The organism is Thermogutta terrifontis, assembly GCF_002277955.1.
In the GTDB taxonomy this organism is placed as follows: Bacteria; Planctomycetota; Planctomycetia; order Pirellulales; family Thermoguttaceae; genus Thermogutta; species Thermogutta terrifontis.
Window position 1 is genome coordinate 4,383,035 of sequence record NZ_CP018477.1, and the last position, 427,717, is coordinate 4,810,751.

Below are 427,717 nucleotides of genomic sequence, written 5' to 3' on the forward strand. Positions count from 1 at the left end.
TTCAATCCCGTCGCCAATCATGGCGCTACTTAACCAGGCGTACTTTGGGGGATTCGATGATTCTTTCGAAAATCTCCCTCAAGCGTGACTCGTATTCGGCGGGGTTGCCGCTTCCACGGGGACTTTGTCCGTCGTCGTTGGCAGTGCCGCCCAGTCTCGCCAGGCGGTCCATAAAGTTGTAATCGGTCCCTAATCCAACGCCCACTGGGAACACCGACCAGTGATCCAGTTGCATCCGTGCAGCCTGCATAAGGGCTGCGTCATAGGGATAGGCGCTGCCACCGTAGTACTCGGGACTGGGGTTTTGGCTGATAAAACCTCTGATTTCGGCCGGTGAACTCACATAAAGATTGGGGACTCCGTCGGTGAGCAGAATCACGACCTTGTTGGTGTCGCGGCGGCCCGTTCCGCCTTCGGTCCGCGGCTTGAGCAGATTCCTCGCGGCCAGGAGCCCTGCTTCCGTTGCGGTCGAAGCCCCCTTGTCGCCGCATGCCTGGAGGCGGGTGCAGACCGCCATGGCCTCATCGTAATCTCCGGTCAGCGGTTGGGCGATGACAGGCCCGCCACCGCTCAGCGAATCGTAGGTGATGATCGACACCCAATCCCGCTGGCTCGGATCCGGAATTCCCTGGTTTCTCTCTTTGACGACCTGTATTGCGGCAATCAGGGCCCGGCGCGCGGCATGCGTTGGCTGTTCGCGGGGAGGAAACCGAAAGGTGCCCCCATCGGTATCTTCCAGATGGTACGGACAGTACGGGCTGTGGCGCGAAAGAGGAACAAAATTGGCGCCATCCGGTTTCAGATCGCGTCCGTAGTCCATCATGAATTGGACATACGTGAGATATCCGATCTTGTTGAGGTACCGCTCGGGAAGCCGCGAGCTTGCACTGGGAAATGTGCTTCGATTGGGGTTGTTCATGCCCGTGATCCGGTCGGCACTCTGATTGGGTGGAAGCCACACGGATCCGCTGTTGGAGCGATTACCGCCCGTGTTTCCTCCGCCGCTGGTTGTCGCACTGCTACCGACAGGTGTGGACCGCCACAGTCCCGGCCCACCCGACGACGTGGCCCCAGTCGAGGACTGCTCCGGCCCATTCGGGCCGAAATCGCGATTTCCTCTACCACTTTGGGCCAGAAGGAACAACGCCCCGGACTGGGGTGGCATGAACGGCCCGAGAGTGGGCATCGTAATGTCGAGCGCAGCGTAGGCCTGGTCGAGAAATTTTGACGGAAATTGATTCCCGATCGGTCCACCGCCGGGAGAGCCCGGTGAGCCACCGCCCCCACCGCCGTTATTGCCGCCCGAGTTGCCACCCCTATTTCCCGAGCCGCCACCTCTCCCTGGCGAACCGCCTGAACCCTCGCGATCGGTCCCTCGACCGCGCGAGTTTTCCGCCCCCTGGTTTGAACCGTTGTTCCGATTTTCACGAGAGGTTCCCCCATTGCCTTCCCGACCGCGGTTGTTTGCTCCGTCGCGCTGACCACGGTCGCGGACATCGCCCCGATCGATGGGCGGTGGGCGATCACCACCGCGTCCCCTTCCGTTTCTACCGCCGCCGTCTCCACCATCATTTCCGGGACTCGATCCCCTCGTAACTTGCACCGGTTTGATGATGTAATCGAGATACTTTTCCCAATAGCTGTAAAAACGGGAGCTATCAGGCGCAGGTCGGGCATTGGGCATGACCCGGGCAATCTGGTAGTCGATGATTGCCGAATACGCTTTAAATTTTCTCGTCAGTTCGTCGTCCGTGGGATTGATGCGGTAACGCGGAGGAACGTTGGGCCGGGTGAGCGGACCATTGTCTTTGGTGAGCTCTGCGTACGCAAGATCGGTCTGCGGGACGCCCCAAGGTTGACCAATATGTTCCAGTTGTCCGGGGAACCTTCCGAAGCCGAAGTCGTCGAACACATGCTGCATAAGCTCCGTGCCGATGGAGCCGTAGCCCGTCGAGCCGAAAGTGCTATTGACCACGTCGGTGGCCCAGGCCGGTTCGGTATCGTCGTTCATGGACCCCGACAGATCAACCACGAAGGCAATATCCCGTGGATTGGCCATGGCAATGGCCTCCGCGGAAAGATCCACGGCCTGTCGGCCCAGTGCTCGGGCAAAAAAGAGGGGAGCTGGATTGCCGGTAAGAGCATCCCGGCGCACGCGAACCCGAACCGCATTGGGTGCCGAGTTCGTCGGGGTGAAGGTTCTGCTGGTCGCATCCCAGATTCCTAATTCGACATCCTGTCGCAGAAGTCGCAGCGGCTGTCCGCCGGAAGTGTGGAATCGAGCATAGCGATCTGCGGTTTGGAACACGGTTTCGAATCCGTGGGCAATTTGGGAGGCACCCGCCAGCGCGGCCGAGTCGGCGGCGGCTTGAAGCTGCGCGCGAACCAGAACGACGTATCCAAGGTCCACGGCCAGCGCCATCAGGGCCAAAATGACGGCGAGCATCACGGCCGTCAAAATGAGGACCGCTCCCGTTCTCGCTCTTGAACCGGGAGGGTCACGCCTGCAGAGAAATCTTGTGGGTTTCCTCATGGCAAAGGACTCCACACGTATCTTTCTACCTTTGCCCGGGAAGTAGCTGCGCGTTCAACACGCCGGCATTTCCGGGAGTTTTTTGAACGATGGTCAACTCAGGGATGGTATAACGCGGAAGGTTCTATCTCGGGGAAAACGGAATGGTCACTTGCGCGAGCAGGTAGGGCAGTACACCACCTTGAAGACTATAGGTCAGAACTGGTGTTTTACCGCGTGAAAATAGCCAGTCGTCACATGCAATAAAGGGACGGTTGCGACGGATTTGCGGCAGACTTGGATTTTGACGATAGCGTGCAGAGGGGCACACGCCCCTTGAGTGGAACGGGCTCGGGATCTGACATCTTTTGCGGGGAAAAGCACAAGGGAATAGTAACTGTGCAGCATTTATACACGGTGACGGAACTGCTGGGCTTGTGCGACGAGGTCAATGCCCGCGATTTCGTTCCAGGCCGCGAGCAAGCGGCGGTATACTGGACCCGGCTTTCCGGGGGCGGTTTGTCCCACCGGCGTCCCATTCAGTCGCACGACGGGCAGAAGGCAAAACGGAGTGCTGGTGAGGAAAATTTCGTCGCAGCGTTCGAGATCCGAGACGGTAAGAAAGCGGTGGAAGAACGGAATCCCCAGTTGGCTGGCCAGCTCCTTCACGACTTTGAGCGAGATACCCGGGAGAGTTCTCTCTTCCGGCGGGGCCACCAAACCCTCCTCACGATGGTAAGCCACGATGTTGGCGGTGGGGGCCTCAGTCACGCCTCCGTCGGCATCCAGAAGAATGGGCCTCGCTGAGGGGTCCACCCGCCGCACCTCCTTCTCTGCCAGGTAATAGTGCATGCGACTTCGACATTTAAGCTGCCTGGGCCAGCACTCCACAGGCACCTGCCGAACAGAGGCCACAGCCACCGACTCGCCGCTGGTGTACTTGTCGGCCCAGAGATAAAAGGGAAGTGGATATGTGTGAATGGCCACGATGGGAACGCTCGGGCCCGGGCCTGAGTAGGCGGCATATCGACCTGGCGTCACGAAAATGGAGACGCCCATGTCGTCCGCAGGATGCATCAGCTTGTGGTTGGCCGCCACAACGTATTCAGCCGCCGATTTGAGCTGTTCGGCGGTGTAGCCGATGTCCAGCCCGATAATTTCCAGCGAATGGTAGAGCCTTGAAAGATGATCTTCCGCCCGAAAAATCGTGCTTCGGAAAGTTCGAAGTTGTTCCGCAATCGTTACACCCAGGACGAAACCGGCGTCCACAACCGAAACTGCCAGCTCCCGCTCTGGCAGGAAGGTCCCGTTGAGAAAGGCAATCCGTTCTAGCATGGGCAAGACGCGTCCTTGAGCGTTAATGTAATATGAAGACTTTCTTAACGATTTACCCCTGATTGCGTGACACAGGCGGCCTCGATGCTCACCCGCGAACTCTTCAGTATCGCCTGGACACCGCGAGATTGGAAATACCTCTGCCACTGATGAGTATGGCCAACTTCACCGGTGACGTCGATAATCCGCAACATCGGGGAGGTCTCGGCCGCTACACACGGGAGGATCCATCCAATGGCGTTGGGGCCACGGCATGTCCACAGGTGTCTGTACCATTTGAGTGCCGGATCCAGTCTGTTGACGGTCATCGCAATTCTGAACGGCACTTGGACCTGCTTTCCCGCCTGGAGAGCCTCGTTCAATTCGGAAGCGTCAGCGGCCGGCGCGATCAACAGGAGTTCGACCCGTTGGGCGGTGTGCACCCACGGTTCACCGTCGCCGCCTAGGATTTGGACGTTTTCGACACGAGTTGTCCGGACACTTTCGGCGAATGCCCTGAGCAGGGTTTTGGCGCCAAAGCTATACCCGACAAGGATGACACGCCCTTTTGGTTGAAGCCGGTCGAGCCATGCTGTCAGCAAAGCTGCTTCCTGCACACTCCGCATGGCCTTGAGTCGGCTGTCTCGGGCAAGACCCCTCACCGTGGGTTGTGAGGGCCACGACCATAGGATTTTAGGACCATCCATGTCTTTCACAATTTCGTGGAATCCCCACATGAACCGTATGGCGTCGCTCGACGACATCCGATTCCCGTGAACCACGATCCATAGGGTCTCGGCGTTGCCAACTGCCTCTTGTAGTTCAGGCTCTTCCGCGGACGCCGTGTGGCCCTGTCTGTCCACCTGGAAGTACCGAAGCTGAGACACCGCATCCGCTGGATTCTTGAGCTGGGTCCAGGAAATCGATCGCGAGCTGATCACCCAGAATGCCGGAGCCTTACCGGCCAGTGTTGGCTCAGGCGGGTTGGCGTTCAAATCGGACGGGGCGGCGGCCTTTTCGCCGGCGGTACCGGCAGCGACGATTTTCTGGTTGGGGGCCACCGAGACGACAACCGTCAGAACCGCTGCTGCCAGCACGCGTGTCCACCGAATCGTCCACCCTGAACAAACCGTCTTCATTGGCGAAAGCCCTCCCAACTGTTTGGAGCCGTTCAAGTTGCACAATCACTCCAGCCGAAGGCTTCCTGCCTGATGATACCTGCCGGATAACTCGACCCTCCTGTTCCAAGGACACTCCTGTCTTTGTGGGAAACCTGTGAAATGCTTTGCTCAGCACCAACCTACGACGTTGCGTGGCCCGTTGGTCGGCGTCCTCCTACGGAAACTTAGCGAGCCTGGCCGTTGCAGTTTTACTCTAACATACAACCGATTTTCCCGTCACGCAAAACGGCCGGTTTTGTGCCCAAAAATCAACTGCGGCATTTGCACAACGTGAATTGTGGGCTATGGTTTTCAAGGCATGATTCCGAAGCTCACCCAGTTCGCAGGATGCAACGGAATTTCAATAAGGAGACATGCAATGCGGAAGGTGATGATCTGGACCGTTGGCCTCACTCTGCTGGCCATGGCTGTGGGATGTCAGCGCTGCAATCTGTTCCGGCGCGGGGCCCTATTCGCGCCGACGGCCGCCGTGCCGGCCGCAGTGATTGAATGCCCACCTGTTGACCCCTGTGCCGACACCGTTATCGGCGGAGCCTGCGACCCGTGCACACCACCCATGACGACCGTAACCCCGCCGCCGGCTACGTTTGTTCCCGGACCGGCTGGGTGAATCACCCCCTGAACACAGGCCCCTCCATCTGACCGCTCAAATCAATCGCCGGTTAATCACCGGTCACGTACAGACTCCATTCCGGTAGGCCCCATCGCACGGGAAAGTTTGCCGCCTCCTCCTGGCAGGAATCCGCCCGCGGTCACGCTGTCCTGACGTGGCCGCGGGCCCCTATTTGCGCGATCGGCCGGTACGATCACGAAGATTCAACGCAGGGCGGGGAAACCATCCCTGCGCTCCGCCAGGTTCATTGCTTCGGGGAAGCATCGCTGGAGAGAATAACGTTTCCATCGAGCAGGACTCCATCGGCGGGGCAGTCAACGCTCCCTTGGAGGAGGTTGTTGGTGACGACCACGTTCCGACAATTCACGGCCCGCACGGCCACAAACGCCCCATCCCCAGGTTGACTTTCTTCACTGGACGGACTCCGCAAGAGATTGTCGCTGAGTCGGCTCAGGCTGACACAGTCAAGCAAAATCCCCACCGGGCCGCATCCAGTCATCTGGCAGTTCGTCACATTCAGGCCGGAACAGTTTCTTAGCACGATGGCGGCCTCTTTGCCGCTGATGTCTGCCAGTTGTAGCGCGTTGATAACGCAATCCTGGCACTCTTCCAGCCGAATACCCCCGCGGTAGGGCCCCTGATGGGCATAGTTCGGATTCTGGTCCAGGGAGTTTGGGCCGACCACGATATTCCGGCAATTCCGGAGCACAAGGTCTTCCTCGCCTGCGCCCCAGAAAGTGTTTCCCACGATGGATACACCGCGGGCGTTGACGATTTCCACATTCGTGACCACATCGCTGAGCACGTTTTCCGCAATTGTAAGCGCCCCCCACCAACGTCCTTTGGCGTCCGACCCAATGAAGCGGATGTTGGCGCTGCCGGGAGCCTTGAGAGTGTGTTGAATCGTGCAACCCGTGATGGCAATCTCCGCATGACCGTAGAGGCTCTCCGTGCTGTCGATGAGAATATTTGCCGTGGGTTCGCCCTCGGGACCCATGTTCACTTCAATGTCGCACCCCGCAACCTGAAGGTTGCGCAGATATCCTTTACGCACCACGATACCGCCACCCTGGTTGTAACTGATGTGGCTGCCAACAATGTTGATCTGATGGAGATCCACATCGTCAAGATAAACCCCAATGCCCCGATTATGGTAAATGTGACAGTCGCTGACGATCACATTCCGGTTGCGTCGGTGTAGGCGAATTGCATGTAGCGTTTCACGGATGAGTGTCCGTGTGATGGTCAGTTGCATCGTTTGAATGGCCTCGATTCCGCAGGCCTCTTCGTGATCCCCGACAATTTCCAAACCGTCCACCAGAGGCATACGTTCACGCTGCCACACCTGTGGTTGCACGGTTTTCGGGTCGGCCGTGCCCTGGTGCTGGCCCACAAAGCGGAGAGCGGGGCCGGGGCCATTCATAACGAGCCGGGCGGTACCGTTTCCAACAAAGGCAATCCATCCTGTTTCAGCAAGGCGGACCTCGATCGGGGCTGTGATGCGATAAGTGCCTGGAGGGAAGAGAATAACGCCACCCCTGGCCACGCATCTTTGGATGGCTGCCGTGTCGTCCTGGATCCCGTCACCCACGGCACCGAAAGATTTCACGCTGTTAGCTTCGGGCGGAGTGCCTGCGCCGGTAGCGGCTGGTTCCAGGACAGCGCTCAGCAAGGCCGCTGAAAGGCTCACCTTGGGCCGTAGAGTGAAGTCCGTCGCCAATCGCTGGACTGCAACCCTCGTATCCGCTGAAGCGCTGGGCGGTGTGCGCCGCGTCTCCCCGGCACGGCACAGTCCAAAATGGAGTACTCCAACAAGAACAATGACCGACCAAATGACGCTCTCGCGAAAAGTCTTCCGGATCGGAGGCACCTCGCGCATAACCTTTCTCCACTTAAACGAGCCAACCCGATCGAACGAAGTAACCCGACCGCTCATGGTTCGTCATCCGGCATGAGAATGCCGAATTTCACTGTATCCGTTAGCAGTTCACTTGCCAAACGCCCAACGGTGGATTAAGTGGGACCACAGGATAACGAAATTCCCGGTACCGCATCCGCATTTGCTGTGATCATCCGTTTTTGTGTGCTGCCTCATTGGGCGGGTTGTCAGGCGTTTCGACATCGGCCGGAGTGCGTCGCTTGATCTGCCATCGCTGCCGCAGCCGGACCGAATCCACACCCAATTTGGTGCCGCGAGATGCCGGTGACTGGCCTACACATTCAAACCGCAGCACATGGGTTCCTTTTGAAAGCGTACGCTGTCCCAAGTTGATCTCCCGGACGCGAATCTCCGGGGAATAGAAGTCTTCCCAATCTCGCACCACCTCGTGGTCGAGGAGAATCCGATAAATCCCGAAATCGTAGGAATCGGTGACACGTAAGGTCAACTGGCGCAGTTCTTCCGTCTTAACCTCAAACTCGCACTCGAACCAGGCTCCGAGGCCTTTTGTGTTGTTGAAAAAGAGTTGACCGTGGCCCGTCCAAAAGTGCCCCGACTGAAGGTGAAGTGTACCGCCTTCGGACCTGCCTTTGGCAAGCAGTTCTTGTCCCTCGATGATAATGTCGAGCTCAGGGAGCCGCCGTTGAGAAGCAGGCGGAAGCTCGGTGAATCGCTTTGGCTGTCCCTGCTGGTACCAGAAGGCCACGGTCGCAAAGTCGTCGTTGCGTTCCACAAATCCCCGATGGGTGTTGGGAGCCAATTCATCCTCACTGATCCAGCCGGCATCTTCGATCACAACGCGGAGAGATTTTTCAAAGCGGATGGGATCCAGAATGTGCCACCGATACACCGTGGTTTTGTAGCCCACCATGCCCCACTCACCTTCGAGCATCGTGACCCCAAAGTAGGGATATGTACCGGTACCCATTCCCCAAGCGTTCAGGACGTAGTCCTCCGTTCCCGTGCCCCAGATACTTGGGGTTGATTCGCCGTCGATGTAGAGCTTTTCGTCTCCTTCGCCGAACCATTCGGGGCTCCTTGAGCGGACGCTAAGGACAGTGCCCACATATTGTCCACGCCCCACGGCGTCCAGAATGAGATAGTCCCGGCCCGATTGCACCGGGAATTCCTGCCGATACTGGGCACAAAAGTAGAGAATGTCGTCCGGTAACGATTCCAGCCGACAGTAATCAACATGATAGTAAAAGGCATTGAGGGGTTTCGTGCTCTCGTTGGTGATTTCGATCCGGGCTGACTTTTTAAATGGCATTGGCCACCAGGAGTTGTAGGCATCTCCCCCTTCCACCGTGATCGCAGCGGAGTTGACCGGCGCTCGCTGCCCAAACCCGGCCGCGAAGAAGTCTCCCACGGGCGATTCCACGGCCGGCTCGGTGGCACCATCCCAGTACATGCGGAGAACGAGCTCACTATGGTTGGCATTGCCCTCCTTTCCCAGCCAGCTCGGTTCGGGACTGGGAAAGGTCATCCAGATGTGCTGAATGATTCCGGGGCCTTCGATGTCGGCGAGAACAAGCTTACCACCGGGCGGGATGAAGCGGTTGTCGGCGTTGCTGGATCGTTTCGGGGCAGCAGAGGACGCTCGGGCTGATCGGCCCGGCAGTGGGCGCAGGAGATGTCCCAGGGGATGCGGCGGAAGATTGAAGTCCCTTCCCACCTGCATTTCCATAAACGGCGCGAGCCCCCCAAGCGATTCGGGCAACTGCAAGTTCGGAAATTTTTCGTTAAATTCGTCGATCTGCTTCCCCAGCTCCCGAAGCTGTTGTACCACGCGCTGACGGCGAAGGTACTTCTGGATTTCTGACGCCAAATCCTGGGCCTGGAGGGAAGGCGAAACGGCAAAATAGGCCAGACAGCCAACGCCCAGGAACAGAGCATAGCGTGAGGCATCTAACAGCAAGTGAAATGGCTTCACGCCCTGGCACTGGGTTCTCATGCGAGTTTCTCCCTCGTGATAGCTTGGTGAGACTCAGCAGTGGGCGACTTCTTTCTACTTCTGGTGAAGGATAAAGTCAACAAACTGGGGGGCTTTCGCCGGCGATTCGTCCATACTTCCTCTCAACGGCAGGAAAAGAGCGCGGACCGCGACCAGGCGTTGCGCAGGGATCAGATTCAGTTTGGGAAACCTGTTTGGCAGGTTCGCATTCCAGCGTTTGATGGTCCACTTCACCGCTTGTGCTCCGTCTGCTCATCCGGTTAAGGTAGGGGCAATTCATGAATTGCCTGTACCACGCATTCAGGCGATGGCCCGTTCAACAGATTCAGCCGGTAGCCTCCCAAACTATTAAAGAGGGTAGGAATGGGGCAGCTTTCGCCAGCGCTTGACAAGCCATTCCCAACAAACGATTATCAATGGCAGTCACAGTTTTCCGCTTGCCGAGTGCCCCCGCGGTGCGGGGCGATACGCTGTCTTGCCTGCCGTAATTTGCCAGTTGCAGCGTCCGCGTCGGAATTCTTGAGAACGCACGAGGAGGAAATCATGAACGATCGTAGAATTCACATTTCACGGCGGGGATTTCTCCGCACAGCACTGGGGGCCAGTGCGGCCCTGGCGGTCCCCACGTTTGTGTCCCCAAGAGCCCTGGGAATGGAAGGGCTCGCTGCGGCCAGCGAGCGGATTCGTTTGGGCGGCATCGGCATTGGAAATCGCGGCACCTACGACCTGGGGTGTTTTCTCCAGGAACCCGACGTCGAATGTGTCGCCATCGCGGATGTGAAGTTGTTCCGTCGGGAACAAGCCAAGCGCATGGTGGACCAGCGCTACGGGAACAATAATTGTGTGACGTATCGGGACTTCCGCGAGCTTCTGGACCGGCCGGATATCGACGCCGTGCTGATTGCCACCGGGCCAAACTGGCACTTTCTTGCGTCGGTTCTGTCAGCCAAGGCGGGCAAGGATGTGTACTGCGAAAAGCCGGTGACCAAGAACATCACACAGAGTCTGATTTTGGCTGAAACGTTTCGGCGAACAGGGCGAGTGTTCCAGGCGGGGACGCAACGGCGGAATCTCCCCCATTTTGCCTTCGCTGTGGAGCTGGCGCAAAAGGGACGTCTCGGGAAGTTGCACACAGTCTATGCACACCCGGCTGGCATGAGCACAAGCATGAGCGGTTGGGCCCCCGCGGAGCCCGAGCCGCCCAAGGAAGAGATCGATTGGGATCTCTACCTCGGCCCTGCCGCGTGGCGACCGTTTAACAAACGCTGGCTGGACGGCTTCAACTTCGAAAAAGGCGGCGGGCTCGTTGGCGGGGGTGTACTCGAGTGGGGTTCTCACTGTGTCGATTTGTGTCAGTGGGCCAACAACGCCGACAACACCGTCCCCGTGGAGTACTATCCCCCGGAGGGAAACCAGGTGAAAGCCAAATATGCGAACGGTGTGACCTTGGTTCTTCGCGAAGAAGGCTGGTTGCCGCTTGGATCGTGCCCGGTGCGATTTGAGGGTGACCGCGGTTGGGTGGAAACAGGGGACAGCGGGAAATTGGCCCTCAGCTCCCCGGCTCTGCTAGCTGGACGAAAAGTGGCGGAAATCGGGGGGTATCCGGCGACTTTCCACGTGCGAGATTTCCTGGACTGTGTGAAGACAAGGGGCAAGCCAAAGGCCAACGCGGACGTGGCTTGCCACTCCCATATTGCGTGCCATGCCGTCAATATCGCGATCTTCCTCGGACGAAAACTGCGCTTCGACCCCGTCAAGTATGAATTCATCGATGACGAACAGGCGAACCGGTTGCGCGGCGAAGCTCTCCGCGAACCGTGGCGTGTGTAATCGGAACGCAAGGTCTGCCGAAGTGGCACGTGGAACAAAGAATCGCGATATTACTGTTGAGGAGAAATGACCATGCAGATCTGGAAACGCGGAATCTTGATTATCCTGCTTGGGGTAATGACTTTAGGAGTCAAGCTTGGGGCTTTCGCACAGCAGGCCCCTGTGCCGGAGTCGGAACTGATTGCCATCCTCAAGTCCGACGCCCCCAAAGGTGATAAGGCCTTGGCTTGCAAAAAACTGGCGGTGTTCGGTACCGGGCAAGCAGTTCCCGTGCTGGCGCCGCTCCTCGCGGATTCTGAACTCGCTTCCTGGGCGCGTATCGCTTTGGAGGCGATTCCTGATCCAACCTGTGATGCAGCACTGCGGGAAGCGGCGCGAAAGTTGGAGGGGCGGCTGGCCGTTGGCGTGATCAACTCCATCGCTGTGCGGCGCGATCCACAAGCGATCGAGGTTTTAGCCGGGCGACTCGGCGATAGCGACGCGGAGGTCGCGGCGGCAGCAGCAGTAGCCCTGGGCCGAATTGGCGGAGAGAAGGTGGTGGAAATCCTTCGGCCGGTGCTCAACCACGCGTCGCCAGTCGTGCGGAACGCCGTGGCCGAAGGACTTCTCTCCTGCGCGGATCGATATCTTGCTGACGGGAATGCCGCGGCCGCGCAATCGCTTTATGACCTTGTCCGCTCGGCCGACGTGCCCAAACCACGGCGTGTGGAAGCCACACGGGGGGCGATTCTGGTTCGGGGGCCGGAAGGCATTCCCCTCTTGGTAGAGCAACTCAGATCCGGTGACAAGGATTTGGTGGCCATTGCCCTGTCCACCGCGCGGGAAATGAAAGGACCGGCAGTTGCCCAGGCCCTGGTTGCGGAGCTTGGACCGATAACAGCAACTCCCCAGCAGCGTCCACCATTACTCGTGATCAAGTCAGCTCGTTACGGAGCCGGCGACCGTTGGGCGGACGTTACGGAGGCCCTGCGGGCGGCCGTGCGAAATAACAGTCTCCAGGTCGAGGCATCCAACTCGTTGGCCGGCGACCCGGCCCCGGGCGTCGTGAAAGAGCTCGAACTCGTCTATTCGCTGGGTGGCCAGGAGTTTTCGCTCCGCGTCAGAGAAGGCGAGATGATCAGAATCGGCGAAGGGGTAAGACCGGCCGATCCCCGGCAGGTGGCGATCCTGGAGGCCCTCGCCGACATCGGTGAGCCAGCAGGCATCGCTGCCATCGTCAAAGCGGCTCAGGAGGCCGACTGGGCGTTGCGATTGGTGGCTGTCCGCTTGCTCGGTCGAGTGGGCGACGCCTCGGCGGTGCCGGTTCTGGTCTCCGCGGCCACCGAAGGGGGTGAACTGGCTCAAGCCGCGGCAGAAAGCCTGGTGCAGCTCACCGGACAGGGAGTTGATGACGCAATTCTGAAGGCACTTCAGTCTGCGCAGGGGCCGCAGCGGGTGGTACTGCTTCAGGCAGTAGGTGAGCGCCTCCTGGAAGCGGCTTTGCCGGTTGCCCTTGCCGACGTGAACAGTGACGACCCGGCGGTGCGTGGGGCAGCCATTCAGGCCCTGGGTATGATTGTGCCCCTGGAACAGCTCGACGTTCTTATCGCACGGCTTCTCCAGCCGCGTGATGATCAAGAATTCCAGGCGGTCCGCAACGCGCTGATTGTGGCATGCAGCCGGATGCCTGATCTGGATGCTGCCGCGGCCAAGCTGATGGCAGTCTGGCCGCAAGCGCCCACGCGGGTACGGGTGGCCATTGTAGAAATCCTCGGCGCGATGGGGGGACAGGGCGCGCTGCGCGGACTCGCACAGGCTGCCCGGGATTCCGAAGACGAGGTTCAGGATGCCGCCACACGGGCTCTCGGGGAATGGATGTCGGCAGATGCCGCTCCCGTGCTTCTGGATCTGGCCAGGACCGGGAATCCGCGGTATCGCATTCGCGCCCTGCGCGGTTATATTCGGATCGCCCGACAGCTTGAAGTGCCCTTGAACGACCGGATCGCAATGTGCAAGGAGGCCCTCGCTGCCGCCCAGCGACCGGAGGAAAAACGGCTGGTACTGGAGGTGCTCCGGCGATATCCCACAGCGGAAGGCCTTCAACTAGCGGTGACACAGTTGGCTGTGCCGGAACTGAAGGCAGAAGCTGCTGAGGCGGCCGTGCAAATTGCCGAAAAACTCCCCGCCTCGGATGCCGCAACCGTGGCGAAGGCCATGGATCAGGTCATCCAGGCAGCGCCCGGGGGCGAGACTGTCCAGCGGGCTCAGGCCCTTCGGCAGCGGGCCCGCCAGTGACCCAGATTGTCGCCTGGCCAGTCCCGGTGAGACGAGCATCTCCCCGTCATGGGGTGAGCTGTGGATGAATCACCAGGGTGGGCAGGGGGCCGACCAACGATCGACCGGCACGCCGCCCGCCCTGGGCTGGTCAGATGCCCTAGATTTTGCTATGCTGGGCAATCGATATTGCACGATAGGGGAAGATTAACGGCATCCACAAAATGACACTAGGGAGAGCCCCGCACGCGAGGAGATAATCGTGCCCTGTTTGGGTGGTAAAATATTGGATGTGGGAGCTTTGCCCGTTCGCTGTACTTCCGCCAGCTGGGGTGAAACGATTCCCCGTGCGGGCGTTAGGCGGCACAGTTCAATGCGAACACGTTTTTTCTCCTTCGGCTTTTGGAGGCCAGTCGGTCAGGAAGCCGAGGAGATGTGCTACGCGGTTGTCAGCGCTCTGTGAAAAGAGGTGACACGCATCGGATCACAATCGGATCAAACGAATTCAGGGGTTTCTAAAAACCGAGGTCCCATCGCCAGCGGCAACGATGGGATGGACCGGTTAACGGTCCGGCAACGAGTGCGCATTCGCTTCTCCAAAACGGGAGATTTGCGATTTATCGGCCACCACGACCTGGTGCGAACTCTGGAGCGACTGTTCCGGCGGGCAGGACTTCCGCTTGCTTTCAGCCAGGGGTACCATCCAAAACCGAAGATCAGTTTCCCTCTGGCGCTTGCCCTCGGATTGGAAGGGCGCAACGAAGTTCTCGAACTTGAGCTGACCGAGGCTTTGTCCGCCGACGAGATTCTCGCCCGCCTTCAGCAAGCAACTGTTCCAGGGTTGGCGTTTCATCGCGTCGAGCTTGTTCCACCCGGGACCCGCACAGCGCAGGTTTCCCGCGTGACTTACGAAATTCAGGTACCTTTGGACCGAGAAGAAAAGGTTCGAAGCCGGCTTGACGCGATCGGTGCCCACTCCCGCGTGGACATGACGCAGCAGGGCCAGGCCGTCGAACGCAATCTCCTCGATCATCTCCTGGAGTGGAGTCTTACCGACGGCCGGCTGAGTTTCACTCTCCGTGTCGATCCCCGCGGATCTCTCCATCCTCGGGAAGTGCTTCGGATGCTGGAGCTTGACGATCTCGAAGCGCAGGGGATTCCTCTTGTGCGCAGCCGGGTGGAGGTGGTCTGATGACGAACGCGAAGGGGATCTCACAGGACTGGACGTTCAGCACCGGCCGAGGTCTCCCGATGCGCACTCGCCTCCAGCGCCGCAAAGGATGGCGAGTTTATGAAGCAGGAAATGTTGATCAATGCTGCCCAGCCCGAGGAATGTCGAATTGCCATTGTAGAAGACGGCGTCCTGGAAGAGCTTTACATCGAACGTGCTGACCAGGAAAGCTACGTCGGCAACATCTACAAGGGAATCGTCGTCAATCTCGAGCCGAGCATTCAAGCGGCGTTTGTGGATTTTGGAATCGGTCGGAATGGGTTCCTGCACGTCAGCGATGTGGAACCCCAGTATTTCCGTCAGGCCGGATATGACCCGGACGAACTTGGCGATTTGCCGCCCCCTGCGTCGGGAGTTCTCAACGGCCTGGATGGTGAAACCACTCGCCCTGCTCGAAATCGCCGGAATAATATTCGGCCCAGGGTTCGTCCCCCCATTCAAAGCATCTTCCGCCGCGGCGATGAGGTGATCGTTCAGGTGATCAAAGAGGGCATCGGCAACAAAGGGCCGACGCTCTCCACTTATATCAGCATTCCGGGACGTTATCTCGTCCTGATGCCTGCCTTAGGTCGGGTGGGAATTTCCCGCAAAATCGAAGACGAGGCCACACGCCGCCGGCTCCGCGAAATCATGCATCAGCTCGATTTGCCCAAAGGATTGGGGTTCATCGTCCGCACGGCGGGAGCCGACCGCACCAGAAAAGAGCTTTCCCGCGACCTCGCCTATCTCCTCCGCCTCTGGAAGGTGATCGTGCGGCGGATCAAAAAGCTGGAAGCACCGGTGGACATCTACCAGGAAAGCGACATGATCATCCGCACCATTCGCGATATCTTCAGTGCGGAGGTGGGAACCATCATCATCGACGAGCCGAAAACATACGAGCGGGCGAAGGAATTCCTGGAAATGGTCATGCCCCGGTATGTGGACCGGCTCAAATATTACGACGGAAAGGAACCCCTCTTCCATAAGTACGGTTTGGAAAAAGAGATAAGTATCATCCATCAGCGTGAAGTGCCGCTGTCTCCCGGTGGATCCATCGTCATCGATCAGACCGAAGCTCTGGTGGCGATCGATGTCAATAGCGGCAATTTCCGGGTGGATGACTCGGCCGAAGAAACCGCGTTCCAGATCAATCTCATCGCCGCCAAGGAAATTGCCCGGCAAATTCGCCTGCGTGATCTGGGGGGTGTCATCGTCAACGATTTTATTGACATGCGAAAAGAGAAACATCGCCGAGCGGTCGAGAGGGCACTGCGGGAGGCGATGCGCCGCGATCGCGCAAGGACCAAAATCCTCCGCACCAGTCCATTCGGTTTGATCGAGATGACGCGCCAGCGGATTCGCCCCAGTTTGAAAAGGACCCTTTACCGGGATTGTCCTCTGTGTAAAGGGGCCGGTTGGGTCAAAACCGTGGAGACGATGGCCATCGAAACGATGCGGCAACTTCTCCTGGCGGTACTTGTGGATCGCGTGGCCAAGATTACAGTGACCGTTCATGAAGAAGTTGCTGAATATCTCAATAATAATAAACGGCGTTTCATTACTGACTTGGAAACAAAAAATAACGTGACGATTCGAGTGGCGGGTGAAAAACACGTTTCGCCCGAGCATTTGGTCATTGAATGCCGGGATAAGGAAGATCGAATTTTGGCAATGCCGAAGTGAGAGAAGTCTTTCGGCCGGGTTAGCCGCGGGGTCTCGGTCAGTCAAAAATCACGAGTGCCATGCCGCCATGAACTCTTACGCATGGCGGGAGATGAGTAACCCGAAATTGGCAGGGCCAATCACTTGGCCGCGATAATAAGACCCCTATCCGAAAACCGAACTGCGTCCAGGGAATCACGCCAATGTTGAGGTTTTCGGATAGATTCTTATTCTCCGACGTCACCCTGCCGAGGGCGTCGTAGATGAGATGGTTGACCACGGTAGTCATGTCGCTCCCCGGATCATACTTGGCGATGTCCCGAACCGTGTTCAAGTGGTCCGTCAGCGTCCACTGTACGGTTTCATCAGCCCCATTGTCAACATTTTCCTCAGCCAAAATCTGGTCCACCGCCGGGCCTTCCAAATGTGACAGGGCGAATGGACCCTCACTGTGTCCTTATCTGCACGAATGCTGGAAGGGCCTTGGAGCAATGTCCCCTCATTGTCGTTTTGTTTCCAGCAAGCCGACGGCAACACCCAACGATAGTAGCGTCTTCTGGCGGGCTGGGCGATCCTCCTGGACTAGTCCCTCGATAAAGTCTATTCTGCCCACCAACGCACAACTCGCACCTAAAGCTAGCCATGCTTCGCCGGTCGATGACAAATCCCCTGCCTCTTTACGTAGTATAGACGTTTCCAAGTTTTCAATGAAATGAATGGCCTCTTGGACGCAACCCGCCCTCGCGAGGACAGAAACCATCAACGGAAGTATCGTGAAGCTCGCCAAGCCTTGATCGAACTGCGAACCCTGCATTACTAGCCGAAACGTTTTCATAGCCAAGCTGTGCGCCTTCTGCGTGTCTCCGAGTTCTAAGAAAAGATCGGCTAGTAAGCAGTAGTCAACTGCGTTGGCAAATTCAAGCCTTTCAGATCGCGAATCCAGGAATCGCAAAAGCTCTTCGGCTGCAACCCTGCTTCCAACGGTGTCGCCTGCCTCCAATCTTCTCCAGGCAACCTCTAGACTGGGCACTGGTTTCTCGTTTTCCGATTGGTTTGGCTGTGTTTGTTCTTCTTTGTCTTGCGCCGGCGCTTCCGCGAAGGCAACGACCGCGCCTCTCAAACTGTTCAAGAAACCGGGTCTTGGCGCCTCCTTGCGTCCATGACGACGGCATTCTGCAATCACTTGCTCTACCCGAGCAATTTCAATAGGATCGGCCTTTCCCAAATCCCTTGCAATGCGCAGCGTCTTTTCTGCCGCAGCATAATGCCCGGCCTTGGCTCCATATTCCGCCGCGCGAAGCAACACCGAAGCACGGGCACGCTCATCCGCAATCTTTCGCGCCGCGCCCAGCGTCGCTTCAAGGTCGCCTCGAATCATCCGGAATAGTGCTATAAGACGCAACGCCCGAGTTCGAGGACTGTCCGCGAAGCGAGAATCCGATTCTCGCTTGGGACCAACTTCTATACCGTCGGAAAGAGTTTCTGCTAATCGCTCTGCAAGGTCCACGTGTCCATGAGACGCAAGCGCTCCGCACAGCAAGATGATCCCGTCGGCTTTGGCAGCCGCTTCATTCACGCGCGAAATAACATTGAAGGCAGTACGGAATTGCTGCAACTGAACGTAGGCATTTGCGAATAGAACCGCATTTTCTGCTCGCTCGTCCTCGGTCAATTGGTCGTACCACGTCCGAGAACGATCCACCCACCGTCTTAGGTTAAGGTCCTCCACGGGCTCGTCGCATAAGAAGGTGGCCTCATGCGTGTCACACATTGCAACCAAGCAAAACACTATTGGCAACCACAGACTCATGAGGAAGGCCTCCCAATCGTACCAGACGTAAATGCGTGATTTATCGCCGAAAACATAGTCGCGTCATGGAATTTTATCACCACCACATAATCCCTGTTGACGACTTTGCGAGTACCGCCCGAACGAACTTTTATCAAAAGGTTCTATTCAAGCGTGCGTGTCTGCAGCTTCACCCCCGCCATGGCTTTCCGATGTTCCTTCGAGCAAGGTCGGCGCACGCTTCGGACACCCTCCTTGCAAATCTGCAGAAAAGCGCGGAGGAGGAGCTACCTCCAGACCGAATCGCCAGATCCAGAGCGCATCGGTCGCCTAAAGTGCGATCTGACGCATCCCCAGCGGCGATATCTGGGCACATTCTTCCGTCACCGCGATGTGCAGCAAGGATCGCTTCAACGGCGCGCTTGTACCATCGAGCGCAATCTGTCTGCGGCTGAAACTCATTGAGTGCCCGCAGGAACTTAGACAATTGCTCTTGCAGCACGTTACTCGGTAGATCGAGCAAAACGGTGAGGCTTCCCGGCTTGGTGGGATCAGCAACCTCTTTAAGCAAGTCTTTCACCGTGTTGGCCGCCTCGATTGCGTCCAGAAATGTTGTGTTTGGGTCGCTAGAGTGCTCGTCGCCTTTTCCTGAAGGGTCAGTTGACATGATCGGGCTATTCTTGACATACCGATACAAATTCCCATCACCACCAGCGAAGCCGATCGGGTCCTCGCTCAGCCAGCGGCCGACGTGGGCATCGTACCAGCGGTTGAGATTGTTTTGAAGGTCCGTGTCACTATCGAATGGTCTACTGGTGAATAAAAAGAGACTATCAATCGTCGGATTACTTTCCGACGTGACCCGGCCAAAAGCGTCATAAGTGAGGTGATTGACCACGGTGGTCATGTCGCTGCCCGGATCATACTTGGCGACGTCCCGGACCGTGTTCAGGTGGTCCGTCAGCGTCCACTGTACAAGGTCGGCCGTGCCGCCGTCAACGGTCTCCTCGGCCAGGATCTGATCCACCGCCGGGCCCCAAAATACCGCTGGCGGAGGTGGCCGATCTGAGGGTGCTCGAAGCTGCTCGCCAAACAGCCCGGCACGTGCGTTCATCGGGGTTGGTTGGGTAAGTGATCGTTTTGGCCGGCGCCTCCTGAACCGCGCTTTTTCTGACAAGTCTCGTTGGCGTCATTGCTCCCTGAGGCCCCATTTCCCTCCCTCGGTGGAGCAGCACGACCGTTCGTGAAACGTGAGCCGGGGTGGCGTAACCCCTTCGGCGGAACCACCGTCCCGTCCATCAGTACTACAACATTGAGAATGGAGGGCAAGCCCCCCAATGCTCCGCCTGGCCTACCCCAATACTCGATGACCCAATACCACCGATCACCCGCGCGCGGCACGAGGCTGATGCCTTCCAGGGACCATAGCGTGTCTCTGTCGGCAGAAGACCTGAGCAGTCTCGCCTTCTCCCGCTCGGCCAGGGCAAGTGCCTTTCTGGCCGACAGGGGCGGATTCGCTTCATTCGGTCGCCACGGCGGACTGCGCCGAAGCATTTCGCAGGATATCGTGGTGACAAAGTCCCGGCCATTAAACGAGCTGTACACCTTTTCTCTTACCGGCAATGACGGAGTGCCCGGTCTTGTTGCCCAATAGATCGACGGCGACTCGTCATCCCGTATACCATACTCCCTGGGCTGAACGAGCGTCCCATCCAGCAGCACCGCAAGCGTGAGCCCATACAGCTCGTCGCGGTCATAGTGGACCTTATAGGAAATTTCCCAATACCAGTGGTCCTCCCAGGGCCTAAGCCTAACTTTATCCAGGTACCAAAAAATACCATGCTGTGGCGAGTCCTTGACCAGTCGGGACTTTTCCTTCTCCGCAAGTTTGAGTGCCTTTCTGGCCGGAAAAGGCGGATTCGGCTCGCTCTCACGCCAGGGGGGAGATCCGTCCAAAGCTTCCCAGGAAATCTCTGTGGAGAACACCCTTGTGTCCGGAGAGCAGTCCTCCCACGTTATAGCAGGGCCCGGCTCTACGTCAGGACAACGAGGCCCCAGAACAACCGCAATCGCGAAAAACAAATTTGAGACGACACGCATAAGACACTTTTTCAGCTACAAAGGCATCACGCAATATTACCTGGCCATGGCTCCGGGAGCTCTCCAGCGAACAACATCTGCACAACACGTGTTGCGCCGGACGTTGTCCATGTCGCTATGACTTTACGAACAAAGGTACCCGACCTCGGCTGAAGCCCCGCAAACGCGTTGGCGTTTCTTGTAGAACGCAACTCCCCCGCATGGGTCATCGGATTGTTGGGAACAAAGTCGGCCGGCAAGTTCGTGTATGGATAGAACGCGGCAAATCCTGTCATCACGATGGTGCCGCAAGTGTCTGGGAGGCCATTAGGCTGGCTGAATTCGTCATCGACAGCCACTCCCGGCCTGGTCACTGGGGATGGCTGACCTGGCCGCACTTCCCACGCTTCCCAATAGCCCCACCTTCCATCATCCCGCGGATCGTGAATTCTGTTGCCGTTTGCATCCCTGACATCGAACTCAGCCGTGACATACTGTATAATCCAGCTTGTCGAGGGAAGGCCTGTGTGTTTTGGCGGCATGATGGGGCGAGGTTCTACAATCCAATTGATGACGGCCCTGAAGCCCCCCCATTTGCCTTCGTTTACCCGAGGCCGAGCTCCTACCCGGAGAGAATAATACCGGACGGGTTCCCATTCGGCTGCCCCTTCGCCGGTGGGATCGGGAATCGTCCCCGGGCTATTGCCGCAGTAAACATACAGGTTCACCCCACCACCGAATTGGATCGGGTCTTCGCTCAGCCAGCGGCCGACACGGGCATCGTACCAGCGGTTGAGGTTGTTCTGCAGGCCAGTGTCGGCATCGAATGGCCGGGCCGCGAAGAACTTTCAATCATCACTCATAGAATTGCTCAGACAGATAATCACTCCACATGACACTTCGTAGATAGACCGATGTCGCTTTTCAGTGTGCAAACAACGATGCAAAACCGATGGTGACTATTCATCCGTGGTGTGATTAACCAGTGACAACACGACCGGATATTCAATAACCTGGTAACGAATAACTTGACCAGCATCCCTCCCTTGATCCAGGCAAATCCAGCAATCTCCCATGGTGTTGACGATGTAATAATACCTGGCCTTCTGCGATGCATTCCGTGCGTCTCGCTTTGACTCATCGAGGAAGGCGAACCACTGCTCTTTTGGTGCATGTCGAGACTTTATTGCGAGATCCTCAATATATTGGCAAGGATCCCATTTTCTCTCAACCATCCCCGTAGTCTTCCCTTCTCGAATTAGGGTCCTAAAGTCCACGTTGAGAATAGCTCGGTCCTCGAGGATCAAACAACAGTTAAACCGGGGGACAAGATGCGAATACCCAAGGAAATAATCGAGGATGCTCATTTGTGCGGAATACTCGACTCCCTGAGATACATGATGGAAGGTAAGATTCCCCTGTTTGTCAGAGCGAAGAGGTTTACTAGGTAGAAAGTCAGTGACGGGATAACCCCACGATACCTGTCCTACTTCATCTACCACCCGTAACTCAACCCCTTCAACCGGGTTGCCGCGGCGGTCAAGGAATGTCATCCGCACTTCCACCGTGGGGTAGCTTCCCACAAATTCTGAAGGCAACTGGAGCACATACAGGCCTACACCCACCCCTAACGCACCTAACAATACGCCACCAAAGACCCACAAGAGTTTCTGGCGAGAGCATCGCAACGCCAACATAGGGTACAACCTTTTATGGAGAAGATAGACTTCCGCACTTGCGCGCAGCGCGAGTCTTCATCCAATTGTACACAGGATTGCCTCGTAAACTGTGACCCGGTACCACCAGCCACATAATTGTGTGAGCATTCATCAGTTCGCCCTTTGAGTCATCATCGACTGTCCCATACATGTGCGTCAGTTCGTGGAACAGAATTCGGTCCTGCCAATCGACATCCCTCTCGAACCAAGTCGGACGAATCCCCTGATTGAACGCAATGTACGGCCGAGGAAAACCGATAATGGAAAAAATGGGAAAAGTCGGTCCCTGAATCGCGTCGGAATCAGGATGCGAAGAGCTAAGATCATACCTAAAAAACCGGAGGACATCCTTCTTCGAGCGAATCCCGTTCAACACTCTAGCCAACACGTTCCGGAGGGCTTGCAGTTCTCTACCAAGCTCGCAACGCATGCATTGGGACAGACTGCTCATCTCCAAATCAATTTCCTTAATCACAAGGGGCAATCGGAAGGCGATTCGATCCAGAGACTGCATCACCATGGATCGAAATCCATCCGGCCATTCATAACCTGCCCATTCTCCCCACACGATTAAGTACAAGCCATTTGGGTCTATTCCATATGATGCACGATTTCCCACATACCGATACAAATTCCCGTCGCCACCGGCAAAGCCGATCGGGTCCGCGCTCAGCCAGCGGCCGACTTTTTATGCTTCCACGACCCCGCGACAGTACCCTGCGATCATGTCCGACAACTCACGATCACAGTTGTCTCTGCGTGTGGCACATAGGTGCCCCGTTTTAAAGAATACCTTTATTCGGTAACTCATCCCTGCACAATTTAGTGTAATGTGTGCTCTATATTCGGCATTGCAGATTTATTAGCCATACTCGCGGGATACATCACCCATTGGCGATTCTTGCGGATCCAGACAACCTTGAGCGGCACACGGAAAACGACCACGCGATCGCAACAACCGAAACGCGTGTCGCCGGGACATCGGCAGAATAGCTCCAACTCCATCGTTTCCACTTCAGCCCGCGGTATCCAATCCACCGAGGCCTCGAACCGCAGGGGGAGTGCGAGATGTCCTCGTGGCTCAACATCCTTCCATACAAAGGCGGGACCTAGCAATAATCTTGCGTAAAACACAGCATCTGAACCTAACATGTTGTCAATTATACAGAACAAATCGCGACGTTTGTCATATAGTCTACTGTCATACTTCGCGATACCATGGAGCGTGGCCATGACAAGCAACTCGGACAACCATACCCGGCAAGGTGTTGGAGACTGATTTTCGAGAATGACCACACCAGAAAGCTTGCATTTCTGGTGCATTTCATCAAATTCACCAGTAAGCCAAATCAGAGACCCTTTAAGCCTTTGTTTGGATTCCTTGTTTCGAACTCGCTCGTCTGCCCGCTTGGCTATCCATCGTTCAAACATCTCGATGTTGACTTTAGTTCCCCTACCTGTAACCCGATCAGGATGCAGTGATTTCATCGTGTCGAGATACGACAGAACGCAGTCAGTAACTCTCGTATTGTCAAGAAGCAGCATCTCCAGCCGATCGTGGTGAGCTAGTGCTCCGTCACAGGAAAATTTTGGGATTGTCTTGGGTGGGTGGGATGGGATAGGATCGGTGGTCGTTTCCGTTCCCTTTTGCCAAGGAGGGTTGCCATGCGAAAGAAGTATATTGTCCGGCTGACCGAGGAAGAACGTCAGAAATGCCAGGAGGTCATTCGCAAGCTGAAGGGGACCAGCCAGAAGGTCCGTCGCGCTCAGATTCTGCTGAAGGTGGACGCGGACGGTCCGGCCTGGACGGACCAACAGATTGCCGAAGCGTTCGGGTGTCGGCGGCAGACGGTAGAGAAGATTCGTCAGCGTTTTGTGGAACGGGGTTTTGAGGAGACGCTGGAAGGGAAGAGCCGGTCGGGGCACCAGCGAACAAGATTCTGGATGGGGAGGTGGAAGCGAAAATCATTGCCACCCGTTTGGGGCCGCCGCCTGCGGGTTACGGTCAGTGGACGCTTCGCCTCCTGGCCCGTCGGTTGGTGGAGCTGAAAGTGGTGGAATCGATCAGCCACGAGACAGTACGCCGGGCGCTAAAAAAAACGAGATCACGGCGCGGAAGATTCAGTACTGGGTGATACCGCCGGAGGCGGATGCGGAGTTTGTCGCTCAGATGGAAGAGGTGCTGGAGGTGTATTGTCGGCCATATGATCCGTTGCATCCGGTCGTTTGCATGGATGAGCAGCCGGTGCAGTTGGTGAAGGAAGTGCGGCGTCCGATTCCGGCGACGAGAGGGCATCCCCGGCGAGTGGATTACGAGTATGAACGAGCGGGGACGGCGGCGATCTTCCTGTTTTGCGAGCCCTTGGTCGGTTGGCGTCAGGCGACGGCGCGGGAACGTCGGACGAAGAGCGACTGGGCCACGGAGGTGGCAGCGCTTTTGGACGGGCGTTACGCGGACTGTGAGCGGATCACGCTGATCTGCGACAACCTGAACACGCACACGAAAGGGGCGTTTTACGAGGTGTTCCCAGCGGAGCGGGCTCGTCAGTACGTTCGTCGCATTGAGTTTGTTTACACGCCGAAACACGGCAGTTGGCTGAACGTGGCGGAGTGCGAGTTGAGCTGTTTGACCCGGCAGTGCCTGGCGGGGCGTCGTGTGGGAGAGTTACGTCTTCTTCAGGAGGAAATTGCGGCGTGGTCGGGAGACCTCAACGCTCGGCAGCGGGGTGTCGACTGGCAAATGACCGCGGAAGATGCCCGCTGCAAACTGAAGTCTGTTTATCCCAAAATTATCCTGTGACGGAGCACTAGATACGCAATACCGTTATCTGTCACTGCAGTCCCTGCTAAGTTAAGCACTCGCAGATGCGTAAGCCCGCGCAGCTCCTTCAAGGCTTTGTCGGTAATCGCGGTATTCGACAGATCAAGCACCTCAAGGCATTGCAATTCCGAAATCCATGCCGCTACCTTGTCTGTCACTTTTGTGTTCGGCAGTCCCAACTCGCGAAGATGTTTCCGGCTTGAGATTAACTGCCATGCACCCAAATCAGTAATAGTATCTCCACCAACAACCAAACCTTCAATGTTTTCGCCGTTGCCGAAATCCCTTAACCATTGGTCCGAAAGTCCAACGTTGTACAGACAAATACGCTTAAGCTGTGGAAGTGCTGCCAAACTTCTAATCGATCTACGGTTAAGCCTGGTCCTGCTAATATCAACGTCCACTAGAAACCGCCAGTGGTCAAACGAAACATCAACTACTTTGTCGAAACCACAATCCTGAATCTTCATATACCTCAGCAAGCGCAGGCGCTTTAGGTGGTCCCAAGCATTTGGCGTGATAGTCGTGCCGACTATAAAAACATCCTCAGCACGTGGGAGCAAGTGATGTCTGGAAACCTGGTCCCATATTGTTTCCCGGGTGACCATAAATCCGTCGGTCGTTTGTAGGACACGCAGGGAAAGCGATTCTTCATGCCAAGCAGCCCACTCCCTAGACATCCACAAGCAAAGCACGAGGAACCAGGTATTAAAGGTAAGCATTGATGAGAACCTCCACTGGGCATTCCGGTGAGCACAACAGGTCGCTCTGACGCCACGCCCTTATGCACGTAGCGCACCAAGCCCCGCAACAGCGGTCCTTGTCTCCTAGACAATTCATAGTTAGAGTCAGACCACAGAACCCTCTCGCGTCGGGAGGCAGCTTGTAGCGCCTGTCACTTGGCCCAATACCCTCTCTCATCTGACGCTCCATATCCTTATCACATATCACATATATCGTCACTGTGTCACAGCGTTGATTCGCCTCGCCACATTTGTAACGCTCTGGTCGCCCATCGTCACAGAACTTTCTACGATTATCACACAGCTTCTGCTGAAACTCCTTGGCCTTGTTAATTGCATTGCGTAGGCCCGCAAACGCGTTCTCTTCACGTATCACCCGGTGCCATTCCGGGAACCCGGGTATTCGGTACCGCTCTGGGATCGTACCGTGCTGATATTGTGAAGAAAAACAAGAGACGATACCAACATAGTTCCCGCATCTGGTCACTATGGAGTGATTTGGAACCGCGTGCTGATTGATGAACTCGCTCGCTTCTAAACCAAAATGACCACCGAAAATCCAAATATGACAGGGCCAGTAACTTGTGGTTCCCCGCTTCGACTGCCTCTAAAGTCTATAAAGTTACTCGGATTGTTCTGAACATACCGATACAAATTCCCGTCACCCCCCGCGAAGCCGATCGGGTCCTCGCTCAGCCAGCGGCCCACGCGGGCATCGTACCAGCGGTTGAGGTTGTTCTGAAGTTGGGTGTCACTATCGAACGGTCTACCCGTGAATACAAAGAGACTATTGCTGACTAACAACGGACAGTTATTAAAGAAGAAAATATCCCCTGCTGCCGGATTAGAGCCTATCCGAAAACCGAAGTGCGTCCAGGGAATCACGCCAATGTTGAGGTTTTCGGATAGATTCTTATTCTCCGACGTCACCTTGCCGAAGGCGTCGTAGATGAGGTGGTTGACCACGGTCATCGCCCCCTTGCCTCCGCCAAATCTGGGTTGTCCAGCCTTGGGTCCACGCTGCCAAGCGTTTGTGGGCCGAAGCTGACAATATCCCGGATTGTGCCTAGCGGAAATGTCCCAAACGGTATTCAGTTGGTCCGTCCAGTGTGCCGTTAACGCGTTTACGTGGTCCGTCAGCGTCCACTGTACGGTTTCATCAGCCCCGTTGTCAACATTTTCCTCGGCCAGAATCTAATCCGCCGCAGGGTTGGCAGGAAGAGTTTGTCGCAGGGGAGGCGCTCAACGAAAACGCCGGGCACGGTTGCGGAAGTGCAGATAGTCCGCCAACACGTCTGCCAGGGGACGGCTGGTGTCCACCACAACGTGCTCGGCCTTGTTCCGCTGGCACAGCTCCGACAACCGGTTTTGGAAGGTCTGAAACGCTGCAAGATAGTGCGGCCGAAGGTCTTCCGGCCGAGTGATCAACTCATCAGCGATCTCCAGGCCGATGAATTTGGTGGGACCTCGGAATTCAAAGGCGATTTCATCGTGGTGAAGCACCTGCATGAGGACAACTTCATGTCGGGCAAAGCGGAGGCGCTGGATGGCGGATTCCAGCTCGTCAAGATTGGCGAAAAAGTCGCTTACGATGATGACGATTTCCCGTCGCTGAAACCGGGCGGCAAGCTGGGCCAGGCATTCTCCCATGGAGGTTTTACCGCGGGGTTCGGAATCGTCGAGGTGCTCCGTCATGCGCACGATCTGCGCAAGGGCGTTGCTGGGAGGCACGAACCCGCGAGGCTGATCGTCAAAGGTGGAGAGGGAAACTTTGTCACCCTGTGCCAAAACGGCGTAACCGAGCGTGACGACCAGTCGAGCGGCATAGCGCAGTTTTTGCTGGTCACCTTCCCCGTAGCGCATGGAAGCGCTTGTGTCGAGCACGAAATGGCAGACCAGGTTGGTCTCCATCGCGTACTGCTTCACGACATATCGGCCCCGGTTGAAATAGACTCGCCAGTCGATGTATTTGGGGTCATCGCCCCAGACGTACTCCCGATGACCGACGAACTCCACGGCAAATCCAGCCAGGGCCGATCGGTGCGATCCCGCCAGATTTCCCTGGACAACACCGTAGGGCTCAAAACGTTGCCGGGCGATCCGGGCAAGCACGTCGGCATCGAGGTAACGGGAAAGGATCGATTTAGGCATACACTTTCTCTTGTCGCATTGTCTTCGAATTCAATGTGGGCCTGGGTGATCAGGCCTGAACTCGATCCCGGAGGACCCGCGGAGATGGTTTCTCGTATTTAGCGTCCGGAGGTACGGCCTCCATCAGCATTTCAATCAGTCGATCGCTGGTGAGATTGTTGGCCTGGGCTGCGTAATTTCCTGCGATGCGGTGCCGGAGGGCCGGTTTGAGAACGGCCTGGACGTCGCCGATGGTGGCATGGTACCGCCCGTGCAGGACGGCCCGGGCCTTGGCGCAGGTGACAAGCGTGAGCAGGCCGCGTGGTCCCGCCCCCCAGGCGACCCAACGGGTGACGAAGTCGGGACTTTCGTCGGAACCAGGTCGCGAGGCCCGGACGATGGCCCAGGCGTACCCCAAAACCTGATCGGAAATGGGGATCCGCGTGACCAGTTTTTGGAATTCAACGAGTTCCTCACCCGTCATGAGAGGTTCAATGGTTCCCTGCTGTCCGCTCGTCACGCGGCGGGCAATTTCCCATTCCTCCTCTGCCGAAGGGTAGTCCACCTTGATGTATAGGAGGAAGCGATCGAGTTGCGCCTCCGGGAGTGGGTAGGTCCCTTCCTGTTCCAGGGGATTTTGAGTGGCCAGGACAAAGAAGGGATCCGGAAGCCGATACACGCGACCTCCGGCCGTCACCTGGCGTTCCTGCATAGCCTCCAGCATAGCGGCCTGAGTTTTGGGCGGGGTTCGATTGATCTCGTCCGCCAGGATCATGTTGGCAAAAATGGGCCCGGGAAGGAATTTGTAGCCCCGCTCCCCGGTTTTGGGGTCCTCCTGGATGACATCTGTCCCGGTCACGTCGCTGGGCATGAGGTCCGGCGTAAACTGGATTCGCTTGAAAGTAAGATGGGTGGCCTGGGCCAGCGAACTGACAAGCAGGGTTTTGGCCAGGCCGGGCACACCCTCCAACAGCGCGTGTCCCCGGGCGAGGATCGCAATGAGGACCTCTTCGATCACCCGTTGCTGGCCGACGATCACCTTGGCCAGCTCTTCCCGAATGCGTAAATAAGCCTGGTGGCAGCGTTCGACGGCTGCCGCATCATGGGTGGAGATTTCTTGCTGCATGGAATCACTCCGCATTTTGGAAGTACCTCCGTAAGCGGTCTTCATATCCCTTGGGAACCGGCGCGTTCATCCCTGCCCGCAATGCCTCACGGATTTCCGGTGGTAGTTGCAAAAGCCAAGTTTGGGGGGAATGGGCGTTGCCTTCCGGGGTGACGGGGAGTTGGGCGGCCACCCCGGTGCGGCTGTCCGTCTGTGGCACCCTCCCTTCCTTTAAAGGCGACTGAGCAGGATTTTGGTTCTGCACCTGCTCGCCCTGGCGGGCCGCTCCGCCCTGACCCTGGGGAGAAGAATGGCTCGCGGTTTGCGTGGCCTGGCTGGTTGCGGCCTGGGAGCCCTGCGAGTGCTCCTGACCCGAAGCAGCCAGCGCTGCCAGGTTCTGAAGTGCTGCCAGGGCTGCGGCGACCGCGTCGGCAGGCGCAGTTTGCTGAGATGGGGAAGCTGCTGACTCATTCATTATCTGCTGCGGAACCGAATTCATCATCTGGGGAATTTGCTGAGCGGCCTGCAGCGCGGCGGCGAGCTGCTGCTCCCGTTCCGCAAGTGCCGAGAGGGCACCAGCGAAGGCCTGTCCGGTTGCCTCCTGGGCGGGTGGTACCGCTTCTGGATTGGGGGATTGCAGCACCCCTCGAGATGAATTCTCCGCTGCGTGCAATTGTGCTGTGGCTTCCGGATGGACGGGAATCGCCTCACTGGCCAGGCGTTCTGCCGATTCGGTGTGGGCTGCAAAGGGAGGCCGGCTTTGAGAAGCCAACTGCTGGGCCAGTGACTGGAGATGTTCTGCCGCAGAGGCCAATTCCTGGGTGACAGCCCGGGGAAGCGAATCGCCCGCGGCTTGAGTGTCCGGGGTGTTCGAGTCGGCGGGTTGTTCTGCCTGCCTGGAGAGTTCTCGGGCCTTCTGAAGGGCTTGGGCGGCCTGGGTAGCCTCCTGGTGGGCCTCCTCGGGCGTCGTCACATTCACGTCGGCGAGCGCCTTTTGGGCCTGCTCGATCGCCGCCGTTACCTGTTGCTGCTTTTCAGTGCGTTTTGACGTTGGGGATCCCTGCGGTGCCGTCGAGCGGGCAGCTTCGCGCAGCACCTCCAGGGCCCTCTCCGGCGATGATGCCTCCCGGAGGGCCGCCGCCACCTCGGGATGGCCTGCGGCTTCCTGTTGTTGGGCAGCCGCTTCGATGACCTGCCGCTGTGCCCGCTGGACATTCTCCAGTTGACGGGCGAGTTCTTCGGTACCCGACAGAGACGGCAGGTACTGCTCCACCGCCTGGCGGGCCTGGCGAGCCTGTTCCAGTTGCTGAGCGGTGACTTCCTGAAGTTGCTGAGCCATCTTTTGAGCGGCTTCCCACTGTGGAGAACTGTCCGTTGGCCGCTGCCATGCCCCCCGGACGTTTTCCACAAGCTCTGCCGCAAGCCGTCGGCGCTGCGCGTCAGCCAGGGCCATTTCCACCGCCGAGAGGGCTTCATCGAGGGCCTGTTCCGCTTGCCGGGTGAGTTGATTGGGAGCAGATTCCGACGAAGGCGGTGTGGATTGCGCGGCTTGAGGGGTACTGGTTGCCTCCGGGGAAGTCGGCTGCTCCGGCTGGTTCGGTTGCATCGGCGCGTTCTGATTGGTTGAGCCGGCCGCCGCTTGGGCTGCGGAGGCGTTTTCCTCGGAAGGACTTTTACTCGATTGCCCCGCTAAATTGCCGAGTTTTTCGCCCACTTTTCGGACCGTCTCCGCCGCCTGATTGATTGCCGAGGTGACTTCTTGGGGAAGTTGTTTATCTTTCGGCACTTCTGCGACACCGGTGGCGATTTTCTGCTCGGCCTGGGCTGCCGCCTGGAGCTGATTCCTTGCGGCCTGCTCACTGGCGTGCGATTGTTCCACACGGAGTTGCCGGAGAGCCTCTCTGGCTGCCAGGAGGTCGGCCTCCTGCTGTTGGGCGGCGGCGACATCGAGCAGATCGGCCCCCGCGGCGGGAGAGGCCGCCTGCTGTTGCAACTCTGATCGAGCCTGAGCAAGATTCTCCAGAACTTTCTGCTGCTCCTCCGCGGCAGCTTCACCCTGATTCTGGAAAAGCTCCTCGGCGGCACGAGCAGCGGCGTCCGCGGCCTCGCTGAGCGCTGGAGGGGCCTGAGGTGTCAGCTTCTTGGCTGCCTCTGTGATGGCGTTGCGGAGTTCCAATTGCTCTCTGGTAAGCTCTTCGAAAGTTTCCGGGGCGTCGGCCTGGAGGGTTCGCTGTCGCAGTTCTTCCTGACGTCGGGCAAGCTCCTCCAGGGCCTTCTGGACCGCATCGGGATTTTCCCGATTAAAGTCACCGCGCAGCGTTTCGATCCGCTGGAGGAGTTTTTCCAGGGCCGCGATGATCTGGTCTTCTTTTGCCACCGCCTCGGAAAATCGCGCCTCGGTGAGGGCCTGCAGAGACTCAGCAAAAAGCCGATCCACCTGATCTTCCTGCAACGCCCGAAGGGCCAAATCGGCGGTACGACCCACGGGTCCACCCCACGCTACGATATCGTTCAAGAACTGCTTCACCTGGGTGAAAAGGGTGTTGACATCGCGCTGGTCTTCGCGAACGGACAGGGCCTGGACCGCCTGCTGGGCGGAAGGCTGAGCGGGCAGCAGTTCGGTGCGCTCGCGGACCTTCTGCTCCCGCTCAATAAGCTGCCTGGCCAGCTCTTCGATTTCCGCCAGCCTCAACCGCCGCAGAACGCGTTGCCTTTCCAGCATAAGCTGGGCCAGGACCAAGCGGCTCTTTTCGCGTGCCGCCTCCAGCAGGTTCAAACGCGCACCGGCAGGAGACTCCATCATTCGCGCGAGGATGCTGAGAACCTCCTTCATATGCTGGTCCACAAGCTCGTCGAGATGCTGTTGCATCTCTTTCAGTTCACCGTAAAGCGGCAGCTCGGTCAGTCCATTCTCTTCAAGCTGCGTCATCTGAAGCGTGATCTGCTCATTGACGAGTCTCCGCGCCATCTCGCGGACCTGCTGCTGAACCGTTTGCTGATAAGCCGGATCGGGCAGCGATGCCGAAGGCACAGGAGCGGTCTCGCCGGTCGATTGCGAGATTGTCCCCGGCTGCGTTTGACCAGATGACTCACCCAGGGCGTGGCATGCAGTGCCGATAATCCCAGCAAGGCACACTAATAGCGACACCGTCCGGACCATGCGCGTGGCCCTGGCGACTCCTTTGCCCCACTCTTTGGAATGACCGGCTCCGGCCGAGCGTTGGTAGAAAAAGCGTGCACGCATCACGGCCCACCTCCTACATCGAGCTGTTTATCGATCATTTCCCGCAATTCTTCCGCGGACTGGCGATCGATTTCGCTCATGATCGCCAGGATTCCCGCCAGATCGGTGACCTCCAGTGCAATCGGCTCAGAGGAACTGACCGCTCCTTCCCGACACGGCCTGCGAATATCGGTGGCGGAGATCACAAGTTCCACGCGATCCCCTTTGCGGCAGGAGAGGCGGCTCAGATCTATCTTCCATTTTTCATCGAGTACTTTGACCCGGTCCGCGCTTTTTTCCCACACTGTCCAGACGACGGGCGGTTCGGAATTCCCGTCGGGGTGGATCACCTGGGCCTGAACGGTGACCTTCTCAATGCCGAGGTCATCTCTAACCTGACACACCAAAGTGGGCTTTGCCGTGGGGAGGACAAACTTGGTCAGCGCCCGCGCTGTCACCTGCGGCGGGTAATCCGGCCGAACCAAAAGGGTGGCCTCCAGCGGCGGATCGACAGTGAGATTATTCTCGTCTGTGATCTCGAACAGAATGTGCTGCGGCGTGGCCAGTTCGGAAAGGGGTAGGCCTTCTGGATCCAGCCACCACAGCTCGGCGGACTTTCCAGAGGTCCCGGTGCCTGCTGTTGACGTGAGGAGCTGGGCGGAGTTGTCGGTCGGCTGGGGAACCGACGCCGGCCATCGTTTCTCCAGGGGCCTTTGCAGACGATCCATGCGGGCCACCACGTTGCGCAGCGGGCGATCGGACGCAACACCCAATGTGACCCGCGACCCTTCCGTAACCGTGATCTGAGTGACCCCCTGCATCACGGTGGGAGCGCCTTCATTCCGTGGATCTTCGACATAACCCATCAGAACCACTGCCGGGGGATTAAGACATGCCAGAGTCAGCCAGTTTGTTGCGGCATCACCCAGCAGGATGCGAAGACGCACGGTCTCCTGCAGTGCTGGAAGCTCCGCCCGGTAGACCTCACCCCCCGGAGACACAGCATGATCATCCCTGCCACCTGTAGTCTCCTTTGGAGCCGCCCGCGGAAGAGTCTGTTCCACGCTGCGACGATCGCTTGTGGGAGAACTGAGAATCAATTTTCCTCCGGCAGGCAGATATCCACTCGCCACCACGGCGATGGTGACAGGTTGTCCGGCGGCGCAGCGAATCATGGGCTCCGACCCCGTAAAGGGCACCGCCTGGCCGTTGATGTACACAGCCACCAACCGGGTAGCGGTGGGATAGGGTGTTTCCTCCAGCAGGAGCCGGCGGGTAAATGTGCGGAGATGGTCCGGGAAAAGCATCCACAGAAGGCCCAATAGCGCCACTCCACAAACTGCGGCCACCACCCGACGGCGCAGCGGTGTCCGTGGCGTTTCCCGAATGAGTGGCAGTCGCTGCGCCAGTTCCGCCACCCGGCGGATGACGTGCCGCTCCAATTCGACGGAACCCCATCGAGCGGCTTCTGGCCGCTCAAACTGCAAAGCGGCAACCAGGTCGCTGTCAATCCCGTGATGTTTTTCAACCAAGAGAGCAATATCCAGTTCTGACTCTTGGTACCGAAGCCAGGGAAGCACATAGCGGATGAAGGCAAGCACGGCGGCGGCCATGGCTATGAGCAACCCCACCAGCCGGATTTCCCGAGTCGGCTGGAGGAGCCAGTCAAAGCAGAACAGGCCCAAAATGGCAGCGCACAGGATGACTCCCGTCCCCAGAAAAGCAATCCACCGGCGGATCCGGCGACGATAACGCGCGACGCGCCGCAACAGCCGGTGCAGTGGGGTCAATTCACCACTCATCGGAGATACAGCCATTTCCGAAGGGCCCATTCCACCAATAGACAACCAACGACCAAACCGAAGAACAGCCACGAATTCCAGAGTTCTATTTGAACGATTTCAGTCTCCTTCTCGCGACGCTGGGGAAGGTTGCGCAACAACTCCGCCAATTGATCAAGATCATACGATCGACCGCCGGTGAGGCTGGCCAGGCGTTCCTGAAGCTCCTTGTTCCGCCGGGCCTGTTGTTTTTCTACCGACTGGCTGGAGACCTTGAAGGACGTCTCCACGATTCGATTGGTGAGCGGATCCTGAACTTCCAGCCGGTATTCGCCGGGCGCGAAGACTGTGGTGCGGCCTTCAAACTGCCCGGGACGAAGCAATGTCAGAGAAATCTTCCGCGTTTGACCGCCCGCACCAGCCGGCAGATGAAGAAAGGCCTCCAATTTTCCCCCGGGTATCTGATCTTCAGTAAGTGGCCGATAATCGGCGTTGTACGCTTCCACTGAGAAGCGCACCTCATCACCACTGCGGTACTGCTTATGGTCGCTCCGAACGACGAAACGCTTATCTGCCCCCAGGGCATGCTGGATCGCCAGCCGGTGGATGAGCTGGCCCCAGAACTGACGGTAATAGAGATCTCCGTACTTCCGCCGCAGACGCCACAACTCATTGAATCCCACATAGATAACTTCACCACGACCTACTTTTTGGGCGGCGATGAGGGGCTGAGGGGTCCGGCCATCGGCGCAGGTATCTCGAGGATGGGCAAGTAAAACGGTGGCCAGGGGGCGAGCTCGAATGACCGGGTAATACCACACCAGCTTGCCGAGATTGTCCCAAGCCCGGCCGTTTTCCTCGGCATTCTGCCCCAGGACCATGAAATCAAATAGATCGGCTTCCGGGGTCCGCTGCGGCTGAAACGAGCTCTCGCGCAGGCGAGTCAGGGGAGCGATCTCAACCGGCAGAAGATCATTGAGCGGCGTGTCGGCCCATTGTCCGGGACTGAATCGTGGACCGACGCTGAAAACCACCCCACCGCCCATCTCCGTGACAAACTCTCGGATCATTTCCATCATCGAGCGGCTGATGGCGCTGGCCGGAACATCCCCGATGATGACCACATCGTAGGTGAAGAATTCGCGCCGCGGCAGGGCAAATGTCGGCAAAAACAAGGGATTCTCCGCCCGAACGCGCGGATCAGCCGACCGCAGGTAAGTGCGAAAGCCCTCCGGACCCACAAGCGGGTCCCGATGAAACACCTCCTTAATAAATCGCCATTCCCACGAGGGTTCATCCTCAATGAAAAGGACGCGGACATAATATTCTCGGACGTAGGTCTCACGAGCAATCCGGTTGTTCTCCGTAAGCGTCTCCTTCGGGAGAGGATCAACCTCCGCGGTGATGACCAGCGGGCCGGCTGCCTTTGGCACGTAGGGCACTTCCCGGTGGATGACCGGCCCGGAGAGGCTGACGACTTCCTGGAAGATGACCTCGCCCACCGGCACCTCCTTCTTTGGTTCGCCGGATACCGGGGACGCAGGTGGACGTGGCGGCAGGAGAGAATGCTCACCGCCTGCGGAGCGAGAACCACCCGATGCCACCGCCGCCGGTGGTGCGGTTTCCTCCGTCTGTCGGGCGAACACCCGCAAGGTCACCTCTTCACCGGTGAATCCTTCCTGTCGGATGGATACGGCGAGAGCGGACTTTTCGTCTTTTTTCATCATGGGGGGAAGTTGCACGTCCACGGCCAGATCGCGAGTCTGAACCTCGCCCACCCCCACACAGAAAAGCGGCGTTTGAAGCTGGGTGGCCGCTATTTCTGGAGCGACGCCCGCGTTCTGATTGAAATCGCTGATGAGCACAATCCCCCCTGGTGGTGTTGCCCCGCGTTTCCTGTTCAGATCGAGAAGCGCGACTCCCAGGGCGGTGACAGGGCCATCGGCGGTAAACTGGGAGGCCCATTGCTCCTGCCGAGTCAATCCTTCCAGGTTGAGCGTGAGCGGATCCACCCCGTCTCCCCGGCGAATTCTGCAGACCCGGACTCGGAATGCGTTGTCTACCTGTCTGACCAGTTCGGGCTCAAGACGGGCGAAGGCCTGGCGGACGCGCTCTGATCGGGTCAACTGCCCTCCAGAATTTGCGGCTGAAGATTGTGCCGCATTTCCGTCCGAAGCTGAGGCGACCGCGACGGCGTTTTCGCCCGGCTCCGAAGTCCGGTCCACCAGGCTCATGCTTTCCGTGTCGTCGATAACGAACCACAGGCCCGGCCGAGTCAGGCGCTGAAGTTTGACGACCAACGTGGGCTGCAGGAGGATCCCCACAAGTCCGGCGAGCGTCAACGTCCTGATCACCACGAGAGTCGTCCGCAACCTGCGGGACGGGACATACAGCCAGCGTGCGTAGTAGGTGGCAACGCCCACCGCCACGACGATGGTGGCGACCACCAGGATCAGCCACGGGACGCGGACCCAGCTCGCGCCCCAGTAGAGATCGACCGATTCCACCTGTTCGGCGTGAGGGATCCCCAGTAACTGCCAGAAAAACGCGGTGAAGTTCACGAGCGGGCCTCCCCGTGGCTGGAAGCGCGGGCCAGAAGCCCCATTTCCAACATCAGCCCAAGTGCTGCTGCAAGTACAAACCACGGCCACCACTCGCGGGACCGGCCTGTCAGCGTGTCGTTGCTCCCCGCATTCACCAGGACGTGCGATTGCCCCAACTGCGACGATATTTCCTCCGGGCGGAGATAATCTGGGATGGATTCTTCCGCTGGTCCTGTCACGGCCAGAGGGATGTCTTCCACGGGCCGCCCCAGCACAGGAAGAGCGGAATCGCGAGCCTGTCGAGTTCCGTTCGCCGGAGCGTTGGCGCCAAAGCCGCCGGGATTCTCGGAAGAACCTCCCCCACCAGATCCCTCGTAGCGAACCAGATGGTACAGCCCCCGTCGCGGAAATCCGCGGATCATGATGCCGTAGCGCCGGGCCTCCAGCGCTTCAGGCACAAGAGGTCTCATTTCTCCGTCGGGACCGACAAGTTGCCAGGACTCTCCCGCCGGATCATCCACAGCGAGACGGAACAGATCGGAGGTAGCCAGATTGCGTCGCGGGCAGGTAGCGTCCACAAGCCTGCGGAGCAACCGATCGAACACCACCACCGCATACGAGGCGCACATGGTGTTCCAATCGCGAAACAGCCCACTGGTGATAAAAATCGTGCGACCTTCTCCCACTTGGCGTTCCAGCATAAACGGTAGTCCGTTGTTGTAACGCGCCAGCACCTGCACTTCGGCTTTTGAAGAGTGTTGCCCGGGGTGCGCCGTGTCGGGGGTTTGTGTGCTTGCGTTTTCCGCAATCTTTTCAGGCAAAATCTTTTCGCGCTGCAGGTCCCACCGCCACATCAACCAGCTTCGTTCACGGCTTCCGGACGCGACAGCAAGAGAAGCAGCTTGCGTGGTCGTCTCTGAAGCTGACTTCGCGGAAGTGAGGCTCGATTGCCCTGATGATTGGGCCAGTTCGACCTCCACCGCCTGGAAGAAGAACACGGGTTGGTAAAATCGGGCCAATTCCGTGTCGTCAAATTCCTCGATCCGAAAACAGGGATCCTGGAGGCTGCTCACGTCAAGCTGAAACGGCTCCAATCGGGTAACGCCGGGTAGCGGAAGCCAACCGTGGAAATGGGGCAACAGGCGACCCGGCAGGATCTCATACGGGGGACCACAACCGCGAGACCACGCAACCGGATCGAATTCCCCACCTGCCGCCACCACCAGGTTGCCTCCCTCACGAACGAAGTGTGCCAGCAAATCCAACCGGGGAGCTGGATCACGCACGCCTGCCACAACGAGCACCCGGGTGTTACCAAGTCGCGAAGGAGAAAGCTCGTCCAGGGTGACGGCCTGGCCGACCAGTCCAAACGCGGCTTCCTCGAAGGACGTTGCCAGGAGCTTGCGGAGGAAAAAGGTTTCTCCGTACCGACCGGCAGCAGGATCTTCGTTTCGGCCATACTGATCGACGAACAGAATCGGCGATGTCTTGAAAACGGGCAGGAGTATGGTTGCCGTGTTATCGTCCTCCAGGGAATCGGGGGGCAAACTCACCTGGATGTCGAGCCAGCTCAACTCCGTCTGCTGAGGGAGAACAGACAAAGAATACGGAGGGAATTCGACCTCCCGCTCCTGCCCCGGCTGCAGATCGACCGGCTGAGTCGCCACCACATTTCCCCGAACGAGCAGCCGCACCAAGACGCCCTCGCGCGGCTTGCTTCCCTCATGACGCACCCACGCCCGAACCCGAACCGATCCGCCCGGCTGGAGATACCGTTCCGGAATCCACACGCGGCTGATCCAGGTGTTTTCGGGAACATCGGGTTGAATGGGAATGACTTCCGGTGTCACGGGGAGGTCTTGAACGAGCTGAGCCAATCCGGCCATTCCCGACTGCGACCGTTGAAAATCGCTCAGGATAACGATCCTTTTTTGACGGGGATCGGGAAAGCGGCGACAGAGATCAGCTATCTCCGTGAGGGCCGCGCGGAGATCGCCGCTCCGATCCAGAGGAAATAGCGCCCCGATCACGTCCGCGGCTTCTTCCGGTGGTCCAAAATCACAACGGACGACCTCGGTGGGTGCTCGAACAAGCGGAACCACGGAGACACGGCTTTCCGGCGGCAAGTCTTTCAGAATGGCCTGGGCCCGGTCTTGGGCTTCCGCCCACAGGGAACGTCCCAGCAACTGATAGTTCATGCTGAGGGAGTTGTCTAAAACGAGGAGAAGATGCGTCGCCACGCGCGAACCGGAGGCACCCGGCCGGCCCCAGTGAGGACGCGCCATCCCAATCGCAAATAGAAGCAAACAGGCCACCCGCAACAGAAGCAGCAGCCAGTCGCGAAGTTCAATCATGCGGCGACTGCGGCGTGCGGCCTGGAGGAGGAACTCCATGGCCGCCCAGTGCACCACCCGAAACCGCCGTCGATGCAACAGGTGAATGAGAATCACACCTGCGGCGGCAGCCACGCCACCCAAAATGAACCACGGCGCGACAAACATGGGAGAAATGCGGAGGTTTTCTCAGGGCTGGCTTCCCACTCGCGAAATCCCGCCGGCAAGGCAGTTTTCCGTGCGAATGGGCAAGGGCGATTCTCTCTGTTCCGGTTAATCCGCTTGCTTTTGTGTACTGTAATCCAAAGCGGGGAAGAACACAACTTGCCGGGTGCTTCAGCGTCAGCAAGGATGTCGTCACGGATGACCGGATTGGTTATACCCCGTGGATGATCCGAACTGGCGCTGTAAACTTTCGATCTTTCCCTCCTGGAGAATGGGCAAATAACGGTTGGGAATGGCCAGCACGAAACAGCAGACTGCCGTCATATACAGATCGCCAGGCTTGCCGCCGACATGGCCCTGGGCCGTCCACATGCCGTCCCGGGCTGGATTGCCGGGATCCCGGACCTGGCTGGCAACCACGCCATCCCGCAGCAATGGGTAGCACTCGCGCCACGGTTCACCGCCCACCTGATACAGGGCCTGCGACACGTAGTAGAGCGTGTACGGGTCGAACGGAGCACGGCGTTCACGACGCGGCCGATCGTTTCGCGTCGCATCCAGGATCGCATTGCGGATGACTTCCAGATTTTTTTCAATTCGCCAGTCGTCGTACTGCCCGAACTCCTGGAGACAGACAATCCCGGCGGCCGCCATCGCCACCGTGGCGTTACCGCCTCCTTTGCTGTAGGTGAACTGACCCGGATGCCGTTTTTGTTCCTCTTCATCAGCATCCCGGGGGCAATTCCGCGGCGTGTAATGCTCGCGAACACAGCGAATGGCTGCCTGGACAACCCTCGGGGAGACTTCAAAGCCGCTGTCCACGGCACTTCGCAAGGCCAGGGCCTGCATGACCACCAGACTTAAATCGTGGCCTTGCGGCTGTCGCTTGGCGATGTAGTCCCACCCCCCGTCGCCACACTGGGTTTCCTGGACCACCACCAGAGCCTTTTCCAGAAGCTCGCCCAGCCGCGGATCCTGGACCATCCCGTAAGCCTGCCCCAAAACAAACGTGGATAAGCCGTGGTTGTACATCCCCCGCCGTGGCTCTGAAATGTTGAGCAATCCCGAGGATTGGGCGTTGCGAATCACGTACTCCAACGCCCGCTTGACGGTATCCCCATATGGCCCCCGACCGGGCAAATGGCCGGCCGCCAGAAAAGCCAGCGCGCCCGTGCTCACCAATCCCAGATCGTTGGAATCCCAATTACCTTCCGGCCCCTGATTGCGGGCCAACCAGGCCAATCCCCGTTCCAGAGCTTCTTCACTTTGAGGTGTGATTTCCCAATCTCCCTGGGCTAAAACTTGTTTTCCGCCCCCCAGCCATACTGCCGCCGCGAAAAGCAAGCATGCCCATCTGGCGGCTTTTTTCCAGCCTGCCGCGGAGCAAAAGTTTCTCCTCGAATTGCCACACACTGGACCGCAAAAAATTCTCAGCATCGCCCTATCCTCCGTCGGAGACAACGCCGATTTGATAGCTTGCTCGCCTCGCGGGGCTTGAAGGATGGCCCGTGAAGAGCAGAAGTTCGGTATCCCAGAGTACGATCGGCCCAATCCAGGGAGTTTTTTTCTCGGGCAGCGGAACCTGAGTGTACCCAACACATCGACCATCTGTGATGCCGTAAAAAGTCATCTGGAGTACGGCCGGGCGTTCCTGGGGATTTTCCCTCAGCTGAAGCGCCACAATGGTATCGGGATTGTGAACCCGCAGCCATTCGTCCACATCGTGATGTTCGATTTCCGCCAGTAACCGTCCCGACGCTGCCTCAAGAATGGCCAGACCGTTCTCCGTCCGGATGTAAAGCCTACCCCCGGATTCTCCCAGAATTCCCAGCAGCCGGCCCAGCGGGCGACACCATTTGAGCGTTCCATCGGAGAGCGCAACTGCACACACGCACCAGCTTCCCCGACCTGTGACGATTACCGTATCTCCACAAACGAGTGGCGCAGGGTTGTCCTGATAAAACCAGGGCTGAGAAGGCCACCACCCGTCAGAAGGCGGAGCCACCCATGGCACCGTCCGCAACCATGCGACCCGACCGGTCACGTCTCCCGCGAAGACCGCTCCCCGGACCTGCCCCACGAATTGTGGCCCAATCGCCGTCACCTGACAATCGACCGGTTGGTTGATCGTATTTCGCAGGCTGAACAACTTCGTGAATTCACGGAGACGCCCTCGCTCGGGATCCACGCAGGCCAGTCCAAGCTCGATGCGGTCGCTCTCCATATCGGACGCCACAATGGCGTACACATCCGTTCCCACCAGCCAGGGATCGGACACGACGTCACCTTTGGGACGGCAGTTCCAGACCACGTGCCCGTCGATCAGATCAAGGCACACGAGTTCCGTCCCCCGTTGCTCCCATCGCCGGGCGATCAGGCGGCCCTCGTGAACGAGCGGTTTCATCCGCACCATGGCCGGCGCCCGCTGATCGCCCTGAATCGTCGATTGCTGCCCCCACACAAGTGTCCCATCCCTGGCATAAGCGCGGATATCTGACTGTGCGTCCACGAGGAGGAGATCGTCAAGCGGAGTAAAACTCATCTGCGCTCGCGGCCAGTCTATCTCCCGATCCGGAAAGGAAGGAGGCCGCCTCAAACCCGGCGTCTCCACCGATACTCCAGGACGAATCTCCAGGGGGCCAATTTCCCAACTGTTTACCGAAGTGGTAAAAATCCACTGCTCGCTACTGGGCTTGGACTGGGCCAGCGAGTCCACTTCGCCGAAGGCAGGCACGAGTGACATGACCAGCTTCAGGCGACGGAGAACTTCCTGTTGAATTGCGGCGTCGGGCACTGATCGGGCACGCTGGTAATAGGCGAGGGCCTCGGCCATGCGTCCCAATACCAGCCGCCGGTCGCCCAGCCAGATCGCCGCCCAGGCCGCTACAGTTGTCCCCGGTACCCGCATAGCGACATTTTCCGCAAGATCTTCCCGGCCATTATTCTTTGCCTGCTCCAATTGAATCTGGCCGACTTTAACAGCCAACCCTGCCAGAGCCTGAGAAAACCCCGAAAAACGGGAGGCAAGGCGTTCCAGATAGAGCGGGAAACTGCACCAGAGGTCGTTGTCGTCGGAAGCAGGGAAGAAACCTTCCGTTTCGTTGGCGCTCGCCTCAAGGATTCGCTGGGCCGCCCCCGAAACGTCCCCGTGATCCAGCATCGCACTCAGTTCCTGGACCAGATTGTACGCAGGCTTGCCGATATCCACCTGAAGCGGTTCCATTACCCGGGGGAAGTTGTCCTGGAGAATTCCGGCAGCCGTAGCGGTACCGGTACGGCTCCTCTGTAGCGCGACACCCGCCAGGTATCGAAGTGAATCGGGAACCACGTCGCTGCCGGGGACGGCTGCCCATTGCACGGTGTAACCCAAGCGCGCCAGATGCGTCCCATCATGGGCCGCCAGTGCCGCAAACAACTCCTGCCGAAACAGAGCCTCCGGAAACGCAGGCAGCCGCCATTCCGCCCAGTAGGGACACCGCAAGAACCAATCGCTCAGCAGAGTGAAGGCAGGGCACTCGTTCCGCCTCAGTTCGTCCCACATCATTCGGACCATCCGATTGGGAAGCCGTTCGTAAATCCCCCAATCGCGGGACGAACTCAACCCGGCCAGAAATGAACTCGTAGCGAGTTTTTTGCCAATTGGCAGGCGGGATTCTGTAATGACATCCCAGAGCATCTCCAGAACACGCTGGCCGAGATAACTGGGGGGATTCTGCTGAAGGGTCTTGACGCAACAGGCCGCCAACCACCGGGACAACTCCACGTCGGGGCAACTTCGGAAAACGGCCTCGCACCACCTCGTCCAGTCGGACTCCTGATACACCTCTTGTGGCACCTGCGCGAAAAGTTCCGCGTCGCACCACTCGGAAGGATCGAGCAACGGCTGCAGAGAAAGCGATTCCAGTACAATCCGGCGATTTTGACCGCGCGTCAAAAATAAGCCGCACCAGGCCACCTGGCGGTCGCAGTTTTCCGCAGTCGGTGCCGCAAGCGACCAATGTTTGCCATCGGGACTGAACCACCACTTGACGACACCGGCGGCGATGGTCAATTTGAACCACTGCGATTCACCCACCAGGGGCACGACCTGGTTGTCATCGGCACCGCGCTCCCAACTATCATCCTGGGCGGAGTGAAAGCCGAAAACCAGTTCCGATCTTCCCGACCTTTTGAAAAATCCCAATCCGGCGATGGGCCGGCGATCTCGATCCGCCACGAAAAATCCCGTGCCCGGCGTCACCTGATGGAATTTGAGCACGATCTCCAGGGCTCCGACAGGGGGCACCGGAAACCCTGCGTATGCACGCTCTTTCACGTCCACTCCAACGAACTCGACACGGCCCTGTTCGTCCAAATTGAGTGCTAACCCTGGAAAACTCTTCCAGGAAGACCAGCCAAAACTTCCCGCAGGCAAAACTGCCTGAGAAGAAACCGCTGACGAAGGAGGTTTAGAACCAGGGTCCTGCGAAAATGAGGGTGCCTCATCGGGAGGAATGGGTATCCCGGAGAGCCAGCGCAGCTCGCGCAACCGGGTCTTTCCCACCATCCAGAGTTCCTCGGGTGGACCGGAGAAAGGCACGGTTAGTAACCGCAGCGGCCCGCGAGCCAGGACCAATTCCTTTCCATTCCAAAAAAGCATGACGCTGCCCAGTCCGCTCCGCCTGTAGCGTCCCTGATCGGTTCCCCAAAGTTCCAACCGCTGAGGTCTGTCTGGCCTTTGCCGAAAATCGGACTCCACCACGTAGGCAGCCCACGCCTGATAAAAGCTCGGATGATAGCGAAGCTCAACCACGCGGTTCCCTGCAACCACGAAGAATGAAAGATTCTCCGGACGGACGAGGCCAATCTTGAGGCACTGGTCCTGATCAAAATGCGGCGTGAGTCGAAAAACACCCTCGACGAACCGAACAGGCCAGGGGCCTTCCCTCGTCTGATCTATCCGGTAACCTTGCCCGGGAACGCGCTCCAGGATCGACCGGAGACTACTTTCTGTGACCACCTCATCGTTTTGCCAGGCCTCGATAAACCAGCGCGGGTCGTAAGGCGGCCATGGGTGGTTGGTTCCGTTCTCGGGCTGCGACAGGTCCCCGCTGGCAACATTACCGGGGTTTTCTTCTGCGGCCCAAGCGAGATGGGTCAACACTGAGTTCGTCAAAACACCCCATGTCAAAACAAGAGCAACAACGTGGCAGATGCTTTGTTCGATCCATTTTCTCCCACCGGTTGCTCGACCCGTTAGTCCCACAGACTCCGACCCTCGAAACAAATTGCCGAATAGAATCGCGGTTCTGCCCACAATGTCTGGCAAAGATTGGACTGCGGAATCGCCTACGGCACTCCCGTAGCGTCGCAGGCGATCGCCTTGTTGATTGCACATCGTCATGCAGATCATCAGGTTTCGCCTCCCCGGTGGGAAACAGCGGAAGGCTTTTTCTTTCTGGCGGAACTTATCCGTGGTTGGGGAGCCGCATCACCGCCGTGTAGCCGGTAACCGGGCCGCTTCCATTCCATGGCTTCAGTAACTGATCCATCCAGCCGATTCCAGCCATTGATAAAGCCAGGGGTGCGTCCAGGGGTTCCAAGTGGGATAGGCCGCCGACATCGCTGATGCAGCCGCCAAGAGCAGGGCCAGTCCACGCCCCAGTCTCGTGGATGCAAGCCGCTCCAGCGCGGGAACCATCCCATAAAGCCACAGCGGAGCCAGCCACAGGACCCAGCGAAAACAGCACGTCATGCCTCCGTAACTTCGATCCGGCTGCGGACGCAAAATATAAAACGCAACGCAGATCACGGAAGCCAACACGATGGCCAGCAGAATGAGTTTTTGCTCTGGCCCGCGCGAGGACCGCAATCCCCACCAGCATCCCGCGATGGTCAGCAGCCACAACGGGGTGAGCGAAAAAATTCCGTGATGCCCTACCAGCACATGGAACGCATAAACCCAGGCCGATGCTTCTCCCTTATCAATACCTACCGGATTGCGCCAGTAACTGTCGATTTTTCGTCCGCGGACTTCATATTCATAGTCATACCAGTTCTCGCCTGGTTCGCCCGATCGATGCGCATAGGGGGGTGAGATCGTCCCGTGGGCCAGCCAGTTCGTGTAAAAGAAGGCAGCAAACACCACGGCACTCCCCACCAAATACCATAGAAGCACCGGTTTAAACACGAACCGCGCGATGATCACCAGCAGCAACAACCAGAGTATCAGCGAGGGTAACTCGAACGTCACACCCAAGGCCATCACCAATCCCAAAAGTGCAAAAAGCCACCAGCGGCGCTGGCCATCCGCAATGATTCTCGCGGCCAGCTCCACAGCCACCGCAGCGCACACAGCGCCCGGCAGGTGGTTATTCAGAGTGTTAACGAACGTCGTCACAAACGTGGCAAAACACGCACTTCCCGTCACAAAGAGCTGAACCCATGGGTTGGAAGTGATCCGCTCCACAAGGCGCTGAATACTCCAAAAGTAAACAAGCATGGGCAGCCAGTTAAACGTGATGAGCACAATCCACGCCACCGGGTAAGGATAGTCGGCAAGGGTCAATCCAAACCCGTGGTAGAGGACCCAGTATTCCGCCGCCACGAGTGTCGCAAAAAGGGGGGGCTTGCTGGAATAGAGATGCCCGTTGTGCTTCACCATATCGATGGTGTCCCACAATCTTTCCTGAATGACGCGGTCGATGGCATACGGGGCCCCCGGTACCCGCATGTCAGGTTCAACCAGGGCCCGCACCGTGCACCATCGACTGCGATCATTCGCACTCAGAAAAGGCCGTCTCAGAACGGCCGCTTCTCTCAGGGCACGCTCGACCCGTTCGAGCTCTCTCTCGATTTTTTCCGGACTGACCCCCCGCTGTTGCAATTCAGCGCGCCTTTCTTCAAGTCGGCGGGGAATCTCATTGAGTCGCTGGCGTTCCAACTGATAAACATCGACGGAATCCACCGCGAAAATCCGTCCCAGCATGATCCCTGCCGCCAGGACCATCAGAATGGTGCAACCACTCCGGACATCAAAGCTACTCACGCAATCTGTTTTCTGCTCGAAGTTCATCGAATCTCCGCGCGAATCAGTTCCGTAATTTTCGGATAACTTTCTCCATCATCAAGCGTGACGTATTGTCCACCTCCGGCCGGCCCTCACATCCAAAGGTGTTAGGCCATGGCCAACCGCAACGCGGTAGCAGCCCGTTTCCTTTCTTCTCGATATTCGGTGGGGAAGCCATCACATCGGGCGTGCGACTGCATCTCCCTCCCTTGGTATAGGATAATCCGCACCGCCCGCCGTTAAAAAGACGCAGGTCGTGGAATGGGGTGTTTCTCGATTTTGAGGCGGCTACCGCACGAACTGCCCACCCTCGTTCAACTATCACCCCGACGGAGCGGATCGGAGTCGTTCGTGCCCGTTCACCGCCGGGCGCAATAATTCGCGGAGTCTCCCATCTGCCCAGGCCGGCAGCCGTGTCATCTGGGGTGGGTATTCAATTTCCGCTCCGCGTGGGGCCGCCAATCTCCTCCGCCAGCGAGTACGTTCGTTCCTGCTTCACGTGGTAGGCGGTGAGCAACTCGGCGAGGAAGCCCACGCTGATGAGCTGGGCACCGAGAAGCAACAGGGCTACGGAATAGATGACGAGGGGTCGGTCCCGCAAATTGACGACCTCCACGCCCGGAATGACGCGAGAGAAAAACCATTCGGCGGCCAGCATGACCAAAATAAATGCTCCCAGCGCAAAGGAGATCAGTCCAAAAGTTCCCAGAAAGTGCTGGGGGCGGAGCCCAAAGCCGGTCAGGAACTTGACGGTCAGCAAATCGAGAAAGCCCTTCACGAACCGTGCCGCCCCGTACTTGGATTTGCCAAACTGTCTCGGTCGGTGATGAATGGGGATCTCCGTAACGCGAAAGCCGCGCGCCGCCGCAAGAACGGGAATGAATCGGTGCAGTTCTCCATAGATGTGAATTTCGCCCAGCACTTCCCGGCGGTAACACTTCATGCCACAGTTGTGATCGTGGAGATACACGCCCGACATCTTACCCAGCAGCCAGTTGAAGACGCGGGAGGGCCAGACCTTGTGCCAGGGATCATGCCGTACTTTCTTCCAACCGCTCACCAGATCCCAGCCTTTTTCCAGTTCCGCCAGAAAGCGGGGAATTTCCCGAGGATCGTCCTGTAGGTCGGCGTCCAGCGTCATCACGCGGGGTTTGGTTGCCCGAGAAAAGCCCGCCGTAAGCGCGGCGGCCTTTCCAAAATTCCGCCGGAATCGCAGGCCACGCACACGGGGATCACCCGCCGCCAGTTCGCGGATGATCTCCCAGCTCCCGTCGGTGGACCCATCGTCGACGAAAATGATCTCGGCATCGAGCCCCTCTGCCTCGCAAACGGTTTTGATCTCGGCATAAAGTTGCCGGAGACTTTGCGCTTCATTGAGCAGAGGAATGACAATGGAAAGCTCACCAGCCATGACCGTCGTTGGTTGCTCTGACTTCGCGAGGGGGTGAAGACGAATTCTCAATCGCCGGATGCATCCTCCGAAAGCCCCCAGCCAAATACGGCAGTGACCACATCACCAGGGCGAGAACGATCTCGGTAGCAAGCCACACCAATCTTAGCATCACCGCTGCGACGAGCGCGACCACCTCGCCCGAGACTCCTTGCCCCACCAGCCAGCGCGACGCGAGGTAAGGGGCGAGCACGGCCGCCAGGATGAGTTCGCGGGCCCCCAACCCGCCGGGCAAAAAGAGAATCAGAAATCCCCCCACCGTGGCCAGGGCTACCGAGGCCACCAGTGGTGGAACCGCTTCCAGGATCGCGCTTCCTGAGGGGGCAAACTCAAATCCGGGAAGTTCAATCGCCCGCAACACCAGCCCCAGGCTTATTCCAAACCCCACCCACAGTAACAGCATGGCGGCCCAGCCCTCCCACAGTTGCACGAAGTTGATGCGATCGATAGCGGTGAGCACCTCCGGCCGATTGCCCCGAGTTGCCAGCAGCCGCAGAATCGGCTTGAAAAACGGGGGCAGGGTGGGAATCGTGACCACCACAGCCAGCGTGATGGCGGTCCACAGTAACCGTGAATCGGATGGAGCCCAGACGACCAGATACAGCGTGGCCAGCGCCGCACCCACCGACATCATCGTGAGCGTCTCCACAAAAACGCTGGCCGCCGCCATGGCCGGCTGGACTGAATTCCCCGCCACAAGCGCAGTCCTCACGATAACCACACAGGCCTTACCCGGCACATATTTGCCGATTTGTCCCACGAGGTACGCCCGGAGCACCTTCCCGAAAGAGGTCTTTTGCTGCGCGGAGCGCAAGACCCTGCCCCAAAACCAGGCCGCAGGCAAAAGACTCGCCGCGTAGCACATCCCGGCAGCAACACACCATCCCCAGGACACCCGCAACGGGATACCGCGCTCACCGAGTTGCCGTAACTCTCCCAGCGCATCCTTCCCGGCGTGCCACAGGGCCCATATGATGGCCCCCGTGAGGGCGGCCTGCAAGGCGTAAAGACCCCAGCGTCTCCAGCAACGCGTGGAAGACGCCGAGGTGGTGGGTCGGTCAGGAGTCTCCTCGCACTTCTGTGACACGAAACCACCCGGCAGCCGAAAGAGGTTCGCTCCGCAAATTGTGCGGAGATACATTCCCAGTTGATCGGCAAATGTCCGATATCTCCCGTGGGGCCCCGTTAGCTTCACACCACGTGGACGCAATCTCAGCAGACCGTGGACAACGGTCGGTCGCACGTCAACCCCGTTCCACAAGCCCCACGCTTCATCTTAACCGCTGTCATGAGATTTCAAAAGACGAAACGCAGCCGGCATTCACCCAATGCCCAACGATCGCGGAGGACAATCGGTCGCACGGTTCCGGCACGGTAGCGGTTCGCGGCATGAACGGGCGCGATTGGTCGCTGGGACATGCCGCGCATTAACGATTCGTCAGGGCGCAGGAGAATTCCCCATCCAGCCATTGAGAAAAGGCAGGCGTGCCAGGGGACCGGAATTGGAATGCTCGTTCCGCGATGGCGGAACCACGGGAACCAGTGGGGTTTCCGACTGAGGCGGTGGAGACTGGGGAGATGCTGCCGAAACCGTTCGCACGGCCACGTCGTCGATGCATACCTCTCCCAGCCCTGTTAGGACAAAGCTGATGCGAACGGTGCTTTCTTCGCCCACCCTACGATACATGCGGAAAGGCCGCCATCCCGTTGTCTGGCTGATGCGATGAGCCAGCGTATCACCCCCCAGTGAATCCACGATCATAAAGCCATCCACACTTCCCGTGATCGGCCGCGGTATAAAAACCCACCCTTCGATTTGCACCCAGTCTCCCGGCCGTACAGAAACCGGTGGCGAGTGGACCCAAAGGGGCGGGGATTCCACAAGGGCTTGCCCCATGTGCGGTTGTGTGCCGCGAACGCTGAGGAGAAGCCCCATCCGGCCCGAACGTGCGGCAGAGGCGGTAACCTCAGCCGACGCGGCGATGCCTTCCATCCCGTGTTGAAACGGCTCCCATCCGATCGCCGTCAATTGCTCCGCAGACTCGAAATCACCGCCGGGCAGCCGATTGTCGCCCCACACCGCGGCATTCAGTTGCTCCTGGAAGCGACGCAACCAGGGAAGGGTGTCAAATCGGGTAGCCAGCGGCCAGGTCACGATCGGGTCGCGCGCCGGGATCACGCTTTCCCAATCAATCCGCCGGATGAGAAGCAGTGGGCGCAAGGCGCGATGAATATGACGGAAAGCCGCGGCATTATCGCCGGCAGCAGCCGCCCGATCCGCAGAAGCCAGTTCCTCCGAGGCCAGCCGAAACCACGCTTCCGCCTGTGGGATAAAAGGACCTTCCCGAATGAGTTGATCGTGGACACTCTTGACGTTGCGAAAAGTAAAATCCGCAAGCTCGCGCTCGAGCTGGACGATGCGGGGTCCCGCGCCCCGGGCACGATCCATCACGTAATTGAGCACCACTGGATCCTGAGTGAGCACGACCAGCGACGTGGGCCCGAATTCCCGCAGGGTGATCCGCGTTCCGCCCGCCACACGGTCCGAGTTTACCGGCTCCAGCGAACCCGGCAACAGCAGGTAGGCGGTGCTCGACTCGGGAACGCCGGGCACCACGAACGTGACCTCATCAACGGCGGCCTGGCCCGGCACATACTGCGCATGTTTTCCCAGCCACAGGGGCACCAGCAGACGCGCCCGCTCCGCCCGAAACAGGGCCCCCACGACTTCCGGCACATTGCTGGGCACCAGGGCGACAAACTGTCCGCCCGCCAAAAAGGGTTCAATCCATTCCAGCTCCCGATTCATCAGCTCCAGCGACAGACGCCGCTGCCGGGTTGCATCGTCCGCAAGCGCAAGTGACGAATGCGAACGGAACAGAATCGCCCGGGCTCCGGCAATCAGGGAAAGGTAGGTCAGAAGTCGCACCTGATCGGCAGGAATGCAATCAAGACGCTCCCCCGAAGCGCCCGCCTGTTGCCACTGCTGCAACACCGCGGGATCGGGCTGCGTCTGAACTGCCACCCAGATGGGCGTGCCCGGACGAGCTAAAAGGCTTCTGCTCCGCAACCAGACGATATAGTCGGCAAACTCCATTTCGCTGAAACACGGTCCACGGCCGACCAGAAGCGCGTCCACCGCCCGACTCGCGCGGAGCATGTCCGTGAGCGGTTCCGCAATCAACGGGCGGGTTGGTGAGGGGTCAAGACCCCGCAGAGTTTCTGCGCGCTGTTGGAGGGCCTGGACCTCCCACAGACTACTTTGCGTTCCCAAGTCCCAGGCCAGCACTCCGTGGAAATCGGTCCCAATTGTGCGTCCCCCGACTCCGCCAGAAGGCAAGAGCGTTTCATCGGGATGCAGGATGACCCACAAGCCCTGTCGGCGTGCTTCCAAAAGCAGGTCCCGGTTCACGGCGCTGCGTATCCACAGGGTGTTGAAGCCCAGGGTTTTAACCAAGTCCAAGGGTTCGCCCTGGTATTCGAGTGCACGGGGAAAAAATGGTCGTCCCTGCACACGGAGCACGTTTCCCGCCATTTCCACAAGCGGTGGTTGCGCCGCGGCATCGTCTGAGGGCTCCGACCAGGCCGCTGTCGTGACGCCACCCACTGTGTTCATCCATTGCCGGGACCCCTGGCCCAGGGTAAAGTCGCCAACCCCAGGGTTCGGGCCAAGAATTGCCGGGTTCCCTCCAGCGACCTGCCCGGGAAGATATCCTGTCCATTCAACAGGGCCGATGAGAAGTTGCGTCCTTCCCGGACCTCCGTACACATTGAGCACCACACCGTTTACGTAGGCCTCGCGAAGATCCACCTCCCGGCGGATTTGGAGTCGGATCGCCCGGGCTTCACGTTCCAGTCCAGCGGGCACGTCAGATACCGTCAGCCACTCCCACTGGCCAGCAACCCGCGTTTGTGTTCCCGGCACCAGAAGCGAGAGGGGCATTCCCGTCTGGGGATGGCGAACCCGTGGAAGTACAACGGACAAAAATACCTGAATTCCCGGCCGATCCGCCCACACGGGCAGGCGAACACGCAGCTCAGCAATCACCGGTGCAGGCTGCACCGCACAGAGATAATACGCCGCCGTCCCGGTCCCCGCCTCGATGACAAGTTGCTCGTGGGGAGGTGATCCGGTTCCGGTTTCGACACGGTGGACCACCTCGCGGATTCTGACATCCCCGCCGGCGAGAGTCCAAAGCGGTCCCGCTTGCTGGGCGTTGGCTTTTGGGAGGAACCCGGCCCCGATCACCCAAAACACGCAGGTCACAGCCAGCACAATTGCCCGACAGCTTGCGTCACTCCGAGCGGTTGCTCGCTTTGCGAAGTGGCTGTTCGTGGTGGCCGGTGCCGTGGGCAAAAAGGGCACGTCCCCCATCGTGCCCGGCCGGGGAAAGCGAAGTCGCTGTGAAATGATCCTTGAACGTGCCCAGGGCATCCGTGAGTACACAGGGCCTGTGAAGTTATCGGGAGACGACCGCCGAAGTTAGCATCCATGCGCAGTCAAAACGACAGCGCCGCCAATAAGTGCGTAACAACGGCTCCTTTTGTGGGATTCCCACGGTGTGTTGTTTTTAGCAACACGCGGTGTTTTCTGCCAGTCCAGTTGTGGCGTTTTGGCAACGGGGCCACCTTCCCCTGAACAATCGCATGATTGCAGAAAGTTGTTGCTAGATAATAGGTTGCGCTTCGCATCGGTGTCCCAAACGGGGATTGGCGTTGCGGCTGCGTTGAAATGACAGCAGAGCTGAATGAACACTTGGAGGAGACGCAACCATGACGCAGCCGCAACCAGCCCGAACGACTGAGACCACCGCGATTCCGGCGGAACTTCAGGAACTGGCGGCCGCCATCGACCGGCTTCCCGCCCCCTATCGTGAGGCCCTTCGTCCCGCCTTTGACAAAGTAATCGATGCTAACCGCCGCCGTCGGCAGATTCTCTCCCTTGTTCAGGATGCCCTGGCCGAACTGCGACTGGACATGAAATATCTGCTTTTTGACCTGGAAGCCACCCGGCGCGAACGCGACGAATACAAGCGGCAGCTTCAGGAACTCCGCGAAGGTGACTGACCACGAACACTTCCGTCGGCGGGCTGCCTGACTGCCCCGAACATACGACCTCCTTGCGACCTCCTTTGCCTCCTCCAACACAACAGCCCTGGTACCGAGGTCCGTCCTCAGTCCAGGGCTGCTTGTTCTCCGCGGAAGTCTCGACGCCTCCCCGTCGGGGACGTCATCTTTTCCAGACACTCGTCTGGTCGGCTAAGAACCCAGTTTATTGAGCATTTCCTGGGCCTTCGCCTTGGCCTGCTGGGGTTTTCCATCCAGCTTCTCTAATTCAGCCACGTCCTGGGCAAGAGCATCTGCTTTGGCAGCATCGGTGGCCTTTAGGGCCTCTATTTTTTCTTTAATGAGCATTGCCGAACTACCCACCTCACCCGTTTGGACTACCTGCTGGAGGGCAGTCTTCAAGTCATCCACCGGACTCGGCGGTGCCACACGCTGTGATTGTTGCCGGCCGCATCCGATCAGCAAGAGGCTCAGCGTCAACATCCAAACGAGCGATTTCAGCCTCCACAACATGATTGGTCCTCCTTTCTGCACGTACGGGACAGCACATTAACAGGAAAGCTAATTGCGGACGTGAGAACTGCCTGATAACCCGATCGGAATTACTTCGCTTTCAAACCTCTGCGGAGTGCAACAGGTAGTAAACAAACACGGCTTATGGCCCCGATTCAATCTAACCGTTACGGCCTGCACCGGCAAGCAGGACTCTAACTGGGCCACTCTTCCAAACTCAGTCCTTCCACCATTCCTTAAGTAAGCGGGCGTATATTTCGTTATCGGGATCAAGACGCTCCGCTTCCTGAAGGGCCGCTTTCGCTGTCGTATCGTCCCCACTCTTTTTGGCACACATCGCAACCAGGGCAAAGTTCTCCGCGTTGGGCGCCAGCGTCGCTGCCCTCAACGCGCATACCAGCCCTGCAAATGACTCCTCCGCAGTGGGATCCTGCAAAGACAAACCAGCAAGGAAGGCGTATCCTGCCGGCTCCCGCGGGCGAATGGTAATCAGCCTTGTTCCCACCCGCTTCGCAAGCTGCGTCTCCCCCCATTGACGTGCTAACTCCGCCACCGCCATGAGAGTTGCAGGTTCGTCTCTAAATTGCTCGGCTATTGCTTCAAGCAGACGCAACGCTTCTTTGGCCGAACCGCACTGGTATTGTAACCATGCCTGGAGAACCATCGGCTCGCCATCCTGCGAGCATAGTCGTGAAGCGTTGGCCAGCAGTGCCTGGGCGTTATCGAACTGTCCGTAAGCGGCAAAGATACGTGCTGCCCCTATGTAGGCCCGACCTAGTGCCTGCCGCGCTGCTTCAATTGGTGAATCCTCTTTCAACTGCTTGCGGTGGGTTTCTTCCTCAAGCTTTTTGAGCTCCAGGAATTTTTTCCGCGCCTCAGCCGCCTCTTCCCGTCGCCCCTGCCGTTCCAGTGAAACCGCCAGGACCTGATAAACATTACTGACTTCCGTCGTTACCCGAACAACTTGCTGGGCGTGAAATATGGCGCTTCCATCTTCGCGTAACTGACTGAGGACCTGGGCCAAAAGGGCGCGGGCGGCCACAGCCTCGGGATGCTTCTGCAAGCATTTTTCAAGGACATGCCGTGCCTCTTCCAGTTGACCATCCTGCATGAGAACTTCAGCAAGAAGGGTGGGGTAAACAGCCGAGTTGGGATCGACCTTGCAGGCTTGTCGGTAGTATTCAGCGGCAAGTTTGAAATCACCTGCCTCGGTCGCCAAAAAACCGAGTCTGTGATAGCCCTCCACAAACTTCGGATCGATGGCCAGGCAACGTTTCCAGCACGCTTTGGCATCGCTGGCCCGACCAAATCTGGAATGAATCTGTCCGGCCAAGTTCCAAGTTTGCGGATCATCGGGAAATGCGTGCGTAATTTGCTGCAACAGGGTTCGAGCCTGTTCCCAGACTTGTTTAAACTCTGGGTCAGCCTTGCTACTTGGATGAGCCAACTGCGTGAGCGGATCAGTGAACAGACGGGCTACAAACGACCTGGCAATCACAATGACCACCAGAAACCCCAGAATGGCAAGAAGAATATGAATGCGCGCTACCCGCCGCACGAAATTGCCGAACATGGTGGACAAACGCCTGCATGCCGACTCGAGAATTTGACACGGGATCAAAAATAAACAGACACGGGTGCGAGGCCATCAGCAATACCCCGCACCCGTTCATCGTTATTCCCTGAGACCTGAAAGCGCACCGTTCCTACGCTGGTACGCGTCATTGGTCTCCGGTGGCCTGGCCATCATCCCGACCACCAAGGTACTGGTACGTCCGCACATTGATCGTGCTAGAAATGAAGCGGACACTTCCATCACCCATGGCATGATTTACGCCACCCGGATGCCTGCTGCGTGCCGGGAAGAATCCGTTACTATCCATCCAGCCACAACCACTGCATTCCTGGCAGGTTGGATACTGCCAATTGGGAGGCGCCACAGTGTTGAAGACGCTTTGCGTGGGCATCGGGGCGATCCAATCGCGCCCGGAATGGCTATGATGATTGGTGATGCCGCCTTGGCATTGCACACCATAGTTCTGTACATCAGCCTCTGTGGGGAATAGGCGAGTCGACCCACTGTAAGTTTGTGCCCTGACCACATCGCCAGGGTTGTAAATGGAATTATTGTTATCTCCGATGAGTCCTTCACCCGCCATAATAGTGTTGCTGGCGCCATCTCGGAGATCAGCAAAAGTAGTTTCCATGTCCCGCTGCACAAAGCCATTTTGTTGAATCGACCCCCAATCGACATGGCTGCCAAAGCTAAACAGGTAATTGCAGTTGCCCGTTTCTGCGCTGCCCCGGAAAGCCGAATCAGACGGGCAACGATATGTGGAAATGACCGTTCTTCGGGCCGCAGTCAACTGGGCATTTCCGTTGTACCACTCGAGCCCCTGCATCATGCCCACTGTTTGAATGGTGTCAAAAAGTGCCCGCTGCTCAATGTAGGGAAGCAATCGCACATGAATGCTGTAGCCTTTCCAGTGCGAATGGAGATTGGGCGCGTTAGCCGGATCAATAGGGCGGTAGCAGAAGCGGGGAAATACCTTGTACACATCGTGATAGTTGTGCATCGCCAGCGCCACCTGCTTCAAATTATTCGTGCACTGGCTTCGGCGGGCGGCTTCCCGGGCAGCCTGCACAGCCGGTAACAGCAACGCGATCAAAATCCCGATGATGGCGATAACCACCAAAAGCTCGACGAGGGTAAAACCCCTACGACTCGACCCACCAGCGCGATTGCGCATAAACAGACTCTGCACGCACATGGTCCATACTCCTAACTGAAACCTACAGGACTAGAAAAACCTACTCTCCAACTCCAGCTTCCCGTTTTGGATTGCAGCCAACGAGATTACGACAATGGGATTATAACTCGCGTTTACATCTATTTCAACAAACTGGTCAAACGAAAGCTTCGCGAAAATCCTGGCAGACAAAACAGCGCCGCGCCGCCATTTGGACTGCGTACCTGGGACTGCCCCGGCCTCCGGGGGTGGTTTAGAATACATTTTGATGGCACGGATTGCCCCTGGCCGGGTGCAATCCGGGCCGTTCTTTCCAGGTATGGCCATTCGTCTTGCGCGTTTCGTGCAATCTCATATTCAAAAACAAGGCCGGACGGTTCCCGTGCAAAGGCTAATGCTCAAATCGAAAATCCACCGGGCAACACTAACCGAGGTGAACCTCGAGTATGAGGGGAGCATCACCATCGATCGTCGGCTCATGGAGGCCGCCGATCTGCTGCCCGGGGAACAGGTCCACGTGCTCAATATTAATAATGGCGAACGGCTGATCACATATGTCATCGAGGGGCCCCCGGACTCCGGTGTGGTCGCCCTCAATGGAGCCGCCGCCCGACTGGGGGCCAAAGGCGATCCGGTCATCATCCTCTCCTACTGGGTTGTGGACGATGGGACCTCCCGGGGGATCACTCCCCGGATCGTTCATGTGGATCAGCAAAATCGAATCATCCCCGAGAATCCACAGCAGTGAATGCGCGATAGGCTCTCATGACCGCTTTCCCAGAGAATGATGTGTACCGCATGGATTGCATCGAAGGCATGCAGCGCATTCCCTCGGGCACGGTAGACCTCGTCTTTGCAGATCCACCGTTTAACATCGGCTACCAGTACGATATCTACCGCGACGAACTCGATGACGAAGAATATCTGAACTGGTGCGAGCGCTGGACGCGGGAGGTGGCCCGCATTCTCAAACCCGATGGCACGTTCTGGCTGGCAATCGGGGATGAATACGTGGCCGAGCTCAAAGTGATGATTCAGCGAACGCATCGCCTGGTGTTGCGGAACTGGGTGGTGTGGTATTACACGTTCGGGGTCCATTGCCAGAACAAATTCACCCGTTCTCATACGCACCTTCTCTACTGGGTGAAAGACCCCAAGCGATTTACGTTCAATGCCGAGGAGATTCGGGTACCGTCGGCCCGGCAACTGGTGTATGCAGACAAGCGGGCGCATCCCAAGGGGCGAATCCCCGACGATACATGGATCCTTCGGCCGCAGGACCTTCCGGAGGGCTTTCAGCCGAATGAGGACACCTGGTATTTTCCCCGCGTGTGTGGGACCTTCCGGGAGCGGCAGGGGTTTCACGGCTGCCAGATGCCCGAGCAGCTTCTGGGACGTATTATTCGGGCCTGCAGCCGGCCCGGTGAATTGGTGGTAGATCCCTTTGCAGGTAGTGGGACGACGCTGGCGGTGGCGAAAAAGCTGGGGCGACGGTTTCTGGGATTCGAGATCTCGCCCCAGTACACCGAAAAGATTCGGGAACGGTTGGCGAGAATCCAGGAGGGCGATCCGCTGGAAGGCTCCTCGGATCCGTTGTCGGGTGGCAGCACCTCCGACAATTCACGGCGGCCGCCGCGACGTGCCCAAGTGCCCGAGTCTTACCGGCTTCTTTTCGAGTGACTCGTTCAGTTTAGGTGTGTAACCAGGTCATGCACCTCAGGCCGCAGCCGTGCGGGAATTGTTTCCTGCTCGCGTGGCCACGTCATAGAGGATCGGGATCACAATCTGCGTGAGGACTCCGGATACCAGGATACCACCGACGGTGGCAACCCCCACGCCGACACGAGGCTCCGCTCCAATACCCCGTCCCAGCGCCAGCGGCAGCATGCCGAGAACGGCAGCCAGCGTGATCATCACGATCGGTCGAAAACGATCGCAAGCCGCCTGGATCATCGCCTGATGACGGGGAACCCCCTGAGCCAGGAGGATATTGAACTGGTCAACAATCAGAATGGCATTATTGACCACAATCCCTGTCATCATGACGATGCCCATCACCGCGAAGATATCGAGGCTTTGCCCTGTCAGTCCCAGGGCCCAGAATGTTCCGATCAGCGCCAGCGGCACGGTGACCAAAACGAGGAAGGTGCGTTTGAATGATTCGATAATCGCCGCCAGCGAGAGGAACACCAGGACGACCGAAATAATGAACGCCTCGAAGAGCCCACCCAATCCTTCCTGCATCGTTTCGTAGATTCCACCGAAGTTGTACCGGTAACCCGGCGGCATCTGGACCTGACGGTCAACCTCCTGACTGATAAGCTGGGCGGCCTTGCCCAGTGGCAGATCAGGCGCCAGTTGGGCCGTTACTTTTGCGATCCGCTGCTTGTCCTTGCGGACGATTTGGATGGGAACCCGACGCTCTTCGACAGTCCCGAGTGTGGCCAGAATCACAGCATGCCCTTCCGCTCCGGGAAACAGAAAACCGGCCACCTGGTCCTTGCCTTCCTCTTCCTTGAACTTCACGACGATGTCATAATTCCGGGCGGTCTGGCGGGACTTGAACGTTCCGGCCTTAATGCCTTCCAGATTACCGCGGAGGGTCAATCCCAATCCAACGGCGGGCGATTGAATGTCGGCCAGGATGGGCCGTCGTGGCCGGATGCGGATTTCCGGCTTGGGATCCCGCACGGACGTATCAGGAGACAGCACGCCGGGGATTTCCCTGGCCACCCGAAGACTGGCCAGGGCCAGTTGGTCCAGCTCCCGCAGGTCCTGGCCGGAGATTTCCATTTCCACGGGCGTGCTCTGCCCACCAATGAGCGATGCCTGACTGACCACAATACGGGCATCTGGAAAATTCTGCAGGCGGTGATTGACGATATCCATCAATTCGTAAATCGTTTGTTTCCGCTCCGTCCGCTGCGAAAACACCAGCAACATCTGGCCAAGATAAACGCCCTCGCTGGACTGTCCCAACACCGCTTCCGCCTTGCCAATGGTCGTAAGAATATGTTTCAGCTCGGGAACGTCTTTCAAGCGATCCTCGGCTTCCTGAATTTTGGCAGTTGTGGCTGCCAAATCGTAATAAGTCGGGAACTCCAGGCGGACATAGACTTCTCCGCGGTCGGTTTCGGTGAAGAAGCCCGTCCCCAGTTTCCCGGCCACCCAGAAAGAGTGCACCAGCATACCGACGACGGCCAGCAGAACCAGCGCCCCGACGACGGGATAATGCTCGGTGAACCTGAGAAGCTGGCGATAAACGGCAACATTGGCCGCCAGGAAGCGGTCGAACGCCTCGGCAAGACGACGTAGCAGGGAGCGGCGCTGCCCGGTGCGGGGCTTAAGTATGAGGGAACACAACATGGGTGTCAGCGTGAAGGAAATGAAAAGCGACACCAAGGTGAGAATGAACATTGTCATCGCCAGAGGAGCGATGAAAAGCCCCACCCGGGTCTTCATCACGGCCAGCGGGAAAAGCACCACCACGTTGGTGACGGCGCTGGCCAGGACCGCAATGAAAACCTCGTTGGCGCCAAGGCGGGCAGCCTCCTTGGGGTCGCCCAACTCGTCCAGCCGTTTAATGATCGCTTCCAGAACCACGATCGAGTTAGTGACCAGAATCCCCACCGAAAGCCCGATCGCGATGAGGGTGGAGGTATTCAGCGTGTAACCGATCGCCTGCATGAAGAACAGGCCGATGATGATCGTCAGCGGCATTGTGATCGAAACGATCAAGAGCGACCGAATCTCATACAGGAAGAAAAAGAGAATAGCGGCTGTGAGGACAATTCCAATAGCGACGTTTTTCCACGCGTCGGCGTTCATGGCCTCGATGAATGTGGCATCGTCCGACACCCAGATGAGTTTCATGCCGGCGGGCAGTTCCCGGTTGAGCCGGTCGATCGCTTTTTTCACGGCATTGGCAACGGCCACCGGATTAGCGTCGGCCTTTTTCACGACCTTAATGGCGATACAGGGTTTATTGTCCAGAGTGGCCCGCTGACGCACCTCCTCAGTCGCCAGAATGGCCCGACCCACGTCCCGCAGATAGCAGCGGCGGCCTTCCTGATTGGCGATTTCCAGACCATTGAGACCGGCGATCGTCTCATAATCCGCGTCGAACTTCACGGAGTACTCGGTGCCGCCCTCGCGAATTCGACCAGCCGGGATCGTTTTGACGCCTGACTGCACGGCTTTGACAACGTCCATCGTCGTCAACCCCCGCGCAGCCAGTTTGTCGCGGTCGAGTTCCAGATGCACTTCCCGCTTGGCACCACCGATGAGCTGAACGTCCGCCACACCCTGAATCACCGTGAGTCGGTCGCGGAGTTCGTTGTCTGCGTAGTCGTACAGCTCGTCGATCGGCACATCACCAATGAGCGCCATCGTGGCCACGGGCTTGGCGTTGATGTCGAACTTCTGAATGATCGGGTCTTCGACATCCTCAGGCAGTTCGGAGCGGATGAGGTCGATTTTTTCGCGGACGTCCGTGGCCGCGATATCCACATCCACACCCATTTCGAATTCCAGGAGCGTCTGGCATACGTTCTCCATGCAGACGGATGAAACGTGTTTCAGACCTTCGATCGAGGACACAGCATCCTCGATTCGTTTGGCCACGTCGATTTCCAGCTCTTCGGGAGAGGCACCTGGATAGACCGTCACCACTGTGATGTACGGGATGTCAATTTTGGGCATCAGCTCCAGGCCCATCTTGCGGAAGGCGTTGAGCCCGAGGAGCGTCAGCCCAATGATCAAACAGCTTGTGGCGACGGGTCGGCGAACGGCAAAATCGGCAATCGTCATGGGCCTGCCTCCTTGACAACGCGGACCGGTGTTCCGTCATCCACGAGCGACTGGCCGGTGGTGATGACGGGCACAACGGCCGACAATCCCGAGCGGATCTCACGCCAGCCTTCCGTTTCCCACCCCAATTCGACGGGCACCGCCTTGGCCTTTCCTTCCGCCACTACGAAGACAACGTTCCGGCCCCCCCGCTGCTGAACGGCCGGGGCGGGAACACCCAATCCCTGCCGGGAAGCCAGCACAAGAGTCACTTCTGCCAGGCAGCCGGGCACAACTTCCGGCGGGGGTGATTGGAGGAGCGCCTTCACCTGGAAAGTCCGCAGGCGAGGCTCGATAACAGGGCTTTTGAAGCTGACAGGCAATTCGCCCAGGTCACGCCCTGCCGCCCGGACACGCATCTTCGTTTGTCCAACCACCACCTGGTCGTAATATTCGGAGGGGACGAAGATGCTCACCTCCACGAGCGAAAGATCATCGATACGGAGAACAGGCTCTCCGGCCCCCGCCATTTCGCCCGGCTCTTTCATCCGTCTCGACACCCGGCCCGACACCGGGGCAATCACGAGTGAATCGGCAAGGTCCTTCTCGGCAATTTTCAGGTTGAGTCGGGCCTGTTCAAGCTGAGCCTTGGCCAACTCGATGAGCGTCCGCACATGACGGACATCGGCTTCCAACTGCCGCACCTGCGCTGCCTGGTGCTCCACCATCTGACGGGAAACGGCGCTTTGCTGCGACAGGTCTCTGTACCGGGCCAGATCGGCCTCGGCCACTTCCTTCGCTACCAGCGTTTTTTCCAAAAGGGCCTCTTTCTCCCGCACCGAGCATTCCGCCACCGTCACCTGTTCCTGGGCAATGGCCACTGCCTGCGTCAGTTTCACGGAATCGGTCTGGAAGAGTTTCGTCTTCCCCGCTTCCACCAGGTCACCCTCATCCACGAAGATGGCGTCCAGCGTGCCCGGTATCCGGGCGGAAACGAGTGCATAACGCTTGGACAGGATATTTCCCGCCACCTGGACCCGCTGTTCAAACACCATGGTGCGCGCGGGTTGGACAATCACCGGCACGGCATTCTGAGCCTCCGAGGCAGCCTGGCGTGTCTCGGAAGACCCGGGCGTTTGGCCGTCCTTTTCCTCACCGAACATCCAGCCCGAAAGGACAGCAATCACCACCCCCACCGCGACGACCAGGGCCGCTATCCCCAAACTGATTACGTTTTGCCATATCTTCTGACGAGTCATACCTCATCCTCCTGGATGCCCTCTCTTAAGCGACGCTTCCACTCCCTCCTCCAAATGACGTTTTTTTCATTCGCAAGGGACACCTCATCCTCTGTCCAAAGGGCGTCTCGCGGTGATCCGCTCCCTTGTCCACAGCGGACAGCCGCCGACGCGAATGCTCCTCAACCCACCGGGGCTACCTGATTGCCACCGACACCTTTGCTAGGGGCACCAATTCCGTGCACAAAAACGTCCAAGAGTCGTTGAACACTGTCATCAATGGGACGCGTCTCGCCCGTTTCGAGCTGACGCTCGATCACGAATTGCAGGGCCCCAATGATCATTTCCGCCACAACCACAGGGTCGAGCGATCGAAAAACGCCCTCTTCCATGCCCTGCTGAAGGATCGCCCGAAAGCGATCGATCGCCAGGCCGTGCTTGGCCCTTTGCGACGTGAAACAGAGTTCCCGCACGGCTGGATCGCGGAACAAAAAGTCGAACAGAGACCTGTGCTGGGAAAAATACTCCAGCCACATGCGGACCATGGCTTCAAGCTTCTCCAGAGCGGGAGAGGCTTTCTGGACGATCTCTTCCCCCGCCCGAATGGCCGGTTCGATGATTTGCTCGAAAACGTGGGTCACGAGCTCCTGTTTGTTGCGGAAATAGTGGTAAATGCTCCCCTTGGCGACGCCCGCCACCTCGGCCACGCGGTCCATGGTCAGCCCTTCATAGCCGTGCTGCTTGAGGACCTCGAGCGCCGCCTGGCTGATACCGTCTTTCATGACCGAGGCGGCGAGTTCGCGACACTTTTCAGTCAAGCTTGGCGTCATACCCCCCCTAATTGGTGAATCGTCTCTACAGCGTCGATCGGCCAGCACAATTTCCGGTGCAACTTCACATTTCAGGTCTTCAGTCCGCCAGGATTGCCGGCCGGGATGGCATCCCGTGCAGTCACCTCTTCGCTGGTTCACCGGAAATGACAGTCCTTCGCTTAGACCAATACGCCAGAACCTCAACCAGAGTTCGCTTTTCTAAACCAATCGTAGAGAACTTTGACCAATCAGTCAACGTCGCAACTTGTCAGTTTTTTCCTAACCGCGCTTCGTGATTTTTCCGAAGTTATCGAAAGCAGCGCGGAGAACGAAGACTCCGGCCTTGATAACGATTCGGGCTGTAATGAGGAAACTCCGCAGGAAATGTTGACTGCGCGGCTTTTTTAGCTAGCTTGCCAGGGGGATTTCTATGGGGAACACACAACCCGGAGAATTACAAAGGCACCGAACCTGGAGTCCCGCCAACTCGGCGAGGAGACCACGGTCAGGGATTGTCGCCCTCGCTTCCCTAACCACCCTCTTGTTGATTGCGGCAGGTGGCTGCTCCACCAGTTTGAGGGATTGGTGGCATAAAGGGTTCAAGGTCGGGCCCGACTATTGCCCTCCCTCCGCTGAGGTCGGCGAAGCGTGGATCGACAGCAACGATCCGGCGGTAAAGACATCCGGGAACATCGATTACGCGCATTGGTGGACGGTCTTCAATGACCCCGTGCTCAATGAACTCGTTTACACAGCCTATCAGGAAAACCTGCCGCTGAAGATCGCCGCGTGGCGGATCATGGAGGCGAGATACCAACTGGGGGTGGCACGCGGCTATCTCCTCCCACAAGAGCAACAAGCGATCGGCTCTTTCATGCGAAATCAGATGAGCGGGGAAGCGTTCCCCATGTCCAAGTTTTCCCAGATCCCCGGCTTCAAGATGTCTTACGACGATTGGCTGGGCGGTCTGACGGCTTCCTGGGAACTGGATTTCTGGGGACGGTACCGACGGATGATCGAGGCGGCCGAGGCCAACGTCCAGGCGCAGGAGGAAGATTACAACGCGGCCCTCGTCTTGCTGCAAGCGGAGGTGGCTTCCACGTACATCCAACTCCGTGAACTGGATGAGCGTCTCGATCTTGCGCGCAAGAACGTCGCTCTTCAGCGGGACACGCTGGCCATCGCCAAGGCTCGATTCGAGCAGGGCATCGTCAGCCAGCTTGACGTGCACCAGGCCCAGGCGATCCTCTCCAACACCGAGTCAATGATTCCCATGCTGGAGTCGATGCGGCGTGTGGCGGAAAACCGCCTGTGCACACTTTTGGGGCAACCTCCGCAGGACCTCGACCCGGTGCTGGGTCCGCCGGGCAAGATTCCCACTGTTCCCCCCGAGGTCGTCGTGGGAATTCCCGCCGACCTGCTCCGCCGCCGGCCCGATGTGCGGCGTGCCGAACGACTTGCGGCGGCCCAGTGCGCCAAGATCGGTGTAGCGGAGGCCGAGTTCTATCCCCACATTGCCATCACTGGTCAACTGGCCTGGCAGGCGGAAAACTTCAGCGACCTGTTCGGGTCCAGCGCCTTTACGGGGATGATTGGACCGGGCTTCCGCTGGAACATTCTCAATTATGGCCGGATTCGCAACAACGTGTTGATGGAGGATGCCCGATTCCGGCAGGCAATTCTCGGTTATCAGGAAACCGTGCTGCGTGCGGCGGAAGAAGCAGAAGATATGATCACCGCATTCTTGATGGAGCAGCGACGGCTGCGGGCACTGGAGCAGGCTACCCAGGCCACTGCTCAGGCCTCTCAACTGGCCGTCGCGCAGTATCAACAGGGCCTCATCGACTTCCAACGGGTGATCGACTCGCAGCGGGCGCTGGTCCAGCAGCAGGACGCTCTGGCGGAGTCGAGAGGGAAAGTGGCGCTCAACCTCATTGGCGTGTACAAGGCATTGGGCGGCGGCTGGGAGATGCGGCGAAATCCCACGGCCGGGGTCATTCTGACGCAGTTGCAAACGAAGCAAGGTTCTCAGAGCGGCCAGGCGGTGACTCCCGCGCCCACTCCCGCCGAGGTCCCGCAGTCGGCACCACCGGCTTCTCCATTCAAACGAGAACCGGAAAACTCGCAACCACAGGCCCCAGCGGCGCCAGCCCAACCGTCAGCAGAGGGGCAGGGGCAACAGGTACCACCAGCCCCCATGCCCGAGGCGCCGCCGGCCCAGAAGTTACCGCAGGCCCCGGGCAATTTACCGCCGCCGCCAGTTCCCTCCGAATCATCCGCGGAACAAAAACTTTCACTCCCAGTGTTGCCGGTTCAGGGGGAAGTAGGGGAGATAGGGATTTCCGGTTAACGCGGGGAACTCATTCCTCCTCGCGATGTTCGTAATCCTCGGCGCGAATGGTGGTCACAATCCGACCGTTCTCCAGCCTCCGGATCTGTTCGATCCGGGGGCCTTTTACGTAGAAGCCGTTCTGGGGAAGGAGATATTTCGCATCACCCACGGCGAGCTCATACGGCTCGCTGCCGAAATTGACCACGACCACGGTACCATCCGAGAACGTTGTTCGCTGAACATCACGGTTTTCGGTAACGAATTCGTGGTTGAGCATCTCGGTGCCCGCGATGATTTCATGAAGAATGCACGTGTTGCGGTAGGTCCGCAGGAAAACCTCGCGGTGATCCAGCCATGAGCCGCGACGCCGATCCGCCCACAAAAGGGGAATGGTGCCGTACAACACGTTGAAGGCATCTTTCTTGGGGGTGATTTCCGGGGCTGCCTGGAGGAGAAAATCGCTCGAATCGCCCCAGTACCACGTGGTTACCACACAATCGTGGAAGACGAGCTCCCACAGGGGTGCCCGATCGCGATGTCCGATGCCCCATCGTTCATATTCGCTCCACGGCGGCAGCTTGTTTCCCCAGGGGCTCGTGAATGACTCGTCTTTGCTCTTCGGTGGAATGAGATGTCCGGCCGGCCAGGAAAAGTACGCATTGCAGCTCATCATCCCCTCGAAGTAGTCCACGTAGGGCACCGCCCACCAGATTCCGTGCTCGCCTCCCACCACAAGTTTGAGCGAGCGAACATACCGGAGCAGATCCACGCCACATTGCCGCTTCTGTGCTCGGGTGAGAAGGTGAGCCGGGTCGTAGCACTCGTAGAGGTCCTCGGCGGTGGTCACATCGATGAATCGCCCCAGAAAAGGATATTCAGCCAGAATCTTGGGGATATCTCGCTGTGCTGTGCGTACCCAGAGGGCGGGGCAGCGCTTCATGAACTGGGTCTTCTTGTCGAATGTGAGCCAGGCCTTCATCCGTTCCCCATTGGCCTGAAGGACCACATTCTGAGGAACGAGATCGTGCGATCGGTCGATTTTATCTTCGCTATCCACGGGCAGGACGTCCGTGTAGTTGTCGTACTCACTGGTGATGTAGCCGAGTTCGTTCACCTCTCGCATTTGGTCGGGTGGCATACGACCCTGCACAAGAAGCCGCCGGATCCCGGCTTGCCTGGCCTCCTGCGCAAACTGCAAACTGGCGTTGCCCCACACATCAGGGGCACCGAACAGCCGCTTGAGTTCCGGGTTCGCCTTCACCTTTTCAGAAAACGGAACAATCAGACCGAGCTCCTGAGCATATGCTCGGTAGCGTTTGGCCAAGGCCACATAACCGCCTTTATCCACGAAATGCCAGATCAGCTTCCGGGGATAGCTGAATTTACCCATACTGGGCGACCAGCCGATCATGGGTACCCAGGCCGACTGATTCTCTTTCTGAACTTTACGAAGTTCCACGTATCCGTCATCGCTGGTTTCCACGAGAATCATGTAACCGATGCCCGTCTTCAGATCACAGACGCCCACCCAGGGCATGTCCAACCGCGAAGTGTTGAACCATCGTCGGGGAAGCTGCTCTTCTGCCACGGGATACAGGTGACCATTGCAGTAATCCGCGATGGCGATGGCTCCATGTTCACTTCTGTAAAAAAGTGGCGTCCAAAATCGCTGGTTGGAAAAAGTCACGTCGCGGTCCGGCATGTCCACCGTCATCATCAGATCGGCAGAGTTTGTCGGGAGCCGTAGGGTCACCGTTCCCGAATAGGGCTTGTTATCTCTCCAGAACAGGGTCGTTTCGCAGGAAAGTCCATCGTTTCCCACCTTCTGGAAATTTCTCAGCACCTCACGCCGTTTGGAATCCTCGACGACTGAGCTCCACTTATGCCCCGCCCGTTTGTCGAGCACCTCCCACGCACCTGTTTGCGGTTCAAGCACCACTTTCAGGAGCGCGTTTTCCAGCACCCAGGTGTTTCCCTCCTGACCCACGTGGGTAGCCGGTCCCTGCTGGCCGGTTTCTCCAGGCTCCAATCCCATGGCGGACGTGGAGAGGGACCAACCCGCTGTCACCAGGAGGCCCCACATCACGCACAACCAAGCGTGCTGCACACAGCGACTGTAACCGCGACTCATGCGACACCTCCAGAGAAAAACGAGACAGTTTGTTTTTGTTTCGATGACGCAATCGGCCTTCGGGGCACCCTACCCGCGGCCCTGAACGCGGCAAATCATAGCGAGGACCGAGTCCCTCCGCCAGGAACGCCTACCGCTGCGCCCATCCTGTCCAGACTTCTCGGGCGGCCCGGAACAAGCTTTCCGGTGTCCAGGCGGTCAACTCGGGAACGACGGCCTGCCCACCGGCGCACGCCACATAAAACGTCAATGTTCGCTTTTCTCCCGCGGCCAGCTCCAGCGGAAACCGAAGTCCCTCGGTCAACAGAAGTGGTTGATCCTTTTTTCCACCGACATCCACATAGTAACGGGCCTGATCGTTTAATGCCCCACTGATCACTTTATTGAGATTCAAACGCACGTTAGTGGGAAAAACCCACACAACGTTGAGGATCGGGTTGCGGTCTCGGGCCCCTGGGACCGGTCGAATGGTTATGGTGACCCAGCCGTCCGCATCGTCATCCGATGCCGTGAAGAGCAGCGCACCCGGTTTGTGCTGTCCCCATCGTGCTACTGGATCGACCAGCAATGGGCGAGCCCCTTCCACTTCGCAGAGGAGTGGCCGGATGCCTGCCTGGCCGTAAAAGCTTTCGCACAGGCCCAGCACCACCTGGACCTTGCCGCCCTTTTCGACGCGGAATCGGTAGCGAATGGGGATGCCTCCCATTCCTGCGCGGATGTTGGCGAAGCCGGGGTCACAATCACCCTCGGGCTTGGCCCAACCGGGCATGGGGGTGGTGTCGATGACGTACCCCCAATCGCGGGTTTCGAGGAACCTCTGAGTTTCCAGGGGAATGGAGAGAACCACCCGATTCCCCAACCGCGCCGTGGAAAGTCCCACGCCAAGCTGCGCAGACGGCTGAAGATTCAGGGTGACCGATCGCGGCTCGCCACCTGTTTCTTCCAATTGGACTTCCAGGACGTCCATTCCCTGGGGATAGACCGGTGCTTTGTACGCCGTGACTTGCAGGCGGATCTGGCCGAAATCGGCCGACCAGCGTGCCGCAGGGACCACATTTTCCAGGGCCACTGCCTCAAGGCGTTGTTCGCCCGGTGCCAGCCCGTCACCTGTCAGCGTGACCGTCAGAGTGCCCCAGTCTTCCGCCAACACGCCGTTAGCATGGAACTGGGAAGGTGGCAGGCCGGGCGACGACAACCCGACGGTTTCCGCCCCCAAAGCGCCGCAGCAGCACGCCAGGGTGCTGATTCCGATCAAGAGATACATCGCGCGGCTCATGCCTGACCTCCGTATTCAAAGGTGGAAAATCGTGGCGAATGCGTCACCTTGATACCGTAGAGCTGGCAAAAGCCTTCCAGCACGCGGCGGTGATCTCCCAGCGTGACAACCTGATGGAATCCCAGCGTATCGCGGGAATCTTCGATATTATCCAGCTCGATTTCCACGGAAGTCCGACACCCGCCCGCCGGTGGTGTTTGCACATTGCCCACCACTTTCCCGGTGTCGATGATCATTTCATTTGGGCCATTGAAGCGGACGAGGGTGACGGGTTGCCCCTCCGGCCAGAGGACCTGCATCGCCACGCCGAGTGCCGACTCCGAATGGTTCCGCAGGATATAATCCGCTGGTTTTTGATCAAAACCAGCAATACGGGTCCCCGACGTGCAATGCGCGGCAATGAGGGTGTTATGGACTGTTTCCGGAACGGGGTCGTTCATGTAACCCGGACGGTCCAGCAGATAACTCGTCATCATGAGAGACATCGCCCCGAATAGATCGGCTTCACACCCCGCCGTGATGCCGGCGTCCTGGAGGAGGGTCCAGGCAGCACACGGCGGTGTGGGCACCAGCCGGGCTCCCACCATACCCAGGCAGTCCATACTCAAAGCGTGGGCGCCTTCGGCCTTGAGCAGCCGTTTGGCTGTCACATGGGCACGCATCGCATTGAGAGCATCCTGCTCGTTTGGCTCCACGATCTTGACGGCCCGCTTTCGCAGGTCAGCAGCCAGGTCGCGGACCTCGTCTGTAACGGGTTGTTTGTCGAATTCCTGATTGAACGTGTCGCGGGGAATTGCCCGCACTTTCGTGCCCAGTCGTTCCACAACCGTTTCGTTCCGTTCGTTGCCCCGAATCCACAGGACGCGGGTTTCCTCGAAAAGTCGTTTGGCGCGAATCATTCTGAGTCCATCTTCCACCGCCGACCAATCCAGGGAAGAAATAACATGTATCCCTGTTTTTCGGCTGGGCCCTGCCAGGTGTCCGGTGAACGCGGTGCCCACCGGAGCAAAGACGATCAGAGGGATTTTCGTCTGGTCGGCGATACGGTTGATCCATCCCCAGGTCTGCATGTGCTGGAGAATCACCAGAATCCCATGGGGCTTGGTATCGATGAGCTTCTTGATCCAGGCATCGATTGTAGCATCAGTATTGAGGGGTTGAGCTTCCTGATCGACCTGCATGCCAAGCCGATTCGCCGAGGCCCGCAGCAGGGCAGTGTACTCGCGCTGATGTCCATCAAGGTCGTAGGTCGTTCCGGGCCAACCGAGCCAGTATGGACGGGGCATTTCCAGAAAACTGGCAGCCACCCGAACCTCCGGTTTGGGACGGAGTTCCCGGACGTCGATCACGTCCGTCACTGCTGGGGCTTCAGACGGAGCAGGTGTTTCCACCAATCCGGTGAAAAGACCTGTTCCCATGCTCGCCAGAGAAATCATTTTCAAGCATTCACGTCGGTTGAAGCATGAACCGCATTGATGTTGCTGACACATGGGTCGTCCCTCCCGTAACGAATGGTGGCCAACACAAGCTGGGGCGATTGTTTAAAGCCGACGGAGCCCGGTCCCCGTCGCCGCCACAGCCGAAAGCCGTGCCAGCAGGGGTTATAATTGAGATAGAAGCGATAATCAATAAGGGAGAGCCCGCCGCGAAGGATGAAAAGGCGACTCGTCGGACAGCCGAGCTCTCCCGGCCCAGCTTTTGATTCATCGTTACTGTTGCAGAAACCGCCGAGATGGGATCCGCGCAGCGTGTTGTAAGGGCAATTCATGAATTGCCCCTACCGTCGAAATGATAACTGACCCGAAGAGTTGGGGCCGGTGGGCAAAATGGATGATCCAACGTCGGAACGCGAACGTGACAAGCACGTCCCTCCGAATGTGGACCTGCCATGCGGGTCCCACCGGGTTGGAGCTCGCTCCCCTGCAAGCCCGTGTGGTTGTCCGCGTCCCCACGGGCGGAGGAAAAGCGGGGATTGTCGGGCGCGGCTTTTGATTGACACGCTATTCCGGGCTGTTTAGAATCGACGTAGGCTTGTATTACCCAAATTGCCAAGGTTTCCAGGCCCACTTTTTCACAGCCGCGGTCGGAACGTCGGTGGGTCGGCATCGATCGGACACGAAATTCTGAGCGAGTCACTCCCTAAAATCCAGGACGTCGAGGAGTAAGCTTGTCATGGCACGTGAGAACCAAGGGCTGCAAATTGCCTTGATCACGTTCGTCATTCTGACGCTCTTGCTGGCCGTTTTCACCTATCTCTTCTTCCGTCAGTATGACGAACAGTACCGAAAAGCCCAGGCGGCACTGGAGGAGGCCGCAAAAGCCAATGATGCCGCGCGATCGGCTCAAACCGACCTCAACACGTTGAAGACCATCCTCGGTTTCAGTACCACCGACCCGATGGACAAAATCACACAGACGGCCAAACAAGAGCTGGAAACCTACGGCGCGGATCTCGATCCTTCTCAGCAGAACTATCGCACCGTGCTGGACCACCTTTTCAAGACGCTTCAGGCCAAAAGCGCCACACTGGTGGCAACCGAGCAGAAACTTCGGGATGCTGAGGCCAAGATCGCTCAACTTGAGGCGAGCAAGGCTCCGTTGATCGCGCAGGAGAAGAATCGAGCCGATCAGGCAGAAGCCACCCTCACACAGGAACGTCAGAAGTTCACGGCGGACCTCCAGGCTTCCTTCCAGGCGCGAGATGATTTGCAAAAACGGGTAACCGAGGCCCAGCAGCAGGCCCAGGATGCTTTGGCCCAATTGGACGCCGCTAAGAAGGATTTTGATCGCCGGATTCGGACAGTCTCGGCTCTGCTGGCTGTACGCACCAAGGAATTAGAGGCGACCAAGAATCCTCGTTTGGAGACGCCGGATGGTCGCATTCAGTGGGTAAATCAGCAGTTGGGCACGGTGTGGATCAACCTGGGCGAAGCGGACGGGCTGTCGGTGGGGACAACTTTTGCGGTCTTCCCCGGAAATACTTTGAATATCGCTGATGCGGAACGGAAAGGTGGCATCGAAGTGACGGCGATCCGCGGTCCACACCTCGCTGAAGCCCGCATCATCGATGACAAAGTGAGTGATCCCATCATGCCTGGCGACGTGATCAGCACCCTCATTTGGTCTCCAGGAGACCGGCGGCGGTTTGCCATTACCAACTTTGTCGATATTGACGATGATGGGCGGAGCGATCAGGAACTGCTCATCAGCATCATTCGGCAAAGCAACGGGATCGTGGACGCCTGGCTCGATGATGAAGGTAATCTTCACGGTCAGCTCACGGCCGACACCGACTACATTGTAGTGGGCAATGAACCGCCCGAGGGAACCAATGTGGCTGTGATCCAGGCGCGATCGGATATGCTCAAACGGGCGGATGAGATGGCTGTTCAGAGGATTTCCGTGCGTGAGCTGCTCCGTCGCATCGGTTACAAACGGGAAACCCACGTGGTGCGGTTCGGACCAGGCGCTAATCCCGCCGATTTTCGAGCCAAACCCAAGGAGGACGAAGTCATCCGGCAGTCGACCGGAGCCGTCAGCGAAATCTTCCAGCCGCGACAACCTCCGCGGGCCAAGGCGGGCACGGCTTTCTGACCAACTCCGTGGAGACCACGGGTTGAGCCGCAGCGTTCGCCCTGCGACTGTGTCCATGTGCGATCTCACTTACCGGCAGATTTGCCGATAGTATTCCACGGAGCGTCGCAGGCCCTCTCGAAAGTCCACCCGGGGCTCGTATCCCAGCAGACGGCGGGCGAGGGTGATGTCGGCCATACTCTCGCGAATGTCTCCCGGTCTGGGCGGGGCGAATTCCGGCTCCACCTGAGTTCCCAGGACTTCGTTGAGCGCGGCAATCAACTCCAGAAGAGTGATGCTCTTGCCGTTGGCGGCATTGAAGACGCGTCCCTCCACTCCCGGCTTTTCCGCTGCCAGAAGGTTGGCATGGACCACGTTTTCCACGTACGTAAAATCGCGTGACTGAAGTCCGTCGCCGAAAATAACCGGGCGCCGACCGCGGAGAATCGCCGTGATGAACAGAGGTATAACAGCCGAATAGGGGCTATTGGGATCCTGCCGCGGACCGAAGACGTTGAAATAGCGAATGACCACAGTGGGCAACCCGTATGTGGCATAAAATGCCCGGCAGTAGTACTCGCCCGCCAGCTTCGCCGCGCCATAGGGCGAAATGGGATCGGGAAGATCGGTTTCCCGTTTGGCACTGAATGGCTGGTCACCGTAAGCGCTGCTCGATCCGGCATACACGAAGCGACGGATGCGACCGGATTTGCGAGCCGCATCGAGGAGCGTCACCGTCCCCGTGACACATGCCGCGTGGGTGTCGAGCGGATACTCCACACTTCGCGGAACGCTGGCCAGTGCCGCCTGATGGAAGACGTAGTCCACACCCTCCATGACCTTCGCCACCAGGGTGCTGTCGCAGACGTCTCCTTCAACAAACTCGATACAATCCCTGACACCGGCAAGATTGGCAAGATTGCCCGTGCTGAGATTATCCAGCACCCGCACTCTGTGCCCGCGTTGAACAAGGGCGTCCACCAGGTGCGATCCGATAAAGCCCGCTCCTCCGGTGACAAGTGTCGTCGGCATTGTCCACCTTTCCTAAATCAGCAAAAGATGCAGTGTTTATGGTAGGTTGGCGAGAAATGACCTATTTCGGCATGGCCACCCAAGATAAATCACCGGTAACACGCCAAACGGGGTGAGGCGTCTGTACTTTGTATGTTTCCCGGTGTGCTTCCGCTATCAGAATGTAGCATGAAGCAAGCGGGTAGCATCCACCAACCGGCGATCGGGGGGGTCAGAAAACAGCGGTTGTCACGAAAAAGACATCGTTTCTGCGTGGTATCACGGGGTCCCATGTTCCCACCGGCGGCGCGGTGAGACTGCCGCATCTGGGTGTTGACAGGGCCTGGCACGACGCAACGAGAGGCGGTCGCCGGTCAACCGGTTGGCCTACGAACTTTTTTCACCGGTCGGTATCATACCAGTTTGAGGCGCCACGAGCCGATCCCATGTAATTCTGTTTGAGGCAGCCGGGCTCCGTCTGGCGTGGGGTACCGATGCCATCCGGATTAATGTGACGACCGTATTTTGCCCATCTCTTGAAGGATGCTGTTTCACCCATGAAGGCCGACGAACTTCGCGAAAAGTTTTTGACGTTCTTTGAAACGAAAGGGTGTGTCCGCCGTCCGAGCGACGTCCTCGTTCCCCGCTGGGATCCGTCCGTTCTCTTCACACCGGCCGGGATGAACCAGTTCAAGGACCACTTCCTTGGCCGATGCAAGCTGGAATTCACGCGGGCCACCACGTGTCAGAAATGCCTGCGGACGGGCGATATCGAAAACGTCGGGCGGACCCCATACCATCACACCTTTTTCGAAATGCTGGGGAACTTTTCGTTCGGCGATTACTTCAAGCGAGAAGCCATCCTTTGGGCGTGGGAATTCCTTACCGACAAAAAATGGCTGGGGCTCGACCCGGAAAAAATCTCGGCCACCGTGTACCTTGACGACGACGAAGCGGCGGAAATTTGGATCAAGGAAGTGGGTCTTTCGCCGGACAAAGTCACCCGCATGGGGGAAGATGAAAACTTCTGGCCTGCCAACGCCCCCAGTCAAGGACCGGACGGTGTTTGTGGGCCCTGCAGCGAAATCTATTACGACACCCCCTGGGGTAAAGTCGAAATCTGGAATCTGGTGTTCACGCAGTACAATCGGGTGGGGCCTCCGCCGAACAACCTCCGACCGCTCCCCAGCAAGAATATTGACACCGGCATGGGTTTGGAGCGGGCGGCGGCCGTCCTGCAGGGGGTGGAATCGAACTTCCACATCGATATCATTCGGCCGATTGTGGAAGCGGCTGCCGATGTCTGCCACGTGAAGTACGACCCCTCTTCTGATTTCGGACGACGTTTGCGGCGGATTGCCGATCACATTCGGGCGTGCACATTTGCCATTCACGAAAACGTCACCCCCTCCCCCAACAAACAGGGATACGTCATCCGGAGATTGATTCGGCGAGCGGTTTTGGATGGCCACCGGATGGGTGTTCGCGAGCCGTTCTTCTACAAGCTCGTGCCGGTGGTAGCGGAAATGATGAAGAATCCCTACCCGGAACTCCAGGAGACAATCCCCCGGGTTCAGGCCGTGATCAAGGGAGAAGAGGAAAACTTCCTGGCGGTCCTGGAGACCGGCCTGGAGCGAATCGAACGCCTGTTTGAGGAAATGCGGCGGAATAACCGCGGCGTTGTGTCCGGCGCCGAAGCAGCCGAGCTCTATCAGACGTACGGCTTCCCGCCCGAATTGCTGGAGGCTCTCGCCGCCGAGCGGAACTATGCCTTCGATTGGGAAGGATATCGCCGCGAGATGGAGCGTCATGGGCTCGAATCCGGGGCCGGACAGAAAAAGGAGGTCTTTTACACGGGGCCCCTTGATTCTCTCAAAAAAGCCGGCTTGGAAAGCCGTTTTGTGGGTTACGAAACCACGGAGGTTCCCGATGCCAAGATCATCGGTCTGATTGCCGCAGGACACCTCTGCGATGCGGTGGAAGAAAAAGATCACGGCCAGCCCGTCGCTGTCATCCTCGATAAGACGCCATTTTATGGCGAAATGGGCGGGCAGGTCGGTGACCGCGGAGAACTTGTTGCCGACGGCCTGCGGTTCGAGGTCATCGATACCAAGATGGAGAGCGGATTCCCCGTCCACTACGGCCATTTACGAGACGGCCGGCTGGCGCTGGGCCAGGTGGTCACAGCGCGGGTGGACGCTGCCCGCCGCCAGGGGATTCGCCGCGCCCACACGGCCACGCACCTGCTCCATTACGCGCTGCAAAAGGTGCTGGGAAAGCACGCCCAGCAGCAGGGCTCCAAGGTGGACGACGATATTCTCCGCTTCGACTTCGCCAATCCGACCGCCGTCAAGGCCGAAGAACTGGAAGAGATCGAAGCTGAGGTCAACCGCCGAGTCCTGGAAGCGGCACCGGTCCAGATTGCCTACATGCCCCTTGCCGAGGCCCGCAAGACCGGAGCGATGATGCTCTTCGGTGAAAAGTACCCTGACGTTGTGCGAGTGGTCTCGGTGGGTGAATACAGCAAGGAATTATGTGGGGGAACCCACCTGGATCATGCAGGCCAGATCGGACTGTTTAAGATCATCAGTGAAGAAAGTGTGGCTGCGGGGACCCGCCGCATCACGGCGCTGACGGGATGGAAGGCCTACGAGTTTGTGCGGGATACTTCGCGGGTAATCGCGGAGGCCTCAGCCGCTCTCAATGTGCCGCCACAGGAAATACCCACCCGAATTCAGAACATGCTCCAGGAGATCCGCCAACTTCGCAAGCAGGTGGCCCTGGGAGGTCGGTCTCCGGGTGTCACGGCTGAACAACTCTGGAGCCAGGGTATCGACGTGGATGGGGTTCGGGTGATTGTCGGAGAGATTCCCGCGGCCGATCCCGATCTGATGCGTCAGCTCATCGACCAGCTTCGGCGGCGGAACATGCCCACCGCGGTCCTGCTGGCGGCTAAACACCCGGAGGAGAAAAAGGTCGTCATGGTGGCGGGACTTTCCCGCGAACTGACCGACCGCGGGATGGATGCCGTCAAATGGGTGCGGAGTGTGGCGGCGGTGGTCGGCGGTGGGGGCGGTGGCCGCCCGGATCTCGCCCAGGCCGGCGGCAAAGTCCCCGAAAAACTGGCCGAAGCGCTCGATCTGGCCCGCGAACAGGCCGTCAAAATGATCCAGGCGTGAGTTTCACCTCCTGCGCGGCAAGAACGGAAAAAACGCCCGCCAGTGATCTCCGGCTTAGACCCGGAAAAGTGAGGGGCCGTTTACCAGTAAAAGCGCTCCATCCACCGCACAAAGCCGGGTACAGGATATGGTGCCCCGTCCGTTGCCGTTGGTTCTGGCTGCGTCAATTCAGGACACAGGTAGGGGCAATTCATGAATCGCCCCTACGGGAAATTCGGATGATTCACACTCGTGGGGGCCGAACGAGTAACGTTCTGGCTCCCACGGTCAACACTCTCCACCCACGGCTACTTCGCCACCGTCATCCCGGCTCGGCAATGATAATCTCGCCATGTGCTTGCCGCGCCAGGAAAATTGGGTTGCATAGTGGCACCGCTTCCCCGGCTGCGATATGCTGGAAGGTGGAGCGCGAGGGTCCAGCGGATGATGCGGTGGGCCCGGGGTGTCAGTAGATCTTCCATAGACTCTCTTGGTGCGAGGACGTCATCATGGCTCGCCAAATTCTGTCGCGGGCGGTATCGCGGGGAAATATTGTCTCCTCGCGGTTGATTGGGGGGGCATCCAAGTGGATGACGCTCATTCTCATTGTGAGCGCATGTTTCTGGGGATGTTCTCAATTTGGATGGGCTCAGCTACCGCCTCCGGGCGTCATTCCTCCTCATGAAGGTGGAGGCTTTCAGCGGCCTGGCATGGTGCCGCAGTATCCCGGTCCCATGCGGGGCAATCCCCTGCCCGGACAGCGGCCGGGAGGTCAGCCGCAACTGCCGCGATTGGAGGCGTCTGGAACGGTTGAGGAAGTCGGCCCAATGGGTATGGTGATTGTCTCCCCGACCGGGCAAAAATGGCAACTTTTGTTCGATCGGGAGTGCAAACTCCAGCTCACCGGAAAAGCCATGCCCGACGTACTGCGACCGGGAGTGGTTATTTCGTTTACCGCCGAGATCGATAAAAAGACGGGTCAGGCTACCGAGAAAGTAAGTGCTGTGACCATCTGCACACCCGACCAGCAGCATCTTCTCGGCGTCTTCCCCGAGGGAACCATGGCGGCTATGGGAGAAGCTGCCGATGCCGGTGCGGGAGCGGCAGGGGTAGGGGGATTTCCCGGCTCTGGGTTCGGCTCTGGCCTTGCCCCCGAAGGTGGAGCGCCCCCGCAGCAACCGGGCCGACAGCATTCCCGTCGCCAGGTTGAAACCGGTCCGCCGGTGGAGCGGTTTGAAGTGTGCGGCCGCATTACTGGGATAACTAAGACAGGGAAGATCACGGTAGCGGCCCCAAATCACCATTTCCGCGCGCCCATCCAGTTTGAACTGGCCGAAAACCCGGATATTTCGCTCGAGCTTTCCGGCCGGGAAGCAGTACCTTTTATTGCACGGGGTGCCAAAGTAACTGGCAAGGGTGTGCAAATCGCCCCAACTGCGGGAAGAATGTCGGAAATTACAGTCGAACTCGTCGAGCCGCTGACCCTGACCCAAAAACGTGAACCGCGTAACGGAACGCATCGCACTGTGGAACGAACACCCGAGCGTTTGCCGGGGTCGCTTCCGGGAACACTCCCCGGGGGCGCTGGGGCGCACAAGCCCGATGCTGCTCCAGCCTCTCAGGAAAAACCAGGCCCCGAGGGCGGTGCGGGGAATCCGCCGTCCGATCAGGAACCACCCAAAAAGGCCGCCGGCATCGATTTGCCTCCCCTCAATAATTGATGGGGTCTGAGGGATGGCCGCAGGTGCAATGGGCAAAACCCAGGAGGCGACGCGGTCACAGCCTCCCGCCCGCAGGTCTCGCTCCTTCACCGCTGAGGCGTGGAAACGGTTGTGCGGCGATCCCTGGGCGGTGGTATCGCTGGGAATTCTCGGGGTCATGTCCCTGCTGGCGTTGGCAGCACCTCTTCTCCCCCTTTCACCGCCGCGGCTGGTGCGAACCGAGCGCCAGTTCCAACCGCCGCGTTTCTGGCCACTCTTTGAATACGGCTTTCGATCTGTTAACGGCGAAGAGACTGTGTCCTCCAGCTCCGATGAACGGCCATCCCGAGAAGCGCTTCTGGAAGAAGGATTTGGCCAGCTTGGCCCCCTGAGCGGATTACTCCTGCGAATCCGGTGGTCTGTTTTTGGCGAATGGTGTCTGGCGCCGATTTGCGGGACAGATAAGCTGGGCCGCGATCTTTTTTCCAGGATCCTCTGGGGCGCCCGGGTGTCCCTGTCTGTGGGAATCGTGGCGACGCTTGTTTCCCTGGTGATCGGGGTCACCTATGGAGCTATCGCGGGATTTGCGGGGGGCCGGGTTGATCGGTTGATGATGCGGTTGGTGGATATTCTCTATTCGGTGCCCTTCATTTTTGTGGTTATCTTCATCATCACGATCGTCAGTGCCGAGCCCGTGCGGAACATGCTGGAAAATCGGTGGGGACTTAGCCGCATCATGATCTTTTTTCTCGTGGTGGGCGCCATCTACTGGCTGACGATGGCCCGGGTTGTCCGCGGCCAGGTCATTTCCCTCAGGCATGAACTTTATGTGGAAGCGGCTCGCGCACTGGGTGTGGGCTGGTGGCGGATCCTCTTTCGCCACATTCTTCCCAATCTCCTCAGTGTCGTGGTGGTCTATTTAACATTGACCATCCCACGGGTAATGCTGTTTGAGGCATTCCTATCGTTTTTGGGTCTCGGTGTGGAACCGCCCGATGTCTCCTGGGGATTGCTGGCCAACGAAGGATTGCAGGCCATCACGCCGATCAAGATTTACTGGTGGCTGGTGGTTTTTCCTGGCCTGGCCCTGGCCCTGACGCTTTTTGCCCTCAACTTCCTGGGCGACAGCCTGCGCGACGCCCTCGATCCCCGGCTGAAGCGAATCCGTTGATCTTGCAAATTTTTCGGGGAGGAATGGACTGGATACACGGGATTCGCGCACGGTACAATACGTACGGGTCGCCGCCACTAATACAACCACCACGTGCGAGATACGAACATGGGGTTATACGATCGCGACTACATCACCAGGAGGACGCTGCCCGGGGGCGCCTGGTCCACCAGCCAGTACAGCATGGTCACCATCCTCATTGTGATCAACGTGGTGGTGTATGTGCTGGATGCTTTCAGTAACTACCGACTGAGCGACTTGACTGCCGCCCGGGTGGGCACACTCACACGTCCCTGGTTGTGGTGGCAGTTTCTGACGTATGGCTTCACCCATGCGCCCAGCCCGCAGCACATTTTTTTCAACATGCTGACGCTGTGGTTTTTCGGCCGGGATATCGAATATCTTCTCGGCCGAAAAGAATTCCTTAGACTTTACCTGTTTTTGGTCATTGTTGGCGGCGTGGTGTGGGCGGCGATCAATCGGCTTCAGGGTGCCTCTGCGGGGAGTTCGATGATCGGAGCCTCCGGGGCGGTGGTGGGGATCTTCCTGCTATTCTGCCTCCACTATCCGCGAAGAACGATTCTGCTGTTTTTCTTTCTGCCGGTGCCGGCCTGGGTGGCAGGCGTTTTGCTATTGGCCCCGGATATCATGTCGGCCATCCAGAGCAGGGAAAGCGAAATTGCCTATTCTGTGCATCTTACGGGCGCGGCCCTGGCTGCCCTTTATTACTATCAAAATTGGAACCTTGGACTTTTTTGGGAGAGGCTGGGAGGAGAAAGAATCTGGGTGAGAATCAAGTATCTCTTTCAGCGGCGGCCACGGCTTCGGGTCCATCGCGGCGAGTACGAGTACCTTCGCGAGATGGATGACGTGGGCGATCCTACGGACGCCGAGAAAGAGGAGTGGGAAAAGCTCGAGGCGGAAGTGGAACGCATTCTGGACAAGATCAATAAATCGGGTACCGATAGCCTGACACGCGCGGAGCGACGAACACTTGAACGGGCCAGTCAGCTTTATCGGCAGCGGCGGCGGGGTTCATAAATGCCCCGCCCAGGAATGTGCGCCGGGGCCATCGCACCGGCCAATTTGAGCAACTCATCTCCCGATGTGGAAAAAAAGAAGCTTCGCGCTTGAAAATCCCGCGGTCCCATGCGACAATGACATTGGGCAAGGGCTTGTCTGTTGGTTACGAGGAGATTGGTCATGTTGATGGTTCGCAGTCGGGCGCGAAAGGGTTTTACACTTGTTGAGCTTCTGGTGGTGATCACCATCATCGGGATGCTGGTGGCCATGCTGATGCCGGCCGTCCAAATGGCCCGGGAGGCAGGACGACGTTCGCAGTGCATGAACAATCAGAAGCAGCTTGCAACGGCCCTCCTCAATTACGAATCGGCACGGCGACAATTCCCGGGTTGGGTGGAAACGCTCACGTTGTCAAATGGATCCAAGCTCGATGTCGCGTGGTTTGTCACGCTCTTCCCGTACATCGAGCAGGGCCCCCTGTACCAGCAGTGGATTCAGGGTACTCTTAACATCACCGCTCTGCCCTTTGCTGTCTGCCCCAGCAATCCTCTGGAGTCCTCACCCATCGTAAATGGCCAACTGACACAGGGACCGCTGGAAGCTGCCATGGTCTATGTGGCCAATGCAGGCTGGCCGGGGTCGATGCTCAACAATAACACTCAGGAAGGCCCCGCCGATGCAGTGTTCCTTGAACGAGGTCAGGTGTTGCTGGCCAACGGCGGGCAGCTCAAGCAGATCAATCTGGATTACCTGAGCTCGCACGACGGTGCATCCAACACGCTTGCCCTTTCGGAGAATATCAATGCTCGGGGCATTTGGGCCTATTCCGCTCCAGTCGCTCCAGGCAGCTTCCCCAGCACCAGCGCGTACGATCCCAAGTGGGAATATGCCGTTGGTTTCAACTGGTTTGACAGCCCCGGCACTTGCCGGAGGATCAATGCTTGCCTCAACGGCGATTCGAGCGGTCAGACCAACCCAATCGCGAATCCGGAGCTTGCCCGTGCGTCCAGCCGGCATCCCGGGGTGGTCAACGTCGCTTTCTGCGATGGGCATGTCGTCACGCAGCGGGACAACATCGACTGGCTCGTTCTCGCTCAGCTTATGACGCCGGATAACTACAAGGCGGGAGCGGCAGCAAACTGGCCGCAGCTTCGTGATAGCGTGTACGACTCCGGGAACAACTGACGCGGCGGGGTCGCAACCCCAGGGACAACGGCTGTTAGCATGTTGGTCGTTTAAGCCAGCTATTCGTCCCTGACCCGAACCAGTTCACTCCCGCTCGATGATGACGTCCATCGGGCGGGAGATCGTGTTTCCTGGTCGGCCTGGGCCCCCCAGGCCAATCGCCTGAAGCCGAACGGGCCCCGCCCCAAGCCTTCGGCTGTCAATTTCAAAGTCAGCCTTCTCGCCTACAGACCGGGCCAGAAGTCGACCGTTCTGCCGCACCACGACAGCAAGGGCTCCGGGACTCTCGACGTGCAGACACACAGGCTCTCCCAACCTGACGTGAGGCGTCTGGAGCTTCACTGAGATCTGGCCGCCGAAATTGTCACTCGCAAGCTCCACGATGAGGCTACCCCGGCTGGCAATGAGACCTGTTTCCACGGCCACAACCCGCAGTTCGTGATAGCCGTCATCCCATTTTGTCGTGTCGATGGTGAACGGCTCGTTTGGGCCGGATCGCCCCACGAGCCGTCCATCCACAAACCACTCGAAGTGATCGACCTGGCCACCGCCAATTGGTGGCGGTAATCCCGGCCTGGGAAAATGGGCTTCTGGATAAAGCGTGAGGACGCCGCGAACCGTCTTTCCTTCCGGCAGACCTTTGAGCTTCACGGCGGGAATGTTTGCCCACGGCCGGCAAAGCGGATCACCCACGATGAGTAACTGATACGGCCCGTACACGGATTGGTAAAATGCTTCGGCCGCGCTACACCCCCGCGCGTAATGGAGATGGATCGTCGGCAGGGGGAACTTTTCAGCGATAGCAAACGGTTCGGTAACTGTCCCGCTGGCAGCCGCTGCCCCATAACGAAGGAATTCGGTGAGAGGTGTTTGTCCCGCAGATTTTGTCATAACTCCGCCGAGACTCGTCAGATGATCGCAGATGGCACCGGGTAGGATGGTGCTCCCTGAGCGTGCCCAGTCGAATTGCGCCGTCCCCATCATGACGCCCTGACAGTCGGGTTTATTCTCGGGCATGATTCCGTGGACGATTTCCGCCCGGACGTTGAGCTTCTGAAGAGCCTCCACAACTTCGGGGAAGGCCGGGTCACGGGTGCGGGAACGGATATCGCCGTTTTGCACAAAGTAGATCGTGCCTCGCGGGAAACTTGCATCAGCGGCCGCACTGCGTCGAAGATATTCAAGGATTTCTTCCAGGGTGTTTCCACGGGTATCTTCGTCTGCCGCAACGGCCAGCACCATCGACAACAAATACCGCTGGCCCTGCTTGGCGAGATTGCCGTGCTCGTCAAATTGCAATCGACTGTTGAATCCCAGTGTGGGAAGCTCCTTTTGCTCAGGAATTGCCCGCCGCATGTACTGGTTGACCCGAAGGGACATGTAATAGTCCGGACGGCGCGCCAGCACTCCAGCATAAAGATAAGTCAGGCCGTTTAGGGATCCACGAGGCGTGAGCACACGTGGCCAGCGGGCACTTGCCGGTTCATCGGTGTTTTTTTCCTTGTCGGGAGTTCCGGGTCGCCGAGGAGGAAGTAATTCCGGATGTTCCTCGGCAAATCGCTCAATGTCTTTCTGTAATTCGATCCCCCACGGGAAATCGGCCGAGTAGGCGACGCAGTCAATCCACTCGAGGGCCCCCTGTCGCGCGAGATGTTCGATGATGGGAAGCAGAATTTTTTCGCGGAATCGATCGACGTCCGTCACCTGTTCCTTGGGATCCCACGCGAGATAGAGGACGTTGGAATCGGGAATCTGACGGAGGGACTGGTAGAAGTTGGCCACCGCGAGCGAAACTAGACTTTCGGAGTTGACAACGAGGAGCACGTTTTCCGGACCTCCCCCTGCCCGCGCGATCCGAGCTCCTCCAAGGAGCACAAATACCAGCAGGCAGCAAATCACCAGACCGTTGTTCCAGGCTCTGCACCACGGATGCACCATTGCCTTACTCCGCACCAAGAATTTCCGCTCGGAGGACCTCGAGAGGTGGGTCCGCCGAAATTGTTTTTTTGCGTCCCCCATCGGCTGATTCTCCGACCAGTTTTCGTTATACTCTTGGGAAGTCGATGCGTTGGCTGGATAGGGTTGAAGCTTCCAAGAGTTTTCATTGTAAGGAGTCGCAGCCATGAGATTGCTCCCCACAGTTGTCCTGGTCCTGGTCGCGCTTCCCGTTTGGGCGGAGGAAGCATCCAATTGTCTTACCCCGGAAGAAAAAGAACAAGGTTTTGTTTGCCTGTTTGATGGAACGTCGCTCGACCAATGGCAGGGCGATACCAAGGGTTACGTGATTGAAGATGGCGTGCTTGTGTGCAAGCCTGGCGGGAATCTTTACACCAAAAAAGAGTACAGCGATTTCATTTTCCGATTCGAATTCAAGCTGACACCGAATGCCAACAACGGCGTGGGGATCCGCACACCACTCGGATGTGATCCCGCCTATTGTGGCATGGAAATCCAGATTCTGGACGATTCAGGAAGTCAGTACACACAACTTCAGCCGTACCAGTATCACGGCTCCATTTACGGCGTGGTCCCTGCCAAGCGCGGTCACCTCAAACCCGTCGGGGAATGGAACAGCGAAGAAATCCTGTGCCAGGGACGGCACGTCCGTGTGACGCTCAACGGTGTCGTTATTGTCGATGCGAATCTCGATGAAGTCCAGCCGATGGATCACCGCGACCACCCCGGCCTGAAACGGGACAAAGGGTACATCGGGTTTCTCGGTCACGGCACACGGGTGGAGTTCCGCAGAATACGTATCAAGGAATTGAAGTAACCAGGGACTGGCTTGTTTTGCTCGGCGGCAGGGATTCCATGTGTTATCTCGGAATCGAGATCGGCGGTACAAAGCTCCAGGTCGGGATCGGAACAGGCGAGGGACCTCCGCTGATCGCCCTGCGTCGGGATGAGATCGATCGTAGGCAGGGAGCCGAGGCGATCCGCCGCCGAATCCTCGATTTTGCCCGGCCCCTTATTGCCGAGTACCATCCCCGAGCGATCGGTATCGCGTTTGGTGGGCCCATCGATGTTCAATCGGGACGAACCCTGAAAAGCCACCACGTGGCCGGTTGGGACGACTTCCCCCTCGTTCAATGGTCTCAGGATGAACTGGGGCTTCCCACCGCCATGGGAAACGACGCCGACCTTGCTGGCTGGGCAGAGGCGATCTATGGGGCAGGCAAGGGTCATCGCGCCGTCTTTTACATTACCGTGGGCACCGGTATCGGTGGAGCCCTGATTTACGAAGGCAAAATTTACACCGGTGCCCATGGGATTGCCGCCGAGATCGGGCATCTCCGTCCGGGACCGACGGCCGTGTCGCCCGAAGAGGATCTCGAATCCGTCTCCGCAGGCTGGGGAATCGCGGCCCGGGCCCAGGCTCTGGTCAAGGAGGTGCTCGCCTCTCGTGCTGCTTTTGAGGCCGGCTCTGGCGAGCCAACGCTCATCCTCCGGTGGCGTGAAAGGTGGGCCACACCGGAGTGTGGCGATGTATCCTTTTTCACACTCCATGAGGCAGCCACGGATCTTCTCCGGCGCTGTGACAACGATGCGGAACGGCTCACCACAAAGATGCTGGGTGAGGCTCTGGCATCCGGCAATGTGATCGCGGAGTGGGTTTTTGCCCGTGCGCTGCAAACACTCGGCTGGGCCCTCGCGCAGATGATCACGCTTTTGGCGCCTTCGGCGATTGTCATCGGCGGCGGGGTATCGCTCCTTGGGGAACGGTTGTTTTTTGAGCCGCTCCGCAAGGAAGTGGTGAAATATGTGTTTCCGCCGCTCGCCGACCGCTATGTCATTCGACCGGCGGAACTGGGGGAAGAAGTGATGGTCCATGGGGCGGTTTTGCTTGCCCGGCAACGCTTCGAAGCTGCTGCCGGAAAGGGCGTGACATCACCCGCGCTTGAACAGAAAAAGTGAATCCCGTGGTGACACGTGGGGATCCGGAGTCCTGGTGATGGCTCCGATGGACACCAATGAACAGAAAAGGAGAGTGGCTATGATGCCGTTGAGACGACTTCCTGTTCTCGTCTGTGCAGCGCTGGTGCTGGGCGCATCAACTGGATGGGCACAGACCGCTTACACTTATCGCGACCTGCTCATGCAGATGCTTGATCCGCGGGCGCCGGCCGTTTTGCCGGCAGACGGAGAATACTGCAAGCAATGGTCAAGTTGGGATCGTGCCAGTCAGTACGACGAGGCAACCGGCAAATATATTAATTGGGCGGCCAATGGGGATGGTCATCACTTCATCCGTGAGGAAAACGGCATGGGGGTTCTGGCGGAGATGCAGGGGCCGGGATGCATCTGGCGTATCTGGTCGGCACTAGCCCAGGATGGACATGTCAAGATTTACTTGGACGGCGCGGAACAACCCGTTGTCGATCTGCCGTTTAAGAAATACTTCACGGGCGACACGCCACCATTTAACTACCCGCAACTTTCCTACCACCTCGAAGATCAGGGGTGCCGCGGCCAGAATCTCTACATGCCTATCCCTTATCAGAAGTCCTGCAAGATTGTCGCGGAAAAAGGATGGGGCCGTTATTACCACTTTGTCTATCGCACGTACCCGAAGGGTACACAGGTCCCCACCTTCAGCGCCCAGCTTGTGGCCCAACATGCTGACCTGCTGAAGAAGATCAACGACTTCTTCGCCGAGAAGATGGGAGAATTGCCGCCGGTCTATGCGGGTATGGAACTGGAAACCCACGGCGGTGGTCTGGAATTGGCTCCCGGGGCTAAGGAATCGCTCGAGCTTACGGGCCCTAAAGCGATTGTCGCCATCAAGGGGAAGATCAAGTGCGGAGATCGGGCCGACGAGATGGCGGCCCTGCGCCGCGTGGCGCTGCAAATCACCTGGGATGATCAACCCAGGCCTGCCGTGTGGTGCCCCGTGGGAGACTTCTTCGGCACGGCGCCCGGCTGGAACAAGTACAAGAGCTTCCTCACGGGCGTGACAGACGAAGGCGGCTACGCCTACTGGTACATGCCCTTTGCCAAGCGCGCGCGTATCGAGGTGATCAACGAGGACACCGTGCCGCGTCAGATCGAATATAAGGTGATTGTGGCTCCTTTAGATCGGCCGTTTGAAGGGCTTGGCTACTTTCACTGCAAATGGCATCGGGACACCTTCGAGGTCCCACCCGATCGCTGGCCAGACTGGTCGCTTCTCCACACCGAGGGGCGCGGCCGGTATCTTGGCGTGATGCTGCACGTGTGGAATCCTCTCGGTGGCTGGTGGGGCGAAGGAGACGAGAAATTCTTTGTGGACGGTGAAAAGTATCCGTCCACCTTCGGTACAGGCTCCGAGGACTATTTCGGTTATGCGTGGTGTGATCCACACCTTTTCCAGCGGGCATACCACTGTCAAACAATGACGCAGAACAACAAGGGGCATCAGTCGGTGTTCCGCTGGCAACTCGTGGATAACGTGCCCTTCCACACCAGCTTTGATGGCTACATCGAGAAGTACTTCCGTACCGAAGAACGCGGCACCCAGTATGCGGTGACCGTGTGCTGGTACCTTGATCCCCAGGGGAAGGACCCTTACGACCCGGTCCCCGTGGAACAACGTCACGATTACTACGTGAAAAAGGCGCTCAAGATTGCCGGCTTTCGCATTCTGAACGAGCCGCCGGGAAATCTGGAGGCCCAGGGAATGCAGCACTTTCCCCTCGGTAAATGGAGCAACAATGACCACCTGTGGTGGACGGGGGCCAAACCCGGCGATGTGCTGGAAGTAGGATTCGAAGCCCCGAAAGATGGCAAGTATCAGGTGGCCGTCATCCTCACCAAGGCGCGGGATTATGGCATCGTTCAGCTTTCGATCAATGGCCAGAAGGCGGGCGATCCCATCGACCTTTACAATCCTGAGGTCATTCGTACCGAGCCCATCCCGCTGGGTACTTTTGAACTCAATAAAGGGGAGAATACGCTCCGCGTGGAGATCGTGGGTGCTAATGAAAAGGCCATCAAAGCCTACATGTTCGGGTTGGATGATGTCGTCCTTACACCGATTGAGTAGCGGGGCTTGCCAGTCCAGCAACTGCGCTTCTTGCTGCAACTGAGTGAAGAGTCCAAGCTTTCCCGGGCTGCCGTTCATGCGGCAGCCTTTTTTACAGAGATTGCCTGGGCAGACTCGTGCGGCACATTCAAGGCTCGCACCCAGGCGGAAACAATCACTGCCAAATAGAAGGGGAGCGAAACTGCCAGGGCCACCGCCAGGCCCAGCGCCGTCCCGCGCATTCCCCACCACGCGGTGAAAACCGGTGAAAGGATGAGCAGGACGAGCACGGTTACCCCCCGGATCACCATATGCTGTCGAAACGCCCCGAGGGATTCGACGCCGCGTCCCAGCACGCTGGTCATGAAGAGGATGCAGGCGGCCACCACAATCCAGCGTAGAAATGTCGGATCCTCGAGAATCCGCGGTGTGAGAATCAAAGCGAGCAGTTTTTGACCGATGACCGTCTCAACCAAGGCAAAAGGCAATAAGGCGAACAGGATTGTGACGCCCATGAAACGACTCAACAAAAAAACGTAGCGTCGAAGTTCCAGAGCGTGATAACACCGCGCCAGTCGGGGGGCGAGGGCGTTGGCCATCGCGCTCACAAAGAGCTGGCCTACCGCGGCCACCTGGAGGGCAGAAGCAAAGACGGCCAGAGCTTCTTCTCCCAAGGCCATATCCACCACGTAGCGTGGGATGTTGGTGATCAAATTGATTTCAAAATTGACCACTCCGGCGGGAAGGCTTTCCCAGATGATTTTGAGCCATCCGGCGTGCGGTCGCTGCCATTGAATGATTTCCACCGGTGTGGGAGGTGAAGAGTTGGAACCTGTCCCCGGAGCTCCTTGCGAAAGAACCATACCGGCAAGGAGGCGCGAAACGTGCGGCCGTGTCCATCCGAAAAAGACTGCCCCTGCCGCCAGAGCGTCCGCGCAAGCGGCTGCAAAGGCTCCTCCGCCCACTGCCAGTGCCCCCGCTATCACCACTAAACTGAGGCCATACCGCAGCAGGAAGCCCGCCCCGATCCGATCCATCCGCTCTTCCCGTTGCAGCACTGCATAGCCGATGTCGGCGAGAGAATCGAACATTCGGCCCGTGGCCACAATGAACACCAAACCGACGAAAGCCGGGTTCGCTGTGTACACCAGAGCGGCCAGCGGCGCAACAAGCCATGCCATACTAGCGCCGACGACTCGGATGGAAAAATAGTCCTGAAATGGAAAGCGACGTCGCACGTCGCACACGAGAAGATTGCGAAGCCCCAATTCAAAAGCGGCGAAGATCGGCGTGCCAAGGGCCAACGCGGCGACCCACCGCCCGGCTTCCGCCAATCCTCCCAACTTGATCAGAAGCACGAGAACGAGCAGCCTTGAGACCGCCTGAGTCACGTTACCGGAGAGATACCAGGCAAAGTTCTGCCGAATGGAAAGCGGCGGCAGGGCGGATGACTGGCGGAACGCCACAATACGGCACGCAGGTGTTTCTTCGGGGCTGTTCGCCGGTTTCGATGGAGACATGTTTTCTCTGTACCCGGCCTCGCAAGGAAGGCGATCCATCAGGGTTGAGCAGATTCCGAGACAGGCGATGATCCGGTCGATTGGCGATCGTGTGACGCGAGAAAGTGCGGTCCGGCAAGGGGGTGGCCGGTGGGTGGGGAGGTCATGCCGACGGGTTGATCAAGCTCTGACGCGGCAGGCCGGTAGTGATATCCATATGACCGAGCCTTCCAGCCTGCCAGGAGCCAAATCACCATTTTTTCCGCAAAGCTCAATTTCGACTGCCATTCAACGTCCGGTCTCAGTCGGATATGACGCTGCATTCGCAGGCGATTCCCTGCCACGATATGACCGGGTTCGATCGGCCTATCAGAATGGAGAAGCTCTACCCACGGACCAGGCGGAATGGCGATAAAGCCTGCAAGCTGAAGCACGACCGGAGTCGGCTCGCTCACAAAGTCTTCGTAACGGACCAGAAGAGATCGACTTGTTTCGTGACGCCGCCGGACAAGATCGGCCATACTATTGACGAAGGTCCACGCCAGAGCGCTCCTCCAAACCGGCAAACCGCGGATATCGTGGGCAACTCCCGCCTGCTCGTCCGAGCGAAAACTCTTTTTGACAGACCAGGCAAAGCCCCGCACATCACGCACAAGATGAACCAGGTGCAGATCGATCAGGTCCAGGCGTTCCGCCATGAGAACCAGCGCCAATCCCCGGGCGGGATTCTTCGACGAATCCACCACCACGATCTTCTCCGTCACTTCGCAGATCGCCTGATAAAGCCCGGCGGTCCACTGGGCATAGGTAAGAAAATTTCCCCGCACGTCCTTACCGAGCTGCACCTGCTCGGGCGAGGGTCGAGAGAACATCTGCCACAGAACGCTCCGACGCTCCTCCACACGGTTTCGCAACTCTTCATAGGCCTCCAGATCGACCTGGGACCGTTTTTTCCACAACTCGGTGACGCGAGACCAGAGTTCGCATTCCGGGACACGTTGTCCACAGGAGCAAAGCCGCCGCTCGATCCAACCGTCGTGTACAAAGTTGCACAGCTCTCCCACGCTCTGGACAAGCGGATGCTGCCCCAGAAAGAGGTCGAGCACGGTCGAACCGCTCCGTCCGGCCCCCATAATGAACACCACATGGGGACGCTGAGGAATTCGCGAGGATGGCTGAGCGTGCGCAGGCATGATACCGTTTCCTCTCATTGGTCACTATGCAGCGTGATTTTTTTGATTGCAGTCCTTATGGCACGTAGGTAACTTCTTTTTCATGCAGCCCGGCGGACAGCGGGAATTTCCGGCTGACCCTGCGGACAATAATTTGGAACGATTCGCTGAAGCTCGGCAATGACTTGGCGGTCGTCGGCTTCTAAAAATCGCGACAGCCGGTCTATTGCGCGAAGGATCGCCTCCCGATTCACACGGGGACTGACAGCCACCCGAATCTTCTCGTGCCGTGTGGGGATCGTCTTTTCGTCGGCGGCCTGAAGCTCTTCAAAAAGTTTCTCTCCCGGCCGAAGCCCGACCACCTCGATTTCGATATCCCGACCGACTTCCAAACCAGAAAGGCGGATCATGTCCACGGCCAGGTCCACAATCCGGACCGGTTCGCCCATGTCGAGAACCATGATCTGACCACTTTCACCGATGATGCCCGCCTGAATCACCAAACCGGCAGCCTCGGGGATTGTCATAAAGAAACGCTCCATGCGGGGATCGGTGATGGTCACCGGACCGCCTTCCGCAATCTGCTGGCGAAAAATCTGCACCACACTGCCCGCGGAATCCAGCACATTTCCGAAGCGAACCGTTACAAATCGGCAGGGTGACACCTCGCGCATGGATTGGACATACATTTCCGCCACGCGTTTGCAGGCCCCCATCACGCTGGTGGGATTGACCGCCTTGTCGGTGGAAATCATCACGAACGATTCGGCTCCGTGCTGATGGGCGAGATCCGCCACATTGCGCGTGGCAAGGATGATGTTTTTGACCGCTTCCCCAGGATGCGCCTCCAACAATGGCACATGTTTGTAAGCCGCGGCATGGAACACGACGTCGGGTCGATACCGGGCAAAGAGGTTGTCCATCCGCCGACAATCGAGGACGTCAGCCAGAAGGACAGCAAGCTGGGTACGATGAACGCTTCCTGAAGTGCTAGCCAGGTGTTTCAGCTCGCGCTCGAGAAAAAACTGTCCGGTCTCGCTCCGGTCCACTAAAACCAGACACTTGGGATGAAAGCGAACGAGTTGCCTGGCGATTTCTGACCCAATGCTGCCCGCGCTGCCTGTCACCATCAGCACACGATCTTCCAGCCAATGCCGCAGGTTTTCCCATTCCAGAGCGACGGGATCGCGGCGAAGAAGATCCGTAATGGCGATGGGCCGGGGCTGGACCGAAACGCGTCCGGAAAGCAGTTGCTCGTAACTGGGAAGGACCTGAACGTGGATTCCTGTTTCCCTCGCTTCTTCCATCAAGCGGCGGATTTCACGTCCGCTGAGCGAGCCGCCTGCCAGGAAAACGTCCTTGACACCGAGTTTCTGGGCTAGCTCACAAGCTTGCTCCACGGTTCCGATGACGGGAACGCCCCCGATGCGTGTTCCGACCCGTCCCGCCTGCCGATCAATAAAGCCCACAACACGATAGCGGCAGGAAGAATGCCGATTGATCGCCCGGAGAAGATCCTCTCCCGCCTCGTCCGCTCCCACGATGAAAACCGGTGGATCATTGCTGAAGAAATTTTGCCAGGTTCGATCGCGAATTGCCCGCACGATCGCCCGGACTCCGCCCAGAATGAGCACGGTGTTTCCCCAATCAATGAGGAGAATCCCCCGCGGAACCATGCGGGGCGGGAGAAAAAAGCGATCGAAAATGACAACCGCCGCCAGCGCAGCCGTGCTCGCTTCAACCAGCACCAGAAGATCATAAAAGCTGAGAAACCTGGTCCAACTCCGGTGAATCCCAAAAGCTACAAAGACGAGAAGCTTGATAGCAACCACATAGGGAAGGGTCGTCCAAAACCACCGCAGGACTTCCCCCTGGTTCAGGCCGTCAAATCGCAGGTGAAAGGCACACAGGTAGCTTGCCACCAGGCCTACAACCAGCGCAGCAACGCCCAGCAAACTCTTTCCCAAGCTGGCCGGTGTGGCGGGTCGCCCGGTCGAGAATCGCACCCGCCGAAAAACTCCCCAGTCCCTTTTCCTGAGGAGGCGCCTCACCGTGACGACTGCGCTGCGGATTTTACCACAGCCACTCTTGAACTTGCTGGCGATTGAATCAGCATAACCGGCCCGGCCCCGCGGCTGGGATTCATTTTCTTCGCCGGAAAAACACTCCGACCCTTCCTCCCCGCGGACAACTCGCAGGTCGGGCGTCCGAGTGAATGGGACAATACCACGATCCTGATCAGATTGAGAACCTGTTCCGGAAATAGTCACGGCAACCTCCGTTGCTGCCGATGGAACGGGACATCCTTTTCCCGAGTTAATCCATATCCGAAGCCGTCCTCCGGAACAAGGGCATTAAATGAACCCGTCTGCCTTCAACTTCAACGACTCCTCCCAAAACCAGCAATTTCCCCGCCCGGCATGCGCGCCAGCCGCTCCGCCTCCAGCCGTTTGCTCGCTACGTCCTGGAGCCGCTTCTGCAGGGCCCGATGTCCCGGACGCCGTTGCACGCACCACCGGAGATGTTCTTCCGCCTCAGCGTACATTCCCACCTTTTCCAAGCTGATCGCCAGGTAGTAGCGCGCTCGATAACTGGCGGGATTGGCACGCACCGCCTCCCGAGCACAGGCGATGGCCTGTTCCTCATCGCCCGCATCCTGGAAGAGAAAGTACGCCTCCAACCAGAGATTGCTCCGTTCCTCCGACGCAACTTCATCTCTCGAGAGTGCCGCCTGAAGTGCCGAGGCATAAGTCCGCTGCAGCCGCGTTAACATCTCCGGAGGATACCGCTTCCGATAGAGCCGATACATCAGTCTCAGCGATTCTAGGTCCGGCTCGAACGTCTCCAGGAGAAACGCGATTTCCTGATCAACCAGCTCCGGCGGAGATCGGCCCACCAGAAAGCGCAGGAGGCGTTCCCGATACCAGGGGCCGCAGGAAAACGCCTTGCGCCACAGGGCAATGCCGTCCTCAAGCCGCCCTATAAATGCAAACTCAGCACCGATACGGAAGAGCAGGTCACCGTCATTCGGACGGACCGCCAGTGCCTGCTCGTACCATGTGAGGAGCGTTCCTTCGGATTCCCCACGCAAGAAAGACGTTTGCCCGAGAATAAAGTAGGCCTCCGCTTGCAGGGGACACAACCGGCAGGCAATCAACGATTCTTCGGATGCCCTGTCCAGCAATTCGACGTGATCCCCAAACGCGGCCCGCAGCCAGGATCTCAATTCCTGAACGGACGCAAACTGCGCATGAAGTGCTGCATCGCGAATCTGAGAGAGCGGCATTGGGTTGGCACAGCACGACTGCTGAAGATGGAACAACCGAAGGTAAGCCTTGGCCAGCCGCAGATGAGCCTCCGCGCGTTTCGGATCAAGACGCACGACATCCTGAAGACACCGAATCATTTCCCACTCTCGCTCAATTGCCTCCTTCAGTTGCTGGCCGAAAACTCCCTCCGGAGATTGGATTTCGGCGGGAGAAAAGGAATAGGTCCGGTCCGCCTGTTCTCTGTTTTCGGCGTCTTCATTCGGGATCGCGTCAGCACTGGCCGCCAAATCGGCCTGTGCATTCCCTCCCAACGCTTCTGTGCTGTCCAAATCCTGCACCGTTGCGGATTTGTCTTCACCCCGGAACAGTTCCTCGATATCGCCACTCTGCCGATAAAGGATAAGATAGCGATGCCAGGCCAGTTCCGCGAAACCGGCTCGGTATCGCTCCGTAAGAATCGGGGCTACTATAGGCAGGCTCAGCACCACGGCTAGCGATAACCCGAGTACGGGGAGAGTCAGCCGAGGCCTTCCTGTTTGAGCCAGTTCGGTCGCGCTGAACGGCTTTTGAAAAGTGGTTTGTGGGACGCTGGCAGACCTCACGCCGAGTCGTGCCAGTGCCGCAAGACACCCCGCAAGCACGCTGACCACGCCCGCGAGTGCCGGATTGTACCACACGTAATCCACCAGCCCATGCAGTGTAAAGGCGAGCAATCCCCCCGCAATGACAGCCGCCCCCGTGCGATGCCGTGAATCGCTGGCCTGTATCACGGCAACCCATGTCCATCGGGCAACCAGAATCAATCCCGCCAGCAAGATCAGGAAGCCAGGCAGGCCGGTTTCCAACAGGACCTGAAGAAAACCGTTTTCGGCGTGCGTGTAATAGTGCCCGCTGTACCGCGCGCTCTGATAATGGGGATGAACGACCGAAAAACTGCCGATTCCGCTGCCGGTCATCCAGAAATCCCGGGCCGCGCGCCACGTGTTCTGCCACACATGCGTTCTGGCCTGAGCTGAATCGATCTCAGACCATTGGAACCGGAACACCCCCTGCCATCGTGCGGTGACTGTTTGCGGCCCAATGATGGCAATTGCCGGAGCAATTACTGCCAGTCCGACGAGTGCGATCCACATCCACCGGCCACGAACCGCCCCGGCCCCAGCCAGCGCGACGCCGGCAACCAGCGCTGCCACCAGCGAGGCGGTAATCCCTCCCCGCGAAAATGACAGCAGCAATGCCACCACCACAACCGGGACAGCCATCCAGCACAGAAGATGCTGCTCCACAGCCGAATCGGTCGAAAAGCTGCCCGTCTTACTCGACCGTTTAGCCCGATCAGCAGGGCGTCTGTAGAGCAACCACCATAAGAGAGGCCCCATCCCCAGAGCAATGAATTCCGCAAAATGGTTGCGATTGACAAAGCTCCCCTTAACAGCGTCCCGAGTATGGGCAAACGGATGCTCATAAAACCAGAAGAATTTTCCGTTCGCAAAAAGATATTGAAGCAATCCAAAGCCAGCGACCACCACTATTCCCAAAGCAATAAACCGTAGATAGTGTTCCACATGTTCTATTTTCTGAATGCGATAAACCGTGGTCGCAAATAGGAAACTGTATCCAATCCACAATCCCAAACCGGGGCGCGTTTCCTGCGGCGCCAAACTGATGGTGCGCCACTCGCCCAGTACCGAAGCCGTGGCAGGACTCCGCCAGCCGGGCAGCAGATGATCCATGTGGGGTGAAAGCACATGCAACCAACCCGCAGGAAGCGGGCAGAGCTGAATGATCCCCAGCAAAACACCGCCGACGAGCACCCATTCCGCACCGCCCAGACGAACCGACCGCCTGGACAGGATGCCAGCCACCGCAGCCAGACTCGCGCTCATCAGAGCGGTGGCCAGCAGGACAGCCTCCGCCCACGGGCTGCGCCCGCCAAGCAGCAGGACTGTCAGCGCCAACCCGACAATCAGAACACCATCTGTTATACGGTGGATTAAAGAAATAACCGCTTTATTGTGCATTGGTCAACCATAGTTTTTATCCGCTGCTATCTATCCACATAACACGGCTGTCATAATACCGAATCACGCAACGCGCCGCGGAACAGTCCGCTCTGGAGTCGAGATTGATTCGGTGATCTCAGGGACTTCCTTTTCTTCATGGCTTTCATCAGGCTGACCATAGTAGTCGCCGGAATAGCCGCTGTAATCTTTTTCTTTTTCATTGGATAGTCTGTTAATCACGATGCCGAGTAACGGAATCTTTAAAAGGGCCAGGTATTCGGCAGCCCTGATGACGGCGCGCCGTTTATTCTTCTCGGGTTGCAGAACCAGGATGACACCATCCGCAAGGCGTCCCCAGATGGCGGTATCGCTGGCAAGGGGAGCAGGAGGACTGTCGATGATGACCTGGTCGTAGTGCTCGACCGCCCAGTTGAGAAGTTCCGCCGTACGAGGTCCAGCAAGCAACTCAGCAGGATTGGCCGGCCGACGCCCGCAGGGAAGGACGTCCAGGTCCGGCACGATGTTCTTTTTGAGACGAGCTTGGATGGCCTCGGCGATCGGGGCGGTATCGCGCAGCACCTCGGAGATGCCCGGTTCGCCCCGCAAGCCGAGAAGCTGGGTGAGACCGGGACGCCGCAAGTCGCCATCCACCAGCAACGTGCGTTTTCCCACATGTGCATAGGTGAGAGCGAGATTGGCGGAAACCGTGGATTTGCCGTCGCCCGGCTGCGTGCTTGTGACGACAACCGCCCCGGTTGGCCGATCGCTCAGTGCCAGGGCCGTCCTGAGCGTGCGGAAGCTTTCGCTGGCCGGGCTGTTGGGATCCGCCACTACCTCGAGAACTTCCACACCTTCACCCTCGCGTGGAGGCATCTCTCGAATGATGCTGAGCACCGGCGCGCGAAGCTGCCACTGGATCTCTTCAACGCTTCGGAATCGATCGTCGAGCACGTCCATCACATACACGACAAACATCCCCAGCGTCAAACCTCCCAGAATCACCATGATCAACACACGCGGGAGACTGGGCGACACGGGCGAACGGTTTTCCCTGGGCTCGGTAATCACCGAAGCGCGCAAATCCCCGGCCAGGTCAAGACTCGTAATCCGCCGGACCAACCCTCCGTAGAGTTCGCGTAATCCGGTAATGTCGTTTTTGAGCATCTCCAGTTGAGCAAGACCTCCCGCGAGATTGGCTGCCTCCTGCCGGGCCAGTTCGTACTGAGCCTGAAGCGACATTTCTTTCTGCCAGAGTTCATTCACCCGTTGACGAAGCGTACCCAACAGCATCTGGCTGAGTTCGGGGATATTCAGGTTGTCGAGTCTCGCCCGGAGACGATCCTGATAAGCCAGAAGAAATGCCTCGTTTGCGGCAATTCGTTGCTGCAGTGCCTGGACCCGCGGATGATTATTCCCAAATTCCTGAAGCAGACGTGCCAGCTCCACGCGATCCTCGACCACCTTTCTTTCGACTTCCAATCGGGCAGCCGTTTCTTCCCGGCTGAATCCCAACACACCCAGGAGAATCTGCTGACCGAGGGTGTCGTCTGCCGCAAAAAGATACTGGCGAATATCCGCCCCCTGCTGGACGGCGTTTTCCAACGCTTGAAGCGAGGCAGCCAGTTGCACGCGTTCTTTTTGGACCTCCACGAGGGCCTGGTTGAACGCCTTGGCCCTTTCCACGAGGGGGTGAACGGTCTGGGAATTGACACCCACGTCGAGGGCCCCGATTTGCTGGCTCAATTGCTGCAGGGCCTGTTCCTTTTCGCTCAACCGGGCGGCAATGTCATCTTTCTCTGTGGTCAAAATGCGAATGATTTCAGCGGTGGTACCCTGGGTCGTGCTTCGCATGAAATCCAGGTAGGACTGCACGACGGCGCCGACGATCCGAGCGGCCACACCCGGATCTTTAGAACGATATTCGACAGTAATAATATTCGTGCGGTACACGGCGCTGGCCGCCAAATTGCGCCGCAGTCCCTCCACCCACGTTTCGGGCTTGTCCATATTCAGATCGACAGCGAGGTCCTCCCGCGACAATTTCTGGATTGCTCCTTCCAGAACCTTGGCACTTGTGATGAGATTAACAAACGTGGGGATGAGGCTGTTTTCGCGACTGCCCTGGGCCTCAATCGTCGGCGAAAGCGCGTTATCTCCCGTTTGAAGTATAAGTAGTTCAGCTTTCGCGGAATAAATTCTGGGTGCTGTTGCATAATACAGCGCGCCAAGAAGCGCAACGGCCAGAAAAGCGCCCAGCATGATCTGCCACCGGCGCCTGACCGCCACGAGAAATTGGGCGATTGCATGGAGAATGTGTGAGGCAGAGTCAGGAACCGCCCATTGAATCCAGGAACTTTCGTTCATAGGCTCTTTTTTAATTTTAAATTTGATTTAGACTGCGATTTTCTTGTTGTGATGTCTGAGCCATTACAATCTATGCACAATTCCAGGATGCCGGGTTAATAAACATTCCCATTCCTCCCTCATGTCTTCAGTTACTTGTGTGCGAGATACAAGGCCGTCCGATTATTAAACGATCTTAGATAATCGACTTATTTATCGTGTCCGATCCATCGGTGTATCGTGACGTACAAGTTCGACTATTTTTATGCACTCAGTTTAAGGGCACAGTGCCACCGACGTGGACAAAACCTTTGAGCAGGTTGTAAACAAACGTTCCAAATGTCTCCTCCACAGTGATGACATCCCCGGGGGCAATGCGGAGGTTTTCTGCCGGGTTCTTGGCAGCCGTGCGGAGGTTCGCCCGAATGAGCACAGGTTCGCTGCGTCCGCGTATTTGCCGCACGATCCACACCTTCTCCGCCAGCGGATTGGAACAACCGCCAGCGAGGGCAATGGCATCCAGCAGCCGCAGATCCTGCGCTGCCGGAAAGTCATACATGCCAGGCTTATTGACAAGTCCATCAACATAGATGGGATCGAGTTTTCGCGGGGGCACGAACACCACGTCTCCATCCTGAAGCCGGTATTCCTGGAGGGACTGATCGTTCTGCCCAGCAGATCGCAGGTCCACCTTGATGGACTCGCCAGGCGCGGTCGCCTCCGTGAAAGAGGTTAGCTGGCCTGGGGCGTTTCCCACTTTGGAATCGAAAGCCGGCGCGAGGGAGCCCGAAGAACCAGATCGGCGAATTTCCACGATCGGGTCCGCATCCGGTTTCAATCCTTCGGCCTGAACCAGAGCCGTCAGGAGGTCGGCCTGGGCAGCCGGAATATCGTACACACCGGGTTTTGCCACGGCCCCGGCTACCGTAATTCGGTAGGTTCGGGACTGCACACGTTTGATTGTGACCGTTGGCCGACGGTAAACGTCCCGCTCAATAGCGGCCTGGGCAATGGCCCTTTCCGCATCAGGAAAGCGCATGCCACCAACCATCACCTTCCCGATAGGGGGGACCTGAATATTGCCCTCGTCGTCCACCCGACAGGAAATAGCAGTATCCTTAATATCAAGGCCGGTGAGGACACTTACTTCCAGAAGATCGCCCGGCATGATAACGTCGCTCGGTGCCTGAACACTGGCCAACTGCGGCAGGGCCACGTCTCGAATATCAGTCACCGGCGGCGGTTGAAGTTCCACCGGAAGAGCGCGGGCTTTGTACACCATCCGGGAGGCGCATCCGGCGCAGAGGAGTCCGAGTACGAAAACGAGCAGGCTGCCTTCAATATACCGAGGCCTGTCTTTCGGAACGGGTGATATGGAAAGGGTGGCCGCCGTTGGTTGCTGATTGCCGTCATCTCGCATGGGATTGTACCGGTGGTTCCGCGAAAACCCTCACAAGTACCAGCTTGCTTTCGGGAAAATTTGCGCGTGATTGTGGCGCGAATGGTTCCCGGGTCAGTCCCGTCAAAAGCGATTTAGCCGTCGGCAACGCCGGGCTAACGCCCACTCCATGCCGAAGCTCCGATGGCCCCGTAGGAGGGGGTAGATACTCAAAAAGATGCCCGATCGTCAACAGCAAAAACCGACTTTTGGAAACAAGGAAAACTGGACAAACCGCGTTTTCCCAGGCATGCGCCGGTCGCCCACCACGGTTGCCAAGGCTGCCCCATCGCCGGTAAGCTTACGGTTTAAGGCCCTGAACTGCCCGCCACCGAGCTTCAGAGCGCAAATTTTTTCGGTGTGCGGGGTAAGGTATGAAAGTTAGGAAAAGGAAGCGGTGTTAGGGAAAGAACTCGTCCCCTGCCGCGTGACGGAGCTTCGTGAATAGCACAACGGATTGAAGGAAGGAGGAAACTGAGTGATCATCGCTGCAACCACCCGGTGTTTTGCCAATCTCCCACTGGAAGCGGCGTTCGAACGTCTCAATGATCTCGAATTCACGCATGTGGAAATCATTGCCCATGAGACAGAAGGGCACCTGAAACCGTCAGAAATCGCGGCTGACCTGGATCGGGCGATTGCCATTTGCCGTAATACCCATCGCCTGACTCCGGTGGCCTACAGTGTGGACATTGAAGCGCAGGGGGAAGAGTATTACCGGCAATTCGCCGCCTGCTGCAAACTGGCCAAGGCAACGCGGGTGGTGACGGTGGTGGTCCGTGCTTCCGAACTGGGAACGCCGTTTAACGAGGAAGTGGAGCGGCTGCAACGGATGGTGGCGATTGCCGCTATGGAGGAGGTTGTCGTGGCCATGCTCGTCGAGACTGGCCGCATGAGCGAATCACCAGAAACCGCCGCCGTGCTCTGCCATCACGCCAAAGGACTTGGCATCTGCCTGGATCCCAGCTACTTCATATACGGTCGGGCGTCCCCCCCCAGTATGGAGCCGATCCTTAAATACGTGCGGCACGTCCGACTGCGCGACACCAAAAAGGACCGCTTTCAGGTGAGAGTGGGCCAGGGAGAAGTGGAGTACAGCAAGCTTCTTGCCAATCTCAGCCGGTACGAATACGATCGGGCCCTTTCGATCGACATCCTTCCCGAGCCAGGCGTGGACCAAAACGCCGAACTCCGGAAATTCCGGCTCCTTTTGGAAACACTTCTTTGAAACACGCTGGATTCCTTCGGCCGCACAAAGGACGCAATCACAACAGCCGTTGGCATCGGAAGTTATATACCTCCCAATCCCGGCGGTTGCTTCAAGCGCGCTGCGATGGAACTACTGTACTGTTATGAGTGATGTTCGACCGGACGTCGGGGCAATTCACGAATTTCCGCTACCGGAATTCGGTGGGGCCGTGCTCCATGCAGCATGGGAGCGATTCATCAAGCCCCGGAAGAAAATGCATGAGTGAATTTCGGATCCCTTTTGCCTTGCTCTTTTTTTCCGGCTGCGCTAGAATGCGCAAGTCACGCGGATGTCCGTCGGCAAAGGGATACGACTGGGGATTGGTCGCCGATGAGGGCCTTTGCGGGGGCACCCGGTGGTCACAATGGCGCCCTCTTACTGGGCGTGTAAAAACGTGCGGAGAGATTGAGAGGTGATTTATGGAACCCCCGCTGGCAATGGTGTTGTTACGGTCTCCTACCAAACCGTCTTTGGAAAAGCTCGACGAAGCCCTCCAGGCAAACTGGGAGGGTCTCCCGGCCCTTGAGGAAGCTCTCGTGGCGCTGCCCCCGGATCTGGATTTGCCGCCATTTCAGGCGATTCGGATAGGCGATACCGTGGCCTTCATCCTTTCGGAAGATGACCCCGTTCCGAAAGAGGATCTCGAGCTCGCCTGCCTGTCGGCCTGGTACTGGCCGGATGCCCATGAGGCCATCGATAAGCACACGGCGCATCTGGTCGTTGTTCTGCCCGAACCGCCGCAGGATCCCCTTGAGCGGTACATTCTTCTGACTCAAATCACAGCGGCTCTGGCTCAGATTACGGATTCCGTGGCGGTGTTTTGGCCCCGTTCCCTCCTGGTCCACAAGCCGGAAGACTTTATCAATTCGGCGCGACAGATGGGACCGGGGCAGTTTCCGCTGGAGCTGTGGGTGGCCTTTCACGGAGAGATCGAGGAGGATCAAACTCTGACTTTATTCACCCGGGGTATGGCGGCCTTTTCACTTCCCGAAATTGAAGTCTACAACACCCGGCAGCAACCGCAGTTTGTCTACGAGCGGGTGTACAACATCGCATATTATCTGCTCGAAAATGGTCCGGTCATCCATGATGGAGAGACGGTCGGGATGAGCCAGGACGAGCAATATAAAGTGCGGATCGGTCCGTCCCGCCTTGAACCGCGGATTCGGGCTCTCCAGGTGGAAATGTGAGCTGAGCCTCCCCGGGGACGTCCATCTTCCTTGGGATGATTGTCCCGGATTGCACTGTCACATCAGGTGAGAGCAAGCGAATGGATTAAGGGAGTTTCGGGAGACGGCACACATGCTCCATGCGGTGATTTTGGCTGGGGGATCCGGAACCCGCCTCTGGCCGGAGAGTCGCGCCGCCCGTCCCAAGCAACTCCTGCCCATCGGGGGAGAGAAAAGTTTACTCCGGGCCACGGTGGATCGCGTTCTGCCGCTGGTTCCTCTGGATCGTATCTTCGTGGCGACGAGCAAAGATTTAGCGCCTGCAATCGCGGAAGAGCTGTCTTTTCTTCCCCGGACGGCGATCCTAGTGGAACCGGCTCCCCGCAACACGGCACCGTGTTTGGGCCTGGCCGCCGCTCGGCTTCTGCGGGAAGACCCGGACGCGATCATGGCGGTGTTGCCCGCCGACCATGTGGTGTCGCCGGATGAAGCGTTTATCCAGGATTTGCAAACCGGCGTGCGGCTGGTCATGGAAGATCCTCGGCGGTTGGTGACGTTCGGCATCCCGCCTACATATCCCTCACCCTCTTTCGGCTACATTGAGCGCGGTGAACCTCTGGCTCTTCCCGAGAGCAGTAAACTTGAGGAGCCCGTTCGGACGGAGACAGCGCCCCAACACCGAATATTTCAGGCGCGACAGTTCTGGGAAAAGCCATCTCGGGAAACGGCTCAAAAATACCTGGAAGCCGGTACTTTCTACTGGAATGCGGGCATTTTTGTTTGGAAGGCCGCCACTTTGTGGCAGGCGCTGGAGGAGTACTGTCCGGAAGTTTTTCAGCCCCTTGCCCGAATTGCCGCAGCCGCTGACTCACCCCGATTCGGCGAGATTCTGGAATCCGAATTCCAGCAGATCAAAAGCATCTCCATTGACTATGCGGTGATGGAAAAGGCAAACAATGTTGTCGTGATCGAGGCGACGTTTCGCTGGGATGACGTTGGTGGTTGGCGGGCACTGGAGCGGCTGCTGACCGTGGATGAGAGAGGTAACGTCGCTGATGCCCCGCGGGTGATCTTTTGGGATGCAGATGGCACGATCGTTCACAGTCGCCGGGATGACCATCTTATCGCCACGCTGGGGGTCAAAGACCTGGTTGTTGTGGTCACTCCGGACGTCACACTTGTGGCTGACAAAAATCGCGAGGAAGATGTTCGCAATCTTCTGAAGGAGCTGGAACGGCGGGGATGGCGGGAGTATTTGTAATGCATCGCGGCAAAGGATTTTAGAACGTGTGGGGTATGCCCGGGCCCATGGCCGAAAGGTGAACCAGAATGGCGGGTGGAACGACAGAATTCCGCGTCAATCTGGACGTCTTCCGCGGCCCGCTCGATGTTCTCCTCTACCTCATTCGCAAACACGAGCTGGCCATCACGGAGATTTCGGTTTCAGAAATCGCGGAACAGTTCCTGCAGTTTGTGGAATCAGCCCAGCCGCTGGATGTTGACACGGCAGCCGACTATCTGGCCATGGCAAGCTGGCTGGTGGAGCTCAAATCTTATGAACTGTTACCGCACGGGGAGGAGATGCCAGAGGAATTTGTCTCCGAACCGCGTGAAGAATTGGTCCGGCGGCTTCTGGAGTACAAGCGCTACCGGGATCTGGCGTATCTGCTTGAGGAGCGTGCCAAAGAATGGCAAACGCGTCTCCGGCGTCTGAGCGATGACCTCGGGGAGAGCCCGATTCAGCCCGCGGATGAACCGCTGCAAGAAGTCCACCTGTGGGACCTGGTCCAGGCTTTTTTGAGGGTCCTCCAGGAAAGCGAGGTCCAGGCAGGAACGACGCTCGTCTATGATGACACCCCCATCCAGGTCTTCATGGAGCGTATCTATCGGCGGTTGCTCGATTGCCAACAACTCGCGTTTCGCGAACTCTTCTTGCCCGGGATGCACAAATCCACGCTGGTTGGGATCTTCATGGCGGTGCTGGAGTTGGTACGATTCGGCTTTATTCGTGTCCACCAAGAAGAACTCTTTGGCGAGATTCTCCTCTCTCTCCGCGAGGACCGCCCCCCGTATCACCCCTGGGAACCGCCTCCGGCAACCGAAGAAGGGGAGATGGCCAACGGCACGACCACTGGGCAAGCCTCTTCCCAAAGCGGACAATAGACGTTTCCATGAAGTTGGCTGGGGCTTACCGGGCTTATAGTGACGCTCTTTGGAACAAGGGCGGAAATCACCCACCTGGAGACGTGATGGTCCCTTCGGAAAAGCGTGCCGCGGTGAGTTCGGAAAATCGCAAATCACAAAATCATGATGAGCGGTGTTTGGGAGCTTCCGGCGAAGAGGCCCTGAAGTCGGTCCTGCTAGAAGATCTGCCGATCAAGAGGCTCTCGCACAAAAACATCACCATCGAGGGGTATTCCCGGGCCGCCTTTCAGACCTACTGGCGGATCCCGGAGTTCCGGCTCGGTTTTGATCTGGGGGGCCAACCGTGGGCATTCATGGGGACGCCCTCATGGTTTGTGTCACACACCCATATCGATCATGTGGTGGCCCTTCCGGCGTATGTTTCGCGGCGGCGGATGATGAAGATGGAACCGCCCACTATTTACCTGCCGGAACAGGCCGTCCCGCTCGTGGAAAGGCTCCTTCACATCATCGCGCGGCTGGATCGGGGACGCCTTCCCTGCCAGCTTGTGCCGACAGCGCCTGGCCAGGAAGTCGAGCTCTCCCGAGAACTCGTCGTCACAACGGTTCCCACCCAGCACACCGTCCCCTCGCTGGGATTCATCGTTTGGGAACGACGGAAAAAACTGAAACCGGAGTTCCATGGGCTGCCCGGCGAGAAAATCCGGGATCTGCGTCTCAGTGGCGTGGAGGTCACCAACGAAATCCGTCTGCCGCGGGTCGCCTATCTCGGCGACACACGGGTGGACGTCCTGGACGAGTACCCCGACCTGTACCGGGCAGAAGTGCTCATCATGGAGGTTACTTTTCTTTCGCCCCATCACCGTGGGGAAAAGATTCGGAAATTTGGGCATGTGCATATTGACGACCTGGTCGCCCGGCGAGACCGCTTTCAGAACGAGCTGATCATCGCCTCCCATTTCAGCATCCGCTACACGCCGCGATTGATTGAGAAGCTCGCCCGAAAGGCAATTCCAGATATGCTGGGCGGGCGACTCCAATTATGGCTGTAACCTTGGCCGCCATTTGGCGGGCAGCTTTGTGCCATATGTCGGGGTGGCTGACCCATCCCCACTTTTTGGAAGGATCTGTCGGAATCTGAAGCCATTGCCCGCGGTAAGGGGCATTCATGAATTGCGTCTACCGTGCAATCAGCGGTATACAGACCTGATAAGCACGTCCCTCCGAGAATTTTTTCGGAGGGGCACGCTCGTCGTGCCCGACGCAAGGAACGTAGCACAGCGGACCCGACGAGCGGGTCCATCCGACCATTGCCCGCGGTAGGGGCAATTCATGAATTGCCCCTACCAAACATCAAAAACTTGGCTCTGCCAAAATGCGGATGGATTAGGCCGCTCATCCAGCGGCCACGCGGCGGGTGGCTTCTGCCCCGTCCGAAAGGGCCAGCCTCCTGCGGAATAAGATCTCTCTCGGCGGTGATCGCCAGCGGGTATAATGGGCCGATATGCTAGCCACCGGCCCTGTGTTCCCATTCCGCTGGGCGCAGCAAATTCTGGCGGAGAGCGAAACCACCATAACGAGGGGGATGATGAGTCAAAAGAGTAAGATTCTCATAGCGGACGACCACCCCACCAACGTGGAGCTTTTGGAAGCGTATCTGTCCCAGTGCGACTGCGACATTTACGTCGCCAGCGATGGACTGCAAACCCTGGAGCTTGCCCGCAAAGTCCATCCCGACGTCATCCTCCTCGACATCATGATGCCCAAAATGAGCGGGTTTGAGGTTTGTCAGCGGCTGAAAAGCGACCCCGCCACCAAAGACATCATGATTCTGATGGTGACAGCTCTCAATGAGTTGGGCGATATCGAGCGGGCCGTGGCGGCGGGATGCGATGATTTTCTCAGTAAACCCATCCATAAGCCAGAATTACTCAAACGTGTCGAAAACATGCTCAAGCTCCGTCATGTGACGGATGAGCTGGAGCGGCTTCGCGCGTACATCGACGCGATGGAACAGAGACGGCAGACCGGCCCCACCACCACCTAAGCTCGGAACTCTATCTTGGGTTCGCTTATACCTTTACACTTCATGGCAGAATAACGATCCGGAAAAACACCAAATACGATGAGCGTTCGCACGAGATTTGCCCCCAGTCCGACGGGTTACCTCCACATTGGCGGTGTTCGCACGGCCCTCTTCTGCTGGCTGTTCGCCCGCCGTCATGGAGGACAGTTCATCCTGCGGATTGACGACACGGATCAGCAGCGGAATGTTGAAGAAGCCCTCCAGCCGATCCTGGATGGTTTGCGGTGGCTGGGGATCGATTGGGATGAAGGGCCGGAAGTTGGTGGGCCGCATGCCCCCTACTTCCAATCGCAACGGTTGCCCATCTATCAGGAGGCTGTCCGTCGCCTGCTGAAAAGCGGTCACGCATACTGGGACTTTGCGACGCCGGAGGAAATTCAAGCGGAGCGGGAAGCCGCGCAGGCAGAAAAACGGCCGTTCGTATACAGCCGCCGCTTTATGGCGGAAACGGAAGCAGATGCCGCACGATTCCGGGCCCAGGGTCGTCAGGGCGTCGTGCGACTGAAAATGCCCCGCGAGGGGAAGCTCGTGATTAACGATCTCATTCGCGGGCCGGTGGAATTCGAGTGGTCCCAGGAACAGGACCATGTCATCCAGCGATCCGACGGGACGGTGCTCTACCACCTGGCGAGCGCCGTGGATGACCACGAGTTTGGTATCACACACGTCATTCGAGCGGAGGAGCACCTGTCGAACACTCCTCGGCAGGTCTTCATCCTCCAGTCACTGGGCTATGAAGCGCCCCAATTTGCCCATCTCCCAGTTGTGGCCGAGCCAGGAAGCAAGGTCAAGCTCAGCAAACGGAAACTCGACAAGTACCTGAAAAACCGGGACTTTGCCGAGCTCATGGAACTCGGCCAAAAGATCGCCCAAAAGATTGGACACGCAGCCTCCAGCGAACTTTTCAATCCGGTCATTGTCGACTTTTATAAGGTGGTCGGTTTTCTGCCGGATGCGATCGTGAACTATCTGGCCCTGCTGGGGTGGTCACTGGATGATAAGACCGAGCATTTCACACGGGAGGAACTGGTGCGGGTGTTCTCCCTGGATCGCGTGAACAAAGCCCCCGCCAGCTTTGATCCCAAGAAATTGCTGGCCTTCCAGCAGCGGCACATGCGGGAAGTGCCGATTTCGCAGAAAGTGGAGATGGTCATCCCGTATCTTCGGCGGGCGGGGTGGATCCCCGGGGAAGTCAGCGCGGATTTGCGAGGAAAAATCGCCAGGGTTGTGGAAGCGGCAGGCGATCGGCTGCGCGTGGCGGGAGAGATTCTGAACTATCCCGAGTTTTTTGTCGCCGATGAAGACCTCCCCTACGACGAAAAAGATGTCGCCAAGCGGCTTCAACAGCCGGGGGTGGCAGAAATCCTCCAGCGCTTGGAAGGAGTGTTGCGAGAGGCGGAACCTTTCACCGCAAGTCATCTGGAAACGCTCATCCATCAGTGGACAGAAAGGGAGCAACTCAGCCTGGGCCAGGTGGTGCATCCGTTGCGGGTGGCGGTCACCGGGCGGAGTGTCGGCTTCGGTTTGTTCGACACGCTCGCCATTTTGGGACGCGACACCGTGTGCCGACGACTGCAACTGGCCCGCGAGAAATTTGCCGCTTCGGCGGCTAAGCCGGCTCCCGAAAGCGCATAACGTTCCATTGAGAATACACGGCCATGGCCGATAGAATTCCCAGGGCAAGTTGAGGATATGTGTCATGACTGACGGCGGGAACATTACTCCGGAAAAGAAGATTCAGTCTGAAGCACAGCCCACCGGGACCCCCTCGGGTTGTGACTCTTGCGAGGGGACAGACTTTATTCGGGAAGCGATCATTGAAGACCTCAAGAGCGGACGTTTCGACCACGTCCATACACGATTCCCCCCCGAACCGAACGGGTATCTTCACATCGGACACGCCAAATCAATCTGTCTCAACTTCGGTATTGCCCAGGAGTTCGGGGGAAAGTGCAACCTCCGCTTCGACGATACCAACCCCACCAAGGAAGATACTGAATACGTGGAGGCCATCAAGGAAGATATCCGCTGGCTGGGGTTCGATTGGGAGGACCGCTGTTATTACGCCTCGGATTATTTTGAACAGCTCTACCAATGGGCAGAGGAACTCATCAAGAAAGGCAAGGCCTACGTCTGCGATCTTTCGCCGGACGAAATCCGCGAATATCGTGGGACCCTGACCGAACCGGGACGGGAAAGTCCCTATCGGAACCGCTCCGTGGAGGAAAATCTTGACCTTTTCCGCAGAATGCGGGCAGGGGAATTTCCCGAGGGATCGCGGACCCTGCGCGCCAAGATCGACATGGCTCATCCCAACGTGCTCATGCGTGACCCGGTTATGTACCGCATTATCCACGCGCCGCATCACCGAACGGGCAACAAGTGGTGCATTTATCCCACATACGATTGGGCCCATGGTCAGTCTGACTCGATCGAGGGGATCACGCATTCGATCTGCACGCTGGAATTCGAAGTGCATCGGCCGTTGTATGAATGGTTCATCAAAGAGCTGGGGATTTATGCTCCGCGACAGATCGAATTTGCCCGACTTAATCTGACCTACACGGTCATGAGTAAACGTCGGCTGCTGCAGCTCGTGCAGGAAGGTTATGTGCGGGGCTGGGATGATCCACGAATGCCGACCATCCGCGGACTCCGCCGACGGGGTTACACGCCCGAGGCCATCCGTGATTTCTGTCAGCGGATCGGCGTTTCCAAGTACGACGGCGTCGTGGATATCGCGCTTCTGGAACACTGCATCCGGGAAGACCTGAACAAACGGGCTCCCCGCGTCATGGCGGTCCTTCGGCCGATCAAACTCGTCATCGACAACTATCCCGACGGCCAGACAGAGTATCTGGAAGCCGTGAACAATCCCGAAGATCCCTCGATGGGCACGCGACAGGTGCCCTTTTCGAAGGTGCTGTACATTGAAGAGGATGATTTCCGGGAAGTGCCACCACCGAAGTATTATCGCCTTTCACCGGGCCGGGAAGTCCGATTGCGGTGGGGATACTTCGTCAAATGCACGGGCGTGGTCAAAGACCCTCAAACCGGCCGCATCCTGGAAGTGCACTGCACCTATGACCCCGCCACCAAAGGCGGAAATGCCCCCGACGGACGAAAGGTGAAAGCCACCATCCACTGGGTGTCGGCCGCGCATTGCGTGGAAGCCGAAGTCCGGCTGTACGACTACCTGTTCACCAAGCCAGACCCGGACGACGTGCCCGAAGGGATGGATTGGCGGGCCAACATCAACCCAAACTCTCTGGAGGTGATTCCCAACGCCAAGATCGAGCCCAGTGTCCAGGGGGCCCCGGCAGGCACGCGCTACCAGTTTGAACGTCTGGGATACTTCTGCGTGGATCCTGATTCCACGCCGGAAAAACTCGTTTTCAATCGCACGGTGACGCTCAAAGACGAGTGGGCGAAAATTCAAAAGAAGCTGGAAAACCAGCAAACCGCCGGAGCAGCGTGAAGCCGCTTCACGGAAGAATTATTCGGCTGGATGCAAAACCAGTGCCGGTCAGCGGGGTCAGGCGGGCACGACAGGCGTGTCCTTCCAGCCTCCGGGAGCACCCGCATGTGAGGTCCATGATTTAAAGCTGGATGCTCCACTTGATCGATGGGGCTACGTCTGCGCTGTCCAATCCCTGTTTAAATTCAGGGCAGTTCACGAATTGCCCTTATGAGCCGTTGAGTTTTTTCTAAAAATCCTCAGAAAGAGGGGGATGGGGCGGAATGAGGTGATGGCGACAAATGGCGGACCGACGTTTATGATTAAAGAAAGGCGAAACCTAACGGGAGGCTGTGCGTAACCGAAAGAAAGAGCCACAACCAGACCGCTCCGAATTAACGCGTGCAAAAGTGTTTTATTCAAGATAGAACCTGATGAGTGACTTCGAGAAACGATTGCAACAGGCGATCGAGCGAGGCCGTCGTCGGCGGGACATGCAGGCGGAGGCGGAAGCCCGCCGGGCCATGACGGAACAGGAACTCCGTTCTCGGCACAGCGAACTCCGACTCCAACTGACCGACTACATCGAACAGTGCCTCCGCAAACTTCAGGAGCACTTTCCGGGATTTCAGTATGAGACTGTGATCTCCGAACGGGGTTGGGGGGCCGCTCTCAGCCGTGACGACATCGATCGCCGCGGTCAGCCACCGCAGCGACGCTACAGCCGAATCGAGCTGGTGGTGCGACCGCTTTCGGAGTACTTCGTGCTCGATCTGGCCGGAAAAGCCACGATCCGCGACAAGGAGCTCTTCAACCGCAGTTTCTATCAACCGCTCAACGAAGCGGATCTCGAAACTTTCAAGGAAATCATTGACAAGTGGGTTCTGGAATTTGCGGAAGCGTACGCCGCTCGTTCCTGAAATCACAGCAGATTTCGTCCGCTTCTTTCTGCGGACTCAATGTCTGAATTCATCACTCTTCAGGGGCTTGCCCAGGAGGACGGCCAGCACATCGCCGAGGCTGCTCGGCCCAATTCCGAGACACATGGCCAGGCCAAAGCCGGCCACGAAATTCGCCAGACCGGTGATCATGAAAAACAGCGCCATGCCGATGTTGGCTCCCCTGCGTTTGGGGCGGTTCTTGCCCGCCGAGGCCGTCACGACTCGGCCGTCACGCGGTCATAAAACTCCACGTACTTGTTGCGGTCTTCTGGATTTTTCCTGGCTTCAATAGCCGCCCGGGGATGCAGGTTCAACTGGCCGGTGATGTTGTACTGCACGTACGGGCCCCATTCCACTTCCGCGCGGAGCGGCTCAATCCAATCCTGGAGGAACTGATAAATCGGCCGAATGCGGAACTTGGGGTTACGGAGGAAGCCGATCAAAAGCTCCATCGGGCAATTGCCGGCCCCACGTCCCAGTCCGCCCATGGAGGCATCCACCCGGTTCGCACCGTGAATGATGGCCTCAATCGTGTTGGCGAAGGCTAATTGCTGGTTATTGTGTGCGTGGATACCCACCTCTTTCCCACGCTCCTTGGCGTAACCGAGATATTTTTTGACGAGACGTTCAATCTGCTCCGTGTAAAGGGCCCCGAAGCTATCCACCACCACGACAACCTGAGCCGGGGTTTCCGCGACCAACTCCAGACACTGCTCGATTTCCACCTCCGTGGCCTGGGAGACTGCCATCAGGTTCGCCGAGGTCTCATAACCCTTTTCATGGGCGGCCTTGATCATTTCGCAGGCTTCGACGGTCTGATGGACATAAAACGCCACGCGAATCATGTCGAAAACGCTGCGATCCTTAGGAAGGAGATCGGTTTTCCAGTCCGATTTGCCCGCATCCATCATTGCCGCCAGCTTGAGGGATGTGGGATTATCACCCACCACCCGGCGAACATCGTCCTCATCGCAGAATTTCCAGGTACCAAAGCGGTCCCGCTGAAAGACCCGCTTCGACGCCTTGTACCCGATCTCCATGTAGTCGATGCCGGCCTCCACACAGGTATGGTACAGGGCTTTCACGAAATCGTCCGAGAAATGATGGTCGTTGACCAAGCCACCGTCGCGGACCGTGCAATCGAGCACTTTCAATTCCGGCCGGTACGTGATCCACGGAGCAATGTCTTTCGGATCGGGCGTCATACGGAGTTCTCCCACAAATGCCTCAAGGAAGCCACGAGAATTACCTACTTCGCCCCGCACTTACCTAATTCGCGCGTTAAGCTGGGCATTTCCAGAAAACTATATCTTACGACTGTCGATGCGCTGCCACCGAAAGCGAAAACCTCACCACCCCGCTCCCGGGAGGGATTTTGAGACCGCTCAGGCGAGGGACACGGAACTGGTCACGGTGGTTGATTCTGTCGCTAGGGAACTTTTACCACCGAGTCTTGCCCGCCATGCCTCCCATTTCTTCTTTGAGCACGCGCTCCGGTTCACCGCGGACAAATTCCAAACGCGAGCCGTAATCCTCGGCGATGTCGAAGACGTAATCGCGTAGCGGGATTTCCACAGGCTGTTCACAAAAGGTTAGAGCTGTCTCCTTTGTTTCCGCGAGGAAACCCTCGTGGGGGCAGCGCCACACTTTCAGATCCAGATTCCAGGGCAGCACGAGGACCTGGATGCGTCCCATCTGGAGCGCTTCTAACGTTTTTTCCGCTCCCCAGATTCCAGCACCTTCGCGAATTTCCGTCAAAAGACGCATTTCGTCCCGTCGCTCTGCTTCGTTGAGGAGCGGTTCCACCTTCTCCAGGATGTCTTTGGAACTTGCCTCGTCGATGACCGGTGGATGGCCCACCCGACCGACGAGCCGTCCCCGCAAATTTCGATTGAGGAAAACCTCGAAGAAACCAGTTTCCCAGTCGTCGCCCATCAGAACAAGTCGATTCACATCCAGCCGCAGGATGCATTGCTCGAGCAATCGGGCCAGCTTGGAGTAGAAATTTCGGGCCCAGGTTTGCAGCTTGGCCCGGTATTTGTCCTGATCCCGGACCGATTTCGCCCGCAACAGCCCGCCTTCCAGCACCTTGCGATAATCGGCCAGCTCTTTCCATTGATTGGGCGTGATCTCCGCGAAGATCTGGGTGTCTTCCCGGACTTCGCCCAGGAAAATTTCATAGAAACGCCACTGCGAACGCCGCAGATGGAGAACACCCGCCCGCTCGTATTCGTCAAAAGCGAAAACCAGAGGCGTGATGTAGGGTTTACCCCAGCGAACCTCCACCCGCCCATGAGCTAAATCCACAACAGGAAGCTCTACCTGCAGGTCGAACCGCTCGGTTGTGAGCTTTCCGTGTTCATCCTCTGCCGCAAACAGGGCCATGGTTTTCGCTTCCGGAACGGAAAGATCGAGGAGCGTGAGGATTTCGTCATAGAGGGTTTTGGCCCGCTTTTTGGGAACGCGCAAGTCCGGAATTTCGCTCAGGCTGTTCTTACAGCGTTTGATCCATGCCCGGCCTGCATTCTCCGGCTTGGCTGGATTGACATCACAGTACAGGGAGAGCACTGGCTCCGCGTGTTCCCCAATCCCTTTGCGCAGTCTTTCGATATCTTCCTGAGTGATCATCGCCTGTAAACGCTCCTTTTTTCAAACAGGTAAGTGTCACCGACTTTCGGATGGCGCCATGCCGATTCTGGCAAGACTTTTTTCCGGTTGCTAAACGGTCAAAAATAGGCCGGAAAAACAAAGTATACTGCCCCGGTAGCGACGTGACGATGCCGGGTCACTCCTGCCTCATCCCCATATTTCCCTGCCGATGGCGAGCGAACGTCCACACCGGTGCGCGTGGGAGTGAGATTCATCCCGGAACCACCGGCTTGCCATGTCCGCTTTCGGAGGACGTGCTCGTCACGTCCGCTTTCCCGCGCTGGATAATCCATCGTTATTCATCGGGCACGACAAGCGTGCCCCTCCGAATCCTCTTTCGGAGGGACCTGCTTGTCAGGTCCGTTTTTCTCGGAGGGACGTGCTTGTCACGTCCGCTCATCAACCTTCAATATTCCCTTGGCCTTTGGCGGGGACTGAAGGCCACGTCGAAAGCGGGGCTAAAGCCCCGCACTCCATGGAGTACGGCGATTCATCGCCGCTTTTTCGTGAAGGCTTCAGCCTTCACCACCTTACCGTTTGCGCTAATCTGCCGCGACCACGAAAACGGTTCCCGGGCAACGGCCATTTATAACGGGCCCCAACGCCACCTTTTGCCCGCGGCTTGGCGTGGATTTTTGTAAAAGGGGGTTGGGTCGGGGTTACCGGGGCGTCGCGATTGAGGAATTTCCCGCCAAATCCCTTTTGGCGCCGACAGGGTCACCATTTGGCCGGGGAGGTTGCACGTTTGAGCACTTCCCGCATGAGGTCAGCAGGGGCATCCAGTCCCGTGAAGAGCTTGAACTGCATGCAGGCCTGCCGGACGAACATCTCCACGCCGGTGACAACCTTGCAGTTCCTTGCCCGCGCGTCCTTGATCAAGAGCGTATTCTCGGGATTGTAAACGGCATCAAAAACGAGCATGTGACTGCGGAGATACTTGGGATCGAACGGAGTTTCGTCCACGTTGGGGTGCATGCCGACGGGGGTGCAATTGGCTAGAATATCGCAGGCGACCGAGTGGCGGTCTTCCCATTTGACGTAGGGGCAATCGAGCTTCTCGGCCAAAAGGCGGGCCTTTTCCTCATCGCCGTCGGTGAGGGTGACCGTCGCTCCCGCGCGCAGCAGGCCATAAGCGACGGCCTTCCCTGCACCCCCCGCCCCCAGAACCAGCGCGTGTTTTCCTTTCAGCGGTGTCGGATCTTTGGGGGACGCGCCCAGCGCCGTTTCAATGGCCTCCAGAGCGGCCCGACAGTCGGTGTTATAACCGAGACGCTCATTCCCCTCGAAGATGACCGTATTGGCAGCCCCAATCCCACGGACGATGCTGTCGGCCTTGGTCAGTTTGGCCAGAATCGCCTCTTTGTGGGGAATGGTCACACTCAAACCTTTGATCCCCCATTGAGGCGCTTGATCGATAAACTCGAACAGATCTTCCCGGGGCACACGGATGGGAATATACACCTTGTTCAGGCCCAGGCGCTGGAATGCCGCGTTGTGGATAAGCGGGCTGAGACTGTGCCCGACAGGATCGGCGATCACGCCGTAGACCTCCGTGTCCGGCCGAATGCTTTCATAGCGGTAGACATCGCGCATTTCTTCAAAGCTGAGCTGCCCGGGGGCCAGTGTCCGCTCGGAATGGAACGCCGCATAACTGAATGGCGCCCCGAACTTCCCTGCCAGAATCCGCGAGGGGATTCCAATATCCCCCATGCACAGACCAACGGTGGGAATTCGGCTCTGCGCCACAAGCTGGAACATGCGGAGGTTATCCTGGGGATGGTTGGCCACCGTGGCGATCTTGATGATATCCGGGTCGAGCGTGGCCATCCGATCGTAAAGGGCCTGGAGATTCTCCGGTGTTTCGTGAAAATTGTGGTAGCTGATGATGCGCTTGGTTTGGCCGTACCGGGGAATCGAGGCCGCAATATCCTCCTCCAAATCGATGTAGTCCACCCCTTCGGCGATGGCAGTGCGGAGAATAAGCTGCCGCTCTTGTTCGGTACCTCGAAACCGTCCTCCATCGCGTTCTCGGCGGCAGGTCATGATTACCGGACAGGGACGTTCGTTGAGGAGCCGCTTCACATTGACGGGCCCGTTGATATAGTCGAGCCGAATTTCGACCAGTTTCACGCCCTGTTCAGCGAGATAATGGTGCTCGGCGATGACATGCCGATGGCGTCCTCGAGCGATGCTGACACAAATGATACTGCGAGAGTCGGATGCCGACATGGTCTTTAAACTCTTCCGAACCTATCTCTTGACCTGCTGATGCTGACCGTGGATCGAACCTTCTCTGCCAACAGAGGCCACAGGTATCTCAACCCGCGATAGTCCCAGTGTGGCCGCAATTTGTCCTCCCGTAAATGGGGAAACATCTTTCTATCCTAATTGGTTTGTTCCCCTCGGGGCAGGTGACGTCGCTGCCAGAACACGTACAACCACGTCAGGATTCCCAGGGCAAACAGGAGGATGCTCACCACCTGAGCGATAGTCAGGCCCCCGTAGCTTCCCGGTTCGTCTGCCCGGATGATCTCCAAGATAAAACGTGTCACGGGGTAAAGCGTCAAGAACCACGCCCAGAGTTCGCCGTCGGTTCTGGCAAAAGGTTCATAGGCTAAAAGAAACAGACACAAAATGAGGGCGTTGACAGCGCTATAAAGCTGACTGGGATGAACAAACAGGCTGTGCGGCGGGATTTCGTTGCGTGATTCCCACATGAAGTCGCCCCCCTCCCGTGTTTGGATGTGCACAAAGACCGACTCTGTGTTGGTTCGGGGAAAATTCCCAGAAACCGCTCGACGTTGAGTCGAGGACGGCGCCACTTCGGCAGCAGCACAGACGCACCCGCGGCCTCCCTCGATGAGGACGGGATTGCCACTGGCGGCGACCAACTCTTCCACGAGAATGGCGGTGGGAGACTGACCTCCACCACCGCCAAGCTGCCTTCCGTTGACAACCGCGATGTGCTGGCCGGGTTTGACCCCCGCTCGAGAAGCCGCCGAGCCGGGCACCACCTCCACAATGATCGGCAGACGATCCGGATCGTCTGGATCTTCATGAAATCGAATCCCGTAAATGGCCAGTTGGCCGTGCTCCAATTGATTCAGATAGGCAAATGATCCGGCCGGGAACTGGACCGACCACGGTAATTCACACACGCCACCGAAACAGCAACCGTTGAGAAAACACCCAATACGGCCGAATGCCAATCCCAACAGAAAGCAAGGTGCCAGAAGATCGAAGATCGCCAGCAATCTAACCTTCTGCTGCCAGGCGTAGAACGCGATCCCGGCAAGTCCTCCAAGGAGCGACCCATATACGACCAGGCCACCCTGGGTCACATTGAGCACGGCAGTCAGCCCAGCCACCGGTCCTTGGGTCTGCCACACGGGTCCGTAGTGAACAGGCCAGTACTCAATGACATGAAATAGCCGAGCGCCAATAATTCCGGGAATAATGCACCACAGTGCGAGATTGGCCACCCAATCCGCGGAGAATCCGCGTTTATTTGCTCTCAGAATGGCCAGCCCCACCGCTGCCAGCACAGCCACCAGAAGCATCGTCCCATAGCCGCGGACGGGTAGCCCGCGCAGGGGCCGGCCGGCTGCGTCGTAAATGCCTGGAATATCCACGAAGAGGCGGGGAAGAAGAAAGGCAATGACGAGGGCCACGATCCCGTGCACCACGACGCTATTCCAGAATTCACCTGTCCAGCCCTGCCGGCGCAAGGTCCAAATCAGAGCCAGGACACTCCATGCAATCCACAGCCAGAAGAGCAATCCCAGGCCGAATAGGGGCACCGATCCAACGCGTTCCGGAATGTAAAACAATGTCCGCCACATGAGTTCACTTCGCTGTGCCTGTCATGATTCGTTCAAGCCGGAAATTCAAATCGTTTCGGGGCGTGCCGTGTTTTGAACATCCCAAGGGTGATGGGGTTGGCAACGAATCATCGAGACGGGGGTACAATCCGCATGTTATCGATCAATCGCGTGGAACCGAGGCGCACCGCGAGAAGGGCCTGCACCGGCCGATCGATGATTGTTACCTCTTCCAGTGTTTCCGGATCCACCAGGGCCACATAATCAACCTGGGCGTACGGCACGCTGCTGATTAACTCCCGCATCGCGGCGGTGACTGCGCGGGCATCGTTCTCCCCGGCGCTCACGCGTTCCTGGGCCAAACACAGGCTGCGGTAGAGGACCAGGGCGTCCTGCCGCTCCCTGGGGCTGAGGTACTGATTGCGGGAACTCATGGCAAGACCGTCCGGCTCGCGGACCGTGGGACAGGCTCGGATCTCCACAGGCAGATTCAGATCCCGAACCATTTGCCGCACGACCAGGAGTTGCTGATAATCTTTTTCGCCGAAATAGGCCACATCGGGCTCAACAAGATGAAACAGCTTGAGGACGACGGTCGCCACTCCGCGGAAATGGCCCGGCCGAAAGGTCCCTTCCCAGGGCTGCGCAATGCGGCCTACCTCCACCCAGGTATCAAAACCGGCGGGATACATTTCGCTGTCTGTCGGGGCAAAGACCCACGGAACGTCGAGCTCAGCCAACAGTTGCAAATCCCTGTCCAAATTCCGCGGATACCGATCGAAATCCTCGCCTCGTCCAAATTGCGTTGGATTCACATAGATGGAAACGACGACCTCATCGCACTCTCGTTTGGCCGCGCGGACCAGACTGAGATGCCCCTCGTGAAGCGCTCCCATGGTGGGAACAAAGCCGATCCTCCGCCCGGCCTGACGCAGTTGCCGGCTTCGAGATTGCATTTCCTGGGCTGAGCGAATAACTGCGGGCATTGCCATAGCATACTCCCGGTCTTTTAGAGGGTGGCGACAGGCCACCGCCCACCGAACGCCTCCCCGGCTAATCGCCATCTTCCATCGGCCTGGGTGATCGCTGAGCCGGGTAACACAACCGTCCTTTTTCAGAGAGATCCGTGATACCTTGTCCCCGAGGTGCAAACGTCGCTGCTCAAGCAGAACGCTGACTTCATTATCCCCAATTGCCGCCGGTCGATTAAGAGGTGGAGATACGCCACGCAACATCGCGATTTTCAATATGTTTTTAATCGGGACATGGATAGCAGGATCGTTACGTCAGCGGGATGCCGGGTTCTTCGGTGGCTTCCATCGCGGCACGGACATGGTCCGGCCACTCGTCCGGATGTGAGCTTTCCACGAGTACTACTGGTGTCCCCTGACGGATCCGCACCAGGAGCGCCTGATGCAGGGAGCTGTCATCGCTGTCGTAGGAGGGCCCCGTTTCACTCGAAAAATTGGGGGCCCAGAACTGCCACTGGGCTGCGACCGGTCCTACCACCACGAGTCTCGGCCGGAGCACAATTCCCCGCTCCGGCGAATCTCGGTTGGCACGTGAGCTGCGTTTGGGAAGAATCACGCCGAGTAAATCCTCACAATTATTTGGGGGCGTTTCCGTCGCCGCTGATCGAGCACGGCCGCGCCAAGTAAAACTTGTCGGCGGTAACGCGGTCACCACGCTTCGCCCCTGCCGAAGCCGCTCCTCCAGCTCCTTCCACCACGAAATTGCCTGGTCTTCCTCCACGGCTTCAACCCCCAGCCGCTGCCGAAGGGTGAAGGAAAGGTCCGAGGGCAGCGTTGTCAAAGGGCCGTTGGCGGTGACGCGTGACAGAAAGTTTCCCAGGTCCTCGAGGTTTTCCCTTCCCGGCAGCGGGGTTGCGTCGGTCTTGCTTACGCTGGTATTCGTGAGGCCAGTACCCGTGAAGCTGACAGACCTTGGGACAGGGAAAGTCTCGGGAATCACGACGATCCACCGCGGAGCTTCGCGGAGGATGTTGAGGATTCGGCCGATGCTCAGTCCACTCCAAAAATGCCAGCCCTGGGGACGCAGTTCGGCCAATGATTCCAGGAAGAATCTTCTGGCAGCCAACCGGGGATGCGGGATATAAAGCCCACCCTCACATACCGGCCCGGCCTCGTCGAGAAGGATATCGAGATCGAGGCTGCGGGGCCCCCACCGGGTTTCGCGGGTTCGTCCAAACCGCTCTTCCACGGCACGCAATACATCCCAGATGGCCTGAGGCGACAGCGCGGTCCGCAGGAGAGCAACGGCGTTCACGTAAGGAAGCTGCTGGGCAGGACCACCGATGGGGCGTGTCCGACGCAATCGGCTGACGGCCTCCAGCTCCAGACACTCCTGCTCCGCCAGACACTTCAAAGCAGCCCGGAGAATGTTTTCTGCATTTTCGATATTCGAACCGAGCCCCACCGCGACCAGTCGGGGCGGGGAAGGGAAAGACGCCTTTTCTGTGGGAGATGCCATGTGACTTGCGAGTGCTCAGGAGACGTTCAACACAGGCGACTAAAGGAAACGACGGCTGTACGGTAAATCGAACGCCTGGGCCACGTTGGGGTGTGTGATTTCTCCCCGATAAATGTTGACGGCGCGGGCCAATTCTCGAAATTCCTGTGCTCCCCGTTCAACGCCCAAATCCGCCAGCCGTTTTACCCAGGGAAGCGTGGCGTGACACAGGGCGGGAGTGCTGGTCCGGGGAACCGCTCCCGGAATGTTGGTGACGCAGTAATGAACGATGTCATTGACGAGATAAATCGGCTGGGCGTGTGTGGTTGGCCGACTGGTGGCACAACACCCCCCCTGATCGATCGCCACATCCACGATGACGCAGCCCGGCGGCATCCGCTGGAGGTCTTCCTCCTGGATCAACCGCGGGGCCCGGGCACCGGGGACGAGGACCGCTCCGATGACCAGATCGGCCTGACGGAGTTGCTCACGGATTGTGTAACGGTCGCTGTAGAGCACTGCACAATTGGGCGGCAGGACATCGCTCAGATAACGGAGTCGATCCAGATCAATGTCGAGGACGGCGACGGAGGCGCCCAGACCTGCAGCCATCTTTGCAGCGTTGGAACCCACCACTCCACCCCCCAGGATGACAACATGGGCCGGTGCCACCCCTGTCACGCCACCCAGCAAAACTCCGCGACCCATTTGCGGGCGTTCCAGGTATTTGGCCCCTTCCTGAATACTCATTCGCCCGGCCACCTCACTCATGGGGGTCAGCAGCGGCAGCCGGCCACGGTCGTCCTGGAGCGTCTCGTAGGCCACGGCGACGGCATCGCTGGCCAGAAATTGTTCCGTCAAATTGCGATCCGCGGCAAAGTGAAAAAAAGAAAAGATCACCTGTCCTGGGCGAAGATATGCTATTTCGGACGGCTGGGGTTCCTTGACCTTGACGATGAGGTCCGCGGTCTCGTACACGTCTCGGCCGGAGGGCACGATTTCGGCTCCCGCTCGCAGATACTCATGATCCGAGATGCCAGATGAGAAACCCGCCCCGGCCTCCATTACCACTTTGTGTCCGGCGCGGACCAGATCTTCCACGCCCACCGGCAGCATCCCCACACGGTACTCGTCGGGTTTAATCTCTTTCGGAACCCCAATGATCATGCGTCGATCCTGTGAATTGCCGTCATTCTCCGTGATGAGCAGCTAACCTTCCATGCCATTTTACAGAACCTTCCCGCACCGTCGAAACGTGTTGCCCGATGTTTGGCGTGAGCATGATGTCGGGCCGGGAGCCTCGCGGCGTTCGCGGCAAATTTGGGGCCTTCCGGAGTAGACTTCTCGCCTTGCGCTACACGACAAGAAAGCACAAGGCGTCCATCGGGGCCCGAGCATCCGCTGGCTGACCCACTACGCCACAAGAATCGGGAATAATCTCAAGGTTCCGAAGGACCGAGAAGGAACATCATCGACGCACAGCAGATGGCGGCGCACCCCAGGGCCATGATGACCTGTGAAATGAGAGCGGCATTCCACTCCAGCGCGGCTCCCGCCAAGAGCTTCATGACTGGGCGAGAAAGCGCCACCGCGATCCCCACGCCTGCCAACACAGCCGTGACGAGCATGGCCGGCCGACGGACCGAGGGAAGCAACAACGCTATCCCCGCCGTGGCCTGGAGAATGAATCCGGCAAACGTGGGAATGAGCGCCGTCACATGGCTGGCGCCGGTAAGAAAAAAGGCCGCCAGACCGGCCACTATGAGCACATCACAAAAAACAATCACCGCAATCAGACTGACCGGCATCGCTCGGGATTTTCTTTAAAAGCGAGGCAGATTTCGGGTGCTACTCTTCCTACTACGGTCATTTTGAAAACGCGACTCCGCCTGATCGCGCGATCATGCACTCTTTGCCACGGCGCCACGATATTCGTCTATCAACTGCCGGAAGCGTTCAAACAGGTAATGGCTGTCGTGGGGGCCGGCGGAGGCCTCAGGATGGTACTGAACGCTGAAAGCCGGTACCTCAAGGTGCCGCAATCCTTCCACAGTGTTGTCGTTGAGGTTCCAGTGGGTCACCTCGAAGTAGGGGGGCAGGGTGTCCGGATCCACGGCGAACCCGTGGTTCTGGCACGTGATTTCCACCCGGCCCGTGTCCTTGTTCATCACCGGTTGATTGGCCCCTCGGTGCCCAAATTTCATCTTGAAGGTCTTGGCTCCACAGGCAAGTGCGAGGAGTTGGTGGCCCAGGCAGATCCCGAATATCGGTACTTTACCCAGCAGTTGAGCGATCGTCTGTTGAGCGTAGCGGACCGGCTCCGGGTCACCCGGTCCGTTGGAAAGAAAGACGCCGTCTGGACGGTACTTAAGGACGTCTTCCGCGGTTGCCGTGCCTGGCAACACCGTGACCCGGCAACCCGTGTTGAACAGATGCCGGGCGATGTTGTACTTCATGCCATAATCGAGGGCCACCACGTGCGGGGCATCGGGAGGGATTTCTCGCAAAACCTGTCCGTTGAGTTTCGTCCAGTGGCTGAGGGGCTGATGCCATTCGAAGGCTTCCGGAGGCAACACCTCGCGAACAAGGTCCCGCCCTACCAGCCCCGGACTGGCCTTCGCCTTGGCGACGAGACTTGCGTCATCGAGGTCCACGGTGGAGAGCACCCCTTTCATTGCCCCGTGGATGCGAATCCGCCGGACGAGCGCTCGGGTGTCAATGCCCTCCAGCCCTACGATACCGAAGCGTTTGAGGAATTGATCCAGGTCCCCCGTTGCCCGCCAGTTACTTACGCGGCGGCTGCGCTCTCGCACAACGAAGCCCGCCAGGTGCGGTTTCCAGCTCTCGAAATCTTCCTCGTTGACCCCATAGTTGCCAATTTCTGGATACGTCATGACGACGATCTGCCCACGGTAGCTGGGATCTGTGAGGATTTCCTGATACCCGGTCATCGAGGTGTTGAAGCACACCTCGCCGTCAACCTCGCCTTCGGCACCGAAGGCCATGCCGGTGTAGACCGTACCGTCTTCCAGAGCGAGTTTGGCGATCTTTTCCATCTCTTCTCTTTTTGCCTCTGTTTTTATTTCCTCGCCGTGCGAAACATTCTACGTGCGATGAATTCTACGCTCCAACCATCCATTTGACCCGTGCCGGTGCATGGTCGAGCGTGATATGGTCACTCCGGGGACAACCTGTGCATTCCCTCAAGCCGGGAAACATATTTCTCTTGCGCAGGATCGGCGCTTTGCATGGGGTCTTCACCCAGGATGGAGAATTGCATGGGCGGAGTTTAAAGTTCACGGCCGTGAACCACCGATAGCATGAAACACGGCTGCTGGGGCTTCACAGTGCGGGCGTTCTTGCGAACGCCCGTGCTTGGGCGGCCGACCCAGGGGGTCCCTGTGTCCGGCGAACAGGGCCCCTATTTTTATGCCCGCTAGCCCGCCTCTTTTTGGAACTGGCAACTCGTCGATCCGCGCAATTTCAACTATTTTACCCGTTCGGGCAAAGTTCATCCACAACCACGGCAGCCGACATCCCGCGCGGAAAGCGGGGCTAAAGCCCCGCACTCCATGGAGTACGGCGATTCACCGCCGCTTTTTGGTGAAGGCTTTAGCCTTCACCACCTTCGCGTTTGCAGTGTTTTGCCGCGAGGGGGAAAACGGTTCCCGGGTAGGGACAATTCATGAATTGCCCCTACAACGCCGGAGGGACCCGCTCGTCGGGTTCGGTGAACACCGATGGATGACCCATTCCCCTACCCCGGGCACGACAAGCGTGCCCCTCCGTGTTCGACGGACGCCGTGAAAGGCGCCCCTCCATTGATTGAATTGGAAGGCCCGGTTCCACCCCGCCCACACCACCTGTAGGGGCAATTCATGACCTGCCCGCTACAGCATGTGAGCCCTTGGCCTCGCTCAGATTGTTAAAAAAGTGAGGGTACATCAACCACGGCAGGACCGAAATGCTTCTGTCCCATCACAGCCCCAAAAAACTATGCGATCCACGGGGTGGGCAACGGAATCCTCATCGATCAGAAGTCGATGGCAGGGCCGTGCCCGGAACCGGCGAGCAGCGTCGGGATAGAGCCGATCTTCGGATTTCATAAAGGAATACTCCGGCCGCCACACCCAGGTTGAGCGAATCCACGAGGGGCGACATAGGGATCGTGACGCGATGATCACAAAGGTCTTCCCAGCCTTCCGAGAGCCCCTCCGTCTCATGACCGAAAAGCAGCCCCAGCCTTTCCGGTGGAGTGAAATCGGGGAGCGAGACGGCGGGCGGATCGAGCACCGTCGCCACCAATTCCACCCGCCATTCGCGCTTGAGCGTCTCCAGTTCGCCTCGCAGATGCTGGGTCTTCGCCAGCGGCAAATGGAGGACGGCCCCCATCGAGACGCGGAGGATCCGCCGGGAAAAAGGCTCCGCACACCGCTCGCCCAGGATGACAGCATCAACGCCGAAGGCGGCGGCCGACCGAAAAACCAGGCCGATGTTGTCCGGCTTGGTGATCTGGGGGCAGATCACTAAAACAAGCGGTCCTGGCTTGTCCGGTGGCGGCAACACATCCCTGACCGACGGCAGAATCCGCCTCTTACCGACCGCCAGAACCCCCTGATGGAACTGATATCCCACCACTTGATAGAGAAGTTCTCGGGGACCTACGTAAACTGGGATGGCTGCCGGAATCTGGTCGATAAATCGGTCGGCGCAATCCTCAGAAAGGAGAACGGACTCCGTTTCATAGCGGCTTTTGAGCAGTCGCTCCGTAACCAGCCATCCCTCCGTGATGAAGATCGATTCCCCTCGGAGTGTTCGTTCTGGGAGGTTGCGGTAGGGAGCCAGACGTGGATCATCCCACGAGTCAACGCGAATCACCTCGCGAGGCATAAGTTGGAAAAAGCCCTCCTCACTTCTGCTCCCTGCCGAACAGTTGAAATTCCCCGATCGTCGGCCCTTCTGTCGCCTTCAAAATGTTGAGGCGAAACCGCTGCGCCATCACCTCGGAGAAGCGAAACTCGGCATGCTCCCCGATCCTGCTTCCCTTGAAACAGGGGATCCATTGATCCCCCTCCGCATATTCTATCTGGAATTCCTGGACGCGCGGGGCGTAGGCCTCTTCGATCACAGCGCGATTGACACGGCACGGCCGTTGGAGATCCACTTCCAGCCACGCGGCATGGGTGCCGGCATCCGTCGCCCAACGGGTCTCAGGATTATCATCCACCGCCATTTGTGGTCCAAATTGTGTCACCCGCTTTTGAAAAACATTTGAGGCTTTGGCCGGTTTTCCCGCGCTGAGCGCTCCGCTGAGGCTGGGCACGGCGACTGGTGGAATATCGAAGGCCTGCCCTTCCACCGTCAGTTCCAGCACCGTCACTAGTGGGTCGCGCTGTTCTGGAGGCAGATTCACGGCAAGATGTGTGTTGGTTTGCTCGATTTTAAGGTCACCCCCTGTCCGCACCACAGCCGCCAGGACCTTTTGATTGATAGGGGGAAGAACGAGCGGTCCCTGCTGAGGCCAATTGAAAATGAACACGTAAATCTTGTTGTCTTTGCAGGTTGAAGCCACCCACGAGCCGGGTTTGAACGGACCGCCGCGTGTCCCATACACCCCATCGCCGTATTTTTTCAGCCACGCACCGATTTCTCTAAGCCGTTCCACTTGGCGGGGCTCAATTTGGCCGTCCGGCATGGGCCCCACGTTGAGGAGCAGGTTGCCATCCCCACCCACCGTGCGCAGAAGAATCTGCAGGCACTGACTGAGGCTTTTGAGTTCGTCATTCGGTTTCCACGCCCACTGGCGACAAATTGTCATACAAGTTTCCCAGGGACGCTCCCGGTTGAAAGTGCCGACGCGCTGTTCGGGTGTATCAAAATCGCCCACGAAATCGGGCCCCTCCGTGTTTCCTTCCATGCCCCGGCGACCTTTGTCCACGCGATTGTTGATGAGAATATCGGGCTGGAGGGTGCGAATGTGCTTGTACAGCGCCAGGCCATGGGCGTGCGTCCAGGGTTCTTCCCATTCCCCGTCGAACCACATGACTCCCAGCGGTCCATATTTTCGGATGATCTCGGCTGTCTGGTTGTGGAGGTACTGAACATAGCGCTCCATATTGGGATTGGGCTTACGCGTTCGGCCGCCGGGGGAACCCAGCGGGTAATCGGGATGGTACCAATCACAGATAGAGTGATACGTGCAGAACACGATCCCCTGGCGGCGACAGGCCTCGGAAAGCTCTTTGAGCACGTCCCGCTTGAACGGCGTGGACATAATGTCGTAATCGGTGTATTCCGAATCCCACAGACAGAAGCCGTCGTGGTGCTTCGAGGTGATTACCAGATACTTCATGCCCGCCTCTTTGGCGATGGCCACCCATTCATCGGCGTTAAAGTTTACGGGATTGAATTGTTTGTAAAGATTGTCGTACTCTTCGATGGGGACCTGAGCCCCGCGTGACCACCCGATCTCCGTTCCCTTGATGCTAACTGGTCCCCAGTGAATGAACATCCCGAAACGCATCGCCCGCCATCTCGCCAGAGACTCCGGCGGTGGCGTCCACTCGAATTGCGACTCTTCGGCCAGGCATGGGGGACTAAAAATCCCCATCCCCTTAGCACACGCCATCAATCCCAGAAAAACAAGAGCATACCCGAGGCGCATACAAGACCCTCCCGAAATGTCTGGCGTTTCGTCCAGCGTTTTATCCGCGTTTCAGCCCAGGTCACTCACCCTTGGGCAACCCGGCAGGCACCTCTGGCAAATTGACAGTGAGCACCGGCGGACTGGTCCGCCCGGCTTCCCGTGGATCGAACGCCTGAAATCCCAGTTTAAAGGCCGGCGAATCCGGCTGAAGTCGATAATCCTCGTTTGCAGGATCGACAAATTTTGGATCCGCGATGACGGAATGCAGATCCTGCCCCCGCTGTTTTTGCCACTCTTCGAGCGTCAGGTTACCCGGAAAGACGACCGGCTTTCCTCCGTGCCAGTACAGATTGTAATCCATCCGAAAGTTATTGTCGTTCCAGTTGCTACCCAGCAGCGGACTGTCGTTATCCCAGGCAACGACGTTCCGCTCAAAGAAGAACGAAATATGGGGTTCCGTGCGGGTTCGCTGGATTTGATGCTCGATCGAGTTCACAAAGATATTGTTATGGATGCGATTCTCTTTTCCGTAGTGCTGGTGAAAATTGCCGGTTTTTGTGCGATAGACAAGGTTGTAGGCCATCTCGATGTGCGTGGAACCTTCGTCCGTGTACAACCCCCAGCCACCATAACTGAACGAATAAACGTCGTGGATCCTGTTGTGATTAACGGTCGTTCCCGGCGAAACTCCCAGGGTGTACACGCCCCCCATGTCAGAAAGCACGTACTGTCCGATGTTGTAAATGTGGTTGTAATTGATCGCGTTGTGATGGGCCGGGCTTTCCGCGTAGCCCCAGGTCCAACCCACCGAAACCCCCGTGTAATAGAAATCGAAAATGTCGTTGTGTTCCACCGTGTTGTAAGGTGAATGGCCGATCCAGACTCCGACGGCCGCGGGATGGATGCGTCCTCCATGGGCAATTGTGCAGTTTTTCACGGTGATGTGTGAGACGAGGGCATCCTCGCCCTGGGGTTGCTGACTGGCCCCCTGCCAGTTGGCCGAACCGGCATGTCCAATCTTCACCCCACCCGCTCCCAGATCGACCAGTTCGCAATTTTCCAGCCGGCAGTTCCGGCAACCTGCTCCAAACGCGACGGCATACGTGCCGGTGTGAATGACCGCGCAGGTGTCAAATAGGACATTCCTCGCCCCCACAGCCGAAATCGCCCCATCCAGGCCAACCTCCGCCTGAGGGTAGAACTGCCCATCCTCCGGGCAAACCCAGTTGGAATGGGCGAAAATGAGACCGCGAAACTGAAGGTGCTCCACCCACCGCTTATTCGCACTGTCGCACGCAAGAATGACCAGATTATCCAGACGAGGCGCTACGACATCCGCCGTTTGCGGATCTTCGCCAGGTTTTGGGATATACGTGAGTTCACCCGTCGTGCGATCGAGATAGAACTCGCCTGGCTCGGTCAGCCCCTCTTTCACATTTTCAAGGTAATAGCGATGCCCTTTGAGGAACTGTGCCCAGTAGGAGTCGAATCCGGTGCCCCGGCGGAAAATGACCAGCTTTTTCTCCGGATCGATGCTGGCAATCCGCATCCGCGACATGGACCACTGGTGGAAAATGTTGACTTCCGCGTCCCCGAGATTGGTCCATTGGGGATTGAACTCTGCTTCCGCATACTGGATCCGGTCATCCCCACCCCGCTCTTTTTCGGCAGGGGGCGGCACCCGCTCCGCAATCGTGTAATAGCCCTTTTTGGGCAGACGGGGACGGTAGCGACGCTGATCGTTGACGAAAAGCTGGGCGAAGGCCCATTTTCCGCTTTTCACCTCATCAAGGACCAGATGCCACCGGCCTCGATCGTCCACTTTCCAGCCGGAAAGGGGAACGCCACCAGAAATGATCGGTCGCTCATTGGGGTAAGCCTGATACACCGTAGGGGACTTTTCAGTGCCCGAATCCGCCGGGGTGAATCGAAGAGGCTGACTCAAAAAATAACGGCCGCCACGGATGCTGACCACGACCGGCGTATGTCGCTCAGGTTCCTTTTGGCGGAGTTCTCGCACGGCCTGCTGGGCTCGAGCTATTGTGGCAAACGGACCATCGGTCCTGGCCTCGTTGGGGGCCGCCAGTTTGCCAGACCAGCCATCATTGCCATCCGGGGCGACGTAAAAATCCTGGGCCAAAAGGCCGCCCATCCCGAGAAGCGTGCCCACAAGCGTGCCCGCTAAATACCTCACAAGCGGAGTGACTTTCACCATCATGAATCTCCTTTCGCGGTGGGCCAACGAATGGTAGGCAAGGTTGGCGGGAGTGCCGACGATTTTATTTGGCCCATTCCTGTTCCGGCAGCTGAGCAAACTTGACGGCATGTCCGCGGTAACTATACCCCGGCCGCCAGGCGACCGCAAGCATCCGCGCCATGGACGATCCAGCGTTGAAAAACGGACGTGACAGGCACGTCCCTCCGAGAGACGCTTCGGAGGGGCACGCTTGTCGTGCCCGGGGAATAACATTGGATAATCCAACATTACGAAGCGGACGTGACAGGCACGTCCCTCCGAGAGACGCTTCGGAGGGGCACGCTTGTCGTGCCCGCAGAACCAAAATGGATGACCCAGCGTTGGAAAGGCGGACCTGACAAGCAGGTCCCTCCAAGGGATGTTTCGGAGGGGCACGCTTGTCGTGCCCGGGGAATAACATTGGATAATCCAACATTACGAAGCGGACCTGACAGGCACGTCCCTCCGAGAGACGCTTCGGAGGGGCACGCTTGTCGTGCCCGGGGAATAACATTGGATAATCCAACATCGCGAAGCGGATGTGAGAGGCACGTCCCTCCGAGAGACGGACCTGACGAGCGGGTCCCTCCGGAAAAGGTCCCGCCGAAAGCGGACCTGGCACCCAACTTCCCGGACTGAATCGCACTCCCGGGCACATGCTCGTCGCGGTCGAGAGCTTTTCCACCGACAGAGAAAAATCGGAGATAAAAATTTTGTCAACCCAAACAGGACACAAAACTTTGATGGAAATCCGCCAACCGTTCCCCCTCTGATTCTCCACCTTCCCCATTTCGACGACTGCCGCGCAGCCCGAACGTCCCCAGGATCGTCAAAACCCGGCTCTCCGGATTGTGAAAATGGGAAGCTTGTGGCGATAGTGGCGGAATTCTGCTCCCCCCAATTGACGAATTTACCCCAATTCCAGTGGGCGTGAAAACGCACTTTTGACGATAACGCTTAACAGCAGCGTGACATCGTTTTTGGGGATTGCACCAGGTTGACCAGAAGTGCCGAAGAGCATCCGCCATAAGGAGGTTGCCGTGTCAGCCAGATGGGACGCAAAGTCGCCGCTTTGGCCTGTGCTGACCCTCGTCGGGTTGGCAATCAGTGTTAGCTGGCCAGCCGTGTCGGGGGACCTTCGCGCGGCAGAGCCTGAACAAAGTTCGGCAGGTTCGGCATCGGCACCAGCGAGTAGCGCAGAATCAGGGCTTTCCCCGGCTCCGCCAACGGCCGGGAGCTCCGTCGAGCTCTCTTCAGTCTGCCCGGCGTGCGATTGCCACGGACACATCCACCAGGGGTGTCTTGCCCGCTACATGTCGGCCATCGGAGGGTTCAACTGCACATGCCGGGGCAGCTACAAGTTTCCGGTGCCGCCTCAATACACCTATCACTGGCCTGGGCTGTACAGCCAGCAGCTCATGAGGGCGTACAACAGCCCTTACCGGTATCCGGCGCTGAAACTCCCTCCGTGGATGCCGCGGGGACAAGAGCCGACCACCTCGGAAGCGAGGCCACTCACGCCGTCACCGGCAGAGAATAAACCGGAATTGCAACCGCTTCCCTAAGCAAAAACTTTAACAACCCAAGGAAGCTGTCGAGAGAAACACGGGGACGTTCGGGGCTCCTGCACGGTGATGAAAATACCGGCACGGGGATGACGCCTGAACAGGATTGAATCAGTTGCACTGAGACTTACACAGCCTGAATATCCGCCGCTGATCACGGACCCGATCGGCGTACAACCCAGGGATGGAGCTATGAGCAAGGCAGCGCAGCATGCGATTTTGGCCCGCCGTGATGCCACGGGCGTGCCGTTTCTCTTCGCCTGCGGTGTGATCACCGTGGTCACCACTGCTTTTTGGTGGGCCTGGGGACGTGTCACTGCGCGGGGGGATGAGGCGAATACTGGGCTCGAAGCCTCGCCCCCGTTGCGCCTTCAACTTCATGTGGGTGACGTGCACCCCCTTATGCCCGATGGAAACAACAACGGCGTCGCCACGCTTCCCCACCGACGCTCCGAGGACAGCACCATCGAGTTGCGAATTCGAACGACGGCGGATGCACCGTCCCTCTCCCAGCCGGTCGCCGAGACTGGGCAAATTACTCTTTCAAACGATTCGCCGGAAGAAGTCTGGATCGAAGAGAGCCTCAAGAGCGTCCCCGCCGAGGTCTGGGTCAGCGAAGAAAGACCCGCCGTGCCCTCCGTCGCCCGTAATGACGGAACTTTGCCCACCCAGCGAATTGTGTTGGAGACACCAGGATCGCAACAACAGATTGTCCTGCGGGTGCGATCTGTGAATGCGCCTCTGGTGGTCCGCAACAGCACCGATATCAACCTGGGAAGCGACGAGTCGCCGCTGGCCGATCTCGGCGTGGCTTCGACTAGCATCCCGCGCACCACCCCGAGTGTCCTCCGTTTGATCCGGGAAAACATGGAGGTGAGCCAGAGTTGGGCGGTGGCGGCCAGCCGACCGGTGCGGCCGTTCCTTCTGGATGAGCAACCGGTCCTGCGAGTCCCGGCGGATGTCATTTCCGAAGTAGCGCAGGCTGCCGGGGAGGACACAGTCCCGAACCGGCAGATGGTGCTTCTTACCTCAGTGGGCACGCCGCAGCAACCGGCGGAAAACCGTGCCGTTTCCTCACCGGTCGCTACTGGCTGGGATTGGCCAGGGCGCACTTCTGACGCACAACCAAACCAGGCCACGCCCCACCGAGACGGTGACGGCTTTGTGACGCTCATTGACAACGAAATGGTTGCCTTCAATAGAAGCCAGCCCGCGGAGGCTACCACCCCACAGTTCCGCGTGATCACGCCCCAGCCCTCTCTGGCTGGCCAGGCAACAGGTCCTTCGTTTGGCCAAACCGAGGACGAGCGACCTGAGGCACCGGAACCGACGTTCAATCAAAACAGTTCGTCGGAGGGCAACCCGCCGCTTCGTCCTGTTCAACCGTCAATCGTGGGCGATTCAGGTGATGTCAGCGGACAGGCGGGGAAGCCCTCCCGTCCACCGGTTCAGGTGAAGGAGTTCAGCCCTTCCGGCAATTCCAGAGCAGCCGCTTTGACAGGTTTGCAAACCGAGGCTCCGGCGGTTTCTCCGTCTCCGGCGCCTGAGCAACCGAGATCAGACCTCGCTGCGAGCCCGTTTGAAATCATCGAGGAGTCGGGCGAGTTGACGGTCATCGTGCGGCGGAGCAAACTGCTGCGCACGCAGGTGGACGTCTATCGCACGGCGGTTGTGGATTCCAGCATCTGCGACGTGGTTCAGTTCACACCCCGGGAGATTTCTATCCTGGGCAAAAGCCAGGGTGCCACGCATGTGACGTTCTGGTTCCAGGATGAGCGCTATCGCCCGGTGACGTATCTCGTGCGGGTTGTCCCCGATCCGGAGGTCGAGAAAACGCAGGTGAAGCGCTATGAACTGCTCGAATCACATCTCGCCAAGTTATTTCCCGAAAGCAAAGTGGACCTGATCGTCGTCGGCGATAAGCTCGTGGTCAAGGGCCAGGCACGCGATGCCGCCGAAGCCGCCCAGATCATGGCGGTGATCCGCGGTGAGCTGGTTCGTGGCCGGAGTGTCGCCGAGGGGAAGGCGGCCGATCCGGTTGGTCAGGAAGCGGCCGGGCAGACACTCCCCGCAATCCAGGTGATCAACATGCTGCGGATTCCCGGCCCACCGCAGGTTGCTCTGAAAGTCAAAATTGCCGAGCTCAATCGGACAGCCGCCCGCAACTTCGGTGTGGACATGCATCTGAACTTCGACCAGGGGAAGTTCCTCATTCAATCCCTGCTGAACATCTCGTCCGGCGGTTCGGCAAGTGTCATTGGTAACTTTGATGGGGGCGACCTCCAGTTTGGACTGCACTATCTGGAAGAACATGGCGTGGTGCGCCTGCTGAGCGAACCCACACTGGTGACCATCAGCGGTCGTCCGGCCACGTTCATCGCGGGTGGAGAGTTTGCGGTGCCCACGGCTGTCGGCGTCAACGGCGTGGGTGCGGTCACCACAGACTTCCGGGCGTATGGAGCGATCATCACGTTCCTGCCCACCGTGCTGGACAAGGACCTCATCCGACTGGAGGTGGCTCCGGAATTCAGCCAGATCGACAAGAAGAACACAGTCAACGGTACGCCGGGTCTGCGAACCCGTGCCGTGACCACCACTGTGGAAATGCGCGAGGGCCAGACGCTGGCCATTGCAGGATTGCTGGACGATTCCATGACCGGCAACAATCAGGGTGATTTGCCGATATTCAACCAGATCTTCGGACGTCGCAGCCTCAGCCGTAACGAAACCGAACTCATCATCCTGGTCACGCCGGAGATCGTCCATCCGATGGAGCCCGAGGAAGTGCCGCCGCTGCCAGGTTTCGATGTCACCGAGCCGACCAACCACGAGTTCTACCTCAAAGGTCATCTCGAAGGGCGGCCCACTCAGGAATACGACAGCACGACCTGGCCGCGCCTCCGTCGGCGATACAACGCCGGTGGACCGGCCACCATCTCCGGCCCCTACGGCCACGGCGATTGACGCAAGCACACACAGATACTTCCTGCACCGCAAGAAAACATACACAGTCACAATTCCGCACAAGATCCCAAAACGAAATAATCTGCCAGGAGAATCGTGAGATAAGCCATGAACCGGCACAAACGCATCCTGCAAACGGGATTGACGAATGGAACGCGTGGGCAACGCATTTCGGAAAGCACGCCGCCGAAGGAGCACCGTGGGTGGCGATGTTTCGCCGCGATCCCGTGGGGACTGCTGAGCGTGGTGCTGCTGGTCGGTTGCCATACACCGAAGGTCTCTCACGAGGCGAAAATGGGCCCGGTGTACGACCGACCGTTCCCGCTCGGCCAGGTGACGGATGCGCACTGGGAAACGATGCAGACCAACGCGGAAGCCGCGGACTTCATCTTTTATGATCACGAATTCGTGGGCCAGACGGCCGACCTAACTCCTCTGGGGCGAAAACACCTGTTGTCTGTGGCACTGCGATTGGAGCATGTTCCCTTCCCTGTTGTGGTGGAAGAGTCGCCCCGTGGTGAAAACCCGCAGCTTGACGAAGCACGACGGCAAACCATCGTCAACCAGCTCGTTCAGCTCGGACTCAACCGCGAGATGGTCGAGGCCCGGGTGGTTGTGGCACCGGCGTTCACGGAAGGCCTTTCCGCCATCGAGGGTGAGGCAGCGTACTACAGCACGCTTCTCGATAGCCAGTACGGGACGGGCTTTCGCGGCATGAACCGGGGTTTCAGCGGCTGGCGACGGTAGGCTTGCTGCCGGCTTCGCAAAGATCGGCAAATGCGCATGGGACGGAGGTGGCCCCTCTGTCCCATTTCTCTTTCGGAGGGACCCGCTTGTCGGGTCCGAGGGATAACGCTCGATCATCCATTCCCTCTCACCGGGCACGACCAGCGCGCCCCGCCCAATTTTCCGGAGGGACGTGCTTGTCACGTCCAGATTCGGAGGGACGCGCTTGTCGCGTCCGATCAACACCGATCGGCACCCCGTCACGGAGCATGGCAAGCGTCCCCCTACTCCGAAAATTCCTGCCCCTCGTGTCGCCTTCCACCTCCAGACTGGGTGAAGCTCAGGATATGTGTGCCTGGCCTTTTCTTGACAACACCTACCTGGCCGGTCATCATTACTGGCGTCTCAAGGGCGGCCAAAGCGGGATGGCTTCGGCTTGTGGTTGAAGTGGCGTGGCCTTTTTCCGGGAGGGTTGAACCGATGTGTGAACACTGCACGCGCCGTGAATTCCTGGGTAGCAGCGTCCTCAGCGCTCTGGCAGCATCCGCGAGCTGGAGCTACACATGGGCATCGCAGGCGGCTCCCGTTCAGCGGCCTGAAAAAGTCAAGATTGGCGTTCTCTGGTCAGGCTCACCGGGGCCGGCGGATCGTGGCTGGAACACCGATCCGCCTCATGTTGAAAAAATGCAAAAAGTCCTCACCGAGGTGGAACAAAAGCTGGGGAATGTCGAGCTGGTCCATGGCAAATCGGAGAACGCCGAGCAGACCAAGAACTTTTTGGGCACCATCGGGGAAGGCACACCGGTTCTCGCCATCAACCTCAGTTGCTTTGCCCTCACCCGGCTGGTCGGTCCAATCCTGGAAGCCCGCCATCCGATGATCGTCTTCTCGCTGCCGGCCAGTGGGCACGACTGGATGTATCCTCATCGGTGGCAGCGGGCGGGACACCGCGTCACGCTGTTTGCGACGAGCGATCTGGCCGAACTGGAACACGCGGTGCGGCTGCTGCGGGTCATTCCGCTCCTCAAGCAAACGCGGATTCTTCTGTTCCCGCCGGCCCGCGGAACAGCCCCGGCTTGTTCCCCGGAACTGATCAAAGAGCGTCTCGGGGCAGAAGTCCTGGCCGTCGAGCAGGCGGCGTTCGACGAGATGATGGCGGCGGTGGAAGAGGACGCCGTCCGCGAAGAAGCCCAGCGATGGATCAAAGGCGCCAAGCAGATCATAGAACCCACCGAAGAAGATATCTACAAAGCCGCCCGGGTGAGTGTGGCTCTCAATCGGCTCATGGATAAATACCAGGCTCAGGGGCTGGCGGTGGGCACGTGCATGGGCTGGTTGCCACGGGGATTCCCCTGCCTCGGTTTCGCACGGTTGCGGGATCGCGGACTACCGGCCGCCTGCGAGGGTGACATGGATTCGCTGCTCACGATGCTTATTTTCCGATATGCCTTTGATAAACCCGGCTTCCAGGGAAATGCCACCTTCGACACGTCGCGGAATGTGCTTTGGACCGCCCACTGCACCGGGCCGCTGAAGCTGGATAGCATCGACGGCCCCGAGCATCCCTATCTGCTCCGCGGGCATTCGGAAGTCGGTGGCAGCGGATGTGTGCCCGAAGTGCAGTACCGCGTCGGCGAGGTCATCACCCGAACCAAATTCGTTAACCTGGACACCTTACTGATATCCACAGCCAAAATTGTGGAAGTGCCCGAAAAATCGGTCCACGGCTGTCGCACGCAGTTGGTCAGCGAAGTCCGCGACGCGGCCAAAATGGTGGTCAACTGGAGCAGCGCCCTCCAAACCGAGGATGCGATGACGCTCCTCCATCGGGTAGTGTTTTACGGGGATCACCTGCAAAGTGCCTACCACCTGGCCCGCCTGATGGGGTGGAATGTCATTGAAGAGGGTTGAGCCCCATCACGGCTGAAATTCGCCGAACCATTCCTGGGCAAAATATGCCCGGAGGCCCTCGGGCCAGGAGGCACTTTCCGCTGGGAGAGTGCCTCTCCCTCGCCGCTGATTGCTTTGAGGCTTGGCTTTTGGGCCTTCCGGCTTATTCACTTTGGGTAGCCATTTGGCCAGCTCCGCCTTGACTTCAGCGTAAGCCGGATCGCTGGCGAGATTGGTCCACTCCATTGGATCTTTCTCGTGATCGTAGAGTTCTTCCGTCCCGTCGCTGTAGCGGATATAGCGCCAGCGCTCCGATCGTACTGCGTGATTCATATAGCCGTGCGTGGTCACAACCGGTCGATCCCAGGGCGCATCCGGCTGCTTGAGGAGCGGCACGATGCTCCTGCCCTCCACGTGCGCCGGGATGGGAAGGTCGCACAACTCGCACAAAGTGGGATAGAGGTCGAGCAGGCTCACCGTGCGATGGCACTGGCTTCCTGGCTGCGTTACACCTGGGGCACAGATGATGAGGGGCACGCGGGTGGCTTCTTCCCATAGTGTGAATTTCCGCCAGTGAAGTTTTTCACCCAGGTGCCACCCGTGGTCCCCCCACACGACCACGATTGTATTCGTGGCATAAGGGCTTTTTTGAAAGGCATCCAGTAACCGGCCCACCTGGCGATCCACAAACTCGATGCTGGCCAGGTAGCCCTGAACGGCTTTTTCCCAGTTGTGGGTGGCCAGCACCCGCGCATGGTCGCCCTGAGGGTTGGCGATCTTTTTCCCCAAGGGCGGGACGTCGTCCAGATCGTCTTCCTTCACCTGAGGAAGAACGATGTTCGCCAGAGGAAAGTCGTCGAAATACGGGCGCGGCACATACCAGGGCAAATGCGGACGAATGTAACCGACCGCCAGAAAGAACGGGCGATCGTGCTTCTGGCCGAGGAACTCAATCGCCCAATCACTCAGCTTGGTGTCGCCCATCGCGGCGTCATCCACATCCAGGGGCCCCCAATCGAATTGCGCCGCATTTGGGATGCCATTGAGAGGCCGATTTGGCGGTACTGGATCACCAGGCCGGTCCCAGTACACCTCCCACGATTGGGGATCGTTGAAAACATTATGGAAGAGCTTTCCTCCTCCGTACACCTTGTAACCGTGAGCCATGAAATGCTGAAACACAGTAATGGTGTCCGGAAGTTGCGGTCGCCAGGGGTTGTCATTGTGATAGACACCTGACGAGGACGGTAAAACGCCGCACAACAGGCTCGTTCGGGAAGGATTGCACGCCGGGGCCGTGCAGTACGCGCGGGTGAAAATCATCCCCCGCTTCGCGAGGGCGTCCAAATTCGGCGTTTTTGCCTGCGGGTGGCCGCCAAGGAAGCCCGTCCAATCATTGAGATCGTCAATCGCGATGAAGAGGACATTGGGTTTGCTCGGGGCAGATGGGGCCTCTCCGAATCCAGAGGTTTGGAACACCCACATCCAGCCCATACCGAGGACCAGAAGCGCGACACTCCGACCACTGACCATGAGACACCTCCCCCTGTGGTTAAACAATTGAAGCATCTGCTGGCGGGGCCAACGCGTCTTCCCCAATCCAAACTGAAACCGACCCCAATTTACCCGAGTCCAGGTTCCTCCGGGAGCACCGGTGGGCCGCCACATCGTGGAGGAATGCTTTGCCGTTCATTTCCGCCGGCCGTGGTTGGTGCCACAACTTTGTGGTCCCCAAGGATTCTGTGGACGCATCGATGCACCCGCGCGGCACCTGAACGCAGATGACAACACCCGCGTAGAAGAATTAAACCGCTTCTGAGCCTGCCAGGGGCAGCTCCGCCGAGAAATCCCCAACGGTTTCGCGACGCCCTCCACCATTGACTCCGCGCGAGTGGACTGGCGAGGCTGTGACGATATAATAGCAATGAACCGTTATCAGCGTCTTTGGGGGTTGTGCTGATAACGTCGGTCATGTGTCTCCAGAATAAGGGAGGTCACACTTGCTTACCGAACAACAGGTTGCCCACAGTTGGTACTCGTTGTTCTCCAAAGGTCCGGTTGACGAAAAGAAGCTGAAACGGGCCGAATCTCTCTTGAAGCACCTGAGACCGGAAAGCCCTCTCCATTACCGGCTCAGCAAGGAACTTGAGGAAATCCGGGCGCGGTATCAGGAGCAGAATAAGAAAAGCCGAGCCGCGGCCTCAAGCTGAAGTTTTCGCTTCTGCCTTTTTTATCGGTCCCCGTCAGGTTCCGGCGACCCGCGCTGGGGGTTGATTTTGCGCCTGGCCAAGGCATCGTCCGATCTGGCGAACGGCCTGCCGGAGACGGTGTTCGTTTTCAACCAGCGCCAGTCGCAGATATCCTTCGCCCGCCGCGCCAAAACCGCCGCCGGGACTGACGGCCACATCGGCTTCTTTCAGCAGTTTCATCGCAAAGTCGAACGACGACATTTGGCTGGCCCAGGGCTCGGGAATTTTCGCCCAGACAAACATCGTCGCCTTGGGCCGAACGATGGGCCAGCCGAGCCGTTCCAGCCCTTCGCAGAGGACATCGCGTCGCCGCTGGTACTCGCGGGCCTGGGCCTCGACGGCGGCATCCGTGTGTCGGAGGGCGACGATCGCCGCGACCTGAATCGCGCGAAACATGCCGTAGTCGTAATAGGTCTTCACGGTGGCGAGGGCCCGCACCATCTCCGCGTTGCCACAGCAGAATCCCACCCGCCAACCCGCCATGTTGTATCCTTTGCTCATCGTGGTGAGTTCCACGCCCACATCTCGCCCGCCGGGGACGGCCAGAAGGCTCGGCGCCCGGTAGCCGTCAAACGTGACGTCCGCGTACGCAAGGTCACTGATGACGAGAAAGCTGTAGCGCTTGGCCAGTCGCACCAATTCATGGTAAAAGTCGGCCTCCACCACGGTTGTGGTGGGATTGTGAGGAAAGTTGACCACGACGACTTTTGGGCGTGGAAACAGGTTCTGGCAGACGAAAGCCAGACGCGACAAAAACTCGTCTGGTTTGGTCACATCCAGACTGATCGTGCTGGCACCGGCAAGAATGACCGCGTACACGTGGGGTGGATAGGAAGGGGCTGGCACGACGGCCGTATCTCCCGGTCCCAAAAGGGCCAAGCACAGATGGCTGAATCCATCCTTTGACCCCAGGCACACGATAATTTCGGATTCGGGATCCAATCGGACGCCGAACTGCTTGAAATACTTGGAAGCCACCTCTCTGCGGAGGTTCAAAATCCCCCTTGATTCGGTGTAGCCATGATTATCTGGATCGCGGGCGGCTGCCGCAAGCTTCTCGATCACGATATCCTGCGGGGGATCACTGGGATTACCCATTCCCAAATCGATCACGTCGGCGCCTGCCCGGCGCTTTTCATAAAGGAGCTTATTGATCCGCGCAAACAGATAGGGCGGCAAACGGAGGACGCGATCGGCCACCGGGATGCTGAATCCGGAGCGGGTTTCCGTGGGACCGATCGGACCGGGGACCTCTTTCGGCAAATCTTTCTCGTGCATACGCTTTCGATGCCCCTCTAAAAGGGCAGCTGAACCTCCGATATAGGTGCAAATTCCTGAGTGCGTCAGTTTCTGGTTGATCTCTTTCAGTGTACAGGATCGTCTGCAAAATGGGGAATACCGGCGCAGGCTTGACCCATTCCACGTTTTACTAAAATCCATGCCAAGCTGCGGGCACAATGTGGTGTAGAGGCAATTCACGAATTGCCCCTACCGGCGAGCGCTTATCGTGGTTGCGGCAAAAGACCGCAAACGGCAAGGTTGTGAAGGCTAAAGCCTTCACCAAAAAGCGGCGATAAATCGCCGCACTCCATGGAGTGCGGGGCTTTAGCCCCGCTTTCCACGCGGGACTTCAGTCCCCGGTGAAACGAAATGGATGATCCAACGTTAAATAACGGACGTGACAAGCACGTCCCTCCGAAAGCGGACCTGACAAGCAGGTCCCTCCGAGAGGTCGGAGGGGCACGCTTGTCGTGCCCGATCAGGAGGCATGGGCGATCAATCGGTGGTCATCGGACCCGACCAGCGGATCCCTCCGAATATGGACGTGACAAGCACGTCTCTCCGAAAGCGGATCCGGCAAGCAGGTCCCTCCGGGCTGTTCCCGGCGTCGTCGTGTGCGCCCAGTCGATGAAACTCCACCTGCGTTAAAAACTTTGCCGCTGTCCGTTGCATCGCCCGGTCCCGCGAAGTACATTCAAAGGCTTGGCTGACCGGGAGAGGATTTCCTGAGTGCCCCCAAAGCGGCCTGCAATCATCCGTCTCAAGACATCTCGACGGAGCGCAGTTAGATAATTTGATTCCGAATTCCTTCACTTTTTTCTTTCACATTTGCAAGAGGAGCGATCGCGATGATGCTTCCGTGGAGACAAATGGCGGTTCCTCGCTCAGCGTACACAGCTCGGGTTGTTGGAAGGCTTTTGGGCCTGGTTTTTCTCCTACCATTTATCGGGGCGGTGATTGGCGTGCTGCCCGATCGTGTTGCGCGCGGGGAAGACTGGCCCCAGTTCCATGGGCCCAATCGTGATAACATCTGCACAGAAACGGGGCTTCTTCAGGAATGGCCGGAAGGCGGCCCCAAACTCCTCTGGACGCTTGAGGGCCTTGGCCGCGGTTATTCAACGGTTTCAATCTCCCAAGGGCGTCTGTACACGATGGGGGATCGGCCTGCGGAAGGTGGTGAGGCCCAATTTGTTCTGGCCTACGACCTGGCCACCCGCAAGGAACTCTGGGCGACGCGGATTGGACCGCCTCACCGCGATGGGGGCCCACGCTGCACGCCCACCGTGGATGGCGATCGGGTTTACGCCATCGGCACGGACGGGGACCTGGTGTGTCTTGATGCGGCCACCGGCCGAATCGTGTGGAGGAAGAACTTCGGGCGGGATTTCGGCGGCAAAATGATGTCCGTCTGGCGATACAGCGAGTCACCCCTGGTGGATGGGGAAAAACTGGTGTGCACCCCCGGCGGAAAAGACGCCCTCCTTGTGGCGCTGGACAAGAAAACGGGGGAAACGATCTGGCGTTGTCAGCCCGGGGATTTGGGACCACGCGGAGCGGACGGAGCGGGGTACGCTTCGATCATGCCGGCCGAGATTCATGGCGTTCGTCAGTACATTACCCTGGTGGGCAGGGGAGCCGTTGGTGTCGATGCTGCGACCGGCAAGCTCCTGTGGAATTACAACCGTATCGCCAACAACGTGGCGAACATCTCCAATCCCGTTATCCGTGGCGAATACGTTTTCGTCAGCACGGCCTACCGCACCGGGTGTGCCCTGCTGCGCATCAAACGGGATGGAGAGAACTGGTCGGCGGAGGAAGTCTATTTCCATGATGCCAATACATTTTCCAACCATCATGGCGGCATGGTGCTTGTTGGGGATTACCTGTACGCCGGGGATGGCCAGAATCGCGGAGCCCCCATCTGCATCGAGTTTCTCACCGGGAAAGTGATGTGGAAGGAACAGCCGGTGGACCGCGGATCGGCGGCCGTCCTCTACGCCGACAACCGACTCTATTTCCGCTATGAAGCCGGCACGGTCGCGCTCATTGCTCCGGATCCCAAAGGATTCCGGCTCATCAGCCAGTTCCGCCCGGCCGTCGTGGACGGTCCAGCCTGGCCGCATCCCGTCATCTGCGATGGGAAACTCTATCTGCGGGCTCACAACGTCCTCATGTGCTACGATGTCAAGAATAAGCCCTGACCCCATCAAGCGAGGTGTTTTCGACACGCCAGCTCGGCGATGCGTCATCACTTCCACGGATGTAACGAGAAAGGTACCTGATTCACCCAGCAAAGACCAGGCAATTTCCCTCATCTGATGGCGCGAGAATATTGGTTGCGTTGGATGGTGTTTTTCGTGCTGATGGGCGCGCTCGCCGGTGGGTGCGGCTTGCCAACGCCAGAGCGCGATAATGCCTTCCAGTCTGCGCCCGCAGGAGATTCGAGCAACTCGCCTCTGCCGCCGGGGCAGATTCGCCGGATCGTCTCCATGGCCCCGAGCATTACCGAAACACTCTTTGCCCTGGGATGCGGGGATCGGGTGGTGGCCGTTACCGATTTCTGCGAATATCCTCCCGAAGTCCGCAACTTGCCCCGGGTGGGCGGATACGTCAACCCGAATCTGGAGGCCGTGCTGCGACTGAGGCCCGATCTGGTCGTCGCACCGGCAGGCGCCGAAGACCTGCCCGCCAAACTCAAAGCCATGGGGCTCCCTGTGCTTACCGTGGACCACCGCTCGATTGAGGGTGTGTTTGATTCGCTGTCGATTCTGGGCAAAGCTCTGGGGGTGGAACGGCGCGCCGAAGAACTGAGCGCGACCTGGCGAAAGCGATTGGACACAATTGCCCAGCGATGTCGTGGTCAGCCACGGCCGCGGGTTTTGGTCGTGGTGGATCGACCGCTGGAAACCGGTCGGCTCCAGAATCTGTGTGCGGCTGGATCAGATGGGTTTCTCAATAGACTCGTGGAACTGGCCGGTGGCGAGAACGTTCTCGGGGACTCCGCCGTTGCTTTCCCCATCATTTCGGCAGAAACCGTCCTGCGGCTCAATCCGGATGTGATTATCGAGATCCAGGCGGGAAGAGAGATCTCGTCTGAGCGTCACTCGGAATGGTTGGCCGCCTGGCAGGAGGTGAAAGAAGTGTCCGCCGTGCAAAATGGACGCGTTTATCTTTTGGGGAAGGATGTCCCTGTGGTCCCCGGCCCGCGGATGCTCGATCTGGCAGAATCCCTCGGGCGGTGCATCCACCCGGAGCTGTTTGACGCTTCTGGCCCCTCCCGCTCAGTGACCTCCGGGGAGAAGTAATGGCTCGCCCTGCTCGATCGCCAACGGCCGGTGGCCGGTCGCTGTTCCTTGGAAGGCGATTTTCACAGGGGTAAAATAAAGGCCAACAAGCGAACGGCGATTGGGACGTGTTTTCTCGTCCCAGAAAGGAGCCATTCGTGGAAGGCGCCATGGGAGGGAACCTATCGGCAGCTCGTCTGTCAGGTGGTCGATCTCAATTGATTCGGGTTGAGAGAGGACGGACCCATGAGCGAGATCTCCAATTCCTATGTGGCGCGGATCGGCGAAACCGCGGGTTTGGTTTGGCACGCTTTGCATGCCAACGGGCCGCTCAACCTCAGCCAGCTTGTCAAGAAGCTGGAACGGCCACGCGACGAGGTCATGCAGGCCATTGGCTGGCTTGCTCGAGAGGATAAACTCGTCTTCATGGACCGTGGTCGTGCCCGGCTGGTGGCACTGAAAGAGCAGGCCGGCGCCTGATGGCTTGCAGCTTGTTGGCTCAAAACTCGAAGATTTTCCGCACGTCTTCGATGACGCCTTCCTTGGTCATGAGACGTCCTGGCTCATCCGGCTTATCGAACACGAGCCATTGCTTCTTTGCCTTAATCGGCATCTCAATGCAGTAGGGTTTGCACCGTGGAATGGCTTCGATGGCTTTTTTCGCCCCCTCGTACAGGGCTCGGCGTGTCTGGTCAAACGGATAAAGCACGGCGCTTTCACGGGCCAGCCCTTTTTTGACAGCGACCGTCACAACTTCTGGCCCAAAGAAGGTTCTCGCTTCCCGGCAGGTGGCCTCGTCGCCGGTCACCATGATCGTGGGGACACCGAAGGCTCCGGCGTAAAGAGCCACCTGCGCAAGTTCCCCCGATTCCACCCCGTTGTACCAGTAACGGTTCTCGTTTCGAGATGATTGCGTGTGGCAGAGCACGCCATCCGGCGTCCCCATCATGGCATGAGCACCCAGTTGGACCAACCCCGCGAAGGTTTCGTCGAGCTCGGGCATCACGCTGGGCCGGGGCAAACCCGTGATGTACTTGGCCCCAGGCACCATCAGGTGCGGCACAAAGGCCTGGCTGCCGTGACCATCCAGAATCACGATTTCCGTGGCCCCGGCATCGCGGAGTCCCCGTACCACTGCCGCAATATCGCCCATCAGATATTCCTTCGCCTGTTCATTGAGGGGACCGGCCTCGCGGGTTTGAGCAAACTTGTAAACGCCACTGGCGCCCTCCAAATCGGTGACGATGTAGATTTTCAAACCTTGCCCATGAACTCCAATCGGCCAGGTGAAAAGCGAGGCAATCAACCAACCCACACTCAGCAAGCTTTTCCACCGCATAACCGCAACTCCTTCTCTTCCTGGTCCTGCAGGTCGCACCACTCTCACGAAGGTGTGGCGGACATTTTAGGCAAAACGCGCCTCATGGACAACAACGCGGGCAACCCCACGAAGCTGTCCGCAAGCAATCTGGAATCCCGGATGCAGGGCGTGCCATTCGGGATGGGCGCCTGTTGAAACTGATTAACGGGAAACCACTTCCGGAAGCGGCCTTTTGTCGGACCGTCTCGGATCGCTCCCCACCACCGGCTCAGCGTTGTGCTTTGGGGACGAGCACACTTCGGCTGACAATCGCATCGCGGATCGCTGTTTCACCCACCAGGGGCGGCTCACATTGGCTGCCATGGCACAGGTAGAGAGTGGCCTGACCGTCGATCGGCTTCCGGTCGCGGAATATCCGCTCGTGCAATGGCCCAGCGGCGTGCTGATCTGGTCCGTCCATTGCGGTAACACACGCGGGAATGTAGCGACGAAAATATTCGCGGAGAAAATCAGGCCATTCGCGCGAGTGCTCGGCAGTTTCTGGCAGACAAAACACCCAGCTCGTCCAGCCGCTGGTCAGCGTCTGGAGACAGAGCAGTGCGTGTCCCACACCCATCGGGGCCCGCTGCATCCAGCCCGATAAACCGGCCAGCGCCTGTTCGGCATCCTCCAGGAAGCGTGTTTCTCCCAGCAGGTGCCCCAGGCGGAGGAGGAGCTCCACGGTCAACGCGCTTCCGCTTGGTGTGGGATTGTCGAAATAGTCCAGTTGCCGACAGAGGAGATGAGGATGATCTTGCGCGGTCATAAAGAACGCCCCGCTCTGCGGATCGCGAAATTGTTCGAGAATGTATTCCACCAGACGATAGGCGTGTTCGAGGTACTGCGGATTCGCCGTGGTTTCATAGCCACTCACCAGGGCCACGCCCAGCGCTGCATGATCGTCCAGCACAGCGGGGCCCTGGAGTTCGCCATCACACCAGGAATGGCAAAGTTGGCTGTTGATCCAAAACGTGGCCAGCAGGAAATCAAGTGTCTCCTGGGCGGCCTCAATGTAACGTGATTCCCCCAGTGCACGCCCAGCCCAGAAGAGCGTGTCCACAGCGAATGCATTCCAATTGAGGAGGATCTTCTCATCCCGGGCGGGGCGCACTCGGCGGTTACGTGCCTGGAAAAGGATCTGGCGGCACACCGCAAGTTCCTTCTCGATGCTTTCTCGCTCTTGGGCGGTGAGTTGTTCCAGGCGATCCTGGGAAGAAATCAGATTCGGAATGTTGCGACCCTCGAAATTACCCTGCCGACGGATATCGTAGTACTCGACGAAAAGGTCTGCACGATTGCCAAGGATTTCCTGAATCTCCTGGTAATCCCAAAGGTAAAACTTGCCTTCTTCGCCCTCGCTATCGGCATCCTCAGACGAATAAAAGCCGCCGCCCGGTCGAGCCATGTCGCGGAGGAGATAATCGAGCGTTCGTCGGGTGACATCTTCATAGAGCGGGCGTTCCGTCAGGCGAAAGGCGTCAAGATATGCCCGGGCGAGAAGCGCGTTGTCGTAGAGCATCTTTTCAAAGTGCGGCACCAGCCATTGGGCATCGGTAGAATAGCGGTGGAACCCTCCGCCAATATGGTCGTGAATGCCCCCTGCGGCCATGGAATCGAGCGTCTTGAGCGCCATGAAGAGGGCAACCTGCGAGGATGTCGTGGCATACCGCAGCAGGAGAAATCGCAGCAAAGAGGGATGGGGAAACTTGGGCGCTGCTCCGAAACCACCCCAACGGCTGTCGAATCCGTGGGCCAGCGCACGTTCCGCGAGTTCGGCCGTGCTACTGTCGGGCCTGTCGGCCTTGCCCGCCAGCGTCCCTGAGACATCCGAAACCAGGATTGTTAGCTTGTCCGCCTGCCCCAGTACCTCCTCGCGGCGGTTCTGCCAGGCTTCGACGACAGCGCGGAGGACATCCAGAAAGCCGGGCATTCCTCCCCGAGCCCTGGGCGGAAAATACGTCCCTCCGTAAAACGGCTGGAGATCGGGAGTGAGGAAAACCGTGAGCGGCCAGCCCCCGCGACCCGTGAGAAGCTGAACGGCTTCCATGTACTGGGCATCCACAGCGGGGTGTTCCTCGCGGTCCACCTTGATGGAAACAAAATGCCTGTTGAGAAAGTCTGCGACTTCAGGGTCGTTGAAACTTTCTCGCTCCATTACGTGGCACCAGTGGCAGGCAGAATAGCCGATGGAGAGGAAAATGGGGCGGTCGAGCTCTTTGGCCTTTCGAAAGGCCTCCTCACCCCACGGATACCAGTCCACAGGATTTTCAGCGTGCTGTCGAAGATAAGGACTTTTCGACGAAATAAGACGATTGGGCATGGGTTTCATCAAAAAGAAAACAGTAGGCTTTTGTCGGGCCCTGATATTCTCACGCAAGCTGGAGAAAAGCCGCGAATTGGTCTCGCAAGCCGCACCCGATGGCCCAAACAATTGCCTCAGCAGTTCTTTACCAGTGCGTTTCCTTTTCCGGGTGATCCATCACCGGCCAAATTCGTTTTATCCTATGGCAGAACACTGCGTTGGGCAATGCTTGCAATCAGGTCAAGCCTACCGACCTCGCCCCCGGACCACCTGCCGGACATTCTTGACCGACAGGGCGTCTACTCCCCCATCACAACGCTTCGCCAGCGGGTTGCTTCAACTATTTGCTTGGGGGAATCACTCCAACGGGGCCTTGTGGGCTGCCCCAGCGGACGTGCGGTCCGTCCACAACCGTGGGCTTTTCATGGCCTACCACGCGGGAACCGTCAACAAGAATCGGCCATCGGGCGTCTGTCCCTTCCGGAAACTCCTCCTTGAAATGACACCCGACGATCTCGCCTTCTCGAAGAAGGGCCTGGAATTGACCAGCCGGCAATTCGGCAAAGCGGTGGATGAACTCGCAATCAACGAAGCGAAAACCTCCACCCGAGCACCAAATACTGCGGCGCTGGTTCGCGCGAAAAACGCAGGATTCAAACGTGACGTTTTTCAAGTTGCCGTTCATTTCCGCCAGGAAACCACCGTAAGGACCTTGGCCCTGCCAGGGTTTATCTTCGAAAGTGCAACGAATCCACCGCGTGGCCAAGGCCGGATCGTCCGAACCAAAAGCGTGCACGCTGCTGCCGTGAAACGTGCAGTCCTCGAAGACTAGTCCGGGCTTGGCATTCCATGCACTCCAATTGGTCACACCCCAGAACAAACAGCGGACAAAGCGGCTGTATCCGCCGTCGCCGGAGTCGGCCACCATGCCGCAACCCGCATTGTTGACAAACTCGCAGTCCTCGAAATAGCCGTCGCGACAGATGGACTCCTCCGCCTCGATGTCGAGTCCCGCACCGGGGGCAGAGACAAACGGCTTGCCGTTGTTTTCGGCCTTTCCCGTGTGATTGAACTTGCACCGCCGAGCGGTCAGCCCTCGCCCGCCGATCCATGAAAGTCCCTGTCGCCCGTTGTACTCGAACACGCAGTCCGTGAGAGTATGCGGCGACGCCGGGTCCTGCTCCTTCAGGCCGTACCAGCCGATCATGATTCCATCCAGCGCATGGTGATGACTATGCACGCGCTCGATAGTGGCGTTTTTATTATTCTGAAGAAAGATTCCGCACGCAGGCAACTGTCGGCCCGTGTCGCCGAATTGTCCGCCAATGATTAGTTCGCCGAGGTTGCCGTCCAGTTCCAGGTCCTGGATGATGACGTTGTCGCACTCGACGATGTGCAGCATAAATCCCACGCTGGCCGCGTACTTGGGATCGACGAACGGCATTTTGGTTGGCTGATAGGGTTCGCCGTTATCTTTATCGAAGGACCCGAACCGCAAGCCCGGCGCTAACCGCAGCGTCGCCCGATTGCCTTCGATGCGCAGGTACTTCAGCCCCTTAACGGTGAAGATCTTGGCCGGGCGATAGTATGGATATTCGCCCGGGACATGTTCCTGCTTGCCCACCCGATAGGTGCCGGGCGGAATGACGAGCGTTCCGCCGCCGGATCGGGCGTGGTTCGATTGGCGCAAAAGAAAATCCCGACAACGCCCGTCATGCTAACAGCGTTGTGGTGCGTTGCCGGGATCGCTGACGCCGATTTTTCAAAAGGTCCAGCCTCGACTCTGCCAAGAAACCGTTGAACGGCGTCGGCAATCAACAATCGTCAACAGTGCTTGGCACTGTCGCGGAATATCATGGAGTACTTAATTGATTGAAGAAATAGTCGACTGCGGCGATCTTCTGCCTTGCAAGGTCTGAATACTTTGCGGGGTCACAAAATCCCGGATCTTCAATTATGCCGTCGCCATCGCTATCGTAAGGATCGAATTTCTGGACATCGAATGCATACCCTGCATCGAACAGCTTTTTCGCATACCCCAATGCTGCCGCCCAACATGATGCCCAATCCCGGTCTGGTAATATTGCACCAATGCCGTGAACGTAGTCTACAAGGTTGCCAGGTTCGTTATAATTAAACAGGGTGTTGATGTTGGACTGCTGTGTAAGATACATAAAATACTCCGCGAAGTTGCGCCCGCTATTATCTGGGGCGGGAATTCCCTGAAGAGATGGATCAAGCCACAGATACGCAATGGACCAAACAGTGGCCATTTCATAAAACAGTGGGTCCCACCCGAGATTGCTATCATAAAATTCAATTGTGCCATTTGAACCGGTAAAGATTGCGAAGTACGGATCGTAACCCTTTCGAATGAAATTCAACGAGCTACCATTCTGGAGCTTTAGTAGCGCGGTGTTGTTAGTGCGTTCGTGTAGCTTCGCCAGTCCGCGATCGACTATGCTAACCGTCAATTCATTCCATTGGCCGTCATCGTCATAAAAATTAATGGTCGCGTCGACGTCAGCGAGATTTGAGACCAGATCCAGGTTTTGAGGAGACGAGTAGACGCCATTGTACAAGAGGAACCGATCCGCCCCCGCACCACCCGCGAGGGTATCGACGTCGTCATCTACACCACCGAACAACCCATCATTCCCGGCTCCGCTGTTGAGAGTGTCAGCACCGGCTTCGCCATAGAGGTTGTCGTTCCCGTCCCCGCCGTACAGGTTGTCGTTCCCGTCCCCGCCGCTCAGGGTGTCGTTCCCGGCATCGCCAAAGAGCGCGTCGTCATCGGTGCCGCCGTTCAGCACGTCGTCGCCGGCGTCGCCGTGAAGCGTGTCATTTCCGGCATCGCCAAAGAGTTGGTCTGCACCATCGCTGCCGTACAGCGAGTCGTCGCCTTCATTGCCCTCAAGGTGATCGTCCCCGGCGTCGCCCCTCAGGAGGTCATCGCCGCGCCCACCCAAAAGCATATCATCGCCATCGGCTCCTTTAAGCACGTCGTCGTAATCGCCGCCGTAGACGATGTCATCGCCGCCCTGCCCGCGCACCACGTCTTCGCCATTACGTGCGTGCCAGTTTGCGAGCTGCCATGAACCCTTACCTTTGGAGAAAGTCGTACCGACGTGCAGGCCCAGCGAGCCGTTCCAATCCAATCCGCTGAACGCGATATCGGATTTGTGGTCTGCGTTGAAGTCACCGACGATCGGCGCCTGCCCGAGTAGATGCGTCCCTTCATCCAAACGGGTGTAACGGGATGTCCAGGATCCATCACGCGTAGAGAACTTGACTGCAATGTCGGGTCCCTGCCGTCCGGGCAAGAGAGGGTCCAGAAATCCGGGGGCGACAAAGGCGATGTCGGTTACGAGATCCCCGTTGAAGTCCCCGGTGAGGGCGGGACGGCCGGTCAGACTGACCATTTCCTCCACCCACAAGCCTTCCCAATTCCCGAACTCCTGATAGGCGGAGTTCCATGCTCCGGTTCCTTTAGAGAACTTGATAGTGAGGTTCATTTCCTCCATGCCGTTTTGATTTCGGCCGACGAAGACGATATCCGTTTTATGGTCGCCGTTGAAGTCACCGGTAAGAGGAGCATATTGGGCGAGATTTGGGTTGCCGTCCAAGCGGTTGTAGCGGGATTTCCACGTTCCATCGTAGTTGGCGAACTTGACGGCGATGTCCAATCCGTCCCCGGGAAAATACTGGTTTAACAGATTCCGACCGAGGAATGCGATGTCCGTCCTACCATCCCCATTGAAATCGCCGGTTAATGCGTCTTGTTTAGCCAACGCGATGCTTTCGTTGACCCACGCGGCCTCTCCAGCGAATTCTTGGTATCGATCGGTCCAGGCACCGTTGCCTTTAGAGAGTTTGACGTCGAGATTCAGCTCGTCATTCCCCTTCCAATTGGTTCCGACCAGGGCGATATCCGTTTTGTGATCGCCGTTGAAATCACCCGTCAGAACCCAAAGCCTCGTCCGTTCGAGGGGTCGGTTTCAACTTGCTGCCTCGTCTTCCAGAGTCCGTTTCGCAGCGAAAAATGGACCACGATGTTCAGGCCGGGCGCGACGGCGTCTTGGGCCACGAAGGCGAGATCATCAGCCCCATCCCCGTTGAAGTCCCCAACGAGCGGACCGCTGCTTGCGTTAAACACCTGCATGGCATCATTGCCGAGAACATCGTTAACGACCGCATAGTTCCCATTTCCCAGCGAGAACACTGTGGTCGCAATCAAACCAATACCGTCTATGTAGCGCAATACTAATCCGTCCGTTCTGTGATCCCCGTTGAAATCACCGGTCAGCGGCAAGGTAACGGATGCGTCGAGGATATCGTCGCCTTCGATGTAATCGTTTGCGGATGTTCCCGTAATGACGTCGTCGCCCGCGCCGCCGAACACATATGCCGGCACAGTGCTTACCCTGTTAAGGTTGACAACGTCGTCGCCTTCACCCGCGTTGACGACAATGCGGTTGACCTTGTCAAGAGGATAGCATCCCAGCCCATCGATCTTCAGATTGTTATCGACCTGACGCACGACGATATTGTCTGACTCGGCCGACCCAAAAATCGCCAGAACACCGCTTCCCGTCAGCATTGCGGAGATACCGGACAGCATCCGGCGATCCTATAAGCCCTCGAATGAGAGTTGCCTTTTGCTCTTGTGGGAGCCCAGGAGCTTGCTCTTCTTTGAAGCACGCCGCGAAGCACGAGAACCCTTGCGAAACATGGTGCACCTCCTAGAAGTCATCGAGGCTTTCAGTTCCACGAATAGTATCATCCTGACTTGGTTCGTAGAACCGAGATGAAGAATCCGCGCAGACATCGTGCCGACACGGAACCAAGTCAATAAATTGATCCGATGTCCCGAGCAAGGCAAAGCACTAACCGCCAGTGGGAAGAATTGCCCCAAGGTACTGCAAGCGACGTGCCAGACTGTGAAGCCCAGACGGCCCCTGTACCCTTAGCCTCCCAACCCCGGACAATGCCCACCCCTGGCGCTCGGCAAAAACCCCGGTCAACAAGGATCCGAGATTGTCGCCCGATAGTTTACCGCGGATTTTTGCGCTGTCAATCCCCCTCTGTAGATCATATGATTAGGTCCGTCCGAATGGCCCCTCTGCTCAGATTACAACGTTTCGCCAGCGGGTTGCTTCCGCTATTTGCTTGGGGGAATCACTCCAATACGGCCTCGTGGGCTACCCCAACGGACGTGCGGTCCGTCCACAACCGTGGGCTTTTCCCGGCCTACGCGGGACCCGTCGACAAGAATAAGCCAGCGACCGTCTATCGAGTCCGGAAACTCTTCCTTGAAATGACACCCGACGATCTCGCCCCCGCGAAGAAGGTGGAAAGGTCGGTGACCGAAGAGAGCCATCACCAAAGCATGCTGCACTTCTTTTTCGCCAATACCAAGCTTCCTTTGGAACCGTCGGATTGAGTGCGCAGAGATCAGTAGGAAGTCACTCATCCTCCACCAGCCACCGTGTTCGCACTGCGGCGAGAAGCCGACAGGCGATTATGGCCACGGTTACGACTATTCCAGCTAGTGCTCCGTCACAGGGTAGTTTTGGGATAGAGAGACTTCAGTTTGCAGCGGACATCTTCCGCGGTCATTTGCCAGTCGACGCCGCGCTGCCGAGCGTTGAGGTCTGCCGACCACGCCGCAATTTGCCCCTGAAGAAGATGTAGCTCCTCCAGGCGATCCCCGCTAGACACTGCCGGGTCAAACAGCCGAGCTCGCAGTCCGCCACGTTCAGCCAACTGCCGTGTTTCGGCGTGTAAACAAACCCAATGCGGCGAAAGTACTGACGAGCCCGCTCCGCTGGGAACACCTCATAAAACGCCCCATTCGCGTGCGTGTTCAGGTTGTCGCAGATCAGCGTGATCCGCTCACAGTCCGCGTAACGCCCGTCCAAAAGCGCCGACGCCTCCGACGCTCAGTCGCTCTTGGTCCTAAAAACTGACGAACCTTTTCCACCGTCTGCGGCCGTAGCCGAACGCTTCGGCAATGCGTTAGTCTGTCCAAGCCGGACCGTTCGCGTCCGCCTTCAGCAGAATCTGAGCGCGACGGACCTTACGGCTCCTTGCCTTCAGCTTGCGAATGACCTCCTGACATTTCTGACGTTCTTCCTCGGTCAGCCGGACAATATACTTCTTTCGCATGGCAACCCTCCTTGGCAAAAGGGAACAGAAACGACCACCGATCCTATCCCATCCCACACTCCCATGACGATCTCAATATTGTCCTGTGACGGAGCAATAGATCCCTGTTCTCAGCAACTTCGCGATTGCCACAAAGCTCTAAGTGCTTGTCCTGTTGGAGTATCCTTCTTGGCAATCTCCACTGGTGTTCCCTCAGCAATTACAGAACCTCCCTGTGGCCCGGCACCTGGCCCCATTTCAATTACGTAGTCACTTGCCCAAATAACGAATGGATCATGCTCTATAATGACCACAGAGTGTCCCATATCGAGTAAGCGATCGAAAACGGTGAGCAAGTTTCGAATGTCTCGCAGATGGAGGCCCGCAGTAGGCTCGTCAAAAACGTACAGTACACCACCTTTCTTCTTTTTTGAAAGTTCTGCGGCCAGCTTTAAACGCTGCGACTCTCCCCCAGACAAGGTGTCAGTACTTTGTCCTAGACATATGTAACCGAGGCCAATAGCTTCCAAGTCTTCCAGCTTGGCGGCTATTGCAGGAACATCGGAAAAGAGATGCCGAGCTTCAGAAATGTCCATGTCTAGGACATCAGCAATGGAGTACCCACGGTACTTGACCGATAGCACGGTGCCATTAAACCGTTTGCCGCCACACTCCGGACAAACGACATTAAGATCAGCGATCATCCCATTTGGGGGACAAATTCTGCCAAACCCGTGACACGTCGAACAGGCGCCATGCGGGCCATTAAATGTAAAAGATCGCTCATCAAGCCCCAGCTTATGTGCTTCGGGAGATCGCGCAAAAATGTGGCGTAATCGATCGAATACCTTGGTGTATGTTGCGACTACTGAGCGGGAATTGTGTCCAATGGGGGCCTGGTCAACCAACACGATATCTGTTATCCTGTCTCTTCCAACAAGTGTACAAGGTTCACTTTGCCGGGTGCGACTTGTCGCAGTCCTAGCATACCAGCACAGCGAGTCAATGACCAAAGAACTCTTTCCCGATCCGCTTACGCCTGCGATGCAAACCAGAACATGCAGGGGAATATCGACGTCCACATTCCGCAAATTGTTTGCTCGGGCCGAGCGAATTTCTAGTTTTTCTTCGCCTACCTCACGACGCTGCCGTTTCAGGTATGAGATATCTGCAGTTATAGCTTCCGCCGTAGCAGACGACTGGTAGCACAGCCTAATATGACTAGGCGTCCCTTCACACACCTTTGTCCCACCAAATTTCGACGGTCCTGGACCTAATTCGATAATATAATCTGCCTGCTCAATTACCTGCGGGTCATGCTCTACAATTAGTACCGTGTTACCACTACCGCTCTCCACTAGGCCACGGATAACGCGCAGGAAGGAAGGTACTTCCTTTGGGTGAACGCCAACTGTTGGCTCATCTAATACGTAAAGGACGCCCGAAATATTAGACGCCAGGTGCGATGCAAGGTACACTCTGTGCATTTCACCTGCCGACAAAGATGCAGTCTTTCTGTCTAACGCCAGGTAAGATACACCTAACTCGTCTAGTATGCGGATCAGTTCCAGAATTTTCATTCGAGGAAGCTCGGCAAACTGATCGCGAACATCGCCAAAGCGTAACTCTTGCAAAGCTTTGGCTATCGATATCATGTCAGAACACTGCCACTCTCTAACAGTTTTCCCGCCCAGAACAACAGAAGCAGCTTCAGGATCGATCCCTGCCCCGCCGCAGGTGGGGCAGGTTGTTTTGCTCAAGAAACACTCGAGCTCCCGTCGAACCCTTAGGCTTTCGGTTTGTTTCAACGTCTTCTCTATCTCGTTAATAATTCCGGGAAACTCCAGTGGGCGTTTTTTGGTTCGTTTTGCCCCATAAAATAAAGCAACTTTTGCTTCCCGTGGCCATTGCGAATAAGGTGTGCTGATGTCGCAACCAAACTGCTCCAGAAAACGAACAAAGAAATTCCACTTCATCGTTCCCTTTTTTGGCCCCCCGAATTTCAAACCACCTTCGGCGATTGAAAGATTGGGATCTGGGTAAACTTTTTCGATATCGACACTTTTGGTAACTCCCTCGCCGCCACACTCGGGACAAGCGCCGGTTGGTGAGTGGTTTGAAAACGCGCCCGGTTGAAATTTACGAATCTCTTTGCCGCAGGATCTGCAATACGTGCGGAAGGCCGGATTGTACACTGGTCTTTCTTGGGTAGAGCAGTTTCGGCACGGTATTTCTCCGCAGGTTGCAAACAATACGTGCAAAAAAGAACTAACCCTTGTTGTTGTACCGACCGTGCTCCGAGGGTTGTGAAAGTGTTGGGATTGACGCACTGCAATGGTCGGAGGCAACCCGAGCACAATATCTACTTTTGGCGCGAAAATCGGGGATACGAAATACAACTCACGTTGGTCCAACGACTCGATTATTCGTCGTCGCCCCTCAGCGAAGATAGTATCAAAAGCTAGTGAGCTCTTTCCGGAGCCCGAAACACCCGTTATTACTGTCACTTTGTTGTAAGGTATTTTTACATCAATCCCTTTTAGGTTTCCTTCGCGACAACCGTACAGTTCGATTTGACCAGACATAGGCATTGAGGCTCCGCAAAAGTGGGAAAATGTTGCAAGATTGTCTCGGCTCCTGATTCTTGCATCATCAGTATTTTGTAACCAAGTGCTTCGATTATGTCTTTTGTTTGTATATCGCAGCAGCCTCCCCAGACCCGAATTAGATCTTTGACTCTGCTTTCTTCGGCGGGGCCTGACAGGATGAGGGCGGTATCGCGCGCTAAGTCGATTGCCACTATGTTCCTTTGCCCGGATTCTTTACCAGGTACGCAGACATAGTAGACGGTGGCAAAATTCTTGTGCCAAAATTGCCTGTCTATTGAACAACTCTCGAAGACCACAATCGGCCTCGTTCTTTGGGTGCGTCCGCGGCACAATACATCGGCAAAAACACGACCGGAATAGCAACGGGCATTTCCTAAGCTACTACCCCCCAAAACTTCCGGCACCATTCGGACGTACTTCCGAATTTCGTTCCACTGTGCTTCGGTAGGATAAATGTGCGCGTAAATAGCAGATGTGGCTTTGGCTTCATCAGAAGGATCAACGCCAAGACGCTCGCAAAGCTCGAGGTAAATGCCAGATCCGGGAATTGCCTGGAACACGGAGATTGAGTACGAATAAATAGCGTCCCTATGTTCCTCTAGAAATGCGATCGTCTTGTCGCGATCTTCAGTCGTCTCTCCGGGATAGCCAAACATGATGTAAAGGTGGCAGCGTATTCCGGCATGGCTCGCCCGCCTAATGATATCCGAAATCGTTTTCACGTTCGTCCCCTTGCGCATCAAGTCCAACACCCGCTGCGAACCCGACTCGAACCCAAATCGCAACATGTGGCACCCACCGTCCGCAAGAAAACTCAGCAATCGCTTATCGAGAAAATGAACTTCCGGACGAGCGTTAGCCACCCACTTCGCTTTTGGCGCCAGGGCCCTAGCAATATGTTTCATGACCCCAGGTGTGACAGCAGCGTCGACAATATAGACAGCGTCGAGATCGTAAAGTTGCGCCGTAAGACCTAATTGTTCTACCTCAGCCTGCGTAATCAGACCGTCAGCAAATGTCTGATCGCCGCTGCAAAACTTACAACATCCGTAGTAGCACCGCTTTCGAAAAGAATATGGTGCAACGCGTCCGCCAGAAGTGTATGAGCGCCAAACGACGTCCCTGAAATCGGGCATTTTCTTGTAAATTTTTCGGGCATCGTCGGGCCAGCGTATATAAACTCGTCCTGCAACGCTGTGTTCCACTCCAGGAAGATCTGCAGGTTTTTCTCCTACTGCCAGGGATAATAGAGCATACTCTCCTGGCCCACTCACAATAACATCGACGGCGTCAAACGCACACAAAATCTTGATCGGGTCATAGCACCAAGATGAGAAATAGGCTCCGCCGAGAACGACTAAACAGTCCGAGCTGGCCTCTTTGAAGAAGGCCGCCAAAGCTAAAGCGGGAACTAGCTGGGTTGAAAAACAGATAGATAGGCCGATAATCGGACTACGCTCACTTGTAATAATCTGGAAACTTCGTGTTTGGATTAGGTTAGTTATCAAGGGCTTGACAAACTCGCACTCTTTCTCGAGACTGGAAACAAAATTTCCTGTGCTAAGGCCGTCTGGAACTCCGAACCCGTCGAATGTTATAACAGGACGTCCCTCCAAAAACTCCAACAATTTCAAGCCGGCGGAGATACTATCAATCCGGTCGGCATACTCCGTCAGCAACGAGATTCCTGACCGAACCAACTGACTGCGAAATCCGTCCAGATGGTCAATCCTCGAATCCACTTTTTTTTGCAGGTTATGGGGTGAGGTAAGAAGGTTAAATAGCTCGATACTGCTATCCCACACATGGCAACTGACCCCGTGGGATACCAGGAACGCCTTGAGTAGATACGGGGCCAAGACGGGCATCGTTACGTCAGCCACAGGGGGGACCACCAAAAACACCTTACGATTCCGCTTTTCCCTTGCAATGCTGACCGAAAACATAGCCAACTCCCCCAACCACCCTGTGATGACTGACGAAATGGAGCTTGTAGTGACCTCGGGCTGACGATATCCTCCGTTTTCACACTACCTGGGCTACCCGCTTGTGAACTCTGAACGCTTTCCCAACAGTGTATTTGAGATTCTTTGCTACTCGCGCGCCAGTAAATCCAGGTTTATACAGGCATCCATAAATTCCTTCACTTTGGGATAAACCTCTTCCTTTGTCAGGCCGAAGCGACATGCCAAATTGTCCGCAATCTCCTCAAGATCACGTCTGCCATCGATCTGTTTCCAAATCTCGTAAGCATCGTGGTTGAATGCTAAAATTGGGGTACGGTTTGTAAAGACGAGGGCTCCAAACCTTTCCGGCCGTACCTTCACTCCTTGTTTTACCTTCAAACTCATTGAAGTTCCGCCTCATCCCAAATTTTGCCTGGATACTCCCCCTGCCATATGGTAGTCGCGTGTACCACACCACTCGCCCGTGGTCGACTTAGCCGCTGCGCGGCATCCCCCGTGGCAATGTGGGAAAAGCTTACACGTCTTACATCGCGCTGGCACGTGCTCATTCCGCACGAACGCTGCAAAGACGGGAGAGCAGCATTTAATTTCACTGATAGACTTTGTCAGAATGTTGCCGCCAAGCTTTATACGAGACAGGCCACAAACCATCAACTCACCCGTTACATCTACATAAAACCTGTCATAGCCGTAGGAACACGTGTTAGCAAGATATTGCAACTCGGGAGGCAGTGCGCAGAACGGTATCGCCTCTGCGATCTCTATATGGGGATACGTCTCTTCTCGTCGGATAAGGTCCACGATGTGAAATGCTTCCACCAATTGCTCTCCCGTGGGACATAAATGTTTTGAGTTGGCACCCACTCCTACTGGAAGAAAGCGTGTTATTGTCATATAACGCAAGCCTATCCGTTGAAAAAACTCTACTACCTCACCGAGCTCGTGTGCGTTAGCCGCATTCAACACAAAGTTACTCGCAATCGGTATTTTATCCCGTTCCAAGAACTCTCGTATAGCACGAATTGTGCGGTCAAAGCTTCCCTCAACACCTGTTAGTGCATCATGCGTCTTCCGAATACCATGGACAGAAACACTAACGCTGACAATAGGGAATTCATGAAGGCGTTTTACCGCTACATCGTTCATCAATGTGCCATTTGAAAGGATCATTACGTTCGGAAATAATTCCACGGCACATCGAAGTACGTCAAAAAACCCGGGGTGAAGCAAAGGCTCCCCCCCGGTCAAGGTCACTTGCATTACTTGCTGACGCGCTAGCGATTCCAGTATTGGAATTGCATTAGTACAATACCGCGGACGTTGCGAGTTGTAACAAAAACGGCAGCGCAGATTACAGTCCTCAGTCAGCTCGACCTGCACAAGAAGGGGAGCCAAATCAATTAGATGATCATACGATGGCACACTCCCAGCCTGCATTACTATTCCTTTCTTTATCTTTTTCGCCGGTTTTTGAGGTGTTTGGCATAAGTTTGCCGTGCAGCGTAGCAGCCCCCACCGCACTTTGCAAGGTTGCCGCACGACTGACACTCAGGCAAGGGAAGGGTATGGAGCCAAAAACGTCTACTAGCGAAAGTTCTCCAAGTTTCAGCGAACGACTGTACGCTCAGGTCTCCTAAAACTGGTTGCGAGACCAGCGTACACGGCGTTACCAAACCGCTTGGCGTTATCCTCGCAACATTCAACCCTATTGTGCAAGCAATGTTAGCTTCAGCGATGAAATTGCGGATATCATCCGGGACAACGCACAAGGGAATTGGCTGAGGCAAGGCGAATCTGCTGAAACGCTGGCTCCCGTTCTGGAAATCCCTCACCAGTCGCAGAGCTTGATAAATCTCACAGGGTCCTAAGGTATGCCTATCTTCCTTGCGACCGGGAACTAAGCCGATTGTGACAAGTAACGTTTCCACCCCTAAAGATCTCAGATACCACATCGTGTCATAGAGATAGTGAAAATTGGCTTTGAAAAGCACAACATTAGCTGCGACATACACCCCTGCGTCCACTAGATTACCAATACCCCTTTCAACTTCAATGATAGCCCCTTTCTGCCCAACCATTGCGTCGTGAGGCCCCCCGGGAGGTGACAAAACTGTAGTGCATATAGAATTGAAAAACTTCGCTATCTGATTTGCCCGCCGATGATTAACGAGGGACGCATTCGTGTTCAGGTGCAAATCAAATCCAAGCGCCGCTGCGTACTCGCAGATACCAAAAAAATCTTCATGTAACAGCGGCTCGCCACCATTGAAATTAATGCTGATAATCGAGGCACGGGCCAATTCATCTAAGATGCGGCGTACGAGACCAACCGGTGCGGTTTTGTAGCGATCACAAGCAGGGTCACCCGCAAATCTGTTGTAACAAAACCAACACCGACGATTGCACGCGTACGTTAACTCCAGTTGCACCGATGTTGGCATCAACATCATGCAATACTTTCCGCGACAACTTTCCGTGACGCCCGCGCCTAACGACATGCACAGCACTGACACGGGGTGCACTTAGCCACCACCTTCGCCCCCTCACCTCTCATATATTCCACTACCTCCGGATCGACGACTCTGGAAGCTGCGTCGTTTTGAGAAAAAGGCTTCTTAAATGGATTAAACAGCTCAATCTTGGGATTTAACGTTCTTGAGCCCCGCGTTTGAGTATCAACCCCACGCGTACTCCGATCCATTTCTTCGGCCTCCGAATTAACTTTTCCCAATCCCAACACAGGCTATTACGATGAGTAATCTAGTTAACGACCGAGTGGTTGTCAAGGGTGCACCAAATTGACTGTGTCATACGTGAATAGAAATGACCCCTTGCGGCGTGAATAGAAATGTCCCTATCAACCCTCCGAAAGGAGGGTTGTATGGAGACATTAGAGATGAGTGCGAAAGAGCGAGCGCGGCTGGAGGTTTTCGGCCGGGTGAAGGCGGGAGACATCACGCTGGTAAAGGCGAGCGAGATCTTGGGGATGAGTTATCGGCAGGTGAAGCGTTCGTGGGCACGTTCTCAGGCGTTAGGGGCAGCGGGATTGGTGCACCGCTTGCGAGGTCGGTCCTCCGATCGGCAAGCGGAGCCCGCGGATAAGGGACAATCTGATTGGTATACAGATGCTCCATGGGGCGTTCGCCCGCATCCAAATCGACTGGTTTTTCCCAGTGGAGGAAGTCGTTGGAAGTGGTTCGCGCGATCCACCGAACTCCCTGCCGAAAGACGCGGAAGTAAAGCACATACCGGCTTTCCATCTCCGACCAGAAGGCATTATTCTGCGAGTCGAAGGCCCCTTCAGAGAATACCGGAGCATCTTGAACTTGCTGCCAGTGGATGCCATCCGGGGAGACGAAGGCCAAAAGTCCAGGCTCCCCAGTTCCTCCCAGCGCTTTAAAGCGGGCATCCGGCGGGCAGTCACGCCGAGTATCAACAAAGGGAGCAAAATTGTGGCAACCTCTGTTGCGGGCCAGCACAGCGTTGTTGTCCTTCCTTCCCGCCACTTCATACAGCCCCAGTCTTGGCCGAGTCCAATGGATGCCGTCGGCACTTTCCGCCACACAGGTGACTTCCGTATCGAAGTCGTGCGATGCCCGGGGCATACCGCGGTAGTACATTAGGAACCGGTCCCCATCCTTGAGAATCGTCACGTAGCCGCTGTAAATCCCCTCCCACGGTTGATCGAACTGGAAGACGATCTCCTGCGGTTGCGGGGTGTGAAGCTCCTGCCGACAACCCTCCAACTTGTCAATCAGCAGATCATCGATGAAAAGCTCGCGTCGCTGACCGATGGAAATGGCGTTTTCAGCCTCTGCAGCACCACCCCGGCGTGTCTCCCTCGACCAGCAGCAAACCGCCAGGACCACCGTGACTCCAACCCCAAGAGCTCTTTTGAGCGAAAGGCGCTGAGTTCTCATAGCCTCCTCGCCGGGCAATGGAAATTTCGGGACTGACTATGCAACGCAAATAACAGGGCCCTTCTGTTTGCTTTCGCTTCGCACCAATCAAGTGCGCAGGCACGCCCAGATAAGCTCCCGAACCTTCACGAGGATCCACGACCGAGACGGCCAACTTCCCAAAATTCGATGCACATGGCAAGCCGGGGCGCCGATGGCACGGCCCCAGTGTCTGTTAGAATCTTCGAGAAGCGATCACAGGGCATGAGAATAGCTGTGGGGGCATCGCGGAAGCGTGCTGCCGTCCGAAACGGGGCGCCCCGCCGTACCTCACCAACAGCACGCCAAGCCTGATCCGTCCGGTCAAATTTCGATAGGCACAATTCATGAATTGCCCCTACTGGAATTCGGGGCTTTTGGCGGTGCTCGATGTTTTGCAGATTTCTTGGAGGGGCACGCTCGTCCTGCCCGGGGCAAGGGCAATGATGGATCATCGATCCGTGTTGATCGGACGTGACACGCACGTGCCTCCGAAAAAACGGGCCCGACAAGCGGGTCCCTCCGGCGTTGTAGGGGCAATTCGTGAATTGCCCCTACCGGTGGGCACATTTCGTGGTCCTGGGAAAACAGGACAAGTGGCAAGGCTGTGAAGGCTAAAGCCTTCACCAAAAAGCGGCGATGAATCGCCGCACTCCATATGGAGTGCGGGGCTTTAGCCCCGCTTTCCGCGCGGGACTTTAGTCCCCGCGGAAACGCAAGAGATGATGCAACATTGAAGGCCGGACGTGACAGGCACGTCCCTCCGAATGCCGAGTCGCCAAGGGAGGTGGCGACGCCAATGGCTCTCAGGTGGCGACGGGGGCGCTGCGGGTCAATTCGCGATAGACACGCTGGGCTTCGGGAAATGGTTCCAGGGCGCGGTCGAGGATTCCCAGTGTGTAAGCGATGGTCACGCCGTAGTTGCAAATGGGAACGCCTGCCCGCCGACAGAGCTCCATTCGCGTGAGGACCTCGCGCCGGTTCCACATGCAGGCCCCACAGTGCACGAGCAACCGATAGGGAGACAAGTCTTCCGGAAAGTCGTGGCCCTGCACGGTCGTGAAATGCAGTTTCCCACCCACCCGCTCTTGCAGCCAGCGAGGTATTTTTTCCCGGCCGATGTCGTCCGCAATGGGGTGGTGGCTGCACGACTCCGCCACGAGGACGTGATCCCCCGGCCGTAATCGATCGATGGCCAGGGCTCCTCGAACGAACTCGTTGAGATCTCCTTTTTGACGGGCGAGAAGAATGGAGAATGATGTCATTTTGACGTGTGGGGGGGTAACTCGCGCAACCTGGGCAAAGGCCTGGCTGTCGGTCACAACAAGGACTGGCGGCTCCTTCAAGGATTCCAGTGCCCGGGCGAGTTCAGAGTCGCGGCAGACCATGGCCAGCGCGCCATGGTCGAGCAGTTCACGCAACGTGAGCACCTGTGGCTGGATAAGGCGTCCTTTAGGCGCCTCTTTATCGATCGGCACGACGAGCACCACAATCTGCCCGGACTGCACCAGATCGGCAATCAGCGGCGGACTGTTGATGAAGTCTTCCGGAGCGTTTTGAATGAGGGCCTGGCGAAGCGATTCCAGCCCCTCGTGCCTGATCGCGGCTGTGAATACGTAAGGGATTTTTTGCTGGTCCAGTTGGGCGAGGAGAGTTGCGTCCGGACGAGCAACGTCAACCTTGTTGAATACGACAATAACCGGGATACGACGCTGATGAAACTCGGCCAGCAGTTGCTCTTCAAAAACGCCCCATCGATCGCTATCAACCACCAGCAGCGCCAAATCGGTCCGATCCAAGACCTGGCGGGTTTTCTTAACCCGCATGGCACCCAGGGCACCTTCATCGTCCACGCCCGCCGTATCAATGAACAGCACCGGCCCAAGCGGCAGCATCTCCATCGGCTTTTCCACGGGATCGGTGGTCGTCCCCGCCACGTCGGAGACGATCGAGACCTGTTGCCGGGTAAGCATGTTGAGCAGGGCTGACTTCCCGGCGTTTCGCCGACCGAAAATTCCGATGTGCAGCCGAAAACTTTTTGGAGTGGGACGATATTCAGTCATGGAGGATCCGTGAACTGGCGTGAATCGGGAATGGCTGTTCGCAAAAAATAGAAAATTCCCTATCCCATTCTACGACGTTGCCCTTCGCAGGGATTGAACGCCGCAAACTGCCGCCGATGATCGTGCTGCCTTCGGCCGAAATTTCTGGGCGAAAACGGTGCCATTCATGGCCGATACACCGCCGCACACCGCGGCGTTTCCCAAAGACGTGTTTCCACAACCGGCAGACCTTTTTGCGCCACATAGTCGAATATGAGCCGCGCGATATTCTCGGCGGTAGGATTTTCGTCCATCAAGAAAAGCGGCTCACCCATTTCCTGCAGGACAGGTACCACCGGGTCCTGGCGGTGGAGAATCATCCGGTGATCGAGATTCTCATCAATCCAGCCCTGGACGACGCGCTTGATGTCCGTAAAGTCGAGAACCATTCCCAGTTCGTCGAGAGACGCTGTTTCAAAGGTGATGACAAGCAAGCCGTTGTGGCCGTGAAGGTTCCGGCACTTTCCCGAATAGTTGAGCAAACGGTGACCGTAGCAGAAATCGATTTCACGCAATACCTGATACATGGACACTTCCTCGCATAAGGGCTAGCCAATGACGGGCTGATGTGATTTTTGTCGAAGGAGCATTTTACCGGTCATCGGTCAGATCAAGCGGCTGCTGATCGCAACGTTCAGGCTGGCGACACTGATTTTCCGTCGAGATCGGAAGCGTAACGGGTCAGATCGGGGATTCCTGCCTCCCGGAAAGCACGGCGTCTTTCCGCACATTTGTTGCATCCGCCGCAATGGAGGCCGTCCATCGGGGCGATGCAGGAGAAGGTCTCGTGGAGAGGCCACCGCTGCCCCCATTTCATCCACTCCGTTTTGGACACGCCCTGCAACGGTCGGATGATCTGGAGCGGTGGATCGCCGTACAGGTTAAGCGCGGTCTCCACAGTGCGTAAGAATTCTTCGGAAGCATCGGCAAATGGATTGGTATCCAAAATTCCAAGGGCCAGAAATGGCACGCCCTGCTGGCGACACCACAGACCCGCTTTGACTAGCAGCAGGAGGTTTCGCCCGGGCAGGAACACGGCCTCGTCGGGAGAGTCGGCATCGGGAATCTGTTCCCCGGTGAGACTCCAGTGATCGCCGTAAATGTCGCGGACTGGGAGTTCGAGGATTGCGAGGGGACGGACACGGTCAGCAAACCAAGCGAGGATCCTGCGGACGGCAGCCAGCTCGGCCTGCTCCCAGAACAGCCCGGACCTCACGTACAGCGGCGCGACACACCTGCCGTCTTCCACCAGTTTGGCCAGCATGAGACTGCTATCCAGTCCTCCACTGAGCAGCACCGCAACGGAGCTGTCATTTTGATTCAATTTTGTTCCGTGCATACAGTCCCAACAGGAGCAATGCTGTGGTCTTTCAATAGCCGGGCCTCATGCGGCAATCGCGGCAAGTCGCACCGATGGCGAATAAATCGCAAGGCCTCCGCGGCTTTTGCATTGCAACCATCGGCATGAGAATTCCTCGGTCATCTTCTAAAACTCTCCTAGAAGAAAAAAGGCATTGCCCACAGTCTGTTTCCTTCCGACATCTGCCGCCATGAGCTTACCTATTCTAGAAGGATACGACGGTTGACAAGGTGACCCTGCCTGACAAATCCCTACTTTTCTCCGCCGATGGAGACGCGGAAGTGCACACGAGCACGCGTGGAAGCGGGATTGAACCCGGCAAGACCTGAGGGTAGGGGCAATTTATGAATTGCCCGTACAACACATTGCCCCCGTGCAATCTCAGCGTTTTTTTGGAAAATTAGGGACCTTCGCCTGAGTCATTAGCGCTTTTTGTTGCAACCTGCGAAAGGAAGTCCCGAGGGGCAGTTCATGAATTACCCTCATGGCAGCATCGGGCCACGTCCTCTAACACCCCTTAAAGAAAGTGACGTGTGTCAGGGCCTGGTTCCCACCGGCCACCGGGATCACCTGACCGAATTGTCCAGGTCGTAAACTTGCGCTCTAAGCAAGCCAAATCAATGTTTGCACAGTTGGTGAAATCTGGTATATAGACATGGTCTGAGATCACGGAGGGCCGAAACCATGTCTGCACCGTATTTTGTACGTCCGCTGTCGCGTGCCGAACGCCGTGGGCTGGACGCCATCTTGCGCAACCCGCCCAATGCGAGGGTTTTCCTGCGTGCCCAGGCGGTCGATCTCTCCTCGCGGGGCTGGAAAGTGCACGAAATTGCCGAGATCGTCCGTCGCGACCGCTCGGTGGTGTCGCGTTGGTTGCATCGGTTCGAGCAGGAGGGGCTCGAAGGTCTCTGGCCCCGGAAGAGCCCTGGTCGGCCGCCCAAGGTGAGGGCCGAGTTTCGCCAAGCCGCCGACGAAGCTGCCCGAGAGAATCCCCGCGACTTGGGATAGGACTTCACGCGTTGGACGGCCGAGCTGCTGGCCCGGCATTTGGCTGGGACGACTGGCGTGGAGGTGGGAGCAGCCACGATCCGCAACACCCTGGCCGAGTTGGGCTTTCGCTGGGGGCGACCGAAGCTCGATCTGGCCCATCGCCAGGACCCTGCGGATGTGGCCCGAGCCAAGCGCCTGCGAAACGGCGCTTTAAAAAAACGATCCTCAGCCGCGGCCGCTGGGCCTTCTTGTATCTCGACGAAGCCGAATTCCACCTGAACCCCGGGCTGTGCCAGTGTTGGTCGCCGCCGGGCGAGCGGGTGATCGTGCCCTCGGCCGGTCAGAATCGCCGCGTGCCGGTCTTCGGCGCGTTGGATGCGGTAAGCGGCGAAGTGACGGCCCTGCTCACGGCCAAGAAGTGCGGCGCCGACTTTCTGGACTTCCTCAAGTTCCTCTCGGGCAAGCACTACGCGGAACAGGAACGGGTTTACCTGTTTTTGGATAACTGTTCGATCCACCACACCCGTGCGGTGCGCGAGTTCCTTCAGTCGCAGCGCCCTCGGGTGCGTGTGATCTGGAACGCAGCCTACGCGCCCAACCTCAATCTGATCGAGCGCTTCTGGGGCCACTTGAAGCGGTCCGCGATCCACAACTACTACTTCCAGACTGTGGAAAATCTGGAAGACGCTATCCTGGGAGCCATCCACAGCATCAATCGCCAACTCGACCATCCCTTCCGCCTTAACCTGAAAACTGTGCAACCTTTGTTAGCTGCCGCTTAGAGACCGTAGAAAGCCTCTACCTTATCGATTATTGGGGGCCATATCCGGGCGGCGGTAGTGGCGACCCACCGTATTTCGACTGGGAATCTGGCGAGAAAGTGTGGCAACAGGTTGTGCAGCGATTTGGCGGCAATCCAAAAATCAAGATTATCGGGACACTGATAAAGGATGTCGCTGGCATCGTAGCTCCAGGTCGATTTGATTTCGTCTACTTGGACGCATGCCACAGACGGGATATCGTCTTGCGTGATCTAAAGCAGTTTGGCCGACGGTTGCACTTGGTGATGTGTTGGCTGGACACGACTACGCGAAGACAGAACGGTATCCTTGGATTCAGGTAAGGCCAGCCGTCGATCAGTTTTGCCGCGAATACAACCTAACCATCGAGTGCATCACTGAGGGAAGAATGCGGAAGCTTTCTTATCCGCAAGCCATAGCCACTACTTTGTCGCGTTGAGCCGAATTGACTTGACATCAATCGTCGGATACCCAGGGCGCATATCCTTGTCTTTACTTACAATCCAAAGGCGGACAGTATAGCTATCGGATTTAGGCACACGAACCCAACCAACGGTGATTGTCTTGGCCGAATCCCATGTCTCGGTTTTTTCCAAGGAAAAAAACCTCGCGCTAATTGGTATCCTGGAATTGTTGCGGAAGACGCCAATCGCGAAGACAGACAGTGGCCCTCTCCACGGGCCGGTGTATTCTATACTCACTTCATAGGTACCAGATCGTAACTCAGCATGCCATTCGACGTATTCGTTCGGCTCAGACCAGCCGGTAATCCGATCGATGTTTGAAACGTACACCAGATGCCGGCCAACCAGCTTGGCATCCTTTGCTTTTAGTACGATGCCACCACCCGACGTGACCTGTTCTATCCTCTGCTCCCACCTATTTTTAACGAGAACCGGTGGGGATGAAACTCGGAAAAACTCCTGAAGTGCGTCCAACTGCGTGTACAGCTTGTCGACGCCGGTCTTGCTTTCTGCCTCCCGCCACACCTGCTCCGCCTTAAGGAGTCGCTCATCATCTGACAGCTCGTCTTTGTGTGATTGCGACGCTATGAGTCGCACCGCTTCGATCGCAATTGCAAGATCATGCGCTTCTACCGCGAGACGTTTCGCTTGTTCAAGTTCGACCATCTTCGCTGTCGAGTCGCTCTCCTTCTTCGCTAGCTCAAGAATCTCTCGCGCCAGGGCACTCTTCTCCGCTGAGGTTTTGGCCGCTTCGATTCGCTTTCCGTAAACCTCATGGAAAAGCTGCTGAGCCCGAAGGATCGCCGACCAGTCGCCGGATTCCACGACGGCCAAGGTGACACAGAGCACAATCCACAGCATGGCTGTCCCCTTTTCTAACAGCGTCCTGAGATACGTGTGCACCTCACGCACCAGGATACACCGCGAGACAAAGGGGCGGGCACCGCGTGGTGCAGCCGCGGGTTCGGGGCTAGCTTCCCTAGCCCGCCCGGGGATATTTTAGTCAGAGCGATGCGATTTTGCCACAGCGAACGCGAAATATCCGCTTGCCACAACTGTAACGTGCAAACCCTAAGGGCGTAATACCCCTAAAGGGGGATGGCAATCTGCACGAGCGCACCTAACTAGTGCTCCGTCACAGGGTAGTTTTGGGATAGAGAGACTTCAGTTTGCAGCGGGCATCTTCCGCGGTCATTTGCCAGTCGACACCCCGCTGCCGAGCGTTGAGGTCTCCCGACCACGCCGCAATTTCCTCCTGAAGAAGACGTAACTCTCCCACACGACGCCCCGCCAGGCACTGCCGGGTCAAACAGCTCAACTCGCACTCCGCCACGTTCAGCCAACTGCCGTGTTTCGGCGTGTAAACAAACTCAATGCGACGAACGTACTGACGAGCCCGCTCCGCTGGGAACACCTCGTAAAACGCCCCTTTCGTGTGCGTGTTCAGGTTGTCGCAGATCAGCGTGATCCGCTCACAGTCCGCGTAACGCCCGTCCAAAAGCGCCGCCCTCTCCGTCGCTCAGTCGCTCTTGGTCCAAAAAATGCTGAAGCATCTTCTCCACCGTCTGTCGCCGACACCCGAACGCCTCGGCAATCCGCTGGTCCGTCCAGGCTGGGCCGTCCGCATCCACCTTCAGCAGAATCTGAGCGCGACGGACCTTCTGGCTCGTTGCCTTCAGCTTGCGAATGACCTCCTGACATTTCTGACGTTCCTCCTCGGTCAGCCGGACAATATACTTCTTTCGCATGGCAACCCTCCTTGACGAAACGGAACGGAAACGACCACCCATCCTATCCTATCCCATCCCACCCACGAGCACAATCCCAAAATATTCCTGTGACGGAGCACTACTCCGACTCAAGGAGCTCGTGGAAGCCCTGCCTCCCGAATACGGGATAGTCGCTTACCTTGACGGTGTGGATGGTTTTGTCGTCGGCAAAGAAGAGGAGATAATAAGCACGTTTTTAGACTTTAGACTTTAACAGTCCGGGCGTCTGTGGAACAGAAGACTGTTGCTGGCCTGTGCATGACGGCAGATTTCGGAACATGTTCACGCAAGGCACTCATCGATTTTTGAACGCTGGAACGTGGATTGGGTCCCGTGAATGGGTCCAGCGATCTCTGGCTGGGTTGCAATCCATGCATTTGGAGCTTAAGACAGGTGCATGGCCACCGTACGCAAGCGGTGTCCGTCGGAGCGCCATGTTTAACGACCAACGGCCAACTGCAATGGCAAATTGCTTACCTTGAGAACCGAATCACACAGTAAGACTTCACACGGAATGGCATCTCTTCGCTAATCTGCCGTGCACATGGATGTTTCCAACTCCGAACGCGCATTTTGATATTGTGGACGGACGACTTCGTGTTTTAGATGGGCACAGGCCTCCGTTAATTCACCTTCCCGGCGCTGGCAAGCGTAACAAGCACTTGTGGTGGGGACTTATCGAGGCACCAGTGCCCACCGTTGACGCTGATCTTCACGATCACAGGGCGCGACAATAACTCTGCTTGTCGAAGATTTTCCTGACGGAGTTAATGCCAGCTGAGATGCGTAGTTGATAAGAACAAATCCGGATTGCACAGGAACAAGCTGCCATGCGGACCATTCGTCTTGTTCCATCCTTTGCGTTACGCGAAACTCAGCATTTGGATCAACCGTCAAAAACAAACCCGAATTTACGTTACGAATACGTACTGATGACGCTGCCCCTCGCTCTATTAACCACTGGGCGTTTGTCTCGGCAGGCAGCTCGTAAATAATTATGTCTGCGCCGGGCGAACGACTGCCTCCGTTGACATTAAGCACAAGACCCGTGGACGTATTGAGCACCACTAGTGGCATTCGCAATGAATAGATCGCTCGTGGTAAAGGGCGCGACGGAGGAGGGAAGCGACGCAGGAACTCTGCTGTTCGCTCTTCCCACTTTTTGGAAAGCAGTTGCGGAGGCGAAGAGACGCAAAGCCACTTGGATATCGATTCATACATAAGGTCGAATTGTTCAAGCCGTTCGGTACGTTCTGCTTGAATCCATAGACGATCGCAATCGCTATCAACCAGTAATGGATCGGAGTCGTCGGACTGGCGTTGCAACTTCGCGATCTCGTAGCATAATTGAGCGTACCTAACTTCGATGGCCAGCCGCTTTGCTTCTTCCGCAGCAATGCGACGGAGTTCAGAATTAGACTCTGTTTTCGCATACTCAAAAATTGCGCGAGCTAATAAGACCTTATCTTGTGGTGTTTTGGCAGCCTCGGCTTTTTTGCCGTAAAGTTCATGGAAAAGCTGCTGAGCCCGAAGGATCGCCGACCAGTCGCCGGATTCCACGACGGCCAAGGTGACACAGAGCACAATCCACAGCATGGCTGTCCCCTTTTCTAACAGCGTCCTGAGATACGTGTGCACCTCACGCACCAGGATACACCGCGAGACAAAGGGGCGGGCACCGCGTGGTGCAGCCGCGGGTTCGGGGCTAGCTTCCCTAGCCCGCCCGGGGATATTTTAGTCAGAGCGATGCGATTTTGCCACAGCGAACGCGAAATATCCGCTTGCCACAACTGTAACGTGCAAACCCTACGGGCGTAATACCCCTAAAGGGGGATGGCAATCTGCACGAGCGCGCCTAACTAGTGCTCCGTCACAACCTAATTTTGGGATACACAGACTTCAGTTTGCAGCGGGCGTCTTCCGCGGTCATTTGCCAGTCGACGCCGCGCTGCCGAGCGTTGAGGTTTACCGACCACGCCGTAATTTCCTCCTGAAGAAGACGTAACTCTCCCACACGACGCCCCGCCAGACACTGCCGGGTCAAACAGCCGAGCTCGCACTCCGCCACGTTCAGCCAACTGCCGTGTTTCGGCGTGTAAACAAACCCAATGCGGCGAACGTACTGACGAGCCCGCTCCGCTGGGAACACCTCGTAAAACGCCCCCTTCGTGTGCGTGTTCAGGTTGTCGCAGATCAGCGCGATCCGCTCACAGTCCGCGTAACGCCCGTCCAAAAGCGCCGCCCTCTCCGTCGCTCAGTCGCTCTTGGTCCAAAAAATGCTGAAGCATCTTCTCCACCGTCTGTCGCCGACACCCGAACGCCTCGGCAATCCGCTGGTCCGTCCAGGCTGGGCCGTCCGCATCCACCTTCAGCAGAATCTGAGCGCGACGGACCTTCTGGCTCGTTGCCTTCAGCTTGCGAATGACCTCCTGACATTTCTGACGTTCCTCCTCGGTCAGCCGGACAATATACTTCTTTCGCATGGCAACCCTCCTTGGCAAAAGGGAACAGAAACGACCATGCATCCTATCCCATTCCACCCATGCAACAGAATCCCAGAATTTTCCTGTGACGCCGCAATATGCCAGATTTCACCAACTGTGCAAACATTGATTTGGCCCGCTTAGTCCTTTCAGCGTAGACGGCACCCGACGAATGGGTCAGACTGCGTGTAATTTCTCTTGTTGCGGGATGCGTCCGTGCTTAAAATCCAACAGAGGGCATGAAATTGCCCCAGGGAGGGATTTTGGGCGACGTCAGCGGGCCAGGTGTTCCGAGCCGAGAAGGGGAGTGTAACAAGAGTGGTTCTCTCCGAAATTGACCGCCATCTCCTGGAACGCTGTCTGGAGCGGAAGCCGCGGGCGTGGGAAGACTTTGTTGACCGGTTCCTCGGGCTGGTCATTCACGTAATCAATCACACAGCCGAGTCTCGACGGCTGCGGATGACGCCGGAACTTCGGGACGACCTCTGTTCAGAGGTCTTTCTTACCCTTCTTAAAGACGATTTTGCTGTTTTGCGCAAATTTCGCGGTCGGTGCAGCTTGGCCAGTTACCTCTGTGTGGTGGCCCGGCGGGTGGTTGTTCGTGCTCTTCAGAAGCGCAAGCTTGCGGGAACTCATGAGAGTGCCAGCCGTTCAGAACCAGCGGCGCCTTCCAAAGTCCCTTCGCCGGTGGCCTGGCCGGAAGAAGACCGGATCGCCAATCGAGAGGAGGCGGAACGCCTCCTTCAAATGCTGGACGGACAGGAGGCCACGATCGTCCGGCTTTACCATCTCGAAGGGAAAAGTTACCAGGAAATCAGTCAAATCACGGGCATTCCCACCAATAGCATCGGGCCGATTCTCAGCCGGGCACGCAGCAAACTTCGCCGGATACCCACCGCGTGACATCCGTGGCACCGAAACTATTCCAGCCTGCTGTGAACCCGCACGGTCTATTGCACGCGGAAAAATTCTTTGCTCGCGTGAACTAACTCGTTGCGGGTTGTGCTGGCCGGTGAAGACGCTACAACATCTGCCCCGCGCGGCAGAGGTACTGGCCAGCCACCTCAGGTGATCTGGGGAGATTGACGCGAGGGTGCAGCCAGGTATCCTCTTTGAGCGCGCTATTGGTGTTACTCAGATAAGGGAGCGTCTCTAATGCCTGATTTCATAGATTGTCCATGTGCTGGGGGTACCCTCGACCGGCTCATCCAGCCTGCCGTTCCGATCGTGCTGGCCGAAGGAACAATTCATGGGTACCCGTTGGCAGCGCGGGTCAGAGAGCGGTTTTCTCTTGGCGGTCAGAAGCCCGATATGTCGGGAATCTATCGCTTTCTGAAGGTGATGGAAGAAAGGGGGCTTGTCGCATCATCGTGGGACCTTGCACATCGGGGGCCTGCCCGACGTCGCTATGCGATAACACCCGATGGATTGCGTTGTCTTGCCCAGTGGGTTGAGACGCTCCAGCGCTACCGTGACGGAATCAACGATCTGCTCGGCGCGGCGCGGATCGCCGTAAAGAAGCAGGCGGAAACAGCAGAGGCCCCGCGCTCGTAATGCCATCGCAAGTCCAGTCGGGAGGCGTACTTCCGTGAGCATTCTCAATCTGACCACCGCCGAGAAATGTCCCGCCGAATCCCTCGGCACATATTTCCTGCTCTTCTTGGGCTACGGTGTTGTACGTAGCGCCGTGCTGACGGGCTCGCAGAGCGGCCTGTGGCAAGTGGCCGTCGTCTGGGGATTAGCCACCATGCTGGCGATCTATGTGGTGGGACCCATCAGTGGTGCGCACATCAACCCAGCGATCACGTTGGCGTTTGCCGCCAAAGGGCGGTTTCCGTGGCGGCTGGTCCTGCCGTATGTGGCCGCCCAACTGGTGGGAGCGTTTGTGGCCGCAGGGACACTTTTTTTCATTTTCTCTCCCTGGCTGGCAGCCAAGGAAGCAGAAAAAGGTGTTGTGCGTGGGCAGCCAGGCAGCGAGGTGACCGCGATGTGCTACGGGGAGTACTTTCCCAGTCCCGGCCCCTTGGCGACGGCGAGTGGTCCCTATTCCCCCGAAGCGGCCCAAAGGCTCAACGCACTGGTCAGCGAGTCTGCGGCGTTTCTGGCCGAAATGCTGGGGACTATGATCCTGGGGGTGGTGGTGTTCGCCGTTACCGATCCGCGGAACCCGGAAGGTCCAGGCCGATTGGCGCCGGTCTTGATCGGGTTGATGGTCGTAGCGCTGATTTCGGTAATCGCCCCGTTGACACAGGCCTGCTTCAATCCGGCAAGGGACTTTGGATCAAGGTTGTTTGCATTCCTTACGGGCTGGGGCCAAGTGGCCCTGCCCGGTCCGACGCCAACCGGATTTTTCAGTGTTTACATTGCCGCACCCCTGATGGGCGCCATCCTTGGGGCTCACTTGTATGACCGAGTATTACATCCCGCTAAACCCGATGCTTCAAGCTAGGAGGTGGAACGAATGACACGCTTTTTGCTCCTTTGCTGGGTTACGTCGATGTGCGTTCCTGCCCTTGCTGCGGAACAGTCTACGCTCGACCCCGATGCTCCTTACCAGGCGGTGCGGTCCAACCCCGTAACCTATAAGGTCGACTTCAGGGTCGTGGTCACCGCGCCGTACAAGACCAAGGTGCTCAAGGTCTGGTTGCCGCTGCCGGAATCGGATTATGGGCAAGAAGTCACCGAAGGGGAGCTCACCACGTTTCCCGTTAAGGTTGAGCCATCGATTGCGAAAGAAGAAATGTTTGGGAACAAGTTCGCATACTTCGAGTTTACCGAGCCGCAGGGCGCCCTGATTATCCGGCACCAATTTAAGATCAAGGTTTGGGAGTTGCGATGGAACCTGAATCCTGACCGAGTCATTTCGGTCAGCCAGTGGCCTGCCTCCTTCGACCGTTATCGGAAAGGTGAAAGCCAGTCGGTAGTAGTGGACGATCGGTTCGAGGCCCTCTTTTTGCAGATCGTTCCGCAGCGAGGCAATCCGCTACGCGACATGTGGGCGGTCATGACCTGGGTAATCAAGAACTTTCAGTATGACCACGCGGACGCGTCTCTTCAGGCGAGTTCGGTCCACGGCTTAGAAAAACGTCGGGGGCATTGCAGCGACTACCACGGGTTCTGCGCGGCGATGGGGCGCGTCATGGGGTATCCCACCCGCGTGACATACGGCATCAACACCTTCCCGAAAAACTCCCCATCGCACTGCAAACTTGAAGTGTTTCTGCCGCCATATGGCTGGGTCAGCTTCGACGTGTCGGAAACCCAGAAGCTAATTGCAGCCATCCAGAACGATCCTCACATGGATTCCACTCGCAAGGATCGCTTGACGAAGGCCGCCCTCCACCGGCTACTGGCGGGCTTCCGAGATAACACGTGGTTCCTCCAGACCAGGGGGACGGATTACCAGTTGGCGCCACCCGCTAGCAAACGAGTGCCTGTGGTGCGCACGATCTATGCGGAAGCCGATGGCGTCCCGTTACCTGAGCCCGATCCGGCCAACAAGACCCAACGGACATTCGCATGGATGACCGCCCACCACTACGCGCCGGACAGACCCGTAACCGATCCGTTCGAGGATTTCACCAGTCTAGAACGTGTTTCATTGGCTGACGATGCCAGGGATTAGTACCACAGCGCAGCGTTATGGGATCGGCTCAGCATCTTGTGGCCGAAGCAATCACATCAGCACAACATGTGGTGGGTGCATTGTGGTGTTTGGGTAACTCTGCGCTGTAGTATTAGGAGACGTCACACATGTCCAAGACTCGACTCATCCTTGTAGGCGGTTTTCTCGGCGCCGGCAAAACCACACTCCTGTCCCAAGCGGCGGTTCGGCTGACTCGCCAGGGCAAGCGCGTGGGATTGGTGGCGAACGACCAAGCAGCCGACCTGGTTGACACAGAAATACTCAGGCAGACCGGGACGCCAGTTGAGGAGGTAGCTGGTGGTTGCTTCTGCTGTCGTTTTCCCGACATGATCGCCGCGATGGAGCGGCTCATCCGGGAGTCAAATGTGGACATCGTGCTGGGCGAACCGGTCGGCAGTTGCACCGATCTGTCGGCCACGGTGATACAGCCCCTCAAAGACCGTCATCCGGACAAGTTTGAAATCGCACCATTCTCGGTACTCGTCGATGGGAAGCAACTCCGCAGTCTGGCCAAGTTACAAACATCGGGCGATGTTGCGCCACCGGCCCGCTTCCCGGATAATGTTCTATACATCTACCACAAGCAGCTCGAAGAAGCCGATCTCATCGTACTCAATAAGTCCGACTTGCTCTCGCCGAGCGAGTTGTGCGAAATCAAGGCGTTGCTGGCGGAGCGATTTCCCAATGTGCCATTGCTTGCGATGTCGGCCCTTACCGGCGAGGGGGTGGACGCCTGGCTCGACTTCGTCAGTCAGGATCAAGGCGCGGGCCGTCGCATTGCCGCCGTCGATTACGATACGTATGCCGCCGGCGAGGCCGCACTGGGATGGATGAACGCCTCGGCCAAACTGCGATCCCATGATGATCTGGATTGGGGCACCTTCGCCACCCAGTTATTGGAGGCCATCCGTGCCAAGCTGCGCGACCACTCCGCCGAAATCGCCCATCTGAAGCTCTTCCTTTGGAACCGTGGAGCTTCGACCGCGGGGAATATCACGAGCAACGACAGCCCGGTCTCCGTCCGGGGACACATTGACCGGACACAGCATGCGGTATCGCTGTTAATCAATGCGCGGGTGCATGTGCAACCGAACACGCTCTCCGGCATTGTGGAAGAATCGCTACGAAGCGTTGCCGCGAGCCATCAAATCGAGCTGACGATCACCAATATGCGCAGCTTCTTCCCTGCAAGGCCGCAGCCCACAAATCGCTACGAGAGGGTCGTGTGATAGCTGCCCTCCAATGGCCTCCTGCCCTCTCCCAGCGAATTCTGCGGCACTTGGCGATCTTCCTAATAGAGCAGCCCCACGCTTAACCGGCACATCCCCATTTTTGTATGGGGCTGTAAGAAGCGAAAGGTTCGGTGTGTCGCAGGGGCAATTCATGAATTGCCAATATGGTTATACGGGCATCGAACTTAGCAGATAAAGATTGGCCTGTGAATTGCGTTGTTCAACGTCGCGATGTGGGCCCGACGGGCAAGTCCTTCCAAGCTGAATTTCACTCGCGCGAGAGGTCTCCGCGAGGTGCGGAGTGCTTACTCGCGACAGAGGAAAAGCGGGGATGCGGGGATGACTCAGCACGCATAACTCTTGACACATTGAGTCCAATTTCTCATAATCCCGCCGTTTTATGAGAAAATATCGATTGTCTGCGGGTGCCCAATTTGAGTGGATACCACGCGACCGGCGCACTATTTCCGAAAGTTGTTTAGCCATTTCCCCACACTGCCGGGTGGGCAAGGGATGTTCGCGCGCGGAGCTGAGACGCGGCAGCAGAGCGTTTTTCCTCGGCGGTGGGTGGTATCCCTTGTCATCTTTGGCGTCACGATCTGGGGCTTGGCTTTTGCTGAACAGGTCGCCACGGACCTTGCCGCGACCGGCTCGCTCTCTCACTCCACACCGGGCAGCATCACATCGTCTGGGGCGTCCTCCGAAGAAAGCTGGGTATGGATTTCCGGTGGAACAGGCGAGGTTTTGACCTCTGCCGAGGAGCCTGCTCCTCAGTCCCTCCTTGCCGTGCCACCCCTGGCGCAATTGGAGCCGCCACAATCCGCCCAATTGGGAAAAAGGGACACCTTCGAGGAGGCGCCTACGGTGGGGACCCACGCCTTCGAGATGGCAGGCGTGGCGGCGGCCCAGAACGGTCTTTCCATCGCAGAATCACCATCATCCGTCATCTGCTGCCCCCCAGGCGGTCCTGTCCGCAGGATTCTGCGAGGAACCGTGTCGCGATTGCAATCGGCTGGGAAGTGGGAACCCTGGATCGAGCGCCCGGTAAGTACCGGAATCTTTTTGGGCTATGCCTGGGGCACCGAGCTTGTAGACAACTGGGTGGAAGAACGCGACGGCTGGTGGGGAGGTCTGCGGCTGGGCTGGGATTGGCACCCCCATTATGGGGTGGAAACGCGTCTTTCGGTGGGCAGCATCGACCTGTGGGACCATCCATCTGCCGTCGCAACGGCCCAGGCCCAAGGATTGAATACCGGCCGGGATCGCTGGGCCCGATCTGTAGGCTGGGACGTGGGGCTACTTTATTTTGCTTCCAAAGACGATCCGTGGCAGCCCTACATTTACTGGGGCGTGGGGATGACGCACATCGACTTTACCGATGTTCTGGGAACAAGTTACGAGGGAACATACTTCACCATGCCGCTAGCGCTCGGGCTCAAATTTCGCCCCGTTTCAGGTCCGGTCTTCCGGATTGAGTTCGTGGATCAAATCATTTTTCCTTCTCGATTCAACGTGACCCATCAGTTCTCCGCGACCATCGGGATGGAAATGCGATTTGGGAAAAAACGGCGGCTCTACTGGCCATGGGAACCCGCCTGGCCGTGAGCTGCCGCATTGCGTTCCCAGAGCGGTGGGACCGCTCCGCAGACCTGAATGCGGAAGCACTTGGAACCTGATCATCCCACGTGATCATTTCAGTGTGTTCTCCCACGTACCCCGCGTCGTGGACAAGTCTTACGCGCGTTGGGGAGCCTGTTTGATGTCTGAGGATTCCTGCCACGGATTGTGCCAGTCGCCCCAGTGTTCCAGATACATGCGGGCGGCGCGATCGGTTTTGGCCTTTTCGGCCAGCCAGGATTTCGTTTCCTCCACAAGCTGGTGTTCTTCCTCGAGTGTCAACTGTCCCACCAGGACACGCGATCGCAGGAAGATGAAATAGGTATCGAGCACGTCGCAGCGGCAGTAATCGTTAATCTCGAGGAGCCGCCCCTCACGGTAGAGGTCCTGGACCATGTGTCCGACGATTTCCATCTTGCCTGGTTTGCCGAGAAGATGGGCCGCCAGGTTCAAGCCCCCGCTGAAGCGTGTTGAGCCGAAGTTCGTGAGAAGTTCGCACAAATCCAGGTGGTACTGTGTGTTGTAGCGGTTGCGGGGCTGATCCATGGCCCGGGCGTTGATCTGAAACCACCCCGGAATACTGATGCCGTACCGAAAGGCGGCCAGCTCCAGAAGAGGGATATCGAACGCTCTGCCGTTGAAGGTGACCAATGTTGGCCGCTTGTAAGCTTCCCACCCTCGCCAGAACAAATCTGTCATCACGTGCGGCCGAAACTGTGGTTCGTCAAGCACTACCAGGTCCACGAGGCGGAACGACTCGGTTACTTTGGCGATCGCAATCGCGACAGGTACCTGGTAGGTGTAGGGAATGAAATCGCTGTCATATTTTTCGATAAGCTCGTGCCGATATCGCTCGACGGCCTCTTCGGGCTCGATGTCCTCATGAGGATAGCGGAGTTTGGCCACCAGATCAGGGTCGGCCACGCTTTCTACATCAAACACGAAATAGCGGATGTCGTGGGCCATGGCGATTCTCCGCAGCGTTGGGAATGCGATCAGCGGTCATAGGCGAAGCGGTGCCTGACCAGCTTGTGTGGACAGCGGCACCGATTTTCAGACGAGTTAAAGGAAACGAGCCGACGATTCCTTGTACACGTACTGGCATCCGGAAACAATCAGTCAAATTTGGGATTGAGAGCCATCAGTCGTTTCTCCGTCTCTTCCATCAGGGCATCTTCTTCTGCTTCGTTCGCGGCCTGGTACGTCACCGAAAACCGCAGATGGGGACCGGCGTCATCCCAGGGGACCGTCACGATGGAGTGTTCGGTAATGAGGTAATGAGCCAGGTCTTCGGCCGTTTCAAAGCGCTGTCCCGCAATCTCCCGCGGACATCTGACATAAAGAAAATACGTTCCGCCGGGCATTTCGCACTGAAAACCGCAACGTTTGAGGGTGGCCACCAGTTTCTCCAACCGCCGGCGGTATTTCTCCCGAGTCCGACGAGGGATTTCCGGGTTGTCCAGCGCCGCGATGCCGGCCTTTTGGATGGCGATGAACTGCCCTGAATCACAGTTGTCTTTGATGTCGGCAAAGGCCTGAACGATTCTGGGATGCCCGCAAACCCATCCCAACCGCCAGCCGATCATGTTCCATCCCTTGGACAGGGAATGGACTTCCACTCCGACCTCTTTGGCTCCCGGTACCTGAAGGAAGCTGAGCGGGCGATCCCGATAACTCAGCATGAGATGGGCGGCATCCTGGATGACGACAAGCTCGTGTTTGTGGGCAAAGTCGATGACCCGTCGGTAAAAATCCACCGTTGCCACCTGGCCGGTTGGACTATTGGGATAATTCAACACCAGCAGCTTGGCCCGCTTCAATACGTCCGCGGGAATTGAATCGAGATCAGGATAAAAATCATTCTCCGGCAAAAGTGGCAGTTTATAGACCTGCCCGCCGTAGTACCGGGTGTGCGTTCCCGCCACAGGATAGCCGGGCACCGTCATGAGAGTGACGTCTCCGGGATCGATGAACGCCGCGGGAAGCATTGCCAGGGCGGTTTTCGATCCGATGCAGTGGTTGATCTCCGTCACCGGGTCCAGCTCGACACCGAACTCCCGAAGCATGAACCGTGCCACGGCTTCCTTGAAGGCGGGAATCCCGTTATCAGCGTAACCTCGGTTTTCGGGCTTGTTGATCTCCTCCGCCATCACACGGCGGACCGACTCGTCGGCCATCTCATCGTTTTCACCGATCCCGAAATCGATGAGTTTTCTTTCCGGATGCTCGGCCAGCACGCGCCGCTTGGCACGCTTGATTTTTTCAAACTTGTAGATCTCAGTTCCCTTGCCGTACTGGCTGCCGCCGATTCGCTGGGCAAACAGTTTTTGGAAATAGGGATCACTCATCGCTTGGACACCGGATGTTGCTTGCCAGTTGGTCGATGATATTGGTAAGGTCTTTTAGCTTAAATTCATCCTTCCGGCAACGAAATGTACGGTCCTTATTTTGCACAGTGCAACTTGGGCACCGAAAGACACTCCGCCAGGGTCTGTGCAGCTTTCAACCACCATCCTTTTCGACGGACCGTGCTCGACGGAGCACAGATTCGACGCTGGCAGGTGGTTGAAAACCATGATCGAGATAAGCGCCTCATCCCCGTATTGTGTAGCAGTGGGGCGCCACAGGCAAGGACGACGCCTGGCATCCGAAAAAATTTCCGCTTGGCGGTGGCTTTTTGATCCAGCGGGCACGACAAGCGTGCCCCTCCGAACGATTTCTCGGAGGGCCCTGCTTGTCAGGTCTACATTCCGCCGATTGCACGGTAGGGGCAATTCATGAATTGCCCCTACAACGTCGGAGGGACCCGCTGGTCGGGCCCGATGAGCACCAATTGATCGCCCATGCCTCCTCATCGGGCACGACAAGCGTGCCCCTCCGAACGATTTCTCGGAGGGACCTGCTTGTCAGGTCCGTTCGCAAACCCAGGACGATCCATCCCGAGTTGTCACACCGCCTCTTTTACAGTGTAATGACGCGTATTGGCGCCGCGACAGTTGATCACCGAGGAGACATCCCATGCACCACCGACAAAATTGGCCATTCTCGATTAAGCGAACGATGGGCTGGACGGTTGTGGGGAGTTTTGTGTTGCTTCTCGCGGCCGGTTGTCCCCGAAACGAGCCGAAATCTCCGGCTGTGTCTTCGCAACCGCCGGGACAGGCCCCGCGCGCTGCAGCCAAGACGGAGACGCTCGATAGCTCGTCGGGTCCGCCGCGGACAGGCCAGGGGACCCTTGCGGAATCCCTCGAGAAAAAAGGGGCCAAATGCCGGCTGGATGACGACGGCTATCTGATCGCGGTGGATGCGGGAACCGCCAAGCTCACCGATGCCGATGTGGCGCCGCTCAAAGAAGCGCGACGCCTCCGCTCGCTCCGCCTCACCGGCTGCCCAGTCACGGATGACGGCCTGGCCGTGGTGGCCGGAATGAAATCTCTCAAGACCTTGGGGCTGGATAACACGGGGATCGGTGACGCCGGGATCAAACACGTGGCAGGGCTGTCCGAGTTGGAAGAACTCTTCCTAACAGCAACCAAGGTAACCGACGCAGGCCTCGCTGCCATCGCCCAGTGCCACTCCCTTAAACGATTGCGGCTGCGAGGCACCAGAATCACCGACCGCGGCCTCGCCGCGCTCACCTCGCTGAGCGCACTTACCGATCTCGACCTCAGCGAGACGGCCGTCACCGACGCCGGACTTTCCGAGCTGGCTAAAATACCGTCACTTGCCAAACTGAATTTGTGGAGCACGCAGGTGACGGATGCAGGCTTGCCTATCCTCGCCGAAATGAAGCAACTCACATGGCTCAACCTGGATAACACGAAAGTCACCGACGCAGGCCTGCCCCATTTGGCCGCACTCACAGAGTTGGAATTCCTTCATCTCGGACGCACAGCGATCACCGATGGTGGGCTGGAACCTTTGTTCAGCCTCAAAAAACTGAAAACTATCCACGTCACCCGGACGAAAGTGACCGAAGCCGGGGCGGAAAAGCTGCGTCAGGCCCTGCCGGGCTGCCAGGTGATCTCCAAGGTGGAGGAGAACTCGCCGAACAACCAGTGACGCCGCGATAGTCTATTGAGACACAAAATCATCGGCAATGTTGAACGGGGTCGGGGCCTATTAGCGCCCTATCGCCCCATAGAGCTTATCACCAAGAAAGGAATAGCCATGCTGCCAGAAAAGAAGTGGATCCTTGATATGACGGATGGATTTCGGCCGACGGCAGTCGTGGGGGCTGCTGCCGAATTGGGGTTGTTCGACCTGATTCCGGACGAGGGAATTACAGTCCCAGAATTGGCCCGCAAGGCAAACGCCTCGCTGCGGGGAATCCAGGTGCTGGCGGATGCGCTTGCTGCATTGGAGGTCCTGGAGAAAAAGGGGGACCGGTATTTTGTGCCCCCGAAACTGCGGCCCGTCCTCAGTGAAAACAGCCCGGAAACAGCCATCCCCATGTTGCGGCACCGAATGTCCATGATGCGCGGATGGTCTCAGTTGGCCTGGGCGGCCAAAGCGGGATTTCCTGCTCCCAAAACGTCGGGAATTCGCGGGCCAGACGGAGACCTTCAGGCTTTCGTTTTGGCCATGGATGTCATCTCGCGCGAGGTGGCCGACGATGTGGTGCGGCAACTCCTGCCGCTTCAGTTCAAAAAAATGCTGGACGTGGGCGCCGGCCCGGGAACATGGACCTTTGCCTTTCTCCGCGCGATCCCTGAAGCACGGGCCATTCTGTTTGATCTGCCCCATGCGGTCTCGCTGGCCCGCCAGAAGGCCGAACAGGCAGCTTTGGCAGACCGCGTGGAATTCGTGGTGGGCGACTTCTATCGCGATGAACTTCCCTCGGGAGTGGATTTCGTCTGGGTCAGCGCGATTGCCCATCAGAACTCGCGGGAACAGAACCGCGAGCTCTTTCGGAAAGTGTATCGGGCCCTGGAGCCGGGAGGACAGATCGCCATCCGGGATATCGTCATGGACGCCAGCCGCACATCCCCCGTGGATGGTGCACTGTTCGCCATCAACATGCTCGTCAACACACCTGCCGGCGGAACATACACGCTGGACGAGTACCGCGAAGACCTGATGGCCGCCGGCTTTTCGGAACCTCACTTGCGGATTCGCACGGAAAACATGAACAGCGTCATCCTTGCCCATCGCCGCTAGAGGGGCAATCGCCAGGCGGTGGATGTAACCTATGAGGGCCACCACCGGGCGACGGACGGCTCCCGCGGGCTGCCTATTTCAAAAGTTGGAAATGTTCGCGGATCGACCGCCGACCGACGCATGGAAAAGGGACTCCGCCAGGATTGGTGTCGCGGGCCACTTCGCAGCCAGGAGTTTTCCGCCCGGCCAAACCCACGGAAAAAGTTCTTTTTTACTTTCCAAGAAGTGCCCGGAGGTTTTCCTGGACAGGCTCCGTGCCGGGGATCGAGGAAAGCTCGCGAAGGCCCTTCTCGGCCTCAGCACGGAATTCGGTGGAACGCCCCTCCCCGGTCAAGGTGGCCTTCCACTGGCGGAACAGTCGCGTGAGGTTGGCCTGAACGGGCTGGGAGTTGGGGGCGCATCGCAGTGCCCAATACAGCCTCTCGGCAGCCTGGGAAAAATGCCCGGCCTCGGCCAGCGCAATCGCCCAGTTGTTGAGGCTGGCCAGCAGGTTATCTTTCGCCGACTGATTTGTGGGGTCCAGACGCAACGCGATGATGTTGGCATAAAGGGCCCGGTCGAACTGGTGCGCAAAGAGGGCGTCCACGCCACGGTTGTAATAAATCGTCCCCACAATCTGCGTTTCCGACATCGTGCGTCCCTGATCATAGAGCTGCCAGTCGCGTTCCGTGGCCCGGGAGGTAGAAACCAGTCTCCTCAAATCCTCTCTCTCAGTCTCGTCTTCAGTACTGAGGGCAGGCCCTCTCGTCGCCAGGCGGAATTGCGGCATGCGAAACACTTCATCCAGCCACCGCGGCGCGGTGCACTCCACGGGTATTGAGGCAAAGGTCGTCTCCACGCGGCAAAAAGCGTGGGTGGGAAGCTGCTGAATCCTCGTGGGATATCCGGCCGCCTCGGCAAGAAGCTTGAAAAGAATGGCCGCGCTCACGCAGTTGTAGCGACCCGTTTTTAAGGTCACGCCCGGGTTTGTGGCATCGATTTGATATCCGCCCGTAAGAATCTTGTTGTGAAGGTAGCCAAACACGCTGCGGATTGCCGAAAATTCATCTGGCGACTGCCGGGCGACGACCTTCACCGTAGTTAGGTGTTTGTCGAAGATTCGCTGGTAATCGGCAACTTCGCATGCCGAAGTGCCGCCCGCCACGAGAACGGCCTGAAAGAACGAGAAATCCTCCATTCGCTGGTCCTCGCAATCCTGCACCAGGCGCCATTCGTCCTCACTCAGTGGGCAGGGGCTCCAATCCGCCGCACGCTGTTGCAGTTGCTCCAGCAGATCTGCCGAGATCGCGGTGGCCTGCACGCTGCTTCTGGAGCTTCCGTTGAGCTCCCGGAGAAAATGCGGTTTTTTCATTCCCGCCAGGCCGACTGCCCCTGCGGTAGTTCCCCCTGGATTGCCGCCCAAACGGGGTGTCAGCTCGGCCGCCGAGTAGTTTTCCTGGTGATTTGTTGGTGCGTTACCGCCGGGTGGAGTCCCATCGCGTTGCGAAGCGACCGGCAGCCCCGAGCGGGAATGGGCAAGCTGGCCGAGTCCCAGCACCAAGCCGCCGAAAAGAACCGCCGCGGCCAGTCCCGAACCGATCCTACGGCCACAGCCAGCGACGGATTTCATGATGCCACTCGCGGAAGCGTCTCTCATGGTGGGCCTATTTCTGGAGGCATGCAGCAACTGGTAAAGAATTCCCTGCGAAGCGATTCCCAGGTCTCCAAGCAAACGTAGGTCGCAAACAGAAAGGTGGCAAACGACGAAATACAAAAAGGATAAGCAGTCTAAGCCAAATACATCGAACATTCCTCAGAGAGCGGACACGAAAACGAGGAGTTTCTGTCAGAAAAGAGCGATTGTTCCGTACGGATTGGAGGGGTCGCCGGGCACTCGGGCGAAAAATCGCCGCGGATGGAATGACTCGAACAGGCCAATATCATGACCAAGATGAGTTGCAAAGTATTCTTTGGAAAAAGCTCAGAAGGGCGGAGGTTTCCAAGCGACGACGGTCCTCGACGGAGCCAGTCCTGACCGATTACAATAAAAACACGCGGAATAAACTTTGACAATAATCCGGTTGTGGTATCGGATGGGAATAAATGACGGGCTGGCAGTGGTTTCTGGCCCTCGGGCCGCTTTCTGTCTATCTGATGCTGATGGGGTTTCTTAACCTCGTCAGACGCCCCGTGCTTTTGACCGGGATGCAGGACAGAATTTTGCTCGGGTTGGCCATCCTCGGCCTGATCGTCGTGGGTCCCGTTGATCTGTTCCTCCCCCTCTCTGTTTATGCGGCTTACGGATCAGCGGTCTGGTTGATTGCCCTCGTTCTACTGGTCCTGGTGCTGGGATTGGGAGTCCTCACGGCTCCCCCTAAAATCGTCATCCTCAACGTCCCCATTCATCAGGTGCGTTCCATCATTTCCGAGACCGCGGTGAGTCTCGACACAGATTCACGGTGGGCGGGTGATTGCCTGCTCATGCCGAATTTAGGGATTCAATGCACTCTCATCGCCTGGCCGTCATGGCGGAATGTCACGCTGGCGGCAGTAGGTCCGACGCAGGACTTTCAGGGTTGGAAGCGGTTCGGAGTGGCGCTGAGCAAGCGGCTGGCGACCGTGGAGGTACGCCCCAACACAAGGGGAATCTTCCTGGTCGCGCTGGGGGGAATCGTATTTTCCCTCACCGCCTTCAGCGCTTTTCGAGACCCAACGGTCGTCGCCGACCTTCTCAGTCGGCTCTGGCCGCTGTGATCGTTCCTCCCTGAAATTAGCGTTTGGTCTATGTCAATGGTCCTTCAAACCATTCAATAGAAAGGCCAGGTCCTGCGATGGCTACTGGTTACATTGTGCGTTTCGGCGCGATGCGTCTTCTGGGCATTTTCACTCCCGCGCGAGAGGGAGAAACGTTTGTCCGCGGCGATCGTGTCATCGTTCGGACGGACCGCGGCTTGGAAGTCGGAGAGGTGCTCATCGAATCCAGTCAACGCACCGAGTCGTTTCTCACCAACCCGATGCGCGGGCAGATCGTGCGGAAAATGACGGCGGAGGACGAACGCGAGGCGCTGCAGATCCGCCGCCGGGCCCCCGATGAAATCGCTCGCTGCGAAAGGATCATCAAAGAGCTAGGGCTGCAAATGGAGCTTGTGGATGTGGAACACATCTTCGGGGGAGAGCGGATCATCGTTTACTATCTGGCCGACGGCCGGGTGGATTTCCGCGAACTGGTCCGCCGTCTGGCCAGCGAATTCCGCACCCGGATTGAAATGCGTCAGATCGGTGTTCGTGACGAGGCGAAACTGCTGGCAGACTACGGGGATTGCGGCAAACCTGTTTGTTGCAATAACCATCTCGTCACGATGCCGCCGGTGTCGATGAAGATGGCCAAACTTCAGAAGGCGACGCTGGATCCTGCGAAAATCTCCGGCCGATGCGGGCGTCTGAAATGCTGCCTCCGGTATGAGTTCGAGCAGTACGAGGAGCTTCTGGAGAAACTCCCGCCGGTCGGTTCCCGCGTTCTCACCGACGAAGGTGAAGGCGAAGTGATTGGCCATGAGATCCTCGCTCAGAAGGTGCTGGTCGAGACAGCCGACCATGTCAGGAAACTTATCAGCTTAGACAAGATTCGCCAGGTGATTTCCAGGCCCACCGAGCAGGAAACCGCTGCGGTGGAAGGACCAGGGCGCGAAGACTCGACGGCCTCTGTGGAGTAACAGATGGCCAGCGTCTGTGGGTGTCATACGTGAATAGAAATGACCCCTTGCGGCGTGAATAGAAATGTCCCTATCAACCCTCCGAAAGGAGGGTTGTATGGAGACATTACAGATGAGTGCGAAAGAGCGAGCGCGGCTGGAGGTTTTCGGCCGGGTGAAGGCGGGAGACATCACGCTGGTGAAGGCGAGCGAGATCTTGGGGATGAGTTATCGCCAGGGAAGCGTTCGTGGGCGCGCTATCAGGCGTTGGGTGCGGTGGGATTGGTGCACCGGTTGCGAGGTCGGTCCTCGAATCGGCAAGTGGACCCGGCGGTGAAGGAGAAGGCGTTGACGCTGTACCGGGAGAAGTACGGGGACTACGGTCCCACGTTGGCAGCGGAATGTCTGGCGGCGGAGGACGGGGTATCGGTGCCGGTGGAGACGCTGCGGGGATGGCTTTTGGCGGCGGGCCTGTGGCAGCGTCAGCGTCGGAGGCGGGTGCACCGTCGGCGTCGTCTGCGGAAGGAGCAGTTTGGCGAGATGGTGCAGATGGACGGTTCGGTGCATCCTTGGTTCGAAGGGCGTCGGGGTGAGGCGGTGCTGATGGTGCTGATCGACGATGCGACAGGGCGGGTGTATGCTCGGTTTTACGAGCGGGAGACAGTGTGGGCGGCCTGGGACTCGATGCGGGGATGGATCAAGCGGTACGGGGTGCCGCGTTCGTTATATGTGGATCGCCATAGCATTTACCGCAGTGATGCGGAGCCGACGGCGGAGCAGTTGTTGTCGGGAGAGGAGCCGCTGACGCAGTTTGGCCGTTCGATGCAGGAGCTTGGGGTGCGACTGATCCGGGCGCGGAGTCCTCAGGCCAAAGGGCGGGTGGAGCGGATGAACCGGACGCTGCAGGATCGGTTGGTGAAGGCCTTGCGGCGGGCGGGGGTTTCGGACCTGGGGGAGGCGAATCGCTTTTTGGAGGAGGAGTTTCTGCCTGCGTTCAACAAGCAGTTTGCGGTGTCGGCGGCGGTGGAGGGAGACCTGCACCGGCCGCTGGAGGCGGGTTACGACCTGGACCGGGTGTTCTCGGTGCAGGAGCGGCGGGTGGTGCAGAACGACTGGACGGTGCGTTGGGGGAATCGTTTTCTGCAACTGGAGCGATCTTCGATGGGGCAAGTGCGGCCCGGAGATACGGTGACGGTGTGCGAGCAAGGGGACGGTCGGATTAGGGTGTTTACAGGAGAAGTGGAATTAGCGTAGTCGGAGACGCGGAGGGAGGCGTGCCGGGGATCCCGCCGGGCGGCAGGGGGAAGGGAAGAGATTCGATCGAGTCAGGGGAATCGTCCGTCGGAGGACCATCCGTGGCGGAAGTTTCGGTTTGGGAAGAGCGCTGTGGGGGCATCTGGAGATAGCGGGGGCGGAGGGCGGAGCGAATCGGGCGGCTCCGCTTCGGACTCGCTCCGCTCGTCCTCCGCTCCGCCGCCCGATTCAGCAGTTCCATGAACCCCTAGCAGGGGACATTTCTATTCGTGAGAATTAGGGGACATTTCTATTCGTGGCTAACATGGCCAGCGTCTGTGGGTCCTTCTGAAAAGCCCCGGGGTTCGCTAAATTGAACCGCTGAGACCTTTCCTGCCAAGGCTCTGCTGGGACAGAAATAAAACCGGCGGCTGCCTTGTTGCTTAACGGACTGTCTGTCGCAGTTGGGTGTGTTGCCGTCTTCCGGGGAAACACGATCGTGAGTTTGGTCACCATTTTAGCCTTTCTCGGGCTGGCGCTGCTGATATGGGACTGTATCGAAGTCGGCCGAAATGACGCCTCTAACATCGTCAACGCGGTGTTCGGGGCGCGAATCCTCAGCCGCAAATGGGCCGTCAGACTGGCCGGCATCGCAGTGATCATTGGAGCCAGTGCCGCCACCCCCGTCTTCGAAACAGCCCGAAAAGGAATTTTCGACCCGGGCCTGCTGACGCTTCATCAGGCGATTGTCGCCTACATCAGTGTTTACCTGGTCGATACAGTTCTCCTTTTTACCTACTCGGCCTTTGGAATGCCGGTGAGCACCACAGCGTGCCTCATTTTTGAACTGGTGGGGGCCTCGCTCGGGTTGTGCGGTCCGGGAGTGGTTCACTGGGGAAAAGTTGGGACCGTGGTGGCGGCCATATTTGTTTCCATCTTTATGACCGGGGTTGCCGGCTTTCTGATCCAGCGTGTTTTTCGCGCCGCAATTCGAGACAAGATTGAAGATCGGGAAACCATTCTTCTTCACGGCCCGTGGATCTCCGGCCTCATGCTTACGGGGCTGGGCTGGTTTATGCTCTTCAAGGGCATGTCTGGCATCGCATTTGTTAAAGCATTTCGCGAATACGCCATCGAACCCTACATCGACGCGTACACCCCGACTTTGGCCTTTTTGACCGTGTGGGGTGGATTCACCCTGGCCGTCCATCTGTTTCTGTCGTTTTCCGGGAAGTTTGGGACGAAGTATCTATTTCCGGGCTTGGCCATCCTGGGAATGCTCTGCTTGGCGTTCGCCTTCGGTCAGAACGATCTGGCAAACTGCGCATCCCCAGGGATCTCGGCGTTCTGGCTATGGCAGCATTCCGATCAAAGTGTCGCCTCGGCGACGCAAATTCAAATCCCGATGTGGGTACTGACGATTTGCGGCGCCTTGATGGTGGCCGGGATGATGACGGAAAATGCCCAACGGGTGACGCGGGCCCAGGTCAACGTGGGAAGTCAGTATGACAAAGTCGCTCTCTACGCCCCGGAGTGGTGTCGCGCGATTGCCCGGTGGATTCTCGGCCGATTTCCCCACCGACCAGAACTAGCACCTCCCCCCACGGTGACCCCTCGCGGAAAGAAGGTCCATTATGACGCCCTTCGCGCGGCGGTCATCAGTTCGGTGAGTGCGGGCGTCATTGCGCTCGCCTCCAGCCGGGGTCTGCCGGTTTCTACAACCTACGTGGCCTTTGCCGCCGTGCTGGCGACAGGTTTGGCCGACCGTGTCCTCAGTCGGGGTGATGCGGACCTCAAAATCGGTCGCGCGATCTGGGTGGTGGTGAGTTGGTTCATCTCGGCTGTGATTGCGGTAGCAGCGACCGCCGGGGTCGCCCGGATGATCTACCATCTTGGAATCGTCGGTCTTCTGATTGCTCTGGCACTCAACCTGAGCATTCGGTTTTATGCCCAGAAAAAGGCAGACGAGCAGGAGGCGCGTGTTCACCACCGACGATCCGGAGCTTCCACCGGATCACCCTCCGATCAGCCTCAGCACGCCGAGGCACTCGACGAGAAATCGTAACGGCTTACAACTCCCAGCCTGGGCGATTTTCTCGCCGGATCAGGGCATTGGCCTCTGCCGAATTGGTGAATTCGCCCCTGGTGGTATCCCACCTGAGCTTCTGGTTCACCCGGACCGCAATGGTTCCCAGCAGGATTGTTTCCGCCATCGGATACACCGAAACGAAGTTGGCGTCGGCCTTTGCTTCTCCGCGACATGCGCGAATGAACTGATCCAGCTCCCCGGCCGGTCGAGGCAGCCTCTTCGGGGGTGGCTGGAAATCCTTCATTCTTTTCTGCGGAATTAACCGGGGATTATTACCCGTAAACCCGGCGAGAATTTTTCCCTGATCGCCCACAAAGAGCATACCTTCCTCGGGCATGTCGAGACCGTCAACCTCGAGTTCAGCCAGCAATTCCGGTCGCAACCCCCCGTCATACCAGTGAAGTTTCACGGCAGATCGCTGATCACTGCTTGGAAATTCCCAGTGAATGAGGGATGCTCGGGGATAGGAAACGCGATTGATTTGCTTCTTCCAGGTGTAGTTTTCAATTCGCCAGAATTGACTGCGGCTGGCTTCCACGCTGACCGGTGATCCCAGGCCCAGGATTTTGAAAATCTGGTAGAAGCTGTAGTGCCCCATATCTCCCAGCGCCCCGGTGCCGAAATCGTACCACCCTCGAAAGACGGCATGGGTGTAGGCGGGATGATACGGCCGCTCCTGAGCCGGCCCGAGCCACAGATCCCATTCAAAGCCGTCCGGCAGGGGCACTTTTTCCGTGGGATATTCGGTCATTCCCTGTGGCCAGAAAGGCCGCGTGGACCAGTTGTGGACTTCTCGAACCTGTCCAATCGCACCGGCCTGAATCCATTCCGCGATGGTGGCAGCATCGGGATTGTCGGCTGCACAGAAAAGCTGCGTGGCCAGACCGGTTTGCTGAGCCAAATCGCGGAGGATGCGTACCTCCTGGAGCACGTTGGAAATCGGCTTGTGTGTGATGGCGTGTTTACCCGCTTTGAGCGCCCGTGCAGCAATAACGCCGTGTAAGTGGTCCGGCGTCATGATGTAAACGGCGTCCAGGTCTCTTTCGTCCGCCAGCATTTGCCGGAAATCCGAATAAGCGCGACACTGCGGCCGTTCGGTCGCATTGTCCGAGGCTTTGGCGTAATAGCGGGAAACAATCTCCAGGCCGACCTCTCGACCGCAAAGTCCCCCCCGGGCACCTTCGCCCCAGCGAGGATCTTCCAGAAACGCACGAACCTTGGAGACGATCTCTCTCGGTCCCCATTCGGGATAATCGTCACTCTTTCGATTGGGGTCGCAGACCGCCACGATCCTGATTTCCTGTCGCGGGAGGGCCTGCATGAGCTGTCGCAAGCCCTGCGTCCCGCATCCCACATAGCCGATGTGTATTTTTTCGCTTGGGGGGACAAAGCCCGGCCCACCGAGGACAGAGCGAGGGACAACAGTGGCCACCGTCGCCAGCGCGCTGGACGCCACAAATCCACGGCGATTGACCTTCGAGCTCAGCATACGAACACTCCTCAGTTCATGCAGCGAGTGCGGTCAACGAAAAAGATGGGAATCCTGGCCCCACACATGATGACACCCTGCACGGGAGATTGCAAGGCTGGAGGGTGTTCGATCGGGGTGGAACCCGACCCTTCAAGCCGTCGGCGATATGCCTTCCACCGCGACCCACTTGTCTCCGCGGCCATCTGTTCTCGCAGAGGGGGAACTCACAACCACAAGGCACTTGACCGGCCCATGAGCGGTGGGTACTGTGATAGTGCGTTGGAAACCAGAGCAGCATGGGGCAAAACCGGGATGATTCTGGCGGTTTTCGCCTAAGGCAAGTCAAATGGTTTGCAGGAGCACGTTTGCATGATCCGATTGTGGAAAGTTGTCGCGTGCGGCATCGCGTTTTGGGCGAGCTTTTCAGCCTGGGCTCAGGACCATCACGTCATCTGGCTGGAAACGGAAAAGTTTGAAAACAGGGGCGGCTGGGTCAACGATGCCCAGTTTGTTGATCAGATGGGATCACCTTTTCTGCTGGCCATTGGTCTGGAAGGCCCCGTCCAGGATGCCTCGACTACAGTGAACGTTCCCAAGGCCGGGCGTTATCGGGTGTGGGTCCGCAATCGAGATTGGCTTCCCGAATACAGCCCGGGCAAATTTCAGGTTATCCTGGGCGACCGCGCAATCGAGCATGTGTTCGGCGCCAACAAGAAAGGGGAATGGATCTGGGAGGACGGGGGTATCGTGGAATTGCCGGCCGGTCCATTGACGGTGAAACTTCACGACCTGACCGGTCATTATTCTCGGTGCGATGCGATCGTTTTGAGTGATGACCCGGCATTTCGACCTTCCGACGATTTAGGCCCCCTGGCCCGCCAGCGTGAAATGTACGGCGGCGTCAGCCGGGAAATCAAAACCCTGGAACCCTACGATACAGTGGTTGTTGGCGGTGGATTGGCCGGGACTTTCGCGGCTGTGGCCTCTGCCCGAATGGGGTGCCGGACGGTGCTCATTCAGAATCGTCCGGTGCTGGGGGGAAACGGCAGTACGGAGATCCTTGTCAATCCGGAAGGAGATTCCACGCGCGAGCCGCTTGATCCCGGCGAAGGCGGCATCATCGAAGAGGTCCGCGGCGATGTGTTCGGTTATTCCGAGCGGCTCCTCAAGTTGGTGAAAAACCAGCCCGGCCTGGATCTGTTCCTCAACACGCACGCCACTGGGGTGGAAATGGAATCGGCCAAACGCATCAAAGCCGTGATCGCGCTGGACGTCAACACTGGTGAGCGGTTGCGGTTCCCCGGGAAGATTTTTATCGACTGCACGGGTGACGGATCGATCGGCGTGTGGGCAGGGGCAGAGTACCGGCACGGCCGGGAACCCCGCTCCATGTACAACGAAAGCCGTGCCCCGGAGGTGGGTGATGTCAACAAAGGAACGATGGGCGGCACGCTGCGGTATGCCACCGAACAGATGGCCCAGCCTGTCCCGTTCAAAGCCCCCGACTGGGCCCATAAGTTCGAGAGTTGCTCCGATTTTAATCCCGGTCGCCATCCTCAGTTACGGTTCGGAGGCTGGCAATGGGTGATCGAGTACGGGGGAGAGCTCGATACGTACAAGGACGCCGAAATCATCCGCGATGAGCTCCTGCGGATCATCTGGGGGATGTGGGATCACGCCAAAAACCACTGCCCCAAACTCAAAGAAGAGGCCGAGAATTATAAGCTCACCTGGGTGAGCTACGTGGTGGGCAAGCGCGAGTCGCGCCGCCTGATGGGAGATTACATCATGACCGAGCACGACATCGCCAATCAAACCCTTTTCCCGGATCGTGTCTCCTACGGGGGATGGGGCATTGACATCCACCCGCCCAAAGGATTTTACGATCCGGGGCCCCCCGCGGTGTTCTCGCACAAAGTGAAGTTCTCCGTGCCTTTTCGAAGTTTGTACTCCAAGGATATCGACAACCTCATGATGGCGGGGCGTTGCATTTCTGTAACGCACGTGGCTCTGGGAGCGACGCGGGTGATGATCACCTGTGGTTTGCAGGGGCAGGCGGTAGGTACGGCAGCCGGCTTCTGCAAAATGCATGACACAACGCCCCGCGGAGTTTATGAGCGGTATATCGCTGATCTCCAGCAGCAACTTCTCAAAGATGGCTGCTACATCATCGACCTGCCCAATCAGGACCCGCGTGATCTGGCACGCTCGGCAAAGGTGGCAGCCTCCAGCACCGCGCCCAACGAGGTGTACAAGATCGCGACTCTCCTGCCCACCCACAAGTTGGATCATGATCGCGCGGTCATGTTTCACTGGAAAGGTGGGCGACTGGACAGTATTGCCCTCCATTTGACTTCCGAACTCTCCCAACCCACCGAAATCCCCGTCGAGTTGTGCGCTGCTGCCGACCTGGGAAACTTCGAGAACGGCCGCCCGGTTGGCAAATCCTCGGCGATTGTGCCGGGCGGTGCCAGCGGCTGGGTTGTTGTGAGTATTCAGCGAGAGTTGCCCGAGGGCTACTATTTCGTGTGGCTCCCCAAGACGGCGGGGATTTCCTGGACGCTTTTCTCGCAGCAGGTAGCAAACACCTCGCGGGCTTATCGCAGCCCCGGTGGAAAGTGGACCACCATGCCTCAGACATATGCATTCCGGCTCTCTCCTGGGGACGAGCCCGGAATCAAGCTGGCCACGGAAGTGGACCAAACGCAGCAACTCTTCGCTCCGGAAAATGTTATCGACGGTTTTGCCCGGGCGATACGTGGTATTCCTCACTCCTGGCGTCCGGATCCCCAGCAGCCGCTACCTCAATGGGTGGAGTTGCGATTTGACCGGCCGGTCAAGTTCAACACCGTCCACGTATCTTTCCAATCCAAATTGATGCGAGCGGACGACTTCGATATCCAGATCGGCCGGGATGACGGTTGGCTGACCGTCCTGGAAGTCCGGGACAACTTTGATCGTCGCCGCGTGTTGACGTTCCCCGCCGTGACATCGGACCGGTTGAGAATCGTGATTCGCCGTGCCCAGCCGGAAATGGGAATCTGTGAAATTCGTGTGTACGATGAGAACGACGGTTGAACACCGTTTCCCTATTGGCCAGACCGTTTTGATTTGTGATCTGTCGTAAGGAGGAAACTCATGCGCTCCCAATTTTCGCGTCGCGATTTTCTGGCCTGCACATCTGCCGCCGCCGGAGTTTTGGCATTTGGTCGAATCACTCTGGCAGAAGGCTTTCGCACGACCATCCACAAGGCGATGATCGGCAAGCCCACGGAGCAGTGGCTCAAGGAACTGAAAGCGGCTGGCTTTCACGGTGTGGAATCAGATGACCGGCACGCGGATCCCAAAGATGCGCAGGCCGCCCGAAAATTGGCGGAGAGCCTCGACATGCGGGTGCACTCCGTGCTTTATGGCTGGGCCAACTTCAATACCGATAGCGTCAATCGGGACATCGACAGCGTAGCCCAGTCGCTTCGCACGGCCGCTGCCTACGGGGCGGATGCCCTTCTGCTTGTTCCCTGCCGCATCGGTGGGATGAAGATGCCCGAACCCTGGGAGTTTGATATCGAATTCGACGAGAAGACCGGACACGTGCTCCGCGTCGTCAGGGGCGACAACACCCCGTATAAGGAGTACATCGAAGCGCACAATCATGCCATCGATACATCCCGGGAAGCAGTCAAGAAGCTCATCCCGGTGGCGGAAAAAACGGGTGTGATCATCGCCCTGGAAAACGTGTGGAACAATCTCTGGGTAAAACCCGCTATTTTTGCTCATTTTGTAAAATCCTTCGACCATCCGATGGTCAGGGCCTATTTCGATATTGGCAATCATGTGAAATATGCCCCACCCGTGGAGTGGATTCGGGCACTGGGGTCGATGATCGTCAAGTTGCACGTGAAGGACTTTCTGCTCAATCCCGACGGGAAAGGTGGCAAGTTCGTTCACCCGCGAGACGGCAGTGTGGACTGGCCAGCGGTGCGGCAAGAACTGGACAAGATCGGTTATAACGGCTGGATGACCATCGAAGACGGTGGTCTGCCGCTGGAAGAATTCAGCCGCCGCCTGGACCTTATTATTGCCGGCAAGTGACGGCCCTGCTTAAACGCCCCACCTTGTGCGACCTGCCGAAAAGAGGAGACGTGTTATGTTCCGCTTACCATCTGTGGTCCTCGTGTGCGTTGCCGCGTGGCTGCTTGTAAGCTTTCCCGCGAATGTGGTGAAGGGTGAAGAAGTTTCCCCCCAGGTGAAAAAGCTCGGACTCATTGGACTGGACACCTCCCACGCCATCGCCTTCACCGATATTATCAATGATCCAAAGGCGGAGGGAGTTCTGGCAGAATTCGAAGTGGTGGCCGGATATCCCAACGGCATGCCGGACAATCCCTCCAGTTGGGACCGCGTGGCCGGTTACACGGAAAAACTCCGCGAAAAGGGACTGCAAATTTTCGATTCAATCGAGGCGATGCTGCCCCATGTCGACGCCGTTCTCATCGAAAGTGTGGACGGTCGGCCGCATCTGGAACAGGCTCGTAAGGTGATCGCGGCGCGTAAACCCATGTTCATCGATAAGCCCATGGCGGCGTCTTTGCGGGACGTGCTGCTCATTTTCCGCCTGGCAGAAGAGGCCAACGTGCCTGTGTTCTCGAGTTCCTCGTTGCGATTCAGTGCGGGCTTTCAGGCTGTCCGCAAGGGGGAAGCCGGTTTCGGACAGATCAAGCGATGTGTGGCCTGGAGTCCCATGACCATTGAACCGCACCACCCCGACCTTTTCTGGTACGGCATTCATGGGGTGGAAACACTCTACACGATCATGGGCACCGGGTGCCAGACGATTGTTCGCGAAAGCCAGAATCGGGTGGTGGGAACCTGGAAAGACGGCCGAATCGGCATTTTTGAAGAGCGAAAAGGATACGGGGCGGAGGTGGAAGGTACGGAAAAAAGTGGCTCGGCCGGAACCTACGACGGCTACAAACCGCTCGTCATCGAGATTTGTAACTTCTTTAAGACCGGTGTTTCCCCAGTCCCCAAAGAGGAAACGATTGAGCTGTTCGCTTTCATGGAGGCGGCCGACGTAAGCAAACAGCTCGGCGGAAAGCCGGTCACCATCGCCGATGTGCTCGCCAAAGCCCAGGCGGAGGCAGAGAAAAAATACCAGGAACTCAAGTCCGCCCCATAAAGCGACACCCGATAAGTTTCTTCGCTGAACGAACCATCCTCCTGAGGTTGTGCACTCCACGGCTGTCCGCAGCCATGGGCCCCGCTCCTGCCGGGCAGAAGGGGACCCAGGTGTGGACCGAAGGGGTGACCGTCTTCAAATCGGGTGCTCTCCCCCTCCGAGGCGGAAGCGATCACGTTCACGCGGTAGCCGCGTCAAAACCGGGTAGCCCCGACTTCTCTCTGATAATTCCTCCGCGGCTGGCATCACGGGCAGCTTGTGCGGTCTGCACGCCACACCCAGGTGGGTGAAACGCCTGGCGGTGCCTCCTCGTAGCGGCGGCCGTTCCCTGCAAACACGGTCACCGTGTGGAGGAGAATCTCCCATTTCCACAAAGCAGATTGACTCCGCACAACCGGAACCACCGCACCATTCGCGATGGCCGCTACTTTCAGCAAATTCGATACAACACGACAAACTCGTTAAAGAGTTTCTCATCGGGAATTCGAAACTATCAATCGGAGGGCCGTTTTCTCCTGACAGTGAGAATAACCGGCCACCAAGGCGTCCCAGGGGAGAGGGTCGATCACGTCCGGCGCGCGGAATGAGCGGGCAAAGGACGGTCACTGCCTGACGGATTTGCGGACCGTGTTGCTCAGGGCGGGAGGACAGGGAACCAATTGTTTTGCAAATCGTCCGGATGGAATCGTCCTTCCCCATTTTACGAATTTTCACTGTTTTCCACCGGCCCGATTTGCCGAAGTGATTAATGAGGCGCGGGTCAGAAGGAGCTGAACCACGGCCGAGACAGTTTTGGAGCGTTTCGTTCCCGGCGTTCCGACCCAGCGGTTTGCGGGCTGACCTGTCAGGAGGAGTCCCGCGCGAAGGAGTGTGCGGAAAGGCGGCTCGCAAACTCGGGAACGCAATGTGGGAAGTCGGTAAGAAAGCCGACTGGGATGGACTACCTTGAGCGAGTGACAGTTTGGAGAGCCTGCGATGAAGGTCTTCACTACAGGTCAAGTTGCCAAGATCTGTAAAGTGGCCCCGCGCACCGTCAGCAAGTGGTTCGATTCGGGCCGTCTCAAAGGTTACCGCATCCCCGGTTCGCAGGATCGGCGCATTCCTCGGGAATCGCTGATCAAATTCCTCAAGGAACACGGGATGCCACTCGGTGAGCTTGAGGACGAGACCACCGCCAAGGTGTTGATCGTCGCTCAGGATCAGGTGCTCATCGAGAACCTGAAGAAAGAGCTTCCGCCGGAACGCTCTTTCAAAGTGGCGGTCGCATCGAGCGGCTTTGATGCGGGAATTCAGGCCGAGAGTTTCCGCCCCGATTGCATCGTGGTGGATTTCTCCATCGGCCGCACGGAGGCCCTACAGATCTGCCAGCATGTCCGTCGCAATTCTGAATTCAGCGACGTCATCCTCATTGCCTTGTTGCCGGACGACGGAAGCGCCATGAGCTTCGACCGATCGTCCATCAACGAGACGTTTAAGAAACCGTTCGATGCCCATCTGCTGGCCGAACGGATTCGCACCCTTGTGGGCGCGAAGAAGGAGCTGGTCTGACGACCAAGCTCTCCGTTTGATTCCCGATCGCCGGTTTCCCGTTCAACCCGTTACGGCAAGCCCCCCGTAACGGTTCACATTCCCGCAGCTGACCGCTGCGGTTTTTTCTTTTTATTGGCCCAGCCGCACCGCATCGCAGGACTCAGCCCGCCTTTTTCGTTCTTCGCCGAACGACTTTCTTTTTTCCGGAAACGGCTTCCCTTTGGGCCTTTTCGGCCAGCCACTGGAGTGCCTCTTCCAGAGTGACATCATCCGGTGACACGTCCTTGGGAAGAGTGGCGTTTGTTTGGCCGTCCGTCACGTAGGGACCGTAGCGGCCGCTCATCACCCGCACCGGTTGCCCTGTCACAGGCGACGTTCCAAGTTCGCGGAGCTGGGCGATCCGCCGGCGCCGGGATTTGGGCTCTGCGAGTAATTGAAGAGCCTCTTCCAGCGTGATTTCGGTGGGAGATTTGCCATCGGGAAGGGATCGGGTGGCCTCACCGCATTTGATATACGGCCCATAGATTCCCAGGTGCACTTCAACCGGTTCTCCTGTCTCGGGATGAGAGCCGAGGTTCCTCGGGAAGCGGAACAGTTCCAGAGCTTTTTCCGGCGTGAGACTTTCGGGACGGACGCCCGGCGGTAGAGAGACCCGCTCGGTGGCCTCGCCGTTTTCCCCATTTCCCCGCTGGAGATAAGTCCCGAACCGCCCGGTGCGAAGGTAGATGGGCTTGCCCGTCTCAGGGCAAACTCCAATCGGCTCTCCCTCCTTTTCAGCCTTTTCGAAGAATGTTTTGGCGACATCCGGGGTTAACTCATCAGGGGCGATATTCTCCGGAAGCCGGACTCGCTTGTCGCCCCATTCGAGCATGGGACCATATCGTCCGATTCGCACGTAGATTTCGGGCTGGTCCTCACCCACGTCCGACGGCCGCCCGATCCGTATCCGGTTGATCTCCCTCGCGTCGATTTCGGCAATCTTGGCCTCCAGCAGCCGCTTAAGGCCGGGATGCCCATCCCCGTAATAAAACCGCTTCAAGTAATCCACCCAGTGGAGTTCCCCCCGGCTGATGGCGTCCAGCTCATCCTCCATCTGGGCGGTGAATGAGTAATCCACCAGCTCGGGAAAATGCTGCTCGAGAAGCTGACAGACCGCGAAGGCCACCCAGGTGGGAACCAGCGCGTTGTTTTTCTTGATGACGTATTTTCGCTCGAGAATCGTATCGATGATGGTGGCATATGTGCTGGGCCGACCGATACCCAATTCCTCCAGCGCGCGGGTTAACGTTGCTTCGGTGTACCGCGCCGGAGGCTGGGTCACATGGCTTTTCGGCTCCACCGTCTCCAGGAGAACGGCATCCCCCACCCGAAGCGGTGGCAATAACGTCTCACGGTCGGCAAGTTCAGCGTCCGGATCGTCCGCCCCCTCGACGTAGGCACGCAGGAATCCGGGAAAGTCGATGGTTCGGCCGGTCGCCTGGAAGACCGCCCCCTCTGCTTCGACCCGCACGGTCATGCGACGCCCTCGAGCATCAGCCATCTGACAGGCCACCGTGCGCTTCCAAATGAGGTCATACAGCCGCAGTTCGTCCCGAGAAAGGACGTCCTTGAGCGACTCCGGCGAAGCAAAGGGATGTCCCGCGGGCCGAATCGCCTCATGGGCTTCCTGCGCGTTTTTGACGGTTGTCTGATAGACTCTGGGCCGTTCGGGCAAATACTCCGGTCCATATTGCGACTCGATCAATTGTCTGGCCGACTCGACGGCTTCATCGGCCAGGTGGGTGGAGTCCGTTCTCATGTAGGTGATGTACCCATTTTCGTAGAGCCGCTGGGCCAGTTGCATCGTGTAACGGGCGGTGAAGCCAAATTTGCGGTTGGCCTCTTGCTGGAGGGTACTGGTGGTGAAGGGAGGCGACGGCCGTGAGGTGTAGGGCTTTTCCTCCGCGAGAATCACCCGGGCCGATTTACCCTGCAGCCGTGCCGCCAGTTCCTCCGCTGCTGCCTGGTCCAGCAGGAGCAACTCCGGATTCTTCAACTGGCCGGTTTGAGGGTCGAAATCCTTACCCGAGGGAATCCCCCGCCCATTCACGCTCACCAGTTGGGCCGAGAAGTGAGCCCCCTGCGGAGAAAGGCAATCCGCTGCCAGGTCCCAGTAGGTTGCGCTGCGGAAGGCCATGCGCTGGCGTTCCCGATCCACGATGAGTCGCACGGCCACGCTCTGTACCCGGCCTGCGGAAAGACCCGGCCGAATCTTCTTCCAGAGGAGCGGGGACACGTCGTATCCAAACAGGCGATCCAGGATCCGCCGGGCTTCCTGCGCCCGCACCAGATTCTCATCGATTTGACGAGGCGACCGCAGGGCCTGAAGAATCGCCTCCCGCGTGATCTCATGGAATACCAGCCGCTGGACGGGCACCTGAGGCTGGAGGACTTCGCACAAATGCCAGCTGATAGCCTCGCCCTCCCGGTCTTCGTCAGTTGCCAGAAGCAATTCCTCCGCCGACTGAAGAGCCTTTTTAAGTTTCTGGACCTGCTTGACCTTATCCTTGGGGACTATGTAGATGGGCTGAAAGCCGTTTTCCACATCCACCCCGAGATACGCCCAGGGCTTGGAACGGTACTCAGGCGGGCACTCGGTGGCACGCTCCGGCAAATCCCGAATGTGGCCCAGGCTGGCCTCAATGGCGTACGGCGAGCCCAGAAAGCGGCTGATCGTGCGGGCCTTGGTGGGCGATTCCACAATGACCAGTTTGATCTTTTCGCCCTTGCCGCGAGCCGCTCGCGTCTGCGGGGAATCGCTCTTTTCTGCTCGACTTGCCTTCTTCTTCGCCATGGGCAAACTCGGGAATCAATGTAGAAAAATTGGCCAATAAATCTTTCGCGCTTGAATCGCCGCCATTCACGGGAATCAATCGCTCCATTCTTTACTCTTAGCTCTCCCGGCGTGCAAATGCCGACAAAGCCGCCGAGACAGCCAGTTTTCACTCTTTACTTTGTTTCAGAAAACTTTCCAAGCCCACCTGATCCCCACATAATGGGCAGACCAGTCCACCATGTGGGGCACTTTGCCCTTGTACCGTCCACCGAATCTTATGTCCGGGCAACGAAACGGGCTGATATTACGGGACTTTTTACCCGCCCAAACGGATATCTTACTGAGAGACCCAGTTGGCAGGTGCTATCGACACATTACGACCCCACGTCTGTGGGGGTTGACGCACCGTCACCTGTTGATGATCCTTACGCTACATTCCTCCAGTCGCCGACATTCCGGTTGGCGGGGAACTGATAAGCCGCAGTTGCGGGCATGCTCACGTCAGGGGGTTTCCGGCGAGGCGGGCGACGGGCGTTGTCTTGTTCCCCCAACGACAATCCCTGGTCGCCTGCCCCAGTCCGCGCATCGGTCCCGATCGCCCGGCCTGCTCAGCTTGTTGACATCGCCGCGGGTGGCGCGAGTAGATGCGACTTCAATCCGGGATGCTCCATGGCGGGGCGCCCAGAATTAGGGCTGGCATTTTCAACTGTCGTGACACCTTTTAGAATGAGCGTTTTCGGTGAGGGAATCCCAGTTCCGCCCTCCCCGCCCTTGTGTGCATCGTATTCGCCGGTCCCCCAGGAGTTAAGGGGAGCGTGTAACGGAGCCTTCTCAAGGAGGCGCCAGGCACCACCGGACCGGGGGCCGGGGTTTCGACGGACCCCACACTGGGAACCGGCACCGGGGAACTTTCGGCAATTCTCGAAAATCCAGCGGATACCAAATCCAGTCAACGGAAAGTCAACGTCATATGGCCAGTCCTTTTAAAGTCTTCCGCAAGAACGCCAAAGTCCTGCTGGTGGGACTTTTTCTGCTTTCGATGGTCAGCTTCGTGGTCATTCCCAGCTTTCTTCAATGGCTGGAGACCCAGCGGAGGCGTACGGCAGGCATCGCGGTGACCACTGTCAAATTTGGCAATCTGTCCGACACACAACTGGCCTCCCTCCGCGTGCAACGGAGCGTGGTTCGCCGGTTCCTGGAAGCACTCATGCAGCGGATCGAGGAACTCAAGGGCAACAGCTTTCGGGTCCGCCTCGCCTTGATGACCATTGATCAACCCACCGATGAGAACCTCGTGCGATCCTGGCTCATCGCGCAGTATGCCTTGCAAACGGGTCTGAAAGTCACCGACCGAAGCGTTAATGCTTTCCTCCGTAGTTTGATTGATGCTTCGGGCGTGCCGTTGTCACAGAGTGATCTGGTCAACCTGATGAGATCCCGAAATATCGACGAGAACACTCTTTTCGCCGGTCTGGAGCATGAGCTTCTGGTCCTCCGCTACATGCAGCTTGCCGGTCTGGATCTGTTAAGTCTGCAACCAGGCCTGACCGGTGAAACGCCTGGCGCCCGCTGGGATTATTTTCTTCGCTTGAACAGAATGGCTTCCATCGAACTCTGCGCCTTCCCCGTGGAAAAATACATTAACCAGGTGCCAAGCCCCGACGAACGCACCGTGCGGAGCTTCTTCGAGGAACACAAGACCCGGCTTCCCAACCCGCAATCCCCGGAACCCGGCTTTAAAGTGCCGGACAAGGTGACCCTCGAATATCTAAAGGCCGATTTTCAGAAATGGCTCGTGAATACGAAAATTCCCGACGAGGAACTGCGGCGCGTGTACGAAGAGCGGAAGGACGAACTGTTCCTCCGACCCGCCTCGTCCGCAACAGGAGCCACGACCACTACCCCTTCCGAATCCGCGCAACCGGGAGCGAATCCCTCGTCGGGAGCGTCTCCGCAGGCTTCTCCGGAAGGCACTCCAGCGCCATCAGCCGGAGCGGAGAAGTCTCCTGCGGCAACGACGCCCGCTTCTGAACAGTCCACTCCTCAGGGTCCATCGTCCCAGGCAGAAACACCCGCTCATCCGGTGGAGCAACCTCAACAAAAGGCCGACCAAGGCACTTCCGAGCCGCAGCCGCAACCCCAGCCGGGCACCAGCGGACCTCAACCCACGCAGGGATCGCGTCACGACAGCCGCGTGAAAATGTTTTTCACCGCTTTCGAAGAAGCCACACAAAATGCCGAAGGGAACACACCGGGGAAAGAAGAGCAACCTCCAAAGGCGGAACAAACGCCGGCCGCAGCCTCCGAAACCCCACCCGCGGCCCCACCGGCTCCGGCTGCTGCACCCGAGGAAAAACCCCAACCAGGCGCTTCTTCCGTGCAGCAACCGGCGGAAAAACCAGCCACCGCGTCTGAAACGCCATCCTCCCCGGCGCAGCCCCCTGCAGCATCGCCCCAAACACCACCGCAACAACCGACTGCCGAGGTGTCCAAGTACCGTCGGTTTGAGGAGGTGAAGGATCAGGTCCGCTCGCTCATCGTCAGCGAACGGATTAAGGCGGTGCTGGACGAAATCGAAGAAATCATGCGTCAATATCAGGGCGATCTGGCCAATTACGAGACGGCCAAAGAAGAGGCGGAAAAGGCGAAACAGCCGGCTCCTCCCGCACCGACGCGTCCCGACCTCCGCAAGCTGGCCCAGGATAAGGGACTCGACTACTACGTCGTGGAAGATGCCGCGATCTGGGACCTGGCGGACCGCGACATCGGCAAGGCCATCGATCTTTCGCGCAATCCGGTACTGCGTTCGGTGTTTGATCTGGCCGAGTTCCTGCCGCTCCGGGCGGTGGACCAGGACAATAACCAATACCTGACGTGGGTTACCTCAAAGGTTAAAGAACATGTGCCGACACTGGACGAGCCAGGCATCCGCGAGCAGGTCATCCATACCTGGCGGATGCAGGAAGCGCGGAAGCTGGCCGAAAAGGAGGTCCAGGCACTGGCGGAAAAGGTTAACGCAGCGCGGCAATCGCTGGCCGACTTCTATAAGGCGACCAAACAGGCGGACTCTGCCGTGGATCTGCCGGAGCCCGTGGAAACCGAGCCATTCACCTGGCTCACCTACGGAGAGTTTGACGTGGTACGACTGACCCAATTACCGCCACGGATCAGTCCCATCAAAACCCGGGTCAAAGATCCCGCCAGCGGACTCATCGTGGAGAAGGACGTGGTCGAGGATGCCGGTAACGATTTTATGGCGGCCGTGTTCTCGCTGGATGTCGGTCAGGCGGGCCTGGCGTGGAACCGACCGCGGACCGTTGCGTACCTGGTGAGAGTCCTTGAATTTCAGCCGCCAATGGAGCAGCTTTTTGAAAGCTTCATGCGGGATACCAGGGCATCCTATTTAGATGTTGTCCAGTTCGATCTTGCAACAATTTATCAGCGTTGGGTCGAAAACCTGGAGAAGGAAGCCGGATTGAAGTGGGTACATCCGGCGGGCAGCCAAGTGCCTCTGGATTGAACCGGGATCGAGGCTGCTCCCTTTGACGGCGGTTAATTCCCCGCCGCGTCGTCCAACTCGTCGTGATGGTGGGGAGCATAGGCCTTTTCGGGATCCCCGAACAGGTGTGTGAGTTTTTCGCGAAGCATCAGCCGTGCCCGCATCAAGCGGATCTTCGCGTTCGCTTCGCTGATATTGAGCAGTCTCGCCGTCTCCGCCGTGGACAGGCCCTCGATATCCCGCAGCACAAAAACCAGACGATACTTCTCATCGAGGGATTGGAGGGCGTTTTCCACGAGCTCCCGGGTCTCTTTTCGCGCAAGGATTTCCTCAGGACTTTCCCGCCACTCGGCGATGGCCTGCGGTAATGGAAGACCGTTCTCTTCGTTCACGTGGGAACCGCCTTCCAGGGGGAGAGTGGCACGCACAGCCTGCCGTCTCAGGAGTGCCAGCGCGTGATTGGTGGCGATCCGCAGCAACCACGTGGAAAAGGCCGAGTCTCCGCGAAAATCATCCAGGTGCTCAAGCAGTGTCAGAAACGTCTGCTGAACGACCTCTTCGGCGTCATGAGGACGCGACACGATCCGCCGGGCGAGGGCGTAGATTCGGCGCTCGTACCGGTTCACCAAAGCCTCGAATGCGCTGAAGTCGCCCTTTCGGGCATCCTCCAGAAGCTGTTCGTCCGATAGTGACGGAGAGTTTTCTTCAGACAGGCTCATTCTTTTTTTCGCGCTTTTGACACGAGTCGCGGGGCAACCTCGGTTGTAATATCGCGGAATTGCCCCACCCTTGCAACGGCAGTTCGCCACCGCGGGAAGTCGGAAACCGACGCCGCCTGGCGAAACGCCGGTTACTCCGGCGAGAAAGCCGACCAGTATTCGCGGAGGATCCGCTTTGCCACCTCTTCAGGTCGAAAAGGTTCGCTCACCGGCACAAAGCGACACTCTTCAAGGTGCCGAAACCACGTGAGCTGGCGCTTGGCAAATTGACGCGTGCGGGTTTTGACCAGCTCCACGGTCTCCTCGTAAGAGTGTTTGCCCTCAAGATACTCCAGAACTTCCCGATAGCCCAGGGCTTGTCGGGCGGTATGGCTGAACGGCCGGCCCCTGCCCAGGAGGCTTTTCACCTCCTCCACGAGACCTTCAGCAAACATCTGGTTCACCCGCCGGTTGATCCGCTCATAAAGCGAGTCCCGGGGCCAATCGAGGACGAGCACACGGCCTTTTGCCACTTCTGACGGATGATCAAACTGCCGTTGCCAGTGACTGAGCGGCTGGCCGGTCTTTTCGTAAACCTCCAACGCCCGAATGATCCGCCGCAGGTCGTGGGGGTGGATTTTGCGGGCAGCGTCTGGATCCACGGAGATCAGCCTCGCGTGGAGCGACTCCGGCCCGTGGGCGTTGGCCCAGGCCCGCAATTGTTCGCGGAATTCCCAATCCGCGCCCGGCCCTTCAAACATGCCCCGCAGCAAGGCCTTTAAATACAAAGGCGTTCCCCCAACAAACAGGGCTCTCTGTTGCCGGGACCGGATGTCGGTGAGAGCCCGTTGAACATCGTCCAGGTACCGGGCAAGGCTGTAGTCCTCCCAGGGCTCGACCATGTCGATCAGGTGATGACGGACGCGGCTGCGTTCTGCTGCCGTGGGTTTGGCCGTTCCAATATCCATCCCTTTGTACACGGCCATCGAATCGAGGGAGACGATCTCCGCGCGAAGCTCCTCGGCCAGGCAAATCCCCACCGCGGTTTTACCCGAGGCGGTCGGACCGACCAGAAACAACGCGTCCTGAATATCCACGCGCTTTTCGTAAGGCATTTTCAGGCTTTCTTTCCCGACGGGAACAGCTTGGCAGAGGTGAGGCTCCGGGACGCTCTCCGATACCAGTAATTCTCACTGACATAAGCACGGCTGACGAGCGTCGGGGATCATTCGCCGGTCAGCCGGCCCACGCACGTCAAGACCCCAATTTGTAAAATTTTCTATCATGGCACCGACCCACTCTTGCATCGAGTCATGAACCGGCTAAACTGAGCGATGAATTTTAACTGACGAAATTCCGCATCGGATTGCGTCAGGCTTTCGAGAGTGTGGCAAGGCGGGCGGCGGATGTGGAAACGGCTTGTATCTTTTTGGAAACATCGCGGTGAAATGTCCGTTTGCCCGGTAGTCCGATGGCAAACTCTGGCTGGCAAGTGGAGGATGGTCATGCTGCAGAAAACACTTTCCCGATGGCTTGTGTGTTTGATCGCTGTCGCTTTCCTGACCGGTTGTCCAAAACCTGCCACTGAGCGCGGGCAAAAACCGGCCGCGCATACAACAGGGCCCGCCGCAAGCGAAGCCACGCCGAGTACGGCCGAGTCCGCGGCGCCCTCAACAACTGAGGCAGCTCCTCAACCCAGTGAGGCACAACCGGCCGAGCAACCGCAGCAGCCGGCACCCTCCGAGGAGGCGGCGAAGCCTGAGACTCAGGAGACAGCCCCAGCTCCGGCGCAGCAGGAGGCCATGCCCGCTCCGGAAATGACCTCCCCAGCAACCGAGAGCCAACCTGCGCAACCCGCCGCGCCGCAGGAATCGGCGGAAAAACCCAAGGAAGAGGCCCCAAGTCCTGCTGAGAAGCCCGCTGAATCCGCGCCCGCCGGAGCGCAGAGCGCAGCCCCTCAGGGAACTCCGTACGAAGTTAAAGTACCGCTGGGGCTTCCCCCTCTCCCCATTCCGGAAGACAATCCCATGACCGTGGAGAAAATCGAGCTGGGCAAGATGTTGTACTTTGATAAGCGCGTCAGTGCGGATGGCTCAGTCTCCTGCGCGACGTGCCACGATCCAAACATGGCCTGGGCGGAACACACGCCAACGAGCAAGGGCATCCACGGCCAGGTAGGCACCCGCAATGCCCCCACCGTTATCAATGCCGCCTATGCAACCTCGCAGTTCTGGGATGGTCGAGCGAAAACCCTCGAGGAGCAAGCGCTGGGACCGGTAGCCAATCCGATCGAGATGGGCCACACCATCGAGGGGATGGTGCAGACACTGGACGGGATTCCCCAGTATAAGGAGCTGTTTCAGAAAGTGTTCGGAACAGGGGTCACGCCGGAGAATTTCGCCAAGGCCATCGCCGCTTTTGAACGCACGGTGCTGAGCGGCAATTCACCGTATGACCGGTATCGGGCGGGTGATCAAAACGCCCTCACCGAGGCGCAGAAGCGCGGGCTTAAGGTGTTTGAAGAATCTGGCTGTGCGGACTGCCACACCCCACCCCTTTTCAGCAGCTATGAGTTCTACAACGCGGGTGTGGGCATGAACAAGGAAAAGCCGGACGAAGGCCGCAAGGCCGTCACGGGAAAGGATGAGGATTTCGGCAAGTTCCGTGTTCCCAGCCTGCGAGAGGTTGCCAACACGGCTCCGTATTTCCACGACGGCAGTGCCGCCACACTTGAGGAAGCGGTCGCCGTGATGGCGGCGGGTGGAATTGATAATCCCCACCGATCCGAGGAGTTCGACACCGTTCGAGAAGCCAAGATCACTCCCGAGCAACAGAAGGACCTTGTGGAGTTCCTGAAGGCCCTTTCCGGCGAATTTCCCAAAGTTGAGCCGCCCCAACTGCCGTAACCATCATTTTTCGCCGCAGTCCTGAACTCATCGCAGGAGCGGGTGCTGACACAGATCAATCAGATCACCTTCGCCTTCTCACCGGCAATCTCGATGAGCATTTCGCCGGTGCTGCAGGTGAAGGTGATTTTTCTTCCGTGAGTTCCTCCCACATCTTCGGCGGTAATGGGGATGCCCGCCATCTTCAAAATCTCCCGGATAGTCGCAACATTATCGTCTCCAATTTGCAGGGGGCCACCCACGCGGAACATGTTCGCGCCGCCTGCAATTTTCGCCACAAGTCCCGGTTTGGGGCAGCCCATTCTGGCGAGTTGCTCCAGCATGTAGGGAATCGCCGTATCGGCAAATTTTCCCGGCTGACCGTTCTGCCCATGTGATTTAGGAAGCACCACATGGGCAATGGCCGCCAGGCTCAGCCGGGGATGCCACAGGACAACCGCCACACACGATCCGAGAACCGATGTGAACTGGGTGGCACGATCACCTGTGGCGATCTGGCCCATCCCGACGTTGATCGCCTGTCCTTTGACGGGAATTGTTCCAGGATTTGCCAGACTGTGCATGGTTATTCCCTACCGTTATCTCAATGGGTGGTTTGTCTTCCTTGGGTGCCTGGGACGGTTTTTGAATTCAGTTCTTCGGTTTGATGGCGATGGCATTTTCCAGCATCCGACGGAATTCTGGAGATGGCACGAAAAGCACGTGCCAGTTCAGGGCCTCCCCTTCACGATGGAACCCGGTCCGACCAATGAGCGCCATATCCGATGCGGCAGCCTGCTCTACCAGGGCCTGCTGGATGACGCTGGCAAAATAATCGCGTACGAAATACGGCGGACTGGGGATGATGGCACGGCCGAGCAATCGGGTCAATGCGTTCATGTAGGCACATCCCAAGATGTTGCCTGTTTCCGTAAGCGCCGAAATCTCCAGTTCATCCCATTCGGGACTGGTGTTGCGAACGCGTCGGGTTAAAGTGGCCGCCAGTTGTCGAGCGTTATCCTCGTCGAAAGTGAGGATCAGCACGGTGCCCGGATCCGATTCGACCCCCAGGATCACCATGGTGAGGAGGTCATCGCCGAATCCGAGTTCGCTGGTCACTGAATGAAGCGGGATTTCCCGCACCTCATCGAGAGTCAGGGTGATCAATCCATCCGTCCACCGGCACATCGCCGCTGACGCATCATAAGTGGCAGCGGCAAAGAGGGGACGAAAGATTTCTGCTCGGTTGGTTGCAACGGTGCTGGTCATGAGTGTTCCTTTGACAGTTCACGCATGCTCATTAAAAAGGACACACGAGACACCGAACTCCGTTCCACCCCTTGTTCTCGAAGCCACGCACTCCTTCATGAATATGCCGCACTCCGACGTCCGATCATGCCCAAAAGGGCGGCCACGTCGAGAATGAGCGACACGCGGCCGTTCCCCAGAATGCTCGCCCCGGCAATACCCGGGATATTGCGATAGTTTTCAGCGATCGATTTGATGACGACATCCTCTTCGCCGAGGACCTCGTCCACCACCAGCCCGACTTCGTGCTCCTCGTCACCTAAAACAACCAGGGTTGTTTCTTCGCGGGAACCATCCCCGAAACACGACCCATAGCAGTGCGAGGCAAACACCTCTCCCAGCTCAATGACCGAAATGACGCGGTCCCTAATGCGGGCGGTTTTCATCCCGTGGACGGTCGTCAGGTTATCACGACGGGCGGCCACGATCTCACGCACTGCCTCGATGGGCATGGCGAAGACGTCACCGTCAATCCGCACCAGCAGGCTAGGCAAGATCGCCAGGGTGAGCGGTAACTTGATGGTGACCTTTGTTCCCACGCCCGGTTCACTCGCCAGTTCAATGGCACCGCTCAGTTCTTCGATCTTGGCTTTGACGATGTCCATGCCCATTCCGCGGCCGGAGACCTCCGTGACTTTCTCGGCGGTACTCAGGCCGGGCAGAAAAATGAGCTGGTAAATCTCCTCGCGAGACATTTTTTCTGCCTGGGCAGGACTGATGAGATTGCGATCGAGGGCTTTCTTGAGAATCCGATCGGCATCCAGCCCCTTCCCATCATCGCTCACTTCAATCACGATGGAGTTCCCACGATGGAAAGCGTTGAGCGTGATGGTTCCGACCGGCGGTTTGCCCAGCTTTGCCCGCACTTCTGGCGGCTCAATTCCGTGGTCCGCGGCATTGCGGACCAGATGGATGAGCGGATCGCCCAGTTCATCGATCATCCGTTTATCAAGCTCGGTTTTTTCTCCATTGATCACGAGCTGGATGTGTTTCCCATTCAGACGGGTCACATCGCGGACCACCCGTTTAAACCGATTGAAGAGTGGCCCGATGGGCACCATCCGCGTCTCCATCACCGCCCGTTGTATTCCATCCGTGACACGATCGAGCTGATGGACGGCCTCCATAAGCTGGTTGACAGCGACGCGGGCTTCGGCAACTGCTTCCAGTTCCTGGCTGAGCAGGTCCAGCTCTTTCTCCAGCCGATTCCAGGAAAGGCGGCTGAGACCTGCTGAATTGCGCGATGGCCCATCAACGTCTGACCAGGCGGCAAGCCTTTCCAGGGAGTCTTTCACGCCGCGCAGTATCTGAACAGCCCGATTACCGTGGAACCGCTGTTTGAGCTTTTCCGACAGTTCAGTCAGCCTTGCGCGTGTGATCACAAGCTGGCCGGCCAGGTTCATGAGCTGATCCAGACGCTCAATGTCCACGCGGAGTGTTTCCACACTCTTGGCCGATTCCGCGGTTTTCGCCTTGGTGTTTCCCTGGTCATCTGGATGGGTTGAAGAAATCGGCAGGCCCGTGTTCCCTTTTACTGCTGCCTGTGCTGCCCCGCCGCGCACAACCCCGTCTGATTTGCTGTTCCCAACTGCTGCATTGCCTGGAGAGACAACCCGTTCGGGAGTGAGTGGATGCAGTTTAATGCCCCGCACCCCTCCCACGCGGAGCACCTGGGTTACTTCCTCCAGGGATCTCTCGGTGGCGACGATGAACTCTACGGCAGGAAGGGTCTCGCGATCTTCCAGTTCGTCGACAGGAGGAATGTATTCCAGGACCTCGCCGATGTGGCAGAGTTTTTCGTGGAGCAGTTGGCCTTTCAGTCCACTCAACTGTAAACCGGGTTGCAGCTCGACGCGGCCGACAATGACCGCTCGATCGAATTCACGGGCTTTTTCCAGGAGTTGAGCCGGCGGCCATTGATTCGACGCGTTCTCCTCCGGTTGAGGCTGTCCAGAGCGCGCAACCTCGTTATTTTCCGGAGAATGGCGACTCACCTGTTCCGCCCGGTTTACCCCCTGCGCCACCACCTGCTGATAAGCCAGCAATGCTGCGGCAGCGGGCGTGAAATCTACCGTGGGAGCTGTTCCCTGGCGAAGCTGTTCCAGGAATTCACGAAGGCTATCCGTGGCCCTCAGCAGCCAATCGTTGAGCTCGGAGGTAAGACTCTTGCCCTGATCAAGCAGCATCTGAAGGACATCTTCCATCAGATGAGCCAGTTTCGAGGCCCGATGGAAACCGACCGAAGCTGCCGCTCCTTTGATCCGGTGGGCGGTGCAGAGAATGTTCTCCAATTCCTCGCGGGTGCCCCCACCTTCCACGGCCACCAGCGTCTCGCTCAACGAGTCGAGGCCCTGCTCCAACTCGTCAATGAAAAGGGCCAGATATTTCGAGTTAAGATCGGCCTCATCGGTCACCTGCTGGAATTCCGCGATAGCGCGGTCCAGAAACTCTTTTGGCACGGCCAACGAGAGAGGCCTTTCCTGTGGTGGCGATCCCTCCTCGGTGAGAACCTGTTGCACTCCCTGCACGGCGTGATCGAGAACCTGTTCCACATGCCTGGACAGGGATGACGCGCTGGCTCGTTCTCCCTCCAGAACGCGTATCATCGCCTCAACGACATCGGCCGCCTCAATCGGTTCAGGCGTCGGATCCTTGAGGGCTTCCACCATTGCCCGCAAGCGGTCGGCGGCCCGAAACATCAAGTCCACCACGTCGTGATCAAGCCGCAGCTCATTTTTCCGTGCCGCATCGAACAGATTCTCCAGCTTGTGTGTCAATTGATTGATATTGGTGAGATTAAGCATCGCCGACAGCCCTTTCAGGCTGTGGGCGGCGCGAAACATTTCATTCAGAGTTTCCACGTCAAACGTGGTGGCGTCGCTGGGTGGCCGCTGCCGCAACCACTCGTCGAGCGTCAACAAGTTCTCATTGAGGCGATCCAGAAGCTGAGTGGCTTCATCCAGGAAATCCCCCAGCATTTCCTGAAACATGTCATCGCTCAGGTAAGCATCCATGGTCACAGCTTCTCGTTGGCAGGTCGTTCAGGCGGGTGACAAATGCCAGCTACCTGGGTGGGAAAACTCGCGGCATGCCTCTCCGCGACCTCCCTGTTGGAAATTTCCTAAAATTGGCGATGGATTCCCATCGTATGGCGGGAATGCGAATCCTTCTCTTCAGAGAGGCGACCTCTCTTCATCTGGCTAAGAAAAGATAGGTCGCAAAAATGACATGGCAACTCGCGAAAGTGGGTTGTTCCGGTTCGAGCTTATGACGCGGGATTCCCGAACCAGGCGGTGAATCCCCGGTTATTCCCATGGATGGTGGATCGCCGGTTGCTCGCAGAGTCGATTTGTGCCACCGATCCGCCCCGACCCGGCTCAATCCGGATTTATGGCCTCTGCATCATTTTCAGAAAAAGGTGAATTAGCGACCGGCTGGCGCGGTTCACCCACCCTCAGGCGGAAACGCACCAAGGAGAACAATCAAAAGACAGTTCGATTTCGGGGCGGTTCGGGAAAAGCGTCTGTCTGATGCAATGGGTGCTGTCGCACCACCTGCGGCCAGCCCTGGACAATTATTCTTCCTGCAACCGGTGATGGACGACCGGCTGTCCCCATGAGAGAAAGCGCTCATCGTGCGTGACGAGGATGATTTGCCTTTCGGGATGTGCGTGGAGAAACTGTCGCAGATTTTCGCGTCGGTTCTCGTCCCACATGTGGAAACAATCGTCGAGAAGGAGCGGCAAAATGACCTCGCCTGCCAGACGATCGAGCACTGCCCAGCGGATGGCCAGCGCGAGCTGATCCCGCGTGCCCTGGCTCAATTTTTCCCACCCGAAGACCTCCTGGCCGTTCGGGTTTCCCGCAAAAATCCGAAAACCGACGACAAAATCCCCATCGACGCAGAACTCGCGATCCTGGCGTCCTGTCCAGTCGGCCATGAGTCTGTTGATCCCCTTTTGAAATGCTTCCCGATGGCGTGATGAATAAAGCTGGTAGGCCTCCCCAATCAATCGGGAAGCCTGGACAATCGCCCTGGCACGCATTTCCAACTGCTTCAACTGCTCGTCGATGGATGCCAATTCTTCCCGAGCCCGAGCCACGTTAACCATGTTCTGCCCTTCCCAGCGTGCAAGCTCCGTCTCCCGGTCGTTGCGTTGACGGCGAAGTTCTTCCAGAGTCTGCTCCAGCCTCGCCAGCTCTTCGTTGCGCTGGCCCACCTCACGCTCCAAATGGTCGGCCTCCCAGTTCCACGCATCTTCGGCCAGCGGACTTTCCCGCTTAAACTGGCCCAGCTCCGCGAGAAGGATGTGGAAATCCTCCTCAACCTTCTTCAGATTCTCTTCTAGTTCCTGCCCTGTTGAGACTCCCACGCTGCGGAGAAGCGTCTCCCTTTGCTGCTCGAGTGAACCATGCTTCTGTTCCCAGTGGAGAAATTCTTCCAGCAGTTTGAATCCCTGCGCGAGCTGTGCCTCTTCCAAGAGCCGCCCAGAACTGGTGCGTTCCTCCGGGGGAATACCGCAAAGCTCGAGAACTTCCTCCGGCACCGCAGCAAGCAGCAGACGGCCCCGCGCTTCTTCCAGACTTTGCTGCTCCCGAGAAAAATTTTCGCGAGCCTCCAGGAAAGCCTGGTAGCGTCCCAGTCCCCGATGGAGCTGCTTGAGATCCCGGGTACCCGCCCACGCTTCAATGCTGCTCGCCACTCGTTCCACGCTTTCCCGCACCTGACGCAACGCCTCTTCGCACTGTTCCACTTCCTGCTGGCGGAGAGTGTACTCTGCCGGCCAGCGTGTGGGTCGATAGACCCGGGAGATGCCCCATCCCGCGGCCACCGCCACAAGCAAACCCGCAACCACGCCCAACAGCACGTATCCGAGCAGACCCAAAATCCCTGCGACAACTCCGCCCCCGACGGCAGCCCCACCCAAAACCACTGGCCACTGGCGTCCGCGATCAATGACGGGCTGAACCCGCTGCCACTCCAACCGGGATTGCGCGAGCCGTTCTTCCGCCTTTTTCAGATGGTCAATCTCTTGTTGAAGACGTTCAATCTGCTGGGGTGCGTCTTCCGGCCAGTGGCAAACGTCGGCAAACCGTTCCCGGGGATTCGAAGAAGCCAGTCGGCGGGCTCTCTCGGCCACATCTCGGGCCAGGTCCCGGTAGCCCTGCAACTGTTCATACCACCGTTTTCGTGCTTCCGGGGTGGCCTTCCGCAAAAACACGGGAAACTGTTCTGCGGCTACCTGAAGCGTCGCTTCTTCCTGGAGGAGGCGCTGCCACTCGTCCTTTGCTTTTTTCAGGCGGTCCCGGGTCTCTGCTTTGAGGCGATGTTCCCGACGAAATTGGCGGACACGGTCCAGCACTTCCAGTTCCAGCTTCCGGTCCTGCCGGGTCTTTTCCTTTTCGCTGATCGATCGCGCCAGACCTTCAATCTCTTCACGGATACGCAGTCCCGTTTCGAGGTGCTGTTCCGCCTGACGAATGGCGTTTTCGAGCTCCTGCCGCTTTTGACGGAGTTCATCCAGTTCACCGGGAGTACGGGCATCGGCAGTGGCAAGCCCGGCCGCCCGCGATTCTCTGGTGATGTCCCGATGCCGTTTGAGGAGGAGGCCGAGGGCCTGGTCCTTGGTATTCTCTCCCGCACCGGCGATCAACGATTGAATGATTCTCCCCTGGCCGTCCGATTGTGGATCAAACGGAGGGCTCAGCATCGCCAGGCGGACGAACGCTTCGGCGGAAATGGAGGCAAAGTACTTCTGGGTCAGCGACGTCCACTGCTCGGCATCAGCGGTTCGTCCGCGCCGCCGGTGACGAGATAGGTGGAGAGGCCTCCAGCCTTCTTCTGCCCTGGTTTGAAGTTCCACGCGGTGGGTGTGGAAATCGCGCTCCACACGAAACTCACCGTCACAGGTAGCGGAGGCGCTTTCTCGATCTTTGTTAATCGGGATCCGCGCGTATTCCAACGCTGCCTGATACGGTCCCTCGGCCACATACCAGTTACGGTCGGGTGGATCGTAATCCCAGAGAATCGCCGCCACGAGACGAAGCAGGGTGGTTTTGCCTGTTTCGTTCGGGCCACAGTACACACACAGGCCCTGCCTCGAGAACTCGAACCGATGCCGCCCCCGCCAGGGACCACAATTGACCACCTCCAGCGCCGTTAAGACAACCCGCGTCATGAGTTGGATCGCCCCTCCGTCCGTCGCCATCCCAGGGCCAGAAGCCCCTCATGAAGGACCGCGGTACTCTCTTGGGCAGCCACGTTGCCTTTCTGTTTCCACTCCTGCCACTGCCGTACAAAATATCCCACAAGGCTCTCTTCCGCAGCCAGGGCTTCAATGTCCGGAGACACCAGTTGTTCCAGCCCCTCGGCCGTCACCACACAGGGGAGGGCCTTCTCGCACAAGAACTTTTTGAGTTGCTCCACCAGATCAGGACACAGCGTGTGACCTGTGAGTCGAACACCATGAATCCATGTGACGGAGTTTTCCGAAGGGCCATCCCCACACTGCCTGACGATACGCTCCCCGAGTTGCTCGGCAGTTTCGTCCGGCCGCACGTGGATTTCCAGGATTTTCCAGGCACAGCCCAAAAGACCGGCCTCACTGAGAGATTCAATGCGAAGCTGACCGTGATCCCATCTCACAAGGGAAAAACAACCGCTGCCCGGATCCGAAAGCCGTGGTCCCACCGGTGGCCCTGGATAATGCGCCACGCAGCGCCGTGCGAGCCATTCTCTTCGGCTGTGGATATGTCCAAGGGCCAGGTAATCGTAGCCAAGCTCCGCTGCTTCTCGGTGGGAAATCCAGAAACACCGTTCGCTTTCGATCACGTGGGGTGGGAAATAATCTGCCACCGTCGCGTGAAACAGGCCAATGAGAAGGGCGTCGTCGGGATTCGTGGGGAGAATATCTTTTCGCGATGGCAAAGTTAGCTTATGTCCGGGGGGAACTTTTCCGGCCTGATAGGCCGCCGAGACAACAGCGCATTGGCGTCCCACCAGGTCTCCCCTCCAAACCACCTCGGGATGGGGAGTATTGACGAGGAAGCCCGGCCAGCCCGGCTGCCGGTACACACACTGGGCATAGCTGAATTCGTCATGGTTGCCCGGCACAGTGATCACCGGGACCACCTGAGCGATTTTTCCCAGAGCAGTTCGGACGCTTGCGACCAGGTCAGCCGCAGGAGCATATTCATCGAACAGATCGCCGGCAATGAGCACCAGCCCCACCGGACAGTCTGGGCGGGCAATCCAGGTGGCGAGGCGATCCAAAAGGTCGTGCCGGGCGGCCAGGAGATGCGAACGATAACGTTCATCGATTTCGGGCTGCGGTGCAGCTCCCAAATGGAGATCAGCCAGATGAAGGATGGAATTTCGCATTGCCCCAGGTCTTTAAACAGTCACCGATTGGCATCGCCCGGCGGATTTGTTGACTTAAACGCCCACCCCGGCCCAGCCACTTCCGCAAGGGCATACAGCGCGGCAGATTCAGTACCGCGGGGAGGCGGTAGCCCAACACGGTAGTGGAAGGCTTACTGACGAATCACTTGGGCTTTTTCGGTCGGGGGACCACCTGGGCGCACCGTTTGCACCGGGTGCGTTGTGTGTTGAGCTTAGCACCACATTTTGGACATCGCCGATTGTGCAAAAGGTGGTAAAATTTCGTCCGTGGTCTCGTCCGCATCGATTCTTCACCCTCTTTTCCGAGAATCACCTTTCGCGTGGCTATTTCCAAAACCTGAAAAACTTCATGATAGAGGCCTTTCCACCCTGCGCCAACGGTAGGAGACGCTGGCGACGTCTACCTGTGGGGGGGGTAGAAGGTGGCCGAGGATGTAGGGGCGCTTCATGGATCACCCCAACCGGGGTGACGCAGCACACCCGCGTGGAGGCAATTCACGAATTGCCCCTGTCACGGCATGCTCACACAAGAACTGCGTTCCGCCCAAGGCCCCTGATCCATCGCCACTTTCGCCCCCACCGTTGAGATGGTATGTGCGCAGTTCATCGTAGGGGCTATTCATGAATTGCCCCCTGCCGTCAGATCCCTCCGGGTTGAAATCCGCTCCTACGCGAACCCGTGTAGACGCTTCCGCCCCCATCGGCGGAAGAAAAGTGGGGATGCGCTATCCTTGACCTCCCTAGACAGGTGAGGTGCTATGGACACAGCGTAGATTAATAATTTCTGAAACGGAGCCCTGCAACATCGGCTGCCCTCCTACTTTGCGGGCCCCAGGCGTGTTGTCCTGTCCGCGCGATTTGTCCATACTGTGAAATTTAGTACTGCGAGATCTGCCATAACGCGAATAAACGCAAGCTGGAAAGGTGCTCCGGAGGGTTCTCATGATGAGCTGTATTCGACCTGGCCACGTGACATGTATGCTTATCGTTTTCGCTGTGGGAAGCGTGACTGGACCGGTTAGCGCGGAATCTCCCAATGATGCCCGGCCCCAATCACGGTACGTCCAGATCAGCGGAATCTATCCTCACCTGGCGGTTTTCAACCAACCTGCCGACCCGGCCGATCGTCCGAACCACGGGGAATGCGGGATTGGCGCCATGGCTGTCTGGGCCGACCGGCTTTGGTATCTCACCTATCCTCAGCACAAAACCCAGGGTAGCAACGATAAGCTCTACGAGCTGGATGCAGCGATGAACGTCCGCATCCGGCCGGAAAGCGTGGGCGGAACGCACGCCGGCCGATTGATCCATCGAGAGTCTCAGCAACTCATTCTTGGGCCGTACTTCATAGACCGGGATCGGAACGTTCGCGCCGCCGATCTGCGCGAGTTACGTGGCCGAATGACCGCCATCATGCGGCATCTCGAGGATCCCGCTCACAAGGTCTATTTCTACGACATGGAGGGCGCCCTGTATGAAGTGGATGTGAACTCCCTCGATGTCCGGCGGCTGTTTGTCAAGCCGGTCCCGGGATGGCACGGTAAAGGCGGCTACACGGCCCAGGGCCGCCTCGTTATTGCCAACAATGGAGAAGCAGGACCGGCCAGCGGGTACAAGAATCTCCTCGTGGGAGGACCGGCCAAAGGCGAAGAAGCGGGCGTGCTGGCCGAGTGGGATGGCACAACCTGGCGGATCGTCGAACGCAAACAATTCTGTGATGTGACCGGGCCGGGAGGAATCGAAGGAAGCCCGGATGACACAACGCCGCTCTGGGCCATCGGTTGGGACAAGCGATCCGTGATCCTCAAATTGCTTGACCACGGCACGTGGTTCACATTCCGATTGCCCAAAGGAAGCCATACGTTCGATCCAACTCATGGCTGGTTTACGGAGTGGCCGCGAATTCGTGAAATTGCGCCCGGACGATGGATGATGTGTATGCACGGGCAGATGTTCGACTTTCCCCCGCATTTTTCGGCTGCCAACCGGCAGGGCATTCGGCCGATGTGCACCCATTTGCGGATCATTCCCGATTTCTGCCACTGGCAGGGCCGGGTCGTCCTTGGTGCGGACGACGCCTCGATGATGAACAATCCCCTCTGCGGCCAGGCCCAATCCAATCTCTGGTTTGGATCCGTGGAAGAGCTTTATCGTTTCGGACCAGCCGCCGGTTGGGGCGGTCCATGGGTCAATGACGCGGTCACGGCCGACACGCCCTCGGAGCCTTACCTCTTTGCCGGATACAGCCAGCGCGTCGTCCATCTTGCGCACGATGCTGACCAGGTCGTGACATTCACGTTCGAGTTTGATCGGGAAGGCAATGGCACCTGGACGGCCGGGCCATCGGTCACCATTCCCCCGCGCAGCTATGGCTGGTTTATCTTTGATCCCGATGAGAAAGCCGAATGGATCCGTGTTAAAAGCTCGGCCGACTGCCACGCCACGGTGTATTTCCACTATTTCACCCCGCGGATCGAACAGCAAAGCGAGCGGGCAATCTTTCAGGGGTTGGCGGATGTGGATGGGCAGGTCGCTTCCTGGGGCGGACTGATCCGTCCGGCAACGCATAATCGATCCCTGCAATTTCTTGCCCAGCGTGTGACGCCAGATGGCAAGCAGACCGAAGAGGGATACTTCGAGGTCGATATCACTCCCGAAGGCCGTCCAATCGTACAAAAGCCGGCGGATGATCGCACGCAGGAAGTGAAGCAAATCGCCACTTTCAAAAGCGATTTTACGGTGGATGAGGGGTCGGCCATCGTGGTGGATGGCGATGGTCGCCGGTGGCGATTACCCAAGGGAAACCCGGCTTTTGAAAAGTACCTGGGGCAGATGCGTGCGGTTCGGGAGGTGGCCACCGAACGGTTTCTGGCCCACATTTTGGGAACGTTTTACGAAGTCCCGCGCGATCCACGAAACCAACCAGATTGGTCCCGTATGAAGCCCGTGGCTTCGCACCGTAAACGGATTGTGGACTTTTGCTCGTGGCGGGGACTGCTCGTGCTTGCGGGGGTTCGCACAGACGCCGGCGATGACGGCCACGTCTTTGCCACACCGGAAAAGCCCGCGCTGTGGTTTGGTGCTCTGGATGATCTCTGGAAACTGGGGCGACCCTGTGGAGAAGGTGGTCCCTGGGTGAATACCCCAGTGGAGCCTCAGGACGTTTCTGATCCCTTCCTTATGACGGGATACGAGCGGAAGTGCCTGAAGCTGTCGCACACGGCTTCGGAGAGCATCCGGTTCACCGTGGAGGTAGATTTTGACCATCGCGGTTTCCATCCGATGCTGGCGATTGACGTGCCGCCGGGACAGACCATCACGTACGAATTTCCACGGGGATTCCATGCGCATTGGGTGCGATTCCGGGTAAATCGGCCGTGCCGCGCCACGGCGTGGCTGACCTACGGCGTGTACGACGCGGAAACTGGCCAGGTTTCCGCTGCTTTGACCCATCCGTGAATGATTGATCGAGGGAGGGGCCATTCATGCCGACGCATTCGATGCGGTGCTTGGTAGGGGCAATTCATGAGTTATTCCTACCGGTGGACAGCTTGTCGTGGTTCCGGCAAAGCACCACCAATCGCCAAGGTTGTGAAGGCTAAAGCCTTCACCGAAAAGCGGCGATGAATCGCCGCACTCCATGGAGTCGGAGGGGCACGCTCGTCGTGCCCGGTGAAGGGCAATGGGTCATCGATCCGTGTTGATCGGACGTGACAAGCACGTCCCTCCGGAAGGTCGGAGGGGCACGCTTGTCGTGCCCGGTGAAGCGGCCATCGATGATCGAACGCCCAACGACGGACCCGACAAGCGGGTCCCTCCGAAAGTGTTGTAGGGGCAATTCATGAATTGCCCGTACCAGGAGGAGCCTCGTGGAAGCGCGAATTGGTAAAATTTGGACATCGTGGGGGGTGTGACGGAAGCAGCGCGAGCGGATCTTTCGCAGAGAAGCGGTCTGCCGTTTCCGCCCATCATTGAATAAGCCCGCGAGCCGGTTAAACAATTTCGTCCAAATTGATGGCCGGGGAGGTAGGCGGTAGGCTGGCGGTGGCATTTTGGCGGGCGGTGGCCACTTTCTCCAGCCACTGAAGCCGCTTTTCCCATGCCGTCCGCAATGTCGGAAGTGTTCCATCCGGGTTCTCTTCACCCCACAGTTCAAGCCGCCGTAACCGTTGTTGATAAAAGCTGAGCAGATCCACCGCCTCGTCGGGCTCCACACCGGCCTCACTCAGGTCGGTGCGGATTTTGGCCAGCTCATTGAACTCGGCATCGGTGATCAGTCCCGCATCTCGCATTTTCTCCAGCATCTCTGAAAACTGTCGGGGCGTGATGTGCGTTACATCGTAACTTTCGAGGATGCGCCGCGCGACAGAGAGCCGCCCCTCATCGCCTGTCAACAGGCCAGTAAGAAGTGTGCTCGGAGATTCGTTTTCGGCAGTCTGCCCGGTTTGCGCAGCCTCTGTTTGGCCCGTGCGTGATGAAGGTCCCAGACCACCAGTCAGCAAGCCGCGAATGAATAATCCTGGAATCTGCATGATTGTCTCGCCTTGTTATGCTCGGTTGATTCGGTCGAGTCGCCGGGACTGAAATACTTCCGAACACCACACCGCACGTGGAGGATTTCACCTGCGATATGTCCAGCGAAAACACGCTCTGCTGCCGCAAGCCGTCAGATCACTCCCGGTGTCACAATCCCATGGAGCGACCGTCTTGCAAAGGCCGTGCCGAGAGCCATGTATAAGCCGTCCCATTCGCGTTGAACGCACTATGGCACGTTCACACCGCCCAAATACGCCCCAAATTAGAAAAGGCTGGCGCTAAAAGCAGTAATTTTCAGAATGTGGATAAGCCTTCGGGCGGTGCGCTTAGCCTGAGGGAGTTGGCTTCTACCCGGCATCCGAAGTATCCCTCATTTCTGAACCCACGGCGGCGGTTGGCGAAAGTTGCCGGTCGTTCGGCAAGTTCTGCCCGTTTTCCTACTGGGAGAAATCGCCGAAGAGCTATCGCACAAGATGTTCACAACGTCTTACCCGACAGATCAGGCACGGGGCCTTCCGGGACGATCGACAGCCCGTCGGATGCCCGCAGTGACAGTCGATACCGCGTTCCTGGAACGGCCTGGACGTACACGGCCTCTCCATGCGCGGCGCGGATACCCGCTTCGCGGGCTTTCGCCTCGTTTTTGGCAAACTCCCAGAACTGCGCCCATAATTCCCGCTCAAAATCTGACTTCACCTGACCGGTGCGATAGACAGCCGGCTGATCGTTCTCGCGATCGATGCGGACCCCACTGTCCGGGGCCTGGGAATTGCCGAAGATTCGCTGAAACAGGCAGAGAGAAGCCGCCCGCAGGGGATCGCCCTGTTCCACGAAGTGGTCAGCAAATTTGACCACCAGGGCATCCACATAAACCTTGTCACCCAGAACGGCGAAGGTTCGCGGAGGCTCAACCGGGCGGCCGTCGCTGTCCACCTCCACAAACCGCACCGTCGTTTTCACGGGTTGCCCTGCCTCATCCTTTTCCTGGGAAAGCACGTCCAGAAACGCAACCCGGCGGTCCACCTTGAGGAGCTGAATCGCCGTATTGAGCCGCTGGATCTCTTTCTCTTTCTTCTGAAGTTCCTCGCGGGCGGATTGCAGGTCGGACGTGAGTTGCGCGATCTGTGTTTCCTTCTGCGCCAGATCCGCCTGCTTGGCCTGCAATTCGACCGTTAGTCGGGCTACCTCGGATTCTTTTTCTGCCAGTTTTTTCTGGACTTCCTCCTGGGCGTGACGGGAACGCTCATAGAGCGTGTATCCAAAATACAGGCCCCCGCCCAGCACCGCGAGCAGGGCCAGGCTTACCAATGATGCCAGGATTGTCCGAACTGCTTCCAGAAGTTTCATGGTGTCTTTCTTATTAGCCTAAAACCCTCATCCAGATTCCGGTGAGAAAGGCCTCCACCGAGCCAAAATACCTCCCTTGTCGCCCTTCCCCTATCTTTCCGGCTGTCATTCTCGATAGAAACACCCCCAGGAATCATAGCATCTCCGGCAGACTTGGGCAGGGGTGGACATGGAGAGCGTCCCAACCCACTGGGCTTGAGCCGAGATGGGGCCGCTTCCCCCAAGGCGCTTGTTTCGTCGGAAAGGATGCGATCTCCGCCCGGCCATACCGGTCAGATCACCGGCATGAGGCTGCCCAGCGAGAGGGATGATTCAATCGCAGTAAGACTGTTGACGAGATAATCGATGTCTTGCGGCTCATGGAGTGCTGTCGGCACCAGCCGTAAGAGCGAGGTCCCCATTTTGACCGCGGGATAGGCGGCCGGGGCTCCCCAGATGCCGAATTTCTCCCGGAGTTGATACGCCCAATAGAGGGCCCTTGTGCCATTAGCGAGCACCGGGGTTATCGGCGATTGTGTCTCACCCAGTCGAAAACCGGCGTCACGCAGGCTCTGCTGGAGATGCCTCGTGTTTTGCCACAATTTCGCCCGGCGGTCGTCGGCTTTTTCCAGAAGTTCCAGGGCCACGCTGGTCGCTTCGGTCACCACCAATGGCAGAGCCTTGGTGAAAATATAGGTCGGGGCGTGATAACGGAGATAGGTGATCACTTCATACGGGCCGGCAACGAATCCACCGATGGTGCCGAATGCCTTGCTGAAAGTCCCCAGGTGGAGGTCCACTTCGTCCTGCACACCGAAGTGGAAAGGCGTTCCCCGACCCTGCGGGCCAAACACGCCGTTGGCGTGGGCATCGTCAACCAGCAGGCGGAAACCGTAGCGGCGGCGAAGATCCACGAGATCGGGGAGCGGCGCCAGGTCCCCCTGCATGCTGTACACGCCGTCCACCACCACAACACGCCCGCCCCGGGTCTGGGTGCGCTGGAGTAAGGTTTCCAAATGGTTGGCGTCATTATGCCGGAAAACACGGATGGTGGCGGCAGATGCCCTGGCGCCGAACTTGAGGGTGGCATGCGCGAACTCGTCGATGAAAAGCACATCCTCTGGACCGCAAAGCGCCGCCAAGGTGCCCATCATGGCCAGTGCACCGGCCGAGAAAACAATGGCTGCCTGCGTCTGTTTGAATCGCGCAAGTTTATCTTCCAACTCCAGGTGATGAGCCACAGTCCCCGTTAGCAGGCGCGACCCCATGGGCAACCCGATTCCGTATTCGGCCGCTACTTCCGCCGCCCGTTGCCGCACCGCCGGATGACTCGCTAACCCCAAATAGTCGTTGGACCCAAACTGGAGAATCCGCCTGCCGTCCACTTCCATCCAGGGGCCAGAATTGGCAGGAGGCGAAATGGCCGTATAAACGGCCTCCGCCAGTGCGCGGTCATCCGTCCTGCCATCGGTTTCAGCGTATGGATTCTCCAGAAACCGGTAGCACTTTTGAAAGACGTCAGACACTTCGAATCCCCTTTGACCCGTGGAATCCCCGTACTCGCGGAATTCACCTTGCTTGGTCGAAATCATGGTCGTCCTGCCACATTCACTATAGTGCAGGGAGCACCAAAATTCCACATTTTGTTCCAATACACCATTTTTCTTATTTTGACAGGCACACGTTGCCGCCGGCGTCTATTGCGTGTTTGATCCACCCACGCGGACAGCGCGAGTCATACAATCGATTCCATTCGTTAGAATCGGCTAGGAATCCTCGGATGAAATGCTTTATTTTCTAAAGATGCGGAACCGGGGCCGGAGGATACCAAGTCTCAAATTGCAGAAGGCTCAAAAAAGGCATCGGAAAGGCGTGGCGAGCGCGATTCGCCCGGTAGCGCAAAGGATGCGGTGCCACGATACCTCGTTCCGGCAGAAAATTTCCAGGCGATTTGCCGGCCCGGAATTGAGATTTAGATCAGTTCGTCAAAAAACGGGCTTCCGGCGATTGGCAGGGGCCCATGAGTGAGGCTTCACGGCAGCATTCAAGAAACATCAATAGAATCCCAGCTCTTCCCGGGCTTCCTCGGACATGCGATCGGGAGTCCAGGGCGGGCTGAGGACGACCTCCACGGTCACTTCCCCCACCTCTTCCCCGAGCTGCTTGAGTACGTCCTTAACGTCCTGAACCATTTGCGGCCCGGAGGGACATGCAGGGCTGGTCAGCGTCATCTTCACGTGGATGTTGGATTTGCCGTTTTCCTCGGTGACCAGCACCTCGTAGACAAGTCCGAGGTTGACAAGGTCAATCCCGATTTCGGGATCTCGCACCTGTTTGAGGGCTTCCCAGACAGTCTCTTCCCGGATCCCCACGCCAGGTCCTCCACCAGTCAAGCCGATTCGTTCACTTCGATATACACGTCTTCCCCTTGAACCACGACCTTGTGGGCAGTCACACCCTTGACCGCCGGCATGGTTTTGGCGTGCCCCGTGCGGATGTCAAATTGGGCCCCGTGCCGCGGACAGATGATGGTGTAACCTCGGAGCTCGCCTTCTGCCAGCGGACCGCCATCGTGAGTACACACATCGTCAATCGCCCAAAATGTCCCCGAGACGTGAAAAAGGGCGATCATGCGACCGTTGACATCAAACACCGCCTTGCCTGGATCAGGAAGATCGGAGACACGACACACTTTGACCAACTCACCCATTCAAACGTCCTCTCGGAGTCAAAGTTGTTTGTTCTCTCTTGTATCCGCGCTCTCAACGGATATCGCTAACCGTGCAACACTGGCCTCCTGAAAAATCCGCCTGTGGAAAGACCATCTGAGAATGCCGGGCAGGTGAAACCTGCTTCAATCGCGGCTCCGATATTCCCGCACCCGCTGCTGAATGATATCCCCCAGCGCCTCCCGCACACTATCGATCGTGATGCGATCCAGCACCTGCTGGAAAAATCCCGTCACCACCAGGCGAGTTGCTTCCCGCCGGGTAAGTCCGCGGGTTTGGGCATAGAAAATCTCTTCCTCGTCCACACGTCCGGCGGTGGCTCCGTGGGTACAGCGGACATCGTCGGCCAGAATCTCCAATCCCGGAATACAGTCCACCCGCGCGGTATCGCTCAGCATGAGGTTGTCATTCCGCTGATAGCCGTCCGATCGGATGGCACCTGGCTCCACCCGAATCATCCCACGCCACACCAGGTGGGCATGGTCCTGGAGCGCTCCTTTGTAGAGCAGGTCGCTTTTGGTCTGGCCCGTTCGGTGGTCCTGACGGGTATGGTAGGCAAGATGCTGCCGATCTTCGGCGAACATCACGCCGTTGACGATCGCTTCACTCTCCGGACCATTCAGCACGACTTCCTGGTTGACCTTGGCCAGCCGACCGCCCAGCGCCCCGAGGGTCCATTCCATGAACGCCCGTTCTGCCACCTCGGCCTTTTGTCGGGCAAAGTGGAAAGTTTTCTGATTCCAGTTCTGAAAATTGACGTACCGCAATCTGGCCCCCGGTCGGACGAAAATCTCAATTCCTCCGCAGAAGAGGCCCTCTGCCGCAGGATCCAGGCTGGTGGTTTCGGTAACCACGGTGGCCTCGGCCTCTTCATCGACGACGATGAGCGTGTGGCCGACGTCGGCCTGGTTGGCGGCCAGAGCCGCCACGTGAAGGATTGGCTTTTCCACTTTCAGGCCGGGCGGGACGTAGATGAAGGTTCCGCCTGTCCAAAAAGCAGCATGGAGCGCGGAGAATTTGTCCGTGCGCCACTCGAACAGGCTCCACAAATGCTGTCGGATCAACTCCTCATGCGGGCCTGAAAGGGAATCTTCCAGACACTCAACGACCAACCCTTTCTCAAGCAGATCCTCTTCCACGCTGCTGGAAATTTTCCGACCATTGAGAGACACAATCCGCCCGGCCGTTTCCAGACGCGGAGCAAGCGCCGAGGGAACTTCCGGCAGAGGATCTGGGACCGGCGCCCAGCAGACGAAGTTTTCCAGATGGAAGATCCGCAGTTCTGTCCTCCGCCATTCCTCCATGCTCCGATTGGGCCAGGGAAGTTCCTGAAAGGTTTCAAACGCCCGCAATCGGAACTCCCGGGACCACTCGGGCTGAGGGCGCGGCAGAATGACGTTCTGGAAACCCTCCGCGGTGAAATGCAAGTCCTGCTTTAAATCGGGAAGAACCATGGCACTTGTGGCATTACAAAGGGAAATCTGATACCCCACTCCAATGACGCTCGCCCATCGATCAGCCCACACTTCCCTCCATTTGCAGCGCGATCAGGCGATTCATTTCCACGGCGTATTCCATAGGAAGTTCTTTCACGAGCGGTTCAATGAAACCGGCCACAATCATGGTGCTGGCTTCCGATTCGGTGAGACCGCGGCTGCATAGATAGAAGAGTTGTTCTTCCCCGATCTTGGAAACGCTGGCCTCGTGGCCAATCATGACATCCTGCTCTTCCAGCTCGATATACGGATAGGTGTCGCTTCGGCTGTAAGGATCGAGGATCAAAGCGTCGCACACGACGTTGGATTTGGACTTTTTGGCGCCTCGCTCGATCTTGACCAATCCGCGATAGCTGGAGCGGCCACCGGCTCGTGAAATCGACTTGGAAACGATACGGCTGGACGTGTACGGCGCTGCGTGGATGACCTTCGATCCGGCATCCTGGTGCTGGCCCTTGCCGGCAAATGCCACCGAGAGAATTTCTGCCCGAGCCCCCGGCTCGACCATGTACACCGCTGGATATTTCATGGTGAGTCGGCTTCCCAGATTGCCGTCCACCCATTCCACGAGGGCCTCGCCGTAGGCCACGGCGCGTTTGGTTACCAGGTTATAGATGTTGTTGGCCCAGTTCTGAATGGTAGTGTATCGGACGCGTGCCCCCCGCTTGGCGATCACCTCCACGACCGCCGCATGAAGACTCTCCGAGCTGTACATGGGGGCCGTGCACCCTTCCACATAATGACAGGACGCCCCTTCATCGACAATGATGAGCGTCCGCTCAAACTGACCCATCTGCGCCGCGTTGATGCGGAAATAGGCCTGAAGCGGATACTCGACGTGGACTCCCGGCGGAACATAAATGAAGGACCCGCCAGACCACACCGCCGAGTTCAACGCGGCAAACTTGTTGTCCGTGGGTGGGATGACCGTCCCAAAATATTCGCGGACCAGGTCCGGATACTCGCGGACCGCTGTATCCATGTCCGTGAAGATCACTCCCCGCTTGGCAAGGTCTTCACGCAGCGACCCGTACACGACTTCGCTCTCGTACTGGGCCTTGACCCCCGCGAGGAATTTCTTCTCGGCCTCGGGAATACCCAACCGGTCAAAGGTTTTCTTGATTTCTTCGGGCAATTCATCCCAGGAATGGCCCTGACGCTCGGTCGGTTTGATGTAGTAGTAGATATCCTGGAAGTTCACATCGATGTGACCGCCCCAGGTGGGCATGGGCTTCGATTCGAAGATCTCCAGCGCTTTGAGGCGAAACTCCCGCATCCACTGGGGTTCGTTCTTGATCGCGGAAATCTCCGCGACGATGTCGCGATCGAGCCCCTTCCGGGCACGGTAAACGTATCGCTCTTCGGCGCGAAAATCGTATTTATTGATTTCGCCGATGACGTCCACTTTGGTAGCCATGAAATGCTCCTCCCAATCAGGAGAGTTGGCAGTTTGCTTGAGTTTCTATCTGAATGGTCACAATGGGGCTGCTTAAACCGCCTCTTTGCCGGCCATGGCGGCCTCTTCCGCTGCGATTTCGGGATACTTTTCCCGAAGCTGGTCATACCCTTCGCGATGGAGTTTTTCCGCCAATTCGGGGCCACCCGTCTCGACAATCCGGCCGGCCAGCATCACGTGCGTGTAATCCGGCGGATTGTGTTCCAGAAGTCGCTCGTGATGGGTGATGATGAGCAGGCCCATCTGCCGGGCCCCGATTTCCGCAATACTCTGACTGGCAAGGCGCACGGCGTCCACGTCCAGGCCACTGTCTGTTTCGTCCAGGATGGCAAATTTGGGGCGAAGCAGCGCCATCTGCAGGATCTCCGCCCGCTTCATCTCACCCCCGGAAAAACCATCATTGACATATCGACGGGCAAATTCGGGATCCATGCGGAGCATTTCCATCTTTTCCCGCAATTCCTTGCGGAACTCCCGCATGGGGATCAGCTCTTCGCCTTCTTTCCGGTTTGGGTTGCGGATGTTGGAAACCGCATGCCGGAGGAAATCGGCCAATCGCACGCCGGGAATCGCCACAGGCCGCTGAAACGCCATAAACAGCCCACGACGCGCCCGTTCGTGCGGCTCCAGATGTGTGATATCCTCCCCATCCAGCTCGATCCGCCCCTGCGTGATTTCGTACCGGGGATGCCCCATGATCGCCAGCCCGAGGGTCGTTTTCCCCGACCCGTTGGGCCCCATCAGAGCGTGAATCTCTCCTCGCCGGATGGTCAAATTCACGCCCTTGAGAATTGGTTTCCCATCCACACTGACATGCAAATCAATGACGGAAAGAGTTTCTGGGTTCATGTGCGGTCGTTTTTCTTTCGTTTCTGCAATCACGTTCCTGCAACCTTCTTCACCTGTTGATGACGGAATACGAGGGTTGATTCGGGGATATCGACGTAGCCGGTGTGTTGAGGAATCGGCAGCTTCTCAACATCTTCCGTGCCGGATGCCCTGCGGATTTTTTGCAGTTGAATCTTTTCCTGAAGCCGCATCAAACCTTCCAGGAGCGCTTCCGGCCGGGGAGGACACCCAGGCACATAAACATCCACGGGGACCACCAGATCGACGCCTTTAACAACGTGGTAGCCATACTCAAAGTAGGGACCACCACCTAGCGTGCAGGCCCCCATGGCAATCACGTATTTCGGCTCCGGCATCATATCATAGAGCCGACGTACGCGACTGGCCATCTTGAAAGTGACTGTTCCCGCCACGATCATCAAATCCGCCTGCCGTGGGGTGCCGCGAAATGCGCCCGCCCCAAATCGATCAATGTCATAGCGACTGGCACCGGTGGCCATCATCTCGATTGCGCAACAGGCCAGCCCGAATGTCAGCGGCCACAAGCTCCCCTGGCGGGCCCAGTTAATGGCCTGCTCCAGGCTCGTGATCACCAAACCGTCCTCAAATCGACCTTCAATCCACGGCTGCGTCATCTTTTTCTCAGTTCCTGGCTCTTCCCCGCTACTAATGACGGCTGCTTCCCACCATTCATGTGGAATCTTCCCCGGCACCGCCAGCCCAACCTGTTTACTATACTTGACGGCTCACTCACCGGTCCACCGTTCAAGTGTCCCCACAGACCACCTCGAACCGACACCGGTGACCGCCATCCCGGCGACACTCGGCCAGGTGGACCGACGTCCCTAAGAGCTCACTGAGCCAGAGACGCTCGAATTCGCAGATTGACGGGTCCACTTCCGCCAGATCGGGATACGGACAGGCGGCAGCCACCAGCGACGGCGTCCTTTGGCCCGAACCGTTACCAGAATTGGGAGCGCCACTGAAGTTCGCCGTTACACCCCTTTCCTCAGAGGGTTCCGCGCCCCCAAACCCATTGTTACTCGCGTGGCTGTTGGCTGCGGACGCTGTTTCCCCCTCGATGACAAACGGCAGCCGCCGCTGTCCCAGGATACGCACGACGTCACTCATGCGTTCCGATGTCGTGAGCCCACTCATCTGGGGGAGGTACATTCGGGTGAGTTCCTCGGCTACCATGCTGATAATCCGTTGTTGGGTGGCGTCGTCGGGAAATCTGCGGATGGCATGCCACAATGCGCAGGCCAAATCCGCGTAGTTGGATCCAATCCGCAGTCGCCCCTTACCGGTGATTCGGTACACGTGTCTTGGTCGGCCGCGACCCTCCCGCTGGACGAATCGATCCACCAATCCCTCGGCCACCAGGCGTCCCAGCCGCTGTCGCACGGCCGTCGGGGTGACTGAGAAATGCCGCGCGAGCTGGGAGACCGTCGCCGGACCGGCAGTGCGGAGGTAATCGAGAATGTCAATATCGGATTCCACAACGACACCACTCATGAATCTCTCCCCTGCGGGCAGCTTCAAAGGGCCGGACGATGCGGAGTGCGGCACCCGCCAGGTCGGTCCTGGAAACCCTGCCCATGGTTATCCTACGCTTTTGCGATATTTTAGGCAAGGAGAATTGCGAAAATTCCGTTAGCACCCTCACGCCGGGCTGGGCTGCGGTCCATTTGGGAGAAAAGTTGGGCCCTGGCGACTTGAGACTTCGACAACGAAGTAGGGTGCCGAAATCGGATGTTCCTTCAATGAAGCTTTTGACGTTCAGGGCGGGATCAACGTGCAGGGGCTCTCCGCAAGCAGTAGATAGCTCTAATTACGTAACCGCCTTGTTGAGGCGCTGGTCCGCAACGGCAAGGCGGCCGGGTACGGTACTATTTACCACGCCAGCATTCTGATTGGTGTGGGGGAATTGGATTCCACAACGTTCAACTGTGGACGTGACAAGCATGTCCCTCCACGCCAGATCCCGGTTCTCCACGAAGCGCCATGGCGATTCGCATCCCTTCCTCGCGGTAGAAAAAGGAATGACTCCGGAGTTGCGCTCTTGAGCCTCAGTTTTGGGTGAGGATAATGTAAATTCTTCCCTATGATAGCCCTTTTTTGTTATCCCTAAATTTGACCACTTGCTCGGCAGGACAATATCGCTGCCGGATTGTCAGTCGCCTGTAGAGGACTGTTCATGCAACAGCGCACACAGCGAGAGACCTGGACAACCCGCCTGGGCGTCATTCTTGCGGTCACGGGAAGCGCCGTGGGGCTGGGAAATTTCCTGCGTTTTCCCGGGCTGGCTGCCCAGTACGGTGGCGGCGCATTCATGGTGGCCTATGTCTGTGCTTTTCTCTTTCTGGGCCTGCCCATCGCGTTTGCCGAATGGGCCATGGGTCGGTACGGCGGCATGCACGGGCACAACTCCTCACCGGGTATTTATCGCGTCATCTGGAAGAATCGTATAGCACCGTACTTTGGGGTGCTGGCGATGATCGTCCCGGTAGGCATTTACATGTATTACGTGTACATCGAAAGCTGGTGTCTGGCCTACGCCACGCGCTACCTTCTGGGTGCGATGAACTTCGGGGCGGATGCCCAGCGGTACAAGCAGTTCTTCGAGCATTTTGTGGGATTGCATGCCCACGGAGAATCTCTTTCCACGCCTGGCGAAGGTTTGCTCGGATCGGCTGTGTTTTTTCTGGTCGTCTGCTTCATTCTCAACTTCATCCTCATCTATCGAGGACTGAGTAAAGGCATCGAGTGGTTCTGCCGCTGGGCGATGCCGGCCCTTGTGATCTGCGCGGTGATCGTCCTGATCCGCGTGCTCACGCTGGGAACACCCGATCCCGCTAAGCCCGACCAGAACGTCCTCAACGGCCTGGGTTACATGTGGAATCCCGTGAAAACCCCCGCCATGCTCGCCCCCGGAGAAGTACCCAAATCATTCTGGGAAGGACTCGCCGATCCCGAAATGTGGATGAAAGCCGCGGGTCAGATCTTTTTCTCGCTCTCTGTAGGGTTCGGCATCATCATCACCTACGCGAGCTATGTGAAGAAGGATGACGACATTGCCCTGTCCAGCTTGACGGCCTGCGCAGGGAATGAATTCTGTGAAGTGGTGCTGGGCGGCCTGGTCACCGTTCCGGCAGCGTTTGTATTCCTCGGGCCTCAGATCGGCTCGCAATTGAGTAATCCCTTCGCCCTGGGATTTATGGCCCTTCCCAACGTGTTCAATCAGATGCCGGTGGGCCAGCTCTTCGGCTTTTTGTTCTTCTTCTTGCTTTTCCTTGCCGCGATCACCAGCTCGCTCTCCATGCTTCAACCGGCAGTGGCGCTGCTGGAAGAGGGCCTGGGGCTGAACCGCCGGGCGTCGGTTGCCGTCCTGGGGTTCATCACCGCCATCGGAGCGGCAGGAGTCGTTATCTTCTCCAAAGATTTCGTGGCCCTGGATACTCTCGACTTCTGGATCGGCACCTTCGCCATTTATTTGCTGGCCACCTTCCAGACGATTCTTTTCGGCTGGATCCTGGGAGTGGAAAAAGGCATGGCCGAGCTTCGCCGGGGAGCCGAGATCAAAATTCCCGAGTTTTACAAGTACATCATCAAGTATGTCACGCCGCTTTATCTTCTGGTGGTGTTCTTTCTCTGGTTGCGTCAAAACTTTGTGGTCACATCTCCGGAACAGAATCGTATCCGGCAGCTCTTTACCGATCCCGTCGTTGGGGGAATGGCTGTCTTCATCTTGGCCGTGGGAGTTCTTTTCGCCCTGTTGATCGCTCAGTCTGTGAAGAATTGGCGGCGGATCGAAGCCAGCCAGGAGGAGATCGTCATATGACACTGGGGGGCTGGATCGTCATGCTGCTGTCGGTAGGGGGAGCCACCGCGCTCCTGGTCTGGTGCCTATACAAGGTGCTGACCACGCCAGGGAGCGAAGAGCATCTGCATGGCCAGGTGGATATTCACACTCCCGACATGGATGCTGAGTAATACCATCTTTTTAATTGACTTTTCGATCCCTATTGAGGCTCTCGGAAATCCGTGACCGGGCGCGGAAATTCGCGCTGTTAGACCGGTTCACCTCGTCGGTTGGGCGGCGTTTTCTTTTCATAAACTTCGTTATATCAACAAGATACGACAGCATGCGGCTGCTTTTCGGTAAACGGTATCCTATTTGCGTTATCGTCCCAGCGACAGAAAGCTGTGAATTGCAACTGTAAAAATTGCTGCACGGGGTGACTCAATGGTCGGAACAACTCTAGAACTGCGAGGTTCGCCGTTCTTCCACGAGATTATTCGGGAAGTGCCCGGTGGCGAACGCATCGTCCGCTGCTTGCAATGCGGCACGTGTGGCGGAAGTTGCCCCAACGGGGCGGACATGGAATACACCCCCCGCACCATTTTCGCCATGATTGCCGCCAACGAGCGGGAGAAGGTCCTCAAAGCGAACACCATGTGGTTCTGCGTCTCCTGCTATTTCTGCGTCAGCCGCTGCCCGCAAAAGATCCCCATTACCGACATCATGTACGGACTCAAACGGATCGCCATCCGGGAGCGGATGTACCGCGATACCGACGCGCCGGCTCTCGCCAAGACCTTTACGGATCTGCTGGACAAATACGGCCGGAGCTTCGAGCTGGGCCTGGCTAGCCGGTATTACCTGTTCAACCGGCCGCTGGCCATGCTCAAGATGGGGCCCCTTGGGTTGTCCATGTTTACCCGGGGAAGAATGGCCCTGTCCCCAACACGCATTAAGAACATCGATCAGCTTCAAGCCATCATTCGCAAAGCACGCGAACTCGGAGGGCATCAGTCGTGAGATACGCCTATTACCCTGGTTGTTCCCTGGAATGCTCCAGTGCCGCTTACGACCTCTCCGTGCGGTCGGTGGCCGATCTTTTGGGTATCGAACTGCGGGAGATCGACGACTGGAACTGCTGCGGCGCTACCGAGTATTTCACGCAGGATGAACTGACGGCCTGTGCCGTCATCGCCCGCAATCTGGCCCTTGTGGAGCCGGACCTCAAACAGGTGGTGGCCCCGTGTGCCGCCTGCTACCTCAATCTCCGGAAGGTGGACCAGATCATGCAGGAACACCCGGAGATGGAAAAGAAGATTAACACCTGTTTGGCTGCCGGGGGCCTGCATTATGATCCCGGTCGGGTTCGCGTCCGGCACTTGCTTGATCTGCTCTACACGGACATCGGCGAGACGGCCATCAAGGACAAAGTGGTTCAGCCCCTGAATGGCCTTCGCGTGGCGTGCTACTACGGATGTCAGATCGTCCGCCCCTACAACGGCTTTGATAATCCGGAGCAGCCCACCAAGCTGGACGAACTCATGAAGTGGCTGGGGGCCGAAACGGTTGATTTCCCGGTCAAGGCCCATTGTTGCGGTGGGCACATGACACAGATCAGCGAGCCGCAGGCGTTCGAGCTCATCCGTCGCCTGCTTCACAACGCTGCTGAATACAAGGCGGACGTCATTGTCTGCATGTGCCCGATGTGCCAGCTCAATTTGGATGCCTATCAGAGCCGGGTCAACAGCTTCTTCGGCACAAACTACCAGATTCCTATCATCTTCTTCACCCAGCTTCTGGGAGTCGCCTTCGGTTTGGATTGGAAGAAGCTGGGCTTCGGCAAGGAGATCGTGCCGGCCGAACCGGTGCTCAAGAAGAAGCTCGCGGCCCCGGCCGCCACATGACCCCGAAAACGCGGTCGCTGGACGGTGAGGGACTTTCCGGGAGGGACAAAGCGGAACGGGAAATGGAAAAGATGCTGCCGACGCGAATCAGAGCCGCGTCGGAGAAAACTGAAGGAAGCCAACTCTGAAAATTAACAGCACACATCGATTTGAGGAGAGATTCCCCATGGCCGAACGCGTGGGCGTTTATGTCTGCCACTGTGGAAGCAATATTGCGGGCATGGTGGATGTGGAAGAGGTGGCCCGGTGGGCCGGTGCCAACCTCAAAGACGTCGTCGTCGCCCGGGATTACAAATTCATGTGTTCCTCTCTCGGTCAGGCGATGATCGAGGAGGACATCAAGAAGGAGGGACTGACCCGAGTGGTGGTGGCAGCCTGCTCGCCCCATCTGCATGAGAAAACTTTCCGCCGGGCGTGCGAGAACGCAGGCCTCAACCCCTATCTCTGCCAGATGACCAACATCCGTGAGCACGTTTCGTGGGTGTCCCGAGACCGCGCAAAGGCCACGGAAAAGGCCAAGGCCCTGGTGGCTGCCGCCGTCGAACGGGTCAAACGCCAGCAACCGCTGGAACCCTTCTTCGTGAAGGTCAACCCCGCCACGCTGGTCATCGGAGGTGGTATCGCGGGACTTCAGGCTACCCTGGAACTGGCCGACGCCGGTTATCCCGTGTATCTCGTGGAGCGCAGCCCCAGCATCGGCGGGCATATGGCCCAGTTCGATAAGACATTCCCCACGTTGGACTGCTCCGCGTGCATCCTGACACCGAAGATGTCCGAGGTGGGACAGCACCCCAATGTGACACTCCTCACCTACTCCGAGGTAGAAGAGGTGAGCGGGTCGGTGGGGCATTTCCGCGTGAAGGTACGCAAAAAGGCCCGCTACGTGGACGAAGAGAAATGCACAGGCTGCGGTATCTGTGTGGAAAAATGCCCACGCAAAGTGGTGGACGAAGATTTCGAGGCGGGGCTCGGCTATCGCAAGGCCATTTACACTCCATTCCCCCAGGCCGTGCCGAGGATCCCCGTGATCGATGTCAATTCGTGCATCTACTTTGAGCGTCAGAAGTGCCGGGCGTGCGAAAAGCTCTGCCCCACCGGCGCTATTAAGTTCGATCAACAGGATGAGCTCCTGGAACTGGAAGTCGGCAACATCATCGTGGCCACCGGCTGGAAAATGTTCGACTGCCGGAGGATTCCGCAGTACGGCTACGGAAGGCTGGCTAACGTCTTCACCGCTTTAGAGTTTGAAAGGATCTGCAACGCGGCCGGTCCGACGGGAGGGAAGATTGTGCTTCGGGACGGGAAGACGGAACCCCAGTCGGTGGCCATTATTCATTGCGTGGGCAGCCGGGACTCCAACCACAACGAATATTGCTCGGGTATCTGCTGCATGGCAGCACTAAAATTCGGGCACCTGGTGCTGGAGAAGACCAAAGCCGAAGTGTATTCCTTCTACATCGACATGCGGACGAACCAGAAGGGATACGAGGAGTTCTATCATCGCCTGCTGGAAGAAGGGATGCATTTCGTCCGCGGAAAGGTCGCGGAGGTCACGGATGCTGCACGCCGACCCGAAGAGGCAGGAAAGCTTATCATTCAGGTGGAAGATACTTTGATGGGGAAACAGCGTCGCATTCCCGTGGACATGGTCATTTTGATGGGGGCCCTGGAGCCCCAGGCGGACGCCAAGGAACTTGGCCTGAAACTGGGAATCTCGTGCAGTATGGCCGGTTGGTACACCGAGCGGCATCCCAAGCTCGATCCTGTGGCCACCATGACCGACGGCGTATTCGTGGCCGGTGCCTGCCAGGGACCGAAGGATATCCCGGCTTCGGTGGCGCAGGGTGCCGCTGCTGCCGCACGCGTGATGGCCATGATCACCAAGGGCAACGTCATGATCGAGCCGGTTGTGGCCTCGATCAACGAGGAAAAATGCTCCGGCTGCCGAATCTGCAATAACCTGTGTCCGTACAACGCGATTGAATTCGACGAAGAAAAACAGGTCAGCCGGGTCATCACCGCAATGTGCAAAGGGTGCGGGACATGCGTGGCCGCGTGCCCTGCCGGCGCTATCACCGGCGCCCATTTCAGCAACGAACAGGTGTTTGCCGAGATCGAGGGAATTCTCTGGGATGCGATCCACGGAAACGGTGGCCAGGCCAAGCAGCAAGCGGAGGCGGTTTCCGTGTGAATTTGCGGGCGAGACGATCGTTGCGAATCAAACGGAAAATACTGAATTTATTTCGCCATATAGCAACAGGATTGAGCCATGGCTGAGGAAACCTTCGAACCCAAAATTGTGGGCTTCCTGTGCAACTGGTGCTCGTACCGGGCGGCAGACCTGGCGGGCACGGCCAGAATTAAGTACTCGCCCAATGTGCGGATCATCCGCGTGATGTGCAGCGGGCGAGTGGACCCCGCGTTTGTGCTCAAGGCACTTTCCCTGGGAGCAGACGGCGTCATGATCGCTGGATGCCACCCCGGCGAGTGCCACTATATCGAACAGAATTACAAGGCCATGCGGCGCTACTACATGCTCAAGCACACGCTGAAGGCCCTCGGCCTGGAAGAAGATCGCATCCGGCTCGTGTGGGCCTCTGCTGCCGAGGGTCAGCAGCTTGCCGAGCATATCGACAAGTTTGTCGAAGACATCCGCAAGCTTGGCCCACTGAACTGGCCCGCCAACTGGCAGGAAAACGGAGAGCGCCTGCATGCCGTTGAAGCCATTGCCAAAGAACACGAAGAATCGCTGGAGGTGCTTCCATGAGTGACGGACAAGCCAAGGGAAAACTGGCGCTGTACTGGGCGGCGTCCTGCGGCGGATGTGAAATCGCCGTCCTCGCCATCGATGAAAAAATCCTCGAAGTGGCCAAGCACTTCGATATTGTTTTCTGGCCCTGCGCCACCGACGGAAAAGTCCGTGACGTGGAAAAGATGGAAGATGGTTCCATCGATGTCTGCCTGTTCAACGGAGGCATCCGTACCAGCGAACAGGAATACATGGCCAAATTGCTCCGCCGTAAGTCCAAGGTCCTGGTGGCCTTTGGATCCTGTGCGATAGAGGGTTGCATTCCCGGACTAGCCAATCTAAACACGCGGCAAGAGATTTTCCAGACTGTTTATGAGGACACCCCATCCACCGAAAATCCTCAGCACGTGACCCCCCAACACGTCACCGAGGTACCCGAGGGGAAGCTCTATTTGCCGATTTTTTACGACACGGTCTTCACCCTCGATCAGATTGTGGAGGTGGACTATTACCTGCCGGGCTGTCCCCCTGAAGCCGAACGCATCTGGGACGCCATCGTGGCAATCCTGGAGAACAAGCTCCCGCCTAAAGGCTCGGTCATCGGGGTGGACACAACAGTCTGCGATGAGTGCCCGCGCAAACGCACGGAAAAGAAGATCAAAAAGTTTTACCGCACCTGGCAGGTCATTCCTGACGAGGAAACCTGCCTGCTGGAACAGGGTATCATCTGCTGTGGCGTGGCAACCCGCGCCGGTTGCGGAGCGAAGTGCCCACGGGTCAACTCTCCCTGCATCGGTTGTTACGGGCCGAACACGGACGTGGTCGATTACGGCGCGCGGTTGATGGCGGCCCTGGCCTCCGTCATCGATTCCAACGACCCGGCAGAGATCCAGCGGATTATCGAAGAAGGGATTCCCGATCCGGTTGGAACGTTTTACCGGTTCAGCCTGGCGCACAGTCTCCTGCGAAGGAAACGAAAACTGCCAGCGCCGAGTGCTGTCCAGTGAGTGATTGACCCACCCGTTTCGGCGGAAGCCGAAACTATCAGGAATTAATAACCCAACATCGAGCACAGAACCTGAAAATAACCAGGTTGAGGAAGCCATGAAACGGGTAACGATTGATCCCATCACGCGGCTGGAAGGTCACGGCAAAATCGAGATCTTTCTCGATGAAAAGGGAGATGTGGCCAACGCCTATCTCCAGATCCCCGAGCTCCGCGGATTCGAGCGATTCTGCGTCGGTCGGCCGGTGGAGGAGATGCCCAACCTTACCGCCCGAATCTGCGGCGTCTGTCCCGAAGCGCACCACATGGCGGCCACCAAGGCCCTGGATGCTGTTTTCCATGTGGACCCGCCCGAGACTGCTAAAAAACTCCGCGAACTGTTCTACAGCATTTTCTTCGCCACCGATCATACCACCCACTTCTATGCCCTCGGCGGACCGGATTTCGTCGTCGGCCCGGATGCCCCCAAAGCTGAACGGAACATCCTGGGGGTGGTCAAGAAAGTGGGTCTGGAGATTGGCGGCCAGGTCATTAAGATGCGCCATGTGGGCCACAGTCTCATCCAAATGATCGGCGGACGCCGCGTGCATCCCAACTGGGGTCTGCCCGGCGGCGTCAGCAAGGGAATTACCGAAGAGCAGCGTCGCGAGATCGAAGCCGCCGGTCGCGAGGCCATCGAATTCGCCAAATTCAGCCTCGACCTCTTCGACAAACTGGTCCTCAAAAACAGTGATTACGTCTCCCTGATTACCGGAGACGTGTATGTTCAGAAGACCTACTACATGGGGACCGTGGATGCGAATAACCATGTCAATTTCTACGACGGTATGGTCCGCGTTGTGGGGCCCGACGGTAGGGAGCATGCCAAGTATCATCCCCGAGATTACCGCGAATATATCGCGGAAAGGGTCGAACCCTGGTCCTATTTGAAATTCCCGTACCTCAAGAAAGTCGGTTGGAAGGGCTTTGTAGACGGACCCGACTCGGGCGTCTATCAGGCCACCCCGCTTTCCCGACTGAACGCCGCTGACGGCATGGCTACTCCGCTCGCGCAGAAGGAGTACCAGAGGTTCTACGAGGTCCTCGGTGGAAAACCTGTCCACCACACGCTGGCCACTCACTGGGCGCGGCTCATCGAGCTACTTTACGCGGCCGAGCGGTGGGTCGAATTGGCGTCTGACCCTGCCATCACAGGCAAGGATTATCGCGTCCTGCCCAAAGAGAAGCCCACCGAGGGTGTCGGTTGCGTGGAGGCCCCCCGCGGCACTCTCACCCACCATTATGTGACCGACGAGCGCGGTCTGGTGGTGAAGGCCAATCTCATTGTGGGCACCACCAACAACAACGCGTCGATCTGCATGGCCGTCCGTCGCGCCGCTCAGAAGCTCATCCACGGATTTGAGATTCGCGAAGGACTGCTCAACCGTGTGGAAATGGCATTTCGATCCTACGACCCGTGTTTCGGTTGTGCCACCCACACGCTGCCCGGCCAGATGCCGCTGGAGGTGATCATTCGCAACGCAGACGGCGCGGTGCTGGAACGCCTCACCCAGTGCCTGGATTAAATCCTGTCGTTCCTTGATGTATTCATTCCGCCGCTCAGCGACGGAGAGTCCTCGAAACCACGGGGAGGCCCACCGGCCTCCCCGATGGTTTTTATGAGACATCGTCACCTAGCACACTGACGCTTCGGTCGGGCACCGCAAACCGCTTAAGGTGCATCTCGTCTGATGAAAACGCGTTCTCCTCTCGGAAACAGAATCGCGTGACGGCGCTTACCGCGGTGCGGGTCAAACCACCAACGCCAATAGCGCAACACTATGATGTTATTCGTGCGCGTGTTTGCTCGTACTATCCTTTAGAAAACCACGACTTGACATCGCACGCTCCGGTGGTAAACTGCAGATCAAAACGGAGGGACACATGATGGCCAAAAAGGGAACAAAAGTGGGCAGGTCTGGCAAAACACAAGGCTCGTCCAGGTCGACCTCCCAAACTGCGGTGTCAGCGGATCGTTTCGAACTCCGTGCCGATGTTTCGACGGGCAACTTCTGGTTCGATACCGGTCGCGTGATGCTTCTCAAGCTTTTCGGGGCAGGCACGCACGACGTCAACACCGTTCTTCAGGAACTCGTCGATCGGTTAGTCGAGCCCACCGGCAATAAAGGGGAATACTTCGATAAGACCACAAACTCCCTCAAGGAATACGACAAGAAAAACTGGGTTTTCCCGACCAATCTTTTCATCAAGGCCAATCCCAGCCCGCCGAAGGAAAAACGCCTCATCAACGGCAAAGAGCAGCTGGTTTTCCTCGAGCCTCCCCAATATTCTCTCAAACTCGATCTCAAGAAAAAGAAGGATCGTTGTGACATTTGCGGCCAAGAGGCCCCCGTGACTGACGCCACCATGTGGATGTTTCCCTTCGTGGTGGACCCGAGCAAGTTCGGCTGCTTCTACTCGGGAGCCAAACGCGGTCTCAAACTCTGCGCCTGCTGCGCCCTGGCGGGACTGGCCGGTTATCTGGGGTGGCTCTGGCGTGGCAGGCGAGATTGGCTCCATTTCTTTATATTCCACTCGGATATGCCGGAGCTCCGACGGCTCCATGAAGAGATATTGGAACACTTAAAACTTAAAGGTCAAAGAAGTGGAAACTGCGAGTGCGCTTTCGAAGGTCCCTACATCCACGAAACGACACTCGGTCTTTTGCTCACACTTTTCCAGTACGTCCGGGAGTCTGACAAACTCCCTGAGGAATCGCGGCAATTGCTCAGCGAATTGCTTGGAGCGGAGACCCTCGCAGGTCCGCCGCCCATGCGACTTTACGCCGTGACCGGCAAGCCCGGCCAGGCGTTCAAAATGAATATGCTCTGCGAATTCTCCCAGCTCCATCGTCTGTTTCGGTTCTATGAAAAATGGATAGAAATCATTCAGGGTTTAAACCTCAAAGACGACAAGCCCCACCAACGTCTGGAAAAAATCTTCGGGCAATTTTATGCCCGGCAGGGTCAAAAGTACGAAACTCTGTGGCGGGACAAAATCGCCTGGGCGATTCTCGAGTTCTCTGACCCCACACCCTTCATCGAACAATTCCTCTTCGATGTGTGTGCCCGCGCTGAAGAATCGGACAGGCATTCCCGCGGGCTGCTTCACGGAACACTGAACGTGCTGATTCCCTATCTGGCGGAGGTCATGCAGATGGATGAGAAATTTCAAAAAGTCCTGGCCGGCTTTGGACATTCGCTCGGCACGAAGGCTTCCCAACAAAATGAGATGGGCCTGCTCTATGCCCTTCGTAACGCCAAGAATCCCGAGGAGTTCTATCGCGTCCTCAATGACGCCCAGTTCCGCCTGCAAATCACCGTGCCCGGTGATCTGCTCCGCATCGAGCGTCAGGAGCGCATCGCCGGTGTGCCCTGGGTTCGGGTGAAAACCCTCCTCGCCATCTATGCGATGAATGCCTATCTCCGCAAGGGGAAAGAAACGACTGAAGACGCTAATGATTCTGACTTGACCACTCAGGAGGATAACGCATGAGCAAGGCGATTGTCATTGGATACCTCACAAAGGTGTCGGCTGCCAACATCAACGCTTCCCATAACGAAGGGAACGTGATGGTCACCAAGAAAGTGACCCTGCCCGATGGAAGCACCCTGCCCTATATCTCCGGTCAGGCCCTGCGCCGGATGCTCCGTGATCGTCTGGAAGAGCTGGGATATCCGCTCTCGGAACCGTTCTGCCAGGTCAGCGGCCAGCAGGTGACGCCGCCGGTTCGTCCCTGGGAGTTTCCGGATGAGGATCTCTTCGGCTACCTCGATCCGTCGGGCGGTTGGCGGCGGACTTCCCCTGTCCGCGTCTCGGCCGCCGTGGGTTTGTTCCCCTTCCAGGGCGATCGTGATCTCGGCACCCGCTCGTTCGAAAAGTTCGGACAAAAGATGGAAAGCGGCGGGAATATGTTCGAAACCGAACTTTACGCCAACCTGTTCAAAGGCAGCGTGCTCGTGGAGCTGGATCGGGTCGGTGTGTTCCGCAACCTGGAAGTGGACGTGAAAAAGGCCCCCACCCAACTCGAGGAAAGAAACTCAGGAAACGGACGCATCGAAAAAGTCCTGCCCGCTGAGGAGCGACGCAAGCGCCTCCAGGCCCTCCTGGAAGCCTTCAACATCCTCTGGGGTGGAGGCCGCACCGCCCGCATGCTGGCCGATCTCTCCCCCAAATTCCTGGCCTATGCCCGTCTGTCCGTGAAACATCCCGTGTTTCTGGAAGCCCTTTCCGCCGAGTACGAAAACGGCAAATACCTCCTGCACACGGCGCCCATCATCGCCGCACTCAAAAAGTTTGAAGGCCGCTGCGAAAAACTGATCTTCGGCCTGGAAGACGATGTCTTCGGAAATGCCGAAGAAGTCAAACAGACCCTCCAGAATTATGGCGAAGTGCTCAGCACGCACGAGGCAATCAACCAGGCCAAGAAAGATGTGGAAACGCTATGGAGCCAGTCCTGATCGTCAGTGTCTCGGCGCCGGTGGCCTCTTTCCGGCGACCGCTCGACCATAACTACCAGCGGACCCTCCCGCTTCCACCCCCGACCACCTTGCTGGGGATCGCCGGTGCGGCGCTCGGGCTGCCGGATCGCGAATTGTGGGATCCTCAAGCCGGATGGAGCGACTTGCGGGTCTCCACCTGGATGGACGAGCCGCCCGGCAAAGCCAGGGATATGTGGACCGTTCTCAAAATCATCAGCGGAAAACTCGGAGAGCGCTCGCCCTACTTTCGCGAACTCCTCTTTTACGTTCGTTACAAACTCGCCTACGGTGGAACCACATCCCAGTTGGAGGAGCTCGCCAGGGCGTTTCGCGATCCCGTGTTTCCACTCTCCCTGGGCCGGGATGACGAGCTGATGTTTGTCGAGGACGTCACGCTTTGCCACGCGGAAGCCGGCGACTCGGTCTTCGGCGGTACCGTCCTTCCCTGCGATATCCGCAAGATTCCCCGGCTCAAGCCCGCGCTGGCCCCGGGCACGGCTTTCGAACCACCGCTCGTGGAACGCCTTCCCGTTTCCTTTGAAGTCGATAAAAAGGGCGTCCGCCATCCCCAAAAACTCCAGTTTTTCAGTTTCCTGCCGCCGGGCGTCCAAATAGAGGTTCCAAATCTCGCTCCTTTACAGTGCGCGGGGCAGAACTTCGTATGGCTCAACTCCTCGCCAAACCAGATACCCTCTTAATCGAACATCTCCGGGCAGTGGTTGATCTGGCGGTCCAGCTCGCCGACCGTCTTCAACTTTCCCCTCCGCTCAAAACCAAGGCCCTTCTGGCCGCGGCGCTCCATGACGTGGGGAAAGCCACCCCCGATTTCCAGGACTATCTCCTCGGAAAGACTTCCCACGCTTTTCCCCACGCCCTCACCGCCTTACCCTTCGCCCTGCTGGTGGAAAATGCCGTCAACCGTCACCTGGGCATCTCACTTCAGCAGTATGAAGCCACCGCTGCTGTCCTCTCGCATCATTCCCCCTTGTCACCAAATCTCTACAGAACGTACATAGACTGTCGGCCTCCCCAATTTCACCCGGATATCGAGACGCTCCTCTGTGACCTTGCCTCGCTTCTGACCAGCCTCGGCGTGCCGCTCAACGTTCCTCCCCACACTCTTCTCCAGCGAGCGCTGCTTTTCAATAATCCCGCTCACATCCTGGAAAGCCGCTACAAAATTGGCCAGGAAATCAGATCCTTCCGCGGCATTTTACAAACTTCACCCGTGGAGAATTTCGCCCCCGTCAAGTGCGTTCTGCAGCTCGCCGACTGGCTCGCCTCCGCGGGCAAGGCTGATACCTCCTCCATCTGCCTTGACCGAACCGAGGAACTGGTCCGCCAGCACACGACCCGCCTTACCGGTTCGCTTCATCACTTTCAACAGGCCGCTGCCGCCAGCACTGCGCAGCCACTGCTCTGGCTTCGCGCCCCCACCGGCTCCGGCAAGACGGAAGCCCTCCTCCTCTGGGCCTCCAACGCGTCCCGGATCCTCTATCTTTTGCCCACCCAAGCCACCACCAACGCCATGTGGCGTCGGCTGCGCAGAATTTTCGGTGTTAACAACGTGGGACTCGCCCACGGGCGGGCTTCCTATTTTCTCCGCGAAGAGTCCGAAGAAGACCCCCGCGAGGCCCAACTTTTCGGCTCCGTCTTTGCCAAACCCGTTACCGTCGCCACACTCGACCAGTTCCTCCTCGCCCATCTCCACTGTCGGCACTGGGAAATCCGTCGCATCCTCGCCCAACACAGCGCCGTCATCCTCGATGAGATCCACGCCTATGAGCCGTACACCCTCGGGTTGCTCCGCAGGGCCCTGGAAAAAGAGCCGCCACAGCGCCTCGCACTGGCCAGCGCCACCCTGCCCGATAGCCTCCTCCAGCTTTTCCCCACTGGCCAGCTCGTGGAAGCAGAACCGGAACTCTGGGCCAAACGGCGCCACCAGGTCGCCTGTACCTCGGGCACGCTGGTCGAAGACGGTGTCGATCACGCCCTTCGCCTCGCCGCGGAAGGACGTTCCGTCCTCATCGTCGCCAACACGGTCCGCGATGCCCAGCAGATCTTCCGCCGCCTGAAGCCCCAGTGCGACGATCGTCAGCTCACCCTTCTCCATTCCCGCTTCTGCCTTCGGGATCGTCGCCTCAAGGAAAAGCACATCACCAGCCCCAGCCCGGGATCCATCCTCGTCTCCACTCAGGTCGTCGAGGTCAGCCTGGACATCTCCTACGAGGCCATGCTCACCGAAATCGCCCCGCTGGACGCCCTTGTCCAGCGCCTTGGCCGCGTCAACCGCTATGGCAGCAAGCCGCCCGCACCGGTGATAGTCTATCAGGCACCCTCCCAGGGGACCGAGCGGATCTATGGACGGCAGATCCTCGCCTGGAGCCACGAACTACTCCAATCCCTTTCGCCCAGGCCCACCGACGCCGAACTGCGACAAATCGTCGCCCAGCTCTATGATCAAATCATCGCTTCTCCGGATTGGAACGACGAAATCCAGGCCGGCGCTCAAACCGTGGACGAAATCCAGCACATGCTTGGCTGCTGCACCATCGATCTTTCCGATCCGGAACTGGCCGGCCGTTTCACCGCCCGACGCGGCACCATCTCCATCGACGTCCTCCCCGCCGAGTTCGTGGACGAAGCCTACCAACTCGTGGAGAAAAAGCGACACTCGCGGCTACCGGAACTTCTCGTCCCCGTTCCCATCCACTGGATCAAAATATTCCGCGACCACTTCACCCCCGACCGCGACCTCAACCTCCTCATCGCCAATCTCTGTTATTCCTTCGACGAGGGACTCGTATTACCTGATGAAAGTTCTCCTCCATCAGGCGGAGTAATCATCGAATGACACGTCACATCACTGGCATAACGCCGCGAGCCCTCTCTGAGGAAGAACTGGACCTTCTCCGCGTCAACGGCACGAAGGTCAACTACTGGGCCATTTGCCCAAGAAAACTCTGGTTTTTCTCCAAGGGTATCACGATGGAACACACTTTCGATCGCGTCGCCCTGGACCGTCTTTTGCATCGGGAAAGCTACCGCAACCTACCGCGACGCGACGTTCTCATTGACAACCTCATTCGCCTGGATGTCCTGGAGGGCCAAGAAAAAGTCCTGGAAGTGAAATACTCCCGAAAATTCTCCGACGCCGCACGGCTCCAGGTGGCGTATTATCTGCTTTATCTCAAACATCTGGGCGCCGGCGATCTGGTCGGCGAACTCCGCTTTCCCCGCGACCGCCGCCGCGAAGAAGTCCGCCTCACTCCCGACCTGGAGGCCAAGCTCGCCGAAGCCCTGCGGAATATTCGGGAAATTGAAAATTCACCCCGGCCCCCAGATGTGGCGTTTCAATCCTATTGCCTCCGTTGCGCGTACGCCGAGCTCTGCTGGGGATAAGGAGATGCAAGCACCGAACGCAACCAACCGCCGAGCGATTTGATGGAAACACGTCTCGAACCGAGGACAAATGCAATGGCCGAAACCTACTACATCTTCCGCAGTGGACGACTCCGGCGAAAGCACAACACCCTTTATCTCGAATCTCCCTCAAACAACGGCGACAGCCAAAAACACCCTCTCCCCGTGGAGAATGTCCGCGACATCTACCTGTTCGGAGAAATCGATCTGAATACCAAGCTTCTCCGCTTTCTCGGCCAAAGACAGATCACCGCCCACTGCTTCAATTACCACGGGTTTTATGTAGGCAGTTTCTATCCCCGCGAACGCAACGTGAGCGGCGATCTCCTCGTCCGCCAGGTCGAGGCTTTCCTCGATTCCAATCGCCGTTTATTCCTTGCCCGTCAGTTTATCAAGGGCGCCCTTTTTCACATCCTGCACAACCTCCGCTATTACCAAAATCGCGGTAAAGACCTGGCCGACATCATCGCCACCGTCGACGCCCTGGCCGCCCAGATTGACGACGCCCCCGATATTCCCTCCCTGATGGGCCTGGAAGGCCGGGCACGCGACACCTACTATCAGGCCTTCACCCTCATCATGAATTTGCCCGAACCCTTTGAAAAACGTGTCCGCCGACCACCCAATAACCCCATCAATGCCCTCATTTCCTTCGGAAACACGATGCTCTACACAGCGGTCCTCACAGAACTTTATGTCACCCAGCTCAACCCCACGATCAGTTACCTCCATGAACCCTCCACCCGCCGATTCTCTCTCGCCCTGGACCTCGCCGAAATCTTCAAACCGCTCATTGTGGACCGACTCATCTTCCGACTGTGGAACAAACGCATGATCACCGACAAGCACTTTGAATCCGTGGGCAACGCCCGGGGCGTCTATCTCAACGAAGAAGGCCGAAAAATCTGGGTCCGCGAATTCGAAAAACAACTCAGCGAAACCGTCCAGCACCGCAAACTCAAACGATCTGTCTCGTACCGCCGCCTCCTCCGCCTGGAGGCCTACAAACTCGTTCGCCACCTCCTGGATATGGAACCCTACGAATCCTTCAAAGCCTGGTGGTAACCATGTACACTATTGTCGTTTATGATGTCGAACAGCGACGCGTCGGCAAAATTTGCCGCTACCTGCGACGCTATCTGAATTGGGTCCAGAACAGTGCTTTCGAAGGCGAACTCACGGAACATCAAATCGAAGAAATGACCGCCGGCCTCCGCCGTATCATCAATCGCGATCAGGACAGCGTCTATATCTACCAGATCCCGGAACGCCGATGGTGCACACGCCGTGTCGTTGGCGTGGAAAAAACCAACCTCGATACCGTCCTGTAGCCTGATCCAAAGGGGACCAAACCATGCGGGTGCGCATCACCTTTAACTCCCTGCAAAAGTCCATCCCCCTCCCCTGGCACTACCCCGCTCAGCTCCAAGGCCTCCTCTTCCGCTGGCTCCGCGCCAACGACCGCAAACTCGCCCGACTCCTCCACGACGTGGGATTCGTCTACCAGGGACACTCCTACAAACTCATCGTCTTCTCTCACCTCCGCGGCACATTTGCCAAGGCCGCAACCGACAGCGTCTTTCTCGATCCCCCACTCCGCTGGTGGATTTCCTCTCCCCTCGACCCCATCGTGCAAAGCCTCGTGGGGGGACTCTTCGGCCGACCGTATGTCCGCCTGGGACAACAAACCCTCATCATCGAACGCGTCCAGGTCGAAGACCTCCCGGATTTCTCCCACCCAACCACCTTCTACACCCTCTCCCCCGTCGTGGTCTCCACATGCCAGGATGGCCCTGACGGTCCCCAGAAAATCTTCCTCTCCCCCGACCAACCCGATTTCGTCCGCGTCATCCGCGACAACCTCCAGCGCAAGGCCTCCCTGCTGGGGATCAATGCCCCGGCCAATTCTCTCGCCATTCAGCCCGGTCGCCTCCGCAGCCGCCTCTTCCAGCTCCATGGCGGCTCCATCCGCGGCTGGGAAGGGGAGTTCCTCCTGAGCGGCCCGCCCGAATTAATCCGCGTAGCCTACGAAGCCGGATTGGGTGAACGTAACGCCCAGGGCTTTGGGATGCTTGCCTGCCGGCAAAAAGCATTCTAAAAGCCCCCAGACCCCAGCAATTCGCCCCTTGGCGCTGCCATTCAGTAAGCGTCTCCTCCCTGACGTGGCGACACGCCGGAGTGAGCCCCTCGGCCGAAATACCGATCTGATGGTCGGGCGTACCGTTTACCGGGTACCAGCCGGCGGGTGGGCCGGACTCGGCCCCTTTTCCCCTCACACGAGGGGTGAGCCTCACCAGCCCTTTTGTTCGATGTACCGCATACCATCCACTTGTGGGGGTTGACAGGGTTTGTGTCGGTTTGTACGCTTAGTTGCAGTCGATCTCCTGGGAATTTCGCACGACCGGCGATCGACTGCAAAACAGGGGGTGGAGGGAGGGTGGAAAGCCCGGAAAACATCGGCTTTCCGGGGAGGGTCTTAATCGAACCAAGTTGGGATTGAAACTTAAATCGCCCTTTTCAAAGGTTCCAATCTTACAATCAGTCTTAATCGAACCAAGTTGGGATTGAAACAAGACATCAACACATGAATGTCAGGAGGATACAAAAATAAGTCTTAATCGAACCAAGTTGGGATTGAAACAGGTTTATTGTCAAGCGTGAAGGTTTATTTTTTTCCGTCTTAATCGAACCAAGTTGGGATTGAAACGCTTCTTTTTGCGATTCTTTCATGCTCTCGCTGGAATCATGTCTTAATCGAACCAAGTTGGGATTGAAACCTCTCATCTGCGCGCTCCTTATGCTAGATGCCAAGTTCACGTCTTAATCGAACCAAGTTGGGATTGAAACTTTGGATGATCGAATCCGGTTTCCTGTTTCCTGTCTGCCAGGTCTTAATCGAACCAAGTTGGGATTGAAACGGCCTTCACACAACTGTTTGGTAGGCATCGCAACAACGTCTTAATCGAACCAAGTTGGGATTGAAACGAGGAATAATCCCCTTTAAAGAAGGATGCTGCATCCGTCTTAATCGAACCAAGTTGGGATTGAAACTTTTTTTTGCGCTCATCACGTGTCTCTTTCGCACTGTTGTCTTAATCGAACCAAGTTGGGATTGAAACCGGAGCATGAGCAAATAGCCGACCCTTCCAACGTTGACAGTCTTAATCGAACCAAGTTGGGATTGAAACGGAAGTGAGCCACTACCTGGTCGAGGACTTGGTTCTCGACGTCTTAATCGAACCAAGTTGGGATTGAAACTTGTAATAGCGAAAAAGCCCCCGTCTTCGCCTCCAAAACCACGTCTTAATCGAACCAAGTTGGGATTGAAACCGTGTTGCGGATATGCTAGCATTCCTGAATATGCCCGTCTTAATCGAACCAAGTTGGGATTGAAACAGTTGCATTTTCACGCTCCACACGTGCGTGAAAATATCCAAGTCTTAATCGAACCAAGTTGGGATTGAAACCGGGATACAGTGTGGACGGCACCGTCCGGGCACCGGGTCTTAATCGAACCAAGTTGGGATTGAAACGGATTATTTGGCGCCAACTGTTTGGCGCCAAATTTTTCGTCTTAATCGAACCAAGTTGGGATTGAAACACACGAACGACATGCGAGTTGATTCGTAGCAACGTGTCTTAATCGAACCAAGTTGGGATTGAAACGCAAACTGCTGAACTGGCTAGTTGTCCCTGAGCTTGAGTCTTAATCGAACCAAGTTGGGATTGAAACTTGCTCTAGCTAACCACCAACACGCTGTACCTTGTACGTGTCTTAATCGAACCAAGTTGGGATTGAAACAACCATCCGTCCTGTAAATTTCTCCATCAAGCTTTTGTCTTAATCGAACCAAGTTGGGATTGAAACCATAGCGCTCTGTGTGATGAGCTTATAAAAAAAGTTGTCTCAATCGAACCAAGTTGGGATTGAAACAACGATTGTTCGATATTGTGAGCAACGTCCAGGTGTGGTCTTAATCGAACCAAGTTGGGATTGAAACAGTCGCCAGGCTGAACAAGGAAAAGGTGGAAGCGACTGTCTTAATCGAACCAAGTTGGGATTGAAACCTCAAACTGCGATGCGCCGTCACGCAGCTTCGCGACAGCAGTCTTAATCGAACCAAGTTGGGATTGAAACGCAACGTTTGGGCTGCCGCGATCCCGCCCTGAGCTGCGTCTTAATCGAACCAAGTTGGGATTGAAACATAGATTCAGCTCCTCGCACGCGAACTCGATGAGCGGCTGTCTTAATCGAACCAAGTTGGGATTGAAACTTACAAGCGCCTCCCAGTCCTCGTCGTCCTTGACGAGGAAGTCTTAATCGAACCAAGTTGGGATTGAAACTTAAAATAGTAATAACGGGGTTTTTTGTTTCCCACACGTCTTAATCGAACCAAGTTGGGATTGAAACCGGGGCGGCTGCGCGGGCCGGCCGCGGCCTCCGGCTGTCTTAATCGAACCAAGTTGGGATTGAAACACCGCCGACAGTACCGAATGTGGCTTCCTGGACACCGTCTTAATCGAACCAAGTTGGGATTGAAACTGTTAGAAAGTTCAGTTGGCTTCCCACCGTGCTTGAGTCTTAATCGAACCAAGTTGGGATTGAAACCTGCCACGGAAGCCAAGCCAAGTACATCTTCTCTGGGTCTTAATCGAACCAAGTTGGGATTGAAACTTTTAAGCACGAGCACAAGCTGGGGACTGGGTGCTTGAAGTCTTAATCGAACCAAGTTGGGATTGAAACCTGGAAAAGTGTATTACCACCAATGGCCTTTCCAGGTCTTAATCGAACCAAGTTGGGATTGAAACTAACTGAGAAACTATCATGATAGATAAGCAACAAGAAGTCTTAATCGAACCAAGTTGGGATTGAAACAGGGCCTGGCCGGGTTGGGCCTATCGCGGCCGAAGCCGCCAGTCTTAATCGAACCAAGTTGGGATTGAAACGAGTTAAAAGCGAGTGGCGAGTAGCGAGTCGCGAGTAGTATTCCTGGTGTGCGTCGAACGGAGATGCGCAGCGCTCGTTAGTCGTGAGCCGTCAGATAGCTTGGAACTGAAAACAGAAAACAATCGCGTTTGCGGAGACAATCGGCGGTCTACTGAAAAACCGATTGTCCACTTTCACCACTCGCCATTCGCCATTCGCTACTCGCCAAAACAAATAGAACCAAGTTGGGATTGAAACGAATAAAGGGGCGAATGGCGAATGGTGAATAGCGAATGGTAAGCATCGCGGCCGGGGACGCATAACGTCGATCAGAAGTTCATGCCCGGTGGGCGCCCGTTCTTTCTCGTCCACACTGCCGTTCCAACCCGATTCGAACTAGCCTTCCAAGTTGACGGTACGGGCAATTCATGAATTGCCCCTACTAGTGACCAGCTTCTGTGTTCGCGGCGAGACACCGCAAGCGCTAAGCTGGTGAAGGCTAAAGCCTTCACCAAAAAGCGGCGATGAATCGCCGCACTCCATGGAGTGCGGGGCTTTAGCCCCGCTTTCCGCGCGGGACTTCAGTCCCCCGGCAAAGGCAATGGATGATCCAACGTTAGTCGGCGGACCCGACAAGCGGGTCCCTCCGAGAGACCGTTCGGTGAGGCACGCTTGTCGTGCCCGGGGAATAACAATGGATAATCCAACATCATGAAGCGCACGTGACAGGCACGTCCCTCCGAGACACGGACCTGACAAGCAGGTCCCTCCGAAAAAGCGGACCCGACGAGCGGGTCCCTCCGAGAAGCGGACCTGACAAGCGGGGCCATACGACGTTGTACGGGCAATTCATGAATTGACCCTACCGGCGGACAGCAGATGGTTAAGATACCTGTCGGGCATCACAGAAGGATGATCCATTCGGGCGAGCTTCGCTGAAGGCATCCCAAAAAGCGAGAAAGTGCATGGAAATCCCATCCGCACGGTTGTGGAACGGACAGCACGGTGGGTCCAGTCCCAGAGTCACCATCTTCTTTTTCTTCCTCGGCAATTTGACACGACAATTGCCGTTCGGGGATTCTCCCCTATTATGAAAAAAGCACACCGGGCGCCCAGTAAACGGCGTTGGCCGCGATCTCGCACCTGTTCAATCCATAAATGGAGTGCTCATCATGGTCGAACCGAATCAAACCCAGCGGAAGAACGCGGAATCGGCTGCCCCGAGCTGTTCGCCGTGTCGGGGCCAGCCCATAAGGTTGGAGTTATCCGAGGCCCAGGCCCTTCTGAATCAGCTTGATGGTTGGGAACTCGACGAGTCGGCCCAGCGGATTAAAAGGCAGTGGCGGATGGCGGATTTCGTTTCTGCCCTGAAATTTTTCAATCAGGTGGGAGAGATTGCTGAATCGCTGGACCATCATCCCGATTTGCATCTCGAGCGCTACCGCCACGTGCGGATTGAAATCTGGACACACTCCGCGGGAGGTTTAACGCAAGCCGACTTTCACCTGGCCAGCCGGATCGATGAACTCGCCCGCACGCTCGGGATTTCGTGAAGCCGTCTCCAAGTTCACCAGCCGGCCATCAGAGCGGCGGATCGGTCACTCCCGCGTTTCATTCGGGATCTTTGGACTGGAGCGTATGAACTTCAGTGAGTCGAGGCGGATTTCCGCATTGGAGGTTGTGCACGGGTCGAGCCGTAGCTCCGTGACCATTCCACGCCATAGAGGATGTCCCGCAAGATCCAGGCGATAGGTGTGAAGCTGCCCATCCGTGACCACCTCGACTTTCGCGCTGGCCTCCTCGCGGAAGGGGGCATTGGGCGGACACCAGAAAATCTGCAGGATGTCGCGAGCCTTCGGAGAGCGAATCGCCATTCGGATTTCCATCCCGGAAAACTCGCTTGCCCGCAGTTTGGTTGTCGTTTGCAGGGCTGGGTCATCGCTGGTGGATTGGGTAGTAAGGCAGCCCTCTTTCACGACAGGGGGTGTCAGTCCCATCATCGCCGACCAGCCTTCGGTGTCACCGGCTGTGACGAAGTCCCACTCGGTGCGAACCGGTGGTTCCTCCACAGTGGTGAATTCCGGCAACGGCAAGCCCACGTCCTCCGGACCGAAATTCCGTGGCGCGGGGCTGTCGGGACAGAAAACGCGGCGGATGGCTTCCAGGTGGCCGAATCCATATTTCTTGTGCGGTTCGCAGAAAGAACCCTCGCCAAACTCGTTCCAGGCCTCAACGAGGAGCACTTTGGGTTGACCCGTCTCATCCACAAATTGTTTGGCCTGGCGGAGGTGGGCCTCAAACGCTTCTGGCGTGCAATCAGTGAGGACGAGGGCCCGATCCCCGTGCCACGGACGGGAATCCCAGCCCGCACTCACAGGCGTGATCACCGGCATGAGTCCGGCCTCGGCAAGCGGCCGCCACCAGAGCGTGTTGTAGTTTCGCGCGACTTCGGCAAAGGGCACCCAACTTCGGCCCTCGATCCCGCATGAAGGCCAGTTGTACCCGGTGACGGCATCAAATCCCATCTCCTTCATTTCCTTGAGGACGCCGGGGGTGCCGCATCCCGCCACAAGAATCTTCCCCACGCCCGCCTCCTCCGTCATGCGGTGCCACAGATCGATGGCCTGACGCGTTCCCTCGATCCCCAAGTCCCGTTTGAGGGAATGAACAGAAAAGATCACGAGCAACGGCCGGCCGTCAATTTTAAAATATTCGGGACGCCGGAAATAATTTTCTATCCAGTATTGGCACACGCGTCGGTTATCCTCCGCGCTGTGTTCACCGGGACCGAAGTGATTCGCCCAGAGCAGGCAAAACTTGAGAAGGTTGCGATACCGGGATTGGAGGTAGCCGTCATGAAGGGCATGATTGAGCCGCTGCTCTCCCTGTCGCCAGTACCAGTCGTAACAGAAAAAAGTGATCCCGTGTTCCACGGCCCACTTGATTTGCCAGTCGATCACCTCGGGGAGTCCTTCTCGGTAAAAGCCTAGCACCGGCCGGCGTTCAGGAAACGTCACCAGCGGAAGCCACGAGGCTGGACGCCCCCAACCGGGAAAATAGTAAACGCCCACTTCATATGGCCCACGGATCGGCTGCGGGGGCGGAACGTATTCCGCTTTCGGAAGGTGCAGCTCCGGCAGAAACGTCTCCACGCACTCTGATTGCAGCGCAACGGGGTGGGTGACGAGAAGTTTCAGCCGGCACTCGCCTTCGCGATGGCTCTTCACCCGCCAGACAAGTGATCGCATATCGCCGTAGTCGATAGGTCCAGTCGCCTGTTCTGCGGATGCAGGTTCTGTAAGCTCCACACCATCAGGAAGGATAAGTTTGGCGCGAACGGCAGGGACCATTTCACCGCCGCGGTTGGTGATCTGGGCGACAACGTCGCATGTCTGTCCCACCCGGGGGAGTGCCGATTTGATGAAAAAGTTTCTTATTTCCAGGTCGGCGGGTCCCGCTGGTTCCTCAGTCAGCTTAAACCATCTGATGCGGAGATGGACGGGCTTCTCGGCGGTCGCTTCGAGCCCCAGGTAAACGATGGGTGGTTGCCAGCCTTTGGCGCCGGCGAGCGGGACATTGTAAACCCGCGGGGCCTTTCCCGGAGTTAAAGGAAACTCCTGCGACTGAAGGCCGTTGACTTTGCCCGATGCCCAGATCAGCCGAGCCATCCCTGGCTCCTCCACAGCCATCTGGAATGCGGCGAAGGCCATCACCTCGGTAACCTCGACGGGCGGCGCGACCAGACGGGAACCGGGTGGCAGAACGACGTGAAGTCCGTCCTCATCCACCCACAATTTGCCGTCACCCTCAATGCTCCAGCCCGCCGGGTTGTCGCGGAAGGTCCAATCGGGAGCGACCGGTTGTGCCCTTGAACCGAGTTCAATAATGTGAATAAAGTCGATGCGATATTCCGCGGGCTCCTGGCCCCCTTGCAGACCGGGAAGATCAAACCGCAGACGCAGGAGTTGCCCCTCGGCCTGCCAGAATGGACGAACGCGGTAGGTATGCCAACCGGCGCTGACGTGAAACGGGGTGTGTTTTTCGGGGGAAAAACCGCCATATTGCGTTTTGGTGGTGTTGGTCCAGAAGAACTCGGCGGTTCCATCGCGTGGGGCCCACAACCGAATTTCGATGACCTGAGTGGGGGTTGTCGCCAATGGCGGATCGAAAACCTCGTGGACGAGGATTGGATCCCAGTCCACCACTGTGGTGCGCAAGACGCCCTCTGCCACCTGCGTGTCCCGGAGATGCCCTCCCGGGCTCCAGCCCTGCAGATTGCCCGGCTCATCGAAATTCCATTCCCGCAACACCTCCTCGCCATTCGCGGCAGAAACTCCCGAAGCAATAACCAAACTTCCCAGCGAAAGGATCGTGAAAAGCCAGCGCGCACACCGAACTGCCATCATGGTGGAACTCCAAAGAAAAAGCCCGGGCTGTCTGCTCGGTGTTTTTGACAAAGAACATTCGGTTGCGCGGTCCCATTTTAACAGCATGGTTGCAGCGAGGCAAAGAATCGCGAAGAGGGGCGTCTTCCGCGGCGTTCGACGAACCCCGGAGAGGCACGCTTGTCCGCCGGGTGAGAGGAAATGGATGATCCAACGTTACTCGGCAGACCTGACAAGCAGGTCCCTCCGAAGAAATCGTTCGGAGGGGCACGCTTGTCGTGCCCGGGGAATAACAATGGATAATCCAACATCAGGGAGCGGACGTGACAAGCACGTCCCTCCGACAAACGGACGTGACAGGCACGTCCCTCCGACAAGCGGACCTGACGAGCGGGTCCCTCGGAGAAACGGACCTGACAAGCAGGTCCCTCGGAAAGGCGGACGTGACACCTGAAGCTTTGCGTCGCGAGCTCAAGCGTTCTGCCCAGGGATGGTCGCCCGCCTGGATACTTCCTTCTGTTCCTGTGCGGGATCCCCGGCGGCGTTTTTTCTCGCCCAGGTATTCAGAAGGGACGAAACACGCGATTCCAGCTCGTCGATCATCCGCAAGACTTCGTCATGGCGTTCGTCCAGCGATTCGAGAAGCCGTAATTGCTCATCCACCGTCAGAGAGCCGCCAAGCTGCGCCAGAATGCCCTGCGAGCGCGACAGGGCCGTATTGGAACGAATCATGGGCGTCCCCTTCATCTCGGAGCCGTCTGGTGCTTCGTCTCGTCAGCAACGGTAAAAATCGTCAGGGGGAAAGTCCGATGATCGAAAGAGACACTGAAATTACGGTCATGCGGATTGAGAAAAATGCGCAAGCAACAAAAAATAGGAACATCATCGTCAGGTAACCCACAGATTGGCGGCATTTTTCCCCAAAGTCGAGGGAAGAATATTCGAGCGTATTCTCCTAGCGGGGCTGCTGGACAAGACCCTCGTGGGCGGCTACCATCAAAGCTGGATGTGGCTGGGGCGTAGCCCTCAAAAATGGTTCCCGCTCGACAAATGCCCACAAGGGGCCTTCTGTCCGGGATAAATAATTGATATGCGGGACGACCAGCGCTTGGTTGACCCGCTCTGGTGTTTTTCTGTGGTTTGGGATGGTTGCCAAAGGCTGTTGGTGTTCGTTTTTGATAGAAAGGAGGTTACCGGGTGGTCAAACTGATCCTGCGTGAAGGCGAGTCGATTCAAGAAGCTGTTCGTCGGTTTCGTAAGCTGGTAGAACGAGCGGGAATCAAAAGGGAGATGCGGCGCCGGGAATACTACGAAAAGCCCAGTGAAATCCGGCGCCGGGCACGGTTGCGGGCGGAGCGGCGTGCCCGCCGGGCGAGGATGCTCATGATGGGTCGGTGAGTTACCTCGCCTGCCTCGCGAATAGCTGAGAATCGATACGATTTCACGCGGATCGGCGGCATAACTGGTAACTTCGGCCGTCGGCGGGGGAATTTCTGCATTTCCCCGCCGCGTTCTGTTTATAATGGCAGTTGCCCTCTGGCTGTTATGCCGAATAGCGCTCGACTGACCCAATTTGCCAATTTTTCGCCAGCCTGACCCAGCGTTCATGAATGCCTGTATTCGTTCGTGGAAGTGGCATATTCTCTTCTCCGCCGGTTGCCTGGCGCTTGCATTGTTTTACCCATCTGAGCTGCCTGCCCGTGAAGCCGGTGTCTCCAATCCTCAGCCGAGCCCGGCGGTCGTGGCGAATCTTGCCCCTTTTCCAGGCCAAGTGACGGTCCAGGATGCCACGGGGGAAGGTGTTTTAACGGCTATTTTTCCACCGCGGACGATGGCCACCCTCGTGCTCAGGGAAACGTGCCGGATTTCGGCGACCGGGCAGTTGCCACCGACCGCCACTTCGTCTCGATGCGAGGAAGTCATCGGTCCGGGCAGCCTGGGGATTCTGTACGTGGTGGGTCAGCCTGAAAAGCCAACGTTCCAGATGGCGGTGGTCACCCCTCAGAGTGACCCCTCTGCCCTCGCACGGGTTTTAACCACAGCCTCTTCGGCCCTCGACCAGCAAGCGATGACCCAATTCATCACCGGCGGATACACGTCCCTGGGAGTTGTCTGGGAGCCAAATCTTCGCCCTCGGAAGCTCCTGGTGCCCGTCAAGATTCTTGTGGACGACGAAGAGCCGGCGGCCCGACGGATATGGGAAGCTCGGCTTCGGGCACGCATTGCCGCGGTCAACGACATCCTTGGCCGATTCTGCCCGATCCAGCTAAACGTTGTCGCGGCAGAAACATGGCGATCAAATGACAAATTGGCCTCACTGGAGGACGGTTATCAGCAGTTCGTAACCACGGTGGATCCCCTCCCCGGCACGCTGGCGATTGGCTTTGCGTCCCAATGGGCGAGCCAGAAACAAGCGGCAACCTTGGGGACTTGCGCCGGGCCGTTCAGTCGCCACATCCTGCTCCGCGAACATGGCCCCGCAATCACAGAGACAGAGCGGGTGGAGATGCTTCTCCACGAACTGGGCCACGTGTTCGGTGCGGTCCATATCGCGGATACGGATTCCCTCATGCGACCCAAATTGGAAAACCGCCGGGCACGGGATCGGCAATTCCTGTTAGGATTCGATCCTGTCAACACGCTCGTCATGAACATGGTGGCGGGTGAACTTCTCCAAAGGAAAACACGCTGGGAAGATTTCTCCGAGCACACCAGAGGCAGCCTCCTTTTCTGCTATCGCGCCCTGGTAGCGGCGGAGGAATCGGACGAGACCGCCTCACTCCTGATAGAACGGCTGGAGCAGGTGTCGCGCCAGCAGGCGCCTTTGGTGGCGGGCGTCGAACCCGGCCAAGCCACGGACGATACTCCTTCCGGAGATCTGCGAGAGTCCTCCGATCAGCCCCCGACGAGGTCTCCGGCAGTTGATCTGGCTCACGGAGCTCCCGCGCCTGAACCGCCGGGAGAAACGAGATCTTCCATAAAGCCGGCGACGCCCGAAGCAACGGCGGGATTGGAAAGACCGACAACTCCTCAGGAACATCAATCCGGCAGGGAGGCAAGGGAAAAAACGGGCACTGCCTCCACGCCGCCAACAGGGTCGACCGATGTCTTTCCTCCGCCAGCCCCACCGGAAGAATCGCTGGCTGCCGCCCGCTGGGTGATCCAGGCTGTGGTGGCAGAATGGGATCCGGCGGCCGTACCGGTCAGTGGCCCTCGGCCGATGGGGGACGCTGTGATGGAGATGCTCGTTCGAAAAGCGGCGGAAGTGGCTCAGCAAATTCCTGCCCAAAGCGCCACGCAGCGCTCCGCGTTTCTGAGAGCCCTGGCAGTCCTCGTAGATGATTCGATTTTTCTGCGGGAGCAACCGGGGCTGGGAGTTGTCTGGGCGAAACTGGAGACTGAGGCAGAGCGACAGCGTCGGTTGGCGCGAATACCCCTGCCGACAATTGAAGGCCGACACGACTGGGCCCAGCACTTCGGTGTGTCTGCGGCCTTGACTGACCTGTTGGGAGCAGGACCCGCTCGAAGCCTGGGCCTGGCCAAAGAATGGCGAGATGCACAGGGGGACTCCGGTTTCAGTTTTACCGACCTCGCCGCGGATTACGCGGGTGTTGTCTTCGCCGAGGCAGTCCAGAGCGGGAGAATTTCCCTCGCGGAGTTGGCTGAGAACTTCACACTGCCGGCCTATGTCCCCCCGCTGTCACGGTATCCGGAGGAAATTTCCTTCCCGCGGATGATCCGCGAGTACGGCGGGTTTTTCGGCGAACGCACCCGGGCAATCGTCCGGGAAATCGAGGACGCCATCGGATCTCTCCCGGCTTACAGGAGAAGTCCGTGAGGACTTTTCCGCGGTTGTTTCCCGCAGCGGAACACACTCTTCGGTACCCCAACGCGAAGCGAGCATCCCACGTCCGTGTCATATCACCCCACCACATATACGTAGACCATCAGGGGGCCGCAGCCAAGCGTCTATACCATAGGAAGTGGGTATTAACCCACTGGATAGTGGTTGTGCAGGCTGCCATTCTGACACAGATTGCCGGTTAATGCGGAGAACCGTCCGGCGATCCGGTCAGATTTCCTGGTCGTAACATATTAATGAGAGACAAGTTACGACAGACATCGCGTTACTGCACCAATGGCACAAGGTTTGCTTGCAAGTGAATTTGGGAGGTTTCTGCAGGTTCCGAATGGTCCTTCGCAACGCGTAGTGAAAAACGGGTGGAGGCCACGCGGAATGACTCCTGAACAGCGGCGAACGATTCTGGTGACGAGGCGCTTACGGGAGGCTGCGGGCTACCTCGAATTGGGTCTGGTGGATCAGGCACTCCAGTGCCTGGAAATCGAGGATCTTGGCCCGTGGGAGGGGCCGGTCAGCATGTTCAAAGGGCAGATTCTGGCTTCTCAAGGCCGTTACCTGGATGCGGCAGCGGCCTTCGAGCGGGCCGCTCAGGTATTCCCACCTCCCCACGATCGCCTCGCCTGGTACACGCTCAGTCAGTGTCTCCGGCAGGCGGGAGACACCGTTCGCGCTATCCAGGTGCTGGGACGCGCCCGGGGCGCTTACCCGCGGCAGTACTTTTTCCCCACCGGAGGCGAAGTGTGAGGAGCACGACGTTCCCTTACCGCGGATAGCGTTCGCCCTGGAAATAAACTCGCTGAATTCTCAAAACCGGTTGATCTTCAATCCGAACCATGCCGCTTTCCACCCATGAAGCGGCTTTTTTTGTGCGCTCTGATCTCGGAAAAAGTTGGTCATTGACGAGATCGTCAGTCAATTCAAAAAGGATGAACTCCGGGCATGCGCCCACCTGAAAAACGGCAGGCGGCAGCCCCAGCAGGGCTCGGGGATTGACCGAGGCCATCCGAAACGCGTCGGCCACAGTGCAACCGGTCAAACGGATGGCGTTGACGATCCCGGTAATGACGGGTTGCGCGGCACCCGCAAGGAGTTGCCGCTGCCCAGCCACTACAAGCCGTCCTTCGGGAAGCATTTCGACTTCCCCGAGAGGAGTCCGATAAATCCCTGCTGGCATACCGGCCAGAGCAGTTACATCGCTGACAAGAATGGACCTCGTGATCCCCTTGGCCCGAAGGGCCACAATCATAAAGTCTTGCGGCAGGTGGTGGCCATCGAAGATGAAGCTCGCCCAGAGCCGGTCCTCGGCAAGCTGATACCAAAGATAATTGGGATGCCTCGGCAGCATGAGGTGACAACCGTTCCCCAAATGCGTGCTGAGTTGAGCACCCGCCAACACTGCGTCTTCCAGTTGCCTAGCCGTTGCAGCGGTATGTCCGATGGCGACGATCACTCCGTTGGCCACGGCCCTTTCGATGAAAGGCACAGCTTCGGGATACTCGGGCGAAAGGGTGATCAAGCGGATGAGACCGGTGGCGGCTTCCTGCAACTGGCAGAACTCTTCCCAATCTGGCGGACGAACGTGTTCTCGGGGATGGGCGCCACGTGGGCCATCCTCGGGGCTGATGTAGGGGCCTTCCAGGTGGATGCCGGGAATCGCCCGGGCCAAAGGTGGATATTCGTTCACAGCCTGAGCGATGGTCCGAACGGCGTTGATCATTACTTCCCGACTGTGGGTGGTGATGGTCGGGAGAAACCGCGTCACGCCGGTCGTGAACATCTTTTCCGCCACGGCCCAGACGTCTTCAGGCGAAACGTCGGGAGCCGTGAAATCATGGCCGCCGTAGCCGTTCACCTGAATGTCGCAGAGACCGGGGGCAATCCACGGTAACCGGTCATCCGATACTTCTCGGGACCCGGCGGTTTCGCGTTCCAGGGAGACGATGCGATCCTCCTTGATCGTGAGGGCCACGATGCCACCCGACACAACATCTCGCGCGACAATCCGTTCGGTTGAATCTGCCATGCTCATGCGTTCATTCCATCCTGCTACAATCCCGGGTCAATGCTGGACAGGCGGTCGGTTCCTTCGGATGTAGAAAGCCAGGGTCATGGGACGCCGTCGAACGCGTCCATCCAATGGGCAAACGGAGGGTCGAATTCCACCCCGACCGGCCACCCGTCCTGCACACCGTTTGCAAGTCCTATCATTCACGCCCTATGGGAACAATGCAACGGGCTGATTTCCATGTTTTTATGGTAGCGAAGGGGGGATTGACTCGGTACAATGGCGGCCGGATTCAAAGGATGCGGGGTCCCGATGCGGGGATTTAAAAGACGGTGAGGCGAAAGGCGGGAACTGGAACGAAACGGGAGGTTGCGTCGTGATCGAGTTGGGATTTCACACCGACAACTGGCGGCCGCTCAGCAAAAGCTTCGAATTCGCCGTGGAACGGGGTGCAGCCCTGGGACTGAAGCATGTGGAGTTTGCCGTCATCAACGGTCAGGATTTCATCCAGGAGATGGGGTACGACCCCGCCATATCGCTTCAGAGTAATCCCCGGGCGTTGCGGCGATATCTGGAATCCAAGGGATTGTCTGTTTCGCAGATCGATGGATCTTACCCCCTCATGGGGCCCAAGGGCTCCGCTTTCGGAATTCACTACGTGCAGCAAACCATTCGATTCGCCGCCGAACTGGACTGCCCCATTGTCGATACCACCGACGGCGCTGTGGAAATCCCCGGCCTTTCTCGTGAGGAAGTTTTTCGGATTACATGCGACAACTACCGCCAGTGTTTGAGCTGGGCGGAAGATTACAACGTCATCCTGGCAGTGGAGCCGCATGGTCCTTACACCAACGACCCTGAGTTTCTCCATCGCCTCTTCGATTATTTCCAGTCGGAGTATCTCCGATTCAATCTGGATACCGGCAACACTTTTATTGCCGGGCACGATCCCCTGGAGTTTTGCAAAGAATTTCGAACGTACCTCGTCCACTGCCACATCAAAGATGTGAGCGAGAGCCTGGCTGTTGCCGCTCGGGGTCACGACACAGGAATCGGCACGTCGTTCGTCCCGGTAGGCGGTGGTGTCAACGCCGAGAACATTAAACGCGTCATTCAGTACCTCAAGGAGACTAACTGGAGTGGCGTGATGTCCATCGAGTGTTACGGAACGGACGAGTTCATGCAAGCAAGTGTCGATTTTCTGCGTCCCCTCGTCGCAGATTCCTAAAAGCAAGAGCGATTCGACCGCCAAAAACGAGGATCTCCATCACAAGGCTGTTGTTCAATTTATCGCTGCCAGGATGAAAATTGGGAGGTGACGTATGCTTGGTCCCATGAGTCGCCGGAGTTTTATGGGCCACGCGGTGATAGGAGCGGCGGGACTGTCACTGGCTGGTGCCGCAGCCGCGCGTGGCGATGAAACACTCCCGCCCCCTTCTTCGCTTGCTACCCTGCCGCGGGGCAAAATCAAAAACCTGGAAATCAGCCGACTCCTCCTCGGCGGTAACCTGCTCACGCATTTCACCCACAGCCGAGATCTACGTTACGTGTACAATCTTGCTCGGCACTACAACACGGATGCCAAAATCCTCGAGACGCTCGCCATTGCCGAGGCCCATGGGATCAACACGCTTGTTATTCACTATGCACCGGCGGCCATCGCGGTGCTCCAGGAGCACCGCAAGCGCGGCGGCAAAATGCAATGGATCATGTGCACCGCCCATGCCCTGGTGAGCGGTGGCATGGACGCTTTCAAGCAGCAGATCGATGCACTGGTGGAAGCCGGCGCCAATGCGCTGTACATCTCGGGTCTGGAAGGCGATTTCGCCTGCGGATTTCTCAATGATGTGTGCGGGCCGGATGCCGATGAGCGCGTCGGTGCACCGCGAATGGAACTGCTCGCCCAGGCCCTGGAGTACGCTAAATCGCACCAATTGCCCGTGGGAATTGGAGCCCATCGCATGGGGGTTGTCGCAGACTGCGAGAAGGCCGGGCTACCAAACGACTTCTACGTTGTCACGTTCCACCGCCAGAATTACCCATCGGTGAAACTCTATTACGATTCCCGGTGGTGTTCCAAGCCCGAGGAACTCGCCGCCCTGATGCAGAACGTGGAGAAACCCTGGATTGCATTCAAAGTGATGGCGGCGGGGGCAATCCCACCAGAAGCCGCTTTTCGGTACGCGTTCGAAAACGGGGCGGATTTTGTCCTGGCCGGGATGTTCGACTTCGAAATCCCCGCTGATGTGGAGATTGCGAACAAAGTGTTGAGTGAGCTGAAAACCCGCTCCCGGCCCTGGCGTGCATGATAGGCTGCTGGGACGAGCAACTCAGGTGTTTTTTCCAGGCAGGAAATAATCTCCATCATGCCCCTGGGCCAGAGCCGCCCCGGGAGACTGTGGTGGGCGTTCGTGGAGGGACGATCTGGCCGTAGCCGTGATGGTATTTGTCGTACCATTTACGGGCTTCTTCGAGCGGAATTTCCAAAGGTTTACCGAGCTGGCAGGCAAGAAACGCTTTTTTGGCCACGTCTTCCAGGGCGATCGCAAGCTTCACGGCATCGATCGCGGTGGGACCCCACGTGAAGGCCCCGTGGTTTGCCAGCAGGATGGCCGGGGCCCGATTGCGATACCGAATGATCGCCTGGCCGATATTGTCCCCTTCATTGTCAACATACGGGGCACATGGGATTTCTGCCCCGAAGTAATCGGCAATTTCCGTGAGACACAGTGGGATCGGCCGTCCCACGGTGGCCCAGGCGGTGGCGTAGTCGCTGTGAGCATGGGCAATCCCTCCCACCCCCGGCATATTCCGGTAAATGTACAGGTGGTGCGGTAAATCGACGCTTGGCCGCAGGTGGCCGGAGAGGATTTTCCCCGTGATGAGATCCACTTCCACGAGGTCCTCCGGTGTGAGGGTTTCGTAATCGACACCGGACGGCTTGATGACGAGCCGGCCTGTGCTGCGGTCCAGCCCGCTGACATTGCCCGAGTGCAAACACACCAGGCCATACTGTTGAAGCATCTTGTTGGCCCGGCACACTTCCTCGCGGAGTGATTCCAGCGACATGACACGATCTCCTACCCGCCATCCTGGGCGCTGTCACAAGCGGAGTCCCAGAAGGTCTTTTTTCGCCTACGATCTGATCATACTTCTTTGCGGACTTCCTTCCGAATAGCAATGAGCGCTTTCATGACATCGTACAGGGAGGTCTCGTAATGGGGCAAGCCGAACGCATCGTGCAGTTTGCGGTAAAGCTCGTAGAGGCGGGCATAAATAGCCGCGGCTGCTTTTCGGGGCCGATAAACTGTGGGCTTGACGCCCGTCATCCGTCGCTGAGCCTGCTCCACTGATTTGTAGACTCCTCCCACAACAGCTCCAAAAATCGCGGCGCCCAGAGCGCAGGTTTGCGCCGAGCGGCTAATCTTCATCGGACGGTTGCACACGTCGGCATAGACCTGCATGACGAACGGGTTTTTCTCGGCAATGCCCCCACAATTGATGACCTCTTTCACCGCTACACCGTATTCTTCAAATCGCTTGATAATCGTCAGCGCGCCGAATGCTGTGGCTTCCACCAGCGCGCGATATACCTCGGGAGCGGTGGTCAAAAGTGTTTGACCGATCAGCAAACCGGTTAATAGAGGGTCCACCAGGATCGTGCGATTTCCGTTGTTCCAGTCCAGTGCCAGCAAGCCGCTCTCGCCGGGCAAAAGTTTTTCGGCCTCCCGCGTAAGCGCCGCGTGGGGATCGCCTTTGGCTGTATATTGCGCAGGAGTCAGGTACTTCACAAACCAGTTGAAAATGTCGCCCACCGCCGACTGCCCGGCCTCCAGACCATACATGCCGGGAACAATTGAATGCGGCACGATGCCGCACAGCCCGGGGATGTCGGGCAGGTCCTCATTCATCGGCACGACCATCATGTCACACGTGCTCGTCCCAATAATTTTGACGAGAGTTCCCGGCTTGATTCCCGCTCCCACCGCACCCATGTGCGCGTCGAACGCCCCCACGGCGACGGGAATTCCGGGCCGGAGTCCGACTTTCCGGGCAATCTCCGGAATAAGCTCTCCGGCCTTGCGGTCCGCGGGAAGCGCCTCTGGGGCATATCGCCGCCGAATTTTCACCAACTCCGGGTCGAGACTGGCCAAAAATTCCTCACTCGGCAGCCCTCCCCAAGCGGGATGATACATCGCCTTGTGACCGGCCGCACAGATCGAACGTGGAATCGTCTCTGGCTTCAGATTGCCGGTAAGCCAGCCGGGAATGAAATCGGCGAGTTCCACCCACGAATAGGCCGCTTCAAACACCTCCGGACTGGTCCGACGACAGTGGAGGATCTTCGACCAGAACCACTCCGAACTATACGTACCACCGCACTTGGCAAGATACGGAAGCCCCATTTGCCGGGCCTTCTCGGTAATCTCGGCCGCTTCAGCGTAGGAGGTGTGATCTTTCCACAGCCAGGCCTGTGCGGCAAGGTTCTTCGCAAATCGTTTTTGAAAGGCGAGAGGCCAACCGTTTTCATCCACAGGAATGGGCGTGGATCCCGTGGTGTCCACGCCGATCCCCACCACGTTCTCCGGCTCGAAACCGGCGCTTTTAGGAATGCTGCGAATGGCCGCCCGCACGCAGCGATAAAAGCCCTCGATATAATCAGCAGGATTCTGTCGGGCAAGATTGGGGTTCCTGGAATCCAGGAGGACTCCATGCTCGCCGCTGGGATATTCAAAAACCGCCGTTCCTACCTCTGTCCCGTCTTCCACATCCACCACCAATGCCCGTACGCTGTTGGTTCCGTAATCCACACCGATCGCGAACCGACGGGGTAATCGTTTGGCCATATCGACAAGCTCCTCCACAAGTCCACAAGCAAGTGCCAGAACGCTACGTGCTGCCTCGACTCACCCAGTTGCCAGAAGTCTCCGTCGATAACCCCGGCTACAAGATGTGTGTTGCTTCCTGACTCCACGAACAGCAAATTTCCCCATAAACTACCCACGGGCAAGCGAATCCGCAACCGGGTGGGCGTTATGGCGGAGGAAGTCGGTCGGGAAGGGATGTGCTTGAGCAATAAAAGAGCGGACTCCCCATATGGAGTGCGGGGCTTTAGCCCCGCTGAAACGGAATCCATGATCGAACGTTGACAAACGGACCTGACAAGCAGGTCCCTCCGGAGCGTCGGAGGGGCACGCTTGTCGTGCCCGAGGAAAAGGGAATGGATGACCGAACGTCAAACGGCGGACCCGACAAGCGGGTCTCTCCGACGTTGTAGGGGCAATTCATGAATTGCCCCTACCAGTGCGCTCTCGTGGTCGTGGCGAAACACCGCCAACGCCAAGGTTGTGAAGGCTAAAGCCTTCACTAAAAAGCGGCGATGAATCGCCGCACTCCATAAAGTGCGGGACTTCGGTCCCCGCTGAAACGGAATCCATGATCGAACGTTGACAAACGGACCTGACAAGCAGGTCCCTCCGGAGATATGGACCTGACAAGCACGTCCCTCCGAGAAAAACGGACCCGACAGGCAGGTCCCTCCGAAGCGTCGGAGGGGCACGCTTCTCGTGCCCGAGAAAAAGGGAATGGATGACCGAACGTCAAACGGCGGACCCGACAAGCGGGTCCCTCCAAACGTAGACGTGACAAGAATGTCCCTCTGGGAAAAGCGGACGGGGGCAAACGCATCCCTTCGAGGGCGGCCGACTAAAATGGCAGGGGCGACCGGCTGGTCGCCCCCAACTTGCGCCACGCTCTTGCAGGTCAAGCATGAAGTAAAGATACCCGGGTGTTCATTCGTACTGGGCGAGAAGCTGCTTGAGTTCCTGTTTAGGGAGAAAACCCGTTATGCGTTCCACGGGCTTCCCGTCCTTAAACAGGATCAGCGTGGGGATTGCTGACACACGGTACTGGGAAGCCAACCGCGGTTCTTCGTCCACATTGACTTTAACGATCTCCACGTGATCGATTTCCCTGGCCACTTCCTGGAGAACAGGTGCGAGCATTCGACACGGCGGACACCAGTCCGCGTAAAAATCCACAAGCACTGGCTTTGTCGACTGAAGCACCCTGGATTGGAAGTCTGCCGTGGTCACGTGTTCAATCGTGTGGCTGCTGGAGAAAAACATACTTTTCACCTCCTTATTCTCTTTTGACGTTTCTTTCGCGTTTTCTGCTGTGGAACTTGCCTCACTCCCCGAAGCCGTGTTCTGGGAAACGGAAACCCGATTTTCCGCTCCGCTTTCCGGCGTGGGGACGGACTCGTTCCTCTGCTCCATGGACCCATTACCTCCCTTCTGGCCGGGCGCGATCACGCCGCTCAAAAACCCCTGCGAACAACCCACCAGCACAACGAGTAGGAATAAAGAGGGGATAATGGTCCCCCAGTTCACTACGGTTTTCGCACGGGAGCAGCGACCGCTCGGGAAGCCTGGCAATCCATTTCGCGACAGCATTGGGCAATCTCCGTCTCAATTCGAAATCCACCTTGGTGTGCACGTGCATCCGAATAATATAGACGGGCGGCCCCGCCGATTCGTTACATCGGGACGGGAAGATCCTTGGCCGGTGCAAACGGGGCGATGAAGCGGATCCTGCCCCCGGGTAGCCTTGACGATACCCCCAGCGATGGGTGACAATAATAGTATCGAGGACCCACTTCTCCTGAGCGGTGGATGAACTAGGGCTTACGCGACGCTTCGGAACGTCGCTTCCGCTGGTTGTTTGCGCCTGCCGCACGAACTCTGAGTTGCAACTCTGCCCGTTTTAACCTTAACTCTGAAAGACAGCCACGATGATTGAGAGGCCCGGCAAGAGGGGCTGAACAAACGTCAGCAGAAAGCGGAAGACGACTGACAACAAGTTACAGGGGGTCCTTTTTATGTGGCATACTTCCCATCTGGAGAAAGTGAACATCAGCCCGGCGAGCATGCGGGTGATCAAGCTGCTGGTGGGGAACTCCCCGAAAAGCGTGGCCGATCTCATCCGCGAAATGAAGGTGACGCGAACCGCGGTGACCGAGCAGCTTAATGAGCTTGTCGCCGCCGGGTTGGTCGAGCGACAGATGCAGCGGCTTCCCGGACGAGGCCGACCTCGTCACGTCTACTCCGCGACTCCTGCGGCTCTGGCACTCCTTTTCGCACGCAACCAGGAACTCGTTCTGCCAGCAATCTGGCGGGCGATTCGCCAAATCGGCGGAGAAGAGTTGGTCAGGCAGGTCGTCGATCGAGTCAGCCGAGATCTGGCGAATCATTACCTGCGGCGTATCACCGGAGAAAAACCCGAAGATCGCCTCCGTCAACTTGTCAGCATCCTCCATGAAGAGGGCGTGCTGGCAGAAGTGCAGGAGGAAGACGGAAAAATTTATCTTCGACAGCGCAGTTGCCCCTATATAATCATGTTTGAAGAAAATCGAACGGCCTGTCTGCTGGACCAGGAGATCATCTCGGAAGTCCTGGGCGCACCCATTCGTCAGGTGGCATGCCGCCACGATGGGGCACCGTGTTGCGTGTTTGAGGTGGAAAAAAACTGGGCGCAAAAGGAGCGCCACACCGCTTCCCAGTGAACGTTGCAACTGATGCTCTCGCCGCCCTTGTAAACCACTGTGTTCAAACGTTCCCCCCGTCATAAGCCCGCATCGGACGCGAATCACCAGAAATCTTCTTCAGAGCACCGGCCTGGCGTAGTGGACCGGCAACCCTCTCAGACCAGACGAAACCGCGTTCGGTGGCGATCCGTCATCCTCGGGGCAGTGCTGCTCGTCATCGTGGCCGGAGCGGGATGGGTCTTTCTCGACTGGTGGATCGTGGTCCCGGAATCCGTCCAGGCCACCTACGTGGGGCGGCAAAGCTGCTGGAAATGCCACGAGCGGGAATGCACGCTCTGGGAAGGCTCCGATCACGACCTGGCCATGGACCACGCCACGGAGAAAACGGTCCTCGGCGATTTCAATAACGCGACCTTTACCCATATCGCGTTCAGCGACCTGCACAAATTTTCGGATGACGAACTGCGCGCCATTCTTGCAAGAGTGGACGACAAGACGCTCGCCATCGCGCTTCAGCCTTACGAAGCCCATCACACGGCGGAGTCTTTTGCGCCGTATATTCCTCCTTCCGGCGAAGCATCCCGCAAGAAAATCCTCGCCGTGCTGGAACCCGCGCGAGCCAAGAAAATCGAAGAGCTTGTCCAGTGGTACCGCAGCTTTGCCCGTCCCTGCGATATCACGACCGCCCACCGCGCCCTCGGTGACGCAGCACGGGACCTCATACAGGCTGGCATTGTTCAGGCCCCGTGGGCTGTGACCAGTCAGTTTTTCCGCCGCGATGGCAAATATTATGTGGTCACTGACGATCGGGAGGGAAAGCTGCGGGAATTCCAGGTGGACTATGTTTTCGGCGTTTATCCGCTTCAGCAGTACCTGGTCACGTTTCCTGATGGCCGTGTGCAATGCCTGCCCCTTGCCTGGGATGTCAAATCGCGGCGGTGGTTTCACCTTTATCCCAGCGACCCCGTGCCGTCGCAGGATCCGCTCCACTGGACGCGATCGCTCCAGAATTGGAATTACATGTGTGCGGAATGCCACACCACCAATCTTCAGAAAAACTACGATCCCGACACCAACACTTATCGCACCACCTGGTCGGAGATCGATGTGAGTTGCGAGACCTGCCACGGACCGGCCAGCGTCCACGTGCAGTTGGCCGAGTCCTGGAGTCTGTTCTGGGATCGCAAACGCGGCACCGGCCTGGCCGATCTGTCCCCCAAAGGATGCGACAATACGACCCTGGTGGATAGTTGTGCACCGTGCCATGCGCGAAGACGACCGGTGGCCGCCAATTTCCAGCCGGGAAAGCCCTTTCTGGATTATTACGTGCCCGAATTCCTGGATGGAAATCTGTACTACGCGGATGGCCAAATCCTCGATGAAGATTACGAGTACGGGTCGTTCACCCAAAGCCTCATGTACAGAAAGGGCGTGAGATGTACGGATTGTCATGATGCCCACACCGGCCGCATCAAATTCGCCGAAAAGGTGCCCCCTGGCGAAATCCGCCAGCCCTACGTGGACAATCGGCTGTGCGGTCAGTGCCATCTGCCCAGCAAGTACGACACGCCCCAGCATCACCACCATCCCGACATCACAAAGCCGGGAAGTCGGTGCGTGGACTGCCATATGCCGGAAACGACATACATGGTCGTGGATGCCCGCCGGGACCACAGCCTGCGGGTTCCCCGACCCGACCTCACCGTCACGCTGGGAATCCCCAACGCTTGCAACATCTGCCATCAGGATCCGGAAAAGGGGGAAACGCCCCAATGGGCGGCAGAATGGATCGAAAAATGGTACGGCCCGCGGAAAGACCCTGGGCATTTTGCCTATGCGTTCGACCGGGGTCGGAAACGTGATCCCAGCGCGATTATGGATCTGCTTGCCATAACGCGCCGCCAGGACCTCTCGGGAATGGTGCGAGCCAGCGCCGTTCTGCTCCTGGGAAATTACAGTCAGGATATCGTCCGCGGCGCCATCATGAGCGCGGCAAGCGACGCAGATCCACTCGTTCGACTGGCGGCCGCCCGGGCACTCCAGCAACTGACCATCACCCGGGAAGATTTTCCCCGCGTCCAGCACCTCCTCCGAGATCCGCTCCGCTCAGTGAGGGTGGAATCGGTGCCCTGGGCAATCAACCTCTCCAGAGACATCTTTTCTGCTGCGGTGGCTACCGCATTCGATCGGGCGGTCCAGGAATATCGCATGAGTCAACAGATTGTCGGCGACCAACCCGGCGCCCATATGAACCTTGCCCTCCTCGCGGAAGCCTTCGGCAATCCCCAGGAACAGGAGCGCGAATATCTGACGGCTCTGCGAATCGATCCCGATTTTCTCCCAGCGCGGAATAATCTGGCCATGTTTTACGCACGCCTTGGAGAGTTCGAAAAAGCTGAGCACCACTATCGCGAAGCCCTCCGCATTGCCCCTGATTTTGTGCCCGCCCGCGACAATCTTGCCCGCCTTTACTATCAAATGGGACGGTTGGAGGACGCCGAGAAAGAATTCCGGATTATTCTTGAAAAGTTTCCCGATCGGGGCGATATTCACTATTCGTTGGGGCTCCTGCTAGCCGAACAACCAGGCCGAATGCTGGACGCCACCGCGGAATTGCTCGAAGCCGCACGACTTTTGCCGACTGAACCTCGGGTTTTATACAACGCCGGCTTGGCATTGCAAAAAATTGGAAAACTAGAGCAGGCAGAAGAGTATCTCGCACGCGCTTATCGCCTGGGAACACCCACGCCGGATCTGCTTCAGGCTTATGCCCTGTGCCTGGTGGAACTGAAACGCTGTGCCGCCGCTCGGTCGATCGCTGAGGAACTGCGTCAACGGTATCCGTCCCCGGAAGCGGACGTCTTCTATCGCCAGATTGTCGATCGCTGCTCCCACCTGCAATAAATGGCCCGCTGGAAGTTGGTCCCAGTCAGACTGCCCCGTCGTCATGAGCCGCTCTTCCAAGACCGGCAAAAACTCTGCAACGAAAACACATGATTAAAAAGAATTGGAAAATACTTTAGTCGTAATTACAGTTAAATCGGGGTCAGTGACACGAGTAAATATTCTTCTCCGTAACAATCCAGTCCATGCGAATATCATGCGGAAGCATGGGAATTTCTTCCACGAGTTGCCATTCAAAAGCCAGCCCGACCTTGGGAACACGCGGTGAAAGTTGTTTGAGAAAGCGGTCGTAATACCCTTTTCCCCGTCCCAGCCGTCCGCCCCGACGATCGAAACCGAGTCCCGGTACAAGCACAACGTCCAGTTCCTCCGGTGTTGCCACGCGATCGACGGCCGTGCGAAACCACTCGGCAGGCTCCAAAATACCAAGCGTGCCGGGGACGAGTTCGTCGAAGTTGCGGAATCGAAACAATCGGAGTTCCGTGCTCTCGCACCACGGGATCACAACGTTCTTGGCCTCGCGCCGCATTTCCTGGAGCAACTCATGGGTGCACACCTCCCGCGGAAGGCTGACAAAGCACATGACCGTGTTCGCGGCCCGAAACGGCGGAAAGGATTTCAACTGGCTCACCACAAGCCGAGAAGCCGCCTCAATCCATTCTTGGGGGACGCTGGATTGCACGGCTCGCAGTCGTCGGCGAAGCTCCTGTTTCCTCGCCAGAATTTCTTGGAGTGGTTCCATTTTTCAGTCGCTTTTATTTCGCTGCTGTTGTGCTTACTATGGCAGGGGTCTTGATAGCGAAATTTCTACCGCACGATACGGTGAGCGAATAGCCCCTCAAGTCCGTACCACCCTGGGGCCTCTCCCTTTCGCCGGATCGGGCAACGGCCTGGTTTCACCGGACCATGCACGAAACGTCTATCGCCAGAGGTGCCAGACTAATTATTAAATATAGTCCAGCAAGGTCATGCGGAAAATTCGTGCGGTAGCCTGAAGCGCGGCCTGATACGCCGATTGCTTGGCCACCAGCGAGGAAATCACCTCTGCCAGATCGGCATCGTAATCCGAGGAAAGAGCTGTTTGAAGCTGGAGGTTTTCGTCTTCCAACCTCTGGGCAAGAATATCCAGGCCCTGCTGCTTGGCGCCCAGTTCCGCCCGGGCAAAATTCAGATTAAGAACAGACTGATCGAGTAAATCCACAGCCCGCTGGGCTTCGCTCACATCGTTCTCAATGAGAGCCCTGTGAAGCCGCACGAGGGCGGTGAAAATGCCCTCCGTTTCAAGTGGATGAACGTCCCGCCCGGTCAACCGTGCTCCCTCACCCCCGTCGACAGTCGGAGGATTCTGAGGATCGGTCAGGGCCACGGTGCCGCTTCCGTCATTTCCATCCTGGCCATCGAGGACCATTTCAAACATCTGGGGTGCGACCGGATCGGCCTGAAAGAGCTGGATGAGTTCGCTGGCCGTGGTGACACCCGGCTGGATCTTAAATCGCAGTGTCTTTGAAGTGGGATCAAAACTGAAACTTGCCGGCGTGCCGCCAGAGTCCTCAACGATCACGCGATACCCGTTGGCTTCGGAAGTTGAGCCGCGCGTACGAATGATCAAATCGTTGTTGGTTCCCGGCGAATTGACCACGACCTGACCACGACTTCCCGCGTTCGTGGCCGTACTCCTTTCGGCTCCGGGCGGAATCAGCCCCAAATCGATGGCGGCTGTGCTCAACTTTGTCCGTTCCACGGTAAGAACGCCGGGACCGACACTTTCATCCACCAATTCGATGCCATTGCCATATTTGGCCAGACGGGCAGTCAGCAAGGGTGGCTCGCCCGGTGCCCGCGGTGGATTACTCGGATGGTTATTAATTCGATCGATGATATCCTGGAGCGTCTGCGCGCCGGCGATATCAATTTCCAGCTTGACGCCGTCAGCCCGCGTGATGACAAAATCGACACCCCCGGCGCTCCCGCCGCTCGTCTGTACCTCCCCAATACTCAACAGCCCGGAACCGTTATTCGCGCCGTTCTCGTCGGCAAGCCGGAGATCGAAATAATCCCGCGCGCCAGGCGTTGCGGCGAACAGCTCGACAATCTTTTGGGCGGTTGTACTCCCGGGAACTATCCCGATCGCGATCTCTTTTTGAACCGGGTCAAAACTGATCGTTTCTGAACCGGGCGGCCCACCTGTGTCGAAGAAACGCAGTTTGTATCCATTCCATTCCGCTCCCGGGACCCTGGCCTGCAATATCAAAGCGTTATTCGCGCCAATGGGATTAAAGATAACCTGCGCAGTTTGCCCTACCTCCTGATAATCGTGTACTCCGCGTCCAAAGTTCAGCTCGCTCAATCGGGTGGACCCGGTTAACGTGCGCACGCCCAGTTGGGTGGCTGTTTTCCCGCCATTCTCTCCAATCGCGAAATCGGCACCGCTGACCCGGGATCGGATATTGATCCCCCGTCCCGAGTTATTAATTTCAGCTATCAATCCATACTCGGGATTATTCAGTTTATTTATTACATCTTCAATTGTGTAGGCGTCTGAAAAGTCAACAACAAAGGTTCGCCCGCCATTGGTAATTTGCAGGCCCGAATTCCGGTCAAAATCCTCGCCGCTGCCCCCTTCTGTAACGGCAGCCCATTCGCCCGGTGGCGTGGGGAAAACCAACCCCTGGCCCGGAAATTCGCCCCGATCCGTGATATCCAGCAACGCATAGAAAGGAATCACACCGGCTGAATAAGCGTCATTGATCGCCGCGACAACATCCTCCGCTTTGGTGTGCGTTTCGTCGATGCGAATCGTGAGTTCTTTATTGACGGCGTCATATTCGATCAATTCGTTTCCCACGGTGACCAGGGGATCATCGACAAGGCGTATTTTCACGCCGTTTAAGGCGTCGCCGTTGCGGTCCGCCTCCAGAATGAGGTCGTTGTCACTTCCCTGAAAACGCAAAACGGCCCGCGCCGGTGTGCCCAGTAGATCGCTCAGCCGCGTCGTGTTCCTCAGACGCGGCTGAAGATCGCTACCCACAATTGGCGATGTTCCGACGCCGATCTCGCGAAAGATTCCCAGTTGCTTGGCCGTGGTCCCGCTGCCCACATCACGGATGGTCAGGTCGCCCGTGCTGGAGGCAAGCTGGATTTTTAAACCCGTGGCCGTCACCTCTACATTCAGGGGAATATTCGCCGCATTATGTTTAATAAGCAGCGCGACATCCCCAATTGTGTGCGCGCTGCTCAGATCGACGATCGCTGTTGTGGTTCCATCAGAGATGGCGATGCTTCCCAGTGCGATACCCGCCCCGTTATGCAGGTCGCCAAGCGGTGTATCGAACCGCAACCGCGGACGGAGATCGGCGCTGCCCTGCACAACCTGAGAGACCGCGCCGAATATCGCACTGCCAGGAACATTGTTGTCGAATAAAAGATCCGTATCAACATAGGATTTTAGGACACCCTCATTCCCCTGGTAGAGAATAAGGTTATTTCCAACCCGTGTAAATGGTCTTGTATCGGTGGCTGTGCCCGCAAAAAGATAGCGTCCGCGGAATTTTTGGTTGGCTGCATCCAAAAGCTGCTGAATGGCCTGCTGAATTTGCTGAGCCGCAGCTGCCCGCTGGGCGTCGGTGGCCGTCGTGCCGAGCACGCCCAAGGCATTGGCTCGTGCCTCGGCCACAATTTCTGAAACCCGGCTGAGAGCCGTATCCGAAGCAGCCAGGTACGACTGCGTGGTGGCGAGATTGGACTTGACCTGACTTTTCTGCTCCAGAAGTCTTTGCAGTTCGATGACCCGCAAAGAGGCAATCGGATCAGCACTGGGAACACTGAACCGATGGCCTGTGCTCAGTTGGGTCTGAAGTTCAAAAATATCCTTCTGATCCGCCTGCATCTGCTGCAGGAGACGCTGGCGGACGAATAAATCGGTGATTCGGGTGGTGGGAACACCACTAACGCCGCTCATAAATGTGGTGCCCTGATGGCTATTCGAAAGTGTTTCCGGTACTATCCCGTACGTGAATATGACTCAGTACGCCATTAATCAGATTTAAATACTCACCAGAATTTCAATCAAATCGTTGAGTGTTTTAATAAAACGGGCTGAGACCTGAAACTGTCGCTGGTAAGCAATCAATTTGACGACTTCCTCGTCGAGGTTGACGCCGCTAACGGCCAGTTTCTGACCTCGCAGCGTATTTTCGAAGGTTCTCGCCGAATCGGCCTCTGCTTTGGCGATCGCTGAGCCCTGCGTTACTTCGGCAACCATTCGATCATAAAGTTCGTGAAGGCTCAATCCGCCATAATCGTCCAGAGGTTTGTCACCGAATCCCGCAAGTTCTTCTGCGAGTTGAGTGTCCGCACCAATGCCCCCTCGACTTGCGGCGAACTTGCTCGGATCACTCGCCACCACAGGGTTGATGCCGATATTCCCGGCGTTGCTACCGGTGAAAAACGTGTTGATGCCCAGCCCCGCGAGCAGACCACTCGTGTCGTTGGCAAATGCGAAGACCTGATCGCTGGAGGTGGACCGGATCGTCAGCCTGCCGCCTGCATCGATCGATGCCGAGAGACCGTCTATGGCATTAATCTGGTCGGCAATATCCTGAAGTGTCGTCTTTGGAGTATGTCCCAATAAATCAACCCGAATAGTGTACGTCCTTATTGTTCCTGTTTGTGTATTATACAACTGTATCTGGAACGAACCGTTGCGAGGGGGAAATGGCAAGCCGGCACTGTCCAGCGGGATATCGCTGGCCACCACAGCGTTCGTGGAGGTGACCGTGGAAAACCCGGTGAGCCCCTGCCCACTGGAAAACAGCTGATTGAAGCCCGAGATGAGCGCGGCGCTGAACTCGTTGAGCTGGTCGAGAAAACCGCCGAGGATGCTGTCGCGCGCAACCAGAAGTCCATGCAACTCTCCGGAATTCACTTCCAGAGGCGAGTTCGTTTCGTCCAGGCGAATCTCGGAAATGGCAAGGCCGCGATCGCTCCGCCGAGCTACTGAGACCTGTCGGGCTGTGCCTTCATAGACCAGAAAGAAACCGCCGGAATAAACAGCGACGCCCCCACTCGGTTGTTCCTCAACGCGAATATCAATGAGGCTGGCCAGCTCTTCCAGGTCCTGCAGCCGCTGGTCCCGAAGACCCACCGCGTCGCTCTGGGAAACGTCCCCACCCTCGGTCTCGGCAATGCGAATATTCAGTCGCCGAATATCCTCAATAAGTTTGTTGATGCGATCGGCAATATCGTCGACTCTGGAATTGAGGTCGGAGCGTACCTGATTAACACGTTCATAAAGACGCCGAATATTCTGTGTCAGGGTCTGTCCCTGGAGGACAGCTAGATTCCTGGCAGAGGTGCTCTCTGGCTGATTGAGGATCTCTGAGATACTGGCGAAAAAACGTGTGAGATCGCTGCTGAGGTCGGTTTCATTCAGCTCCCCGATGAGCCCCTCCAGTTGGTGGAACGTTTGTTCGCGGACTTCCGCTCCTGCCCGATCACTCACAGACGCCCGCAGTCGCTCTTCGAGAAAGTGATCGATTTTCTGAATGACGGCTGCCACCTCAACCCCGAGGCCCATGGGGAGCCCCCCCAGCTTCTGGATGGGCGCTGGCTTGAGGATAACCTCCTCCCGAATGTAACCGGGAGTTTCGGCGTTGGCGATGTTTTGGCCGGCCACCTGCAGGGCGATCTGGTCCGCCCGAAGGGTATTGCTGGCCATCCGAATGGCACTAAAAAGGGACATTGCGTCTTTCCTGTCTTACATCGCCTTTGCAGCCTGACTAAGATTCTCAAACTGATTGATCGAGCAAGCTCCCCTGCGGAGTCTCACAGACAGGTGTTCCCCTTTTTTCATATGTCGGCGCACGCTGGCCACCGGTCGCGATAATCTCTATCAATTGCGAAAGATGCATGAGAGCCCTTTGATTGAGCATCCAATTTGTAAGATTGTGAATTTGCAGAAGACGCATATTATGGGCAGCTTCGGCAAGCCGGTTCGAGACGGCTCTGCTCACTCCCGCCGATTCCGCCAGCGTCCGTACATTGTCAGCGGAAAAGCCTTCCTGGCGGGCTTTATTCAGGAGTTCTCCCCGGCGATCCAAACACTGTTGAAGGCGCGACTGAATATATTCGCACCGGGGAACGAGTGCGGCCAGGCCTTCCGCATCAGCGTTGGCAAGGCAAGTTCGCTTTTCCCGAAGATACGTCAGCACCTGTTCCTGAATCGTGATCAACTCGTTGAGAAAGTCAGCCAGTTCACGCTCCCAAACTGTGCCCATGTGAGTATCCTTACTCCAGTCCAATCCACATGGCATTCGTGATGGAAAACCCTGCTGCTGCGGCGAATGTCCAAGGCGCCGACACAACGGCCATCAGCCGACACGGGATCGGCCCGTGAAGAAGCGCGGCCGCCAGTGGGCCCGCCTGCCAGATGCGATGTCCCCGTCTCCTCCTTTAGTGCCGCTTGGCTATCAATCTTCCTCTTAACTGACTATGTCACCGCAACGATTTTCGCTGGAGCTGGAACAGCTCGTACATCGGTCCGGCAAATCTGTCACCGGTTGCCTGGGCCAGTTTTTCCGCCACGGCCATGTCCAGATGCTGTTCGAAAATATCCTCCGCCAATCCTCCATGGAAGTATTTCGTTTTAGGCACGGATTTTCGCATTTCTTTAAGAAGCAGTCCGAAGAACGTTTGTCCCACAAATTGCTCAAAAACCTCCTTCAGTTTGGCTTCATCACCGTCCGGTATGTGCGAGATGGTGCCTTCCACATCGCCAGTCAGGTCCATTGGCCGATTTGCCAACTCAGTATTGACCTCGCTGAATTCGTTAGAGAGTCTGTGCGGAGAGAACTGGCTGTCCGACTGATTGGCCGCCCGCTCCAAAATCGCAGCAAACGTCTCTCCCTGGGAACGGAGGGCCTCCTGAGCCGCGACGCTGGCCGGAGTCCACGGAGTGGATAAGAGTGCCGGACGTGTCGAAACTGTATTCAACATGATACTTCTTTCATTGATTTCGTGCTCAGTTAATTTACATGTTTTATTCAATAATCAGTCGGCCGCGTAATTTGCCGTTTTTCTCAAGCGATTTGATGATCTGGATGACATCCTGGGTGGGCGTATTGAGGGCATTGAGCGCGTCAATCAGAGTCTTGAGTTTGGTCGTTTGAGTCTGGCTCGAATCAAGGCCGACAAATTGAGCTCCACCTGCCTGAATAACCATGTTTTTATGGGTGATGACCACCGGCCCGACCTCCACATCCCCGCTCATAACGATACTTCCCGCCCGTTCATTGATAACAACTCGCGGCCCCAGCGGGACTTCCATCAGCGGCAGTTCCATAATCTGGGAAACGAAGAGAACAGGATCATCCGCGTACTGGCGGGGGACGAGTACCTCGATCGTCACCTGGTTGATGGCCCGAGCAAGAGGCACGCCGCCACTCTGGACCGTCATGTGAGAGTTGATCAGTTCCACAATATCCTGAGCGACCTGAAAGTCAGCGTAGGGCGGTTCAATGACAAGGGTGATGCGTCCATCTTTTACAAAAGGATTGAAGAAATCCGATTCCAGGCGACACCCACCGCTGATGCGGCCTACGGTGGGCGTTTCGGGATTGTCGATCGTGATGGGGCCTTCCGCCAGCGCATAGACTCGACGGTCACGCGGATCAGGACCGACAAGCGGGGTGAGAAAGAGCGTCCCGCCGGCGAGGCTTTTGCACGCTCCCACAGAATGAACCTGGCAATCAATCCGGTCTCCCTGGCGGGCACCAGCGGGAGGGACAGTGGCCGTCACCAGAACAAGGGCCACGTTTTTGGCATCCTTCAGCTCGGCCGGGCCGTTTTTGCCGAGGGGTGTTCCCATCATCTCGAGCGCCACGCTCATGCTTCGAATCGTGGGCAGGAAACTCCCGCCGTCGCCGGTTCCCCGCAGTCCCACCACCAGTCCCAGCCCGTGCAAACTGTTATCTTCCTGACCTTTTACCCGACAGATTGTTTTTAACGGCACGGCGGCCAGACTCGCGGGCGCACCGCTTGCCAGTATCAGGCTGAAGCATACGAGAAAGGCAAACCGCGGCAGGTTCATCATATCCGAAGGTCCTCGCATTCACACAGCCGCTGCTACTCCCCGTGCTGATGCCAATTGGTTCACAGCGCTTCAAAACGGTTGATGCGTATCGAGCCATTTCAGGAGCCAGCCGCGACGGTATCCATCGCGGACGTGCCCGGCCTCCCGCTTGACAATCCTCAGATCGGCAATGTTTTCGCTGAGCACCGTGTTATCCGGTAGGATGGACTTCGGCCAAACCGTGCCCGTGAGATAAATTTCCCAAATATCGTTATTCACCTGGATGGTGCGTCGGCCTTCAATGACGAGGTTGCCGTTGGGACGAATATCCACGATTTCGCAGGCGACGCGAAGTTTTAAAGCCTCGCGACTTTGCAGTTCCGACTCGGCCCGATATTTGTTTTCCATAGAACCGCCGATAGTCGGATCCCCTTTACTTTGCGGATCGGGAATGAGTGACCAGCCCTTCAGAAGGATCCAGTCGGAGAGGACGAATTTGCCATTGGCGTTTTTTCGGCGGTCCATCTGGCCTTCCGCGATGACCTGTGTCTTTTCATCCACGACCACGGTGATCACATCCCGCAGCTTCAGGGTTCTCTGTTCCGGGGGCGTTTGATAGGTCCAGGAAAGGCGGTCCAGCGTGGGCGGCGGCCCCTGGGAAGTTCCCAGCAGACTGCTGGTTTGGGCGATGGCCATCGGACTGCCATTGAGCACCCATTCAAGGATGATTATAAGGGTTAATAAATGAATTCGCATAGTAAACTCAGTCGGAATAATTACAGCACGATATAAATATCGCATCGCTTGTGAGTACTCTGCTCGGATGAAACGGTTGCGTGTTTACTGGCTCGCGTTAGCTGCCTGTGTGGAAGCGGCGTAGACCTCAACAAGCTGGTGATCCACGACTTTTCCGAGAATGGTTTTTCCCCGATTGTCCAGAGTTTCCACAGGCACGAGATGGCCGAGAACGCCGTCGTCTTTTGCACGGCCCAGCGTGCGTATCATCACCCCGGGGGCACGAACGGAAATCTGCACGACCTCCCCGCGTCTGATGAGGACGGGTTCACGAAGATTGGAAAGGGCGATGGGCCTGCCCGGCGCCACACCGGTGGTGAGTTGTCGGCCGAGGACATCTTCCAAACGCGTGGCGTATCCGGGGGCGGGCTCCACGTCGTCGGAAAGTCGGACGTCGTCGCGGGTGAGAACGGTATCCCTGGCGAGCGGCCGGGCTGCCACAACCACCAACAGACGCGGTTGCAGTTGCGTTTCGATCTGAATTGTCCGCACCCCGCCCGGTGCCCTGACAACCCCGGCAAATACGCGGCGATCGGGTGCCAGGGCCCGGTCGCGCTCAATCACCACGATGGCGTCGGCTGCCGCCAGCCAGCGCGCGTCTTCCGCGGTGAGTGAGAAGGACGGCTCGCACGGCGGGAGCTGGGGATACTGTGACTTCATGTATTCCTGGATGGCCTTTTTGAGCCGGGACTCTGCGCGTGCCTGGAGGGCGGGCGAAACTGGCGTCGCTGGACCAGATGAGCTAAGTACCCTGAGTGTGGCCTGAGGGCTGGTGACAATGCGCACCTGGGGAGCACCCTGCCAAAGATGAACCGTCGTATCGATGCCCCGCAGTGCGAGAATTTCGCGGACATCCTGCTGAGACACGAATTTTACTTCCCCCAGGGGAGGAGCCGGAAACAGTTCGAGGCATGCCAGCGCGTTTCTGGTTGTTTCGTCACAGTCGGTGATCTCCGCAATCTGGCCCAGCAGCACAGGGCCGCCATGAGAGGTGTACTGAGGCTGAAACACGAACGTGGCAGCGAGAGCGGGCGCCCCCACCACGCCCAAGAACAGAACACAAAGGGGCAAACAAATCAGGTTGTGGAAACGATTATGGCGGCGCATGGAATGCATGTCCCGTTTTCATCCTTCAGTAGCGGCGGAGATTGGAGACCAACTGCATCATCTGGTCACCAACCTGAACAGCCTGGGAATTCATTTCGAAGGCCCGTTGCGTGGTGATCAGGTCGATGAGCTCACGAACCGGCTCGACGTTGGAGGCCTCCAGGGCGTTCTGACGCAGGATGCCGAGGCCTTCCTGTCCGGGAGTGCCGGCCTGCGGCGGGCCGGAGGCATCGGTCTCGGCATAGAGATTTTCCCCCAATTTAAGGAGCCCTTCGGGATTGATGAAATTGACGAGCTGGATCTCACCCACAGGTGTCAATTGCGGGTTGTTCGGTTGCTGAACAAACACCCGCCCCTCCGGCGTGATGGTGATCGCGGTGGCATCGTTGGGAATGACGATGGGCGGCTCCAGGAGCCGTCCGGTGTGGGCAGATCCCAGCACGAGGTTACCATTGGCATTGATGGAAAAGTTTCCGGCTCGGGTATAGTAAATCTGTCCCGAAGGATCGAGCACCTGGAAGAACCCCGCTCCTTCAATGGCGACGTCCAGCGGATTTGAAGTTTGCTGGAACGCTCCCTGGCGAAACTCGGTTTGCACGCCGGAAAGCCGGGATCCAAGGCCAATCGAGATTCCGATCGGGGTGTACTGGCCGGAGCTATCCTCTGTGCCGGGAAAGACTTCGTGGCGATAAAAGAGGTCTTCAAAATTGGCGCGGTCGCGTTTGAAAGCAGTGGTCTCCACGTTGGCGAGATTGTTGGCGATGACATCGAGCTTTTTCTCCATCGCCAGCATGCCCGTCGCAGCGGAATACAGGGTTTGAACACTCATGGTGACCCTCGCTTATGCCGTCATTTAGCCGCGGATGGTTGTCCTATTCGTTTTTCAATGCCTGTGAGTGGGCTCTCAGGCCGATCGAAGCACCCGATTGAACAGGGCTCCGAGCATTTGATCCTGAGTTTGAACCATGTTGAGATTGGCCTCCAAAAGCCGAGAGGCTTCCAAAAGTTCCACCATTGCGAGTGTCGGCTGGACGGCCGACATTTCCAGAAATCCCTGGGCGACCTGGCGTTCGGCCAGGGGAACAGGTTGGGGTGGCTGAGTCGTGCGGTAGAGGTTTTCACCCACCGGCACAAGGTCGTCCGCGGAAGCGGGCTTCATCACCGCGAGGTTTTGCACGACCCCAGCCTGACGGATCGTCCCCTCCCGGGTAACCTCCCAGGGCAACTGGGGATCGAGCGTGATCGGTTGGAGGTTATCATTGAGCACCGGATACTGCTGGACGCCAAACTGCGTTACGAGTTGCCCACGGCTGTTCAGAGAAAAGTTGCCTGCCCTCGTCAAAAGTACCTCGTTGTCCTTTTGGACGGCGAAGAAGCCGTCCCCGCGGATGGCAAAGTCGGTGGGACTTCCGGTCTGCTTGATGGGGCCGGGGGTCAAATCGGTTTTGGACACCGCGGGGAGAACTCCCCCGCTGAGATTCTCCATATCGGCGGCTCCGACACCCGACAGGCCGCGGGCAGCCGGTTCGGAATACCGGGCCTGGCAGATGGCCAGTTGGCGTTTGAATCCGATGGTGTCCACGTTCGCGAGATTGTTGGCAATGACGTTGAGCCGATAATCCTGGGCGTGGGCACCTTCAGCGGAGAGATAGATACCGTAAATCATCGGAGTCGCCTGAGTCCTTTCGGGCACAGTCGCAGTTTCTGCTTCTGCGGTTACCCCTGCCGTGGTTCCGTGGGCGGACGGATCAGTGCAAACGCTGTGCCCAGCATCAAAAGAGGTGACAACGAGCACAAATTGCTGCCACAACCTTCCATGAGATTACAACTTAGGAAACATTCCCACCACTAAACGCCAATCCGCAGAACCGAAGGAAACTTTGATGCATGCGCAGAATTTGCCGGTCCGTCGGCAGGATTCGCAGGGGTCCGCGACCGCGACCCGAGGTGAAATTGGGAAAGGTGGAGCCCCGAAAGCTGTTTCGCCCCGACATCCTGGTTTGCGGTGAGATTCGGGTAAGAGATCGCGAGCGGTTTTTAAGTCGGAGGAGCACGCTCGTCGTGCCCGGTGAAAGAGAATGGATGATCAATCATGGATGATCAATCGGTGTTCATCGGACCTGACAAGCAGGTCCCTCCAGAGAAACGGACGTGACAAGCAGGTCACTCCAGGAAAGGTCCCTCCGGAATTTTTTCGGAGGGGCACGCTCGTCGTACCCGGTGAAAGGCAATGGGGGATCGAACGTTAAAAAGTGGACCCGACAAGCGGGTCCCTCCGACGTCGTAGGGGCCATTCATGAATTGCCCCTACCGTTTAATCAGCGGAATATAGACCTGACAAGCAGGTCCCTCCGGGGAAACGGACGTGACAAGCACATCCCTCCGAATGCTCCGTCGCCAAAAGAGGTTGCAAGGCAAATGGCTTGTTGGAGGGACGCGTTCCGCGGCGGCCCACGCCTTCGCACGACGTCCGGTGGCCTTGAAAGAAGATTCAAGCGGCACCAGGCCGTCTGGGTCACTCAATCTTCTGCGGCGGGTTTTTCCGGATGGGCTCGAGCCATGCTCACGAGGCGGTCGGCCCCCTGGGCCTTCAGCAAAGCCCCAACCTTTTCACCGAGTCTTTTTGGTTCGGATATTTCACCTGAACAGGTGACCTCCAACTTTTCGGCTCCATCCGGGGAAAGTACCCGTGCCGTGAGGAGGAGCCGACCTTGCACAACACGGGCCCATGCTGCGACCGGAGCGAGACATCCGGCAGCCAAAGTGGCCAGGACCGTTCTCTCGGCAGTCACTTCGGCCGCGGTACGGGAATCATTGAGTCGGGCCAGGATCTCCAGAACATCGGGAGTCGATTCCGCAGCCTCGATCGCGAGGGCGCCCTGTCCCGGCGCCGGCAAAAGATAATCAGGGGTAAGGTTTTGAGTGGCCTCGCTCAGACGGCCCAGCCGAGCAAGTCCTGCCGCTGCCACCACGATACCGTCAAAGTCCCCTTCCCGGAGCCTGCGAAGACGGGTATCCAGGTTTCCGCGAAGCGGCACAATCTGGAGGTCCGGACGATGAAAGAGAAGCTGCGCTGCTCGCCGTCTGCTTCCCGTACCGACAGTCGCACTCGGGGGCAGTTCCATGAGGCTGCGGCCATCCCGGGTGATGAGCGTGTCTGCCACCGGTCCGCGGGATGGAATGGCAGCGATTGTCAGGCCGGGCACGGGTCGGGTGGGCAAATCTTTCAGGCTATGGACGGCTAAATCGATTTCGCCCGCCAACAGGGCCTGCTGGATTTCCTTGGTGAACACCCCGGTGGTCCCCAGGGCTTCTACCGACCATTGCTGCTGGCGATCCCCACTGGTGGTGATGAGAACCAGTTCAGCCTCAATTCCAAGCCGCTGGAGCTGCTCTCGAACCCATTCAGCTTGCCATCGGGCTAGTTGACTGCCGCGCGTGCCAATCCGCAGGCGTCTGGTGGTCATCGTCGTGGGAGTGCTTTCGTTGCAAAACGATGCACGAGGGGGGCTCAGTCCTACGCAAACCGGGAAATCTCAATCAGTTTCATGGTCATTCATTGTGCGCCGCGCTCGCGGCCGCAAGATCAACCGACTGAGACGACGAGGGTGGCGGAACAACGACGCCACAACTGACAATAAACTGAATGGCCTGGTCGATCGAAATCCCCAGGTCCACCGTGTCCTCTTCGGGAACATTCACGGTAAACCCGGTCATCGGCGCCGGAGAGGTGGGGATAAAGACGGTCAGGATCACTCGGCCAGTCTTTTTTCGAAGTTGATCGAAACTTTCGCTCGTGACCAGCCCGATCGACCAAATTCCCCGACGGGGCCATTCCACGGCCACCACGCGACTGAACTCCATCGACCGCTGGGCCAGCAGAAAGTCACTGACCTGTTTGACAGCGCCATACACGCTCCTCACAAATGGCAGGCTGACAAACAGAGCCTCGAACTGGGACCAAACCAGTCGCCCCATTCGGGCGGTGACAAATTTTCCCAAAAGATAGAGCACCAGAATGAGGAGCGCGATGAGGAACGGCAGCACAAGATGCGGTTTGAGGTACCGTAGCTCGATGTAAAGCTGGTAAGCGTCCACCGCCTGAGGGGGGATTTCCTCCTCGCCCACCTGTTCCCTCAAGTACTCAATTACTTCCTTGGGAATGTACTTTCCGCCCCTCATCCGTACGAATGTTTTCCCGTTCACGACAACTTCCCGGGCATCGTTCCTCAGCGAGGGAGGAAGGCTCTGCGCCGAGCGAATATCCGCCGTCGCAACAAAAATCGCATTCTGAATGCCTTTTTTGAGAGGAGAGAAGATGTAAGCATCAATGGTAGCCGCCACCCAAATGATGATGACCACCGTTAGAAGAGGAGGCAAAACTGTTGCGGCGCCGCGCCACACGGCTTTCCAAAATGGATCAAGCGGTCCCGGCGGCCGCTTTTTCGGCAGAAATTGCTCCACATTCAGTTCTGGCCTGGGCTGTCGAGCCTCAATATCGGGCAAGGGGTTGGTGTCATCATGACTCATAGCGTCATTCCTCGCGGGATTTTCAAAAGTTGGCAAACGGTGGACTTCAATCAAAATCTTACAACGGAAGCGGAGTACCCGGATACGGGTCGGCGGAAAGGATAGGCGATTCAGTAAAAACTTCACAACCCTCACCCAGGGGGATAGAGACGGCGGTGCACTGGGTGGCCAACGCTCCGGCCTGACAACCGAACAGGGAAACATTGCTGAAAAGATAATAATTCAATCATTTTTTAGACTGATCTTACACGCCAGTGGGCGTATCAACACCAACCGATATGGGGGCATTCTATTGGCGAGCGTCATTTCGCGGGGTAAATTGAATTGTTCTGAAAGCTACAATCATAAGTGTATGGCCGCCCGTCAGCGGTGGGATTAGCCCCGCAGGTCGAGCGCAGCGCCGCGCGGGTTACATCTGCGCGATTCAGGTGGAAAAAACCGGGGGACGACTCCGGACCCGCAGATTGCAGAGCTTCGGCCGAATTGCTTACGGCAGAGCGATAGCAAACGCGAAAAAGGCCGGACGATGCGGAGCCAACTTTTACCGTGTCACGTCGGGCAACCCAACAGAAAGCCCCGGTGGAGAAGCAAGTGACATAACAACGGAGGTCAGGGGCTGGTGACGAGTGCGGAAAGTGACGCCCGATATTTTAGGGAATGAAAAGAAATACAGTCGGTTGATTTGAGAGAGACACGCTCCCAGAAAGACTTTTCTTTGAGGTGGCGTGTCTAATTGGTTTTCTGTCAACGAGGGACTGAATCAGATGAAATTCAGTGACTTTGTCGTGCGGGATGCGATCGTCACAGATCTCGATCCTGATGCTTCGAAGGAAGAGATCATCCGGCGGCTCTGCGAGGCCCTGTGTGATGCAGGGGCCTTGAGTCGAGAACACCTGGACGACATCGTGCGGGCATTAATCAAACGGGAAGAGCTGGGGACCACCGGAATCGGGATGGGGGTGGCGGTTCCGCACACAAAGCATCCCAGCGTGGATAAATTGGTGGCTACCGTCGGCATCAGTCCGGACGGCGTGGATTTCGATGCCCTTGACGGTGAAAAGGTACACGCCCTGTTCTTGCTGGTTTCCCCCACTGACCTGCCGGGGGATCACCTCCGGGCGCTCGAATACATCACACGGCAACTCCACAACCCGACGTTTGCCCGATTTCTCAAACAGGCCAAAACCGCGGAAGACGTTTGGGTGCTTCTGGAGGAGGCGGACGCGGGGAAATACGCCAGCCACTGAGGAGTTCAGCGTCAGGCAGGAAGTTTCAGCACAGGACGGTTTTGTGGCTTGCGTGACGGAAGGCGTTTCTCGCCGTCTTTTGGGCTTAGCAGTGTGGGGAAGCCCCGCCAACCTCATTCCAACTTGAAGCGATGCTCTTGGGACTGGCGGATACGCGGAGGGTCGGAGGGCGAGTGGAATCAGCCTGGGGCAGTACCGAAGTTGAGTGGTTCGACAAGTTCATGAACGTGGGTGAGTTGTCCAGAATGAGCGAGCAAACAGGTCCTTTGCGGCGACGTGTGACGATTCGGAACCGTGCCGGGCTGCATGCCCGGGCGGCCAGCCTCGTCCGCGATACGGTCCTCAAGCACCGATGTCGTGTCACGTTGATCAAAGCGGAGGATCCATCAGCTTCGCTCAACGGGGCTCCTCGGGCCGATGGCACAAGTGTCATTGAGATGCTCAGTCTGGGGGCCATGGAGGGAGAACCGTTGATTATTGAAGCGGAGGGTGAAGAGGCTCCACAGGTTCTGGATGCCCTCGAGCGGCTTGTCGAATGCAAGTTCTGGGAGGATGATTTCGCACCTGAATCGCAGCAGACCTTTCCGGGGTAGGAACGAATCCCCCGTCGCGGTCATCCACAGATGATTAGAGGAGCGCCGTGAAGCCAGCCCCAATCGACAGCCCAGAGACGGAACCATGATGCGTTTGCAGGGAATAGCGGTATCTCCGGGGATAGCCATCGGAAAGGCGGTGGTGATTGGGCAGGACAGTTTCAGTATCCCGCGGGAGTACGTCGAGGCAGACGCTGTCGAGCAGGAGGTGGCACGATTTCGAGAAGCCCTTCAGGTGGCCGCCCGGGAAATTGAAAACAATCGGGATCTGGTCACCCGGGAACTCGGCCCCAAATCGGGTGCGATCTTTCAGGCCCATCTGGAAATCCTGGAGGATCCCAAGATTCGCGAGGACGTCGAGTCGCTCATCCGCAACCGCCAGTATTCCTCAGAAAAAGCTGTCAGTCTTGTGTTGCGGCAATTCGCCGAGATGTTCCGGCGGTTGCCCAATCCGGTGATCGCCGATCGGGCCTATGACGTTCTGGACATCGAGCGGCATTTGTTGCGGGCCCTTCTCGGACAGCCCCATCGCAGTCTCTATCATCTGACGTCTCCAGCGGTCGTTCTGGCCAGGAATCTGACGCCCAGCGAAGTGGCCAATTTGGACCGAAAGATGGTCCGCGGCTTTGCCACGGAGCTTGGTGGACCGACCAGCCATACGGCCATCGTGGCCCAGGGCATGGGGATTCCGGCGGTGGTCGGAACGGGACCGTTTCTCACCGAGGTCTCCGGCGGCGATATCGTGATCGTCGATGGTGATCGCGGTATCGTCATCGTTCGCCCGGATGAATCCACCCTCCGTGAATATGAGGAAGAAGCCCGGGCTATCCGTGCATTCATCACGGAGCTAGAAAAGCTTCGGGACCTGCCGGCGGAGACGCTGGACGGCACACGGATTGAAATCTACGGTAATATCGAGTTCCCGCACGAAGCGGCGCTTTGCCTGCAAAATGGAGCGGAAGGCATTGGGCTGTATCGCACCGAGTTTCTCTATCTCGGCCGGAACGATCTGCCCAGCGAAGAAGATCATTACCAGGCGTACTGCGAAGTCGTCCGGATTATGGGTGATCGGCCGGTCACTATCCGCACGTTCGATCTGGGGGCCGATAAAGTCCCGCTCCAACTGGGACTGGAAAAAGAAGCCAACCCCTGTCTGGGCTTGCGAAGTATACGTCTGGCGCTGCGGTATCTGCCCCTGTTTCAAACACAGTTGCGAGCCATTCTGAGGGCCAGCGTGTGTGGTAACGTGCAGATCATGTTCCCCATGATCAGCACGCTGGCCGAGCTTCGCCAGGCCAAACTCATGCTGGCGGAAGTGATGGAAGACCTGGCGGAGAGCCGGATTCCTTTCCGTCGGGACATTCCGCTGGGCATTATGGTGGAAGTTCCCTCCGTTGCCGTGACCATTGACCGGTTCCTGGACGAAGTGGACTTCATCAGTCTGGGAACGAACGATTTGATTCAATACACCCTTGCGGTGGACCGCACCAACCGCAATGTGGTGAACATGTACAACGCCACTGAGCCCGCGGTGCTGCGGCTGATTCATCACGTGATCCAGGAGGCTTCGCGGAAAGGCGTGCCGGTCAGTTTGTGCGGCCAGATGAGCAGTCATCCGCTCCACACCATGCTGCTCATTGGGCTGGGATTGCGGAAGTTCAGTGTGGCCGCCCATTCCATCCTTGAAATCAAGAAGGTCTGCCGCAGCGTGACCGTCCAACAGTGTGAGGCCCTTGCGAAACGGGCTCTGGAAATGGATCATGCCCGCGATGTGCAGGCACTCCTTCGGGAGCAGTTGATCAAGTTGATCCCGGCGTTCAGTCGGATCATGTGAACCTCATTCCTGAGTACGGCAACAGAACAGGTGGCGCTATGAAGTCGCGATTGTTTCCTGCCTTGCAACGGGAAGTGTCGGAAATCGGATTGGGTACGTGGCAATTGGGCGGCACGGAATGGGGGGACGTGCCCGAGGAGGAGGCCCTCAACACATTGGCGGCTGCCGCAGAGGCGGGTATCACCTTCATTGATACGGCCGACATCTACGGCCTGGGCCGCAGTGAATCGCTCATCGGACGCTTCTTGAAAGGCCGACCAGATCGCGACCGTTTCATTGTGGCCACCAAACTGGGAAGGCATCCCGAACCGGGTTGGCCCGCCAACTTCACCAGGGAAGTCGTCCGCCGCCACACAGAGGATTCCCTCCGTCGCCTGGGCGTGGATGTCATCGATCTGACGCAAACCCACAGCCTCCCCCTGGAGGTCATGCGCGATACAGGCATTTTCGACTATCTGCGCGAACTGCGGGACGAGGGCAAAATACGGGCATACGGTGCCAGCGTAGAAAGCATGGAAGAGGCCCTCTTCTGTCTCAATGTTGAGGGAATGGCCTCTCTCCAGATCATCTTTAACATCTTTCGGCAGAAGCCCATCGATGTCCTTTTCGACGAGGCCCAGAAACGGGGTGTGGCGCTGATCATTCGTCTGCCGCTGGCCAGCGGATTGCTGGCAGGGAAATTCACTCGGGATACCCAATTCGCCCCCAACGACCATCGGTTCTTTAATCGTGATGGCGAGAAGTTCAATGTGGGGGAGACGTTTGCGGGCCTGCCCTTTGAAAAAGGTCTCGAACTCGTCGAGCACATTCGACCATGGGTGCCCTCGGGAATGACCATGGCCCAGATGGCCTTGCGGTGGTGCCTGGATTTTGATGCCGTGACCACCGTTATTCCCGGGGCAAAGCGTCCCGACCAGGCACGGAGCAATGCCGCGGCCAGTGATTTGATGCCGCTTCCTCCCATCCTCCACAACAGGCTGGGCCGTTTCTATGAGGCCCAGGTCGCCGCGCACATTCGGGGCAAGTACTGATATCACTTTTGCCGGTCACCTCGGCTCCGTCCAAGCAATCAGCAGAAGCTTTTTTGACGCGGCGTGGTCCCCGGGGACACTGCAGTGAGTAGGTCCTCTTTTTGCGCTCCAGCGAAGCCGGATAAGATATGTAAACAGGTTGTTTGGAAGCGGCACGTAATTCACGGGGTGTACGAAGGACTCGGTGCGCCGCCTGGGTGAGGCCTTGACCGCGGGCTGACTCAATTATCGACCGGGCGAGGTTCCCTCCAACCTCGTGATGAAGGAGTTCGCGAGCGATGAACCGTGGTGATCGACGGGTGATCTCGTCGCTTCTGGGAATGGTGCTGGCATTTGCCTGCCTGGCAACTGTTTCTCGTCTGTCGGCCGAGGAAACAAACGCCGAAGCAACACGGGACTACAACGCCGCGGCGAAGCTCCACAATCTATCCTCGTGGGACCTGGCGGCCGAGCAGTGGCGCGCATTCATTGCCAAACATCCTGCGGACCCCCGCGTGCCAAAGGCTCTCCATTATCTCGGCGTCTGCCTGTTCAATCAAAAACAGTATGAAGCGGCGGCCCAGGCCTTCCAACAATCCATCCAAAAGGGAGTGGAAGAAAACTTTCGGGAATTGTCGGCGGTTTATCGGGGGATGGCCCTGTTTGAGGCTGCCCGACAACAGAAGCCGGAGTTGTACTCCGCAGCCCGTACCGCCTTGGAAGAATACCTGCGGACCTATCCCAATGGCAGTCAGCGGCCGCAAGCCCAGTACTATCTCGCGGAAACGCTCTATTTTCAGGGGCAGAAGGACCAGGCCGCCCAGGCCTACCGCCGATTCCTCCAATCGTTTCCCGATGATGGGCGTGTGCCCGACGTGCTGTTCGCCCTCGCGGTATGTGAAGAGGAACTCGGCAACAGGCAGGCCGCGCTGAAAAACTACCAGACGTTCACGGAAAGGTATCCACAGCACCCCAAAGTCAATGAAGCCCTCTACCGAATCGGCGAGTTGCAGTATTCAGCGGGGGATTTTGAACAAGCGGAGCTGTTCTTTCACAAGGCCGGAGCGGATTCCCGATTTGCCGATGCCGATCTGGCGGTCATTCGCTCGGGCGACGCACTGGTTCAGTTGAAACGTTATGACGAAGCAGCCCAGCAGTACGCAAGCGTTGAAAAACGATTCCCCAATTCACCGCATATTGCACGGGCTAACTTGGGTGCCGCAAAGTGCCTCTACTTTGCCAATCGTTACAACGAGGCCCTGCCTCTTCTGGTTCGCGCTATGCAGGCGCCCGATGTGCGGGCGGAGGCCATCCACTGGGCAGCCCGGTGCCATCTTAAACTCGGCCAACCCCAGCAGGTGCTGGATTTAATTGGTCCAGAAACCATTAAGAGTGCCGCCCCCCCATGGAACGTGACGCTCCAGCTCGATCGGGCCGATTCCCTGTACGAAATCCCCGATAAGCGAGAGGATGCCGTCAAGGAATACGCGCAGGCGGCCGCCATGGCGACCGATGCGGCCCTGAAAGGGGAGGCACTTTACGCTGCAGCGCACACGGCGCTGGGACTAGGCCAGATTGGCGTAGCGCGACAGTACGCGGAACAGTTTCGCAAAGAAATTTCGGATCACGTGCTGAGTCCGGATGTGGAGCATATTCTGGCGGAATGCGAATTCGCTGAGAATCACTACGATTCGGCCGCCCAGATGTTTGATGAGCTTGCCAAAAAATATCCCAAAAATCCGCAAGTAGGCTCGTGGCGTGTCCGTCAGCTCACGGCTCTGCAAATGGCGGGCAAGCATGATGCGGTCGTGAAGCTCGGTCAGACGCTGGCCGATGCCGTGCCCCAACCGGACGATCAGGCAGCGATCCTCACCCTCGTGGGGGCCAGCCAACTGGAGCTCGGTAACCCCAAAGCAGCTCAGGAAGCGTTGCTTCTGGCGCTCAGCCGCAGCGCCAAAGGCCCATCCGCAGACCGCGCGATGCTTCTTCTGGCCTGGGCATACCACAAACAGGGACGCACGGCTGACGCACGAACGGTGGTTGAACGAATGATCAAGGATTTCCCCCAGAGCACGCTGCTGGACCGGGCTTACCACGCGCTGGGAAAGTACTGCGCAGCCCTCCAGGATTACGCATCGGCCGAATCCGCCTACCGGCAGGTCCTTCGGCAGTTTCCCGAAAGCTCCCGTGTCCCGGCAACAATGTGTGAATTGGCCCAAACACTCCTGAAAAACAACAACCCCACAGAAGCCGAACAGCTCCTTAACGATCTACTCCAAAAGTACGCAAACCATCCCCTTGCACCCTGGGCGCGATATCTCCTGGGAACGCTCTACTACGAGCAGCAGCAATTTGATCGTGCGTCGCAGATGATTGACCAGGCCCTCAAGGGAGGATTGACGGGTAACGAACGGTCCGCCGCGCTTTATACGCAGGGGCTCATTTTGATCGATAGAAAGCAATACGATCAGGCGGCGACGATCTTTAAACAAATCCTCGACGACAACCCCCAGTATCCAGAGGTGGACAAAGTTCTCTACCAGTGGGCCTGGGCAGAAAAACTGGCCGGTAAAGAAAAAGAAGCCATTGCTTTATTCCAGCGGCTCATCGATACTGCGGCAGAAAGTCCCCATCGCCCCGAGGCCGAATATCACGTGGCCAGCTATCTCTATTCACAGGGACGTTATTCCGAGGCGGCCACGCTTTATCACCACTGTTATAAATCAGCCCGTGATCCTGATCTGATTGAAAAGTCCGTGCACCGGTTAGGCTGGTGCTTCTTCAAACTGGGACAATACGAGAATGCTGCCCAAACGTTTGCTTACCAGAAATCCGCTTATCCTCAAGGATCGTTAGTCGCGGATGCCATTTTTATGGAAGCAGAATCGCTCTTCATGCAGAACAAATTCAAGGAGGCACTCCAACTTTACGAGTCGCTGTCTCCGCTGGAGTCTCCAGATTACGAGGTTCTGCGGCTTCTTCACGCGGGCCAGTCGGCCGGACAAATAAAACAACCCGACCGCGCCCTGCAGTATTATCAGCAGGTGGTGGCCAGGTTTCCCACCACGCCGGAGGCCATCCAGGCCCACTTTGAAACAGGCATGATCCACTACGAGCGCGGTGAACTGGATACGGCTTTAAGAATGTTTGAAAAGGTTTTGGAGGACGCCAAGCAGGTTCCCGACGAAACAGCGGCCAGAGCGCAGTTTATGCTCGGCGAGATCGCCATGCAGCAAAAAAAATACGACGATGCGGTGAAATACTTTTTCCGCGTGGCCTATGGCTATCGCCTGCCGCAGTGGCAGGCGGCCGCCTTATTTGAAGCGGCCCGTTGCTTTGAAACACTGCAAAGACCCGAGCAGGCTGCGAAACTCTATCAGGAATTGATCGACAACTTCCCGGAAAGCGATCGCATCGCTGATGCCAGGACAAAATTACAACTTCTGCAAAAACAACAGTAAGTGTGTTAATAGCAGGAACGTCTTTCCATCAATGCCGTAATATTTTTATTGAATCTGCGTGATCGGACCAGTATCTTACAGACTATCATTCAAATTAAATAACCATCGATTATGTTAAGATATTTGCGCAAAGGCACGAAGGGGCGAGCAACCGCAGCAGCACACCGTCACAATGGCAGGCCGGACCGAAATACGACAGACGAGAATGGCGTTTCTCGAGTGAGAGATCCATGCAATGAAAGCACTCCCTCTTATTAAACCGTGGTTGGCACCGCGATTACTGGTCGTTGTGGTCGGTGTCATTGCGGCGGGGGCCGCCCTGAGCGTTGCTTGCCGGGCGGAGGTGCCCGTCCCCACTACCTCCCCACCTGCTCCATCGAGTGTGGCCCCCCAAGCCACCGCGGGCGGTGGCCCTGCCAGCTTGGAGGAAGCGGATCGCAAGGCCGAGGAGGCCCTGGCGGCTCCACCCGCCACACAGTCGGACCAGCAGGAAAGCGCTGGCAAGCCGGGGACGATCCCGCAAATCAATGTGCTCGATCTGGCTTTCCGCGGCGGCGTGCTGATGATTCCCATCACGCTGATGTCGATCCTGACGGTCATCTTCGGGCTGGAACGAGCTTTGGGACTGCGGCGGCGGAAAGTGGTTCCCGCGGGCCTCATCCGCGGACTTGGACAGCTAGTGGAAGATAAGCGTGGGTTTGATCCGCGGGGGGCCTATCGGCTGGCCCAGCGGTATCCGTCTTCGGCCGGCAATGTCCTTAAGGCGATGCTGGTCAAGGTCGGCCGACCGCTTCCAGAAATTGAACAGGCCATGAAAGAAGCCACCGAGCGAGAGGCGGATCGCCTTTACAGTAATGTGCGTTTCCTCACGCTCTCGGCAGCCGTCACCCCGCTTTTGGGACTGCTGGGAACGGTCCAGGGAATGATCCAGGCGTTCTTTGTCACTTCGCATCTCCCTACCGGCGCCGATCGAGCAGAGATGCTGGCGCAGGGGATTTACACGGCCCTGGTGACGACGTTTGCGGGACTGTGTGTGGCCATTCCGGCCTCGGTACTGGCACACTACTTCGAGGGACGAATTCAGAAGCTCTTGCGTGAGCTGGATGAATCGCTGCTGGGGCTTTTGCCCCAGTTTGAACGCTTTGAAGGCCGCCTGCGGATGGGGCGAGAGCAAATTTCCACGCCCGATCTCCTGGCCACCGCGGGTTTGCAGCGTGAGAGCCCGCAACCACCACCCCCACCCAGCCCCGCTGAGACGGGAGCCATGCCATGAGTATCCTGATTCGCAACAAAAGCCGCGCTCTGGAGTCACTCACGATGACTCCCCTCATCGATGTGGTGTTTAATCTGCTGATATTCTTTCTTATTGCCAGTAAATTTGCGGAGGAGGAACGGGAACTGCCGGTACGGCTCCCCGATGCCAGTGAAGCCCAACCACTTCTCAGCAAGCCGAGGGAGCTTTTTATCAACATTGACGAAAACGGTCGATATTACGTGGGGGGCAAACTGCTCAGACTGAACGAACTGGAGAAATTGCTCCTGGAGGCCTGGTCCGCCAACCCCAGCAGAACGACGGTCATCATCCGGGCGGACGAACGCTGCCGTCTGCAACCCGTTGTCTCGGCAATCAATGCGTGCAAGAAAGCCCATATTACAGACTACCGCCTGGCGACGCGGAAGACAGGGCCGCCGAGTGAAGGTGCTAACTCCCCTTAACGGAGCGGGAAGGAGGTCCGTACTCAGCAGTGCGAGGGAAGGCCTCGTCACATGGCCGACTTGAAAAGTCCCCCATCTCGTGGCAAACGAACTGTCATCCGGCGTTTCGTCCCGGAGCGGCTGGCCGATTTTGATGAGCAGGTCTGGCCGGTCAATATCGCCATACTCGTCTTCGCCGGATTCGTCACGGGAATCGTGCTGGCTACCACGCCCGACTTTTTCGATCCCCGTCCGCTATATAACGGCTTGGTCCGGTTGGGAATCATCGCTGGGCTGGTGCTGTTGTTGCTCTGGAGTACAGCTCACGTTCGGGCACCGACGGCTCGCCGCATCCAGTTCTGCGTGGTACTCAGTCTTTTCCTGCATCTCCTAGTCGCCGTTCTTTTACGGGAGCAGTACCTCAAATTGATTGCGTTCATCCGCGAGAATTCGTTACCGGCAGAGTCGGAAACCGAAGAAACGATCACCTTGCCCGAGTATGGAATCGACTCGGTTGAAGAGGCGAACCAGCTTTCGGAATACACCCGGCCGGTGCAGGCACTTCCCAGGGACAACGTTGCTGCCGACCAGTTGATCGATCGACCACGACCGGGTTCCCCGGCTCCTTTGTCAGCACCGCAGGAGATGCCGGATTTGTCCAGGGAACAATCCTCGCCGCTTGTGCCACCGCGAGCCGAGGAAACTGTGCGTGAACAATCCTCCGATTCGGAGCTTTCGGCTCCGCGTCGGACGCTGCCCGCCCCTGGTGAAATCACCCACCTTGCGCCGCTGGATGCGCCCCCGGAAAGGTCCTCGGTTGAGCCGGAGGTCAGTCCGCGTGACCAGGTGCAGCGGGAACAAGCAGCGGCGACATTGAAACGGCCGGAAGAGGCTCCCGACCAAAGCACCAACCCGCAGGTCAGTCTGCCGGCGCGCGTCACCGCCGAGCGTATGCCGGCGACTTCCCCGCCCCTCTCGCGTCCGCAGCAAAGGGAGGTTTCCCGCGAACAATTGCTGGCGAGTCAGTCGCCGTCCATTACGGTGCCGGAACCTCAGGGAACCTCGTCGCCTGGTGAACTCCGATCGTCGGAAATTGTGCCCCGGCGGAGTCAAACCGTAGCCGCCCCCGCCCAAGCTTCCGGCGAGCCCCAGCCCGTCACACCAGCGGAGTTGGCGGTGATCCACCCAGCACCGCGTCCGGAAAGAATGACGCGTCCCGAAATGGCCGTCGGCCCAGTGGGAACACGACAAACCGCACGCAGCGGCCTCGAGACGTCCTCAATCGCGGGCATCGGGGAAAATGCTGAGTTACAATCGATCCCGCAGACGGCTGGCGCTCCGCGTCTTGCCCGGTCTCCGGAAGAACCTGCAATCGGTGGCCCTGCCCGAGAGCGAACCACGATTTCGTCCCCCGCGACGGCCGGTTCAATGGGCAACATTACAGACATCGTGAACGCCGCCCCAGCGGGGATGGCAGCTTCCCGGCGACCGCGGTCTGGTGATTCCTCAGACTTCATGGGAGTGACAGGAACGGGAGAGCCTGGAGCAAGCTCCCCGCGTCAAGGGCCGCCTGGGGAAATTCTCGGGTCGGTGGCCGCACTCACGCCCACGGAACCACAACCCAGTGGCGCGGGGGGAAGCAATCTCCGTGGGGCAGCGACTCGCCTGGAACCGCGCGCGACTGGGATCGGACCTGCTCCGATCTCCGTTGGGCTGGCGCGGCAGGAACCAGGAGTGGGCAGCTCGGGAAGCGGTGAAACCGGGGGTGGGCTGGCTTCCGAGCTTACCGGCGGAATGGGGCTGGCAAGCAGTGGTCCGGCACGGGGGCTGGGCGCGGCACGAGAGGAAGGTGGGGCGGAAGGGCAGGCCTTTTCGATGGGGAACACTCGGCCGGGCAATCGAGGTTTGGGCGAAGCCAGTAGTCCACTGATTGCCAATCAGGCAGCTCTGGAAGGAACTGTGTCAGGAACTTCGGCAGGGCCAACGGCGGGGGGCACTCCCAGCGACCGTCCCTCGGCAACGGCATTGACCTATGGACGCGGAACATCACGACAGGCCCTGCCGTCACTGGCGGGTTTTGGAAGTGGATCGAGCGCCCCCGCCGGGACTTCAGATCTGGCGGGGATGAAAGGAGACACGGTGCCGAGCGTCTCCGGCAGCCTTCCGCCTCGGTTGTTTGATCGGACGGCGGCTGGGGGAAATTGGGGTTCCAGCGGTAATCCGGGAGGGTCCGTGCGAAGCTCGGCGACTCTCCGCGGACAGGACAACGCACCGTACATCACCTCACAGGCACCTATCGCCGCGGAAACGGGGGGAACCGGCCAGGCCGGTCAATCTCTTGCGCGTGCAGAGATTGGGCGACAGGCGGGGGATGAACCACGTCGGGTGGTCGAGCTGCCGCCTCTGACCGCAGGGGCAGGCCGCGGCGGTTCTCCCAGTGGGGATCTGCTGAATGATGGGCTGACTTTACCGGTACGACGCGGTGGCGGTGAAATGTCCCGGCCTGAAATTGTCGGCCCGGGCGGGGCAAGACTCGCCTCGCGGTCCGCTCTGGGTGTGGCTTCGCCCGAGGTTCTCCGTGGGGCGGCGGAAACTGAACCCGCCGAAGCATTCGCCCAGCGCAATCCCGAAATCCGTGGTGCTCGCGCCATGGAGTTCGGCGGCAGTTCGGAGACCGAGCGAGCGGTGGAAAAAGGTCTTGAATTTCTCGCTCGCATTCAGTTCCCCGATGGGCACTGGAGCTTGCACCGCCTGCCGGACCATGTCCCCGATCCGCAAAAGACATTTCACACAGGAACCATGCACGGGGACACGGCCGCCACTGGTTTGGCGTTGCTGGCCTTTCTGGGCGCCGGGTACACCCATCAGGGATCCCGCTATCGAGACACGGTGGGTCGCGCGCTCCGCTGGCTTGTGGAAAATCAGTCGTCGGACGGTCGATTCTTCCGCGATCAAACCGACTCCAATCTGTACACTCGATTTTACGGGCATGGGCTGGCGACGATCGCCATCTGTGAGGCCTACGGGATGACGCGAGATCCAGCTCTCCGCCAGCCTGCGGAGCGAGCGATCGGCTTTATCGTCCAGTCCCAGAACCCTGAATTGGGCGGATGGCGGTACGAGTCCCGGAAGGAAACTGACACCTCTGTCAGCGGGTGGCAGCTTATGGCGCTGAAGAGTGCCCAGATGGCCGGATTGCAGGTGCCCACCACGACGCTGGAAGGCGTCTCGCGATGGCTCGATTTGGCACAGGCGGAAGGTGGAGCCCGTTATGTCTACAGCCCCTATGTGGCAAGCACGTCAGCCTCGCATCTGAAGGCCCCCAGTCGTGCAATGACAGCCGAGGGGTTACTCATGCGAATTTATCTGGGTTGGGGGCCCGAGAATCCAGCCCTACAACGCGGAGCAGATTTTCTGGTTCAAAATCTGCCGAGTTACGGAAACGATGAGAATCCCTTGCGGGATGCCTACTACTGGTATTACGCCACACAGGTAATGTTTCAGATGCAGGGCGAACACTGGAAAACCTGGAACCAGGCCATTCAGCAGCTTCTTCCTCGAGAACAGGTGCAGTCCGGACCGTGGGCGGGGAGCTGGGATCCGTTGCGGTCTGTTCCTGACCGTTGGGGCAAAGAAGCGGGCCGACTGTACGTCACAGCCATGCACCTGCTCATCCTGGAAGTGTACTATCGGCACCTGCCCTTGTTCAGAACACTTGCCCAAAAAGACTGAATTCAAAGGCTTGGACGCTCTTGCACCATGGATCTTCCCCTGAGATTATTACCGGTGGAAGAACGATGGACATGCCACGGTTGCGGTATTTGCTGCCGTCACGTGATTATCCCCCTTTCTCCTGAGGAATACGCGCGGATTCGCGCCCAGGGATGGGACAAAGACCCGACGCTGGCGGGCAAGCGGTTGTTTGTTCGCACGCAGCTTTGGCCTCCCCGGTACCGATTGGCCCATCAGGAGGACGGCTATTGCGTGTTTCTCAGCCCCACCGGTCGCTGCCGCATTCATGAGCGGTTCGGAGCAGAGGCCAAGCCGCTCGTCTGTCGGATGTTTCCCTATCAGACTGTGGCCTTGGACAAGTTCGCCTACCTCACGCTGCGGCACAATTGTCCGAGTGTGATACGTCATGCAGGCCAACCACTCTCGCAACAGGAAGACCAGTGGCGACCGCTTGCGGAGCATCCCCGCTTGCGACCTCAAGCCACGGTGCCGCCTCCCATCACCCTGGGTTATCGGGGTACATGGAATCAGTTTCTGCGATCGGCAGCAGTTGTGGAACGGCTTCTCTGCAATCCTTCGTATCCCATGGTTCGTCGGCTTGTTCACGCTCTGCTTTTCGCGCAGACCCTGGACGCCTGCCGGTTAAGCCGCCTGGATCAGGAGCGTTATATTGAGCTGCTCCGCATGCTGGAGGAAAGCGTGCCGAAGGAAGCCGAGCCACTTTTCCGCGACCGCGTTCCACCCGATGCAGCCTCCCAGTTCATTTTTCGCCGAGTTCTGCTGGACTATCTTCGGTTGCATCCGGGATTTCCGCTTCAAGAATCCTGGCAGGGCCGAATTCAGTGGGCGAAAATGGCGCTTGCAATCGCCAGGGGAAAAGGGACCATCCCCGCGCTCGCGCCGCCAGAGGTCGCTCTCAAGTTCGAGGGCGAACCAGCGACGTTTTCGGGCAGCGTCTCGCTGGCAGAACTGGACCGCAGTTTGACAGGGCTGCATCGGGATGTGCTCAAGCCCCTCGATGAGTACTACGAGGCCATGGCCATCTCACGCCGATTTGCGGTCAATGGCCGACGGGGCTGGCCGTTAACGGATCGCATTCGTGCCCTGGCTGCGTCTTTCCCCGCCGCCCTTGCTGTTCTGCGCCTGGCAACCCCCGGACGACTTCCCACCGCCGATGACATGATGGCGGTGGTAATCGCCCTGGACCGCGGGGAAGGCCTGGCCTCACTCGCCAGCCGAACTTACCGGCGAAGGCTGAGAGCCCTGGGTCGCAGCGGCCAACTCATTCGGCTGGTCATCTGGTGGGCCCGATAAATTGCCTCCGGTGTCACTCCTCGCCCATCAATTGGGCACCGGAGAGAAGACCAGACACACGGGGGCACCCACGGAGACCTGCTTTCCCGTGGGGGTGGGAATTCCCGTCTCGCTGTCGATTTTAAAAATGACCACGTTGTTCGTGTCCTGGTTGGCGGCCAGCAAATACTTGCCCGTAGGATCCAGCCCGATGAAGCGAGGAGTTTTTCCCTGCGTGGAGACGTTGGCTTTGCGCTCCAGCCGTTTTCCCGCATCTGATACTGCGAACACGGCGATGGAGTCGTGACCCCGATTGGACGTGTAAACGAACCGGCCACCGGGGTGCACAGCAATCTCCGCCGCTGTATTCTGACCGGCGAAATCTGTCGGTAGAGCAGAGACATTGTCTATCAATCGGGTGGGCACCCCGTCCTCGCAGGCAAAGATGCTCACCGTTGCGGTCAGCTCGTTCAGGACATAGAGAACCTGTCCATTAGGATGAAACGCGAAATGCCGCGGTCCCGAGCCCGGTGGCACCTGCACGAACGGCGGCTTATGGGGCGTAAGCTGCCCTTGAGCGCCATCCCAATCGAAAAGCAACACCTGATCCAGCCCCAGATCCGGCACCACAACCACCTTGCCGGTTGGATTGAAGCCGATCTGATGGGCGTGAGGGCTGGTCTGCCGGGTGGGGTGAACACTCTTTCCCTCCTGCTTCAGCACACAAACAGCCGGTTCCAGTGCTCCATCCGTTGATACAGGCAGGACGGCCACACTTCCCCCGCCATAATTAGCCACCAGGACGAATCGCCCTGAGGCGTCCACACTCACGTGACAGGGGCCGGAGCCACCCGAGGGTTGCTGGTTGATCAATGTCAACCGCCCGGAGTGGGTATCCACGCTAAAAGCGCTGACGCTGCCCGTCCTCTTACCCGACATTTCCCAAAGTTCTCCCACTGCATACAGAACTGGCTTTTGGGGATGGAGGGCCAGAAAGGATGGATTCTGTGCCTCCGCGGCCAGCACGGGCTCACTGAGGGTTCCGTCCTCCGCGTTGAATCGGCTCACATAGATCCCTTTGCTGGTCCCGCGTGTGTACGTGCCGTAGAACATCCAGAACTCAGCTCCCAGAACAGGCCATCCTGTTCCGGTCAGCATACTGATGACGAGCCCCGTCAGAAATGTGACGACCAACCTGCGCATGATCACTTCTCCATAGAAAACCAAACGGAACGGGCAACGCTGCGCCTTCTAGACTAATCTGCGGAAGCCCATTTTTCATCTTTAGGACGTTTCGGGCAAGAATGCCCCCCACTCAGCGGAACAGAAGCACTGTTCTATTCCTCAGGCGTTGCGGAATGGCTGTCGTGATCAGAGGGTTTGTTCTCGTTTGATTCACCAGGAAGCGGATAGGGTTTATCGATCCCAGGAAGATTGGGGACGTCAAATTCCAGTTCGCCTAACTCTTCCAGGGGCGGCCGGGATTGGCAACCCGGCGCAACAACAAGCAAAAGGCCACCGACCAGCGCGAAAATGCAAATAACAAAGACCTTCAGACCGCGTCCCATCGTTGAATAATCTCCCCTGGTACGAGACTCTTCCTCCGCGGTACACCACTCGGGCCATCGAAGCGCTCAGGCGAAATGGATGCACCGCCCGGTTTTTCCTTGGATTCACTCTTTCATTGTTTCCTAAAATGGAGGACGGACGCAATCGACGCGTCTTCCTGAGTGCATTGTCGTATCACTTCAGCGGATGTCAGCCCATGGCCGTCGATAGGGAGGAGGTTACCCGTCAGGTACGAAAAGCCGCCGAGGATCTGGGATTCTCGCCGGTGGGAATCTGCTCCGCCGTGGAGCCACCTCATTTTTCTTTTTTCGTGGAGTGGCTGGAAAAGGGTTATCACGGGGAGATGATGTACCTGGAACGGCGACGAGAGGCGTATGCCCATCCCCGATCTGTCCTGGAAGGCGTGCGGACCATCGTGATGCTGGGTTTTCCCTATCGCACGGTGGAACCCTCGCCGGGTGCGGCCGGCAAAGGGAGGATTTCACGGTACGCATGGGGAAAAGACTACCACGACCTGATCCGTCGCAGGCTCAAAAGCCTGGGACAAACGGTGAAAGAACTCTGCCCGGGGAGCGAGGTACGGGGTGTGGTCGATACGGCTCCGCTTCTGGAGCGCGAATTTGCCCAACTTGCCGGTCTGGGGTGGATCGGCAAAAACACGCTTCTCATTAATCCCCGTTTGGGAAGCTGGCTGTTTTTGGCAGCACTTCTGACGACGGCCGACCTAGTAGCGGACAGGCCCTTTGAGGCCAACCACTGTGGGACGTGCACCGCATGTCTGCGGGCGTGTCCCACCGGGGCACTGGTTGCTCCCTATGTTCTCGATGCCCGACGATGTCTCAGCTATTTGACGATCGAGCTCCGCGGTCCAATTCCCCAGGAATGGCGATCATCGATCGGCGACTGGCTTTTTGGGTGTGACATCTGCCAGGAAGTTTGTCCCTGGAATCGACGGGCACCCGTGACCGGGGAACCTTCACTGATGCCACGATGGGGAACTCACATCGAACTGACTGAGCTTTTTCATTGGAGCGACGAGCAATTCCGTTCGGCGTTTCGGGACATGCCGTTATGGCGGGCAAAACGCCGGGGTCTGCTGCGGAACGCTGCGATCGTCCTTGGAAATCAGCGCTGCACGGAAGCGGTGCCGGCGCTGATCAGAGGGCTTGAGGATGTGGATCCTGTCGTGCGGGAAGCGTGTGGCTGGGCCCTCGTTGAGATTGGAACAGAGCATGCCCTCTCGGCCGCGAGGACGCGGATTGAAAGAGAGCCCGACGCATGGGTCCGGGATCAACTCACCAGACATTTGGAGAGAATTGTGCAAACCACAGCCCGCCACGATGGGGCGGAGGAGCCGTGCCCATTAGGTAGCGGGCCCAGCAAAATCCCGGAAAAGAGATAAAACTTTAGGGGGAATTCATGAATTGCCGGTACCGAAGTGTCGTGCGCATGATCATTAAGGCATGGCCCGGGTGGCACCGGGCCCTCCAATCGAACCGATGGAGGGCAATGGATGATCGAATGTTGATCGGCGGACCTGACAAGCAGGTCCCTCCGAAGGGTCGGAGGGGCACGCTTGTCGTGCCCGATGAATGGGAAAATGGGCGATCGAACGTGAAATGGCGGACGTGACGAGCAGGCCCCTCCGAAGAGTCGGAGGGGCACGCTTGTCGTGCCCGATGAGGAGGGATGGGTTGTCGATCGGTGTTCATCGGACCCGACAAGCGGGTCCCTCCAATATGCGGGTCCCTCCAATATGCGGACGTGACAGGCACGTCCCTCCGGAAGCGGACTCGACAACCAGTTTCTCTAGGATGAATCTCGCTCCCCCGCGAACTCCCATGGGGTTCCTCGTCCCCGACGGCAGAGGAAAAGTGGGGATGACTGAGCGTTTGGGTTACCTTGACCGCCAAAAGCAGGGGCGCCTATAACAGGGTTTTGGAGTTGTCGAAATTTCCTTCCTGGCCAATCTTTTCGGCTGGATCCCTCATTTCGGACTAAATTGCGCATGACTTCGCCCCCCATCATCAAGATTCGCGAGGCAGAGGAACCCCGTGATCTCGTGCACCGGTGTGTTCAGGCATTGGCAGAGGGGCAGATTGTGGTTATGCCGACGGAGACGATTTACGGGGTGGCAGCTTCGGTGCTCGTTCCCCATGCGGTGGAACGCCTGGCCGACATGAAGGGCCGAAAGCAGGGCCATGCCTTCACGCTGGCTCTCAAAAGCGCGGAAGAAATCTGGGATTACGTTCCGGATCTTCCAGCAGTGGCATGGCGACTGGCGCGGAGGGCCTGGCCAGGACCTCTCACACTGGTGGTGGAAAGTCGTCATCCACTGAGTGCAGCCCGACGCTTCCCTCCGCAGGTCCAGCGACTCGTCTGCCCAGAGGGAACTCTGGGGTTCCGCGTGCCGGATCATTTTTTCATCAGCGAAGTGCTGCGGCTTCTTCCCGCTCCCTTGGTGCTGACAAGTGTCAACAAGACGGGGGAGCCGCCGGCACGGTCGGCGGAGGAGGCGGCCGCAAATCTGCCGGAGGTGGATATCATTTTCGACGACGGCCCGGCGGTCCACGGGAACGCTTCCACAGTGGTCAAAATTGAGGATGGAAGTTGGACCATCCTCCGCGAGGGGGTCTTGAGCAAAACGGCCATCGCGGAAATGGCTTCGGCGGTGATCCTCTTTGTGTGTGCGGGAAACACCTGTCGCAGCCCGATGGCCCAGGCCCTTTGTCAGGCCATGCTGGCGGAAAAACTGGGCTGCTCGCCGCAACAGCTCAGAGATTTCGGGGTGGTGGTTCGCTCGGCCGGATTGGAGGCCTATGGGGGAGATGGGGCCAGTCCCCAGGCGATCGAGGTGCTTAAACAGCGCGGAATCAATTTAGAGGGGCACATGTCCCAGCAATTGACCGATTCTCTTGTTCAGGACGCTGATCGCATTTTCACAATGACGCGGGCCCTGAAAGAGGCCGTCCTTGCGCGCTGGCCGGACGCGGCCGATCGCATTGATTGTCTGGATCCCCACGGCCAGGATATCGCCGATCCTTTCGGGGGCCCCCTTCAAGCCTACGAACAGTGTGCAAAACTCATTGAAGACGCCCTGCGTGACCGCTGTGAGGAGCTTCTCCGATTAGTAGTCGTGCCTCGCTCGGGAGCGTAAAATCGAAAAAGGGGCACACGGATTCTTCAATTGTGAGAGGTCTCTGAAAAATGCGGATTGCCATCGGAAGCGACCATCGCGGTTATTCCATTCGCCCCAAAATCGTGACCTTTCTAAAGAACATTGGGCACGAGGTGATTGACATGGGGACGTTCAGCCAGTCGCCGGTCGATTATCCCGACATCGCCGAGGCGGTGGCGAAGAAAGTCGCTTCCGGGGAGGCAGACCGCGGGATCCTGTTTTGTGGCACCGGACTTGGGATGTGCATCGCGGCTAACAAAATCCCCGGAGTCCGGGCAGCGCCCTGCCATGATGATCTCACCGCCGAACTCAGCCGACGGCATAATGACGCCAATGTGCTCTGCCTGTCGGCCGATCTCCTCGGCGAGCGACTCATCACCCGTATTGTAGAAGTCTGGCTCAACACACCGTTCGAAGGAGGCCGTCACGCACGCCGGGTGGAAAAAATAGCGGAGATCGAAAAAGAACTCCTCCAGGAATGCTGCTCCAAAGCAAACCAGGCGGCAAACAATCCGTCCCACCAACAGCAGGAGGACCAAACGCTTCAGGCGTGAGAGATGATCCTTTCGGTCGGCATTCGCGCGCAAACGAGCGATTAACTTGCCCCTCTTGATCGATTTCGATTGCCCGGGTGGTAGTCAATCTGACAGAGAGAACGTGTGAGAAGAATCGCCTCCGGCGTCGAACATGTACATTGCTGGAGTGCCCCCGAAGTGGCCTTTCTCTGTCAAACCACGCTGGCCCCACAGATTATAAAGGTCGCGCTGAATGAGCAAAACCGAAGACGTCTTCAGGGCCTGGTGAGTTGATCGAAGAGCTTTGCGGAAAGTACGGCTTTTAGCAAGTCACGAATGGAAAGCCCCGTCGTTTTGCGTGTTTTTGGGCTTGAAGTGACCCGGTCTGTGAGTAGAGTCGATATTGGTGGGAGTGTATTTCGGCGGAACGTTGCCCGCGTTGAGTAGGTTCGCGAGGAAACCAGCATCGCCCTGACGGCCAGATCGGGGGCATGCAGGACGGTGGTGTTCGTTCGGGCGAAATCTCTGCAACTTGTGAGGCGACATCCAGTAACGGGAAAGAAGTGCCATGTCCAAGAGGAACGGCCGGGACCCCAACGAGATCGAGTTGCTTCTCCGCAACGCTGAATTGCGAACGGAGCTGGAACCGTATTACGACGATTCGCTCACGCGTGTGAATATTCACCAGTGGCCGTTGGCTGCTGAAAACGAGTATCTTGCATCCATGCTGGCTTGGGAAATGGCACCTGTTCTGCCGATTTATCGCTGGTTCGAGCCCGAACTGAGGCTTCCGCGTCCGGAGACCCTTGACGACCAGCGCCTCCACGAGATTCTCTGGGACACAATCCACAAACTCTACGAGAAGCGGATCGTCCTGGAATTCACCGACCATCTGTCGGATCGCGAATTGTACTGTCTTATCTACCGCGATATCCTTCCCTCGCGAGAGAAAAAACTGGACCTGGGCACCAACTACCTGCGGTGGGATTGTGCCTTCGTGGAGGGCGATCCGGAGATCTGGCTGCGCTACTATGCCACCGACGAGGAACGGGAAGCCTGGGCGGCTACGTACCGGCAACCCCTTCCTCCCAAGGAAAAGCCTCCTTATCCGCGTGATCTACCCAAAGCCCCGTTCTGATGGGGCAGCATGTCTGGGACAGCACGAAATCGCCAGATTTCGCTTTTTACCCAAATATAAGTGTCGCCCGGCTCAGCTTGCTTTTGCCGGATGATGGAGCCGAGCCTCTTTGGTGATTGCGTCACTCCACGGTGACGCTCTTCGCTAGATTTCTCGGTTTGTCCACATCACACCCGCGTGCCACGGCGATGTGATAGGCCAGGAGTTGGAGGGGTACGATGAATACGATTGGCTGGAGGAAATCATCGACAGCAGGCACTTCGATGATTTCGTCGGCCAGCGAGGATGCCTCCCGGTCGCCTTCCTCGACCACCGCGATGATCGGACCGCCCCGGGCCTTGATTTCCTGCATATTGGCCAGAACCTTTTCGTACACTGGCCCCCGCGGCAAAAGAAAGACGCTTGGGGTGTGTTCATCCACCAGGGCAATGGGCCCATGTTTCATCTCGGCGGCAGGATAGCCCTCTGCATGAATGTAACTGATTTCTTTCAATTTGAGGGCCCCTTCGAGCGCCGTGGGAAAATTGAACTGCCGTCCCAGATACAGGAAGTTACGGCATTGGTAGAAGCGGTCGGCAACCCGGCGGACCCGAGCGTCGCACTCCAGGGCCTGGGCGACTTTATCAGGCAGTTGACGGATCTTTTCGATGATGCGGATGCCAGCCTCAAAACTTAAATCGCGGAGTCTGCCGAAATACAGGGCGAGCAGCGCAAGCACAAGGCACTGTGAGGTGAAGGCCTTGGTGGAAGCAACCCCAATCTCTGGCCCGGCGTGCAGGTAAATGCCACCGTCGGCTTCCTGGGCGATGGTGCTCCCCACCACGTTGCAAATGGCCAAAGTGGGATGGCCCTTCCGCTTCATTTCCCGCAGGGCGGCCAGGGTGTCGGCCGTTTCACCACTTTGCGTGATGGCAAACAGAAGCGTGTTATTCGAAAGCGGGGGATTGCGGTATCGCAATTCGCTGGCGTATTCCACTTCGACGGGGATTCGGGCAAGGGCCTCAATCTGATACTCGCCCACCAGTCCCGCATGCCAACTCGTCCCGCAACCCGTGAGGATGATCCTTTCTACCTGCCGGAGTTGCTGGGGCGACAGGTTGAGTCCTCCGAACTTGGCCGAAGCAACGTCCAGGTCCAACCGACCCCGCATGGTATTGCGGAGGGAATCGGGCTGTTCGAAGATTTCCTTGAGCATGAAGTGGGGATAGCCGCCGGTGTCAATATCACCCGCCGAAAGCTGAAGTTTGTGCAGGCTCGGCTCAACACGGCCCTGATCCCGGTGGAAGATGCGGATGGTTTCGGCCGTGACGATCGCAGTCTCATGGTCGCGAAGGTAGGCCACGCTTTCCGTAAATCCCGCGAGGGCCGAGGCATCACTGGCGAGAAAATTGGCGCCTTCGCCCACCCCCAGAATCAACGGACTGCCCAGTCGCGCGGCAACGATGACACCGGGGTAGTCACGGAACATCACGGCCAGTCCCCACGTGCCGCGAAGTTGCGACAGCGCTGCCTGGACCACACCCAGGAGTGGTTGGTACTGGCGACGAACTACTTCTTCCCGGGAGAATTGCGCGTCTCGTAGAAGGTCCGCGATCAAATGGGCAATCGCTTCGGTGTCCGTTTCGGAGCGAAAATGATACCCGGCCGACTCCAGCCGGTTGCGAAGGCTCTCGTAGTTTTCGATGACGCCGTTATGGACGAGAACGACTTCGCCGTCGCCACCCAGATGGGGATGGGCGTTCACGTCGGTGGCTCCCCCGTGCGTGGCCCAGCGTGTGTGGCCTATGCCCATGTCCCCCTGAGGGCGATAGGTTTCCACCAGCTTCTGAAGACGCGAGATGCGCCCGGCGGCTTTCACCACGGCTATGCTCGCAGGAGCCGCGGTGCTGGCCAGGGCCAACCCTGCGCTATCGTAGCCCCGATATTCCAAACGCCGAAGTCCGTTGAGCAAAAAATCCGCTGCACTGGGCAAGCCCACACAACCGACAATTCCGCACATCGGCGTTACTCCTCTCTGGAAAAGCGTTCTTTTCCGCGAGTTGCCTGCAAACCGGTTTTGGATTGCACTTTCCCTGCTTTGCGCGTCCGCTCTCGGAAGAAATCAAGAGTAGATATCAAAAATGAGGCTGTCTGTCACGGGCAAATTATACCGGCGAATATTGGCATTGGCCCTGTCGCCCCAGGTCGGGCTTTCTTCGACGACAAAAATGTTTCCCTTTCATCGATAAAGGGGAGCATTTTCCATTTTTGGTTGAGCAAACCTCGTGCCGCTCTGCAAATCCAAATAAACTCGCTTATTTTTCCAAGTGCCGCGACGCTGAGCATCGTGCCACCGCACACCGTCCTACGGACCGGGTGGCGCCGGGGCCGCCGTTTCCTGCCACTCCTCGGCCTCTTCTGCCTCTCGAAGGGCTTCCTCCCAATCTTCTCGAGCGAAGAAAAAGAAGTAACTCACGCCGATCGTCGCGAGCATCAGCGAAAACACCCGGTAAACCAGCAGCGTCACGAGGCCCTGTCCCGGTAAAATGTGTGTTCCGTCGGCCAGCGGCATCAGCACGAAAAGTCGATCCAGAACAAACTCCGCGGGGCCGATGGAAACGGGAATCATCTGCATGACACCCGATAGAGGACAGAAGACAAAGTGCCTCGCCAGCGGCTGGACGCGATCAAAAAGGGCCAGCCCGATCAGATAGATGGACACAGCAAACAACAGATGAACAGGAAAAGTCATGATGACGGAGGTGATCAGCATCCACGGATGATGTCGATAGGCACGAAACGCCGTCACGAATTTGGCCAGCAGTTTACCCGCAACGGGCAGCCGTTCCAACAACAGGATCAGATTTCCTCCCGTCACGTCTGGTGCCCAGCAGGCGATGAGCACCAACGTCACTCCCGCGGTCACAATCAGGACGACGCGACAGACACTCTGCAAGAGCGGAGGGGAGCTGGAAATCACCCCAGTCAGGAGAATGGCCCCGCTCGCCACAACAAAGAGGGCATACAGTCCCAGAACACGGTCGACAAACACGGAGGCAACGGTTTCCGGCCGGTGGTCGGGAAACCGCCGGGCCGCAAGAATCGCTTTGGCGAGGTCACCGCCCACCAGCCCCATCGGCGCCAGATTGAAGAGAAACCCAATAAAGCTGAAGCGAAATGACTCCATCAATCGAAGCGGGACGTCAACTGTCCGCACCAGAACCCACCAGCGGAAAAACGTGATAAGCACACCGCTGGTCGCCGTAGCAAATGCCAAAACGAGATAGTACCAATATTGACCTGCGTGGTGGACGAGTTGCCAGAACTTTTCTGGATTAAAGCCGTGCTCGTCAGAAAAAATGCCCTCCCCGCGACGCACGCTATCCCAGACCAGATACCCAATGATCGCCGCCGACAGCCCCACTTTGAGGAGCTGGATGGCCCATTGCTTGACCGTTTTCTTTTTCCCCATGAGAGGGTCCCCATCCATTCCGGTCGGCGAAAAGCATCACAGCGGCCGATAGGTGCGCTCGATCATCTCCCGCCGAACCCGCTCCAGATCTGCGTCCACCATCATGCGGACCAGTTCGGGGAAGGTCACTTTAGGTTTCCAGCCCAGGACGGTGCGGGCTTTGGTGGCGTCACCCCGGAGGGTGAAGACCTCGGCCGGTCGGATGAGTCGGGGATCTATCTCCACGTAGCGCTTCCAGTCCAGTCCCACATAATCGAATGCTAACTCGACCAGCTCCCGCACGGAATGCTTTTCGCCGGTGGCCACCACATAATCATCGGGCTGAGGCTGTTGCAGCATCAGCCACATGGCTTCCACGTAGTCCCCCGCAAAGCCCCAATCCCGCATCGCATCGAGATTGCCGAGATAGAGCTTTTCCTGAAGCCCGAGCTTGATGCGGGCAACGGCGTCGGTCACCTTTCGGGTAACGAATTCCTTGCCGCGGCGCGGAGATTCATGATTGAAGAGGATTCCCGAGCAAGCGAAGATGCCGAAACTTTCCCGGTAATTGACGGTGATCCAGTGCCCATAGACCTTGGCCACGCCATACGGGCTTCGCGGATAGAAGGGCGTGTTCTCATTCTGCGGTTCTTCCCGGACGGCCCCAAACATTTCGCTGGAACTGGCCTGGTAAAACCGGATCGTCCGATCCACGTGGCGGATGGCTTCCAGCATCCGCGTCACGCCCAGGGCCGTGAACTCACCCGTCAGGAGAGGCTGTTCCCAACTCGTGGGCACAAAGCTCATCGCGGCGAGATTGTACACCTCGTGCGGACGAACCTCCGCAAGCAACCGCACCAGGGAGAGCTGGTCGAGCAGGTCTGCCTGATGGAGATGGATGCGATCACGAATATGCTGAATACGTTCAAAGCCTTCCGTGCTGGACCGACGCACCATTCCGTGGACCTCGTATCCTTTTTGCAGGAGGAACTCCGCCAGATAAGACCCATCCTGCCCCGTGATCCCGGTGATCAACGCGCGTTTCGTCATGGCGATCCCTTTCCGCGAGACAACAGATTCCCTCGCACGGCAGTCAGTGCTTTCGCGTTCCGCTGGCTTTCCTTCACCTAGGCCGCTGGTTTGCGATTCGCGTCGCTTGCGCCATTTGATTGCATCCGGACGGCCTACTTTGAATTGCCAGCCAAATCGGTGATAATAACGTTTTTCCCCCGCAAAAGTTCGGCCGGCTGGATAAAAGCCTTCTCACCGCGAAGGCCCCAGTTGCTTAGGCGTCCAAATAGCTACTATACCCATGAATTTCAGCAGGGAGTGAGGGACACATGTTTCGCAATTTTAATGCCAATGTTTTGGGGACTTTTTTGCAACAGAGCGAGATTATCGAACTGGCCCTGAGCTTTGGCTTTAAGAGTATCGACATCGACATTGCGGAGTTCAGTGCCCTGGCTCGGCTCAAAGGGCTCGAATATGCGCGCCGTCTTATTGATAGCGCACAGATTCCGATCGGCAGCTTTGAACTCCCTGGCAATCTTCAGGCCAGCGATGAAGAGTTTCAGAAGTTCATCGAACGGCTCCCCGAATATTGCCAGAATGCAACGGTGCTGGGGTGCACGCGGTCCTTCGTCACGCTGGCCCCCTTCAGCGAGACGCGACCTCTCCATGAGAATTTCGAACTGCACCGTCAGCGGTTGAGCACCGTCTGCGGCATTCTCAAGCAGCATGGCATTCGCCTGGCCCTTGGATTTAAGGCGGTCTACGAACAGCCGCGGGAAGCGGTCTTTCAATTTATTCGCAAGCTCGACGAGCTACTGCCGCTCGTCCAGGCGGTGAAAGCGGAGAATCTCGGTTTGCTGGTGAACGTGTGGGACATCTTCGTCGCCCATGGAAATCTCGATATCCTGTTCCAGCAACCCAAGGAGCTTATCACTGTCGTCCATCTTGCCGATGTTCCCCAGGACGCCGCCATCGATCAGGTCAAGGATTGGCAAAGAGCCATGGCTCGGCCGGGCGGACGCATCGACTGCGTTGCCGTGCTGAAGTGGCTCCGCAGCATTGGCTATGACGGTCCCGTGACCCCCATGCCGACCCGCCGGATGCTGGGCACGGGTCGGGCAGATCTGTTGGCTCGCGAAATCGGCCTGGCCACTTTGGAATTGTGGCACGCGGCAGGGTTGCCTCTGGAAACGCGCTACGCCAATCTCCTCAAAACCGCCGGTCGATTGGCCACCGTCTGAGATATAGCGCCGGGAGGTCCCGGATCGCTGCCAGCGGTTTCGCGCACCATTTGCCGCTCGATACGGCCTCACGCAATGATTATGTTGAAAAGTCGCGCGTAGGTCGTGTCAATGGATAAACCACCAGCGGCAGGGGTGATTCGGTTATCCACGATCACTGTGCTCCAAACTTCGCCGAGAAGGATTTCTGCGAACTTGCCTGGCGATTTTTGGGAATTGTTTCTCAGGGTGTTGCCCAGGATGTAATTGTCGCGCCCGCCGTTAACTTGGATTCCCCCGCGCTGATTGTTGTAGATGAGATTTCCCTGGACCACGTTGAACCGGTCGGCATACTCGCCGCCGAGGCCCAACCCGCCGACACCGCGGTCGTTGCCGTACAGCTCGTTGTTAACGGCCCAGACCCCGAAGTTGTTGAAACAGTAGTGGAACCCATTGCCCTGGTTGTATCGGCTGATATTGTTGATCCACAGGCCCCCGATGGTCAAATCGCCGGCGGGATGGAGCCCGTGGCCGACGTTGTATTCGGTGATATTGTTTTCCACTCGAATGTCGCGTCCGCCGTTGGCCATGATGCCTTCGCCCCAACCCGTGCTGGCCATGCCGTACCCGGCGCCCCGCACGAGATTTCCGCGAACAATCGCATCGGTTTCCCAACCCAAAGCAATGCCGATATTTCGGGCCTCAATGACCGTCGAATTTTCCACGAGGTTGTCTCGCCCGTATTTCAAAAGGATACCGGTCGTGGGTGAGCGGGTGACGGTCACATTCCGGACTACGGAGTTCACAGCATAAGTGAGATCCACCATACCCCGCGGTATCGCCCGCCATCGTGTGTACTTGGTATTGAGATTCCCATTAACGGTCAAATTCTCGATGACCGCATTGCTGACCGGTTGTGCTGGACTCCCTTCCGCCCTGACCAGGGGAATCAAATTGGTCACTTCTGCCGAGTCCTCCGGTCGGAAGACCCCGTATTGGATAGGCCTGTCCAGAACGAGGATTCCCGGCTCGATGGCGATGATGGTGTAGAGCTGGCCATCCGGTTCTGCCCGCGAAACCAGGGCGATCTCGTCTCCCACCTGAAAACCACTCGTGCTGGTCACACTCAAACGTTGATCCCCGGCCTGCGCCGTGGCAGCGAGCAGGGCAAACGTTTGCGTCTTGCGAACGAGCGTCGTGCCGGCGTCACTTCCGCGGAGGGTTACATTGGAACGCAGGACCAGACTCTGCCGCAGGGTGAATGTACCGGCAGGCAGAATGACGGTGCCGCCCTCCTTGGGCAGTGCATCGATAGCCCGCTGGAAACCCAATGTGGGGCTGGTGGGGTCGTAGTAATCGGCCGCGTTGATGACCGTCGTGGGGCCATCGCGTTTGATGGTTGCTCTTGGGGCACTTCCCAGCACCAGGTCATCTTTGTCAAGGTAATAGGTCTCCTGGAGAAAGCGCGTCGCTCGAACAAAGGTGGGCGTCTCGGCAAACAGAATGTCGGAGAGCGTAGGGGTGATGGTAAGCTGATCCTGGCCGCTGGAGCTGTACATCTCCAGGCGGTCGTTCCCCCCACTGCCGCCCGTTGCCCGAACGACCGAAAAAGTCTCCACCCGGTTGGAATACCCGGGGCCTTCCAGCCGGATGTAATAGGGGCGGACGGTGAGGAGGTCATCGCCTCGGGAATCGTACAACCATGCGACATCAGATCCGCCGTTCCGCGAGTAGGCGTATACCCCATCGAAAAACTTGACCCGCGTGAAATAGGGACCGGTGGTCATGCTCGAGAAATCTGGTCGCCCCACAAATGTGTCGTCGCCCGGGGAATCATAAAAGTAGGCTGTGTCGAAGCCGCCATTCCGGGCATACACGTGGGTGTAGGCAAAGCCCTGAATTCGCAGGGTGTGATTGAGGTTGAAGACGGCCACGTCACCGGGAAAACTGAAGACAAAATCGTCCGAGGACGAGTCGTTAACCTCTGCCACATCGACGCCCCCACAGGATCGCACGATCGTGGTCCAGAATCCTTTCGCCCGGACGGACACGCCCTTCGTCTGCAACGTCACATCCCCCAGTTGGCCGCCCAAAGTGTCTGTCCCGGAACTGCCGTTTAATAACGCCGTGTCTTCCCCAGTTGTGGCAACGAATGTAACCCTGGAAAAGAATTTGGCGCGGTTATAAAACGTGTCTCCCCGCAGAATCGCAATGTCTCCCTGGTAGGTGGCCTGGTCCGCGCCCGGGGAATCGTAAAAGGTGACCGAATCGACGCCGCCGTTGCGGGCATAAGCGTGGATGATGGACGGTCCGGTGACTGACGCACGGAATTGAGGAGAATCGAAGGTGGCGGCATTCGGTGTGAAGGTGACCTGGTCGTTACCCGGAGAATCGATAATTTCGGCAACCGCGGACGAACTTGCTCGGACCGCAAGCTCCGCGACCTGCGTGACGGTGATGATGCGTCCCGCGCTGAGGACCCGCGTGAGAGCCGGCGAGATCGATATATTCTCGTTGGCGGCCATCGTTTCAAGGAAGACGCTATCTCCCCCGTTCCCGCCGACGATTGTGAGCGTGGTCCATCCCCCGGGAAGGGTGTAATCAATCTGATTCACGGTGATCGAGCCGTTGCCCCCACCCCGATAAACCAAAGTGTCCGCTCCGGCCGTTCCGCGAATCGTGACGGTTGTCCCGCTCATCTGCACGAGAGCGGCCAGCCAAAGTGTCTCCCCAGTTTGCACATCCGGAAGATAGACAAAAACGGTCTGTCCGGCCACGACCGGCAAATCGATCCTGCCCGTCCCCTGAGCGGTGAGAAGAAGGCTTTGAGCGGCCTGCGCGTAGATAGCAACCGTGGCTGCTGATTGCTGACTCGGGGTCTGAAGCCCACGAATAACCGTCAACGTGCCCGTATTCTTGGCGGTCAACCGATACCACATTCCCGGTGTTTGCGCAGCCGGTGTCACCTGACAGAAGTCCACGCTTCCCAGATCAGTGACAGCGGCGGGCAACGACGTCGTGGCAGGAACCACGCTCAGCAAATCGCGGTGTTCCAACGGCTCAAATACAAGGCGACGTGCCCGCTTGGAAAAGCGGTTATTCTTCATAGCGGGTTCTCGTCACAAGCTGCAACTCAAAGGTGCTTCATCAACAGAAGGACGAGCGTGCCTCTTTCACGGGTGAAGAGCTAACATCTCCGAGGCTCGGGAAACAGTGTTTCAGGTATTGAACGAAGAGGCGGACCGATCGCGTCCTTATGTTAAGTCTAGAGTAAAGAGTAATTGGTCGGGCTCGGCAATCAACCGTAATCCGTCCCGACGGGCTGACAGTGTGCTGCGTCGCAACCGATTGACGGGAATGTGACGAGAATATCGCTTGCCAAGGACGGCCCGGCGTCGCGCCAACCTATTCACGCATCGCAATACCAGAATTTGCCCCTTGCCTTAGGTCACTAGTGCCGTAGTATTTAGCACAAATAGCACAGGCATAAGTTTGCAAAGCATGCCGGTAAAAGAAGTGTCTTTTCACGATCGACGAGGAGCACTTCGATTGGTGCTCAGGTTTGCGACACAGGTTAATTGACCAAAGGAGTTGACACGATGGCGTACGAATTACCCCCTCTCCCTTACCCGTACGACGCGCTCGAACCGTACATCGACGCGCAAACGATGGAGTTGCACCACACGAAACACCATCAGGCGTACATCAACAACGTGAACAAGGCCATTGCCGGCACAGAATGGGAAAAGCTTCCCGTCGAGCAGCTTGTGGCTGCCATCCATCGCGTGCCGGAACAGATTCGCACGGTGGTGCGCAACCACGGTGGTGGCCACGCCAATCACTCGTTGTTCTGGACGATCATGGGTCCCAAGGCGGGCGGTCAGCCCAAGGGCAAACTGGCCGAGGCCATCGACAGGGAACTTGGCGGTTTTGAAAAGTTCCGTCAGGCCTTCACGGCAGCGGCGATGGGACGCTTCGGCAGCGGCTGGGCGTGGCTTTCCGTCGATCCCAACAAGCGGCTTGTTATCGAAGACACCCCCAACCAGAACAGCCCGCTCATGCACGGAAATATCCCCATACTCGGCATCGACGTCTGGGAACACGCTTATTATCTCAAGTACCAGTATCGCCGGGCTGATTACGTGGAGGCGTTTTATAACGTCATCAACTGGGCCGAAGTCCTCCGGCGGTACGAAGACGCGCTGGCCCAACCCGCTCCCGAATCGGCCAAGTATCCCCTCAAGACGGAATCCTGAGAGCTGCCGCTGCTCGGGTGGGTGGGCTACCAGCGCCCGGGCGGGTCCCGCAAGAAACCCCACGGTTCGCACGGCGAGGCACACTGTTTGCCTCGCTCTTTTATGCGCCCGGCGAGCGTGGGAGGGACGCTTTCCACGGGGTCCGTTAACCTTCGGAGGGGCACGCTTGTCGTGCCCGGTGAATGGGAAAATGGATAATCAGACGTGAAATGGCGGACGTCACAAGCACGTCCCTCCGGAAGAGGTAGCTCCGAATCGGAGGGGCACGCTTGTCGTGCCCGGTGAGAAGGGATGGGTCATCAATCGATGCTCATCGGACCCGACAAGCGGGTCCCTCCAATATGCAGACCCGACAAACAGGTCCCTCCGAATATGGACGTGGGGCCATGGACACGTCCCTCCGGAAGATGCCCCTCGGGGCTCTCCGAGGAATTTCAAAGCTGGGACTGCACCGAATGCCGCACGTCTGGCAGGGCTTGTCTTCCTTCAACCAGCGTTTCGTTGACGATTTCCAGCTCGTCACTGAGATCGGCCAGACTGGACTGGGCCAGTTGCTTGTGATAATAGTTGGGCACAGATCCGCGGATGAAAAGGCGCTTGCCGTCGCAGTGACACGTCAGTCGCCGCAAAGCCGGGTAGCCGCTGGCGTCGAAACGCCTTCTGGCAAGCAACTCGAATTTCCTGGTGCCCACTTCCTGATCACCCGCCGGAGACGGATCCCTCAAAGAGTCCATAGCGTCCTCCCGCAAGCCAGGGAGCTCGTTATACAACCGATCCCTCCATCCCCTAGGCGGGACTCCTTTCCCTGCCAATCCCAAAGTTCTGCTGTGAAATGACGGACAGCAGGCCCCCAAGCGCCACCAAACACTCCCGGGTGACACGGGGCCAGCCGACCGAAACCGTGCGTTTCGATCGCGCCGGGCAGAAGCCCTAGCAACCGCCTCGAAAGGGGACGCGAGAGCTATCTCCTCCGCGCTGCCCGGCTGGCCTCAATCACGCCTGCCGAGACGATGGCCGCGATTGCTGTTCGAGGCGGATCAACGTGGTGACGATCGGCGTCCCATTGGGAAGCGGCTGATCCGGGCGAAGCCCCATCAGCGACTTAAGTCGCTGGATAACCCTTTCCCGGCCAGCCTCCGACCGCAACTCTCGCAGGATCTCTTCCCGACGCTGTTTGAGGTCTGCCATCGAGGAAGCCTCCATTCCCGCAATGCGAGAGGGGTTCCCTCAAGACGGACCACCAGGTATCGCCCGAAAACGCTCTAGACCTTGTTACAACGATCCTCTAAAAATCTGAGACGGAAAAATTGCTTCTTCGATGTTCGGTTCTGTCTCATAAATCGGCCCATATCTCCGAAAACTTTACCCAGCCCACCCCGTTGCCAGTTTTTCCGATGCGTTGTTATCGTCTGTGACACCGCCATTGAAAGACGGTTCGGTTCCCGCGCGTTTATAATGCACTGAAGCGACTGAACGGTGGGCGACTCCCCCGCGAGGAAGCGTCGGGAACAGCAGTCTGGTGCGAGCGAATACCGTGGCGGAGTTTACCGTGACCTTCAGCCCGGGTTGCACCCAATCAGGGAGACATTCCATGAAAGTTGTGCATTTTGAAGAAATTCCGCTCCAGGATGTGACGATGGAGGGCGCTCAGGGGTGCAAAATCCGCTACCTCATCGGAGAGCCCGATGGCGCGCCCAATTTCACGATGCGCCAGTTCGAGGTGGCCCCCGGCGGACACACCCCCCACCATCAGCATCATTACGAACATGAGGTGTTTGTGCTCTCGGGGCACGGAGTCGTCATTCAAAACGGCCGGGAATTCCCAATTGGGCCGGGATCGGTCGTGTTTGTCCCCGGAGGCGTTCCCCATCAGTTCCGCAATACCGGTCATGAACCGCTACGGTTCTTGTGTCTCATCCCCAACGCCGTGCGGGGTGGGGCGGTTTCATGCGTGGTGGCCTGCGGGTGTGATTAACTTCCTACACGGCTCGTGCGATGTATCGTCGGGCAGCGGGCCTTTGCTCGCAACAAAGTTTCGGCTGCATCGTGACACCGCTTTTATCCATCGCCGCTGCTTGCTACAGTGTCTCTTGCGTCTGACCGCGGTGTGACGGTTGTTCTCTTTTGTGATGGTTTTCAATCCACGTCACGTCTCCATTCCGATAGGCAAAGATCGCCAGCAGGAAAAGGGTGCCCTATGAGCGAGAATGTGGCGGAAGAAATCCAGCGTCTCCGCGAACTGATTCGCTACCACGATTACAAGTACTACGTGGAGGCCTCGCCCGAAATCTCGGACCTGGAATACGATCGCCTGATGCAGCGGCTTCGGGAACTCGAGGAAGCGCACCCGGAACTGATCACCCCGGATAGTCCCACGCAGCGTGTGGGGGAGCAGCCGATCGAATCGCTCCAGCAGGTCCCGCACCGCGTGCCCATGCTGTCGATCGAGAACACCTACAGTGCCCAAGAGGTGCGAAATTTCGCGCAGCGGGTCCAGAAGCTCCTCAATGGCGAGCCGGTGGAATGGGTCGTGGAGCCGAAAATCGATGGGGTGGCGGTGGCTATCCACTACGAAAATGGGCGACTTGTGCGGGGGGTGACGCGGGGCGACGGATTTGTGGGAGATGATGTGACCCACAACATCCGCACCGTCCGCGGGGTTCCCCTGCGGCTGCTGGGAAAAGGACATCCCCCCATGGTCGAAATCCGCGGGGAGGTGTACATGACCAACTCCGACCTCGTCAAACTCAACGAGGAGCAGAAAAAACGTGGTGAGCCGCTCTTTGCCAATCCGCGCAACGCTACCGCGGGGAGCATCCGACTTCTCGATCCCCGGATATGCGCTCAGCGGCGACTGCGGTTCATCTGTCACGGGCTGGGGTATTCCGAGGGGTTTGATGTCAAGACGCACATGGAGTTTCTGGAGAAGGTCAAGGGTTGGGGAGTTCCCATCCCGCCGGGAGTCGCCTGTTTTGACGATATCGAAAAAGCCATTGCTTACTGCGAAGAGCAGATCGAGCACCTCCATGAGCTGGACTTCGAAATCGACGGCCTCGTCCTCAAGGTGAACCGCTTCGATCAACGCGAGCGGCTGGGCGCCACAGCGAAAAGCCCGCGGTGGGTCATGGCCTACAAGTTTGAGAAGTATGAGGCCAAAACGCGGGTGCTGCAAATCCGCGTGCAGGTGGGAAAGACGGGAATTGTCACGCCGGTGGCCGACCTCGAACCGGTGCTTCTGGCGGGGACCGTCGTGGCCCATGCCAGCCTCCATAACGCCGACGAAATCGAGCGTAAGGATGTCCGCGTTGGCGATGTCGTGGTGGTCGAAAAGGCAGGCAAAATTATCCCCCATATCGTGCGGGTGGAAAAGCATGAACGCACACGCCCCTTGCCTAAATTCAAATTCCCCACGCACTGTCCTGAGTGCAACACGCCGTTGGTGCGGGATGAAGGCGGGGTCTACATTCGCTGTCCCAACCACGAATGCCCGGCACAAATTAAAGAGCGGCTGCGGTATTACGCCAGCCGCGATGCCATGGATATCGAGGGGTTGGGGGAAAAGCTGATCGATCAGCTTGTGGAAAAGGGGCTTGTCCGCAGCTATGCCGATCTGTATCATCTGACCAAGGATCAACTGGTGAAACTGGAACGCATGGGGGAAAAGTCGGCCACGAAGTTGCTCAAGAATATCGAGGAAAGCAAGAACCGTGGACTGGCCCGCCTGCTAGCAGCCCTGGCCATTCGGCATGTGGGAACGAAGGTGGCGGCCATTCTGGCGCGGCATTTTCGCAGTATGGACCGCCTTCGCCAGGCGACTGTGGAAGAGCTTTCACAGATCAACGAAATTGGCCCCATCATCGCACGGAGTGTCTATGACTTTCTGCACAGCGAGCGTGGTCAGCACATCATCGAGGAACTCCGCCGCTGCGGTGTCAAGATGACCGAGGACGTCCCGGAGGAGTCCGCCCCCAAGCCGCTTGCGGGCAAGACCATCGTGGTGACGGGAACGCTCAAAAACTACAGCCGGCAAGAGATCGAGGAACTCATCGAACGGCTGGGCGGCCATGCGGCTTCCAGTGTCTCGCGGAACACAGATTTTGTGCTTGTGGGGGAAAACCCCGGCAGCAAGCTGGATAAGGCGCGGGCCCTTGGTGTTCCCACGATCACCGAAGAGCAATTCGAGGCCATGATCGGCAAGCGGCCGGGATGACGGCCTGCCCGAGTCCGGCGTATGCCTCATCCCTTGCCGCTCTTTCTCCGCTGCTGGGGAGGCAGACCACCGCACAGGTCCGTGCGGAGCCGAGATTCAGCCCGGAGGGAGATGCCTTCGAAGGGGCGTGCTCGTCACGTCCATACGTGGAGGGACGTGCTTGTCACGTCCGCCATTTCACGCTCGATCACCCATTTTCCCATTCACCGGGCACGACAAGCGTGCCCCTCCGACCCTTTCCGGAGGGACGTGCCTGTCACGTCCGGCGTTCTCCTGATTACGCGGTAGGGGCAATTCATGACTTGCCCCTACAACACATTGTGCCCGTGGTACGCCGTAGGTTTTTCCCAAAGGCCACTGGTCGGGCGATTCAAGAATCGCCTCGACAACACGTTAACTGTGACTGTCTGTCATCTGGCAGTTTCGCAGAATCGGGCGAGCCTTTCATTCAAAAAGCTGCCTCTCCTCCGGCCTTTGGTATTCCAGCGAAATAAGCACCGGTACCCACTGACGAATTTGCACCGGTCCGAGGAGACCCGACGGCTGAAGCGGATCGTCCTTTTTCCACAATCGCCAGGTGGTGAAAGTTTGTCGGCCGGTGGGAGACGGCTCTCCGCGGAGCAGCCAATCGGGCCAGCGCTTGAGCGTTCCGTTTGGATTTCGTTCGGAATCCTCCGGCAGTTGTTCGTCTCCGATCATGCGGTTGATCCACAGGTTGGCGACCTCGATTTCCAGTGTATTCGCGCCCGGCGCGAGATGCTTTCCGATATTGATGCGATACGGCGGATGCCACAGAATCCCCACAGGCTTTCCGTTGACGGAGACCTGGGCCGCCACCTGCACCTCACCCAAGTCCAGCTCCACACTCCAGTTTTCTCGTGCGGGGCTTCGAGGCACGGACTCGACATATATTTCCGTGGAATACACGGCCCGGCCTGAATAGTAGCGGTACTCGGGCTCCGGGAACTCCGTCCATGAGATCAGCTTCTCCAGCGTGATCGACTTGGACTGAGGCGACCCCGGGAAGAACCGCAACTCCCATTTTCCAGAAAGCGAGGGGCAGGGAGGTAGTTGCGGGATTGTTAACGAAATTTCCCGGCCACGGGACGTTTTGATAGTGTATTTTCCCGGCTGGGAGACACCCAACTCACATCGCCCGACCGTAATCGGGAGCAGTTTCACCGTCGGCTCCCGCACGGCCGCGCTGGGAAATTGGATTGTCTGAGGATCGGTCGCCTCGATATGCCCGGGCTGACCGTCCACTTCATAATCCACAATCAGACGCTTGACAATCAAATAAGCAGGGTCATCATCTCGGGCAAGCTCCGCAACCTGAAACCTCAACCGCCCTTCGTTAACCCACCGCTGGATTTTTTCCGTCACATCCCTGGTCCTTTGGGGATCATCCAAAACACCATAAAGGGCCTTGCGGATGAGGATGGTGCCCTGTTGCTGCTTGGGCCAAAGTACTTCGCGGCCCTCGTGGAGAATGCTCACGATATACTCGGGAACCGGAGGATTTGGAGTGAACACCACGAAGACCGATTCATAGCCCTCGAGGTTCAGCGCAAGCTCTGTGCCTTCTTCGGTCGTCCGGTAGGGGGCGACCAGCTCCACGGTTTTTCCGGTCTCGGGATACCACAGTTCCGGTCGCTTGCCCTTCACCCGGAAAAAGCATGAGGCGTGAACCGGGTGGCCGGTTTTGTTGGCAACGAAGTAAACGTCGATATCGTCGATTCGCCGGTGGATGTAACGAAGGGCCTCTTCGCCCGAAGTTGTTTCGTAGCGGAAATCGGGAATCAGGCCCAGCTTCGGCGCCAGGGCGAAAACTTCATCCAGATCAGGAATGAGGTTGGGGTCCGTTCCCACATCGCTGACATCACCCCAGGGGGCTATTCCGAGTGGACCAACCTCCTGGACCACCTTCCAATCGCCGGAGGCTGCCGGATCACTCTCCCAGGCAGGAGGGGGTGAAGCCGACCATTCCCATTGCTTGTCCGTCACAATCGTTGCCTGCTGCCCGTTTTCAAATCTAAGATGAAGGGCCGCGATGAGTCCGGCCGGATTAGGAAAGTCCGCTGCGTTGAAGGCATCCACGGCGAGGAGGTTTTTTCCTGGCCGGAGATGACCCGTCACATTGATGCGATACGGTCGGTGGAAGTCATCGCCACGGCCGACCCGCCGGCCATTCACTTTGCATTCGAATTCATTGTCTGCCGTGATGACCAACCACGCCGAACTGACTTTGGCATCCGCCGGCAGTTCGAAGACCCGTCTGAAATATCGATGACCAACTGGGACCGCGCTGGTTGGGTTGCCTTCCGTGGTCCAGACCCATTGGGCCAGCGCGAAACCGGGATTTTCCGAAGCCGCTCCCGCAGGAGAGAACGGACCGCCGAAAATGACGCGGCCGCTTCCGTAGTTTCTCACGGTGATCTCGGCCGGGGGCTTTGTTGCTCCCCAAACTTCCTCCACCAGTTTGCGAAGCTCAGCGTCAGCATCAGGATATCCACCGAGCCCGGGCGTCTTAGTTGGCGGGCCGCCGATGACCGTGGCGCCCTGTTTGATGAATTGAGCAATTTTCTGGACAAGAGGCAGGGTCATCCTCTCCACACGAGGAAGGACGAGAACGGCATAGTTCATTCCATCCGGAAGCACCAATCGGCCGTCCTGGACGTTCATACGGGTGAGGACAACTTCCGGGGGACAAAAGTCGTAATTGAACGGGCCACGCTCCCGAGGCTGCCCAAACCGGGTGATGGCGTTTTGGCCAGCCAGGGTTTGAGGAACCGCCTCCGGGGTAAGCAGGCAAAAGTCGGCAACGAACAGCCCCTGTTGGAGCAGGTACTGGCACCGAGTGAGGTACTCATGCCAGGGTCGGACAAAAGACCACCACGTTTGCGTGCGCTCGTAGTGGAGACCCCACGGCCCCATACTCATGCCGGGCATCCGCGGTGGGTTGGTCCACGGTTGCATCGCATAGCGGTGAAAGACAAAGCGATTGATTCCTTCGCAAAACGCCCAGTCGCCCAGTTCCTTAATATTGCCGGGATGTCCCAGCCAGCGTTCGGCATCGGTAGCCGTGAAAGCCTCGGCTCCCACCACCTTCGTGCCGTACACGTGTGCAGCGGAGGCCATTTCGGTGCAACTGAAGGCCGCTCCGTATTTCGACCAGGACCAGAACTCGCCCATAGGCTCGTCCGCCCGACCGGCGTATGCGAGCTCGTCCACAGGGCAGCTCGTGTAAGCCTCGATGGTCAGGCTCAGACCATTTTTTCTGGCCAGGCTGCGGAATCGTCCCGCGTAATTATCGAGAACCAGTTCCCCGATTGTCTGACGGAAATCCCAGAGAAACCTTTCGGAAATCTCCCGGCTGCCCACCACGTAGCCTGCAATCACTGGCAAGTAGGGACGGAGATCATAACCTCGTCGGCGGGCGAACTCTTCGGGCGTACGGGGGGTCCAGTTCTGCGAGCCCACTTCCCAGCTATCGATATGGGTTCTGATAATCCTGGCTGCAGAGGGAAGATTTTCCGGCCGGTTTTTCAACAGCCGGCCGATCAATCCCTCGAACGCCGCGTCCGCACCCTCCGGGCTGAGCTTGTCGCATTCCAGCCCACGTCCTTCCTCAGGAGAAGGGTGATTGCGGGCACCGGTCGGCGTGTGACCGAAACGGAGGATGGTCCATTTACCTTCCGGTACGTTCCATTGGAGCCGGCCTCCGGCATCCATCTTGCCGGTTAGATCGACGATCTTTTCTGGTGAGATGACCTGCTCGGCCGGTGGCTCGGGAACTTCCCCGGGGACCACAAGGGTGCCACCGGGCACCTGGGCCAGCGACTTGTAAGCGATTCCGTCGATCCGGGCAGGATTGGAAGGACGCGGAAATGCCAGCACGGCAACATCGCGGTAATAATTTTCAACAACCGGCGGCTGAGGGAGAGCGATTTCTCCGGTCCGCGGTCCATCCACCGTGACCTCAGACCACACAATCCGCTGCATCGCCTGTTCTGGCTTGATCCATGGTCCTCCGCTGCCCGTCCATCCGGCATCATTGTTCATGTTGACACGGATTTGCCTCTTGGCCGCCTGAGCAAGCATGAAGTAGAACAGCTCCTGCCACTCCTGGGAACCAAACCGCACCGAACCGGGCGGCGTGCCCTGATCGACTTCCATGATCAGAACGCCGCCGATGCCAGCCTCCTGCATGGCCTGAAGGTCCGCCTCAATTCCCTCGCGACTGAGATTGCCATTCAGCCAGAACCAGTACACCCAGGGCCGATACAAAGGATTTACCCCGGAAAACATGTTGCGAATTGTGCTGGTGGAATCCGGCTGGGGCGACACGACCTGCCCCCAAACTGACGTTGATATCAGCAACCCAAAACCCACCACGGCGGTCAGCAGCGGCACAAAGCGGCGCATAACGCACTCCTGACTTTAAACAGATTTGGGTATTTGGCTATCATGGCTGGGAAGAAATCCCCCAGCCGCCGTCGATTTTCTTCAAATCGTTCGCCAAATCAAGCGGGCGAAAGGAAGGCTGGCCTGCACCGGGGAGGGCAAACCGGGGATTATGTGGCCTCGCGAGGACCGCACAACGCCCGGCGAATACACGCACGGCTGATCATTAAGATTCTCACACTCCTCCCGCGCCGGCGCTCAATTGACATTTCACCGATCCGCGTATTACCATACCAGGCGTCTGCGGTGAAGGGATACCGTTTGCCAGTGGCTGGCACTGTGCGACAGGGAGGTACATTTGAACTGGCCAGTTATTGGGGAGGGACTCAATCATGGCAGGTGAACTCAATCGGCGCGAATTCGTCCAGGGGACCGTCGCTGCGGCGGCCAGCACCGCTCTGGGGTTCCAGGGGACCTTCACGGTGAAGGCTGGCAATCCCGAGAATGTGGATACCAGCAAGATCCTCAATTACAACCCCGAGATGGAATATCGCCGCTGCGGAAAGACCAATCTGATGATTTCCGCCGTGTGTCTCGGGGGACACTGGAAACGTCTCAACAAAGTTGTCCCCAATTCTTTCCAGGGCGGAAACTGGCTGGGGGCAGCCATCGACGATCCAGACTTCCAGAAAAATCGCTACGATGTGGTTACCCGATGCATTGAGCGCGGCATCAATTACATCGACGCGTGCACCGGCCAGGAAGTCCTGGCGTATGCCCGGGCATTGAAAGGCCGCCGAGATAAGATGTACCTGGGTTATTCCTGGTATCAGCGGGAAGTTCGCTTTGCCGAGTGGCGGACCCTCGAAAAGCTCAAGCAGAGCCTCGATATGGGATTGAAAGAGGCAGGCCTGGATTACGTCGATATCTGGCGAATCACCTGCCACGAGCAGAGCAGCCGCCACACCGAGGCCGAAATCGAGGCCGTGATTGCCGCCCTGGAATGGGCCAAAAAGACAGGTCGGGCCCGATTCACGGGTATTTCCTCTCACGATCGTCCCCACATCAAGATGCTGCTTGAAAAGTATCCCGATCAATTAGAGGTGATCTGCACACCGTACACCGCCAAGACGAAGGTCGTCACCGACGAAACCGGTCTGTGGGCCACCATGCAAAAGCAGGATGTCGGCTGGTTCGGCATCAAGCCATTCGCCAGCGGTTCCCTCTTTAAGGGAGACAGCTCACCCAACAGCCCGTATCGGGAGGAAGATGACCGCCTCGCCCGGCTGACCATTCGTTACATCCTTAGCAATCCCGCGATCACGGCCCCCATCCCGGGAATGATCACGCCCGAACAGGTGGACAACGTCGCGCTGGCCGTCAAAGAACGTCGCGAACTAGATCAGGAAGAAAAGGCCCTGCTGGAACGGGAGATGGACCGCGTCTGGGCCGAGCTGCCCTATCATTATCGCTGGCTTAAAGACTGGGAATACGTGTAGGATTCTGACGTCTTTCTATTCCTCCAGATTTCTTTGTAATCAGTACGGGCGAAAGATTTTTTGATCCTTTATCCTCGCCCACGCAAAAGGTACGGGCGAAGCGTTTTTCGTTCCTGCACCTTCGGAGGGGCACGCTTGTCGTGCCCGGTGAAGTGGGATAGATCATCCAAGGTTAACCAGTGGACTTCATATGTGGAGTGCGGGGCTTCAGCCCCGCTTTCCGCGCGGGACTTCAGTCCCCGGCGAAAGGGAATGGATGATCCAACGTTGAATGACGGACCCGACAAGCGGGTCCCTCCAATTACGCGGACCTGACGAGCGGGTCCCTCCGAAGCAATGTTTCCCCGCGAAGCGGTTTCTGAAAATCGGAGGGGCACGCTTGTCGTGCCCGCCGTAACACGCAGGATAGCTCCAAGAGAGCTCTTACACGAGTTCCAACACGCTTGGACACGTGAGATTCGTAAGCCTTGGTAGGGGCAATTCATGAATTGCCCCTACCAGTGCGCTCTCGTGGTCGCGGCAAAGGACCGTAAACGGCAAGGTTGTGAAGGCTAAAGCCTTCACGAAAAAGCGGCGATAAATCGCCGCACTCCATATGGAGTGCGGGGCTTTAGCCCCGCTTTCCGCGCGGGACTTCAGTCCCCGCTGAAACGGAGTTCATGATCGAACGTTGATAAACGGACCTGACAAGCAGGTCCCTCCGAAGCAATGTTTCCCCGCGAAGCGCTTTCTGAAAATCGGAGGGGCACGCTTGTCGTGCCCACAGAAAGGAAGCGGATCATCCATCATAGAAAAGCGGACCTGACAAGCGCATACCTGCGAAATACGGACCCGACAAGCGGGTCCCTCCGACGTTGGTAGGGGCAATTCATGAATTGCCCCTACCGTTTAACCCGCGGAATGCGGACGTGGCAGCCACATCCCTCCGGGCTGAATCTCACCCCTCTTAACACTGTGCCGAGATTGACAGGCGCATGACTCTCCCGGAGGCGGGGACAAAATAGGGCTCGGTCAGGACGGGGGAACCCTTGACTCGGCTCTGTCGCTGCGCTCTCTTATAAGAGTACATGCCGTTTGAGAAACCAAGTTCAACGACAGGAGCGCGAGGTGACGACGAATCTCCCCAATATTCCCGTGGCTGTGACGGTGGCCGGCTCCGATTCTTCCGGTGGGGCCGGTCTGCAGGCGGACTTGAAGACCTTCCACCATTTTGGGGTCTACGGAGCGAGCGTCGTGACACTCCTTACGGCGCAGAACAGCCGGGGCGTTTGGGCCATCCAAACGCTGCAACCCCAGTTCGTCCTTGCCCAGTGGGACGCGGTGACAGAAGAATTTCTCCCGCAGGCAGTCAAGACCGGCGCTTTGGGCACGCCGGAGATCATCACCGCGGTGGCCGACCGCCTTCAGGCACTCTCCTGTCCGCTCGTTGTCGATCCTGTAATTCTCAGCAAGAGTGGCAGCCCCCTCCTCAACGAGGACGGCGTGCAGGCCATGCGGGACCTTCTGTTCCCCCTTGCGACATTGCTCACGCCGAACCTCCGCGAAGCGGAATTGCTCACGGGAACGAGCATCTCCGACCTACGCGCATTGGAGAAGGCCGCAGCCACCATTGCCCAGTGGGGCTCCCGGCACGTGCTGGTTAAAGGACCGGGGGTCGATGGCGAGGCCGTAGACGTCCTCTTTTCCGATGGTCGCTTCGTGTGGTTCCATCGTGAACTCGTTCCCCAGGCTCAAACGCACGGCTCTGGCTGCGTGTTCTCGGCGGCCATCACGGCACTGCTGGCGCAGGGTAAAGAACTGGTGGAAGCCATCGACGTGGCAAAAAGTTTCGTCACGCATGCGCTTCAGCAGGCGGCCGCCGTGGCCAGTGGCTTTCAGCCGATGAATCTCCACGTCCCGATTCCTCCTGGAGAGCGCCGCGCATAAACTCAAAGATGGACGGAGCTGTGAGTGGCCTGACGGCAACGTGAGGCCGCAGAGCTAGGACGTGCTACCCGTCGGGCAGCAAGACCGTTCCATGAACGTGCAAGTGTTTTGAGGAGATCGGCCGATGGACCTCTCATCAGTGGGAAAGATGCTGATTCTGCTGGGCCTGGTGGTGATGGTCCTGGGCGGAATTCTCTGGCTGCTTCACTTCGTGCCTTTGCAGGTGGGACGATTGCCGGGCGATATCCACATCCGCGGTGAGCGCTGGTCGTTTTATTTTCCCATCACAACCTGCATCCTTTTGAGTATTGTGCTCACCCTTGTGCTCAACGTGGTGCTTCGCCTCATGCGGTAAGTCACGGATGCACCGATCGTTTCAGGTTAGGCCGTTTCCATAGCAACTCGCGAGAGGAGGACCAACACTTCCCGAATGGTACAATCCCACCCACAAGGCGCCCGATCGCCAACCCAAAGCACCCGGCGGATTGTGCTTTTCTCCAGTCAGGTGACATGGGGAGGTGGCGAGGAGCAGCTTCGCCTGCTGGCCGAAGGCCTAGCGAATTCGGGCTGGACCGTCCTCACCGCGGCCCCTGCCCAAAGCCGCTTGGCCAGGTCTCTTGCGGAAGTGGGACAGGCGGTGACAGCCCTACCCGGCCGCGGACGAAACCCCCGGGCCTGGTGGCAGTTTCGCCGAATCCTGCGAGATTTTCGCCCACGCATTCTCTGGATGAACGATCCCCACGCCATTCTTCATGGACTTGTGGCCGCCTTTGGATTGCGGCTGGTCCGCGTGGGTGCCCGACGGACAATCTTCCCCCTTCGATCGGGACGGCTTTATCGATGGGGGCTCCACTGCGTGGTGTGTCCCTCGCGGGCTTCGGCGGCAGCATGCCAGGCGGCGGGAATCGCCTCCTCGCGGATCGCTGTGATCCATGACGGCGTGGACCCTCGACGCCTGGCTACCGCGGACAAACAACGCGGACGCGAGAAGCTCCGGAAACTGTTCGACCTGTCACCGGAAGCTGATTCAGTGGTCTTCATTCTGCACGTGGGAAAGCTCACTCCCGCCAAAGGACAGAGAGATCTTCTCGAGGCCTTTGCCGCCGTGGCACCGGCCTTTCCGGGAAGTTTGCTCGTGCTGGTCGGTGATGGGGAAGAGCGCTGTGCTCTGGAAGCCCACATTCACGCGCTGGGGCTGGACGGCCGCGCTCTGCTGGCGGGGTTCCGCGAGGACGTGCTCGACCTCATGGCAGGGGCTGATCTCTTCGTTTTTCCATCCCGGCAGGAAGGCCTCGGGGGCGCGGTGATGGAAGCCCTCCTTCTGGGGCTCCCGGTGATCGCCTCCACAGCGGGCGGAATCCCTGAACTATTCGAGGGACTGCAAGACAAGTCCTCTGTAGTCCGCCTGGTACCGCCGGATGACGTAACCGCTTTACGGGATGCGCTCGCCCAATCACTCCAACTGGATCCCAGCGCTCGCTGTGGCTGGGGAGAACGGGCCCGAGCATATGCCTGTGAGCGTTTCGCTGCATCGCGGATGGTGGAGCAGACGGCAGCGCTTTTAGACCGTCTCACGAGAGAAAACGCTCACTGACTCGTTCTCAGTGCCAGCTGCGCGTACCGCTGAGGATTCTGTCGGAAACGAGCCAGGGACTGAATCCCGGAGAACATGTATAGACGTCCATCATACACCACGCAGTGCTCGATCTTGCCATCCACCCGAATGCCCTGGTCGAAAAACACCACAGGGTCTTTGCCGTCAAGAACCGGGGCATACCGCTCCGGATTCGTCTGGAATTTGCGCTTCTGAGCGGCACCGGCACAGAAGTAGACCTGCCCACGATATTCCACCGCGAATCGTTCTTCCCCTTTCATCCAGGACTCGTTTTCCACCAGTTCGACGGGACAATAGCCACCCAGCGCCGGCGTTGTGTGGTGTGCCGGGCCCCCCTGTTCAGACGCCGTGGAGAGAGCGGTCCCCACGCCTGCCGGCGCTGTGGTGCTCGCCGTGATGTAGCCGGACGGTGAGACCGACCGCGCCGGCGATGAATCCTCCGCCCACACTATGTCCGACACAGCCGGCGGGGACACAGCCGGCGGAGTGTTCACAGAGGCTGCCACCGTAAAGCCGGCCGGGGAGGGCGGGGACTCCGGCAGCACCGGACGCTGAGGAATAGGACTGGTAGCCGTTCCCAGCACCTGTCCGGGAAGAGCCGGCACGCGACTCACAGCCAGTTTATCCGGAGCAGGGTCAATCCTTGGGCTTGCGCCTGGCGGGGCTGCCGGGGTGACTGTCGGGTTGGTGACCACCAGCGGCGCACCCGACGTCGCATTCGCCAGAGGAACTGCCGTCCTCGACGATGGTAGCAGAATCTGTGTGGTGGCCGGTGGCACGACGGTGGCATCGCTACCGATTGGAATTCGGGCGGAAAGGGCCGGCCCGTCGGGAAAGATGACGGATGAAGCGCCTTCGGGAGAACCACCCGGCGTCGGTGGCGCCGCAGGAGTCGGGGAAGGTACCGGTGGTGCTCCCTGCGGAAGTGGAGCGGGCGGCTGCGCCCCTGGACCGGGTAATCCTTGTGACGGCGGCAGCGGTGGGGTCGGCGCGGGCTCGGTTTGGAACGGGGAAGCGGCCGGAGGATTGGCTTTATCCATGGGTGCGGGAACTCCCGTCCCAGCCGGCGGAATCTGTTGGTTTTGCATTTCCCCGGACCCAACTCCACCGGGAAGATCAGGAGGAGGAACGGCCGGCTCCAAGGGAGCGGGTTCGGGAAACGCCTGGCCCGGCTTGGGAATGATAGGCTCCAATTTCTCGTGGGGGAGAACGGGCGGAGTCTCACCGGCTGGCCGCTTGATCGGCTCCGCGCCGATCGATTGCGGAAAATGGATGTCCGGCCGAGTTTCTCCCGGCCACGGCCGCCAACGCGTGGGGTAGTGCCCAAAGAACTGCACATTCGCCTGGCAGGTGGGACACCCGTAAAGAGTTTGGGCGATGGCCCCCGGCGCAGGGCCAGCCGTCAAACCAGCCATCACACAGAAAACCCCCGCCGATCGCCACAACATCCCTCTCCGCTCCATTTTCCCAACCATCCATGTCATGGGCGTTTATTTCTCCATCTGCAATTCGCTAGGACAGCAACCCTCTCGGTGGTCTTGCCAAATGCATGCGGTTAGCTCGTCACGTCAAACCTCAGAATCCGCTGCGGGTGCGGTTATATCCACGGCCCATGGTCTGCAGCGAGCGAACTGTCGAGGCCCCCAATCCCGTGAACCCGAACAGCCGCTCCACCGGCGATACCATCTTGTCGATCCACGTACTGAAAGCGATCATGTCATCGTGGGCAATGAAAATCCGATCCCCGGGCAAAATCTGATAGTTCGTCGCCGTGTTTCCGCCCCGGGTGATGGCATTCCAGTCCACCGGCAGAATCTGTTCGCAGCCCGTCCCTGCGGGGGACGGTCGGGCAATCCAGATCCGCTTGCTGGAGACCTGCGAAATCCCGCCCACCTGGGCGATCGCGTCGAGCACCGTCTCGTTGCCCGTGCAGGGCAGGCGGATCACGCTGTCGTCTTCTCCCGGTCCCTCTGTGATCACGTAATACACCTTGCTGTTATAAGCCAGCACCTCCAGAGACACCTCGGGGGAATCCAGAAACTGGCTGAGATGGCGGCGGATGGCCTCGCGGGCTTCCGGGATCGTCAGCCCCGCCACATACACCGCCCCATATTGCCGGAGGTTGATCGTGCCATCCGGGGACACCAGATAGACCCCGCTGATTGGTTGGAGGCCACTCGCCCGCGCAAGTTGCACCGAGACCTCCGGTGCCCGCAGAATCTGCCGCAGATGGGCCTCAATGGCCCAGCGGGCTTCCGCCACCGTCATTCCCACCACCCGCACGGAGCCATAAGCCGGACCGAGATTCACCGTCCCTTCCGCCTCCACCATGTAGTAGCCGCTGATGGGCTGATCAATGAGCGTGCCGATGACGTCAATTTGAAGTACGTCATACACTTCCAGCCGGTAGGGGGGCAGGGGAACCATCTTGGGGACCTCAATCTGCACGACGTCCGGCGGTTCCAGGCGGTAAGCGGGCAGAGAAACCTTGGCCAGCTCCCGCGGCGGTTCGAGCTCCGGCTGGGCGGCCCTCTGCTCCAAGCCGCGGTCATAGAAGTCCATCGTTCGGCAACCTGGAGAAGAGAGCAAACCCAGGCAACTGCAAAGGGCGAGCCAGAGGACCGTTCGGCCCGTCAAGCCGGGATATTTGAGTTGCCTGGGGTATTGAGGGGCATTATGGCAACGGTGTTTCATGGTTCGCATGGGGCCCTCGTGGGGTGAAGCGAGCCGGAATCGCTTCGACAAAACCGTCATTCTCGGCAATTCTGCCGTAGTCGTCGCTGTCGGAATAATCGGCAAAGTTTTCCAAAAACTTGGTGGAAATTTCTCGGAGTTCTCAAGCCGGTCGTCGGGTGGCGATTGAAGCTTCGGCCACTCTTCCTCGGACACCACAGATCCGCCCCTTGCCAGCATGTTCGAGGCACGTGTCTGTCACGTCCACTTCCGTGTCTTGCAGAGAACACCTCGCAGGGTACAATGCCCGTCAGTGAAGGGCTCCCATGCTGGGAGTAACGCAGCGCTTTGGTCTTTGAGAGTCTGCGGACTGTGAGTCCGTCACGCTGGGTGACTGTCGCGAGGAACTTAAGAAAAAGCGTGGGAGCCGCCATCTGAGGGAACGGGTTTTGTTCGGGTTTGGTTTCAAGCTGACGGGAGGACACAGCATGTCTTACGATGTTTCACGGCGTGATTTCCTGCGCACGGCTGGATGGGGCTCGGTCGCACTGAGCGGCGTTCTGGGCAGCAGCGTCTGGGCAGAAGGTCCCACATCGCCTGCTCCCATCAAGATCGTGGCTGTCTCCACAAGTCCCCGCAAGGGCAAAACCACGGCCCAGGGATTGAAGATTGTTCTGGACGCCGCACGGGCTGTGGCTCCCGACAAAATCGAGGTGGTGCTCGTTGAACTGGCAGGGCTTTCCATCCCGGTAGAACCGGCCCTGGGCCTGCCGTTACCCGAAGGCGTCAAAGACGACTTTCCGGCCGTGGCAGAGGTCATTGCGGATCCTCGGCTGGCGGCCTTGATCGTCGGCTCGCCGGTACACTATGCGAATGTCAGCACGCTGTGCAAGGCGTTCATCGACCGACTTGGACAGGCATTCCGAAAAGAATTCAAACTTTCTGGAAAGCTGGCCGGTGCCCTGGCCGTCGGCGCCGCCCGCAATGGGGGACAGGAATATGTCCTCCACTCCATCACGCGAGCTTTGATGTGCCATGAGATGGCGATCGTGGGGGACGGTCGCCCAACCGGTCATTTCGGAGCAACTCTTTGGAACAGCGCCAACGACGACATTTCAACGGACGAATTTGGCGTGAAGACAGCGCAGGACCTCGGCCGACATATCGCCCAACTTGCACTGAAAATGGCCCAAGCGTAAGAAGAAGCAACCCAACTCCGTGGCTCAGGCGGCGCCCCGGGGCGGACGTGATTGCGGAAAAACGTAGTCATCTGGCCGCTCCGCTGAAAGCGCCCGGCAGTTTCGCCGTCCGAGCATAATACTGAAAAGCTGACAAAAGCCTCCCACACCTTTCCCGATAGCTGAAGTGTTTTGGTCATCGGGTCGGGACAGGTGGAGTTTTGCGCCAAAACTGCTGAAACTCTGGATCAAACCCCCGTTACCCCGTTGTGGAGAAAACGTATGGACAGGCGAGACTTTCACAAGACGCTTTTAACCTGGGGAGCGGCGAGCGCTCTGACGCTGGGCAACGATGAAGCACCCTCAGAGACTTCGCCTCCAGAAGGGGAGTTTATCGTTGAACCCGCCAAGCGGTTACCGGTCCGAAAGTTCGATGTGGTCATTGTGGGCGGAGGAACGGCAGGGGTTGTCGCAGCACTGGCTGCGGCAGCTCAGGGCGCGAAGACAGCACTCATTGAGGCAAAAGGGTACACCGGCGGAACGGTGACAGAAGGTGGCACCGCACTCCACAGCTTTTTCAATCTGTGGAAGGCGTTTCCCGGCGTGGAGAAAAAGCAGGTGGTGCGTGGGTTCCCGCAGAGAATTATTGACCGGCTTATTGCTCGGAGGGCTTGCACCGGCCACGCGGAAATGGAGCTGGGCTTCGACTATGACTCGGTATGCACCGCCGTTGATACCGAGATGTACAAACTTGTCACCATGGAAATGCTGGCCGAGGCCGGCGTCCATCTTTTCCTCAACACCCTCCTTGTGAGCGCCATCCGGTCGGGCGAGACCCTCGTTGCCGCGGTCACCGAAAGCCGCGCCGGCCGAGAGGCCTTTGTGGCCCACTCTTTCGTGGACTGTACCGCTTATGGCGACCTCGCCGCTTACGCCGGTGCCAGTTACACAGAACCCAACGATTACCCGGTTGCCAACAGCATTGGGGTGGCGAATGTCAACGTGGAGAAGTACTACGAATTTCTCAAGTCTCACGACGCTCTTACAGAGCTTGCCCGCGGATGGCGCGACGGCCAGGAGGGGCAAATTGTGCGGTTGGAAGGGCGGGCGGTCAAGCTGCCGGAAGGATTCCATCGTGAGGCCGCTGAGATCGGCATGTCCACGGTCACCACCACGGTGCATGACAATTACTTCATGTTCATCAAACTCAACTTCAAGATGCCGGTGAGTCCCACAAACCGCGACGCCGTAACAGCGGCCGAGTTAGAACTGCGGAAGCGTCAGGCCCGCGCGGTGGAACTTTTCCGAAAATACGTTCCCGGATGCGAAAAAGCATTCATCGCTCGGACGGCTCCGCGTCTGAATATTCGCCGCGCCCGCTGCATCCGATGTGATTACGACATCTCGCGTGAAGAGGTCCTCGAAGGACGTCACTTCGACGATGAGGTCTACGTCTACGGATTCCATGATATGGCTCCGCGGTATCAAATCAAAAATGGTGGCACGTATGGCATGCCCTATCGCGCGCTGTGTGTGGCCGGTCTGGACAATCTGTGGTGCGCTGGAATGATGATCACCTCGGACTTCATCGCCCATATGTCCACCCGGAACACGGTTTCCTGCATGGCCCAGGGACAGGCCGCCGGTACGGCAGCAGCCCTGTGCGCTTTGCGAGGATTGAAGGCGAGGGCTTTGCCCTACCGCCTCCTGCGCGAGACCCTCGAAAAAGATGATGTGGTATTCAACGTTTGAAGATTCAGTTTTGGGCGCCCCTGGGTCAAATCGGCGTTTGAGTGAGAAGTTCGGTCTGGAGTGCAAAAATCTGGAGGACCGGTCAGTCAGGCAATTGCATGACTTTTGGGGTAATCGCTGGGAATCCTCAGCCAAGGTGTGGCAAAGGTACTGGCGTGTCCCGTTCCTAACCCGATCACCGGCAGGGGCGATTTATCGATAGCTTGTACAACGCACGCATCACAAGGAAATGGACCTGACTCCGGTAGTGGCAATTCATGAATTGCCCCTACCTACTTCATGGATCGCCATCTACCGTCACAGTGGATGAACGCCAGACAAGCTTGGCCCTTGAAATATCGGCAGTCCGCGGTATCGTGAACAAAGAATCAATCGGGGCGGCACCAAGAGGCAGTAATCAGTCATGAAGGAAACAACCTTCCCCAATTCATCCAGGCGACCAGCCTATGTGGGAACTCATTGAAGAATACCGCATGGATCCGACGACGTGGCTGTATGTCGCGTCGCTGATGACCATCGGTATCTTTTTTCGCTTTTCGCGATTCTTTTCCATCCGCAATCTCGACCTGATCGGCATCATCCTATTCGCCCCGGGATTACTCTTGATCAGCCACCAAGCGGAGCGAGCAGGCTACGTGTGGCTTTTTACGGTCAGCGCGTTGTTTCTGCCGCGGCTGCTCATTGATCCATTCTTCTCCCGCAGGCCGCTGACGGAGCCCAACCTCTCGCCAGGCGGAATGACCTTTATGGTCATCGCGCTGATGTTCTTCCTGGTGGGCAACATTCTTACAGAGCGTGTGCTGGAAACGCCGCCGTCCCAGCCGCGCGCACCAGAAGCCAGCCCAATCTGGCGCGTCCCCGAATTGAGAGGCCCGGGGTATTTGCCGTTTTATCGGGCGATCACGCTCTATCAGCGGGAATCACCAGCTCAGGAAAAAAACTCCCCGCCTGAATCCACCGAGACCGAGACCACCTCCCATCTCATTCTCACCGCAGGAATCAAAATAGCGGCCATCGCCGCCCAGTGCGCCATCGTGGCCGGACTGATCCTTTTCGGCCTGCGACACTTCGACAACGTGCAGACTGGCCTGGCGGCTGCCTCGCTGTATCTGCTGCTCCCTTACACGAGTCAGCTCACCGCCCGGCTGGACCACATCGTCCCTGGGGCGTTTGTTTTATGGGCACTGGTGATGTATCGACGTCCGATGATCGCCGGCGCCCTTCTGGGAGCTTCCACCATCGTGTTTTATCCGTTCTTTCTCCTGCCACTGTGGATTGGGTTCTACTGGCGGCGCGGGCTTTTCCGGTTTCTGGCGGGCTTTCTCGCCGTGGTGGCGGGCCTGGTCCTGGTGCTCTTTTTCGTTTCCCCCACCTGGACACAATTCTGGCGTGACCTGGCGGCCATGTTTGGCAAATACTTGCTCCGCACGGAAGGTGCCGACGGTTTCTGGGCGTATCACTGGCCTTATTTCCGTATCCCCATCCTGGCCGGCTTCGCCGCTCTGTGTGTGAGTCTGGGGATCTGGCCGTCGGAAAAGAATCTGGCCAACCTTCTCAGTGGGACGGCCGCCGTACTGCTCGCCGCGCAGTTCTGCCTCATTCACCAGGGGGGACTCTACATGGCCTGGTACGCGCCACCGTTGATTCTGACGATCTTCCGACCGAGCCTGAAAGACATCACGGCCGAACGAGCGGTGCCGCGCTACTGGTTCGCCCCGCTCCCCAAACTCGGACCATGAGTGGTATGCGCAGACATCCTGACTCGTCTAGAACAATAACTGCGACCAGGACGTCCCGCGAATCTACGAGACGGAGTGTGATCGAGCTGTTAAGTCCCGCGACTGCAAACAATGTCTCGATCAAGAGAAACCTGTTGCTACGTCCGTTTTACCCCGCGGCGTGGGCCTGGGCACCAGCGATAAGCTCAATGAACTCCTGATTGGACTTGTACTTGGCCAGCTTCTGGGTGAGCTGTTCCATCGCCTCCACCGGATTCATGCTGGAAAGCATTCGCCGCAGGATCGTCACGGCCTTGAGATACTCTGGCGGCAACAGCTTCTCTTCCCGCCGCGTGCCCGATTGGGTGATGTCAATGGCCGGCCAGATCCGCCGATCCGCCAGCCGCCGATCGAGCACCAGCTCCATATTGCCGGTCCCTTTGAATTCCTGAAAGATGAGTTCATCCATCCGGCTGCCGGTGTCGATCAGCGCGGTCGCCACGATCGTCAGCGATCCGCCCTCTTCAAATGCCCGGGCCGTCGCAAACAGCTTCTTCGGAATGTCCATGGCCTTGACGTCGATACCGCCGGTCATCGTGCGGCCGGTATTGCCCACCCATTTGTTAAAGGCACGCGCCAGCCGGGTGATCGAATCCATCAAGAGAAAGACGTCCTTCCCCATCTCGGCGAGGCGCTTGCACCGCTCCACAATGAGCTGCGACAGCCGCACGTGGCTCTCGATTTCACAGTCCAGGCTGCTGGCCACCACCTCGGCATTCTTGCACACACGGCGGAAGTCCGTCACCTCCTCCGGACGCTCATCGATCAGCAGAATGATGAGCTTCATGTCCGGATAATTCTGAGCAATCGCCAGACTGATATGCTGGAGCAGCACCGTCTTTCCTGTCCGCGGTGGCGCCACGATGAGCGCCCGCTGACCCTTCCCGATCGGCGTCAGCAGGTCCATCACCCGCGTCGTGATCGGCTCAGGACCGGTTTCCAAACGCAGCCATTCCTCGGGATTGATGGGCGTCAATTCGTCAAAGTGTTTGACTTTCGGATATTCCTGGGGCGGAATCCCGTCCACATCGTGAATTTCCCGCAGACGCGGTCCCTGGCCCTTCTTACCCGGCTGCACCAGCCCCTTGATGTAAACACCCTGCCTCAGGCCGTACTTCTCGATCATGCTGCCGGGGACAAAAGGATCCGTCAGCCGCCGCTCGTAATTGGCGGCCGGATCACGCAGAAAGCCGTACCCGCTGGGGTGAAGCTCCAGAACACCACCCCCTTCGTAGAGGTTGCTTTCCGCAGATTCCACGGTCTGAACGGAAGTGGATTGCTGTTCCTGCGGGACAAGAGCTCCGTTCGACCCATTCTTCTCTAGCTTGTTGTCAGAAGCCTGGGCTTGTCCGTTCTTGGAACGCATGGCCGTATGCTTTTTTCGTGTCATTGAACCACCAAATGAGACTTTGCGCTGCTGCGCAACCTGCAAGAATCAACCCATTGAGAAAAAGGAGAATCCACCACATTCAGTGCGCACCCGGCGCGCTTACCAGCGGACTGCCAGAACCAGAACATCACCCGGCGCGCACACCCGCGCAGCAAAGCGGAGAACCTGCCACGACCATCGAGTGGATTCGGAGAATCAGTGCCGGTGTGGTTGCAGGCACTTCGCTGCGGCGTCAACCTCAGGCAGCCCGATCCGCCATTCTTTTAGGGCACAGGTGTTTGCCGCTATCCAGAAATCGGCCGGAACGACACCTGATACCGAATCCAATCAAGTCTGGTGTTCCACAATCACCGCCGACTTACGAGAAGCCTTTCCGGCCTATCCGCCGTGCTTCTCCGTGCAAGAGAGGGCTGATCGCACCCGAAGAAACCCCAGGTCTGACGACGCCACCTGAGAATTGGCTCTTTCACCACCTAAATCTTATCTCGCGTTCCCGGCGGCGTCAAGCCTTTTCTCATCTCCCCCACATCCCCTTTTTCCCACCCCCACGCGCGGTAACGCCCCTTCAGCCCCGCGATCGTGCCCGCACTTTCACCCAGCCCGCTGCTTACCTTATCTAATTACCTAAATCTTGTCGTCCAGCCACCCCCGCTTTTTCTAAAAATCGGAAACCGTCGCCCACTTCCGTCATTTTTTCGCGGGTTTCTCCCCGCCACATTTTTCAAACGATTGCCCACAAGATCATCGCTCACCGGGCGGGAAATGGATTTTCTGACGTTCCTCCTCCGTGAACCGACTCTCGGCAATTGGCCCAGGATTCCAGCACTGCTCCAGGGCCCCAGGCCGCGGCTCCTCCACCGGAATCACCCATACTTCGCCCCCTTGTTCATCCTTTTCCACGCGACCTCCCGCCCGCAACACTGCCTCTCGCGCCAGCTTGACGCATACCTCGCTCAGCCGGTCAAAATTGTACTCCGTATGGCTGAACACGCTCTGCCGGTCCAGCTTTGCTGTGAACCGCTCGGGCAAGCGTTTCAATCCCACCGTCGTGAATAAGACCCCGCCTGCGTTGGAGGGATTGCAGTCCGAATCCTGGCCACATCGCGTGGCAATGATGATGGTCTGATCGAGATCCCCCTTCCCATACAGCAGACCCATGACAATGTACGCCCCATTGATTTTCGCGTCAATATTGGCCTGCCCCTTCATGCACGAGGCCCGTCGATACTCTGGATTGCGGTTGTACTTCTCCTCGATCTTCTGCCAGGTCGCCTCCCAGTTGTTGGGATTCTCCTTCCACCACGCGATCACATCGCGAATGCACTCCGCATACTGGCTCTCCGCTGGAATGCACCGCAGGCCCGCCTCCACAATCTTCAAGGGGTCATTCTCGAAAAACGCCTCCGCGTACATCCCGCCCACAAACTGCCCCCCGTACACACCATCCCCATAGTTCATCAGCCGCCCAAATTTATTTCCCAGAGCAATCACCGTGTTGGGCATCCCGGGGGCAATGATCCCCGAAAAATCCGCCTCGATCTGATAGTCAATATCGTCCGCATGCTTGTTGAAATGAGGATGTCCCGAATCGGGCGGAGCAATCCCCGATCGTAAATTGTCCCGTCCCGCCCGATTGGCATGCCACAATGGATACTGGCTGTTCGCAAAATCAATCCCCGCCTGACGAATCGAAACATCCCAGCCGTGCTCCTCCAAACTGCGGAGGAACGTCATCTCCACGTACAGATCGTCCTGGTGAAACTGGTTGACCATCTCCGGCTTCCAGGCCGGCATCTCGTTCTCCGGAATGATCCGCCCCACATATCGAAATTCCGTTGGGCCGCCCCAGCCAACCCCCGCCATCTGCCCGATCCATGCCGCCTCCATCTTATCCCGATACTCTTCCAGAGAAATCCGTCGCACCGCTGGCTCGGCACTCATGGCTTCCAGTCCCGCCCAGATGCCCGCGGCCCCCACCACCAGCACCACACCCCACAAAATCCCAGTTCCGCTCGTCCGCAGCGCCATAATGTAATCTCCACCCGGCATTTCATTGACCCAAAAATCTCAACCCCAGAACGCAGGCCATTATAAAGCGACGAAAACCCACCGGCCACCATCGCCCCCAGAGCACCCGCGCACAAAAATGGGCCGGACGCGCCGGCCCAAACCGCTTGGTCCTCTGGCTCTTAACGGAATCAGGACTTGCTCACTTTCTTTTTCTTGCCCTTTTGAGCGGCCTTCTCTTTCGCAGCCGCCAAAAGTGCCATCGCATCGGCAGGAAGCTGGAACGGCTTGTTCTTGATCCGCTTGGTTACCCGACCGCTCTTCAAACACTGTGTGCACACACGGACCCGCCGCGCCGCTCCATTCTCATCCGTAATGCGAATCCGCTGCAAATTCGGCTTGAACTGCCGCGGCGAAATCCCCGTAATCTTGGTTCCCACCCCGCCCAGATACTTGGCCTTACCTCGGGTGGCCACCTGCTTCCCAATCGCCGCCGTCTTACCGCAAATTTCGCACTTTTGACCCATGGCCCGAACTCGCTCGATAAAAATACCAAAAAGCGCAATTCCCGCGCCAGACGTCTATTGAACCGTCGAAAACAGCTATTGTAACAGTTTCCCCCACCGCCACAAGGCCCGATAGATCCTGAGTCACCCCCACGTTCCTGTTGGCCACCCTCAGAGGGCCCCCTCGGAGGGACCCGCTTGTCAGGTCCGTTTCCGAATGAACCCACCCGGACGGACCCGCTTGTCGGGTCCGCCCCCCAACCCTCGATTATCCATCCCTTTCGCCCGGGCACGACAAGCGTGCCCCTCCAACCTTCGATTATCCATCCCCCCGCCCGCCACCAATCGCCCCGCATAAAACAATCCTCACTCCTCTCACCCCACCCGGACCATTGCCGCAACGCCCGCCGCACGGTACGCTAAAATATTTCTGTTACGGAAAAACCGCGGCTCACATGACCGAGCGTCCTGACGATCCTCCTCCGGCGCATTTCCCGCCCGGATCGTGAGAACAAAATCACAATTTTTCTGGACAAGATTGGCTATCCCAGGGCACGGCGATCAACCGCCTGCGCGCCTGGTCCACCGATTCAACCTGAACGAGACCGACCCGACATGACCATGCTCCGCTCCAGCGAATCCACGATCGATCGCAACCCCAAAACCAACACCGGCGAAGACGCCTCCACCGCCCTCGAACGAATCTGCCAGCAGCGGCACCCGCACCTGCAGTCCCAGGACCCCGAACTCTACTCCCTCATCATCGCCCAGGCCCGACACGAAACCGACACCCTCAAAATGATCCCGTCGGAAAACTATGCCTCTTTCGCGGTCCTGGAGGCTACCGGCTCCATCCTCACCAATAAGTACTGTGAGGGTTACCCCGCCGCCCGCTACTACGAGGGCAATGAATTCATGGACCAGATCGAGCAGCTCGCCATCGATCGCCTCAAAGCCCTTTTTGGGGCGGAACACGCCAACGTCCAGCCCTATTCCGGCTCCCCCGCCAACCAGGCCGTCACCCGCGCCCTCGCTCCCCCCGGCTCCAAAATCATGGGCATGCCAGTCCCCGCAGGCGGACACCTCACCCACGGGTGGAAGGTCAATTTTTCCGGAATGGACTACCAAACCGTCCACTACGGCCCCCGGCCGGACACTGGACTTCTCGACTACGACCAGATCCGCGACATCGCCCGCCGGGAACGCCCCCGCATGATCTGGGTCGGCGCCACCGCCTATCCCCGCACCCTCGATTACGCCGCCTTCGCCGAAATCGCCCAGGAAGTCGAGGCCTACCTCGTCGCCGACATCGCCCACATCAACGGCCTCATTGTCGGCGGCGTGCATCCCAACCCCGTTCCCCATTGCGACGTGGTCTCCAGTACCTGCCACAAGATGCTCCGCGGCCCCCGGGCAGGATTCATCCTCTCCCGCATCGAAGACCGATGGCAGCGCAAATACTTCCCCGACAGCAACCTCAACCTGGCCAAACGGATCGATCGGGCAGTGTTCCCCGGGCTGCAGGGGGGACCGCATATGCACGTCATCGCGGCCATGGCCGTGGCATTTAAAGAAGCCGCCACCCCCGCCTTCCGTGACTACGCCCGTCAGGTGGTGGCCAACGCCCGGCGGCTGGCTGAAAAGCTCCTCGAAAAAGGATACCGCCTCGTCAGCGGCGGCACCGATACCCATCTGCTCGTCATGGACTTCCGCGACGCCCCCTATTCGGGGAAGGATGTGGCCCAGGCACTGGCCAAAGCGGGCATCATCGCCAATTTCAACATGGTGCCTGGCGACCCACGCAAGCCATTTATCACCAGCGGCGTCCGGCTGGGGACCCCGGCCCTCACCACCCGGGGGATGAAGGAGCCCGAAATGGACCGCATCGCTGGGTGGATCGACACGGTCTGCCGGAACCTGGAGCAGATCGAGGAGGTGGCGCCGCGGGTTCGGGCGGAGATTGCCGAGCTGTGCCGCCAGTTTCCGCCGCCGGGGATCCTCATCTGAGCTGGCCACCCCCCTTTATCTGGTCATTTTTGTATGCCACTATTGTGGGGCTTGACAGGGCTGGTTTCCTTTCGTACGCTTAGTTGCAGTCGATCTCCAGGGATTTTCGCATGACCGGCGATCGACTGCAAAACAGGGGGTGGGAGGGGGGCGGAAACCCCGGAAAATATCGGCTTTCCGGGGAGGGTCTTAATCGAACCAAGTTGGGATTGAAACATTACGTTTCCGTGCACGTTCCTTCCGAAGTGTGGAGGGCTTGTCTTAATCGAACCAAGTTGGGATTGAAACCTGCGCATAAGAATCACACAACACGTTGGCATTGTTTGTCTTAATCGAACCAAGTTGGGATTGAAACCTCTTCTTCTACGTGGCGATGCGCTCACGCTGATGTTCAGTCTTAATCGAACCAAGTTGGGATTGAAACGAAACCGAACGCGGCTGGGAACGGAAAACATGAGACGCGAAGTCTTAATCGAACCAAGTTGGGATTGAAACGAATACTGCACGGCCAGCGTGTGCAAATATGGGGGTCTGAAAGTCTTAATCGAACCAAGTTGGGATTGAAACAGCTTATTTTCTTTCCTGATTATCTCTTTTTCGCTTAGTCTTAATCGAACCAAGTTGGGATTGAAACTAACGTACGGCATCCCTCCTACACGATAGGCCGTGCAGTCTTAATCGAACCAAGTTGGGATTGAAACCACAAATTATCTACAAACAAGAACAGCAACCGGAAGAGTCTTAATCGAACCAAGTTGGGATTGAAACTGACCTTACATCACTAGTGTGGAAGTATCTCAAAGAGGAGTCTTAATCGAACCAAGTTGGGATTGAAACGCGGGCGGGTCGTCGTCGGCCGGGGCGGCGGTTGGCAGTCTTAATCGAACCAAGTTGGGATTGAAACCTTTGCGTTTTGATGAGCATTCTGGATGAAGTTACGGTCTTAATCGAACCAAGTTGGGATTGAAACTGGATTTCGTGTACAGGACCTCTTCTCCCTTCCTGAGTCTTAATCGAACCAAGTTGGGATTGAAACCCGAATCGGCGCTTCACGCGGGTGGAGCTTTGGCCACGGTCTTAATCGAACCAAGTTGGGATTGAAACTGAGGTGATCTCCACCTTACACGGGTAGATGGTTCGCGCAGTCTTAATCGAACCAAGTTGGGATTGAAACAAGTAGACTTCTCACATCTCGTTCCGGAGATTCTTGATCAGTCTTAATCGAACCAAGTTGGGATTGAAACTCAGGATTTGCAATAACGTTGACGTGTTCATTGGAGACGTCTTAATCGAACCAAGTTGGGATTGAAACTCATTACAAATTGGATTGTTTTCATCAATATAAATATCCGAGTCTTAATCGAACCAAGTTGGGATTGAAACAAGCCCTCATCGGATTTGCCCTCAAGGTGCCCTGCGAACGTCTTAATCGAACCAAGTTGGGATTGAAACGAGACTCAACCAATTGTTCTGTTGGTTGCGTTTCGAGGTCTTAATCGAACCAAGTTGGGATTGAAACTTAGTACGCGGCTAGCCGGAAGCGTCTATGTCGCTCCGTCTTAATCGAACCAAGTTGGGATTGAAACGTCGATATCCATGGGCCGGATGTAAGCTGGGCTCAGTACGTCTTAATCGAACCAAGTTGGGATTGAAACAGAAGTCCTGATACTCCCACTCATGCACGGGCTGTTGGAAGTCTTAATCGAACCAAGTTGGGATTGAAACTACGGCGTCCGCTACAGCTCCGTAGTCAACGCTAGCTGGTCTTAATCGAACCAAGTTGGGATTGAAACCGTTCGTTCAGGCTGCTGCCGCTCATCGAGCGGTGGGGTCTTAATCGAACCAAGTTGGGATTGAAACTTCACCATTTCGTACTGGTCGCTCTTGTGGACCAGCTGTCTTAATCGAACCAAGTTGGGATTGAAACGTCATTGTCAACGATGCGCACCGTATGGTCGAGCCATTCGTCTTAATCGAACCAAGTTGGGATTGAAACGTCTGTCCGCGTCGGTTCCAGGGAGGGCAAATTCCGGGTCTTAATCGAACCAAGTTGGGATTGAAACCAAATCGTTTGTCGCACAACTGAACGCTGCTATAATCGTCTTAATCGAACCAAGTTGGGATTGAAACGCAAGCTGGACTTATGAAGCCCAGCGGGGCACCGGCCCTGGTCTTAATCGAACCAAGTTGGGATTGAAACAGCGCAGCGTGTGATTGGACGCGTCGCCTGTCTTGGGTGTCTTAATCGAACCAAGTTGGGATTGAAACCAAGCTTCAAAAGATGTTTGTTCCAGCTAATCCAAAGTCTTAATCGAACCAAGTTGGGATTGAAACGTCCTCTTTCCCCGCAAAGGCGGGGAAGAAAGGAGAAGTCTTAATCGAACCAAGTTGGGATTGAAACCGAAGAATGGTTCCCGGCCTGTAGGCATCTTCCCTGGTCTTAATCGAACCAAGTTGGGATTGAAACCAAGCTTCAAAAGATGTTTGTTCCAGCTAATCCAAAGTCTTAATCGAACCAAGTTGGGATTGAAACCCTTCTCTTCTTAAGCTTGTACGGCATTTGCACACACGTCTTAATCGAACCAAGTCGGGATTGAAACGGGTATGGGATTTCAACATTCGCGATTGGGTTATTTTCTCGTCTTAATCGAACCAAGTTGGGATTGAAACCTGCTTACATTTACATCCTGGTTGAGTTGGTGTTCGTTGTCTTAATCGAACCAAGTTGGGATTGAAACTGTCTCTTCTAATCGGTTTATCTCAACCATCACATCGTCTTAATCGAACCAAGTTGGGATTGAAACCTAACTGAAGAATCCGCACAAAAGGATCAGAGGCTGTCTTAATCGAACCAAGTTGGGATTGAAACCAGCGTGGGTTCCGGGCGGTGCAACACGAGCGATTTTGGTCTTAATCGAACCAAGTTGGGATTGAAACTAGAGAATGCTCTGGGCATCATCACCACCCAGCTCGTTCGTCTTAATCGAACCAAGTTGGGATTGAAACTCTGTCGAGAAGATATTTTGCTTTACCAACAGCCATGTCTTAATCGAACCAAGTTGGGATTGAAACAATCATTACGAGGTACGACTCGTATCGTTGGCATCGGTCTTAATCGAACCAAGTTGGGATTGAAACCATCTTTGATCGAACCGGGAAAGGCTACACTCTGGAGTCTTAATCGAACCAAGTTGGGATTGAAACGGTTCAGGCTGGTTCAGGAAGTTTTTCTTATCTGAGCGTCTTAATCGAACCAAGTTGGGATTGAAACTGATGGCGATATACGGTCTTCCATTGTAGATTTGCATTGTCTTAATCGAACCAAGTTGGGATTGAAACGAAGGTATGAAATCACGATAGAACGATCAAGATGCAGTCTTAATCGAACCAAGTTGGGATTGAAACCATTTATCGACCGCTTGGTTGGGGCCGATGGGTTCGGTCTTAATCGAACCAAGTTGGGATTGAAACGGTGGTCTAACTGATCGTCTTCGCGGATGGCTTTTATTGTCTTAATCGAACCAAGTTGGGATTGAAACCTGTTGTTGGCGGGTAGCAGTAAAGCACATATACTTGTCTTAATCGAACCAAGTTGGGATTGAAACCACAGCCCAACGCAAGCCGCGTGCCCTACGCAAAGGGTCTTAATCGAACCAAGTTGGGATTGAAACGCGACTAACAGCTGAGTAAGTAGTGACTAAGTTGCGACTAGTCTTAATCGAACCAAGTTGGGATTGAAACTGGCATCTGATTGGGTGTGGTTGTTAGTCGCAAGTTGTGAGTCTTAATCGAACCAAGTTGGGATTGAAACCGGTCTGTCGAAGATTCCATCCGCCAGCTCGTTGAATCAGAGTCTTAATCGAACCAAGTTGGGATTGAAACTCGCGGAAGGTGACGATAAGCTGCACAGTGCCATGAAGGTCTTAATCGAACCAAGTTGGGATTGAAACCTGCTTCAGGTTTCGCAGAATAACCCTAAGGTACGCCTAGTCTTAATCGAACCAAGTTGGGATTGAAACCTTTTCTAAGCTGCTCTTTTAACTCTTTGAGTTCATCCTTGGTCTTAATCGAACCAAGTTGGGATTGAAACCGAAATTATGTTGATGTAAATGCTTTTTGTAGGTTGTCTTAATCGAACCAAGTTGGGATTGAAACGCAATATCCAAGAGCCACAGCGAGATTGGCGATCGCTGTCTTAATCGAACCAAGTTGGGATTGAAACTACAAAATCGATGCCGAAGTCGCACGCCTATCGCGGGTCTTAATCGAACCAAGTTGGGATTGAAACGTGTCTTCGCAGAGGGGACAGACCACCGTGGGCTGTGTCTTAATCGAACCAAGTTGGGATTGAAACGAGAGTTGGCGTGACGAAGAGTTACAGCGAGAGGAAGAGTCTTAATCGAACCAAGTTGGGATTGAAACTATCGGGGAGTGTAACAATACACAGCGACGCGCTGGATGTCTTAATCGAACCAAGTTGGGATTGAAACAGGACAAGAACAATGGGGCGCAGAACGGTCACCTATCGTCTTAATCGAACCAAGTTGGGATTGAAACCGCTTCGCCATACACCAGATTTCCGCGATCTGAGAATAGTCTTAATCGAACCAAGTTGGGATTGAAACGGTTCGCAACCGGGGCGCGCGTTTTGGCCGGGTGGTGGTCAGTCTTAATCGAACCAAGTTGGGATTGAAACACAGAATGGCGTGACTATGTCAAGCGAAAGCTAGGGTCTTAATCGAACCAAGTTGGGATTGAAACATTAAGTGCTTGTTTGGGCGTGACCAGGAACTACCGTCTTAATCGAACCAAGTTGGGATTGAAACGCGGTCAAGTTAAGCAGCACGTCTCCGAAGAGATAGACGTCTTAATCGAACCAAGTTGGGATTGAAACGAAGCGTGACCAGCCGCGGCATGGCGGGTGTGCCACCAGTCTTAATCGAACCAAGTTGGGATTGAAACGATAGAACATCGCTGTCAAGTCATGCTGCTTGATTAAAAGTCTTAATCGAACCAAGTTGGGATTGAAACTGCTAGGTAGTAGATGAAGAGAGTGGCTTCACGATCTGGTCTTAATCGAACCAAGTTGGGATTGAAACAATTCAAGAGCGAGTGGCGAGTAGCGAGTTGCGAGTAGTGTTCCTGGTGCGCGTCGAACGGAGATGCGCAGCGCTTGTTAGTCGTGGGCCGTCAGATAGCTTGGAACTGAAAAGAGAAAACAATCGCGTTTGCGGAAACAATCGGCGGTGCTACTGAAAAACGGATTATCCACCTCACCACTCGCCACTCGCCATTCGCTATTCGCCAAAACAAATCGAACCAAGTTGGGATTGAAACTCCCGCCGGGCGAGCAGCGAACAGCGAGTGGCTGTTGATGGCGGGTGGAACACCGAGGTTGCGACGAACTCTCAATATCGTCCGTGCATCGAGACTGGAATGAAAAAGAACAATAATCCGGCTCGCCGGAAACGACGGGCGCTGGCACTGAAAAACTGACACGTAAAGGTCGCCATTCGCTATTTGCCTAGGAGAATCGAATCACGTCGGAATCGAAAGTTCGCCCGGGACGACCCCGACCTTCCGTTAAGCTGGTCCTTTAAGCGAGTGAGCAAGAGCCCCACCACGCTGTCACAAAGTATCCACACTCGTTTCTGAGAAGCTACTTACCCGCTCTATGTGCTGCCTGGTTACCGGATCGATACGCACATGACCAGCTTTCCTCAAAGTGGTCCTGTAAGATCAATCTGGGCGATGATCATGAGTGGTCAGAGGCAGGAGGGCCGCCCGCAGACAGTCCATGGGAGGCAGATTCCTTTCTTGATGACACCTCACGCCTCGACCAGTACTCGTTACTCGCCAGGGACATTATTTAAGCACGTGCGCCGGTTTTTCTCCGTCGTTCCTTCTGCTTCGGGTTAAGCTGGCTTGCAAATCCTTTCCTGCATCCCCATCTAAGACCGAGCGCCCAAATCGCGATCCGGGGCTGCTCAATGTCCTCGTTTCCGACAAGACAGCGCGACGCTAGCGTTGAGAGCTTGACGCCCCACTATAACTTGCTACACTGGTGTACATCTTGGATGCCATTGGGTGTGAAGGAAGACGTAATGGGCAGAACAGACTTCTCCACCACCACTGAAATGCGCGGTTCCGGGATTTACGCTTGGGGAACTTTTCAGCCCCAACGCGCGATGGGGCCCATCAGGTGCAACTGGCCTTGGCAATCGGCTTGCTGGCGACGGTTCGCGCGCTCATCGCGTCGGGACGTGTTATTCAATCAGCCATCAGTGCCACATCTTGGCAGAGGAGGCTCTTGCCCATGCGCCTCCAGGTAGTTTATTCTCTCCATCGCGATATGTGACCGGCGGAATATCGCCGCGGCTTTGCCTCACTGCTCAAAGAAGCGATCAAGCAAAGCGACCCCCTCTGCTTCCAACGTTATTATTCCCGCCTCCACGTGCTTAAGCCGTTTACATTTTCGCTGTTTTTTCCGGGATTAATGCCGGGTGGCAACGGCGATTTCCGGGTTGGTAGTAAGGCGATTCTCTACTTCTCTAGCAATTCCCGTGAATTGATCTCCTGTCTTTATAATGGACTGCGCAACCTTCCACAATTTCCCCTTTTTCATAATACAGCGAGCTTCAGAAGCATCTTCCTTAAACCCATGCGTTCCATTACCGTTGACCACGCGCAGTTTAGAACCATGGCACCAGTGTTGGTGAACACAAAAGGGGATCCCAACCGCTACTTACTCCCTGAAGATAAAGGATTTGAAGAAGGGCTTAGATTCTCAGTTCGAGAGATTGCCCGCACGTTTCTCAATATGCCCGATGCCTCAATCGATTTCTGTCCTGTGGACATTCGTCGCAAGGTCGTTCGTCACTACAACATGCATATGCAAGGTTTTGTGGGTATCTTCGAATTGAGCGGGCCTCCCGAGGTGCTCAACCTTATCTATCAGGTCGGCTTGGGCGTCCGCCGGAGTCAAGGTTTCGGCATGCTGGAGCTCCTCCAAACGACCCGCTACGAGAAACTCCCCAAAGGGAAGGAACATATCCATGTGTAGCCTTACCCTATACCCCTCCAACTGGCTCTACAACGCAGGCGTGATTGGCCTACTGCGGGTGCTAGAAAGGACTGGAGCAGACCCTCTAAGATGCCTTTCAGAAGCAGCGGTTCAAATAAGATTTTCCATATTATGCTCCAGTGTCAAAGATGTAGAACTAGAACAAGATGATAAAGAATTCACAATACCTTTACTTGCCCGAGAGTGGCTGTTGGAAAGCTGGGAAACATTGACAGAGAAAAAAGAAAAGACTGAATGCGGAAAGATTAAGGAGGTCTGGGGGAAACTTTTTAATACCTGGTATAGAGGTTTCTTTAATGCCGATACAAGATACTTATTCAAAGAATCAAAAAAAACTAAACCACTAATCATCCAATTTGGTGACTTTGTAAGGTCTTTTGGACACCCCTGGGGAAACGGCGATACATGCTCATTTTGCTTCAGGAATTCTCGATTTTCCTACAAAAATATCTTCACCTCAGAACATTCTAAACTGCTCGGGGCCTCTGCTGGCGAGAGGGGTGTTCCCAATTCGTTTTGGAATCTCAATCCTGAACAGAGTCTTCGGATTTGTGATTTTTGCAATTTTGTGTTGCTCAATCACCACCTCGCCCTGACCCGCCTTTCCGACGGCTCGGAAATCTTCATCAATGCCCCGTCCTTTCAGGTGATGTGGTATCTGAACAAGTTTGCCCGGGAAGTGCTTGGACCGGCTTCGTCCGAGGAGATGCGGAGTAAAAGAAACATCCTGGCCATGTCCGTGATCGAGTATGCTACAAAGATCCAAGCGACGCTTGGCGTCTGGACGGGGATGAACATCGAGGTTGTCTCGAAGCGTGGGGGAGAGATCGAGTTCTTCAGTTTACCCTATGAGGTTATTCAACTCCTTGCGGACCGTCGAATTGCTTCGCTCCTGAGCCAGATCGGAGAGTTCAGCGTTCTCAATCTTGTGCTCGCTCAGGATTTCTCCCGTCTCCTGGAGCTCGGCTATCGGCTCCTGCGCATCGGACTTAAGACTGTTGTAGAGTGGGGGAAATCAGAGAGAGACTTTGTGAATCAGACGCTGAGGCTGGAGAAGAACAAGCAACATCCTGCCCGGGTGGCCGATCAACTCTTTCAGCTTTCCGCATTAATAGAGGAAAAGCGCCAAAGGAGGGAAACGTATGAGCGCTCCTGTATCTTCTGAAGCGAGCTTGGAACAGAAACTGCAACAGCTTGAAGAGCAACTAAAGGCGGGGACTCCCGATATCGAGCAGTTTCGCCAGACCTATGATGCACTGAGGGAGCTGAGTCGTAGGCTTCAGAGCCTCCTCCAGTGGGCCGCAGAAGACCGGCGAGGAACTAAAAATGAGAAGAAGTTCCAGGGGCTGTATCGGCAAGTCGCCGGATGGAATGCTTCTGAGCTCATGGAAAGCCTGAGGCGCACAGGCTTTGCTTTAAAGAAGGATAGCGAGCTAAAGGATGTCTTTGACCGACAAGGCTATCGCATCTTGGAGCTTGCCCGAGCCGGTAAGCGGGACGAAGCATTTCATGCCATTCTGCGTATCTTCGTCTCGGCGAAGAAGGAGTTCCCTTCCCAGCTTGTCGAAGCCTTCAAGCCGGTTTACTCAGATCAGCTTTTTAAGGTTTTTCTGTTTTCGTTCCTGAGCGGCATCCTGGGTCAGGAAGAAACAGAACAAGAAAGCTTATAACCAAAGGAGGAAGCCATGAGCGACACAATTAAGAGCGTCACTGTCACGATTATCTTCGACGGCGCAGCCTTGAACCGCGACGAGAAGATCGGGGGCAACATCCTTTCGATCAAGAAGCTCAATGTGAACGGCGAGGTCCGTTCCTTCATCGGCAAGCCCGCCATACGGCATTATCTGTTTCAGACCCTCCATAAGAAAGAATCTGAAAGATGGAAGCCAGCGCCAGTTGTTGAACGTGGTTCAGGAGACAAAAAGACGTTACAATTTGACATCACACGGGCAGATATTATCACCAGTTCAGAATTAGACGTATTCGGTTACATGTTCACGATAGAGGGTGAGCGATCTCTTACTCGAAAATCTCCACTGGGTATAACTAAGGCGATATCTTTGGCCTCGTACGATGCTGATCTGGCTTTGTATGCAAACCATGATCTTCTCAAGCGAATAAGAAATGAGGGATACTCTGGTACTATGCCCGGCCTCTACAACAAAGAGGAACATGTTTCGTACTACAAGTTGACCTTTACAATTGATGCCAAAGTACTGGGAGAGGATGTCTGGGTTCTGAAATCTGAACCGCAACACGAAGTGGATAAACTGACTCTTGAGATCTCAAGTAATGATAGAAAAGAGTTGCCTGGGCAACTAGATAGTCCACATAAGTGGAAAGTCAATGAAGAAGGAATAATTGAATGGACTAATTTGAACGACAAATTCCAGATAACCTTCACAGTATCGCATAAGGCAAAAGTAGAGCGAATTCGCGATGTTTTAGAAGCCATCAAAAACGGGCTTTACGCCCAGTCCAGCGGCGAAGCCAACACGATCGTCCCGCTCTTTCTCATCGCCGGGGCGGTGAGGGTGCCCTCGCCCATTTTCCATCCCTACATTGACGTGCGCAAAGACGACGGCCAATGGAAGGTCGTCGGCGTTGGTGACGCGATGAAAAACTCCTGGCTGGAAAAGGAGGGAAACCAGTCAATTGTGTACATCCAGGACTGTGAGCGCTTGAGAGTGGACACAGTTTGGAAGGATCAAGCTATAAAAGATTGGGATGAATTTCTGAAAAAACTTGGTCTGGAACATGCACAAGTAGAAGAAAACAAAGGGCAGTAAAACATAACTTGAATAGGCAGTGTACAATGTCCGCAAGCTTGGGTTACATCTTACGGATCAGGATTTATCAGCCGCAGGCGCACTATCGGGTACCCTTCACCCATCAGCGGCGGCATACCTATCCTATTCCGCCCTACTCCACCGTGATTGGATTTCTCTGCAACGTGCTGGGAATTGACGACCAGGAAAAAGAGGAATACAGGAAGCTGAGAGCGATCAAAATCTCCATCGCCGGTCGCTTTGAGAGCAAAACCACGGAATATACCTGGTTTCGTAACCTATCTCAATCGGCTCATGTGGATCGTTTCGGCAGTATCGAGAACCGCAGTATCGGTGGTCATGTGGAGCACATCGGCGGCCAATCCCCCGTTTCGATTGATGTCCTCAACGATGTCCGCCTCGTACTTCACCTGGCGCATGAGGACAAGTCATTCCTGGAACGGGTTCGCGTTTCATTGGAGAATCCCGTTCGCCGGCTGGAGGTTCTCCATCTTGGTCGAGCCGAGGACTGGATTGTTATAGAGGAACTATCACGCATCCACGATTTCTCCGACTATACCTCTTCAAGAGTAGATGCTGACTTTAAGCATTTCTTCTGGATTCCAGAGAAAACGATTCCCGAAGCCAATGATCAGCACTCGGGTTTTCAAGACTACGAGGGACTTTTCTATCGGCTCCCGACCTTTTGGACCGTGGAGGACTATGTGCAGACTGGGAATCGCCATGGGAGGCGAATCTTCGATTATATGACCGTCAAGTTGAGCGACGGTTTATTGGTCGGCAAGAAATTTCTTTTCGACAAAGAAAGCCAACTGCCTGTTTTCCTTGCGAATTTCAGAGGTTAAGTATGACCACAGCTGCGGATATCTGGGCCAAGAGCAGCGGAAGAGACGGCGGCCGCGGGGTACGCCTCCATGAACACATCCAGGATGCACTAGCGGTTTTTGACAAAATCTTTGACAAAATCAAGGACCGCGTCGATGGCCCTTTGTGCGAACTCATTCGCCTTGCTATCGTCTGTCACGACTGGGGAAAAGTGCTACCCGCCTTTCAAATTCAGCGGCTGAAAAATAAGTGTTACACCCCGTGTTCTCCCCTCATCGATATTCCTCACTCGTTCTTTTCCCTTCTGTGGATAGATGAAGATAAGCTCAACCAACGCTTGCCGGAGCAGGATACTAGGACTTATCGGGAATTTCTTCTCTCCGCCATCGCCTACCATCACTGGCGGGAGAGCTTCTTTGAATTGATTAGCGCCCCAAATGCAGACGTTACCCGATTGATGGTTGCGTTAAGCACCGTGATAGACAGGCTAAAAGCAAACTTGCAAACGGAGATTCGGAAGCTAGGGGATGGGTGGCATGAGCTTGTGGGATTCAATGAGACGATGGCGAGCGGCTTGCGCAATGGAGTTCCCTTTTCGGAATACGCCCGGCCACCGTACCAGCTTTATTTCCTGCCAAAACGAGCGGGATTAAACGACGAAAAAATGCGGGACTGGATTCTCATCGCCGGATTTCTCCAGCGTGCAGACCACTTTGCTTCGTTTTGTGAAGAAGAAGGCGAAGATCCAAGCATGGCAGAGGCGGAAATCTGCCCGATGAGCTTCAATGACGTCGTTAAAGAAGTGCAGAAAAGAATACAAAAGAGCACACAAAACTCTCCGGTAAATTCACAGGATGCCGCCACGATATGGCAACTTGATAAGATTAATGACTATAGGGATAAACATGCTATTTTGGTTGCCCCTACCGGCTATGGCAAGACGGAGTTTGCTTTCCTTTGGGGCAGCGGTGAGAAATTTTTTTATACGTTACCTCTACGGGCGGCCGTCAACCAGATATTTGAGCGGGCGAAGGCCATCTTCGGTGAGCAAAAGGTTGGCCTCCTCCATTCCGATGCCGATGTGTACTTGCTAGGAGATGGCGGGGAAGGCCAGGCTAACCTAAAGGCATATGATCTTGCCCGCCAACTGGCTTACCCGGTCCTCATCTCCACAGGCGACCAGTTCTTTCCTTACGCCTTGCGTCCGCCGGGATACGAGAAAATCTACGCCACATTCTCTTATTCGCGCCTCGTGATTGATGAGGTGCAGGCTTACGATCCGCGGGCCGCCGCGATCGTGGTCAAGTTCATTGAGAACGTCGTTCGCATGGGTGGCAAGTTTCTCCTCATGACGGCCACCCTCCCGACCTTTATCGAAAAAGAAATTGATGCGATTATTTCTCACGATCACTGTACACTTCTTAACCTTTACTGTGAAGAACAACGATTTAAACAGCTCCAGAAGCACCGGATCAAGGTGGAATTGCTCGAGAACCATGCCGATGGAGAGAAGATAGACTTCGCCATTCCTGACAAGACGCTGGAAGAGGTGCTGAAACAAGCTTGTGAGCGTAAGCGGGTGCTTGTCATCGCAAACACTGTCAAACAGGCCCAGGACATTTTCGAGAGACTGAAGGGTTTGATCGAGAAAGACGACCAGTATAAAGCGCTTAAGGATAAAATCTGGCTCCTGCATTCACGGTTCACCCAGGCTGACCGCAATAAGCTAGAGATGGAAATTTGCGGTGATAGGAACACAAAGATTAACGGCGAGTTTCAGAACCCGAAGCCAGATTCTGAGCAACAGGGTAAAATCCTGGTGGCGACGCAGGTAGTGGAGGCTTCACTCGATATCGACGCCGATGTCTTGTTCACCGAGGTCGCACCACTTGATGCGCTCGTGCAGCGGATGGGCCGAATCCTGAGGCGATATGGTCCTGCAAGCGACCTACGGGATGTATCCTGCCCTGAAAATCCAAACATTTATATTTGGGTTTTCCAGCGTGGCCTGCAATCCGGGCAGCATTATGTCTATGATCCAGATCTTGTTTTGCTTACGATCAAGCTGCTCAAAGATCGACCCGATAAACATTGTAAAGATTGGCTATCTGAAAACCTAACAAAACATCCCAAACCTGATGATCGGACACAATCGGTTCTCGAAGAGGTCTTTGGTTGCGAGGAGGGATCACGGAGAGAAGGGAGAGAAAGGTCTCGTAAAGGAAAGAGAAAACGGCCAACCGATGAGCAGACGCCTTTTTCCCGCCCGCGCGAATTTGAGTTTGTCTGCTCTGAATATGACAAGTATGACCTGGTAAACAAGCTCTTCGAGTCGCTATCTGAAGAGACAGATTATTTGAGGACGTTTCGGCAGACTAAAGACATCCTTGATGCCGGTTATATGTCAGATCGCAAGGAAGACGCACAAAAGATCTTTCGGGACATACACACTCTATCTGTAGTCCCAGATCACAGAAGGGAAGATTTTATCACCGCTATTGAAAATTTTTTCAATAGCTGCGAAAACAAAAGAACGTCTTTTACTCTATTTAAGAAGGAGGTGCTTTCCAAATTCGTCGTGCAAGTACCTTTCTATGCGAAGCAAATACAGCAGCGCGAATTTAAACCGGTTGAGTGGTGGGTGAGGGATTTGTCATGTGTACACGGGGCACTTAAGAAGGTGTTGATGCGTTGGTGTCAGGATATCTATTTTGCAAACTACAAGTATGACGAGAGAATGGGAATTATTGCAGAAGCGCCATGGGGTTGTCAGGATGTAGCAATTCTCTGACGGATGGCACATGCACAGGAGATGCTCGTTGCGATTTCAAGGGCGCCGATGACTGGGATGTACCTCATGCGGTTAACCTGGGCCCCTGCTGCCGGCGAAGAAGGCATGACTGGGGTCAGTACAAAAGGCTTATGAGTCAAACGGAGAGTTAGCCTGGAGCGGAAACCACGGATCAATCCGCCTTGCACAGAAAGGATGAGTTTCCCATCCGGCACTAATTGGGGAGGAAAACACAGATCGGAGTTGGTCGCGGCAAATTAACTTGACATGTGCTCGTTTTTTCTCCCGATGAGGCCATGGTGATTGCGGTCAGCCACTCAAAAGCTGTCTTGCCCGGAGGGCGAATCTCGAACGAAGCTCTCTCGGATCGGATGTTTCGCCACTTCTACTTGGGTATGACTCGCGCTAAGCGAAACTGCTGAAGGTGCGGATAAAACCATCCTTTTTCCGAGTATTCGCCTTGCATGCAAAGAAGGACTCGATCTTATAACACGATGATGCGCTTAATGGCTTGGCGACATCGCCCTACCTGCACGTGTGCGCAGAATATTGTTCCAAAGAAGGTGGAACACGATGTGGATGTAGTTGCGATACGTGGTTATTAGCTATTTGCATTCTCCTGCTCGACAGATAGCAAAAAGGGGTTGCTCAAACAGAAACGCCTTGAGGCCTATGTCCGGGCCCGGCGATTAGGCGGTGATGAGGCACGCGTCGCATTAGTCTGTTGCAGCGATGATCTTGACGGCCTCGAACACGACATGCGACGCCTGTGGATTATGAAGGTCGCATCCGCGTCTTTGGGCGGAAACACTTAGCCAATCTGACCGAGCACCTGAGGGAGTGGATCCTATCCCAAAGCAGAGCCGATCTCGACCCTGAAGGAAAGGAGTGAACCCTTCATGTATCTCGTTATTGTGGACGCAGCCCAAATCCAGCCCTACATCTTCGGCAGCAACCGCCTGCGCGAGAACGTCGGCGCCTCGCATCTGGTTGCCCAGGCCACCACGGTATGGGCTCAAGAAGCGGTGCGACAGGTGGCCGCGCGACACAACATTCAATTGAAAGGAACCCTGGATGACACAAAGGGCATCGAAAACCCATCCGACCCGCTCGATGCCGAAGTACTCTATGCCGGCGGGGGGAACTTTATCGCCCTGTTTCGTGACGAGCGCTTGGCAAAGGCCTTCACCCGTGTGCTATCGCGAAAAGTATTAACCGATGCGCCCAACCTCCAACTGGTCATCGTTCGTAACCCCTTCGATTGGAGCGAGTCGCTCGTTCAGAAAATCAAGGCCACCTTTAAGAAGCTTACAGAGGAGAAGCGCGCCCGCACGCTATCTGCCCCCTTGCTCGGACTGGGTGTGACGGTGATGTGTCGGTCAACCGGATTGCCGGCGGTTGCTGTGGCTCCAGCTATCGGGGATGATCCGGCTCGACCCGCATCAGCCGAGATTCTGGCCAAGTTGCGCGCTGTCGAGAGGAAAGATGGAAGCCCAAGCGAAGCCGATCAGCGCCTGAGAGAGCCTTTCCCACCCCCGGATGGCTATGATTACCCGAGCCAGCTTGACCACCTCGGCGGCACCCGAGGAGAGCACAATTTCATCGCCGTTGTCCACGCCGACGGAAACGGCCTCGGACAGCGAATCATGGCAATCGGGGAGAAATACCCTGATCCATCACAGAACCGTGACTACATTAAGGCCCTGCGCGCCTTCTCCGAGGAAGTTGACAAAGCGGCACAGCAGGCTTTACGAGACGTCTTGAACAAACTGGTGATGCGCATTCAAAACGATGGTGGCGGCCGGATCGTTTACAGAAACGCTCTTGGCAAAATCATTGCCGAAGTTCAATTACGCAGGGAAGATGGTAAGTGTCTTCTTCCCTTCCGTCCCATTGTCTTTGGTGGGGATGATGTGACTTTTGTCTGTGACGGAAGGCTGGGGCTGTCTCTGGCTATTGAATATATGCGACAACTTGAGGAGCACACTAAAAACCTGCCTGATGGCAAAGGTTGTTTAACGGCATGCGCGGGTGTCGCCATCGTGAAAGCCCATTATCCCTTCGCACGCGCGTATACATTAGCGGATGAACTATGTCGGAAAGCCAAAAACTATCGTCGGACTATTCGTGATTCTCATGGTGAGTGGGATGGATCATGTCTGGACTGGCATTTTGCGCTAAGTGGGTCGTCGGGAGGCATGGAGGAGATCCGAAATCGGGAATACAGGGTGCAAGCCGGCTCTCTGACCGTTCGCCCCGTGACCCTGGGAGCTAACCCACGGGATTCAGGCCGAACCTGGACAGTCATAGAAAAAGGCATCACTGAGTTTCAAGGTGAGAACTGGGCGGGGCGCCGTAACAAAGTGAAGGCTCTGCGGGATGCGCTCCGGGAAGGCCCCGATGCTGTCCGGCATTTCCTCACGAAGTTCAATGAAAACAAACCGCTTCCCGAGGTGGAGCCGTCGCTGCCCGACTGGAAGACCACCGGTTGGCAGGGCGGGTCCTGTGGCTACTTTGACGCCCTCGAACTGGCAGACTGGTTTATTCCATTGTAAACAACAAAGGAGGCTGCCCGTGAAATTGCAACTCCGCATAGAACTCAAGAGCGATGCGACCTTCGGCCGGGGCGACGGTGTGGTTGGACTCGTGGACGAAGAGGTGGAACACGATGCCTCCACCGGGTTGCCCTTTCTCCGAGGGCGTACGCTGAAGGGTTTGCTGGCTGAGGAATGCGCCAACATCCTGTACGCACTCCGCCGGCAGAATTCGCTCGCGTACTTCCGGCTCGAAGACGCGGCAAGGTTCCTCTTCGGGCAACCAGGCAGCACCTTAAAGGACGAAGCGAGGATGCATGTCGGTCCGGCACTGCTGCCTGAGGAATTACGAGCCGCCATCGAGGCAGATATCCGCCAAGGCATTCTGAAACCGGCGCATGTTCTGGAAGCACTTACCGCGATCCGCCGCCAGACAGCAGTGGACGAAAAAACAGGTGCCCCTGAGGAAGGCAGTCTCCGCTCTATGCGGGTCGTGCTGCGCACTACGCCCTTCATTGCAGAGTTGAATTTCGATGAAGAACCGGATCAGACGGCGAAGGCCCTTCTTGCCGCGTGCATTTTGTCTTTGCGTCGCGCTGGCACAGGCCGCAATCGTGGACGAGGGCGGCTCACGGCACGATTGCACGACGACCGGGGCAACGACATCACCGATGAGTGCTTTCAGCACTTCCGCCAACTTGTGAAGCTTGCGAATGGAGAAACATTATGAGGGTCATTATTTACCGCATCACGTTGCTTGAGCCAACGCTAGTGACCGCGATTCAGGGCGACCCAAACGAGGGGGTTGCGTTTGATTATATTCCGGGCAGCACCCTGCGCGGGGCAATCATCAAGAAATACCTTCGTACCAACCACCTAACCGAACTGGATAGTGCCGATCCTCATATTCGCCGGCTCTTCATCGACGGCACAACGTCCTACCTCAACGGCTATCCGCTCGACAGCCTGGACAAACGCACCTTGCCCACGCCGTTATCGTGGCATCGCGAGAAAGGCAATGAACAGGAGATTTTCGATTTCGCAGCAGAGCTGCCGGATCTTCCAGACGACAAACAGTGGCAATGGGTCGGAACGCCGTTCTGCTCACTGGGAGAACCGAAAGATGAAAGCAAGCGAAAGGTGCAGCTGGTTCGGCCAGACCGTCACATTGCCGTGCATACCGCGCGCACCCGCCGATTCGGACGAGCCATGCCAGCTAATATGATCGATTCCTCGAAGGGCGATGTGCCGGGGGCCGTTTATCGCTACGATGCCCTGGCCGGGGGGCAGAAATTCGAGGCCATCACGATCTGCGGCAACGATGCCGACGCCCAGGAAATTCGGTCGCTGCTTAACGGGGAGGTTATGCTAGGCGGCTCGCGCAGTGGCGGCTATGGACGCGCCACGCTCGAAGTCATCCGTGAGGAGAGCACAGAGAGTTGGCGGGAAGTGGGACTCCCGTTCGTAACTGAAGTGGACGACAAGCTCATCATCACCTTCTTGAGCGATGCGCTGATCCGCGACGGAAACGGTCAGTTCACTATTGATCCGCTTGTTGTCACGGAAGCATTATCGCAGCGTCTGGGCGTTCCATTGAAATTGCAACAGGCATTCCTGCGTGGGGAAATCGTTGGCGGGTTCAACCGCAAGTGGGGCCTGCCGCTCCCACAAGCGCTTGCCCTCAGAATGGGCAGTGTGTTCGTGTTTGATAAACCAGACTGTGATAAAAGCAAACTGAGGCAGCTGGAGTTACAGGGCATCGGAGAGCGGCGGGCGGAAGGCTTCGGACGTATAGCCATCAATTGGCATCCAGGAGCGAAGTTGGAGGTAGATCCCACTCCGCCCTCGCAAACTATTCGTCCCGCGCAAATTCCGTCGGATTCGGACAGCCAGAGGCTGCTGAAACAGATGGCGGAAAGAATGCTGCGACTGCGGTTGGACGAACGGTTGATCGCTCGGACCAATGATATTCATATCATCAATCCTCCAAGCAACGCCCAAATCTCAAGGTTGCGAAGTATTCTTCATGATGAGCTAATGAAAGAAACTCCCTCCACGCAACGAATCCTCGAGTTCCTGAACAGAATCAGGGAACGCAATACGGCACGCAGACAATTCGAGCGAGCTCGGATAGAAACGAAGTCCTTGTTGAACTGGCTTGAAGAGACACTTCAGGACTCCACCTGGGAAACAAGGTTCGGATTTCAACAGACTGACGCTCCCCGGATCGGCAGCATCCAGGCAAGTCTCACTGATGCGCTTCGCATCGAGTATCTTATACGTCTGGTCGATGCAGTGCTGGCCCGCGCCGTCAAAGAAAACCGAAAGGAGGCGAAATAGCCATGCCCCACTCCCTCTGGTCGCCTGACACATCGCGGCGAATCATCGCCCGTATTGTGGTTGAGGGAGATCTGATCCTCCAGACCCCTGCGCATTTCAGCAATGGCGACACTGACGAGTTAACCGATATGCCGCTCCTGGTAGATCCCCTTGACGGCAAAACGGCGTTGTTGACGGGCGCTTCGATCGCTGGAGCATTGCGAAGTTACCTCCGCGACCGCGAGCATGGATATGGACGGCCCGCCGATCCTAATTCAGCCAGTGTCCTGCTCTTTGGGAGCTTGAAAGGCGATGACGACGGGGAACAGAGCCCGCTCATCGTGGACGACGCGCTGGGAAAACAGGGAACATTTGGCATCGAGATGCGAGACGGAGTCAGGATTGATCCCAAAAGCCGTACCGCGCAACAGCATAGGTTATTTGATCTGCAACTGTGGCCGGCGGGCACGACCTTTCCGCTGCGGTTTGAGTTACTCATCCGCGAAGGGGATGATGCTTCCGCTTTGAAGCGCGCCTTGGCAACTGCGCTCGCGGGATTCAACGATGGGGGCATCACGCTGGGCGCACGCAAACGGCGCGGCTACGGACGGGTGAGCGTTGCGGGATGGCGGGTCAAGACGTATGACTTGACCCACGCTGATGAGCTGCTCGATTGGATTGAGCATGGTGACGAACCGCTGACAAACGTTACGCCTGTTGCCGACATTGTAACCGCCCTGGACATTGCCGCCTTGGTGGATGATCAGCGCGAGTTCTTCCATATCTCCGCTACGTTCTTGCTCGATGGCTCACTGCTCATTCGGTCCGGCAGTGGGCAGGACGATCGGGGACCGGACATGGTGCACCTCCACGCGCGGCAGGCGGACGGGACCCGAAAGCCAGTCTTGTCCGGGACGAGCCTCGCCGGAGCGCTACGGACGCGAGCGCTGAAGATAGCCAATACATTGGACACTTCTCACAATAGGACACGTGCAGAAGCATTGGTTGATGCAATGTTTGGAGCGGACATGGACAAAGTGCAGAAGCGCAGGCAACAGGGCGATACAGGCGCAACACCATTTGCCAGCCGCGTCATGGTCACCGAGACCGTCATGCAAAATGTGAAAACGGATCTCGTCCAACACCGTGTCAGCATAGACCGCTTCACCGGCGGCGCGAGAGAGACTGCGCTGTTTAGCGAGCAGCCCGCATTTGGTGGCAATGATACAAACGTTACCATTGACCTGCGCTTGGTAAACCCGACGGACCACGAGATCGGCTTGCTCCTGCTGCTACTCAAGGACCTGTGGACAGGCGATTTGCCCTTAGGAGGCGAGAGCAGCGTCGGAAGGGGACGGCTTAGCGGAGAACGGGCAACACTCACGCTCCAGCGCAACGGAGCACCCATAACTTGGAAGATTATCACCAGTGGACATGGACTGACCATTGTCGGCGACCGTAATCAACTCGAGCGATTTGTCGCCGCACTCAATCGGCACTTGCAGGAGGTAAAGACGTGAAACGTGAGATCATATCGCGTCCTGCGGTGGTTGAACCCATCACAGATTGTTCCATCAGCGACGTAAAAGTCTGGCTACAGACACAGGCTATTCAGCACAACCTGAGGTGGCTGCTGGCGCACGCTGACGACGGTGTGATCTGGGGTGAGCTGCGCGATGGACAGTTGGTCACATCTGACAGCGTGGTGCCCGAAGTGTCTCCACCCCTTCGCGCCGAGACGCTGCAGCAGGCGCGATTATTCGCCATTCACGCCGAACTCCTGCTCTGGCGGGATGGCGACAACCGGTGGCGTGCGCGTTTGATTCGCGACGCAGCAGAAGGAGAAGACTATGCGTTCACCGACGCCATTGATGAACCGCAGATTCTCTGGGGCACCGATCCCCAGCCACTCGCCAACGGCTTCACGCTGATGAGCGATGGCGCACAAGGACTGCGCCATGCCATCCCGCTCGCTGTGAGAGGGAAATTTGACGAATCAAGCCGCCCCCTGCGCCTCTGGGTGCGACATTATCTGCAAGACGATGAAAGTGGTTTCACCCGCATCGTCGCCAGCCGACTCTTCGACGTGAAATTGGAGGAAGTAAAATGAGCAATCGTCAGAAGTTAAATCTACCCAAACATAAAAATCCCTCCTCCCATCGCATCGCCAGCGCACCTTATAACTTTGTACCATTGCCCGAAAAGGTAGTGACGGTGGTGGAAAACGCCAATGAATTACCTGACCACGACCGCTATGACCCTGACCGACACACAGGTTATTTTGAGGTGACACTGACCACGAAATCTCCTTTGTATGTACGATGTCCGCTCACCCGCGAGGAATTTGACCTGGAGGAACAAAACAAAGACAGGCACGGTCGTGCAGTCGACGATCGGACACGTTACACCGATCGCATCAAAAACACACCCGATTTCTTCTACACCCGCGACCGCAACCGCCCCGTCATTCCCGGCAGCAGCCTGCGCGGGATGCTCCGCAGTGTGCTGGAGATTGTGAGCTACGGAAAAATGCAATGGGTCACGGATAAAAGGCTCATCTATCGAGCTGTTGGTGATCCTTCATCGTTAGGTGATCATTATCGTCAGCAGATGCTCGGGCCTAATAGAGCCGCAAGTCCGGACATGCATTTCGACTATCCATCTCCACAGGTAAAGGGTGGATATTTGCGAAAAACAGATACTGGATGGGCTATCCAGCCCGCTCAGGAGATAATGGGCGAGACGTTTGTTCATGTCGAATACGATCACGCTGAGCCTATTATTGGAGGACACGGTCGGCAACGAGTACACGACGTGTTTGTTCAGCCAGCTCAACGAACACCTTCCAGCCGTGGGCGACATGGTCGGGGTAATTTAACCTTGGACCTAGCGATAACACAGAAAGTATCGGCTTCGCCAGATCCCGATCTGGTTCCAGCCAAACTAGTGCTCCGTCACAGGAAAATTTTGGGATTGTCTTGGGTGGGTGGGATGGGATAGGATGGGTGGTCGTTTCCGTTCCCTTTTGCCAAGGAGGGTTGCCATGCGAAAGAAGTATATTGTCCGGCTGACCGAGGAAGAACGTCAGAAATGCCAGGAGGTCATTCGCAAGCTGAAGGGGACCAGCCAGAAGGTCCGTCGCGCTCAGATTCTGCTGAAGGCGGACGCGGACGGTCCGGCCTGGACGGACCAACAGATTGCCGAAGCGTTCGGGTGTCGGCGACAGACGGTGGAGAAGATTCGTCAGCGTTTTGTGGAACGGGGTTTTGAGGAGACGCTGGAAGGGAAGAGCCGGTCGGGGCCACCAGCGAACAAGATTCTGGATGGGGAGGTGGAAGCGAAAATCATTGCCACCCGTTTGGGGCCGCCGCCTGCGGGTTACGGTCAGTGGACGCTTCGCCTCCTGGCCCGTCGGTTGGTGGAGCTGAAAGTGGTGGAATCGATCAGCCACGAGACAGTACGCCGGGCGCTAAAAAAAACGAGATCACGGCGCGGAAGATTCAGTACTGGGTGATACCGCCGGAGGCGGATGCGGAGTTTGCCGCTCAGATGGAAGAGGTGCTGGAAGTGTATTGTCGGCCGTATGATCCGTTGCATCCGGTCGTTTGCATGGACGAGCAGCCGGTGCAGTTGGTGAAGGAAGTGCGGCGTCCGATTCCGGCGACGAGAGGGCATGCCCGGCGAGTGGATTACGAGTATGAACGAGCGGGGACGGCGGCGATCTTCCTGTTTTGCGAGCCCTTGGTCGGTTGGCGTCAGGCAACGGCGCGGGAACGTCGGACGAAGAGTGACTGGGCCACGGAGGTGGCGGCGCTTTTGGACGGGCGTTACGCGGACTGTGAGCGGATCACGCTGATCTGCGACAACCTGAACACGCACACGAAAGGGGCGTTTTACGAGGTGTTCCCAGCGGAGCGGGCTCGTCAGTACGTTCGTCGCATTGAGTTTGTTTACACGCCGAAACACGGCAGTTGGCTGAACGTGGCGGAGTGCGAGTTGAGCTGTTTGACCCGGCAGTGTCTAGCGGGGCGTCGTGTGGGAGAGTTACGTCTTCTTCAGGAGGAAATTGCGGCGTGGTCGGGAGACCTAAACGCTCGGCAGCGGGGTGTCGACTGGCAAATGACCGCGGAAGATGCCCGCTGCAAACTGAAGTCTGTTTATCCCAAAATTATCCTGTGACGGAGCACTAGTGGAGTCAGGTCACATAGGTGGCAAGCATCCCAAGCACTGGCATTGTGCAATCTACCAGCCTGATCCCAAGCGGCCACTTATTCCTATACCAGATGAGCTGTGGCAGATATATCAGGAGGATCGGGATTTGACTCGTGGATTGCCTACTCGCCCATTAACCAGAGATGGTGATCCTCTTTTCTACCTGGTCGATGGGGCGGGTAATCTTGTATTCTTCGGACCTACGATGATGTTTCGCCTCCCCTATCAGCGATCAATTCATCAGTTGATCCCTGAACCGCTCCGAGACCCATTACAGGTTGACTATGCAGATGCAATATTCGGGTTTGTGAGGAGCAAAGACGACTTCCCAGCTACACAACTACCGCCGCAAGGCGACAAGCGTCGCGCTTACGCCGGACGCGTATTTGTAACCGATGCCGTGTTGGAAGAAGGCCAGACTGACTACTGGCTGTCCGATAAACCAATCACTCCCAAGATCCTCGCGACACCCAAACCCACCGCTTTTCAGCATTACCTGACCCAACAGGAGCCCGACGATAAGAACCGACTTGATCACTACGATAGCCCACCACCGCATGAAACTGTGATCCGCGGGCACAAACGCTACTGGCATCAGGGACTGAGTACGGACGAGGGATTGACGCTCGATCAAATGAGGGAGCGGATCGAGGAAAAGAGGGCGGGGCTCCGCGAGTTAGAAACCAGCACCCAACATACGCAACTTAGGCCTGTAAAACCAGGCGTGAGATTTAAGTTCCGGATCTACTTCGAAAACCTTTCTGACCGTGAGTTGGGGGCATTGTGCTGGACGCTACACCCGTTGGGCAATCCAGCGAAGACCTACTGTCATCATCTCGGCATGGGCAAGCCCCTGGGTATGGGAGCAGTAAAGCTGGAGGCCACACTGTATTTGACAGATCGTCCAAAGCGCTACAGCTCACTCTTTGAAGACGATCACTGGCACACGGGAGTTACAGATTCCGGCCAATCGCTTTCCGATCGGTCAACATTGGAAAGGCTCACGCAGGCCTTTGAGCAACACATCCTCGGCACGCTCGGGTTGAATAACCGCCGTCATCTTTCCGAAATCAAGCGTATTGGGATGCTCCTGAAGATGATGGAATGGCCCGGGTATCCGCCCGTTCCAAACATACCTCCCTTCTTGACAGTGCAAAACCGACCTAATACGCGGTACATGACCATTCAACCCAAAAATGAGTACCGCGAGCGTCCGGTTTTGCCCGACCCATCCGCGTTCGACCCAACTCTCCAGAAACTGGCAGAGCCGGATACTGGCAATTCGCGAGGTTCGGCTTGTGGATGAACTTAATGTCGCCCAGCCTGTTCACCACCCCCACCTTCAGAACTTACCCATCGAGCATCCGGTGGAAACCTCAAAATACGCGAGCCCGAGCAGGTTAAAATTACAACCCGGCGCGAGTAAGTCGCGTTGACCAAAATGTCAAAGAAGCGAAAGTTCAGCCCCAGGGTCGCAAGGTCGTTTCGTAGATGATGTAGGCTCGCCTTTCCTTTTGTCCGAAAGGAGCGGCAGGTCCCAGCCTGCTTCGTCGCATCGTGTGCCATCGAGCAACATCCGCTCCCTCGGCTTCTGTTCCTTTCTGCATGCATCACGCTTTCCCGGACGACTCGGCATCCTGAAAGCATCGAGCATTTTCAAAAACTGCGACATGGTCGATGTGGCCAGGTCGGGCCCACCGTTTCGGTCGGCATCAGTTCGGTAAACCGAGTTCTGCCTCGGCTCTGCTGAACACGACTTCATCCACATGTCGCCGCACAATTCGGAACACCAACACCCCCTGCGCGGAGATTGCCGAGCTGTGCCGCCAGTTTCCGCCGCCGGGGATCCTCATCTGAGTTCGTCACCCCCATTTAGACGCGCTCCCCCCTACCACATTGCGGGGCTTGACAGGACTGGCTTTCTTTCATACGCTTAGTTGCAGTCGATCTCCAGGGATTTTCGCACGACCGGCGATCGACTGCAAAACAGGGGGTGGGAGGAGGGCGGAAAGCCCGGAAAATAGCGGCTTTTGCGGGTGGGTCTTAATCGAACCAAGTTGGGATTGAAAGAGTTTGAAAACGTCGAACTGCGTCTTGATCGCTCTGTTGTCTTAATCGAACCAAGTTGGGATTGAAACCTTCCAGAACTTTGATCATTGTATCCACTGGCATGTTGTCTTAATCGAACCAAGTTGGGATTGAAACGGGACTGTGAGTCTCAAGATTTTCGCCTCCGACGTTAGTCTTAATCGAACCAAGTTGGGATTGAAACCTTGAATCGCTTGCAGGCGGTCGAGCGTGTCGGGCTGTCTTAATCGAACCAAGTTGGGATTGAAACGTGGGTCTCACAGCTTGGCATTCGGCATCGCCAACGCGTCTTAATCGAACCAAGTTGGGATTGAAACGCTTAAAAGCGGATGTCCCCTGCGCTTTTAATTTCTAGTCTTAATCGAACCAAGTTGGGATTGAAACTTATCTTATTGTCCCGCATGTACTCCACTACATTGGGAGTCTTAATCGAACCAAGTTGGGATTGAAACATCAGATAGAACTGATTGGTGGTGACGGAACAGACATGGTCTTAATCGAACCAAGTTGGGATTGAAACCTCAGGAAGGCACTCTAATTCGGGAGGGGCTTCAGTGGTCTTAATCGAACCAAGTTGGGATTGAAACGGGTCTCATTGCTGATGTAAACACGTTCAAGTCCTTGTCTTAATCGAACCAAGTTGGGATTGAAACTCAAAAATGTTTTCGTCACAGCTCACGTACGGATTTTCGTGTCTTAATCGAACCAAGTTGGGATTGAAACCGCGCTCACACGTTCGCAAAAATATGATAAGCATACGCCGTCTTAATCGAACCAAGTTGGGATTGAAACGTGCGAAGTCTTTTGTTGTCTCAACCGTCCACCTGCGTCTTAATCGAACCAAGTTGGGATTGAAACGAGCATACTTTACTTTCTCTCGGACTGATTCCCAGATCGTCTTAATCGAACCAAGTTGGGATTGAAACTCTTCAACAAGGATGTTGAAGGGGAGAGCGACGCGGATGTCTTAATCGAACCAAGTTGGGATTGAAACTGGCGTTTAGGACTGAACCGCGGGGGGGTCCTAACGCCAGTCTTAATCGAACCAAGTTGGGATTGAAACTCAATCAGTTTAGCGAGGCACTCAGCGTGACCCAGCGTGTCTTAATCGAACCAAGTTGGGATTGAAACGTGATCGACGTCATAATCGGCAGGCGGTGAGAATGGTCTTAATCGAACCAAGTTGGGATTGAAACTTGTGCGACGGCAATCTTTATTAACAAGTTTCACTCGTCTTAATCGAACCAAGTTGGGATTGAAACCGCCATCACGGGGACCGCGTGTGGTTGTGCGTCTCAGAGAGTCTTAATCGAACCAAGTTGGGATTGAAACGCGAGCATTGCGTATCGATTCTGCTACCGTGAACGGTCTTAATCGAACCAAGTTGGGATTGAAACAGGATAGGTTATCCAGTTTGCAATGTCATTTAAAGTAAGAGTCTTAATCGAACCAAGTTGGGATTGAAACCCTTTGAAGGCAATTGGAAGCAAATAACAAAAATCAGTCTTAATCGAACCAAGTTGGGATTGAAACCGCATGACGCTCTGGAGCGGCAATTTGCATCGCTCTTTGTCTTAATCGAACCAAGTTGGGATTGAAACTTAGGTGGTCCTTGATTGCGTACGCGTCCGATACAACGTCTTAATCGAACCAAGTTGGGATTGAAACAACAAATTAATACTTTCTATGTTGTATGATATACTGAAACGTCTTAATCGAACCAAGTTGGGATTGAAACCGTGATCCAGCACTGTTTTAATCACCTCGCCGAGACCGTCTTAATCGAACCAAGTTGGGATTGAAACGTAATTCTTTGGTATCAAGGCGATACCAAACCTCAGGTTCGTCTTAATCGAACCAAGTTGGGATTGAAATCGCATAGGGTGATTCAATTATGTCTCCGATCTTGTGTCTTAATCGAACCAAGTTGGGATTGAAATTGTCGGTGTTTTTAAGCACCAATTTAAACTTGTCCGCCAGGTCTTAATCGAACCAAGTTGGGATTGAAATCGTAGTCACTGGCCGAGTCTTCCCGGCCCCGTGACGGGTCTTAATCGAACCAAGTTGGGATTGAAATGCCGGTGACGGTGTTTTCACTCACACAGGTGCGCTCTGTCTTAATCGAACCAAGTTGGGATTGAAACTCTGTGGACATTTGGTACCAAGCCGTCTTAGCCAGGAGGGACCGGCGATCAAACCTTAAACGGCGGACCTGACAAGCACGTCCCTCCGACGTCTCCGGAGGGGCACGCTTGTCGTGCCCGGCGAAGCGGCATGGGCTATCAATCGGTGTTCATTGGACCCGACAAGCGGGTCCCTCCATATGCGGTAGGGGCAATTCGTGAATTGCCCCTACCCGCCGATCGTCCCTATGTTCGTGGGAAAACACGGCAAACGGCAAGGTGGTGAAGGCTAAAGCCTTCACCGAAAAGCGGCGATAAATCGCCGCACTCCATGGAGTGCGGGGCTTTAGCCCCGCTATCGGCGCGGGACTTCAGTCCCCGCCGAAGGCAATGGGTGATCCAACGGTGAATGACGGACCTGACGAGCAGGTCCCTCCGAGAGATGCCGCGGAGGGGCACGCTTGTCGTGCCCGGTGAAGCGGCATGGGCCATCAATCGGTCTTCATTGGACCCGACAAGCGGGTTCCTCCATATGCGGTAGGGCCAATTCATGAATTGCCCCTACCCGCGGATCGTTTCTGTGTTCGCGGGAAAACACTGCAAACGGCAAGGTGGTGAAGGCTAAAGCCTTCACCGAAAAGCGGCGATAAATCGCCGCACTCCATTACGAGGGAATAAGCGCCACTATATCTGGCAACCGGCGCCAGTAATAGAACGGAGAATCCCCGTCTATCCCCACAGACGAGTGACAAGAAATCCCAGTGCGAGAAGCGCCGCCAGCACAATCAGGCCGACAATGATCCACCGTCCCCAGAATCGCGGCACCTCTCCCGCAATAGCCCCCGTTTGGCCGTTCATCCATACTCGATATGTCTTGCCCGCATAGTCGAAGCGCATGACATAGATGGGCAGCAGAATGAGATCGGAGGCTTCCTGTGAAAATTGAGTATCCACGACTAAACCGCGGTAAGTATCGCCCGGTAGAAACGCCGCGACGCACTGCTCCTGATACTGCCGGAAATATTCCTTGCAGCGGGACTCGGCTTCCGGCCGATCGACGACGTACTCTTCGCAGGCCCATCCTGCCAGATAAGCGGGGTCATACCGCCGGAGACCGGCCAAATGAAAAGGGATGAGGCGGTCGGCCACCTGCTGCGGCACATTTCTGCTGGCCGACACAAGATACCCGCTCACATACTGGTGATATTTCCCTGCCAGAGGCCACCATTCGGTTTCTCGAACGGTGCGGGTCTTGGTGACCAGCTTTCCGTTCTGGTAGGTGGTGTACGTTTCGGTGCGATACCAGTACTCACCGATGGTGGCCTGCCACTGGCTTTCCGCCAGCATGGAGAACGACCAGAAGGGAATGTAAACGCCGCGAATATCGGCACGCCGGACGGCTTCACGGAAGGCTGCCGGAGCACTCCCGACACGGCGTTCCATCCACTTCAAAAAAAGTTGCCTGGCCTCATTCGGCGAAATGGCAAAGCCGAGCACGAACTCCGGGGCCTGGCGACCAGTCAGTTCGGGGGCAAAGTCGAGCACATAGGTGCTGCCGCAGTACTCGCAGGTGTAGCTGCGCTGGTCGGGCCGGATGTGCAGGGTTGCCCCGCAATTGTCGCAGGTGATCGTCTCCTGAAATGCCCGCCTGGCCTGCGTGGGCAAAGACGGGGGCTGGTGGACAGCGCCGCAGGCGGGACAGAATCGGTCGGCCGGTTCCAGGGGAGCCCCGCAACGGGCGCAGGCCTCCGTTTCCACACGGGGCCAAGGGGTTTTGGCCTGCGGTCCAGGAGGTGGTGAGGTGGGAACCCCGGATTTTTTCACGCCGTCCTGCTTCCCTGTTGAGATTGCCGCTCGTAAATGGCGTGGAGCATCTCGTCCACGCTGCTGAACTTCTTTTTACGGCTGAGGACAGAGTCGATCAACCGCCGGGCTTCGCTTTCGCTGTGTCCCAGGACAAGGAGCGTTTCGTATGTCTGGGAGATGACGTCGGGTTCGACGAGGGACTCCTCGGTGACCTTTTGCTGGGTCACCCAAAGGGCGAACTTGGGCATTTTGCGTCGCAGTTTGGCGACAATGCGTTCCGCGGTCGCCGGACCCACTCCCGGCAGGCTCGCCAGAAAACGGTGGTCCTGCTGTTCGATCGCGGTGGCGATTTCATTGACGGGATGCGACATAGCGCGGAGGGCCTTTTTCACCCCCATGCCGTCCACGGAGCATAAGAGGTCGAAGAACTCCCGCTCGATTTCGGAGAGGAAACCGATCAGGCGGGGGCTGAGCTTTCCCGCATTGACACCGCCTTCGAGATAAAAGATCGTGTGCAGGACCACCCGCTGGTGCAAGAGCGCCTGAAGCTGCCGCCGCGTGTATTCCGGGATGAGGACCTCGCAGTGGAGGGGCCCGATCCGCACGGTGGCCGCTTCCTCCGTGAGTCGCACCAGCTCGCCCTCGATTTGTGTGATCAACGCCGCAGCACTCCTTCTGGATTAAAGACCCGACTCGGCACCGGATGGTTACGTGGCCGCCGATATTGCCGCCGGGAACGCTTTTTCCGGGGTTTCGGGCTACCTCAGGATGAGGAACCGAAGATTTTCTGTTTGATTTCCTGGATCACCCGAATGGCGTGGCCGATCTCCGCCTTCTGGCGCTCCGGCTCCTGGGGGATTTCGCGTTCGATGGTCAAAGGTCCATCATAACCGATTTCGGCCAGAGTGCGGAGGAACAATTCGGCGTTGACATCGCCGGTGCCGAAGGGGACTTCGGTTCCCCATTCTTTTCCCGGTTGGGCGGCCCACTTGGCGTCCTTGCAGTGGACGCTCCGCACATATCGGCCGACCTTTTTGAGGGCGGGGATGGGATCGCCCGTCCCATACAGAATCATGTTGGCGGGATCAAAATTGATGAACAGGTTATCGCGCCCCACGTCTTCCAGAAACTGAAGGAGGGCTTCGGCGGTTTCCTGACCGGTTTCTAGGTGAATTCGCTGGCCCTGCCGTGCACAGTGATCGCAGGCTTCTTGCAACGCCTGCTTCACCGCCTGATAGTTGGGGTCGTTGCGGTCATGGGGAATAAATCCCACGTGCAGGCCAACGGCATCGACGCCCAGCATTTTGGCAAAGTCGGCGATTTCCAGAAGTTCACGTTTCCGTTCTTCACGGGTATCGGGCGGGACCAGACCGACGGTGCGAGCCGTGGTGGGAATGTCGGCGTAGCTTTCGCCTTCGAATCCCGCGAACACCACGGTGATCGTCAGGCCGAAATCCTTCAATTGTTGCAGAAATTCCTGAGCCCGTTGCGGGGTGCGTGATTCCTTTTTGGGGGTATGGAGATGGATGGTGGGGACACCCAGTTCCCGGGCCACCGGAAGCTGCACGCCCAAGCCTGCGTCAATACTGGCAAAGACACCGATTGGCCACTTTTCCACGGCTGGTTCCTCCTCAAGCTCTGGGGATGACCTCTGCACCTCGTTTTCCGCCACATCTGAACGCGCACCCCAGCGTGTCCGCGGGAAGCGCTGTGCCGCCTGGGTGCTTCGGGGGGCGGCTTTTCGGTATGGCTACGACCGCTGCGCGACCCGTTGATTATGCGGGATGCGCTTCGCTTCGGCAATAGTTTGCCGTCAAGATACTCGAGAGTTTTTTCGTTCGCAAGTGTCCTTCGGAGGGACAGGCCTGTCGTGCCCGCGGAAATTAACGTGGATTATCCAAAGTCAGCAAGCGGACGTGACAAGCACGTCCCTCCGACGTCTCCGGAGGGGCACGCTTGTCGTGCCCGGTGAAGCAGCATGCGTGATCAATCGGTGTTCATCGGACCCGACGAGTCAATGACGGACCTGACGAGCAGGTCCTTCCGAAACACGGACCCGACGAGCGGGTCCCTCCGACGTCTCCGGAGGGGCACGCTTGTCGTGCCCGGTGAAGCGGCATGGGTCATCAATCGGTGTTCATCGGACCCGACAAGCGGGTCCCTCCATATGCGTTGGGGCAATTCATGAATTGCCCCTACCCACGGATTGTTTCTGCGTTCGCGGGAAAACACGGCAAACGGCAAGGTTGTGAAGGCTAAAGCCTTCACCGAAAAGCGGCGATGAATCGCCGCACTCCATATGGAGTGCGGGGCTTTAGCCCTGCTTTCATCCCGGGACTTCAGTCCCCGGGGGGAGGGTAATGGATGATCGAACGGTGAATGACGGACCTGACAGGCAGGTCCCTCCGAAACACGGACCCGACAAGCGGGTCATTCCGATGTTCTCGGAGGGGCACGCCTGTCGTGCCCGGTGAAGCGGCATGGGTCATCAATCGGTCTTCATCGGACCCGACGAGTCAATGACGGACCTGACAAGCAGGTCCCTCCGAAACACGGACCCGAGAAGCGGGTCCCTCCGAATATGGACGTGACAAGCACGTCCCTCCGACGTTGGAGGGGCAATTCATGAATTGCCCCCACGGGGATGGAACTTCGGCTCCACCTGACATGTTGTCCCCGTTTTGGCTCAAAAGTGTGCCGGTTTGATACCTCAACTCCCTGACACCTTGATACCTTGCCGAGCGGAAAACCGGGTTGAACGTGAGTGACAGACTCGCGTATAATCCGCCCCACATCCCCTGAGAATGGGGGTTCTCGCTGGGACTATGCGGCGAATCACACGGATGCGTCTTTCAGTTAGCAGGGAAGCGTCGCTCTGAGGTCCAAGTCGTTTTGCAAAGCTGGAACTCTCGCCAGACCGTGGAGGGCAACCTCTCCCCGGTGGCCGTTCGGCTTGCCGAAAATGGGAGCTGGGCCCGACGGTTCCCTCGTGTGGAGCCTGCGCTGTTGCCTCGTGCTGCTGGCGGTAGCCGTTGCGCCGCTTGATGCCGGGGAAATCGCACTTCCGGCGGACCCACGGTTTCCCGTCGAAATCCGTGCGGAAGCCGCCAACCGCTGGCAACTGGGCAGCTATGAGGTGTGGATTCTCCGCGGAAGCTGCGAGATTCGGCAGGGGCCGGTGGTTCTGCAATCCCGAGAAGCCGTGCTGTGGGTGGACCGGTCTCCCGACAGCGGGCCGCTTGGCCCTATCATGGCACCGTCTGCCCAGGAACAGGTGGCACCACCAGGACCGGAACTTGTTGCTCCCAACGCGGGGACCACCACGACGTCTTCTGACGGCCCGTCCCTTTTATCTCCTGACCGTCCGCCCACTGATTCGCAATCGTTCAACCTTCCTCCGCGACCGATCAAGGTCATCGTTTATCTGGAAGGAGGCGTGAAGATTCAGACGGGCTCCGAGGGCGGCGAGGCCCAGCTCACGGATAAAACCTGGTTTGGGCGGCTTTACACTTTGGCGGATTTAGAAACGCATGTAGGCCAGGTGGCGGGGGAGCCCGACCCGTATCCTCCGGTATTTCGCCGTGCGATGACCCGACGGAATGCCGAGGCAGAGGGGATCACGCAGCGGGCGTTGCGTCCGGAAGATGCTGGGGGTGGGACGGGACCGAGCACGGCCAGCCGCCGCATTCGCGTGTTTCCTCGCGGGGATGTGCCCGTCCAGGCGCAGTGGTTTCCGGCCCCCCAGGGAGGCCAGTGGATCGGCGTCATTGATGCGGGGGTCAATGTGATCGTGGAGGAGGCCGGGCCCCTGGGCACGGTGGATATTTCGGCGGATCGGGTGGTGATTTGGTACACGGGGGAAGAGCAGCCCGATCTGACCGGCGAACGGACGCAGCCCAGCCGATTTCCTCTGGAACTGTATCTTGAGGGCCACATTGTCTTCCGGCAGGGAGATCGGGTTATTTACGCCGACAGGATGTACTACGATGTGGCTCGAAGGGCAGGGATTATTCTCAATGCGGAACTGCTCACCCGGCTACCCGATTACGAAGGTTATTTGCGTCTTCGGGCGGAGATTCTCCAGCAGCTCAACGAAACCCAGTTTTTCGCGCAAAATCTCTTTGTGACCACCAGCCGCATGGGCGTACCGGGCTACCGTCTGCAAACGCAGTTCGCCTATGTGGAAGACCGTCTTCAGCCGGCTCTCGATCCGGTGACGGGTCAGCCGATTATCGACCCGGAAACCGGCCAACCGGTGATGACACATCATCCGTGGGCGATGAGCCGGGACAATTTCATTTACCTGCGAAATATTCCCGTATTTTACTGGCCGGTGCTAGCCGGAGATCTTTCCCGGCCGACGTATTACCTCACCCGTTTTCGCCTCCGCCACGACAGTATTTTTGGTACGCAGGTGTTGACGAATTGGGACGCCTTCCAGCTTCTCGGGATCCGCAACAGGCCGGAGGGCGTGGAATGGAGTCTCAGCCTGGACTATCTCAGTGAACGCGGGCTGGGTCACGGCACTTCGGTAAGCTACTCCCGATTTGGCTTTTTTGGTTTGCCGGGTTATGCCACGGGTCTGGCGGACTTCTGGGGGATCTACGATGACGGACTGGATAACCTGGGAAAAGGTCGGCGGGCTCTGGTACCGGAGAAAAACTATCGATACCGCTTTCTCTGGCAGCACCGGCAATATCTTTCTGAGGAGTACCAGCTCACCGCTGAGGCCGGGCTTATTTCCGATCGCAATTTTTTGGAACAGTACTACGAGCGTGAATGGGACGAACTGAAGGATCAGTCCACGGCGATTTCGCTCAAGCGAATTTACGGAAACGCGTCGTGGGATCTGTCGGCCGCGGTGCGTGTCAATCCGTTCTTCACCCAGACGGACTGGCTTCCACGATTCGACCATTACAAGTTGGGCGAATCATTTCTCAACGACGCATTCACATGGTTTGAACACACGAGTGTGGGTCTGGCCCGATTTCGGGCTGCCTCAGGGCCGGAGGACCCCGCTGATCTGGCGGCCTTTTCTTATTTGCCGTGGGAGACGTCCTCGATCACGGGCCAGCCACTCCGCACGGTGAGCGAGCGATTCATCTCTCGCCAGGAGATTGATTGGCCGTTTCAACTTGGCCCGGTAAAAGTTGTTCCCTATGCGCTGGGCGAACTGGGACATTGGGGTGAAGACCGGGCGGGTGATAGTGTCCAGCGGGGGTATGTTCAACTCGGAGCGCGGGCCAGTCTTCCTGTGTGGGCCGTCAATCCTTACATCCAAAGCGATCTGTTCAACGTCCATGGGATTGCTCACAAAATCACCTTCGAAGCGGAGGCGTTCTGGGCCAATTCCAGCCGCGACATGGATCTCCTTCCGCTCTATGAGCCCCTGGATGACGACGCCATCGAGGCGTTTCGACGCCGACTCGCCGTGTTGACGTTTGGGCCGGGCAGTGGCTTCGGCGGCCCACCGGCGCCCGATCGCTTCGACGAACGCTTTTACGCCCTGCGGACGGGCCTGGCATCCTGGGTCACATCGCCCAGCATGGAAATCGCCGATGATCTGACGCTCATTCGCCTGGGTGTGGAGCAGCGCTGGCAAACGAAGCGCGGGATGCCGGGCAACCAGAGGATCGTTGATTGGATCACCTTCGACACGCATTTTTCGCTGTTCCCCGACTCATCGCGCGATAACTTCGGCCGATTCGTGGGACTCCTCGACTATGACGCCCGATGGTTTGTGGGAGACCGCCTCACGCTCGCTTCGTCCGGGCTTTTCGACTTCTTCGACTCCGGACAGAAATTGCTGACCTTTGGAGGATATCTCAGCCGGCCCCCGCGTGGCGATCTCTATCTGGGGCTGAGAATTCTTCAGGGCCCGATCGACAGCACCGTCCTGTTTCTCTCCTACTCTTACTGGATGTCGCCAAAGTGGATGACCACATTGGGGGTTTCGGTGGACCTCGGGGAATCGAGCAACATCGGTCAGAGTTTCTCCCTCACGCGAATCGGCGAATCGTTCCTCGTCAGTGCGGGATTCAATGTCGATGCCAGCCGGGACAGCGTGGGCGTGCATTTCTCCGTGGAACCGCGATTCTGGCCAAAACGGCGTGCAGAGGAAGCCACCGGAGCCAGAATCCCTGTGGCCGGCGCCCGAGGACTGGAGTGATCGACGCCTGTTCGGTCGTTACCACTATGCGGCACAGGATCACGAGGTGTCACGCGACCGAAGGCAGTGCGACCCAACACCATGATTGGGGTGCGACTCAGGTGCGATACTCCGCGTTGAGGCGGACGTATTCGGGCGTCAGATCGGTTGTCCAGAACCGCCCGGAGGCATTGCCTTCCTGGAGCACAAGTTCGATCCGTGTTTCGCGTTCCGCCCGGATGGAGTTCGACACCTCGATTTCGTCAAACTTGACGGGTGTGCCATCGCGATAGAGGCAAAAGCCGTTGAGATAGAGGGTCAACTTGTTGGGATCGAAGGGCACTCCCGCGTAACCTGCCGCGGAAACGATGCGTCCCCAATTGGGATCGGCACCGTGGATGGCCGCTTTGACAAGAGGGCTGTTGGCGATGGCCCGGGCAATTTGAAGGGCGTCCTGGCGAGTGCGACAACCAGTCACTTCGATGGTGATGAGGTGCGTCGCCCCTTCTCCGTCGGCAGGGATCATGCGGGCCAGTTCCACACACAAACTGTGGAACTCCCGCTGGAAGTCTTCCAGGAGATCTCCGGTGAGGGGCGGGCCACCTGCCGCGCCATTGGCCAGAAAGAGCACCGTGTCGTTGGTGCTGGTGTGACCGTCCACATTGATGCAGTTAAACGTGTCGTCCACAGTTTCGCGCAGGAGGCGCTGAGCCGTGTCCACGTCAAGGGTTGCGTCGGTGAAAAGGACGCCCAGCATGGTGGCGAGATTCGGCCCCATCATCGCCGCGCCCTTGACCATCCCCGTAATCTGGATTTCGCGTCGGGCGAGGGAGAGCGTGCGTCCCGAGAGCTTGTATACCGTGTCGGTGGTCATCATTCCCCGGGCAGCCATGATGAGGGCTTCCTCATCGTTGCCCAGCCGGGCAGCGGCCAGCTCGATGCCGTGGGCAATCTTGTCCATCGGCAGATAGACCCCGATCACACCCGTGGACATCACCAGGACCTGATCTTCTTCGACCCCGACGGCCTTGGCGGCGAGGCGGGCCATCTCTTCGGCATCCCGAAGACCGCGCTCCCCCGTGCAGGCGTTGGCGTTACCAGAGTTGATCACCACCGCCCTAATCCGTGTGCTCGGCGTCCGCTTGCGATCAAGCTGCACTGGGGCGGCGCAGACGATGTTCTGGGTATACACGCCCACCGCCGTGGCCGGCGTCTCGGAAACAATGAGCGTCAGATCCGGTTTCCGCAGGTCACGCTTCAGTCCACAGTGGACACCCGCCACCAGATAGCCTTTTGGAACACGCACTGCCATTGTCAGGGGTCTCTCGCCGAAACAGCGTAATCTCTGCGATTGTGACTTTCCAATCCGCGTACCACCCCGTGGTGGAAGCTGCCAGCCAGCCGCGGCTTCACAAAAGGGCCGTCGTTTCCGGAAATCCGTACATGAGGTTGAAATTCTGGACCGCGGCTCCGGAAGCCCCTTTCACGAGGTTATCGAGGCAACTCACTGTCACGATTCGATCCCGCACAATGCGGGCGGTAATATGGCAAAAATTGGTGCCTGCCGTATCTTTGGTGGCGGGAAGATGATCCACCACCTGAACAAACGGCTCATTTTGATAAAAACTTTCCAGACAATCGAGCACTTCGTCCTCCGATACCTGTCGAGTGGGCCGGGAATAGGTGGTCGTCAAAATGCCCCGATCCATCGGAACAAGATGGGGCGTGAAAACCACCTCCACCGTGCTCCCCGCCACCTGACCGAGAACCTGTTCAATCTCCGGCTGATGGCGATGCCGCCCCACGTTGTAGGCCGAGAGGCTCTCGTTGCACTCTGGAAAGTGGGTCGTCAACTTGGGTGTGCGTCCTGCTCCGGAGACGCCGCTCTTAGAATCTACGATGATATCCCGCGGTTCGATCAGCCCGGCCTTCAAAAGTGGTGCCAGAGCGAGAATCACCGAGGTGGGATAACAGCCCGGATTGGCTACCAGCGAAGCGCCACGGATTTCTTCACGGAACAGCTCCGGCAGACCATAGGGGACCTTCCCCAGGCGTTCTGGGTCGGGATGCCGGTGTCCGTACCATTCCTCATAGACCTGCGGGGAGTTCAGCCGATAATCGGCGCTGAAATCCACCACCCGGCAGCCGGCCTTTAACAGTTCTGGGATGACTTCGGCACTGGCGCAATGGGGAAGGCAACTGAATACGCACTCCGCCCGAGCCGCTACCTCCGCCGGGGTAAGGTTCTCCAAGTTAGCAGAAATTCGGCCAACCAGGGTGGGATGTACACTGGCGATGGGGGCGTTCCCCTCCTGCCGGCTGGTCAACGCCGTGATCGTCACCTCGGGATGCCGGAGCAAAATCTTGATCAGTTCGACTGCTGTATAGCCGGTGGCTCCCAAAATTGCAACGCGGATAGCCATAACCAGTACCTGTCAAACTCTTTAGAACAATCAATATCAATCCGTGGTGGTCAGATACTCGGGGCAAGACCGACGCCCCTCTCTCAGCATTGGGACTGAGTGCAAGCTGATATTACCTGCAATATACCCCCCTTTACCGCGGTTTAACAGGAGCGGACTCGGGGGAATGCTCGACGGATCGCCGAGAGCGGCATGCCGACCGGGCAACCAGATTACGGTGGGCCGGCTCATCCACTCTCAAGACACATTAACCACGGCCGAAGCCAAATTTCTGTAGGGGCAATTCATGAATTGCCCCTACCACCAGCGACTGACAAATCATTTCACGGGCACGACAGCCGTGCCCCCGCAAGACGCTTTCGCCCTCGCGCCGCATGGAAACAGCATGGACGACTGTTCCCCAAATATTCCCAAAAACTGGAAGGGGCGACCGATCGGCCGCCCCTGATCCCACGGTTCATCGATGTGTGCAACCCGACGACTCTGATTTTCCGTCGGGCTGACAATTCACCCGAGCGTCGAATCGCCCATTTAAAAACCGGGCTCGATCAGTGGTTTTCCGACTGCTTCTCGGACTTCTCCGAGTTTTCCGGCTTCCGCTGCTCGCATTTGAGCTCCTGGAGTTCCCGCACCCAGATGTTACGGAACTTCACCGAATTGCCGTGGAACTGGATATGGATGGGTTCTTTTTCTCCGTGGGGTGTGTATTTCGGCGGGGCGTCCCACGCCGTGGCACCTTCGATTTCAAAGTGGTTTTGCACAACCACTCCGTTGTGAATGACCGTAACATAGGCCGGTTTCAGAAGCTTGCCGTCACTGTCGAAGCGGGGAGCGGTGAAAATGATGTCGTAGGTCTGCCATTCGCCCGGCTTTCGGGAAGCGTTGACGAGCGGAGGATGCTGTTTGTAGATGGCTCCGCACTGCCCGTCATAGTACGTGGGGTTCTGATACGAATCGAGAATCTGGACCTCGTAGCGTCCCATCAGATAGACGCCGCTGTTGCCCCGGCCCTGACCTGAACCTTCAATTTTCTCTGGTGTTGCAAATTCGAGGTGAAGCTGAATATCGCCAAATTTTCTCTTCGAAGTAATCCCATTTTTCTGTGCGATGGCGTAGCCGTTCTCGACAATCCAGTTTTCACCCCCTTCCCACTCAGAAAGGTCTTTTCCATCAAACAGGACGATCGCGTCGGACGGCGGTGAGCCGTTTTCGCCTGGGGTGACGACAGGTGGCTCCTGCCACACCTTTCCGCTGATCCATTCCTCAGCAGAAAGGCTGCCCATCAACGCAAGCAAGATGACCGCCGAACTCCACACAGTGAGAGCACGCATGACAGAACCTCCTCTTAACGAACAACCTGCAGGAAAGCAACCAGCGCTGCACGCGCACGGTGCACAAAATGACCATCATCGTTCGGCGAGAAATGCAGGTCAAGGACACGCACGTTCACTGTGACCGACGCCCCAGGAGCAGCCCTTGCGGGCTTCAAGGGGAAGGACACACCAATTCATGGCGCCAAAGAATGCAGGCTCGAACCGCCGGCAGTTGGTTTTCCTCTTTGACACCGCGGGAATTTTCTTATTCGCTCCTGGCGGGCCCAATTCATTGGACCATCGCAGCCAAGGAACCGGGCCTACTGTTTCAGCCATTTCACAGCTTGTTTGGCCCAGTAGGTGATGATGATGTCGGCCCCGGCGCGGTGGATGGCGGTGAGCATCTCGAGGGCCACGCGCTGGAGATCCAGCCAGCCTTTCTCCGCGGCCGCCCATACCATGCTGTATTCCCCGGAGACGTTGTACGCCGCGACAGGCACGCCGGGGAATCGTTCCTTTACCAGGCGGATGATATCAAGGTAGGACGTGGCCGGTTTGACCATCACGATGTCGGCACCCTCGGCAAGGTCCAGTTCCACTTCGCGGAGGGCCTGCTCGGCAGCCGCGGCGGGATCCATCTGGTAGCTTCGGCGATCACCGAACTGGGGCGCGCTTTCCGCCGCTTCCCGGAACGGCCCATAAAACGCACTGGCGTACTTCGCGCTATAGCTCATGATCGGCACATGGGTGAAGCCAGCCTGATCGAGGGCCTGTCGGATCGCCCCTACCATGCCGTCCATCATGCCGCTGGGGGCCACCATGTCGGCACCCGCCCGGGCATGGGCCACAGCCTGCCAGCCAAGCATACGGAGGGTTTGATCGTTGTCCACGGTGTCGTGTGCACCGGCTTTTCCCAGCGCACCGCAGTGCCCGTGGCTGGTGTATTCGCAGAAGCACTCGTCCGTGATGACGAGGAGTTCCGGCGCTATCTCCTTGATAACCCGAATCGCGCGACAGATGATCCCCTGCTCACTTGTTGCGTCACTGCCCAGGGGATCTTTGTGATCTGGAATTCCGAACAGGAGGACACCTCCCAGCCCCAGACGCCGGACCTCTTCGATTTCTTCGCGAAGGGCATCCAGGGAAAGCTGATCATGGCCGGGCATTGAGGAGATCGGTACACGGTGCTCGGAGCGGGCGTGCACAAATAGTGGCAGAATCCACCGGCCGGGATCAAGCCGAACGGTCTGAACGAGTTGCCGAATCGCCGGGTGGTAGCGGAGCCTCCGCATCCGCACGGTGGGGAACCCCGCTGCTCGGCACCGCTCAATGATCAACCGGCGCGCCGGTGTTGCACCCATACCGTCTACTCCTTTTGTTCCAGCTCTTTCCAGTTTTGCTTGAGAATGACAAAATCGGCCCGCTTCGATCTTGCCGCGCGGTCCATGCACACCAATCCGCGGACTTCAAGGTAATGGATCATCGGCGGAAGATATTTGCCCCGATTTGTTCTCATCGTCATCCGGCATTTGCGAAAAATCAACCACCCAGGCCGTCGGGACGTAGCGTGTCACCAGCCAGTCGGTAAGGTTGACCCACCCCTCGCAGTAGTTGAGGATGACGCTGTCCGCGGTGGCTACCAGGTCCGGACATTCCATGAGGAGATAATCAGGACTTTGCACGATTTCCACCTGCCACGGCCAGCCGTGCTCCGCTGCCAGTTCACGGATGAGTTTGGCCAGTCGGCCGCTGTTGGACACGGGCTTGTCGAGATACCAACGCGCGATGGACACACCCAGCTCGGCAAGGCCCTTGCCAATCAGGTGGATTGCGGCGACGGTTTCCTGGACCTTCCGGTAAGAACCGTGCATGCTGGCCATGTCGCGGAGAGTGCCGTCCCTTCCGCGGATGAGCACTCCACCGCCGAGTGCCGCCTCCATGGTGGTGAGCACGTTGTAGCCATCCAGATAAAGTGGCAGACCCCGGAGGCTGTGCACCTCCTTCTGCCGAGAGCGTCGTTTCAGGAGTTCCTCCCGTGTGCATGCGCTGCGTTCCAGCGCCATCCTCTGCCGGGCCGCCAGTTGGTAGCGATCGCCCACCAGCTTGAGAGAAGAGGGCAACGCGTAACCACGATCCAGGAGCCAGCAAAGATCACCGAACGCCGTCAGAAGCCGGGGATACTGGCTGGGCGCGAAGAGCTCATGATCTTCGGGATGGGGACCGCGATGCTGCCGACGGTCAGGCACGAGAATTCAGCCCTCCGAAAAGACTCTCGCCCTCCGTGTCCGCAGAATCGGCATCCGTGCCCGTGGCGGCAACTGAACCCGACTGAAAACCGTGTTTATTTCCGCTCATACGTGCCCATCAATTCGCCCTCCGCCAGAATGTGGCCTTTCATGGCGTTCATCAGCTCTTTCTTTGTTGCGCCTGGCGGAAGATTGAGCTTGGTGTTGAGGGCATAGATGCGGAAGTAGTAGCGGTGGCGGCCATGGCCGGGCGGAGGCATGGGGCCGCGGTATCCAATCGTCTGACCACTCGTCCACGAATTCTTACCCTGAAGAGCCCCCGGTGGATTTTCAAGTTTGGGGGTTTTGGGCAGATCCTCGGGCAGTTTGGTTACATCCGGCGGAATCTTATAAAGTACCCAGTGCACCCAGGGTTCCGGCGTGGGGGCGTCTGGATCGTCGCAAATGAGGGCCAGTTCCTGGGTTCCCTCGGGGACACCCGACCATTCCAGTGGCGGCGAGACATCCGCCCCTTCTCCCGTGTATTTCTTGGGAATCGGTTGCCCCGACTGAAATGCGGGGCTGGTGATTCTGATGGCCATGGCCTTACCTCCTTCTTCACCGGTTACCTGAGCAACGGAACTCTCCGACGATGATTCTGCTTCGGTTGCCCCAGCGGACGTTGCACCGCTCTTTGTCGCGGCTTCTGTCTCGCAGCAGGCGGGCTTGTCACCCACGATTTGAAATTGCCGAGACGAGAGGCCCTCTTTTTCAGCCTGGCAGCCCAGGGCGGTCACCGTGGCCATCAACAGAAACGCCCAGCTTCCCCTCAGGAATTTTCTGGAGAACAGGGTGATTGATTTCATGGGTCTCTCCGGCACGCTGAAATGCCGCGTGACCCCGTCCGTCGCCACATCGTCGGTTTTCCCGCTCACCTCCACATCGGACCATCCGTCGGACGGGGAGAGCGGCCGTCCTTCGTTTTTGTCGCCCAGAGTTTACCGGCCTTATCCCTTGACCACGCCGACAGGACGTAGCCGGGCGACCTTCTTGGCAAGTCCCGCGCGATCCACGATGTCCACGACGATGCTGACATCTTTATAGGCATCGGAGTGCTCCTCCGCCAGTCCCGCCCGGCTGTGCGCCCGGGCGATGATTCCCTTGGCCGCCAGCTCTTTATCGATCTGGCGACCGCGGGCAACCTGAATCGCGGCGTTGCGGCTGAGCACGCGTCCCGCCCCGTGGCAGGTGGTGCCGAATGTTTTCTCCATCGAAGCCGGCTGGCCCACCAGGACCCAGCTTTCCCGGCCCATGTCCCCCGGGATGATGACCGGCTGGCCGATTGCGCGATACCGCTCGGGAACGTCGGGATGCCCTGGCGGGAACGCCCGCGTTGCCCCCTTGCGATGCACACACACAAGTTTTTCCTTGCCATCGACGATATGCTTTTCCATTTTGGCGATGTTATGGGCAACGTCATACACGAGGTCCATGCCCAGCTCCTCCCAGGGCTTGCCAAAGAATTCACTGAAGGCCTCTCGCGTTTGCCACATGAGGAGCTGGCGATTGGCCCAGGCGTAATTGGCTGCCGCCCGCATCCCCGCCAGATAGCGCTGCCCCTCGGGACTATTGATAGGGGCACAAGCGAGCTGCCGGTCGGGAAGCTGGATGTGGTATTTTTCTGGGCACCGCCGCATTTCCTGGAGTGCGTCGTCACACACCTGATAGCCGAGGCCGCGCGATCCGGAGTGGATCATCACGCAGATGGTTCCCGGCTCCAACCCCATGATGCGAGCGGCTTCGGGATCGAAAATTTCTTCCACCACCTGGACCTCCAGGAAGTGGTTGCCGGCCCCCAGCGTCCCGCACTGGTCGCTGCCACGTTTTTTGGCCTCGTTACTCACGCAGGAAGCGTCGGCTCCCGCCATGCACCCACCTTCTTCCGTATTCTTGAGGTCCTCCTCGGTGGCCAGCCCGATCTTTTTGAGATACCGGCACCCTTCTTCCAGAAGCTGGTCCATCTGCTTTCCGGAAAAAAGATAGGGCCCGCCTTTGCCCACCCCTGCCGGAATCCGCTGGAACAGAACATTCATGAGTTCGGACAGTCGGGGGCGAACATCGTCAATATGGAGATTCGTCCGCATAAGACGGACGCCGCAGTTGATGTCGTACCCCACCCCACCCGGCGAAATGACACCACCTTCCTCCGGATCTGTGGCGGCCACCCCGCCGATGCAAAAACCGTAACCCCAGTGGATGTCCGGCATGGCCAGACTGGCAACCTGGATGCCGGGCAGGGTCGCCACGTTGGCCACCTGCTCGGGAGCCTGATCCTTGCGGATTTGCTCGATGAGCCGTTCGTCGGCATAGATTCGGCCTTCGACCTGCATTCCCGGTTTATAATCGGGCGGGATTCGCCAGGTGGTTTCGTCGATACGTTCGAGCGGCCCAGCAAAGCCTTCCTTACTCATAGGCGCCTCCTTTCTTCCTTCGACTGCACAGAGACCGCCGCGGCGCAGGGGCGTCGGTCGGAACGCTTTCTCGGGCGATACTCCCAGCGCACTCGTTGCTTGCGCCCCGTACTGCCTGCACTCAATATTTTACGAACCCGCCTTTTTCTAGCCCGCTGTCTCCACTTGATACTGCGCGGAAACGCGGGTCGTGATTCCCCCGCGAGGCCGGAAATCGGCCACAACCTTCATCCACCGCGGCCTGAGAACAGCGACAAGGTCGTCGAGAATTCGATTCGTGACGTGCTCATAAAAAATGCCCACATTCCGATAGGCCTGGAGATAAAACTTCAGGCTTTTTAATTCCACACAGAGCTTATCGGGACAGTACGTGATGGTGATCGTGCCAAAATCGGGTTGGCCCGTCCGCGGACACACGGAGGTGAACTCCGGGCATATAATCTCAATGGTATAGTCCCGATCCGGATACTGATTCTCGAAAGTCTCCAAGATATGTCGAAACGATTCCGCTTGTTGTGCCACGCCGCATCTCCTTTAATTGCTAGCAAATTCCACCTTAAATCATGATATAGGGGCGGGGGACTATTGAATACTGCGGCGGGTGGGGCTGGCTCATTGAGACCGGCTCCGGCTGGCACTCTGGCTCGAAAGGGAATATTTGCAGGTATGGCCTCGCAAGCAAGTCGCGGTGCGGTGGTACTTCTATCGGGTGGAATGGACTCGTCCACAACGGCTGCTATTGCCAGGCATGAGGGGTTCCGCCTCTTTGCGCTGACCATCGATTATGGGCAGCGGCACCGTTTGGAGCTCGAGTCCGCTCGAAAAGTCGCCCAATTTTTGAACGCGGCGGAGCATATCGTCCTGAGGGTGGACCTGACTTGCTTTGGACGCAGCGCTCTGACGGACACCATCGCGGTGCCCAAGGATCGCCCTGTGACGGCCGGTCACGGGGAGATCCCGGTCACCTACGTCCCTGCGCGGAACACGGTCTTCCTGGCTCTGGCCCTGGCTTATGCGGAAAGCCGAGGGCTGGCCGACATTTTCATCGGCGCGAACGCCGTGGATTACAGCGGGTATCCGGATTGCCGACCGGAGTTCATCGAGGCCTTCGAGCACCTTGCCAACTTGGGAACCAAAGCGGGCGTTGAAGGCCGGACCCGCTTCCGCATCCATGCGCCGCTGTTGCAGATGACAAAGGCCCAGATCATCCGCCGGGGCATCGAACTCGGCCTGGATTACGGCCTCACCCACACGTGCTATGACCCCACTCCGGACGGCCTCGCCTGCGGACGGTGCGATGCCTGCCAGCTCCGCAAAAAAGGATTTGCCGAGGCCGGGCTCCAGGACCCCATCGCCTATGTCTGTTGAACATCCGAGCCAGATACATACCCCCAGCATGGCCTACCATCCCAAAGGGCACACAACCGGCGCGGCGGAGCAAAGACTCGCTCAGCCGCTCCGAATCGCCGAAATTTTTCAATCCCGGCAGGGAGAAGGATTTCTCACCGGGACCGAGAGCGTATTCATCCGCGTCTCAGGATGCAACCTCCGGTGCAGGTTCTGTGATACCCCGTACGCAAGCTGGGAACCGGAGGGCCCGCTTCTCACCGTCGAGGAGATCCTCCGTCGTGTGGAAAACTTTCCCGCTCGCCATATCGTGCTGACGGGCGGCGAACCGATGATGTTTCCCCAAGTTGTCCCTCTCACACGGCATCTGTCCGATCGTGGCTACCACGTGACGGTGGAAACGGCGGGCACGGTATATCGGCCGGTCCAGTGCCATCTCATGTCGATCAGCCCCAAACTCAGCAATTCCACGCCCGACAGAGAACTTCATCCGCGGTGGTGGAAAGAGCACGAGCGCCGGCGACACCAACCGGACGTCATTCGGCGGCTTGTCCGCGAATATCCCTACCAGATCAAATTCGTTATCGACCGGCCTGAAGACGTGGACGAGGTAGAACGCTACCTTCGCGCACTGGCCGAAATAGATCGTAACCGAGTGCTCCTGATGCCCCAGGGGACGGATCAGGAGGCGCTCGGCGAGAAAATGACCTGGCTGGAACCAATCTGTCAGCAACATGGGTTCCGGCTCTGTCCACGGAAACACATCGAGTGGTACGGTCCAGGCCGGGGCAAGTAATGACTGCTGAAGATCGCAGAACAGTTTGGCCAAAGGCGACAGAGCATCAACTTTTGCCGACGTCCCCCACAGTCGCTTTTCTGCCAGGCCACGTGTTTTCGGACGGATCGGACAACTGCCTCGTCAGCCGGCCGCGCTCTCCTGGCGATGGGCTGCCCGCGGAATCGCTCAGCCTTTTGCGCCCATGGCCTTGGCCGTGTTGACTTTCTCTGCCAGGCGCACGCCGGGGCGTCGCAGCCTCATCGACTCGACTTCCCAGACATAGCCGTGAATTTGCACGTCGGCCGGGATCAACGGGCAGTTACGAAGCAACTCCACCTGTTTGAGGCAAATCTCGTCCACATCGGAAAACATCCGAATCCATTTAGGGAACACCCCCGGCGGCAGCTTGAGTTCGGGCAGAGCCGGATCGATCGCCACGCTGTCTGGATCGATACCCTTTTCACGGAGGGCATTGGTCAGAAATTCGCCGGTTGCCGTCATCATGCCGCACTCGGTGTGATTGACGACAATGATCTCCTTGGTGCCAAAAAAGTTGGTGGTGAGCATGGCCGAGCGGATAACGTCGTCCGTCACGAGACCTCCCGCGTTGCGGTACACATGGGCATCACCCAGTCGAATGCCCAGGGCCTCCTCGACTGGCAACCGCTCGTCCATGCAGGCGAGCACAAACAGGCGCCGGTTGTTGGGAATTCCCTTCTGACGCCGCAGGGCCCAGGCTTCTCGTTCCGCCAGTTCCATGTCGATTTGCTGGTACAGCATCGCGGCACCTCCCATTCTGTCTCATACATCTGTTTCTTGATGAGTTTACTGCATCAATCTGTATGCATCCCTATCGTAGGCGGCCGCTGACTAAACGTCAAGCGACTGTCCTTATCAAATTACTAATGTATAACCGACAAGCATCTCGCTCACAGAAAAACGGCTTCCGGCAAACCGGACCTGTCGTGGTGACTGCCCCGGGATCAGGCGAAAGAATGCGGCGACGAGAAAAGGCGGAAACGCCACGGTGAGGATTTTCGCACGTAGGAAGAAGGGCGCAAAAAAATCGGGGCGACTGGATTTGAACCAGCGACCTCTTGGTCCCGAACCAAGCGCTCTAAGCCAGGCTGAGCTACGCCCCGAAAAAAGCTATTTGATTAATTTTTATGTCCAAGGAGCACCCGCCCGTGGCCCAAACCTGTCTTTGTTCCGGCCACGCAGGCTTCCTCTTCAGTTTACCGCCACTTCCCGCCCAGCGTCAATCCATGATGTTCGCAGAGTTCAAGCACTTCCAAACTCGCCTTGGCCTGGGGTAGATAAAGCCGACGTTATTGCCAACCACAACGCGGGCAAGCCGTTCAGATTCCGGCAGAGGCAATCCATGAATTGCCCCGACGACACACCGAGCAGCAACCCATGAATGGAACCGGGTATGGGCGATTCATGAATCGCGCTCGTACTCACACCGGCACGCCCAGAAAGCCTTCGTGGTAAAACACGGGTTCGTAGCCTTGTTCCGTCAACCACCGGATGGCGGTTTCCAATCGCTGCGGATGATCTGGCAGATACCGCTGATAAAAAGGCCAGAAATACTGCTCGTGTGTGAAAATATCCATGATCTCGGCGGTGTTCGGGTCGTCCATCAGGGGCGCCAGGGTGGGGACGATTTGATCGACAGGTGTGTTGTTACAAACGATGTCCACCCGGGAGAACACAATGCCACTTTCGAAATCCATCCAGGCATCGTGGCGGGAAAGGTAGGCACTGCGACTGGGGTCGAGGTGGTAATTGACATCCCAGACGCCGCCAATCTGAGTGAAGTATCCGCTGAGGACGCGAACACCACGCTCTTTTAATACCGACAGACTGGCCGGCAACACCATCCCCCAGTGGATCACGGTGGGTGGAGAATACGTGGCTTCCCCGGCAAAGCGCAGGATCTGCTCGGCCACGCGATCGAAATCGGCGGCCAGTTGCTGCGGCGAAGCATGCTGGTAGGGGCGATCGGGTTTGTCCGCCCAGGCGTGAAAAGCGAGTTTCAGCCAGTCCGCATTGTCCGCCCATTCACCCTTATACCGATCGGGAAATTGCGTCAGATTGAAGTCATCACCCGTCGTGTAGTAAATGTTCAACACGAATTTGGTGCCGTACTTTTTGTGCAGGTCGCGGAGCATCGCCAGATACCAGCAATCGAATAGCGAGGCATACTGATGCTGGGCAATATCGCGGAGAAAGAAGCTATTATCGTCAATGGAGAACCGATAACGGGGCCGACTGTTGCGGTCCCAGATGACCTTGATTCGATGCTCCTGATGACCGCGGGGTCCGCGAGAACTGGCGACGATCTCGTTTTCATGCTCAGCGAGGATCACTTTGGCTCGGTAAAGGGCCCCCTGGCGCTGTGCCGCCTGGCCGTTGACGATGACGGCCTGATCCTCGGGCGCCACCCCCAGGACCTCGATTTCCAGGCCTTTGTCGGTTTGTCGGCCGTGTCGCCGGTTGAGAACCGCTCCATGGACCGGCTCCAGGATGGTCGTGCTCGTCGCATCCGCCAGCAGGCGTCCTGTGGCAAGTGCCGCTGTTCCGGTGGCCACCCCCAGCAAAAAACGACGCCGGGACCAAACGTTGAAAGACATGGCGCTACCTGCTCAGTTCAGTAGGAAAGGCCTTTCCAAATGCTCTACGGAGCTGCTGTCTCGGGTGGCTCCGACCGTTCTTTTTGTGTCACGTCCTCAGGGGGCTTATGTGGGCCGCGTGGCTGCTCGCGCTCGCTATGTGCCTTGCGGTGCGGTGTTTTCTTGGGCAGCGGTTCAGCCGCCTCGGCGGTTCTCTCTTCGTCGAAATCTTCATAGGTCGAGACATAGCCCGGCAATTTCGCGCGGGCCTTTTCCTCTTCGTAAGCAGCGATGACGCGGGCCTGGATCATTTCCCGGCACTGGGAATTGATGGGATGGGCAATATCCGCGTAGAGTTTCGCCCGACCTTCCTCGTCGCGCTCGATTGGCTGCTCTTTCAGCCGGATGCCACACTGGTTGCAGTATTGAGCCCGAAGGTGGTTCTTCGTGCGGCAATTGGGGCACCGAGCCGTAAGCTTACGGCTGGGCATGGCGACGAACGGCCCGTTCGCCCCTTCGATGATCTTCAGGTCCCGGACCACGAAGCAATCATCGAAGGTGATCGAGCAGAAAGCTTTCAGCCGCTCTCCGGGCTCGTCCATGAGCTTGATGCGTACCTCGGTGATTTCCACGGCCGACCTCCTTTCCCTGAGGACCCTTCACACAACCGAGTGCACGACGAATGCAGCACCGAGCCGGGTTGACTGGATCCGCCGCGCCGCGGCCAGGGCTTGTTCGCGGTGGCTGTACACGGCGAAGTAGCACGAACCGCTCCCCGTCAAACTGACCGCCAAACCCCCTGTCTGAGCCAGCGACTGCTTCAGGTGGGCCAGCCCCGGCGCCAGACGCAGCGCCGGTTCCTCCAGTCGGTTGAACACCCGTTTCCCGAACGAGGCCCAATCACCCCTCTGCCATGCCTGCAGTAGCGGCGTGACTGGCTGCGGCGTTTCCGGCACCCGGCAAGCTCCATACACCTCCCGCGTCGCCAGGCTCACCGGCGGCTTGACGACCACCGCATGAAGCGGCGGGCCCGGCCGGACGGGCTCCACAATTTCTCCTCGGCCGCGGCATACGCTGGGTCCCTTCTCGAGAAAGAGGGGAACATCACTCCCCAGCCGCGCACCCCAGTCGTGCAGAGTCTGGGGGGACACCCCGACGTGCCACAACTGGCACAAAGCCACCAGCGCAGCCGCCGCGTCCGAAGATCCCCCACCTAACCCGGCGCCGGTGGGAATACGCTTCCAAAGCTGGATGCGCACTCCGCGGGTGATTGCCGTTTCCTGCTGAATCAGGCGTGCCGCACGATACACAAGATTGGTTTCATCCACCGGCACGGAATGCTTTCCGCAAAGTTCCGCCCAATCCCCTTTCCAAACCCATTTTACGTCCAGGACGATGTCGCTTCCCGGGATTTCCTCAAGCACCAGGGTATCATAGAGGTTGACGGGAACGACCAGGGTCTCGATGAGGTGGTAGCCGTCTTCGCGGCGCCCCAACACCTCGAAGAAAAGGTTCAATTTCGCTGGGGCATGAACGACCCACGATGTATGCCAGCGTTGGACCTGCATTCGACGTCCGCCCCGGCAAGAGTACCTACGGTTGCAGCAACCATCCCCCAAGCGCTAGGGATTTTAAGCCTTTCTTTAATGGCGTCAATATCTATTTCCCCACGATTGGGTGGTGGAGCATTTTTCGCGCGCCGCGCCGTAGTTTTCTCCGTGAAGGCAATTTATCATCCTCAACCCACGCCGATCCCAAATTTGCGCGTTGTCACGTTGCTTCCCCGGGCTCGAATCAATCAGGCGGAAACCACGTCCTGAGGACGGTGCAAAGCCTTCTGAAGGCGTTATCTGTGCACCGGGATAGACCCACCTTTTTAGCAAGCTCTTCGTAAAGAGACGCCGAGCGCGGCGTTCGCGTGAGCCGCAGCGCCTGTTGCATGGCCTCTTTGGGGCGCCGAGGTTTTGCTTCCCCGGGATCCAGATAACCCTCTTTCTCCAACCATTTCCGGAGTTTTTTAAGGTCGGATCCCCACCCGAGCACCCTTGCCACATGAGGCGAATCTGCCCACACCCATGCTTCCAATTCAGGGTCTATAACGATGGCCGAACACCGGTTTTGCCAGCCGTTTTTGCTGAGCTTTGCTTCCACCTCTCTTTCGATCTCCTCTCGCCCCTGCGTCTTTTCCGCGCCACATCCCTCACGATCGAACATGACCAAGGCATAGCGATACTGGGTCACAAACGGCCGCAGAAATACATCAGCTTCCCGATACACACCTGGATCCCGCTTGGGATGTTCATAAACGTCCGCCGCTGCATCCGGGACAATCGGGCGGATTTGAAGGGCTTGATGCCGCCTGAGGAGCGCCATTACAGCGATTCTCATTGTTGGGTCGCCTGTCAAAACGATGAGATCTTTCATTTCTCTGCTCATCCCAAAATGCCTGACGCGAAAAGCGTCCCCAGGTCCGTTTCTTTTTTCCAGTCGCGAAGCTTGGGGTGTTCCGAGCCCGTCACCACATCCGTGGCCCCGTCAGGTGTTTTTTTGAAGCACAGTAATTGGCCGGCTTCCACCAAACTTAAAATGACCGGGGAATGGGTCGCTACCAGAACCTGAGCCTCATACAGCGACCTGAGGGACTCAATAACAGTGGCCACAGCAAGGGGATGAATCCCGTTCTCCGGTTCCTCGATTAAATAGACACCCTCAAGGGAGGGAAGATAAGCGAGGATCGTCAAAGCCAGCAGTCGCAGTGTTCCGTCGGAAACCATCCACGAAGGAATTTTCAAGCCGTTTTCGTATTCAATGACGAGGTAGCGGTGTCGATCCTCTTCGCGTTCAACGGTTGTAATGTCCCGGACCTCGGGAAGAGCTGTCCGAACGTGGTCGATCCATTGTCGCCACCGGGTGGGGTTTTTGCGAAGTTCCGTGACGATCCAGGGAAGATTTGATCCGTCAGGCTTGAATGTTCGGGGCTGACCAGGGGGACTGGGTCTCTTCATCAACAAACTGTTAAGGACAATCGGCTGGACTCCCTCACTCAACAGCGTTTTGAACCACGTGGCTGCGGGAAACGTCGATTGGTCTTCCGGTAAATTGCCAAACGCGCTTTTTTGAGGTCCCAGCCGAATCGAAGGAAACCATCCTTTCCCTGATTCTTTTCCCACTTCGCTGTAAAAATGATCGAGACCGCTCGCAGCTTTCCGCACGACTCGGCGATCTCCTCCCCCCACGCGATGCGTCATGATCGACTTGGGAGCCGTGTGCTCCATTGGGAAGAGTTCCCTCGGAACTGGCCGGGGTTCCCGCCACCGCTTAAGAATGACCGACTCTTCCAGGATGGAAACGATCTCGGTCTCAGGGTGTATTCCTATGCAGACCTCGTAGCGAATCGTATCCCATGCCATTTCGGGTGCCCGGCCCCTGATCGCATCCGGGATTCTCGCTTCCACGGCCAGCTCAAACGGGCCGACACCCCTTTTCCAAACCAGGTCCTGAAAATTAGCGGTGCGTTCTTCCAGTGCTGCCTGCAGCCCGTCCGCCACAAGCCGTCCCAGAAAACCGACAACGTCCAGAAATGTCGTCTTGCCACTTGCATTCGGTCCCACCAGGACGTGGAACGATTGCAAGGGCTGGCGCACGTAGCGAAGACACCGGTAATGGAGGGCCTCAATGAGCCGAATCATATTTTTGCTTTACCTCCGATCCATCCCCACTCGCTGGACAACCGGAAGGTCATTTTACACAAGATCTGGCCCCGGCTCTCGACCATTTAGCCTCTCCATATTCCGTACCCTTGACGCACAAATTTTCTCACGCAGTGTACCCGCGCATTTTGGGAGCAGAAGTCCTCGATCAAGCGTGTTCCGTCACGTCACTGGCGGCAAGGTGACTTGGCTTAAACCACTCGCAAATAGTCGGAATGGGACACCTGTCGTACCCGTGGATACGGAATCGATCGTCCAATCCTCACAGGTGGACCTGACAAGCAGGTCCCTCCGAAAAAGGCCGGAGGGGCACGCTTGTCGTGCCCGGGGAAGGAAATGGATGATCCTACGTTGAACGGCGGACCCGACGAGCGGGTCCCTCCGAACGCTCGAGAAAACGGCGCCTGGCCGACACGTCCCTCCGGATAGCGCGACAGAGCCCCTCCTGTAACACCACGGCGGATACTCGACGGAAGGCGGAATTCATGCCTTGCCGCTACAGCACGTTTTGCCTTTGCGCTCTCAGACTCATACAACAGGTGACGATGGCTCAGCCGGGGGAGCTTGCACATGATTCTCTCCTCCGTTAGCTTGTGGGCACGTTGAGCCGGTGCTCCCGACTGCACCCTTTTACCGAAAGACAGCGCCGGACACAACCGCTAAGTCCCGTCCCGGCATGTCCACACTCCAATCCCAGTCGGCGATCTCCGGTCGCAAACTCGTAAAGGACGCAAGGCAAGAAACGAATTAGGAGATCGCCTCCATGCGGTGGTACATCGGGAGACGATGGCCTTATGGGAAAAGCCCTCTTTTGTTCGGTAGAACTGCTCGCCCTGACTGGTCAACGCGATGGTTCCGGACTCGCTCCGCGCGACTGGACTATCGTTGTTCGCCCGGTCGGAGAACGTTGACCCTCGAACCACTAGAGTCCCGGCTGTTGCTGGCAGCCGCCTCGCTCGCGGATTTATCCACCGTCTCCTGGAGCGGCTCTCTCGGCGGAACTCAGTACGACGAAGTCCGGGCCGCCGCTGTGGATCCCGACGGGAACCTTATTCTGGTGGGCACAAGTTTTTCCAGCGGCTGGGTCTCCGGTGGCCACGACACCACCTGGGGCGGTGACGGTGACGCCTTCGTGGTGAAGATCTCACCGGAGGGCACCTCGCTCTGGTCAACGTATCTGGGGGGAACTCTCGACGATGGCGCCGCCGGTGTGGCCGTCGATGCGGACGGAAATATTTATGTCGCGGGATGGACGCGTTCGACGGGCTGGATTTCCGGTGGGTACGACACCACCTACGCTGGATTCGGCGATGGTTTTGTGGTCAAGCTGAGCCCCACCGGGGCCTACCTGTGGGGAACCTATGTTGGTGGAAGCGACTGGGACGCGATTTCGGCCATCGCGCTGGACGGTAACGGGAATATTTATGTCGCCGGCACGACCAGTTCCTCGGGATGGATCCGAGGTGGCTTCGACTCGAGCTACAACGGTGGAACCTTCGACGCTTTTGCCGCCAAGCTCACAACCACCGGGCAATTCGTCTGGTCCACCTACTTGGGCGGCTCGCAGCGGGACTATGCGTTCGCCCTGGCGTTTGCCGAGGGGGCCGTTTACGTCGCAGGACGGACATCATCCCCCGACTGGATGGTCGCTGGAGAAGACCTCACCTACGGCGGTTCTTACGACGGCTTTCTAGTCCGGTTGTCTTCCACCGGGCAGCGTGTCTGGTCCACGTACCTCGGTGGAAGTGCGGAGGACGCGGCCCTCGCTGTCGCCGCTTCGCAAAATGCCATTTACGTGGCAGGTCGGACCGCATCCAGCGATTGGTCAAGCCAATCTCCTCTCATTGGACCTCAGGGAAGCCAGGATGCCTTTATCCTGGCCATGCGACCGGATGGTCAAACCCTCTGGTACACGTATCTGGGAGGGACCGGCGATGACAGCGCTACGAGTGCTGCGGTGGGGAACGACGGTACAATCCTGGCGGGTGGCCAAACAGCGCTGGTGGATTGGGCGGGAGGGCGAATCCTCGGGTCCTCCGGCGGGGGTAGCGAAGGAATCCTCCTCCGGCTCAGCACCACCGGCCAACTCCTCACCAGCGATGTCCTGGGCGAAGAGGCAGACGATTCGGTCGTGGCACTTGTGCCGACGCCAAATTCAGGATTTCACGTGGTGGGAAACACCTATTCCACTCCCGCTTGGCCGACGACCGCGCTCCTCGGCGAGCCAGGGGACCAGGATGTTTTTGTAGCCGTTCTATCCCTCGCTCAACCACCTGTAATTGCTGAATTGTTTGCTGACTCTCCGATCGTCCTGAGAGACGAACCGCTTCTCCTGCGTGCTCACGGCATCGCCGACCCCAATGGCCTCGATACCGTCAACTCCGTGGAGTTTTACCTCGATACCAATGGAAACGAAAACTGGGACGATGATGATCTGCTCCTGGGAGCAACCGGTTTAACCGCAGAGGGCGAGGCGATTTGGGAAGTGGGCGCGACCACTCTCGACGCCTGGCCGTTGGGGCGCTATCGATTTTTCGCGATGGCGCGGGATAACACAGGTCTGGCAAGCGATCCCGTGGCCACCGATGTCCTTTATACCAAGCGGGTTGATCTGGGAACCATCGATCTGCGACGCATCGTGGAAACTGAGCCTGAAGCCGGGAAAATCTTCTACCGCCTGCTCTTCACGCACCTGGCGGGAGTTTCCATAAGGGCTTCCGCACCGGCAAACCCCGAAAGCATCCATTTCGCCCTCTATGACAGTGATCCCCTTGCGGATTCACAACTTGTGCCGTTGGCAATCTCACAGGTTGCGAATGGCACCGTCCAGCTTGAGCTCGCCCGCATTCAACCCGGCGCCGTGTATTACCTCGTTCTGGACGTGGCTCCCGGCTCCGAGATCGGCGAAGTTATTTGGACGATCGCCAATCTTGTGGATCGAGACCCAATGACAGGCGCGATCACCGTTTTCGACACGTCGGACGATGACACGGTGCAAGTCGCGTTTACCGGAGATACGAGTAACCCGGGCACGGTGATCAGCATCCGGGGAGTTTCCTTCGACCTGCCGGCCACCGCGGAGAGCGGCCAATCAATCGCCATCCAGGCAGGTCCCGGCCACGATGTATTGATCGTGACGGATTCAACCGGCGACGATCACGTGGAAGCCTGGCCGGACCGAATCGTCTTCCATCGGGGCGTCGCGAGTTCGCCTGGTGTGAATTTCCCTGGGTCAGTCACAGCCGTCACAAGCACCGGATTCGAAGAGATTCACATCTACGGCACACAGGGAGGCCATGATACCGCCTGGCTTTCCGACACCCTCTGGCAAAATGGTGCCGATACCGCAGCCCGGATGAAGTTTGAACCGGCCCTGGGCCACGTGAAATGGATCACCCCTCAGTCTTATCTGCGAATCAAGTTCTTCGAACTGGTGGATGTCCTCGCCAACGGGAATAACGATCGTGCGACTTTCTTCGACGGTCCCGGCGACGAACTCTTTGAAGGGCAGTGGGGGCTGAGCCGCCGCACCGGGCCGGGCTACGACGTCCGCGCGCACGGATTTCCAACCGTGGTGGCGTATTCTCAGACGGGGACAGATCGGGCAAGACTCCTGGATTCCGTCCTCAAAGACGAATTGCAGTTCAAACCTCATAAAACGGAGCTTTTCGACCAGTCCACAGGTGGCAACGTCTATCGCGTGACGGTGCGGGGATTTCCTCTCATTGAAGCCGAGGCCACATCACCCCTGGATAGGGACAAGGCCGCCCTGTGGGATACCGTTTTCAATGAACTGATCACGGCCACGCCAGAGGAACTGGTCTTCGCTCGTCTTCTTGCCGAAGCGCCCCGCCCAATGCTCATCCTTCGGGGATTTGAATTTGTCAAAATCCGCGATAGTGCAGGTGGGCAGGATCAGGCGACGGTGAAGACCCCGCTGCCCTATGATCTCATTTTCGGGGCCGGCTGGGATGTCCGCACCGAATAATCGCGTGTGGCACACCGCGGATAACTCACACGGCGGAAACATGTCCCGCTGTCGTCGCGGTTTTGGCCGCCCGGCCATTACTGGGGCACTGCCTCCAGGTCTTTACCTTTCGGTTTAGCGCTGTCTACCGCTCAGCCCGTGGCGATACTCCAGTTTTTATTGTGTATCGGAGTACACTTGGGTGCTCTCTTCCTTGGTGATGGGCAGCCGGATGTCGTCACTAAGGATCTGGACGCGGACGCGCTGATCTCCTGCGGCGATTGCCTGAGCGCGCACCCGGAACAGCGCCTCTGCCTTGGCTGGCAGACGGGGCAATTTGCCGAAGAGGACCTCTGAGCCATTGATCGTGTTGGTGGTGGGACCTTCGCCGGCCAGGGGGCGCACACCTTCCGGCAGGATCACCATCACTTGCACGTTCGTGGCCTCCTTGGTTCCCTGGTTGACGACGCGGATTTCGTAGGTGGTTTCCGTGCCCACGGCCACCGGATCTCGCGTGTCCGCCACCTGGAAGTGGAGCGCGGAGATGCCCTCCACCTGGATGGTCAACCGCTGATCGTCTCCCAGACCGAGTTCATCGCGGACTGTGCACGTGAGCGGCTGCTCTCCGGCAGCAATCGGCCGCACCACAAGTTCTACCTGTCCGGTTTGGCCGACAGGCAACTCCTGGAGCAACCACTGGACGCTGTGCGTGGTCGGATCATACGTGCCCGCATTGTTCGCCCGTACAAATTGCAGTCCCGGCGGCAACGCGGCCGTCAAACGGACCATCCGCGAGCTGGCCGTGCCCGTGTTGCTCAAGGAAATCTGGTAAGTTGTTTCGCGATCCAGGAATCGCTTGGCGGGCCCTTCAACCGCCAGTTTGAGTTGCGGCGCCAGCACGTTGATGGTACTCTGATTCTCCACCCGAACGTTGCCGTCTGCCCGGGCGATCAGCCGATTGACGGCCGTTCCCGGCCGAACGGCACGCAAGCGCAACTGGACCTGTCGGGATTCCCCAGGGCGGAGGTCTCCCAACACGTTCTCCAGTTCGCTGCCGGCGGGATGCTGCATTTCCTGCGGAACATGTTCCTCCAGCACCACATTCGTCGCCACGCCCGAGCCGCTGTTGCTCACGGTGATCGTTGCCGTAATTTCATCGCCGATGAGGGCCTGAGGCGGAAACTCGGCCTTTAACGTGAGCTGCGGTCGGGTGGAACGCGTCCTGGCCGAGGCCTGGGCATGGACGAGGACCGTCACGACGCTCCCCAACTCACCCTCCTGCAACGGCATGAACTCCGCTTCCAGCGCGATTTCATCGCCGGGCTTCATAGGGCCGAGCGTCCACACAAGAGTTCCCTGCATCTGCTGACTGGCCTGCGGATTGGTCCGCAGCACGCGGACGCCCCAGGGGATCGGATCCTGGACCTCCACCTTATTGATGGGGATTGCCCCACTGTTACGGATCACGATTCGTGCGGTGGCGGGCTTTCCCACCTGAACCTCGCTGGGAAGAATCTTCTGAATGGTGATTTGCGGTGTTTGCGGGCCTTCCAAACCGGCGTCGCCCGGCCGGGCATCTCCCTCTGACCCCGTCGGCAGGGATGCCCCGCCCGCATCCGACGCTGCTCCCGTTCCCGACACAAAACCGCCTGAGCCTCCCGAGCCCGACTGGAGCGGCAAGACCCGCGTCGGCGGGGGGGTAATAATCGCCGGTGTTTGACCGTTGGGGGGTGGTGGGAGAGTGTCAAACGGACTGGCCACCGGTGAGGCAGGACGTGCGACTGGACCGGACTCCGCGGCGTTCCCCGCACTGGGCGAGTTCGAGGATTGGGAACTTGCCGTCAAGGGACCGGGATTCCCAGGAACTGATCCCGTTACACCGGTGTCAGCAGAGGTATCGACCTGCCGCGTGGGGAGTTCGGTGGGTCCCGGGTTAAACGCCGGTGGCGTTGCCTGTGTGGCCTGCGATGCCGAGGGCTGCGATGGCATCTGGACGGGCATGCCGCCAGGCGGAAGCACCTGAGCGGCATCGGGAATGCCCGTGGATGCGGCCTCGGTCGTCCCGACGCCAGAGTTTTCCGGTGATGCAGAATTCGCATTCTTGGGCGAATTTGTCCGCGCTGAGGATGAGTCGCTCTCCGTAGTCGGTGTGTCGGGAACAATCCAGCCGGCCCCCGCCGGGCTCGAAACATCACCCAATGATGACGCGGCCGACGTTTGCGGCGGTGGCGGCAATACTCGCGGCGATTTCGTGGGTTGCGATTCGAGCAGGGCAGGGATTTCCCGGGATGCCGCCCCTGGCGCCCCACCAACGCGATCCCCCGGTGCGTTGTCGGGAGGTTCCTGACCATCGACCTTTGTGGGTATCACGGGTGACGACAGTTGCCGCTTTTCAGTGGGCAACGGCCGCGACCCGCTGCGAAGAGGATTCTCCGGCGGGTTCAGTGGCGGACCGGATGCCACCGGTGTATTCACCCCAGAGCGAGAGTCAGACTTCTCGAGCGGATGAACACTGTTGCTGGGGACGAACGGCTGCGGTTGAGGAGCAACGGCCGGCTGGGGGATAGCGGTCTGGTTCAGTTCCTCAGCCTGGACCGACATCCCATGCCCGTTCCAGAACATCTTGATCGTGATGGCCGCAACCGGTACCACCACGAGGACCGTCGCGAGAATCAGCCATCGACCCGGCCGTGTGACCAGATACATCTTGAGCCGTTGCACCCATGCATGCATGGGAGATCCTCCATGCTGACGAAGCATGTTTCGTTGAACCTCTTCTGTACTTGCGAGAGGGAGTTCGATCCGGCGTTTCCCTTCCCATTAGAACGGGTGCTACCCAGTGGCGTCCTACCCGTGCCGAGGTTTATTTGGTCGCCCCGCTCGAAAACGGAGACACCGGCGACCCGCTGGCAACCTGCGCGGGTCTGGTAAATAGCAAATTTTTCAAAGGTTGGAAAGAGCAAATTCACAGCCCACGGCGGTAGGGCAGTGGCCGACGCGACGCGCGCATGGCCCAAAAAGAAATCGCGGGAAGAACGAGGGGACGCCGGGGAAGGCGTCCATCTAACGGAGCTAAAAACCCTAAAAGCCTTGACACAATTCTTTCCCAGCAGATTTCACGCACCGTTTTCCTGTTACCAGGCGAATCCGCTTCCGTTTTCGCCCTCGATTCCGACTTGCCTTCGAAGTTTTCCTCCGTATGATCTTTAATGCCCCGGGGGGGGTAACCGGTGGTCGGTTGCCGCACTATGGATGATGAAACGTGACCGGCAAACGAAGCTGGTAAAGAAGCTGTTGGTTCCTTTGGCTCGTGTGGAGGTGAACCTATGAAGCGCGTCATCAGTGGCTTGCTGGGGCTCGGCTGTTTGATGCTGGCATTGGGCCTGGGGTCCTGTGCCGTGGCGGAGCAGAAGGGTGTCAAGGTGGGTGATCCTGCCCCGGATTGGAAGGGAATTATCGGAGTGGATGACAAGCAGCATTCCCTCTCCGACTACAAGGACGCCAAGCTCATCGTCCTTGTCTTCACGTGCAACCACTGCCCGGTGGCGAAGGCCTACGAAGATCGTCTTATCGCCCTGCAGAAAGACTACAAGGACAAAGGGGTCCAGGTCATCGCCGTCAATGTCAACAACATCCCGGAAGATCGCCTCGATCGCATGAAGGAGCGGGCAAAAGAAAAGGGCTTCAACTTCCCCTACATCTATGATTCCAGCCAAAAGATGGGCCACGATTATGGTGCCCGAGTAACTCCGCATGTGTTCGTCCTGGATTCCGAGCGAAAGATTGCCTACATCGGCGCGATTGACGACAACATGGACCCGGCCAAGGTGAAAAAGCATTATCTCCGGGACGCCCTGGATGCACTCCTGGATGGCAAGAGTCCGCCTGTTGCGGAAACCAAGGCCTTTGGCTGCACAATCAAGTACGAATGACCGAAAAAGGTCTATGAATTCCAAAGGCGGGTGTTTTTAACAGTCCGCCAATTTTTAAATTTTCCGCAGCTCCCTTTTCGCGATCGCCTGGATGAGAACTTTCTGAACGCGGCCGCCTTTCCGGCGGCCGTTTTTCTTTTGGCATCAGATATCGCGCGGAACTGACGAGAAACGTCCACGCCCAGCGTGAGGCGTCTGACGTTGGAGAGCATCTGTTAGGCACTTTTAAGTGCCGTGCAATTAACTTTGTGGCACACTCAGCGCAGCTCACGCTCGCGCGCTGGTAGTCCAATCAAAAGAATCCCCACAGAAAAATCCATCGTATACTTTCTGGCCAATTTGTTGACAGACTTGATACATGTCACTAAATTACACAGGTGGAGTCTCTGGTCATGGTATGGGTGGGTTTTCTCGTCAGTTGAGGAGGTATCGTCATGCGAGGGTCTCGAATCAGCAGCCGCTCTCGTGGTTTCACTCTGGTGGAACTGCTCGTAGTGATTGCCATTATCGGCATCTTAATCGCACTGCTGCTCCCCGCAGTCCAGGCAGCGCGTGAGGCTGCCCGTCGCTCGCAGTGCACAAACAACCTCAAACAACTGGGGTTGGGTTTGCAGAATTATCACGACGTCAACAAAGTATTCCCTTACCGAAAGGGAGGATCCGAAGGGTGCAGCACTGACGCGTGGTGCTCCAATCGGGGGCGGAAGAGTGGATTCGTCCCTCTCCTGCCCTATATTGAGCAAAACGCCCTTTATGAACGAATCCGCGCAGGGGATCCCACCGGCGCCACAAGTGGCGGCAACGTGGTTCCGCCGGACGGCCCCGCCGGTTGGCAGAGCTGGTCCGTGTGGAACGACTCCCCTGATCTACTCCTGTGCCCCTCGGATAACGGCTATCCGGATCGCAACGGTGCCTACAACTCTTACGCGTTCTGTGTGGGCGACCAGGTAGAGGGCGTTCAAAACGGTGTCAGTGGTGACAACGTTCGTGGGCTTTTCAGCCGCCGACGCACCTACTCGATAGCGGACATCACCGATGGTACCAGCAATACGATCGCCATGAGCGAACGGCTCTGCCAACAGAAACTTGGTTCTTACCGCGGACAGTATCCGGTGGCCGTTCCTGCCAGGAGCATCGAGCACGTGCTCGGCGTGGCCATCGGCGTTTCGGGGGTCATCAATTCTCCAGCTCTGTGCATGACGGTGTCCGACGGCCGTTATTTCAATCAAGGCGTTGCAATTCAGGCACGCTTTGGTGTTCGCTGGACTGACGGGCAGCCCATGTACGTAAGCTTCAATACCGTGTTGCCACCAAACGCGCCAGCCTGTTCTGATGATGCGGCTCAATATGGCGATGCGCACCACCTTGTCATTCCTCCTGCCAGTCGCCACCCAGGGGGCGTCAACTGCTTGTTCGCCGACGGTTCGGTGCGATTCATCTCTAACACCATCAACACCGGGAATCTTGGCGCCTATCAGCCCTTTAATGGGCCGAGCGTTTACGGTGTGTGGGGAGCCCTCGGCTCCAAGGACGGTAGCGAATCGGTGACCGCACCATGACGATTCGTGCGGCTTCAAAATCGTTGTACTCGACGGCCATGTCTCCGGCAGGCCGTAAGTCCAGGGTTGACTCCGCCCACCGGTGGGTGCTGTGAATGTTGCAATCGGGAGGGTGCTTGGACAGGAAGGAGAATTCGATGACCGCGCGCATTCTCCATTTTTCCGTGGCAGCCACGGTGGCTCTCGTCCTCGTTCTGGGGTGTTCTCGCGGGCCGAGCCGCCCCAAAACGTATCCCGTCAGCGGCACCGTGACCATGAACGGCCAACCGGTGGAAGGGGCCAGGGTCGTGTTTGTACCCAAGTCTGCGGCGGCTGGTGCGCCTGGCTCCGCAGGTGGGGCGCAGCCACAGGGCCCGCAGGTGGCAACCGGGGAAACCGATGCCCAGGGTCGTTATCAGTTGGGCACTTTCGCCAAGGGAGACGGCGCAATTCCTGGAGAGTATTTGGTCAAGGTGTTCAAATACCCCACTCCCACGGTTCAGACAGGAACAGGTGGCGGTGACGAGGACTACCGGCCACCGGAGGAAGGCGCGGCCCCGCCCCCAGCTGCCAAAAACCTGCTCCCGGAAAAATATGCCAATAAGAATACTTCCGGATTGAGCTTCACTGTGGAACCTAAAGCCAACACGTTTAAGATTCAACTTACACCCTAAAACTGCAATTGGCGAAGCACGGCGAATCTGGTCGACGGGGGTTATTCATGCGCGCTCCTCCAAGTAACCATGGGCAAACGGAATGTGCTGTGGTAGCGGCAATTCATGAATTGCCCCTACAATTCAACACTGGTACGCGGTAACGCAACGGCGCTCATAGCAAACGGCCCGTTACTTTCCCGTCCTATTCCAAAAATACGGATCTTCTTCGGATCCCTTTCCAGTCTTTTTGTCCCCCACAGCGGCTGAACCTCCCGCAGTTCACAGCGCGGTTGTCAAGGGAAGGGCGTTTCTCTTTAACAGGTTCTCCGCAAGGCACTCCCCCTCAAACATTGCCGCCGTCTCGCCAAATTTCTTTCCGGCGAGCAAAACTAGCGACGCGCCCGGCAACCTGATTGTTGCTTTTTAAATACGGTCGAAGTAGAATTCAGACAGTTAACCAGCCCGCCTGTAACAAATTGTTTCGTTGCCCGCGGTTTAACTCCAGAGCAAGCCCTAGGAGGTGCGCGATGAACAGGTGTGTGCGTTATCTGAAAGGGAGGGGTTTCACCCTCGTGGAACTTCTGGTCGTGATCGCCATCATCGGCATCCTGATTGCGCTGTTGCTCCCTGCGGTGCAGGCAGCCCGTGAGGCGGCCCGCCGCTCGCAGTGCACAAACAACCTCAAACAACTGGGGCTTGCCCTTCACAACTACCACGATGTCCACAAGCGATTTGTGCCTCTCAAGGCGGGAACAACCGGGGCATCACCGTGGAACGACAATAACAACGGTCAGCTCTGCGGGCTCATTCCTTTGACACCGTTCCTCGAACAGCGCGCGTTGTGGGACGCTATCACGGCTGGCGGAACCCTTGACGACGGTACGCCCACCAAACCGTTTGGCCCAGCAGCCTGGCGAACAGATTACTGGCCCTTCCGCCAGCAGGTCCCTACCCTTCTGTGTCCTTCCGACCCTGCTTACGGCAAGAAGGGTTCAGGCGAGCAGGGCTTCAACAACTACCATTTCAATGTAGGCGACCACATTAATCGGAACGCTTACGATCAACCAAACCGTGGACCCTTCGCACATTTCTATTGGGCCAGTTTTTCCGACATCATTGACGGCTCCAGTAATACATTTGGGATGATCGAGCGGAGCATCTATTTCAAGACCGGGGCGATTCGCGGCGATGGCGTCGCGAATCTTGCGGGAATTGATCAAAATCCCACATTGTGCCTGGCCACCAAAGGCCAGAATGGAATGTACGCCAGCGGCTACACCCTGCACTCCGAGAAGGTGGTGGGACGCCGCTGGGCTGATGGTCGCCCGTACTGGAACGGCGTCACCACCGTGCTGCCCCCCAATAGCCCAACGTGCTTAGGTACTGCCAATAGCTGGGAATGGGGTATTTTCTCGCCCTCTAGCTATCACCCGGGCGGAGTCAACGCCTTGCTCATGGATGGGTCAGTTCGGTTTATCAGTGAGACAATTGACACGGGAAATCTGGCTGCCCCGCAACCTGGCAACCGTGGCGGGCCCAGTCCCTATGGTGTCTGGGGTGCCCTGGGTTCAATGGCTGGTGGTGAACCTGTCAGCTCGCCGTGATGAGCCGCCCCGGACCATTTACCCTCCACGCCTGGGTCACCAAACCCAAAGTACCGGTTGGTTGGGTCGCGATGGCTCGCCGCAACCAACCTTCCGTCGTTTGAATTTACCCCGTTGATCGCTTCACTATGAGGGACGGCATATGAAGCACTCCCCGTTCTTTCTCGGCGCCCTGTGCATGTCGACGCTCTGCCTTTTTGGCTGCAAGAAGGCTGCCGACAATCGGCCGAAGCGCGTTCCTGCAACAGTGACAGTCACTTACCGTGGTGCTGCCGTAGAGGGCGCCACTGTTACGTTTCATCCCGCAAATCCGGACGGCAAGCCTGCCTTTGGGCGAACCGATGCTCAGGGCCGCGCCTCTCTGACAACTTTTGATCCGAACGACGGCGCTTTGCCGGGTGACTATGTAGTCACGGTGGTCAAAATGGTGGGAAGCGAACAAAGCCTCCAGACCCCTTCTACAGAAATCGGCGCGATGCCCGCAAATCCGGTGCAGGGAGGGGCCCCGCCACTGCAGAACACCGGCGCCCGCCATCTTCTTCCGGCGAAATATGCCGATCCTAATTCCTCGGGGCTGCGCGCAACAGTTAACCCCAGCGGTGAAAATGACTTCAAGTTCGATCTTCAGGACTGATGTTTTGGCATCCTCGCCGCCGAAGTTTGCACCGTTAAATCCGGCTCTTACTTATCCACACTGAATCGGATGAGCACGATGTCGTCTTCCTGGACGACGTAATCGCGGTGTTCGTGGCGGACCAGGTTGTGGGCCTTTACTTCCCGCTCCGAGCCCAACCGAATGAGGTCCTGACACGACATCACTTCGGCGCGGATGAATCCCCGGGCGAGATCGGTGTGGATTGTTTCCGCCGCTTCCAGGGCGGTCCCTCCACGCCGCATCAGCCACGCCCGGACTTCCTTCGGTCCCGCCGTGAGAAACACCTGCTGGCCGGCAACCTCCATCATCATCCGCAGCAGTGCCCCGCGGTCGGCACCTCCCACGTGGAGCTCAGCCTGGAATTCCGCCCGCTCCTCCGGTGACATCTTGGCCAGCTCCAATTCCAGCGCCAAAGGAGCCGCAAAAATCGGGACTTGCGCCGGCAGCATGTTCCGATACCGGGCAAAATCCTGTTCATCATCGGCCGTGTTGATTACGGCCATCTGAGGCTTTTCACACAGCAGGCGGAACGACCGGGTGTGCTTGAGCTGCTCGGGAGTCATCTCCGACTCCTTCAGCGGATTCCCGGCTTCCAGCCGCTCCTTCACCAACTGAAGCACCTGCAACTCTTCCTCAAGCTGTTCACGTTCCGGTTTAGAATGGGGCTTTTTGAGCGAGGCTTCCACGCGTTCGATGCGGCCGGTCACAATCTCCAGGTCCGCCAGAATGAGGTCCTCCTGGAATGACTGGAACTCAGCCGCAGGATCATATCCACTGAACGCCGGGACCACGATCACCAGACACCCCACATCGCGCAGGATTGCGAGCTTCGCCGCGTTGCCCGCATGCGAGCGGTTCAACCCCGGAGTATCAATGATCTCCAGGGCGGCCGGTGTCACTTTCTTGGCGTTGTAAATCCGCTGGAGTTCCTCCAGCCGCGGATCGGGAATGGTGGCCATGGCCGACTGACCGGTGTGCGCCAGCGCAGGATCGGGCGCCACGCCCGTCAGCCATTCAAAAAGCGTGCTCTTGCCGCAGCCCTGATAGCCCACCAAACCGATCTTCATAACATCTGTTCCCGTCCAGAGTTGTACCCGGGGACCGAGATCCAGCGACCGCCGCAACGATGATTCCGGAAGTGTGAAGAATCACACCACCCGGAAACTGGATGAATTCTGGTGAAGCCAACCTCAAACCACCATTTTTTCATTATGGCTGAGAACCCGACCCTGATGACAGAGGCGGCGGCGAGGAGTCGCGTGACGGCGGGGGTGAACTCGGAGGTGATTGCTGGCCGGGTGGTCCATACTCGAAAGCTGGAGGGGTAAATGGCGGCTGTTGACGGGGCGGTCCAAATCCGGGACCCACGGGCTTGAAGCCGGACGTTTCCTTTCCCGGCTCTGGTGCGCCCTCGGGTCCGGGCAAGGGCTTGCGATCTCCACCCCGACCTCGGAAATGCCATCCCATGCCCACCCCTGGATAGCGCCACCGGAGATAGCGGCGGGTGAGTTCACGCTGCATCTCTTCAGGTGGGAGACTCAGCAACTCAGCACGCTCCTCCTGGGAGAGGTGCTCCTCCACAAAACGGCTCAGTTCCTGCTCGCTCACCGGACGCCGCATATCCGCCCATACCCGCGGCATGACGTACCGGAAGAATACTGACCCACGAATCCACTGCGACACCCGCTTGAGCTGTTCCTCTCGCGGCAACGCCGCCAACCGCGACCGCGTGACGGGCGAAAATTTGGTGAGCAGTTCGTCCAACTCCTGGGGGGTTATCATCGAACTCTGATCGGGATGATCCAATTGCCACTGAAGCCACGTGATCGCCAGGAACTCCTTTTTCTGCTGAGGATCGCGCAACTGATTCAGCTTGCTGACGAGGTTCTGCCGCTCCTGGGGACTGAGCCTTTCCAGCAGCTCCTCCCCCCGCTTGGACGCCGTTTCCTCGACGAACCGCAGAAGCACAAAGACGTCCTCGGGTGCCGGTCGGTCCTCCGGTCGTGACGTCATCGAGGCCTCCAGGAGCTGACGGATCCGTTCAGGCGGGAAGTTGAACAACGTGCGGTTGACGGCGGCCGCCAGCATTTCACTCCGCGTGCGACTGATCCAGGCAATCCGCTCCTCGGGGCGGAGGGCCTCAAGCTCCGCGCGCTGGACCGGTGTGAGAAGTTTGAACCACTGGTAATACCGCACGAGGATGGTCGCCAATTCGGTCGCATCGGGCGCTGCCATAAGTTCCCCATGCAACCGGATCATGCGCTCCTGTTCCGTGGCCGGAAGCCTCTTAAATCGTTCCACTTTCTGCCGGAGTTCGTATTTCTCCGCGTCCGTCATTGCCTCAACCTGGCGTCGAGCCTCGGCGGGATCGGAAATCATCACGAGTTGTGGCACGTCCAAGGAAGAAGCACTTTGTGCCACAGAGCTCTGGGATCTGTCCGACTGCTGTAATCCGGTGCGAGACGACGTTGAAGAAGTCGAAGAATTCGCCTGGGCTTGGAGACCTTTTCCTTCCGATTTGAGCGAAGCCATTTCCGGGGCGGCCCCGTCGATTCCTCGCTTCACTTCGCTCGCCTGCGGCGGCAGCGCATCCCGCCCCGGCTGTCGATTGTTCTCAACCGAGCCACTTTGCCGCGGCGGAAGCTTTGCGGCTGTCACGCTGGCAGCGCGGTTCTGAGCTGAGGAAGGTGGCTGACTATCCGACCACCCGAGAGGCTCTTCCGGTCCAGCAGGCAGGTCTTCGTCGTCCACAAACAGTCCGTTTTCCTTGAGCATCCGCAGGAAGGCGACGCTTTCCACGTGCCGATAAAGGTCCTGATTTTGGATGACCGCATAATGCTCGAGGAGCCACTGGTTGGGATTTGTCCAGAGGGAAAAGGCGATCGCGTATCCCACCACAGCGCAGACGATTGTTCCCAAGACGCCGACCGCCGCAACGAGCGCGAAAGATTTACGCCGGGACTCGGTCTTCTCCTGGATTTCGGAAACGGCCGAGCGGGCTACCATTTCGATGGTCGTCCGCGTGAAGTCTTCGTCCACGGTGGGCCGATCCAGCGCATCCAGCCAATCCCACGTTTCGGCCAGTCGCTGTAATTCGGTGCGGACCTGAGGGTCTTCGTTGATCAGCCGTTCGATGCGCGCCGCCTCCTCGGCGGAAAGTTCGCCGTCCAGATACGCGACGAGATCTTCGCGTAACGCTTCCAGCCGCATTGCGGCATCCGTGGGATCTGGCGCGGGGCGCGTCATGGGATCACTACTTCCACATCTAAACCATCCACCCGAATCTCACAGCGTCTTTTCATTGTCGGCAGTCGATCGCCATGTAGAAAAAACTTTGCTCTCAACTCTTTTCATCGATCGTCGCTTTCGGGAGGAGAGTTATCCTCTCCCGCTGTTTCCGCTCTTTGTTCTCCCGATTCGGAGACCACAGCAGGCGGGCTCCCCACCAGCGGTGGCATCTGACCGCTTTGAAGATATGGCTCCAGGATTTCACGCAGTTTCGTCCTCGCCCGTGATAAAAGCGATTTCACCGCTTTGGGCGACAACTTCATGGCCGCCGCGATATCCGCGTAACTCATCCCTTCGAATTTGCAGAGGAGCACCGCCATGCGTTGCCGCTCGTTGAGGGACTCCATGGCCAGACGCACCACCTCCCGCATCTCCAATTTATCCAGTCGTCTGGCGGGGATCTGGCCGCTGGGGACCTGGATGGCATCGTCGAGGGCCTCGAAATGCTGGGAGTCCCCCGGCCGAAACGGCACGGTTTGCTCGCGTCGGCGGGCTCGGCTCCGCAGGGCATTCATGGCCACATTATTGACGATGCGAAACAACCAGGTGGCGAATTTGGCGCTGGGTTCGTACGTATGCCTTGCCCGATAGACCCGAAGAAACACCTCCTGGGCCAGGTCCTCGGCCTGATCCCGGTTGCCCACCAGATGTTCCAGCACCGCGATGATGCGGGACTGGTAGCGCAGCACCAGTTCCTCGAACGCGCTGGCGCTTCCATCGCGAACCTCGAGCATCAAACGCACGTCGGGGTCGCAGAGGGCTGTCTGTTGGGCAGTGGAGTCCTTTTCAGCCAAGGATCATCCTCGTGGAATCCCACCTGGGTTGATGCCGCGTGTATCATTATGTTGCCGCATCCATCAGTTTCTACACAACTCACTCTTAATGATGGCATCAACCGCGGCCAGATTCCACAACCCCGGCCGGTTACGACGCAGCACGCTCACATAAATCGCACCTCTCGCAGCTTGAACACCGGTCTGGGGGAAGGCCGCAAGTCTGGGGACCCTGTATTCTTTCCATTCAACCAGCTTTACAGGACTGAGGTGTTTTCCGAACGTTTCTCACTTTGATCCTCCCCATATTGAACGCTCAAAGTGTCAAGAGGTTCTGGACGGGCACTCCCTCTGCTAGGGGAGATTCCACCGACTGCCAGACAATCGGGCTCGGAAACCCCCACAAGAGTTGCAGTTCAGGCAGAATCCGAACAAAGTGAGGTAAAGGGGGGCATTGCGACAAACAGAAGGGCCATGTGCGAGCCGCTGGGTCGGCGTCGGCAATCCCCGCGGCTGTGGGTCCCAAAATCGGTTGTGAGGCGAGCGAACTTCGAGCGGTCGTCACCCTCCGGGCAGGCACAGGGGGTATCTTCAGCACGCATGGGTACCCCGGTTATCAGAATCCATGAACTCCGCGCGCTCCCATACTTCACTCTGGTGCGAAGGCGAGCTCCGGCTGGTGGCCGAGGGCTTCGGCCAGACCCGCACCGTCGTGGTGTGCCAGCCGTTCGCGCGCTTCGGCACCCTGCAGGGGTGTGAGCTTTCTCTCGGCGGCCCAGGAATGCCAAAGCGGCTCCTCTATTTGCACGTCACAAAGGACGGCATCTTCGCCCTGCCGCTTGTACCCCGCGACCGCTTCGCTCCCCTGCCCTCGGGGTGGTTTCCCCTGTCGGGACGCTTCGCCGTTGGGCCTTATCGCATTTCATGGGAGTGGTCCGGCCAGTCGGCGGGTCAGCAAGCGTCCTCGCCCGACGGCTTTCCTCCTGAGCCAACGGCCAGAGGCACCGCCGCCGTGGAGCGCATGGCGAAGATCCTCGTGGACGATCGCCCCTACGGTCAGATGCGTCTCACCCGCGCTCTGACGCTCGTGGGACGCCGACCACCCTGTCATGTGGTTTTCACTTCGCGAACTGTTTCGAGCTGCCATTGCGTGATCATCTGCGACAACGAAGATGTCTGGGTGGTCGATTTGTGCAGCGGCAACACGAGCATGCTGGACGGGCAACCAATCGATGCCGCTCGCTGGTCGAACGGAAGCACGCTCACGCTTGGCCGAGTGTCCCTTGTCCTGGAGGAATTACCAGAGAATCTTCATGAGCGCCCAGTGGCCTTGCAGAAACGAGAGGAAACCGACACTGGGTCAAAGACCCCTGTTGCGATTCCTCAAAAACTCACCACAATGAGGGAGTTTGCAATGAACGAACCGGCGCCGGCCGCGGAAGTTGAGGCCCCGGTGCCGGACACCGAAGGCGGTGGGCAGCTTGAAGGTGATTCCCTGCAAGGCGGGCCGGAACCGCAGAATCATACGGATGCTTGGCAGCAGACCGCTGTGTGGGAAGTGGTCGCGGCAGGGCCAGCCGTGGGCCATGACGGAGCATGTACGGAAATTCTCATTGAGGAAACCATGCAGGGAGATCGCACTTCAGCCTGGGCCAAGGACCTGGTCCTCTCGCTTCTCGCGTCAGAGAATCTGGAAGCCCTCCGACCCGTGGAGACCGATCGTCGGGCCTCTTCTTACGATCCGGCCGGGAATCTGATAAGCGCTTCGCCCGAGTGGACAGCGCTCCCCGATCACCTGCCTCCGCCGGATGCCAATACCCAGCCAGGTTCCTGGAACTCGAAAGTCCAGGAGCTCGCTTACAAGGAGGCCCTCCTCCAGGAATGGGCCCGTTCCCTCGACGAAATGTCCGAAAGCCTCCTGCGGCTTCAGGAAGAGCTTGTGGCGGAGGAGGACCGTTTCGCCAAAGAAAAGGAAGACGTGCGCCAGGCGCAGTCCGAGCTTGCCCGAGCGTGGGAAGAATACGAGACCACTGCGGCACGCCTTCGGGATTGGGAATCTTCCCTTGCCCATCGAGAGAAACAGCTCGAGGAAGAGAAAGAGATCCTTGCGGCTAAAGAGGAGCAGCTCTCCCAGCAGGAAACTGCACTCGCCGAGGAACGTCAGCACTTAGCCGACCTCCGAGAGAAACATCAGGCCCTTCTCCGGCAGCTCGAGCAACGGCAATCGCTTCTCGATGAACGGGAGCGAGCCATCGACCAGCAACTGGCACTTCTGGCCGAAGAAGAACGCCGACTTCAACAGACGCGTGCCGAATTGGAAGCCGATCGTGCCAAGCTGGCCGCCACCCACGAGGAATATCGACGGCTGACGACGGCCCTGCAGGATCGCGAGGCGTACCTGGTGGAGCAGGAGAAATCGCTGGCCCAGCGCCTCGCCGACCTGCACGCGTTGCAGGAGCGCCTTCTCGGGTGGGAGTCGCAACTCCGTCAGCAGGAAGCCCGGTTGGCCGCGCGAGAACAGGAACTGCTCCTGCGAGAACAGCAGAGCGCCGTGCTTCCTCCCCAAGCAGAGCCTGCGAACGTCACCCAGGAAGAGGCGTCGCCCGTTGCCGAGCTCCCGCAGGTCGGCCTAGCGGCGCATGGACCGAGCGTGGCCCGTGCGGAAATTCCAGCCCCGGCCCCTGGCTCTCGTCCCTGGCGAGTGGTGAATATTCCCCCGCGGCGACGTCGCTGGAAAGAGTTGCCCTGGGAGCTTTTGCTCGGGGCAACGGCAGCACTCCTGGTGATGGCGGCCGTCGGGTGGTTCTACCCCCGGACCTACAGCACGCTCCATCGCTTGTCACTGTTCGAAAAGCCGTCTCTTCTGGCCGTTCGAGATGGCCAATTACCCGACGGTTTCCCACCCGAGCTGACTCACAATCGCGCTTCCCTCTGGCCGGACAGTCCGGCAATTGTGGAAAAACTTCGTCACGACACCACCCTGACCGATTGTCCGTTGGTTAAGAAAAACGGAATCGACTGGGTTCTGGACACTGTGAAAATTGGTCGCACGGAGGGATTGCCCTATATCACGTGGCAACTGATTGGTCCGGACGCGCAGTCCGCCCGGATCGTTCTCGAGCAGTGGCAGAAGGTGTATTTCGATGAATTGTGTGCGGCGGGCAAAAGCCTGAGCGCACAATGTCTTTCCATGACCCAGCAGGAATTGAACCAACTGACCGAACAACAAAAAAACCTCCAGCAGCGTTTGGATACGGTCAATCAGCAATTTGGGACGGCCGATCTCCGCACGCTGGAGAAGAGATCTCGGGAGCTGCTCCAGTCCGCAAGTCTAGCCGAGCAGGAATGGACGCAGCTTGCCGCCGAGATCGAGGCCCATCAGGCAAAACTCCGCGAAGCGCAGTCAGTTTTCAACGACCCAGCACGTGCAATCTCCGAGGAGGAACTCAACGCGGCCGTTGCCAAACGCTTGGCTGAAGGTCCGGGCTCTTTGTCAGAGGGCGAAGCGGCTTCGAGCGCAGAGGCCAATGGTCCATCTTCCCAAAATGCCCAATCACCCCCGAGCACATCGGCTCCGCCGCCTGCCGATTCCGCGCCGAGCGGCGGGAACACGGGGGAGTTGGCGCAGAGTAAGCTCGAAGTCATCAGGTCAATTGTCCGGCAGGAGCTGGCCGCCCTCAAAAAACAGGAGGCCTCCCTGCTTGTGGAAAGTCTCTCCGGTGAAATTCGTCGCTTGCAGGAGCGGCGCGATGAGCTTCACCAGCAAAGCACGGACCAGCGCAAGCAGGCGGCGGAGCTGAGCCAAGCCGCCGCAGAGGTCCAGGCCCTCAACGAAGAACTGAACAAGGTAACGCTGGCCATCGCCAAATGGCAAACGGCTTTCCAAGCAGCCAATAGATTGCTGGCCGAGGTCAGCACACCACCCGAACTGGAAACCATTCAGTCAGCCGTCCGCATCCAAGTACCCATCCTGATGGCGCTGGCCGCGGGATCTGCCGCTTTTTTGCCTTTCGCCATTCTGCGCATGCTGCGACTCAGACGCGCCCGACAAGAGCTTGCGTTCCCGTGGGTGAGCGATGACAATACTTTGGGCAACGGATTGGTTGGAAACATGCCTTCACCCGCCGCCGACCATTCTCCGACCTGAAAGTCACGCAATTTGGCAAAAAGGACATCCAATCGCGCTTGCCGTCGTCACAGTCACAAATTGTCGGCCAATCAGTCTTGAATTCCTCGATGTGCCGGGAGGTCTCTCATGTTGCATCACAAGTTGAACCGCCGTCAGGTGTTGGGAGGACTGCTCTCCAGTCTCGCCTTGCCGACCTTCGTAAAGGCCTCGGCGCTGGGGCTTGCTGGCCTGAGTCCGGCCAGTGAGCGGGTCACCCTCGGGCTCATCGGCTGCGGAGGTCACGGTGTGGGCTGGAATCTTGCTCAGGTCTTTCGCCATAAGGATGCACAGGTCATCGCCGTATGCGACGTCGATCAGCGACATCTCGCCGCAGGGAAAGAGCGCGTGGACAAGTTCTACGGCGAGCTCCTGGGCACAGAGTATAAAGAGTGCGCTGTTTACGGGGACTTTCGAGACCTGATCAATCGGCGAGACATCGTGGCGATTATGAACTGCACGCCCGATCACTGGCACGTCCTTCCCGCCATGATGGCCTCGATGGCCGGAAAGGATGTCCTGTGCGAGAAGCCGCTCACACTGTTTGTGGAAGAAGGGCAGGTGCTCTGTCGCACCGTGGCCGAGCATAAGACGGTCTTCCAAACGGCCTCCGAGAATCGTTCCATCGATGTCTATATTCGTCTCATCAGCCTCGTTCGCGCCGGGGTCATTGGAAAGCTCCAACATATCGAAGTCCGCCTGCCGATCGGCAACACGAACATGCGGGTGGTGGGAGAAGCGAAAGAAACCTTCGGAAAAGACACCATCGAAGAACCGCCGCCCTATCTCAATTACGAAATGTGGCTGGGCCAGGCCCCGTGGATGCCCTACATCGCCGCCCGCGTGCACGGAAATTTCCGCTGGAATCTGGCCTTCTCCGGCGGCGTGCTGACCGACTGGGGCGCCCACATGATCGACCTCGCCCAGTGGGGCCACAACACGGAACACACCGGGCCTGTCGAAGTGGAAGGCCGGGGTGACTTCCCCCCACGGGATGCCGTTTACAACACGGCGCCCACCTTCGACCTCCATTACCGTTACGCCGATGGCGTGACGATGCGGGTATCGGCAGGAACAGGCGACCTGGACCCTGCCAAGGCCGACCGCTCCACACCCCTGGTGGGACGTACCTCTTCCCCCGGCATCCGCTTTGAAGGTACCGACGGTTGGATCGAATCGCACAACTGGCGTGGGGCGCTCCGCGCCAGCCGGCGGGAATTCCTGGACGTGGACGTCGATCCCAAGGCCCTGGGTCTTTATGTTCCCAGCGAAGTCGTCAAACGCGAGGACGGAGGCAAAGGGGGAGAACACCGGAACTTCCTCGACTGCATTAAAACCCGCCAGCCCTGTTATGCCCCGGCAGAGATCGGCCATCGCACGATCACCATCGCTCACATTGGAAACATCGCCATGATGTTGGGGCGAAAACTCCGCTGGAATCCCGCCGAGGAGCGCTTCGTGGATGACGAAGAGGCCAACGGCATGCTGACGCGAAAGCAGCGAGAACCGTGGACGATGAAGAACGTGGCCTCGTGGATCAAATAAGAGGGGCCGTTCCGCCGGTCAGATGCCTCCTGGAGGGCCCTGTTCCACCCGGGCCAATGACACGCGATGGAATACATTCTCCGCTGGGACGCCGTGGCGGGCATTCCCAGTAGGGGCAATTCATGAATTGGCCCTACCCCACGTTATGCGTGCCTCCGGAGAGACCTGCCTGTCAGGTCCGTATTCCGGAGGGACCCGCCTGTCGGGTCCGTTTCTCCCGGAGGGACGTGCTTGTCACGTCCGCTGTGCAACTTTCGATGATCAATTCCCTTTGCCCGGGCACGACAAGCGTGCCCCTCCGAACAATTTCCCGGAGGGACCTGCTCGTCAGGTCCGTTTCTTCGGAGGGACCCGCTTGTCAACCTTCGATATTCCGTTTGCCTTTACCGGGGACTGAAGTCCCGCGGGGAAAGCGGGGCTAAAGCCCCGCACTCCATGGAGTGCGGCGATTTATCGCCGCTTTCTGGTGAAGGCTTTAGCCTTCACAACCGTGCCGTCAGCCCGGTTGGCACGCGACACTCCAATAAAAACAAATTCCATCCCCGCCGTGGGACACGGTGCACGCCGTCGCACGCATTTCTCGACTCTCGTCCGCGTCTTGTGCCCGTTGAAAATTGCCCTGGACACGGCCCGGACCTGCCGGTAAATTGCACCGCCAGTTTTTGCCGGCAAATTTCTCGCGCATGCGAAATTCAAGGAGGACTTTCGCGATGTTGCGTGCCGTACGGCTTTCTGCCATTGTGTGGTGCGCGGCGCTTTTAGGATGGATTCCCGGGTTTGCTGGGGATGAACCGGCTCCCACACCGGCTGTTCCCACCCCGGCTGTGGCCCCTGGAACACCCACGCCCGCCGTCGGACAGCCGGGACCGACCGCCGCAACCGAGTTGGCTCCTGCCGAGAAGAACTTCAGCAGGGAGCCTCCAGACGAAAGGCAAACTGCGGGAAGCGGCTCCCAGCGAATCCAGCTCGAATTGGGAACTAACAATCCCCCCTCCGATCCAACCGCCAATCAACCAGAATTGCGGGTTCGCAGTGAGCCCCTCGTCACAAGTGGTCCACCAAGCAGCGGGTCTGGCGGAGACTCCCCGGCCGAAGACCAGCCCCACGCCCAGGTGGATCCGCGCACCACCCCGGTGGACATCTCGCCTGAGCCCGCCGCTTTCAACGGAGTGACACCCGGGCAAACGACGGCGGCGGAACTATTGAAGCAGTGGGGCCAACCCACCGATCTGAAGCAGTTTAATCAGGAAAGCCGGTATCTCTTTCAGATGCCGCCTTTCCAGCAGGTCGAGGTGCTTGTCCGCGATGACAAGGTGCGGTCGATTGTTGTGCGGTTGGAGAAGAGCTATCCGGCCAATCTGGTGGCCCAGCACCTTGAACTGGCGGCCATCCGCCCGGTGTACATTTCCAACCCGCAGGGAGAGATCCTCGGGCAGACGTTTCCTGAGCGCGGCGTCATTTTCGCCTTTGCCCCGGCAGACCAGCCCGGTAAAGCGTCGAATATGGTGACGGACATCATTCTGGAAGAACTGAACGCGGATGCGTTCATTCTTCGCGCGGAGACCTTCTGGGAAAGCGAACCGGAAGTGGCCCTCCGGGATTTATCCCATGCTCTGAAACTCGACCCGCAGGCCGATCGCGCGTGGTGGCTCCAGGCCCGCGTCCAACGCCTCATGGGCCGTTCGGCAGAAGCTCTCCAAAGTATTCAGCGAGCCGTTCAACTCAATCCCCAGGAAGTGCAGTACCGTCTGGATTTGGCCCAAATTCTCATCGAGAATCGCCAGACGGCCGCCGCGACTTCGCAGCTTGAACAGGTGGTGGCTGTGGCGGACCAGCGGCCACACTTAAAAGCCCGGGCACTTTGCCTGCTCGGGGATGTCTATCACGCGGCCGATCCGCCGGATTTCAAAAAGGCCCTGGAGAATCACTATGAGGCCATCAAGTTGGCCCAGGCGCTCCGTACCGACCCGTATCCTGCTTATCGCGTGGCAGCCAAGGACGTCCTGGTGGACGCCCATCTGGGCGCCGCCCGGGATATCGCCTGGGGGGTCTGGGAGCAAAAAGAGGCTGTGGTAGGACGATGGTTGCAGCGGGCCTTAGAGCTGGCTGAGGACCTTGTCCAGAACGAGCGGCAATCTCCGCGTGCCCTGTTCAAAGTGGCCGCGACCGCGCTGGCGGTGAGTGTGGCCCTCCCCACGGCGGTTGATCCCCAACCCTGGCTGGAGAAGCTCGATCAGGCGTATCAGCTTCTTGTCCAGGACGTCAGCCCCACTCGCAAAGCCCAGTTTCAATGGGAATACGGAGCCGCGCTGTACGACGCCGTCCAGCACTACCAGGCCCGGGAGCAGCATGATCTGGCCCTGCAATACGGCCAAAAGGCCATCGAAGCCCTGGAGGCGGGTTTGGCGGGGCATACTCCCAACCCCATGGATCACTACCTGATCGGTCGTCTCTACTTCCGGATGGGCGCCATTTTCGCCATCCAGCAGAAAAAACACGCAGAGGCCACACCATATTACGACAAAGCCCTGGACCACCTGGAGGCCGCCGCAGGCCAGCTTGATGACGCTACCACCGGCCGGTTGGGTGAAACCTATGTCAGCATGGGCGTTTCCTACTGGGAGACGGGCCAGAAAGAGAGGGCAGTCCAGCTCACAGAAAAAGGTGTCCAACTGATGGAGAAGGCGGTGGCGGCGCGACGCTTGCCCGAGTCGGCATTGACCGTGCCGAACTCCAATCTCAAGACGATGCGGGAAGCGCTCTCCAGAACCGCCCGCGCGGAGGGTGCTCCCTCGACCACGCCCCGATAATTCGGAAATCACCCGAGGACGATAAGCTCGTCACATAAGTATTGGCTAATGAAGACCTTCCGGCACGGACTGCCAGATTGGCAGTTTGGTCTTTTTGTTGCGGCTCTTTTTGCGCGCCTCTCTTTCAGAAAGCCACACGGCAAGCCGGATCGCAGCGCAAGTTATTATTTGAAAAAGACTTGTGAATCAATCTTTCTTGCCACATGAGTCGCCTTTTTCAGCCAATTGGCACGGTGTTTGCCATTAAAGAAAGGGCGGAGGGGCAAAAGATCTCCCCTCCAAGTGGCTGGCGACCTCGGCCCGGGATGCCACCGGCTGGGTCGAGGGGAGGGTGGCTCGGTGGCGTGTTCTGAGTGGGAAGAGGAGGTGTGGCGATGACCCGGACACTGGTACCCTGGACTGCGAGCCCGACTCGGCTGTTTGAAACGCTCCGTCGTGAAATGAACGAATTGATGGATCAATTCTTCGGCAGCGATAGCGGGACCGAATTGGGCCTCTGGTTCGCTCCGAGGGTCAACGTGGCGGAGACTGACACCGCCTTCGAAGTCTCGGTCGATCTGCCCGGCATGAAGCCTGAGGACTTCTCCGTCGAGCTCAAGGAAGGGCACCTCTGGATCACGGGCGAACGGCGGCAGGAAACCGAGGAAAAAGGCAAGACTTATCACCGTGTGGAACGGCAATACGGCCGGTTCCAACGGGTGATCCCGCTGCCGGCGGCCGTGAATCCGGACAAGATCGAGGCTGAATACAAGGACGGTGTCCTCCGGATCACGCTGCCCAAGGACGAGTCCGCCCAGCCGAAACGGATCCCGGTCAAGACCTGATCCGCTTCGGTGGTTCCATGGATGGACCAGCTAGCGAGGGAATCACCCCCTGAAACAGGCCCCTGTGGGGTGGGCCAGGTCCAGGGTTGTGCGGAGGGGCCGGCACTCTGAGACCTGGGTTGATGCACCTGGGCCTTTCCGGAGATGACTCTGTCTCTTCGGCAAGGTTCTTCGGAGCATCAACAATGCCCGCCCCACATTTTTCTTTTTTCGGGACTACGCATTTTCTCCGCGTGGACCCGCCACTTTTTGGTCTTTGTCTTTGCCCGGCGGGCAAGATAAAATTGACGTTCTACGAACCATTGAGCCAACAACGGCCTCTTTGGAGAGGGTAGTCCTGTTGGGACCGCCGTTCGGAACACAGTCTTTTCCGGACGGGTCCATTCTTCAGTAGGTCTGCGAACTGCTTTGACTCGGGAACTTCCACGCGCCAGCAAAGACTCATTTCGGCTTCGTTCTTTATGCTCACCGCCCTCCGTGAACGGCTTTCGCTTCGCTCACCTCGAATGTCCCCATCCGACGAAAAGGGTCTGCCCGGTCGACTACAGCATCTCCCGGGCGCTCTTGATGACGGACGGGTGTACGACTTCACTTTCTGGTTGGCCTATTTGTCCAACGCGCTTGTATCGGCAGCCAACACACTTCTCTGCCGCTATGCTGACTTCGTGGACTTCCTTGGCGGTACAGAATACCACCTTGGCTGGATTGTCGGCATAGGGATGGTGGGAAGTTTGCTCGGCCGATTCGCGCTCGGCGATAGCATTGACCGCTTCGGTGCCCGGCGGTTGTGGCTCATCACCATTTTGGGAACGGTGGCCTCCTGCTTGCTCCATCTCGTCATCTTCGACTATCGTAGCCCGCTCATCTACATCGCCCGGGTTCTCTACATCCTCACGCTGGCGGGGGTATTCAGTGCTTCGATGACGCTCATGACGGGTCGGGTGACCAAGGAACGCCTGGCGGAAGTCATCGGGATCTTCGGTTCAGCCGGCTTTGCCGGAGTCGTGTTGGGAGCGCCTCTTGCCGATTTGCTCTTTCCGCACGGAATCCCCGATCGATGGTCGGCGGACTACCTCTTCCTGATGGCTGCTGGATTGTGTCTGGCCAGCTATCCGCTGGCATGGTTGGTTCCCGAACGAGCCACAAACCATCGCATGCACCGCCCCCAGACCAACGTGCGGATTGGTTCCCGACGACACTCTGCACAAAGATGGCGACCCTCCACGTTTCGCATCCTCTGCCACTACTGGCCGGGGCCGGTGGTGGCTGCCGGAATTGTGGCGGGAGCCGCCCTTTTTATTCCACCCACCTTTCTTCCGCGGTTTGTGGCGGAAATGGGCGTCCACGATGTCAGCGGCTTCTTTGTGCTCTATGCGATAACAGCGATCACGGTGCGGTCCCTCATTTTGCGTCCCCTGCAGCGCTGGGGCCTGGAACGCGTGATCGCTGCGGGATTGGTGATCCTCGCCATCAGCCAACTCCTCTTTTTAACTGTTCGCCAGCCCTGGGAACTGGTGATCCCCGGCCTGGTGTTCGGGCTGGCTCATGCGGTGCTCTTCCCCGCCATTGTCGGTTTGGGTAGCGCTGCCTATCCGAAACGGCACCGCGGCCTGGCCACCACACTCATGATGGCCACCTTCGACGCGGGACTCCTGGTGGGAGGGCCCATGGCGGGAGCAGTGCTCAGGTTCGCCGGAGATTTCGGCCTGCCACGATACTCTGCCATGTTCGTGACGGTCTGTCTCAGCGTCCTCATCTTTGATGCAGTTTTCGTTTGGTTGCAACGGGCCAAAGTGTTTCGCAACCACCCGACGTCAGACCATTCCTCCACGCAGCAGACTGCGGTCAGGCTCACGGCTCTCAGCGGAGTTGCCTCAGCGACTTCAGCCCACAACCCCCCAAGCCAGGAAAGGGACTCAACCACACCCGGTGTTCTCACAGTGGGCCTAGAGAACGGATCCGCTCTGACCCCAGAGGTGCTTTCAGGGGCTGCCGATGCTCCGGCGTCTGCCGCCGTGGGTGGGATCAATCCGGACGAAGCGGCCGCCACCATCGGACACCTCCCCAGTTAACGAGCTCTGCCCCTCGCGCAAACAGCGTCCGGTCGCTTCGCATTCGCGATTTTGTGACGATGTTTTTGCCGGCCATCAAATGATTAGGTGGCTATTGCCGGCCATCTGGCTACTTCCAAAAGGAAACTCATCGGCGAGCGGTCCAGCGTTCACTCTTTGCTCCAGGCTTCGTAAAGCGTTGGGAGCTTCACATCTTCGGGACTACCCGCAAACATGACGACGCGGTAACGCAGCCGCACCGATTCACCTTTCGGCAGGTGCCACGGTTGGTTCTGGAACTGGAACGGCGTGGGCGACATGAAGCCGTAATCACGGGTAAACCACGGCGTCGGGGCCCAGGGGTTCGACGGATGATCAAAGAGGGCAACCCCTTCGACGGGTCCGTGCCCGCGGCGGGCTCCCCAAAACGCACACCAGCCAGAGGGCTGCCCAAACGTCCCTTTCTCCCCCTGCCTCCCTTCCGCGTTCACAAGATTCCCTCCATTCACCGGCGCAATGTCGGGCGCCACTCGGATCGCAAACAGAGAGTGATTGGTTTTCTCCACCGTGACGTCCTGCTCAGCCTTCCATACAATGTCCGCATCGAGAAAGCGAACCTCAGGACTCACCATCCGCCAAATGAACCGTCGCTCATCAGACAGCACGGGCTGCTGTCCCGGCACGGCCCAACGACAACTGTCAAGGATTTCTACAGAATCATCCTTCGTTGTGCCAATTTGAGGTCCCAAAGAGACAATCTGCCCCGCACTGACCGGCCCCTGCCAGTAGTTCGCTCCGTTGACGCGATCGCATCCAAAAAGAAGCGAGCGATGGTGCGGCCAGGGGAGCGACGTCTCGGTAGTCAGGGAGAGACCGGTGCGAGGCCCGGCCAGCGGGTAAAAGTAAGGATATTTTTGACTGGGATGGGCACGGTAACTGGTTAGCACCTCGTTATTCCAGCGGATCCAGATCTGGGGACCTTCCTGGTAGGCCGTCAACCCTTCCGGAGACTTCGCCACCTCTCTGGCCGCGGCTACATCACCTGCCGCTCGCGGACCCAGCAATGTTATCAGAGACACTTTGAGGAAAACACGTCTGGAAACGTCGGGCTTCATATATTTCTCTCCCTCATGCGTTCGATCGGTGGACCGTCCCGGCCATCATAATCACAGACGCTTGCCATGCAAGGCGCACGAAACGACAAATCGCGGCACGGGCATGACAGGCCTCACCGCCAACCTCTCTCGGAGGGACGTGCTTGTCACGTCCACAGCCTCATCCCCGATGATACCATTCCGCTTCACCGGGCAAGGCGGGCCGTGGCAAAGGCAGCGCTACCGATTACAATGATCCGCGTCCGGGCAGCGAGAAAAATGTGCCGGCTCTGGCCGCAGGATGTGTTCCGTTTATGACTCGCAACCAAGGAGTTATCGCATGGCTTCTTCAGGATTCTCGCGACGCACGTTTCTTCGCTCCACAGGAGTTGCCCTTACGGCAGGAACCTTCTGCCGCGCCATGGCCGTTCCCTCGGTGATCGTGGCGGAATCCAGTGCTCCACAGGCGTCCGCCCCCAGACATCCCATCCGGCTCGGCGGGCCGATTTTCGGCGGTTCTTCAGACCCGGAAGAGCTTGCCCGACAGCATCGGGCTGAAGGCTATCGGGCAGCTTACTGTCCCGGGGTTAAGCTGGATGACCGCGAACGCCTCCGCGCCATTCGGGAGGGATTCGCCAAAAATGACGTGGTGATTGCGGAAGTTGGTGTGTGGTGCAATCTCCTGGACGCCCGGCCGGACGTTCGCGCCCAGAACCTGCAGCGCGTCATTGACGGCCTGGCTATTGCCGAAGAAGTGAACGCCCGGTGCTGCGTCAACATCGCGGGTTCGTTCAACCCGGACGTTTGGTTCGGTCCCCATCCCAAGAATCTTTCCGAGGAATTTTTCGACGCTGTCGTGGAGAACGCCCGGAAGATTATCGATGCGGTCAAGCCAAAACGGGCGAAGCTTTGCTACGAGATGATGGGGTGGGCCCTGCCTGATAGCGCGGATTCCTATCTTCGCATGATCAAGGCCGTGGATCGGGACGCGTTTGGTGTGCACCTCGACCCCTGCAATCTGATCAACTGTCCGGAGCGCTTTTACAACAACACCGCCCTGCTCAACGAGTGCTTCGACAAACTCGGTCCTTGGATCGTCAGTTGTCACGCCAAGGACCTCAAATGGGAAGTGGAAATGAACATCCACTTTGTGGAAGTGCCCCTGGGCCAGGGAGCACTGGACTATCGGACCTACCTCACCCGACTGGCGACGCTGCCGGGTGACGTACCCCTGATGATGGAACACATGCGGAGCGCCGAGGAGTACCGCAACTCGCAAAAATACCTTCGTCAGGTCGCTCAGGAAGTGGGTGTTTCGTTTGATTGACAGGGGTTCTGAAGGCACGCTTCGGCAGAGATTCCATCAATTTGCCAGACGGATGGATCCGGGCCAACGGCACGGTTGTGAAGGCTAAAGCCTTCACCGAAAAGCGGCGATAAATCGCCGCACTCCATGGCTTTAGCCCCGCTTTTGGCGCGGGACTTCAGTCCCCGGTAAAACGGAATGGATGATCCAGCGTTGAACGGCGGACCCGACAAGCGGGTCCCTCCGAAGAAACGGACCTGACAAGCAGGTCCCTCCGAAAAAGGATTCGGAGGGGCACGCTTGTCGTGCCCGGGAAAAGGGAATTGATCATCGAACGTGGAACGGCGGACGTGACAAGCACGTCCCTCCGAAAAGGTCCCTCTAGAAAGCGGACGTGATGAGAACGTTCCTCCGGGTTGAATCCCATCCCTTTTAAGGCGTTCCGAAGGTCACAAGCCTTTTCCCGGGGCGGGGACAATTTGAGCATGGCTGAGGGGCTGTCGTCCTTGACGGCCTTTCCGTGAGCTGATTTACTAAGGTTTTACCGTCTGAACGTGGGTCCACGCGTGAGCGCGGCTGGCATCGGCCCAGGATGCCACGACCGAGGAATCGCGCCTGCAACTGTGGTGCTCTGGCCGACATGCCGCGAGCGGACACACTTGATTCAATTAACCGATTACCCCAATCTCCCGCACCCGTTTGCCGCGATCGGAGGAGCGAATTTTCGCCATGAACGCCGTGGGAACTCCCCCAAATATCAAGCAGCGTCAGCTTTTGCGAATCGCCCAGGTTAAGGAGAAGCTGGCGGAAAAGTACGCGCGACTGGCCAAGACCGTCAGCAGCAAGGTAAGACGGCGAATTTACCTCAATCGGGTGAAGAAGTACACGCTTCAGGCCAAGAATGCACGGATTCTGGCCGGGCAGTGAGGGTAAGTATGTCACAATAGCCCGATTCGCCCTTGTTGCTTTGCATTCCTCCCCCTCGCGGGGTCCCCTCAGGACCACTACAATAGAAAGTGTCATCAGGGTAACAAATTTGGCGTTGGTGTGGTCCACATGATTGTCTTTTGGAGGGCCCCGCGGTTGTGCCTTCGCTGGATTTGCAGTTTTCTCTGCCCGGCGTGACTTACCTGGACGGTGAGGGTGGGACTCCGCCACCGGCTCACCCCGGGGAGCTTTTCGTCGCCCAGGAAAACTGGCTTGCGGTCGCCGCCGTGGAGCGCTTCCTCGAGGCCAATCCGCCGGGGACGCTCGCCCTCTTCGGCCCGCCCGGGACCGGAAAGACCCACCTCCTCGACCTGCTCGAACGGGAATTTCAACGGCGGTACCCCGAGGCCCTTATTTTGCGGCAAAATGCGGCGGAGTTCGGACACGCCGTCGCGGAGGCCCTGGCAAAACGACGTCGCCGGGCGTTTCGAAAAAGATGGCAGACGGCTGACCTTGTCATCCTCGACGACCTCCAGTTTCTCTCGGAATACCCCGCCGGACAGGAAGAATGCGTCGTGATGCTTCAGGCGGCGGAACGGGGCTCCCCGCTCGTTGCCGTAGCCAGTCGGGTTCGCCCGTGGCATATCATGGGCCTCGACCGTCGAATTGGCGAAATCCTCGTCGGTGGCCTGACGGCCCCCCTGGCCCTGCCGGGTGTATCCGTGAGAAAAGCCCTTTTCCGGGCGGCCTTTGGACGGCACGGGTTTTTGCTCACCGAGGCCGCGACGGACCTCTTAGCGCGCGAATTGCCCCTTTCTCCGCGGCAAATACTGGGGCTTGCGCAGGAGGCCGCCCATAGCCTTGCCGAACGGCACGTGGACTACGCAGTCGCGCAGTCACTGGTGCGAAAGCACAACAGGAAAGCGCTTGTGAGCATGGAGCAAATCGCCCGGGCAACCGCCCGGTATTTCCACATCCCGCTGAAGCGATTGCGGGGCCCCGGCCGGGAACGAGAGGAAGTGCTTGCCCGGGATGTCGCAATGTACCTCAGTCAAAAGCTGGCCAGACGGACGCTCAAGGAAATCGGGCGTTATTTCGGGGGGCGAGACCACACCACGGTTGGCCACGGATGCCGCAAAATCGAAGAACTGGCCGCAACAGATCTGACGGTCCGCGAAGCTCTCCTGATGATCGAAGAAATGCTGGGAATCGCGTGATTAGCAGCGTCTTTACCGTCCCAGTTGACCCATTCTCCTACGTCCACATCTGTCTGTACGGTGTCAGCCGGACCCCTTACAGATCAACACCATTGACATCGCATAGGGTTCGAGTGCTGACCGATCGACAAACACGACGCGCGACCAACACTTCCTCAACACCAATCCAACACCTTTTCCTCAACACGCGGTACAGCACAAGTGATTATCCGCAAATGTGTTGCGGACCAACATGCGGTGCTCAAACAGCCCAGGCAGTGGGTATCTAGAGTAATAGCGGTTTAGTAACTTCTTAGATCATGATATCA

301 protein-coding genes, 1 tRNA gene, 2 pseudogenes and 3 CRISPR repeat arrays are annotated in these 427,717 nt (G+C 57.7%); of the genes and pseudogenes, 143 read left to right on the forward strand and 161 right to left on the reverse strand.

Annotation, left to right across the window (positions count from 1 at the left end):
- Positions 1-25: 25 nt before the first annotated feature.
- The 3 genes from THTE_RS16255 to THTE_RS16265 form a co-directional block, all read right to left on the reverse strand.
- The gene (locus THTE_RS16255) at positions 26-2,533 is read right to left on the reverse strand and encodes a TadG family pilus assembly protein (RefSeq protein WP_095416426.1); all 2,508 of its coding nucleotides are present in this window, start codon (positions 2,531-2,533) and stop codon (positions 26-28) included.
- A gap of 387 nt (positions 2,534-2,920) precedes the next feature.
- Positions 2,921-3,847, reverse strand: coding sequence for an aminotransferase class IV (locus THTE_RS16260; protein ID WP_095416427.1), 927 nt, complete (start codon positions 3,845-3,847; stop codon positions 2,921-2,923).
- Positions 3,848-3,891: 44 nt separating this feature from the next.
- Positions 3,892-4,965 (reverse strand): alpha/beta hydrolase, encoded by a 1,074-nt coding sequence (locus tag THTE_RS16265; RefSeq protein ID WP_095416428.1) that lies wholly within the window; start codon positions 4,963-4,965, stop codon positions 3,892-3,894.
- Between the two features lie 400 nt (positions 4,966-5,365).
- Between THTE_RS16265 and THTE_RS16270 the strand changes: the two genes are divergently transcribed.
- Positions 5,366-5,617 (forward strand): hypothetical protein, encoded by a 252-nt coding sequence (locus THTE_RS16270; protein WP_095416429.1) that lies wholly within the window; start codon positions 5,366-5,368, stop codon positions 5,615-5,617.
- 247 nt (positions 5,618-5,864) lie between these two features.
- Here the strand turns inward: THTE_RS16270 and THTE_RS16275 are convergent, their stop codons facing one another.
- Both THTE_RS16275 and THTE_RS16280 read right to left on the reverse strand, forming a co-directional pair.
- The gene (locus THTE_RS16275; RefSeq protein ID WP_168175879.1) at positions 5,865-7,499 is read right to left on the reverse strand and encodes a right-handed parallel beta-helix repeat-containing protein; all 1,635 of its coding nucleotides are present in this window, start codon (positions 7,497-7,499) and stop codon (positions 5,865-5,867) included.
- Positions 7,500-7,689: 190 nt separating this feature from the next.
- Positions 7,690-9,513: a glycoside hydrolase family 172 protein gene (locus THTE_RS16280; RefSeq protein ID WP_095416431.1), complete on the reverse strand. Its 1,824-nt coding sequence runs from the start codon at positions 9,511-9,513 to the stop codon at positions 7,690-7,692.
- 543 nt (positions 9,514-10,056) lie between these two features.
- On the opposite strand from THTE_RS16280, the gene THTE_RS16290 reads away from it, so the two are divergent.
- The 4 genes from THTE_RS16290 (at position 10,057) to THTE_RS16305 (ending at position 16,492) form a co-directional block, all read left to right on the forward strand.
- Entirely contained in the window at positions 10,057-11,343 is a 1,287-nt protein-coding gene (locus tag THTE_RS16290) for a Gfo/Idh/MocA family protein (protein ID WP_095416433.1), read from the forward strand.
- Between the two features lie 72 nt (positions 11,344-11,415).
- Positions 11,416-13,617 carry a HEAT repeat domain-containing protein gene (locus THTE_RS16295; protein WP_168175880.1) on the forward strand — a complete coding sequence of 734 codons (2,202 nt, stop codon included), beginning with the start codon at positions 11,416-11,418 and terminating at the stop codon, positions 13,615-13,617.
- Between the two features lie 532 nt (positions 13,618-14,149).
- Positions 14,150-14,788, forward strand: a complete 639-nt coding sequence (locus THTE_RS16300) for a TIGR03936 family radical SAM-associated protein (RefSeq protein ID WP_095416435.1) — start codon at positions 14,150-14,152, stop codon at positions 14,786-14,788.
- Between the two features lie 99 nt (positions 14,789-14,887).
- Entirely contained in the window at positions 14,888-16,492 is a 1,605-nt protein-coding gene (locus tag THTE_RS16305; RefSeq protein ID WP_095416436.1) for an Rne/Rng family ribonuclease, read from the forward strand.
- Positions 16,493-16,529: 37 nt separating this feature from the next.
- Here THTE_RS16305 and THTE_RS16310 read toward each other — a convergent pair whose 3' ends face one another.
- The 7 genes and pseudogenes from THTE_RS16310 to THTE_RS16345 form a co-directional block, all read right to left on the reverse strand.
- Positions 16,530-16,880 (reverse strand): hypothetical protein, encoded by a 351-nt coding sequence (locus THTE_RS16310; protein WP_095416437.1) that lies wholly within the window; start codon positions 16,878-16,880, stop codon positions 16,530-16,532.
- A 90-nt stretch (positions 16,881-16,970) separates the two neighbouring features.
- Complete coding sequence (locus THTE_RS16315; RefSeq protein ID WP_095416438.1) at positions 16,971-18,281, reverse strand: hypothetical protein; 1,311 nt, start codon at positions 18,279-18,281, stop codon at positions 16,971-16,973.
- A gap of 169 nt (positions 18,282-18,450) precedes the next feature.
- On the reverse strand, positions 18,451-19,374 hold the full coding sequence (locus THTE_RS16320) for an RHS repeat-associated core domain-containing protein (protein ID WP_095416439.1): 924 nt from the start codon (positions 19,372-19,374) through the stop codon (positions 18,451-18,453).
- Positions 19,371-20,246 (reverse strand): hypothetical protein, encoded by an 876-nt coding sequence (locus THTE_RS16325; RefSeq protein WP_157732105.1) that lies wholly within the window; start codon positions 20,244-20,246, stop codon positions 19,371-19,373. The genes THTE_RS16320 and THTE_RS16325 overlap by 4 nt, the downstream gene beginning before the upstream one ends.
- 140 nt (positions 20,247-20,386) lie before the next feature.
- Positions 20,387-21,169 (reverse strand): annotated as a pseudogene (locus THTE_RS16330) (RHS repeat-associated core domain-containing protein); the annotation flags it as partial.
- Between the two features lie 129 nt (positions 21,170-21,298).
- Positions 21,299-21,964, reverse strand: a complete 666-nt coding sequence (locus THTE_RS16335; RefSeq protein WP_157732178.1) for a hypothetical protein — start codon at positions 21,962-21,964, stop codon at positions 21,299-21,301.
- A gap of 915 nt (positions 21,965-22,879) precedes the next feature.
- Entirely contained in the window at positions 22,880-23,602 is a 723-nt protein-coding gene (locus THTE_RS16345; protein ID WP_095416443.1) for a hypothetical protein, read from the reverse strand.
- A 120-nt stretch (positions 23,603-23,722) separates the two neighbouring features.
- Between THTE_RS16345 and THTE_RS16350 the strand changes: the two genes are divergently transcribed.
- Genes THTE_RS16350 through THTE_RS16355 form a run of 3 tightly spaced genes read left to right on the forward strand, consistent with a single transcriptional unit; the run spans position 23,723 to position 24,857 of the window.
- A complete protein-coding gene (locus THTE_RS16350) occupies positions 23,723-24,106 on the forward strand; it encodes a helix-turn-helix domain-containing protein (protein WP_095416444.1) in 384 nt (127 codons plus the stop codon).
- Positions 24,037-24,192 (forward strand): hypothetical protein, encoded by a 156-nt coding sequence (locus tag THTE_RS18735; protein ID WP_420823851.1) that lies wholly within the window; start codon positions 24,037-24,039, stop codon positions 24,190-24,192. The genes THTE_RS16350 and THTE_RS18735 overlap by 70 nt, the downstream gene beginning before the upstream one ends.
- Positions 24,162-24,857, forward strand: a complete 696-nt coding sequence (locus THTE_RS16355; protein ID WP_420823860.1) for an IS630 family transposase — start codon at positions 24,162-24,164, stop codon at positions 24,855-24,857. The genes THTE_RS18735 and THTE_RS16355 overlap by 31 nt, the downstream gene beginning before the upstream one ends.
- On the opposite strand, the gene THTE_RS16360 is transcribed toward THTE_RS16355, so the two are convergent.
- The 14 genes from THTE_RS16360 to THTE_RS16425 all read right to left on the reverse strand — a co-directional run bounded on the left by THTE_RS16360 (position 24,836) and on the right by THTE_RS16425 (position 51,834).
- Positions 24,836-25,600 (reverse strand): leucine-rich repeat domain-containing protein, encoded by a 765-nt coding sequence (locus THTE_RS16360; RefSeq protein WP_095416445.1) that lies wholly within the window; start codon positions 25,598-25,600, stop codon positions 24,836-24,838. The genes THTE_RS16355 and THTE_RS16360 overlap by 22 nt on opposite strands.
- A gap of 555 nt (positions 25,601-26,155) precedes the next feature.
- Positions 26,156-26,593 (reverse strand): RHS repeat-associated core domain-containing protein, encoded by a 438-nt coding sequence (locus THTE_RS16365; RefSeq protein ID WP_095416446.1) that lies wholly within the window; start codon positions 26,591-26,593, stop codon positions 26,156-26,158.
- A gap of 270 nt (positions 26,594-26,863) precedes the next feature.
- A complete protein-coding gene (locus THTE_RS16370) occupies positions 26,864-27,772 on the reverse strand; it encodes a DUF58 domain-containing protein (protein WP_095416447.1) in 909 nt (302 codons plus the stop codon).
- Positions 27,773-27,821: 49 nt separating this feature from the next.
- Positions 27,822-28,877: an AAA family ATPase gene (locus tag THTE_RS16375; protein WP_095416930.1), complete on the reverse strand. Its 1,056-nt coding sequence runs from the start codon at positions 28,875-28,877 to the stop codon at positions 27,822-27,824.
- Between the two features lie 4 nt (positions 28,878-28,881).
- Positions 28,882-32,103 carry a coiled-coil domain-containing protein gene (locus tag THTE_RS16380; RefSeq protein WP_157732179.1) on the reverse strand — a complete coding sequence of 1,074 codons (3,222 nt, stop codon included), beginning with the start codon at positions 32,101-32,103 and terminating at the stop codon, positions 28,882-28,884.
- Positions 32,100-33,881, reverse strand: coding sequence for a hypothetical protein (locus tag THTE_RS16385; RefSeq protein ID WP_095416449.1), 1,782 nt, complete (start codon positions 33,879-33,881; stop codon positions 32,100-32,102). The genes THTE_RS16380 and THTE_RS16385 overlap by 4 nt, the downstream gene beginning before the upstream one ends.
- Positions 33,878-36,421 (reverse strand): hypothetical protein, encoded by a 2,544-nt coding sequence (locus THTE_RS16390; RefSeq protein ID WP_095416450.1) that lies wholly within the window; start codon positions 36,419-36,421, stop codon positions 33,878-33,880. Before THTE_RS16390 ends, THTE_RS16385 begins: the two co-directional genes overlap by 4 nt.
- The gene (locus tag THTE_RS16395) at positions 36,418-38,904 is read right to left on the reverse strand and encodes a BatA domain-containing protein (protein WP_095416451.1); all 2,487 of its coding nucleotides are present in this window, start codon (positions 38,902-38,904) and stop codon (positions 36,418-36,420) included. Before THTE_RS16395 ends, THTE_RS16390 begins: the two co-directional genes overlap by 4 nt.
- 189 nt (positions 38,905-39,093) lie before the next feature.
- The gene (locus tag THTE_RS16400; RefSeq protein WP_095416452.1) at positions 39,094-40,338 is read right to left on the reverse strand and encodes a prenyltransferase/squalene oxidase repeat-containing protein; all 1,245 of its coding nucleotides are present in this window, start codon (positions 40,336-40,338) and stop codon (positions 39,094-39,096) included.
- Positions 40,339-40,342: 4 nt separating this feature from the next.
- Positions 40,343-44,293 carry an outer membrane protein assembly factor BamB family protein gene (locus THTE_RS16405; RefSeq protein ID WP_095416453.1) on the reverse strand — a complete coding sequence of 1,317 codons (3,951 nt, stop codon included), beginning with the start codon at positions 44,291-44,293 and terminating at the stop codon, positions 40,343-40,345.
- Between the two features lie 123 nt (positions 44,294-44,416).
- Complete coding sequence (locus THTE_RS16410) at positions 44,417-45,955, reverse strand: regulatory protein RecX (protein ID WP_095416454.1); 1,539 nt, start codon at positions 45,953-45,955, stop codon at positions 44,417-44,419.
- A 427-nt stretch (positions 45,956-46,382) separates the two neighbouring features.
- Positions 46,383-47,360 (reverse strand): glycosyltransferase family 2 protein, encoded by a 978-nt coding sequence (locus THTE_RS16415; protein ID WP_095416455.1) that lies wholly within the window; start codon positions 47,358-47,360, stop codon positions 46,383-46,385.
- Complete coding sequence (locus THTE_RS16420; RefSeq protein ID WP_157732180.1) at positions 47,350-48,642, reverse strand: lysylphosphatidylglycerol synthase transmembrane domain-containing protein; 1,293 nt, start codon at positions 48,640-48,642, stop codon at positions 47,350-47,352. Before THTE_RS16420 ends, THTE_RS16415 begins: the two co-directional genes overlap by 11 nt.
- Positions 48,643-48,837: 195 nt before the next feature.
- Complete coding sequence (locus tag THTE_RS16425) at positions 48,838-51,834, reverse strand: hypothetical protein (protein WP_095416457.1); 2,997 nt, start codon at positions 51,832-51,834, stop codon at positions 48,838-48,840.
- A gap of 338 nt (positions 51,835-52,172) precedes the next feature.
- Between THTE_RS16425 and THTE_RS16430 the strand changes: the two genes are divergently transcribed.
- Positions 52,173-52,466 carry a transcriptional regulator gene (locus tag THTE_RS16430; protein ID WP_095416458.1) on the forward strand — a complete coding sequence of 98 codons (294 nt, stop codon included), beginning with the start codon at positions 52,173-52,175 and terminating at the stop codon, positions 52,464-52,466.
- Positions 52,467-52,658: 192 nt separating this feature from the next.
- Here the strand turns inward: THTE_RS16430 and THTE_RS16435 are convergent, their stop codons facing one another.
- From THTE_RS16435 to THTE_RS16445, 3 genes are all read right to left on the reverse strand, one after another.
- Positions 52,659-52,979, reverse strand: coding sequence for a hypothetical protein (locus THTE_RS16435; RefSeq protein ID WP_095416459.1), 321 nt, complete (start codon positions 52,977-52,979; stop codon positions 52,659-52,661).
- Positions 52,980-53,196: 217 nt separating this feature from the next.
- Positions 53,197-54,552 (reverse strand): tetratricopeptide repeat protein, encoded by a 1,356-nt coding sequence (locus THTE_RS16440; RefSeq protein WP_095416460.1) that lies wholly within the window; start codon positions 54,550-54,552, stop codon positions 53,197-53,199.
- Between the two features lie 148 nt (positions 54,553-54,700).
- Positions 54,701-55,750, reverse strand: coding sequence for a DUF1559 domain-containing protein (locus THTE_RS16445; RefSeq protein WP_168175881.1), 1,050 nt, complete (start codon positions 55,748-55,750; stop codon positions 54,701-54,703).
- Positions 55,751-55,997: 247 nt separating this feature from the next.
- On the opposite strand from THTE_RS16445, the gene panD reads away from it, so the two are divergent.
- Complete coding sequence (gene panD / locus THTE_RS16455) at positions 55,998-56,477, forward strand: aspartate 1-decarboxylase (protein WP_237260162.1); 480 nt, start codon at positions 55,998-56,000, stop codon at positions 56,475-56,477.
- Positions 56,478-56,494: 17 nt separating this feature from the next.
- The gene (locus THTE_RS16460; protein ID WP_095416462.1) at positions 56,495-57,409 is read left to right on the forward strand and encodes a DNA-methyltransferase; all 915 of its coding nucleotides are present in this window, start codon (positions 56,495-56,497) and stop codon (positions 57,407-57,409) included.
- 36 nt (positions 57,410-57,445) lie between these two features.
- On the opposite strand, the gene THTE_RS16465 is transcribed toward THTE_RS16460, so the two are convergent.
- The 3 genes from THTE_RS16465 to THTE_RS16475 all read right to left on the reverse strand — a co-directional run bounded on the left by THTE_RS16465 (position 57,446) and on the right by THTE_RS16475 (position 62,585).
- Positions 57,446-60,538 carry an efflux RND transporter permease subunit gene (locus tag THTE_RS16465; RefSeq protein WP_095416463.1) on the reverse strand — a complete coding sequence of 1,031 codons (3,093 nt, stop codon included), beginning with the start codon at positions 60,536-60,538 and terminating at the stop codon, positions 57,446-57,448.
- Entirely contained in the window at positions 60,535-61,776 is a 1,242-nt protein-coding gene (locus tag THTE_RS16470; RefSeq protein WP_095416464.1) for an efflux RND transporter periplasmic adaptor subunit, read from the reverse strand. Before THTE_RS16470 ends, THTE_RS16465 begins: the two co-directional genes overlap by 4 nt.
- Positions 61,777-61,937: 161 nt before the next feature.
- Positions 61,938-62,585, reverse strand: coding sequence for a TetR/AcrR family transcriptional regulator (locus THTE_RS16475; protein ID WP_095416465.1), 648 nt, complete (start codon positions 62,583-62,585; stop codon positions 61,938-61,940).
- Between the two features lie 412 nt (positions 62,586-62,997).
- On the opposite strand from THTE_RS16475, the gene THTE_RS16480 reads away from it, so the two are divergent.
- Positions 62,998-64,917 carry an efflux transporter outer membrane subunit gene (locus THTE_RS16480; protein ID WP_095416466.1) on the forward strand — a complete coding sequence of 640 codons (1,920 nt, stop codon included), beginning with the start codon at positions 62,998-63,000 and terminating at the stop codon, positions 64,915-64,917.
- A gap of 10 nt (positions 64,918-64,927) precedes the next feature.
- On the opposite strand, the gene THTE_RS16485 is transcribed toward THTE_RS16480, so the two are convergent.
- The 4 genes from THTE_RS16485 to THTE_RS16500 all read right to left on the reverse strand — a co-directional run bounded on the left by THTE_RS16485 (position 64,928) and on the right by THTE_RS16500 (position 70,074).
- On the reverse strand, positions 64,928-67,030 hold the full coding sequence (locus THTE_RS16485; protein WP_095416467.1) for a glycoside hydrolase: 2,103 nt from the start codon (positions 67,028-67,030) through the stop codon (positions 64,928-64,930).
- A 130-nt stretch (positions 67,031-67,160) separates the two neighbouring features.
- The gene (locus THTE_RS16490) at positions 67,161-68,306 is read right to left on the reverse strand and encodes a hypothetical protein (RefSeq protein WP_095416468.1); all 1,146 of its coding nucleotides are present in this window, start codon (positions 68,304-68,306) and stop codon (positions 67,161-67,163) included.
- Entirely contained in the window at positions 68,303-69,742 is a 1,440-nt protein-coding gene (locus THTE_RS16495) for a hypothetical protein (protein ID WP_095416469.1), read from the reverse strand. The genes THTE_RS16490 and THTE_RS16495 overlap by 4 nt, the downstream gene beginning before the upstream one ends.
- 2 nt (positions 69,743-69,744) lie before the next feature.
- Entirely contained in the window at positions 69,745-70,074 is a 330-nt protein-coding gene (locus THTE_RS16500; RefSeq protein WP_095416470.1) for a hypothetical protein, read from the reverse strand.
- Between the two features lie 404 nt (positions 70,075-70,478).
- Between THTE_RS16500 and THTE_RS16505 the strand changes: the two genes are divergently transcribed.
- Complete coding sequence (locus tag THTE_RS16505) at positions 70,479-71,900, forward strand: DUF4199 domain-containing protein (protein WP_095416471.1); 1,422 nt, start codon at positions 70,479-70,481, stop codon at positions 71,898-71,900.
- A 69-nt stretch (positions 71,901-71,969) separates the two neighbouring features.
- Here THTE_RS16505 and THTE_RS16510 read toward each other — a convergent pair whose 3' ends face one another.
- Positions 71,970-72,911, reverse strand: coding sequence for an SDR family oxidoreductase (locus THTE_RS16510; RefSeq protein ID WP_095416472.1), 942 nt, complete (start codon positions 72,909-72,911; stop codon positions 71,970-71,972).
- A gap of 536 nt (positions 72,912-73,447) precedes the next feature.
- Here THTE_RS16510 and alaS point away from each other — a divergent pair.
- The 5 genes from alaS (at position 73,448) to THTE_RS16535 (ending at position 81,127) form a co-directional block, all read left to right on the forward strand.
- The gene (gene alaS / locus THTE_RS16515) at positions 73,448-76,069 is read left to right on the forward strand and encodes an alanine--tRNA ligase (protein ID WP_095416473.1); all 2,622 of its coding nucleotides are present in this window, start codon (positions 73,448-73,450) and stop codon (positions 76,067-76,069) included.
- 488 nt (positions 76,070-76,557) lie between these two features.
- Positions 76,558-77,769, forward strand: a complete 1,212-nt coding sequence (locus THTE_RS16520; RefSeq protein WP_095416474.1) for a hypothetical protein — start codon at positions 76,558-76,560, stop codon at positions 77,767-77,769.
- A gap of 13 nt (positions 77,770-77,782) precedes the next feature.
- Positions 77,783-78,919: an ABC transporter permease gene (locus tag THTE_RS16525; protein WP_095416475.1), complete on the forward strand. Its 1,137-nt coding sequence runs from the start codon at positions 77,783-77,785 to the stop codon at positions 78,917-78,919.
- 108 nt (positions 78,920-79,027) lie between these two features.
- Positions 79,028-79,960, forward strand: coding sequence for a rhomboid family intramembrane serine protease (locus tag THTE_RS16530; protein WP_095416476.1), 933 nt, complete (start codon positions 79,028-79,030; stop codon positions 79,958-79,960).
- 162 nt (positions 79,961-80,122) lie between these two features.
- Complete coding sequence (locus THTE_RS16535) at positions 80,123-81,127, forward strand: DUF1559 domain-containing protein (protein WP_095416477.1); 1,005 nt, start codon at positions 80,123-80,125, stop codon at positions 81,125-81,127.
- 84 nt (positions 81,128-81,211) lie between these two features.
- Here the strand turns inward: THTE_RS16535 and THTE_RS16540 are convergent, their stop codons facing one another.
- Positions 81,212-83,065: a hypothetical protein gene (locus tag THTE_RS16540; RefSeq protein WP_157732181.1), complete on the reverse strand. Its 1,854-nt coding sequence runs from the start codon at positions 83,063-83,065 to the stop codon at positions 81,212-81,214.
- A gap of 184 nt (positions 83,066-83,249) precedes the next feature.
- Between THTE_RS16540 and THTE_RS16545 the strand changes: the two genes are divergently transcribed.
- From THTE_RS16545 to THTE_RS16555, 3 genes are all read left to right on the forward strand, one after another.
- Positions 83,250-83,900: a 3-keto-disaccharide hydrolase gene (locus tag THTE_RS16545; RefSeq protein ID WP_095416479.1), complete on the forward strand. Its 651-nt coding sequence runs from the start codon at positions 83,250-83,252 to the stop codon at positions 83,898-83,900.
- Between the two features lie 38 nt (positions 83,901-83,938).
- Positions 83,939-85,042, forward strand: a complete 1,104-nt coding sequence (locus tag THTE_RS16550; protein WP_095416480.1) for an ROK family protein — start codon at positions 83,939-83,941, stop codon at positions 85,040-85,042.
- A gap of 79 nt (positions 85,043-85,121) precedes the next feature.
- Positions 85,122-87,149, forward strand: coding sequence for a DUF2961 domain-containing protein (locus THTE_RS16555; RefSeq protein WP_168175882.1), 2,028 nt, complete (start codon positions 85,122-85,124; stop codon positions 87,147-87,149).
- A gap of 74 nt (positions 87,150-87,223) precedes the next feature.
- Here THTE_RS16555 and THTE_RS16560 read toward each other — a convergent pair whose 3' ends face one another.
- From THTE_RS16560 to THTE_RS16585, 6 genes are all read right to left on the reverse strand, one after another.
- Entirely contained in the window at positions 87,224-88,648 is a 1,425-nt protein-coding gene (locus THTE_RS16560) for a lipopolysaccharide biosynthesis protein (protein WP_157732182.1), read from the reverse strand.
- A 38-nt stretch (positions 88,649-88,686) separates the two neighbouring features.
- The gene (locus THTE_RS16565) at positions 88,687-89,820 is read right to left on the reverse strand and encodes a sulfotransferase (protein WP_157732183.1); all 1,134 of its coding nucleotides are present in this window, start codon (positions 89,818-89,820) and stop codon (positions 88,687-88,689) included.
- Positions 89,821-89,900: 80 nt separating this feature from the next.
- Positions 89,901-91,805 carry a polysaccharide biosynthesis protein gene (locus THTE_RS16570; RefSeq protein ID WP_157732184.1) on the reverse strand — a complete coding sequence of 635 codons (1,905 nt, stop codon included), beginning with the start codon at positions 91,803-91,805 and terminating at the stop codon, positions 89,901-89,903.
- 374 nt (positions 91,806-92,179) lie between these two features.
- Positions 92,180-95,026, reverse strand: a complete 2,847-nt coding sequence (locus THTE_RS16575) for an O-antigen ligase family protein (RefSeq protein WP_168175883.1) — start codon at positions 95,024-95,026, stop codon at positions 92,180-92,182.
- 126 nt (positions 95,027-95,152) lie between these two features.
- Positions 95,153-97,435, reverse strand: coding sequence for a GumC family protein (locus tag THTE_RS16580; RefSeq protein WP_095416486.1), 2,283 nt, complete (start codon positions 97,433-97,435; stop codon positions 95,153-95,155).
- 250 nt (positions 97,436-97,685) lie between these two features.
- Positions 97,686-98,696 (reverse strand): polysaccharide biosynthesis/export family protein, encoded by a 1,011-nt coding sequence (locus tag THTE_RS16585; protein ID WP_168175884.1) that lies wholly within the window; start codon positions 98,694-98,696, stop codon positions 97,686-97,688.
- 634 nt (positions 98,697-99,330) lie between these two features.
- On the opposite strand from THTE_RS16585, the gene THTE_RS16590 reads away from it, so the two are divergent.
- The 9 genes from THTE_RS16590 to THTE_RS16630 all read left to right on the forward strand — a co-directional run bounded on the left by THTE_RS16590 (position 99,331) and on the right by THTE_RS16630 (position 109,878).
- Complete coding sequence (locus THTE_RS16590; protein WP_207651732.1) at positions 99,331-100,080, forward strand: sugar phosphate isomerase/epimerase family protein; 750 nt, start codon at positions 99,331-99,333, stop codon at positions 100,078-100,080.
- Positions 100,081-100,520: 440 nt separating this feature from the next.
- Positions 100,521-101,291, forward strand: a complete 771-nt coding sequence (locus tag THTE_RS16595) for a DUF4261 domain-containing protein (RefSeq protein ID WP_095416488.1) — start codon at positions 100,521-100,523, stop codon at positions 101,289-101,291.
- 112 nt (positions 101,292-101,403) lie between these two features.
- On the forward strand, positions 101,404-102,531 hold the full coding sequence (locus THTE_RS16600) for a mannose-1-phosphate guanylyltransferase (RefSeq protein ID WP_095416489.1): 1,128 nt from the start codon (positions 101,404-101,406) through the stop codon (positions 102,529-102,531).
- A 68-nt stretch (positions 102,532-102,599) separates the two neighbouring features.
- Positions 102,600-103,433: a segregation and condensation protein A gene (locus THTE_RS16605; RefSeq protein ID WP_095416490.1), complete on the forward strand. Its 834-nt coding sequence runs from the start codon at positions 102,600-102,602 to the stop codon at positions 103,431-103,433.
- 86 nt (positions 103,434-103,519) lie between these two features.
- Complete coding sequence (locus THTE_RS16610; RefSeq protein WP_095416491.1) at positions 103,520-104,467, forward strand: MBL fold metallo-hydrolase; 948 nt, start codon at positions 103,520-103,522, stop codon at positions 104,465-104,467.
- Positions 104,468-105,000: 533 nt separating this feature from the next.
- Complete coding sequence (locus THTE_RS16615) at positions 105,001-105,462, forward strand: response regulator (RefSeq protein ID WP_237260163.1); 462 nt, start codon at positions 105,001-105,003, stop codon at positions 105,460-105,462.
- 78 nt (positions 105,463-105,540) lie between these two features.
- Positions 105,541-107,136, forward strand: a complete 1,596-nt coding sequence (gltX, locus tag THTE_RS16620) for a glutamate--tRNA ligase (protein WP_095416493.1) — start codon at positions 105,541-105,543, stop codon at positions 107,134-107,136.
- 64 nt (positions 107,137-107,200) lie between these two features.
- Positions 107,201-108,979: a glutamine--tRNA ligase/YqeY domain fusion protein gene (locus THTE_RS16625; protein ID WP_095416494.1), complete on the forward strand. Its 1,779-nt coding sequence runs from the start codon at positions 107,201-107,203 to the stop codon at positions 108,977-108,979.
- Positions 108,980-109,392: 413 nt separating this feature from the next.
- Positions 109,393-109,878: a hypothetical protein gene (locus THTE_RS16630; RefSeq protein ID WP_095416495.1), complete on the forward strand. Its 486-nt coding sequence runs from the start codon at positions 109,393-109,395 to the stop codon at positions 109,876-109,878.
- A 36-nt stretch (positions 109,879-109,914) separates the two neighbouring features.
- On the opposite strand, the gene THTE_RS18110 is transcribed toward THTE_RS16630, so the two are convergent.
- The 14 genes from THTE_RS18110 to THTE_RS16695 all read right to left on the reverse strand — a co-directional run bounded on the left by THTE_RS18110 (position 109,915) and on the right by THTE_RS16695 (position 127,702).
- Positions 109,915-110,064 carry a hypothetical protein gene (locus THTE_RS18110; RefSeq protein WP_157732185.1) on the reverse strand — a complete coding sequence of 50 codons (150 nt, stop codon included), beginning with the start codon at positions 110,062-110,064 and terminating at the stop codon, positions 109,915-109,917.
- Positions 110,065-110,114: 50 nt separating this feature from the next.
- On the reverse strand, positions 110,115-111,104 hold the full coding sequence (locus THTE_RS16635; protein WP_095416496.1) for an aldolase catalytic domain-containing protein: 990 nt from the start codon (positions 111,102-111,104) through the stop codon (positions 110,115-110,117).
- 235 nt (positions 111,105-111,339) lie between these two features.
- Positions 111,340-112,527, reverse strand: coding sequence for a VLRF1 family aeRF1-type release factor (locus THTE_RS16640; RefSeq protein WP_095416497.1), 1,188 nt, complete (start codon positions 112,525-112,527; stop codon positions 111,340-111,342).
- A gap of 98 nt (positions 112,528-112,625) precedes the next feature.
- Positions 112,626-112,841 carry a hypothetical protein gene (locus THTE_RS16645; protein WP_095416498.1) on the reverse strand — a complete coding sequence of 72 codons (216 nt, stop codon included), beginning with the start codon at positions 112,839-112,841 and terminating at the stop codon, positions 112,626-112,628.
- Positions 112,842-113,265: 424 nt separating this feature from the next.
- Positions 113,266-114,777, reverse strand: coding sequence for a shikimate dehydrogenase (gene aroE / locus THTE_RS16650; protein WP_237260164.1), 1,512 nt, complete (start codon positions 114,775-114,777; stop codon positions 113,266-113,268).
- Positions 114,778-114,932: 155 nt separating this feature from the next.
- On the reverse strand, positions 114,933-116,390 hold the full coding sequence (locus THTE_RS16655; RefSeq protein ID WP_095416499.1) for a prolipoprotein diacylglyceryl transferase: 1,458 nt from the start codon (positions 116,388-116,390) through the stop codon (positions 114,933-114,935).
- Between the two features lie 107 nt (positions 116,391-116,497).
- Complete coding sequence (panC, locus tag THTE_RS16660) at positions 116,498-117,361, reverse strand: pantoate--beta-alanine ligase (protein WP_095416500.1); 864 nt, start codon at positions 117,359-117,361, stop codon at positions 116,498-116,500.
- Positions 117,362-117,650: 289 nt separating this feature from the next.
- Positions 117,651-118,859, reverse strand: coding sequence for a 2-amino-4-hydroxy-6-hydroxymethyldihydropteridine diphosphokinase (gene folK / locus THTE_RS16665; RefSeq protein WP_095416501.1), 1,209 nt, complete (start codon positions 118,857-118,859; stop codon positions 117,651-117,653).
- 39 nt (positions 118,860-118,898) lie between these two features.
- The gene (ald, locus tag THTE_RS16670; protein ID WP_095416502.1) at positions 118,899-120,005 is read right to left on the reverse strand and encodes an alanine dehydrogenase; all 1,107 of its coding nucleotides are present in this window, start codon (positions 120,003-120,005) and stop codon (positions 118,899-118,901) included.
- Positions 120,006-120,277: 272 nt separating this feature from the next.
- Positions 120,278-120,646 carry a hypothetical protein gene (locus THTE_RS16675; RefSeq protein ID WP_095416503.1) on the reverse strand — a complete coding sequence of 123 codons (369 nt, stop codon included), beginning with the start codon at positions 120,644-120,646 and terminating at the stop codon, positions 120,278-120,280.
- A gap of 93 nt (positions 120,647-120,739) precedes the next feature.
- A complete protein-coding gene (carA, locus tag THTE_RS16680) occupies positions 120,740-121,894 on the reverse strand; it encodes a glutamine-hydrolyzing carbamoyl-phosphate synthase small subunit (protein ID WP_095416504.1) in 1,155 nt (384 codons plus the stop codon).
- A gap of 970 nt (positions 121,895-122,864) precedes the next feature.
- Positions 122,865-123,728, reverse strand: coding sequence for a TrmH family RNA methyltransferase (locus tag THTE_RS16685; RefSeq protein WP_095416505.1), 864 nt, complete (start codon positions 123,726-123,728; stop codon positions 122,865-122,867).
- A 19-nt stretch (positions 123,729-123,747) separates the two neighbouring features.
- On the reverse strand, positions 123,748-125,502 hold the full coding sequence (locus THTE_RS16690) for an alpha-L-fucosidase (protein ID WP_095416506.1): 1,755 nt from the start codon (positions 125,500-125,502) through the stop codon (positions 123,748-123,750).
- A gap of 61 nt (positions 125,503-125,563) precedes the next feature.
- Positions 125,564-127,702: a right-handed parallel beta-helix repeat-containing protein gene (locus tag THTE_RS16695; RefSeq protein ID WP_157732186.1), complete on the reverse strand. Its 2,139-nt coding sequence runs from the start codon at positions 127,700-127,702 to the stop codon at positions 125,564-125,566.
- 1,058 nt (positions 127,703-128,760) lie between these two features.
- On the opposite strand from THTE_RS16695, the gene THTE_RS18115 reads away from it, so the two are divergent.
- The 4 genes from THTE_RS18115 to THTE_RS16715 all read left to right on the forward strand — a co-directional run bounded on the left by THTE_RS18115 (position 128,761) and on the right by THTE_RS16715 (position 134,886).
- Complete coding sequence (locus THTE_RS18115) at positions 128,761-129,285, forward strand: hypothetical protein (RefSeq protein WP_157732187.1); 525 nt, start codon at positions 128,761-128,763, stop codon at positions 129,283-129,285.
- Positions 129,286-129,477: 192 nt separating this feature from the next.
- Complete coding sequence (locus tag THTE_RS16705) at positions 129,478-132,249, forward strand: pilus assembly protein N-terminal domain-containing protein (RefSeq protein WP_095416509.1); 2,772 nt, start codon at positions 129,478-129,480, stop codon at positions 132,247-132,249.
- 108 nt (positions 132,250-132,357) lie between these two features.
- Positions 132,358-132,996 carry a hypothetical protein gene (locus THTE_RS16710; RefSeq protein WP_095416510.1) on the forward strand — a complete coding sequence of 213 codons (639 nt, stop codon included), beginning with the start codon at positions 132,358-132,360 and terminating at the stop codon, positions 132,994-132,996.
- A 459-nt stretch (positions 132,997-133,455) separates the two neighbouring features.
- Positions 133,456-134,886, forward strand: a complete 1,431-nt coding sequence (locus tag THTE_RS16715; protein WP_095416511.1) for a hypothetical protein — start codon at positions 133,456-133,458, stop codon at positions 134,884-134,886.
- A 6-nt stretch (positions 134,887-134,892) separates the two neighbouring features.
- Here THTE_RS16715 and THTE_RS16720 read toward each other — a convergent pair whose 3' ends face one another.
- Positions 134,893-136,398 carry a sulfatase gene (locus THTE_RS16720; RefSeq protein ID WP_207651733.1) on the reverse strand — a complete coding sequence of 502 codons (1,506 nt, stop codon included), beginning with the start codon at positions 136,396-136,398 and terminating at the stop codon, positions 134,893-134,895.
- Between the two features lie 467 nt (positions 136,399-136,865).
- On the opposite strand from THTE_RS16720, the gene THTE_RS16725 reads away from it, so the two are divergent.
- Positions 136,866-137,075: a hypothetical protein gene (locus THTE_RS16725; RefSeq protein WP_095416512.1), complete on the forward strand. Its 210-nt coding sequence runs from the start codon at positions 136,866-136,868 to the stop codon at positions 137,073-137,075.
- Between the two features lie 33 nt (positions 137,076-137,108).
- Here THTE_RS16725 and THTE_RS16730 read toward each other — a convergent pair whose 3' ends face one another.
- The gene (locus THTE_RS16730; protein ID WP_095416513.1) at positions 137,109-138,392 is read right to left on the reverse strand and encodes an aminotransferase class I/II-fold pyridoxal phosphate-dependent enzyme; all 1,284 of its coding nucleotides are present in this window, start codon (positions 138,390-138,392) and stop codon (positions 137,109-137,111) included.
- Between the two features lie 851 nt (positions 138,393-139,243).
- On the opposite strand from THTE_RS16730, the gene THTE_RS16735 reads away from it, so the two are divergent.
- From THTE_RS16735 to THTE_RS16745, 3 genes are all read left to right on the forward strand, one after another.
- Entirely contained in the window at positions 139,244-140,596 is a 1,353-nt protein-coding gene (locus THTE_RS16735) for a PQQ-binding-like beta-propeller repeat protein (RefSeq protein WP_095416514.1), read from the forward strand.
- 144 nt (positions 140,597-140,740) lie between these two features.
- Complete coding sequence (locus THTE_RS16740) at positions 140,741-141,700, forward strand: ABC transporter substrate-binding protein (RefSeq protein WP_157732188.1); 960 nt, start codon at positions 140,741-140,743, stop codon at positions 141,698-141,700.
- Between the two features lie 225 nt (positions 141,701-141,925).
- The gene (locus THTE_RS16745; RefSeq protein ID WP_095416516.1) at positions 141,926-142,159 is read left to right on the forward strand and encodes a winged helix-turn-helix domain-containing protein; all 234 of its coding nucleotides are present in this window, start codon (positions 141,926-141,928) and stop codon (positions 142,157-142,159) included.
- 19 nt (positions 142,160-142,178) lie between these two features.
- Here THTE_RS16745 and THTE_RS16750 read toward each other — a convergent pair whose 3' ends face one another.
- The 12 genes from THTE_RS16750 to THTE_RS18745 form a co-directional block, all read right to left on the reverse strand.
- Positions 142,179-143,018 carry a M55 family metallopeptidase gene (locus tag THTE_RS16750; protein ID WP_095416517.1) on the reverse strand — a complete coding sequence of 280 codons (840 nt, stop codon included), beginning with the start codon at positions 143,016-143,018 and terminating at the stop codon, positions 142,179-142,181.
- A 250-nt stretch (positions 143,019-143,268) separates the two neighbouring features.
- Entirely contained in the window at positions 143,269-145,359 is a 2,091-nt protein-coding gene (locus tag THTE_RS16755; RefSeq protein WP_157732189.1) for a thioredoxin domain-containing protein, read from the reverse strand.
- Between the two features lie 322 nt (positions 145,360-145,681).
- Complete coding sequence (locus THTE_RS16760) at positions 145,682-147,031, reverse strand: right-handed parallel beta-helix repeat-containing protein (protein ID WP_095416519.1); 1,350 nt, start codon at positions 147,029-147,031, stop codon at positions 145,682-145,684.
- Between the two features lie 163 nt (positions 147,032-147,194).
- The gene (locus THTE_RS18120; RefSeq protein ID WP_157732190.1) at positions 147,195-149,132 is read right to left on the reverse strand and encodes a calcium-binding protein; all 1,938 of its coding nucleotides are present in this window, start codon (positions 149,130-149,132) and stop codon (positions 147,195-147,197) included.
- Positions 149,133-149,302: 170 nt separating this feature from the next.
- Positions 149,303-149,962, reverse strand: a complete 660-nt coding sequence (locus THTE_RS16770; RefSeq protein ID WP_095416520.1) for a hypothetical protein — start codon at positions 149,960-149,962, stop codon at positions 149,303-149,305.
- 994 nt (positions 149,963-150,956) lie between these two features.
- Complete coding sequence (locus THTE_RS16780; RefSeq protein ID WP_095416522.1) at positions 150,957-151,262, reverse strand: transposase; 306 nt, start codon at positions 151,260-151,262, stop codon at positions 150,957-150,959.
- A gap of 97 nt (positions 151,263-151,359) precedes the next feature.
- The gene (locus THTE_RS18230; RefSeq protein ID WP_168175885.1) at positions 151,360-151,509 is read right to left on the reverse strand and encodes a hypothetical protein; all 150 of its coding nucleotides are present in this window, start codon (positions 151,507-151,509) and stop codon (positions 151,360-151,362) included.
- A gap of 110 nt (positions 151,510-151,619) precedes the next feature.
- Positions 151,620-154,073 (reverse strand): excinuclease ABC subunit UvrA, encoded by a 2,454-nt coding sequence (locus THTE_RS16785; RefSeq protein WP_157732191.1) that lies wholly within the window; start codon positions 154,071-154,073, stop codon positions 151,620-151,622.
- On the reverse strand, positions 154,028-156,043 hold the full coding sequence (locus tag THTE_RS16790; protein WP_095416524.1) for a B12-binding domain-containing radical SAM protein: 2,016 nt from the start codon (positions 156,041-156,043) through the stop codon (positions 154,028-154,030). Before THTE_RS16790 ends, THTE_RS16785 begins: the two co-directional genes overlap by 46 nt.
- Before the next feature lie 147 nt (positions 156,044-156,190).
- Entirely contained in the window at positions 156,191-156,448 is a 258-nt protein-coding gene (locus tag THTE_RS16795; protein ID WP_095416525.1) for a PqqD family protein, read from the reverse strand.
- 12 nt (positions 156,449-156,460) lie between these two features.
- Positions 156,461-157,501 carry a radical SAM/SPASM domain-containing protein gene (locus THTE_RS18740; protein ID WP_095416526.1) on the reverse strand — a complete coding sequence of 347 codons (1,041 nt, stop codon included), beginning with the start codon at positions 157,499-157,501 and terminating at the stop codon, positions 156,461-156,463.
- 14 nt (positions 157,502-157,515) lie between these two features.
- A complete protein-coding gene (locus THTE_RS18745) occupies positions 157,516-158,562 on the reverse strand; it encodes a radical SAM/SPASM domain-containing protein (protein ID WP_095416527.1) in 1,047 nt (348 codons plus the stop codon).
- Between the two features lie 398 nt (positions 158,563-158,960).
- Between THTE_RS18745 and THTE_RS18750 the strand changes: the two genes are divergently transcribed.
- Positions 158,961-159,464: a helix-turn-helix domain-containing protein gene (locus THTE_RS18750; RefSeq protein ID WP_420823866.1), complete on the forward strand. Its 504-nt coding sequence runs from the start codon at positions 158,961-158,963 to the stop codon at positions 159,462-159,464.
- 1,344 nt (positions 159,465-160,808) lie between these two features.
- Here the strand turns inward: THTE_RS18750 and hydF are convergent.
- The 3 genes from hydF to THTE_RS16825 form a co-directional block, all read right to left on the reverse strand.
- Complete coding sequence (hydF, locus tag THTE_RS16815; RefSeq protein ID WP_095416529.1) at positions 160,809-162,065, reverse strand: [FeFe] hydrogenase H-cluster maturation GTPase HydF; 1,257 nt, start codon at positions 162,063-162,065, stop codon at positions 160,809-160,811.
- 164 nt (positions 162,066-162,229) lie between these two features.
- Positions 162,230-162,631: a 6-pyruvoyl trahydropterin synthase family protein gene (locus THTE_RS16820; protein ID WP_095416530.1), complete on the reverse strand. Its 402-nt coding sequence runs from the start codon at positions 162,629-162,631 to the stop codon at positions 162,230-162,232.
- 107 nt (positions 162,632-162,738) lie between these two features.
- Positions 162,739-163,443 (reverse strand): 7-cyano-7-deazaguanine synthase, encoded by a 705-nt coding sequence (locus THTE_RS16825; protein ID WP_095416531.1) that lies wholly within the window; start codon positions 163,441-163,443, stop codon positions 162,739-162,741.
- A gap of 705 nt (positions 163,444-164,148) precedes the next feature.
- Between THTE_RS16825 and THTE_RS16830 the strand changes: the two genes are divergently transcribed.
- From THTE_RS16830 to THTE_RS16835, 3 genes and pseudogenes are all read left to right on the forward strand, one after another.
- Positions 164,149-164,472 carry a helix-turn-helix domain-containing protein gene (locus tag THTE_RS16830; protein ID WP_095416532.1) on the forward strand — a complete coding sequence of 108 codons (324 nt, stop codon included), beginning with the start codon at positions 164,149-164,151 and terminating at the stop codon, positions 164,470-164,472.
- Between the two features lie 12 nt (positions 164,473-164,484).
- Positions 164,485-164,733: pseudogene (locus tag THTE_RS18755) on the forward strand (winged helix-turn-helix domain-containing protein); the annotation flags it as partial.
- Complete coding sequence (locus THTE_RS16835) at positions 164,703-165,236, forward strand: IS630 family transposase (RefSeq protein ID WP_157732195.1); 534 nt, start codon at positions 164,703-164,705, stop codon at positions 165,234-165,236. The pseudogene THTE_RS18755 and the gene THTE_RS16835, both read left to right, overlap by 31 nt.
- A 440-nt stretch (positions 165,237-165,676) precedes the next feature.
- Here the strand turns inward: THTE_RS16835 and THTE_RS16845 are convergent, their stop codons facing one another.
- The 6 genes from THTE_RS16845 to THTE_RS16870 form a co-directional block, all read right to left on the reverse strand.
- Positions 165,677-166,579, reverse strand: a complete 903-nt coding sequence (locus THTE_RS16845; RefSeq protein WP_157732196.1) for a hypothetical protein — start codon at positions 166,577-166,579, stop codon at positions 165,677-165,679.
- A gap of 274 nt (positions 166,580-166,853) precedes the next feature.
- Positions 166,854-167,216, reverse strand: coding sequence for a transposase (locus tag THTE_RS16850; RefSeq protein WP_095416536.1), 363 nt, complete (start codon positions 167,214-167,216; stop codon positions 166,854-166,856).
- Positions 167,191-167,466, reverse strand: a complete 276-nt coding sequence (locus tag THTE_RS16855) for a helix-turn-helix domain-containing protein (RefSeq protein WP_095416537.1) — start codon at positions 167,464-167,466, stop codon at positions 167,191-167,193. Before THTE_RS16855 ends, THTE_RS16850 begins: the two co-directional genes overlap by 26 nt.
- Positions 167,467-168,162: 696 nt before the next feature.
- Positions 168,163-169,083 (reverse strand): RICIN domain-containing protein, encoded by a 921-nt coding sequence (locus THTE_RS16860; protein WP_157732197.1) that lies wholly within the window; start codon positions 169,081-169,083, stop codon positions 168,163-168,165.
- Between the two features lie 274 nt (positions 169,084-169,357).
- The gene (locus THTE_RS16865) at positions 169,358-169,720 is read right to left on the reverse strand and encodes a transposase (protein ID WP_095416539.1); all 363 of its coding nucleotides are present in this window, start codon (positions 169,718-169,720) and stop codon (positions 169,358-169,360) included.
- Positions 169,695-169,970: a helix-turn-helix domain-containing protein gene (locus THTE_RS16870; RefSeq protein ID WP_095416537.1), complete on the reverse strand. Its 276-nt coding sequence runs from the start codon at positions 169,968-169,970 to the stop codon at positions 169,695-169,697. The genes THTE_RS16865 and THTE_RS16870 overlap by 26 nt, the downstream gene beginning before the upstream one ends.
- 318 nt (positions 169,971-170,288) lie before the next feature.
- Here THTE_RS16870 and THTE_RS16875 point away from each other — a divergent pair, with 318 nt between their 5' ends.
- The 6 genes from THTE_RS16875 to THTE_RS16900 all read left to right on the forward strand — a co-directional run bounded on the left by THTE_RS16875 (position 170,289) and on the right by THTE_RS16900 (position 176,453).
- Positions 170,289-170,873: an RNA polymerase sigma factor gene (locus THTE_RS16875; protein WP_095416540.1), complete on the forward strand. Its 585-nt coding sequence runs from the start codon at positions 170,289-170,291 to the stop codon at positions 170,871-170,873.
- 252 nt (positions 170,874-171,125) lie between these two features.
- The gene (locus tag THTE_RS16880; protein ID WP_095416541.1) at positions 171,126-171,524 is read left to right on the forward strand and encodes a PadR family transcriptional regulator; all 399 of its coding nucleotides are present in this window, start codon (positions 171,126-171,128) and stop codon (positions 171,522-171,524) included.
- Positions 171,525-171,558: 34 nt separating this feature from the next.
- Positions 171,559-172,419 (forward strand): MIP/aquaporin family protein, encoded by an 861-nt coding sequence (locus tag THTE_RS16885; RefSeq protein WP_157732198.1) that lies wholly within the window; start codon positions 171,559-171,561, stop codon positions 172,417-172,419.
- 12 nt (positions 172,420-172,431) lie between these two features.
- Positions 172,432-173,595 (forward strand): transglutaminase-like domain-containing protein, encoded by a 1,164-nt coding sequence (locus THTE_RS16890; RefSeq protein ID WP_095416543.1) that lies wholly within the window; start codon positions 172,432-172,434, stop codon positions 173,593-173,595.
- A gap of 128 nt (positions 173,596-173,723) precedes the next feature.
- Positions 173,724-174,845 carry a GTP-binding protein gene (locus THTE_RS16895; RefSeq protein WP_095416544.1) on the forward strand — a complete coding sequence of 374 codons (1,122 nt, stop codon included), beginning with the start codon at positions 173,724-173,726 and terminating at the stop codon, positions 174,843-174,845.
- A 516-nt stretch (positions 174,846-175,361) separates the two neighbouring features.
- A complete protein-coding gene (locus THTE_RS16900) occupies positions 175,362-176,453 on the forward strand; it encodes a hypothetical protein (protein ID WP_095416545.1) in 1,092 nt (363 codons plus the stop codon).
- Positions 176,454-176,582: 129 nt separating this feature from the next.
- On the opposite strand, the gene THTE_RS16905 is transcribed toward THTE_RS16900, so the two are convergent.
- Positions 176,583-177,431, reverse strand: coding sequence for a 3'-5' exonuclease (locus THTE_RS16905; RefSeq protein WP_095416546.1), 849 nt, complete (start codon positions 177,429-177,431; stop codon positions 176,583-176,585).
- 149 nt (positions 177,432-177,580) lie between these two features.
- Complete coding sequence (locus THTE_RS16910; protein ID WP_095416547.1) at positions 177,581-178,813, reverse strand: LL-diaminopimelate aminotransferase; 1,233 nt, start codon at positions 178,811-178,813, stop codon at positions 177,581-177,583.
- Between the two features lie 670 nt (positions 178,814-179,483).
- Here THTE_RS16910 and THTE_RS16915 point away from each other — a divergent pair.
- Together THTE_RS16915 and THTE_RS16920 are read left to right on the forward strand one after the other, a co-directional pair.
- Positions 179,484-180,527: a leucine-rich repeat domain-containing protein gene (locus tag THTE_RS16915; protein ID WP_095416548.1), complete on the forward strand. Its 1,044-nt coding sequence runs from the start codon at positions 179,484-179,486 to the stop codon at positions 180,525-180,527.
- A gap of 108 nt (positions 180,528-180,635) precedes the next feature.
- Entirely contained in the window at positions 180,636-181,625 is a 990-nt protein-coding gene (locus tag THTE_RS16920) for a methyltransferase (protein ID WP_095416549.1), read from the forward strand.
- A 211-nt stretch (positions 181,626-181,836) separates the two neighbouring features.
- Here the strand turns inward: THTE_RS16920 and THTE_RS16925 are convergent, their stop codons facing one another.
- Complete coding sequence (locus THTE_RS16925; protein WP_095416550.1) at positions 181,837-183,234, reverse strand: transglutaminase-like domain-containing protein; 1,398 nt, start codon at positions 183,232-183,234, stop codon at positions 181,837-181,839.
- 473 nt (positions 183,235-183,707) lie between these two features.
- Here THTE_RS16925 and THTE_RS16930 point away from each other — a divergent pair, with 473 nt between their 5' ends.
- The 5 genes from THTE_RS16930 to THTE_RS16945 all read left to right on the forward strand — a co-directional run bounded on the left by THTE_RS16930 (position 183,708) and on the right by THTE_RS16945 (position 188,594).
- Positions 183,708-184,358: a hypothetical protein gene (locus tag THTE_RS16930; RefSeq protein ID WP_095416551.1), complete on the forward strand. Its 651-nt coding sequence runs from the start codon at positions 183,708-183,710 to the stop codon at positions 184,356-184,358.
- 77 nt (positions 184,359-184,435) lie between these two features.
- A complete protein-coding gene (locus THTE_RS16935; RefSeq protein WP_095416552.1) occupies positions 184,436-185,317 on the forward strand; it encodes a PSP1 domain-containing protein in 882 nt (293 codons plus the stop codon).
- 97 nt (positions 185,318-185,414) lie between these two features.
- Positions 185,415-185,633: a hypothetical protein gene (locus THTE_RS18135; protein WP_157732199.1), complete on the forward strand. Its 219-nt coding sequence runs from the start codon at positions 185,415-185,417 to the stop codon at positions 185,631-185,633.
- On the forward strand, positions 185,582-186,550 hold the full coding sequence (locus THTE_RS16940; RefSeq protein WP_237260165.1) for an ISNCY family transposase: 969 nt from the start codon (positions 185,582-185,584) through the stop codon (positions 186,548-186,550). The genes THTE_RS18135 and THTE_RS16940 overlap by 52 nt, the downstream gene beginning before the upstream one ends.
- Before the next feature lie 478 nt (positions 186,551-187,028).
- The gene (locus THTE_RS16945) at positions 187,029-188,594 is read left to right on the forward strand and encodes an inorganic phosphate transporter (protein WP_157732202.1); all 1,566 of its coding nucleotides are present in this window, start codon (positions 187,029-187,031) and stop codon (positions 188,592-188,594) included.
- A 4-nt stretch (positions 188,595-188,598) separates the two neighbouring features.
- Here THTE_RS16945 and THTE_RS16950 read toward each other — a convergent pair whose 3' ends face one another.
- Positions 188,599-190,107 (reverse strand): Gfo/Idh/MocA family protein, encoded by a 1,509-nt coding sequence (locus THTE_RS16950; RefSeq protein WP_095416555.1) that lies wholly within the window; start codon positions 190,105-190,107, stop codon positions 188,599-188,601.
- A gap of 351 nt (positions 190,108-190,458) precedes the next feature.
- Between THTE_RS16950 and THTE_RS16955 the strand changes: the two genes are divergently transcribed.
- Genes THTE_RS16955 through THTE_RS16965 form a run of 3 tightly spaced genes read left to right on the forward strand, consistent with a single transcriptional unit; the run spans position 190,459 to position 195,268 of the window.
- Positions 190,459-193,167 (forward strand): FAD-dependent oxidoreductase, encoded by a 2,709-nt coding sequence (locus tag THTE_RS16955; protein WP_095416556.1) that lies wholly within the window; start codon positions 190,459-190,461, stop codon positions 193,165-193,167.
- Positions 193,168-193,227: 60 nt separating this feature from the next.
- Entirely contained in the window at positions 193,228-194,181 is a 954-nt protein-coding gene (locus THTE_RS16960; RefSeq protein WP_095416557.1) for a sugar phosphate isomerase/epimerase family protein, read from the forward strand.
- A 55-nt stretch (positions 194,182-194,236) separates the two neighbouring features.
- Positions 194,237-195,268 (forward strand): Gfo/Idh/MocA family protein, encoded by a 1,032-nt coding sequence (locus tag THTE_RS16965; protein ID WP_095416558.1) that lies wholly within the window; start codon positions 194,237-194,239, stop codon positions 195,266-195,268.
- A gap of 245 nt (positions 195,269-195,513) precedes the next feature.
- Here the strand turns inward: THTE_RS16965 and THTE_RS18140 are convergent, their stop codons facing one another.
- Complete coding sequence (locus THTE_RS18140) at positions 195,514-195,660, reverse strand: hypothetical protein (RefSeq protein ID WP_157732203.1); 147 nt, start codon at positions 195,658-195,660, stop codon at positions 195,514-195,516.
- 583 nt (positions 195,661-196,243) lie between these two features.
- Between THTE_RS18140 and THTE_RS16970 the strand changes: the two genes are divergently transcribed.
- Positions 196,244-196,816, forward strand: coding sequence for a helix-turn-helix domain-containing protein (locus tag THTE_RS16970; protein ID WP_095416559.1), 573 nt, complete (start codon positions 196,244-196,246; stop codon positions 196,814-196,816).
- A gap of 142 nt (positions 196,817-196,958) precedes the next feature.
- Here the strand turns inward: THTE_RS16970 and topA are convergent, their stop codons facing one another.
- The gene (topA, locus tag THTE_RS16975) at positions 196,959-199,631 is read right to left on the reverse strand and encodes a type I DNA topoisomerase (protein ID WP_095416560.1); all 2,673 of its coding nucleotides are present in this window, start codon (positions 199,629-199,631) and stop codon (positions 196,959-196,961) included.
- A gap of 952 nt (positions 199,632-200,583) precedes the next feature.
- Here topA and THTE_RS16980 point away from each other — a divergent pair.
- Positions 200,584-203,133 carry a hypothetical protein gene (locus tag THTE_RS16980; protein WP_095416561.1) on the forward strand — a complete coding sequence of 850 codons (2,550 nt, stop codon included), beginning with the start codon at positions 200,584-200,586 and terminating at the stop codon, positions 203,131-203,133.
- A gap of 32 nt (positions 203,134-203,165) precedes the next feature.
- Here THTE_RS16980 and THTE_RS16985 read toward each other — a convergent pair whose 3' ends face one another.
- Positions 203,166-203,831 (reverse strand): sigma-70 family RNA polymerase sigma factor, encoded by a 666-nt coding sequence (locus THTE_RS16985; RefSeq protein WP_095416562.1) that lies wholly within the window; start codon positions 203,829-203,831, stop codon positions 203,166-203,168.
- 131 nt (positions 203,832-203,962) lie between these two features.
- On the reverse strand, positions 203,963-204,925 hold the full coding sequence (gene miaA, locus THTE_RS16990) for a tRNA (adenosine(37)-N6)-dimethylallyltransferase MiaA (RefSeq protein WP_095416563.1): 963 nt from the start codon (positions 204,923-204,925) through the stop codon (positions 203,963-203,965).
- A gap of 390 nt (positions 204,926-205,315) precedes the next feature.
- Between miaA and THTE_RS16995 the strand changes: the two genes are divergently transcribed.
- Positions 205,316-206,716: a cytochrome-c peroxidase gene (locus tag THTE_RS16995; protein ID WP_168175887.1), complete on the forward strand. Its 1,401-nt coding sequence runs from the start codon at positions 205,316-205,318 to the stop codon at positions 206,714-206,716.
- A gap of 59 nt (positions 206,717-206,775) precedes the next feature.
- Here THTE_RS16995 and THTE_RS17000 read toward each other — a convergent pair whose 3' ends face one another.
- The 5 genes from THTE_RS17000 to THTE_RS17020 form a co-directional block, all read right to left on the reverse strand.
- A complete protein-coding gene (locus THTE_RS17000; protein ID WP_095416565.1) occupies positions 206,776-207,279 on the reverse strand; it encodes a chemotaxis protein CheD in 504 nt (167 codons plus the stop codon).
- Positions 207,280-207,346: 67 nt separating this feature from the next.
- Entirely contained in the window at positions 207,347-207,964 is a 618-nt protein-coding gene (locus tag THTE_RS17005; protein ID WP_237260166.1) for a chemotaxis protein CheC, read from the reverse strand.
- A 95-nt stretch (positions 207,965-208,059) separates the two neighbouring features.
- The gene (locus THTE_RS17010) at positions 208,060-211,017 is read right to left on the reverse strand and encodes a chemotaxis protein CheA (RefSeq protein ID WP_095416566.1); all 2,958 of its coding nucleotides are present in this window, start codon (positions 211,015-211,017) and stop codon (positions 208,060-208,062) included.
- Between the two features lie 560 nt (positions 211,018-211,577).
- Positions 211,578-214,181, reverse strand: coding sequence for a hypothetical protein (locus tag THTE_RS17015; RefSeq protein ID WP_095416567.1), 2,604 nt, complete (start codon positions 214,179-214,181; stop codon positions 211,578-211,580).
- The gene (locus tag THTE_RS17020; protein ID WP_095416568.1) at positions 214,178-215,383 is read right to left on the reverse strand and encodes a metallophosphoesterase family protein; all 1,206 of its coding nucleotides are present in this window, start codon (positions 215,381-215,383) and stop codon (positions 214,178-214,180) included. Before THTE_RS17020 ends, THTE_RS17015 begins: the two co-directional genes overlap by 4 nt.
- A gap of 963 nt (positions 215,384-216,346) precedes the next feature.
- Between THTE_RS17020 and THTE_RS17025 the strand changes: the two genes are divergently transcribed.
- On the forward strand, positions 216,347-218,863 hold the full coding sequence (locus THTE_RS17025) for a hypothetical protein (protein ID WP_157732204.1): 2,517 nt from the start codon (positions 216,347-216,349) through the stop codon (positions 218,861-218,863).
- Between the two features lie 533 nt (positions 218,864-219,396).
- On the opposite strand, the gene THTE_RS17030 is transcribed toward THTE_RS17025, so the two are convergent.
- From THTE_RS17030 to THTE_RS17075, 10 genes are all read right to left on the reverse strand, one after another.
- Positions 219,397-219,936 (reverse strand): hypothetical protein, encoded by a 540-nt coding sequence (locus tag THTE_RS17030; RefSeq protein ID WP_095416570.1) that lies wholly within the window; start codon positions 219,934-219,936, stop codon positions 219,397-219,399.
- Between the two features lie 481 nt (positions 219,937-220,417).
- Entirely contained in the window at positions 220,418-221,287 is an 870-nt protein-coding gene (locus THTE_RS17035; protein ID WP_095416571.1) for an OmpH family outer membrane protein, read from the reverse strand.
- A gap of 272 nt (positions 221,288-221,559) precedes the next feature.
- Entirely contained in the window at positions 221,560-222,858 is a 1,299-nt protein-coding gene (locus tag THTE_RS17040) for an aminotransferase class I/II-fold pyridoxal phosphate-dependent enzyme (protein WP_095416572.1), read from the reverse strand.
- Positions 222,859-223,320: 462 nt separating this feature from the next.
- Positions 223,321-223,638 (reverse strand): metal-sulfur cluster assembly factor, encoded by a 318-nt coding sequence (locus THTE_RS17045; protein WP_095416573.1) that lies wholly within the window; start codon positions 223,636-223,638, stop codon positions 223,321-223,323.
- 17 nt (positions 223,639-223,655) lie between these two features.
- Entirely contained in the window at positions 223,656-223,976 is a 321-nt protein-coding gene (locus THTE_RS17050) for a Rieske (2Fe-2S) protein (protein ID WP_095416574.1), read from the reverse strand.
- Positions 223,977-224,120: 144 nt separating this feature from the next.
- Complete coding sequence (gene sufD / locus THTE_RS17055) at positions 224,121-225,521, reverse strand: Fe-S cluster assembly protein SufD (RefSeq protein WP_095416575.1); 1,401 nt, start codon at positions 225,519-225,521, stop codon at positions 224,121-224,123.
- Positions 225,511-226,908, reverse strand: a complete 1,398-nt coding sequence (gene sufB, locus THTE_RS17060; protein WP_095416576.1) for a Fe-S cluster assembly protein SufB — start codon at positions 226,906-226,908, stop codon at positions 225,511-225,513. The genes sufD and sufB overlap by 11 nt, the downstream gene beginning before the upstream one ends.
- A gap of 72 nt (positions 226,909-226,980) precedes the next feature.
- Entirely contained in the window at positions 226,981-227,796 is an 816-nt protein-coding gene (gene sufC, locus THTE_RS17065) for a Fe-S cluster assembly ATPase SufC (protein WP_095416938.1), read from the reverse strand.
- Positions 227,797-227,825: 29 nt separating this feature from the next.
- A complete protein-coding gene (locus THTE_RS17070; protein ID WP_338064584.1) occupies positions 227,826-228,509 on the reverse strand; it encodes an NADH-quinone oxidoreductase subunit B in 684 nt (227 codons plus the stop codon).
- Positions 228,510-228,561: 52 nt separating this feature from the next.
- A complete protein-coding gene (locus THTE_RS17075) occupies positions 228,562-229,311 on the reverse strand; it encodes a helix-turn-helix transcriptional regulator (RefSeq protein ID WP_095416578.1) in 750 nt (249 codons plus the stop codon).
- Positions 229,312-229,993: 682 nt separating this feature from the next.
- On the opposite strand from THTE_RS17075, the gene THTE_RS17080 reads away from it, so the two are divergent.
- The 17 genes from THTE_RS17080 (at position 229,994) to THTE_RS17155 (ending at position 251,680) form a co-directional block, all read left to right on the forward strand.
- Entirely contained in the window at positions 229,994-231,637 is a 1,644-nt protein-coding gene (locus tag THTE_RS17080) for an SLC5/6 family protein (protein ID WP_095416579.1), read from the forward strand.
- On the forward strand, positions 231,634-231,789 hold the full coding sequence (locus THTE_RS18235; protein WP_168175888.1) for a hypothetical protein: 156 nt from the start codon (positions 231,634-231,636) through the stop codon (positions 231,787-231,789). Before THTE_RS17080 ends, THTE_RS18235 begins: the two co-directional genes overlap by 4 nt.
- Positions 231,790-232,042: 253 nt before the next feature.
- Positions 232,043-232,618: a 4Fe-4S dicluster domain-containing protein gene (locus THTE_RS17085; protein WP_095416580.1), complete on the forward strand. Its 576-nt coding sequence runs from the start codon at positions 232,043-232,045 to the stop codon at positions 232,616-232,618.
- Positions 232,615-233,502: a CoB--CoM heterodisulfide reductase iron-sulfur subunit B family protein gene (locus THTE_RS17090; protein WP_095416581.1), complete on the forward strand. Its 888-nt coding sequence runs from the start codon at positions 232,615-232,617 to the stop codon at positions 233,500-233,502. Before THTE_RS17085 ends, THTE_RS17090 begins: the two co-directional genes overlap by 4 nt.
- A 166-nt stretch (positions 233,503-233,668) precedes the next feature.
- The gene (locus THTE_RS17095) at positions 233,669-235,693 is read left to right on the forward strand and encodes a CoB--CoM heterodisulfide reductase iron-sulfur subunit A family protein (RefSeq protein ID WP_095416582.1); all 2,025 of its coding nucleotides are present in this window, start codon (positions 233,669-233,671) and stop codon (positions 235,691-235,693) included.
- A gap of 78 nt (positions 235,694-235,771) precedes the next feature.
- On the forward strand, positions 235,772-236,269 hold the full coding sequence (locus THTE_RS17100) for a hydrogenase iron-sulfur subunit (protein ID WP_095416583.1): 498 nt from the start codon (positions 235,772-235,774) through the stop codon (positions 236,267-236,269).
- Positions 236,266-237,258: an NADH-quinone oxidoreductase subunit B family protein gene (locus THTE_RS17105; protein ID WP_095416584.1), complete on the forward strand. Its 993-nt coding sequence runs from the start codon at positions 236,266-236,268 to the stop codon at positions 237,256-237,258. The genes THTE_RS17100 and THTE_RS17105 overlap by 4 nt, the downstream gene beginning before the upstream one ends.
- Before the next feature lie 97 nt (positions 237,259-237,355).
- Positions 237,356-238,822: a Ni/Fe hydrogenase subunit alpha gene (locus THTE_RS17110; RefSeq protein WP_095416585.1), complete on the forward strand. Its 1,467-nt coding sequence runs from the start codon at positions 237,356-237,358 to the stop codon at positions 238,820-238,822.
- A 358-nt stretch (positions 238,823-239,180) separates the two neighbouring features.
- The gene (locus THTE_RS17115) at positions 239,181-240,791 is read left to right on the forward strand and encodes a hypothetical protein (RefSeq protein ID WP_207651734.1); all 1,611 of its coding nucleotides are present in this window, start codon (positions 239,181-239,183) and stop codon (positions 240,789-240,791) included.
- The gene (gene cas7i / locus THTE_RS17120; RefSeq protein WP_095416586.1) at positions 240,788-241,756 is read left to right on the forward strand and encodes a type I-B CRISPR-associated protein Cas7/Cst2/DevR; all 969 of its coding nucleotides are present in this window, start codon (positions 240,788-240,790) and stop codon (positions 241,754-241,756) included. Before THTE_RS17115 ends, cas7i (THTE_RS17120) begins: the two co-directional genes overlap by 4 nt.
- The gene (cas5, locus tag THTE_RS17125; protein WP_095416587.1) at positions 241,741-242,475 is read left to right on the forward strand and encodes a CRISPR-associated protein Cas5; all 735 of its coding nucleotides are present in this window, start codon (positions 241,741-241,743) and stop codon (positions 242,473-242,475) included. The genes cas7i (THTE_RS17120) and cas5 overlap by 16 nt, the downstream gene beginning before the upstream one ends.
- Positions 242,439-244,631 carry a CRISPR-associated helicase/endonuclease Cas3 gene (locus tag THTE_RS17130; RefSeq protein ID WP_095416588.1) on the forward strand — a complete coding sequence of 731 codons (2,193 nt, stop codon included), beginning with the start codon at positions 242,439-242,441 and terminating at the stop codon, positions 244,629-244,631. Before cas5 ends, THTE_RS17130 begins: the two co-directional genes overlap by 37 nt.
- On the forward strand, positions 244,628-245,179 hold the full coding sequence (gene cas4, locus THTE_RS17135) for a CRISPR-associated protein Cas4 (RefSeq protein ID WP_095416589.1): 552 nt from the start codon (positions 244,628-244,630) through the stop codon (positions 245,177-245,179). Before THTE_RS17130 ends, cas4 begins: the two co-directional genes overlap by 4 nt.
- Positions 245,180-245,254: 75 nt before the next feature.
- The gene (cas1b, locus tag THTE_RS17140; RefSeq protein ID WP_095416940.1) at positions 245,255-246,265 is read left to right on the forward strand and encodes a type I-B CRISPR-associated endonuclease Cas1b; all 1,011 of its coding nucleotides are present in this window, start codon (positions 245,255-245,257) and stop codon (positions 246,263-246,265) included.
- A gap of 2 nt (positions 246,266-246,267) precedes the next feature.
- The gene (gene cas2 / locus THTE_RS17145; RefSeq protein WP_095416590.1) at positions 246,268-246,531 is read left to right on the forward strand and encodes a CRISPR-associated endonuclease Cas2; all 264 of its coding nucleotides are present in this window, start codon (positions 246,268-246,270) and stop codon (positions 246,529-246,531) included.
- Between the two features lie 23 nt (positions 246,532-246,554).
- Positions 246,555-247,298 (forward strand): CRISPR-associated endoribonuclease Cas6, encoded by a 744-nt coding sequence (gene cas6 / locus THTE_RS17150; RefSeq protein ID WP_095416591.1) that lies wholly within the window; start codon positions 246,555-246,557, stop codon positions 247,296-247,298.
- A 375-nt stretch (positions 247,299-247,673) separates the two neighbouring features.
- A CRISPR array of direct repeats spans positions 247,674-250,147; the repeat unit is 30 nt; unit sequence GTCTTAATCGAACCAAGTTGGGATTGAAAC.
- A gap of 1,152 nt (positions 250,148-251,299) precedes the next feature.
- Positions 251,300-251,680 (forward strand): 4a-hydroxytetrahydrobiopterin dehydratase, encoded by a 381-nt coding sequence (locus THTE_RS17155; protein WP_095416592.1) that lies wholly within the window; start codon positions 251,300-251,302, stop codon positions 251,678-251,680.
- Positions 251,681-251,725: 45 nt separating this feature from the next.
- On the opposite strand, the gene THTE_RS17160 is transcribed toward THTE_RS17155, so the two are convergent.
- Together THTE_RS17160 and THTE_RS17165 are read right to left on the reverse strand one after the other, a co-directional pair.
- A complete protein-coding gene (locus tag THTE_RS17160) occupies positions 251,726-254,533 on the reverse strand; it encodes a glycoside hydrolase family 99-like domain-containing protein (protein ID WP_157732205.1) in 2,808 nt (935 codons plus the stop codon).
- Positions 254,534-254,983: 450 nt separating this feature from the next.
- The gene (locus THTE_RS17165; protein ID WP_095416594.1) at positions 254,984-255,244 is read right to left on the reverse strand and encodes a hypothetical protein; all 261 of its coding nucleotides are present in this window, start codon (positions 255,242-255,244) and stop codon (positions 254,984-254,986) included.
- Positions 255,245-255,709: 465 nt separating this feature from the next.
- Between THTE_RS17165 and rpsU the strand changes: the two genes are divergently transcribed.
- The 3 genes from rpsU to THTE_RS17180 all read left to right on the forward strand — a co-directional run bounded on the left by rpsU (position 255,710) and on the right by THTE_RS17180 (position 259,118).
- A complete protein-coding gene (gene rpsU / locus THTE_RS17170; RefSeq protein ID WP_095416595.1) occupies positions 255,710-255,910 on the forward strand; it encodes a 30S ribosomal protein S21 in 201 nt (66 codons plus the stop codon).
- Positions 255,911-256,118: 208 nt separating this feature from the next.
- Entirely contained in the window at positions 256,119-258,350 is a 2,232-nt protein-coding gene (locus tag THTE_RS17175) for a hypothetical protein (RefSeq protein ID WP_095416596.1), read from the forward strand.
- Positions 258,351-258,749: 399 nt separating this feature from the next.
- A complete protein-coding gene (locus THTE_RS17180) occupies positions 258,750-259,118 on the forward strand; it encodes a tetratricopeptide repeat protein (protein ID WP_157732206.1) in 369 nt (122 codons plus the stop codon).
- Positions 259,119-259,134: 16 nt separating this feature from the next.
- On the opposite strand, the gene THTE_RS17185 is transcribed toward THTE_RS17180, so the two are convergent.
- Entirely contained in the window at positions 259,135-260,403 is a 1,269-nt protein-coding gene (locus tag THTE_RS17185) for an N-acetylglucosamine-6-phosphate deacetylase (protein ID WP_207651735.1), read from the reverse strand.
- Positions 260,404-260,755: 352 nt separating this feature from the next.
- On the opposite strand from THTE_RS17185, the gene THTE_RS17190 reads away from it, so the two are divergent.
- Positions 260,756-261,607, forward strand: coding sequence for a sugar phosphate isomerase/epimerase family protein (locus tag THTE_RS17190; RefSeq protein WP_157732207.1), 852 nt, complete (start codon positions 260,756-260,758; stop codon positions 261,605-261,607).
- A 94-nt stretch (positions 261,608-261,701) separates the two neighbouring features.
- Complete coding sequence (locus THTE_RS17195; protein ID WP_095416599.1) at positions 261,702-262,688, forward strand: twin-arginine translocation signal domain-containing protein; 987 nt, start codon at positions 261,702-261,704, stop codon at positions 262,686-262,688.
- A 55-nt stretch (positions 262,689-262,743) separates the two neighbouring features.
- Here the strand turns inward: THTE_RS17195 and THTE_RS17200 are convergent, their stop codons facing one another.
- From THTE_RS17200 to trxA, 3 genes are all read right to left on the reverse strand, one after another.
- Complete coding sequence (locus tag THTE_RS17200) at positions 262,744-263,448, reverse strand: class II aldolase/adducin family protein (protein WP_095416600.1); 705 nt, start codon at positions 263,446-263,448, stop codon at positions 262,744-262,746.
- 77 nt (positions 263,449-263,525) lie between these two features.
- Positions 263,526-265,226: a ribulokinase gene (locus THTE_RS17205; RefSeq protein ID WP_095416601.1), complete on the reverse strand. Its 1,701-nt coding sequence runs from the start codon at positions 265,224-265,226 to the stop codon at positions 263,526-263,528.
- 945 nt (positions 265,227-266,171) lie between these two features.
- Positions 266,172-266,834 (reverse strand): thioredoxin, encoded by a 663-nt coding sequence (gene trxA, locus THTE_RS18595; protein WP_237260167.1) that lies wholly within the window; start codon positions 266,832-266,834, stop codon positions 266,172-266,174.
- Between the two features lie 425 nt (positions 266,835-267,259).
- Here trxA and THTE_RS17215 point away from each other — a divergent pair, with 425 nt between their 5' ends.
- Positions 267,260-267,943, forward strand: a complete 684-nt coding sequence (locus THTE_RS17215) for a helix-turn-helix transcriptional regulator (protein WP_095416602.1) — start codon at positions 267,260-267,262, stop codon at positions 267,941-267,943.
- 120 nt (positions 267,944-268,063) lie between these two features.
- Complete coding sequence (locus tag THTE_RS17220; RefSeq protein WP_095416603.1) at positions 268,064-270,829, forward strand: tetratricopeptide repeat protein; 2,766 nt, start codon at positions 268,064-268,066, stop codon at positions 270,827-270,829.
- 142 nt (positions 270,830-270,971) lie between these two features.
- On the opposite strand, the gene THTE_RS17225 is transcribed toward THTE_RS17220, so the two are convergent.
- From THTE_RS17225 to THTE_RS17285, 12 genes are all read right to left on the reverse strand, one after another.
- Complete coding sequence (locus THTE_RS17225; protein WP_095416604.1) at positions 270,972-271,571, reverse strand: 5-formyltetrahydrofolate cyclo-ligase; 600 nt, start codon at positions 271,569-271,571, stop codon at positions 270,972-270,974.
- Positions 271,572-271,775: 204 nt separating this feature from the next.
- Positions 271,776-274,787: a flagellar hook-associated protein FlgL gene (flgL, locus tag THTE_RS17230; protein ID WP_095416605.1), complete on the reverse strand. Its 3,012-nt coding sequence runs from the start codon at positions 274,785-274,787 to the stop codon at positions 271,776-271,778.
- A gap of 84 nt (positions 274,788-274,871) precedes the next feature.
- Positions 274,872-276,569, reverse strand: a complete 1,698-nt coding sequence (gene flgK, locus THTE_RS17235; RefSeq protein ID WP_095416606.1) for a flagellar hook-associated protein FlgK — start codon at positions 276,567-276,569, stop codon at positions 274,872-274,874.
- A gap of 46 nt (positions 276,570-276,615) precedes the next feature.
- Positions 276,616-277,104, reverse strand: a complete 489-nt coding sequence (gene flgN / locus THTE_RS17240) for a flagellar export chaperone FlgN (protein ID WP_157732208.1) — start codon at positions 277,102-277,104, stop codon at positions 276,616-276,618.
- 217 nt (positions 277,105-277,321) lie between these two features.
- Positions 277,322-277,822: a rod-binding protein gene (locus tag THTE_RS17245; protein WP_095416608.1), complete on the reverse strand. Its 501-nt coding sequence runs from the start codon at positions 277,820-277,822 to the stop codon at positions 277,322-277,324.
- A 43-nt stretch (positions 277,823-277,865) separates the two neighbouring features.
- Positions 277,866-278,918, reverse strand: coding sequence for a flagellar basal body P-ring protein FlgI (locus THTE_RS17250; RefSeq protein WP_168175889.1), 1,053 nt, complete (start codon positions 278,916-278,918; stop codon positions 277,866-277,868).
- Positions 278,919-278,987: 69 nt separating this feature from the next.
- The gene (locus THTE_RS17255; protein WP_157732209.1) at positions 278,988-279,653 is read right to left on the reverse strand and encodes a flagellar basal body L-ring protein FlgH; all 666 of its coding nucleotides are present in this window, start codon (positions 279,651-279,653) and stop codon (positions 278,988-278,990) included.
- Positions 279,654-279,737: 84 nt separating this feature from the next.
- On the reverse strand, positions 279,738-280,799 hold the full coding sequence (flgA, locus tag THTE_RS17260; RefSeq protein WP_157732210.1) for a flagellar basal body P-ring formation chaperone FlgA: 1,062 nt from the start codon (positions 280,797-280,799) through the stop codon (positions 279,738-279,740).
- Positions 280,800-280,824: 25 nt separating this feature from the next.
- Entirely contained in the window at positions 280,825-281,628 is an 804-nt protein-coding gene (gene flgG, locus THTE_RS17265; protein ID WP_095416612.1) for a flagellar basal-body rod protein FlgG, read from the reverse strand.
- A gap of 75 nt (positions 281,629-281,703) precedes the next feature.
- Positions 281,704-282,465 carry a flagellar hook-basal body protein gene (locus THTE_RS17270; protein WP_095416613.1) on the reverse strand — a complete coding sequence of 254 codons (762 nt, stop codon included), beginning with the start codon at positions 282,463-282,465 and terminating at the stop codon, positions 281,704-281,706.
- Between the two features lie 853 nt (positions 282,466-283,318).
- The gene (gene hemC, locus THTE_RS17280; protein ID WP_095416615.1) at positions 283,319-284,266 is read right to left on the reverse strand and encodes a hydroxymethylbilane synthase; all 948 of its coding nucleotides are present in this window, start codon (positions 284,264-284,266) and stop codon (positions 283,319-283,321) included.
- A gap of 85 nt (positions 284,267-284,351) precedes the next feature.
- Positions 284,352-285,329, reverse strand: coding sequence for a DUF502 domain-containing protein (locus THTE_RS17285; protein ID WP_157732211.1), 978 nt, complete (start codon positions 285,327-285,329; stop codon positions 284,352-284,354).
- A gap of 764 nt (positions 285,330-286,093) precedes the next feature.
- Here THTE_RS17285 and THTE_RS17290 point away from each other — a divergent pair.
- The 9 genes from THTE_RS17290 to THTE_RS17330 all read left to right on the forward strand — a co-directional run bounded on the left by THTE_RS17290 (position 286,094) and on the right by THTE_RS17330 (position 300,215).
- On the forward strand, positions 286,094-286,576 hold the full coding sequence (locus THTE_RS17290; RefSeq protein ID WP_095416617.1) for a PTS sugar transporter subunit IIA: 483 nt from the start codon (positions 286,094-286,096) through the stop codon (positions 286,574-286,576).
- 245 nt (positions 286,577-286,821) lie between these two features.
- Complete coding sequence (locus tag THTE_RS17295; RefSeq protein WP_157732212.1) at positions 286,822-287,169, forward strand: HPr family phosphocarrier protein; 348 nt, start codon at positions 286,822-286,824, stop codon at positions 287,167-287,169.
- 85 nt (positions 287,170-287,254) lie between these two features.
- Positions 287,255-289,003, forward strand: coding sequence for a phosphoenolpyruvate--protein phosphotransferase (gene ptsP / locus THTE_RS17300; protein WP_095416619.1), 1,749 nt, complete (start codon positions 287,255-287,257; stop codon positions 289,001-289,003).
- A gap of 38 nt (positions 289,004-289,041) precedes the next feature.
- The gene (locus tag THTE_RS17305) at positions 289,042-290,034 is read left to right on the forward strand and encodes an aldo/keto reductase (protein WP_095416620.1); all 993 of its coding nucleotides are present in this window, start codon (positions 289,042-289,044) and stop codon (positions 290,032-290,034) included.
- A gap of 278 nt (positions 290,035-290,312) precedes the next feature.
- On the forward strand, positions 290,313-293,474 hold the full coding sequence (locus THTE_RS17310; RefSeq protein ID WP_095416621.1) for a tetratricopeptide repeat protein: 3,162 nt from the start codon (positions 290,313-290,315) through the stop codon (positions 293,472-293,474).
- A gap of 235 nt (positions 293,475-293,709) precedes the next feature.
- A complete protein-coding gene (locus THTE_RS17315) occupies positions 293,710-294,747 on the forward strand; it encodes a MotA/TolQ/ExbB proton channel family protein (RefSeq protein WP_095416622.1) in 1,038 nt (345 codons plus the stop codon).
- On the forward strand, positions 294,744-295,190 hold the full coding sequence (locus THTE_RS17320; protein ID WP_095416623.1) for an ExbD/TolR family protein: 447 nt from the start codon (positions 294,744-294,746) through the stop codon (positions 295,188-295,190). The genes THTE_RS17315 and THTE_RS17320 overlap by 4 nt, the downstream gene beginning before the upstream one ends.
- A 51-nt stretch (positions 295,191-295,241) precedes the next feature.
- Positions 295,242-298,901 carry a hypothetical protein gene (locus THTE_RS17325; RefSeq protein WP_095416624.1) on the forward strand — a complete coding sequence of 1,220 codons (3,660 nt, stop codon included), beginning with the start codon at positions 295,242-295,244 and terminating at the stop codon, positions 298,899-298,901.
- Positions 298,902-298,928: 27 nt separating this feature from the next.
- Positions 298,929-300,215 carry a YkgJ family cysteine cluster protein gene (locus THTE_RS17330; RefSeq protein ID WP_095416625.1) on the forward strand — a complete coding sequence of 429 codons (1,287 nt, stop codon included), beginning with the start codon at positions 298,929-298,931 and terminating at the stop codon, positions 300,213-300,215.
- A gap of 27 nt (positions 300,216-300,242) precedes the next feature.
- Here the strand turns inward: THTE_RS17330 and THTE_RS17335 are convergent, their stop codons facing one another.
- Both THTE_RS17335 and THTE_RS17340 read right to left on the reverse strand, forming a co-directional pair.
- The gene (locus THTE_RS17335) at positions 300,243-301,397 is read right to left on the reverse strand and encodes a lactonase family protein (RefSeq protein ID WP_095416626.1); all 1,155 of its coding nucleotides are present in this window, start codon (positions 301,395-301,397) and stop codon (positions 300,243-300,245) included.
- A 134-nt stretch (positions 301,398-301,531) separates the two neighbouring features.
- The gene (locus THTE_RS17340; protein WP_095416627.1) at positions 301,532-301,762 is read right to left on the reverse strand and encodes a hypothetical protein; all 231 of its coding nucleotides are present in this window, start codon (positions 301,760-301,762) and stop codon (positions 301,532-301,534) included.
- A gap of 197 nt (positions 301,763-301,959) precedes the next feature.
- On the opposite strand from THTE_RS17340, the gene queG reads away from it, so the two are divergent.
- The 4 genes from queG to THTE_RS17360 all read left to right on the forward strand — a co-directional run bounded on the left by queG (position 301,960) and on the right by THTE_RS17360 (position 306,594).
- Entirely contained in the window at positions 301,960-303,165 is a 1,206-nt protein-coding gene (gene queG / locus THTE_RS17345) for a tRNA epoxyqueuosine(34) reductase QueG (protein WP_095416943.1), read from the forward strand.
- A gap of 606 nt (positions 303,166-303,771) precedes the next feature.
- The gene (locus tag THTE_RS17350; RefSeq protein WP_095416628.1) at positions 303,772-304,920 is read left to right on the forward strand and encodes an L-threonylcarbamoyladenylate synthase; all 1,149 of its coding nucleotides are present in this window, start codon (positions 303,772-303,774) and stop codon (positions 304,918-304,920) included.
- Between the two features lie 50 nt (positions 304,921-304,970).
- Positions 304,971-305,495: a ribose 5-phosphate isomerase B gene (gene rpiB / locus THTE_RS17355; RefSeq protein WP_095416629.1), complete on the forward strand. Its 525-nt coding sequence runs from the start codon at positions 304,971-304,973 to the stop codon at positions 305,493-305,495.
- Positions 305,496-306,024: 529 nt separating this feature from the next.
- Positions 306,025-306,594 carry a hypothetical protein gene (locus tag THTE_RS17360; RefSeq protein WP_095416630.1) on the forward strand — a complete coding sequence of 190 codons (570 nt, stop codon included), beginning with the start codon at positions 306,025-306,027 and terminating at the stop codon, positions 306,592-306,594.
- A 121-nt stretch (positions 306,595-306,715) separates the two neighbouring features.
- Here THTE_RS17360 and glmS read toward each other — a convergent pair whose 3' ends face one another.
- The 3 genes from glmS to gmd all read right to left on the reverse strand — a co-directional run bounded on the left by glmS (position 306,716) and on the right by gmd (position 311,074).
- Entirely contained in the window at positions 306,716-308,593 is a 1,878-nt protein-coding gene (gene glmS / locus THTE_RS17365; RefSeq protein ID WP_095416631.1) for a glutamine--fructose-6-phosphate transaminase (isomerizing), read from the reverse strand.
- Between the two features lie 345 nt (positions 308,594-308,938).
- Complete coding sequence (locus THTE_RS17370) at positions 308,939-310,045, reverse strand: lysylphosphatidylglycerol synthase transmembrane domain-containing protein (protein ID WP_157732213.1); 1,107 nt, start codon at positions 310,043-310,045, stop codon at positions 308,939-308,941.
- A gap of 36 nt (positions 310,046-310,081) precedes the next feature.
- A complete protein-coding gene (gene gmd / locus THTE_RS17375) occupies positions 310,082-311,074 on the reverse strand; it encodes a GDP-mannose 4,6-dehydratase (protein WP_095416633.1) in 993 nt (330 codons plus the stop codon).
- Between the two features lie 290 nt (positions 311,075-311,364).
- Here gmd and THTE_RS17380 point away from each other — a divergent pair, with 290 nt between their 5' ends.
- Positions 311,365-312,276, forward strand: coding sequence for a sugar phosphate isomerase/epimerase family protein (locus THTE_RS17380; protein WP_095416634.1), 912 nt, complete (start codon positions 311,365-311,367; stop codon positions 312,274-312,276).
- Positions 312,277-312,344: 68 nt separating this feature from the next.
- On the opposite strand, the gene THTE_RS17385 is transcribed toward THTE_RS17380, so the two are convergent.
- The gene (locus tag THTE_RS17385; RefSeq protein ID WP_095416635.1) at positions 312,345-315,362 is read right to left on the reverse strand and encodes a right-handed parallel beta-helix repeat-containing protein; all 3,018 of its coding nucleotides are present in this window, start codon (positions 315,360-315,362) and stop codon (positions 312,345-312,347) included.
- Positions 315,363-315,854: 492 nt separating this feature from the next.
- Here THTE_RS17385 and THTE_RS17390 point away from each other — a divergent pair, with 492 nt between their 5' ends.
- Positions 315,855-316,511, forward strand: coding sequence for a superoxide dismutase (locus THTE_RS17390; RefSeq protein ID WP_095416636.1), 657 nt, complete (start codon positions 315,855-315,857; stop codon positions 316,509-316,511).
- Positions 316,512-316,945: 434 nt separating this feature from the next.
- Here the strand turns inward: THTE_RS17390 and THTE_RS17395 are convergent, their stop codons facing one another.
- Positions 316,946-317,245 (reverse strand): hypothetical protein, encoded by a 300-nt coding sequence (locus THTE_RS17395; RefSeq protein ID WP_095416637.1) that lies wholly within the window; start codon positions 317,243-317,245, stop codon positions 316,946-316,948.
- Positions 317,246-317,504: 259 nt separating this feature from the next.
- Entirely contained in the window at positions 317,505-317,699 is a 195-nt protein-coding gene (locus tag THTE_RS17400; RefSeq protein ID WP_095416638.1) for a hypothetical protein, read from the reverse strand.
- Between the two features lie 403 nt (positions 317,700-318,102).
- Here THTE_RS17400 and THTE_RS17410 point away from each other — a divergent pair, with 403 nt between their 5' ends.
- Positions 318,103-318,486 carry a cupin domain-containing protein gene (locus THTE_RS17410; protein WP_095416640.1) on the forward strand — a complete coding sequence of 128 codons (384 nt, stop codon included), beginning with the start codon at positions 318,103-318,105 and terminating at the stop codon, positions 318,484-318,486.
- Positions 318,487-318,708: 222 nt separating this feature from the next.
- Complete coding sequence (gene ligA / locus THTE_RS17415; protein ID WP_095416641.1) at positions 318,709-320,721, forward strand: NAD-dependent DNA ligase LigA; 2,013 nt, start codon at positions 318,709-318,711, stop codon at positions 320,719-320,721.
- A 444-nt stretch (positions 320,722-321,165) separates the two neighbouring features.
- Here the strand turns inward: ligA and THTE_RS17420 are convergent, their stop codons facing one another.
- A complete protein-coding gene (locus THTE_RS17420) occupies positions 321,166-325,146 on the reverse strand; it encodes a glycosyl hydrolase (RefSeq protein ID WP_095416642.1) in 3,981 nt (1,326 codons plus the stop codon).
- 371 nt (positions 325,147-325,517) lie between these two features.
- On the opposite strand from THTE_RS17420, the gene THTE_RS17425 reads away from it, so the two are divergent.
- The 4 genes from THTE_RS17425 (at position 325,518) to THTE_RS17440 (ending at position 330,144) form a co-directional block, all read left to right on the forward strand.
- Positions 325,518-326,624 (forward strand): aldo/keto reductase, encoded by a 1,107-nt coding sequence (locus tag THTE_RS17425; protein WP_095416643.1) that lies wholly within the window; start codon positions 325,518-325,520, stop codon positions 326,622-326,624.
- A 1,074-nt stretch (positions 326,625-327,698) separates the two neighbouring features.
- On the forward strand, positions 327,699-328,550 hold the full coding sequence (gene thiD, locus THTE_RS17430; RefSeq protein ID WP_237260168.1) for a bifunctional hydroxymethylpyrimidine kinase/phosphomethylpyrimidine kinase: 852 nt from the start codon (positions 327,699-327,701) through the stop codon (positions 328,548-328,550).
- A gap of 124 nt (positions 328,551-328,674) precedes the next feature.
- Positions 328,675-328,905, forward strand: a complete 231-nt coding sequence (locus THTE_RS17435; RefSeq protein WP_207651736.1) for a DUF2905 domain-containing protein — start codon at positions 328,675-328,677, stop codon at positions 328,903-328,905.
- Between the two features lie 75 nt (positions 328,906-328,980).
- Positions 328,981-330,144 carry a glycosyltransferase gene (locus tag THTE_RS17440; RefSeq protein ID WP_095416644.1) on the forward strand — a complete coding sequence of 388 codons (1,164 nt, stop codon included), beginning with the start codon at positions 328,981-328,983 and terminating at the stop codon, positions 330,142-330,144.
- Here the strand turns inward: THTE_RS17440 and THTE_RS17445 are convergent.
- Complete coding sequence (locus tag THTE_RS17445; protein WP_095416645.1) at positions 330,138-331,613, reverse strand: hypothetical protein; 1,476 nt, start codon at positions 331,611-331,613, stop codon at positions 330,138-330,140. The two genes, THTE_RS17440 and THTE_RS17445, sit on opposite strands and share 7 nt — an antisense overlap.
- Before the next feature lie 127 nt (positions 331,614-331,740).
- The gene (locus THTE_RS17450; RefSeq protein WP_168175890.1) at positions 331,741-332,868 is read right to left on the reverse strand and encodes a polysaccharide biosynthesis/export family protein; all 1,128 of its coding nucleotides are present in this window, start codon (positions 332,866-332,868) and stop codon (positions 331,741-331,743) included.
- Between the two features lie 458 nt (positions 332,869-333,326).
- Here THTE_RS17450 and THTE_RS17455 point away from each other — a divergent pair, with 458 nt between their 5' ends.
- From THTE_RS17455 to THTE_RS17465, 3 genes are all read left to right on the forward strand, one after another.
- The gene (locus tag THTE_RS17455) at positions 333,327-334,037 is read left to right on the forward strand and encodes a flavodoxin family protein (RefSeq protein WP_095416647.1); all 711 of its coding nucleotides are present in this window, start codon (positions 333,327-333,329) and stop codon (positions 334,035-334,037) included.
- A gap of 261 nt (positions 334,038-334,298) precedes the next feature.
- The gene (locus tag THTE_RS17460; protein ID WP_095416648.1) at positions 334,299-335,768 is read left to right on the forward strand and encodes an FAD-dependent oxidoreductase; all 1,470 of its coding nucleotides are present in this window, start codon (positions 334,299-334,301) and stop codon (positions 335,766-335,768) included.
- A gap of 446 nt (positions 335,769-336,214) precedes the next feature.
- Positions 336,215-337,507, forward strand: coding sequence for a hypothetical protein (locus THTE_RS17465; RefSeq protein ID WP_095416649.1), 1,293 nt, complete (start codon positions 336,215-336,217; stop codon positions 337,505-337,507).
- Between the two features lie 148 nt (positions 337,508-337,655).
- Here THTE_RS17465 and rho read toward each other — a convergent pair whose 3' ends face one another.
- The 3 genes from rho to rpmB all read right to left on the reverse strand — a co-directional run bounded on the left by rho (position 337,656) and on the right by rpmB (position 341,470).
- Positions 337,656-338,936 (reverse strand): transcription termination factor Rho, encoded by a 1,281-nt coding sequence (rho, locus tag THTE_RS17470; RefSeq protein WP_095416650.1) that lies wholly within the window; start codon positions 338,934-338,936, stop codon positions 337,656-337,658.
- A gap of 741 nt (positions 338,937-339,677) precedes the next feature.
- Positions 339,678-340,964, reverse strand: coding sequence for an ADP-ribosylglycohydrolase family protein (locus tag THTE_RS17475; RefSeq protein ID WP_157732214.1), 1,287 nt, complete (start codon positions 340,962-340,964; stop codon positions 339,678-339,680).
- 170 nt (positions 340,965-341,134) lie between these two features.
- Positions 341,135-341,470 carry a 50S ribosomal protein L28 gene (gene rpmB, locus THTE_RS17480; protein ID WP_095416652.1) on the reverse strand — a complete coding sequence of 112 codons (336 nt, stop codon included), beginning with the start codon at positions 341,468-341,470 and terminating at the stop codon, positions 341,135-341,137.
- Between the two features lie 594 nt (positions 341,471-342,064).
- Between rpmB and THTE_RS17485 the strand changes: the two genes are divergently transcribed.
- The 16 genes from THTE_RS17485 to THTE_RS17565 all read left to right on the forward strand — a co-directional run bounded on the left by THTE_RS17485 (position 342,065) and on the right by THTE_RS17565 (position 367,316).
- The gene (locus THTE_RS17485) at positions 342,065-343,456 is read left to right on the forward strand and encodes a serine hydroxymethyltransferase (protein WP_237260170.1); all 1,392 of its coding nucleotides are present in this window, start codon (positions 342,065-342,067) and stop codon (positions 343,454-343,456) included.
- 186 nt (positions 343,457-343,642) lie between these two features.
- Positions 343,643-348,555: a CRISPR direct-repeat array (repeat unit 30 nt; unit sequence GTCTTAATCGAACCAAGTTGGGATTGAAAC).
- Positions 348,556-349,910: 1,355 nt separating this feature from the next.
- Positions 349,911-350,519: a CRISPR-associated endoribonuclease Cas6 gene (cas6, locus tag THTE_RS17495; protein WP_157732215.1), complete on the forward strand. Its 609-nt coding sequence runs from the start codon at positions 349,911-349,913 to the stop codon at positions 350,517-350,519.
- Positions 350,512-351,705, forward strand: a complete 1,194-nt coding sequence (gene cas8a1 / locus THTE_RS17500; RefSeq protein ID WP_095416655.1) for a type I-B CRISPR-associated protein Cas8b1/Cst1 — start codon at positions 350,512-350,514, stop codon at positions 351,703-351,705. Before cas6 (THTE_RS17495) ends, cas8a1 begins: the two co-directional genes overlap by 8 nt.
- Entirely contained in the window at positions 351,683-352,210 is a 528-nt protein-coding gene (locus THTE_RS17505; protein ID WP_095416656.1) for a hypothetical protein, read from the forward strand. Before cas8a1 ends, THTE_RS17505 begins: the two co-directional genes overlap by 23 nt.
- A gap of 15 nt (positions 352,211-352,225) precedes the next feature.
- Complete coding sequence (gene cas7i, locus THTE_RS17510; protein ID WP_095416657.1) at positions 352,226-353,329, forward strand: type I-B CRISPR-associated protein Cas7/Cst2/DevR; 1,104 nt, start codon at positions 352,226-352,228, stop codon at positions 353,327-353,329.
- Between the two features lie 26 nt (positions 353,330-353,355).
- Positions 353,356-354,174: a type I-B CRISPR-associated protein Cas5b gene (gene cas5b, locus THTE_RS17515; RefSeq protein WP_095416658.1), complete on the forward strand. Its 819-nt coding sequence runs from the start codon at positions 353,356-353,358 to the stop codon at positions 354,172-354,174.
- 2 nt (positions 354,175-354,176) lie between these two features.
- Entirely contained in the window at positions 354,177-356,945 is a 2,769-nt protein-coding gene (locus THTE_RS17520) for a CRISPR-associated helicase/endonuclease Cas3 (RefSeq protein ID WP_095416659.1), read from the forward strand.
- Positions 356,946-357,844: 899 nt separating this feature from the next.
- A complete protein-coding gene (locus THTE_RS17525) occupies positions 357,845-359,500 on the forward strand; it encodes a Cas10/Cmr2 second palm domain-containing protein (RefSeq protein WP_095416660.1) in 1,656 nt (551 codons plus the stop codon).
- A gap of 19 nt (positions 359,501-359,519) precedes the next feature.
- On the forward strand, positions 359,520-360,209 hold the full coding sequence (locus THTE_RS17530) for an RAMP superfamily CRISPR-associated protein (protein WP_095416661.1): 690 nt from the start codon (positions 359,520-359,522) through the stop codon (positions 360,207-360,209).
- Positions 360,206-361,819, forward strand: coding sequence for an RAMP superfamily CRISPR-associated protein (locus THTE_RS17535; RefSeq protein ID WP_095416662.1), 1,614 nt, complete (start codon positions 360,206-360,208; stop codon positions 361,817-361,819). The genes THTE_RS17530 and THTE_RS17535 overlap by 4 nt, the downstream gene beginning before the upstream one ends.
- 2 nt (positions 361,820-361,821) lie before the next feature.
- Entirely contained in the window at positions 361,822-363,318 is a 1,497-nt protein-coding gene (locus THTE_RS17540) for an RAMP superfamily CRISPR-associated protein (protein WP_095416663.1), read from the forward strand.
- Positions 363,315-363,908, forward strand: a complete 594-nt coding sequence (gene csx19 / locus THTE_RS17545; protein WP_207651737.1) for a type III-D CRISPR-associated protein Csx19 — start codon at positions 363,315-363,317, stop codon at positions 363,906-363,908. The genes THTE_RS17540 and csx19 overlap by 4 nt, the downstream gene beginning before the upstream one ends.
- Positions 363,905-364,798, forward strand: a complete 894-nt coding sequence (locus THTE_RS17550) for an RAMP superfamily CRISPR-associated protein (RefSeq protein WP_095416664.1) — start codon at positions 363,905-363,907, stop codon at positions 364,796-364,798. The genes csx19 and THTE_RS17550 overlap by 4 nt, the downstream gene beginning before the upstream one ends.
- Positions 364,799-364,841: 43 nt before the next feature.
- Positions 364,842-365,312 carry a helix-turn-helix domain-containing protein gene (locus THTE_RS17555; protein WP_157731745.1) on the forward strand — a complete coding sequence of 157 codons (471 nt, stop codon included), beginning with the start codon at positions 364,842-364,844 and terminating at the stop codon, positions 365,310-365,312.
- A complete protein-coding gene (locus THTE_RS17560) occupies positions 365,309-365,977 on the forward strand; it encodes an IS630 family transposase (RefSeq protein WP_157732216.1) in 669 nt (222 codons plus the stop codon). The genes THTE_RS17555 and THTE_RS17560 overlap by 4 nt, the downstream gene beginning before the upstream one ends.
- Positions 365,978-365,987: 10 nt before the next feature.
- On the forward strand, positions 365,988-367,316 hold the full coding sequence (locus THTE_RS17565; RefSeq protein WP_157732217.1) for a TIGR03986 family type III CRISPR-associated RAMP protein: 1,329 nt from the start codon (positions 365,988-365,990) through the stop codon (positions 367,314-367,316).
- A gap of 154 nt (positions 367,317-367,470) precedes the next feature.
- On the opposite strand, the gene THTE_RS18145 is transcribed toward THTE_RS17565, so the two are convergent.
- The 5 genes from THTE_RS18145 to THTE_RS17580 form a co-directional block, all read right to left on the reverse strand.
- On the reverse strand, positions 367,471-367,617 hold the full coding sequence (locus THTE_RS18145) for a hypothetical protein (protein ID WP_157732218.1): 147 nt from the start codon (positions 367,615-367,617) through the stop codon (positions 367,471-367,473).
- 105 nt (positions 367,618-367,722) lie between these two features.
- Positions 367,723-367,863, reverse strand: a complete 141-nt coding sequence (locus THTE_RS18150; protein WP_157732219.1) for a hypothetical protein — start codon at positions 367,861-367,863, stop codon at positions 367,723-367,725.
- Between the two features lie 187 nt (positions 367,864-368,050).
- Positions 368,051-370,242: a CRISPR direct-repeat array (repeat unit 30 nt; unit sequence GTCTTAATCGAACCAAGTTGGGATTGAAAC).
- A gap of 708 nt (positions 370,243-370,950) precedes the next feature.
- Positions 370,951-372,045 (reverse strand): zinc ribbon domain-containing protein, encoded by a 1,095-nt coding sequence (locus tag THTE_RS17570; protein ID WP_095416666.1) that lies wholly within the window; start codon positions 372,043-372,045, stop codon positions 370,951-370,953.
- Positions 372,042-372,686 carry a Holliday junction branch migration protein RuvA gene (gene ruvA / locus THTE_RS17575; protein WP_095416667.1) on the reverse strand — a complete coding sequence of 215 codons (645 nt, stop codon included), beginning with the start codon at positions 372,684-372,686 and terminating at the stop codon, positions 372,042-372,044. The genes THTE_RS17570 and ruvA overlap by 4 nt, the downstream gene beginning before the upstream one ends.
- Positions 372,687-372,790: 104 nt before the next feature.
- Positions 372,791-373,645 (reverse strand): sugar phosphate isomerase/epimerase family protein, encoded by an 855-nt coding sequence (locus THTE_RS17580; protein WP_095416668.1) that lies wholly within the window; start codon positions 373,643-373,645, stop codon positions 372,791-372,793.
- 1,344 nt (positions 373,646-374,989) lie between these two features.
- Between THTE_RS17580 and THTE_RS17585 the strand changes: the two genes are divergently transcribed.
- Positions 374,990-378,196 carry an LPS-assembly protein LptD gene (locus THTE_RS17585; protein WP_157732220.1) on the forward strand — a complete coding sequence of 1,069 codons (3,207 nt, stop codon included), beginning with the start codon at positions 374,990-374,992 and terminating at the stop codon, positions 378,194-378,196.
- A 97-nt stretch (positions 378,197-378,293) separates the two neighbouring features.
- On the opposite strand, the gene argJ is transcribed toward THTE_RS17585, so the two are convergent.
- The 8 genes from argJ to queF all read right to left on the reverse strand — a co-directional run bounded on the left by argJ (position 378,294) and on the right by queF (position 387,129).
- Entirely contained in the window at positions 378,294-379,487 is a 1,194-nt protein-coding gene (argJ, locus tag THTE_RS17590) for a bifunctional glutamate N-acetyltransferase/amino-acid acetyltransferase ArgJ (RefSeq protein WP_095416670.1), read from the reverse strand.
- A gap of 97 nt (positions 379,488-379,584) precedes the next feature.
- A complete protein-coding gene (argC, locus tag THTE_RS17595) occupies positions 379,585-380,598 on the reverse strand; it encodes an N-acetyl-gamma-glutamyl-phosphate reductase (protein ID WP_095416671.1) in 1,014 nt (337 codons plus the stop codon).
- A 548-nt stretch (positions 380,599-381,146) separates the two neighbouring features.
- A complete protein-coding gene (locus THTE_RS17600) occupies positions 381,147-381,929 on the reverse strand; it encodes a 3-keto-disaccharide hydrolase (protein ID WP_095416672.1) in 783 nt (260 codons plus the stop codon).
- 302 nt (positions 381,930-382,231) lie between these two features.
- Positions 382,232-383,272: a porphobilinogen synthase gene (hemB, locus tag THTE_RS17605; RefSeq protein ID WP_095416673.1), complete on the reverse strand. Its 1,041-nt coding sequence runs from the start codon at positions 383,270-383,272 to the stop codon at positions 382,232-382,234.
- A 105-nt stretch (positions 383,273-383,377) separates the two neighbouring features.
- Positions 383,378-384,157: a DUF434 domain-containing protein gene (locus tag THTE_RS17610; RefSeq protein ID WP_157732221.1), complete on the reverse strand. Its 780-nt coding sequence runs from the start codon at positions 384,155-384,157 to the stop codon at positions 383,378-383,380.
- Between the two features lie 95 nt (positions 384,158-384,252).
- Positions 384,253-385,002 carry a YbhB/YbcL family Raf kinase inhibitor-like protein gene (locus THTE_RS17615; protein WP_237260171.1) on the reverse strand — a complete coding sequence of 250 codons (750 nt, stop codon included), beginning with the start codon at positions 385,000-385,002 and terminating at the stop codon, positions 384,253-384,255.
- Positions 385,003-385,143: 141 nt separating this feature from the next.
- Positions 385,144-386,607, reverse strand: coding sequence for an RtcB family protein (locus THTE_RS17620; protein WP_095416675.1), 1,464 nt, complete (start codon positions 386,605-386,607; stop codon positions 385,144-385,146).
- Between the two features lie 147 nt (positions 386,608-386,754).
- The gene (gene queF, locus THTE_RS17625) at positions 386,755-387,129 is read right to left on the reverse strand and encodes a preQ(1) synthase (protein WP_095416676.1); all 375 of its coding nucleotides are present in this window, start codon (positions 387,127-387,129) and stop codon (positions 386,755-386,757) included.
- 144 nt (positions 387,130-387,273) lie between these two features.
- On the opposite strand from queF, the gene queC reads away from it, so the two are divergent.
- Together queC and THTE_RS17635 are read left to right on the forward strand one after the other, a co-directional pair.
- Positions 387,274-387,975, forward strand: a complete 702-nt coding sequence (gene queC, locus THTE_RS17630; protein WP_095416677.1) for a 7-cyano-7-deazaguanine synthase QueC — start codon at positions 387,274-387,276, stop codon at positions 387,973-387,975.
- The gene (locus THTE_RS17635) at positions 387,965-388,750 is read left to right on the forward strand and encodes a 7-carboxy-7-deazaguanine synthase QueE (protein ID WP_237260172.1); all 786 of its coding nucleotides are present in this window, start codon (positions 387,965-387,967) and stop codon (positions 388,748-388,750) included. Before queC ends, THTE_RS17635 begins: the two co-directional genes overlap by 11 nt.
- A gap of 168 nt (positions 388,751-388,918) precedes the next feature.
- Here the strand turns inward: THTE_RS17635 and THTE_RS17640 are convergent, their stop codons facing one another.
- The 7 genes from THTE_RS17640 to mads3 form a co-directional block, all read right to left on the reverse strand.
- On the reverse strand, positions 388,919-389,512 hold the full coding sequence (locus THTE_RS17640) for a beta-class carbonic anhydrase (protein ID WP_095416678.1): 594 nt from the start codon (positions 389,510-389,512) through the stop codon (positions 388,919-388,921).
- 286 nt (positions 389,513-389,798) lie between these two features.
- Positions 389,799-389,874: transfer RNA gene (locus THTE_RS17645), tRNA-Pro, on the reverse strand.
- Between the two features lie 318 nt (positions 389,875-390,192).
- Positions 390,193-391,368: a hypothetical protein gene (locus tag THTE_RS17650; protein WP_095416679.1), complete on the reverse strand. Its 1,176-nt coding sequence runs from the start codon at positions 391,366-391,368 to the stop codon at positions 390,193-390,195.
- Positions 391,369-391,412: 44 nt separating this feature from the next.
- Positions 391,413-391,979, reverse strand: a complete 567-nt coding sequence (locus THTE_RS17655; protein ID WP_095416680.1) for a SpoVG family protein — start codon at positions 391,977-391,979, stop codon at positions 391,413-391,415.
- A gap of 27 nt (positions 391,980-392,006) precedes the next feature.
- On the reverse strand, positions 392,007-392,915 hold the full coding sequence (ispE, locus tag THTE_RS17660; protein ID WP_095416681.1) for a 4-(cytidine 5'-diphospho)-2-C-methyl-D-erythritol kinase: 909 nt from the start codon (positions 392,913-392,915) through the stop codon (positions 392,007-392,009).
- 226 nt (positions 392,916-393,141) lie between these two features.
- A complete protein-coding gene (gene mads4, locus THTE_RS17665; protein WP_420823852.1) occupies positions 393,142-393,783 on the reverse strand; it encodes a methylation-associated defense system protein MAD4 in 642 nt (213 codons plus the stop codon).
- Positions 393,780-395,036, reverse strand: coding sequence for a methylation-associated defense system AAA family ATPase MAD3 (gene mads3, locus THTE_RS17670; protein WP_095416683.1), 1,257 nt, complete (start codon positions 395,034-395,036; stop codon positions 393,780-393,782). The genes mads4 and mads3 overlap by 4 nt, the downstream gene beginning before the upstream one ends.
- Positions 395,037-395,820: 784 nt before the next feature.
- Between mads3 and THTE_RS17675 the strand changes: the two genes are divergently transcribed.
- On the forward strand, positions 395,821-399,045 hold the full coding sequence (locus tag THTE_RS17675) for an SBBP repeat-containing protein (RefSeq protein ID WP_095416684.1): 3,225 nt from the start codon (positions 395,821-395,823) through the stop codon (positions 399,043-399,045).
- A 156-nt stretch (positions 399,046-399,201) separates the two neighbouring features.
- Here THTE_RS17675 and THTE_RS17680 read toward each other — a convergent pair whose 3' ends face one another.
- Positions 399,202-401,757, reverse strand: a complete 2,556-nt coding sequence (locus tag THTE_RS17680) for a COG1361 family protein (RefSeq protein WP_168175891.1) — start codon at positions 401,755-401,757, stop codon at positions 399,202-399,204.
- A 593-nt stretch (positions 401,758-402,350) separates the two neighbouring features.
- Here THTE_RS17680 and THTE_RS17685 point away from each other — a divergent pair.
- The 5 genes from THTE_RS17685 to THTE_RS17705 all read left to right on the forward strand — a co-directional run bounded on the left by THTE_RS17685 (position 402,351) and on the right by THTE_RS17705 (position 407,388).
- On the forward strand, positions 402,351-402,956 hold the full coding sequence (locus THTE_RS17685; RefSeq protein WP_095416686.1) for a thioredoxin family protein: 606 nt from the start codon (positions 402,351-402,353) through the stop codon (positions 402,954-402,956).
- 434 nt (positions 402,957-403,390) lie between these two features.
- Entirely contained in the window at positions 403,391-404,515 is a 1,125-nt protein-coding gene (locus THTE_RS17690) for a DUF1559 domain-containing protein (RefSeq protein ID WP_207651738.1), read from the forward strand.
- Positions 404,516-404,652: 137 nt separating this feature from the next.
- Positions 404,653-405,168: a hypothetical protein gene (locus tag THTE_RS17695; protein ID WP_095416687.1), complete on the forward strand. Its 516-nt coding sequence runs from the start codon at positions 404,653-404,655 to the stop codon at positions 405,166-405,168.
- Between the two features lie 509 nt (positions 405,169-405,677).
- Entirely contained in the window at positions 405,678-406,754 is a 1,077-nt protein-coding gene (locus THTE_RS17700; protein ID WP_095416688.1) for a DUF1559 domain-containing protein, read from the forward strand.
- 142 nt (positions 406,755-406,896) lie between these two features.
- Positions 406,897-407,388, forward strand: a complete 492-nt coding sequence (locus THTE_RS17705; protein WP_095416689.1) for a hypothetical protein — start codon at positions 406,897-406,899, stop codon at positions 407,386-407,388.
- A gap of 47 nt (positions 407,389-407,435) precedes the next feature.
- Here the strand turns inward: THTE_RS17705 and THTE_RS17710 are convergent, their stop codons facing one another.
- The 3 genes from THTE_RS17710 to THTE_RS17720 all read right to left on the reverse strand — a co-directional run bounded on the left by THTE_RS17710 (position 407,436) and on the right by THTE_RS17720 (position 411,491).
- Complete coding sequence (locus THTE_RS17710) at positions 407,436-408,476, reverse strand: DUF933 domain-containing protein (RefSeq protein WP_095416690.1); 1,041 nt, start codon at positions 408,474-408,476, stop codon at positions 407,436-407,438.
- A gap of 142 nt (positions 408,477-408,618) precedes the next feature.
- Entirely contained in the window at positions 408,619-410,655 is a 2,037-nt protein-coding gene (locus THTE_RS17715; RefSeq protein ID WP_095416691.1) for a hypothetical protein, read from the reverse strand.
- 104 nt (positions 410,656-410,759) lie between these two features.
- Entirely contained in the window at positions 410,760-411,491 is a 732-nt protein-coding gene (locus tag THTE_RS17720) for an RNA polymerase sigma factor (protein WP_207651739.1), read from the reverse strand.
- A 604-nt stretch (positions 411,492-412,095) separates the two neighbouring features.
- On the opposite strand from THTE_RS17720, the gene THTE_RS17725 reads away from it, so the two are divergent.
- The 5 genes from THTE_RS17725 to THTE_RS17750 all read left to right on the forward strand — a co-directional run bounded on the left by THTE_RS17725 (position 412,096) and on the right by THTE_RS17750 (position 422,886).
- Positions 412,096-415,617, forward strand: coding sequence for an FHA domain-containing protein (locus THTE_RS17725; RefSeq protein WP_095416692.1), 3,522 nt, complete (start codon positions 412,096-412,098; stop codon positions 415,615-415,617).
- 108 nt (positions 415,618-415,725) lie between these two features.
- Positions 415,726-417,180, forward strand: coding sequence for a Gfo/Idh/MocA family protein (locus THTE_RS17730; RefSeq protein ID WP_095416693.1), 1,455 nt, complete (start codon positions 415,726-415,728; stop codon positions 417,178-417,180).
- Positions 417,181-417,890: 710 nt separating this feature from the next.
- Positions 417,891-419,990 carry a tetratricopeptide repeat protein gene (locus THTE_RS17740; protein WP_095416695.1) on the forward strand — a complete coding sequence of 700 codons (2,100 nt, stop codon included), beginning with the start codon at positions 417,891-417,893 and terminating at the stop codon, positions 419,988-419,990.
- Between the two features lie 374 nt (positions 419,991-420,364).
- Positions 420,365-420,814 carry an Hsp20/alpha crystallin family protein gene (locus tag THTE_RS17745; RefSeq protein ID WP_095416696.1) on the forward strand — a complete coding sequence of 150 codons (450 nt, stop codon included), beginning with the start codon at positions 420,365-420,367 and terminating at the stop codon, positions 420,812-420,814.
- 578 nt (positions 420,815-421,392) lie between these two features.
- Positions 421,393-422,886 carry an MFS transporter gene (locus tag THTE_RS17750; RefSeq protein WP_168175892.1) on the forward strand — a complete coding sequence of 498 codons (1,494 nt, stop codon included), beginning with the start codon at positions 421,393-421,395 and terminating at the stop codon, positions 422,884-422,886.
- Positions 422,887-423,035: 149 nt separating this feature from the next.
- Here THTE_RS17750 and THTE_RS17755 read toward each other — a convergent pair whose 3' ends face one another.
- Entirely contained in the window at positions 423,036-423,980 is a 945-nt protein-coding gene (locus THTE_RS17755; RefSeq protein ID WP_095416698.1) for a DUF6807 domain-containing protein, read from the reverse strand.
- A 319-nt stretch (positions 423,981-424,299) separates the two neighbouring features.
- Between THTE_RS17755 and THTE_RS17760 the strand changes: the two genes are divergently transcribed.
- From THTE_RS17760 to THTE_RS17775, 3 genes are all read left to right on the forward strand, one after another.
- The gene (locus tag THTE_RS17760; protein WP_095416699.1) at positions 424,300-425,286 is read left to right on the forward strand and encodes a sugar phosphate isomerase/epimerase family protein; all 987 of its coding nucleotides are present in this window, start codon (positions 424,300-424,302) and stop codon (positions 425,284-425,286) included.
- 708 nt (positions 425,287-425,994) lie between these two features.
- Positions 425,995-426,192, forward strand: a complete 198-nt coding sequence (locus THTE_RS17770) for a hypothetical protein (protein WP_095416701.1) — start codon at positions 425,995-425,997, stop codon at positions 426,190-426,192.
- Positions 426,193-426,350: 158 nt separating this feature from the next.
- On the forward strand, positions 426,351-427,409 hold the full coding sequence (locus THTE_RS17775; protein ID WP_157732223.1) for a DnaA/Hda family protein: 1,059 nt from the start codon (positions 426,351-426,353) through the stop codon (positions 427,407-427,409).
- Positions 427,410-427,717: the final 308 nt, after the last annotated feature.

Bases quoted from the DNA above. Each gene is read 5' to 3' on its own strand.
- THTE_RS16255 (WP_095416426.1), bottom strand. From the start codon at position 2,533: ATGAGGAAACCCACAAGATTTCTCTGCAGGCGTGACCCTCCCGGTTCA.
- THTE_RS16260 (WP_095416427.1), bottom strand. From the start codon at position 3,847: ATGCTAGAACGGATTGCCTTTCTCAACGGGACCTTCCTGCCAGAGCGG.
- THTE_RS16265 (WP_095416428.1), bottom strand. From the start codon at position 4,965: ATGAAGACGGTTTGTTCAGGGTGGACGATTCGGTGGACACGCGTGCTG.
- THTE_RS16270 (WP_095416429.1), top strand. From the start codon at position 5,366: ATGCGGAAGGTGATGATCTGGACCGTTGGCCTCACTCTGCTGGCCATG.
- THTE_RS16275 (WP_168175879.1), bottom strand. From the start codon at position 7,499: ATGCGCGAGGTGCCTCCGATCCGGAAGACTTTTCGCGAGAGCGTCATT.
- THTE_RS16280 (WP_095416431.1), bottom strand. From the start codon at position 9,513: ATGAGAACCCAGTGCCAGGGCGTGAAGCCATTTCACTTGCTGTTAGAT.
- THTE_RS16290 (WP_095416433.1), top strand. From the start codon at position 10,057: ATGAACGATCGTAGAATTCACATTTCACGGCGGGGATTTCTCCGCACA.
- THTE_RS16295 (WP_168175880.1), top strand. From the start codon at position 11,416: ATGCAGATCTGGAAACGCGGAATCTTGATTATCCTGCTTGGGGTAATG.
- THTE_RS16300 (WP_095416435.1), top strand. From the start codon at position 14,150: ATGGACCGGTTAACGGTCCGGCAACGAGTGCGCATTCGCTTCTCCAAA.
- THTE_RS16305 (WP_095416436.1), top strand. From the start codon at position 14,888: ATGAAGCAGGAAATGTTGATCAATGCTGCCCAGCCCGAGGAATGTCGA.
- THTE_RS16315 (WP_095416438.1), bottom strand. From the start codon at position 18,281: ATGAGTCTGTGGTTGCCAATAGTGTTTTGCTTGGTTGCAATGTGTGAC.
- THTE_RS16320 (WP_095416439.1), bottom strand. From the start codon at position 19,374: ATGAACGCACGTGCCGGGCTGTTTGGCGAGCAGCTTCGAGCACCCTCA.
- THTE_RS16345 (WP_095416443.1), bottom strand. From the start codon at position 23,602: ATGCTGCTTCTTGACAATACGAGAGTTACTGACTGCGTTCTGTCGTAT.
- THTE_RS16350 (WP_095416444.1), top strand. From the start codon at position 23,723: ATGCGAAAGAAGTATATTGTCCGGCTGACCGAGGAAGAACGTCAGAAA.
- THTE_RS16360 (WP_095416445.1), bottom strand. From the start codon at position 25,600: ATGCTTACCTTTAATACCTGGTTCCTCGTGCTTTGCTTGTGGATGTCT.
- THTE_RS16365 (WP_095416446.1), bottom strand. From the start codon at position 26,593: ATGACCGTGGTCAACCACCTCATCTACGACGCCTTCGGCAAGGTGACG.
- THTE_RS16370 (WP_095416447.1), bottom strand. From the start codon at position 27,772: ATGCCTAAATCGATCCTTTCCCGTTACCTCGATGCCGACGTGCTTGCC.
- THTE_RS16375 (WP_095416930.1), bottom strand. From the start codon at position 28,877: ATGCAGCAAGAAATCTCCACCCATGATGCGGCAGCCGTCGAACGCTGC.
- THTE_RS16385 (WP_095416449.1), bottom strand. From the start codon at position 33,881: ATGAGTGGTGAATTGACCCCACTGCACCGGCTGTTGCGGCGCGTCGCG.
- THTE_RS16395 (WP_095416451.1), bottom strand. From the start codon at position 38,904: ATGTTTGTCGCGCCGTGGTTCATTTTGGGTGGCGTGGCTGCCGCCGCA.
- THTE_RS16400 (WP_095416452.1), bottom strand. From the start codon at position 40,338: ATGCTGAGAATTTTTTGCGGTCCAGTGTGTGGCAATTCGAGGAGAAAC.
- THTE_RS16405 (WP_095416453.1), bottom strand. From the start codon at position 44,293: ATGATCTGCATGACGATGTGCAATCAACAAGGCGATCGCCTGCGACGC.
- THTE_RS16410 (WP_095416454.1), bottom strand. From the start codon at position 45,955: ATGAACTTCGAGCAGAAAACAGATTGCGTGAGTAGCTTTGATGTCCGG.
- THTE_RS16415 (WP_095416455.1), bottom strand. From the start codon at position 47,360: ATGGCTGGTGAGCTTTCCATTGTCATTCCTCTGCTCAATGAAGCGCAA.
- THTE_RS16425 (WP_095416457.1), bottom strand. From the start codon at position 51,834: ATGCCCTGGGCACGTTCAAGGATCATTTCACAGCGACTTCGCTTTCCC.
- THTE_RS16430 (WP_095416458.1), top strand. From the start codon at position 52,173: ATGACGCAGCCGCAACCAGCCCGAACGACTGAGACCACCGCGATTCCG.
- THTE_RS16435 (WP_095416459.1), bottom strand. From the start codon at position 52,979: ATGTTGTGGAGGCTGAAATCGCTCGTTTGGATGTTGACGCTGAGCCTC.
- THTE_RS16440 (WP_095416460.1), bottom strand. From the start codon at position 54,552: ATGTTCGGCAATTTCGTGCGGCGGGTAGCGCGCATTCATATTCTTCTT.
- THTE_RS16445 (WP_168175881.1), bottom strand. From the start codon at position 55,750: ATGTGCGTGCAGAGTCTGTTTATGCGCAATCGCGCTGGTGGGTCGAGT.
- panD (WP_237260162.1), top strand. From the start codon at position 55,998: ATGGCACGGATTGCCCCTGGCCGGGTGCAATCCGGGCCGTTCTTTCCA.
- THTE_RS16460 (WP_095416462.1), top strand. From the start codon at position 56,495: ATGACCGCTTTCCCAGAGAATGATGTGTACCGCATGGATTGCATCGAA.
- THTE_RS16465 (WP_095416463.1), bottom strand. From the start codon at position 60,538: ATGACGATTGCCGATTTTGCCGTTCGCCGACCCGTCGCCACAAGCTGT.
- THTE_RS16470 (WP_095416464.1), bottom strand. From the start codon at position 61,776: ATGACTCGTCAGAAGATATGGCAAAACGTAATCAGTTTGGGGATAGCG.
- THTE_RS16475 (WP_095416465.1), bottom strand. From the start codon at position 62,585: ATGACGCCAAGCTTGACTGAAAAGTGTCGCGAACTCGCCGCCTCGGTC.
- THTE_RS16480 (WP_095416466.1), top strand. From the start codon at position 62,998: ATGGGGAACACACAACCCGGAGAATTACAAAGGCACCGAACCTGGAGT.
- THTE_RS16485 (WP_095416467.1), bottom strand. From the start codon at position 67,030: ATGAGTCGCGGTTACAGTCGCTGTGTGCAGCACGCTTGGTTGTGCGTG.
- THTE_RS16490 (WP_095416468.1), bottom strand. From the start codon at position 68,306: ATGAGCCGCGCGATGTATCTCTTGATCGGAATCAGCACCCTGGCGTGC.
- THTE_RS16495 (WP_095416469.1), bottom strand. From the start codon at position 69,742: ATGATTTCTCTGGCGAGCATGGGAACAGGTCTTTTCACCGGATTGGTG.
- THTE_RS16500 (WP_095416470.1), bottom strand. From the start codon at position 70,074: ATGAATTGCCCTTACAACACGCTGCGCGGATCCCATCTCGGCGGTTTC.
- THTE_RS16505 (WP_095416471.1), top strand. From the start codon at position 70,479: ATGGCACGTGAGAACCAAGGGCTGCAAATTGCCTTGATCACGTTCGTC.
- THTE_RS16510 (WP_095416472.1), bottom strand. From the start codon at position 72,911: ATGCCGACGACACTTGTCACCGGAGGAGCGGGCTTTATCGGATCGCAC.
- alaS (WP_095416473.1), top strand. From the start codon at position 73,448: ATGAAGGCCGACGAACTTCGCGAAAAGTTTTTGACGTTCTTTGAAACG.
- THTE_RS16520 (WP_095416474.1), top strand. From the start codon at position 76,558: ATGGCTCGCCAAATTCTGTCGCGGGCGGTATCGCGGGGAAATATTGTC.
- THTE_RS16525 (WP_095416475.1), top strand. From the start codon at position 77,783: ATGGCCGCAGGTGCAATGGGCAAAACCCAGGAGGCGACGCGGTCACAG.
- THTE_RS16530 (WP_095416476.1), top strand. From the start codon at position 79,028: ATGGGGTTATACGATCGCGACTACATCACCAGGAGGACGCTGCCCGGG.
- THTE_RS16535 (WP_095416477.1), top strand. From the start codon at position 80,123: ATGTTGATGGTTCGCAGTCGGGCGCGAAAGGGTTTTACACTTGTTGAG.
- THTE_RS16540 (WP_157732181.1), bottom strand. From the start codon at position 83,065: ATGGTGCATCCGTGGTGCAGAGCCTGGAACAACGGTCTGGTGATTTGC.
- THTE_RS16545 (WP_095416479.1), top strand. From the start codon at position 83,250: ATGAGATTGCTCCCCACAGTTGTCCTGGTCCTGGTCGCGCTTCCCGTT.
- THTE_RS16550 (WP_095416480.1), top strand. From the start codon at position 83,939: ATGTGTTATCTCGGAATCGAGATCGGCGGTACAAAGCTCCAGGTCGGG.
- THTE_RS16555 (WP_168175882.1), top strand. From the start codon at position 85,122: ATGATGCCGTTGAGACGACTTCCTGTTCTCGTCTGTGCAGCGCTGGTG.
- THTE_RS16560 (WP_157732182.1), bottom strand. From the start codon at position 88,648: ATGTCTCCATCGAAACCGGCGAACAGCCCCGAAGAAACACCTGCGTGC.
- THTE_RS16565 (WP_157732183.1), bottom strand. From the start codon at position 89,820: ATGCCTGCGCACGCTCAGCCATCCTCGCGAATTCCTCAGCGTCCCCAT.
- THTE_RS16580 (WP_095416486.1), bottom strand. From the start codon at position 97,435: ATGAACGAAAGTTCCTGGATTCAATGGGCGGTTCCTGACTCTGCCTCA.
- THTE_RS16585 (WP_168175884.1), bottom strand. From the start codon at position 98,696: ATGGTGTACAAAGCCCGCGCTCTTCCGGTGGAACTTCAACCGCCGCCG.
- THTE_RS16595 (WP_095416488.1), top strand. From the start codon at position 100,521: ATGGAACCCCCGCTGGCAATGGTGTTGTTACGGTCTCCTACCAAACCG.
- THTE_RS16600 (WP_095416489.1), top strand. From the start codon at position 101,404: ATGCTCCATGCGGTGATTTTGGCTGGGGGATCCGGAACCCGCCTCTGG.
- THTE_RS16605 (WP_095416490.1), top strand. From the start codon at position 102,600: ATGGCGGGTGGAACGACAGAATTCCGCGTCAATCTGGACGTCTTCCGC.
- THTE_RS16610 (WP_095416491.1), top strand. From the start codon at position 103,520: ATGGTCCCTTCGGAAAAGCGTGCCGCGGTGAGTTCGGAAAATCGCAAA.
- THTE_RS16615 (WP_237260163.1), top strand. From the start codon at position 105,001: ATGATGAGTCAAAAGAGTAAGATTCTCATAGCGGACGACCACCCCACC.
- gltX (WP_095416493.1), top strand. From the start codon at position 105,541: ATGAGCGTTCGCACGAGATTTGCCCCCAGTCCGACGGGTTACCTCCAC.
- THTE_RS16625 (WP_095416494.1), top strand. From the start codon at position 107,201: ATGACTGACGGCGGGAACATTACTCCGGAAAAGAAGATTCAGTCTGAA.
- THTE_RS16630 (WP_095416495.1), top strand. From the start codon at position 109,393: ATGAGTGACTTCGAGAAACGATTGCAACAGGCGATCGAGCGAGGCCGT.
- THTE_RS18110 (WP_157732185.1), bottom strand. From the start codon at position 110,064: ATGGCGCTGTTTTTCATGATCACCGGTCTGGCGAATTTCGTGGCCGGC.
- THTE_RS16635 (WP_095416496.1), bottom strand. From the start codon at position 111,104: ATGACGCCCGATCCGAAAGACATTGCTCCGTGGATCACGTACCGGCCG.
- THTE_RS16640 (WP_095416497.1), bottom strand. From the start codon at position 112,527: ATGATCACTCAGGAAGATATCGAAAGACTGCGCAAAGGGATTGGGGAA.
- THTE_RS16645 (WP_095416498.1), bottom strand. From the start codon at position 112,841: ATGGATTATCCAGCGCGGGAAAGCGGACGTGACGAGCACGTCCTCCGA.
- aroE (WP_237260164.1), bottom strand. From the start codon at position 114,777: ATGTCGGCATCCGACTCTCGCAGTATCATTTGTGTCAGCATCGCTCGA.
- THTE_RS16655 (WP_095416499.1), bottom strand. From the start codon at position 116,390: ATGTGGCGGACATTGTTTTACATTCCGGAACGCGTTGGATCGGTGCCC.
- panC (WP_095416500.1), bottom strand. From the start codon at position 117,361: ATGGCAATGCCCGCAGTTATTCGCTCAGCCCAGGAAATGCAATCTCGA.
- folK (WP_095416501.1), bottom strand. From the start codon at position 118,859: ATGGCATCTCCCACAGAAAAGGCGTCTTTCCCTTCCCCGCCCCGACTG.
- ald (WP_095416502.1), bottom strand. From the start codon at position 120,005: ATGATCATTGGGGTTCCGAAAGAGATTAAACCCGACGAGTACCGTGTG.
- THTE_RS16675 (WP_095416503.1), bottom strand. From the start codon at position 120,646: ATGCCGGTCAGTCTGATTGCGGTGATTGTTTTTTGTGATGTGCTCATA.
- carA (WP_095416504.1), bottom strand. From the start codon at position 121,894: ATGGAAAAGATCGCCAAACTCGCTCTGGAAGACGGTACGGTCTACACC.
- THTE_RS16685 (WP_095416505.1), bottom strand. From the start codon at position 123,728: ATGCCTCGCGAGGTGATTCGCGTTGACTCGTGGGATGATCCACGTCTG.
- THTE_RS16690 (WP_095416506.1), bottom strand. From the start codon at position 125,502: ATGCGCCTCGGGTATGCTCTTGTTTTTCTGGGATTGATGGCGTGTGCT.
- THTE_RS16695 (WP_157732186.1), bottom strand. From the start codon at position 127,702: ATGATGGTGAAAGTCACTCCGCTTGTGAGGTATTTAGCGGGCACGCTT.
- THTE_RS16705 (WP_095416509.1), top strand. From the start codon at position 129,478: ATGAGCAAGGCAGCGCAGCATGCGATTTTGGCCCGCCGTGATGCCACG.
- THTE_RS16710 (WP_095416510.1), top strand. From the start codon at position 132,358: ATGAACCGGCACAAACGCATCCTGCAAACGGGATTGACGAATGGAACG.
- THTE_RS16715 (WP_095416511.1), top strand. From the start codon at position 133,456: ATGTGTGAACACTGCACGCGCCGTGAATTCCTGGGTAGCAGCGTCCTC.
- THTE_RS16720 (WP_207651733.1), bottom strand. From the start codon at position 136,398: ATGGTCAGTGGTCGGAGTGTCGCGCTTCTGGTCCTCGGTATGGGCTGG.
- THTE_RS16730 (WP_095416513.1), bottom strand. From the start codon at position 138,392: ATGCACGAGAAAGATTTGCCGAAAGAGGTCCCCGGTCCGATCGGTCCC.
- THTE_RS16735 (WP_095416514.1), top strand. From the start codon at position 139,244: ATGATGCTTCCGTGGAGACAAATGGCGGTTCCTCGCTCAGCGTACACA.
- THTE_RS16740 (WP_157732188.1), top strand. From the start codon at position 140,741: ATGGTGTTTTTCGTGCTGATGGGCGCGCTCGCCGGTGGGTGCGGCTTG.
- THTE_RS16745 (WP_095416516.1), top strand. From the start codon at position 141,926: ATGAGCGAGATCTCCAATTCCTATGTGGCGCGGATCGGCGAAACCGCG.
- THTE_RS16750 (WP_095416517.1), bottom strand. From the start codon at position 143,018: ATGCGGTGGAAAAGCTTGCTGAGTGTGGGTTGGTTGATTGCCTCGCTT.
- THTE_RS16755 (WP_157732189.1), bottom strand. From the start codon at position 145,359: ATGCCCAATCGTCTTATTTCGTCGAAAAGTCCTTATCTTCGACAGCAC.
- THTE_RS16770 (WP_095416520.1), bottom strand. From the start codon at position 149,962: ATGCTGTCCGGTATCTCCGCAATGCTGACGGGAAGCGGTGTTCTGGCG.
- THTE_RS18230 (WP_168175885.1), bottom strand. From the start codon at position 151,509: ATGCGAAAGAAGTATATTGTCCGGCTGACCGAGGAAGAACGTCAGAAA.
- THTE_RS16785 (WP_157732191.1), bottom strand. From the start codon at position 154,073: ATGTCTGGTCAAATCGAACTGTACGGTTGTCGCGAAGGAAACCTAAAA.
- THTE_RS16790 (WP_095416524.1), bottom strand. From the start codon at position 156,043: ATGTTTTCGGTCAGCATTGCAAGGGAAAAGCGGAATCGTAAGGTGTTT.
- THTE_RS16795 (WP_095416525.1), bottom strand. From the start codon at position 156,448: ATGAGTTTGAAGGTAAAACAAGGAGTGAAGGTACGGCCGGAAAGGTTT.
- THTE_RS18740 (WP_095416526.1), bottom strand. From the start codon at position 157,501: ATGCAGGCTGGGAGTGTGCCATCGTATGATCATCTAATTGATTTGGCT.
- THTE_RS18745 (WP_095416527.1), bottom strand. From the start codon at position 158,562: ATGTCGTTAGGCGCGGGCGTCACGGAAAGTTGTCGCGGAAAGTATTGC.
- THTE_RS18750 (WP_420823866.1), top strand. From the start codon at position 158,961: ATGAGTGCGAAAGAGCGAGCGCGGCTGGAGGTTTTCGGCCGGGTGAAG.
- hydF (WP_095416529.1), bottom strand. From the start codon at position 162,065: ATGACTGAATATCGTCCCACTCCAAAAAGTTTTCGGCTGCACATCGGA.
- THTE_RS16820 (WP_095416530.1), bottom strand. From the start codon at position 162,631: ATGTATCAGGTATTGCGTGAAATCGATTTCTGCTACGGTCACCGTTTG.
- THTE_RS16825 (WP_095416531.1), bottom strand. From the start codon at position 163,443: ATGCACGGAACAAAATTGAATCAAAATGACAGCTCCGTTGCGGTGCTG.
- THTE_RS16830 (WP_095416532.1), top strand. From the start codon at position 164,149: ATGTCTGCACCGTATTTTGTACGTCCGCTGTCGCGTGCCGAACGCCGT.
- THTE_RS16845 (WP_157732196.1), bottom strand. From the start codon at position 166,579: ATGCTGTGGATTGTGCTCTGTGTCACCTTGGCCGTCGTGGAATCCGGC.
- THTE_RS16855 (WP_095416537.1), bottom strand. From the start codon at position 167,466: ATGCGAAAGAAGTATATTGTCCGGCTGACCGAGGAGGAACGTCAGAAA.
- THTE_RS16860 (WP_157732197.1), bottom strand. From the start codon at position 169,083: ATGCTGTGGATTGTGCTCTGTGTCACCTTGGCCGTCGTGGAATCCGGC.
- THTE_RS16870 (WP_095416537.1), bottom strand. From the start codon at position 169,970: ATGCGAAAGAAGTATATTGTCCGGCTGACCGAGGAGGAACGTCAGAAA.
- THTE_RS16880 (WP_095416541.1), top strand. From the start codon at position 171,126: ATGCCTGATTTCATAGATTGTCCATGTGCTGGGGGTACCCTCGACCGG.
- THTE_RS16890 (WP_095416543.1), top strand. From the start codon at position 172,432: ATGACACGCTTTTTGCTCCTTTGCTGGGTTACGTCGATGTGCGTTCCT.
- THTE_RS16895 (WP_095416544.1), top strand. From the start codon at position 173,724: ATGTCCAAGACTCGACTCATCCTTGTAGGCGGTTTTCTCGGCGCCGGC.
- THTE_RS16900 (WP_095416545.1), top strand. From the start codon at position 175,362: ATGTTCGCGCGCGGAGCTGAGACGCGGCAGCAGAGCGTTTTTCCTCGG.
- THTE_RS16905 (WP_095416546.1), bottom strand. From the start codon at position 177,431: ATGGCCCACGACATCCGCTATTTCGTGTTTGATGTAGAAAGCGTGGCC.
- THTE_RS16910 (WP_095416547.1), bottom strand. From the start codon at position 178,813: ATGAGTGATCCCTATTTCCAAAAACTGTTTGCCCAGCGAATCGGCGGC.
- THTE_RS16915 (WP_095416548.1), top strand. From the start codon at position 179,484: ATGCACCACCGACAAAATTGGCCATTCTCGATTAAGCGAACGATGGGC.
- THTE_RS16920 (WP_095416549.1), top strand. From the start codon at position 180,636: ATGCTGCCAGAAAAGAAGTGGATCCTTGATATGACGGATGGATTTCGG.
- THTE_RS16925 (WP_095416550.1), bottom strand. From the start codon at position 183,234: ATGAAATCCGTCGCTGGCTGTGGCCGTAGGATCGGTTCGGGACTGGCC.
- THTE_RS16930 (WP_095416551.1), top strand. From the start codon at position 183,708: ATGACGGGCTGGCAGTGGTTTCTGGCCCTCGGGCCGCTTTCTGTCTAT.
- THTE_RS16935 (WP_095416552.1), top strand. From the start codon at position 184,436: ATGGCTACTGGTTACATTGTGCGTTTCGGCGCGATGCGTCTTCTGGGC.
- THTE_RS18135 (WP_157732199.1), top strand. From the start codon at position 185,415: ATGGAGACATTACAGATGAGTGCGAAAGAGCGAGCGCGGCTGGAGGTT.
- THTE_RS16950 (WP_095416555.1), bottom strand. From the start codon at position 190,107: ATGCTGAGCTCGAAGGTCAATCGCCGTGGATTTGTGGCGTCCAGCGCG.
- THTE_RS16955 (WP_095416556.1), top strand. From the start codon at position 190,459: ATGATCCGATTGTGGAAAGTTGTCGCGTGCGGCATCGCGTTTTGGGCG.
- THTE_RS16960 (WP_095416557.1), top strand. From the start codon at position 193,228: ATGCGCTCCCAATTTTCGCGTCGCGATTTTCTGGCCTGCACATCTGCC.
- THTE_RS16965 (WP_095416558.1), top strand. From the start codon at position 194,237: ATGTTCCGCTTACCATCTGTGGTCCTCGTGTGCGTTGCCGCGTGGCTG.
- THTE_RS16970 (WP_095416559.1), top strand. From the start codon at position 196,244: ATGAAGGTCTTCACTACAGGTCAAGTTGCCAAGATCTGTAAAGTGGCC.
- topA (WP_095416560.1), bottom strand. From the start codon at position 199,631: ATGGCGAAGAAGAAGGCAAGTCGAGCAGAAAAGAGCGATTCCCCGCAG.
- THTE_RS16980 (WP_095416561.1), top strand. From the start codon at position 200,584: ATGGCCAGTCCTTTTAAAGTCTTCCGCAAGAACGCCAAAGTCCTGCTG.
- THTE_RS16985 (WP_095416562.1), bottom strand. From the start codon at position 203,831: ATGAGCCTGTCTGAAGAAAACTCTCCGTCACTATCGGACGAACAGCTT.
- miaA (WP_095416563.1), bottom strand. From the start codon at position 204,925: ATGCCTTACGAAAAGCGCGTGGATATTCAGGACGCGTTGTTTCTGGTC.
- THTE_RS16995 (WP_168175887.1), top strand. From the start codon at position 205,316: ATGCTGCAGAAAACACTTTCCCGATGGCTTGTGTGTTTGATCGCTGTC.
- THTE_RS17000 (WP_095416565.1), bottom strand. From the start codon at position 207,279: ATGCACAGTCTGGCAAATCCTGGAACAATTCCCGTCAAAGGACAGGCG.
- THTE_RS17005 (WP_237260166.1), bottom strand. From the start codon at position 207,964: ATGACCAGCACCGTTGCAACCAACCGAGCAGAAATCTTTCGTCCCCTC.
- THTE_RS17010 (WP_095416566.1), bottom strand. From the start codon at position 211,017: ATGGATGCTTACCTGAGCGATGACATGTTTCAGGAAATGCTGGGGGAT.
- THTE_RS17015 (WP_095416567.1), bottom strand. From the start codon at position 214,181: ATGACGCGGGTTGTCTTAACGGCGCTGGAGGTGGTCAATTGTGGTCCC.
- THTE_RS17020 (WP_095416568.1), bottom strand. From the start codon at position 215,383: ATGCGAAATTCCATCCTTCATCTGGCTGATCTCCATTTGGGAGCTGCA.
- THTE_RS17025 (WP_157732204.1), top strand. From the start codon at position 216,347: ATGATGAGCTGTATTCGACCTGGCCACGTGACATGTATGCTTATCGTT.
- THTE_RS17030 (WP_095416570.1), bottom strand. From the start codon at position 219,936: ATGCAGATTCCAGGATTATTCATTCGCGGCTTGCTGACTGGTGGTCTG.
- THTE_RS17035 (WP_095416571.1), bottom strand. From the start codon at position 221,287: ATGAAACTTCTGGAAGCAGTTCGGACAATCCTGGCATCATTGGTAAGC.
- THTE_RS17040 (WP_095416572.1), bottom strand. From the start codon at position 222,858: ATGATTTCGACCAAGCAAGGTGAATTCCGCGAGTACGGGGATTCCACG.
- THTE_RS17050 (WP_095416574.1), bottom strand. From the start codon at position 223,976: ATGGGTGAGTTGGTCAAAGTGTGTCGTGTCTCCGATCTTCCTGATCCA.
- sufB (WP_095416576.1), bottom strand. From the start codon at position 226,908: ATGGCTACCAAAGTGGACGTCATCGGCGAAATCAATAAATACGATTTT.
- sufC (WP_095416938.1), bottom strand. From the start codon at position 227,796: ATGAACCCAGAAACTCTTTCCGTCATTGATTTGCATGTCAGTGTGGAT.
- THTE_RS17075 (WP_095416578.1), bottom strand. From the start codon at position 229,311: ATGAGTGGTGTCGTTGTGGAATCCGATATTGACATTCTCGATTACCTC.
- THTE_RS17080 (WP_095416579.1), top strand. From the start codon at position 229,994: ATGCAACAGCGCACACAGCGAGAGACCTGGACAACCCGCCTGGGCGTC.
- THTE_RS18235 (WP_168175888.1), top strand. From the start codon at position 231,634: ATGACACTGGGGGGCTGGATCGTCATGCTGCTGTCGGTAGGGGGAGCC.
- THTE_RS17085 (WP_095416580.1), top strand. From the start codon at position 232,043: ATGGTCGGAACAACTCTAGAACTGCGAGGTTCGCCGTTCTTCCACGAG.
- THTE_RS17095 (WP_095416582.1), top strand. From the start codon at position 233,669: ATGGCCGAACGCGTGGGCGTTTATGTCTGCCACTGTGGAAGCAATATT.
- THTE_RS17100 (WP_095416583.1), top strand. From the start codon at position 235,772: ATGGCTGAGGAAACCTTCGAACCCAAAATTGTGGGCTTCCTGTGCAAC.
- THTE_RS17105 (WP_095416584.1), top strand. From the start codon at position 236,266: ATGAGTGACGGACAAGCCAAGGGAAAACTGGCGCTGTACTGGGCGGCG.
- THTE_RS17110 (WP_095416585.1), top strand. From the start codon at position 237,356: ATGAAACGGGTAACGATTGATCCCATCACGCGGCTGGAAGGTCACGGC.
- THTE_RS17115 (WP_207651734.1), top strand. From the start codon at position 239,181: ATGATGGCCAAAAAGGGAACAAAAGTGGGCAGGTCTGGCAAAACACAA.
- cas7i (WP_095416586.1), top strand. From the start codon at position 240,788: ATGAGCAAGGCGATTGTCATTGGATACCTCACAAAGGTGTCGGCTGCC.
- cas5 (WP_095416587.1), top strand. From the start codon at position 241,741: ATGGAGCCAGTCCTGATCGTCAGTGTCTCGGCGCCGGTGGCCTCTTTC.
- THTE_RS17130 (WP_095416588.1), top strand. From the start codon at position 242,439: ATGGCTCAACTCCTCGCCAAACCAGATACCCTCTTAATCGAACATCTC.
- cas4 (WP_095416589.1), top strand. From the start codon at position 244,628: ATGACACGTCACATCACTGGCATAACGCCGCGAGCCCTCTCTGAGGAA.
- cas1b (WP_095416940.1), top strand. From the start codon at position 245,255: ATGGCCGAAACCTACTACATCTTCCGCAGTGGACGACTCCGGCGAAAG.
- cas2 (WP_095416590.1), top strand. From the start codon at position 246,268: ATGTACACTATTGTCGTTTATGATGTCGAACAGCGACGCGTCGGCAAA.
- cas6 (WP_095416591.1), top strand. From the start codon at position 246,555: ATGCGGGTGCGCATCACCTTTAACTCCCTGCAAAAGTCCATCCCCCTC.
- THTE_RS17155 (WP_095416592.1), top strand. From the start codon at position 251,300: ATGGTCGAACCGAATCAAACCCAGCGGAAGAACGCGGAATCGGCTGCC.
- THTE_RS17160 (WP_157732205.1), bottom strand. From the start codon at position 254,533: ATGATGGCAGTTCGGTGTGCGCGCTGGCTTTTCACGATCCTTTCGCTG.
- THTE_RS17165 (WP_095416594.1), bottom strand. From the start codon at position 255,244: ATGATTCGTTCCAATACGGCCCTGTCGCGCTCGCAGGGCATTCTGGCG.
- THTE_RS17175 (WP_095416596.1), top strand. From the start codon at position 256,119: ATGAATGCCTGTATTCGTTCGTGGAAGTGGCATATTCTCTTCTCCGCC.
- THTE_RS17180 (WP_157732206.1), top strand. From the start codon at position 258,750: ATGACTCCTGAACAGCGGCGAACGATTCTGGTGACGAGGCGCTTACGG.
- THTE_RS17185 (WP_207651735.1), bottom strand. From the start codon at position 260,403: ATGAGCATGGCAGATTCAACCGAACGGATTGTCGCGCGAGATGTTGTG.
- THTE_RS17195 (WP_095416599.1), top strand. From the start codon at position 261,702: ATGCTTGGTCCCATGAGTCGCCGGAGTTTTATGGGCCACGCGGTGATA.
- THTE_RS17200 (WP_095416600.1), bottom strand. From the start codon at position 263,448: ATGTCGCTGGAATCACTCCGCGAGGAAGTGTGCCGGGCCAACAAGATG.
- THTE_RS17205 (WP_095416601.1), bottom strand. From the start codon at position 265,226: ATGGCCAAACGATTACCCCGTCGGTTCGCGATCGGTGTGGATTACGGA.
- trxA (WP_237260167.1), bottom strand. From the start codon at position 266,834: ATGCTGTCGCGAAATGGATTGCCAGGCTTCCCGAGCGGTCGCTGCTCC.
- THTE_RS17215 (WP_095416602.1), top strand. From the start codon at position 267,260: ATGTGGCATACTTCCCATCTGGAGAAAGTGAACATCAGCCCGGCGAGC.
- THTE_RS17225 (WP_095416604.1), bottom strand. From the start codon at position 271,571: ATGGAACCACTCCAAGAAATTCTGGCGAGGAAACAGGAGCTTCGCCGA.
- flgL (WP_095416605.1), bottom strand. From the start codon at position 274,787: ATGAGCGGCGTTAGTGGTGTTCCCACCACCCGAATCACCGATTTATTC.
- flgK (WP_095416606.1), bottom strand. From the start codon at position 276,569: ATGTCCCTTTTTAGTGCCATTCGGATGGCCAGCAATACCCTTCGGGCG.
- flgN (WP_157732208.1), bottom strand. From the start codon at position 277,104: ATGGGCACAGTTTGGGAGCGTGAACTGGCTGACTTTCTCAACGAGTTG.
- THTE_RS17245 (WP_095416608.1), bottom strand. From the start codon at position 277,822: ATGTTGAATACAGTTTCGACACGTCCGGCACTCTTATCCACTCCGTGG.
- THTE_RS17250 (WP_168175889.1), bottom strand. From the start codon at position 278,918: ATGATGAACCTGCCGCGGTTTGCCTTTCTCGTATGCTTCAGCCTGATA.
- THTE_RS17255 (WP_157732209.1), bottom strand. From the start codon at position 279,653: ATGCGAATTCATTTATTAACCCTTATAATCATCCTTGAATGGGTGCTC.
- flgA (WP_157732210.1), bottom strand. From the start codon at position 280,799: ATGCGCCGCCATAATCGTTTCCACAACCTGATTTGTTTGCCCCTTTGT.
- flgG (WP_095416612.1), bottom strand. From the start codon at position 281,628: ATGAGTGTTCAAACCCTGTATTCCGCTGCGACGGGCATGCTGGCGATG.
- THTE_RS17270 (WP_095416613.1), bottom strand. From the start codon at position 282,465: ATGATTTACGGTATCTATCTCTCCGCTGAAGGTGCCCACGCCCAGGAT.
- hemC (WP_095416615.1), bottom strand. From the start codon at position 284,266: ATGACCACCAGACGCCTGCGGATTGGCACGCGCGGCAGTCAACTAGCC.
- THTE_RS17285 (WP_157732211.1), bottom strand. From the start codon at position 285,329: ATGAGTCATGATGACACCAACCCCTTGCCCGATATTGAGGCTCGACAG.
- THTE_RS17290 (WP_095416617.1), top strand. From the start codon at position 286,094: ATGAAATTCAGTGACTTTGTCGTGCGGGATGCGATCGTCACAGATCTC.
- THTE_RS17295 (WP_157732212.1), top strand. From the start codon at position 286,822: ATGAGCGAGCAAACAGGTCCTTTGCGGCGACGTGTGACGATTCGGAAC.
- ptsP (WP_095416619.1), top strand. From the start codon at position 287,255: ATGATGCGTTTGCAGGGAATAGCGGTATCTCCGGGGATAGCCATCGGA.
- THTE_RS17305 (WP_095416620.1), top strand. From the start codon at position 289,042: ATGAAGTCGCGATTGTTTCCTGCCTTGCAACGGGAAGTGTCGGAAATC.
- THTE_RS17310 (WP_095416621.1), top strand. From the start codon at position 290,313: ATGAACCGTGGTGATCGACGGGTGATCTCGTCGCTTCTGGGAATGGTG.
- THTE_RS17315 (WP_095416622.1), top strand. From the start codon at position 293,710: ATGAAAGCACTCCCTCTTATTAAACCGTGGTTGGCACCGCGATTACTG.
- THTE_RS17320 (WP_095416623.1), top strand. From the start codon at position 294,744: ATGAGTATCCTGATTCGCAACAAAAGCCGCGCTCTGGAGTCACTCACG.
- THTE_RS17325 (WP_095416624.1), top strand. From the start codon at position 295,242: ATGGCCGACTTGAAAAGTCCCCCATCTCGTGGCAAACGAACTGTCATC.
- THTE_RS17330 (WP_095416625.1), top strand. From the start codon at position 298,929: ATGGATCTTCCCCTGAGATTATTACCGGTGGAAGAACGATGGACATGC.
- THTE_RS17335 (WP_095416626.1), bottom strand. From the start codon at position 301,397: ATGCGCAGGTTGGTCGTCACATTTCTGACGGGGCTCGTCATCAGTATG.
- THTE_RS17340 (WP_095416627.1), bottom strand. From the start codon at position 301,762: ATGGGACGCGGTCTGAAGGTCTTTGTTATTTGCATTTTCGCGCTGGTC.
- queG (WP_095416943.1), top strand. From the start codon at position 301,960: ATGGCCGTCGATAGGGAGGAGGTTACCCGTCAGGTACGAAAAGCCGCC.
- THTE_RS17350 (WP_095416628.1), top strand. From the start codon at position 303,772: ATGACTTCGCCCCCCATCATCAAGATTCGCGAGGCAGAGGAACCCCGT.
- rpiB (WP_095416629.1), top strand. From the start codon at position 304,971: ATGCGGATTGCCATCGGAAGCGACCATCGCGGTTATTCCATTCGCCCC.
- THTE_RS17360 (WP_095416630.1), top strand. From the start codon at position 306,025: ATGTCCAAGAGGAACGGCCGGGACCCCAACGAGATCGAGTTGCTTCTC.
- glmS (WP_095416631.1), bottom strand. From the start codon at position 308,593: ATGTGCGGAATTGTCGGTTGTGTGGGCTTGCCCAGTGCAGCGGATTTT.
- THTE_RS17370 (WP_157732213.1), bottom strand. From the start codon at position 310,045: ATGGGGAAAAAGAAAACGGTCAAGCAATGGGCCATCCAGCTCCTCAAA.
- gmd (WP_095416633.1), bottom strand. From the start codon at position 311,074: ATGACGAAACGCGCGTTGATCACCGGGATCACGGGGCAGGATGGGTCT.
- THTE_RS17380 (WP_095416634.1), top strand. From the start codon at position 311,365: ATGTTTCGCAATTTTAATGCCAATGTTTTGGGGACTTTTTTGCAACAG.
- THTE_RS17385 (WP_095416635.1), bottom strand. From the start codon at position 315,362: ATGAAGAATAACCGCTTTTCCAAGCGGGCACGTCGCCTTGTATTTGAG.
- THTE_RS17390 (WP_095416636.1), top strand. From the start codon at position 315,855: ATGGCGTACGAATTACCCCCTCTCCCTTACCCGTACGACGCGCTCGAA.
- THTE_RS17395 (WP_095416637.1), bottom strand. From the start codon at position 317,245: ATGGACTCTTTGAGGGATCCGTCTCCGGCGGGTGATCAGGAAGTGGGC.
- THTE_RS17400 (WP_095416638.1), bottom strand. From the start codon at position 317,699: ATGGCAGACCTCAAACAGCGTCGGGAAGAGATCCTGCGAGAGTTGCGG.
- THTE_RS17410 (WP_095416640.1), top strand. From the start codon at position 318,103: ATGAAAGTTGTGCATTTTGAAGAAATTCCGCTCCAGGATGTGACGATG.
- ligA (WP_095416641.1), top strand. From the start codon at position 318,709: ATGAGCGAGAATGTGGCGGAAGAAATCCAGCGTCTCCGCGAACTGATT.
- THTE_RS17420 (WP_095416642.1), bottom strand. From the start codon at position 325,146: ATGCGCCGCTTTGTGCCGCTGCTGACCGCCGTGGTGGGTTTTGGGTTG.
- THTE_RS17425 (WP_095416643.1), top strand. From the start codon at position 325,518: ATGGCAGGTGAACTCAATCGGCGCGAATTCGTCCAGGGGACCGTCGCT.
- THTE_RS17435 (WP_207651736.1), top strand. From the start codon at position 328,675: ATGGACCTCTCATCAGTGGGAAAGATGCTGATTCTGCTGGGCCTGGTG.
- THTE_RS17440 (WP_095416644.1), top strand. From the start codon at position 328,981: ATGGTACAATCCCACCCACAAGGCGCCCGATCGCCAACCCAAAGCACC.
- THTE_RS17445 (WP_095416645.1), bottom strand. From the start codon at position 331,613: ATGTTGTGGCGATCGGCGGGGGTTTTCTGTGTGATGGCTGGTTTGACG.
- THTE_RS17450 (WP_168175890.1), bottom strand. From the start codon at position 332,868: ATGCGAACCATGAAACACCGTTGCCATAATGCCCCTCAATACCCCAGG.
- THTE_RS17455 (WP_095416647.1), top strand. From the start codon at position 333,327: ATGTCTTACGATGTTTCACGGCGTGATTTCCTGCGCACGGCTGGATGG.
- THTE_RS17460 (WP_095416648.1), top strand. From the start codon at position 334,299: ATGGACAGGCGAGACTTTCACAAGACGCTTTTAACCTGGGGAGCGGCG.
- THTE_RS17465 (WP_095416649.1), top strand. From the start codon at position 336,215: ATGTGGGAACTCATTGAAGAATACCGCATGGATCCGACGACGTGGCTG.
- rho (WP_095416650.1), bottom strand. From the start codon at position 338,936: ATGACACGAAAAAAGCATACGGCCATGCGTTCCAAGAACGGACAAGCC.
- THTE_RS17475 (WP_157732214.1), bottom strand. From the start codon at position 340,964: ATGGCGCTGCGGACGAGCGGAACTGGGATTTTGTGGGGTGTGGTGCTG.
- rpmB (WP_095416652.1), bottom strand. From the start codon at position 341,470: ATGGGTCAAAAGTGCGAAATTTGCGGTAAGACGGCGGCGATTGGGAAG.
- THTE_RS17485 (WP_237260170.1), top strand. From the start codon at position 342,065: ATGACCATGCTCCGCTCCAGCGAATCCACGATCGATCGCAACCCCAAA.
- cas8a1 (WP_095416655.1), top strand. From the start codon at position 350,512: ATGTGTAGCCTTACCCTATACCCCTCCAACTGGCTCTACAACGCAGGC.
- THTE_RS17505 (WP_095416656.1), top strand. From the start codon at position 351,683: ATGAGCGCTCCTGTATCTTCTGAAGCGAGCTTGGAACAGAAACTGCAA.
- cas7i (WP_095416657.1), top strand. From the start codon at position 352,226: ATGAGCGACACAATTAAGAGCGTCACTGTCACGATTATCTTCGACGGC.
- cas5b (WP_095416658.1), top strand. From the start codon at position 353,356: ATGTCCGCAAGCTTGGGTTACATCTTACGGATCAGGATTTATCAGCCG.
- THTE_RS17520 (WP_095416659.1), top strand. From the start codon at position 354,177: ATGACCACAGCTGCGGATATCTGGGCCAAGAGCAGCGGAAGAGACGGC.
- THTE_RS17525 (WP_095416660.1), top strand. From the start codon at position 357,845: ATGTATCTCGTTATTGTGGACGCAGCCCAAATCCAGCCCTACATCTTC.
- THTE_RS17535 (WP_095416662.1), top strand. From the start codon at position 360,206: ATGAGGGTCATTATTTACCGCATCACGTTGCTTGAGCCAACGCTAGTG.
- THTE_RS17540 (WP_095416663.1), top strand. From the start codon at position 361,822: ATGCCCCACTCCCTCTGGTCGCCTGACACATCGCGGCGAATCATCGCC.
- THTE_RS17550 (WP_095416664.1), top strand. From the start codon at position 363,905: ATGAGCAATCGTCAGAAGTTAAATCTACCCAAACATAAAAATCCCTCC.
- THTE_RS17555 (WP_157731745.1), top strand. From the start codon at position 364,842: ATGCGAAAGAAGTATATTGTCCGGCTGACCGAGGAAGAACGTCAGAAA.
- THTE_RS18145 (WP_157732218.1), bottom strand. From the start codon at position 367,617: ATGCAGAAAGGAACAGAAGCCGAGGGAGCGGATGTTGCTCGATGGCAC.
- THTE_RS18150 (WP_157732219.1), bottom strand. From the start codon at position 367,863: ATGAGGATCCCCGGCGGCGGAAACTGGCGGCACAGCTCGGCAATCTCC.
- THTE_RS17585 (WP_157732220.1), top strand. From the start codon at position 374,990: ATGGGAGCTGGGCCCGACGGTTCCCTCGTGTGGAGCCTGCGCTGTTGC.
- argJ (WP_095416670.1), bottom strand. From the start codon at position 379,487: ATGGCAGTGCGTGTTCCAAAAGGCTATCTGGTGGCGGGTGTCCACTGT.
- argC (WP_095416671.1), bottom strand. From the start codon at position 380,598: ATGGCTATCCGCGTTGCAATTTTGGGAGCCACCGGCTATACAGCAGTC.
- THTE_RS17600 (WP_095416672.1), bottom strand. From the start codon at position 381,929: ATGCGTGCTCTCACTGTGTGGAGTTCGGCGGTCATCTTGCTTGCGTTG.
- hemB (WP_095416673.1), bottom strand. From the start codon at position 383,272: ATGGGTGCAACACCGGCGCGCCGGTTGATCATTGAGCGGTGCCGAGCA.
- THTE_RS17615 (WP_237260171.1), bottom strand. From the start codon at position 385,002: ATGAAATCAATCACCCTGTTCTCCAGAAAATTCCTGAGGGGAAGCTGG.
- THTE_RS17620 (WP_095416675.1), bottom strand. From the start codon at position 386,607: ATGAGTAAGGAAGGCTTTGCTGGGCCGCTCGAACGTATCGACGAAACC.
- queC (WP_095416677.1), top strand. From the start codon at position 387,274: ATGGCCTCGCAAGCAAGTCGCGGTGCGGTGGTACTTCTATCGGGTGGA.
- THTE_RS17635 (WP_237260172.1), top strand. From the start codon at position 387,965: ATGTCTGTTGAACATCCGAGCCAGATACATACCCCCAGCATGGCCTAC.
- THTE_RS17640 (WP_095416678.1), bottom strand. From the start codon at position 389,512: ATGCTGTACCAGCAAATCGACATGGAACTGGCGGAACGAGAAGCCTGG.
- THTE_RS17650 (WP_095416679.1), bottom strand. From the start codon at position 391,368: ATGTCTTTCAACGTTTGGTCCCGGCGTCGTTTTTTGCTGGGGGTGGCC.
- ispE (WP_095416681.1), bottom strand. From the start codon at position 392,915: ATGCAGGTCCAACGCTGGCATACATCGTGGGTCGTTCATGCCCCAGCG.
- mads4 (WP_420823852.1), bottom strand. From the start codon at position 393,783: ATGAGCAGAGAAATGAAAGATCTCATCGTTTTGACAGGCGACCCAACA.
- mads3 (WP_095416683.1), bottom strand. From the start codon at position 395,036: ATGATTCGGCTCATTGAGGCCCTCCATTACCGGTGTCTTCGCTACGTG.
- THTE_RS17675 (WP_095416684.1), top strand. From the start codon at position 395,821: ATGCGGTGGTACATCGGGAGACGATGGCCTTATGGGAAAAGCCCTCTT.
- THTE_RS17680 (WP_168175891.1), bottom strand. From the start codon at position 401,757: ATGCATGCATGGGTGCAACGGCTCAAGATGTATCTGGTCACACGGCCG.
- THTE_RS17685 (WP_095416686.1), top strand. From the start codon at position 402,351: ATGAAGCGCGTCATCAGTGGCTTGCTGGGGCTCGGCTGTTTGATGCTG.
- THTE_RS17690 (WP_207651738.1), top strand. From the start codon at position 403,391: ATGCGAGGGTCTCGAATCAGCAGCCGCTCTCGTGGTTTCACTCTGGTG.
- THTE_RS17695 (WP_095416687.1), top strand. From the start codon at position 404,653: ATGACCGCGCGCATTCTCCATTTTTCCGTGGCAGCCACGGTGGCTCTC.
- THTE_RS17700 (WP_095416688.1), top strand. From the start codon at position 405,678: ATGAACAGGTGTGTGCGTTATCTGAAAGGGAGGGGTTTCACCCTCGTG.
- THTE_RS17705 (WP_095416689.1), top strand. From the start codon at position 406,897: ATGAAGCACTCCCCGTTCTTTCTCGGCGCCCTGTGCATGTCGACGCTC.
- THTE_RS17710 (WP_095416690.1), bottom strand. From the start codon at position 408,476: ATGAAGATCGGTTTGGTGGGCTATCAGGGCTGCGGCAAGAGCACGCTT.
- THTE_RS17715 (WP_095416691.1), bottom strand. From the start codon at position 410,655: ATGACGCGCCCCGCGCCAGATCCCACGGATGCCGCAATGCGGCTGGAA.
- THTE_RS17725 (WP_095416692.1), top strand. From the start codon at position 412,096: ATGAACTCCGCGCGCTCCCATACTTCACTCTGGTGCGAAGGCGAGCTC.
- THTE_RS17730 (WP_095416693.1), top strand. From the start codon at position 415,726: ATGTTGCATCACAAGTTGAACCGCCGTCAGGTGTTGGGAGGACTGCTC.
- THTE_RS17740 (WP_095416695.1), top strand. From the start codon at position 417,891: ATGTTGCGTGCCGTACGGCTTTCTGCCATTGTGTGGTGCGCGGCGCTT.
- THTE_RS17745 (WP_095416696.1), top strand. From the start codon at position 420,365: ATGACCCGGACACTGGTACCCTGGACTGCGAGCCCGACTCGGCTGTTT.
- THTE_RS17755 (WP_095416698.1), bottom strand. From the start codon at position 423,980: ATGAAGCCCGACGTTTCCAGACGTGTTTTCCTCAAAGTGTCTCTGATA.
- THTE_RS17760 (WP_095416699.1), top strand. From the start codon at position 424,300: ATGGCTTCTTCAGGATTCTCGCGACGCACGTTTCTTCGCTCCACAGGA.
- THTE_RS17770 (WP_095416701.1), top strand. From the start codon at position 425,995: ATGAACGCCGTGGGAACTCCCCCAAATATCAAGCAGCGTCAGCTTTTG.